General features: G+C 42.1%; 283 protein-coding genes, 4 tRNA genes, 10 rRNA genes, 2 pseudogenes and 1 riboswitch (1 of these 300 only partly in view). Of the genes and pseudogenes, 115 read left to right on the forward strand and 184 right to left on the reverse strand.

Going from position 1 to position 347,176, the window contains the following annotated elements:
• From aceE to ampD, 4 genes are all read right to left on the reverse strand, one after another.
• Positions 1-411 carry the 5' end (the start) of a pyruvate dehydrogenase (acetyl-transferring), homodimeric type gene (aceE, locus tag SFRI_RS19395; RefSeq protein ID WP_011639191.1) on the reverse strand. Its footprint begins 2,256 nt before the window's first position, so only the first 411 of its 2,667 coding nucleotides appear in the window; the start codon lies at positions 409-411; its stop codon lies off the left edge, out of view.
• A gap of 91 nt (positions 412-502) precedes the next feature.
• On the reverse strand, positions 503-1,255 hold the full coding sequence (gene pdhR / locus SFRI_RS19400) for a pyruvate dehydrogenase complex transcriptional repressor PdhR (RefSeq protein WP_011639192.1): 753 nt from the start codon (positions 1,253-1,255) through the stop codon (positions 503-505).
• Between the two features lie 298 nt (positions 1,256-1,553).
• Complete coding sequence (gene ampE / locus SFRI_RS19405; RefSeq protein WP_011639193.1) at positions 1,554-2,405, reverse strand: beta-lactamase regulator AmpE; 852 nt, start codon at positions 2,403-2,405, stop codon at positions 1,554-1,556.
• A 125-nt stretch (positions 2,406-2,530) separates the two neighbouring features.
• Positions 2,531-3,085, reverse strand: a complete 555-nt coding sequence (gene ampD, locus SFRI_RS19410; protein ID WP_011639194.1) for a 1,6-anhydro-N-acetylmuramyl-L-alanine amidase AmpD — start codon at positions 3,083-3,085, stop codon at positions 2,531-2,533.
• Between the two features lie 419 nt (positions 3,086-3,504).
• Here ampD and nadC point away from each other — a divergent pair, with 419 nt between their 5' ends.
• From nadC to mutT, 9 genes are all read left to right on the forward strand, one after another.
• Positions 3,505-4,383, forward strand: coding sequence for a carboxylating nicotinate-nucleotide diphosphorylase (gene nadC / locus SFRI_RS19415; RefSeq protein ID WP_011639195.1), 879 nt, complete (start codon positions 3,505-3,507; stop codon positions 4,381-4,383).
• A 999-nt stretch (positions 4,384-5,382) separates the two neighbouring features.
• Entirely contained in the window at positions 5,383-5,829 is a 447-nt protein-coding gene (locus tag SFRI_RS21815) for a pilin (RefSeq protein WP_011639196.1), read from the forward strand.
• Positions 5,830-5,921: 92 nt separating this feature from the next.
• Positions 5,922-7,628, forward strand: coding sequence for a type IV-A pilus assembly ATPase PilB (gene pilB / locus SFRI_RS19425; protein WP_011639197.1), 1,707 nt, complete (start codon positions 5,922-5,924; stop codon positions 7,626-7,628).
• A 107-nt stretch (positions 7,629-7,735) separates the two neighbouring features.
• Complete coding sequence (locus SFRI_RS19430; RefSeq protein ID WP_011639198.1) at positions 7,736-8,995, forward strand: type II secretion system F family protein; 1,260 nt, start codon at positions 7,736-7,738, stop codon at positions 8,993-8,995.
• Between the two features lie 29 nt (positions 8,996-9,024).
• The gene (locus tag SFRI_RS19435; protein ID WP_011639199.1) at positions 9,025-9,951 is read left to right on the forward strand and encodes a prepilin peptidase; all 927 of its coding nucleotides are present in this window, start codon (positions 9,025-9,027) and stop codon (positions 9,949-9,951) included.
• Positions 9,948-10,577 (forward strand): dephospho-CoA kinase, encoded by a 630-nt coding sequence (gene coaE, locus SFRI_RS19440; RefSeq protein WP_011639200.1) that lies wholly within the window; start codon positions 9,948-9,950, stop codon positions 10,575-10,577. The genes SFRI_RS19435 and coaE overlap by 4 nt, the downstream gene beginning before the upstream one ends.
• Positions 10,570-11,304: a cell division protein ZapD gene (gene zapD, locus SFRI_RS19445; RefSeq protein WP_011639201.1), complete on the forward strand. Its 735-nt coding sequence runs from the start codon at positions 10,570-10,572 to the stop codon at positions 11,302-11,304. The genes coaE and zapD overlap by 8 nt, the downstream gene beginning before the upstream one ends.
• 42 nt (positions 11,305-11,346) lie before the next feature.
• Complete coding sequence (gene yacG, locus SFRI_RS19450; protein WP_041413247.1) at positions 11,347-11,559, forward strand: DNA gyrase inhibitor YacG; 213 nt, start codon at positions 11,347-11,349, stop codon at positions 11,557-11,559.
• Positions 11,560-11,582: 23 nt separating this feature from the next.
• Positions 11,583-11,978 carry an 8-oxo-dGTP diphosphatase MutT gene (gene mutT / locus SFRI_RS19455; RefSeq protein WP_011639203.1) on the forward strand — a complete coding sequence of 132 codons (396 nt, stop codon included), beginning with the start codon at positions 11,583-11,585 and terminating at the stop codon, positions 11,976-11,978.
• Between the two features lie 314 nt (positions 11,979-12,292).
• Here the strand turns inward: mutT and SFRI_RS21395 are convergent.
• From SFRI_RS21395 to SFRI_RS19540, 15 genes and pseudogenes are all read right to left on the reverse strand, one after another.
• Positions 12,293-12,886: pseudogene (locus tag SFRI_RS21395) on the reverse strand (transposase); the annotation flags it as partial.
• A gap of 15 nt (positions 12,887-12,901) precedes the next feature.
• A protein-coding gene (locus tag SFRI_RS21400) for an IS630-like element ISShfr2 family transposase (RefSeq protein ID WP_086019779.1) occupies positions 12,902-13,928 on the reverse strand; the annotation gives its coding sequence in 2 pieces (ribosomal slippage) (positions 12,902-13,471 and positions 13,473-13,928; 1,026 coding nt in all).
• A 233-nt stretch (positions 13,929-14,161) separates the two neighbouring features.
• Positions 14,162-14,277 (reverse strand): 5S ribosomal RNA (gene rrf, locus SFRI_RS19475).
• A 151-nt stretch (positions 14,278-14,428) separates the two neighbouring features.
• Positions 14,429-17,333, reverse strand: a 23S ribosomal RNA gene (locus SFRI_RS19480).
• Between the two features lie 392 nt (positions 17,334-17,725).
• Positions 17,726-19,268: ribosomal RNA gene (locus SFRI_RS19485) — 16S ribosomal RNA — on the reverse strand.
• The 16S, 23S and 5S rRNA genes sit together here, the layout of an rRNA operon.
• A gap of 1,417 nt (positions 19,269-20,685) precedes the next feature.
• Positions 20,686-21,715, reverse strand: a protein-coding gene (locus tag SFRI_RS21405) for an IS630-like element ISShfr2 family transposase (protein ID WP_086019781.1) whose coding sequence is annotated in 2 segments (ribosomal slippage) — positions 20,686-21,258 and positions 21,260-21,715 — 1,029 coding nt in all. Because the reading frame shifts where the segments join, the coding sequence is not laid out codon by codon here.
• Between the two features lie 145 nt (positions 21,716-21,860).
• A 5S ribosomal RNA gene (gene rrf / locus SFRI_RS19500) occupies positions 21,861-21,976 on the reverse strand.
• A gap of 36 nt (positions 21,977-22,012) precedes the next feature.
• A tRNA-Thr gene (locus tag SFRI_RS19505) sits at positions 22,013-22,088 on the reverse strand.
• Between the two features lie 28 nt (positions 22,089-22,116).
• Positions 22,117-22,232: ribosomal RNA gene (gene rrf / locus SFRI_RS19510) — 5S ribosomal RNA — on the reverse strand.
• 151 nt (positions 22,233-22,383) lie between these two features.
• A 23S ribosomal RNA gene (locus SFRI_RS19515) occupies positions 22,384-25,288 on the reverse strand.
• 341 nt (positions 25,289-25,629) lie between these two features.
• Positions 25,630-25,705 (reverse strand) — tRNA-Ala (locus SFRI_RS19520).
• 133 nt (positions 25,706-25,838) lie between these two features.
• A tRNA-Ile gene (locus tag SFRI_RS19525) sits at positions 25,839-25,915 on the reverse strand.
• Positions 25,916-26,003: 88 nt separating this feature from the next.
• Positions 26,004-27,546: ribosomal RNA gene (locus SFRI_RS19530) — 16S ribosomal RNA — on the reverse strand.
• 603 nt (positions 27,547-28,149) lie between these two features.
• On the reverse strand, positions 28,150-30,870 hold the full coding sequence (gene secA, locus SFRI_RS19535; protein WP_011639206.1) for a preprotein translocase subunit SecA: 2,721 nt from the start codon (positions 30,868-30,870) through the stop codon (positions 28,150-28,152).
• A 58-nt stretch (positions 30,871-30,928) separates the two neighbouring features.
• Entirely contained in the window at positions 30,929-31,828 is a 900-nt protein-coding gene (locus SFRI_RS19540; RefSeq protein WP_011639207.1) for a M23 family metallopeptidase, read from the reverse strand.
• Positions 31,829-31,855: 27 nt separating this feature from the next.
• Between SFRI_RS19540 and SFRI_RS19545 the strand changes: the two genes are divergently transcribed.
• Complete coding sequence (locus tag SFRI_RS19545) at positions 31,856-32,308, forward strand: DUF721 domain-containing protein (RefSeq protein WP_011639208.1); 453 nt, start codon at positions 31,856-31,858, stop codon at positions 32,306-32,308.
• 4 nt (positions 32,309-32,312) lie between these two features.
• Here the strand turns inward: SFRI_RS19545 and lpxC are convergent, their stop codons facing one another.
• The 15 genes from lpxC to mraZ form a co-directional block, all read right to left on the reverse strand.
• A complete protein-coding gene (lpxC, locus tag SFRI_RS19550) occupies positions 32,313-33,233 on the reverse strand; it encodes a UDP-3-O-acyl-N-acetylglucosamine deacetylase (protein ID WP_011639209.1) in 921 nt (306 codons plus the stop codon).
• A 210-nt stretch (positions 33,234-33,443) separates the two neighbouring features.
• A complete protein-coding gene (gene ftsZ, locus SFRI_RS19555; RefSeq protein WP_011639210.1) occupies positions 33,444-34,610 on the reverse strand; it encodes a cell division protein FtsZ in 1,167 nt (388 codons plus the stop codon).
• 26 nt (positions 34,611-34,636) lie between these two features.
• Positions 34,637-35,872, reverse strand: a complete 1,236-nt coding sequence (ftsA, locus tag SFRI_RS19560; RefSeq protein ID WP_011639211.1) for a cell division protein FtsA — start codon at positions 35,870-35,872, stop codon at positions 34,637-34,639.
• Entirely contained in the window at positions 35,869-36,639 is a 771-nt protein-coding gene (locus SFRI_RS19565) for a cell division protein FtsQ/DivIB (RefSeq protein WP_011639212.1), read from the reverse strand. The genes ftsA and SFRI_RS19565 overlap by 4 nt, the downstream gene beginning before the upstream one ends.
• Positions 36,640-36,760: 121 nt before the next feature.
• Positions 36,761-38,218, reverse strand: coding sequence for a UDP-N-acetylmuramate--L-alanine ligase (gene murC, locus SFRI_RS19570; RefSeq protein ID WP_011639213.1), 1,458 nt, complete (start codon positions 38,216-38,218; stop codon positions 36,761-36,763).
• Position 38,219: 1 nt separating this feature from the next.
• The gene (murG, locus tag SFRI_RS19575) at positions 38,220-39,323 is read right to left on the reverse strand and encodes an undecaprenyldiphospho-muramoylpentapeptide beta-N-acetylglucosaminyltransferase (RefSeq protein WP_011639214.1); all 1,104 of its coding nucleotides are present in this window, start codon (positions 39,321-39,323) and stop codon (positions 38,220-38,222) included.
• The gene (gene ftsW, locus SFRI_RS19580; RefSeq protein ID WP_011639215.1) at positions 39,323-40,537 is read right to left on the reverse strand and encodes a cell division protein FtsW; all 1,215 of its coding nucleotides are present in this window, start codon (positions 40,535-40,537) and stop codon (positions 39,323-39,325) included. The genes murG and ftsW overlap by 1 nt, the downstream gene beginning before the upstream one ends.
• Entirely contained in the window at positions 40,527-41,849 is a 1,323-nt protein-coding gene (gene murD, locus SFRI_RS19585) for a UDP-N-acetylmuramoyl-L-alanine--D-glutamate ligase (RefSeq protein WP_011639216.1), read from the reverse strand. The genes ftsW and murD overlap by 11 nt, the downstream gene beginning before the upstream one ends.
• 22 nt (positions 41,850-41,871) lie before the next feature.
• Positions 41,872-42,954, reverse strand: a complete 1,083-nt coding sequence (mraY, locus tag SFRI_RS19590; protein WP_011639217.1) for a phospho-N-acetylmuramoyl-pentapeptide-transferase — start codon at positions 42,952-42,954, stop codon at positions 41,872-41,874.
• Positions 42,955-44,343, reverse strand: a complete 1,389-nt coding sequence (locus SFRI_RS19595) for a UDP-N-acetylmuramoyl-tripeptide--D-alanyl-D-alanine ligase (protein ID WP_011639218.1) — start codon at positions 44,341-44,343, stop codon at positions 42,955-42,957. It lies immediately after the preceding gene.
• Positions 44,340-45,833, reverse strand: coding sequence for a UDP-N-acetylmuramoyl-L-alanyl-D-glutamate--2,6-diaminopimelate ligase (gene murE / locus SFRI_RS19600; protein WP_041413248.1), 1,494 nt, complete (start codon positions 45,831-45,833; stop codon positions 44,340-44,342). The genes SFRI_RS19595 and murE overlap by 4 nt, the downstream gene beginning before the upstream one ends.
• Positions 45,817-47,565, reverse strand: coding sequence for a peptidoglycan glycosyltransferase FtsI (locus SFRI_RS19605; protein ID WP_011639220.1), 1,749 nt, complete (start codon positions 47,563-47,565; stop codon positions 45,817-45,819). Before SFRI_RS19605 ends, murE begins: the two co-directional genes overlap by 17 nt.
• An 11-nt stretch (positions 47,566-47,576) precedes the next feature.
• Positions 47,577-47,891 (reverse strand): cell division protein FtsL, encoded by a 315-nt coding sequence (gene ftsL, locus SFRI_RS19610; RefSeq protein WP_011639221.1) that lies wholly within the window; start codon positions 47,889-47,891, stop codon positions 47,577-47,579.
• Between the two features lie 14 nt (positions 47,892-47,905).
• Positions 47,906-48,847 (reverse strand): 16S rRNA (cytosine(1402)-N(4))-methyltransferase RsmH, encoded by a 942-nt coding sequence (gene rsmH / locus SFRI_RS19615; RefSeq protein WP_011639222.1) that lies wholly within the window; start codon positions 48,845-48,847, stop codon positions 47,906-47,908.
• A 25-nt stretch (positions 48,848-48,872) separates the two neighbouring features.
• A complete protein-coding gene (gene mraZ, locus SFRI_RS19620) occupies positions 48,873-49,331 on the reverse strand; it encodes a division/cell wall cluster transcriptional repressor MraZ (RefSeq protein WP_011639223.1) in 459 nt (152 codons plus the stop codon).
• Positions 49,332-50,468: 1,137 nt separating this feature from the next.
• On the opposite strand from mraZ, the gene SFRI_RS19625 reads away from it, so the two are divergent.
• The gene (locus SFRI_RS19625; protein WP_011639224.1) at positions 50,469-50,789 is read left to right on the forward strand and encodes a hypothetical protein; all 321 of its coding nucleotides are present in this window, start codon (positions 50,469-50,471) and stop codon (positions 50,787-50,789) included.
• 12 nt (positions 50,790-50,801) lie between these two features.
• Here the strand turns inward: SFRI_RS19625 and glpK are convergent, their stop codons facing one another.
• From glpK to leuA, 6 genes are all read right to left on the reverse strand, one after another.
• The gene (glpK, locus tag SFRI_RS19630) at positions 50,802-52,295 is read right to left on the reverse strand and encodes a glycerol kinase GlpK (protein ID WP_041413804.1); all 1,494 of its coding nucleotides are present in this window, start codon (positions 52,293-52,295) and stop codon (positions 50,802-50,804) included.
• Positions 52,296-52,493: 198 nt separating this feature from the next.
• Complete coding sequence (locus SFRI_RS19635) at positions 52,494-53,846, reverse strand: outer membrane protein transport protein (RefSeq protein WP_011639226.1); 1,353 nt, start codon at positions 53,844-53,846, stop codon at positions 52,494-52,496.
• Positions 53,847-54,324: 478 nt separating this feature from the next.
• Entirely contained in the window at positions 54,325-54,930 is a 606-nt protein-coding gene (leuD, locus tag SFRI_RS19640) for a 3-isopropylmalate dehydratase small subunit (RefSeq protein WP_011639227.1), read from the reverse strand.
• A 19-nt stretch (positions 54,931-54,949) separates the two neighbouring features.
• A complete protein-coding gene (gene leuC / locus SFRI_RS19645; protein WP_011639228.1) occupies positions 54,950-56,362 on the reverse strand; it encodes a 3-isopropylmalate dehydratase large subunit in 1,413 nt (470 codons plus the stop codon).
• The gene (leuB, locus tag SFRI_RS19650; RefSeq protein ID WP_011639229.1) at positions 56,362-57,456 is read right to left on the reverse strand and encodes a 3-isopropylmalate dehydrogenase; all 1,095 of its coding nucleotides are present in this window, start codon (positions 57,454-57,456) and stop codon (positions 56,362-56,364) included. Before leuB ends, leuC begins: the two co-directional genes overlap by 1 nt.
• Positions 57,453-59,021, reverse strand: a complete 1,569-nt coding sequence (gene leuA, locus SFRI_RS19655; protein ID WP_011639230.1) for a 2-isopropylmalate synthase — start codon at positions 59,019-59,021, stop codon at positions 57,453-57,455. Before leuA ends, leuB begins: the two co-directional genes overlap by 4 nt.
• Positions 59,022-59,541: 520 nt before the next feature.
• Between leuA and SFRI_RS19660 the strand changes: the two genes are divergently transcribed.
• Complete coding sequence (locus SFRI_RS19660) at positions 59,542-61,389, forward strand: diguanylate cyclase (protein WP_041413249.1); 1,848 nt, start codon at positions 59,542-59,544, stop codon at positions 61,387-61,389.
• 4 nt (positions 61,390-61,393) lie between these two features.
• Here the strand turns inward: SFRI_RS19660 and recQ are convergent, their stop codons facing one another.
• Positions 61,394-63,241 (reverse strand): DNA helicase RecQ, encoded by a 1,848-nt coding sequence (gene recQ / locus SFRI_RS19665; RefSeq protein ID WP_011639232.1) that lies wholly within the window; start codon positions 63,239-63,241, stop codon positions 61,394-61,396.
• 201 nt (positions 63,242-63,442) lie between these two features.
• Between recQ and SFRI_RS19670 the strand changes: the two genes are divergently transcribed.
• On the forward strand, positions 63,443-63,907 hold the full coding sequence (locus SFRI_RS19670) for a thioesterase family protein (protein WP_011639233.1): 465 nt from the start codon (positions 63,443-63,445) through the stop codon (positions 63,905-63,907).
• A gap of 124 nt (positions 63,908-64,031) precedes the next feature.
• Positions 64,032-64,940 (forward strand): EamA family transporter RarD, encoded by a 909-nt coding sequence (gene rarD / locus SFRI_RS19675; protein ID WP_011639234.1) that lies wholly within the window; start codon positions 64,032-64,034, stop codon positions 64,938-64,940.
• A 115-nt stretch (positions 64,941-65,055) separates the two neighbouring features.
• Here rarD and argA read toward each other — a convergent pair whose 3' ends face one another.
• The 4 genes from argA to radC form a co-directional block, all read right to left on the reverse strand.
• Positions 65,056-66,375, reverse strand: coding sequence for an amino-acid N-acetyltransferase (gene argA, locus SFRI_RS19680; RefSeq protein ID WP_011639235.1), 1,320 nt, complete (start codon positions 66,373-66,375; stop codon positions 65,056-65,058).
• A gap of 476 nt (positions 66,376-66,851) precedes the next feature.
• Positions 66,852-67,025 carry a 50S ribosomal protein L33 gene (gene rpmG / locus SFRI_RS19685; protein ID WP_011494790.1) on the reverse strand — a complete coding sequence of 58 codons (174 nt, stop codon included), beginning with the start codon at positions 67,023-67,025 and terminating at the stop codon, positions 66,852-66,854.
• Between the two features lie 6 nt (positions 67,026-67,031).
• Complete coding sequence (rpmB, locus tag SFRI_RS19690; protein ID WP_011639236.1) at positions 67,032-67,268, reverse strand: 50S ribosomal protein L28; 237 nt, start codon at positions 67,266-67,268, stop codon at positions 67,032-67,034.
• A gap of 121 nt (positions 67,269-67,389) precedes the next feature.
• Positions 67,390-68,067, reverse strand: coding sequence for a RadC family protein (radC, locus tag SFRI_RS19695; RefSeq protein ID WP_011639237.1), 678 nt, complete (start codon positions 68,065-68,067; stop codon positions 67,390-67,392).
• A gap of 496 nt (positions 68,068-68,563) precedes the next feature.
• Here radC and coaBC point away from each other — a divergent pair, with 496 nt between their 5' ends.
• The 6 genes from coaBC (at position 68,564) to folE (ending at position 76,007) form a co-directional block, all read left to right on the forward strand.
• Positions 68,564-69,766, forward strand: coding sequence for a bifunctional phosphopantothenoylcysteine decarboxylase/phosphopantothenate--cysteine ligase CoaBC (gene coaBC, locus SFRI_RS19700; protein ID WP_011639238.1), 1,203 nt, complete (start codon positions 68,564-68,566; stop codon positions 69,764-69,766).
• Positions 69,763-70,221: a dUTP diphosphatase gene (gene dut, locus SFRI_RS19705; RefSeq protein ID WP_011639239.1), complete on the forward strand. Its 459-nt coding sequence runs from the start codon at positions 69,763-69,765 to the stop codon at positions 70,219-70,221. The genes coaBC and dut overlap by 4 nt, the downstream gene beginning before the upstream one ends.
• Positions 70,222-70,256: 35 nt before the next feature.
• Positions 70,257-70,850, forward strand: a complete 594-nt coding sequence (gene slmA, locus SFRI_RS19710) for a nucleoid occlusion factor SlmA (protein WP_011639240.1) — start codon at positions 70,257-70,259, stop codon at positions 70,848-70,850.
• A 168-nt stretch (positions 70,851-71,018) separates the two neighbouring features.
• Positions 71,019-72,971: an alpha/beta hydrolase family protein gene (locus SFRI_RS19715; protein WP_244262889.1), complete on the forward strand. Its 1,953-nt coding sequence runs from the start codon at positions 71,019-71,021 to the stop codon at positions 72,969-72,971.
• A gap of 257 nt (positions 72,972-73,228) precedes the next feature.
• The gene (locus tag SFRI_RS19720) at positions 73,229-75,178 is read left to right on the forward strand and encodes an alpha/beta hydrolase family protein (RefSeq protein WP_011639242.1); all 1,950 of its coding nucleotides are present in this window, start codon (positions 73,229-73,231) and stop codon (positions 75,176-75,178) included.
• Between the two features lie 178 nt (positions 75,179-75,356).
• Positions 75,357-76,007 (forward strand): GTP cyclohydrolase I FolE, encoded by a 651-nt coding sequence (folE, locus tag SFRI_RS19725; protein ID WP_011639243.1) that lies wholly within the window; start codon positions 75,357-75,359, stop codon positions 76,005-76,007.
• An 85-nt stretch (positions 76,008-76,092) separates the two neighbouring features.
• On the opposite strand, the gene pyrE is transcribed toward folE, so the two are convergent.
• Positions 76,093-76,734 carry an orotate phosphoribosyltransferase gene (gene pyrE, locus SFRI_RS19730; RefSeq protein WP_011639244.1) on the reverse strand — a complete coding sequence of 214 codons (642 nt, stop codon included), beginning with the start codon at positions 76,732-76,734 and terminating at the stop codon, positions 76,093-76,095.
• 72 nt (positions 76,735-76,806) lie between these two features.
• Positions 76,807-77,520, reverse strand: a complete 714-nt coding sequence (gene rph, locus SFRI_RS19735) for a ribonuclease PH (RefSeq protein ID WP_011639245.1) — start codon at positions 77,518-77,520, stop codon at positions 76,807-76,809.
• A 177-nt stretch (positions 77,521-77,697) separates the two neighbouring features.
• Between rph and SFRI_RS19740 the strand changes: the two genes are divergently transcribed.
• The 5 genes from SFRI_RS19740 (at position 77,698) to SFRI_RS19760 (ending at position 85,408) form a co-directional block, all read left to right on the forward strand.
• Positions 77,698-78,561 (forward strand): YicC/YloC family endoribonuclease, encoded by an 864-nt coding sequence (locus SFRI_RS19740; protein WP_011639246.1) that lies wholly within the window; start codon positions 77,698-77,700, stop codon positions 78,559-78,561.
• A gap of 384 nt (positions 78,562-78,945) precedes the next feature.
• Positions 78,946-80,232 (forward strand): ATP-grasp domain-containing protein, encoded by a 1,287-nt coding sequence (locus SFRI_RS19745; RefSeq protein ID WP_011639247.1) that lies wholly within the window; start codon positions 78,946-78,948, stop codon positions 80,230-80,232.
• Positions 80,233-80,263: 31 nt separating this feature from the next.
• Complete coding sequence (locus SFRI_RS19750) at positions 80,264-82,276, forward strand: CocE/NonD family hydrolase (protein WP_011639248.1); 2,013 nt, start codon at positions 80,264-80,266, stop codon at positions 82,274-82,276.
• A 385-nt stretch (positions 82,277-82,661) separates the two neighbouring features.
• Positions 82,662-83,870: a winged helix-turn-helix domain-containing protein gene (locus SFRI_RS19755; protein WP_011639249.1), complete on the forward strand. Its 1,209-nt coding sequence runs from the start codon at positions 82,662-82,664 to the stop codon at positions 83,868-83,870.
• 221 nt (positions 83,871-84,091) lie between these two features.
• A complete protein-coding gene (locus SFRI_RS19760; protein ID WP_011639250.1) occupies positions 84,092-85,408 on the forward strand; it encodes an anaerobic C4-dicarboxylate transporter in 1,317 nt (438 codons plus the stop codon).
• A gap of 608 nt (positions 85,409-86,016) precedes the next feature.
• Here SFRI_RS19760 and SFRI_RS19765 read toward each other — a convergent pair.
• Together SFRI_RS19765 and SFRI_RS19770 are read right to left on the reverse strand one after the other, a co-directional pair.
• Entirely contained in the window at positions 86,017-89,172 is a 3,156-nt protein-coding gene (locus tag SFRI_RS19765) for a DUF3427 domain-containing protein (RefSeq protein WP_041413250.1), read from the reverse strand.
• Positions 89,173-89,287: 115 nt separating this feature from the next.
• Entirely contained in the window at positions 89,288-90,394 is a 1,107-nt protein-coding gene (locus SFRI_RS19770) for a Fic family protein (RefSeq protein WP_011639252.1), read from the reverse strand.
• Between the two features lie 278 nt (positions 90,395-90,672).
• Here SFRI_RS19770 and SFRI_RS19775 point away from each other — a divergent pair, with 278 nt between their 5' ends.
• On the forward strand, positions 90,673-91,410 hold the full coding sequence (locus tag SFRI_RS19775) for a sulfotransferase family protein (protein WP_150099448.1): 738 nt from the start codon (positions 90,673-90,675) through the stop codon (positions 91,408-91,410).
• A 79-nt stretch (positions 91,411-91,489) separates the two neighbouring features.
• Here the strand turns inward: SFRI_RS19775 and SFRI_RS19780 are convergent, their stop codons facing one another.
• From SFRI_RS19780 to SFRI_RS19795, 4 genes are all read right to left on the reverse strand, one after another.
• Positions 91,490-92,920, reverse strand: a complete 1,431-nt coding sequence (locus SFRI_RS19780) for an MFS transporter (RefSeq protein ID WP_011639254.1) — start codon at positions 92,918-92,920, stop codon at positions 91,490-91,492.
• Positions 92,921-92,968: 48 nt separating this feature from the next.
• Complete coding sequence (locus tag SFRI_RS19785) at positions 92,969-93,232, reverse strand: hypothetical protein (RefSeq protein WP_041413251.1); 264 nt, start codon at positions 93,230-93,232, stop codon at positions 92,969-92,971.
• A 172-nt stretch (positions 93,233-93,404) separates the two neighbouring features.
• Positions 93,405-95,597: a glucans biosynthesis glucosyltransferase MdoH gene (mdoH, locus tag SFRI_RS19790; protein WP_011639256.1), complete on the reverse strand. Its 2,193-nt coding sequence runs from the start codon at positions 95,595-95,597 to the stop codon at positions 93,405-93,407.
• Positions 95,598-95,599: 2 nt separating this feature from the next.
• A complete protein-coding gene (locus SFRI_RS19795; RefSeq protein WP_011639257.1) occupies positions 95,600-97,279 on the reverse strand; it encodes a glucan biosynthesis protein G in 1,680 nt (559 codons plus the stop codon).
• Between the two features lie 553 nt (positions 97,280-97,832).
• Between SFRI_RS19795 and SFRI_RS19800 the strand changes: the two genes are divergently transcribed.
• The 3 genes from SFRI_RS19800 to SFRI_RS19810 all read left to right on the forward strand — a co-directional run bounded on the left by SFRI_RS19800 (position 97,833) and on the right by SFRI_RS19810 (position 102,725).
• Positions 97,833-98,804 (forward strand): esterase/lipase family protein, encoded by a 972-nt coding sequence (locus SFRI_RS19800; protein WP_011639258.1) that lies wholly within the window; start codon positions 97,833-97,835, stop codon positions 98,802-98,804.
• A gap of 98 nt (positions 98,805-98,902) precedes the next feature.
• On the forward strand, positions 98,903-99,808 hold the full coding sequence (locus SFRI_RS19805) for a lipase chaperone family protein (RefSeq protein ID WP_167526101.1): 906 nt from the start codon (positions 98,903-98,905) through the stop codon (positions 99,806-99,808).
• Positions 99,809-100,589: 781 nt separating this feature from the next.
• Complete coding sequence (locus SFRI_RS19810) at positions 100,590-102,725, forward strand: TonB-dependent receptor family protein (protein WP_011639260.1); 2,136 nt, start codon at positions 100,590-100,592, stop codon at positions 102,723-102,725.
• A gap of 224 nt (positions 102,726-102,949) precedes the next feature.
• Here the strand turns inward: SFRI_RS19810 and SFRI_RS19815 are convergent, their stop codons facing one another.
• Together SFRI_RS19815 and SFRI_RS19820 are read right to left on the reverse strand one after the other, a co-directional pair.
• The gene (locus SFRI_RS19815) at positions 102,950-104,353 is read right to left on the reverse strand and encodes a methyl-accepting chemotaxis protein (RefSeq protein WP_011639261.1); all 1,404 of its coding nucleotides are present in this window, start codon (positions 104,351-104,353) and stop codon (positions 102,950-102,952) included.
• 327 nt (positions 104,354-104,680) lie between these two features.
• Complete coding sequence (locus SFRI_RS19820) at positions 104,681-105,469, reverse strand: AraC family transcriptional regulator (RefSeq protein ID WP_011639262.1); 789 nt, start codon at positions 105,467-105,469, stop codon at positions 104,681-104,683.
• A gap of 103 nt (positions 105,470-105,572) precedes the next feature.
• On the opposite strand from SFRI_RS19820, the gene SFRI_RS19825 reads away from it, so the two are divergent.
• Complete coding sequence (locus SFRI_RS19825) at positions 105,573-106,781, forward strand: MFS transporter (RefSeq protein ID WP_011639263.1); 1,209 nt, start codon at positions 105,573-105,575, stop codon at positions 106,779-106,781.
• A 182-nt stretch (positions 106,782-106,963) separates the two neighbouring features.
• Here SFRI_RS19825 and SFRI_RS19830 read toward each other — a convergent pair whose 3' ends face one another.
• The 3 genes from SFRI_RS19830 to SFRI_RS19840 form a co-directional block, all read right to left on the reverse strand.
• On the reverse strand, positions 106,964-107,512 hold the full coding sequence (locus SFRI_RS19830; protein WP_011639264.1) for an HPP family protein: 549 nt from the start codon (positions 107,510-107,512) through the stop codon (positions 106,964-106,966).
• Positions 107,513-107,675: 163 nt separating this feature from the next.
• Positions 107,676-108,584 carry an aromatic amino acid DMT transporter YddG gene (yddG, locus tag SFRI_RS19835; RefSeq protein ID WP_011639265.1) on the reverse strand — a complete coding sequence of 303 codons (909 nt, stop codon included), beginning with the start codon at positions 108,582-108,584 and terminating at the stop codon, positions 107,676-107,678.
• A gap of 11 nt (positions 108,585-108,595) precedes the next feature.
• The gene (locus tag SFRI_RS19840) at positions 108,596-109,372 is read right to left on the reverse strand and encodes a class I SAM-dependent methyltransferase (RefSeq protein WP_041413813.1); all 777 of its coding nucleotides are present in this window, start codon (positions 109,370-109,372) and stop codon (positions 108,596-108,598) included.
• Between the two features lie 130 nt (positions 109,373-109,502).
• Between SFRI_RS19840 and SFRI_RS19845 the strand changes: the two genes are divergently transcribed.
• On the forward strand, positions 109,503-110,348 hold the full coding sequence (locus SFRI_RS19845) for a 23S rRNA (adenine(2030)-N(6))-methyltransferase RlmJ (RefSeq protein WP_041413252.1): 846 nt from the start codon (positions 109,503-109,505) through the stop codon (positions 110,346-110,348).
• Between the two features lie 355 nt (positions 110,349-110,703).
• On the opposite strand, the gene SFRI_RS19850 is transcribed toward SFRI_RS19845, so the two are convergent.
• From SFRI_RS19850 to SFRI_RS19875, 6 genes are all read right to left on the reverse strand, one after another.
• A complete protein-coding gene (locus SFRI_RS19850; protein WP_041413815.1) occupies positions 110,704-112,065 on the reverse strand; it encodes a M28 family peptidase in 1,362 nt (453 codons plus the stop codon).
• 91 nt (positions 112,066-112,156) lie between these two features.
• Positions 112,157-112,837, reverse strand: coding sequence for a lytic transglycosylase domain-containing protein (locus tag SFRI_RS21820; protein WP_374702264.1), 681 nt, complete (start codon positions 112,835-112,837; stop codon positions 112,157-112,159).
• Positions 112,838-113,150: 313 nt separating this feature from the next.
• Positions 113,151-113,690, reverse strand: a complete 540-nt coding sequence (locus SFRI_RS19860; RefSeq protein WP_011639270.1) for a hypothetical protein — start codon at positions 113,688-113,690, stop codon at positions 113,151-113,153.
• A gap of 418 nt (positions 113,691-114,108) precedes the next feature.
• A complete protein-coding gene (locus SFRI_RS19865; protein ID WP_011639271.1) occupies positions 114,109-117,264 on the reverse strand; it encodes an efflux RND transporter permease subunit in 3,156 nt (1,051 codons plus the stop codon).
• Between the two features lie 9 nt (positions 117,265-117,273).
• On the reverse strand, positions 117,274-118,422 hold the full coding sequence (locus SFRI_RS19870; protein ID WP_011639272.1) for an efflux RND transporter periplasmic adaptor subunit: 1,149 nt from the start codon (positions 118,420-118,422) through the stop codon (positions 117,274-117,276).
• Positions 118,423-118,749: 327 nt separating this feature from the next.
• Complete coding sequence (locus tag SFRI_RS19875) at positions 118,750-119,859, reverse strand: MBL fold metallo-hydrolase (RefSeq protein WP_011639273.1); 1,110 nt, start codon at positions 119,857-119,859, stop codon at positions 118,750-118,752.
• 96 nt (positions 119,860-119,955) lie between these two features.
• Here SFRI_RS19875 and SFRI_RS19880 point away from each other — a divergent pair, with 96 nt between their 5' ends.
• Positions 119,956-120,573, forward strand: a complete 618-nt coding sequence (locus SFRI_RS19880; RefSeq protein WP_011639274.1) for a TetR/AcrR family transcriptional regulator — start codon at positions 119,956-119,958, stop codon at positions 120,571-120,573.
• Between the two features lie 17 nt (positions 120,574-120,590).
• On the opposite strand, the gene SFRI_RS19885 is transcribed toward SFRI_RS19880, so the two are convergent.
• On the reverse strand, positions 120,591-121,277 hold the full coding sequence (locus SFRI_RS19885) for a DNA-3-methyladenine glycosylase I (RefSeq protein WP_011639275.1): 687 nt from the start codon (positions 121,275-121,277) through the stop codon (positions 120,591-120,593).
• A gap of 97 nt (positions 121,278-121,374) precedes the next feature.
• Positions 121,375-121,905: a thioesterase family protein gene (locus tag SFRI_RS19890; protein WP_011639276.1), complete on the reverse strand. Its 531-nt coding sequence runs from the start codon at positions 121,903-121,905 to the stop codon at positions 121,375-121,377.
• Between the two features lie 276 nt (positions 121,906-122,181).
• Positions 122,182-122,351, forward strand: a riboswitch (FMN riboswitch).
• A gap of 94 nt (positions 122,352-122,445) precedes the next feature.
• On the opposite strand from SFRI_RS19890, the gene ribB reads away from it, so the two are divergent.
• A complete protein-coding gene (gene ribB / locus SFRI_RS19895) occupies positions 122,446-123,102 on the forward strand; it encodes a 3,4-dihydroxy-2-butanone-4-phosphate synthase (protein ID WP_011639277.1) in 657 nt (218 codons plus the stop codon).
• A 654-nt stretch (positions 123,103-123,756) separates the two neighbouring features.
• On the opposite strand, the gene SFRI_RS19900 is transcribed toward ribB, so the two are convergent.
• From SFRI_RS19900 to SFRI_RS19910, 3 genes are read right to left on the reverse strand one after another with little or no spacing between them, the layout of a single operon-like run.
• A complete protein-coding gene (locus SFRI_RS19900; protein WP_011639278.1) occupies positions 123,757-124,620 on the reverse strand; it encodes an alpha/beta hydrolase in 864 nt (287 codons plus the stop codon).
• A 15-nt stretch (positions 124,621-124,635) separates the two neighbouring features.
• Entirely contained in the window at positions 124,636-124,845 is a 210-nt protein-coding gene (locus SFRI_RS19905; RefSeq protein ID WP_011639279.1) for a helix-turn-helix domain-containing protein, read from the reverse strand.
• Complete coding sequence (locus SFRI_RS19910) at positions 124,845-125,420, reverse strand: DUF2975 domain-containing protein (protein WP_167526102.1); 576 nt, start codon at positions 125,418-125,420, stop codon at positions 124,845-124,847. The genes SFRI_RS19905 and SFRI_RS19910 overlap by 1 nt, the downstream gene beginning before the upstream one ends.
• Positions 125,421-125,758: 338 nt before the next feature.
• On the opposite strand from SFRI_RS19910, the gene SFRI_RS19915 reads away from it, so the two are divergent.
• Positions 125,759-126,115, forward strand: a complete 357-nt coding sequence (locus SFRI_RS19915) for a MerR family transcriptional regulator (protein ID WP_011639281.1) — start codon at positions 125,759-125,761, stop codon at positions 126,113-126,115.
• A gap of 58 nt (positions 126,116-126,173) precedes the next feature.
• Positions 126,174-126,551, forward strand: a complete 378-nt coding sequence (locus SFRI_RS19920; RefSeq protein WP_011639282.1) for a carboxymuconolactone decarboxylase family protein — start codon at positions 126,174-126,176, stop codon at positions 126,549-126,551.
• A 137-nt stretch (positions 126,552-126,688) separates the two neighbouring features.
• Here the strand turns inward: SFRI_RS19920 and prlC are convergent, their stop codons facing one another.
• Positions 126,689-128,728 (reverse strand): oligopeptidase A, encoded by a 2,040-nt coding sequence (gene prlC, locus SFRI_RS19925; protein ID WP_011639283.1) that lies wholly within the window; start codon positions 128,726-128,728, stop codon positions 126,689-126,691.
• Positions 128,729-129,176: 448 nt separating this feature from the next.
• Between prlC and SFRI_RS19930 the strand changes: the two genes are divergently transcribed.
• The 3 genes from SFRI_RS19930 (at position 129,177) to gorA (ending at position 131,902) form a co-directional block, all read left to right on the forward strand.
• Complete coding sequence (locus SFRI_RS19930; RefSeq protein WP_244262846.1) at positions 129,177-129,860, forward strand: hypothetical protein; 684 nt, start codon at positions 129,177-129,179, stop codon at positions 129,858-129,860.
• Between the two features lie 78 nt (positions 129,861-129,938).
• Complete coding sequence (locus tag SFRI_RS21105) at positions 129,939-130,469, forward strand: hypothetical protein (protein ID WP_011639285.1); 531 nt, start codon at positions 129,939-129,941, stop codon at positions 130,467-130,469.
• A 77-nt stretch (positions 130,470-130,546) separates the two neighbouring features.
• Positions 130,547-131,902 carry a glutathione-disulfide reductase gene (gorA, locus tag SFRI_RS19940; protein ID WP_011639286.1) on the forward strand — a complete coding sequence of 452 codons (1,356 nt, stop codon included), beginning with the start codon at positions 130,547-130,549 and terminating at the stop codon, positions 131,900-131,902.
• A gap of 218 nt (positions 131,903-132,120) precedes the next feature.
• Here gorA and SFRI_RS19945 read toward each other — a convergent pair whose 3' ends face one another.
• Together SFRI_RS19945 and SFRI_RS19950 are read right to left on the reverse strand one after the other, a co-directional pair.
• Positions 132,121-133,155 carry a helix-turn-helix domain-containing protein gene (locus tag SFRI_RS19945; RefSeq protein ID WP_011639287.1) on the reverse strand — a complete coding sequence of 345 codons (1,035 nt, stop codon included), beginning with the start codon at positions 133,153-133,155 and terminating at the stop codon, positions 132,121-132,123.
• A gap of 36 nt (positions 133,156-133,191) precedes the next feature.
• Positions 133,192-134,793, reverse strand: coding sequence for an SLC13 family permease (locus SFRI_RS19950; RefSeq protein ID WP_011639288.1), 1,602 nt, complete (start codon positions 134,791-134,793; stop codon positions 133,192-133,194).
• A 325-nt stretch (positions 134,794-135,118) separates the two neighbouring features.
• Here SFRI_RS19950 and SFRI_RS19955 point away from each other — a divergent pair, with 325 nt between their 5' ends.
• The 6 genes from SFRI_RS19955 (at position 135,119) to SFRI_RS19980 (ending at position 141,034) form a co-directional block, all read left to right on the forward strand.
• The gene (locus SFRI_RS19955) at positions 135,119-135,754 is read left to right on the forward strand and encodes a hypothetical protein (RefSeq protein ID WP_011639289.1); all 636 of its coding nucleotides are present in this window, start codon (positions 135,119-135,121) and stop codon (positions 135,752-135,754) included.
• 57 nt (positions 135,755-135,811) lie between these two features.
• Positions 135,812-136,282 (forward strand): CYTH domain-containing protein, encoded by a 471-nt coding sequence (locus SFRI_RS19960; protein WP_011639290.1) that lies wholly within the window; start codon positions 135,812-135,814, stop codon positions 136,280-136,282.
• Between the two features lie 760 nt (positions 136,283-137,042).
• On the forward strand, positions 137,043-138,389 hold the full coding sequence (locus tag SFRI_RS19965) for an OprO/OprP family phosphate-selective porin (protein ID WP_011639291.1): 1,347 nt from the start codon (positions 137,043-137,045) through the stop codon (positions 138,387-138,389).
• 12 nt (positions 138,390-138,401) lie between these two features.
• A complete protein-coding gene (locus tag SFRI_RS19970) occupies positions 138,402-139,229 on the forward strand; it encodes a hypothetical protein (protein WP_011639292.1) in 828 nt (275 codons plus the stop codon).
• A gap of 81 nt (positions 139,230-139,310) precedes the next feature.
• Positions 139,311-139,979 carry a DUF47 domain-containing protein gene (locus SFRI_RS19975; protein WP_011639293.1) on the forward strand — a complete coding sequence of 223 codons (669 nt, stop codon included), beginning with the start codon at positions 139,311-139,313 and terminating at the stop codon, positions 139,977-139,979.
• An 11-nt stretch (positions 139,980-139,990) separates the two neighbouring features.
• The gene (locus SFRI_RS19980) at positions 139,991-141,034 is read left to right on the forward strand and encodes an inorganic phosphate transporter (RefSeq protein ID WP_011639294.1); all 1,044 of its coding nucleotides are present in this window, start codon (positions 139,991-139,993) and stop codon (positions 141,032-141,034) included.
• 103 nt (positions 141,035-141,137) lie between these two features.
• On the opposite strand, the gene SFRI_RS19985 is transcribed toward SFRI_RS19980, so the two are convergent.
• The 4 genes from SFRI_RS19985 to SFRI_RS20000 are packed head-to-tail and all read right to left on the reverse strand — an operon-like array spanning position 141,138 to position 146,746.
• Positions 141,138-141,443, reverse strand: coding sequence for a DUF3240 family protein (locus SFRI_RS19985; protein WP_011639295.1), 306 nt, complete (start codon positions 141,441-141,443; stop codon positions 141,138-141,140).
• Positions 141,440-144,493 carry an efflux RND transporter permease subunit gene (locus SFRI_RS19990; RefSeq protein WP_011639296.1) on the reverse strand — a complete coding sequence of 1,018 codons (3,054 nt, stop codon included), beginning with the start codon at positions 144,491-144,493 and terminating at the stop codon, positions 141,440-141,442. Before SFRI_RS19990 ends, SFRI_RS19985 begins: the two co-directional genes overlap by 4 nt.
• 1 nt (position 144,494) lies before the next feature.
• The gene (locus SFRI_RS19995; protein ID WP_011639297.1) at positions 144,495-145,523 is read right to left on the reverse strand and encodes an efflux RND transporter periplasmic adaptor subunit; all 1,029 of its coding nucleotides are present in this window, start codon (positions 145,521-145,523) and stop codon (positions 144,495-144,497) included.
• Positions 145,520-146,746 (reverse strand): TolC family protein, encoded by a 1,227-nt coding sequence (locus SFRI_RS20000; protein WP_041413253.1) that lies wholly within the window; start codon positions 146,744-146,746, stop codon positions 145,520-145,522. Before SFRI_RS20000 ends, SFRI_RS19995 begins: the two co-directional genes overlap by 4 nt.
• 145 nt (positions 146,747-146,891) lie before the next feature.
• On the opposite strand from SFRI_RS20000, the gene SFRI_RS20005 reads away from it, so the two are divergent.
• Positions 146,892-147,416 (forward strand): helix-turn-helix transcriptional regulator, encoded by a 525-nt coding sequence (locus SFRI_RS20005; RefSeq protein ID WP_011639299.1) that lies wholly within the window; start codon positions 146,892-146,894, stop codon positions 147,414-147,416.
• Between the two features lie 196 nt (positions 147,417-147,612).
• On the opposite strand, the gene SFRI_RS20010 is transcribed toward SFRI_RS20005, so the two are convergent.
• Complete coding sequence (locus tag SFRI_RS20010) at positions 147,613-148,266, reverse strand: TetR/AcrR family transcriptional regulator (RefSeq protein ID WP_011639300.1); 654 nt, start codon at positions 148,264-148,266, stop codon at positions 147,613-147,615.
• Positions 148,267-148,387: 121 nt separating this feature from the next.
• On the opposite strand from SFRI_RS20010, the gene SFRI_RS20015 reads away from it, so the two are divergent.
• Positions 148,388-149,254 (forward strand): LysR family transcriptional regulator, encoded by an 867-nt coding sequence (locus tag SFRI_RS20015; RefSeq protein ID WP_011639301.1) that lies wholly within the window; start codon positions 148,388-148,390, stop codon positions 149,252-149,254.
• A gap of 90 nt (positions 149,255-149,344) precedes the next feature.
• Here the strand turns inward: SFRI_RS20015 and SFRI_RS20020 are convergent, their stop codons facing one another.
• The 5 genes from SFRI_RS20020 to ardA all read right to left on the reverse strand — a co-directional run bounded on the left by SFRI_RS20020 (position 149,345) and on the right by ardA (position 155,583).
• Positions 149,345-150,646 carry an anaerobic C4-dicarboxylate transporter gene (locus SFRI_RS20020; RefSeq protein ID WP_011639302.1) on the reverse strand — a complete coding sequence of 434 codons (1,302 nt, stop codon included), beginning with the start codon at positions 150,644-150,646 and terminating at the stop codon, positions 149,345-149,347.
• A gap of 304 nt (positions 150,647-150,950) precedes the next feature.
• Positions 150,951-152,078, reverse strand: a complete 1,128-nt coding sequence (locus SFRI_RS20025; RefSeq protein WP_011639303.1) for a hypothetical protein — start codon at positions 152,076-152,078, stop codon at positions 150,951-150,953.
• A 40-nt stretch (positions 152,079-152,118) separates the two neighbouring features.
• Positions 152,119-153,363, reverse strand: coding sequence for a dimethylsulfoniopropionate lyase DddY (gene dddY / locus SFRI_RS20030; RefSeq protein ID WP_041413254.1), 1,245 nt, complete (start codon positions 153,361-153,363; stop codon positions 152,119-152,121).
• Positions 153,364-153,680: 317 nt separating this feature from the next.
• On the reverse strand, positions 153,681-154,034 hold the full coding sequence (gene ardB, locus SFRI_RS20035) for an acrylate reductase cytochrome subunit ArdB (protein WP_011639305.1): 354 nt from the start codon (positions 154,032-154,034) through the stop codon (positions 153,681-153,683).
• Between the two features lie 28 nt (positions 154,035-154,062).
• A complete protein-coding gene (gene ardA / locus SFRI_RS20040; RefSeq protein WP_011639306.1) occupies positions 154,063-155,583 on the reverse strand; it encodes an acrylate reductase flavoprotein subunit ArdA in 1,521 nt (506 codons plus the stop codon).
• 331 nt (positions 155,584-155,914) lie between these two features.
• Between ardA and SFRI_RS21110 the strand changes: the two genes are divergently transcribed.
• From SFRI_RS21110 to SFRI_RS20065, 5 genes are all read left to right on the forward strand, one after another.
• Positions 155,915-156,772, forward strand: a complete 858-nt coding sequence (locus tag SFRI_RS21110) for a hypothetical protein (protein WP_049763560.1) — start codon at positions 155,915-155,917, stop codon at positions 156,770-156,772.
• 179 nt (positions 156,773-156,951) lie between these two features.
• The gene (locus SFRI_RS20050) at positions 156,952-157,761 is read left to right on the forward strand and encodes a COG4705 family protein (RefSeq protein ID WP_011639308.1); all 810 of its coding nucleotides are present in this window, start codon (positions 156,952-156,954) and stop codon (positions 157,759-157,761) included.
• 25 nt (positions 157,762-157,786) lie between these two features.
• Positions 157,787-158,545 (forward strand): COG4705 family protein, encoded by a 759-nt coding sequence (locus SFRI_RS20055; RefSeq protein WP_011639309.1) that lies wholly within the window; start codon positions 157,787-157,789, stop codon positions 158,543-158,545.
• Between the two features lie 43 nt (positions 158,546-158,588).
• Positions 158,589-159,266: a response regulator transcription factor gene (locus tag SFRI_RS20060; protein ID WP_011639310.1), complete on the forward strand. Its 678-nt coding sequence runs from the start codon at positions 158,589-158,591 to the stop codon at positions 159,264-159,266.
• Positions 159,230-160,570, forward strand: coding sequence for a sensor histidine kinase (locus SFRI_RS20065; RefSeq protein ID WP_011639311.1), 1,341 nt, complete (start codon positions 159,230-159,232; stop codon positions 160,568-160,570). The genes SFRI_RS20060 and SFRI_RS20065 overlap by 37 nt, the downstream gene beginning before the upstream one ends.
• A gap of 76 nt (positions 160,571-160,646) precedes the next feature.
• Here the strand turns inward: SFRI_RS20065 and SFRI_RS20070 are convergent, their stop codons facing one another.
• Positions 160,647-162,182, reverse strand: a complete 1,536-nt coding sequence (locus SFRI_RS20070; RefSeq protein WP_011639312.1) for a DUF3612 domain-containing protein — start codon at positions 162,180-162,182, stop codon at positions 160,647-160,649.
• A gap of 153 nt (positions 162,183-162,335) precedes the next feature.
• Here SFRI_RS20070 and SFRI_RS20075 point away from each other — a divergent pair, with 153 nt between their 5' ends.
• Complete coding sequence (locus SFRI_RS20075) at positions 162,336-162,848, forward strand: aldolase/citrate lyase/malate synthase family protein (RefSeq protein ID WP_049763561.1); 513 nt, start codon at positions 162,336-162,338, stop codon at positions 162,846-162,848.
• Positions 162,849-162,996: 148 nt separating this feature from the next.
• Here SFRI_RS20075 and ccoG (SFRI_RS20080) read toward each other — a convergent pair whose 3' ends face one another.
• The 3 genes from ccoG (SFRI_RS20080) to SFRI_RS20090 form a co-directional block, all read right to left on the reverse strand.
• Positions 162,997-164,460: a cytochrome c oxidase accessory protein CcoG gene (gene ccoG, locus SFRI_RS20080; RefSeq protein ID WP_011639314.1), complete on the reverse strand. Its 1,464-nt coding sequence runs from the start codon at positions 164,458-164,460 to the stop codon at positions 162,997-162,999.
• 173 nt (positions 164,461-164,633) lie between these two features.
• Positions 164,634-166,076, reverse strand: a complete 1,443-nt coding sequence (locus tag SFRI_RS20085; protein ID WP_011639315.1) for a sigma-54 interaction domain-containing protein — start codon at positions 166,074-166,076, stop codon at positions 164,634-164,636.
• A 176-nt stretch (positions 166,077-166,252) separates the two neighbouring features.
• Complete coding sequence (locus SFRI_RS20090; RefSeq protein ID WP_041413255.1) at positions 166,253-166,891, reverse strand: paraquat-inducible protein A; 639 nt, start codon at positions 166,889-166,891, stop codon at positions 166,253-166,255.
• 154 nt (positions 166,892-167,045) lie between these two features.
• Here SFRI_RS20090 and SFRI_RS20095 point away from each other — a divergent pair, with 154 nt between their 5' ends.
• From SFRI_RS20095 to SFRI_RS20110, 4 genes are read left to right on the forward strand one after another with little or no spacing between them, the layout of a single operon-like run.
• Entirely contained in the window at positions 167,046-167,717 is a 672-nt protein-coding gene (locus SFRI_RS20095) for a methylamine utilization protein (protein WP_011639317.1), read from the forward strand.
• A 1-nt stretch (position 167,718) separates the two neighbouring features.
• Positions 167,719-170,049, forward strand: a complete 2,331-nt coding sequence (locus SFRI_RS20100; RefSeq protein WP_011639318.1) for a putative bifunctional diguanylate cyclase/phosphodiesterase — start codon at positions 167,719-167,721, stop codon at positions 170,047-170,049.
• The gene (locus SFRI_RS20105) at positions 170,049-170,891 is read left to right on the forward strand and encodes a DUF3034 family protein (RefSeq protein WP_011639319.1); all 843 of its coding nucleotides are present in this window, start codon (positions 170,049-170,051) and stop codon (positions 170,889-170,891) included. Before SFRI_RS20100 ends, SFRI_RS20105 begins: the two co-directional genes overlap by 1 nt.
• Positions 170,891-171,322 carry a group I truncated hemoglobin gene (locus SFRI_RS20110; RefSeq protein ID WP_011639320.1) on the forward strand — a complete coding sequence of 144 codons (432 nt, stop codon included), beginning with the start codon at positions 170,891-170,893 and terminating at the stop codon, positions 171,320-171,322. Before SFRI_RS20105 ends, SFRI_RS20110 begins: the two co-directional genes overlap by 1 nt.
• A 31-nt stretch (positions 171,323-171,353) precedes the next feature.
• Here the strand turns inward: SFRI_RS20110 and SFRI_RS20115 are convergent, their stop codons facing one another.
• Positions 171,354-172,547 carry a cyclic di-GMP phosphodiesterase gene (locus SFRI_RS20115; RefSeq protein WP_011639321.1) on the reverse strand — a complete coding sequence of 398 codons (1,194 nt, stop codon included), beginning with the start codon at positions 172,545-172,547 and terminating at the stop codon, positions 171,354-171,356.
• A 320-nt stretch (positions 172,548-172,867) separates the two neighbouring features.
• Between SFRI_RS20115 and SFRI_RS20120 the strand changes: the two genes are divergently transcribed.
• Positions 172,868-174,250: an isochorismate synthase gene (locus tag SFRI_RS20120; RefSeq protein WP_011639322.1), complete on the forward strand. Its 1,383-nt coding sequence runs from the start codon at positions 172,868-172,870 to the stop codon at positions 174,248-174,250.
• 304 nt (positions 174,251-174,554) lie between these two features.
• The gene (locus SFRI_RS20125; protein ID WP_011639323.1) at positions 174,555-175,235 is read left to right on the forward strand and encodes a 7-cyano-7-deazaguanine/7-aminomethyl-7-deazaguanine transporter; all 681 of its coding nucleotides are present in this window, start codon (positions 174,555-174,557) and stop codon (positions 175,233-175,235) included.
• 693 nt (positions 175,236-175,928) lie between these two features.
• Here SFRI_RS20125 and SFRI_RS20130 read toward each other — a convergent pair.
• Both SFRI_RS20130 and SFRI_RS20135 read right to left on the reverse strand, forming a co-directional pair.
• On the reverse strand, positions 175,929-178,019 hold the full coding sequence (locus SFRI_RS20130) for a sensor histidine kinase (RefSeq protein WP_049763612.1): 2,091 nt from the start codon (positions 178,017-178,019) through the stop codon (positions 175,929-175,931).
• 56 nt (positions 178,020-178,075) lie between these two features.
• Positions 178,076-179,464, reverse strand: coding sequence for a sigma-54-dependent transcriptional regulator (locus tag SFRI_RS20135; protein ID WP_011639325.1), 1,389 nt, complete (start codon positions 179,462-179,464; stop codon positions 178,076-178,078).
• A gap of 354 nt (positions 179,465-179,818) precedes the next feature.
• On the opposite strand from SFRI_RS20135, the gene SFRI_RS20140 reads away from it, so the two are divergent.
• The 8 genes from SFRI_RS20140 (at position 179,819) to mutM (ending at position 186,832) form a co-directional block, all read left to right on the forward strand.
• Positions 179,819-180,583: an ABC transporter substrate-binding protein gene (locus SFRI_RS20140; RefSeq protein ID WP_425271587.1), complete on the forward strand. Its 765-nt coding sequence runs from the start codon at positions 179,819-179,821 to the stop codon at positions 180,581-180,583.
• On the forward strand, positions 180,580-181,287 hold the full coding sequence (locus tag SFRI_RS20145; protein WP_011639327.1) for an ABC transporter permease: 708 nt from the start codon (positions 180,580-180,582) through the stop codon (positions 181,285-181,287). The genes SFRI_RS20140 and SFRI_RS20145 overlap by 4 nt, the downstream gene beginning before the upstream one ends.
• 1 nt (position 181,288) lies before the next feature.
• On the forward strand, positions 181,289-182,038 hold the full coding sequence (locus tag SFRI_RS20150; protein ID WP_011639328.1) for an energy-coupling factor ABC transporter ATP-binding protein: 750 nt from the start codon (positions 181,289-181,291) through the stop codon (positions 182,036-182,038).
• The gene (gene mobA / locus SFRI_RS20155; RefSeq protein ID WP_011639329.1) at positions 182,022-182,612 is read left to right on the forward strand and encodes a molybdenum cofactor guanylyltransferase MobA; all 591 of its coding nucleotides are present in this window, start codon (positions 182,022-182,024) and stop codon (positions 182,610-182,612) included. Before SFRI_RS20150 ends, mobA begins: the two co-directional genes overlap by 17 nt.
• A 17-nt stretch (positions 182,613-182,629) precedes the next feature.
• The gene (locus tag SFRI_RS20160) at positions 182,630-184,447 is read left to right on the forward strand and encodes a bifunctional molybdopterin-guanine dinucleotide biosynthesis adaptor protein MobB/molybdopterin molybdotransferase MoeA (RefSeq protein WP_011639330.1); all 1,818 of its coding nucleotides are present in this window, start codon (positions 182,630-182,632) and stop codon (positions 184,445-184,447) included.
• A gap of 8 nt (positions 184,448-184,455) precedes the next feature.
• Positions 184,456-185,442 (forward strand): GTP 3',8-cyclase MoaA, encoded by a 987-nt coding sequence (gene moaA / locus SFRI_RS20165; protein ID WP_011639331.1) that lies wholly within the window; start codon positions 184,456-184,458, stop codon positions 185,440-185,442.
• A gap of 106 nt (positions 185,443-185,548) precedes the next feature.
• Entirely contained in the window at positions 185,549-186,007 is a 459-nt protein-coding gene (locus tag SFRI_RS20170) for a hypothetical protein (RefSeq protein WP_011639332.1), read from the forward strand.
• Between the two features lie 9 nt (positions 186,008-186,016).
• Positions 186,017-186,832, forward strand: coding sequence for a bifunctional DNA-formamidopyrimidine glycosylase/DNA-(apurinic or apyrimidinic site) lyase (gene mutM, locus SFRI_RS20175; RefSeq protein ID WP_011639333.1), 816 nt, complete (start codon positions 186,017-186,019; stop codon positions 186,830-186,832).
• 94 nt (positions 186,833-186,926) lie between these two features.
• Here mutM and SFRI_RS20180 read toward each other — a convergent pair whose 3' ends face one another.
• From SFRI_RS20180 to SFRI_RS20190, 3 genes are all read right to left on the reverse strand, one after another.
• The gene (locus SFRI_RS20180; protein ID WP_011639334.1) at positions 186,927-188,426 is read right to left on the reverse strand and encodes a capsule assembly Wzi family protein; all 1,500 of its coding nucleotides are present in this window, start codon (positions 188,424-188,426) and stop codon (positions 186,927-186,929) included.
• A 4-nt stretch (positions 188,427-188,430) separates the two neighbouring features.
• Entirely contained in the window at positions 188,431-188,937 is a 507-nt protein-coding gene (gene coaD / locus SFRI_RS20185; protein WP_011639335.1) for a pantetheine-phosphate adenylyltransferase, read from the reverse strand.
• 105 nt (positions 188,938-189,042) lie between these two features.
• A complete protein-coding gene (locus SFRI_RS20190; RefSeq protein WP_011639336.1) occupies positions 189,043-189,795 on the reverse strand; it encodes a glycosyltransferase family 25 protein in 753 nt (250 codons plus the stop codon).
• A gap of 503 nt (positions 189,796-190,298) precedes the next feature.
• Here SFRI_RS20190 and SFRI_RS20195 point away from each other — a divergent pair.
• Together SFRI_RS20195 and rfaD are read left to right on the forward strand one after the other, a co-directional pair.
• Positions 190,299-191,300, forward strand: coding sequence for a glycosyltransferase family 9 protein (locus tag SFRI_RS20195; RefSeq protein WP_011639337.1), 1,002 nt, complete (start codon positions 190,299-190,301; stop codon positions 191,298-191,300).
• Between the two features lie 56 nt (positions 191,301-191,356).
• On the forward strand, positions 191,357-192,310 hold the full coding sequence (gene rfaD / locus SFRI_RS20200) for an ADP-glyceromanno-heptose 6-epimerase (RefSeq protein ID WP_011639338.1): 954 nt from the start codon (positions 191,357-191,359) through the stop codon (positions 192,308-192,310).
• A 100-nt stretch (positions 192,311-192,410) separates the two neighbouring features.
• On the opposite strand, the gene SFRI_RS20205 is transcribed toward rfaD, so the two are convergent.
• Together SFRI_RS20205 and SFRI_RS20210 are read right to left on the reverse strand one after the other, a co-directional pair.
• Complete coding sequence (locus tag SFRI_RS20205; RefSeq protein ID WP_011639339.1) at positions 192,411-192,803, reverse strand: FAD synthase family protein; 393 nt, start codon at positions 192,801-192,803, stop codon at positions 192,411-192,413.
• An 8-nt stretch (positions 192,804-192,811) separates the two neighbouring features.
• Positions 192,812-193,870, reverse strand: a complete 1,059-nt coding sequence (locus SFRI_RS20210; protein ID WP_011639340.1) for a CDP-glycerol glycerophosphotransferase family protein — start codon at positions 193,868-193,870, stop codon at positions 192,812-192,814.
• A gap of 218 nt (positions 193,871-194,088) precedes the next feature.
• Between SFRI_RS20210 and SFRI_RS20215 the strand changes: the two genes are divergently transcribed.
• Together SFRI_RS20215 and SFRI_RS20220 are read left to right on the forward strand one after the other, a co-directional pair.
• Complete coding sequence (locus tag SFRI_RS20215; protein ID WP_011639341.1) at positions 194,089-195,204, forward strand: glycosyltransferase family 9 protein; 1,116 nt, start codon at positions 194,089-194,091, stop codon at positions 195,202-195,204.
• A gap of 41 nt (positions 195,205-195,245) precedes the next feature.
• Positions 195,246-196,094 carry a glycosyltransferase gene (locus SFRI_RS20220; protein WP_011639342.1) on the forward strand — a complete coding sequence of 283 codons (849 nt, stop codon included), beginning with the start codon at positions 195,246-195,248 and terminating at the stop codon, positions 196,092-196,094.
• Positions 196,095-196,136: 42 nt separating this feature from the next.
• Here SFRI_RS20220 and SFRI_RS20225 read toward each other — a convergent pair whose 3' ends face one another.
• Positions 196,137-197,168 (reverse strand): glycosyltransferase family 9 protein, encoded by a 1,032-nt coding sequence (locus SFRI_RS20225; RefSeq protein WP_011639343.1) that lies wholly within the window; start codon positions 197,166-197,168, stop codon positions 196,137-196,139.
• Between the two features lie 110 nt (positions 197,169-197,278).
• On the opposite strand from SFRI_RS20225, the gene SFRI_RS20230 reads away from it, so the two are divergent.
• Positions 197,279-198,007 carry a 3-deoxy-D-manno-octulosonic acid kinase gene (locus SFRI_RS20230; protein WP_011639344.1) on the forward strand — a complete coding sequence of 243 codons (729 nt, stop codon included), beginning with the start codon at positions 197,279-197,281 and terminating at the stop codon, positions 198,005-198,007.
• A gap of 89 nt (positions 198,008-198,096) precedes the next feature.
• Here the strand turns inward: SFRI_RS20230 and waaA are convergent, their stop codons facing one another.
• Entirely contained in the window at positions 198,097-199,359 is a 1,263-nt protein-coding gene (gene waaA / locus SFRI_RS20235; protein ID WP_011639345.1) for a lipid IV(A) 3-deoxy-D-manno-octulosonic acid transferase, read from the reverse strand.
• Positions 199,360-199,476: 117 nt separating this feature from the next.
• Here waaA and SFRI_RS20240 point away from each other — a divergent pair, with 117 nt between their 5' ends.
• The 5 genes from SFRI_RS20240 to glpG all read left to right on the forward strand — a co-directional run bounded on the left by SFRI_RS20240 (position 199,477) and on the right by glpG (position 204,054).
• Positions 199,477-200,139, forward strand: coding sequence for a TetR/AcrR family transcriptional regulator (locus SFRI_RS20240; protein WP_011639346.1), 663 nt, complete (start codon positions 199,477-199,479; stop codon positions 200,137-200,139).
• Positions 200,140-200,466: 327 nt separating this feature from the next.
• Entirely contained in the window at positions 200,467-201,660 is a 1,194-nt protein-coding gene (locus tag SFRI_RS20245; RefSeq protein ID WP_011639347.1) for a glycine C-acetyltransferase, read from the forward strand.
• 86 nt (positions 201,661-201,746) lie between these two features.
• Positions 201,747-202,772: an L-threonine 3-dehydrogenase gene (tdh, locus tag SFRI_RS20250; RefSeq protein ID WP_011639348.1), complete on the forward strand. Its 1,026-nt coding sequence runs from the start codon at positions 201,747-201,749 to the stop codon at positions 202,770-202,772.
• 125 nt (positions 202,773-202,897) lie between these two features.
• Positions 202,898-203,206, forward strand: a complete 309-nt coding sequence (glpE, locus tag SFRI_RS20255) for a thiosulfate sulfurtransferase GlpE (RefSeq protein ID WP_011639349.1) — start codon at positions 202,898-202,900, stop codon at positions 203,204-203,206.
• Positions 203,203-204,054: a rhomboid family intramembrane serine protease GlpG gene (glpG, locus tag SFRI_RS20260; RefSeq protein ID WP_011639350.1), complete on the forward strand. Its 852-nt coding sequence runs from the start codon at positions 203,203-203,205 to the stop codon at positions 204,052-204,054. The genes glpE and glpG overlap by 4 nt, the downstream gene beginning before the upstream one ends.
• A gap of 82 nt (positions 204,055-204,136) precedes the next feature.
• On the opposite strand, the gene elbB is transcribed toward glpG, so the two are convergent.
• Complete coding sequence (elbB, locus tag SFRI_RS20265; protein WP_011639351.1) at positions 204,137-204,790, reverse strand: isoprenoid biosynthesis glyoxalase ElbB; 654 nt, start codon at positions 204,788-204,790, stop codon at positions 204,137-204,139.
• A 531-nt stretch (positions 204,791-205,321) separates the two neighbouring features.
• Here elbB and polA point away from each other — a divergent pair.
• Positions 205,322-208,078 (forward strand): DNA polymerase I, encoded by a 2,757-nt coding sequence (gene polA, locus SFRI_RS20270; RefSeq protein WP_011639352.1) that lies wholly within the window; start codon positions 205,322-205,324, stop codon positions 208,076-208,078.
• Between the two features lie 737 nt (positions 208,079-208,815).
• On the opposite strand, the gene yihA is transcribed toward polA, so the two are convergent.
• Entirely contained in the window at positions 208,816-209,490 is a 675-nt protein-coding gene (gene yihA / locus SFRI_RS20275; protein ID WP_011639353.1) for a ribosome biogenesis GTP-binding protein YihA/YsxC, read from the reverse strand.
• A 263-nt stretch (positions 209,491-209,753) separates the two neighbouring features.
• Between yihA and SFRI_RS20280 the strand changes: the two genes are divergently transcribed.
• From SFRI_RS20280 to SFRI_RS20300, 5 genes are all read left to right on the forward strand, one after another.
• On the forward strand, positions 209,754-210,377 hold the full coding sequence (locus SFRI_RS20280; RefSeq protein WP_011639354.1) for a c-type cytochrome: 624 nt from the start codon (positions 209,754-209,756) through the stop codon (positions 210,375-210,377).
• 840 nt (positions 210,378-211,217) lie between these two features.
• Positions 211,218-211,880, forward strand: a complete 663-nt coding sequence (locus tag SFRI_RS20285) for a methyltransferase domain-containing protein (protein ID WP_011639355.1) — start codon at positions 211,218-211,220, stop codon at positions 211,878-211,880.
• 55 nt (positions 211,881-211,935) lie between these two features.
• The gene (gene yihI, locus SFRI_RS20290) at positions 211,936-212,484 is read left to right on the forward strand and encodes a Der GTPase-activating protein YihI (RefSeq protein ID WP_011639356.1); all 549 of its coding nucleotides are present in this window, start codon (positions 211,936-211,938) and stop codon (positions 212,482-212,484) included.
• A 95-nt stretch (positions 212,485-212,579) separates the two neighbouring features.
• On the forward strand, positions 212,580-213,047 hold the full coding sequence (locus SFRI_RS20295; RefSeq protein ID WP_011639357.1) for a DUF2489 domain-containing protein: 468 nt from the start codon (positions 212,580-212,582) through the stop codon (positions 213,045-213,047).
• 361 nt (positions 213,048-213,408) lie between these two features.
• Positions 213,409-213,963, forward strand: a complete 555-nt coding sequence (locus SFRI_RS20300; RefSeq protein ID WP_011639358.1) for a lysophospholipid acyltransferase family protein — start codon at positions 213,409-213,411, stop codon at positions 213,961-213,963.
• A gap of 98 nt (positions 213,964-214,061) precedes the next feature.
• Here the strand turns inward: SFRI_RS20300 and SFRI_RS20305 are convergent, their stop codons facing one another.
• The 5 genes from SFRI_RS20305 to hutC all read right to left on the reverse strand — a co-directional run bounded on the left by SFRI_RS20305 (position 214,062) and on the right by hutC (position 221,191).
• The gene (locus SFRI_RS20305; RefSeq protein ID WP_041413256.1) at positions 214,062-215,534 is read right to left on the reverse strand and encodes an alpha/beta fold hydrolase; all 1,473 of its coding nucleotides are present in this window, start codon (positions 215,532-215,534) and stop codon (positions 214,062-214,064) included.
• Between the two features lie 27 nt (positions 215,535-215,561).
• A complete protein-coding gene (locus SFRI_RS20310) occupies positions 215,562-216,830 on the reverse strand; it encodes a mechanosensitive ion channel family protein (RefSeq protein ID WP_011639360.1) in 1,269 nt (422 codons plus the stop codon).
• Between the two features lie 345 nt (positions 216,831-217,175).
• The gene (gene hutH / locus SFRI_RS20315; RefSeq protein ID WP_011639361.1) at positions 217,176-218,714 is read right to left on the reverse strand and encodes a histidine ammonia-lyase; all 1,539 of its coding nucleotides are present in this window, start codon (positions 218,712-218,714) and stop codon (positions 217,176-217,178) included.
• 3 nt (positions 218,715-218,717) lie between these two features.
• Positions 218,718-220,388, reverse strand: coding sequence for a urocanate hydratase (gene hutU, locus SFRI_RS20320; protein WP_011639362.1), 1,671 nt, complete (start codon positions 220,386-220,388; stop codon positions 218,718-218,720).
• A 95-nt stretch (positions 220,389-220,483) separates the two neighbouring features.
• Entirely contained in the window at positions 220,484-221,191 is a 708-nt protein-coding gene (hutC, locus tag SFRI_RS20325; RefSeq protein ID WP_041413835.1) for a histidine utilization repressor, read from the reverse strand.
• A 133-nt stretch (positions 221,192-221,324) separates the two neighbouring features.
• Here hutC and hutI point away from each other — a divergent pair, with 133 nt between their 5' ends.
• From hutI to SFRI_RS20350, 5 genes are all read left to right on the forward strand, one after another.
• On the forward strand, positions 221,325-222,557 hold the full coding sequence (gene hutI, locus SFRI_RS20330) for an imidazolonepropionase (RefSeq protein WP_011639364.1): 1,233 nt from the start codon (positions 221,325-221,327) through the stop codon (positions 222,555-222,557).
• Positions 222,558-222,882: 325 nt separating this feature from the next.
• Entirely contained in the window at positions 222,883-223,659 is a 777-nt protein-coding gene (locus SFRI_RS20335; RefSeq protein ID WP_425271588.1) for a haloacid dehalogenase type II, read from the forward strand.
• Positions 223,660-223,839: 180 nt separating this feature from the next.
• A complete protein-coding gene (locus SFRI_RS20340) occupies positions 223,840-225,501 on the forward strand; it encodes an amidohydrolase (RefSeq protein WP_011639366.1) in 1,662 nt (553 codons plus the stop codon).
• 154 nt (positions 225,502-225,655) lie between these two features.
• Complete coding sequence (locus SFRI_RS20345; protein ID WP_011639367.1) at positions 225,656-225,928, forward strand: type II toxin-antitoxin system TacA family antitoxin; 273 nt, start codon at positions 225,656-225,658, stop codon at positions 225,926-225,928.
• A complete protein-coding gene (locus tag SFRI_RS20350; RefSeq protein WP_041413257.1) occupies positions 225,925-226,422 on the forward strand; it encodes a GNAT family N-acetyltransferase in 498 nt (165 codons plus the stop codon). Before SFRI_RS20345 ends, SFRI_RS20350 begins: the two co-directional genes overlap by 4 nt.
• A gap of 351 nt (positions 226,423-226,773) precedes the next feature.
• Here SFRI_RS20350 and SFRI_RS20355 read toward each other — a convergent pair.
• From SFRI_RS20355 to SFRI_RS20375, 3 genes are all read right to left on the reverse strand, one after another.
• Positions 226,774-227,861, reverse strand: a protein-coding gene (locus SFRI_RS20355; protein ID WP_086019764.1) for an IS3-like element ISShfr8 family transposase whose coding sequence is annotated in 2 segments (ribosomal slippage) — positions 226,774-227,600 and positions 227,600-227,861 — 1,089 coding nt in all. Because the reading frame shifts where the segments join, the coding sequence is not laid out codon by codon here.
• A gap of 35 nt (positions 227,862-227,896) precedes the next feature.
• Positions 227,897-228,400, reverse strand: coding sequence for a hypothetical protein (locus SFRI_RS20365; RefSeq protein ID WP_011639369.1), 504 nt, complete (start codon positions 228,398-228,400; stop codon positions 227,897-227,899).
• Positions 228,401-228,906: 506 nt separating this feature from the next.
• Positions 228,907-229,146, reverse strand: a complete 240-nt coding sequence (locus SFRI_RS20375; RefSeq protein WP_011639370.1) for an HP1242/YdcH family protein — start codon at positions 229,144-229,146, stop codon at positions 228,907-228,909.
• Between the two features lie 181 nt (positions 229,147-229,327).
• On the opposite strand from SFRI_RS20375, the gene SFRI_RS20380 reads away from it, so the two are divergent.
• On the forward strand, positions 229,328-231,193 hold the full coding sequence (locus tag SFRI_RS20380) for a DUF885 domain-containing protein (protein ID WP_011639371.1): 1,866 nt from the start codon (positions 229,328-229,330) through the stop codon (positions 231,191-231,193).
• A gap of 142 nt (positions 231,194-231,335) precedes the next feature.
• On the opposite strand, the gene SFRI_RS20385 is transcribed toward SFRI_RS20380, so the two are convergent.
• Entirely contained in the window at positions 231,336-232,541 is a 1,206-nt protein-coding gene (locus SFRI_RS20385; RefSeq protein WP_011639372.1) for an alpha/beta hydrolase-fold protein, read from the reverse strand.
• A gap of 212 nt (positions 232,542-232,753) precedes the next feature.
• Between SFRI_RS20385 and mtnC the strand changes: the two genes are divergently transcribed.
• Positions 232,754-233,434 carry an acireductone synthase gene (mtnC, locus tag SFRI_RS20390; RefSeq protein ID WP_011639373.1) on the forward strand — a complete coding sequence of 227 codons (681 nt, stop codon included), beginning with the start codon at positions 232,754-232,756 and terminating at the stop codon, positions 233,432-233,434.
• Positions 233,435-233,499: 65 nt separating this feature from the next.
• Here mtnC and SFRI_RS20395 read toward each other — a convergent pair whose 3' ends face one another.
• On the reverse strand, positions 233,500-234,525 hold the full coding sequence (locus SFRI_RS20395; protein ID WP_011639374.1) for a hypothetical protein: 1,026 nt from the start codon (positions 234,523-234,525) through the stop codon (positions 233,500-233,502).
• Positions 234,526-234,662: 137 nt separating this feature from the next.
• On the opposite strand from SFRI_RS20395, the gene SFRI_RS20400 reads away from it, so the two are divergent.
• Both SFRI_RS20400 and SFRI_RS20405 read left to right on the forward strand, forming a co-directional pair.
• Positions 234,663-235,085, forward strand: a complete 423-nt coding sequence (locus SFRI_RS20400) for an acyl-CoA thioesterase (protein ID WP_011639375.1) — start codon at positions 234,663-234,665, stop codon at positions 235,083-235,085.
• A gap of 66 nt (positions 235,086-235,151) precedes the next feature.
• Positions 235,152-235,409 carry a GNAT family N-acetyltransferase gene (locus tag SFRI_RS20405; protein WP_011639376.1) on the forward strand — a complete coding sequence of 86 codons (258 nt, stop codon included), beginning with the start codon at positions 235,152-235,154 and terminating at the stop codon, positions 235,407-235,409.
• A gap of 20 nt (positions 235,410-235,429) precedes the next feature.
• Here the strand turns inward: SFRI_RS20405 and SFRI_RS20410 are convergent, their stop codons facing one another.
• The 7 genes from SFRI_RS20410 to SFRI_RS20440 form a co-directional block, all read right to left on the reverse strand.
• Positions 235,430-235,816, reverse strand: coding sequence for an acyl-CoA thioesterase (locus tag SFRI_RS20410; RefSeq protein ID WP_425271589.1), 387 nt, complete (start codon positions 235,814-235,816; stop codon positions 235,430-235,432).
• Positions 235,817-236,122: 306 nt separating this feature from the next.
• The gene (locus tag SFRI_RS20415; protein WP_011639378.1) at positions 236,123-236,638 is read right to left on the reverse strand and encodes a hypothetical protein; all 516 of its coding nucleotides are present in this window, start codon (positions 236,636-236,638) and stop codon (positions 236,123-236,125) included.
• On the reverse strand, positions 236,638-237,579 hold the full coding sequence (ssp4, locus tag SFRI_RS20420; RefSeq protein WP_011639379.1) for an Ssp4 family T6SS effector: 942 nt from the start codon (positions 237,577-237,579) through the stop codon (positions 236,638-236,640). The genes SFRI_RS20415 and ssp4 overlap by 1 nt, the downstream gene beginning before the upstream one ends.
• Before the next feature lie 126 nt (positions 237,580-237,705).
• Entirely contained in the window at positions 237,706-239,499 is a 1,794-nt protein-coding gene (locus SFRI_RS20425; protein ID WP_011639380.1) for an AMP-dependent synthetase/ligase, read from the reverse strand.
• Between the two features lie 126 nt (positions 239,500-239,625).
• Positions 239,626-240,918, reverse strand: a complete 1,293-nt coding sequence (locus tag SFRI_RS20430; RefSeq protein WP_011639381.1) for a hypothetical protein — start codon at positions 240,916-240,918, stop codon at positions 239,626-239,628.
• Positions 240,915-241,784, reverse strand: coding sequence for an ABC transporter ATP-binding protein (locus SFRI_RS20435; protein ID WP_011639382.1), 870 nt, complete (start codon positions 241,782-241,784; stop codon positions 240,915-240,917). Before SFRI_RS20435 ends, SFRI_RS20430 begins: the two co-directional genes overlap by 4 nt.
• A 45-nt stretch (positions 241,785-241,829) precedes the next feature.
• Positions 241,830-242,207, reverse strand: coding sequence for a GntR family transcriptional regulator (locus tag SFRI_RS20440; RefSeq protein WP_011639383.1), 378 nt, complete (start codon positions 242,205-242,207; stop codon positions 241,830-241,832).
• A gap of 94 nt (positions 242,208-242,301) precedes the next feature.
• On the opposite strand from SFRI_RS20440, the gene SFRI_RS20445 reads away from it, so the two are divergent.
• From SFRI_RS20445 to SFRI_RS20460, 4 genes are all read left to right on the forward strand, one after another.
• Positions 242,302-243,900 (forward strand): alpha/beta hydrolase, encoded by a 1,599-nt coding sequence (locus tag SFRI_RS20445; RefSeq protein WP_011639384.1) that lies wholly within the window; start codon positions 242,302-242,304, stop codon positions 243,898-243,900.
• Positions 243,901-243,902: 2 nt separating this feature from the next.
• Positions 243,903-244,637: an ABC transporter ATP-binding protein gene (locus SFRI_RS20450; protein WP_011639385.1), complete on the forward strand. Its 735-nt coding sequence runs from the start codon at positions 243,903-243,905 to the stop codon at positions 244,635-244,637.
• Positions 244,637-245,770: an ABC transporter permease gene (locus SFRI_RS20455; RefSeq protein WP_011639386.1), complete on the forward strand. Its 1,134-nt coding sequence runs from the start codon at positions 244,637-244,639 to the stop codon at positions 245,768-245,770. Before SFRI_RS20450 ends, SFRI_RS20455 begins: the two co-directional genes overlap by 1 nt.
• A 152-nt stretch (positions 245,771-245,922) precedes the next feature.
• Complete coding sequence (locus SFRI_RS20460; RefSeq protein WP_011639387.1) at positions 245,923-246,147, forward strand: hypothetical protein; 225 nt, start codon at positions 245,923-245,925, stop codon at positions 246,145-246,147.
• Between the two features lie 52 nt (positions 246,148-246,199).
• Here SFRI_RS20460 and SFRI_RS20465 read toward each other — a convergent pair whose 3' ends face one another.
• Together SFRI_RS20465 and mog are read right to left on the reverse strand one after the other, a co-directional pair.
• Positions 246,200-247,762: a diguanylate cyclase gene (locus SFRI_RS20465; protein WP_011639388.1), complete on the reverse strand. Its 1,563-nt coding sequence runs from the start codon at positions 247,760-247,762 to the stop codon at positions 246,200-246,202.
• Positions 247,763-247,982: 220 nt separating this feature from the next.
• Positions 247,983-248,516: a molybdopterin adenylyltransferase gene (gene mog / locus SFRI_RS20470; protein ID WP_011639389.1), complete on the reverse strand. Its 534-nt coding sequence runs from the start codon at positions 248,514-248,516 to the stop codon at positions 247,983-247,985.
• Between the two features lie 317 nt (positions 248,517-248,833).
• Here mog and SFRI_RS21870 point away from each other — a divergent pair, with 317 nt between their 5' ends.
• The gene (locus tag SFRI_RS21870; protein ID WP_011639390.1) at positions 248,834-249,331 is read left to right on the forward strand and encodes a prepilin-type N-terminal cleavage/methylation domain-containing protein; all 498 of its coding nucleotides are present in this window, start codon (positions 248,834-248,836) and stop codon (positions 249,329-249,331) included.
• 110 nt (positions 249,332-249,441) lie between these two features.
• Here the strand turns inward: SFRI_RS21870 and SFRI_RS20480 are convergent, their stop codons facing one another.
• On the reverse strand, positions 249,442-250,077 hold the full coding sequence (locus SFRI_RS20480; RefSeq protein WP_011639391.1) for a TetR/AcrR family transcriptional regulator: 636 nt from the start codon (positions 250,075-250,077) through the stop codon (positions 249,442-249,444).
• Positions 250,078-250,488: 411 nt separating this feature from the next.
• Here SFRI_RS20480 and SFRI_RS20485 point away from each other — a divergent pair, with 411 nt between their 5' ends.
• Together SFRI_RS20485 and SFRI_RS20490 are read left to right on the forward strand one after the other, a co-directional pair.
• Complete coding sequence (locus tag SFRI_RS20485) at positions 250,489-251,721, forward strand: efflux RND transporter periplasmic adaptor subunit (RefSeq protein ID WP_011639392.1); 1,233 nt, start codon at positions 250,489-250,491, stop codon at positions 251,719-251,721.
• A 9-nt stretch (positions 251,722-251,730) separates the two neighbouring features.
• Positions 251,731-254,895 carry an efflux RND transporter permease subunit gene (locus SFRI_RS20490; protein WP_244262890.1) on the forward strand — a complete coding sequence of 1,055 codons (3,165 nt, stop codon included), beginning with the start codon at positions 251,731-251,733 and terminating at the stop codon, positions 254,893-254,895.
• Positions 254,896-254,985: 90 nt separating this feature from the next.
• Here the strand turns inward: SFRI_RS20490 and SFRI_RS20495 are convergent, their stop codons facing one another.
• From SFRI_RS20495 to SFRI_RS20505, 3 genes are all read right to left on the reverse strand, one after another.
• Entirely contained in the window at positions 254,986-255,945 is a 960-nt protein-coding gene (locus tag SFRI_RS20495) for a carbohydrate kinase family protein (RefSeq protein WP_011639394.1), read from the reverse strand.
• 133 nt (positions 255,946-256,078) lie between these two features.
• The gene (locus SFRI_RS20500; protein WP_011639395.1) at positions 256,079-258,475 is read right to left on the reverse strand and encodes a TonB-dependent siderophore receptor; all 2,397 of its coding nucleotides are present in this window, start codon (positions 258,473-258,475) and stop codon (positions 256,079-256,081) included.
• A gap of 268 nt (positions 258,476-258,743) precedes the next feature.
• Positions 258,744-259,964: an MFS transporter gene (locus tag SFRI_RS20505; RefSeq protein WP_011639396.1), complete on the reverse strand. Its 1,221-nt coding sequence runs from the start codon at positions 259,962-259,964 to the stop codon at positions 258,744-258,746.
• A gap of 188 nt (positions 259,965-260,152) precedes the next feature.
• Between SFRI_RS20505 and gtfA the strand changes: the two genes are divergently transcribed.
• Positions 260,153-261,634 carry a sucrose phosphorylase gene (gene gtfA, locus SFRI_RS20510; RefSeq protein WP_011639397.1) on the forward strand — a complete coding sequence of 494 codons (1,482 nt, stop codon included), beginning with the start codon at positions 260,153-260,155 and terminating at the stop codon, positions 261,632-261,634.
• A 130-nt stretch (positions 261,635-261,764) separates the two neighbouring features.
• Here gtfA and SFRI_RS20515 read toward each other — a convergent pair whose 3' ends face one another.
• The 6 genes from SFRI_RS20515 to SFRI_RS20540 form a co-directional block, all read right to left on the reverse strand.
• The gene (locus tag SFRI_RS20515) at positions 261,765-262,796 is read right to left on the reverse strand and encodes a LacI family DNA-binding transcriptional regulator (protein WP_011639398.1); all 1,032 of its coding nucleotides are present in this window, start codon (positions 262,794-262,796) and stop codon (positions 261,765-261,767) included.
• A gap of 140 nt (positions 262,797-262,936) precedes the next feature.
• Positions 262,937-263,527, reverse strand: a complete 591-nt coding sequence (locus SFRI_RS20520; protein ID WP_011639399.1) for a C40 family peptidase — start codon at positions 263,525-263,527, stop codon at positions 262,937-262,939.
• A gap of 60 nt (positions 263,528-263,587) precedes the next feature.
• Entirely contained in the window at positions 263,588-264,172 is a 585-nt protein-coding gene (locus SFRI_RS21115; RefSeq protein WP_011639400.1) for a TetR/AcrR family transcriptional regulator, read from the reverse strand.
• Between the two features lie 384 nt (positions 264,173-264,556).
• Entirely contained in the window at positions 264,557-264,817 is a 261-nt protein-coding gene (locus tag SFRI_RS20530) for a hypothetical protein (protein ID WP_041413259.1), read from the reverse strand.
• Positions 264,818-264,909: 92 nt separating this feature from the next.
• Positions 264,910-265,458 carry a BON domain-containing protein gene (locus SFRI_RS20535; RefSeq protein WP_011639402.1) on the reverse strand — a complete coding sequence of 183 codons (549 nt, stop codon included), beginning with the start codon at positions 265,456-265,458 and terminating at the stop codon, positions 264,910-264,912.
• A gap of 390 nt (positions 265,459-265,848) precedes the next feature.
• On the reverse strand, positions 265,849-266,325 hold the full coding sequence (locus SFRI_RS20540) for a hypothetical protein (protein WP_041413849.1): 477 nt from the start codon (positions 266,323-266,325) through the stop codon (positions 265,849-265,851).
• A 270-nt stretch (positions 266,326-266,595) separates the two neighbouring features.
• On the opposite strand from SFRI_RS20540, the gene SFRI_RS20545 reads away from it, so the two are divergent.
• Positions 266,596-267,963, forward strand: a complete 1,368-nt coding sequence (locus SFRI_RS20545) for a sigma-54 interaction domain-containing protein (RefSeq protein WP_011639404.1) — start codon at positions 266,596-266,598, stop codon at positions 267,961-267,963.
• A gap of 20 nt (positions 267,964-267,983) precedes the next feature.
• Here the strand turns inward: SFRI_RS20545 and SFRI_RS20550 are convergent, their stop codons facing one another.
• The 13 genes from SFRI_RS20550 to SFRI_RS20610 form a co-directional block, all read right to left on the reverse strand.
• On the reverse strand, positions 267,984-269,636 hold the full coding sequence (locus SFRI_RS20550; RefSeq protein WP_011639405.1) for a diacylglycerol kinase family protein: 1,653 nt from the start codon (positions 269,634-269,636) through the stop codon (positions 267,984-267,986).
• A gap of 216 nt (positions 269,637-269,852) precedes the next feature.
• Positions 269,853-270,047, reverse strand: a complete 195-nt coding sequence (locus SFRI_RS20555) for a hypothetical protein (protein ID WP_011639406.1) — start codon at positions 270,045-270,047, stop codon at positions 269,853-269,855.
• A 79-nt stretch (positions 270,048-270,126) separates the two neighbouring features.
• Positions 270,127-270,303: a DUF1328 family protein gene (locus tag SFRI_RS21410; RefSeq protein WP_011639407.1), complete on the reverse strand. Its 177-nt coding sequence runs from the start codon at positions 270,301-270,303 to the stop codon at positions 270,127-270,129.
• A 327-nt stretch (positions 270,304-270,630) separates the two neighbouring features.
• Positions 270,631-271,848, reverse strand: coding sequence for an organoarsenical effux MFS transporter ArsJ (gene arsJ, locus SFRI_RS20565; protein WP_011639408.1), 1,218 nt, complete (start codon positions 271,846-271,848; stop codon positions 270,631-270,633).
• Between the two features lie 5 nt (positions 271,849-271,853).
• The gene (locus tag SFRI_RS20570; RefSeq protein WP_011639409.1) at positions 271,854-272,864 is read right to left on the reverse strand and encodes an ArsJ-associated glyceraldehyde-3-phosphate dehydrogenase; all 1,011 of its coding nucleotides are present in this window, start codon (positions 272,862-272,864) and stop codon (positions 271,854-271,856) included.
• Positions 272,865-273,000: 136 nt separating this feature from the next.
• Positions 273,001-274,020: an ACR3 family arsenite efflux transporter gene (gene arsB, locus SFRI_RS20575; RefSeq protein ID WP_011639410.1), complete on the reverse strand. Its 1,020-nt coding sequence runs from the start codon at positions 274,018-274,020 to the stop codon at positions 273,001-273,003.
• Positions 274,021-274,097: 77 nt separating this feature from the next.
• A complete protein-coding gene (locus tag SFRI_RS20580; RefSeq protein ID WP_011639411.1) occupies positions 274,098-274,910 on the reverse strand; it encodes a metalloregulator ArsR/SmtB family transcription factor in 813 nt (270 codons plus the stop codon).
• Between the two features lie 216 nt (positions 274,911-275,126).
• Entirely contained in the window at positions 275,127-277,217 is a 2,091-nt protein-coding gene (locus tag SFRI_RS20585) for a two-component system response regulator (protein WP_011639412.1), read from the reverse strand.
• Positions 277,217-279,565, reverse strand: a complete 2,349-nt coding sequence (locus SFRI_RS20590) for an ATP-binding protein (protein ID WP_011639413.1) — start codon at positions 279,563-279,565, stop codon at positions 277,217-277,219. The genes SFRI_RS20585 and SFRI_RS20590 overlap by 1 nt, the downstream gene beginning before the upstream one ends.
• On the reverse strand, positions 279,562-280,101 hold the full coding sequence (locus tag SFRI_RS21120) for a YfiR family protein (RefSeq protein WP_011639414.1): 540 nt from the start codon (positions 280,099-280,101) through the stop codon (positions 279,562-279,564). Before SFRI_RS21120 ends, SFRI_RS20590 begins: the two co-directional genes overlap by 4 nt.
• Positions 280,102-280,111: 10 nt before the next feature.
• Complete coding sequence (locus SFRI_RS20600) at positions 280,112-282,154, reverse strand: TonB-dependent receptor plug domain-containing protein (RefSeq protein WP_011639415.1); 2,043 nt, start codon at positions 282,152-282,154, stop codon at positions 280,112-280,114.
• 351 nt (positions 282,155-282,505) lie between these two features.
• A complete protein-coding gene (locus SFRI_RS20605; RefSeq protein WP_011639416.1) occupies positions 282,506-283,042 on the reverse strand; it encodes a YfiR family protein in 537 nt (178 codons plus the stop codon).
• A 10-nt stretch (positions 283,043-283,052) separates the two neighbouring features.
• Positions 283,053-285,089: a TonB-dependent receptor plug domain-containing protein gene (locus tag SFRI_RS20610; protein WP_011639417.1), complete on the reverse strand. Its 2,037-nt coding sequence runs from the start codon at positions 285,087-285,089 to the stop codon at positions 283,053-283,055.
• Positions 285,090-285,684: 595 nt separating this feature from the next.
• On the opposite strand from SFRI_RS20610, the gene SFRI_RS20615 reads away from it, so the two are divergent.
• Positions 285,685-285,936 carry an AbrB/MazE/SpoVT family DNA-binding domain-containing protein gene (locus SFRI_RS20615; RefSeq protein ID WP_011639418.1) on the forward strand — a complete coding sequence of 84 codons (252 nt, stop codon included), beginning with the start codon at positions 285,685-285,687 and terminating at the stop codon, positions 285,934-285,936.
• 224 nt (positions 285,937-286,160) lie between these two features.
• On the opposite strand, the gene SFRI_RS20620 is transcribed toward SFRI_RS20615, so the two are convergent.
• Both SFRI_RS20620 and SFRI_RS20625 read right to left on the reverse strand, forming a co-directional pair.
• On the reverse strand, positions 286,161-287,660 hold the full coding sequence (locus SFRI_RS20620; protein WP_011639419.1) for a hypothetical protein: 1,500 nt from the start codon (positions 287,658-287,660) through the stop codon (positions 286,161-286,163).
• A gap of 38 nt (positions 287,661-287,698) precedes the next feature.
• Positions 287,699-288,876 (reverse strand): IS3-like element ISShfr6 family transposase gene (locus tag SFRI_RS20625; RefSeq protein ID WP_086019740.1). Its coding sequence is split into 2 segments (ribosomal slippage): positions 287,699-288,618 and positions 288,618-288,876, totalling 1,179 coding nucleotides; the frame shifts between segments, so codons are not numbered across the junction.
• A gap of 63 nt (positions 288,877-288,939) precedes the next feature.
• On the opposite strand from SFRI_RS20625, the gene SFRI_RS20635 reads away from it, so the two are divergent.
• Positions 288,940-289,467, forward strand: a complete 528-nt coding sequence (locus SFRI_RS20635; protein ID WP_011639420.1) for a hypothetical protein — start codon at positions 288,940-288,942, stop codon at positions 289,465-289,467.
• A 26-nt stretch (positions 289,468-289,493) separates the two neighbouring features.
• Positions 289,494-290,855 (forward strand): phospholipase D-like domain-containing protein, encoded by a 1,362-nt coding sequence (locus SFRI_RS20640; protein ID WP_011639421.1) that lies wholly within the window; start codon positions 289,494-289,496, stop codon positions 290,853-290,855.
• 190 nt (positions 290,856-291,045) lie between these two features.
• On the opposite strand, the gene SFRI_RS20645 is transcribed toward SFRI_RS20640, so the two are convergent.
• The 4 genes from SFRI_RS20645 to SFRI_RS20660 form a co-directional block, all read right to left on the reverse strand.
• Positions 291,046-292,227 (reverse strand): BaiN/RdsA family NAD(P)/FAD-dependent oxidoreductase, encoded by a 1,182-nt coding sequence (locus SFRI_RS20645; RefSeq protein WP_011639422.1) that lies wholly within the window; start codon positions 292,225-292,227, stop codon positions 291,046-291,048.
• A 124-nt stretch (positions 292,228-292,351) separates the two neighbouring features.
• On the reverse strand, positions 292,352-293,368 hold the full coding sequence (gene gpsA, locus SFRI_RS20650) for an NAD(P)H-dependent glycerol-3-phosphate dehydrogenase (protein ID WP_011639423.1): 1,017 nt from the start codon (positions 293,366-293,368) through the stop codon (positions 292,352-292,354).
• A 3-nt stretch (positions 293,369-293,371) separates the two neighbouring features.
• Entirely contained in the window at positions 293,372-293,845 is a 474-nt protein-coding gene (gene secB, locus SFRI_RS20655; protein WP_011639424.1) for a protein-export chaperone SecB, read from the reverse strand.
• 206 nt (positions 293,846-294,051) lie between these two features.
• Positions 294,052-294,486: a rhodanese-like domain-containing protein gene (locus SFRI_RS20660; RefSeq protein ID WP_011639425.1), complete on the reverse strand. Its 435-nt coding sequence runs from the start codon at positions 294,484-294,486 to the stop codon at positions 294,052-294,054.
• Positions 294,487-294,737: 251 nt separating this feature from the next.
• On the opposite strand from SFRI_RS20660, the gene gpmM reads away from it, so the two are divergent.
• The 3 genes from gpmM to SFRI_RS20675 all read left to right on the forward strand — a co-directional run bounded on the left by gpmM (position 294,738) and on the right by SFRI_RS20675 (position 298,373).
• Positions 294,738-296,279 carry a 2,3-bisphosphoglycerate-independent phosphoglycerate mutase gene (gene gpmM / locus SFRI_RS20665; protein WP_011639426.1) on the forward strand — a complete coding sequence of 514 codons (1,542 nt, stop codon included), beginning with the start codon at positions 294,738-294,740 and terminating at the stop codon, positions 296,277-296,279.
• 10 nt (positions 296,280-296,289) lie between these two features.
• Positions 296,290-297,423 (forward strand): murein hydrolase activator EnvC family protein, encoded by a 1,134-nt coding sequence (locus SFRI_RS20670; RefSeq protein WP_011639427.1) that lies wholly within the window; start codon positions 296,290-296,292, stop codon positions 297,421-297,423.
• Positions 297,424-297,614: 191 nt separating this feature from the next.
• A complete protein-coding gene (locus tag SFRI_RS20675; RefSeq protein ID WP_041413261.1) occupies positions 297,615-298,373 on the forward strand; it encodes a divergent polysaccharide deacetylase family protein in 759 nt (252 codons plus the stop codon).
• Here SFRI_RS20675 and SFRI_RS20680 read toward each other — a convergent pair.
• Both SFRI_RS20680 and SFRI_RS20685 read right to left on the reverse strand, forming a co-directional pair.
• Positions 298,348-298,803, reverse strand: coding sequence for an Rrf2 family transcriptional regulator (locus SFRI_RS20680; RefSeq protein ID WP_011639429.1), 456 nt, complete (start codon positions 298,801-298,803; stop codon positions 298,348-298,350). The genes SFRI_RS20675 and SFRI_RS20680 overlap by 26 nt on opposite strands.
• Positions 298,804-298,838: 35 nt before the next feature.
• Positions 298,839-299,090, reverse strand: coding sequence for a YkgJ family cysteine cluster protein (locus tag SFRI_RS20685; protein WP_011639430.1), 252 nt, complete (start codon positions 299,088-299,090; stop codon positions 298,839-298,841).
• Between the two features lie 242 nt (positions 299,091-299,332).
• On the opposite strand from SFRI_RS20685, the gene rihA reads away from it, so the two are divergent.
• Complete coding sequence (gene rihA, locus SFRI_RS20690; protein ID WP_011639431.1) at positions 299,333-300,265, forward strand: pyrimidine-specific ribonucleoside hydrolase RihA; 933 nt, start codon at positions 299,333-299,335, stop codon at positions 300,263-300,265.
• A gap of 211 nt (positions 300,266-300,476) precedes the next feature.
• Positions 300,477-300,818 (forward strand): annotated as a pseudogene (locus SFRI_RS20695) (transposase); the annotation flags it as partial.
• 116 nt (positions 300,819-300,934) lie between these two features.
• Here SFRI_RS20695 and SFRI_RS20700 read toward each other — a convergent pair.
• The 5 genes from SFRI_RS20700 to ccoG (SFRI_RS20720) form a co-directional block, all read right to left on the reverse strand.
• Positions 300,935-301,011: transfer RNA gene (locus SFRI_RS20700), tRNA-Asp, on the reverse strand.
• Positions 301,012-301,115: 104 nt separating this feature from the next.
• A 5S ribosomal RNA gene (rrf, locus tag SFRI_RS20705) occupies positions 301,116-301,231 on the reverse strand.
• A gap of 151 nt (positions 301,232-301,382) precedes the next feature.
• Positions 301,383-304,287 (reverse strand): 23S ribosomal RNA (locus SFRI_RS20710).
• Between the two features lie 391 nt (positions 304,288-304,678).
• Positions 304,679-306,221: ribosomal RNA gene (locus SFRI_RS20715) — 16S ribosomal RNA — on the reverse strand.
• 525 nt (positions 306,222-306,746) lie between these two features.
• On the reverse strand, positions 306,747-308,174 hold the full coding sequence (ccoG, locus tag SFRI_RS20720) for a cytochrome c oxidase accessory protein CcoG (RefSeq protein ID WP_011639433.1): 1,428 nt from the start codon (positions 308,172-308,174) through the stop codon (positions 306,747-306,749).
• A gap of 76 nt (positions 308,175-308,250) precedes the next feature.
• Here ccoG (SFRI_RS20720) and SFRI_RS20725 point away from each other — a divergent pair, with 76 nt between their 5' ends.
• From SFRI_RS20725 to SFRI_RS20740, 4 genes are all read left to right on the forward strand, one after another.
• Positions 308,251-308,598, forward strand: a complete 348-nt coding sequence (locus SFRI_RS20725) for a hypothetical protein (RefSeq protein ID WP_011639434.1) — start codon at positions 308,251-308,253, stop codon at positions 308,596-308,598.
• A gap of 99 nt (positions 308,599-308,697) precedes the next feature.
• Positions 308,698-309,612, forward strand: a complete 915-nt coding sequence (locus SFRI_RS20730; RefSeq protein ID WP_011639435.1) for a 1,4-dihydroxy-2-naphthoyl-CoA synthase — start codon at positions 308,698-308,700, stop codon at positions 309,610-309,612.
• A 197-nt stretch (positions 309,613-309,809) separates the two neighbouring features.
• The gene (locus SFRI_RS20735; protein ID WP_011639436.1) at positions 309,810-310,031 is read left to right on the forward strand and encodes a DUF2061 domain-containing protein; all 222 of its coding nucleotides are present in this window, start codon (positions 309,810-309,812) and stop codon (positions 310,029-310,031) included.
• A gap of 778 nt (positions 310,032-310,809) precedes the next feature.
• Positions 310,810-312,411 (forward strand): methyl-accepting chemotaxis protein, encoded by a 1,602-nt coding sequence (locus tag SFRI_RS20740; RefSeq protein ID WP_011639437.1) that lies wholly within the window; start codon positions 310,810-310,812, stop codon positions 312,409-312,411.
• 18 nt (positions 312,412-312,429) lie between these two features.
• Here SFRI_RS20740 and SFRI_RS20745 read toward each other — a convergent pair whose 3' ends face one another.
• The 3 genes from SFRI_RS20745 to SFRI_RS20755 form a co-directional block, all read right to left on the reverse strand.
• Complete coding sequence (locus tag SFRI_RS20745; RefSeq protein WP_341853340.1) at positions 312,430-313,275, reverse strand: PepSY-associated TM helix domain-containing protein; 846 nt, start codon at positions 313,273-313,275, stop codon at positions 312,430-312,432.
• Positions 313,233-313,763 (reverse strand): FMN-binding protein, encoded by a 531-nt coding sequence (locus tag SFRI_RS20750; protein ID WP_011639439.1) that lies wholly within the window; start codon positions 313,761-313,763, stop codon positions 313,233-313,235. Before SFRI_RS20750 ends, SFRI_RS20745 begins: the two co-directional genes overlap by 43 nt.
• Before the next feature lie 114 nt (positions 313,764-313,877).
• Positions 313,878-315,053 carry a porin gene (locus tag SFRI_RS20755; RefSeq protein WP_011639440.1) on the reverse strand — a complete coding sequence of 392 codons (1,176 nt, stop codon included), beginning with the start codon at positions 315,051-315,053 and terminating at the stop codon, positions 313,878-313,880.
• Positions 315,054-315,599: 546 nt separating this feature from the next.
• Here SFRI_RS20755 and SFRI_RS20760 point away from each other — a divergent pair.
• Together SFRI_RS20760 and SFRI_RS20765 are read left to right on the forward strand one after the other, a co-directional pair.
• Complete coding sequence (locus SFRI_RS20760) at positions 315,600-316,265, forward strand: class I SAM-dependent methyltransferase (RefSeq protein ID WP_011639441.1); 666 nt, start codon at positions 315,600-315,602, stop codon at positions 316,263-316,265.
• 488 nt (positions 316,266-316,753) lie between these two features.
• Positions 316,754-317,947: a class I SAM-dependent rRNA methyltransferase gene (locus tag SFRI_RS20765; protein WP_011639442.1), complete on the forward strand. Its 1,194-nt coding sequence runs from the start codon at positions 316,754-316,756 to the stop codon at positions 317,945-317,947.
• A gap of 166 nt (positions 317,948-318,113) precedes the next feature.
• Here SFRI_RS20765 and SFRI_RS20770 read toward each other — a convergent pair whose 3' ends face one another.
• From SFRI_RS20770 to SFRI_RS20875, 22 genes are all read right to left on the reverse strand, one after another.
• Positions 318,114-318,452: a DUF805 domain-containing protein gene (locus SFRI_RS20770; RefSeq protein WP_011639443.1), complete on the reverse strand. Its 339-nt coding sequence runs from the start codon at positions 318,450-318,452 to the stop codon at positions 318,114-318,116.
• Between the two features lie 148 nt (positions 318,453-318,600).
• Positions 318,601-319,662, reverse strand: coding sequence for a type I restriction endonuclease (locus SFRI_RS20775; RefSeq protein WP_011639444.1), 1,062 nt, complete (start codon positions 319,660-319,662; stop codon positions 318,601-318,603).
• Between the two features lie 141 nt (positions 319,663-319,803).
• Positions 319,804-321,633, reverse strand: a complete 1,830-nt coding sequence (glmS, locus tag SFRI_RS20780) for a glutamine--fructose-6-phosphate transaminase (isomerizing) (protein ID WP_011639445.1) — start codon at positions 321,631-321,633, stop codon at positions 319,804-319,806.
• A gap of 37 nt (positions 321,634-321,670) precedes the next feature.
• Positions 321,671-322,441 (reverse strand): DeoR/GlpR family DNA-binding transcription regulator, encoded by a 771-nt coding sequence (locus SFRI_RS20785; RefSeq protein ID WP_011639446.1) that lies wholly within the window; start codon positions 322,439-322,441, stop codon positions 321,671-321,673.
• Positions 322,442-322,627: 186 nt separating this feature from the next.
• Positions 322,628-324,721 (reverse strand): TonB-dependent receptor, encoded by a 2,094-nt coding sequence (locus SFRI_RS20790; RefSeq protein WP_011639447.1) that lies wholly within the window; start codon positions 324,719-324,721, stop codon positions 322,628-322,630.
• 269 nt (positions 324,722-324,990) lie between these two features.
• Positions 324,991-326,355, reverse strand: coding sequence for a bifunctional UDP-N-acetylglucosamine diphosphorylase/glucosamine-1-phosphate N-acetyltransferase GlmU (gene glmU, locus SFRI_RS20795; protein WP_011639448.1), 1,365 nt, complete (start codon positions 326,353-326,355; stop codon positions 324,991-324,993).
• Positions 326,356-326,503: 148 nt separating this feature from the next.
• Positions 326,504-326,932 (reverse strand): F0F1 ATP synthase subunit epsilon, encoded by a 429-nt coding sequence (locus SFRI_RS20800; RefSeq protein ID WP_011639449.1) that lies wholly within the window; start codon positions 326,930-326,932, stop codon positions 326,504-326,506.
• A gap of 36 nt (positions 326,933-326,968) precedes the next feature.
• A complete protein-coding gene (gene atpD, locus SFRI_RS20805; protein ID WP_011639450.1) occupies positions 326,969-328,360 on the reverse strand; it encodes a F0F1 ATP synthase subunit beta in 1,392 nt (463 codons plus the stop codon).
• Between the two features lie 35 nt (positions 328,361-328,395).
• Positions 328,396-329,256 carry a F0F1 ATP synthase subunit gamma gene (gene atpG / locus SFRI_RS20810; protein ID WP_011639451.1) on the reverse strand — a complete coding sequence of 287 codons (861 nt, stop codon included), beginning with the start codon at positions 329,254-329,256 and terminating at the stop codon, positions 328,396-328,398.
• A 53-nt stretch (positions 329,257-329,309) separates the two neighbouring features.
• Positions 329,310-330,851 carry a F0F1 ATP synthase subunit alpha gene (gene atpA / locus SFRI_RS20815; RefSeq protein ID WP_011639452.1) on the reverse strand — a complete coding sequence of 514 codons (1,542 nt, stop codon included), beginning with the start codon at positions 330,849-330,851 and terminating at the stop codon, positions 329,310-329,312.
• Between the two features lie 14 nt (positions 330,852-330,865).
• Complete coding sequence (gene atpH / locus SFRI_RS20820; protein WP_011639453.1) at positions 330,866-331,399, reverse strand: F0F1 ATP synthase subunit delta; 534 nt, start codon at positions 331,397-331,399, stop codon at positions 330,866-330,868.
• Positions 331,400-331,415: 16 nt separating this feature from the next.
• On the reverse strand, positions 331,416-331,886 hold the full coding sequence (gene atpF, locus SFRI_RS20825) for a F0F1 ATP synthase subunit B (RefSeq protein ID WP_011639454.1): 471 nt from the start codon (positions 331,884-331,886) through the stop codon (positions 331,416-331,418).
• A 37-nt stretch (positions 331,887-331,923) separates the two neighbouring features.
• The gene (atpE, locus tag SFRI_RS20830; protein ID WP_011639455.1) at positions 331,924-332,175 is read right to left on the reverse strand and encodes a F0F1 ATP synthase subunit C; all 252 of its coding nucleotides are present in this window, start codon (positions 332,173-332,175) and stop codon (positions 331,924-331,926) included.
• Between the two features lie 65 nt (positions 332,176-332,240).
• On the reverse strand, positions 332,241-333,035 hold the full coding sequence (atpB, locus tag SFRI_RS20835) for a F0F1 ATP synthase subunit A (RefSeq protein WP_011639456.1): 795 nt from the start codon (positions 333,033-333,035) through the stop codon (positions 332,241-332,243).
• A gap of 12 nt (positions 333,036-333,047) precedes the next feature.
• Positions 333,048-333,431: an ATP synthase subunit I gene (locus SFRI_RS20840; protein ID WP_086019818.1), complete on the reverse strand. Its 384-nt coding sequence runs from the start codon at positions 333,429-333,431 to the stop codon at positions 333,048-333,050.
• A 225-nt stretch (positions 333,432-333,656) separates the two neighbouring features.
• Positions 333,657-334,538 carry a ParB/RepB/Spo0J family partition protein gene (locus SFRI_RS20845; protein WP_011639458.1) on the reverse strand — a complete coding sequence of 294 codons (882 nt, stop codon included), beginning with the start codon at positions 334,536-334,538 and terminating at the stop codon, positions 333,657-333,659.
• 9 nt (positions 334,539-334,547) lie between these two features.
• A complete protein-coding gene (locus SFRI_RS20850; RefSeq protein ID WP_011639459.1) occupies positions 334,548-335,336 on the reverse strand; it encodes a ParA family protein in 789 nt (262 codons plus the stop codon).
• A 62-nt stretch (positions 335,337-335,398) separates the two neighbouring features.
• Positions 335,399-336,019 (reverse strand): 16S rRNA (guanine(527)-N(7))-methyltransferase RsmG, encoded by a 621-nt coding sequence (gene rsmG, locus SFRI_RS20855; RefSeq protein ID WP_041413262.1) that lies wholly within the window; start codon positions 336,017-336,019, stop codon positions 335,399-335,401.
• Positions 336,020-336,131: 112 nt separating this feature from the next.
• Positions 336,132-338,021 carry a tRNA uridine-5-carboxymethylaminomethyl(34) synthesis enzyme MnmG gene (gene mnmG, locus SFRI_RS20860; RefSeq protein WP_011639461.1) on the reverse strand — a complete coding sequence of 630 codons (1,890 nt, stop codon included), beginning with the start codon at positions 338,019-338,021 and terminating at the stop codon, positions 336,132-336,134.
• A gap of 471 nt (positions 338,022-338,492) precedes the next feature.
• Positions 338,493-338,933, reverse strand: coding sequence for an FMN-binding protein MioC (gene mioC / locus SFRI_RS20865; protein WP_011639462.1), 441 nt, complete (start codon positions 338,931-338,933; stop codon positions 338,493-338,495).
• Between the two features lie 283 nt (positions 338,934-339,216).
• Positions 339,217-340,062, reverse strand: coding sequence for an S-formylglutathione hydrolase (fghA, locus tag SFRI_RS20870; protein ID WP_011639463.1), 846 nt, complete (start codon positions 340,060-340,062; stop codon positions 339,217-339,219).
• A 73-nt stretch (positions 340,063-340,135) separates the two neighbouring features.
• On the reverse strand, positions 340,136-341,266 hold the full coding sequence (locus SFRI_RS20875; RefSeq protein ID WP_011639464.1) for an S-(hydroxymethyl)glutathione dehydrogenase/class III alcohol dehydrogenase: 1,131 nt from the start codon (positions 341,264-341,266) through the stop codon (positions 340,136-340,138).
• 141 nt (positions 341,267-341,407) lie between these two features.
• On the opposite strand from SFRI_RS20875, the gene SFRI_RS20880 reads away from it, so the two are divergent.
• Positions 341,408-342,274 carry a LysR substrate-binding domain-containing protein gene (locus tag SFRI_RS20880; protein ID WP_011639465.1) on the forward strand — a complete coding sequence of 289 codons (867 nt, stop codon included), beginning with the start codon at positions 341,408-341,410 and terminating at the stop codon, positions 342,272-342,274.
• Positions 342,275-342,325: 51 nt separating this feature from the next.
• Here SFRI_RS20880 and SFRI_RS20885 read toward each other — a convergent pair whose 3' ends face one another.
• The 6 genes from SFRI_RS20885 to rpmH all read right to left on the reverse strand — a co-directional run bounded on the left by SFRI_RS20885 (position 342,326) and on the right by rpmH (position 346,753).
• Positions 342,326-342,940, reverse strand: coding sequence for a 3'-5' exonuclease (locus SFRI_RS20885; RefSeq protein ID WP_011639466.1), 615 nt, complete (start codon positions 342,938-342,940; stop codon positions 342,326-342,328).
• 10 nt (positions 342,941-342,950) lie between these two features.
• On the reverse strand, positions 342,951-344,312 hold the full coding sequence (gene mnmE, locus SFRI_RS20890; protein WP_011639467.1) for a tRNA uridine-5-carboxymethylaminomethyl(34) synthesis GTPase MnmE: 1,362 nt from the start codon (positions 344,310-344,312) through the stop codon (positions 342,951-342,953).
• An 81-nt stretch (positions 344,313-344,393) separates the two neighbouring features.
• On the reverse strand, positions 344,394-346,022 hold the full coding sequence (gene yidC / locus SFRI_RS20895; RefSeq protein WP_011639468.1) for a membrane protein insertase YidC: 1,629 nt from the start codon (positions 346,020-346,022) through the stop codon (positions 344,394-344,396).
• A gap of 3 nt (positions 346,023-346,025) precedes the next feature.
• On the reverse strand, positions 346,026-346,280 hold the full coding sequence (gene yidD, locus SFRI_RS21415; RefSeq protein ID WP_011639469.1) for a membrane protein insertion efficiency factor YidD: 255 nt from the start codon (positions 346,278-346,280) through the stop codon (positions 346,026-346,028).
• Complete coding sequence (gene rnpA, locus SFRI_RS20900; RefSeq protein ID WP_011639470.1) at positions 346,247-346,603, reverse strand: ribonuclease P protein component; 357 nt, start codon at positions 346,601-346,603, stop codon at positions 346,247-346,249. The genes yidD and rnpA overlap by 34 nt, the downstream gene beginning before the upstream one ends.
• A 12-nt stretch (positions 346,604-346,615) precedes the next feature.
• Entirely contained in the window at positions 346,616-346,753 is a 138-nt protein-coding gene (rpmH, locus tag SFRI_RS20905) for a 50S ribosomal protein L34 (RefSeq protein ID WP_006083827.1), read from the reverse strand.
• Between the last annotated feature and the right edge of the window lie 423 nt (positions 346,754-347,176).

The following is a 347,176-nucleotide window of genomic DNA, read 5'->3' on the forward strand; positions in this document are numbered from 1 at the left end:
CACCAAATCACCACCGTCATGCTCGTTAGGCGCACGGAAGAAATGGTTAAAACACACATCGTAAATTGTCGCACTAGACGCGAAACTTGAGATATGGCCACCAAGCTCTAAATCTTTCTTAGAACCGCGTAACACCATCGCCAATGCATTCCAGCGAATAATCGCCCGAATACGGCGTTCCATTTCTTGGTTGCCAGGCATGTTTGGCTCTTGGCCTGCTGGAATCGTGTTTAAATACGCAGTAGTCGCGTTATACGGTAAGTGAGTACCGTTACGGCGAGCTTTGTCGATTAATTTTTCGAGTAAAAAGTGTGCACGTTCAGGCCCTTCTTGCTCTAACACAGCTTGTAGAGCATCAACCCACTCTTGGGTTTCTGATGGGTCTAAATCTTGAAGCATATCTTCAGACATCTCGCAGTCCTTCTCTATATACGGATTATATTTCGGCTTTTTGCTGCTTGTTGACACAGCAAAAGTGTATTCTTATTCAAAGTGACAAGTGTTACACGCCGCTCTTTAAACGGCGCAAACTACGTTGCAACCGACTGTCTTCTTCTCTTACTGACAACATGACTTCTTCGATGTAGCTTAAATGCTCATTCGAAGCTTCACGTGCAGCGTCTGGGTCCCGGCGTATAATCGCAGCCAGTAACGCGCGTCTGTGATCATTTGCCATGGTGGAAGCTTCTTCGCGTATGCTTAAAAGCTCCAAATTTTGTGCGACATTTTTGTGCAGCACAGGGGTTAAACTTAATACTAAATGCAACATAGCAACATTGTGTGACGCCTCAGCAACCGCACGATAAAAACGTACAATGGCAGCAGCTTTGGCCTCAATATTCGTCGCAGCTTCTACTTCAATAATTCGTTTTTGAATATTCTGCATATCCGCATCGGTGCCGCGCAGCGCAGCATAATACGCCATCATGCCTTCTGTGGCGTGACGGAATTCGAGTAAGTCATACTGACTTTCTGAGTCGTTATGCATTAATTCAACGATAGGATCGGCAAGACTTTGCCACAGTTGTTCTTTAACATAGGTGCCACCGCCTTGACGACGCATGAGCAACCCTTTAGCTTCTAATTTTTGAATCGCTTCACGTAATGAAGGACGAGACACTTCAAATTGTACCGCGAGTTCGCGTTCAGGAGGTAGTTTCTGACCAGGCTGCAAACTGCCTTCAAGGATCATCCGCTCCAATTGCTCCATGATCACATCAGAAATTTTTGGCTGGTTAATCTTAATATAAGCCATGTAGCGCTCTGCTCCCTAAACAAGCAATTGTCAATTGGTCTTACCAATTAATATGAGAGAGCGCACTTTATCAAATCATACAAGCCATGTCTAGTTATCAGCATACCGACAAAAGAACACCGCTTTGTTTAAAACGCTCAAGCCCAGAGCATAACTGAAATTTATGCATAAGGGGTCAGACCATTTATCCGAAAAATCCTAGAAACTAGAGCGCTACGCTGCTAGAAGCTATAAAATCTCAGCAGCGAAGCTGTCCTAGCAGGACGTAGTCCGCCCTAGAAGCGCAGCGCACTAAAGTCTAGCTAACAAAACCAAAAATAGTTAATACAGAAACCATGGTTAGCAATAACACAAAATTACGCTTACTCAATGCCAGTAATGCCAAAGTAGATTGCACACTCAACGGCGCATTTCCTGCTTCAGGTAAAGACTCTGCGGCAACCGCAGTATGGGTCACTATTGTTTTAGCTTCAGTATTAACACTTAAACCATATTGTCTCCAAGCGCTTAACCCTTCACTAAACTGGCCACTTAACACATAACCAAAGCTAAACACCCGACTTGGTAGCCAATCAAATATCATCTGTAAACGATCTACCAATGGCATTTCAAGCTTATTCTTACTGTTGTACTCACTATAAAAACGTACCGTACAATATAAAATGGCACCAACAGGGCCTAAAAATATTAAATATAATGCCACCGCGCCGTAATAGCGGTAATTAATCCACGCCACCGTTTGGCCTACTTTGCGGCCTAAATCCTGTTCGTCCACGACATCCAAAGACTCTGTAGGATCCAACTCGCTAGCGTAACGATAACAAGCTTGTACATCGCCGCGACATGCCGCTTGAATATACTGCTTAAACACACTTCGTAATGTTTGGTGACTAAAACAAATAATCGATATCAACACCCAAAACAATAAGCTCAATAAATCAAAAAAAATGCCATCAAGCAGAAAACTGATTAACAGGACTAATAAGGCAGGTAACACGATTGCAATCACGACACCAACTTCGGATTTTAGCGACTGGCTATCCCAAAACTGCTTTTGGTAACGCGTCATCACACTATCGAACTGCCAACCACTCGGCAGAAGCTTCATACGCTCAACTAGAATTGCCACTAATAATGAAAATAACGCCATGAATATCCTTTTAACTTCTATTCAGTTGCTGCTGTCGCCATTAAAAAACAGTTCTTACGTGGGCGATAGCTACAAATGTTATCCAACAAATTCAATCCAACAACAACTATGTCCATAAGACTAGCCTAGGCAACGGCAATGGCTTGCTTATATCGAGACCAATCAAAACTAAAACCTGGGTCTGTTTTACGCCCTGGTGCAATATCACAATGGCCGACAATATTATTTACGTTAATCATAGGATACTGCGCCATTAACTCCAATGTTAACAGCATTAATTGATGATATTGCTCATCGGTATAACCACTACTATCGGTGCCTTCCAGCTCAATACCAATCGCAAAGTCGTTACAGCCCGTACGCCCGTTGAATTCAGAGATACCAGCATGCCATGCTCTATCATCACAGCTCACATACTGCACGACTTCACCATCGCGGCGAATTAAAAAATGCGCCGAGACTTGCAAGCCTGCCAACTCAGCAAAACTGTCGTCAGCCTCAGTATCTAAGCAGCCTTGAAAAAGTGCATCAATGTGCGGTAAGCCAAAACAACCCGCCGGTAAACTAATATTGTGGATCACCAACAAACTCACCTCATCTGTTGGCCGTGAATTAAAATGTGGCGAAATACACTTTCTAGCGCTGGCTAACCAGCCTTGTTTTAATAAGCCTTTTGGCATATCCATCCTTCTAAACATAACTAGATAACTTCAACAAGAGTGAAGAGATGAGATTGTAAGCCAAAATCAGAATGTTTGGCCTATTGGATATCAAACTTGTCATTCGCTTTGCTAACTAGGTGCGACCACTTATCACTCGTAATGTGAGTACTAAGCTTATTGTAAGTCAATGCAATACAGTTAGCGGAGCAAAGAATTATTTGATCACCACCTATTATCCCGAGTTAAGCATCTTTAACCATTCTCAATCTGAATTTAACAGCATAAAAGAGAAAAACCAACGCTGAAAATTGCCGACTGGATAGTGTCAGTATATAGCCAAGTTATGGTAATCTTTAACAAATGCTTTCTGTAACAAACACTCCGTTGAATGCAGATACTGTTTAGCCTTATCACACTCTTTAGCAAGGACTTTGCTTATGTTAGAAAACGACATCCGCCATGCAGTGCAAACAGCGCTTGATGAAGACTTAGGTCACACAGCCCATAATACCATTCACGATATGCTCAATGCTGATATTACCGCTCAGCTTATCCCAGCAGACAAACACGTTTCCGGTGCGTTAATCACCCGCGAAGATGGGGTTTTTTGCGGTAAAGCGTGGGCAGAGCAAGTATTTAATCAACTAGGCAGTGAAGTCGTGCTGCATTGGCATGTTGATGACGGTGATTTAATTGTAGCCAATCAATTGTTATGCGAACTATCTGGCCCAGCACGCGCGATTTTAACTGGCGAACGTACGGCAATGAACTTCATTCAAACCTTGTCAGGGGTAGCCAGCTTAACCAAACTGTACGTTAATAAACTTGCAGGTACTCATACTCAATTGCTCGATACCCGTAAAACTATTCCAGGTCTTCGCACGGCCCAAAAATATGCAGTAACCTGCGGTGGCGGCAAAAACCATCGCATTGGTTTATTCGATGCGTTCTTAATCAAAGAAAACCACATAATGGCTTGCGGCGGCATTTCAAAAGCCATTACAGCTGCACGCGCTTTAGATAGTAACAAGCCGGTAGAAGTCGAAGTAGAGTCACTTGAGGAGCTAACCCAAGCACTCGATGGCGGAGCCGATATCATTATGCTCGACAATTTCGACGTCACCATGATGGTCGATGCAGTGAGCCTTAATAATCGTTATAAAGATCAAGATAAAGGCGCTAAGTTAGAAGTTTCAGGTAATGTCACTTTAGACACCCTAGCCACCTTTGCACAAACTGGAGTTGATTATATTTCAGTAGGTGCCTTGACGAAGCATGTCAAAGCATTAGATTTATCTTTGAGATTAAAGGCTTAATACTTTTATTTGCTAGGTTCTAGAACGGACTGCGTCCAGCTAGGTCGCTGCGCTTCTAGAACCTAGGCTTTTAGCTCGTATCTCATCACTTGCCACAGCTTGCTATCTCTCGTCACCGTATGTCACCGCTTGCTACCAATATTTTATAGCATCTAACAGCGCAGCGTTCTAGAACCTAGGCCTTTTAGTTTTTACCCTGCGACAACGCTAAAGCAGAGATGTTGAAATAATTTGGGTATAAACCTGCCACATCGACCATCAAAAAAGCGCCAGCAAAATGGCGTTTGTTGCAGTATTGTCAAATAAAATCATCTACACACCTAACACGTCAAAAAACATATAGGGTATAATGTGCGGAAAATGTGAAAACAGAGCCTTTTTAGACATTTATTTTTAATTTGTATCATAAAACTATTCCTTTTCTAAGCCTTTTATACTAACGTTTAGCGTAGGCGAGTTGGCCTTTCGGCCATGTACTGCAATAATAAAGTTGTAAAAAACGTCTATGCTTTATCAATTGTGTAACATTGATTCAACGCTTTCTTATTGATATCGATATTACGAATTAATAAAACGAGCGTTTTACACTAGTATCGCAGCTCAGCCGAAATGCTATACTGACACAATAAAGTAAGTAGCTGGTTGTTATCCATTAATGACAGAATTCACAGTCAAATGGATAATAAACATAGCGATGGCTAAACTATAAAACGAGTGATACTGAATATGTTTCATAGGTTTAGTCCTCTAAAGCACATTTTAGAAAGAAAGAATTAACAAACCTTGTCATCATGGACACATAAAACTTTAATCATTGCACGCAATGGTGAAAGTAATATGCACAAGCGACGACATAAACGACATCGTGACAATTAATGTCACATATTTGTGTCTGTAAGGCGTTAGGCATATGGATTGCCATTTAGTACACTCAACTATAAACAAGTGTGCAAAATATCTAGGATTGAAACTGCCACAGCCTATTTTACGGAGAGAAAAATGAAAGGTATTAACCAAATCAAAAACGCTAAGGGTTTCACTCTTATCGAATTAATGATCGTAGTCGCGATCATCGGTATTTTAGCTGCAATCGCACTGCCTGCTTATCAAGACTTCACTAAACGTGGTCATGTTTCTGAAGGTTTAAGTTTAGCTGCTGGAGCAAAAGCTTCAGTGACAGAATATTACGCGACTCAAGGTGCATTTCCTACAACCAACGCACTTGCAGGGCTTGCTGCTGCTACGGATATTAAAGGTAATGCTGTAGTCAGTGTAACAGTTGGAGCTCTTGGACAAATCACAGTTTTGTTTAATGACAAAGTTTTAGCAACTTCTACATTAACTTTAACTCCATCACTTGCAGCAAATTCGACAGGAAGTATATCTTGGACATGTGCTGCTGGTACAGCAATGGAAGATGCTTGGATTCCATCAAACTGCCGTTAATATCGTTTTTATTTTAAAAGGCAGCATTTAGCTGCCTTTTTACTTTACATCATTCGAGATGTAGAATTATTTTATTTAAGTAGGTAATTTACATGTCATCAGCTGCCGTTCATTTAGGACTATCAACTTTATTTATCCGTAAAGGCCTCCTAAACGAAGAGCAAATATCAACTTCCATTTCCGAATCTCGAAAGCACAAACAATCCTTAGTCACGACATTAGTAAACTCCAAGTTCCTTTCTGCTCGCGAAATAGCTGAACTGTGCTATGAAGAGTATGGCACCCCATTACTTGATTTAAATGAATTTGATGTAACTGGTATCGCAGATGAGCTACTCAATAAAAAGCTCATAGAGAAACATAAATGCTTACCTCTCTTCAAGCGTGGTAATCGTCTTTACATCGCCACATCAGATCCAACCAATATTGCTGCTCTTGAGGATTTTCAATTTAGTCTAGGTCTCCATGCCGAAGCTATTTTGGTTGAAGATGACAAATTGCTAAAAGCGCTAGAAAAAATCATCGAAGATGATATCTCTGGTTTGGACTTAGCTGGCGCAGATGAAGAAGCCTTAGCCAATATGGAAGTGGCTGATACAGAAAGACGTGACGAACCAAGCGGAGATAGCAGTGACGATGCACCTATTGTAATCTATATTAATAAAATTCTCACCGATGCTATTCGTAAAGGCGCCTCTGATTTACATTTTGAGCCTTACGAAAAACGCTATCGTATCCGCTTTCGAATTGATGGTATCTTGCATGAAGTATCTGAACCACCAGTCAATCTATCCAACCGTATTTCAGCCCGCTTAAAAGTGATGTCGAAACTCGATATTGCTGAGCGTCGAGTTCCGCAAGATGGCCGCATTAAAATGAAGCTGTCGCGCACCAAATCAATCGATTTCCGTGTCAGTAGCTTGCCGACCATTTGGGGCGAGAAGATCGTGATGCGTATTTTGGATTCATCTTCCGCTCAGTTGGGGATTGAAAAGCTCGGTTATGAAGATGATCAACGCTTATTATACGAAGAAATGCTCGCTAAACCTCAAGGGATGATATTAGTCACTGGCCCTACGGGTTCAGGTAAAACAGTCTCCTTGTATACTGGCCTCAATATTCTTAATACCGAAGAGCGTAATATATCTACCGCAGAAGATCCGGTCGAAATTAACCTCGAAGGCGTTAACCAAGTACACATTAATTTAAAAGCTGGCCTAACTTTCGCTTCAGCGCTACGATCATTTTTACGTCAAGATCCTGATGTGGTGATGGTTGGTGAAATCCGCGATTTAGAAACTGCAGAGATCGCCATTAAAGCCGCCCAAACGGGTCACTTAGTGTTATCAACATTACATACCAATTCAGCCGCCGAAACCTTAACCCGTTTAATCAATATGGGTGTGCCAGGTTATAACATTGCTAGCTCAGTCAATTTAATTATAGCCCAACGACTTGCCAGGCGCCTATGCCCAGCATGTAAACATGAAGAAGAAATTCCTGTTGCTGAGATGCAGCGCTTAGGCTTCAGTGAAGCTAATATCGCCAAAGGTTTTACCGTATTCAAACCAATTGGTTGTGAGCTATGCTCAGGTGGTTATAAAGGCCGAGTGGGTATATACGAAGTGATGAAAATGAGCGATGAAATAGCGCGTACAATTATGGAAGGCGGTAACTCACTCCAAATTGCCACCCTTGCCAAGCAGCAAGGTATGCGCGATTTACGTCAATCAGGATTGCTCAAAGTCATTCACGGCGTGACTAGCATCGCGGAAATTAACCGTGTAACCAGCTTTTAATTCAGCTATAGTCAAATCAATTATAGTAAATCTACTATTTAATTGATTATTCTCTATTAACAATAATGGGTTAACGTGGTGCAGCGAAAAACAAAAGGATTGGCTAAATGGCCACAATAACAGCAAAGAAAAAGCCAAAGGCGAAAAAAAAAACCAAACACCAACCTAAGGTTTTTACTTACCAATGGAAGGGTGTTAATCGTGATGGTCAACGTACTTCTGGTGAGTTGAAAGGATCCACGATTGCTGAAATCCGTAGTGTGTTAAAAGCACAAGGTGTCACCCCTAAAGGGGTGCGTAAAAAGTCGGCGCCTTTATGGAAAACAGAAAAAAGTATTACCGCAATGGATATTGCGATGATTACCCGCCAAATAGCTACCATGCTTGCTGCTGGTGTCCCATTAGTCACAACTATTGAACTTCTTGGCCGTGGCCATGAAAAAGCTAAAGTCCGAGAATTACTGGGTACTATTTTATCCGATGTCCAATCAGGTATTCCACTTTCAGATGCACTAAGACCTCACCGACGATATTTTGATGATTTATATGTCGATTTAGTCGCTGCTGGCGAACATTCTGGCTCACTCGATGCCGTGTTTGATCGTATCGCAACTTATCGTGAAAAAGCTGAACAATTAAAATCTAAAATTAAAAAAGCGATGTTCTATCCTGCTGCTGTCGTAGTTGTAGCAATTGCTGTTACGTCGTTATTGTTGCTTTTTGTTGTGCCCCAATTTGAAGATATATTTAATGGCTTCGGTGCAGAATTACCGGCATTTACTCAAATGATTATTGGTATCTCGCGCTGGTTACAAAGCTCATGGTACTTCTTTGTAATAGCTATTGTTATCGGGATCTGGCTTTTTAGACGAACTCATCGTAATTCTCAAAGTTTTCGCGACCGAATTGACCAAATGGTACTGAAGATACCCGTGATTGGTGACATTCTTCACAAAGCGTCTATGTCGCGTTTTGCTCGAACCTTATCAACAACCTTTGCTGCAGGCGTACCATTAATTGATGGTTTAGAGTCTGCCGCGGGTGCTTCTGGTAACTATGTGTACCGTAAAGCACTATTAAAGGTTCGCCAAGAAGTGATGTCGGGTATGCAGATGAATGTTGCCATGCGCACCACTGGCTTATTTCCAGACATGCTGATTCAAATGGTGATGATTGGTGAAGAATCGGGTGGTTTGGATGAAATGCTTAATAAAGTGGCTAACATATACGAAATGCAAGTTGATGATGCGGTTGATGGTTTATCCAGTTTAATAGAACCCATCATGATGGTAGTCATTGGTACTCTGGTTGGAGGCCTTATTGTTGGTATGTATTTGCCTATTTTCGAAATGGGTAACGTTGTTTAGTTAATAACGAATAAGATTAATTATAAAAAATGACTGAATCTATCTCAAACTTTATTACAACAATGACTCAATACCCTTGGGTCTTTGTTGCGATTAGCTTTATTTTTGCGGCCACCATTGGCAGCTTTCTCAACGTCGTGATCCACCGTTTACCGGTGATGATGAAACGTGAATGGCAAAGCGAATGTAACTTTTATCTCAATGAATATCATCCTGACATTGTAAAACAAGTAGGCACTGAGCGTTTACAGAAAGCCATCGATCCCTTTCCTGAAAAATACAATCTAGTAGTACCAGGTTCCGCCTGCCCTAAATGCAAGGCCAATATAAAGCCTTGGCATAATCTGCCAATATTAGGTTGGCTGATGCTTAAGGGTAAATGTGCCGATTGCAAAACCGGTATTTCAAGCCGCTATCCCATTATTGAACTCTTAACCGGCGTATTAATTGCCGCATTAGCATGGCATTTTGGCCCAACATGGCAATTTGTTTATGCCAGCATTCTAACGTTTGTGTTAGTGGCGTTAACTGGCATCGATTTAGATGAAATGCTATTACCGGACCAACTCACGTTACCAATTCTTTGGTTAGGATTAATCATTAACCTTAAAGGTATTTATACCAGCCCTGAAGACGCGATTATCGGCGCAGCTGCAGGGTATTTAAGTTTGTGGTCGGTATTCTGGTTATTTAAATTAGTCACTGGCAAAGAAGGCATGGGCTACGGTGACTTTAAACTATTAGCCGTTTTTGGTGCCTGGTTAGGCTGGCAAATGTTACCACTAATTATTCTATTATCTTCACTGGTAGGCGCGGTAGTGGGCATTACCATGATTATGGCTAAACAGCTCAACAAAGGTAACCCTATCCCCTTTGGTCCTTATATTGCTGCAGCAGGCTGGATAGCGTTAGTATGGGGACATGACATTCTCAATTGGTATCTTAGTACGTTATGAGCTTAAACAAGTATGTTGTGGGTTTAACTGGCGGCATTGCCAGTGGCAAAACCACCGTGGCTAACTTATTTGCAGAATATGGCATAGACTTAGTGGATGCCGATATTATTGCCCGAGAAGTGGTCTCAATCGGCTCTGATGGGCTAAAAGCGATAGAGCAACACTTTGGTCAGTCACTGCTATTAACCGATGGTAGCCTCGATAGATCAGCTCTGCGAGCACAAGTATTCGATAATCCGCAACAACGTCTATGGCTTAATAATTTGCTCCATCCAATGATCCGCCAAAAGATGCTCGACCAAGTGCAAGCATCAACTTCTTCATATGTAATAATGGTAGTGCCCTTGCTATTTGAGAATCATTTAGATAGTTTAGTTGATACTACTTTGGTTGTAGATATAGCACCAGAGTTACAGATTTCAAGGACGATGCAACGTGATGGTGTCAGTAAACAACAAGTAGAGCATATTCTGGCGAGTCAAATGACTCGAGAACAACGACTCGCTAAAGCTGATAACATTATTGATAATCAAGGAGAATATGAGCTGTTGCGCAGTCAAGTACTTCGTCTGCACCAACAATACTTACAACATGCTGCCGATTTAGAAACTAACGTCAATGACTGATTTAATTTATGAACAACCATTAAATGAAAAAATACGCAGTTATTTACGTATAGAAAACCTTGCCCTACAGTTGCAACAGCATGCCGAACAAGATAATCAACATCAATGTTTTAGTCCCTTATTTGCTCTTGCCGAACTAACTGAACGTTGTGATTATCGCACCGACATTTTAAAAGATATTGAAAAACAGATTCAGATAATTTCTCATTGGCGTACTCACTCAAATGTAGATAACGCTCAAGTGGATCAACTCACCCAAAAGCTAATCGCATTAAAATCGCCACTGCAAGCACAAGAAAGAATTGGCTGCAGCCTTAAACAAGACAAATTTATCTCAGCCTTACGACAGCGTTTCAATATGACTGGAGCATACTGTAATTTTGACTTTCCTCAACTGCACTTTTGGCTTGGCAAAGACTGGCAACATCGACAGCAAGATATTAAAAGTTGGCTTATTCAATACCAGCCTCTACTAGCCCCAATAGCATTACTTCTGGAACTCATTCGAACGACAGCAGATTTTGGTTTATACCAAGCTCCAGTGGGTTTCTATCAAGGCAACTCTGTACAACCGTTGTCATTAATTCGAGTGCAAATAAATTCCAATCAAAACTGCTACCCTACCGTCAGCGGAAATCGAAATCGTTATGCAATTCATTTTGTAGATTTCGATTTACACCGTCATACCAGTGAAACTGTTCAGTTCTCACTAGCAACCTGCACATAAACACTTTAACATCACTAATAATATTAATAACCAAGAATGATTATGCCTTTAACAATTGTAAACTGCCCAATTTGCAGTACCAAAGTTGAATGGAAAGACGAATCCCTATTTAAACCTTTTTGCAGTGAGCGCTGTAAACTGATCGATCTTGGCGACTGGGCCAGCGAGAAACATGCTATTCCGGTTAAGCACGATATAGACCTAGATCTGTTGGATGATTCTGGTTTTGATGAAGGTGACTTCTTCAAACAATAAGTTCAAATTATAAGGGGCAAAACTTGCAAAAAAGAATCCATGTCGCTGTCGGTGTCATCATTAATCAAGATAAGCACATTTTACTGGCTAAAAGGCTCGGACACCTTCATCAAGGAGGAAAGTGGGAATTCCCAGGCGGTAAGGTAGAAACAAATGAAACGGTTACTGAAGCGTTAATCAGAGAGCTCAAAGAGGAAGTCAATCTTGATGTATCTAATTCAACTCCCTTCATGGACATCAGTCATGATTATCCAGATAAACATGTCAGGCTCGACATTCATTTAATTACTGAATTTTCAAACCAAGCGAAAGGTATGGAGCAGCAACAAATTGAATGGGTACCGATCGATAGAATTGCGGAATATGATTTCCCTGAAGCTAATAAACCTATAGTAGAAAAGATATTAGCTGAACTCTGATATTGCTCCTGTCTATCTAAAAACGATTTGAAACAATAAGTCCATTGCTAATAAGGTAATGGACTTAAACCTGTTTTTTATTCACAACCACAAATACTCCTTCTCTTTGAATACTCATTGCATATTAGTATGTATATTCATTTAGCCATAATTCATTGCCACGAATACCATATTATATAATCACTTAAAAACTGAATCGAGATAAATAGTAATAGATCATAGCAATGACATAGGTCCAACAGCGGCTAAAATAGCAGTATAAAAATGATCTTCTTTTTGTAGACCACTTCAAATGAGAAATAATACCATTTACATTAATTGATCAGTATTGCCCACCGCCTAGAACATAATTGAATCACCCTTTCAGATTTGCAATAAAGCGATTCCATGCAATGGAGCACAGCTCAACAATATCGTCATATCAACTAGAACAACGATTGACGAGTTCATTCTGACGAAGACATTGCCACACTTGTTCTATGGGGTTGAGTTCTGGAGAGTTAGGGGGGAAGCTTAAGGATACTAAGGTTATCAGAGTCTTCAGTCAGTTCTTGTTGATGCCAACCTGCGCCGTCCATGATGACCAGAGCATAGCGTCCAAATTCGGTAGCCTCTGAAATTAATGTTAAATGCGCTGACATAAACTCACTGTTGGCATGCGGGGTAATAATGGCCTCTATCACGCCAACCGCGCCCACTCTCAGACAAGCTTTGACGTTGTACACACTCTTTCAGACTTACCTGTTGTTTCGCTGATAATTGAGCGGGTCTACCTGGATTATGTTTATCATCTAGGCCACTATGCCATGAGTTAAATAGTTAGTAACCCAAGTATTTACAATGGTTCTACTGACCTTCAACATGTTGGCAATAGCAGTACGAGAATGACCTTCGGTAAAATGAAGTAATACCATTTACATTAATTAATTGGTCAATTTTGTCCACCGTCTAGAACATAGTTGAATCACCCTTTCTGGCTCTGCAATAAATCGATTCCATGCAATGGAACACTGCTCAACAATATCGTCATATCCACTAAAGCAACGATTTGCGAGTTCATTCTGACGAAGCCATTGCCACACTTGTTCTATAGGGTTGAGTTCTGGCGAATAGGGCGGAAGCTTAAGGATACTAAGGTTATCAAAGTCCTCAGTCAGATCTTGTTGATGCCAACCTGCACCATCCATGATGACCAAAGCATGGCGACCCGATTCGGTTGCCTCTGAAATTAATGTTAAATGCTCCCACATATATTCACTGTTGGCATGCGGGGCAATCATAGCCTCTGTCGTGCCCGTTGCAGGACACACCGCACCATATAAATATGCTGATTCGAACTGTTGTTGCCTTACCGCTCGTGGTCGGGTTCCTTTCGTTGCCCAAATGCGGGTCGTGGTATTTTGCTGACCAAATCTAGCTTCATCTTGAAACCAAACATCAATGCGATCTAACGCCACATGACCAGGGGTGTTAAGGATCGTTGACAGCTGGAAATTTTTTAAAAGCGTCCTGAATATCTTGAGATTGTTTTGGGTGACGAGAACGGGTCGTTATCCATGACAATCCTAATTGATGCAGTAATCTGTAGATATTTGCCTGTTTAAAGGTCACCCCAAATTCAGACTGAATAAAAAGACTGACATCTCTTGCCATCAATCTTCCGCCACTCTCAGGCAAGCTTTGACGTTGTACAAATTCTTTCAGATTTATCAGTTGTTTCGCCGATAGTTGAGCGGGTCTACCTGGATTATGTTTATCATCTAGGCCGCTAATGCCATGAGTTAAATAATGAGTAACCCAAGTATTTACACTGGTTCTACTGACCTTCAGCATGTTGGCTATAGCAGTACGAGAATGACCTTCGGTAAAATGAAGTAAGGCGAGATAACGCATACGTTTACGTGCGCGTTTCTCAGATTTAACTAATGCTGCAAGATTGAGATTATTCATCGATACTGAAGTAAGGAAATGACGAGCAATTAGATCACATATTTAATGTAAATGGTTTCACGACTCTTTTCAAGTCAATTAGGCGCCTGAAAATGACCTACTTCGCATGGGCATATCGTCCACACAAGCATTATGCTCATATTAACCAAACCGTAATTTCAACAAATGACAGACGTAAAAAAGCCCGCTACATAATAGCGGGCTGTTTCACGACTCTTTCAAGTCAATTAGGCGCCTGGAAATGACCTACTCTCGCATGGGGAGACCCCACACTACCATCGGCGATACTGTGTTTCACTTCTGAGTTCGGAATGGGATCAGGTGGTGCCACAGCTCTATGGTTTCCAGACAAATTTGTTTATCTAACGCACTAATTCTTCATTAGGCATTAAATAATAATTCGGAAAGCTGATTGCTTTTACTCTTATTAAGAGTCTTGAGTTCACACTGTTTAAGCGCCTCATTCTAACACTAAGGTTAGTAAAACCCATCTGGGTTGTATGGTTAAGCCTCACGGGTCATTAGTACAAGTTAGCTCAACGCCTCACAACGCTTACACACCTTGCCTATCAACGTAGTAGTCTCCTACGGCCCTTTAGAGAGCTTAAAGCTCTAGGGATGACTCATCTTAGGGCTCGCTTCCCGCTTAGATGCTTTCAGCGGTTATCGATTCCGAACGTAGCTACCGGGCAATGCCATTGGCATGACAACCCGAACACCAGCGGTTCGTCCACTCCGGTCCTCTCGTACTAGGAGCAGCTCCCTTCAATCATCCAACGCCCACGGCAGATAGGGACCGAACTGTCTCACGACGTTCTGAACCCAGCTCGCGTACCACTTTAAATGGCGAACAGCCATACCCTTGGGACCGACTTCAGCCCCAGGATGTGATGAGCCGACATCGAGGTGCCAAACACCGCCGTCGATATGAACTCTTGGGCGGTATCAGCCTGTTATCCCCGGAGTACCTTTTATCCGTTGAGCGATGGCCCTTCCATTCAGAACCACCGGATCACTATGACCTACTTTCGTACCTGCTCGACGTGTATGTCTCGCAGTTAAGCTGGCTTATGCCATTGCACTAACCGTACGATGTCCGACCGTACTTAGCCAACCTTCGTGCTCCTCCGTTACTCTTTGGGAGGAGACCGCCCCAGTCAAACTACCCACCAGGCACTGTCCTCAACCCCGATAAGGGGCCAGAGTTAGAACATCAAAACTACAAGGGTGGTATTTCAAGATTGACTCCACTCAGACTAGCGTCCAAGCTTCAAAGTCTCCCACCTATCCTACACATGTAGGTTCAATGTTCAGTGCCAAGCTATAGTAAAGGTTCACGGGGTCTTTCCGTCTAGCCGCGGGTATACGGCATCTTCACCGCAATTTCAACTTCACTGAGTCTCGGCTGGAGACAGCGTGGCCATCATTACGCCATTCGTGCAGGTCGGAACTTACCCGACAAGGAATTTCGCTACCTTAGGACCGTTATAGTTACGGCCGCCGTTTACCGGGGCTTCGATCATGAGCTTCTCCGAAGATAACCCAATCAATTAACCTTCCGGCACCGGGCAGGCGTCACACCGTATACGTCATCTTGCGATTTTGCACAGTGCTGTGTTTTTGATAAACAGTTGCAGCCACCTGGTATCTGCGACTGCCGTCAGCTTAGGGAGCAAGTCCCATCACCAACAGCAGCGTACCTTCTCCCGAAGTTACGGTACCATTTTGCCTAGTTCCTTCAGCCGAGTTCTCTCAAGCGCCTTGGTATTCTCTACCCGACCACCTGTGTCGGTTTGGGGTACGATTCCCACTAACCTGAAGCTTAGAAGATTTTCCTGGAAGCATGGCATCAACTACTTCATCACCGTAGTGACTCGTCATCAGCTCTCAGCCTGTACATTAAAGTACGATTTCCCGGATTTGCCTAAGAAATCAACCTACCACCTTAAACGCGGACTACCAACGCCGCGCTAGCCTAGCCTTCTCCGTCTCTCCATCGCAGTTAGCGGAAGTACAGAAATATTAATCTGTTTCCCATCGATTACGCCTTTCGGCCTCACCTTAGGGGTCGACTCACCCTGCCCCGATTAACGTTGGACAGGAACCCTTGGTCTTCCGGCGAGGGAGTTTTTCACTCCCTTTATCGTTACTCATGTCAGCATTCGCACTTCTGATACGTCCAGTGTGGGTTACCCCTTCACCTTCAACCGCTTACAGAACGCTCCTCTACCGCGCACTTCTAATGAAATGCACCCGTAGCTTCGGTGGTATGTTTAGCCCCGTTAAATCTTCCGCGCAGGCCGACTCGACTAGTGAGCTATTACGCTTTCTTTAAATGATGGCTGCTTCTAAGCCAACATCCTAGCTGTCTAAGCCTTCCCACATCGTTTCCCACTTAACATACACTTTGGGACCTTAGCTGACGGTCTGGGTTGTTTCCCTTTTGACAACGGACGTTAGCACCCGCTGTCTGTCTCCCGAGTAGTACTCATTGGTATTCGGAGTTTGCAAAGGGTTGGTAAGTCGGGATGACCCCCTAGCCTTAACAGTGCTCTACCCCCAATGGTATTCGCTCGAGGCGCTACCTAAATAGCTTTCGAGGAGAACCAGATATCTCCGAGTTTGATTGGCCTTTCACCCCCAGCCACAAGTCATCCGCTCATTTTTCAACATAAGTCGGTTCGGTCCTCCAGTTGATGTTACTCAACCTTCAACCTGCCCATGGCTAGATCACTCGGTTTCGGGTCTACACCTTGCAACTAAACGCGCAGTTAACACTCGGTTTCCCTACGGCTCCGCTATTCGCTTAACCTCGCTACAAAATGTAAGTCGCTGACCCATTATACAAAAGGTACGCAGTCACGGTCTCAAGAACCGCTCCCACTGCTTGTACGTATACGGTTTCAGGTTCTATTTCACTCCCCTCACAGGGGTTCTTTTCGCCTTTCCCTCACGGTACTGGTTCACTATCGGTCAGTCAGGAGTATTTAGCCTTGGAGGATGGTCCCCCCATATTCAAACAGGATGTCACGTGTCCCGCCTTACTCGTTTTCATCTATGGTTAGTTTTCATGTACGGGGCTATCACCCTGTGCCGCTGTGCTTTCCAACACATTCCACTAACACCCCATAGACTTAAGGGCTAATCCCCGTTCGCTCGCCGCTACTAGGGGAATCTCGGTTGATTTCTTTTCCTCCGGGTACTTAGATGTTTCAGTTCCCCGGGTTTGCCTCACAACACTATGTATTCATGTTGTGATACATGCTTATGCATGTGGGTTTCCCCATTCGGATATCGTTAGCTCAAATGCTTATTACTAGCTCGCCAACGCTTTTCGCAAGTTATTACGTCCTTCATCGCCTCTGACTGCCAAGGCATCCACCGTATACGCTTGGTCACTTAACCATACAACCCAAATGAGTTTCACACCCTTGAATTAACAAGAGAAGAGCTCTGGGTCATATCATGACCAGCTGGTTTTTACTTGTCTCACCTCCAGGGTAGGAAGTGGACTCGCCTTAGTTTTTTAGAATATTCAAGACACTTAAACAGTGTTTTGAGAACTCAAGTGTTAATGCTTTCGCATTAACGTTTTTCGCACTAACGTGATCACACAAACGACAACGAATCATCATTTATGCGCCTTTAGTTAGTACTATCAGCTTTCCAAATTGTTAAAGAACAACACTTAACCGGCAAACGGTGTGTTTCACTCTACTTCCGAAGAAGTTAACAAGTAATCTGTGTGAACACTCACATGCATCTCTGCACTTTAGGTATTGAGTTAGTCGTATAGGTAAGGAGGTGATCCAGCCCCAGGTTCCCCTAGGGCTACCTTGTTACGACTTCACCCCAGTCATGAACCACAAAGTGGTGAGCGTTCTCCCGAAGGTTAAACTACCCACTTCTTTTGCAGCCCACTCCCATGGTGTGACGGGCGGTGTGTACAAGGCCCGGGAACGTATTCACCGTGGCATTCTGATCCACGATTACTAGCGATTCCGACTTCACGGAGTCGAGTTGCAGACTCCGATCCGGACTACGACGTACTTTGTGAGATTAGCTCCACCTCGCGGCTTTGCAACCCTCTGTATACGCCATTGTAGCACGTGTGTAGCCCTACTCGTAAGGGCCATGATGACTTGACGTCGTCCCCACCTTCCTCCGGTTTATCACCGGCAGTCTCCCTAGAGTTCCCACCATTACGTGCTGGCAAATAAGGATAGGGGTTGCGCTCGTTGCGGGACTTAACCCAACATTTCACAACACGAGCTGACGACAGCCATGCAGCACCTGTCTCACAGTTCCCGAAGGCACAAGTCCATCTCTGGTCTCTTCTGTGGATGTCAAGAGTAGGTAAGGTTCTTCGCGTTGCATCGAATTAAACCACATGCTCCACCGCTTGTGCGGGCCCCCGTCAATTCATTTGAGTTTTAACCTTGCGGCCGTACTCCCCAGGCGGTCTACTTAATGCGTTAGCTTGGGAGCCCAGTGACTAAGTCACCAAACTCCGAGTAGACATCGTTTACGGCGTGGACTACCAGGGTATCTAATCCTGTTTGCTCCCCACGCTTTCGTGCATGAGCGTCAGTCTTTGTCCAGGGGGCCGCCTTCGCCACCGGTATTCCTCCAGATATCTACGCATTTCACCGCTACACCTGGAATTCTACCCCCCTCTACAAGACTCTAGTTCGCCAGTTCCAAATGCAATTCCCAGGTTGAGCCCGGGGATTTCACATCTGGCTTAACAAACCGCCTGCGCACGCTTTACGCCCAGTAATTCCGATTAACGCTCGGACCCTCCGTATTACCGCGGCTGCTGGCACGGAGTTAGCCGGTCCTTCTTCTGTAGGTAACGTCACAGTAATAGTTTATTAAACTATTACCTTTCCTCCCTACTGAAAGTGCTTTACAACCCGAAGGCCTTCTTCACACACGCGGCATGGCTGCATCAGGGTTTCCCCCATTGTGCAATATTCCCCACTGCTGCCTCCCGTAGGAGTCTGGGCCGTGTCTCAGTCCCAGTGTGGCTGATCATCCTCTCAGAACAGCTAGGGATCGTCGCCTTGGTGAGCCATTACCTCACCAACTAGCTAATCCCACCTAGGTTCATCCAATCGCGGAAGGCCCGAAGGTCCCCTCCTTTCCCCCGTAGGGCGTATGCGGTATTAGCAGTCGTTTCCAACTGTTATCCCCCTCGACTGGGCAGATCCCTAGGCATTACTCACCCGTCCGCCGCTCGTCACCTCAGGAGCAAGCTCCCTTGTGTTACCGCTCGACTTGCATGTGTTAGGCCTGCCGCCAGCGTTCAATCTGAGCCATGATCAAACTCTTCAATTAAAGTTTTTTGAAACCCGAAGGTTTCGGCTCAATGAATTCTGATTGCTTTATCAACCGAAGCTGACAAAGTCTTTGTACATATTACTATGAACATTCATCGTTGCATTGAGTTTAAATTTTTTGATTGCCAACATTCCGAAGAACAGAAGACAATTTCGAATAACTCAATACCTGTGAATGTCCACACAGATTTCTTGTTTAGATTGTTAAAGAACGTTGATATCAATTTTTCAGACATCACCATAAGACGCTAGGTCGTTGGCTTGGGGTGCGTATTCTACGCTTTCCCGTGTTGGCGTCAAGTGTTTTTTCAAACTTTCTTTTCGCCTTGAACTCAGTGTTTTTAAGCACTTAATTCAACCTGACTCGGTAACCGCTTACGCTGTCTGCCGTGTCAGTGGATGCGCATTATAGGCACCACACGTTTTTGCGCAAGGCCTTTTTGAACTAATTTATCAATTAATTTTTATACTTAACTTAACACCACATTAAGCACACCTTACCCACAGACTTACCCACAATTATGGATCATTAGATTCATATTTTACCCATGGTCAGATAGGCAAGCATATTAACGCTTTTGATTATGGGCTTTGCATTTGTTCACTATGCTGCCCAAAGTTAGATAAATCATGTTTAGCCAGTAATATAATCAAGGTAAAAATAATGCGTACTGACACACTTTTGTGTAATCAATTAAAAAAGAAACCTAAAGAGTTGCGTCATAACATCAATTATCGGCATGAGACACCTTACCGCATATGCCGATATTGATGGATAAAGGTTAGACAGTATTATCGAATGAGAATATTCGCATTTATCGTTATTCAGAAAGGGAATTAAATCATTATTGGAGGATTACCGACTCAGCTGTCATTAAACGAGACAAGCATCGTTACAAGATAACCAATAATGAATCTACGATTTCGCATCACTTGTTCAAGTGGCAGTTTAATCTCAGTGTAATAAACAAGGTTAATGATGTTTGTTTGGCCAGGAACAAAATGGCTCTATTTAGTCGTGGTAATGGAGATATACGCGAGGACATGGTTGGTTGAACTTGCTCTGAAAGTACAAATACCAATTTGGCTTGTGCAACATTAAAAATGTAATTTTAAATTGTGGATATATCAAATGCCCCAGAATCGAAATTGCAGAGATAACGAAGTAATGGAACGTTTTTCTCGAAGCTTTAAACACAACGGATGCCAAAGTATGGCTACAGCAATTTTGATGAAATGAAGCTCACTGCTCTGAATGACTTACTAGGGGACAACAAGACGTGATTGTTGCAATAACAACTATATGTCCTTCCGACAACTACTGACATGACAGCATAGAGACGCAACCCCGTTTAAGTACAGATTTAGTTGGTCACATCACTGATTTAATTATGTTCTAGGCGATGGGCAATGTTCTAAGCGATGGTCAATTTTGTCCACCGTCTAGAACATAGTTGAATCACCCTTTCCGGCTCTGCAATAAATCGATTCCATGCAATGGAACACTGCTCAACAATATCGTCATATCCACTAAAGCAACGATTTGCGAGTTCATTCTGACGAAGCCATTGCCACACTTGTTCTATAGGGTTGAGTTCTGGCGAATAGGGCGGAAGCTTAAGGATACTAAGGTTATCAAAGTCCTCAGTCAGATCTTGTTGATGCCAACCTGCACCATCCATGATGACCAAAGCATGGCGACCCGATTCGGTAGCCTCTGAAATTAATGTTAAATGCTCCCACATATATTCACTGTTGGCATGCGGGGCAATAATAGCCTCTGTCGTGCCCGTTGCAGGACACACCGCACCATATAAATATGCTGATTCGAACTGTTGTTGCCTTACCGCTCGTGGTCGGGTTCCTTTCGTTGCCCAAATGCGGGTCGTGGTATTTTGCTGACCAAATCTAGCTTCATCTTGAAACCAAACATCAATGCGATCTAACGCCACATGACCAGGGGTGTTAAGGATCGTTGACAGCTGGAAGTTTTTTAAAAGCGTCCTGAATATCTTGAGATTGTTTTGGGTGTCGAGAGCGGGTCGTTATCCATGACAATCCTAATTGATGCAGTAATCTGTAGATATTTGCCTGTTTAAAGGTCACCCCAAATTCAGACTGAATAAAAAGACTGACATCTCTTGCCATCAATCTTCCGCCACTCTCAGACAAGCTTTGACGTTGTACAAATTCTTTCAGATTTACCAGTTGTTTCGCCGATAGTTGAGCGGGTCTACCTGGATTATGTTTATCATCTAGGCCGCTAATGCCATGAGTTAAATAATGAGTAACCCAAGTATTTACACTGGTTCTACTGACCTTCAGCATGTTGGCTATAGCAGTACGAGAATGACCTTCGGTAAAATGAAGTAAGGCGAGATAACGCATACGTTTACGTGCGCGTTTCTCAGATTTAACTAATGCTGCAAGATTGAGATTATTCATCGATACTGAAGTAAGGAAATGACGAGCAATTAGATCACATATTTAATGTAAATGGTATTAAAGCTAATTGTCATTAAATTACGGACATAAAAAAGCCCGCTATTATATAGCGGGCTGTTTCACGACTCTTTCAAGTCAATTAGGCGCCTGGAAATGACCTACTCTCGCATGGGGAAACCCCACACTACCATCGGCGATACTGTGTTTCACTTCTGAGTTCGGAATGGGATCAGGTGGTGCCACAGCTCTATGGTTTCCAGACAAACTCTTCTCTAGGACGTAACACTAGATTATTCTTGGTGCTGATACCCAGAATCGAACTGGGGACCTCATCCTTACCAAGGATGCGCTCTACCAACTGAGCCATATCAGCAAAAGCTACTATTTGAAGCTTAATAGGCGCCTGGAAATGACCTACTCTCGCATGGGGAGACCCCACACTACCATCGGCGATACTGTGTTTCACTTCTGAGTTCGGAATGGGATCAGGTGGTGCCACAGCTCTATGGTTTCCAGACAAATTTGTTTATCTAACGCACTAATTCTTCATTAGGCATTAAATAATAATTCGGAAAGCTGATTGCTTTTACTCTTATTAAGAGTCTTGAGTTCACACTGTTTAAGCGCCTCATTCTAACACTAAGGTTAGTAAAACCCATCTGGGTTGTATGGTTAAGCCTCACGGGTCATTAGTACAAGTTAGCTCAACGCCTCACAACGCTTACACACCTTGCCTATCAACGTAGTAGTCTCCTACGGCCCTTTAGAGAGCTTAAAGCTCTAGGGATGACTCATCTTAGGGCTCGCTTCCCGCTTAGATGCTTTCAGCGGTTATCGATTCCGAACGTAGCTACCGGGCAATGCCATTGGCATGACAACCCGAACACCAGCGGTTCGTCCACTCCGGTCCTCTCGTACTAGGAGCAGCTCCCTTCAATCATCCAACGCCCACGGCAGATAGGGACCGAACTGTCTCACGACGTTCTGAACCCAGCTCGCGTACCACTTTAAATGGCGAACAGCCATACCCTTGGGACCGACTTCAGCCCCAGGATGTGATGAGCCGACATCGAGGTGCCAAACACCGCCGTCGATATGAACTCTTGGGCGGTATCAGCCTGTTATCCCCGGAGTACCTTTTATCCGTTGAGCGATGGCCCTTCCATTCAGAACCACCGGATCACTATGACCTACTTTCGTACCTGCTCGACGTGTATGTCTCGCAGTTAAGCTGGCTTATGCCATTGCACTAACCGTACGATGTCCGACCGTACTTAGCCAACCTTCGTGCTCCTCCGTTACTCTTTGGGAGGAGACCGCCCCAGTCAAACTACCCACCAGGCACTGTCCTCAACCCCGATAAGGGGCCAGAGTTAGAACATCAAAACTACAAGGGTGGTATTTCAAGATTGACTCCACTCAGACTAGCGTCCAAGCTTCAAAGTCTCCCACCTATCCTACACATGTAGGTTCAATGTTCAGTGCCAAGCTATAGTAAAGGTTCACGGGGTCTTTCCGTCTAGCCGCGGGTATACGGCATCTTCACCGCAATTTCAACTTCACTGAGTCTCGGCTGGAGACAGCGTGGCCATCATTACGCCATTCGTGCAGGTCGGAACTTACCCGACAAGGAATTTCGCTACCTTAGGACCGTTATAGTTACGGCCGCCGTTTACCGGGGCTTCGATCATGAGCTTCTCCGAAGATAACCCAATCAATTAACCTTCCGGCACCGGGCAGGCGTCACACCGTATACGTCATCTTGCGATTTTGCACAGTGCTGTGTTTTTGATAAACAGTTGCAGCCACCTGGTATCTGCGACTGCCGTCAGCTTAGGGAGCAAGTCCCATCACCAACAGCAGCGTACCTTCTCCCGAAGTTACGGTACCATTTTGCCTAGTTCCTTCAGCCGAGTTCTCTCAAGCGCCTTGGTATTCTCTACCCGACCACCTGTGTCGGTTTGGGGTACGATTCCCACTAACCTGAAGCTTAGAAGATTTTCCTGGAAGCATGGCATCAACTACTTCATCACCGTAGTGACTCGTCATCAGCTCTCAGCCTGTACATTAAAGTACGATTTCCCGGATTTGCCTAAGAAATCAACCTACCACCTTAAACGCGGACTACCAACGCCGCGCTAGCCTAGCCTTCTCCGTCTCTCCATCGCAGTTAGCGGAAGTACAGAAATATTAATCTGTTTCCCATCGATTACGCCTTTCGGCCTCACCTTAGGGGTCGACTCACCCTGCCCCGATTAACGTTGGACAGGAACCCTTGGTCTTCCGGCGAGGGAGTTTTTCACTCCCTTTATCGTTACTCATGTCAGCATTCGCACTTCTGATACGTCCAGTGTGGGTTACCCCTTCACCTTCAACCGCTTACAGAACGCTCCTCTACCGCGCACTTCTAATGAAATGCACCCGTAGCTTCGGTGGTATGTTTAGCCCCGTTAAATCTTCCGCGCAGGCCGACTCGACTAGTGAGCTATTACGCTTTCTTTAAATGATGGCTGCTTCTAAGCCAACATCCTAGCTGTCTAAGCCTTCCCACATCGTTTCCCACTTAACATACACTTTGGGACCTTAGCTGACGGTCTGGGTTGTTTCCCTTTTGACAACGGACGTTAGCACCCGCTGTCTGTCTCCCGAGTAGTACTCATTGGTATTCGGAGTTTGCAAAGGGTTGGTAAGTCGGGATGACCCCCTAGCCTTAACAGTGCTCTACCCCCAATGGTATTCGCTCGAGGCGCTACCTAAATAGCTTTCGAGGAGAACCAGATATCTCCGAGTTTGATTGGCCTTTCACCCCCAGCCACAAGTCATCCGCTCATTTTTCAACATAAGTCGGTTCGGTCCTCCAGTTGATGTTACTCAACCTTCAACCTGCCCATGGCTAGATCACTCGGTTTCGGGTCTACACCTTGCAACTAAACGCGCAGTTAACACTCGGTTTCCCTACGGCTCCGCTATTCGCTTAACCTCGCTACAAAATGTAAGTCGCTGACCCATTATACAAAAGGTACGCAGTCACGGTCTCAAGAACCGCTCCCACTGCTTGTACGTATACGGTTTCAGGTTCTATTTCACTCCCCTCACAGGGGTTCTTTTCGCCTTTCCCTCACGGTACTGGTTCACTATCGGTCAGTCAGGAGTATTTAGCCTTGGAGGATGGTCCCCCCATATTCAAACAGGATGTCACGTGTCCCGCCTTACTCGTTTTCATCTATGGTTAGTTTTCATGTACGGGGCTATCACCCTGTGCCGCTGTGCTTTCCAACACATTCCACTAACACCCCATAGACTTAAGGGCTAATCCCCGTTCGCTCGCCGCTACTAGGGGAATCTCGGTTGATTTCTTTTCCTCCGGGTACTTAGATGTTTCAGTTCCCCGGGTTTGCCTCACAACACTATGTATTCATGTTGTGATACATGCTTATGCATGTGGGTTTCCCCATTCGGATATCGTTAGCTCAAATGCTTATTACTAGCTCGCCAACGCTTTTCGCAAGTTATTACGTCCTTCATCGCCTCTGACTGCCAAGGCATCCACCGTATACGCTTGGTCACTTAACCATACAACCCAAATGAGTTTCACACCCTTGAATTAACAAGAGAAGAGCTCTGGGTCATATCATGACCAGCTGGTTTTTACTTGTCTCACCTCCGGGTAGGAAGTGGACTCGCCTTAGTTTTTTAGAATATTCAAGACACTTAAACAGTGTTTTGAGAACTCAAGTGTTAATGCTTTCGCATTAACGTTTTTCGCACTAACGTAATCACACAAACGACAACGAATCATCATTTATGCGCCTTTAGTTAGTACTATCAGCTTTCCAAATTGTTAAAGAGCGGGCTTAAAAAAGCCAAAGATAAAATTTCGTTTATCTTTGGCATCTCTTACCAATTGTATGTAATGGTGGAGCTATGCGGGATCGAACCGCAGACCTCCTGCGTGCAAGGCAGGCGCTCTCCCAGCTGAGCTATAACCCCTTTACATACAGTTTGAGATTTTACGTTCACCTTCTAAGAAGGTTTTATACCAAATATTTCTTTACCAAGGCGGTAAGTGGCGACGTTTAGTTTACTAAACGAGTCACTTTCCAACGCAGGAAAGGAAAGATTTTGGTGGGTCAGAGTGGACTTGAACCACCGACCTCACCCTTATCAGGGGTGCGCTCTAACCAGCTGAGCTACAGACCCAACGTAATTTCTCTTTCTTTCTATCAAGTAATCTGTGTGAACACTCACATGCATCTCTGCACTTTAGGTATTGAGTTAGTCGTATAGGTAAGGAGGTGATCCAGCCCCAGGTTCCCCTAGGGCTACCTTGTTACGACTTCACCCCAGTCATGAACCACAAAGTGGTGAGCGTTCTCCCGAAGGTTAAACTACCCACTTCTTTTGCAGCCCACTCCCATGGTGTGACGGGCGGTGTGTACAAGGCCCGGGAACGTATTCACCGTGGCATTCTGATCCACGATTACTAGCGATTCCGACTTCACGGAGTCGAGTTGCAGACTCCGATCCGGACTACGACGTACTTTGTGAGATTAGCTCCACCTCGCGGCTTTGCAACCCTCTGTATACGCCATTGTAGCACGTGTGTAGCCCTACTCGTAAGGGCCATGATGACTTGACGTCGTCCCCACCTTCCTCCGGTTTATCACCGGCAGTCTCCCTAGAGTTCCCACCATTACGTGCTGGCAAATAAGGATAGGGGTTGCGCTCGTTGCGGGACTTAACCCAACATTTCACAACACGAGCTGACGACAGCCATGCAGCACCTGTCTCACAGTTCCCGAAGGCACAAGTCCATCTCTGGTCTCTTCTGTGGATGTCAAGAGTAGGTAAGGTTCTTCGCGTTGCATCGAATTAAACCACATGCTCCACCGCTTGTGCGGGCCCCCGTCAATTCATTTGAGTTTTAACCTTGCGGCCGTACTCCCCAGGCGGTCTACTTAATGCGTTAGCTTGGGAGCCCAGTGACTAAGTCACCAAACTCCGAGTAGACATCGTTTACGGCGTGGACTACCAGGGTATCTAATCCTGTTTGCTCCCCACGCTTTCGTGCATGAGCGTCAGTCTTTGTCCAGGGGGCCGCCTTCGCCACCGGTATTCCTCCAGATATCTACGCATTTCACCGCTACACCTGGAATTCTACCCCCCTCTACAAGACTCTAGTTCGCCAGTTCCAAATGCAATTCCCAGGTTGAGCCCGGGGATTTCACATCTGGCTTAACAAACCGCCTGCGCACGCTTTACGCCCAGTAATTCCGATTAACGCTCGGACCCTCCGTATTACCGCGGCTGCTGGCACGGAGTTAGCCGGTCCTTCTTCTGTAGGTAACGTCACAGTAATAGTTTATTAAACTATTACCTTTCCTCCCTACTGAAAGTGCTTTACAACCCGAAGGCCTTCTTCACACACGCGGCATGGCTGCATCAGGGTTTCCCCCATTGTGCAATATTCCCCACTGCTGCCTCCCGTAGGAGTCTGGGCCGTGTCTCAGTCCCAGTGTGGCTGATCATCCTCTCAGAACAGCTAGGGATCGTCGCCTTGGTGAGCCATTACCTCACCAACTAGCTAATCCCACCTAGGTTCATCCAATCGCGGAAGGCCCGAAGGTCCCCTCCTTTCCCCCGTAGGGCGTATGCGGTATTAGCAGTCGTTTCCAACTGTTATCCCCCTCGACTGGGCAGATCCCTAGGCATTACTCACCCGTCCGCCGCTCGTCACCTCAGGAGCAAGCTCCCTTGTGTTACCGCTCGACTTGCATGTGTTAGGCCTGCCGCCAGCGTTCAATCTGAGCCATGATCAAACTCTTCAATTAAAGTTTTTTTGAAACCAAAAGGTTTCGGCTCAATGAATTCTGATTTCATTAATTAGACTCGGAAGAATCTAAATAATGTTTGTACATATTACTATGAACACTCATCGTTGCATTGAGTTTAAATTTTTGATTGCCAACATTCCGAAGAACAGAAGACAATTTCGAATAACTCAATACCTGTGAATGTCCACACAGATTACTTGATAAATTGTTAAAGAGCGTTGACCGTTTCAGTAGGTCAGGGCTGCGTATTCTACGCATTCCCTTTATGGCGTCAAGTGTTTTTTCAAACTTCTTTTTGCCTGTTATCAACATCACTAAGTGACTGTTAATAACGCTAACCGGTTTTCGCTTTCGCTGTATGCCGTGCCAGTGGATGCGCATTATAGGCAGCTTAAGATTTAGTGCAAGCGCTTTTGTGCAAAAAAATGATCTTTTTATGATCTTTTATCCATTTGGCTACTTAACTACAAGATACCCACTATTTACCCCCAAAGTTATCCACAATTAGTTAATTTAGCAGTAAGTTCTATAACCCCAGAAACAAGAAAGGTAGCGAATAATCGCTACCTTTCTTGTGTAACATCAATAATAAACTAAGGGTTAACTGAGTTTACCGTGACATTGTTTGTACTTTTGACCTGAACCACATGGACATGGATCGTTACGTCCTATCTTCTCACCTTCACGGATCACTGTTTTAGGTGCTTCTATTTGTTGCTCACCAGCATCACTTAATGCTTCTACTGATGCGTGTTGATAAGCCAGTTTAATCTTTGCTTCTTCATCACGGCGACGCTGCTCCATTTCGTCAACATCTGACTGCGCTTGAACTTGTACTTTAGACAGCACACTTATCACGTCATTTTTCAGTGTTTCAAGTAATTGCTGGAATAATTCAAACGATTCACGCTTATATTCTTGCTTTGGATTTTTTTGTGCATAACCACGTAAATGAATACCTTGGCGTAAATGATCCATGGCAGCTAAGTGCTCTTTCCAGAGTCCATCGAGTGTTTGTAGCATTACCGCTTTTTCAAATTGACGTAATACTTGTGCACCTACCATTTCTTCTTTAGCTTTATATAATTCACTCCATGACGTTAGAATCCGTTCGCGCAACGTTTCTTCATGCAGATTATCATCTTGATCTAACCATTCTTGGATTGTTAGCTTTAGGCCAAATTCATTACCAAGGCGTTGTTCAAGCCCCGGTACATCCCAAAGTTCTTCAAGTGATTGCGGTGGGATATATTGATCGACTATTCCACTGATCACATCTTGTTCTATATTCTGAATAGTGTCTTGAATGCTTTCTGCATCCATTAACTCGTTACGCTGTGCATAGACAACTTGGCGTTGATCGTTAGCGACATCATCGTATTCGAGTAATTGCTTACGGATATCAAAGTTACGAGCTTCGACTTTACGTTGAGCATTTTCAATAGCACGTGATACCCAAGGATGCTCAATAGCCTCACCCTCTTCCATACCGAGTTTTTTCATCATCCCAGATACTCGATCTGAAGCGAAGATACGCATTAAGCTATCTTCCATCGATAAGTAAAAACGTGAAGAACCGGCATCACCTTGACGACCGGCACGACCGCGTAACTGATTATCGATACGACGGGATTCGTGACGTTCTGTACCTAGAATATGCAAACCACCTGCAGCAAGCACTTCATCATGACGTATTTTCCAGTCAGCTTTAATCTTAGCTTTCTGTTCTGCCGTTGGATTTTCTAGTGCTTCAATTTCCATGTTCCAGTTACCGCCTAATACGATATCTGTACCACGGCCAGCCATGTTAGTTGCAATCGTTACAGCACCTAAACTACCTGCTTGAGCAACAATTTCAGCTTCTTTTTCATGGAATTTAGCATTAAGCACGCTATGCGGAATATTGGCTTTTTTCAATAATGAGTTAAGTAGCTCTGATTGCTCAATAGAGACAGTACCCACTAATACAGGTTGGCCACGTTCACGACAACCTTCAATATCTTTAATTATCGCAGCGTATTTTTCTGGCGCAGTAAGATAGACCAAGTCGGCCATATCTTTACGAACCATTGGGCGATTTGTAGGAACAACAACCGTATCTAAACCATAGATATGTTGGAATTCGAATGCTTCGGTATCTGCTGTACCTGTCATACCGGCAAGCTTTTCATATTGACGGAAATAATTTTGGAAAGTGATAGAAGCCAGAGTTTGGTTTTCATTCTGGATTTTAGCGCCTTCTTTGGCTTCAACAGCTTGATGTAAGCCTTCTGACCATCGACGACCAGGCATAGTACGGCCTGTGTGTTCGTCGACAATAATGACTTCATCATCTTGAACAATGTAATCAATGTCTTTTTCAAATAACGTATGTGCACGAAGTGCAGCGTTAACATGATGAAGCAAAGAGATATTAGTTGCTGAGTAGAGCGAGTCACCTTCTGCTAACATGCCTTTTTCAATTAAAAGCAGTTCAACTTTCTCTTGACCACGTTCAGTTAAATGAACCTGTTTACCCTTCTCATCAATACTGTAGTCACCTTCGCCAACATAGTCTTCGGTGTCTTCTTTGTCTTGAGGAATTAAACTTGGAATTAATAAATTGATTTTAGCGTATAGCTCAGAGCTGTCTTCAGCCGCTCCCGAAATAATCAACGGTGTACGAGCTTCATCAATTAGAATTGAATCGACTTCATCAATAAGTGCATAATGTAATGGTCGTTGAACACGCTCTTGCGGGGAAAACGCCATGTTGTCACGAAGGTAATCGAAACCGAACTCATTATTAGTACCGTAGGTAATGTCTGCATCGTAGGCTTGTTTCTTTTCGAATTGGCCTAAACCTGCAACGTTAATTCCGACACTTAAGCCTAAAAATTCAAACAGTGGACGGTTATTTTCTGCATCACGCGTAGCTAAGTAGTCGTTCACTGTAATGACGTGAACACCTTTGCCCGTTATGCCGTTAAGGTATGCTGGCAAAGTTGCTGTTAAGGTTTTACCTTCACCGGTTCGCATTTCAGCAATACGGTTACTGTCTAAAACCATGCCGCCAAGTAATTGAACATCAAACGGACGCATATCAAATACGCGCTTTGATGCTTCACGTACAACAGCAAATGCTTCTGCCATGATATTATCTAAGGTTTCGCCGTTTTCTAAACGTGTGCGGAACTCTGTCGTTTTTGCTTTGAGTTCTTCATCAGATAGCTTTTCGTAATCAGCTTCTAATGCATTAATTTGAATAACAATTTTTCCAAGATTTTTCAGGGTGCGGTCGTTGCGACTTCCGAATACTTTTGTCAGTAGTTTGCCTAACATCTTAATCACTTATCTGTTGTAGGTTTGGCTCATTTGAGCGCATTAACCGTTAATATTATTAACTTGCTTTGCGGTAGACGTATTTCTGTGGATCTATTTGTTGTTTACCGCGCAACACTTCGTAATGCACATGGGGGCCGGTTGAACGGCCTGTGCTTCCCATACTGGCAATTTTATCGCCTTTGGCAACGACGTCACCTACGTTTACTGACAGAGATTTATTATGTCCATAGCGAGTACGAAGACCATTACCATGATCTATCTCAACTAACTCGCCATATCCAAGCATGCTTCCTGACCATGTTACAACACCTGCAGCAGTAGTTGTAACATCTGCCCCTTCTTTGCCGGCAAAATCAATACCTTTATGCATTGTTCGTCGGCCACTAAAAGGGTCATTTCGTAAACCATAGGGCGAAGATAACCAACCTTTATCGATTGGCCGCCCTGATATATAACGCTCTTCATCTATATGGAGATTAGATGCTACTGTTTCAAGTAGTGATAGCTGAACATTATTATTATCAATTCTAGATGCCAACTTATTCATTTCATCGATAAGCTGACTTAATTCGACACCATTGCCGATTTCGCTTAACCCGCCGATACCGACTTCTGTTGAGAAATCAAATTGGTCATCAAGGAGGTTATTTTGCGCTACTTGCAGCCCTAAGGCTTCAAGTCGGGTGATTTTGGCCTGCATTTTTGCCACATGAGCAACCAAAGTTGCTAACTGGGTCTCTGTAGCAGTTTTGAGTTCTACCACTTGTTGCTTTTGCTGTTGGCGAAGCTGTTTATTTTCATCAACTTTCGCTTGTTGGTTAGCAAAACGCTCAGTGCTATATTGATATATTCCTGTGCCGGTGGCCATTAGAATAATAGGTAGGAGTAACCAACGCTTACTTGGTTGCCAGCGCGTTACACCATTTCGACCTTGGATAAAAACTGTTACACTCATAGCCTAATTCAGCCATCTTATTATCATATGAAAAAGCCCCCTCAAGATCTCAGCAATTTAGTTCATTTGTCTGGGAGACTGCCTGAACTGGCCGAGAAAGCAGAACTACTTAATAATCTGAATCGTTATGTAAAACAGACGTTAAATGGTCCTGTGGCAGAGCAGCTCAAAGTCGCTAATCTCCGCCAGGGTGTTCTTGTTATTGAAACGACATCTGCAGCATGGGCTGCGAGAATAAACTTTCAAAAGCAGAAGCTATTAAAACAGCTTCAAACTGACACGCTTCCGATGCTTACTGCTATTGAGGTGAAAGTCAATCCTGGACTTGCCTTAGCAAAACCACAATCCCAACCTAATCAAAATGTGATCAGCACCACTGCAGCACAACATATTGAAGCATTAGCTGCACATGTTGATGGTTCTTTAGGTGAAAAACTAAAACGGCTGGCTGCATTAGCCAGCCGTAATAGGCAATCTTAACTGGTTAAACGTGCGCTAATGCACCCGGAACCATGAAACTGACAGGCACATCAGCCTCTTTATCAAAGCTTACCAACTCCCACGCATCTTGCTGAGCAAGTAATGCACGTACAAGTTGATTGTTCAACGCATGACCAGTTTTATAAGCTGAAAACTCGCCGACGATTGCATGACCAGCAACATATAAGTCACCGAATGCATCGAGGATTTTATGCTTAACGAATTCGTCTTCATAACGCAGACCATCAGGGTTTAATACACGATATTCGTCAAGTACAACGGCATTTTCCATGCTGCCACCTAGTGCTAGATTATTCGCACGTAAGTATTCAATATCTCGCATAAAACCAAATGTTCTGGCACGACTAATGTCTTTCACAAACGCTGAGGTCGAAAAGTCCATCACCATGTGTTGTTGACTACGAGCAATTTCTGGATGATCAAAGTCAATTCTAAAATCAACTCTAAAGCCTTTAAAAGGCTTTAACTCAGCCCATTTATCGCCATCTTCAACACGCACAGGTTTGATGATTTTTAGGTATTTTTTAGCTGCTGCTTGTTCTTTAATTCCTGCACTTTGCAGTAAGAACACAAATGGGCTTGCACTGCCATCCATAATCGGGATTTCTGGTGCATCGACTTCGATAATTGCATTATCGATGCCTAAGCCGGCAAGTGCCGCAAACAAATGCTCAATTGTTGATATCCTGATACCAGCATCGTTTACAAGGGCGGTACACATTGTCGTTTCACGAACCATGTCAGCTTTTGCTGGAATAGACACAGCTGGGCTAAGGTCGGTACGCTTTAGTACAATCCCTGTATTCACTGGTGCGGGCATAATGCATAGAGTCACTTTGTTGCCGGAATGCAATCCGACCCCAGTGCTCTTCACCATTTTTTGAACAGTTCTTTGAAAAATCATTCAGTCGCCCATAAATATCAATATTAAACAAATAGTTGCAAAAATAGCCCTAGGCTATCATGCATAACTGGTACAACATGCTACCATAAATTTGGTTTTTCACAAAAAAAACGCCAAACACAGAGTAAATGTATAAACCTGCTTGCAAAATAACCTTTTTCGCACACTTCGCTCATTAGTCACGCAAAAACATAACGTTTTATTCGTGTATTAATCAGCCTGCTTACGCAAGAATGCTGGAATATCAAGATAGTCAGCATCAGTACGTTGTACAGGTTGAGGCTGCGGAACAGCATTGCCTTTAGGTGCTGCGTAACTTTGTTGTGTCATAACATCTTCAACAGGTTCTGGACGCGGCTCTATTACAACGGGTTCTGGACGAGCAACAGGCTTAGACACTAATTGAATGTCTGGCTTTTTCTCTGCACCAATACCTGTAGCAACAACAGTTACACGTAATTCATCACTCATTTCTGGATCAATGACAGCACCAACTACAACAGTGGCATTGTCTGATGCATAAGCTTTAACGTGGTTACCCACAGTTTCAAGCTCTTCGATAGTGATATCCATACCTGCTGTGATGTTAACTAACACACCGCGCGCACCGGCTAAGTCGATATCTTCAAGTAATGGGCTAGCCACAGCAGCTTCTGCAGCTTCTTCAGCACGATCATCACCACGAGCAACACCGGTACCCATCATGGCATTACCCATTTCAGACATAACAGTTTTCACATCGGCGAAATCGACGTTGATTAGACCAGGACGAGTAATTAGCTCAGCAATACCTTGAACAGCACCAAGTAATACATTGTTAGCTGCAGCAAAAGCATCAAGCAATGAAGTACCACGACCCAATACTTTTAATAGTTTTTCATTGGGGATCGTAATTAACGAATCCACATGTTTAGCTAACTCGGCAATACCAAGTTCTGCATAGGCCATGCGCTTTTTACCTTCAAAAGGAAAAGGCTTGGTCACAACTGCAACGGTTAGAATACCTTCTTCACGGGCAATTTCTGCCACAACAGGAGCAGCACCAGTACCGGTACCACCACCCATGCCGGCAGCGATAAAGATCATGTCAGACCCTTTAATTGCAGCACGAATATTCTCGCGGTCTTCTTCAGCGGCTTGACGACCCACATCTGGGTTTGCGCCCGCACCGAGACCTTTAGTCACGTCGCGGCCAAGCTGAATAGTTGAACCAGCACTTGATTTACGTAGTGCTTGTGCATCTGTATTGGTAACGATAAATTCAACACCTTCGATGCTGTGTTTTACCATATGTTCGACCGCGTTTCCGCCGCCGCCACCGACGCCGATGACTTTAATCACCGCTTCGTCTGAATGTGTATCCATGATCTCAAACATTGTCTGATCTCCATTTGTCTGCGTTATTAAAATTCACCCTTAAACCAACTTTTGACCCGATTCAAAAAGCTGGTAACCCCTTGGCGCTCAGGTCGTTCGAACTGTCGTTCGATGACTCGCCTTGCGCCATAATGAAGCAACCCTATTCCTGTTGAATAAATAGGTTGATCCACATATTCGTATAACCCTTTTACTGGTAGCGGTGATGCGACACGAACAGGCATACCAAAGGTTGCTTCAGCAATTTCAACGGCACCCGATATCGAGGACGTTCCTCCAGTAAGCACAATCCCTGCTGCAATTTGATCTTCTAGACCGCTATCTTGTAACTGCTTGAGAACAAGCTCAAACAATTCTTGATATCTTGGCTCTACCACTTCTGCCAGAGTATGGCGTGACATGCTGCGTGAAGGACGGCCACCAACGGATGGCACTTCAATACTGTCTTCACGGCTTACCGTTGAACTTCTGGCACTGGCAAACTGCACTTTTATTTGTTCAGCATGCGTTAACGGTGTTCTGAATATCTTGGCGATGTCACTTGTGACTTGGTTACCCGCTACCGGAATAACTGCACAATGACGTAATGCGCCGTTGGTATATACAGCAATATCGGTTGTGCCACCACCAATATCAACAATACACACGCCTAAATCTTTCTCATCATTTGTGAGCACTGAGTCTGCAGAAGCGATACCTGAAAACACTAAGTCATCAACTTTTAAACCACAACGCTCCACGCTCTTTGTGATATTTTTTGCCATATCATTGGCGCAGGTAACAATATGAGCCTTGGCTTCCATACGCATACCAGACATACCAATTGGGCTCTTAATCCCGTCTTGAACGTCGATTGAATACTCTTGCGGTAATACATGCAAGATACGACGCTCTGTCGGGATTTTAACCGAGCGAGCGGTATGGATTACATTATCAACATCTTCTTGAGTTACTTCTTCGTCGTTAATCGACACCATGCCATTTTCATTTTGGCAGGCAATATGTTTACCCGAAATACTTAAGTACACCGATGAAACCTGACAATCAGCCATCAACTCTGCTTGATCTAACGCCCGTTGCACGCTGCGCACTATAGAATCGAGATCATTCACGCCGCCTTTATCCATGCCTCGAGAAGGATGATTACCTAAACCAATGACACTAATCTCACCATCAGGTAATACTTCACCAATGATGACTGCGACCTTGGATGTCCCTATATCTAACCCCACGATGAGGTTTCTTTCCTGATTTTTGGTCATTTATTGTCGACTCTCTTTTTTGAATCATCCCAACCTACGGCGAACCCGGTATCGTAACGTAAATCAACGGTCGCAACTGGTTTTTCACTTTGCTTCAAAGTTGGATACACATTAATAAAGCGTTGTATCCGTGACATTTTATCTTCTCGTCCAAGCTCAATTTCAATTCCGTTAGCCAGTACGGCATGCCATGCATGGCGTGGACTTAAGCGTAAACTGGCCAACTTAAACTCGTTTATTGTCAATAAATCATCTAACTGCTGGTAACTGGTCAATACTTCTATTTCTGTCCCTTCTGGGCCAAATAATTTAGGTAATGCATCATGCTCTGAATACGCTAACGCATCAAAAACTTCACCATTAATATTAAGCCAAGACACTTCATTCCAATGCGCTACAGCTTGTTGCTCTTGCAAGGTGATCTTGAACTTTGCCGGCCATTCTCGTCTTACTGATGCATGATAAACCCACGGCAATGCTTCTAATGCTTTTTGTACATCCACCACATCAGCGCTAAAAAAACTACTTTGCATTAATGACTGTAATGCATTTTTAATTTCGTCATCGGTGGTATAAATTCGCTCACCTTTAATAGCAACCGCTTCAATAGGTAATGCATCAGCATCATTTAACAACTCGTGTAGTTGCACACAACCCCAAACTACGGTGCCAAGCACACAGGATAAAAACACTACACCAGTGCAAAAATACCAATTAACACGAGCTAATTTATGTTTTAGTTGCCGCCCTTTATCGCTCCACGACACCTTAAATCCGCCTCTGACGTTGTTCCGGAGTTAACTCCAAAAGATCGGTCATTATATAGACCAATTCATAAGGTTTAAAGCTCGATTTTCACACACAATAATTGGTGAAAAATCAATCACTTTATTGCTCTTCTACAAGCACTTTACAACCCAAATTACTCTGGGCTAATTCTTTCGATAAAGCCCCAATATTGCCTGCACCTTGAGTCATAAATAAATCCCCATGCTGCAACACATCAGGTAATACTGCCGCTAGTTGATCTGGACTGGCGATAAAAATAGGGTCAATTTGACCTCGTAATCTAATTGAACGGCATAAAGCGCGCCCATCAGCACCCGGGATCGGAGCTTCACCCGCGGCATAAACATCTAATAATAATAAACAATCGACCTGTGACAATACATCGACAAAGTCTTCATATAAGTCACGCGTACGGCTATAACGATGCGGTTGGTATGCCATCACTAAACGCTTGTCTGGCCAACCTGCTCTCGCTGCTTTAATCGTTGCTAATACTTCACTTGGATGATGACCGTAGTCGTCCACGAGCATTACACTGCCATTAGGTGTTTCAAATTCACCTAAATGCTGGAAACGACGACCTATACCTTCAAACTCTGCAAGTGCTTGTACAATAGCACTATCATCAATGTCATCTTCACTGGCGACAGCAATTGCGGCTAAAGCGTTAAGAACGTTATGTTCACCTGGCAAATTAAGCACAATGTCGACATTATCTTTGCCATGACGCTTAACAGTAAAGCTTGACTGATGACCATTTTGTGCAAAATTAATTGCCTGAACATCAGCCTCTTCACTGAAACCATAGGTGACAACTTGGCGGCCAATACGTGGCATAATTTCGCGGATCACTTCATCATCAATACACATTACTGCCACACCATAAAATGGCAGATTATGTAAAAAGTCGACAAAAGTGGTTTTCAATTTCTCAAAGTCGCCACCATAAGTATCCATGTGATCGGCTTCAATATTGGTGATCACACTGACCATCGGCTGCAAATGCAAAAAGCTTGCATCGCTTTCATCTGCTTCAGCAATAAGGTACCGGCTGGTGCCTAAGCGGGCATTAGTACCTGCACTATTAAGTAAACCACCAATCACAAATGTTGGGTCACGATCGGCTTGACCATATACACTGGCAATTAAGCTCGTCGTGGTGGTTTTACCATGAGTACCGGCAATCGCAACACCATGACGATAGCGCATTAACTCAGCCAGCATCTCTGCACGGCGCACAATCGGAATACGTAATTCTTTAGCGGCAATAATCTCAGGATTTTGCGGGTTAATGGCTGTAGAAACCACAACAACATCTACCTGCTCAACACTTTGGGCCTGATGGCCAATAATAATTTTTGCGCCAAGACTCGCCAAACGTTCAGTCACGCTATTGATAGCGATATCTGAGCCGCTTATTTGATAGCCTTCGTTCACAAGCACTTCCGCAATACCACCCATGCCGGCACCACCGATGCCAACAAAATGAATGCGCTTGATCCGTCTCATTTCTGGGATCATGCTACGAAGCTGTGCGTATCTTTCTGTCTTAGTCATTTCAACCCTTTCTCGCAAATGAGGCACAAATATCTGCTACTCGTTGAGTCGCATCTAATACCGCTACGCCTCTTGCCTTATGACCCATTTGGGCTAGTTCTTGTCTATTTTCAGCAAATAACTGCAATTTTTCAGCAAGGTTATCTGCATTTAAAATGGTTTGTGGTAATAAAAATCCTGCGCCAGCATCAACAAGTACTGATGCATTTACAGTTTGATGATCATCCACGGCATGAGGATACGGTACTAAAATACTCGGTAACCCTACGGCTGCTAACTCTGATACAGTAAGAGCACCGGAGCGGCATACCACTACATCAGCCCAACGATAAGCGGCTTCCATATCATCAATAAATTCAGCAACATTGACACTGTCTGATTGACCAAGTTGTTGATAACTCGCTTTCACTGTTGCCTGATTATTTTTGCCCACTTGATGCCAAACTGTCAGAGAATGATATTTGCTCAGATGAGCCACTACTGCAGGCATTACATCATTCAATACTTTGGCACCTAAACTGCCACCGACCACCAGTACTCTTAACGCATCGGCTTGCGGAGTTTTAATTTGTGCGCCTAACTCAATCAGCTCTTGGCGAATAGGGTTGCCCACAACTTCAACATTAGCGACGTTACTGGCAAAGGTATTGGGGAATGCACACAATACCTTTTTGGCAATCTTAGATAACAACTTATTGGTTAATCCTGGAATCGCATTTTGCTCATGCAACACGACAGGAATACCTGATAATTTTCCGGCCACGCCGCCCGGGCCGCTAGCAAATCCGCCCATGCCTAGAATCACATCGGGTTGAAAATCATCAATCACCGCTTTGGCTTGAATAATTGAACGGATAATTTTAAATGGTGCCGCTAACTTACGCATAAGCCCATTACCACGCACACCTTTAATATCGATAAATTCAATATCAAATCCGTGCTGAGGCACTAAACGGGCTTCCATCCGGTCGGCGGTACCTAACCAACGTATTTGCCAACCTTTTTCAGCTAAATACTTCGCCACTGCAAGTGCAGGAAAAACATGACCGCCAGTGCCGCCAGCCATAATTAATATCTTAGGAGAACTACTAATATTACTGTTCATTAACTGGTTCTCCCTTGTACGGCTTGCACCAAACTAACTCGACGTTCATGATCTATCCTAACAAGCAACATCACCGCAGCAGTCATAATCCACAAGCTACTGCCACCATAGCTGATAAACGGCAGGGTTAACCCTTTGGTTGGTAACATACCAATACTGGCTCCCACGTTAACTACGGTCTGAAAACAAATCCAAATACCGACACCATAGGCGACATAACTTTCAAAAGGACGCTGCATTTTCAAACATAAATTGCCCAATCTAATCGCGCGAATAGCAATAAAAAATAGCGTGCATAACACTATAATAATACCGGTAAACCCCAACTCCTCACCAATAACAGCAAAGATAAAATCCGTATGAGCCTCTGGTAAATAAGCCAATTTCTGAATACTGTTGCCTAACCCCTGACCAAACCAATCACCTCTGCCATAAGCCATTAAGGATTGCGTCAACTGATAACCACTGCCAAATGGGTCTTCCCACGGATCCATAAACGAGGTCACACGTCGCATACGGTAGGGCTCGAATAGCACCAGCAATACGAAGGTCGCCACGCCAAGTAATACCAATACCATAAAATCTGTAATGCGCGCGCCAGCCAAAAACAACAAGCTTACCGTGCACACAAACAACACCACCACGGTGCCGAGGTCTGGCTGTAACAAAATCAATACTGCAAACAAACCGTAAACCCCAATAGGTTTATAGAAGCCTTTACGGTTTTCGCGTAACTCACCATGACGACGTACTAGGTAACCTGCCATGTAGACAATAAACACAAACTTGGCCATTTCGGCGACTTGGATCCTAATAGGACCGATAGACAACCAACGACGAGCACCGTTAACCGAAGTACCGATAAACAGTACTGCTATCAATAATACCAACACCGCTAGCATCAACATGCCGCTGTTTTTTTCCCAATAGCTGACTTCGAACTTAAGTACCACGAAAGCAATCACTACGCAGCCAACAAGGTAAAGCACATGGCGATACATAAAATAAAACGGGTCGCCAGTCAGTTTGGTCGCTTCAGGCATTGAAGCCGACATCACCATAACAAAGCCAAAACACATTAAGCCGACAATCGCGACTAGAAAGCTACGATCGTATAACGGCATACCCGGTGTATGGTCATCTGATAATAACGAGGGCAAAGTCCAATTAAGGCCCCGTTTAAACAAGCTAAGTTGCTGCTCGTTATTCGCCATCGGCTAACGACTCCACACACTGTCTAAAATCATCACCGCGAGCCATAAAGTTTTTATACATATCTAAACTGGCACATGCTGGCGACAATAAAACGATGTCACCAGACGATGCTAATTCAGCGGCTTTGGCGACGGCTTCAGCCATCGTTGCCACTTCAATAGTGCCTGCTTTTAATTTGGCAATTTTTCGGCCATCTCGCCCTAAGGTAATAAGCTGGGTAATATTACTCAACGGTTCTGTTAGTGGACGAAAATCACTGCCTTTACCATCGCCACCGGCGATCAAGTACAAATCACCTAAATGAGAATTAAGCCCCTCTAGTGCGGCAACTGTCGCGCCGACATTGGTTGCTTTAGAGTCATTGATATACGACACACCTTGCTTAACGGCAATCAATTCGCAACGATGACTTAAGCCAACAAAGGATTTAGCCACTTCAATCATGGCTTCTTTACCCACACCACAAGCATCGGCTAATGCCATTGCGGCTAATAAGTTTGCATGGTTATGGCTACCAATTAAGGTCACATCAATTAAATTAATAATTTCACTGTCACCATGGAAAATCTTGCCATCACTTAATCCCCATGCATCACCTTCTGGCACGCCCAAACCAAAATTATTTTGATTCATTGGCTCTAGCGGATAAGTTAATTCGTCGTCACGGTTGTACATCACAAAGCGGCTTTGTGGGTATAAGCGTAATTTGGCTTCACGGTAAGTATTCAAGTCACTATAGCGATCCATATGGTCTTCGCTAACATTGAGACACGTTGCCGCAATACAATTTAATGAATGAGTGGTTTCAAGTTGAAAACTCGATAGCTCAAGTACGTAAAAGTCTGCATTTTGAGGTAATAAATCCAGCGCTGGTGTACCAATGTTACCGCCAATCGCCACCGACTTTCCGGCAGCTAACAACATTTCGTACACTAATGTCGTTACCGTAGATTTACCGTTTGATCCAGTGATACCCACAACGCAAGGTTTCTTGTCTGCGATTTCTCGAGCAAATAACTCAACATCACCAATCACTTCAATTCCCATGTCCAACGCAGCGCGTACTTCAGGCGTATCGATTGGAACACCAGGACTGATGATAATTTGGCTGGCTTGAACTAAATAACGGCAATCAAACCCACCGGCCAATAATTCAATATCGGCAAACTCTTGTGCCAGCGTATCTGCACCAGGCGGATGACGACGACTGTCCATGACTAAAGGCTTAATGCCTTTAGTTGCTAAAAAACGCACGACCGAGAGCCCTGTTGCCCCTAAGCCTAAAACAATGTGCGTATATTGAGTTTGCATAATACTGACCTTGATTAATTACTTAGCGTAATTTTAGAGTCGCTAGACCCAGTAACACTAAAAACAACGAGATAATCCAAAAGCGCACAATAACGCGCGGCTCTGGCCACCCTTTTAACTCATAGTGATGATGAATAGGCGCCATACGGAAAATTCGCTGACCACGTAACTTATACGAGCCCACCTGCAAGATCACCGATACCGTTTCCATAACAAACACGCCGCCCATGATCACCAATAAAATTTCTTGGCGAACCAGGATAGCAATCACACCCAATGCGGCACCCAACGCTAATGAGCCCACATCGCCCATAAACACTTGAGCTGGATAGGTGTTAAACCATAAAAAACCTAAACCTGCGCCGACCATAGCCGTACACACAATCACTAATTCACCCGCTAATGGCAAATGAGGCAGGTGCAAATAACTGGCAAATTGAGCATGACCAGATAAGTAAGCGATTAAGGCAAACGCAGCCGCAACCATCACGGTTGGCATAATCGCTAAGCCATCTAAGCCGTCGGTTAGGTTCACTGCATTACTGGCACCTACAATGGTGAAGTAAGCTAATAAAATAAACATAAAGCCCAGTTGCGGCATGATATCTTTAAAAAACGGCACAACTAACTGTGTTTCGCCAACCATGGTTGATGAGCTATACAAATACACCGCAACAACTAAAGCGGCAATTGACTGCAACGCATATTTCCAACGTGCAATTAGGCCTTTAGAATCTTTCTTTACCACTTTACGATAATCATCAATAAAACCAATGACACCAAAACTGGCGAGTACAAATAAAGTGACAAGCACATAACGATTAGATAAGTCGCCCCAAAGCAGAACACTAATAAAAATGCCCGCAAGGATAAGAATACCGCCCATTGTCGGTGTTCCACGCTTACTGAAATGCGATTCTGGACCGTCATCACGAACGACTTGACCAATTTGCAGCGTTTGCAGGTGCTTAATTAAAATCGGCCCCCACCACAAACTAAACACCAATGCAGTTAACAAGCCTAAAATAGCCCGGAACGTTACATATGAAAAAACGTTAAACCCGCTATAAAATTGGGTTAAATACTCGGCTAGATAAACCAGCATCTACACTAACTCCCCACGCCCATAGGCATCTAATAAACTGTCCACAACTCGCTCCATAGCGGCGCTGCGGGAACCTTTAACTAAAACTGTAATATTACCTGTGGTACTTGCTAACTGTTTTTGCAATGCCACTATTAATGGCTCTTGAGCACAAAAGTGTTCGCTGCCAAATGCTTCACTGGTATTTGCCGACAATTGGCCGCAACAAAATAGCGACTCTATCGCTGCATTTTTAACCTGCAATCCAATGCTGGCGTGCAAAGGGGCAGCATTGTCGCCTAATTCGCCTAAATCTCCCAGCACTAAACAACGATATCCATCACGTTGTTGCAACCAATTAATCGCCGCACTTACTGACGTTGGATTAGCGTTATAACTATCATCAATTAATAACACTCGGCCAAGATCATGGGGCTGCATACGACCCTTTACAGGTTTGAGCAATGCAAAGCCTTGTGCGATGTCGTAAAGCGATATGTCCAAGGCAATACACATAGATGCCGCAGCCAGAGCATTGCTCACTTGATGCAGACCCGCTAATGGCAATTGCACCACTTCTTGCTGTCCATCAAAAGTTAATGTAAATCGATAACAACCATTGGCATCTGCCACTATGTCTGTTGCGGTCACATCTGCATCGACATTCATTTCACGGCTAAAACGCAGATGTTTGCGCCCCTGTGACTGTTGCAGCATAAAGTCTGCAAACTTATCGTCAGCATTAATAATTGCGGTTCCATCTGGTGTCAGATGATTAAAAATTTCAGATTTAGCCTGAGCAACACCTTCCAGTGAACCAAATCCTTCAAGATGAGCATTGCCAACATTATTAACTAACGCGACTTGAGGCAGCACTAATGATGAGGTGTAATCGATCTCTCCACGATGGTTTGCGCCAAGTTCAAACACCCCATATTCATCACCTTCACTTAACCGTAGCAAAGTTAACGGCACACCAATTTCGTTGTTAAAATTGCCTGCGGTAAATAACACTTGGTGATGTTGAGATAAAATAGTGGCCAGCATTTCTTTAACGCTGGTTTTGCCGTTTGACCCCGTTAACGCGACGCAAATAGGCGCCACTGTTTGGCGCACAAACGCGCCCATCTTGCCCATGGCCTTTTGGGTATCGACCACTACAATTTGCGCAATATCGGCGGCAAAAGGATGGTCGACTAATAGATGATCGACCAACAGTGCTACTGCACCATTTTTAATCGCTGTATCGACAAAATCATGGCCATCAAAACGCTCGCCTTTTAACGCAATAAATAAACATTGAGCCGGAATGTTACGACTGTCAGTACTAACACTAGTAATTACGCCATCTTGGCCATGTAAGGTGCCATTAAGATGCTGAGCTAATACCGACATAGTGACGCTAATCATGATGCCTCCTGAGACAACTTAAATGCCAAAGCGCGTTCATCATAATCAATACGTTCACCTGCCACTTCTTGATAGGTTTCATGACCTTTACCAGCAAGCAGTACAATATCGTTAACTTGTGCTAATGAAACAACATGGGTAATGGCTTCAATCCGGTCTACCCGGGTAAGCACCTTTTGAGGTTGACTAATACCCTGTAAAATATCGTTGATAATTGTTTGTGGATCTTCACTACGCGCATTGTCACTTGTGATCATCACTTTATCTGCATATCGCTCAGCGGCTTGTGCCATCAAAGGACGTTTACCTTTATCACGATCGCCACCGCAGCCAAATACGCACCATAACGTTCCTTTGCAGTGCAACCTTAATGCTTTTAATGCTTGCTCAATTGCATCTGGAGTATGGGCATAATCAACAACCAAAGTAGCGTTGTTAACAGATGAAAAACGCTCCATACGACCCGCAACAGGAATCAACAATGGGAGCACAGCCAAAATAGATGCCATTGGCTTGCCCTGTAAATACAAAACAGCTATTGCTGCCACTAGGTTAGACAAGTTAAATGCACCTAATAGCGGCGAGTTAAGCTGCACACTTACTGACTTTTCACTATCAATTTCGACAAAATGCAATGTCGCGGTGACACCTGCATCATGATATTCAATGGCATCACAGTAAAAGTCGGCAGCAGAATTCCCTTTAATGCTGAAAGATTTATTCTGGTCGCTCGCCAATTCGGTCAACCATTTCGCACCCACAGCATCATCAATGTTAATCACACCATGCTTTATGCTAGGAAATTTAAATAAGCGTTTTTTAGCAGCGGCGTAGGAATCCATATCACCATGATAATCTAGATGATCGCGGCTTAAATTTGTAAACACTGCAATCTCAAATGGTGCAGCTTCAACACGCCCTTGTACTAAACCATGGCTGGACACTTCCATAGCACACAGTTCAGCACCTTCTGCTGCAAACTCACTAAGTTGGCGCATGACCGTTATGGCATCAGCAGTCGTATTGCCGCTATCTACAAGTTGGCCCCACAAACCATTTCCTAATGTGCCCATTACAGCGGCTTGATGTCCGAGTAAATAAACAATTTGAGCAATAATTTGGCTTACAGATGTTTTGCCATTGGTACCGGTGATCCCAATTAAAGATAACGATTGGCTATTGGATAAGTAAAACTGTGCGGCTACGGCCGATAATTGGCGGCCTAGTTGGCAAAAAAACACTAATGGCACAGTATATTGAAGACGATCGACTATGCCATGTTCATCTGGATTATCGGTATGGATCAGTATCGCCGTTGCTCCAGCATTAATCGCTTGAGGAATAAATGCTCGACCATCGACTTTATGACCTGGTAATGCCACAAATAAACCGCCACGTTCAACGTCACGGCTGTCTAGCGTTAATCCATTAACGGATTCGCGACCAGAGTAATGGAACCACGGCGCTAATAAATCATTTAATAACATTATTTTGCGCTCCTCGCGCGGTGGCCAAATTAACAGCCTCCTGCTCTGAAATTGGTTCTACATTAAGCATTTGCAAGGCACCAGACATAATTTTGGCAAAAGCAGGGCCGGAAACATCACCACCGTAATATTTGTCGCCTTTGGGTTCGTTAATCACAACTGAAATAGCCAAGCGAGGATTATGAACGGGAGCTACACCAGCAAATAAAGCAACGTAATCATCGCCATAACCACCGGCAATGGCTTTACGACTTGTACCTGACTTACCAGCAACGGGGTAGCCATCAATGTGTGCTTTGGTTCCTGTGCCTCCCGTTTCAGTTACCCCAACGAGCATTTCCATTACGTCATAGGCAACTTTATTTGAAATGACTTGCTCGCCTTTAGGTGGTTGTCTCAGTTTTAAAATTGACACAGGATAGAGTATTCCACCACTGCCTAACGTGGCGTACATACGTGCTATTTGTAACGGTGTCGCCGTAAGGCCATAACCAAAAGACAAGGTGGCACGTTCAAAGTCAGACCAACGATTACGGTCATGGATCAAACCCGCACTTTCACCGGTTAAATTAATTCCCGTATAATTGCCTAATCCCATGGATTGGTATGTACCGAGTAATTGTTCAACGGGCATAGACAAGGACAACTTACTAATTCCCACGTTACTCGATTTAACCAAAATTTTGGCTAACGTCATATCACCATAGTTACTCGAATCGCGAACTTGACGCCCACCAATCCGCATCCACCCTGGTGATGTCGATATTAATTCATTCACTTTCACTGTGCCGGCATCAAGGGCTGCAGCAACAACAAAAGGCTTAATCGTAGACCCTGGTTCGAATGTGTCAGTTAAGGCGCGGTTGCGCATACGATGTGGCTGTAAATTATCTCGGGCATTAGGATTATATGAAGGAGTATTCACCATCGCTAATACTTCGCCCGTGGTCACATCGATAACCACCACAGACCCAGACGTCGCTTGGTATACTTCTGTCGCACGTTTCAATTCACGATATGCCAACTGCTGAATACGTTGATCAATACTAAGCACTAAATCGTTAGAACTTTCGCCTTCTTGCACGATATCCAAACGTTCAACCACACTGCCATCGCGAGCTTTACGTACTTTTTGCTTTGAGGGCGTTCCTGTTAACCAAGTATTATAAGTATTTTCAATGCCTTCAATGCCCACATCATCGATATTAGTGATACCAATTAACTGTGCAGCCGTTTCACCAGCAGGATAGTAACGACGGGATTCTGATTTAAGGTAAATACCACCAATTTTAAGCTGCTCAATATAGTCAGCAACAGCAGAGGTCACTTGACGTTTAAGATATACAAAGCGCTTTTTAGGATTGTTTTTGACTTTTCTGACCAATTCGTCGACAGGTTCTTGCAGAACATCTGCAAGGGCTTGCCAACGTCGCATGTCTTTAAATGCATCTTGATCATGGGCATGTTTAGGATCAGCCCACACAGCACGCACAGGTACACTAACCGCGAGCATATCGCCATTACGATCGGTGATTAAGCCTCGCTGAACTTGATTACTAGTTGTGCGCAGTGTGCGCATATCACTTTCGTGACGCAGTTTATCGGGCTCAATAATTTGAATATAGGCCGCACGCGCAACTAGACTGCAAAATAACAACAAAACGAACCCCACCACAACGTATAAACGCCATGGAATAAGTTCGTGACCTAATTTTTGCTTTGCTTGTCTAGCCATATTCCCTATGCTCACTGGACTCGAATGATAACTTCCTCCTTAGGAAGCGGCCGAGACATATTTAATTCTTTGGTTGCCATCCGAGTCACACGACTGTGCTCTGATTGCGATTGTTCTTCTAATAATAAGTTTCGCCACTCAATATCTAAGCGATCTTGCTCTTGCAGAAGATGATCCCATTGAGTAATCAACTTACGTGTTACATGGCTGGTATAAACGACGGCGACACCATTCAAAACAACCAGTAAACTCAGCAGCAATACCCACTTATGGTGCCAAATGTCATGTAACACAATCCGAGGCAAATTTAATGGTGATTGGCTCACATTACCCTCAGTGGTTAATAATCCAGACGCTCGGCAACTCGTAATACTGAGCTACGCGCACGTGGATTAAGCTCTAATTCAGCATCAGAAGGCTTTAATGCCTTACTAACCGCCTTTAATTTACGCGATTTATTAAGCTCTGCTTCCATGATAGGCAATCCATGTGGCACGCTTTCACCTTGACTATGGCGGCGAATAAAACGCTTAACCATACGATCTTCCAACGAATGAAAACTGATCACCGATAAACGCCCTTGTGGTGCTAACACTGCTAATGCGCCTTCAAGTGCTTGATCGATTTGTTCTAATTCACTGTTAATATAAATACGAATAGCCTGAAAAACCCGTGTTGCGGGATGCTTATTGCGCTCTTTGTTTTTAGTAATACGCGCGATTAAATCAGCTAAATCTTTAGTGCGTAAAAAAGGTGTTTTTTCACGGTCAGCAGCAATGCAACGGGCAATGTGGCGCGAATTTTTTTCTTCGCCGTAGGTTTTAAATACCCATGCCATATCTTCAATTTCTGCACGTGCTATCCACTGCGCCGCAGTTTGACCTTGGCTATTGTCCATGCGCATATCGAGCGGGCCATCACGTAAAAAACTAAAGCCACGTTCAGCATCGTCTAATTGTGGTGACGACACGCCAAGATCAAGTAATACGCCATTGATCTTGCCAGTTAACCCAAGTTCCTCAACATACTCAGCTAATTGACCAAAGCCACCGTGTACGATTTGAAAACGTGGATCATCAGCAAACTGTTTTGCCGCTTCAATAGCTTGTGGATCACGATCAATTGCAATTAAACGACCATTTTCGCCTAAATGACTTAATACATGACGCGAATGCCCACCTCGGCCAAAAGTGCCATCAATGTAGATGCCATCACTTTGGATATTGAGACCATCAACGGTCTCATTCAATAATACTGATAAATGGGCAAACTCTTGGCTCATTGGGTTCTTCTAACCTTTTTGGTCATTACAGTGAAAAGTGTGCCAAGCGTTCATTGCTGGCTAAATCTTGGCTTTGAATGAGCGCATTGCCATCATCCATTTGTTGCTGCCAAGCACTCTCTTCCCATAATTCAAATTTATTCAGTAAGCCCACCAGCATGGTTTTCTTTTCTAAACTGGCGAAACTTCGTAATGCCGGCGGAATAACAATACGTCCGTGGCTGTCTAGTTCACAATCTTGTGCGTGACCTAGTAATTTTCGTTTAAAGGAACGCTCAAGTGGATCGGTATCAGAAAGCAATTTTAGCTTTGCTTCAATCTGTTCCCATTCATGTAACGGATAAATCAACAAACAAGCAGCGTCAATATCAACGGTCATAATCACAGTACCGGCATGTTCCACACGCAACGCATCACGGTATCTCGCTGGAATAGCGATCCGCCCTTTAGCATCCATGTTGATTGCACTGGCACCACGAAACACGTTATTTAGCCCTTAATGTTGTCATTTGATCCACAATGATCCACTTCTTCCCACAAATGCTAAGTTTAGGGACTCTATGCAAGTGTTGTCAAGCAATGGACAGATATATTAAATCCAGACCCCAAGCGGGTTAGCAGCAAATTAATATCAAGCGGGATGAATGACAGAGCTGTTGGAGGAAAACAGCTAAAAATCAGGGTAAATGAGTTAAACCAGAGACATAACGGTCACTTTATCGGCTAAAATAGACTCGCGATCTTTTTAATTAATGTTCTTTAATCGTTCGAATGTTCCATCTTTACCTCGTAATATTGCTCAACAGCTCAATTTTAAGCACATTAAAAATCAACAAATAGTCGACTGAGTCGATTTTCTACGTTTAAAAACGCTCTTTATTTTATATTTATGTCTGTCGAGCATCTTCAATATCAGCATTATTGAGGTAAAAACACCTCTATTCACCTTGCTGTATCGTATTGCTCAGGTAAATTGCTTAAGTAAATACACGCTAAAACAACTTTTGCTCATTAGATTACTGCTAAACATCAATTGCTATATATCAACGGTTAAATATCGATTACTAAGCATCAATATCTAAGGATTGACTACCAAAAATCGATTACCAAACATCACTGTGTATATCATTAGCCTTCGATGTTGAGGGCAAGCATTTTATCAATTCACCTTGCAATCACAGTTAATTATTCTTAATGCCTCAAAGGCATACGGTGATGATGACTTAATCATAAAACGGTATAAATAGGTGCTATCACGCAAGAGGATTACACGACAGCATGTCGCGATTTCAAGTGTTGTCCTACTACCTGCTTAGCATTAATAGATAATCTATTGGCGTATATATGTGTTGTTGGAGGTCTTATATGGGTATACATCGCGACGTTACCATTATCCAATTGCCCTTGGGATATGGTTGAATAACCGATAGAAATAATGAAATGAGCATAGTTAATAATATCCATGCCAATTAGGAGCTGGTGTGACTTTATCAATCAAGAGTATGAAAGTGACCACTAAACTATCTATCACTTAAAAAAGATTAAAATTTAATCAAACTGAGCCGATAAACAGTTATGATGAATAAACATTCAGCTTCATTTCACCACACAGGAGAGCAACATGAGTATCGACAGCATTTATGCCATGCTAGCTAGACCTGTACAGGCTGTGAGTGAGCGTAAGAGAATTGTTGAACAAGTCAAACAGGTTAGTGCTATAAGTGCAGACAGTCACGAGGCGCCTCAGTCACAATTACCTCCCGGTATTACCCATAAAATGCCAATTCAACGGCAGGAAGCTTCGCGCCAAGAAAGACGAGCCAAACCAAGAACCGTTGATGAAAAAAAAACTCTCGGTAGCAGAACGAGGCGAATGAAAACGGATAAGCGATTCTCCACTCGTGGAGAAACCGCCAGTCAGCTTATTGATATTGAGGTGTAATACTGACTTGGTTTACCCAACGTCTCCATTAGGGCTTACTTGAGAAACGGCTTTCTGCCAGCCCTTGTACAGCGTCGCACGAGTCGTTATATCCATTGTTGAAGTAAACTCCCGTTCGGTAGACAGCATGGTTTTTAATTCATCCGTCGATTTCCATACGCCAACGGCCAAGCCAGCTAGAAATGCTGCTCCCATTGCTGTGGTTTCTGTTACTTGCGGACGAATAACCGTGACCCCAGTAATATCGGCTTGAAATTGCATTAAAAAGTCATTTGCTACCGCACCACCATCCACTCGAATTTGTGTTAACGGTACATTAGAATCTTTGCTCATAGCATCAAGCACATCACGAGACTGGTAAGCTATTGCTTCTAATGCCGCGCGAATAATATGATTCCGATTAGCTCCACGGGTTAAGCCAATAATGGCACCTCGAGCATCAGCATCCCAGTAAGGCGCACCTAAACCAACAAATGCAGGCACTAAGTAAACACCATTGGTGTCGTCCACTTTATCGGCAAAATATTGGGTGTCACAAGCATCGGTAATAAGACCTAACTCATCACGCAACCATTGAATAACCGCGCCGCCCATAAATACCGAGCCTTCAAGGGCATAATTCACCTTTGTGTCAGCACCAATAGCAATGGTTGTTAATAACCCATGGGTTGACTCTACCGCTTTATCACCCGTGTTCATTAATAAAAAACACCCGGTACCATAAGTATTTTTTGCCATCCCGGGCTCAATACACAACTGGCCAAACAACGCCGATTGTTGATCGCCAGCCATACCCGCTACTGGAATGTGATTACCAGCCAGTTCGGTATAACCGTATATTGCGCAAGACGGTTTCACTTCAGGTAACATTGCCCGCGGTATATTGAACAGATCAAGCAACTCTTCATCCCACTCTTGGGTGTGAATGTTAAATAACATCGTCCGAGATGCATTGGTTGGTTCGGTCACATGGACTTCACCTTGCGTGAGTTTCCACACTAACCAGGTATCAACCGTGCCAAACAATAAATCCCCAGCTTCGGCTTGTTCACGAGCGCCTTCCACGTTGTCTAAAATCCATTTGATTTTTGACGCAGAAAAATACGGATCTAATACTAATCCGGTTTTTTGGCGTACTAAGTCTTCAACACCTTGAGCTTTTAGATCCAAACAAATAGCTTGGCTGCGACGACATTGCCAAACAATCGCATTACATACCGGCTTACCTGTATGCTTGTTCCAGACTATCGTGGTCTCGCGCTGATTTGTTATGCCAATTGCGGCGACATCATGACGGCTGATCCCAGCACGTGTCAGCACTTCCACAAGCGCTGAACTTTGCGAAGACCATATCTCCATCGGATCATGCTCAACCCAACCCGCTTGTGGATAATGTTGAGTAAATTCACGTTGCGCCACAGCGACAATATTCGCTTGATGATCAAACACAATGGCACGAGAACTTGTAGTGCCTTGGTCTAACGCGACAATGTATTTTTTAACCACCATCTGATTTCCTATATCATTTTGACATGATTATTTTTATATGATTTATCTATTTAACAAACCAATATAACAACGAAATTTAAAACACATACAAGTAATTGTCTTTTGTTTATCGAGAAATCGTTGTTTTATAATAGGCCAATTAATAAAAAGGCCTCGCAACTGCGAGGCCTTCAATATCTATACCAGCAGAGCTGATTACATCTTATAACTTAACTGTACGCCTGTTAACCATACGTCACCCGTTGCTTCACCAGTGAAGCTAACCGATGCAATATTTTGCAGGCTCTGAGTCTCTGTAATGGGTGCATCACCATGAGTGCGAATGTAAGTCACACCAACATCAACATTCAGATTTTTAGAGACTTGATAACCGGTACCCACACTGAACCATAAACGGTCAGAATCTGGAATGGTGGTGGTGCGGTGTTGGTCATCAACCGCGGTTTTATCTAGCGCCATACCAGCACGTAATGTCCACTGGTCATTAAGTGTATAGGTGGTACCAAGCGCATAACGCCAGTTATCTTTAAAGTTCTCTTCTTTTACCACGTCTGACTCTAGGCCACCGACAGGCTTAACATCACCAGGGAAGTACGCCACTAGTTGTTCAAACACACTCCATTCTGTCCAATTAACACTTGCATGCATTGCCCAGTTTTCAGTTAACTGATGGTAAGAAGCCAGTTCCGCAAATGCAGGTAACTCAATAGGTAAGTAGCCCTCAATTTCAATATTTTGACCACCGTTATAAGCCACGCCAGACACATGACCGTCTAATTTAAGATCGACACTACTGTGATAAGCCAAACCGATGCGGTTTGCTGAGTTAATTTGCCAGCTCGCGCCCGCTTTCCAACCATAGCCAACATCATCACCTTCCATTGACTTTAGATTGGTACCACCTGAAGGTAAACGTGCATTAATGCTTGCAGGTAAGTTAGGATTAGCTTTAATCGCATCAATCCAACCTGGAGCGGTTGCACTAACTTCACCTTCACCGTACACAACACGTAAGCCTGCACCTACAGTGAATGAGTCATCAACACGGAAAGCAACATTGGGATTAAACTCGACAGTGGTAATTGAGGTTTTACTGCCAAAAATAGCCGCTGCATCCGCTACCGGAATATCAGTTGCTAAACCATAATTTGAATTAACCGCTAGACCCCAAGTCCATTGATCATTCAACTGGTTTGAATAATAAAAGTTTGGCACAAATGCATTGTCAGCAACATCGTATGCGTCAGCACCAATCACTAATGGCTCTGAGCCTAATAACGGTGAAGAAATACCGACATCACCAACCACATCAACATTTGGCATAACATAAATGCCACCCGCTGATACTTGGCGGCCTTCTAGATAAGCTAGCATGGCTGGATTACGCGCTTGAGTTGACGCATTGTCTGCAATAGCTGCTTCACCAGCAAATGCACGGCCCAAACCTGTCGCTGAGTATTCTGCAAGTTGGAAACCTGCCGCGTTCACTTGAGTTGTTGCCCCAAATACAATGGCGCTAATCGCCAGTGTTAACACTGTTTTTTTCATTATGATTCTCGGTGTTTATATTCAAACTGCATAAATCGATTTTTATAGAGCAAAAACTCGATTTAAATGAAGCCGTCAGTGTACTGATCCAAAAAAGCTTTGCAACTGCGCAAAAGGACTGAACAAGAAGTGAGTGATTGAATTCTAAATTGTGATCATGATCAAACTTTTAGTTTTCTGCTATAAAAAAGAAACCAAAAGCGGTATAGCTGTAAACCGATTTAACCTAACGTGAGAAAAAGTTATTTTTTATTATTTAAAAACAAGACATTAAATAAATAAGCATGGCACAACAGTGAGCTTAAATGATTAACGACATTCATCTAAAACAGCACTGCCCAGTACTGATATACAAAATAGTTACATAAAAATTTTTACAATTAAAAACAAAAAAACCTCTTAATGACATCATCAAGAGGTTTTTAATTTATTGTTCACGCTAAATAAACGACACTTTCAAACATTTTGAGAGTGTCGTTTATGCGAACCAAGCTGGTATGTGTGTTTCATAATCGCTGATTTGCTGTTCAAATGACAACGTCAAACCAATAGCATCAAGACCATTCAATAACTTATGTCGAGCAGACTCCACTATTGTGAAATCAAACACGCTTCCTGAAGGTGACGTAACAGTGAGAGCTTGTAAATCGACTGTAATTTGCGCCCCCTCTTTTGCTGCCACTTCATCCATTAATTGTTGCACTTGTACCGATGTTAATTTAACGGGTAACAAACCGTTATTAATCGAATTACCGTAAAAAATATCGGCAAAGGTCGGCGCGATGATCACTCTAAAGCCAAAATCAGCTAGTGCCCATGGCGCATGCTCACGCGACGATCCACAACCAAAGTTTTCTTGGGCTAGTAAAATAGATGCGCCTTTATAACGTGGCTGATTAAGTTCAAAATCAGGATTAGGTTTATCGCCTGCATCATCTAAGTAACGCCAGTCATGGAATAAATGTACCCCAAAACCGTCACGGGTGACTTTAGACAAAAATTGCTTAGGAATAATCTGATCGGTATCGACATTAGCGCTATCAATAGCGACCGCTAAACCGGTATGGGCAGTAAATGCTTGCATGTTTATCTCCTATCTCGGTTTAGTAAGGTTTACGAATATCGACAAAGTGACCAGCTACAGCGGCGGCAGCAGCCATAGCAGGGCTGACCAAATGGGTTCGACTACCCCGACCTTGACGGCCTTCGAAGTTACGATTACTGGTTGATGCACAACGATCGCCAGCGTCTAAACGGTCATCATTCATCGCTAAACACATCGAGCAACCTGGTAAACGCCATTCAAATCCTGCTTCAATAAAGATTTTATCTAAACCTTCTTCCTCTGCCTGTAACTTCACTTGGCCAGAACCGGGTACCACAATCGCCACAACACCCTCTGCAACTTTACGGTTTTTAGCGTGCACAGCAGCGGATCGTAAATCTTCAATACGCGAGTTAGTACAAGAACCAATAAACACTTTATTAATGCTAATGTCAGTCATCTTAGTGCCCGGCGTCAGGCCGATATACTCTAATGCTTTAATCATACTGGTGCGATTGGTACTGTTGGTTTCAGTTTCTGGATTAGGTACTACACCATCAATCGCAACGACTTGACCAGGGTTAGTACCCCAGGTTAGCTGCGGTGCAATATCGTTGGCATCTAATACCACTTCGACATCAAACACTGCATCTGCGTCAGATTTAAGCTCAGACCATGCTGCAACAGCTTGTTCCCACATTGCATCTTTAGGCGCAAATTCACGACCTTTAAGATAGTTAAATGTGGTTTCATCAGGCGCAACCATGCCAGCTTTAGCGCCCATTTCAATGGCCATATTACATAAGGTCATACGGCCTTCCATGGTTAATGCTTCAATGGCTTCACCACAAAACTCAACCACGTATCCTGTACCACCATCCATGCCTAGCTTACCGATAATCGCTAACACAATATCTTTAGCCGTCACGCCATCGGTTACTTTGCCACGCACTTCAACTTTCATATTCTTGGCTTTTAACTGACGTAGTGTCTGGGTTGCCAACACATGCTCAACTTCAGATGTGCCAATACCAAATGCTAACGCACCAAACGCACCATGGGTCGCGGTATGAGAATCACCACACACAATCACAGTACCGGGTAAGGTAATACCCAGTTCAGGCCCCATTACGTGAACAATACCTTGATTAGGATGGTGAATATCGTATAAGCGCACGCCAAATTCTTTACAATTCTGTGCCAGTGTTTCAACTTGAGTACGTGCCATTGGGCTTAACGCATCTAAACTGGCGCTGCGCGTTGAGGTATTGTGATCCATGGTAGCAAAGGTTTTTTGCGGTGCGCGTAGCTTACGACCTGCCACTTTTAAACCACTAAATGCCTGCGGCGAGGTAACTTCATGGACTAAATGGCGATCAACATACACAACTGGCGCTTCGCCTTCTGGGCTGGCAACAATGTGTGAGTCCCACACTTTCTCGTATAAGGTTTTACCTGTCACTTGGGCCATTACACACCTTCCTTTATTGCCTGAGCGATAAAATCACCCATTTGCGCAGTAGACTTAGCTTCGCTGCGTTTGTCTGCAGCCAATAATTCACTGGTTAGATAACCACTTGCCAATGCTTTTGTCACTGCACGTTCAATAGCACTTGCCGCCTCTTCTTGCTTTAGGCTGTGGCGTAACATTAATGCAGCAGATAAAATTTGTGCCACCGGATTAGCGATACCTTGGCCAGCAATATCTGGTGCACTGCCACCAGCGGGTTCAAATAAACCAAAACCGGTGCTGTTCATACTTGCCGACGATAATAACCCCATAGAGCCGGTTAACATGGCAATTTCGTCTGATAAAATATCACCGAATAAGTTTGAACATAACATTACATCAAACTCATCAGGGCGGCGTAGTAACTGCATAGTCGCGTTATCAATATAGATGTGTTCTAAAGTGACATCCGGAAAGTCTTTTGCGACTTCTTCAACCACTTGGCGCCATAATACTGAACAGGCTAATACGTTGGCCTTGTCTACTGAGGTGACCTTATTTTTACGGCCACGCGCCGCTTCAAAAGCGATACGAGCAATACGGCTAATCTCGCGGCGACTATAGCGCATGGTATCAAAGGCTTCTTCATCGTCGCCTTCACCTTGACGTCCTTTCGGCTTACCAAAGTAAATACCACCTGTTAATTCACGCACACATAACACGTCAAAACCACGGGCTGATATATCACTACGAAGCGGTGACATGTGTTCTAAGCCGTCATGTAATTTGGCTGGGCGTAAATTACAAAATAGCTCAAAGTGTCCACGCAATGGCAATAATGCGCCGCGTTCAGGTTGATCGTTTGGTGGTAAATTTTCCCACTTAGGGCCACCCACACTACCAAATAAAATCGTATCAGCTGCTTCGCAGCCTTTTAAGGTCGCGTCAGGTAAAGGACAACCATGGTTATCAATGGCAATACCGCCGACATCAAACTCGGTGTATTGAATATCCAGTCCAAATCGTGTTTCTACAGCATTAAGCACTTTACGCGCTTCAGCCATCACTTCAGGACCAATACCATCACCTGACAAAACTGCTATTTGATAACTCATACGCCACCTAACTCCCTTTCTTTATGGATCTGTTGTTTAAAGTCAGCCACTTTATCTGCGCGGTACACTAAGTTCATCACATGCACTAACGCTTGAGCTGATGCTTCAACGACGTCTGTTGCTAAGCCTACGCCGTGGAACATTTGTTCATTATATTTTGCGGTAATATCAACTTGTCCAAGCGCATTTTGACCTTCGCCTTTTGCACTCAACTTGTAATTAGTAATATTGATTTTGCGATCTGTTGCTCGAGCAATGGCATTATATGCCGCATCCACAGGACCATTTCCTGTGGCAGCCTCAGTAATATCTTTACCATCTACAGCAATACGTACCGTGGCAGTCGCTACACCTTCAGTCGAATCTGAATGCACCATCATGTGCTGAAGCTGGTACTTATCGTCGTCTTGCGCTTGCGACTCCATAAATACCAATGCTTCTAAATCGTAATCGAACACTTGGCCTTTCTTATCCGCTAGGGTTAAAAACTGCTCGTAAAGGCTGTCCATGTCATAGTCAGTTGGTTTGTAGCCCATTTCTTCCATGCGGTGTTTAATCACATGGCGACCAGAGCGTGAAGTCATGTTCAAGTTATTACGGTTTAAGCCAATACTTTCCGGTGTCATAATCTCGTAAGTATTTTTTGCTTTAAGCATACCGTCTTGGTGAATGCCTGACGAATGAGAAAATGCATTGGTACCCACAATCGCCTTATTAGCTTGGATCGGCATGTTACATAACTGGCTGACTAGCGATGAGGTGCGGTGGATTTCTTTGGCGTTAATTCCACAATCCAAATCAAGCAAACCTTTACGGGTAGCAAGGATCATGGCGATTTCTTCTAACGAGCAGTTACCGGCACGTTCACCAATACCATTAATAGTACATTCAACTTGGCGCGCGCCCATTTCAACTGCTGCGATGGAATTAGCGACCGACAGACCTAAATCGTCATGACAATGAACCGAGATCACTGCTTGATCGATATTCGGAACTCGATTAAATAAGGTTTGAATAATCCCACCAAACTCACTTGGTACTGTATAACCAACGGTATCAGGAATATTAATGGTACGAGCACCAGCTTTAATGGCCTCTTCAACCATACGACACAAATTGTCTATTGGTGTACGACCAGCATCTTCACATGAAAACTCAACATCGTCCGTAAATCGTCTGGCGTATTTAACCGCATTAACGGCCATTTCTAATACATCATCAAAAGAGCGCTTTAATTTACTTTCAACGTGAATGGTCGAGGTAGAAATAAAGGTATGAATTCGAAACTGATCGGCTACCGACAAAGCTTGGGCTGCAGCATCAATGTCTTTTTCAAGTGCACGAGATAGCGCACACACACGGCTGTTTTTAATGGTTTTAGCAATCGTCTGCACCGATTTAAAATCGCCCGGAGAAGAAACAGGAAACCCAACTTCCATGACATCCACGCCTAAACGCTCAAGTGCTAGGGCAATTTGTAGCTTTTCTTTAACGGTTAAACTGGCTGCTAATGCTTGCTCACCATCACGTAAGGTAGTATCAAAAATTATGACTCTATTGGACATCGAATTTCTCCATCGATCATCATGTTTATTTGAATTAGCTGCGAGGTACACAGCAGGTTCATTTCAAAAGGGCTAAAAAAAACCCCGCGACTATTAGCGCGGGGTTTGTGTATGCTTAATGAATTATTTTGCATGTAACACAAAGGACTCCGCGCAGGATATGCGTGAGAGGAGAAGGAGTCCGAGTAAAACTGATTGTGTGTTCATTATGTTAATATTCACTTTTAATAACTAATTATGCTAAATGTTCGACATACAAAGTATGTCTGTACCTAATATGTAACGCGACCAGCCCTCTGTGTCAACCCTAATTTGGTCAACGTGAAAAAGATGATAGCGTACTAGTGCTTCATTACAGTTAACCAACGACAAACTCAACCAATATTGATTAATTTTCAATTAATGAACTTACCTCTCAAAGTGCAAATAAACATCAACCTAAGTTGCTGCATCGATTATATTTTTATGTATACGGATATAAATAATCGTATACTGCTATTACCCCATGTTAAGTAGATATATGACGATGATGTTGTCGAAAAAGAGTATTGAATATAACTTTAGTCGCATTTTTGCTTTAATCTTTGGCCTCACGCTATATTTAGTGACCACGGCGGCTTTCGCTCAACCATCGCAACGCTTATTACTCTCGGATGATATCATTGCCGAAACTCAACAGCTGAGTATTCGAGAACAACTCGATGTAATCAACAATATCAATACGCAAAGCTCTGCAGACGCCAAAACACTCATTGATTCACTCGAACAACAACATGTGAAACAACCATTAGCCAATATCGATGCTCTGCGCTTAACATTGTTACATTGTTTTAATTTATTGGAATTTGGCGAGTTTAATCAAGCTATTGTCTTGGCAAAGCAAGGTGAGAGTAATGCCAGACAGTTTAAATATGACACAGCTCGCCCTTACTTTATGCAATGCCAAGCAGCTGCACATCAGAGTCTCGGCAATACGTTACAAGAACAACAACTCACCGAAGAAGCACTACGTTTAGCCAAGCGTTACTCTGAAAAGCAAGCTATTGTAAACAGCCTTTATGCCAGAAGTAGACAAAATACTAGTCTAGAAAATTATAATACTGCCATTGAAGATTTGCGTTTTGCGTTAGATATTTTTGATGAGGCACAAACACAATTCCAAGATTGGTATATATTGCCGAAATCATATCTACAAGCCGAAATATCCAATGTATTTTTCTCAATGGGTGATATTGAAGAAGCATTACACTTTGCTGAACTAACTTATAAAGATTCATCGACCTTTGGTAAACTTAAATTTGCATTTGCGATTAACTTAGCACGAATTAATATGGTACAAAATGATAAAGCACAAGTGTTGTATTATCTCAACAAGGCAGAAACTGAAAATAACAAAAATACCTCAGAAAGAGACTTCGCAACAGGTAATGCCTTACTAGCTAGTATTCATTTGTATGTTGGTGATTACAACATCGCCGAAAAACTCGCATTATCAAGCATAGAACTGTTTACTAAATACCAAGAGCCTATTTATGTCATGCGCATCAAACGTACATTAGCCAAAGTGTATTTTGCACAAAACAAAGACAACCAGGCATTGTCATTGCTGAATGAAATTATTGAGCAAGCCACTGAACTTGAACAATTTTCGGATTTAGAAGAGTTTAACCAGATAATCAGCCAATACTACGCCGAACAAAATCAATTTGAATCGGCCTATCAATTTCAGGTGCAGCGTTTTGATGCCGCTAAACAGGCCACAGCTAAGTTAAACAATGCTCACTTTATGCAGTATAAGGCCAGAATAACAGCACAAAGTGAAGCCAGTACACCACCAGAGAAACCTGTCAGCAACATCAATCAAAACTTAACCATTACCGCCTTGATTATTTTGTTATTATCCGTTGGATTAGTCCTATTTTTGGCCCGCAAACCACAACGCCTCAATAGTGTGAATGCTCAAGAAGAAGACCAGCAGCAACGTATCGATAATATGCTAGATAATGCCAAACAAGGACACTATCAACTAAGCATGCTGCTGATTAATATCAACCATAATAATATTGCGGATATACCCTTTATCATTCCGCGGCTCAAAAACACACTTAGAGAGCAAGACCAATTGTTTCGGCATAATACCAATGAGCTCATTATTATCTTGCCACACGCATCGTCAGTGGGGGCGGCAAGAGTCATAACCCAAATAGAGCAAGTACTTGGCGAATGGAAACCCGAGATCAAAGTAAATATTGGTATGGCGAGTTTACAACAACTTGACACTTTTGAAGTGCTCGTTAAAAAAGCGGTTATCAATCAATTGAATAAAATAAAATCTCAAGAGAAAAGTAATTCTCCTGATGAAAACTAAACCATCAACCTTTGGTCAGATAATCAGAAATTTCATCTAAAAATTCGCCACCAAATCGGTCAAGCTTAATCTGCCCGACACCATTTACTGCGAGCATCTCGCCAGGGCTTGTGGGCAACATCGCACACATCTCAGCGAGCGTTGCATCGTTAAAGACTAAATAGGGTGGAATGTCATTTTTTTCCGCCAGTTCGCGACGCAGTAATTTTAACCGAGCAAATAACTTACGATCATACTGTTGCGGCGCACGCCCATTGGGTTTGCGCTTCACATCAATCAATTGAATCCGAGGTTCCGCTAACATTAGCGACAATTCTGCTTTAAGGATTGGTCTTGCGGCAGGGTTAAGCTTAATTGCAGAGCCGCGGGTAATATCCTGACTCATCAAACCTAAATGAATTAATTGGCGGATAACACTGAGCCAAAACTCAGTTGATTTATCTTTACCAATGCCCCATGTCGATAACTTATCATGGCCTCTATCTACGATGTTGGCCGCTTTTGAACCACGTAATACTTCAATTACATGGTGGATACCGAAACGTTGCTGTAAACGATAAATACAAGACAGCACTTTTTGAGCATCTTCAGTACCATCATATCGCTTAGGTGGGTCAAGGCAGATATCACAGTTACCACAAGGTTTTGAAGCCACTTCATCAAAGTAGTTTAACAACACTTGTCGACGACAAGTTTGCGCTTCAGCGAATGCTGCCATGGTATGCAATTTATGAAATTCGACTTGTTGTTGGGGCCCAGGTTCAGATTGCTCAATCAAATGCCTAACCCGGCCTATATCGGCAGGGTCAAACAACATATAAGCTTCAGCATCTAAACCGTCGCGGCCTGCACGGCCTGTTTCTTGGTAATAAGCTTCAATGCTTTTAGGAATATCGTAATGCACCACAAAGCGTACGTTAGATTTGTTAATCCCCATTCCAAAGGCCACCGTAGCCACCACAATATCAACTTGATCTTTTAGAAATTTATCTTGAACGTTACCACGATCTTCCTGGCTCAAACCGGCATGATATGCTTGAGCATTAAATCCTTGTAAACGTAAACGCTCAGCCACCTCATCAACTCGTCGACGACTGCTGCAATACACAATACCACTGGTGCCATTTTGGATAGTTAAAAACTGACGCAATTGATTAGCCGCATTGAGTTTTTCTGCCACGGTATAACGAATATTAGGTCGGTCAAAACTGGACAATAAAGTATAAGGGGTCACCCCTAAGCGTTCGCAAATGCTTAAACGCGTGGCGTGGTCTGCAGTCGCAGTTAAGGCCATTAAAGGTAAGTAAGGGAAATATTCTTTTAACTGACCCAAAGCCGCATATTCAGGTCTAAAATCATGACCCCATTGACTAATACAATGCGCTTCATCAACGGCAAACATCGAAACATCGACTGATTGCAGGCGCTCAATAAAATCAGGACGCAATAGTCTTTCAGGAGAGACATACAACAATTTAATCTCACCAGAATGTAATTTGCGTAACACCTCTGCACTTTGCTCACGCGGTAAAGATGAATTGAGATAAGCAGCTGACACACCACTTTGCAGTAAACTGTCGACTTGGTCTTTCATTAACGAAATTAATGGCGACACCACCACGGTCACACCAGGCAACACAATAGCAGGCAATTGATAGCACATACTTTTGCCGCCACCGGTAGGCATAATCACTAAGGTATCTTGGCCCTGTAAACTTTGCTCAATGACTTCTCGCTGCCCTTCACGAAAGGCGCGATAACCAAAAACTTGCTGCAGGCTCGCGGCAAGTACATCTTGCTCTGTCGTCAACACATCTGAGGACGCAATATTGGTCGAAATCGGAGTATCCATTAACACTACATCATCATTCAAAGGGTATTCATTTTAAAGCACTGAGCCACAGATGTCTTGAACCAAAACGCCTTTGCTATGTTTTCATCCAAGATAGAAGATTGAGTCGAAGCCACTTTAGGGTTAGATTAAATACTCTATGCCAGTAAGCCCGACCTATATACAACAACGATAATAATAATAAAACGACAAGGATTGCTCATGACCACATCTATTCAAACCCAAGCTTTACAGCAAGTTGCTAATATTTTTGATCAGCATGTTCCATTCCATAATCTGCTCGGTTTAGACATCAAACACTACGACATCAATGGAGTTGAAGTGGTAATAAAAATGAAACCCGAACTTATCGGCAATATTCATCAAAACATTCTTCATGGTGGTGTTACTGCGACATTACTTGATGTTGTCGGCGGACTCACGGTATTTGCTGGGCTAGTTGCCAGTAGAGAAGATTGGACCCTTGAAGAACTACAACAACGTTTAACCACCTTAGGCACTATCGATATGCGGGTCGACTTTTTACGTCCAGGCCGTGGTGAAATCTTCACAGGCACTGGCACCGTTATCCGCTCTGGTAATCGTGTATCCGTTTGCCGGATGGAGTTACATAATGAGCAAGGAGTTCATATCGCATTTGGTACTGGCACTTATATGGTGGGCTAAGTTCCATTAGCGCAATATAAAGCTGACACTTGAGCGATAAAAGAAATCGCTTAAGCACTTGTGTCATGCAGGGGGGCGACCTACAATCGCCCTCTCTTTTAGATCTTCCCACTGTTGACTCACTATGCCTGATTTAGAATACCGTAAAGGGGTGCTTCTCGCCATTTGCGCCTACACCATCTGGGGTGTTGCCCCGCTTTATTTCAAATTACTACATCATGTGCCTGCCACCGAAATATTAATGCACCGTGTCATTTGGTCATTTATATTCATGGTTATTTTGATGCAATTCATTGGTGGATTTAGTCGTTTACGTCTTATTTTAAAACAGCCTAAGCAACTACTAATATTACTGATCACTTCTGTATTAATTGCCGCTAACTGGTTACTTTTTATCTGGGCTGTTAACAACGACCACATGCTCGATGCTAGCCTAGGCTATTTTATCAATCCGCTGTTTAACGTGTTACTGGGAATGGTATTTCTGGGTGAGCGCTTGCGAAAATTACAATGGGTTGCGGTGGCGTTAGCCAGTATAGGAGTACTAGTGCAGTTGGTCTCTTTTGGCTCTATTCCGCTAGTATCATTAGCGCTGGCTGCCAGCTTTGGTTTTTATGGTTTACTGCGCAAAAAAGTCAATATTGACGCCAAATCAGGTTTATTAGTCGAAACAGCAATCTTGTTACCAATCGCTCTGGGTTATCTATTCATCACCTTAGACAGTTCGACAACTAGCATGCTGACCAACACTCTCGACCTCAATTTACTGTTAGTCGCTGCCGGTATTGTCACAACAATCCCGTTACTGTGTTTTGCAGGTTCTGCGGTCAGAATTCCCTTTTCGATTTTAGGTTTTTTCCAATACATTGGCCCTAGCATCATGTTCATCTTAGCGGTAAAACTGTTTAATGAGCCGTTTGATATCGAAAAAGGCATTACCTTTGGATTTATTTGGGGCGCGTTAGTTATCTTTGTTGGCGACATGACATTGCAACGCCAACGACGTAACGCCTTAGCCAAAGCGTCAGCATAATGAACTCTACAATGGGAAGATGAAGTCACTCAAAGCACTGATGCTTCACCCACAAAAAAGCCGGATGATTTTATACTCATCCGGCTTTTTTTATGTATTAACTGTCTTGTTACTTCTACAAATCTAACGCAAGAATTTTTGAGCGGCGCTGGTAGTTATACAGCTGTTTTTTCTTATTCGGCAGTTCTTCAACATCAACAATATTAAACCCATGTTCTAAAAACCAATGGATACTTCGGGTCGTTAACGCAAATAGACGTGAATAACCCCGCACGCGAGCTTGGCCAATAATGTTATTAAGCAAAATGCTGCCACGATCTGCATCGCGATAATCCGGATGAACCACTAAACACGCAAACTCACCCGCATTGTCTTCTTCAAACGGATACAAGGCTGCACAACCAATCACTAAGTTGTCGCGCTCAACCAGCATAAACTGTTCAATTTCCATCTCCAGTTGTTCGCGTGAGCGACGCACCAAAATGCCTTGTTCTTCCAATGGGCGAATAAGGTTTAAAATACCGCCTATATCGCTAATGGTTGCTCTACGTAAACGTTCGGCGCTTTGTGTAACAATTTGGGTACCAATCCCTTCGCGTGAGAATAACTCTTGCAGCAATGCACCGTCTTCTAAATAACTGACTAAGTGACAACGAGGCACACCTCGGCGGCATGCTTCAATACTGGCTTTTAAGAAAGCAACGGTCCCAACTGAAGTATGGTCGTCAACAGCCATTGTCTTAAGCATTTCTTCGATGTCGTCCGGCATCAACTCGGCAATGACTTCACCATTTTTACCGATAAGGCCGTTAGTATCGCTAAAACCAATAATCTTATCGGCCTTTAGCTTTATCGCTACTTGGGTCGCAACTTCTTCAGCGGTCAGGTTAAAGCTTTCACCTGTAACTGAAGCGGCAATGGGCCCCATTAATACAATACCGTTATTATCTAATTGACGACGTAAGCCTTGCGCATCAATACGGCGCACCTTGCCACTTAAACAAAAATCGACACCGTCATCTACACCTAATGGTTGTGCAATAACAAAATTACCACTCACCAAGTTTATTTGCGCGTTTTGCATCGGCGTATTGCCTAAGCTCATCGACAACCTAGCAGTAATATCAAATTGAGTAGCACCGGCAACCTGCTTGATAATTTTCAGGGTTTCATCATCGGTAATACGAATACCATTGTGATATGCCGGTTCAATTCCAGCCGCTTTTAGACCAGCATCAATCTGTGGTCTTGCTCCATAAACTAACACCACCTCAATCCCAAGTGAGTGCAACAAAGCCACATCATTTAAAATACCGCGGAATTGTGGGTGCGCTAATGCTTCTCCACCCAACATAACGACAAAAGTTTTACCTCTATGAGCATTAACATAGGGCGCAGAATGACGAAATCCATCAACTAATTCAGTGGTTCTCACGGGCAAATTCACCTCGGTATAAGTTTGATGTTCATTAATGACGATGACAATAAATGCCACATAACAGTTTGCTGTATCAAAAAAGAATGGTATTGCATTTTAATTCACTTTTAAAGCATTTTATTTCACTTTAAGTAAAACACAGTGTCTCAATATTTTATGAAAAAAGCATTACAGCCAAAAAGTTAGCTTGTTTTAGCTGTTAATAATACTTTACGCATTTAATTATGATATTTGCATCACATCTGTTTAGCAAAATTTCAACATAATTGCGCTATAACAATGTGGGGACCTCAATAAAATATCATCACACTAGCGATGTACTTCATGACGTAAACAGCTACTGCATAACCTAAATTCAGCAATTCAATACACGTCATAACTCATCCGTTAATCGTTCGATTCAGTATAGACTATTTTCAAACAGGCATAAAAAAAGCCCCAATGAAGGGGCTTTTTTAAGAATCAAAAATCAATTACTTGATTTTAGCTTCTTTGTACATAACGTGCTGACGAATGACTGGATCAAATTTCTTGATTTCCATTTTTTCAGGCATGTTACGCTTGTTCTTTTCAGTAGTGTAGAAGTGACCAGTTTTAGCACTAGATACTAATTTGATCTTCTCACGATTACCTTTAGATTTAGCCATTTTCTATTATACCTTCTCGCCACGGGCACGAAGTTCTTTAACAATCACTTCAATACCTTTCTTGTCGATAATACGGATACCTTTAGTAGATACACGTAATTGCACGAAACGCTTTTCTTCTTCTAACCAAAAACGGTGGTTTTGTAGGTTAGGTAAAAAACGACGACGAGTCGAATTTTTTGCGTGCGAACGGTTGTTACCAACCATTGGCTTCTTGCCAGTTACTTGGCATACTCTTGACATGTCAATCTTCTCCAAAACAAATTTTTAACGCTCGAGCATTAATGTGCCTCGTATGGCCGTCGCCCGAGGCACAAAGAGGGCGCATTTTATACACGATTGACCATAGAAGATCAAGCAGTGTTTATACAATCCACCCACGCTCGGCAAAGGAGACTATCTCCTGATCACCTACAACCATATGATCTAACAAAGAAACATCGATGGTTGCCAATGCATTTTTTATTCGCTCAGTTATTCGCCGATCAGCCTGACTTGGCTCTGCAATGCCAGACGGGTGATTGTGACACACAATTACCGCTGCCGCTTTTTTCTCCAAAACAAGGCTTACAACCTCGCGAGGATAAACAGAAGCAGAATCGATAGTGCCACGAAATAATTCTACAAATTGAATGACTCTATGTTGGGTATCCAACAATAGTAAGGCGAACACTTCATAGGATCGGTCTGCCAATTGTCTCATTAAATAGTCCCGAGTTAAATCAGGATTTGTCAAAATTTGCCCTCTTTGTAGATTTTCATGGGCAATTCGCTTAGAAATTTCCACTGCAGCCTGTAATTGAGCATATTTTACCGGCCCAACACCGGCTAATTTACATACTTGGCTTTTAGAGGCACTCAGTAAACTGCGCAAACCACCAAACTGATTAATCATGTTTCGGGCTAAATCCACTGCATTTTGCCCTGCCAAACCATTACGTAATATCACCGCGAGCAATTCTGCATCCGAAAGATGTCCTGCACCTTTGAGCAATAACTTTTCTCGCGGCCCTTCTCCTTGTGGCCAATCTTTAATTCCCATGAATGTCCCTTATATTCAATGTGGCGATGTCATTAAACGCATTAAGTCGACTCTTAATAATAAGAACAACACCGAATCAGCAAGCACAGCACCAATGACAAATTGTTGTCTTTTTCAAAAATAGAGTTCGAATTGCTTATACCAATCTCATTAAATATCTGATCAGTTCAGAGTCTCTCAGGTTTTTTAATTCAAGGCGCATTGATGTAGAAATGGTTGTTCCCTTTTAAATCGATGCAACACAGAAGTGGAATACCTGAGAGACTCCTTTCTGGCGGGTTTCAAAGTACTTTATGCTTCGTTAGATGTTTTCAAAATAGAATCACTATTCGCTTCAATCATCTGCCTTGCATACAGCACTTTGAACTCCCGCTGAAAGATCGCATATTTAATAGGATTGGTATTACACAGTATGGTCGATATTTTTGAGATTGGATCTGCGCAAATTGTCATAGGTTTGTGATATTGTTAGCCGCAATTAGGTTTGAGTCGGATAATGTGCATCATGCTGACAAATAAAAAAGTATTACTCGGAATTGGTGGCGGTATTGCCGCATATAAAAGTGCGGACTTAATCCGTCGATTAAAAGAGCGTGGCGCAGACGTGCGTGTCATCATGACTCAGAGCGCAATGGAGTTTATCACTCCATTAACCATACAAGCGCTTTCAGGCCATCCTGTAGCCTCTGATTTGCTCGATCCCGCAGCAGAGGCTGCTATGGGTCATATCGAACTTGCTCGTTGGGCTGATGTTGTATTGCTTGCACCTGCTACGGCAAATTTAATTGCACGTATTAATGCAGGCATGGCAGATGACTTATTAACAACAACCTGTTTAGCGACCAGTGCTCCCGTCATTGTCTGCCCTGCAATGAACCAACAAATGTACCAAAATATCGCTACCCAAGAAAACATGGCTAATTTAGCCCGTAAAGGTTTTACCATTTGGCAACCCGCCTCAGGTAATCAAGCATGCGGTGAAGTCGGCCCTGGCAGAATGCAAGAACCCGTCGTTATGGCAGAACAAATGATACAATTTTTTGGCCCTAAAATATTACAAGGCCATCAGCTGCTCATTACTGCAGGGCCAACGCGTGAAGCAATTGACCCCGTTCGCTATATATCTAATCACAGCTCAGGAAAAATGGGTTTCTCTTTAGCCCAAGCAGCCGCAGAAATGGGCGCAACCGTCACATTAATCTCAGGTCCGGTTAATCTAGCCACACCAGCAGGTGTCACACGTATTGATGTGAGCTCAGCACAACAAATGCTCGATGCAGTGATGGGACAGGTTGAACAACATAATATTTTTATTGGCTGCGCCGCAGTAGCCGATTATCGAATAGCTGATGTCGCGGATCAAAAAATCAAAAAATCGGCTGAACAAATGCAACTTGCGCTAGTGCGGAATCCTGATATCTTAGCCACGGTAGCTCAGCACGCGACTCGTCCATTCACAGTAGGTTTTGCAGCAGAAACCAACGATGTAGAGCAATACGCCCGAGGCAAACTGCAACGCAAAAAGCTTGATATGATTGCCGCCAATGATGTCTCTATTCAAGGCTTAGGCTTTAATGCCGATAGCAATGCACTACAGGTATTTTGGCAAGACGGCAGCCAACAACTGCCCGCCACAGACAAACTGACACTGGCGCGCCAATTACTTACATTGATAGAACAACAATTAAAAAAATCATGAAAACACCCATTGAACTAAAAATTATCGACTCACGCATCGGCAATGAATTTCCTTTGCCAGCTTATGCGACACCCGGTAGCGCAGGCATGGATTTACGTGCAATGATCGACACCGCGATGGTCATTGAGCCAAGTCAAACCGTATTAATTCCAACAGGTATCGCCATTCATGTGGCAGACCCAAGCCTTGCAGCGGTGATTTTACCGCGCTCAGGCATGGGTCATAAACATGGCATTGTTTTGGGTAATTTAGTGGGCTTAATTGACTCCGATTACCAAGGACAGTTAATGGTGTCATGTTGGAACAGAAGTGATAAACCATTCACACTCGAAATAGGCGATCGATTAGCACAATTGATGTTTGTACCCGTTATACAGGCAACATTTGCCGTAGTGGATGAGTTTAATAGCTCAGATCGTGGAGAAGGCGGCTTTGGTCATTCAGGCACCAAATAACCTTTTCAAGTAGTCACTGAGCCAAGGAACAGATAATGGCTGAAAGCCCTAAAATAAATCGTCGTGAGCATATTTTACAATGCTTGGCGCAAATGCTCGAAACCAGCCCAGGTCAACGTATAACAACAGCAAAGCTCGCCGCCGAAGTTGGCGTGTCAGAAGCCGCACTGTATAGGCACTTCCCCAGTAAAGCGCGGATGTTTGAAGGCTTAATCGAATTTATTGAAGATGCGATTTTATCACGCTTAAACATCATCATGGACGAAGAAAAAGACACCATGACCCGCTGCCAGTTGGTACTACACCTGCTATTAGTATTTTCTGAACGTAATCCAGGTATTTCAAGGGTACTTAATGGTGATGCTCTGCTAGGTGAAAATGAACGTCTACGAAGTAGGATCGACGTGCTATTTGCCAAAATAGAAACACACATCAAACAAATTCTACGTGAAAAAACTTTGCGTGAAGGAGTAGGCTTTAATATCGATGAAGCCATTCTCGCCAACTTGCTGTTAGCCTTTGCAGAAGGACGTATTTCACAGTTTGTCCGCAGTGAGTTTAAACAAAAGCCAACACAACACTTTGATGAACAGTGGACGTTTATTCAACAGCAATTGCTAAGAAGTTAATATCGCATAAATAAAGGATGCTAGTTCGGTCCTTTTGCTGCCAATGCTACTTACTCTTCCTTTACCCTTAAACCGTATCAGATCTAATATTTATACCACATAAAAACGAAGTAAGAACGAACGATTAAACAAGGATGTCTCATGATTTTCATCAAATACCTAACCATTATGTTACTTGTCTGTGGTGGCCTATTCACCCATGCATTTGCAGCAGAAAGCCTTTCTACTGCACGACTATTTAGCCGAGGGGCTGAATTTAGCAATGTAAAAATATCTCCAACAGGCGATTATATTAGTGCAATAACCAAACATAATGGTAAAGACAAGCTACTAATATTAAATGCAAAAACAAAACAAATACATCATGCGATATTTTTCCCTAGCAATGCCCAAGTGGGTGATTACGCTTGGGTAAATAATGAACGAATCGTCTTACAAAAAGAATACTTAAAAGGTTGGAGTGACGTACCGCTGTATTATGGTGAGCTAATGGCTGTTAATGCCGACGGGTCAAGAGCAACTTACCTTTTTGGTTTTAATAGCGGCGAGCAACAAACTGGTTCACATCTGAAGAAAAATACCCCAATAAGAGCAACTGCATTTATTTTAGATCCCCTGCCCGATGACGACCGCTATATGCTCGTCAATGCAATCCCATGGAATGAGTCTAATTCTTTAAACTATGAATTATCACAAACTGTATACCGTGTAGATTTATACAAAGGGTTCCGCAGAAAAGTCACCACTTCGCCTATAGGTTACTCTCGATTTTTAACCGATCACGATGGTGAAGTACGCTTTGTTGCAGGCGAAGACGAAAACAACATAACAAAAGTATTTTATCGTCAAGACCGCGAATGGCTTAACACCGATAACCTCAAACTCAATTTGGATGATTTCTACCCAATATCTTTTGCCGAAAATAAAAATAGTATTTATGCTGCGGCTCGGGTAAAAGGCGAAACCTTAGGGATTTATGAAATCAATCTAGAAACAGGTGAAAAAACGCAAATTATTAAAGATGACAAAAGTGATCCCAGTAATTACTGGATAAACCAAACGACCAAAAAACTCTATGCAGTTGAATTTGAAAATGGTTATCCGTCTTACGCTTTCGTCAATCCAGAAGACAGTCATTCAAAATTGCTAAAGCAGTTGCTCGCATCATTACCTGGCCATCAAGTTCGTATTGTTAGCGAAACTCGTCATTCAGAAAAACTCATCGTGGTGGCATTTAACGATCGAAATCCTGGTGATTATTATATATTTGACACCAAGGCGCTCACACTCCAACACTTAGCCTCTGCCAAGAAATGGCTCGACCCAGCGCAAATGTCAGAAGTGAAGCCAATTAGCTTTACCAGCCGAGACGGTAAAATAATTAGCGGTTATTTAACATTACCTTATGGTAAAGAAGCGAAAAACCTCCCTCTTGTAGTCAATCCCCATGGTGGTCCACATGGAATAAGAGATGAATGGGGGTTTAATACTCAAAACCAAATGCTAGCAAATCAAGGGATGGCAGTATTACAAGTCAATTTCCGTGGTTCAGGTGGTTTTGGACAAAATTTTGAACAAGCTGGATTCCAAAAATGGGGTTCAGAAGTACAATATGACATTCTCGACGCCACTCATTACGTCATTGATCAAGGTTATGTAGATAAAAACCGCATCTGTATTTCTGGTGGTAGTTTTGGTGGCTATAGTGCATTGCAAAGCGCAATACTTGAACCCGATCTGTTCAAATGCGCTATCGGTTTTGCAGGGATTTATAATTTAGAACTGATGTTCGATGAAGGAGATATTGCAAATAGTGCTTCGGGTACTAGTTACCTTAAAAATGTTTTAGGTCAAAATAGTGAAGTACTAAGGGCTATGTCTCCCTCAGAAAATGTAGATAAGCTTAAAGCAAACTTGCTTCTAGTACATGGCGGTGACGATGAACGAGCGCCCATTGAACAACTAGAATCATTAGAAAAAGCCCTTAAAGCACGTGATTATCCCTATGAAAAACTGGTAATGGATGATGAAGGCCATGGTTTCTACAATGATGACAATCGTGCCCAATATTATGAAAAAATGCTTCTATTCCTTAAAAAGAACCTAGACATTAAATCGTAATGAGCTAATAAGCATTATATCAACAGGCCGATACCCGGCAAACGGGGTCGGCTTTTTTGTACCTGCGTTATGCTTCTAAGCAAATTCTATCGCGCAAATAGGCCAAGAAAACAGGTATTAACATCAATTAAAAGTCGTAATATATGTTCATATTCCACCTCATCTCAATGAATAAATAGTGAGTACGTATTGCTCCGACCACTTGAATTAAATACAATAACGTTACATTTTTAACATTAATTACACGGACTGTATTTATGCTGCGCATTTTATACCTCACATGTTGTTTGCTCGTTCTATTTACCACCCACACTTTTGCGGCTCCTCAAATTAAAGACTTCAGTGCCGATTCAGAGTTTTCTGAAGTCAAAATATCTCCCGATGGTGAGCACCTCGCGGTTATTCTCATTGAAGATGAAAAGCGCACCTTGCTCATCCTCAACCTTGAATCCATGAAGCCGACTTACGCGGTCAAATTCAATGGTGATGAAGAAGTGGGCCGTTATTATTGGGTCAATGACGAGCGGATTGTATTACAAAAACTCTATAAGCATGCCCAGCGTGAAGTGTCAGATTATTATGGTGAGTTACTCGCTGTAAATTATGATGGCAGCAAATCTAAATACCTGTTTGGTTATAATGGCGGCGGCTCGACAGGAACGAGTATTTCAAATAATGAAGCTATCCGCGCAAGTGCATTTGTTTTAGATACTTTAAAAGATGATGACAAATACATTTACGTTATGGCCTATCCTTGGAATGGGATGAACTACGCATATACCCTTGTATATCGCGTTAACGTCTACTCAGGTAAACGTAAACGCCTTACCACTTCACCTATCGCAAATGCAGGTTTCCTTGTTGATAATAAAGAAGACGTTCGCTTTAGCTTTGCAAGAGATAAGAAAAACGATGATCAACTGTTCTACTATGAGAATGGTGAATGGGTTGATGCAGAAAGAATTAAAGGCGGACTAACCGATTTCTACCCTATTTCGTTCACAGAAGACAACAAATCAATTTATGCTATCGCCAATGGTGAAGGCGCTACTCGCGCTATTTACGAAGTCGAACTCGCAACGGCTAAACATAAAAAAATCATCCAACATGATGTTGTCGATCCATTCATGACATGGGTGAGTGACCAAACAAATACCCTCTACGCAGTAGAGTTTGAAAATGGTTATCCTGAGTATCGCTTTGTCGATACTGAAAGTGCTAAAGCCAAAGCATTACAACAGCTAATGACTGCTATTCCAGATCATCGTATTCGTATTGTCAGTGAAACCATCGACGGCAATACACTTATCGTTGTTGCAATGAATGACAAAAACTCTGGTGACTACTATTTATTTGACCGTAAAAAGCTCAAATTAAAATTCTTGTTTGCTGAAAATGCTGCGCTAGATCCTAGTGAAATGTCAGAAGTGCGTCCAATCAGTTTTACTAACCGTGATGGCGTCACTATTCATGGCTATTTAACCCTACCTAGCGGCCTTAAAGAGCATAAAAATATGCCTCTCGTGGTTAATCCACATGGTGGACCACATGGCCCGCGCGACTTATGGGTATTTAACCCAGAAAACCAACTATTAGCGCAAAATGGCATCGCCGTGTTACAAGTTAACTTCCGTGGTTCTGGTGGATATGGTAAAGCGTTTGAAGAGTCTGGTTACCTCGCTTGGGGCAGCAAAATTCAATACGATATTATCGACGCAACTCAATATGTCATCGATCAAGGTTATGCCGACAAAGATAGAGTGTGTATTTCTGGTGGCAGCTTTGGCGGATACTCAGCATTGATGAGCCCGATGTTAGCGCCAGACATGTTTAAATGTGCCGTTGGTGTTGCCGGTGTTTATGATTTAGAGCAAATGTATAAAACGGGCGATGTACCAGACTCTTATGGTGGTGAGGCATACTTAAAAGACGTATTGGGTACAGATATCCAACAACTACGTGCGATGTCACCAACACATAACGTCAACAAACTTAAAGCTAAAGTGCTATTAATTCATGGCGAAGAAGACGAACGCGCGCCAATCGAACAGTTTGAAGCAATGGAAAAAGCCTTAGAACAAGCTAACTATCCATTTCAGAAAGAGATTTGGAGAAAAGAAGGTCATGGCTTCTTTAATGCCGAAAACCGTACAAAATATTATGAAATCATGCTTAAGTTCATCAAAGAGAACTTAAATGTAAAGTAGATATCGCTTAAGCGTATAACAACCAAAAGCCGATACCCGACTAACGGGGTCGGCTTTTTTGTTACCTACAGTATTAATTTACAGCAAATCGCGCTATTCTCCTTTTCCCCTACGGGGCAGCAAAGTGGGTGTTAATCTACACTCATACAAACAGTGATATCGAGTCGTTGGAGGATATATGGCACTCAGTGAAGCCGCAATAAAAGTACAAGCAGCGCTAAAAGACCGTGGGTTAGAAACCCCAATGCTGCCAAAAACTTCCACGCCTGAAGAACGTAAAGTCAAAATTGAACACCATATGCGTGAAATCTTGACCTTAATGTCACTCGACCTAACCGACGACAGCTTAGTTGATACTCCTCGTCGTATCGCAAAAATGTATGTCGACGAAATATTCTCTGGGCTTGATTACGAAAACTTCCCTAAGATCACGGTTATCGAAAACAAAATGGGTGTTGATGAAATGGTGCGTGTACAAGACATCAGTCTTACCAGCACCTGCGAACACCATTTAGTGACCATAGATGGCTTCGCAACGGTGGCCTATTTGCCACGCACAAAAATTATTGGCTTGTCTAAAATCAATCGTATCGTGCGCTTCTTTTCCCAACGCCCACAAGTACAAGAGCGCCTAACCCAACAAGTGTTAGTGGCACTGCAAACTCTACTTGAAACTAAAGACGTTGCGGTAAAAATGGATGCGGTACATTACTGTGTTAAATCTCGTGGTGTAATGGACTCAACCAGCTCAACTACCACTACAGCGCTTGGTGGTATTTTTAAATCAAACCCAGCTACCCGCGCCGAGTTTTTACACCAAGTAAAATAGTGTAATGCAGCATAGCGCCAATAAAAACGCAGCCACCTAATGTAATAATCTAGGGGCTGCGTTTTTGTTTAAAATTGGAATAAGATTAAATACCGTATTGCTCACGATACGCGCTAACTGAAGCAAGTTCTGCTTCCATACCCGGCTTTTCAGACAAATAACTGATTAAGTCAGCAAGCTTAATAATCGACACAATCTGACAACCAAAATCGCGTTCAACTTCTTGAATCGCCGACAACTCGCCCTTACCTTTTTCTTGACGATCTAATGCAATCAACACACCCGCAAGTTGGGCATTGTGAGCATTAATAATTTCCATCGATTCACGAATAGCGGTACCTGCGGTGATCACATCGTCCACCAGCATGACTTTGCCTTTTAACTCGCTGCCCACCAAACTGCCACCTTCGCCGTGGGTTTTGGCTTCTTTACGATTAAAGCAGTAAGGAATATCCACATCGTGATGATCGCATAACGCTACAGCTGTGGTTGTCGCTATCGGAATACCTTTATACGCTGGGCCAAATAGCAAATCGAATTCAATACCCGAGTCCATTAACGCCGCAGCATAAAAGCGACCTAAACGCGCTAAGTCTTTACCCGTATTGAACAATCCAGCATTAAAAAAGTACGGACTCGTACGGCCAGATTTAAGGGTAAACTCACCAAAACGTAATACTTGGCGGTCTAAGGCAAACTCAATAAATTCGCGTTGATAGGCTTTCACGGTTATTCCTCTTTCATCAAATTTTAGATTAAAAAAAAGGACCGTAATCGGTCCTCATTTTTCAACAGCATATTAACTTAATGCGGCTTTTTGCACATCGACAATTTCGCGAATACTGTTTTTAGCTAACACTAACAACTCAAGTAACTCTTCATGGCTAAATGGCTCGCCTTCTGCAGTACCTTGAATTTCAATAATCTTACCGGTTTCTGTCATCACAACGTTCATGTCAGTTTCAGCAGCACTGTCTTCAATGTATTCTAAATCACTGATCGCTTCGCCTTTGTAAATACCAACACTAACAGCTGCAATTAAAAACTTAAGTGGGTTAGCTTTAATAATGCCTTTACCACGAGCCCAGTTAAGCGCATCAACTAACGCCACACAAGCACCAGTAATAGCCGCAGTACGCGTACCGCCATCAGCTTGAATAACATCACAATCGATAACGATAGTGTTTTCACCTAACAACTTCATGTCTACAGCTGCACGTAATGCACGACCAATTAAACGTTGAATTTCTTGAGTACGGCCAGACTGCTTACCACGAGCCGCTTCACGGTCCATGCGGCTGTGAGTTGAACGCGGTAACATACCGTATTCAGCTGTTACCCAACCTTGGCCTTGGCCTTTAAGAAAGCGCGGCACGCCTTCAGTGAAACTTGCTGTACATAATACTTTTGTGTCGCCAAACTCAACTAAAACAGAGCCTTCAGCATGTGCAGTAAAAGAACGCGTAATAGTGATAGGGCGAGTTTGAGCTGGTGTACGGTTACTTGGGCGCATGAAAAGTCCTGTAGTCGAATTCATATCATATTTGAGCCCATATTATAGAGCTTCACGCCGTTAGATGCCATGGTAAGCAGCGATAAGCCACAAATCTATCGACTAATCCTTTAATCCCATCCGCTAAAACGGCTATAATCAACTCACATTCGCGTAAATAACATAACAGGACACTTCATGATCCAAAGCATGACAGCCTACGCTCGTATCGAGCACAAAGCACAATGGGGCACTGCCTCATGGGAAATCCGTTCAGTCAACCAGCGCTACTTAGAAACCTACCTGCGCCTACCTGAGCAGTTTCGCAGCTTTGAACCTGTCTTACGCGACCGCTTACGTAAACGCCTTAATCGCGGCAAAATCGAAGTTAATTTACGTTATGAACTCGCCGACAACAGCAGTAATGAATTACAACTGAATCAAGATTTAGCCAAACAGCTATTAAGTGCAGCAAACTGGTTAAAACAAGAGGCAGGACAAGGCGAACTCAGCCTAACAGATGTACTGCGTTGGCCTGGCGTGCTATCGGCAGCAGAGCAAGATATGGATAGCGTAGGTGCCGATTTAATGATCGCGTTCGACAGTGCTATCGATCAGTTTATCGAAGCTCGCGGCCGTGAAGGTGAAGCGATTAAAGACATGCTACTAACCCGTTTAGACGGCGTAATGGAGCAAGTGAACGTTGTGCGTGAACACATGCCAACAGTAATGCAGTATCAACGCGACAAATTAACTAACCGCTTAGCCGATATTACTGGTGAATTAGACCCTGCCCGTATCGAACAAGAAATGGTGTTATTGGCGCAAAAGCAAGATGTCGCCGAAGAAATGGACCGCCTTGAAGCTCACGTAGCTGAAGCTCGCCGCATTCTAAAAAAAGGTGGCAGCGAAGGCCGCCGTCTAGACTTTATGATGCAAGAATTTAACCGCGAATCAAATACCCTAGCCTCAAAATCAATCAGCGCAGAAATCACTTCAGCTGCAGTTGAGCTAAAAGTACTGATTGAGCAAATGCGCGAGCAGATCCAAAACGTAGAGTAACGTTTCTCCCTGCTCTCAAATGCTAAAAATCCGTAATGACAAATGTTATTACGGATTTTTTGTTTTTAGCGCTTTGTGTGACGGTTTCCTATTGAGTGAAAAAGTAGGACTAAAATGGTGACTAATTTGATTCGTCATAACTGTTAAAAAATCTAGTTATTCATTTGAACTTAAGCTAATACATATCAATGTCAATTATGCATCAATGTGCTAGAGCCCAAAGCACATAAGGCATTGAGCAATTAAGTTAGGCCAATTTCGCCCCATTTAATAGACAAGCAGATCGCCATCAACTACCCTCATATATGCCGTTAAAATAAACAGTATCTCGTTAAGAACAGTTATTAATGGCAATGAAGGGATAACAAAGCAGGGGGCCGAAAAATGAAAAATATTTTTGTTTTTGGTGCGGACGAATTCAACCTTTCCCTAATGCGTTCGCTCGATTCTGCCCATGAATATTGTTTTCATGAGCTTTATCAATATTCAGAGGTAAAGACAGGAAAAGAATTTCCGGTCGAAACCTTGTATGAAGGCGCTTTAGCGCGATTGAATAGCTATCCTGACTCCGTAGATGCCATTGTCGGCTATTTGGATTTCCCCGTTAGCACCATGCTCCCTCTATTGTGCCAATCTTTAGGCTTACCCTCTCCCAGCTTTGAAGCCGTACTCAAATGTGAGCATAAATACTGGAGCAGGTTGGAACAGCGCCGAGTCATCCCAGAATATATCCCAAACTTTTGCTCGGTTGATCCTTTTAAAGATGATTATCGACAGCAAATCACCCTCGATTATCCTTTCTGGCTTAAGCCAGTAAAAGCAGTTTTATCACACCTTGGGTTTATGGTGCGTGATGATAGTGAACTCGAAATGGCGATTATAGAGATCCGCAAAAAAATCTACTGCTTTGCCAAACCGTTCAATTATTTACTTCAATTTGCCGACCTGCCAGATGAAATTGCCGCTGTTGATGGCTATCACTGCATCGCCGAAGGAATAATCTCCCATGGCCAGCAATGCACGCTTGAAGGCTATGTTTTTGATGGCAAACTGTGCGTCTATGGAACAGTTGACTCAATACGTGAAGGTGAGCATGGTTCCAGCTTTTCTCGCTATCAGTATCCATCATCGATCCCACAGCCTATTCAGGACAAAATGATCGCCGTCACCGAGCGCTTCCTTACCGCTATCGATTTTGATAATGGTCCATTCAATATCGAATATTACTGGGACAAGGATAGTGACCATATCTGGTTGCTGGAAATTAATACCCGTATTTCCAAGTCCCATTCGCCATTATTTCGCAATGTCGATGGCAAGTCACATCACCAGATAATGCTGGATTTGGCCTTAGGAAAACAGCCTATATTTCCCCATCGTAAAGGCCTATATCGATATTCGGCTAAGTTTATGTGGCGTACACATGCTGATGCACAGGTTAACCGAGTACCCACAGAGCAAGAAATACAGGCCATTACCCAGCGTATCGGAGGCACTGATATTCAGCTGCATGTCCGTGAGGGAATGCGCCTGTCTGATCTTAATTATCAAGACAGTTACAGCTACGAGATCGCGACTGTATTTATCGGTGGTGATAGCGAACAGGAACTGTTACAGAAATATCATGATGTACAACAGGCATTACCGCTGGAACTTGTGCCACTGCTTTAAATGATCAGCGCGATAACCATAAGGAGGAAATATGACGGTTGCCAAGCACTGCGCATACAAAATCCGCCATATCGAACATTGCTGGATCCCGATGGCCGACGGCATTCGTCTTTCAGCCCGCATCTGGATGCCAGAAAATGCTGAAGCTAAGCCTGTACCGGCTATTTTCGAGTTTATTCCTTATCGTAAACGTGATGGCGTCAGACTACGCGACGAAACCATGCATCCATATTTTGCCGGACACGGCTATGCCTGTATCCGTGTGGATATCCGTGGTAGTGGCGACTCTGAAGGTGTGCTGACGGACGAATATCTGCAGCAGGAACTCGACGATGGTATCACTGTTATTGAGTGGCTTGAGAAGCAACCATGGTGCGACGGCAATATTGGCATGTATGGGATCTCATGGGGGGGATTCAATGGCTTGCAAATTGCGGCAATGCAACCACCGCAACTTAAAGCTATCGTCAGCGTTTGCTCTACTGATGATCGCTATGCCGATGATGTGCACTATATGGGAGGCTGCCTGCTCGGTGATAATCTTTCTTGGGCCTCGACGATGTTTGCTTACAACTCTTTACCACCGGATCCACAAATTGTCGGTAACAAGTGGCGCGACATGTGGTTTGAACGCCTTAAAGGCAGTGGCTTATGGCTCGATACTTGGCTTAATCATCAACACCGTGACGAATATTGGCAACATGGCTCAATTTGCGAATATTTTTCTAAAGTACATATCCCGGTCATGGCTGTCAGCGGCTGGGCCGATGGCTACAGTAATGCAGTTTTTCGGCTGCTCACCAACTTGCCTGGTCCGAGACAAGGATTAATTGGCCCCTGGAGCCATAAATACCCGCATATTGGCATGCCCGGCCCTGCGATAGGTTTTTTGCAGGAATGTCTGCGGTGGTGGGATAAATGGTTGAAAGGGATTGAGACCGGCATTATGGACGAGCCCATGCTGCGGGCATGGATGCTGGACAGTATGCCTCCGTCAACGTCTTACCATCAACGCTTTGGCCGCTGGGTCAGTGAACCAAGTTGGCCTTCATCTAATATTGGCACACAAGTATTCAAACTTGATAAATACCGCTTAGTAGATGAGTGTGCAGATGTTGCTGAGGAAGAGCTGTGTTTGCAGTCGCCATTGAGCAACGGTCTGTTTGCGGGTAAATGGTGTTCATATAGCACGACACCTGATCTTCCCCATGATCAGCGCGAAGAAGAAGGCGGAGCGTTAGTTTTCACAAGTGAGGCTCTCGACACCACACTTGAGATAATGGGGGCTGTGGTAATTGAACTAGAATTATCGGCCAATAAGCCAATGGCAATGATCGCTGTGCGTCTATCGGATGTGCAACCAGATAACAAAAGTTCGAGGGTAACATACGGCCTGCTGAACCTGACCCATAGAGATAGCCATGAAAATCCGACTCCACTGCAACCAAATAAGCGCTATTGGGTAAAGCTTCAGCTTAACGGTATCGCGCAGACCTTCCCTAAGGGCCACCGGATCCGAATTGCAATTTCTTCCTCTTATTTTCCGCTAGCTTGGCCTCCAGCAGAGTCGACACAACTCAAGATTTACACTGGTTGCAGTCGGGTGATATTGCCGAGTCGAATCCCACGTGAAGAAACGATAACTTTCCTTGATCCTGAGGCTTCCGTCAGTGGTGCCAAGCAGCAACTTATAGAAGGACATCATAACTGGCGAGTAATCCGCGAACTGGACAAGGATTTGTCTACTTTAGAAGTCATTAACGACAACGGTACTTACCTCCTCGAAGATATCGACTTGATTGTGAATCGCGAAGCGAATGAGTGGTACTCCTATCAGCGTGATGACTTTCAATCGGCACAGGGTAAAACTCTCTGGCGATGGGGGTTTAAGCGAGGTGACTGGACTGTAGAGACCGTCACTCGAACCTTACTGCACTGCGATGAGTTTTATTTTTATCTGGATGCAGAACTAGACGCTTATGAAGGAGACAAGCGCGTTTATTCGCAAAACTGGAACCTTCGTATTAATCGTAACTTGGTTTGATATTGAAGTGGGTATTTAGGCCGGTATTCTGTATCGCCTCAATAGATCCTCGTATTATTCACAATCACGTTGCCACTACACACAACCCAGAACGATGTACTAAAGGCATTAAGGACGAAACAAGTACAGAAACAAACTTAACCTATTTGGGCTGCATATCGGTACACCGATATGCAGCCAACTGCGGGGAAATGATTAAAGACAGGGATACCAAATTAAGCCGTTTGAAAATGCTAAAACAGACTAAAAAAATTTTTATCTATCCGCGCCAGCATCAACCAGCCTTATCACCAACTGCTTGTGTACTCTGAGGTAAATTTCAGTCTACAATGCCATGCATCACTTGTGCATCTATACGCATTAGCACTTACAGCAAAGGCCTTTAATGACCAATCCCTACTCAGCTAAACAGTGGCTCCAACTCAATATGCAGCAGCAAGGTTTATTACAGCCTTTGGCGTCATTGCCAAAGCTTATCCAGCAATTAAGTTATGTGCAAATTGACTCTATTAATGTGGTCGAACGCGCGCATCATCATGTATTACACAGTCGCCTGCCCGAATATTCTGCCACCATGTTAGATGATGCAATGAGCGATAAAACCGTGTTTGAGTACTGGTCCCATGCTGCTGCTTATCTACCTATTGAAGATTACCGTTTTAGCCTGTATCGCAAACAGCAATTACAACAAGGTGGTAAGCATTGGTTTGAGCCCGAACATAAAGTCATGCGCGAAGTTAAAGCCCGTATTAGCGCCGAAGGTCCATTAAAAGCCAGTCAGTTCACCCATGAGTCAGACACTAAAAATGGCACTTGGTGGGATTGGAAACCAGCTAAAAAAGCACTTGAGCAGTTGTTTATGCAAGGCGAGTTAATGGTTGCTAGGCGCGACAAGTTTCAAAAGGTGTACGACTTAACCGAGCGAGTACTCCCAAAGCACATCGACACCACAGCACCTAGCGATACAGAATTTGCCCAACACTTGATTCAGCGTTATTTATCGGCGCATGGTTTTGGTAATTTGCAGCAAATACAATATTTACGCAAAGGCCTCAAACCGCTACTCAGCAAAACATTAGCGCAACTGTGCGAACAAGGTGATATCGCCAGCTTTACCGACTCCAGCGCCAATACACAACACGTTTACTTCTACCAACCTACGCTCACCTTACCCACTGCTATTCCCAATAAAGTCTGGCTACTTAATCCGTTTGATAATTTAGTCATTCAACGCCAAAAGCTTAGGCAATGGTTTGGGTTTGATTACCAGATAGAAGTGTATGTGCCTGAGGCTAAACGCCAATTTGGTTACTATTCACTGCCCATTCTATGGCGTGACGGTTTTGTTGGCCGCGTGGATGTAAAAGCCGACCGAAAAAACCACTGTTTGTTACTGCAAAACCTGCACATTGAAATGCAGACATTGACCAACCAACATGATGAATTAAATGATAAGGCGCATTTTGTTTCTGCGTTAATCGAGGCCATTAATCACTACTGCACATTCAACAACTGCCAGCGTTGGCAGCTAATACAATGTAACGATAAAACGATTGCAAAAATGTTACTCAAAGCAATTCAACAGAGTAGTTAACGGCATATTCTGTACTTCGAATACCGTTCCCCTCCCCTACAAAAGTGACGCAACACAATATACGCAGCGGTATGTAATGTTGTTCACGTTTTAAACATTTATTACCACACCTAATTCAATAGCTTGAGTTACATCACTAACCCCAAAGATGTAGTGGGATACTTTCAAAAGGTTAAAAATAATAACAACCTACATAAAAACCTACGCGGGGAGAAAACACGATGTTTTATATACACATGCTGCTGTTATTAGCGGTGATATTTGTTGGTATTCGCCATGGCGGTATCGCCTTTGGTTTATTGGGCGGGTTAGGTGTATCGGTACTCGCATTTGTATTTGGCGTTGCACCAGGTGCGCCACCTATTAGTGTAATGTTAATTATTCTAGCCGTAGTGGCGGCTTCGGCGACGTTAGAGGCCACGGGCGGTTTAAAGCTGTTGGTAAAGTTTGCTGAAAAGCTGTTGCGCAAACATCCTGAACATATCGTCTTTTTAGGCCCACTATGTACCTATTCATTAACCGTTCTGGTTGGTACGGGTCATTCTGTTTATCCCCTTCTTCCTGTAATTTACGATGTGGCGTACAAAAAAGGCATCCGCCCAGAACGTCCATTAGCCATGGCAACTGTAGCATCACAAATGGGTATTACAGCCAGCCCAATTGCCGCAGCAGCAGCAGTAGTGCTTGCCACTGCCGTTGATAATAATCTAGATATTAACTTACTTGATGTACTCATGGTGACCATTCCCGCCACACTAACAGGCTTACTAGTAGCGTGTACTTGGAGCTTAAAGCGCGGTAAAGATTTAGATAAAGATGAAGAGTTTCAGGCACGTTTAACAGATGATGAGTTTCGTGAAGCATTAACCGACCCCAAAGCGGATGAGGTGCAAACACCCCAGGCCGAATCGACAGCAAAGAAAGGCTTAACAGTATTTTTATTGGGTATATTTGCCGTTATCATGGTGGCGATGTTTAGTAAGCAAATACTGCCTGCTGGCGTCAGCATGTCGGTAGCGATTCAATTTATGATGCTATCAGTCGGTGGAGTAATATTACTCGCCACCAATATCTCACCGAAAAAAATTGTCACCAGTAACGTGTTTACCGCCGGTATGACTGCGGTCATTATCATTTTTGGTATTGCATGGATGAGTGACACCATTATTGAGCACCATAAAACCTATTTAGTGAGTGCGGTAAGCGACATTGTCAGCGTGTACCCATGGACATTTGCTATCGCGATGTTTGTGTCGTCTATCTTCTTAAAAAGCCAAGCAGCGGTATTAACTATAATGCTGCCATTGGGGTATTCACTCGGCATCCCAGCTCCAGTATTAATTGGTGTACTGCCAGCGTGTTATGCCTATTTCTTCTTCCCATTCTACCCAAGCGATTTAGCCGCAATTAGTTTTGATAGAACCGGCACCACCCACATTGGTAAATACGTACTCAACCACAGCTTTATTATTCCAGGCTTTATTGGCGTAGTAACCGCTACATTTGTGGGTTACTTTATATCGATGGCGATTAACTAGCCCTAGCTTGTAATTTGGCTTTGAGCCAAGAACTAAAGTGATAAACCGCTAGTGAATTGACCCAAATAAGTCACTAGCATCAATAACAATGGCAGCCAACGTGGCTGCCATTTTTGTTTTTAATCATTGAGTACCTAAAGACCGAAGAGCTAAAAGCGAAGAGCTAAAAGCGAAGAGCTAAAAGCGAAGAGCTAAAAGCGAAGAGCTAAAAGCGAAGAGCTAAAAGCGAAGAGCTAAAAGCGAAGAGCTAAAAGCGAAGAGCTAAAAGCGAAGAGCTAAAAGCGAAGAGCTAAAAGCGAAGAGCTAAAAGCGAAGAGCTAAAAGCGAAGAGCTAAAAGCGAAGAGCTAAAAGCGAAGAGCTAAAAGCGAAGAGCTAAAAGCGAAGAGCTAAAAGCGAAGAGCTAAAAGCGAAGAGCTAAAAGCGAAGAGCTAAAAGCGAAGAGCTAAAAGCGAAGACCTAAAAAACTAAAATTATCTGATGAGCTACCGACAGGTTCATGGGGTAATCCGCCCACCATATCGTCCCCTGCAATACACCGTAAACTCATCCATGGAGGCTTGACGAAAACATCCTGTTTTCAACAGCAGCAGATGCCAATATGGTTAGCTTATCCTACGGCTAATTTTGCAGCTTCATGCCACATAGCATCAGGCATGGGAGTCATTAACTTCCATGTTATATTGATAGGCTGCGCTCCAGAGTGTTCTATGTAAACCGCTTCGCCAAAATTGACAAAACCCATGGTGCGACCGTTTTCATCTTTCGCTTGTTCACGCACAAACAAAATCAATTTACGGCCCATTTTTTCATGCTCGATATAGCTTAAACCTTTGCCATATTCGGGTCTCGCACTATTTTGAGATTGCCAATGGAATAGCGATTCATTAATTGCGTAGTCATGGAACATGGTGGTTGGTGAAAATTGTTTGACTGACTTTTTCAAGGTCACAAACAGTAATTCAACGTTAAGATCGTTAAGGACTAAAACGCCTTCCCTTGCGGTTGATTTTCTGTCAAAAGAACTTGCACCACTGGCGGCGAGTATTTGTTCCCTAGTATATCTTGAATGCACTTTTAAGGTAGGTATTGAGGGGATATGCATTTCAAGTTCGCTATGATGAATTCGATCTATAAGTAACGATATAACATCAAGCAGTTCTGCTTGTAATTGAGTATGTCTCAACGCAGCTAAACTTTGCTTAAGGCTAGTAAAACCTAGCTCGGTTCCTGACTTATCCCAAAAATTATAGTGGCACATTAATGCAAATTGGCACTGGGTCGCATCCATATCATCGAAACTGAAGTTATCGATAATTAGCTGCTTTAAAAACTGCAAATATGAAATGGAATTGCAGCCGAGCAAATGATAATTTATCGCACGATAGTAGGCTTTAGCTAGAATTACGTTTAAATTTTGTTCATTAATTTGATTGTTATTTGCACTACCAACCAATTCTAACCAACTCATTTTTAGCTTATAAATGTCTTCTAAATTAACATTTGGATTAAAGCGTAAAAAATTAACCAAGCTTAAGGTAAGCGTACTTTGGTGCCCAAAATTGTTAATGAGCTGTCGCAGCCTGCTAGCATTCATGGTTGCACGGCTAATATTTCGTAAAATCATTGCCTGAGTCTGTTCTTCTAGCTCGATCCGACAGCCTAATGGCAAGTGAGGAAAATCATTGGTTATCTCATCTTTAATCGATTGATTCGTTTTACCAACCAGCGCGCGAAACTTTTGCGAAAAGTCATATTCATCACGAGAATTACCCACAAAATCCAATACTGTACAGCACTGTTTATCATCGGTTAGACGCAATCCTCGTCCTAGCTGCTGCAAAAAGATCGTTAAGCTTTCGGTTGGACGTAAAAACAATAATGTATCAACGTCTGGAATATCGACACCTTCATTAAAAATATCCACCACGCATAAAATGTTCACATGACCGCTAATTAAACTCTGTCGTTTTTGTTGCCTCTCGTGACTATTATCACTGGTGAGTACATCCGCACTAATACCGGCTAAGTTAAACTTCTTTGCCATGTATTCTGCATGTTCTTTGCTGACACAAAACGCCAAAGCTTTTATTTGATGAATGTCAGTGACTGTATCATTCAGGCTGCTAATAATGCGCACAACTCTCTGTTCATTATGAGTATATAAATGACTTAGCTCTGCAATATCATATCGCCCTTGATGCCATTTAATTTTGCGAAGGTCGGTATCATCATCAATAGCAAAGTATTGGAAAGGACATAAATAGCGCTGATTGATTGCTTCGGGCAAACGAATTTCTGCAGCTATTACCCCACAAAAGTCATCCAGAATGTTTTGCCCATCATGACGCTCTGGCGTGGCGGTTAACCCCAATAAAATCTTGGGTGAGAAATGCGCTAGTAATCCTCGATAACTACTGGCTGCAATGTGATGTACTTCATCGATCACAATATAATCATAAAAATCAGCGGTGAGCGGTAAGCTTGATAATTGCAAATTTAAGCTTTGTATTGAAGCAAACAAATGCCGGTAGCTATTAGGTTTATGCTCAGCAACCCACAATTCACCAAACTGATTATTTTTCAATACACCACGGTATGCAGACAGAGCTTGCTTAAGAATTTCTTGTCTATGAGCCACGAATAAAAAGTTGGCTTCTGGGTGCTGTTTATAAAAACGGGCAAAATCAAACGCTGAAATAAGTGTTTTACCTGTGCCCGTTGCCGCAACCACTAGATTTTTATAGCGCTGATGAACTGTGCGCTCAACATCCAGCTGCTCAAGGATTTCTCGCTGATGTGCAAAGGGTTTTATATCAAAATGAAATGCACTGTCGTCACTGTAACCGCCCTTAGCTTCCCGCAACGCCTCGTGAAGTTTGTTTTTAGATTCAATATCGCCCTTAAATAATTCAAATTCACTGGATTGCCAATATGATTCAAAGGTGTTGAGGGATTTATCTATGATGTGGGGGATTTCTTGGCTGGTTATTTTTAAATTCCATTCAAGGCCACTGGTTAGCGCAGAATGGGACAAATTCGATGAACCTATGTATCCAGTATGAAATCCTGTATTGCGCAAAAATAAATAAGATTTCGCATGCAGGCGCTCGCGCTTGGTGTTGTAACTCAATTTAACTTCGGTGTTAGGTAAGCTCGCTAAAAAATCGACCGCTTTAGCATCTGTCGCACCCATATAAGATGTCGTGATGATCCGCAGGATTTTTCCACTTCGAGTAAACTCTTCAAGTTCATTCTTGAAAATTCGAATGCCGGCCCACTTAATAAAAGACACTAACCAATAAATTTTATCCGCTGAACGGATCTCGCGCTTTAACTCTGTGTCCAAAGAAATTCCGGCATTGCTGCCACAAAAAAGTTCACTTTGACTTAACCCTGTTAACGGGTAAATAGCCTTAGTAAACGCTGGAAAGTCTGTCGCTATAGGATTTGTTTTATCAAATAGTGCCGTTAATATACGGCCTTTACTATCGAGTAAATTTTCAGTGATCAATTGATCATCTTGAACATGATCTTTCAACCACAGCACCAACTTATTTGCTAAGCCGATTTGCTCTGTAAGTTGATTATCGCCACTGGGAATTGCACCAATGGCACTCTCCATTATCTTGGTCAAAAATCTCGATAGCCAAACACTGGCCTCAGCGCTTTCTAATGGCCGCTCACCTAAATAGAACACATCACGATTGATGCTTTTATCTATTAGTTGAGTAATAAGCTTTTCATAAATACCAACTTGTTCCATGTCAGATAGGCCTTTTGAAAGTGAAAACACTAAGAATATACCATAGCAATAAGTGCATATTACGACTAAGAATAATATTATTTATCAATAAAATGCTTACAGAACAACGATTAAATTAGCGCACCAACACATACCTTGTGCTTCTACCGCCCGCGCCGGTTTTGACCAAACATTGTTGTTCAACTAGTTGAGCCAAATGTCGGGTGGCAGTGGCGCGGCTGACTTTAGCCACTTTTTGATATTGGCTACTGCTGATCCCATCACTAAAATCGCCATCAAGCAGCCGGTTAAGTACCTTAACTTGTTCTGTTGTTAATGTTGGGGTGAGTAAGCGTCGATCGACACGAAGCCAGAATTGGGTTTTCGCGATGGTTTGTTCAATGTTATTGAGAGTGTGTTGAACAGCATCATTTAAGGTGTCTAAAAACCATAGTAGCCAAGGTGTAATATCAAGGGAGCCCTGTTGGGTAGACTCTAATATCGCGTAATAAGCTTTACGTCGCTCAAGTATGCTAACTGACATAGCATAAAAATGAATCGAACGATGTTCAGCTTGCGCTAATGCTAAATCGGTGAGCAAACGGGTGATACGTCCATTACCATCATCAAGCGGATGCAAGGTGACAAACCACAAATGAGTGATGGCTGCTCGTACTAGCGGATCAAGGTCTGCCTGTTTTCGTGATTGATTAAACCACTCAATAAACTCCGTTAAACTTTGGTCTAGCGTATCTCGAGGAGGCGCTTCAAAATGGATCGTCGGTTTGTCTAAACGCCCCGATACCACCTGCATAGGTTCATCGCCGCGTAACTTACCGCCAATAACAGGATTAAACACGGCTTGGTTACTCGGAAACAACAGAGCATGCCAATCTAAAATACGCGTTAGCCTAAGTGGCTGTTGCCAGTTTTGTAGCGCATCTAAGGTGATATCAGCTAAACCATCGGTTTGTGCAGTAGTGGGATAAGGGTTTTCTTCGCTCACCCCAAGTTTATTGGCCAAAGATGAACGTACAGACAATGCGTTGAGCGTTTCGCCTTCTATCGCACTTGAATGAACGATGTTGGCGATCATAGTATCGAGTGTCCATTGACTAACAGATTCAGTGCCTATCTTACCCAGTAACAAACCTTGGTTAAATTGAATTTGACGCAATAAAGGATTAATACGGATATGATCCCATACAAAGTCAGGCCATTCTTGTTGTTGCCAAATCCACATATTAACCTCTGTTTAGCTGACTTAAATACTGTTTTGATGCAAATACCAACCTATTCTACTCACCACATGAGGCAAATAGCAATTTATTCGCCTCACCATATGAGGCGAATAGGATAGTTAATTGCCTCATGACGCCTACTAGCAAGCTCGATAACACCTTGGCTGGCATTTCGGTATAATCATTTACTGATTCAATAACCTTCAATTTTTATCACTCAATGCGACTGTAATTAATGACATCTAAGCTGACTGAAGTATCGACACCACCACAAGCCGCTATGCCTAAATCTACATTGGCAAATGAACAGGAAAATAAAGTATTTATTATTGGCCTGCCACGTACGGGCACCACGAGTGTGAGTGTGGCGTTGCTTGAACAAGGATTAACGGTTGCCCACCAAGCCTTTACTAAGCAGGCGTTTATGTTGGCCGATGCGGTGTCTGATGCGCCCTGTTTTAGTGATTATCAGCAATTAGATAAGTTATTTCCCAACGCTAAGTTTGTCTATTTAGATAGGCCGTTAGATAAGTGGTTGCCGTCGATGCAAATGTTACTGGGCAGAATGCTAGTGCATTTAGATAAAGACAAGGGCCGCTTTCATCCAGTAATGAAGCGCAGCTTTAATCATTGCTTTGATATATGGCAAGTTGAAGATGTGTTTGATGAAGCGCATTTAACGGCCTGTTATCAGCGCCACCAGCAACAAGTAATGAGTTATTTTGCAGGGCGAGATGACTTTATCTCTATTGATATCAGTGTGACAGGAAGCTTAGCTAAATTACTGCAATTTATCGATTTAGCAAAGCCTGATACGGCTGAATTTAGGCAGCTTCAATATCCACAACTTCAATCTCAGCCGCAAAACTTTCCGCAGTTAAACTTTCCACAGCTTAACTTTCCGCAACTGAATACTGGCCGTAATGTGGCCAGTTGGGATGAATATAAACACCCCAACAAAATTAGCGCTAATGCTTCTGGCCCTGATAAACGTAAGTTTTTTGATTACCGACTTTAACGATTTAAATTTAGAATGAGCCAGTTAATACAGCACTACTCGCGCAGCAGCTTTTAACCGTTCATATATCACGTAGCGGTTACTTATCTTTATTACGCTTTTTCTTAGCAACGGTTAACCAATCTAAACTGACACCCGAAATAGCATTAAAGCCACGGATGCGGAAAATAAGGGTGAGCAGTTCAGGTCTTGGACGCGCTTTAGGCTCTACAGAGCGCGGAATAAACCACAATGCCACCAGCGATCGCATGATGGTTGATATCATAAACACCAAAAATATGGGGTTGGTTAACCAAGCGTTTAAACCTGTCCAGATTAAAAACTCTGCTGCATACGAGGCAATGACGCCCCCCACCATCGCACCAACAAACACAAAACCCGCACTCAATGCCGCCTGTAATGCGGCATAAATGGCAAAGTCACTGCGAAAAGGTCGAATATCGTAGAGGTAATTGGCAGTACTTAAGGTAAAGCCGCTCCAGGCTAAACCGGAAAAAGCTTGAATCGCCAATATATAAAGATAGTTGTCGGAAAATAGCCACAATAACGGCAAGCTGGGTATTAAGCAGCTGGTGATGATCATCACTAACCTATTACCGTATAGATCGCTGAATCGGCCCCAAAATCGCAAAGTAATAAACTGCGTAACAATAGACGCTACGCTGGAAAGCACAAATTCAAAATAGGTAAAATGCAAGTCTTCCAGCATGTATACCGCAAAAAACGGTGCCGAAATGGCGACCATGCACTGCATACCCGCAACAAATAAACTGTAATGGCGGAAGGTTTTGTCTTTCCAGGCTTCACGAAAATTACCAAATGTTTGTTTAAACACCCCAGACGCTTTGGCAATTCTAGGCTCGGGGTCGTGCATTTGCAGTAACAACCAGGCTGAAGTAAACCGGCCCATTGCCGCAATCGAAAATAGTAAACTAAAGCCCAACCATGCCATTTGCATTGAGTCGGTTAAGGTTAAAATACCGCCACCGACAAAGAACACACTTAGCGAGGCCATCATAGTTAATCGAGTACGTGAGGCAAAAAAGGCTCCTCGGCGGCGCTGCGGTACAATCATGCCCATCCAGGCACGCCAATGCGGCTGAATAAGATTGATAAAACCTTGATACAACACCGCTAAGCCAATAAATAACCACACTGCATTGTCAGGTCTAAATGCCGCTAACGCGCCCATACCTAACACAACTACGGCTTGTAACACTGCACATGCCACTATAAATTGCCGACGACTAAAATGACTCGCCAGCCATACTGACAACAGTTGCGCCAGTGAGCCAAACAACTGAGGTAAGCCAGTTACCCAACCCATTTGGCCTAAACTAGCCCCTAAGAATATGGCATAAGCATTAAAAAAGTTATCACTGGTGGCGGTCATGGTTGACGATGCAACCGCCTCTTGTTGGCTACGGCGTAGGGTACATCGAAGCCACGACAGTCTGTCACGACTGCGCGAACAAGGATTATTGCTGCTAGATGAAGGTTCTAAAGCCATAAGATGTATGAATGCACGCCATTGCTAAGTAACTATTCGTGGAACAAACTAGCTTAACTTTTTATAATCCGCCCATGCAATAAAGCTATTATGTAAAAGTATGATAGTAAACATTACAAATTTATTGCTCCAACTTAAGGTCAAATCGAATAAACCGAGGGCCATCACACAAGATCCAGACAATAAAATAGCGTGAGCGACAACAAAATAAGAAGTTGATTTTATTGTTTTTAAATTTTTCCCACTTGATTTATTAACTATGTTGACAGCACCAACAAGGGCTAAAGCAGACCAAAAAATATAAGCAAACATCACACCCTCCCTGTTGTAGGTTTACATATAAACAATTAAATATGTATCCACGAACTTGTAACAAAATTATCAAAAATAACTGTATAACAAATATCGTCTAACAAACATGATATTTAACTTTTAATTTAGAGGCCATGTTTGTTATTAGCTCTTCAATCTGAATTAAACCCACCTAACAGAAGGACACGATACCTTCGGTGACATATTGCTCTGGCAGCTTTTGTAACTGTTTTAGCAATAAAGGGTTACCCAGTAAATATGCCAATTCTTGACGGGTAAACAGCTTTACAATGTTGTGCTGGCACTGTGCTTCTTGCACTTTAACTCGGGTGATGGCTTCGAGTGATTCAACCGCTGAACCAGGCAAGCGATGTGGCTTTTTGTCAATAAGGGCTAAATGTAACGCCATTAATGCAGGGTCTTGCAGTAGCCTTGATAAGGTCCACGGCTCAGCGATGGCTTGCACATATTCAGCACGACGCGCTTGTGAGTCTACACTAAGTTGCGGCGCGCTCACTTCTTCTGGCGTGGCCAAAATACCTAAGCCTTTTACCCATAAACCAAATCGCTCTGAGCTTGTCATGGCAGAAAGCGGTACAGCAAGCCATAAACCAATTAACGCGGGGCTCATCCACGCCAATAAGGTAAGCGAATCAAGCACTGCGGCGTAACCTAATAACGCACCAATTAACATGTGCCAACGATGACGATAAATCAGTGTTAGCCAAGGTAAGCTGCCGTCATCACGGCGTTGTGGCGCCCAACCGCTGTCGCGTCCAGCTAAAATAGACATCACAGCACCGCAGTGGATAAGCATCATTATTGGCGCAATCAGTGCCGACAATATAACTTCAACTACCACGCTAATCATGGCTTTACCTCTGCCACCTAATTGCTTACTCATGATGCTATTTTTCAGTAACAATATGATCCCAAGAATTTTAGGACCAAACAATATGCCCATGGTGATATAAAACAATCGTAGTGCACGGTCTGAGTCCATTACTGGCCAGGTGGGAAACAAAGAGAATTGATCGGTAAAATACTCTGGGCGAATAAAGTGTGCTTGTAATGCCAGCATTAAGCCCGACAAAATCAGCATTAACCAAAATGGCGATGATAAATAAGCCATTATCCCAGTGAGTAAATGTAAGCGGCTAACCCAATGTAATCCTTTACTAAACAACACCCGTGAGTGTTGTAAATTACCTTGGCACCAACGGCGATCGCGCACCGCTAAATCGACAATAGACGGTGGGCATTCTTCATAAGACCCTGGAAGGCCTGCGGCAATGACCACGCTCCAACCAGCACGTCGAATGAGCGCAGCCTCGACAAAGTCGTGGCTCATAATATGGCCACCAAATGGCGGTCTACCTGCAAGGTTGGGTAACCCTGCTGCGCTCATAAAGGCTTGGGTGCGGATAATGGCATTGTGGCCCCAAAAGTTACCTTCTTTATGGGTCCACCAAGATAAACCAGTACCAATAACCGGACCATAAATTCGCGCAGCAAATTGCTGTAGTCGCGCCATTAAGGTGTTGCCATTGATTAAATACGGAATGGTTTGGATAAGCCCAGCATCGGGATCAGCCTGCATCCGCTGAGCGAGACTGAGGATAGTGTGGGTTTCCATTAAACTGTCAGCGTCTAGCACCAACAAATGGTCGTATCGGGCGCCCCAACGCTTGCAAAAATCGGCCACATTACCGGCTTTACGGGCATCATTTTTACGTCGACGGCGGTAATACACCCGCGCATCTTTGCTCACTTGATGGCGCAATATTAAAAATGCCTGTTCTTCTGCCAACGCAATATCGGGGTCAGTAGTGTCGCTTAATATAAACCAGTCAAACGCATGGCTTTCGCCGGATGCAACCAATGCCATCGCCATCACTTCAACTGCAGCAAAAACGCGATCGGGTGATTCGTTATATGTCGGCATTAATATCGCGGTGCGGGTATGCAGCTTTATACGTTCGGCCGTTTCTATCGCAGGCTTTTTAAGTAGCATAATAAAGCCGGCAATGCCGCCACTAAATGCCAATGCTATCCAACAAAAGTTAACCGCAAACAACACTAAAACGATGTATTCAAGTGGCGTTACGCCACCGACATTAAATACCGACACCATCTCGTATATAGCCATCACCGACATAATAGAAGCGCTGCCAACCACTAACAGACGGCGTAATCCATCTGACTTTACGCCATCGGCGATAATGCTCTTGCGTGGCATACCATCGGACAACGCACGTAAACTTTGCGCTTCCATTGGGCTTGGTCGTTCTAGCGGCATGGCTGCACCACCGACCAACGTAGGGTCGACAGTGCTAATGTCAGCATCTGGCTGAATCATGTTCATGCTTAAAGCGTCCAACGATAAAGCCAAGTTTCGACATCGCGTGGGCCAGTAAACTTAAGCTCAGCACGTAGCTCGATCAATTCAGCATCTTGTGGATCCATTTCAAACGCCAAACGGTAGCCATTGGTTTTAGGCTGACGAGACACCACCACATTAGTCACGACGCCCGCTGAACTCTGCACTTTGGCGACCGGAATTTCATCGTTATTACCTTCTTTAACTTGATAGTCAATAACAAACAAACGTCTCGGTGTGGCTTTAGCGATTTCAGCGCGGCCACTGGCGGTACGGGCCACAATAACAGTGCCATCATCAACTTCGGGCTCGCTGCCCCAAATTAACCGATAAGTAAAATGAAACTCGCTACCTGCTGCGATAGGTTGTTTAGGCTTCCAGTAACTAACTATGTTGTCATGAATTTCAGAGTCTGTTGGAATTTCGGTTAACACAACCTCACCCGCGCCCCAATTTCCGACCGGTTCTACCCATAAACTTGGGCGACGCTCGTAGTGGGCTTCGAGATCTTGATACGCATCAAAACTACGTTCACGTTGAATTAAGCCAAACCCTTGTGGCGAGTTGTCCATAAAGGCACTGACTTGCAATTGCTTTGGATTAGCCAGCGGACGCCATAAACGCTCACCGCGACCATTTAAGATCAATAGCGCGTCAGAATCATGTACTTCTGGTCTAAAGTCATCGGTGTTTTGACGACCATTCATTGAATGTAAAAACATACTGGTGCTAGGCGCTAAACCGACTTTAACTAAATCCACACGTGGAAATAGCGTCGCTTCCACATCGATATGGGTGTTTTCGCCAGGTCTAACAGAAAATCGATATGCCCCTGCCACGCTTGGGCTGTCTAGCAAGGCATGCACCACGATTAAGTTACTGTCGGTGTTTGGCCGTTCAACCCAAAATGCCCTAAATATTGGAAACTCTTCGCCTTCCGGTTCTGCGGTATTTAATGCTAATCCTCTTGAAGACAAGCCGTAATCGCTGCCTTTACCCAAAGCGCGGAAATAACTCGCCCCTTGGAATACCATAAGCTCGTCAAAATATGCAGGATTATTGAGTGGATAATGGATGCGTAGACCAGAATAGCCAATATCTTGGGTCGGCAAACGCTGACTCAACACATCACCTGCAGTAAAAAACTCTGAGTTATAGGCTAAATGGCTGGCTTGCTTACCTTCAACTAAGGCAATTTCAATCAAGTCTTGGAAATAAAAACCCCGATGAAAGAGCTGCATTTGATATGGCAAACCTTCGGCTTTCCAAATAGAAGCTTCTGGCTTAAAGCGAATATCGCGGTATTCATCGTAAGATATTTTAGCCAACCCTGGCGGTAATGGGTCTTTAAGTTCTACATACGGTTTTTGCGCTAATTTACGCGCAATTTTAACCACTGTATCAGAGTCAAAGTTAGCCGTTTTAGCAAAACGCACTTTGGTTTCTGTGTTCAGGTTATTAGCTGATTTCACTATCGCTTGTTCATCTGCATAAGTTTGCAGCGGTATGGTTACGCTAGGCGATGTGGGGGTAATAATGGGTGGTGTGGGTTCTTGTGCAGCAAGATTAAAACAAAGCCCTGCGGCCATGGCTAACGACAAACGCGTTAGCGCTTTTTTTACAATGTGAGATGAGGCCGAAGTTCCACAACTCAGTAAGCTAACCATAATAGGCTACCTAAAAAATACAGCGTTAATATGCAAGTTTCAGAGCGGTTATTGCGGCAAAATGTCTTGGTACACAACCCTATGCTCTATTTCGCGAACGATATCAGAACGCCAAAATTTTGCACAAGTATTCATCAATAAAATCCACCAGCACCTATAACATTTTAATCTATTGATATATCCAAATAGCACACAAGGAGAATGAAAAACGACCGTGTTGTTCGTTTGATTTTACGACCATCGAATATTGCCCCCTCAAAAATGTCTGCATACTCATTACATGTTTATTTCTCATTATCAAAAAAAATAACCCAACCATTCTGTCGTATTAAAAACATCAATAATGAAGATGATACATAAGAAGCAACCAATAGAGTTGTTTTAAACAGCAAAAAATCTGTGTCTCTTAACATAACTGTACAATTTTTAACCCTTGTTAAGTTGTTAAACATACGTTAATACTAATTTACTCGATCAAGCATTAAATAGAATCGGGATCCAACAAGACTTAAACATTCTATGCAATACATCATTGCACCTTTGGGGAGGATAAATGATGAAAACCAGTATGTTAAAAATATTAAAAAAGGTATCTCAGGTTAAATCCGCAACACTTAGCGCATTATTTTTAGCAGGTATTACGCTATTGTCACTTTCACCACAACAAGCCTATGCCCAAGGAACAAAATACCCTGTGGTACTCGTTCACGGTTTATTTGGTTTTGATGATATTTGGGGTGTAGATTATTTTTACAGAATACCGCAAACCTTACGTCAGCAAGGCGCTCAAGTTTTTGTTGCTAGCGTGTCACCCGCTAATTCAAGCGAAGTCAGAGGGGAGCAGTTGCGTACTTTTGTTCAAGCAGTACTAGCACAAACAGGGGCAGAAAAAGTTAACTTAATTGGCCATAGCCATGGTGGTCCAACGATTCGCTATGTCGCAAGTGTTAGCCCAGAAATGGTGGCTTCGGCAACATCAATTGGTGGTGTTAACTGGGGCAGTCGTGTTGCCGATTTAGCTCGTGGGATAATTCCCGTAAACTCCAATACAGAATACCTTGCACAACAAGGCATTAACTTGTTAGCAGGTATTATTTCTGGCATCTCAGGTAATAACGGCCTACCGTCGGATAGCATCGCAGCGATGACATCCCTAACCACCCAAGGATCTATTGCATTTAACCAAGCTTATCCTGAAGGTATTCCGAGCCAATATTGTGGTCAGGGCCAACAACTAGCAAATAATGGCGTGTATTATTTCTCCTGGTCGGGTACCAGCCCATTAACTCATGTTGTTGATCCATCGGATTACCCACTAAGTTTAACCAGCCTAGTTTTTGGTGAACCTAACGATGGCCTTGTATCAGGCTGTAGTTCTCATCTAGGTAAAGTGATTAAAGACAACTATAAAATGAACCACTTAGATGAAGTAAACCAAACGTTGGGTCTAGTTAGTTGGTTTGAAACGAATCCAGAAACCCTATATCGCCAACATCTCAATCGTTTACAGCAATTAGGTTTATAAACAAGATGAAAAGTGGATTTTCACTATCTCAAAATCCGCGATTATGGGTGGGCATACTTTTGCTCACCCTTTTTATCGTGTTATTCACAGCTTCATTGATGAATAAACACCAATACCAAGCAGAGCTATTGGCCTATGATAAATTACCTACCGTTCAGCATAACTCATCATTATTCACACCAGAAACGACAGAAATAAATGAGCCTATCGGCACTGAGAAATTGGGACAGCCACTGCTATTATCTCAAGCGCTACGCTGGGATTTTGACGACATCATTTTGCAGCATCAAGATAAAGCAACCTCGCTAGAAAACCTATTGTCTACATTGGCCAGTAAACTTGACCTTAGTGCCGATGCGCACGCTAAACTTGCAGCATTGTTTCAGCGCTACCGTAACTATAAAATCGCGATATCTTCTCTAAAAGACGCCAGTCCAGCAATAGACGGTGATATTGATTTAACCATGACGTTTGATTTTATCGAACAGGCTCATCTATTGCAGCAAAGCTATTTTTCGGAACTCGAAATAGACGCTTTTTTTGCCAAAGACAACAAGTATGATCAACAAGCATTTGAGCGACTGAGAATTCGACAAGATAGTAGTTTAACCATAGAACAAAAAACGGAGTTACTCGCTCATCAAATCAGCCAACTAGATGAAGAAGAACGCCAAGCCATCACGCCAACATTGATGGCCAATGATATCAGCGCTTATTTAGAGGGAACACCAAAACATGGCGAAGCATCTCCCCCTAACCTAACCACAGGAATAAACGCAGAGATGAGCCAAGAAGTGATTGAACGAGTACAGGCAACTCAAAATACCAATCTAAATTGGCAACATAAAATTACCTTATACCAAGAATACCAACAACAAATCGCCAATTTGTCAGACACGGAACAGCAACAGGCTTTAGCACAATATCAACAACAGCAATTTACCCTCAATGAACAAAAACGCTTAACGGTGTTTCTTAATCATCCTGAGTTAATCAAGCCTTAATCTGCTATCCAATTGATAAATAAACTCTGCTCGGGATAATAAACGCCTCAACTAGACAAATGAGTGACTGACGAAATCCAATCTTGGTGTCATAACTGATTCCCAATACTCAACAATTACACAGTGTCTATCACTCACCGCTCTCGAATAGCATCAGAGCCTCAGTAACATCACTTGCTTGAGATAAAAATCTTTAAATACAAATCTTTACTAAAAAACAGGTCGATAAGAACATCCTCTATTTTAATGGAAACGAGTCTGAGTGAATTACCCAGCTATTAATGACATTTAGTACGTCAAGCTCACACTTACTGGCTATTTACTGAAAGTTTACATTCATAAAAGTAATGAATCAAAAACACCTCATTGCATTGATTAAATTAAGAAAAATATCTTAAACATTTTATTAGAGCAGAGAGCTTTACAGTAAGAACACCATAAGCACTGGTACGTACCTTGACGGTCACCTCACAAATGAGAATAATTATCAAAATCGATACCAAAATATGCTTTGATCATTATGTTTACCTCTCGCTCATTGAACTTAGAATCAAGTCCCCAACAGGCTAGTTTCGGAATCGTAAACTCAGCCCTTTCTCCTCCCATCAATAAATACTCCAAATTGCGCCATCGATAACACGCGTAAACAACACACTTGTTTACGCCAAAGCATCCTTGATTACTGAAAATTGAGATTGCTGAAGATCGAGGAATGGTCTTTGAAACGTTTATCGCCAACTTATCACTTTAGAACAGACCAAACGAAACATAGGGAATATGCATGTTAACTGAAAAATCCAGATTCACTTTAACCACCATAGCAATAGCCATTGCAGCAAGTTTTGCTAGCTCGGCGGCAGTTGCTGACGACAAAAGTCAGACAGAAGCCAAACCTGAAATCATTGTGGTGACAGGGAGCTTATTAGGTAATTCTGAAGTTGCTGATTTAAAAACGTATACCGGTAACCGCTCAATCATTACTTCAGATCAAATAGAGCGTACTGCAGCCAGATCAATCGACACTGCATTACAACAAGTTCCTGGGATTAAAATTAAAGACGAGACTGGAACTGGGGTTTTACCTAACATATCAGTACGAGGCTTAGACAGCAGCCGCAGTGGTTACGCCCAAGTCTTACTCGATGGGATCCCAATGACGCTTGCGCCATATGGGCACACTGGCCAGTCATTATTCCCTGCCACGTTATTCATGATAGATAGAATCGATGTAGCACGTGGCGGAGCATCGATTCAGTATGGTCCTAACAACGTTGGCGGCGTAATCAACCTTATTTCAAAGCCAATCCCAACCGACTGGGAAACCAGCGTTAATGAGCGCATGACCTTCTTTGGCGACAGTAATACATTATTTGATACCAACATCAGCACTGGTGGCGCGGTTAATGAAGATTTTTCAATGCGTTTTGATGGCAACATCACCAAAGGGGAGTCGTTTCGTGAACACTCCGACACTGACATTAAAAACCTAATGTTAAAGACCCTGTGGAATATCGATGAGCAAAACAGCTTAGATGCCACGCTGCAATATTACGATGCTTTTTCTGAGCTACCGGGTGCATTAAATACTCCCGCTTATGAAGCCGATCGCGAGCAATCCCTACGCCCTAATGATGAGTTTAATGCCGATACTAAACGAGTGTCATTGAAATATAGCCATGTTCTCGACGACTCTAAAATTATCGATTATGGTGAGATTGATCTCAGAGTATTTGGTAATAAAAGTTCACGTAACTTTCAGTGGGATTTTTATGATTCAAGCAAAGACACCGATGGCAATTTAGGCACAAGCTGGAGCGATACCACCCAGGATGCTACTCATCTGCGTAACTCTCCGCGAGACTTTACCGTGTTTGGCATTGAGCCAACGGCAAGCCTGCTTATTGATGGCGATATTAGTCAGCACATTATCGCAGGTGCTCGTTATATTAATGAAGACATTAGCTACCAACTCAACCACATAGACAAGTCGACTCAAACGGCAACTCGTCCGCGTGACTGGCAAATGGATACCAATGCCATGGCCTATTATGTGAGTAATAAAGTGGGATTCTTTGACGACACATTGTCGGTTACTCCTGGCATAAGATATGAAGATGTCCGCATGACCTTCACCAATGTTGGACAAGACTATAGCCAAGATAATCACGTGACCGAGTGGCTTCCCGGCATCACCTTGGGTTATGAGTTCAGTTCAAACTGGTTTGGGTATACCAATGCTCAACGTTCATTGAGAACACCACAAATTTCGCAATTATGGCCTAAAGATCAAACCCTTGAATCAGAGCTATCTTGGAACTATGAAGCTGGGGTACGTTTTACCCCAACAGAGCGCAGTAACTTAAGTATTGCCGCTTATCGTATCGATTTTGAAAATAAAGTCGAATACGACAGAAACGTCAGTATGTTCGTCAATATTGGCCAAACTCGTAACCAAGGTATTGAGCTAGAAGGCACTTACTCACCTATGTCGCTGCCAGATCTGGTTCTAACCGGCGCTTACAACTATTTAGATACCGAACAACTTGATGGCGAGTTTGCAGGTAACGAATTGGCTTATGTGTCTAAGCATCAACTTTCTGCCAGTGCTTTATATAGCATTAAAGATGTCGATTTAGGATTAATGGCGTTCTATTACAGCAAGTCATTCGCTGATCTTGCTAATAGTGTTGAAGAAGATGTATCAGGCACATCGGGTGAAGTGCCTGCGTATACCGTGGTTAATTTCAATATTGCGACTGAGTTTTTCAAGCAAGATAATCACGGCTTAAAGGTGGGATTGTCGGTCAACAACCTATTTGATAACGAGTACTACTTTAGAGGCTTAGATGTGTCTCCAGCAGGACGAGTGCCAGCATCAGGCCGCTCACTGAGCTTAGATGTCGGTTACACCTTCTAATCGGCATTGTTTCTAAGATAGATGTTTTCAGTTTTAACTGAATAATAATCAACCTGTTGTAAACAACAAAGCCTCAGCATTAATGCTGAGGCTTTGTTCTACTAGTTATCGTATTGATGTTCGTATTGCTTGTAGAAACGGAGTGGCCACCGAAAAGAGTTAGGTGGCCCTACGATCAGCAACACAAACATGTAGCCAATCTAAATAACCCCGCCCAATAAACCTTAAATAATCAAATCCTTCATCAAACCTTCCAGCACATCCGCCTGACGGCTCAAACTCTCGATTTCTTTTGCTGTCATATTCACTAACTCCATCACTTGAATAGAACTACTTCTGACAGAATCAACATCACTGGCAATATTATCAGCCACAGCGCCTTGTTCCTCGGCAGCGGCTGCAATTTCCAAACTTCTATCTGAAATATGCTGGTTTTGCTCTGCGATTTCACTAATATTTTGACTTGCACTTGTCATTAACTGTTCGCTTGATTCAGCTTCTTTTACCGTTTTCGCCATCACGTTCATCACACCACGGCTATTGGTTTGTAGCGTTTCAATAATTTTTTGAATTTCAACGGTCGCAGCTTGAGTTCTTCCCGCTAAGGTTCTTACTTCATCTGCAACCACTGAGAATCCACGTCCCTGTTCGCCTGCTCTTGCCGCTTCAATAGCAGCATTAAGGGCTAGCAAGTTGGTTTGGTCAGAAATGGCATTAATCGTTGCAATAACCTCACCAATTTCAGTCGCGCTAGAATCAAGTTCTGCAACAGCAACTGAGGTACCACGTACTTCCCCTGCTAATTGATTAATCTCAACCAAGGTTTTTTTGATCTGAGCTTGGCCTTGTGTGGTTTTCTCCGTTGCACGCGATATTTGCGTAGATGATTCTTGAGCATGGCTAGCGACTTCTCGAATCGACACTGCCATTTCTTCCGTTGCACTGGCTAACGAATCAATGCGGTCTTGCTGCACGCTGGCCAACTGAGTATTTTCATCACTACGCACACGTAACTGAGCACTAATTTGTTGGATCAAAGCAACTGCTTCTTGAGTGGTTTTCACCAACAGATGTTCACGTTCAGTGACCCTATCAACGGTTCTTGCAATCAAATTAAATTCATTACGCGCAGGCGCATAACCAATACGAGATGCAAGATCCCCTTCGGCCAACCTTTTCAATGCTCCATAAATATCGAATAGACTGCCACCGATGAAGGTATTTACATAATAAGAGCAAACAAACATCAACAATAAACTCAAGCTAATGGCAGTGATGTGCCATAAACCTAACCCAGTCAGAAAATTAGTGTCATCAACATAACTTAATGAATAGTCTTGCCCTGAAACCTGAGCCGAAATATCAGTATTAAGGCCAATATTAATCGCTGTATTTTGCAGTAAGGGCGCCAGATCAGATGCTGATATCTGAGTCGCCGATGCCAATTGGGCAATCACATCAACTTGTTTTTGTGCTTCTATTGTTCTTTGTGAAGACGCCGCGTCAGCAAAACAAATGCCCATGACGACAACGGCAAGCACAGCAGTAAAAAAAAGAACAAGAAAATTTTCATGTAACTTTACGCTAATTAAATACTTATCTATCCAACGAAAGGCAACTTGTTTCACGATGATATCTCCAATAAAAATGATCAGTGATTACCGAGTGTGGCGCAATACCTAACTTATTCAGTAGGTAATTATTGATATAAGAGAACACGTCATTCGGTCAATTATCAGAAATAATATATGACTGTCGTTAGCAGGTGTTTCTAAATAACAAAATTGGCACCTAGATCACGCAAAAAATGCCAAAAAAGACACTTATTGTAACTTAACCACCACAAACTGGTAACCTTCCTCAAAAAATCACCTGAAGTTGTCGCATGACTCAGCTGTTAGTTAAGGAGTAATCGTAACTAAGCACCGATTTAGCTAACTTGTGTAAACTTATTATCAGTATGCATTTAACTCGTTCATGTATTTCATCGGTGATGTTTTCATGACTTTTTTAAACATGGTAATAAACGCACTTACCGACTCATAGCCTAATAACTCTGATACTTGTTGCACACTTTGCTTATCTGACAGTGCTTGCAGTGACGTAATAATATGCAACTGTGTACGCCATTTGCCAAAAGTCATTCCGGTTTCTTTCTTAATCAACCGCGCTAATGTGCGCTCTGTTAAGGCAAATTGTTCAGCCCATTGCGGCAGTGTTTTTCTGTCGTGAGGCTGACTTATCAATTGCTGGCTCATCGCTTGAATAACCATGTTTTTAGACAGAACAAAATCTAAATGCTGGATCGGCATATCAATTAATTGGTCGTGTAATACCTGAGCTAATCGTGCCGTTTTACTGTTTGAGCGATAATGTTGATCGCGACTAGCAAGTTCACACATCAGCTCTTTCACTAATGGCGAAATAGCTAATGTACAAGTATTTTGTGGCATGCCGTCCATATTGCTATCGATAAATAAATGGCACAACTTGGCGTTATCTGATGCGCGGTTACTGTGGACTTTGTACGCAGGGATCCAAATAGCGCTATGGGTTGGTACCATCCACATTTTTGCCGATACCTCGCAAGTCACATAACCATGCAATGCTAAGATTAACTGACCTTTTGGGTGAGTATGCAGCGGAATTTCGTGGCTGGCACAGGCATGCTCTATTTTGGCAATAATGGATTGCTTCATATACTCAAAATTTTTGATTTCATCCCAACCAATTGCATCAAACATAGTTTTGTCGGTTTTCAGTTATTTATTGTCACTATCTCTAAATTATATCGTTCGGCAAATCTTTATACTAGCAACCATTATTAAGTGAAATCTAAAGCAGCTAATGACGTTACAAACCGACAATACTAAACCGCAATCTCGATTTTCTGGTGCATTACTCGTAATAGGTATTTTGCTTATTGCGGCTAATTTACGTGCGCCTTTTACCGGCATTGCTCCTGTGCTGGACCAAATTATTAATCACTTTGGACTAAGCGGCTCACAAGCAGGGTTTATAACAACATTACCGCTTATCGCCTTTGCGATTGTGTCACCCATGGCGGCGACATTTGCCCGCAAACAAGGGTTAGAACACACACTGTTTGCAGCACTTATTTTGATATTGCTGGGTATCGGCACCCGATTTATCGACTCATCCACGATGCTTTTTATTGGTACGGCAATTATTGGCATCGGCATTGCGATTGCAAACGTGTTATTACCCAGCCTAATAAAACGTGATTTCGCCACCAAAGTAGCCTTAATGACCTCGGCTTACGTGCTAACAATGGGAGTGGCTTCTGGCGGGTTCTCGGCGTTGGTATTTCCGTTAAGCCAATTCAATGGTTTAGGCTGGCAATTAGCGCTTGGTTCGGCGGCGATGTTAACGGTCGCGGGGATAATTGTGTGGATGGCGCAATTAGGTAAACACACTAAGCCGGCTCGTATTGCACCATTATCTTCTTCGTCAAAAAGTGTGTGGCGTTATGCACTTGCATGGCAAATAACCTTATTACTGGGCTTAAACTCTTTTTTAACTTATATCATTATTACTTGGCTGCCCAACATATTGACTGACACGGGTCACTCGGCCACACAAGCTGGTGCTTATCATGGCGCATTTCAAATTGCGACAGCGCTGCCAGGTTTAGTGTTAATTCCATTATTGGCTAAATTAAAAGATCAAAGTGCATTGAGCTTTTTACTTGGAGTACTCAGCGCAATCAGTGCATTAGGGCTACTCTACGTACCACACTTTGCATTTGCATGGACAATAATGTTGGGGTTTTGCTCTGGGGCTTGTTTTATTTTAGGGCTATCGTTTATTAGTTTACGCACTGACGACCAGCACCAAGCCGCATCGCTTTCTGGTATGTCACAATGTGTGGGCTATTTATTAGCTGCAGTGGGCCCTATGTTGGCCGGAGCAATACACACAACAACAAGCAGTTGGACTGGACCACTGTGGCTATGCGTTATTGCAGCATTGTTATGTGCATTATGTGGTTTAGGCGGTGGCAGAAATACCACGTTACATAAGTCGGTTAACTAAACATACACGGCCTGATAACTGAGTTATGCATTTAATATCACCATCCTAATGAAGCAAACCTCATTTGAGAAAACGATATTGAGCAACATAAAATCAAGCCGTAAATATGGTAGGCCACTCAAAAATAAGTCATTGAGATAAACGGGTTGCGGTCACGACATAGTACCTATCACACCGGATGCTTACACCCAATAAACAGGATAGTGACGCTTAGGATCTGTGGAAAGATTATTCACTACCAACGCAACGATCAAGAGTAATACCGTACCTAAAAACACGGGCATTAAGGCATAGAGAAAACCGAGCTGATGAACGTTTTCCCCACCAATCACGGCAATCAACGCTGTAGCACCAGCGGGCGGATGTAGGGTTCTGGTCAAGTACATTAACGCAATAGATAGCGATACAGCCAAAGCGCAGGCTAGCACTATATAATCAGTAAAGACTTGATAAACCGCAACACCTATTAACGCTGATATTACGCTGCCACCAATTAAATTACGGGGCTGAGAAAACTCCGCTAACGGAGCACCGTAAACCAACACAGCTGACGCACCAAAAGACCCTATTACAAACATACTGCCCATAGGATTAGCGGCCGTATAAAACGCTAAACCAGCAACTAAGTAAATACCACAAAATGCGCCAATCCATGACCAAACAATTTTCTTTAGCGGTTGCCTAGGAGGACAAATGTCCTTTGATCGCATGCGAGTAAAATAGAATCTCATTATGTTAATCCGAGTAAATGGCCTAATACATTGTTGACGATGTCATTCGCGAGCAGCAAATTAGCGCTTAAGAAACACAATTGCAATTACACCCAACCAAAATCCTCTTGGAAATAAGGTAATGCTACTTTAGTGATCTCGTGATGATCTAATGATGTGAATATTAATGAGATAAAGACGGTTTTTTGGTTCTAGTGACTAAAAAACAAATGAGGGAACCTAACGTGACCAATGCTACACCCTGCCAAAATGATCCCGTAAGTGAAATAGACAAATAAACAGAAGCAAACATGGTCGAAAACACAGGGGTAAAATATGACAAGGTGCCTAACAATATAATATTTCCACCAATAATGGCCTGGTTCCACAAAGCATAACCGGTGCCGATTACCATGCCAGCAAACAATAATGTAAACGTTGATGGTAAGGTGAAGTGTAAGCGGGGTTCATTACTCAAAAAATATTGTATCCACAACGTTACCGCAGTCGCGCTAAAAAACAGTGCAATCGCATTTTTTCCGTTACTGATTTTTTGAGTGACTACGCAATAAATTGCCCAAATAAATGCCGCAGAAAAGGCCATAGAATAGGTGATTGGGTTGCCCGAAATATTAGTTAACAACAGACTAAGTGAAATACCCTGATCGCCAGCAATACACCAAGCAACACCTGTAAATGCCAATAAAATACTTGGGTAAACCAAAATATTCACTTTGTTACGACTCATCATGACACTTAACAATATCGTCAGCGCAGGCCATAAGTAGTTAATAATCGACATTTCCATTGCTTGCAGTCGGCTATTGGCCATGCCTAAAGATAATGCCAGACAGATTTCATAAGTAACAAATAACCCACCGCCGATAAATAAATATCGCTTAGGGTAATCTTTTATTTTGGGTATTCCCATGACCGACATTAAAAATAGCGCACTGACGGTATACATCATTGCAGCGCCAGCAATGGGACTAAACAATTCGGATAAATCGCGGATTAATGCCGTGACGGTACTCCACAGCAAAATGGCCATAACGCCATAAAACGTATACTTATTGTCGCGAATATAAGACACCAAACCCACCGTTATTTCATCGCGGATTTTACATATACATCAAAGCGGTTTTTCTTGGTGGCGATAACCATACTAGGTTTAACTCCATCCAAGTCTTCTGCGTAATCAGGGCGCTTTACTACCACGCGCTTAGTGGCGAGTGCCATAGCGGGTGCTAACAGTCCATCGGCATCTAAGTCTGCGCCAACCAAAGTTTGGAACACGCGCATTTCTTTTTTAACCAGAGCTGATTTTTCACGGTGTGGGTACATTGGGTCTAAATACACCACATCAATTTCAGTGCCCGATGATTGAGCTGCGTCGGCTAACGCGCTGATACTTGAACCGTGAAATAAGCTCATCAAATCGCGCATCCACTCGCCTATTTCGGCGTCTTCATAAGCGCGGCGTAAACCATCTTCAAGTAATGCTGCAACTACAGGATGACGTTCAACCATAATGACCTTACAACCTAAACTGGCCAATACAAAAGCATCTCGGCCAAGCCCTGCGGTGCCATCAACTACGGTGGGTGTTACGCCTTGCTTTAGTCCGACAGCTTTGGCAATAGACTGACCTCGGCCACCACCAAACTTACGGCGATGCGCTACAGCACCAGACACAAAGTCAACGCTAATGCCGTCGAGTTTAGGTTCATCACGCTTATGCAAACTCAAACAGTTTTGATCGAAACGCAATTCAAAAGCGGCGTCTTTGTCCCACACCAACTGCCAGCGCTGGGCTATATCGACTAATGAAGGATACTGCTGATTAAAGAAGATCGGGGTCTGCAACAAGATGATTACCATGCCAATGTAAGAAACTACGCCATTATGCCAAAAGCCATCACCAGTGAACACCTATACCTCGCGCGCTAGAAAACTTATAATGTCGCTATTACACAGTTTTTGCTGTCTCATTTAGTAAATGGAAATGCCCATGCTCAGTTATCGCCACGGTTATCATGCAGGCAATTATGCCGATGTACTTAAGCACTCAATGCTTATTCAAGTATTAAAAGCGATGCAGAAAAAAGATAAACCTTATGTGTATATCGATACTCATGCAGGTGCAGGTGCCTACTCATTAACCGATGAGTTCGCCCAAAAAACCGGCGAGTATTTAGAGGGTGTTGCCAAATTATGGGACCACGCTAATTTACCCACTGCATTGGCCAACTATGTTGAAACTGTGCAGCACTTTAACGCTGAGTTTGATGGCGAGTTAACCGTGTACCCTGGCTCACCGGCTATTGTAGATGTTGAGCTTCGTCCGCAAGATCGTATGGTGTTACACGAACTGCATGGTACTGACCATGAGTTATTAGCAGATTATTTTGTGGAAGACAGACAAGTCAAAGTCATTAAAGGTGATGGTTTACAGGGATTAATTGCCGCTGTACCGCCATTAGAACGTCGTGGGGTGATATTAATTGACCCAAGCTATGAAATGAAAACTGACTATCAAGATGTTGCTCAAGCCATCATTAAAGCCCACAAACGCTTTGCTACCGGGACATTTCTTTTATGGTATCCGGTGGTTAAACGTGATCAAACAGAAGCTATGTTAACGCTGCTCAAAAATAGTGGCATTAAGAAACAACTGCGTATTGAGCAAGGCATTAGCGCCGACAGTGACGAGTTTGGTATGACAGCTGCGGGTTTATGGGTAATTAACCCACCTTGGCAAATGGATGTATTGGCTAAAGAAGCATTAGATTACTTAGCGCCACTATTAGGCCATGCTGACGGTCATACTACTGTGAAGTGGGAAGTAGGCGAGTAAGACTTTCTACCCGCAAAAGATGTGAGTTTATTGTCGTATCAGATCCTAACTATCTTTATTGAAATAACACACAAATTTCAAATGGAATTAACCTGCAGGCTCAATGGTTCTCCGTCCGAAGTGTCCGAAATAGTGTGATGAAAATGCCGTAGTGACATCATGGATGATGGCACAGGCTCAGGGGTACATGGATGTACCATCTGAGCCGTTAGGCGATTTTTATTATGCTATGAGGATCAACACTTTGTCGGAGCTGTGGGGGAGATCCAAGAGGGGGAAGCAGTTTTCCCCTTCTTGGTCAGGTGTGGGCGAAGCGCCACGACCTTGATGTTATTTATTGACGTATGACTGAGCATTACTTAAAAAACGCGCCTGCCGCACCAGGGAATACCACAGGGCTAACATTACCATTCGCGGCAACGCTCGCGACACCAAACAAATAATTGTCGATAACCATATTATCTAACGTGAACTGATTAACCTTGCCGACATAGCGACTATGAGTCCATTCCGCTACCGTTGTTGAGCGCCAATATACGCGATAACCGACAACCGTGTTGTCGTCAGTACTGGCCCAACTTAATGTGGTACTTGGTGAGACTTGCCCTGCAATGGTCACCTTAGTTGGTGGCGCTGGGGCCCATGCTTGTGACGCTAAACTTAACGCATTAAGCGCAGTCAGTTTGGCGGTAAAGTCAAAATCCACTCCTTCAATCACATCGCCATACGCAATGCCGTTTTCAACGCGAATATCTTGATGTTGGCGATTATAGTTCTCGTTGGTTTCCATAATCCGCACGGCAGGCAAACCAGCCTGATTAAACGGTAAATGATGCCCACCACGACCAAAACGATCGAGTCGATACACCAGCATCACCTCTAAATTAGTCATGTACTGGTCGGCTAGTGATTTAATTTTACGGGCTAAATTGCGTGAAGCAGAATCATTTTCGCCGCCACTAAAATAGCGTTCTTTGGCTTCATCTGCGGTTTCGGCAAAACGTACGCCTTCAGAAAACACCCGCACACTACTGTTATTGACCACCCCATTGATACCAGCAATATTGCCTATCATGTCGTTATTCAATACCGCTTGTACTTGCCACCCTTGTGCTTTAGCGTAATCGGCTAAAATATTGCCGCCATACAAACCTTGTTCTTCGCCCGACAATGCAGCATAAACAATAGTGCCGTTAAATTGGTATTTTGATAATACTCGCGCTGCTTCTAACGCCCCTGCCACACCGGATGCATTGTCGTTAGCACCAGGAGAAATTGAGGTAGCATCCAACACATCACTAACACGTGAATCAATGTCGCCGCTCATCATCACTACACGCTTAGGATCCGTTTTACCGCGCTGAATCGCGATAACGTTAACTACTTCGGTTGGATTTTCGATTCGTTTACCTTGAACAGTGTCGCCCACTGTCACCACTTCTAAACAGCCACCACATTCTTTTGATATACGATTAAATTCAGCCTCAATCCAACGTCTAGCAGCACCGATACCTTGAGTGTCAGATGTGGTATCAGACAAAGTGTGCCGAGTACCAAAACCGACTAAGGTTCGAAGATCTTGTTCAATCCGCTTAGCTTGCGGTGCGGTAGCGATGTCGTATAAACGCACATCTTCTTGTGATGGGGCTACAAACGATGATTTGTCGGCAGCAAATGCAGGCACGGTTACAGCGCCCAATATCAACAACCCAGCCATGCCCGCTAAACAATAACCGTTGTTACGACTGAGTTTGACCCGCTTAGGTTGTACTTTATGAATTAAATGGTTCATTAATAAATACCTTAAGTTAACTGGCTAATGCTTTTTGGTAGCGTTTTAATAATATTTTTACGCGCTTCACATAAGCTTGTGTTTCAGGATAGGGCGGTATACCGCGGTATTGCATCACCGTTGTTGGACCAGCATTGTATGCCGCACAAGCAAGGTCAATGTCGCCGTCAAATTTGCTCAATAATTGCGCAAGATAACGACTGCCACCACGAATATTCTGTTGAGCATTAAAAGGATCATCAACGTCCATATCGCTAGCGGTACCTGGCATTAATTGCATTAAGCCTTTAGCGCCAGCTTTGGATAACGCGCCAATTTTAAACGCTGACTCGGCATGGATCACTGCTCGAATAAGTGCAGGATCAAGCTGATACTGCCGCGCGGCTAAAGCCACATCGGTTGCAAAATGTGAGGTAAATAATGGGATTTTATACCAATCGATAACCGAATCGACCCGGCATGCAAAACATTCATACAATAATACTTGGTAGTCTGCATCCAGCGGTTGTTGATCGCTAAACACCATCACCCCATTGGTTTGCTTGTATTGAAACACTTTACGCTTTTCCACGCCTAAATCACTGACAATACCATTTTCGGAGTAACTGGCCTTAACGCGAGGCTTACTCGATACTGAGCCCGTTTTTGTTAACGAATAATTATTGGTTAACGTACGCGGTTTTTGTTTATCGCCCACATAGCCAGCATTCAACGACAGCTGATCATTAATTGATTGCTCATCGGCAGGCTTAGTGTTGCGGCGACTCAACACGTTATATGTTTCTATCGTTGGCGCTGGGTGATTTTCAGCGGTGGTAGTTTGAGATTGCTGTAACGATAACTGCTTTTTTGCTGCGGCTTGCTGAGGAATATACTTAGCTTTAATTTGCGGCTTTTCAACGTCTTCCACGGCAGGATAAACCACTTGCTTGGCTTGTATAGGTACACAAATACAAGCCAACAACGTAGCGATACCTAATAGCGTCTGCCGATTACGCCATGTCATTTGACTATTCCTGCACTTGATCGAATATCGGCATCGGCGCGATACGGGCGAACTTTGCTACTGCCGAACCGGGAAAAATTTTAACCCCACTGTTTAACTCGTCTACGGCTTTACGGTAAAAGTCTTCCGCGTGGACAAAGTCGAGCTCTAGCTGTATATATTCGGCGAGCTGATCGGCACACAGTTTGTCTTTATTCACCGTAGCTAATAATGCTTCTAAACCTTGATCAATCTGTTGCCAAGCGGCTATCGATACAGACAACGAGCCACCAGCCATATTTGACTCTTCAATCGGTTGTTCCCAATCGTGTTCGGGCTGTAACTGTTTTAGTAGCTCCAACTGGGCTTGTTGGTCATCTGTTAAAGGGCGTGGATAAGATGGTTTTTCCTGACATAGCTCGGTAAACAATGTCAGTCTTTTATCAATTTTTGAGTCGATCACTTTTAGCGCTTCAATGGCTGAAGTGCGTTTTTTGAGTAAACTGGCATACCAAAGATAAGCCAGAATAGCGGCTAAAGTGAAGCTTATAAAAAGCACCTGCATGGTGACATCCTTTATTATTGTTATTCACTATCATAATCATTATTTAATCAAAAGTTCATCTTTATCGGCGATACCTTTGCTAAAAAGAAACCACAAAAGAGTAAGCCAAACACCAATAGATGTTAATAAGCTGTTTTGATTCAGATCTTAACTATAACACAAACAACAGTACTAGCACGGTTGAATACTGTACAGTTTAAATTTTAATCTTTAACTTTATCAACTACCTAAAAGCATTTTCACAAGAGTGTTTTTTAAACACTCTTGCAGTTTTCCCTCAAAAAAACATCAAAATATCGTTTAATAATGCTGACTTAACACCATTAACGCTATTTATTAGCAGCTGCATCAATAGAGAAACAATAGTCACAAAAAAGCCCAGAAAAACTGGGCTTTTAACAATCAATAATGTAAAAAATTAAATATCTTTTCTATCATTATCAACTTTTTCATTTTCCTCTTCAGTGGGTTTTTCACGCTTACTGAAAATGCGTTCAACCACCACAAAGAATAACGGCACAAAGAAGATACCTAAGAAGGTGGAGGTCATCATACCGCCCAATACCGCAGTACCGATGGCATTTTGGCTACCAGAGCCTACTCCTGAGCTAATCGCTAATGGCACAACACCTAGACCAAATGCTAAAGAGGTCATTAGAATTGGGCGTAAACGTACTCTAACAGCATGCAAGGTTGCCTCAATTAAGCCAGAACCTTTCTCGTAGTATTCCTTAGCAAACTCGACAATTAGAATGGCATTTTTAGTCGCCAAGCCCACCGTGGTTAGCAAGCCTACTTGGAAAAATACGTCATTAGGCAGACCACGAGCACTCATTGCCAGCAAGGCACCAATAATCCCGAGTGGAACAACTAAAATGACCGATAATGGTACCGACCAGCTTTCATACAATGCAGCTAACACTAAAAATACGATTAAAATAGATAAGGCATATAAGCTAGGCGCTTGGTTACCCGATAAACGCTCTTCGTACGACAAACCATTCCACTCTAAGCCATAGCCAGGTGGAAGCTTCTCAGCCATTTCTTCAAGTGCATCCATCGCAGCACCGGTACTGTAGCCCGGGGCGGTAGCACCCTGAATATTAACCGCAGGCACACCGTTAAAACGTTGTAACTGAGGAGAACCAAACTCCCAGGAACCTGATGCGAATGCCGAAAATGGCACCATTTCACCATTATTGTTGCGCACATACCAAGAGTCTAAGTCCCCAGGTTGCATACGATATTTAGCCTCACCCTGGATATAAACCTTTTTCACTCGCCCACGGTCGATAAAGTCATTCACATACGACCCACCCCACGCGGTACCCAAGACACTGTTCACACTATTAATATCAATGTCTAATGCACGTAATTTGGCGTGATTAACATTAATTTTATAGATGGGCGCATCTTCTTGGCCATTTGGACGCACCCCAACAAGGTTAGGGTTTTGTGCAGCCATACCTAATAATTGATTACGCGCCTCAATTAACTTGCCATGTCCTTGACCATTTAAGTCTTTTAAGTAGACGTCAAAACCATTTGCGGTACCCAGTTCAATCACTGATGGCGGCACAAAAGCAAACACTAACGCTTCTTTAATTTGCATAAAACGGCCCATGGCTCGACCCGCTAACGACTTAACATCTTCACCAGGCGCTTCACGTGTGGACCAATCTTTTAGGCTCACAAACGCAATACCCATGTTTTGACCAGAACCCGCAAAACTAAAGCCCGCAACAGTAAACACTGAATTTACCAGGTCTTTTTCTTCGGTAAGGTAATAGTCGGATACATCTTTTAATACCTTAACCGTGCTTTCTTGGGTTGAGTTGGTTGGCAAAATAGCTTGAGTGAACAAGATACCTTGGTCTTCGTCGGGTAAAAATGCGGTTGGCATGCGTAAGAAAATCCAAGCCACTGCGATAACCAAGCCAACGTAGATCAACATGACGCGGAATGAGCGCTTTAAAATACTTCCCACACTTGATTCATAACGAGAGGTCATTGCATCAAACTTGCGGTTAAACCACCCGAAGAAACCGGTATCAGCGTGAGTATGACCTTTTTTAACTGGCTTTAGCATGGTGGCGCATAATGCTGGCGTAAGTACAATTGCCACAAACACCGACAAGGCCATCGCCGATACAATGGTGATCGAGAACTGACGATAAATAACACCAGTCGACCCAGACATAAATGCCATTGGTACAAATACAGCTGACAGGGTCAAACCAATACCCACTAAGGCACTGGTAATTTGATCCATCGATTTACGGGTCGCTTCCAGCGGACTTAAGCCTTCTTCCGACATCACGCGTTCGACGTTTTCCACCACCACAATTGCATCGTCCACCAGCAAACCAATGGCCAATACCATGGCAAACATGGTTAAAGTGTTGATGGTGAAACCTGCAGCGGATAGCACCGCAAACGTACCTAGCAATACTACTGGTACCGCAATGGTAGGAATAAGCGTTGCTCTGAAGTTTTGAAGGAACAGATACATAATCAAGAAGACCAATACAATGGCTTCAATCAATGTGTGCACAACACCTTCAATCGATTGCTCTACGAATGGCGTTGTATCATAGGGATAAACGACTTCAAGTCCTTGAGGGAAAAACTCTTTCATCTCATTAACTTTGGCTTTAATGCCTTCTGCCGTATCTAACGCATTCGCGCCTGTAGCCAGCTTGAATGCAAGGCCCGACGCTGGCTTACCATTGTAATATGAGTCAACCGCGTAGCTTTCTGCACCTAACTCAACTCTAGCAACATCGCCTAAATAAACGTTAGCACCTGATGAGTCAGATTTAACAATAATTTGCTTAAATTGCTCTGGGGTTTGCAAGCGGCTCTGTGCTGATACGGTCGCGTTAAGTTCTTGACCAGCAACCGACGGAGCACCACCTAATTGCCCTGCTGATATTTGGGCATTTTGCTCACGTATTGCCGCAACGATATCAATACTGGTTAATTTGTATTGAGTTAACTTAAACGGGTCTAACCAAATGCGCATTGCATACTGCGCACCAAATAACGTGATCTCACCCACGCCAGGTACACGGCTCATTGGGTCTTGAACGTTGGCAGCAACATAATCAGATATATCGCTTTTGCCCATTGAACCATCTGCAGACACAAAGCCAAGCACCATTAAAAATCCAGAGCTAGATTTGTTAACTTTGACACCTTGCTGCTGAACCTCAGAAGGTAATAATGGCGTAGCCGCTTGCAGCTTATTCTGAACTTGCACTTGAGCAATATCAGGATCAGCCTCAGCATTGAATGTTAAGGTGATAGTGGCATTACCAAAACTGTCACTGGTCGATGAAATATAGCGTAAGTGATCAAGCCCAGTCATGCGCTGCTCAATCACCTGAGTGACTGTGTCTTCCATGGTTTTGGCAGAAGCACCAGGATAGAAAGCACTGATCACTACGGTTGGCGGGGCAATACTTGGATACTGCGCAATGGGTAAGCCTTTAATGGCTAACACACCTGCAAGCATAATTAATAATGCAATCACCCACGCAAAAATAGGGCGATCAATAAAAAAGCGAGCCATAATTATTCCCTACTTTTGTGGTTGATCAGCCGTTAACACCTGTGCAGATACTGGTGCACCAGGGCGGATTTTTTGTAATCCTTCGACAATTAATTTATCGCCAACAGACAAACCATCGACAATGCGCCATTGATGACCAATCACTTCAGCGGTTTGTACCACGCGCATTTCAACATTACTGTCTTGGTTTACTATCATTGCAACCGCTTGGCCTTTGCTATTACGGGTAATAGCACGTTGAGGCACTAAAATAGCCTGTGGGTCTTGGCCAGCATTTAATAGCGCACGCACATACATACCAGGTAATAATATACCGTCAGGATTAGGGAACTCGGCACGTAACGTCACGGAACCAGTAGTTTCATCTACATTAACTTCAGCAAATTGTAATGTACCTTGCTGATCATATGTGCTGCCGTCTTCAAGCAATAAGGTCACTTTAGCATTGTCACTTTTCAGTAACTGGCCTGAACGTAAATTGGCTTTTAAACGCAATAATTGTGCACTTGACTGAACGATGTCGATATTAATTGGATCGAGCTGTTGAATTGTCGCTAAGGTATTACTTTGATTAGCGGTAACTAACGCGCCAGCAGTAACAGATGACTTACCAATACGACCAGAAATCGGTGCTTTAACTTCAGTATATTCGGTGTTGATGGTCGCAGTATTAATGGCGGCTTTTGCTACCGTTACTGAAGCTTGCGCTTCTTTAAATAACGCTTCCGTCTCGTCAAAATCTTGCTTACTAACTGCATTGGTTTTGACTAATTTGGCATAACGCGCCGCCTTGGCTTTTGCTGAGGCTAAACCAGCATTTGCGCTAGCAAGATCGGCTTCTGCACTCACTAATGCCGCTTTATAAGTGGCTGCATCAATTTGATATAGAGATTGACCTTGTTTAACTTCGGTGCCTTCGGTAAAGGCACGCTTAGTGATAATACCTGACACTTGTGGACGCACTTCGGCTTCTAAAAAGGCACGACTGCGACCAGGTAATTCAACCTTAATCGCTTGCGAAATTGCTTCAACTGTCATCACGCCAACGGGTGTAGGTGGTCGCGGTTGCTGTGACTGGGCATTTTCATCCCCTTGACCACAAGCGGTAATCCATAATGCAGCAGAAATAACTGCGGCGACTTTCAATGCTTTGTGCATGAGTGCTCCTACTCCAATTTATTTTCAATATGACACCTCGGTCTTGAGGAATTTCATTTAAAAATAGCTAAAATTAACCTGTTAAATTTTCTGTGTACTTTATCGCATAGGTATAAAATTCAAACAACAAACCTAATGCGAATAAATTGTAAATAAATAATAAGTTTCAGTTATATATATTGAATATGTTATCAAACTGTAATCGTTACACGGGTAATCAAACAAAGATTACCTTTTAAGGCATTAAATACACTATTTGGTAACATGTTGGTAAAGTCAATTAATGCTTAAACTATCCATGTCTATGTTCACTGTTAATACATTAACTTAATTGCTGTTGATGACAACTTGATTTAATTCATCTGTATTTTGTGGTTCAAGCATAATGGCACGCCACCATAACTCGCTAGCTTGTGGATTGGCTAACATCACCGCTTGACCAAACTTTGGCGTAAGCAAGGTGACATTTTGCTGTTTTGCTAGCTGGTTAATACGTTCAAAAGGCTCAAACCAATCATGCAATGCTAAATCAAAGGTGCCATTGTGTATTGGCATCATTGCCTTTGCTTGAACATCAATATGTGCCTGTAGGCTTTGCTCTGGCAACATATGGATATCACTCCACAATTCATTATAGGCGCCAGTTTCAATCATGCTGAGATCAAATGGTCCATAACGCTCACCAATTTCTTTAAAGCCATTAAAATAGCCACTGTCTCCGCTAAAAAACACCTTATGTTGTAAGCCTTGAATCACCCAACTAGCCCATAAGGTTTGGTTACGATCAAGCAAGCCCCGGCCAGAAAAATGTTGTGCTGGCGTAGCGGTAATGCTCAAGCCATTTAATTCAACAGACTGCCACCATTCCAGTTCAGTCACTTGAATGGCATCTACGCCCCAAGTGGTTAAGTACTCACCCACTTTAAGTGGGGTCACAAAATGTTGCACCTTGGCAGCCAATTGCTCTATGGCTGCTCTATCAAGGTGATCGTAATGATCATGGCTAATAATCACCGCTTTTATTGCCGGTAAATCAGCAATACTGATTGGCGATTGATGAAAACGTTTTGGCCCAGCCCACTGCACCGGTGATGCTCGCTCGCTAAATACCGGGTCAATCAATAAATATTCACCATCAAGACGCATCAATAACGTTGAATGGCCTAAACGATAAACAGTGTCTTCCGTTGATTGATCCAATATCTCTGGAGTCAGTGCTTCTAATGGAATCTCACCTTGGGGAATGGGCGCTTGGCGCTTTGCCGACCCATAAGCTTTGGCAATTGGCCATAAGCTGCTAATACCAGATTGATAGACTTTTTCGGTATTGCTGAATATTTGTGTTTTATGTCCACGCGATGCAAACCAATATTTACTGATCAAAATAATGACAATCAATGCACCAAGCACGACTAAAAGACTCATTAATATTTTCATCTATCGCTTCCAAAAGTAAACTACACGGTGTAGTTTAATAATCCCTTATTGAAAAGTAAACTACTCAGTGTAAAATATTACAATAAGATCGCTTAGATGAAACCAATGAACACAGAAAAGCAAACACGCAGCCAGATTAAACGTGCCGCGATTATTGAAGCAGCCAGAACAACCTTTAAAGAATTAGGGGTTGCGGCAACCAGTATGGATAAATTAGCCGAAGTAGCTGGAGTGTCTAAGCGCACGGTATACAACCACTTTGCCACCAAAGAAGCTTTGGTGATGACCTTGATGACTGATTTATGGCAACAAGCATTATCTCAACCCTCTGTGATATATAGCTCACATCAACCTTTGGCAGAACAACTGCAACAGTTGGTGCGTTTTGATATGGATTACATTCAATCAGAAGAGCACATTGAAGTATCACGAATGGTGATTGGCCATCTGTTTTATACCACTGAAATGCAGGAAGAATTGCAAAAGGTTATTAAAGAAGAAACGGCTATTTTGCGCTGGATAAAAGCAGCGACACTGGACGGACGCTTAACTGTGACGAATGTTGAACAGGCCCAAGGAGAAGTACAAAGCTTGATTAAAGGCCAATGTTTTTGGCCATTAATATTTCAAGTCGAAGAGCCATTAAACGATCAACAAAAAGATGACATTGCCGCCAGCATAGTAACCATGTTTTTATGCCGTTATCAGGCATAAGCACATTGTTGGCTACTCTACACTCGGTTATCACCCACACCGAACGAAATAATACGGCTGATATGCGCTAAACTCATGCCAGATTCTTGTTGCCAATGATTAAAAGCAGCTTGGGTTTGGCGTAAAGCGGTTTGCGATGTAAAGCCAGCATCAACGACGTTATGAGCAGTTAAATATGACTGCACATCTTGGCTTAGCAAAAACGTGTCTTTACCTATAGCACGTAAAAAATAAGGCCCGGTATTGCCACCTAAACGAGTGCCGCGCTTTTTAAGCATTTGCCACAAACCAGTAATATCATCACTTGGCCAATTCGCAATAAATTCTGCAAAACTGCCGTGTTCAGCATTAATCTGCTGGATCATATAAGCATTATCAACAATTGCTTGGGTTTTCTTTTGATGCCGAATAAGTGCTGGGTCGGTTGCCCGTTGTTGAATTTGATCGGGTGACAGCATCAGCACTTTCATTGGCTCAAAGTCAAAAAAGGCTTTTTCATAAGCAGGCCATTTATTGTCAACCACTCGCCACACAAAGCCGCTTTGAAACACGCGTTTACTCATAACAGACAATAACTGCGCATCAGTATATTCGCTGATTTCATCGGCATCGAGACTGTCAGGCAGCAATGACTTAACTGCCGCTGATCCGCCTTTACGCTCACAAGCTCGCGCCCAAATATCACTGAACTTTTCTAATGCCACCGCGTAGCTCCTTTAACCCAACCAATAACCTGCCAATACGACAGATTAAGGCTTGTTGATCTTTAAAAATTACCATCGATACCAAAAAAAACTAACGTTATATATTACGTTCTTTTTTTAGTTGTAAAAATTGTTTCCATTTAACCACTTCAGCAGGTATTTCAGGTGTGTCACCTGTGTAACCGGCAGCAGCAATTAAGGTTTCAATAGGCACTTGTTTACCTCGACATACAAACACACCACGGACATGCGCGATGCAATGTAAACCACGAGCGGTAAGCATACGATGCTCAATATAAAAGTATTTTTCATCCCAACCAACGATTTTTGTTTCAATGGTAAACTTCTCAAACGGCTTAATATCGCGGATATAAGTAAACTCTGCCGCATTCACTATCGGTAACCATTTATTTTTTAGAAACTGTTTCATCAAACCCATTTCGGCAATCAAATAGGTGCGCGCTAAATCCATAAAAGCAGGATAACGCGAGTTAGTTAAATGCATATTGATATCGCAATCTAACGGTAAAGCACGGTAATCAATTCGGCTAGTGCCTAAAAAACCAATACTTTTACAATGACCTATTCGCCATAAAAACAACAAAATAATACGAAAATACAGATTCATGCACGGTTACTCCTAATGTAAGCGCGACAGGCTAACAAAGGTCATACCAGCGAGCAAGCGGCTTTAACATCATTTGGTAGCACAAAATTGGCATTACACTTTATTTGTTACTCTTTTTGAGACTTATCCCCCTTTTCATCTGCGGCTTAACTGATTAACATAGCGAGGCGTTTTGATTAAATTGGCAGTGAGTTAACTGAGTTTCACGTAACTTACTGCCAATAACGCCGTAGTCGTTGAGTCGATTACAGCCAAATCAGCGCAAACAACATTGTTTATAATTCTCAGGGCGGGGCGCAATTCCCCACCGGCGGTAAACTTGAAAAAGTGAGCCCGCGAGCGCTCGATTCGTCGAGGTCAGCAGATCTGGTGACTTAGGTTTTACTCATGAGTAATGCCTAACAGTCCAGAGCCGACGGTTACAGTCCGGATGAGAGAGAATAGAGATACATCAATTAGCCTCGGCTTGTTGATGCAATTTGTTTTGGATTTATATCCCTCTTTACAAGCCCTGATTCTGGTCATTTTAGGAGTACAACCATGAATCAGTTATCACTACTTGCCGAATTTGGCGAACCAATCACCCGTGTAGAAAACGCATTAGCAGCGCTTAGAGAAGGCCGAGGCGTATTACTACTCGATGATGAAGATCGTGAAAATGAAGGCGACATTATTTATTCTGTCGAGCACTTAACCACAGCCCAAATGGCATTAATGATCCGCGAATGCAGCGGCATTGTGTGTTTATGCTTAACCGACGAACACGCCAACAAGTTACAATTGCCGCCAATGGTTATTAATAACAACAGCGCCAACCAAACTGCGTTTACCATCTCTATTGAAGCAAAGCATGGTGTTACCACTGGCGTTTCCGCACAAGATCGCGTAACCACCATTAAAACAGCCGCAAACCGCGATGCCAAAGCATCAGATTTGGCCCATCCTGGACACGTATTCCCATTGCGTGCTCGCGCTGGTGGAGTAATGTCTCGCCGAGGTCATACCGAAGGGACTGTCGACTTAATGCAAATGGCAGGCTTAATGCCAGCTGGCGTATTATGCGAACTGGCTAACGAAGATGGCAGCATGGCCAAAACACCAGAAATTATCGCCTTCGGCCTTAAGCACAACATGCCTGTACTGACCATCGAAGATATGGTGATGTACCGTAACCAGTATGATTTAAAGCTGGCGTAATTAACGTCGTGGCGCTTTGTCCACACAAGGGCAAAGGGGTAATATACTTACACCCCTTTGCAACCCTTCAGCGTTATGTCTACATTTTCTGATGTGTGAAAAAATTGCGACGAAAATAAAATCCAGCTTTTAACTTCGTTATATTCTGCTTTATTCAAAAATCCTAATGATTTCAAGAAACAACTACCTTAAAGAATTAAATTCCTATAACATCAATTAATTATCACCTATTTATAAAAGTTTCGGAGTCACCAACTCCGAATGTCGCTTGGTAAGCGGCTAAAGGGCGATACCTTATCTAGAGCGGGGCTCAAAATTTGGGCTGGTAGATCCAGCAGAAGTCGTCCGAATTGGGGGAGCTAATACTAGTCATCGCAAACCTAACCGCGTGGCAACGCGGTATATAAATGCGAATCATTTATGATTCAACCGGTTGAGTCGTTTGAATGGATTTTTGCCATGAAAACTTCAATCACAATTGAAGTTAAAGTAAATTTAGCAACAGTAATAACTGCCACTAGTGGGTTGATTTATACTCTTGCTTATATCTATTGCAACTTCTAAAAGCCCTACGACGCCAACGGCAGTTGGTGTCGTAGGCATCCAAAAATACATTAAAAATTGAATACATTTATCTACACGATAAAACTCAAATCAAAGCTCAGTAATAAACGTTTGATACTGACTCATGGTATTGGCATCGTCCAACATGCCTTGATGGCCAACATTGGGCACCATAATTAACTGCTTATTGGCTGACTGGCTAGCTACAAACAGTTTTTCAGACAGTTCAGGCGGGACCTCTTCATCTTCTTCTGCCGCAATGACTAATAATGGCCCTTGATAATATTGCGCGACCACTTGCTTATTATCTGTTTTACGAAAATCTTCTGGCATTTCCAAAGTCATAAACGGTGCCATATACCAAGGTGTTTTTTCATCAACCCAGTCGTCGGCATTAGTTGCTGAACCGTGTAAAATCAGCGCATCTATTTTATTATTTTTTGCTAAATCAGCGGCAATAAAACTGCCTAGTGAGTAACCGTGCAATATCACTTTTTCAGGCTGATATTGCTGATGTAAATAATCCAGTTGTTGCTGTGCATCTGCAATAATATTGTTAATGCTTGGTTGGCCTTCACTTGCCCCTAATCCACGACGATCCATCACTAAAATGTCGGTATTGAGCGTCGATAATGTGGTAAGGACCGACAGGCCATGTGGTTCGATTTTCATGCCGTTGCCTTGATAAAAGACCAATGTTGTAAGGCTATTGGGGTTATCAATATAAAAACCATTTAACTTAACGTGATCACTTGCCTCTAAGCTAAGTGGGGTAATCAAATGATTAGGCATCGCCTGCTGTAATTGTTGAGTAAACTCAGCAGTAAACGCTACGGGGACTTCATCGCTGGCAATAAAAGTGCTTTCACTTAGGCGCATAGTACATGCTGAAGTAACCAGCACTGTGGTTCCTATCATTGCACCTGTGGTTATTTGTTTAAGCCAATTTTGCATATTATTTTCCTTAATTTACTCATCGTCCTTGTGGACTAAAATGTCACCTGGCGAGCATTGTAAATGCTGGCAAATAGCGTCTAGTGTCGAAAATCGAATCGCTTTTGCACGGCCACTTCTAAGCACTGACAAATTTTGAGGGGTTATGCCTATCAATTCTGCCAATTCAGTGGACTTCATTTTCCGCCTTGCCAACATCACATCCAGCTCAATAATTATGGCCATTAAATTGTCAACTCCACCTCTTCTTGAAGCTCCGTTGCATGCTTCATGACCCATGCTACACAGTAAAAAATCATCCCGAAAAGTGCATACTTTAACTCTTGGCTGCCAAGACTAAAATAAACAGGTACCGCACTAGATGTACCGCTAAAGTGCAATGTAAATGCGATGATCATCGGGTAAAAAAGGCTGAGTAAAATCCAAACTAAAAATACCAAAGCAATACGGCTCAAGCAGCGGAAATTACTTGGAGTAAACACATTACCTTGCTGATACAGACCAAAAAGTTGGTAGAGAAAATAGTAAATAAACAGGTAAGGTAAAATTTCAACACTGCCCAGAATGATCCCAGGATGAAATCCCGCATCATAAAGGCTTTGAGCGAGAGCTTGCCAAGGTGTACCAAAGTCGACAGCTAGATAACTACTAAACCAACCCCACCAATCAATGGTTAACACATATTCACCCGCTTGGAATTCTCCGAACACCATAGTTCCGCTATAACTAGTGACTTGTAATAAAGCTAAAAATACAATCAGCAATTTAATCCATTTACTTAACGAGACAATTCTATCCATGATCATTCTAAGCTGGTTAATGTTAAAACAAAGTTAACACACAAGCCCTTTATCAGCAATAAGTTATCGATAAACGATACTATTAAGATGTTAAATCTAATATACCTATTGGTGATAATCCAAAATCATCCGCTTGAATCACAATACATGGCTATCGTAATAAATGATTAAAGTGCCTATGCTATCAACTCGAGATAGATGACATAATTTTGTTGATAATGCTCAACAACTTTTACTCGATAGCTTTGTTTCACATCTATAACACATGAGAGTACCGTTAATAACTGATTGTATTATAAAGATTTAATAGAAAAACCCATTAACTCAGGAGTAAAGTGATGAATATGAAAGCATTTTCGACGTTAGCCGGATTATCTTCATATACGCTGCGTTATTATGAAAAAGTCGGTTTACTCAACAACATTCAACGAAATAGCAGTGGCCATCGAGTCTACACAGCCAAAGACTTAGAATGGATTAATTTTGTCAAACGCCTGAAAGACACTGGGATGGCTTTAACCAAAATTCAGCAATATGCCCAATTGAGGACACTAGGGCCCGGTACAGTGTTAGACCGCCAACAACTACTTGAGTGTCACAAAGACCAGTTACAGGCTCACATTGAACTTCAGAAAAATCATTTACTGGCGTTAGAAAACAAAATTAGTTTGTATAAAGCCAATAAAGTCAGTTGACTTAGAGTTAACTCTAACTTGTAAGGTGTGACTTCTACTTATCGATAGGAGTACATCAATGCCAAACTCAAGATTCACTTTAGGCATGGAACAGTTGTCAAAAATTGACGGAGAAGCAGGTCATAATGTTATCGAAAGCCTACAAGATATCTGCCCTGACTTAGCCCGATTTACCATTGAATATCCGTTTGGCGATATCTATACCCGACCCGCCTTAGAGGTAAAGTCGCGAGAAATAGCCACTGTTGCGGCACTCACCGCTTTGGGCAATTGTAGGCCTCAGCTAAAAGTCCATTTAAATGCCGCTTTAAATGTTGGTTGCAGTGAAGAAGAAGTAAAAGAAGTGCTTTTACAAATGTCTGTTTATGCCGGTTTTCCTGCAGCGTTAAATGGCATGTTCGCGTTTAAAGAAGTCCTTCAAGAACGAAAGGCATGACCTGTGACAAATAAGGCTTAACAGGCAACAAATATCTCTCAAAATTATCTGAGAATATGAACCCTAAAAATAACAAAAAAGCATAAACCGAGGTTTATGCTTTTTTGTGCTGAAGTCATTGGGGAATAGGGTTAAATCTACACCGCAATACCACTGTGACGTAATAAAGCATCTGTATTGGGTTCACGGCCCATAAAGCGTTTAAATAGCTCCATTGGCTCTTCACTGCCACCCATTTCAAGAATGTTATTTAAGAAGCTTTTACCTGTTTCAGCATTAAAAATACCTTCAGCTTCAAAACGCGAGAACGCATCTGCCGATAATACTTCAGCCCATTTATAGCTATAATAACCTGCAGCATAACCACCCGCAAAAATGTGAGCAAAACCGTGTTGAAAACGGTTAAAGCTTGGTGGGGTTAATACCGCTATTTGGCTACGCACTTGGTCTAAAATGCCTTGAATATCGACGCCTTTAGCAGGGTCAAACTCGTGGTGCATTCTAAAGTCGAACAAGGAAAACTCAAGTTGGCGCACCATCATCATGCCTGACTGGAAATTTTTCGCCGCTAACATTTTGTCTAACAATGCTTTTGGTAATGGTTCGCCCGTTTCATAGTGGCCAGATATTTCCGCTAATGCTTCTTCTTGCCAGCACCAGTTTTCCATAAACTGACTTGGTAGCTCTACCGCATCCCAAGGTACACCATTAATACCAGACACTCCGCCCACATCCACTTTGGTTAACATGTGGTGAATGCCGTGGCCAAACTCATGGAACATTGTGGTGACTTCGTCATGGGTAAACAACGCCGGTTTGCCGTCGACAGGACCATTAAAGTTACAGGTTAAATAGGCCACCGGCTTTTGCAAACCAGTAGAGGTAACCCGGCGACCGCGACAATCGTCCATCCATGCGCCGCCACGTTTACCGCTACGAGCATACAAATCGAGATAAAAACTACCACGGTGTACTTTATCGGCATCATGAATATGGAAAAAACGTACATCTTTATGCCAAGTGTCTACGCCTTTTTGTTCGCTAATGGTTAAACCAAATAAGCGATTAACGGTATAGAACAAGCCTGACAAGACTTTGTCTTCTGGGAAATACGGACGCAATATTTCTTGCGACACTTCGTACTTGTGTTGCTGCAGTTTTTCAGCGTAAAAACTCAAATCCCACGAGGCCATTTCGGTCACGTTGTAATGATCTTTGGCAAAGGCACGTAGTTCGGCTAATTCAGTTGACGCTTGGTCTTTAGACCGTTCGCCTAACTCATTTAAAAAACCCAATACTTGTGCTGGGTTTTCTGCCATTTTGGTGGCTAACGATTTATCTGCGTAGCTAGCAAAACCGAGTAAATTGGCTAACTCATGACGCAATGCCACAATTTCATTCATGTTATTGGTGTTATCAAACTCACCAGCATTAGGACCCTGGTCAGATGCGCGAGTCACAAATGCACGGTAACACTCTTCGCGTAACTCACGGTTTTCGCTATAGGTCATCACAGGCAAATAAGACGGAAAATCTAAGGTGAATAACCAACCTTTTTGCTCTTTGGCGTCTGCCATAGCTTTAGCTGCGGCGATGGCTGACTCAGGTAAACCCGCTAAGTCTGCTTCGTCGGTAATAAGCTTAGTCCACGCTTCGGTAGCATCTAACAGTTGATTAGAAAAGTTGCTGGTGAGTTCAGATAAGCGTTTAACCATTTCGCCATAGCGGGCTTTTTGACTGTCATCCAAGCCGATCCCCGACAATTCAAAGTCACGTAAGCTCTGCTCTATCACCATTTTTTGCGCTTGAGTTAACTGGGAAAAATCTGCCGATTCGTGGATCGATTTATACGCCTCGTACAAACCTTGATGCTGGCCAACATAGGTGCCGTAATCTGACAACAACGGCAAACAAGCATCGTGAGCATCACGTAATTCATCACTACTGATCACCGAGTTCATGTGCGACACAGGCGACCACATTTTACTTAACTCATCATCAACGTCTTCAAGAGGCTCAATGAGATTGTCCCAAGTGTATTGGCTATTTTTTGCTAATAATACTTCAATAGTCTCACGACATTTGGCAATGGCTTGCTCAACTGCAGGCTGAATGTGTTCAGGTTTAATTTTTGAAAATTCTGGTAATTCTGCGCTACTTAGCAATGGATTGCTCATAAAGATTCCTCGAAATATGTCGCGTGAGTATTTAGCCTATATTGGGCTAATTGTTACCGTTTTCAAGCGTAGAAACAATTTATCCCGATAAATATAACCTTAGTTTCGAGGCGATACACAGCACTTATCATCACTAAGTTTGACCATATTATCGTTGATTCAACGTATAACAAGCCCAGTCACCTAACTGATTTAATCAACAAATAGAGTGACTAAGATCCCAATTTAATTTTACACTTAATTTACACAACTAATATTGACAGGCAGATCCCAAACGAGACTGATTATCATTTATTTTCCCACTAAAAGGGCTACCATTCGCTTGATTAAAAGCACTTTCCCATTTTTCGATATGAGCTCAATAAACATGAACTTCGATTTTTGCCTATCAAACCGCAACCATTATGCCCGCGCCTTTTGTTGTGCAATGGCTACGATGATGTGCTTGATGACATCCTCGTCAGCGTTCGCCACGGCAGAATACCAGCCGACTGCAGGGGTTGATGTTGCTTGGGAAAATAATTATGTCACTCAAGGTCGTAATAATTTAGAGCATGGCGGTATTGCATGGGCAGTGGCAAATATTGAACAAAACGACCTAGCTGTTTATGCCATTGTAGGGCGAGCAGACCAAGTGAATTATGTGGAATGGAACCTAGGGCTAGAATACACCTTACATCTCGCTAATAATATTGATGCCACAGTAGGCTACCAGCGCTTAGAATTTTATGGCGATGAGCGCTGTTCCGATAATGAATTTTTCGGCGCGTTAACGGTTAATGGATTAACTTGGTTTGTACCCGCTGTTAACTACACTTATGCAACCGAAGCTGGCGGCTATTTCATTGAACTGAGCATACATAGCCCATGGGAAATCAATCAACACTTCACTTTGACACCTTACATTGTTCAGGGATTTGATTTTCAATACAGCAGTGAAGAACACAACGGCGCTAACCATTTCCAATTTGGACTAGAAGCCGAACAAAAGTTGAATGATTCAATGGCATTATCTGCACACATTAGCCACAGCATCGCTCAAGGAGATATTAAGCAACAAGCCAGTGCCGATGATATTCAGGGCAGTTTAGATCAAACCTATGCAGGGGTGCATTTCAAACTGAGTTTTTAAGCTTTGCTAGCATTTTAGCAATCCAAGGCTAGACTAAAGGGGCTACAGGACGCCCCCTAGACTCAAGCAAGGAAGCTTATGTTAACTCGACTTATCAATATACTATTTGTCTTATTCGCCGCGGTGATGATGCTATTCAGTACCTCATTACTTGCCAGCGAGCTCACCAAACTGATGATTAAACAGCCCGATAAACCCACCCAGTTAACCAATGACAATGCCAACTCACTCCCATCGCAATACGCAACCGATCATCAAGGTAATGTGATTGTTATCCCCACAGAGCAAAGCTCCGCTTTAGAATATCGAGCCGATGATATTTACCTTAAACCGCGCCACAAAAAATCACCCATCAAAAAGAACAACACGCGCTCATCAACCGTAAAGCGCACCACCTTAAAGAGTGCGACAATCGCTAACGATCCAAGCTGTCGTTGGTTGCATAGCCGCATAAAGCAGTTACAAAAGAAGCAACGCCATACCCAAAACAGTCAATTTAGTCATTATCAAGATGAAATCGATATTAGAGAAAGCGAATGGGCCTGCCTTAAGTGCGCAACCAGCGGTCCTAATAACGTTGACCGTGGTGAATGCCAACATAAACGCTAACAATGCATTGGGGGAACGACTAGATTGCAAACACAATCCCCCCTACAATGGATGCATTAACCGCAGTGGAGATAATCATGGCTCAACATTTTGACTATATCGCGCTTGGCGCAGGCAGTGGCGGGATCGCCTCAGCAAACCGTGCAGCAATGCGTGGCGCAAAAGTATTAATTATTGAAGCAAAGCACGTTGGCGGCACTTGCGTTAACGTCGGCTGTGTACCTAAAAAAGTCATGTGGTATGGCGCTCATGTCGCTGAAGCACTGAACCTATACGCCAAAGATTATGGCTTTGATGTTACCGTCAATAAATTCGATTGGAATACGCTAGTCGACAATCGTGAAGCCTACATTGGCCGTATTCATGATGCTTATGGCCGTGGCTTTGCGAGCAATAAAGTCACTTTATTAAATGGCTATGGTCGCTTTATCAATAACAACACCATTGAAGTTGATGGCGAGCACTACACTGCCGACCATATTGTGGTTGCCACTGGCGGCGCACCAACAATTCCTAATATTCCTGGCGCTGAACACGGTATCGACTCTGACGGTTTCTTCGCATTACGTGCGCAACCTAAGCGCGTAGCGGTTGTGGGTGCCGGTTATATTGCTGTTGAAGTGGCGGGTGTATTACACGCACTGGGCAGCGAAACGCATTTATTAGTACGTAAACATGCGCCACTGCGTAACTTTGACCCAATATTAACCGACGCATTAGTTGACGCTATGGCCACCGACGGCCCAACGCTTCACACTCACAGCGTACCTAAATCGGTCACCCAAAATGCCGATGGTAGTTTGACGTTACTATTAGAAAATGACCAAAGCTTAACGATTGATTGCCTCATTTGGGCCATTGGTCGTTCACCATCAACAGGCAATATCGGCTTAGAAAACACCGATGTGCAATTAGATGCTAAAGGCTATGTCATTACTGATGAGCAACAAAATACCACCGCAAAAGGCATTTATTGTGTTGGCGACATTATGGCGGGCGGTGTTGAATTAACCCCTGTTGCCGTTAAAGCGGGTCGTTTGTTGTCAGAGCGTTTATTTGGCAACATGCCAGACGCTAAAATGGATTACAGCTTAATTCCAACAGTGGTTTTTAGCCATCCACCTATCGGCACCATGGGTCTAACTGAGCCAGAAGCAGCTGAAAAGTATGGCCAAGACAATATTAAGGTTTACGCCTCAACGTTTACCTCAATGTACTCAGCTGTTACAGCACATCGCCAAGCCTGCAAAATGAAGCTTGTTTGTGCTGGTGATGATGAAGTGGTTGTCGGTATTCACGGCATTGGTTTTGGCATGGATGAAATACTGCAAGGTTTTGGCGTAGCAATGAAAATGGGCGCAACCAAAGCAGACTTTGACGCCGTAGTAGCAATACACCCAACGGGTGCAGAAGAATTTGTTACTATGAGATAAGTATTTAATACTTATCAAACCGTAAGCACTTAATAGGCGTTTACGGTTTTTTTATGCCTGTTATTTACTGGCGTAGCATTGAGCAAAACCCATCAACACATTTTGAAGGCGGTAATACCGATAATCCCCTACAACTAACCGCGTACCACTTTTATGATTATAGCAAACAACTCTAGACGACCGTTCTACTTTAGGTTTGTAAACTGCCATCTGCAATGTTAACTACATTGGCTTGATGCTTCTGATAAGTGCTTAGTGAGTTTCAGTACCTCTGCAGCGGTTTTACCTAATGTATAACGCCCAGATATGGCATGAGAATGGTTATAGTCATACAACCAATTCGCCAATTGTTGATTGAGATCTAACAACGAACCGGCTTTGTTTTCTTTCAAGAATGGCTCATAAAACTCATGATATGCTAGGTCTTGAAAACGAGCTGCAAGACCATTTACAACCGGGCCATTGTACGCTCTCATTTGAATGTGATTAATATTATGAGCAGATAAAACATCGCTAAACTGCTGGCTTTTTTTGCCAAAAAACTCACTGCCTCGGTCGGTTAAAATAGTATTGATATTGAGCCCTTGGGCAGTGGCATACCAAGGTAGAACAGTTTGTTCAAGAAACTCAGCGGCTGAAGCAGAATCACGTTCTGGCATGATCACCGCTATCGCAAACTGACTATAACCATCAACAAACGTATGTTGATATAACTGGCCTAATGGGCTTATAACCCCTAAATCAAAGGTGTCTTGCACACAAATATCACCTGGGTAAAGACACTCAAAGATGGGATCATTTGAATCGAGTTGATACAGTTTTTCAATGCGCACTTGATCTGAAGGCGCTAAATTATTGTCTTGTTTTAGCTTGCTATGTAAAGCCAATAATCGATTTTTCTTTGTTTCTAAGTTATGCCTAACCCAAATTGTGCGAACGCCACTGGCAGAAATAGCGCAGCCTCGGGCTGTCAACAACTCTGCGACTTTTGCTTGACCATAATTAGGGTAATCAAGTGCTATCTCAATAACTTGGTCTTCTACAGCTTGGGAAACTCTATTTTTTAATGCTGGTTTTCTTCGAGATAAGTTCTTTAAACCACGTTCACCAGCCGTTTCATATTGTTTTTTGAAACGATAATAACTGTCACGGCTGTAACCCATGATGCCGCATGCTTTGCTTATGCTGCCAAGTTCCGTTGCTAATTGCAGTAGCGCCAATTTACTTCGAATTTCATTTTTCTTTGCGCTCATATTAGTACTCAATACTATTGTCTTACGATTTGAAGGCTACCAAAACACCCCATTTGGGGTATAACCTAACCATCTAAACCACGTTTCACCCAATACGATGCATACCACCCAAGCAATAACTAGCATGGTAAATCCAAATTTAAACGTGTCACTTAAACTATAATGGTCGGTGGAATACAGCAGTAAAGCTGGCTTACTATTAAAAGGTAAAACATAAACATGCTCTATTTGGAGTGCTACAGGTAATGCCAAACTCATAATAGGAAAATCAAAACGCTGGGCGACCCCAATCGCGATGGGGATAAACAACATCGTTCGCATCGTTTTTGATTGAAATATCACCGAGCTAAACAACATTGCACCAGTTAACATTATATAGAAAACGCTGAAGGGTGTATTTTCATCTAAACCAAAATACTCTAGGCTAAAATTTACTGCCAGATTAGGTAAATCAGTTTGTTTGAATCCAGCCCCCAAGGTATACGCCCCCGCAGAAAAAAGTAATAAGTGCCATGGCACATCTACCTGGTTCCAGTTCACCACACCAACCCGAGGAAGCAAAGCCACAATGGCGCCAATAAATGCAACCGCGGTAGCACTGACACCGTGATATTTGTCGGTTGCCCAAAATATCAAAATAGTCACAAAAATCACAATAGATTTAATTTCGACAAATGATATTCGGCCCATTTTATTGAGCTCTTGCTGTAAACGGTCCATTCCTCCCTCAATTTGCGGTAAGCGTTCTTCGGGGGATAATGGGAAAAAAATCTTTGTCGCAACAAACCAACCAATAATGATCATGCAAATTACCACGGGCATCGAAATAATCATCCAGTCGGCAAAATAGAAACTACCACCAATAGCACCAGCAATTAAACTCGCAGCCAATAAATTCGCCCCTGAGCCTGTTACAAAAGCGCCAGCACATAAGTTAATTTGCAGTAGGTTTTGCAGCACTAAGTTGCGGCCAAAATTATTTTTATTGTCACCACCTCGAGCACCATACACCGCGGCTATCACCATAAAAATCGGCATGAGAATGGCGGCTTTTGCTGTGGTTGCAGAAATAAAGGCCGACAAAACCAAATTGATTAGCATAAAGCTGTAAAAAATGGGGGTTGCACTTGTCCCAAAACGACAGATAAACCATAACGCAAAGCGCTTAGCTACGCCTGTAGTCGCCAACATAGAAGCCAAGATAAACGATAAAATATTGAGCCACATTATCGGATGACCTAATTGCGCATATGCTACCTTTTCGGGTAATACTCCCGTTAGCACTAACGCAATAATCACCATCAATGACGTTAAATAATTCGGTATAGGCTCTGTTATCCAGAGAATAATGGCCGCACAGAAAATCGCAAACATTGCCTGACCATGCCAGCTAAACAACACTTCTCCAGCTTGGTCAAAATGTTCTGCCGCAGTTTTGCTTAGCATAGTGCTATCAATGTTAACTAAAAACGGCATAGGGTCGGCGGTGAGTAAAAATACAAATACGGCAAGTGCAATCCAAATCCCTATACGAGCTAACCATTGTTCAACGGTACTTTTATTTCGAATTGGCAGCTTTTCCATTCGATATTGATTCATATCCAGTGGGTCTGTCGCTAAAGGAGTTTCCTTGGTCATTTTGTTTACCTTTCGATGCAATGCGACTGCTGAATAAACATTACCCGTAAAAGTAGCAATGAAATTCGATCTAGATCAACGAAAGTACAAACTAGTTTTAATTAAATATTCACATAGAACGAACGACTTAAATTATGATTTAAATATTCCCATTAAAATCATTAGTTAATGACGAAAATCATTATTACACAAAACGATTGATGTAAGATTAGATTAAAACTTATCAATAACAACATTGATCTGGATCTTTTCTTTATCATCTCTTGGGAGTATTGTGACGGTTGAGCTTCATCCGAACACTACGACAGCATAAAAGGACTGACTCATGTCTGAATTAACCATCGGTGAAATATCTAAACCTCGTTTTGAATTTCGAACTTTCGGGCAAAACTTTACCGAAGCATCCTATCGTATGGCGCGCTTATCGGTACCCGTACCAGAAAAGCTTTGGTGCCGAGAAAGTGACGAAATTTATATCATCTCCAGCACGAATGATTTGAACAATACCAAAATTCGCGACGGTAAGATGGATATAAAATCCTATGTGCAAACGGTCAACGGCTTAGAACAATGGGCCCCTAAACTTAAAGCGGTATTTCCACTGAGTAAAACACGACTGATTGAAGAAATATTCCCCGCGTTTATGGTTGATTTACCCGCATTAACCCAAGACAGCTATTGTTTAGAAGACTTCCTCGTTGTTATCGAAAACCACCCAGACTTACAGGCAGTCAACATTCATAAACAGCGCTACGCCTATATGGTTAATGATACAATTTGCGAATTAGCGAACGTGCTCGTTAATGGCGCGCGAATTGTCAGTATCAACAGCGAATCAACTCAAATAGAAGATATACAAAAAACCATAAGTGATTTAAAGCTGACAGGAGTTGAAAATATCAATTACTTACAAGCGATAAAACGCGTTATTGGGATGAAAAACTTACCTCTCGCTAACTAACATTAATGAGTCCGACGGTAACTCAAGTTGGTTGGATAAATATTAAGGATTTGCATCATGGCTCAAGAAATCGAACGTAAATATTTAGTCAAAAGCGATTTATTTAAATCGCAGGCCGTTGGTTCGGTCCGTATCATTCAAGGCTATTTATCGAGTGTGCCTGAACGGACTGTCCGAGTTAGAGTAAAAGGTGATAAAGGTTTTTTAACCATTAAAGGTATTGGTAATGAGTCTGGGGCTTCCCGCTATGAATGGGAAAGTGAAATCTCAGTCGCTGAAGCACAGGATCTACTCAAAATTTGTGAGCCTGGTGTTATTGATAAAACACGCTACTTAGTCGAGTTTGAGAATCACACTTTCGAAGTTGATGAGTTTTACCAGCAAAATCAAGGTTTGGTGGTTGCAGAGGTAGAGCTTACTGATGAAGCACAAAAAGTACACAAGCCCAGCTGGTTAGGTAAAGAAGTCACGGGTGACAGACGCTATTACAACTCAATGCTAATGAAGCAGCCTTTTACCTCTTGGTAATTGAACGGATAATTTGAACTGATAATTTGAACTGATAAATTGAAGCCTGCGCAGGTAAAGCATGCTTCATTTCCCTCAATCTATTTGCTCACCATGATAACAACATCAAACGACGGCATTAGTTCGTCACATCAACAACAAAATACCCCCCATTGATTCAATAGCCTATAAAACAGATTGTTAATGACATCTTTAATTTATCTCATCATAAAAATGAATGGGATAAATCATAATACCTCGCCGTTTTAATGCAACATTCATTTATTTAAAATCCATCTTTAAAAAATTAAGTTCTTATATAAACAGACACAAAGTACAACAAAAGCATTACTTAACCCATCAAACCTTTGTCAAAATTGTTTTAAAAATGAACTAAGCATCAATTTATCGATATACATAACGTGTCAATTATTCGATTACAAGATGACCAGAACCACATTTAAGCACAATCTACTCGACAATATAAAATAGACATTAAAAAATAATTGAATTAGTCACTTACATTAAAACACATTGTTCCAGCCTTCTTATCTTTTACTGATAATACCATTAAGTTACATTTCTACTTTTTTCTACAAAAATTCTTGTTAACCAACCAGAAACGACAAACAAACAAAAAAGAAGCAAATTGTAAGATTTAGTCAAGATTAGTTGATGGCGATCATATTTTGATCACAATAATAGTCATATTCTTAAACAACTAGATTGAGTGGATTTAACATTTCGTTAAATAATAATAAATATTCAAAGGATGACTATTATGACTACCAAAACAGTATTCTCTATCTCCAGTGTTGCGCTGGCAATTTCAGTTGCGCTTTTGTGTTTTCCCTCAAATGCAATGGCGGCTGATTCTGACAAAATCATCGAACTAGAGCGGCGATTAGATGCCCTTGAAAAAGAGTTAATTGAAGCAAAGGATGCGGCAAATAAAGTAGACCGAATTAAGTTTTCAAAAAGCAGTCCAACCCCAGAATTAATATCTAAAGATGGCAGTTCTACCCTTGAATTTACCGGTCGTTTTCAAGCTGATTATGTCAGTGCTGATGAACTGTACACGGGTAACAAATTCACTTATGAAGATAAATTTAACGATGCTAGCTTACGTCGTATCCGTTTTGGTATTGAAGGTTATTTTTCAAATGTATGGAAATATGCTCTCGAATTTGATTTTGACGGTGAATCGGACGTTGAAATAAAAGATGCCAATGTGAGCTATAGAGGCTGGGACAATAATGAGTTAACCATTGGCTTTCAAAAATTTGGCTTTGGATTAGAAGCGACCGGAAGCTCAAAAAACTTGGCGTTTTTAGAACGAGCATCAACGGATACATTCTCTCCAGAGCGAGGCATCGGTATTGAGTGGGGTTATATTGCCAACTATTATAATTTCAAAATTGGCTATGGTATGAATGCCGGATTCGACGATGACGACAAAAATTTCCAACAAGATATTTTCAATGCAAGATTCACCGCAGCCCCCATCAATAATAATGTCCACCTGTTACATTTAGGCGCAAGTGCGCTTTACACCTTAAACAATGATGAAGTATTAGAAACACGTTACCGTGCTCGCCCAAGCAGCAAGCCAGCAGGTCGAATTATCGACACTGGCAAATTTGATGCAGACTCAACCCAACATTATGGTATTGAAGCGGCTTATCAACGTAATAATCTGCTCTTGCAAGCCGAGTACATGATCGCAAAAGCTGACCAAGTCGATGACCCAACAATTACTGTCGATAGCTATTATGCTCAAGCCGTGTACACCTTAACCGGTGAAAGCTGGCAATACAGTAACAAAAAAGGCACCTTTAAAGCGATCAGCCCTGCAAGTGCCATTTCTGCTGGAGGTTACGGAGCTTGGGAACTTGCAGTTAGGTATGACCACGCAAACTTTGATGATACTGACTCAGATATTATCGGCGGCAAAAAAACAGACTATATCCTAGGTGTAAATTGGTATTTAGAAAATAACCTAAAAACTCAACTTAACTATGTCCATACCAAAGCAGATTATAAAGAAGCTTATGTCGACATTGATGGTGTAACGCGATACGACCAAGATGGAAATATCATCCAAGCTCGTGTGCAGTTTGCTTTTTAGGAGATAGTGAAAATGAAGACTCATTTACTTGTTATCGGCTTAGTTAGTTTATGCCTCCATAGCGGTGCTTATGCACTTTCACCGAACCAATTTACGTCTTTGGAATACCACGTCAATACTGGAGTGGCTAGCACATTACCTTATGCTGCAGATCAACTGACGCCTGATTTTACAAATGCATTTAGTTTTATCACTCTCGAAGAGGAATTAAGCATAAAACTGGTCACATTTATTGATACGCCTAATCGTGATTTTAATGCTAAACACATTAATATTCGAGTTAGAGAAAATGTGACTACACCACGTAAAAGCAAAATCACCATAAAATTACGTGCCGATAACCCTCAAGCGTTCGGCGAACTGAGTGGTTACAAAAAGGCTGAAGTCGACTATACAGAGGGTAATGCAGCTTATAGCGTCAGTTACGATCTGCCCTATTCTCCCAATGACATCGACATACAGCACGTTAATATCGCTACGGTATTTGACATCATAAAACGCAATCAAGCGATGTGGGACATTGTCAGTGATATATACAATCAACATAAGCAAGATTTGATTCAAACCGTGGTGATGCGAACTCATGGTTGGGACGGATTTGTTAAAGATAAGCGTTTTAACGATATTGAAATGGAGTTCCAAATTTGGACCCCTTACTACCGTAAACCTCGGATAACTTTCGCTGAGTTTTCATTTAAAGGTAGCGATGGTGATAAAGCGCGACTGGATGAAGCATATCAATACATTAATCAACAAGTTAAGGCTGTTGGGTTTGATTCTAGCCATCAAGGGTCTAAAACTAACTCTACTTTCACCATTACAGAAGCATTTAATCAATAGCGTTCCTCTGTAGGTCAAATAACGAATCCGTTCATTTGACCTACGTTTCGGCTTCCTTCCCATACTGTTAAGGAGATGCCAATGTTTGGTTTTTCTCGAATCACCACACTTCTCTCGCAAAGTCGCTCGACTGAAACTAAGGTCTATTTATTTTTTGACCAAGTCACATTGTCACATCATAAATCAGTGCAAATGTGGAAAAGTTACTTCGCATATGGCCCTAGAAGCCCTGAATTTGAGCATACGCTAAATGAACTGCAGTCAATTGAGCATCAAGCTGATTTATTGAAAAGAGAAATCGAGCAGATTCTCTATCTTAAAACCCTGATCCCAGACTTACGATCTGATGTGGCTTCATTAATAAACCTTGCCGATCGGCTTATCAATAAGCAGGACATCATAGGGTTGCACCTAAAAATTGAGCAACCGATTATTCCGCCAGAAATTGAAGAAGATTTGTTCAGGTTATTGAAGGCGGTAGGTGAAACTATCGATCACACAGTGTTATGCGCTCGCAGTTTTTTTACCGATTTACAACGGGTACAGGAATACCACACAAAGGTTATCGCTTTTGAAAGCGAAGCCGACCGGCTCTGTACCAAAACAAAAATAAACCTATTTGACACTGACTTAGACCTCATCAATAAAGTTCAGCTACGATATTTTATTGACCGTATTGACGAAGTTGCCAATTTATCTGAAGACATCTGTGATCGTATTGCAATCTTCACTCTGAAACGTGCGCAATAAGGAACGGATGCATGGATATTGCAATTTGGATTTTTCTTTCAAGTGGCTTGTTTCTTGGTTGGTCATTAGGCGCTAATGATGCTGCCAATGTTTTTGGCACTGCGGTTGGGGCCAAAATGCTCAAATTTTCAACTGCGGCGATTATTTGTTCCATTATGCTTATTTTAGGCTCGGTCATTAGTGGCGCGGGGGCATCTCATACGTTGGGCGCATTAGGCAAAGTATCGGCCATGGGTGGTGCATTTACTGTCGCACTGTCCGCTGCAACAACTGTGTATTTTATGACAAAATCCGGATTGCCGGTATCAACTAGCCAAGCCATTGTTGGCGCCATTATTGGTTGGAATTTATTTAGCGACATGGCAACAGACTCAAGCGTACTTACAAAAATTTTAACCACTTGGGTTCTGTGCCCTATTCTTGCCGCAGTGGTGGCGATTATCTTGTATAAGTGTGTCACATTTTTGCTGCACACACTCAGGCCAGGACTATTTCAACTAGATAATTGGACTCGCATTGGATTAATTTTTGCGGGGGCGTTTGGTTCATACAGTTTAGGCGCAAATAATATTGCGAATGTGATGGGGGTGTTTGTTCCGAGTACGCCGCTAGATCCACTGCATATTGCAGGGGTAGAATTTAGCGCTTCAATGCAATTATTTTTTATTGGGGCGATTGCGATTAGTGTTGGTGTATTCACCTACTCTAAAAAAGTCATGCTCACTGTGGGAGATAATTTAATCACCATGACCCCAATCAGCGCTTGGGTTGTTGTTATGGCTCACTCAACTGTGCTGTTCATCTTTTCCTCGCAATCACTTTCAGATGCGTTTACCAATATAGGCTTACCTTCTATTCCACTTGTTCCAGTTTCAAGTTCGCAAGCCCTTATTGGGGCGGTCATTGGCATTGCCATATTAAAACGTTTACCAGTGCAATTGGGGGTATTACTTAAAATTTTAATGGGTTGGGTTGTAACACCCATTATGTCGGCTATCTCGTGTTTCATCGGTCTGTTTATTGTGCAAAACCTGTTTAATCAAGTCGTGGTGTAACTCTATTAAGCCAGCAAAGCTTAGTCCTATAGTCTAGTTAACCTATCGAACTTAACCTATCGCTTAATATATCGTTTAATATTAATCACTTAACATATAATCGTTAACATAGGGTGCCGGTTTGATCGATAGGCATAATCCAGTAGCGACAAGGATTATGCTTGCAGACTAACGCGAGCGCTTCAAGAAGTGCCGTCTGCTGAGCTTGAGGGTGCATAATTTCAAACTTGTAAAATTCCCTATAGCCCTCGACTTGCTCCTTGATATTGAAATGACTGTGTTCGCGACTAAATCCACAGATATCACCGAGGCTAAAGCCTGACAAAAAATCCAGTTCAATCAAGGTATCAACGATGTCATCCTTAACATCATTTTGGGCAATCAACACTAAGAGTTGCTCTGTGCTCATTTACGTTTCTCCAGCCAGAAATACAAAATTGGCAGCAAGTAAAGCGTGGTAATCGTTGAGGTAAGTAAACCACCGATAACCACTATGGCTAACGGTTTTTGAATTTCAGCGCCAGGGCCTGTGGCAAACACCAGTGGCATAAGGCCAAACATCGCCGTGGTGGCCGTCATTAAAATAGGTCGTAAACGACGTACGGCGCCTTGTTCAATTCTTTCCAAAAGGCTACTGAACATATGCTTAGTTTGCTCGTAATAGCTCACCATCACCACACCGTTAAGCACGGCAACACCTAGCAGAGCGATGAAACCTACTGATGCAGGTACAGATAAATACTCACCCGACAGATATAAACTGACGATACCGCCCATCATGGCAAAAGGCACGTTGGCGAGGATCAACCCAGCTTTGGCGAGTGAGCCAAACGTAGTAAATAAAATCAACGTGATGAGCGCTATGGCAATAGGAATAACCAGCAGCAGATTGTTAGTAGCACGTTGTTGATTTTCAAACTCACCACCAAAATTGACGCTATAACCACTGGGTAATTGAACCTCATTAGTAATTTTTGCATTCAGTTCTTCAACAAATCCAACAATGTCACGGCCATTAACATTGGTCGTAATAACAGAGAAACGATTGCCTTGTTCACGCTCAATAAGAATGGGACCTTTTTTGTAACTTAGCTTGGCCACATCAGTAACCCGTTTAAGGCTATGATCAGGCATCACTAATAATTGGTTTTGCAGCTCATTAATACTGCTTAAGCTGCTTGGGTTACTGGCAATCAGCACTGGGGTACGTTTTTTGCCTTGTAACACTTCGGTCACTATCACGCCTTCGAGTTGGCTCTTGAGATAACGGGCAAACTCCATGGTACTCATACCAAAGCCTCGTGCTATTTCATTATCTAGGGTGAGGTTAATAAAGGAGCTACCTTCAATCATCGACATTTTCACGTCGACACTCCCTTGAGTGGTATTCACAAGCTGCTGAATTTGACTGGTCAAGTTGCCTAACGTCTCAATATCGTTACCAAAGACTTTTATCGCGACATCACCAATGCTGCCTGTCAGCATTTCGGATACTCTCATTTGAATGGGTTGAGTAAAGTTAAAGTTAACCCCTGGATAGTCCACGAGTACGGCTCTAATCGCTTCTATCAGTTGTTGTTTATTGGCAAAACGCCACTCGCTACGAGGGATAAGCTCCAAAAAAACATCGGTTTCGTTTAGCCCCATTGGGTCTAAGCCAATTTCATCGGCGCCAGTACGCGCCACGATTTGTTTTATTTCAGGTACTTGTGCCAACAGAGTTTGTTCAATTTGCTTATCAATGGCAATCGATGCATTCAGAGAAATCGACGGTGACTTCTCTAACTGTAAAATAATGTCTCCTTCATCTAACGTCGGCATGAAGGTTTTACCAACAAAACTAAACAGCCCAAAACTAACAATCAACAAGCTTAACGCGATAACAATAAAGTGTTTTTGATAAACAAATATTGCTTTAAGGCTGCTAAGGTATACCCGCTTGAGCTTTTCGATTGCTTTTGGTTCTTTGGCCGCCTTTTCATTGACTAAATAAGACGCCATTACAGGAATAACAGTCAGTGATAACACCAGAGCGGACAGCATCGCAAATACAATAGTGACCGCCACGGGAGTGAAAAGCTTACCTTCGAGCCCAGTTAAGGTCAGCAATGGCGAAAATACGATCATCACAATAGCTGTACCTGATACCACGGGAATGGCGACATCTTTCGTGGCTCGAAAAATGAGATGAAGTCGTGGCAATCGTTGTTTGGTCGCAATAAGGTTAACCATATTTTCGACCACCACCACCGAGGAGTCCACTAACATACCGATGGCGATAACTAAGCCGCCTAAACTCATCAAGTTCGCAGATAAATTGAAAAAATCCATCATTAAAAAGGTCATCAAGGCAGCGAGAGGCAAAGAAAGAGAAACCACTAACGCAGCACGCACATTGCCTAAAAACAATGCCAGTAGCACGATCACTAATACCACCGCTTCAAATAGTGCATTAGAAATGGTCCCGATTGCAGTATTAATCAAATTCGCCCGATCGTAAAAGGTATTGATTTGACTGCCCTTTGGCAAAGTCAGGCTGATTTGTTCAATCTTTTGTTTAATATTTTTAACCACCTGATCCGTATTGGCATCTTTTAACGCGATGATTAATCCTTCTGCCGTTTCGTGACCATCTTTAGTCACGGCACCATAACGGGCTAAGTGACCAATCTGAATATCAGCCAAATCATTCAAACGATAAACCTTGGCATCATCAGCCTTTATCACTAACTGTCGTAACTCATCAATGTCGTCGATACGGCCTTCGGCGCGGACGATAATAGTGTCAGTACCAATGGTCAGTTTACCTGCACCCTCATTATGATTATTCTCGACAATAGCCTGTTGCAAAGCCGCAAAACTAATGCCCGCCGCAGACATAGCTGCAGGATTTGGATTGATGCTAAAGCTTTTGGCATAACCGCCTAAAATATTGACATCTGCCACGCCCACAACGGTGCGTAATAGAGGACGAATTTCCCACTCTAATAACTGTCGCCTTTCCATCAATGACAGATTAGGGTTTTCCAAAGTGAACATAAAAATTTCACTCAGCGGTGTACTCATCGGCGCTACACCACCAGTAACCCCTTCAGGAAAACTCCCCCACACAGCAGAAATGCGCTCGCTAACTTGCTGACGAGCCCAATAGATGTCGGTGCCCTCAACAAAGTCTAAGGTGATGTCGCTGATGGCATATTTAGTGGTAGAGCGCAGAATCGCTTGATTGGGAATGCCTAACAGCTCAGTTTCAATCGGCACCGTAATCTGCGCTTCGATTTCTTCAGGTGTCATCCCCGGCGCTTTTAAGATGATTTTCACTTGTGTTGGCGAAATATCAGGAAAGGCATCTAATGGAATGGAATACCAAGAACGAACACCGGCTAACATTAGAAACAGCGCCACAATTAACACAAATAAACGCTGAGTAAGCGAAAATCGGATCACCGATGTCAGCATATTATTCGCCTCCTAAGCCAAGTAATATCCCTTTAACTGCCGCTACCGATTCCGCTAACACCTCAATTTTACTGAGGTCTTGGTCACTGGCAACAATGTATTGCTCTGGTGTAGAACCTAAAATATCAATCGTGAGGGACGTCAATGTCTCGCCTGTTTTGGTCAATATTTGGCTGTCTTGGTCCCAACTAAACACACTATTTTTTGGCAACATATACACAGATTTTTGATACTCAGGAATGACGGTAAGTTGCTGACCTAAGAGTAAGTTACACTCCTTTGGCACAGGCAATGACCATGCAGTAACAAATGCGCCATCTGCGATTGCCGAAATGGAATCGATGGCAATATGACATTGGTTAATGTTCACTGCAGAAAGTGATAAAGACTGACTCATCGGCACATTAACTTTGACACGCACACTGTCGCTGGGCACCAATGAAAAAAGCTGCGATCCCGTCATATATGGGCCACTAAGTAAGTTGAATTTCACCATGCCTGCCATTGGGGTACTGACAATAAAAGAGTCGGTTGCAGCATCGGTACTTAGCACAATCTCCATGAAATGATGCATATGCTCGTATTCTAGATAACTGGCAAAATAGTCTTGGCTTATCTCGCGCCACTTATCAGCACTAATGCTGCCATTTTTGAATAAGGATTTATTACGTTCATAACGAGTGTTGGCCAGTTGATACAAATTGCTCGCAGCCTCGACTTGGGCGAGGTAATGAAACACTTCAGGACCCGTTAACCTAACAATCGCCTGGCCTTTGCTGACCATTTGTCCTTGAGTGACCAAAAAACTGACTTGCTGAATATTTTCCGGAGTACTGACCCAATATTCGCTACCGGGTAACATGCTAATGTGTGCCGGTAATGCACTGCCTTCGTAGCTGGCTACTTTTTGCGGCTGCGCATAGCTAAGCTGAATATTTCCTAATGACTTGATATCAATAGATTCTGCCTGAGCTAGGCTGAAAATACTGGCAAATAAACAACTGAGGCATACGCCGTATTTGACCATCATAATGAGATACCTAAAGCTTGAAGTTGCTGGGAATGAAGTTGCTGTTGCATGACCAAATTAATGGCCAAACGTGACTCAGTATCGAGGGCGTCCATATATCGGCGCAGCCACACCTCATAACTGACTTGGCTTTGATCTTTTACTTTGGCAAGTTCTTCGGTAATGGTGCGACTAAGCGATAATGCACGGGTGAGTAAAGCTTGTTGATCGAGCAGATTGTGTTGTTGCTGACGCAATATCTTAAGCTGGTTGGTTAGCTCCAAATAAGTGCGATCGCGATTAATCATTTGTTCGGCATGGGATTGCTGCCATCCAGACAATTCGCTTTGTGATAACGCCGAACCAAACGTGATAGGCACTGTGATACCAATACCCAATTGCTTATCATCAACGATACCATCTGAAGTATTTTTGGCGGTTAATGACACTGTCCACGGGTCTTGTTCGCCAGCTTGTTGGCTGTTAATTATCAGCATTTGTTGTTGCTGTTGCAGTTGCTGTAATTGCCATAATGGATGTTGTGTCAGATCATTTTCTGTCTGAGAAGTACCCACTAATGGACGGGCAGTTTCGGCAATATCCTGCGGTATATCTGTTTGGCCAGTGAGTTGAGTAAATAAGGTCATCGCTTCATTTTTTGACTGAATAATGGTTATTTTATCAAGGTCAATGTCGATTAATTCTCGTTCCAGCAATAAAAAATTGGCAATGGGCAACTCTCCAATCTCAGCCAATTGTTTTTGTTGGGCGTACAATTTATTGAGTAATGTTGCTTTACGTATAAGCTGAGAAAGCTTTACCGAGGCTAAACGTTGATCCCACAAACTTTGTCTTAGTAAGCCCGATAGATACAAACCTTGTAAGGCTCGTTGTTGATCCACTATGGCTTGCGTGAATTGCTTTAGCTGTTTATCGCTTGTATATAAACTCGGTGATTTTATGGGCAAATTAAGTGAAAGTTCTTGCTCATGAATGTTACTATTATCGATGCTACCGAGGTGCTTTATACTGATATTGGGTAATCCGTTAAGCCACGTCGAACTGGTGAAATTTGCTTCATTGCTTAAGGGGCGATTACTCGTTTGGGTAGGATTATTTAATAGGACCTGGCTCATGTTGAGTAGCTGTGCCAACTCAGTATTTTCAGCAGCATGGCCAAGGCCAATACTACAGATAAACACTGCCAACAAACCTATATTGATACCAAACTGATTTTTAAACATAAGACGTTTCTTTGAATAATACAGTATGTCTTTATTGTCGGAGTTAGCAGCCTGAAAATCGTCGGGTATATGTATCATAAAAGGCTCTATGGTACGGATGCCCTATAAATTAATTGATTGATATTACGTTTATTTAGGAGTTTTCATGAAGGATGTTGTCATTATCTCTTTGCTGGGATTAAACATGTTGTTTAAACTTTTTGACATCATCGCCGACACCCAATTGGGCGTTCCAGAATTGCACATACTGCAAGAAAGCATACTGGTGTTGTTAACTGCTATTGGAACAATCTATTTGAGTTATGATTTAATTCGTCGCTCACGCGAAACAAAAAAATTAGCCAAACAGCTCATCAATGCAGATAAAAAAATCGACAATATGTCGAGCCATATGCGCTCTGCAAGACAAGAATACAGTAAAGCCGTGTCGACCCAATTTCATACTTGGAGCTTTACCAAAAGCGAACAACAAGTGGCATTTTTATTGTTAAAAGGCCTTAGCTTTAAAGAGATTGCCGAAGTACGTCAAACCAAAGAAAAAACAGTAAGACAACAAGCTTCATCCATTTACGGTAAAGCGACAGTCGACGGGCGACACACTTTTTGTGCTTGGTTTATGGAAGATTTCATTCAAGAACATGACCAAGACTTGGTCAATAACTATCAATAACTATCAAGTAAAAAGCATAAGCTTCATGCTTACAAACAGCATCCTATAATACTTAGATTATACGATGCTGCCAGATGATAAAACTTGGTATGACTCTGGCCTGATTCTGGCATTTTAGGCGCTAGAGCAATATGTGCCTTTTACCTTGAAAACATCGTTCTAACGCTAAATAACCTTATGAGATAAAGGATGATTATTACCCAGCAACTAACGTTTTTTCTGTCTGTTTTTCAGCTAACCACTGCAAAAAGACCTTAATGTTAGGGGGCCGCTTTTGTGAATGCCCCATAAGTTGTGTCATGGCAAAACTATGTTGATAGTACATTTCTGCATAGTTGTAATGTTTTTGCGCATCATCGCTATTGATCATCGCACCGCGTAAATAGTCACACAGTAACTCACTGCGGTTAAAGCCACTGACCTCACCAATTTCCATTAAGGTTTGTGCATTCCACTGCTGATATTGCTCAAGAACCCGCTCAAAGCGCTCACGATAGTAATCACTAGCTTGTGATAAAATGGCTTCGTTAGGAACCACTCGGGCAATGACAAATGCTTGCTCAGACAAAATACGATACAAACGCTGGCAATGATGAAAAATAAACCGTAAATAAGGGTCGCTATACTGTTGATTGTCTTGTTCAGCTTGCATCAGCCAATGGCGATAATCTGCACAGGCAACGGCAATAATTAAGTCTGCTTCTGAAGTAAAGTGATTGTAGATTGTGCCTTTGGATATCTGGCTAGCTTGAACTAAATGCGAGCGGCACAAATCAAAGGTTTTACGCCCCTTTAAACAACGTTGTGATACTTCTATCAGATAGTTGCCACGTTGTTCCCAGCTGCTCATTTCGGGCCTCATCTTATTTGGGTTAATAAAGCGTTAACAGTTCACATTTACACTATAGCAAGCTTTGTGGATACCCTTTATTGAGTAATACTGATACCACTATGAACTTATTCAATAGCCCATGTTAAAAATAGAATTACTTGAAAGTTTTATTGCTGTTGCTGAATGTGGCAACTTGTCTAAAGCAGCCGATAAAATTTGCCGAACCCAATCAACACTGAGCCTACAAGTTAAAAAACTTGAAGAAAGTGTCGGCCAAACCTTGCTGATTAGAGACAACAAAGGCGTCACCTTGACCGAGTCTGGTGAAACGCTGCTTAACTACGCCTATAAAATGATGCAACTTAATTCGCAAGCTATTGATGAGTTAAAAGATTGTCAAAATCGTGAAGTGATCCGCCTTGGTGTACCCACCGATTTTATAAAATGTTACTTAAGCAGCTGCTTGTTAGAATTTATCCGTGAATTTACGAGCATAGAGCTTGTTATCGACACCGACGTAAGTGGCAATTTATACAAACGCTTACACCAAGGGGAATTTGACGTCATTGTGGCAACCCATTGGCAAGTACCTACGAACGGCGAGTTACTCTTCACACGTCGTTTTAAATGGGTTTCGGCGGTCGAAGGCAATGCGCATAAGCGCAAAACGATTCCGATGGGATTATACCCAGAAAATTGTCCGATTAGAGCGCAAGTGTTTGCTAACCATCGACTCTCAATGCGACCTATTAATGTGTTGCTGTCGACTCCATCACCACAAGCCTTGTGCATGGCTGTTGAGAATGACTTAGTGATTGCGCCAATAGCCGAATTTAGAATCACTGACCAAATGCAGGTGCTAGACCCGATTGAACATGGATTACCTATACTGCCCATGTTTAATGAATCGCTTTATCTCAACCCAGATACACAAACCTACGCTACGTTGCAGCTGATTAATTTGATTAAAGCCAATGTCGAGCACAAGGGCTATCAACTCGACTAGCCGTTCTCATGCCAACCACTCTGCCTGCTCTACTATCTACATATCTACATATCTACATATCTACATATCTACTATCGTTTCTAATGTGACTTACAACATTAGGCTGCCAAACAAAAAGGCCAATAACACGCTCGATGTAATTGTCACTACACCAGGGATCAAAAATGGGTGGTTAAAAACCGCCTTGCCAATCCGCGTTGAGCCAGTGTCGTCCATCTCTACTGCAGCCAACAACGTTGGGTAAGTAGGTAATACAAATAACGCGCTAACCGCTGCAAATGACGCTATAGCCGTTAATGGACTCACCCCAATTGCTAATGCAGCTGGCATTAATGCTTTAGTGGTCGCACCTTGTGAATACAATAACATTGAGGCAAAAAATAACGCTACCGATAACAGCCAAGGCTGACTTTGAAGTAAGGTCCCAGCAACGTCTTTAATTTCGTCAATATGGTTAGACACAAAAGTGTCACCCAACCAAGCTACACCTAACACACAAATACACGCCGACATACCTGACTTAAAGGTCGAAGCATTAGAAATCTTGCTGGCATCTAAACGGCAAAACCACGTTATTGCTGCAGCGGCAGATAGCATAAACAACATAATCGCTACATCGCGTGACAGTACTGGGTGCGTAATTAAGCCGACCTTGTCAGAGATTGCGGTGGCGTAAGACATCACCGCTACTATCGCAATTAAGAATATGCCTACCGATCGCTTAGCGCCCGGTAATAACGTTACTTGAGTTTCACCACGGGTTTTCACCAATCCACTGGCTAAACGCTGCTTATAAATAGGATCTTGTGCTAGCGGCTTGCCGAGCATAGACGCAACTGCAGCGCCAATTAAACAAGCAATAAACGTCGATGGAATACACACAGCCAATAACACTAAGTAATCCACACCAAAGGGTTCTAAAATACCCGAAAAAAACACCACAGCGGCAGAAATGGGTGATGCTGTAATGGCAACTTGTGAGGCGACAACTGCGATAGATAGAGGCCGAGATGGACGAATACCTTGCTCTTTAGCCACTTCAGCAATCACAGGCAGCGTCGAAAATGCTGTATGACCAGTACCTGCAAATAAAGTCATAAAATACGTGACGATAGGTGCTAAAAACGTAATATGCTTAGGGTGCTTACGCAGCAATTTTTCTGCAATAGACACCAAATAGTCCATGCCACCCGCTTCTTGCATCGCGGCGATGGCGGTAATCACCGACATAATAATCAGCATCACATCGATGGGAATAGCACCTGGCGTTAGCCCTAATCCAACGGTAAGAATTAATACCCCTACACCTCCAGCAAAACCTATCCCGATGCTGCCCATTCTTGCGCCGATATAAATTGCCCCGAGCACAATAATTATTTCTAAAATCATCATAATGTTAACTCTGTTTAAAACCTAAATGTCTTGAATGAAATAGCAGGGATTACTGCTTTAGAGATCGTGATAGTACTCTGTTGAGATTTTACGAATGTAGACGTGGATCAATTAACGCTACGCAAAGGCATAAGAGGGGTTTTATCAGCAGCTTTATTAACCATTTTGTTGTTACAGGTGTTATAAAAGTCAGCGATTACTCCAAGTGGAAATAAAAAAATGCCAATCAATGATTGGCATTTAAAAGGAGATAAAAGTGAAACGTAACTATCTAACGATTAAAACTATCGATGAAAACCAGCGATTAGAAATAGTAACCAAAATTGATATTAATACGATGATCCCAGCTGTCGCCGATTTCAGGTAAACCAACATGGCCATTATCACGCGTAGAGGCATACATATTTTTACCCATAATAAAATCAATCATGGTGTACGTTGGACCGGAAGACAGGGCAACACCTGTGACATTTTGATAGCTGTTGTCATAGCCTTCATTGTCAACATCGGGGGTTACCACGCCGAAGTCATTATAGATCTTTGCACTGCCCCAACTGGTAGTGATCGTTTTAGCAATGTTAATGCTATAAGCTTGCGCTTTAGAAGCAATTTCGTACTGCCAATCGTAAGCCGATACCGCAAGCTTGTTATCGTCTAACGCATCAGCAGCATTGTACTCATATTGCATTGCCTGTAACTGCAGCGCCCAACCTTTATAACTGCTGTCGAGATGTAACGCGACGGCATATCGGTCACCATTATTGCCAGTATTACTATTATAAATCTGCCCTACCTCGACCGAAGCACCCACCACGGTTTTACCGCCTTCATACTCCATCGCATAGGTTTGGCGTAAATTTAATTGGTTAGTTTCTTCATTGTAATAGTCAGTGCCGTTGACTTGGCCAGAATATAAGTCTGTTGAATATCGTTCATTACGACTGGCACCATATTCAGCGCCTTTATAAAACGCAAACTCAGTTCCCCAACCATTATTTGAATAAACCGTTTTAATACCTGCATCATAATCATCTTCAAAACCTAAATAATACGGTACGCCAAACCAAAAACTATTTGAAATAAAACCCGGGTTACCAAATGGTACTTGATTTATACCAAATTGAATTTGCAATTGTTCTGAGTAATCATAAAAGGCATAACCATAACGTAGTGCTTCCCATCCATCATAAAAACGATATTCAGATGATAACCCCCAGTTATCTAATTTACCGTTGAATTTAACGGATGCCATCTCAAAGGTTAAATCACCTGATTTATCTTTAGAACTATCACTATATTGCTTATATGAATAATTAGCTCTTAAGGTACCGGATACGTTAATTCCATCTTCAACATCTTGTGCTGTAGAGTAAAAAGAAACCATGCATAGCGATACTAAAGTAGATAATAAAGATAACTTTAATAATTTCATTTTATTGTATTTCCCAATTCGATAATTAATAACTTGGCCGTTACCATTTGATTTTTGTTAAGTCACATTGAATAACTTCATCTTTATGAGCAGGTGTACCGGGGTTTTTAGCTGACTCACAAAGCAATGTGGTGCCATAGTCATTACGCTTGTCGTTGGCATTACTTCTTGCCCAAACAGACACGATAGCGCGCTCTTCTGGCTTAGCTTCGCAGCTGCCATCGACTTCAAAGGCATGGATAGTATTTTGATGGAAATACATTAGCGGATCGATATCAGCACTGCTCGACAGCCACATAGTCTGCCCATTGTGTTGACCTGCATCAAACTGAACTTGTCTAACTTTGTCGTCTTCTTTAACGGTGTTAATTAACGGTGAATCTTCACGCACGGCAAAGCTCTTAAACTCATTCGCACACGCAGGTACGCGCATGTTGTAATAAATTTCAGATATTGCATGGTTATGATAGGGATATAAGGTATCGACTGATTGCACTGTCATACCGACTTCTGCACCAACCTTTTCGCCATTAATTTCGTCTATGCGTAATAGACCCCAGTGACCAAAAATTTCGGCATAGGCATAACCACCACGAATGTTGTTGAAGTTTTTATCATTGCGTTTACTTTCTTCAGCATACATTGGGTACCAACCTGCTGCAGCCCATAAATTAGGTAATACATTGGCACTAATATCTGTTGGGAAAGCTGAGGGCATTTTCACTTCATCGCCCGTCACCATTTTAGTAAAGTTTTTAGTAAACTCTTTGCCGAGTTTACGCACGTCTTTATTAGTGACTTTTGTGTCAAAAAAGGAATCGAATGTTGCACGTTTAAGCCATTTAGCTACGGGGGATTTTTCAGCTAATTGACCACCAGGGCTGTAAATCCAATCGACGTCTTGGCGCGCACCAAAACACTTTTTCGCTTTATCTGGATTATTAATAACTTGATAAATGTTTTTAACTAATAGCTTCATGTCTCTGCGATCCATGATGCACATATTCTTACCACCTTCGGTAGAATCGTACATTGCTTGGTCTGAATTTAAACATGGACCATTTTCACTATTGGTTAATGCTACCGCGTAAGATTGTAAATATTGCAGTGTTTCATTCCATAAAATATCGACATATTTTTGATCATTTTTATCGTACTGAGATTCCGCTCCTAAACAAGTGAACTCAGCATTATCAACATCGTTCTTATCTAAAAAACTAGGTATTTCACTCGCCATAGCAGAACTAGATAACAACATCATAACTAACAAGGTATTATATTTCATATCATCCATCTTTCTTTATTATTTAAGACGGATGGATATTACCCTTGGAATTAATTCCAAAAAATTACATTCAACATACTTACAACAAATATAAACAACAAAAATACAATTAACATCTAAAAAGTGATTGTAAAAACCTTAGGCGTTCAACCTTAAATTTCTAATAATTAAAAACCTAATAACTTAACATCTAATAAGTTAAAGCCTAAATTAAAAATAAGTAATAAATAATTAAAAAAATAATTACCTATAATATAAAAGCCGCATATTAATACATTAATATGCGGCTTTTAAAACTAATATCAATTTAAATTAGTTTACCCTTTATGCTTATCAAACTTAAATGTATGACAGTTACTGCATAATGGTTGTTTAGTTTTATGTTCGCTGTGACACTCTTGGCAAGGTACATCTTTACCATAGTGAAGGTTATTGTGTGGGTTCTGCCACTTGTCTTCTTCACTTCTGGCGGTTTTCTTTGCTAAGTCATCAACATCATGACACTGCAAACAGGATTGGTCAGATGGAAACTGCTTGATGCCATTATCATGACAAGTTTTACAGTCTTTACCGATAACCTCTTTATGGTAGTCACGGATCTCTGCTGACTGTACTGATAAGCTGGTTAATCCAAGTAGTACCAGCCCAAGTATAATATTAAAGTTTTTCATTAATGATTCCTCTTGTTCACTGGTCTGGTTAAACGTTCATGAGACTTCTAGCAGCAGTCATGCCCATCACCATACATTCTGGAATAGAACAACTGCCTAAACGGCTAACGCCATGAATACCACCACACACTTCACCAGCGGCATAAAGACCAGTAATAGACTTACCTGTAAAGCTATCTGTTACTTCGGCTTTGGTATTAACTTTTACACCACCTTGGCAGTAATGCACTTTTGGCCACAAGCGAACGACAGTAAATGGCGCTTCGATCATTTTGTTTTTCGCCAACGTCATATCTTTGCCAAACTGCTTATCTTCGCCAGATTTTACATAGCCATTATATTCAGCGATTTGTGCTTTTAACCCGGCTAAAGGCACACCAAAGTGTGTTGCCAACTCTTCAAGGCTTTCAAACTTCCAACCGACATTGTACTTAATCACTTTTTCGGTATTTGGATGTGCTTTAGAGTCTTTAAAGCTTGAAATCAACAGTGGTGGTACAGGATTACCTTTTTCATCACGGTTACTTAATTCAGCATCAGCACGTGTTTTACGATCGGCAATTTCATTCATAAAACGCTGACCAGTTGTACGGCTAACGGCAATTGAATGAGGTAAGTTGAAAATTGAATAGTTAGACACATAACCAAAGCCACCTTCATCAGGTGAAGCCCAAGGACCTGATTGAATGTGAGCCAAATGCACAGGGATAGCCCCTAAACGGAACATTTCGAACATGCCCTCGCCTGTTGCACCTGGTGCGTTGGTACAACCAACGTCTGCAGTTAAAGTAGGATCTTGAGCCATACGTAAATCAACATTTTGCGCAAAGCCACCGGTAGCCATAATCACACCACGTTTGGCGCGAATATTAAGGACTTTACCAGGCTGGTCTTCGCCAAAGTGATAGTTTTGACGCATTTTAACACCAACAACTTCGCCTTTATTACCGACGAGAAATCCTTCAAATTTTGAACGATTGTGGGTGTTTACACCAATACGTTTACACTCTTTGTACAATGGTTGGGTGATACCAGCACCACAACTTACTGAGGTTTGGTAAGTACGTGCAACCGAGTGACCGCCTAGTTGTTGTAAGTAAGGATGGTATTCAGAACCCGCATCTAAGGTCATTTGTAACGCTTCAACCGCGTGAGATGCGACATGGCGTAATAACCCTTCATCGGCAATGCCGCGACCAGACAATAATTGGTCATTAACCATTCTGTCTACTGAGTCTTCAACGCCTTCTTTCTTTTGCATCGGCGTGCCTGGTGCGGCAAAAAGCCCACCGTTAATAGCCGAGTTACCACCAAAATAGGACATTTTTTCAAATATATGGACATCTTTTGCACCATGTTTGGTGGCTTCGATTGCGGCAGCTAAACCCGCAAAACCAGAACCAATAATGACGATTTCAACTTCTTTGTCCCATTTAACACCATCCGCCTTTTCAGACACAGCCATTGCTGGTGCTACCATCGCTGCACCAGCAGCAATACCTAGACCTGCAATAAACTTACGGCGCCCTAATAGATCTATATTGCTCATAGGTTATCACCCCTTTTTATATTATTGACGCTTCATCATATCGATGGAATCAATTCCAAAACGGGAACTATTGTTAATGTTTGGTGAAAATAACAGCGAATATCAACTAATCAATTGTAGGTAGGACTTTCAAGGAAATTACTGCATAGGCTTGCTTTTGGAATTGAATCCAAATTGTGAACCGCCCCGCATAACAGCTGGTTTATTCTTTATTTAATCGATATGATTAACCCATTGAGGACGACCTCAGCCTGACATGCACCACTTTTCATCGACAGGTATTCACATCGGGGACGGCCCCATCTGCCATCTACACAGAAGAGCCGCTAATATGCTACTAAATCGCTATATCACTACAGTGTTTTCGCCATTATTCATGCGTCGCTTTTACCATGATTTGTATCGGGGTTTACTGGCCATCTTGATACTACTGCCGCTCACCGCCAATGCGACACAAATTGATACCTCATCGAATAGCCCTGTAACGCCACAAGTTCGGGTTGGACTGCACGGCATGCTGTTGTTTGGTAGTGAATATGGTTTATTTGCCTCGCATTTACCGATGTTTCACACTCCACATAATGCCCAAGTTGTGTTACAGCTATCCTTTGATGACCCTCAAATTAACACTGCAGTAATCAATGGCTTAACGTTATCGGCAGCTAGTGGATATCCGATTTGGACCATAGTGCCGCAACAATTTGACCTATCAATGTTATCTCCCGCTCACCCAAACCATATCAATCATTTAAGCGTTGATATTGTTAAAGGCCATTTTGAGCGCGGCGGTGAAACACAATGGAAGAACCAAGGGCTAACCGTGGCGAGGGTGTTAGTATTCAATGAATTAGATACCCAGTTTGAGCTACAAAAAGCCAACAACAATACTTATCTTAAGGTTAATAATACCCCTGACGATAAGGTACAGTTTCTCGTTAAACGCCTAACGACTCGACCTGATGCCGATCACATTGTACGCCTCGATAATGTCGGCAATAACTTACCCGCAGAAATTGTAATTCCTATTGATGCGGCAAAGTTATTTAACGATGAAGCCCAACTGCGTGCAGCATTACCTGATACTGCACCTAAAAACACTTCTTTAACGACTTCAAGCACAAAGCTAAAAACCACTAGCCCAATGACTACAGTTTCAAGAGTGTATATAGAGTTGGATGAACTAAAATAATCTACAAAACGATTGCGGTTTTCCAGCATCACCTTTCTGAAGGCATTGGCAGAATTGCACTGGGGATTAACTCTACAAAATAAATAAAAAGTCACTTAATACTTAGCCCTATGTTTGGGCTAAGTATTGCTCGGCACTATATGACTACAGCATGTTTCACTACTGGATCAGGAGTCCACATGAAACCAATAGTCATAACACCAGTAACCAGCAATACTCCAAATAGCAGCAATGCACCGCAACACGGTTGGCTCAATAAAGTGCCCGAAATAACATTGACTTTTTGGGTCATAAAAATGATGTCAACTACCGTAGGTGAAACCGCAGCAGATTATCTTAGCTTCCATCTTCACGTAGGCATGATTAATACCAGCATCATCATGGGAGTATTTTTACTTTTCGCCTTATGGGTGCAGCTTAAACAAAGCCAATATCGCCCAGGTGCATATTGGAGTGTTGTGGTGCTTATCAGTATTTTTGGCACCTTAGTCACCGACATTCTCACTGACAAACTCGATGTGCCTCTACCGGTATCGACAGCGGTGTTTAGCGCATTATTAGCGGCAACATTTGCATACTGGTTCAGTAAAGAACGTACCTTATCCATCCACTCCATTGTCACTCTTAAACGTGAGCTATTTTATTGGTTGGCCATTCTATTTACCTTCGCACTTGGTACTGCTGTGGGCGATTGGGTGTCGGAAGATATGAATGTAGGTTATGGCATATCGGCAATCGTATTTGGTGGGTTAATTACGCTTATAGGCCTAGCCTTTTATCGCTTCAAGGCGAATGCCGTATTGTGCTTTTGGCTGGCTTATATATTAACTCGTCCACTGGGTGCATCTATCGGCGACTTACTGTCACAACCCATTCGTAAAGGCGGCCTAGGGTTTGGTACCACCAGCACCAGCATTGTGTTTTTAGCGATTATTATTGCACTTGTGGCATACCTATCAGTTCGCGCCAAACAGCAAAAAAGCCAATAATCTATCAATATAAGTGAGTATCGATATGGACACACTACAAAAGCAGGCGCTGACTAAAGTGCCGCAAGTCACCTTAATATTTTGGTTGGTAAAAATACTGGCCACCACCTTAGGCGAAACGGCAGGAGATGCTTTATCGATGTCGCTTAACCTCGGCTATTTAGTTAGCTCTGTTATTTTTATCGGTTTATTCGCGATAGCGGTAGCAATACAAATTCGCAGTAAACATTATTCTTCGAGTATTTATTGGGCCACCATTATCGCTACAACGACGGCTGGCACAACGATGGCTGACTTTGCCGACCGCTCTTTAGGCATTGGCTATACCGGCGGCACATTGCTACTAGTGAGCTTGTTGTGTATGTCATTTTCAATTTGGTACGTCAGCGCAGGTAGCCTGTCTAATCAGTCGATAAACAATACCAAAACCGAATGTTTTTATTGGGTGACGATTTTACTGTCACAAACCTTAGGTACAGCGCTAGGCGACTGGACAGTAGACAGTGCAGGCCTTGGTTATGATGTCAGTGCGTTAATCTTTGGTAGCCTGTTATTAGTGTTATTAGCTGCCTATCTTTGGAGCTCTATATCTCGCACTCTGTTATTTTGGCTAAGCTTTATTTTAACCAGACCTTTAGGTGCCGTGGTGGGTGACTTTTTAGATAAACCCATTAGCCATGGTGGATTAGAATTTAGTCGCTTTAGTGCGTCGGCCGCATTACTCTTTGGTATGGTGTTGTGTTTAATGCTATTTAAGCAGCAAGCCGCGACAACACATCATTAATCAAGACTTTTCATTTTGTGTCATTATGTCCGATTGAGGTGCTATGCGTATTTTATTAGTAGAAGACGATAAAATGATTGGCGATGCCATGCAAAGCGCCTTAAAAGATGTCGCCTATGCGGTCGATTGGATATGCGACGGCGAAGCGGCCTTACACAGTTTACGTTGCCAGCAATATGATGTGGTGTTGCTCGACCTTGGCTTACCGAAACTGGATGGTTTGCAAGTAATGCAATATATTCGAGCTCAGCATCCCGCACTGGCGGTGATCATTCTTACCGCCAGAGACAGCCTAGAAGACCGAGTCAAAGGGCTCGATTTAGGTGCCGATGATTATCTCGTTAAGCCCTTCGATATAACCGAACTACTGGCACGCATTCGTGCAGTAACAAGGCGCAATGCCAACCAACATACATCAGAATTAACCAATAATATTGTTTGGCTAAATCCAGCCACACATGAAGCCAAAACCCTCACTCAAGATAATATTTTACTGTCTAACCGCGAGTTCGCCCTACTGCAAACATTGCTTATTCGACCCGGTTCGATTCATTCAAAAAGTGATTTAGAAGAACGAATTTATGGCTGGGGTGAAGAGGTAGAAAGTAATGCTGTAGAGTTTTTAATTCATTGTTTGCGTAAAAAATTGGGTACAGAAACCATTAAAAATGTCAGAGGTGTAGGATGGATGGTGTCAAAAAACGCCCCAGTAATTCGTTAAAAACACGCTTATCTTATTGGATTTCAGCAGCCATTTTGTCTGTTGCGATAATAGCAGCCAGCTTTACCTTTAGCAGTGCCTTTGAAGAAGCCCATGAGCTCCAAGATGATGTATTGCAACAAATGGCCGTGCTGTTTGACCATTACTCGCTTACGCTAAACGACAGAACACTCACCCCGTTAAGCCAAGATCAGTTGGAGTTTCAGGTTTCAGTGCAGTTATTGGGTAGTAACTCAGCAAGCAATGCCTTAGCCCAAAATGCCCTAGCCTTGCCGAACAATTTAACCGATGGATTTCATACGGTTAATTTAGCCAACCAATCTTGGCGAGTGTTTGTACGTACCTTGTCATCCACTCAACGTATCGCCATCGCCCAAGATACTGCTATTCGTGACGATATTGCGTTTGAAACCGCGCTGCACACTCTGATGCCATTGTTAGTATTAATTCCAATTTTACTGTTATTACTGGGGTATATTTTAGGCAAAATTCTTGGCCCGATTAGTATTTTAGCCCACGAAGTTGACCGTCAAACTGAGCACGACCTACAGCTAATTCCCACCACTCAATTACCGAGTGAAATAGTGCCCTTTGTTGAGGCAATTAATCGTTTACTCAGCAAAAATAGCCAGGTTATTGCTAGCCAAAAGCGCTTTATTGCCGATGCTGCTCATGAATTAAGATCGCCCATAACTGCACTGTCGTTACAGGCACAACGTCTTCAGCAGACACAGTTAACGGACGATGCGCGCCAGAAGCTTAATGCACTACAAGCCGGAATAGGTCGCAGTATTCATCTACTAGAACAACTATTGTCGATGGCGCGTCAACAAGATAACAGCGTCCAACAACCTCAAACAATATCGTTAAAAATGGTGTTCGTTGAGGTGATTGAAGATCTGTACCCACTTGCAGAAGCGAAAGAGATTGATTTGGGCTTTAGCCAAGATAACGACGCCGAACTCAATGCTAATCCAGTCCGTTTAAAAACCTTAATTCACAACCTTATCGACAATGCGATTCGCTACACCCCAAATGGCGGTAAAATTGATTTAAGCATTACTAAAACAGATCAATACATTGAGATGACCATCAAAGACACTGGTCCTGGTATCGCCACAGATGAAGCTCTAAAAGTGTTTGAACCCTTTTATCGAGTATTGGGCAGTAACGAATATGGCTCAGGGTTGGGATTAGCGATTGTGGCGAGTATTGTGCAGCAAATGGATGCAAAAATTAGCTTAGCGCCAACCGATGCCGTCAATAACTGCGGGCTTTGCATTACGGTGCGGTTTCCTCTTTAACAGGACTGAGGTGCCGTTTAATAATGCCTGTTTAGCCGCATCAACTTATGCAGATTCGGCATCAACAAAGGTCAACTTAGCCTTGATCTCCCTCGCATAAATTACGCCCTGCGGCATAACAGCTTGGTTGACGTGGGCACACAGCTCCACGCGAACAAATTAGTTGTGCATCTTTTTTAATCCCACGTTCAATCCAGTTAATATTAAGGATTTTCGCCACACTAGTGAGATCTTTTTGGATATGTTTGGGGATAATGATTGAACCGCCGCCCGTTGAGCAAGCTTGTTTTAATTCATGTGCAATCGACTGCGCATCTTTGCCTTGCGCTTCAATCGCCGGGTTTAAATCAATACCCGCACATAACACATGCGGATTACCTGCCGAGTCATCAACCTTAATCGATTCACAGCAATAAATGCGCGGTTCATTACCGACATTTAAAATCGATATTTGCGCAGACGTACCTGCAACTGGCTCGTTGATCATTCTAAACACAGCCCAGTGCTGACAAGGATCTTCTACCAGGCGCATGTTACCCCAAGGCAAAGGAATACCATTACCACGATAAACCGCTTTTAGCTTACCCGGTGCGTAGGCATCAAAGTAATGCCAGTGCGGATAAGGCGACACTACCGTCATGCGGCGCATAGCAACAGACGCTGACACTTGCAGTTGTTTATGCACACTAATCTCATAGCCATGTCGGTCAAGTAACTGTCGATACGGCACTTTAGGACACAACAACGCACCCGCAAAAAAGCTTGATTCAAAGTCACGCCATGCATGCAAAATATCTTGTGCATTCAAGGTGTTTGACTGAGGAACCAGCGCATCATCAAAGTCATCACGGCGACCAGACATCATCACACTTTTTAAGCCATCTTTATTGTGCAACACACAATGACCTATGTGCACGGCCAAGTCATATCTCAACCTGCTGGGTCTATTTTTCAGAATATTACTGATATAAATGGTTCCCGGTGGCTCAAAAAATGAGGTCACCAACTGCTTAGAACTCAAGCCCATTTCGTTGATAACTTCTTTAGGCGCACGGTCGATCCATTTAATTTTTAAACCCATGCCTTTGGCAATATCGATAATATCTTCGGTGGCAAGCGGCATACGCTTTAAGCCGACTTCTTCGGCCGCACGCTCTAAATCAGGAAAATGGTTTTGATGATGTTCTTGGTGGGCGCGGATCAGTAAATGAGCAAATTGGCGGCCACTGGTGCCGGTTTGCGACAACATTTCAGGGATGGCAATTTGCAAAATGTCATTGGAGAACAAAAAACTCGGCTCTAGCGGCATACCACTAATGCCGCCTTTATTGCCTTTTTCAGGCGTAATCGCTTCATCTTCTGGCACATCATCAAGAAACCATTCCACTTCTTTTTGAAAAACGACCGCAATTACCGCCAACATATCAGCGCTTGGAACACGTTTTCCGCGCTCGATCATTGACAAGTATGACACTGACGGCGAGTTACCTGAGTCAACACGCACACAACGAGCAGACAAGTCTTCCATGGTTAAGTTATTGCGTTTACGCAAGTTTCTTATCTTTGTGCCCAAAAAATGGGTCTTTCGCATTAAGCTTTTTTCATTTCTCATTTTGTATAATTCACACTGTAAAATTTTTATTGTGAAATTGTTTGTAAAAATAGCATAGACTAAAAATCAAGCTGCGAACAAGGCTTAATGATAAACAATACTGAAAAAGGTTTTGTGACCTACAACAATACGAAGAGGAATAAGGCGATGAATATGTCTACTCAAGCAAGCGCAACTGCCACCCAAAACCTTAACCGCTTCATTGGTGAGCAATTTGTGGCAACGACGAATCAACAGGATCGCACCACAAACGCCAAAGACTTTTTGGATGCACAATTTCCATTAACTGAAGGCTCGCACCAAGATGTCAGCAGCTATGTAGTTTACTACACTCACTTATTGGCATTTTTAAAAGACGGCTCTCAGTGTGGTTTACAAAATCCATGTCAATTTGTGGCACTGACTGGTCACAAAAGTGAACCAACGTCTGTTGTATTAAAGAATAATGATACCCATGTTGAGATTTGTTTCGACCGCCAAGGACAAATGGGCACCACAGACCAGGCTAATATTGAAGACATTCAGGTTGCGATTCCAATCAAGAATTTGCCGACGCCATACAAGCAGTGGATTAGCTTAATCCATACAGGTTGTCAGCCAACTGAAGGCAACTGTAAAGTGTTTACTGCTAAAGATGGTAGCGACTACGCACTACATCAGCGTTAATGGTTTATCGCGATAACACTGTAGTTATTTAGCAAAAAAGGCTTGTCCCATTAATAATGCGACAAGCCTTTTTGTTACTTACCCACTTTGCTGCGTAGCATCCAATAATGTCGACACGCGTTTATGCCGTCATACTGAGATACTGAGATTACGGCCAAAAGAAGCGTGATGTTTGCGAGATCTCATTAGCAGGTTCCGTTGGCGTTGGATTTTCCAAACTTTGAATTTGGGTCACCTTAAATTGCACTGTTTGTTGGGTGCTATCACTCGTACGGTCACTCAGGCGGCCACTGAGGGTCAACGGATAATCCAGTTGTTCTGCAGGTTTTATCGCAATTAAGCTGTCGGTGACTATTTGCAATGTTTGCTTTTGGGGATCGTCATTGCTGATACTGATTTGATAAAAAGCCATTTGTTGAGTTTTATTGCGAATTTTAAGTTGATAACTGTTTTCAACCTGATCGATGCCCACTTGACGATATAAGGTTTGGCGGTCGCGGATCACATTGAGCTGTATATGGCTTAAGTGACTTAAATCACTAATAATCAGCACAATCATGATCAGTAATGCACTGGCGTAACCAAGCGATTTTAGCGACAACAGGCTGGCTTTTGGTTGTCCTTTTAAGGCGTTTTCGCTGGTAAAGCTGATTAAATTGGGGGCATAACCAAATTTTTCCATGGTTTGATTACATGCATCAACGCAGGCACCGCAGTTAATACATTCGTATTGCAAGCCGTTACGAATATCAATCCCAGTGGGGCAAACGTCAACACACAAATTACAGTCTACACAGTCACCTAGCTCCGTTGTTTGTGAGCGCTTACGTGGCCCACGAGATTCTCCTCGCTCAGCATCATAGCTCACTGTTTTAGTGTTGGCGTCAAACATCACCGCTTGAAAACGCGAGTAAGGACAACAATGCAAACACATCATTTCGCGCATCCAGCCGGCATTTAAATAAGTGCATATGGCAAAAAACCACACCCAGGTGCCAGTCCAAAAACCACTACTCATGCTAAAAATATCAACATATAACTCGCGTGCAGGCATAAAATAACCAATAAACCCGCAGCCGGTTAGCAAGGCAAACACTATCCACACCGCATGCTTCGTCACTCGTTTACGCACTTTACTCAGTGACCATGGCGCTTTGTCTAATGCCGCTCGATGATGATGATTGCCCTCTACCTTGGCTTCAACCCACATATATATAAAGGTCCATGCGGTTTGCGGACACAAAAAGCCACACCAAACTCGGCCCCAATAAACGGTGACAAAAAATAATGCAAAAGCCGCGGCCATAAAAAACCACGCTAATACGGTAAAGTCTTGTGGCCACAAAGTGATATTGAAGAAAAAGAATTGCTGTTCGGTTACATCAAACAGAATGGCTTGTCGGCCTTGATAATTGATAAATGGGATCAGGAAAAAAATCGCAATCAGTAAAGTATTACTGTGCTGACGCAGCCGTTGAAATACGCCTTTCTGTTCACGAACATGAATTTTTGTCGACGGCGTAGCAATTTGCACCACTGGAATCCGTTGTGAAACGGCAGCTTTATCAACTGACGATGTCGCTGATGGAGTTTGAGATGATGACTTAGGCATGAATGTATTCCTATAACACAATATTGCCCTGCTGTAGCAAAGACTAAGCCAACTCAAATATAAATATAATCTACTGATTTTAAACAATTAAAACCAGTAGATTATAAAACAAAGTCACGACATATCGATTTTTACGCGATATATCGTGACTTAATAAAATACATGATAAAAAATTAGCGACTAATAGCTAACTTTTTCATCCTAGATCGTAAGGTACTCGCAGGCATATCTAACATCGCAGCAGCACCAGACGGACCAGAAATACGCCAGTGGCTAGCATTTAATATCGCAATAATATGCGCAGCTTCGGCTTGTGCCATGGTTAACGTGCTGGTAGCTAACGGAGTTGTAACCGCTACAGGTAAAGTATTAAACAGCAAATGACCGCTTTGCGATAAAATCATTTCTCGCTCAATCAGGTTTTGTAGCTCACGTACGTTACCGGGCCAGGAGTATTGCTGTAAGTTCTTCAACCCTTTAGCACTCACTTTAGTGATTTTTTTACCAAGCTTTTTACTCAGCGATGCGACTAAATCACTGACTAATTGCGGAATATCTTCGCGGCGCTCTCGTAACGGCGGCACCGTTATTGGAAACACATTCAAGCGATAATATAAGTCCATGCGAAACAAGCCTTGCTCTACTCGCGCGGCTAAATCGTGATGGGTGGCAGCCACTAAGCGAATATTGACCTTAATGGTTTCACTACTGCCAACGCGCTCGAAGCTTTGCTCTTGAATTACCCGTAACAATTTAGATTGTGCCGATAAACTCAGTTCAGCAATTTCATCTAAAAATAAGGTGCCATTATTGGCTAATTCAAACCGGCCTTTGCGACGTGCTGTAGCACCAGTAAATGCGCCTTTTTCATGACCAAACAGCTCACTTTCTAACAATGCGGTCGAAAATGCGGCGCAGTTAACACTCACCATCGGCTGGTCTTTACGATGACTTAGCCTGTGTAAGTTACGCGCAACTAACTCTTTGCCGGTGCCGTTTTCACCGCAAATTAACACCGTACTGTCGGTATTAGCGACCAAATGGATCTGCTGAATGAGTTGATTGATAGGTTGGCTGTTACCCGATATTCCCGACGCGCCTTGTTGGCCTTGTAGCTCAGTGAGTAAGTATTGATTTTCTGATGCTAACCGTTCTGACAAGGCCTGCACTTGTGCTAATGCTTGTCTTAACGATTGCTCGGTATGTTTTTGCATACTTACATCACGAAATATCGCGATAACACCGACAAGTTGTTGCTGATCATATACAGGGGTTGAGCTGTAATACACCGGAAAGCTGCTGCCATCTTTACGCCAAAATACATCTTCGTTCACTTGCCGAGGAATAGCATCATGTAAGGTGCGATAAATGGGACAGTCATGTTGAGGATAATGGCTACCATCGGCATGACTATGATGATGGCAGTCGTGAATATTTCTGCCAATTAATTCAGCACTTTTCCAGCCAGTCATTTGTTCTGCTGCGGGGTTAATGAACACCGCATTACCCGCTAAATCAAAACCATACACGCCTTCTGTCATGGCATTAAGCAACAAAGTATTTTCAGGCAGAAAATGATCGGTGCCAATATATTTAGTGGTTGTAGAGTCAGTCATGGTCAATCTTAACGTTACTAGTGCATAGACTCATTATAACCATTGCAAAATATAAGTCGCGAAATATCGTGACTTCGATGGCTCATCAAAATAATAAGCTGATTTAGGCCCTTTTTACATTAACGTTGAATCTCAATGTTGTCAGCTCACAAGTCTAGCGGCCTCGGCTGTCTATATTAGCGAGAGGCATTCTGCGACTTTTGCGTTTGTGTCATATCGATCATCATCTGGCTGGCGATTGAAAAAATACAGTAGCCTAAAAAATAATAGAAACCGATTTCAAACTGGGATTGAGTCTTAAGCATGTCCCCCATTCCAGCTGACGCATTACCTGCCATGTAGGTCACAATAATTGCGACCACAAAAACATCGGCCATAGACCATTTACCGATAACACTGATCATTTTGCTCAATCTTTGCTTAATTAAGGGCGTCACTGGCAGCAGTAATATAAGCATAGTGATTAACTTAATCGCAGGGATCACAATACTGAATAACCCGACCAACATGGCCACGACAAAATGATGTGACTGATATAGTGCTGCAATGGTGTCGATGATACTGCGGCTATTACGAAAAACCTCTACTTCACCGTCTAGCGTATCCAGACCTAACATACTGGCGGCAATATCCAATATTCCACGGGTATTAGCACGAGAGTCTTCCGTTAAATCTTGGATTAACATATCCTTACCTGTATCCACTAACTGCGACTTTTCAATGGTACCCGTTATCGTTAACATCGGTTTTGTCACCCCGGGAATAAGCAGGATTAACGATATCAGTACTAAACTGATAGATAAATACACTTTCATGAACACCTCGTTTGCTGATGTATACCGAAACAAATAGTCGCATTACGTTGTGATGATGCTGTATTTTGATCCTTGTAGGTTATGATGCCATATTACGTAGATAATTAACCACAACGCGGCACTCTTGCTACACTCTTAATAATGAGGCCAATACATGCCAATAAATCCATTTACGACATGCTTGCTGTGTTTAACGTATTTTTTTTCAGCGGCAGTTACAGCGGCGACGTTAACGGTTGATGTTACCGATGCGCAAGGCGTGATGCTCAGCGATAGCGTGGTAGAGTTAATTTCTACGTCACCATCTAATACAACGCCATCGACCTTGGCACATTACCAAATGCGCCAACAAAATCGAGTGTTCTCACCTTTTGTATTGGCTGTACCACAAGGTGCCAACGTTGATTTTCCTAATTTAGATCGTACTCGGCACCATGTTTATTCTTTTTCTGAAGCCAAACAATTTGAGTTGAAATTGTATGTAGGCACAACTGAAGACCCGATTACATTTGATAAACCAGGTTTAGTTGCCATAGGCTGCAATATTCATGATTACATGCAGGCCTTTATTTATGTGGCCAGCAGTCCTTACTTTTCGGTGAGTGATGCACAAGGTAAAATCCAATTAACAGATTTACCTGCAGGCGAATACCAAGTCAACATTTGGCATCCTTGGCAGATCACTGCAACACCATCATCTTTGGTCATAGTAAGCAATGACCATAATCAACTAACGCTGAGTATTGATGTTGAACACCAAGAAAAACCATCGGCACCACCTAGCGGCTTTGGTAGTTACCTTCAAGCAAGCGATACCACGGGATAACATGCCAACTAGTTTTCGCAACCGACTGATAATAGCTTTTCTATTAATATTAACCTTAATGCAGTTAACTACTGCGTTGTTTGTATTAAGCGCAACTCAGCGAGATTTTCGCCAACAACAAACTCAAAATCTTAATATTGGCTCCAATATTTTTGTCGAAATGTTGTCGAATCGAAGCGATCAGCTTAATCAAAGTTTGTCGTTACTCAGTGCTGACTTTGGTTTTAAACGCGCTGTGGCCACTGGCGAGCAAGATACAATATCGTCAGTGTTAGCCAACCATGGCAGGCGTATTAATGCTGACGCTGCTATTTTATTATCTCCACAGGGGAAATTACTTTCTTCAAGCTTACAAGGTCTCACTGCAGCCAATGTTGATGAGTTATTTGCATTAACCAAGAATCGCTCAACCACGTTTGAAATTTTTAATTATGACCACAGTAGTTACCAATTTGTGTTGCAACCCGTCAAAGCCCCAACATTAATAGCCTGGGTCGGCATGGGTTTCACTATGGACAAGAATGTCGCAGACCAAGCCAAAACCATTACCGGAATTGATATCAGTTTTATCAACCAGTCCGCTGGCAGAATTGAAATTGTCTCGACCTTAGCCCAAGCTCAACAACAAGATGTTTTAGCGCGTATTAACCTACTCGCAAAGACAGTGGATAAGGTCAGTGATGACATACCATCAAACTACTTATCTACTACCATTGCGTTAGATAAAAATAGTGGTCATCAGTGGGCGGTACTGCATCAATCAAATGTTAAGTGGCAGCAAAATTACGATGCCCTGCGTAATAACATGTTAATTATATTCGCGATAACGTGTTTACTGGCGTTTATGGTTGCCGCTTGGTTTTCTGGCGGCTTAACGAAACCCATTTATGCGCTAGTTAATTTTGCACGCAAAGTCGGCCAAGGTGAAAACCCTCCGCCAATTAAAGGTGCACCTGCTGAGTTACAAGTATTAGCCAACACCTTATCGATAATGCGTGAAAATATTGAATCGCGCGAAAACGATTTAGTTTATCAATCACAACACGATAACCTCACGGGTTTATATAATCGCTTGGCTGCTAAACAACAACTCAGCCTGCTGCTCAGTAAAATGCATGGCAGCTTAGTGATGATAGACATTAAAAACTTTCGCCATTTAAATAACATCATTGGATTTGCCAATGCCGACGATTTATTGGTGTTGTTTGCCAGCCGTTTAGAAAGCTTATCCCCAACGGCCCAATTAATATCGCGCTTGGATGGCGACTCGTTTTTGTTGCTATTTCAACCGGGTATTCATCATGAAAAGCTTGATAACTATCTACGTCAATTAACTAACCCATTTTCTATTCAGGGTTCAAAAATAAGTGTCAATGTGCGGGTAGGGATTGTTGATTTATCCAGTGACTATGACTGTAATGACATCGACACGTTAATTCGCCATGCTGAAATTGCATTAAATCAGGCCCGAGTGGAATCCCTAGGCATTGCCACTTATCAACAAGGCGAAGATGAACGCTATCTGCGTGAGTTAATGATTATTCGTGATTTACCGATTGCCTTAGCACAAGGGCAATTACATTTGGTGTTTCAACCTAAAGTGAATATTCAGAGTAATCATTGCCATGGTGCAGAAACGCTAATCCGCTGGCAACACCCGGAATTGGGATTTATCCCGCCAGATGAATTTATTCGCTTAGCTGAAAACTCAGGTAATATCTCGATGATTAGTGACTGGGTGTTAAATACCACCATAAAGCAGCTAGCCCAATGGCAGCTGCAAGGTATTTCGCTGACGGTGGCGATTAATTTATCAGCCCACGATCTCACTAATCCTCAGCTGCCGTTAGACATTGAAAAGTTACTGATTAGCAATCATTTACCGATTAATGCTTTGTCGATAGAGGTAACCGAAGGTGCTGTGATGAAAGATGCACAAACGGTAATTGCCGTTTTACAGCAGTTTAGAAATATCGGTTTGGCCATTGCCATCGACGACTTTGGCACCGGGCACTCTTCATTAGCTTACTTAAAGCTACTGCCCGTTAATGAAGTGAAGATTGATCGCAGTTTTATCAAAGATATTCATACCGATGCAACTGATTTAATGATTGTGGATAGCAGCATTCGATTAATTAAAGGGCTCAATTTATCCGTCGTGGCTGAAGGCGTTGAATCTGTAGAAGGGATCAATATTCTACGTGGACTCAATTGCGACATAATTCAAGGTTATGTGTATTCTAAGCCGCTAAAAGCAGATGATTTTATTGTGTGGTTCCAACAATTTAATCAGTCTAATATTCAGACTCTCAGTAAGGATACGCCACACTAATGTATCAACCAATGTGCATTATATTAGCGGTGCTATTAAGCCTAATCAGCGTGTGTGCTCAAGCTGAAACAAGCAAAGTAATTGCTACTGGCGGCACGACAACTATTGAGGGCAGTGCTGGCGGAGGAATAGTGCCGTGGGCAGTAATTAATGGTTATGCAAGCTCAGACCAATGGTCTTTCACTGCAATGAATACTGCCGTCTATGTTGACGATTTCACCTTACATTCTATTGGTGCGTCCTTAAGCATTGATAATCGCTTTGAACTCAGTATTGCTAAGCAAACATTTGATCTAGACACTCTAGGCGGCAAACTGGGCCAAGATATTGTTGGCGTAAAATACAAACTAGTCGGTGAAGTGTTATATACCGCCATGCCACAAATTAGCTTAGGGCTACAATATAAACGGGTGGACGATTTTGCGTTACCACAAGCCGTTGGGGCAAGGAATGACTGGGGAGTTGATATCTATTTAGCTGCCAGCAAAGTCTATTTTGATGCTATTGCGGGCCGCAACCTGGTGACCAACTTAACCCTTAGAGCCACCAAGGCTAATCAAATCGGTTTGCTTGGTTTTGGCACTGCTACAAACAACAATTACCAACTGCAAGCTGAAGCCTCTATTGCTGTATTATTAACCGATAATATTGCACTAGGCTATGAATACAAACAAAAACCTGATCAACTTGGTTTTGCAGAAGAAAATGATTGGCAGGATATTTTTATGGCTTGGTTTGTCAATAAACACCTTTCTGTTGTGGGCGCTTATGTTGATTTAGGCAGCATTGCAGGATTTGAGCAACAACAGGGGTGGTATTTATCTGTAGAGGGAACCCTGTAATGGTTAAGATTGTTAAACATCATGTAGTCGTTTTTGGCGCGTTGTTATTACTGTCTGTTGCCTGTGCAAGCCAACCAACAACCTTATATCAGCAACTTGGAGGGGATAAAGGCGTCAGTATGATTACCGATGACTTTCTAGTTAATTTGTCCCAAGATAAACGCATTTTGCATCATTTTGAACAAACTGATATTCAAATTTTTCGCCAACGGCTTATTGAGCATTTATGTGTCGTTAGTGGCGGTGAATGTGTGTACCAAGGTGCATCAATGTACAATGCACATATTGGATTACACATTAGCCAAGCGGACTTTGATGCCGTTGTTGGTCATTTAATAGAAGCACTTAAACAACAACATATTCCGCTAGCAACCCGCAATGCATTACTGGCTGAATTAGCACCACTGTACCAAGATATTATCGAACATTAGTCGTTGTGAAACCGTTTATGATGATATCCGGTTAGTAAAACTGGCTTGGATCTACATCGAGCGATCCAGGTGATACACCGCGTTCAATATGTAATTCAGATTTAAGTAAGTCAACCATAGTCACTTCAGTGTAACGTTTATACTTAATCGAATAAAAACACTTCACGACAGGATGCAACGCATCACGCCCTTTAGAGTCCCATACTATACCCACTCGTTCATCCGATAATTGCACCAATGAACCAACTGGATAGATGCCTACACAGCGAATGAACTCGTATACGAGCTTCTGATCAAGATGAAATGGGGTCAAGCTCATCAAAATTTTAAAAGCTGCTGCCGGGCTCATGGCTTCTTTGTAACAACGCGAAGCAGTTAATGCATCAAAAATATCAACAATACAGCTCATACGCCCATGTTGAGGAATTTGTTCATCTTTTAAACCATTAGGGTAACCACGGCCATCGAGTTTTTCATGATGCATTAAGCACACATCTTTACTCACTTGCGATAAGCCTTTTGTTTCATTCATGATTTCAATTGCATACACTTGATGCAATTTCATGTGTTCAAACTCTTCTGGGGTTAACTTACCTGGTTTGTGCAATATTTCGTTATCGACTTGAATTTTGCCAATATCATGTAAAATTCCACCCACCGCCATCTGCTTTAGCAGTTCGCGATCAAGCTTAAGATGTTTGCCAAAGGTCACCAATAAAAAGGCAACATTAATAGAATGCTCGAGTAAATACGCATCTTTGGTACGCAGTGCTGAAATACACTTAAATGCATCCGCATCGTCCATAACAGACTCAATCATTTTGTCGGCAACATCTTCAAATTGATTGACTTCGATGGCTTTACCACTGAAGGTTTCAGACATCACTTTTTGAATTAAGCCTTTTGCTTCAGCAAGTAGCTTTTTAGCCTGCGCTTGCTGACTATCTCGAGTGACCGTCGCTTTACGTACCAATAAACTGCTAACAGAGCTCGATTTACCCGCTTTTTTTAACCCGCAAGTATCTGAAGAACGATCAATATCAACCCACACAAGCAAAATGTTGTTTTTTTTCAACTTTAAAATTGCATCACGATGTTTGATTTGTCCGGGATTACGAATAGCCACCTTACTTTGCTGATGATCTATTGCCGTCACAAACATGCCTAAAGCAAGTTTATCGGTGGGGATTTTAATGACATTGCTTGATTCAACAGAATCATTCATTGTAACAATTACTCCGAAAGAGAAATTTAAGAACGGGATCTTGCTCACATAATATAAGCTATATTTTGAACTACTTTATCTCGTTCGCCTACTCTTTTTAGGAGAATATTACCGTATGGTCACATTACAGTTCACAACTATTCCTGTAGAAAACCTCAATGATAAACAATCAAACTGTTGTTGATGATATGGAGCAGCTTATTGGATCATTATTTCCGTATACTGATACCAGTAAAGAGTAAGCTATATTAGCAATTCAGATCACACGCTTTCATCTTGCCAATTGACACTATTTGCTAGGTTTATTAACGTTAAACCTTATGTTGTTATACGAGAGGTATAGGTTGGCTGGTCACTTTTTTTCATCACAGTTTAGCGAATTAATTACTAAGCTCGAGCAACTTCGCAATGTGCCGATTTGTGACCCTATCGTACAGCTATCTGTTGAGGCTCCTGCGCTGCCATTAATATCTTGGTTAAGCGCTCAAACTTTATACCCAAAAATCTATTGGCACGGCCGCGATAGAAACGAAGATGTCGCCGCCATCGGCTCGTGCAAGACGTTTTATTTTGCCGACCAAGTTGACGACAATGCCCTAGCACAAATTTATCAACAGCAACGCAATAAAACCAATCATCAAGATATTCGTTATTATGGCGGTTTAGCGTTTGATCGCACCGTAGAGTGTTGGCCTGAATTTGGACGTGCACACTTTATATTACCCAGAATTGAATTACGCCGTAGCGGTAATCACGTTAGAGTATTGGTGAATTTAAATTTTGAAAATGGTGAGCCTGAAGACGAAATACAATCCGCTCTTAATGCTATCGCAATGGTGCAAAAGCCGCGTCCCTTGTCGCCGCCGAATAAACTCAACTTAATGGGCCGGAGTGATTTACCTAATTTTGCACGCTGGAAAGAATTAGTAGAACAAGTCACTCAAGCAAATTTTATCAAATCAACACCTAAAGTCGTATTGTCACGCCACAGCCAAATAGATGTAGATGACAATATTGACCCTTGGACAGTGTTAGCATGTTGGCAAGGTCGTAATCCGAATAGTTTTCAATTTGGATTCCAATTTAGCCCTGAACGCGCATTTATTTCTTGCTCACCAGAACGGTTATATTTACGCCGCCAACAGGAACTGTTTACCGAAGCATTAGCGGGAACAACTGTCAGAGGGCTTAATCCAGAAGAAGATAATGTACTGGCGCAGGCATTATTAGATGACATTAAAAATAGCCATGAAAATCAGTTGGTCAGAAAACATATTGTCGATGTGCTCACACCGTTAAGCCAATATGTAGGTGCTGATGAGCAACCTAAAATATTTAAGCTTAATCATATTCAACATTTGCACCGCGCTATTCGAGCGCAGTTAAAGCCAGGTGTTAGTGATTTTGAATTATTACGTGCACTGCACCCAACTCCCGCCGTAGGTGGGTTACCACGCGATGCCGCACTGAACTTTATTCGCCAACGAGAAGGCTATGCTAGAGGTTGGTATGCTGGAGCTTGTGGTTATTTAAATCATCATGAATCAGAATTCTCTGTCGCAATTAGAAGTGCACTGATAGAACCTAGAAGAATCAATTTATTTGCTGGTGCAGGCATTGTTGCGGGCTCAGATCCTGAAGCTGAATGGCAAGAACTGGAAAATAAGTTAGCTACAGTATTGTCTATTTTGATCGACTTTTAGTCTTCCGCTACTGACCATCACCAATAATGTTAACCTCAGCAGAATCTTTCGCTTGTGCAAAACACATGCTATTATCCCGCCCCGTGTTTGCCAATACCTTGGTATTGCCTTGAAATAGGCCTGCTAACAGGTGTGTTTAAAGCAAGCACTGCCAATAAACTAAAATAATAATATTCTCTATAACAGACATTAGCTTATCTGTTTAACTGTGGCTAAATAGCCTCGTTAACACCAGTAAATACTGTTAACCAAACTAATAGCGGGTTCCCTCACCCCGCGCTAACCCAATTAAAAAGGCCACAATATGTTGACGTTAACCCAGGCGAAGTATCGCCGAGCACTGATGCTATTAGTCAGTTTTCATATCTTAATTATTTGCGCAAGCAACTACCTTGTCCAACTGCCATTTCAGCTGTTTAGCTACCACACCACTTGGGGTGCTTTTAGCTTTCCATTTGTTTACTTAGCTACCGATTTAACGGTGAGAGTGTTTGGTCAGCAAGCCGCTAGAGGCATTATCCTCAAAGCCATGATACCTGCACTTGTAGTGTCGTATTTAGTCGGCGTATTGTTTCATCAAGGTCAATTACAAGCGTTTAGCGCCTTAGCTGAGTGGAATAGTTTTGTATTTCGCATCGCCTTTGCCAGCTTTGTGGCTTACTTAATTGGTCAGCTCATGGATATCACTGTATTTGCAAAATTACGTCAGGCCAAAGCTTGGTGGGTTGCACCTGCTGCATCAACATTAATTGGTAACTTAGTTGATACCTTAGTGTTTTTCAGTGTAGCTTTTTATGCCTCAAACGATGCGTTTATGGCAACACACTGGCCAGAAATAGCCACGGTGGATTACGCTTTTAAGCTGATAGTGAGCCTAGGTTTGTTTTTACCCGCATATGGTGTGTTACTCAAAATCCTGCAAGACAAAATTTTACTTAATGGCGGCAGCGATAGTGACAACGTTATTATCCAAGCATCCAAATAAGCATCATCATTATTAATTGCGTAAACGTTTTATTTAGAATAGTTAGTGCAAGTAATTGGTTAATGTAAATAATTGGTGATGTAAAAGTGGTTAATCAATAAAAGCGTACCGTCGGCTTCATCAGTCATGCCGACGGTACGCTCTATTCATTCAGCGTTTTCGACCATTGTGATGCCCAACCTAAATGCATGAGATTTCCATTTTAGGACTCATATAAACTGAAGCTGTAAATTAAAACGGGTTTAAACAAAACTTCGCTCTATATATCCCCGCGCTAGCTTTAGTAAGGCTAATAGCTGTAGTAAACCAGCACAAACCCATTCCTCTCTACGTTAAACAACACCTAAATCTAAATGAAATAGCTTTATTCCATAAACTCATCTAAATAGAATGATAAAAAAACCAATCGACTAAGAATATTTATTATATTAATCAATGACTAATGTAATATTTTTAATAAGTTGAATATAAAAATGAAATTTATGATGATAAACACTTGCAAATACAAATGAGAATGATTATTATTAACTTGCGTTCCAAAACTCGGTTTACTAAATAGAGACTTCATCACCTTTAATTAGTCTGCAGAGTTCGCAAGCACGACATTGCTCACACACTTTTTGTGGCCGGGTTAATCACCCGGCTTTTTTTTGCCTATTTTTTGTCTATTCCTTGCCTATTTAGTCACGTGCTTTACTGTGTTCTGTCACCAAAATGTAAGCCTTCATAAGGCCCAAGCTGCTGATCATCTTTTGCTTTATGGTAAAGCCCAATGGTAAATATGGTGCCTTTTCCTACCGTCGAATTCACTTCAATCGTACCGCCAAGTCGTTTAATAATCCCATAACTCAGAGATAACCCTAAACCAGTACCATCTTTACGGGTGGTATAAAATGGATCAAAGATACGACTCAAATCTTGTTTCGAAATCCCCATCCCTTCATCTTCAACTTCAATTTTTACCCCAATAGCGATTCCGTCTTCTAGCCAGTCGTAAGTTCGTAGCCAAATTCGACCTTTATTCTCAATCGCATGGGCAGCATTAACCATTAAGTTAATCAGCACTTGTAATAGCTGAGGTCGATTGACTTCTACTGAACCTGTAGCCGTAAACTCCTTAATCAACTTCACTTCTTGTTGCTCAATAGAGTGACGAGCTAATAACAGCATTTCTTCAACGATTGGCGTCACAGGTTGTAATGTTATTGGCGCATTAAACTCACCAGGACGGCTATATTGCAGCAGGCTACGGATGATAGTCGTTATCCTACCGACTTGTTGAATAACCAATTCAATTTCTTCTTCGACTATTGCAGCGTTGTCACCGAGTTCATATTTTAATAGCTCCATGTTTCCCAAGATAACGGCTGTAGGATTATTAATTTCGTGGGCAATACCAGCAATCAGTTCGCCTAGTGCGGTGAGTTTTTCGTTAGTCACTAATTGCTGTCTGGTGGCATGCAACAACGCCACATTGCGTTCGAGCTCTTCTGTTTTATCTTGCAAGCTGCGGGTTCGTTGTTCAACTTTGATTTCTAGCTGCTCTGCTGCCGCTTGAATTTGAGCATTTCTTCGCTGCAACTGATCTAACATTCGATCAAATTGCTCCGCTAAATGTGCTAGTTCGTTATCACCATTCATGTCTAGTTTACCAATTCTGATATTTCGACCAGACTGTACCGCAGTAACAACTTGGTGAATATATTCAATAGGTTGTAGCAAACTGTTCGCGCCGCGATAAACCAAAAAACCTGAAATTAATAATACGAAAACTAAAATGGTGCCGAGCTCGATAATATTGAGTAAATAGTTATGTAAAAAAGGCGACTCAGAAAAGCCGGCATACACCATCCCAATCCTTTTACCACGAACATCGAGTAAAGGAAGGTAACCCGAGATATACCAATCATTAAGAACAAAGGCGCGATTTATCCACGTTTGGCCTTCAATGAGTACTTGCTGATAAACCTCATCAGACACTAAGGTCCCCAAGGCTCTATTGGGTTTATTGCTGTCTTTAGGAAATAGCTCCATCGGTACATTGGTACTAATGCGAATATTATCCAGAAAAAGGGTTACAGTACCGATTGAACGTTCAGGCAACGTGCCTTTGCCATACACCAAGTCACGAATATTATCGACTATGTCAGTATTGTGATTAAACAACATCCCACCATCTAAATACCAAAATACATTTCCCGACTGGTCGGCTATTGGCAGTAGAGTTCGGCTTAATAAGCCACGGGTTTCCATGCTTTGCTTAGGTTTTTTCGCATGCAATGTCGGGATCAATGTAATTTGAGCTTGTTTTGCTAAACTTGAGTTAATTCTTTCGAGGCGTTTTGCTGGCAATACCATTAACCCCGAAAAAACCTTCTGTTTGGTTTGATGTAACATCAAACGTAAATCAGGGTCTCCAGCGGCATCGGCAACACTAATTAAACGTAAAAAGTCTAAACCTAATTCTTTTTGCTGTTGCGCCAATAGCATATTTAACGCACTAATCGCACTCGGATTTGGTTGTTGATCACTGTGTTTTATTAGCCTAAATGCATGTTGAAAATCCCATGATTCACTTATCGAGTCGAGCTTATCTTGTTGGCGTTCCTGCACTTGCACTAAAGTACTATTCGCGACAACCAAGTCAGCCTTTACCTTCATAAACAATTGTTTACCTGTGTATATTACATTCCAATAAATGGTAATAAACACCAAGCTAACTAAGGTTAATAAAATAGGTAATGATGTCAAAAACAAAATGCGATAACGCACTTTGGCCTGCATTTGCTGCCAACTAATACCAAAAACTCGCGTAAAAATACCAGTAGAATGCACCACTTTTATTCTTCCTCAAGACCTTGTTTTTCGTGAGTTAGCCAATCTTTAAATTTTCTATCTAAGGTTTTTCGTGACACACCTAAATCTCGCGCTGCAGCAGATTTATTACCACTATGGCTATCGACCACTTTGGTGACATGTTGTTTTTCAACTTCTTTTAATGGCCAACTTAGCGGATAGCCCATCGCATCATTAACCATAACAGACACAGGTTTCTTCCAATATTCCGCAGGCGGTTTACCTAATAGGATGCATCGTTCAATCATATTACGCAGTTCACGAATATTACCGGGCCAATCATGCTGTTGCAGTACTTGTAGGTCTTCGTGGCTCCAAATAACATCTTTAATGCCCAACTCTTGTGACAACTGCAAGGTAAAATAATGGGTAAGCTCAACAACATCTTCTGGCCGAGAGCGCAAAGATGGAATAACAATGTTCAATACATTCAAACGATAAAATAAATCACGTCTGAAACGACCCGCTTCAACTTCATCAATTAATAAACGATTAGTGGCCGCGATAACGCGCACATTAATGTCGATTTCTTTTTCGCTTCCTACAGGACGAATAGCACGTTGTTCGAGCACTCTGAGTAAGGCGGTTTGCATGTTCATCGGCATTTCGCCAATTTCGTCCAGAAATATCGTGCCGCCCGAGGCATAACTAAATAACCCTTCACGATTACCTTTAGCCCCGGTAAAAGCGCCCGCTGTATGGCCGAACAGTTCACTTGCTAACAATTCAGGGGCGATGGCACCACAGTTTACTGGTACAAACGCACCACTTCGGCCACTCTGTTGATGTAATTGTCTGGCCACCAGCTCTTTACCTGTGCCTGATTCGCCCTCAATTAATACAACTGCGTTAGTCGGTGCGATTCGCTCAATGACCTCTTTAACATCACGGATGGCTTCACTGTTGCCGATAATGGTGGATGACTGTCCGTGCGACAGTTCACGCCTTAACATAAAGTTTTCACGCTTTAGCAGTCGTTTTTCGATACAGCGGTCAACGGCGGTAATCATTTGCTCTAAGTGAAACGGTTTCATGATGAAATCAGAGGCACCTGCACGTAATGCTTTGATTGCCACGTCCATGTCTGCATAACCGGTCATAAAAATGATATCAGATTGACGTTCGGGATCATCTAACGCTTCATGCCACTCAATACCTGAACGGTCGGGCAAACGAATATCAACAATTAACAAATCGAAATGGCCGTGACTGCGTAATTCTTCTGCTTGGGCAATTGTGGAGGCGGTTTCTACCAAGGCAAACTTTTTTGCCAAGGCTTTCATCAAAAAACTACGCATACCGGGCTCATCATCAACGATAAGAACCGACATAGTGGTCTTGCTTACTGGGGAGATATGTTCATCTGGACTCATAAATGGACTCTTATTTGGACATTTTGTCGCGCTTTTCACCACTGTATCATCGAATTCACATCACTTGGTCACTATGAACCACAGAAAAGTGATCATGGGACAATTTGTCTAAGATAAATGATTAAAGCTTGGGAGCAAGTTCACAGTTTCGATTTTATGCGTGAACTGTATTTGCATTAACACTGCTTGGCATCTAACTTGCTTATTGCATTGGTAATTAAGCAAAACGGCTTAATGTTTTGTACACGTTTTTCAGTATGAACATCATGATTGTTAATATATCAAGGAGCGGCAATGTTAAAACTCAAAGCAAGCGTTAGTATTCTGTTGGCAGCATCGGTACTCAGCGGAGCAATGTTCAGCCCAACAGCACTCGCAAATGAAGTGATCAAGTTAGCGACCACTACTAGCACTGAAAACTCAGGATTACTTGGGGCGCTGTTACCAAAATTTGAAGCGGAATCAGGCTATAGTGTACAAGTGATTGCTACGGGTACAGGTAAAGCATTGAAGCTGGCAAGTCAGGGAGATGTTGATGTCGTTATGACTCATGCTCCAGCTGCAGAAGCAAAGTTTGTTGCTGACGGTTATGGTATTGAGCCTCGCGGTATTATGGAGAATGATTTCATTGTATTAGGGCCTAAAAATGATCCTGCTGGGCTCAAGTCGAGCAAAGATGCCACTGAAGCATTCAGCAAAATTGCTAATAAGCCAAGTAAATTTATTTCTCGTGGTGATAACTCTGGTACTAATATGAAAGAGTTAGCCATTTGGAAAGATGCGGGCGTTAAACCTGAATTTACTGGCTATACCTCAGTTGGCCAAGGCATGGGTAAAACCTTATTAATGGCCAATGAATTTCAGGCTTATACATTAGCGGATCGCGGTACGTTTATTGCTTATAAAGCTAAGCTAGGCCTTAATATTAGTTTTGAAGGTGGCGCGGAATTAGCTAACCCTTACCAAATTATTTTGATTAACCCTACAAAATACCCAGACTTGAATCATAAAGGGGCAAGAGCATTAAGCGATTGGTTTATCAGCCCTGCAACACAAACTATGATCAATAATTATAAAGTGCAAGGAGAGCAATTGTTTAAGGCAACTTATAAAAAATGAGTGATGGCTGGTTAGCCCTATTGCAGCAAGCATTTAGCTTGCTGCTATCTTTTGACCCACATGTATGGGCAATTATTAACATCTCATTTTCGGTGTCTTTTGCCGCGCTGTTGATCACCATTATTCCGTCGATGATGTTAGGTTTTATCCTCGCTTTTAGTCATTTCAGAGGCCGCTGGATCGTCACTAACTTAGTGCAAACATTGCAATCTATTCCCACTGTAGTGATTGGTTTATTAGTGTATTTATTGTTAACTCGCAATGGTGTCTTAGGCGATTTAAAGTGGCTATTCACCCAAAAAGGAATGATTTTAGGACAGATGTTAATTTGCGCTCCAGTATTAATCGCATTGTCACAGGCCGCTTTTGCCAGTGTGGATCGTAGAGCGTGGGAAACATCTCGTACATTAGGAGCCTCATGGCTACGCGCGGTTTGGACCTTATGCCGTGAACTACGAGGCCCCTTACTGCTCGCCATTATCGCAGCGTTTAGTCGCATTTTAACTGAAGTGGGTTGCTCGATGATGGTTGGTGGCAATATTATGAATGTCACCCGTAATATTCCCACTGCAATAGCACTTGAAACGAGCAAAGGCGATTTTGCACAAGCTATCGCGCTAGGATTAGTCTTATTAATATTAGCGGTAGTGTTAAACTTCATCTTAGGTTCATTGCGAGGCAAAGCCCTCCCAAGGAGTCATTAAGATGACATTATCACATTCTTCAGACCGCTCTTTAGCCAGTATTCATGCAAAAAACCTACTGATATCTTTTAATCAGCAGATACTCTTTAGCGCAGCCGATTTGCATTTTAGCCAAGGTGATGTCATTTACCTGCAAGGTGACAATGGCTCGGGTAAATCGACCTTAATGAAACTCCTCGCGGGTTTAATTAAACCAAATCAAGGTCAGATCACCAGCCAGGGGTTTGCGCCTCAAACGTGGTGGCGACCGTCATCTCTTTTAGGTAAAGCGGTTTATTTACATCAACATCCTTATCTTTTTGAAGGCACAGTAAAGTACAACTTAACCTACGCCTTGGATCAGCGGGCTTTAGCGCCGGAACAACGTAAAAAACGGATCAAACAAGCCATTCATATGGCTCAACTCACCGATTTACTGAATCATAATGCTAGCGATCTATCCGGGGGCGAGAGACAACGTCTTGCCATTGCCAGAGCTTGGATTGCGCAACCTAAACTATTAATGCTTGATGAACCGATCTCGAATATGGATAAGCACTCACAGCGCTTAGTGCTCGCGATGATTAATCAACTCAAACAAGACGGCACAGGACTGTTAATTAGCAGTCATCAAACCTGTGGCCTGACCGCGTTGTGTCAACAACATTGGCATATAAAGCAATGCACAATTCATACCAGTATTCATGTACCCCAAACAGATGATTTACATGATACCCACACAACGGAATTACATTATGGCACCTCAAATTGATGCGGTGATTTTAGCTGGCGGCATGGCAAGACGAATGGGCGGCAATGACAAAGGCTTAGTGGATCTCAATGGCCAAGCGATGATTTGTCATACAATTAATAAGCTGTCGACTCAAGTGGATCAGATCCTGATTAACGCAAATCGAAACCAAGCTCAATATGAACAATGGGGTTACACCGTTTTCAGCGATCAAGACAGCGGTTATTTAGGCCCTTTAGCTGGAATGGTTACAGCCTTAAAACAGACTCAAGCTGATTATTTACTTGTGGTCCCTTGTGACTGTCCTATGCTACCAACCGACTTAACAGCAAGATTATTAGCTGCTTTAGAGCAACAACAAGCCGACCTTGCTGTTGCTAGTGATGGTGAATATGAACAACCCGTAGTGTTATTGCTAAAACCACATCTGGCAGCATCAATGCAGGCTTTTTTAGATGCGGGAGAGCGCAAAATTGATTTTTGGTATCGCCAACATAAAGTGGCAGTAGAAAGTTTTGCTGACCAACCCAATGCATTCGTTAACATCAATACACCAGAACAAAAACAGCAGTTAGCAACGCAAATTGCCAAGTAATTCAGTAGAGGTACTTCATGACAGCATTATTTTCTAATCCATTGTCCATTCCCGTTTTGGGATTTTGTGCATACAGTGGCACAGGTAAAACCACTCTACTAAAACAGCTTATTCCTGCCTTAATTGAACGCGGTTTACGTTTAGCCGTTATTAAGCATGCACATCATAATTTTGATGTTGATGTTCCGGGTAAAGACAGTTTCGAAATGCGCAAAGCTGGGGCAAGGCAAGTATTGGTAGCATCTCATGTACGCTGGGCATTAATGACTGAAGACCCAGTTGATGATGACCCACAATTACAACATTTACTGCGTCAAATTGAAGCCGACAAAGTCGATATCGTGCTGGTAGAAGGCTTTAAAAAACTGGCATTACCTAAAATTGAATTACACCGTGCAGCACATAATAAACCTTTGATTCATATACATGATGACAATATCGTTGCGATTGCCTGTTGTGATGAAACCACAGTACCTGATTCATTAATGCGATTAGATTTAAACAACGTGGCGCAAATTGCTGATTTTGTACAACACTATCAACAAAATTGGCAGGCAGAAGAGGTCAGCTTGCCGATTGATGCGAGCAAAGCAGCTCAAATGGACGATACGGAAAACAGTCCACACGGCATTAGTGTATCCCAAGGCGTTGCGGCGGTATTAAGCCAAGTTACCCCTATTGTGGACACTGAATTAGTCAGTCTTTTCGATATTGATAATCGCGTACTGGCACATGATATTATTTCTGAAATAAACGTACCTCAACAAACTAACTCAGCAATGGACGGTTATGCCTTTGCGTTTAGTAACTTATCTAATAAGCCTCTTAAAGTCGTGGCCGAAGTATTAGCAGGACATCATTACCCCAATATGCTGCAAGACGGCGAAGCCGTGCGCATTATGACCGGAGCAACAGTGCCAAAAGGCGCTGACACCATTCAGCCACGAGAACTAGCAAACGAACAAGATAACCTGTTAACCCTTCTTGAGCATGAGCACATCGTTAAAGGTCAGCATGTACGTCTGGCGGGTGAAGATATTGCTAGCGGTGACGTCGCTTTAGCGGCAGGAAAACGCTTAGGTGCCGCTGAACTAGGCCTACTAGCATCACTTGGATTTGATCGACTACCTTTAGTTAAACGCCCTACCGTCGCGGTATTTTCAACTGGCGATGAAGTCAGCCAACCAGGACAAATACTCAAACAAAACTGCATCTATGACTCAAATCGCTATACCGTATTATCGATGGCCAAAAAGCTCGGTTGTCAGGTTATCGATTTAGGCATTATTGAAGATGATGAACACATACTCACCGCGACGTTACGCAGTGCGGCAGAGCAAGCAGATATCGTCATCAGCTCTGGCGGTGTATCTGTGGGTAATGCCGATTACATTAAAACGGCACTCGCCAATGTGGGCAACACTCAATTTTGGCGAATTAACATGCGACCTGGTCGCCCTCTCGCGGTAGGAAATATTGATCGCAGCCTATTTTTTGGCTTACCGGGAAACCCTGTGGCGGTTATGGTGGCATTTTTACAGTTTGTGCAACCTGCTATCCGTAAATTAGCTGGCGAACTTCACTGGCAGCCACAATTTATTCCTGCCATAGCACAGCATGCATTACGCAGTAAAACGGGGCGAACTGAATTTTTACGCGGTATTTATACTATTGGCTCAGATGGCCGAATCAAGGTAAGCACCACTGGTGCGCAAGGGTCTGGCATGCTCAGTTCAATGGTCAGCGCTAATTGTTTAATTGTCATTGGTGATGATACTGCCACCATACCTGCTGGCGAGTCTGTGTTTATTCAACCCTTTGCTGATTTACTGTAAGTGCTGATATGAGCCAACTTATCGACAGCTTTCAGCGAAAAGTAGATTATTTACGCTTATCGGTAACCGATCGTTGCGATTTTCGCTGTGTATATTGCATGAGCGAAGATCCGACTTTTTTACCTAAATCACATGTACTTAGTTTGGAAGAGTTGTCGTGGATAGCCCAAGCTTTTACTGAGCTTGGGGTAAAAAAAATACGCCTCACCGGTGGCGAGCCACTAGTGCGATCCGACTGTGACAAACTGGTCAAATTATTGAGAAAATTACCTCAACTGGAAGAACTCTCAATGACCACTAATGGGTCTCGATTATCTAAGCTAGCGCAACCACTGTTTGATAATGGCCTTAGCCGATTGAATATCAGCCTTGATACCTTAAACCCCGATGTGTTTGCGCAGCTAACGCGTAACGGAAAACTAGAGCGTGTCATCGCTGGCATTGATGCCGCAATAGCGGCTGGCTTTCGTAACATCAAAATTAATGCGGTCATTCTGCGTGGACGAAACGATCATGAAGTATTAGATTTAGTTGAGTTCTGCCGCCAACGTCAACTCGATATTGCTTTTATTGAAGAAATGCCAATTGGACTCATGGATGATCGTCATCGTCACCGTCATTGCTCAAGTGACGAAGTCCGAAACATTATTGAAACGCGCTATCCCTTAATCGCTTCATCTAAACGCACAGGTGGCCCCTCTCGATATGTAAAGATGGCCGACAGCACGATTCGTATCGGATTTATATCGCCACACAGCAATGACTTTTGTCATGAATGTAATCGTGTAAGAGTAACCGTTGAAGGGCAATTACTGTTGTGCTTAGGTAATGAGAATGCCATTGATTTAAAATCAATTGTGCGACAATTCCCCGCCGACATTGAACGTCTTAAACAAGCCATTACCGATGGAATGCAATACAAGCCGCAATCTCACCACTTTAACCTCAACGCTGCCCCACAAATACTACGCTTTATGAATGCCACTGGCGGCTAATTGTTTTTGCTATCGTCAATGGTACACTTATGTCATGATTTGCCACTTCAAACTTGCGCGTTACATTACCAGTTTGAGATAGTTTTTATCCACATTAAGGTGATTTATGGCTCTGTCACGTAAAAGTTGGAACTATATTATTATTGGTGCCAGTGTATTTATGATTGCGGTATTGTCTTTTATCAATGATAAAACCGCCGATGTCCCAGATGATACAGTGCCTTTATTTGATCCGCAGCTGCCGTTGAAACAATTACAACTTGATGGTATTTGGCTAAGTCAACAAGACGGACAGTGGCAGTGTCATTCGCAGGTGCTCAATTGTCAGCAATGGGCTTTATCATGGCAAAATATTAGTGTATCACCATTAAAAAATCAGCCTGAACATAGCCTTAAAGAGCAAACTCTGTCTATTGCCATCGATAATATGCAAACGACACAATTATGGCGCTATTTCCCAAATGAAGGTTTGTTGCAATCATCTAGTCAAAATTGGTATCTAGTACCGCCGAGTTTACGAGCTGGGTTACAACCTATATTAGCCATACCTCCTCAATCAAAATAATGAGTCATTATGCCCGAATTACCAGAAGTTGAAGTGACCCGTCTAGGGATCAGTCCATACCTTATTGAGCAAACGGTAAGTGAATTGATTGTGCGCAATGCCTCACTTCGTTGGCCTGTACCGGCTATAGCTCAAAACATTGTTGGTCAGCGTATTACCAATGTCCGCAGACGAGCTAAATACTTACTCATTGATACCGATGCAGGAATGACAATCGTGCATTTAGGCATGTCAGGCAGCTTACGTATTTTACCGCGCAATACCCCAATCGAAAAACATGACCATATTGATTTAGTACTCGAAAATGGGCGCATGTTACGTTTTAACGATCCACGTCGCTTTGGAGCTTGGTTATGGTATGAGTTACCAGAAGAAGCCCATCCACTGCTATCAAAGCTTGGCCCAGAACCACTAAGCCCTCATTTTACGCCATTGCAATTGCAAGCAGCACTTGCGGGCAAGAAAAAGGCGATTAAACTGTGCTTAATGGATAATCACATCGTGGTTGGAGCCGGTAATATTTACGCCAACGAAGCTTTATTTGCTGCCGGGATCCATCCTGAAGCCGCGGCGGGAAGCATTGATTTAGAACGGTTAACGATTCTAGTCAGCGAGGTTAAGCAAATTTTGGCTCACGCCATTGAACAAGGTGGGACAACATTAAAAGATTTTACTAATGCCGATGGTAAGCCTGGATATTTTGCGCAAAAACTACATGTTTATGGTCGTGGTGGCGAAACCTGTACAGCCTGTGGCAATTTATTAAGTGAGATAAAACTTGGCCAACGTACCACGGTTTTCTGTGGTTTATGCCAACAGCGTTAGTCGGATAAATAACGCCTAAATTTACACATAAAAAAGGGAGCCATTTGGCTCCCTCATATCATCAACCTCAACTCGGGTTAATCAACCATAGCGCTTAAAACTTATATTCGTAAGTCGAAAACACAGTACCTTGAGTGTCATCATCTTGTACTTCGAACTCTGAATTAGCCACACTGCCGCCTAAGGTCAACATGCCATTAAACATCGGCAAACGATACGACAATTCCAGCATCATGATATCTTCTTTTAATGGCTGTGGAGCCCATACACCACCGCGATTAGCACCGTCTTTATTCAGTTGAGCATAACGGAGTATTGAGGTAAAACCATGACTATTATCGAACTGCCCAATTAAGCCTAATGCATAAACATTGGCATCACTGTCATAGGTACTGCCAAAAGCACGACCATAGTAACGCGAGCCACTTTGGTAAGTAGAATGCTCATAAAAACAGTTAAACTGGTTTTTGTCTTCACCGCAATACACCATAGTATCTGTGTACTCGATAAATAATTTGTACTGTTGTTTGGCAATACTAAAGCGTGTGTCTGCACCAACCATTTTACCGCAATCAACGATTTGCCATGGATCACCTTTTGAATCTTCGCAGGTGCGTTCTAAGTACAAACCAACAGGCACATCAAACCAGGTATCTGCATAACGGACATCAAAGCCCGCCATCTGGTTACCATAGTTTGAACAACCAAATTCATCGACATTATCTGCTCGACAATCACGCTGACCAGTAATGGATTTAACCGCGGTATTGAAGCTACATTCTTGACCTTCACCGCAAAACTGTGTAGTCCAAGACAAACCAATTTCTAACTGCCTAAATGGCTTAATTGCCCCACGAAGATTCCATAATAGGGTATGTGGAGCATAACGATCTTCTTCGGTCACACTCACGCCACCAGTTAAACTCCAATCGCCTATCCATGACAGCCAAGGCGTTTCAAATGCTTGTGAATTATTACGACTAATCATTAAGGATGGCATTGGACGAGCATTATTTGATTTATGCAATGATGAGTCAAATCCAGGTCCCCACCATTGGCCTACGCTGCCGGCAGTGACAATCCAATTGCCTAACACCACAGCAATATAAGAATCATCTAAACGGATTTCTTCGTCGTCCGCAGGGTTATAATTTGCCGATGCAGAAATCTTATAAGAAAATCGCTCTCCAGTGTATTCATGTGAGCCTTGTAACTGGCCCTTTTCACGATAATCAGAGCCAAAATGCTGAAAACGCGCCTCATCAGATGCAGCCGCTACTTTTATACTGGTGTTTCCACGATTCCCAACAGCATTTTGGTAGTAAAAATTAACTCGTGCAAATGCATCCACTAAATCAGGCGTTAACAAAGCAGGTTCCGCTTGAGCCAAATCAGCTCCAATACCAGACCACATCAATGGAAATGTATTAATAGGCCCACTAATCACTCCGGCATCTGCTAAGGCTTGAATATCTGCACGCAAATAGATATCAGAGGTATCGACCCATGGTGCAGCTTGAGCACTGCTGTAGAGCATCATCGCGCTTAATCCAAGTGCAGCAGCAACCTTAGTTGACTTAAATCCTTTTATCATGAAATTACTTACCTTCTTTATCTAATTGAATTTGGGCTACTTTCAGCTTTAATGCAGCTGCGATCTGTGGATGAACAAATTGACTCACGTCCCCCCCGTGTAATGCCACTTCCTTCACTAACGTAGAAGAAATAAATGAGTTCTCTTCCGCAGGTGTCAAAAAAACACTTTCAAGATCTGGGCTTAAACGGCGATTCATATTTGCTAACTGAAACTCATATTCAAAGTCAGATACCGCACGAAGGCCGCGGATCAACACACTCGCATGCTGTTCTTTGGCGAAATCAACCAACAACCCAGTAAAGCCGACAACTTCGACATTTTTTAAATGTGCTGTCACTAAGTTAACTTGAGCGACACGCTCTTCGAGAGAAAAACGAGGCTGCTTAGAAGGGTTTGACGCTATACCAATAATCACGTGCTTGAATAAGCGTGCTGCACGTTCGATTAAATCGGCATGACCATTAGTCACAGGGTCAAAAGTACCTGGATAAATTGCTCTTCTGTGCATAATATTTCGCCTTTACATCATTTGTAGCCGCTAGTTTAGCGACTTTTATCACCAGAATGTACATCATTTGGTTTAACTATGGGTTAATGTCACATGGCGACATGACTATTTTTGTATTTTGGGAAGTGATGGCAATTGTTGTTTATATTTCAATAAATTCAACTCGAACTTCATTTTTTGCCAAATACGCAATAAATGATGACGTTCAACATTAGTACGTCTACCTTGTCGATTAATATCACTGTCTAAATCGGTTCCAATCACAGGAAAAGGTCTTACAACAAAGCAACGTAATTGTTTTTCGAACCAAAATTGAATATCGATATCAACAGGACGGGCAATAGGGTATGCCGTTGCTAATAATTTTTGTGCTCCAGCCAATGACACGCATTGGCCGCGGGTAGAAGCTGGTAATTTTAAACACGTCGATAAGCTAAAGCGATCATCAAGCACAATCGATTTTACAATACCTTTGGGTTTACGCCCGTGACACAATTTAATGTAATCCCAATCAGCAGAAAGATTATTAATATGTTGTATCACCGTCATTAACGCAGGATCTAGGATTGAGTCATCCTCAAGAATTAAAGCGTAATCTAACTGTTGTTCAATAATCATTTGCCAACATTGGACATGGCTTAGGTAGCAGCCAATTTCACCCAAATTAAGCTTTTTGTCGTATTTTTGAAGGTTTGTTTGCGGATCATACACTTTCGCAATCTCGGTATCGTGCAAATCTTTACCGTAAACGGCGGAAATACGTTGGTATTCGACACCTAATTGTTTTAGTTGTTCATCCATGAACGTAAATCGTTCAGTACTGTTATCTAAATTAATGAGAAAAACTTTAAATTTCATATATTACTAACCCAAACACCCAATTTAATCATGTTCAACTACTGATATTTAACCCTAGAATATTCAGTAATGGCGACATCTGCTGAATAAAATGGTTGATGCTACAGTTAGGTTACTTTTACTAGTGACATTTGATTTAATCCATTGAATAAATTTAAAACAACCCTTATGAAAACCGTGGTTGTTTTGCGTCCTTTCACTCACATGCATTTCACCATTTTTACAGTGAGAGGTTTGGGAGTATATCATTAATATTCTGGCTTTAGCTTGTTGTCAAAAAATTCATAACAATGGCTAGATTAGTTAACAATAGCAACCGATATTTGTTAACCCTTGATACAATTCCGCATGCAAACGATGAACAAACGGTCTTGAGTTGATATACTCTGTGACAGCTCTTGCGCCAATCATCATGGTCGTTGAGAAAATCGTTAAAAGTCACAATACAATAAGCCCCATCATCTGATGGAATTAAGTTAATATTTTATCTTTCAGACAGTCATATGAAAAAAATCTTAGTCATCAAACACGATAAAATTGGCGATTTTGTACTGACATGGCCAGCACTTTACTTACTCAGAAAAGCAATGCCCGAAGCGACTATTGATGTATTTGTCGCACCGGTTGTTAAGTCCTTTGCTGAAGCCTGTCCATATGTAGACAACACTATTATCGACTCAAAAGATGATGCAGACATTGCTGAGCAAATTACGAAGCAAAATTACGATGCAGTGATCGTGCTGTTATCAGAATTTCGAATTTATAAAATCCTTAGCAAAAGCAATATTCCATATAAATTAGTACCTAAACATAATTGGTATCAATATTTATATAAACATCGGGCAAGCAATGAATACTTAAACAGTGAAGGTTGCTGGCGAGGTGCATGTATGCTGGTAGAGCACTTCTTAACTCATCACGGTTATGCCATCCCTAAACTACCTGATAGATTTTGGGATATGAGTGATCGCAAAGAATATTGGCAACAACACTACCAAAAGTTAACCAACGAAAAGCTAATTTTTATTCATCCAGGTACCGGCGGCTCTTCTGGTTGCGTACCTGTAGAAAAGTTAGTTCAGTTAATGATAAATGTTGATAAACTGACTCAATCACCATGTCATTTTATTTTAACATTTAACGGAAGTGAACTGGAGCTAGCAAAAGAAATTCAAACTTTGCTGGCCAATACCTCAATTAAAATATCGCTGGCTAAGCCGTTAGACCGTTTGATTGATTTTTCCGAATCATTGGTTGCAGCAGACATGTTTATTGCAGGTTCAACAGGGCCTCTGCATATCGCGGGCTTACATAATGTGCCTACTGTTGGATTTTACGCAGGAAGACGCTCAACACCCCATATTAGATGGGGAACATTATCTGAACCAAGCAAACGATTTGCTTATACGCCTCCAGTAGGAAAAAGAACGGGTCGTAATATGGCGTTAATCAATTTTGATCAGGTATCGAATGAAATAACCGACTTTTTGAACAAACAATCTTAGATTGTCGCAGTGTGTTAAATTAGCTCATCGCGAGCAACAATAATGGAAATACAAATATGATAGTTGTGACAGGCGCAGCCGGGTTTATTGGTAGTAATTTAGTAAAACAACTTAATGCCATGGGCCGAAATGACATTATTGCGGTAGACGACTTAACCGACGGCACCCAGATGTTCAATTTAGCCGATTGTGAAATTGCTGATTATCTTGATAAAGATGATTTCATTAAGCAAATCAAAGCGGGCGATTTTGATAACAAACTTGAAGTCATTTTCCATCAAGGCGCTTGCTCATCGACCACCGAGTGGGATGGCAAGTTTATGATGGCCAATAACTTCGAGTATTCAAAAACATTATTGCATTACAGCCAAGCTAATAACTGCCAATTTATTTATGCTTCTTCTGCATCTGTCTATGGTGGCAGCGAAAAGTTTATTGAGCAACGTGAACTTGAAAAGCCACTCAATGTCTACGCTTACTCTAAGTTCTTATTCGATCAGTATGTAAGACAGCAAAAACTCACTGGTCAAGTGGCAGGATTACGTTATTTCAACGTCTATGGTCCGCGTGAACAACACAAAGGCGGCATGGCCAGTGTGGCTTTCCACTTTAACAATCAAATTAACACTAATGGCGTGTGTCGTTTGTTTGAAGGTGTTGATGGTTATGAAAATGGTCAGCAACTTCGTGATTTTGTGTTTGTCGAAGATGTGGTTAAAGTCAATTTATGGCTATGGCAGAATCCATCTGTATCGGGCATATATAACTGCGGAACAGGCCAAGCGCAAAGCTTTAATGATGTTGCCAATGCTGTGATTGCTTATCATGGTAAAGGGCACATTGAATACATTCCTTTCCCAGACAAATTGAAAGGCGCTTATCAAAGTTATACCCAAGCAGATTTAACTCAATTAAGAGCTGCTGGTTATCAAGGTGAGTTTAAAACGGTTGAGCAAGCAGTACCGGAATATTTAGATTGGCTTAAAACCCAACATTTTATTGGCCAATAACGGTTTATCACTCTTACTAGCCTAAAAATAGCTTAACAGAAACATGCTATGGCGTTTTTTATCCATAGCATGTTTCTGTTTTATAGAGATGACTAACTCACTATCTAATTTCTTTAACGATCTCAATTAACATTGTTGTTGAAATCGCAGGGGTTCTTGGTAAATACACTACTTTACATAGATGAGATAGATGATCAAAACGTCCCTCCCAATCATCCCCCATCACTAAATAATCAGCTTGATACTTTTGAATGTACTCTGCTTTAAGCTCTAATGACTCTTCAAGAAAAACTTGATCTACACAGGATAGAGCCGCGACAATTCTCATTCGATCGATTTCATCGCAAATAGGGTTTCGTTGTTTTTTACTAAAATTAAGAGCATCAGATGACACCCCAACAACCAGCTTACCGCCTAACTCTTTCGCTCTTTCTAAAATATTTAAATGACCAATATGAAACATGTCAAAAGTACCGAATGTAATAATGTTCATCTAAATCCTTATTCTAATAAATAGTCAGTAATTCTTTGGCTACAAAGGCCATCAACAACACCCACTAGCTCTGCCGTATATTGCGTCCGTTGAGGCGCAAACAACTCTGGATGTGTTATCTGTTGATCAACAACTTGCTTTAATTCTTTATATGTTCTGGCATGCGCAGCAATGTCTGCGTAGCGGTATAAATCTTGATCGACACGATTCTTAAACCTGAATTTAAAAATCCCACGATAAGACCAACGTAAGTGATAAAAATCACACCATACAACAGGTTTATTTAATGCGGCAAATTCAAATAAGGCAGATGAAGCATCACTAATTAATACATCGGCAGAGACCATAAAAGGTAATAAATTTGCTTCTTCAGCAGGCGCTAAATAAACATTGTCGAAACTAGCCCAGTGAGTTAGCAGCGCTTTTTGTTTTTTATAATTTGATTTACTCAATGAAAAATAATGTGGTTTGAGCAATATATTATATTCAGAAAATTGAGATGGCCAATTTTTAGCCATTTCTTCAATGCTGCTTGGATAAAATGTCGGCGCATATAACAAGGTTTTTTTATTAGCATCTAATCCTAAAGAGGCTAAGTCTAAACCCTGTTCAACTCCTTGGATAATTGGATCTAGCTTGGCATAACCTGTATCAATGAACACTTTTTCAGGAAACATCTCCTGTAATCGCTTTAAACGATATTGGCCTTCCACAAAGCGAACTTCAATATCGCCTTTTGAAACAGTATAATATACCGACTTTGGCCCGACACCATGCTGCATCAAAGCAGTCTGACTGATCCCTTGTAATCGTGACGCTGAAGCAAATGCATTACCGAACACAACCCATTTAGGCTTGTTCAACAAATAAAATTCAAGCGCTTCTGATTCATCATTAACCCAGACAACATTTAGTTGATGCTTACTTACAAGCGCTTCCAATACCGACTGCTGATCAACACTCTTGTAGATAACATATGTCACAGGAACCGAACGCTTCTGTAGCTCTGCAGCGACAGGAAAGTATTGTGGTAAATAATAGGGATGTAAAACATCAAAACAAATCATCGCAAGTCAATTCCTATTAATAATTCCGCATCAGAATTTGCAAAGAGTACTAGTATAAATGATAACACGCCTCAATTTACATCTAATCCTCTCAACCGACCAATCTGATATCAAATGAAATCAATACATCTATTCGCTTTTCTCAAGGTATTGATTCAAAAAGCCCTCTTTTCAAGGTATTATTTCAAGTATAACTATCAACAAAGCTGTCTATTCATATGCCAATAGTGTCTATAAAGCAATTGCAAACATGTCAACGCTTACTGTTTATTTCGCCAGTTGCGTTAGGTGACTTTCTTTACTTAAAAACCTTTCTTATCGCTTTAAAAAAGCAATATGCTCATATTGAAATCGACATATGGTTAGATGATATTCGTTGTAATAGTGATAGCTGGCGCTTATCTAGAAGCAAAATTTTGCAACAATGGATGGATACAGAGGGTGCCTTTAAGCTCACTTACGGCTGCACTGATTCAAAATTAGCAATGCAAAGCCATGTGGAGCAAGCCAAACTGCGTAAGTATGACATTATTTTTTGTCATTCTGTCAGTAAAAGTCGACAATATTCACAAATCGCTCGCAGCATAAACGACAAAGCGTTTATCGTGTCGAGTATCCCTAAAAGTGCTTCATTTGGATGGTTAAACAAGATATTTTTTCGCCATTCAGACCATACTTTTATTTTAGATGAGAGTAACTTACCTAAGTCGCACCACATTACTGACAGATACAATATGATATTTAGTGAAGTTTTGGGGCTTACCTTAACTTCCGAGCAATTAATGCCGACGTTAAAGACCCCAGACGCAATTGAACCCATTACTCAGTCGTGGTTAAACTCCAAATTTAGTGACCCAGAAAAACAAGGGAAACTCATATTTTTAAATCATTTATCAACCAATGAGAAAAAAGATTGGAAATTATCACAATTATTCTCCCTCATTGAAAAAATATCGGCAATTGATTCTAGCCAACGTTTCATTATTAATGTCACTCAAGAAAACTTTGACTCTGTTAGTATTGAAACTGAAAAATTTACGGCTCGAACAAATACGCAAACGGCTGTTTTCACCGTTAACGAACATTTTTTTGAACTACCATCACTCATTGCACACTCCGATTTTGTGATAACAGTCGATACGGCAATATTGCACTTTGCTTTTGCTGCTCAACGTCCTTTATTAGCAATGATGCGTGAGAAAAAGCCTTATTGGGCACCACCAGAAAGTGAGGTATCGCATGTCATGTATGCAACAGAAGGTAGAGGCCACATTGAAGACATCAGCGTTGACCGAGTATTCCAACAATATAAAAAAATGAACTCTCTCGGTTAAAGACTTAACACCCAATACATAAATATACGCAAGGTGAACGGATGAAGAAGGCTATTTTTACACTCGCTATTGGCGATAACCCAATGTATCGCGCTGCCATTGCCAGCTTTAAAGCTTATGGTAAAAGAATTGGGGCTGATGTCATCGTTTCAGATCAACTGCATTATAAAATTCATGTCAGTAACCCTAAATTTGACTCAAGCCCGGCATGGTCCGAAAAGCTATATATTGCAGAGATACTCAAAGAATATGATCGAGTACTGTATCTGGATGCAGATATTATCGTGACACCTTGGGCACGAGATATATTTGAACTATATTCAGACCTTGATACAGTTTATATGTTCAATGAGGGACGTCATCGCGATCGAAGTGAGCAAGCGGTGCAAATCAATAATATCTTAGGCGAAGTAGATTGGCCAAAAGAGGACGATCGGATAGTTTATTACAACTCTGGAATGTTTCTGCTATCGAAAGAAACCGGCCTATTTGATAAAGCAAATATTGAAGAAATGCAGGCCATTTGTAACAACGTTAAATTTTACGATCAAACCTATATTAACTATCTCATCAGGAGAGATAATATAAAAAACATAGGTGTAGAAGCTAACTTTAATCGTATGCAACTTTTAGGACATGATGATTATCAAAAAGCAGATTTCATTCATTATTCAGGTAGAGGTTATCGCCAAGATATCCCTATGAGAGAATTGAAATACATCATCGATTTCTGCGATATGTTCAACGATACATTAACAAATGAACAAATTCTTGAGTATAAAAAACAAGCTTGGAATTGGTACATACTCAAACAACATCGAAAAACAAAGCTACCTGTAGCACTTCTAAGTGCGATATTTGGTTTATTCCGCGGCAAGTATAAATATTAAACCCGAATACAGATAATGACAGCTCGCTTAAAGGCGAGCTTTTTACTGCTTAATGAATTGATCAAGCTGAGCCTTTACCTGATCAACTTCTATCATCACCATTAAATGCTCACCTTTAGCACGCGTGCCCCATTTAACAGGTGCATCAAATTGCTTGGCGATCACTTGTGGGTAAACACTGACAGTGTACTGGCGATAAAGGTAAGGTCCAGTTCGCCCTGGGTTTGAGTGAGCATATAGACCAATCACTGGCGTACCTTGAGTAACAGCCATATGCAAGGGTCCGGTGTCAGGTGCGAGCACTAGCTTGGCTTGTTTTAACACTGCAAGTAGCTGAGTCAAAGATGTCTTGCCTACTTGGTTGTCCAATGGCTGTTGGCTATGAGATTGAATCACATCCGCTAGATTTTTTTCTAACGCGGTTGGGCCGCCGCACAACATTACTCTGAATCCCTGCGTAATAGCATAATCAGCAACGGCAGCGTAACGCTCTGGCAGCCAGTTGCGTTCGGCCTTACTGGCTGCTGCGCAAATCACCATGACTTTATCATCGCCCACCAGTTGTTTGGCAAAGTCGGTATCGGCTTGTGGTACAGGAATATTCCAGCTTGGCGTTAAGTCTTCTACACCAATGGCTTTAGCAAACCCCATAAAACCATCTAATACATGCGGTGTGGCCAATGGCTCAACGGCGTGATTGGTCACCAACCACTGGCCTTCTTTGGCTCTGGCCTTATCAAATCCGACCCGAATTCGCGCCTTGATCATTAATGAGGCTATGGTGGCACGAAGTGCAACTTGCATATGTAGCAGCACATCAAAACGTTGGCCTTGTAAATCACGACGTAACTGAATATAGCTACGCCAGCCCTTGGACTTGTCGAAAATAACAAACTGGATCCCAGGCAAATGCTTGAGTAATTGATATTCAACCTTACCAATAATCCACGTAATACTCAGGTCTGGATACTGTTTTTGAATAGCCTGCACCATTGCTACTGCGTGGCAAACATCACCAATGGCAGACAAACGCAGTAAACATAATGAACGTATCGCACTAAAGTCAGCTTTCATTGATTATCCAATATGCTTGAGTGAAGAATTAAGGCGGTGAAGGCAAGTTAGTGATCTTAAGGTATAATGTTATTTCGATCCACAATCTAACCAATGCTATTGATAATTAGATGCAAATAAAAAACACCCAACTTGGCCATATTGCATGGTGTGAAACCACTGCCCAACACATAGCACCGCAAGACTTCGCGGTTGATGGTTGGCGAGAAAAAAATGCAGTGGTGGGTCAGTCCAAAGGCCGTTACACCACATGGTTTGTCAAAACCGATAACTCGGACAGCCCGCAAACATGGGTGTTACGCCATTATTGGCGCGGTGGAATGATGGAAAAATTCAGCCGAGATGCCTACTTCTATACCGGCCTACAACGAACCCGTGCTGTGGCAGAGTTAGCGATCCTTGAAGTTTTGTATCAAGAAGGATTTGCGGTTCCACGCCCTATTGCGGCGAATGTTGAACGTTTTGGTTTATGGTATCGAGCCGATATAATTATTGAACATGTTGCTGGAGCAAATGATTTAGTGGCTTACTTAAGCCATAACCCAATGACAGAATCGCAATGGTATTTATTAGGCGAAACCATTGCCAAATTTCATCAGCGTGGGGTATATCACGCCGATTTAAATGCCAAAAACATCTTACTGGCACATGGGGAATTCTATTTGATTGATTTTGATCGAGGCGAATTACGTACACCACAGCCTACATGGCAACAAGCCAATTTAGACCGCTTGCTACGTTCTTTTAACAAAGAGCACGCTAAACTGACTACGCTGCAATTTAGTCAACAGCATTGGCTGCAATTACTTGCAGGTTATCAAAGCATCAACCCAATCTAAAGCTAACTCGGTATGGGGTAGTGATAAAAATAGACGCTAACTTGCGTCTATTTTTATACGTTTATGTTCAAATGACTAACAGTAAAAGGTTACACGATGAGTTCATTAATGAAGGTAAACTGCTTTAAAAGCGCGCCCCGATTTTGCTCAACTACAGCTAATCCAGCAAAGGACGCAGATTGATACATATGGCTATCGGTAAACTTATTTTGTAATTCTTGCGCCAATTCATCCGCAGAGCTAATACAGATCAATGCGCCGGCATCGGCAAGTAATTGGGTAATTTCAGCAAAATCCCAATGGTTGGGGCCAACATACACAGGTAGCCCCATAGCAGCAGGCTCTAGCGGATTATGACCACCATTATTAATCAATGTCCCACCAACAAATGCCTGATCCGCTGTACCGTATAGCATCACTAGCTCCCCCATAGTGTCGCCAAGTAATACCTGAGTCTGGCTATTAACCTCATCATTCATACTACGTCTCGCTAACACCAATCCAGATTGGGTAATGGTAATAGCGGCTAAATTAAATTGCTCAGGATGTCGAGGCGCCATAATCAATAATGCATTCGGGAAACAAGCTAATAGCTGTTTATGAGCACTCAAAATGGCCTCAAACTCGCCGGGGTGAACACTCCCTGCAACCCAAATAGGTGAATTAACCCGATCCCACTTGGCTCGAAGCGTGTTGGCTTGCTGTTCTTTGATGGGATCAATAGTGAGATCAAACTTCAAACTGCCACACACATGTATGCTCTGACTAGTCACTCCCAGGGTAATAAACCGTTCGGCTTCAGCTTTAGTTTGTACGGTAATCAAGTTGAGTTTGTTTAACATCGGCACAGCCAAACGACGCTTTTTAGCATATTTATCAGCGGACTTTTGCGATAAGCGTGCATTGGCTAAAATCAGAGTCACGTTTTGCTGCTCTGCAAAGTGGACTAAGTTTGGCCACAACTCGGTCTCCATGATAATGCACACTTTGGGCTGTAATTGGCGTAAAAAACGTTTAATTGCATATGAAAAATCAAACGGTAAATAGCAATGCTGGACTGTATCGCCAAATGCTTTAGTCACTTCAGCAGACCCTGTTGGACTGGTTGTAGTAACGGTAAATACGTAATCTGGGTGCGCAGTCATCAGCTGCTTAATCAACGGAATCGCCGCTAACGTTTCTCCCATCGACACACTGTGGATCAACACATCCGTTTTGGTTAACTTAGCAAAACCAAAACGTTCAGACCAACGGCTACGATAGTCGACACTTTTTATGGCACGAAATGCTAAATAAAGAATCACCAGCGGAAACAACAAATATAGGAACAAAGAATAAACAATACGGTTCATGTAAGATGGGTCATCGATTTTTGCTTGTCAGATAAGCACAATGTTAACATACTCATATTAAGTCGGCTTAACGAATTATTTGAGCGACAATAAGTCAATAATGAATATGGAAATCACATGAAAACCCGCGATAAAATCATTTTTGCCAGCTTAGAACTATTCAATGAACACGGTGAGCGTAGCATTACCACCAACCATATTGCAGCGCATTTAGGCATTAGTCCGGGCAATTTGTACTATCACTTCCGCAATAAAGAAGACATCATCAATTCAATTTTCAGTCTATATGAAAGTCATTTAGAGTCAGGCTTTAAGCCTTATGATGATGTGCCTATTACGATTGAATTATTAATGGGTTATTTTGACGCCATGTTCTATACCTTATGGCAGTTTAGGTTTATGTATGCCAACTTAGCCGATATTTTAAGCCGTGATGATGCGCTAAAGAAACGCTACTTACATGCTCAACAACAAGTACTGACTCGCTCAAGCGATGTACTGCGCAAACTCAAAAAAGACGGTTTCCTAGACGTCGATGATAATAAAGTAACCGCGCTTGCCGACACCATTAAAATGATGGTCAGTTTCTGGATTAGCTACCAATTAACTCAATCTAGTACATCAACCATCACTAAAGCCACGCTATACGATGGGTTATTAAGAGTATTGATGATTTTTCAGGCTTACTCGACTCCCACTTCAACCGCAACATTTTGTCGTTTAGAGCAACACTACTTAGACATAGCCAGCCAAGAACGCCATAGCATCGCACAAATATAAGCGAAGTATTTCGTTTTCCTCGCAGCGATTACAGAATTTCCAATCCACTAATAACCAACTACAATTGAATTGGTTATTAGCGGATTAATTTAGGGTTATCACCCGCCTTTCAAATCCCGCCACCTACATGTTAATGATTAGTTTTTTTAATGTGAATAAGTCGATACCCCTAATCTAACTCATGTTGGTCTGACGACTAAAAAAAACGCTGTAGAGCGGCAAAAATAAAGGTTAGAATGCCAATAACTCCAAAACACCCTGTCATTTATCGCGGTGTTTTACTGCGTGATTTGGATAAGCATAATAACCATATTTAGGAGAACACAGGTGGCATCTACCTCTTTTTACGACCGAATTAATCAGCAAATTATCGATGTGAAAGCCGATGGTTTATATAAAAGTGAGCGCGTCATCGCTTCCGCTCAACAAACGGCTATTCAAGTTAACAGTGAAGAAGTGATTAACTTCTGCGCCAATAACTATTTAGGTTTAGCGAATCATCCTGAACTTATCAAAGCAGCAAAAGCCGGTTTAGACAGTCACGGTTTTGGTATGGCATCGGTACGATTCATTTGTGGTACTCAAGACATACATAAGCAATTAGAAGCTAGCCTAAGTGCTTTTTTAGGTATGGAAGACACCATTTTGTACTCGTCTTGCTTCGACGCTAATGCCGGTCTTTTTGAAACGTTATTAGATGCAGAGGACGCTATTGTGTCCGACGCGCTTAACCATGCTTCAATTATTGATGGCGTGCGTTTATGTAAAGCTAAGCGTTTTCGTTATGCCAACAATGACATGGCCGACTTGGAAACTCAGCTCATTGCAGCCCAAGCTGCTGGTGCACGTAACATTTTGATCGCCACTGACGGTGTATTCTCAATGGATGGTGTAATCGCTAACCTTCAAGGTGTATGTGATCTAGCAGATAAGTACGGCGCATTAGTGATGGTCGATGACTCTCACGCAGTTGGCTTTATCGGTCAAAATGGTCGTGGAACCCATGAATACTGTAATGTCATGGATCGTGTCGATATTATTACCGGTACATTAGGTAAAGCGTTAGGTGGCGCCTCGGGTGGTTTTACTGCAGCGAAAAAAGAAGTCGTTGAATGGTTACGTCAGCGCTCTCGCCCTTACCTGTTTTCAAACTCATTAGCGCCTTCTATTGTTAGTGCGTCTATCCGTGTGCTTGAAATGCTAAAAACGGGTCAAGACTTGCGTGAAGCAGTATGGGAAAACAGTCGTTATTTCCGTGAGCAAATGTCTGCTGTTGGTTTCACCTTAGGTGGTGCAGACCATGCCATTATCCCTGTCATGATTGGCGATGCTAAATTGGCCGGCGATTTTGCTAACCGTTTATTACAAGAGCATATTTACGTGGTCGGTTTTTCGTTCCCAGTGGTACCAAAAGGCCAAGCGCGTATTCGTACCCAAATGTCTGCTGCGCACACTCGCGAGCAACTTGATCATGCTATTGGTGCCTTTACCCGTATTGGTAAAGATATGGGCATTATCTAATCTAACTTGGTTAATGAAAGCATAGATTAATAACAGCATCGCGTAGTAATCGCTAAAGATAGCTCAGACTAAAATAGGTCATCAACATGAAAGCATTAAGTAAGTTAAAGCCTGAAGAAGGCATCTGGATGGTCGATGCACCAAAACCAGAAATGGGTCACAACGACCTGCTAATTAAAATTCGTAAAACAGCTATTTGTGGTACTGACGTGCATATCTATAACTGGGACGAATGGTCGCAAAAAACCATTCCAGTTCCGATGATTGCCGGTCATGAATATGTCGGTGAAGTAGTCGATGTTGGCCAGGAAGTACGTGGATTTAGTATTGGTGATCGTGTATCTGGAGAAGGTCACATCACCTGTGGTCACTGCCGTAACTGTCGTGCTGGCCGTACCCACTTATGCCGTAATACTTCAGGCGTTGGTGTGAATCGTGACGGTGCGTTCGCCGAATATTTAGTGCTACCAGCGTTTAACGCCTTTAAAATCCCTGCGGATATTCCAGATGATTTAGCGGCTATATTCGATCCATTCGGTAATGCAGTACATACTGCATTGTCGTTTGATTTAGTCGGTGAAGACGTGTTAATTACCGGTGCAGGCCCTATTGGTATTATGGCTGCTGCGGTTTGTAAACACGTTGGGGCTCGTCATGTTGTAATTACTGACGTAAACGAATACCGACTTGATCTTGCCCGTAAAATGGGTGCGACTCGCGCAGTAAATGTTGCAACAGAAAACCTTAAAGATGTCATGAAAGAACTTGGCATGACAGAAGGCTTTGACGTCGGTTTAGAAATGTCAGGCGTACCATCGGCATTCCACGCGATGTTAGACACCATGAACCACGGTGGTAAAATTGCCATGCTAGGTATTCCTGGTGGCGAAATGGCCATTGATTGGAGCAAAATCATTTTTAAAGGGTTGATCATCAAAGGTATTTATGGCCGTGAAATGTTCGAAACTTGGTACAAAATGGCAAGCTTAATCCAATCTGGCTTAGACTTGTCACCCATCATTACTCATCACTTTAGTATTGATGATTTCCAGAAAGGCTTCGATGCAATGCGTTCAGGTCAGTCAGGTAAAGTTATATTGAACTGGGATTAAGCTTTACTGTCTCAGTATTGTGGCTTAATGAGTCAGTACACCAACAAGGGGTTGTATTTATACAACCCCTTGTTGCAAACTGGCGCTAAGCACATCGCTATTTGTACATTTTTATAGGTAATATCATGTCTGGTTTTAAACATTTGTCTATCAATGAGCTTATCCATATGTCGACTGAATCTAACGACATACAAGTTGTTGATATTCGCGACGCAGCGAGTTTTGCTGCTGGCCATATTGAAGGTGCGACCCATTTAACCAACGAAAATCTAGCTGACTTTATTGGTGATGCTGATATGGACAAGCCTGTCGTTGTTGTCTGCTACCATGGAATGAGCAGCCAAAGCGCAGCCAGTTATTTAAACGAACAAGGTTTTGACGACATCTACAGTTTAGATGGTGGTTATAGTGCCTGGAGCTTGGCTCACGCATGATAGAAATCGGCCAATTACCTAATGCACGTGCAGCACAGGCATTTATTGACTACCTAAAAGGGTTAAATATTCAATGCCATGCCGTGACTCATTCTCAAGGTGTTGGCCTAATAATTACTAACCCCGCCGATGAAAACCAAGCTCGCGCCGAGTTAATTGAGTTTGCTAAAAACCCATACGATAGTAAATACTTGCAAGCCTCTTGGGACAACGGTGCAACGGATACCAAATTTGACTATGGCCCAGGAACTAAAGGCTTAATTCAACAGTTTATGACAGGTGCAGGCCCACTGACATTAGTGTGCTTTTTTGCTTGTGTTGCCGTTTTCGCGGGCATGAACCTTGGTTTTGCCGATGCCATCTTCACTAAGTTATCTTTTTTTAGCGCCGTTGCGGACAGTGATGTAAACCAAGTGTGGCGGGTATTCACCCCAAGCTTAATGCACTTTTCTGCTATGCATATTATCTTTAATTTGCTGTGGTGGTGGTACTTAGGCGGTAAAATTGAAACAAATTTGGGGACTAGACCGTTACTGTTTTTATTAGTTGTCGCGGGCACTTTGCCTAATATTGTGCAGTTTTACATGACAGGACCTAATTTTGGTGGCTTGTCTGGCGTCGTGTACGCTGTGGTAGGTTACACTTGGCTAATGGGTATTCGTAAACCTAGCTGCGGTATTAGTTTGCCGCAATCTTATATGGGATTTATGCTCGTTTGGTTGGTTCTCGGCTTTACTGATGTGTTAGGCATGCCAATTGCGAATGGCGCCCACATTGCAGGGCTTTGTGTTGGGTTAGCTCAAGCATTATTTGATAGTAGAACCTCACCAACAACTAAAACCAGCTAACCATAAATAAAAATGCCACTTTAAGTGGCACTCTTTTTATCATTAATCCGCTTATAGTCACAATACAGCTCAGCACAAATCACTAAGCCATTTCGAGTACTTTATTAACCAGCTTCTCAATACCAATATGTGCCTCTAAAATCGACGTTGCTAGCATATACGCAGGTGTACTGACGATTTTATTGACCTCATCCACAACAATATCTTCAACTTGCACATTTTTATGCTTACCGCCCATTTCAGTAAATGCATGAGCCGTTTCAGAATCGGTTCCAATTGTACCTATAGCGCCTGCGCCGTAAATATTCGGGATCATCACCGGTGAAATACACACAAAGCCGACAGGTTTATGCGCTAAAGCAAACTCACGAATAAAGTTTTCTACAATTGGCTGAATATGGCAATTACTGCCTGTAGTTGCAAAATTAGATAAGTTTTTAGCCGCACCAAAACCGCCAGGGATCACCAAACCATCAAATTGACTTACCTCTAATGTACTTGCATTAAGTACTTCACCACGAGCGATCCGCGCAGACTCAACCAATACATTACGGGTTTCGTCGGTGTTGACCTCACCGGTTAAATGATTCACCACATGCATTTGAGTTATATCTGGAGCAAAACATTGATATTGCGCCCCCGCTCGCGTTATCGCCAGTAGGGTTAATACAGCCTCGTGAATTTCAGTTCCATCAAATACCCCACAGCCACTCAGTAAAACAGCAATCTTTTTCATGACATCTTCCTTCAACTTTTAATTGATAATGTAAAATTTACAACAAAAAACCAACAAAACGATTGATCTGATTAAAAATCGTGCTAACTTAGAACGTCGAATTTGCTAGATGCCTTTTTTTTAGTCATAAAACATCACTGAATTCGATTGTGACTTAACTGACATCAATAAAAAAGTCCACAAATTAGTAATATTTATTAGAAATAATATTTAGCTCACAAAAATAAAAAAAGAACATATAACTCAACTAGTTACTGATTTCGTTTCAAGCCGTAAGAAAATCTATCCAACAACGTTGATTAATTCACTCACAGACTTATCCACAGGCTGAGAGTCTTTTGGTGTGGCTGATTGTTGGCTTTTCTCTATAAAATTGCCCACAAAACCTCACTAGATGCACAACGAGTCAAACGTTACGGTTATTGATCACTATCTTGGGTAAATAACTGACAATCTCACAAGCATCTTGAGGTGCTGTGGGTATAATGTCATCCTATTAGTCTCGCAAAATACTGAACACGAATATTAATTATGCCAACGATTCCCAATAACCCGCTCATCTTAGTTGATGGTTCATCTTATCTTTATCGCGCTTATTATGCGCCGCCTCATTTAACCAATTCAAAAGGTGAAGCAACAGGCGCGGTTTACGGTGTTGTTAACATGCTTCGTAGTTTATTAAGCCGTTACAGCCCTAGCCATATCGCTGTTGTTTTTGATGCTAAAGGCAAAACTTTCCGCAACGATATGTACGGTGAATACAAAGCCCAGCGCCCACCTATGCCCGATGATCTGCGTAATCAAATAGAACCATTACACAGAATCATTCACGCAATGGGTTTACCTTTGATCAGTATTTCTGGTGTGGAAGCCGATGATGTGATCGGAACCATCGCTCTTCAAGCCAGTAAAGAAGGCCGGGCGACATTAATCAGTACCGGCGATAAAGACATGGCACAGCTAGTGAATGAGCATGTCACGTTAATCAATACCATGACAGATACCATTATGGGCCCTGAAGAGGTCAAAACGAAATATGGTGTCGGTCCCGATAGAATAATCGATTTCTTAGCTCTCATGGGCGACAAGTCAGATAACATTCCAGGTTTACCTGGGGTTGGTGAGAAAACCGCGCTGGCGATGTTGCTTGGCATGGGAAGTGTAGAAAATATTTTAGCTGACCCACAAAGCGTCGTTGAAGTTGGCTTTAGAGGCTCAAAAACCATGCCGGCTAAAATCATCGAAAACGCCGACATGTTAAAGCTGTCATATGAACTGGCGACCATTAAAACCGATGTCGAGTTAGCACAAGACTGGCATCAAATGACAGTCAAGCCTCAAGACCGTGATGAACTCATTAAATCCTTCGGTGAAATGGAATTCAAACGTTGGTTAGCAGAAGTACTCGATAATAAACAACCCCGCGGTACCATCAGCCAAGATAGCGAAGAAGAGGTCATCGTATCGCCAACCATTGAAGCTGAGTATGAAACGATTCTGACCATGGAAGCGCTTGATAAATGGATTGAAAAGCTTAACAGCGCCGAACTGATAGCGATTGATACCGAAACCACCAGTCTCAACTACATGGAAGCGGAACTTGTTGGTTTATCATTTGCTACCGAAGCAGGCAAAGCAGCCTATTTACCTTTAGCGCATGATTACCTTGATGCGCCGCTGCAAATTGATAAAGCCAGCGCGCTTGAAAAACTACGTCCGATCCTTGAAGGCGATACACCGCAAAAAGTAGGTCAAAACCTCAAGTATGATATGAGTATTTTAGCCAACGCAGGTATTAGCCTCAAAGGTATACGCTTTGACACTATGCTCGAATCCTATGTGTTTAATTCAATCGCATCGCGTCACGACATGGACGGTTTAGCGTTAAAATACCTTGGCCATAAAAATATTAGTTTTGAAGAAGTCGCTGGCAAAGGCGCAAAGCAACTGACTTTTAATCAAGTTCATTTGGATATTGCTGGGCCATACGCCGCTGAAGATGCCGATATCACCCTGCGTTTACATCAACATCTATGGCCAAGGCTTGAAAAAGAACCAGAACTGGCCAGTGTATTTAATGAGCTAGAATTACCGTTAATTAAAGTATTGTCTGATGTAGAACGTCAAGGCGTATTGATTGATTCAATGCTACTTAGCCAGCAAAGTGGTGAGTTAGCCAAAAAGCTTGATGACCTAGAAAATAAAGCCTACGAAATTGCCGAGGAAAAATTTAACCTAGCTTCACCAAAGCAACTACAAACACTATTTTTTGAAAAACTAGGTTATCCAATAAAGAAGAAAACCCCTAAAGGTGCACCATCAACAGCAGAAGATGTGTTAATCGAACTAGCTCTTGATTACCCTTTACCTAAAGTTATTCTTGAACATCGTAGCCTAGCCAAATTAAAGAGCACTTATACTGACAAACTGCCACTTATGGTTAATGCCACAACTGGCAGAGTGCATACCAGTTATCACCAAGCAAATGCTGCAACGGGTCGTTTGTCATCAAGTGAGCCAAACTTACAGAATATTCCGATCCGTACTGAAGAAGGTCGTCGTATTCGCCAAGCTTTTATTGCCCCTGCAGGTCGTAAAATTTTAGCTGCCGATTACTCGCAAATAGAACTGCGGATCATGGCTCATTTGTCTCAAGATGCAGGCTTGCTAACCGCATTCGCAGAAGGCAAAGATATTCATAAAGCTACCGCAGCAGAAGTATTTGGGGTGCACTTTGAAGAAGTCACCACCGAGCAACGTCGCCGCGCTAAAGCGGTTAACTTTGGCTTAATTTATGGAATGTCTGCGTTTGGTTTAGCCAAACAGCTAGATATTCCGCGCAATGAAGCACAAAAGTATATCGACACGTATTTTGCTCGCTATCCAGGTGTACTCAAATACATGGAAGAAACCCGAGCCATCGCAGCTGAATTAGGTTATGTATCGACATTATTCGGACGTCGTTTATACTTGCCTGAAATCAACGACCGTAATGCAATGCGTCGTCAGGCAGCTGAACGTGCAGCGATTAACGCTCCGATGCAAGGAACAGCAGCAGACATCATCAAAAAAGCCATGATAGCCATTCACCAGTGGATTAACCAAGACACTCAAGGTGAAATTACCCTGATTATGCAAGTACACGATGAATTAGTGTTTGAAGTCGATGAGGCCCAGGCTGAAACCCTCAAAACAAAAGTGTGTGACTTAATGGCACAAGCAGCATCATTAGATGTGACCTTATTAGCAGAGGCTGGCATTGGCGACAATTGGGATGAAGCCCACTAGTCATTGACTTAGGTTATGTTGGTAAAATAAACGTCAGTAGTTAAAAACATAAATACCGTATTCATTAGAATGCGGTATTTTTATTTGGACATTGTAACTATGGCTAAACTGAACAAAAATGGACTGAAATGAACGTTTAGCGCAATAAACCCCCTATCCTCTAAGCCTCCAACTATGACTCAACCGATGTCTCAATGACTAATTTAACGATAAATAATGACGCAGTTTCATCGTTCTAAGCGGCAAATAAAGACTATTTTGGGTTTGCAGTCACAGTTATTGTATCTTTTTATGAAAAACAGTTTTTCATTTTAAGGCGAATAAGCTATTATATTCGTCGTAGGGTACAGAGGTTAAGATGTTCAATCTTTCAAACCTTTATTTCACTAGCGATAGTGACTAGCCAAATTCGGCGCCCCAGCAACTTAGGTTGCTGGGGCTTTTTTTTGATTTTTTTTTCATCATTAAAAATATTTAGAGTAAATACTTTAATATTGATTAAAAAACAGTTATTATGTCGTCATTGAGCGTCATCAAATTGAGTTGATGGCACTTGAGTCTTGTTGAATTTAGCTTCTCCCCAAAAGAGCTAATTTATTTGTACCGATGGCCGTTTGGTTATCGGTTTTTTTTTGCTTAAAAATCATCATTGTTACAATATAGAAAACACAGACGCAAAAAAGCCGACATCGCTGCCGGCTCTTGGTTTTGCTAATCTATATCATACTACTCGACTACTATTCTGGTGCTAACTCCGACGCTGACGCTTGCTCAGCCTTCTGCTCAGCTAACCATTCAGGATGACACCAATCGTTTAAGATGCTCAGCACTTTGGGTTTACCGGTGCCTTTTAGCGATGACAACGTCTCAACTTGCACCTTATCACCAAACTCTTTTAAGGCTGCACGCACATCATTAACAGTTTTCATTTTGACGCTTTGAGTCAATTTATCCGATTTGGTTAATAATGCTAATACTGGAATGTTACTTAATACTGCCCATTCAATCATTTGCATATCGAGATCTTTCAATGGATGACGGATATCCATCAATACCACCACGCCACTTAAACAAGCGCGCTTTTGTAGGTACTCGCCAAGCGCCTCTTGCCACTTATGTTTTAATGCTAAAGGAACTTGCGCAAAACCATAGCCAGGTAAATCGACTAAACGGCGATCATCATCTAGCTGAAACACGTTGATCAATTGGGTTCGACCCGGTGTTTTACTGGTTCGAGCTAAACTTTTTTGTTCAGTAAGCGCATTTAACGCGCTGGACTTACCGGCATTAGAGCGCCCAGCGAATGCAATCTCCACCCCGATATCCCCAGGAAGATACTGATCTAAATGCGCAATATCTGGCGCACTGATTAAAAACTTAGCCCTACGGAAATCGATACGAGAATCTGTCACTCTTAACTCCAATTAAATTACTTCTAGTAAACGCATTACCATAAATTTTTAACAATTGCTTACTTTTGCACGTTTTCGTGTAAAATATTAGCCTGATCACATTATATACCCAAGCAACGCTAATATGTGTGATGTAGTCATAAATGATCTAGCTCTTCACTAGCATCGTAAACTACATCAAAGCGCTTGGAAAAACATTTTACCACGCTTGCGGGTCTTCCTAGTAAGCTCAGGACAATAAATTAACTAGAAGTTGGAACGCCATGAAAAAGTTAGCTCTTGCGCTGTCTGTAGTCGCCGCTATGTCATCACCAGTTATGGCTGAAGGTAATGCTGAAGTAGGCAAAACTAAAGCAATCGTATGTTCTGCCTGTCACGGTGTTGACGGCAATAGCATGATTGATATGTATCCTAAATTAGCAGGCCAACACCCTGCATATCTTGAAAAACAATTAACAGAATTCCGATTAGCGGCTAAAACCGGTGGTGCTGAAGGTCGTATGGACCCAATCATGATCGGTATGTCAATGGGTCTAAGCGATGAAGACATTGCTGACATTTCAGCATTCTTCGCTAGCCAAGTAAAAGTTGTCGCCGACGTTGCCGATGTACCTGCCGCAGGTGAAAAACTGTACAAAGGCGGTGATGCCGCTCGTGGTATTACGGCATGTGTTGCATGTCATGGACCTGAAGGTGAGGGCGCAGAAGCTGCTGGTTTCCCTGCTGTTGGTGGTCAACATGCTAACTACATCAAAATTCAGCTAACAAAATTCCGTGATGCTAGTCGTCACAATGATTTAAACGGCATGATGCAAGATGTAGCTAAAAAGTTATCTGATGCCGATATCGATGCATTATCTAAATATATTTCAAGCATTAAGAACTAATACTACGAAATATTAGACAATAAAAAATGGGCTTTCGAGCCCATTTTTTACACTTCAAAGTTTACGTTGACGTCAACTTCATCGATTATTACTTGACAGCGTTCACACTTTTAGCGTTAAATACACCCCGTACCGAGGTAAACCCAGCTGTTTGTAATATAAATCTAATAACATCAAGCAGGTTTCGGACAGATACATTTAAGATATAAGAATAAAGATAATTCATAATAATAATAATTTAAGACCACTCACTAATAATAACAATATGAGTCGAGATTTCATTTTGAAATACAGGTCGTAAAATTTGTAAGGAATAGACCGATTGGTCGACATGCTATTTAGCACTGCCTTACACAACAGAGTGACTGATAGCCCAGAGTATTATTTGAAGGATTCAAATAATAGCAAACAAAGCTTATTGCTGAGGATGCACCCGCTGGAAGCTTTATCGCTCGAAGGTATAAAGTAACAAGGATGGTTAACTAATGTCATTGAAGACAATTAGGATAATGATGCGTCATTGAAGACCATCTACGGAAGCTGTAGTCAGGACGGCAACAGAATATAAAAAAGCGTCATTGATGACCAATAACAATTAAAAACGGCATGGAAAGCAAAATAAATAAAGATCTGACCGGGATAGTCACATAGCAAGTACGGATACTTGGAATCAGAATAAAGTGCGTTAAGCACTATTTTACGAGGCGGCAGTTTATACTGTCGCCTTTTTTTATGCTTAAATGGCCTCAATATCAACTTCATTTCAAATACTTACTTTAAATTAACCGTATACGCTATATAATCGTTTATTAAGTCAATACCTAGGTACTGCTGTATTTGATGAATGTATGCCCGCTCTGTAATCATTGTGCTCAATTTTTTGTTCAAGACAAAAAAAGAGCTTTCTACATCTGCGAACGCTGTGGCTTAGTCTTTGCTAACCCAAAATCACATCTTATGCCCGATATTGAGCGTCAGCGTTACGGTCGAGCACAAAAGTCGTCGAATCAAAAACCATTATCGCAATTTATACTGCCACTATTAGGCCAAATATCTCAGCAACAGAGCGGCGCGTTAACTGGCCTTAATTTTGGCCGCTTACTTGACGAACAGAGCAGGCAATCCATTGTTGATGCTGGTCATCTTGTTAATCAGTACGACCCATTCTTTGCTGCAGATCAGTCGGTACTGAAACATAGCTATGATTTTGTATGTTGTTACCGGGTATTCGAACACTTTCGTCATCCACACCGTGAATGGAAGTTACTCAATCAGCTGGTTAAGCCCAATGGCTGGTTAGCAATAAGTACACCTTTATTGACCGATCAAGACCATTTTGCTAAATGGCATTACAAAAACAATCCAACTCATGTAAGCTTTTATCAGCAACAGACATTCGAATATTTAGCATTAAATAGTGATTTTGAGCTATTATTTGCATCGAAAGATCTGGTTTTGATGCAAAAATCATCAAAATCTGATATAAAGCGCATCCTTATTTAGTGCCTTGTAGAAATTGCTCTGCAAGGACGTGTTTAGAAAACCTAACGAGAACATCATGGCTCGCAGTAAAAAAACTCGCAAAGGCGGCGAAAACGGCGCTAAGTTTGCACCTAGAGTAAAAAAAGTTGATCGCAACGCGGTCGATGGTAAAAAATCTGAAACCGGCCGTAAATCAGGCAGCCGTCACAATGAAACGTTGCTTAAACAAGCATCTGGTAACACTTCGGTTAAGAGTAAAGATGTACGTCATGGCAGCAAAAAGCCGGTGGCACTCACTTTACCAACAACGGTTACTGCGCCATTAGTAGTTAAGCCTAAGCAGCCTAAACTGACTGACGAACAGAAGTTATTGAAACTTGAAGACGATCCAAGACTAAATCAGTTACTTGACCAACTTGAAGAAGGTCGTGATTTATCTGACACTGATCAAAAGTGGTTGAATGTTCAGTTAGACAAAATTGAGCAACTGATGTTGAGCTTAGGCCTTACTGAAGGTGATGATACACCAACACAAAGCCCTAAAAAGCAACTGAGCGATGATGAACTATTAAATCGTTTTGAATCAGGTGCCGATCTGCTTAAAGATTATCAGCAGAAAGATTAATCTGCTCGATGAAAGTAATACCAAGCTATTTCTTGGTTTGATATCAGAAAACTGGCGCATATCGCGCCAGTTTTGTATTCAAAAAAGGATAAATTGTGTCTACAACCGCCATCGTTATTGCTTTACTCATTATTGTTGCCCTTGCTACCTACGCAGCACACTTACTGTTAACGCTTAAACGTAAAACACAAGCTAACCAACAAGCACTTTCTGAACGTAAGGCTAAAGCCGACGAGCGTAGACAGCAAATACTGACTGATATCCGTTACATTGCAGCAGCAATGCTAGAAGACCGTTGTGAACTGTCTGAAGGCGTTATGCGCATAGGTAAACTATTTGATGCATTATCCTTATCAGAACAAGTTATGGCAGACTTCCCTAACCTGTTTACCCATTATGAGCTAATTAGAAACCATCCCATCATGGAAGCACGTAAAGAGTTACCAAAACAACAACGGATGAAGTTTGATTTTGAGCGGATGAAATCAGAAGCAGAGTTAGAACGGGTTATTCTAGACGAAGCAAAACACATAGCCGAGTTTGATAAGCCAACCACTCATTAGCGCAACATATTAGTTAACCTGAACTCGAGATAAGAGTTCAGGAGGTCATAATAAAAAACACAATCTTAGTCACTATCGCTATCAAACTTGTTATTTATTCTGCTAACAAGATGAAATAACGCGTCAATAGCTAGCCAATGACAAGTTTGCAGCAACATAACTAATCACATTTATCTCATGCCTTAGCTCAATTGAGGTTAAGCATGAAATTAGTACGATTGCAGGCTATGCTGATAACACATCAGCTAAAATACGCATCAGCAGATGCCAGCAACAAATTAACGTCAATTAACCACACCAGTTTGGCTGACAAATTGAAATAACAAGAAGCTTTATAAAGCTCAATGATTGGGATCACACTATGTTCAGTTCACTTTGCTTAGGATTACTCAAAATACTGGGTTGGAAATTTGACGGCCAACTCGATAAAACTAAGCCATGCGTCATTATTGTTGGCCCACATACCAGTAACTGGGATTTCATCATTGGTATTATCGCCCGCAGTGCCTTAGGCACCAAAATCCACTTTTTAGGTAAGCATCAGCTGTTTATTCCGCCTTGGGGATGGCTTTTTCGCGCCATGGGCGGCAGCCCTGTCGATAGACGTAAATACAATAACTTAGTTGATGGTGTGGTGCTGTTATTCCAACAAGATCCACGGTATAAACTGGCCTTAGCTCCTGAAGGGACACGTAGCCCAGTAACCCGCTGGAAAAGTGGTTTTTATCATATTGCAGCCAAAGCGGATGTTGATATAGTGCCAATCGGATTAGATTTTGGCCGCAAAGCGGTTGTGATTGCCAAACCGTTAAGACCGACGGGAGATATTGAACGCGAAATAAATCAGTTAATGGATTTTTACCGTTCAATCAAAGGTTATCATCCAAAAATGGTTCCTGATTATCAGCAGAAATAGCACTGAAATAAATAACGCTCAATTAGCTTATATTGATTAATCAGAAGTGCGACAGTGTTGGATATACAAGAAGTGTCTTACACAGTATTCAGCGTTTTTTATAACACGTTTTCTAAACTCTCAGCGGCTAACACGTAGCTGCCGCCTAAACGTATAACATGCGTTGGCGTATGGATCCGCACTAAAGATAGCACTAGCCGAGTCGACTCTTGCGAGATGAACACCGGAGACTCACCCCAAAAGGTTACCCCAGCTAAATCAAACCTACTGCGAGTACTGTTAATCTCACCCAAAAAGTCAGTGTCTGTGGCGCTAATAGTACTGCGGGTGATCTTCATCTTTTTCTGCTGCACGCCTATGTGGCTAGACTTGATTGTTACAATCGAATCACTCATCGTGAGTTGGTTGACATCAACATTGTCAATGAACACCAATTTACAGTCTTCAATAAAGAGCTGATCATAATGCCCAGAAAAATATTGTTGGCTATCTTGATAGCATTTGCCAATACGCTGACTGCTATTTTCTGAATGTTGATCACGAGCCAAAGCTTTAGCATTAGAAGGAGAAGTCGATGCTAGACCCGTTAATAACATTTGATTAAAGATGTGTTGGTGAGACTTCATCGGTACATGCCCTGCACCAGCAATAACCTTTAGCTGTGCAGTAGGTAATACATGCAGCAGTGCTTCAGCGGTACGCAGTGGCGCAACTTGATCATCGGCGCCCCAAATTAACTGCGTCGTGGGCATCTGTTGGTAATTAAGCACTGAGAAGTTTTGTTCCATTAATGCTAATGCCGCATTAGTGTTGGTTTGTTCGCCAATGGTAATATTACGAATAGACTCATTACGACTTAACCATTTCGTTGGATCTAACCCCGTTCCGGTTTTCTCAAGTATCTTATCTGCAAAATTATCAACCCGCGCTAACACTCGGCGTAAGCCTTGTGGTAATTCGCTATTAGCTATATCTCGCTTCGAAATCTGTTTTAAGTAGGCAGTCCGGTCCAAAATACCAGCAGCATCTACCAGCACAAGTTGTTCAATTTTGCCGGGGTACTGGCTAGCATAGTATAAGCTAATCGCCGCCCCCATCGAATGTCCCACAAGATGTACCTGAGCATTGGGATGGCGATAATGGCTAATAACCCAATCGATCACCTTGGCATATTCTTTAGGTGAATAGGTAAATACAGCACCTTGCGATAGACCAAAACCAGGTAAATCGATAGCAACTACATGATACTGCTTTGCTAACGCAGGAATCACCGTTAACCAGTCTTTAGAAGCCAACTCCCCTAAGCCGTGAATAAGAACAACGGTGTCACGGTGCTCAAGCCCTGCTTGTAGCACAAACAGCGGGGTTTGATGGCTCGGTACTATTACACGTTCAAAGTGGTAGCTTGTTGGGTAATCAGCTAACTCTGCGGCGGTTAACGGTTCGGCTGTCACTGGTTTTGCAGCGCCTATTGAGCGAACTTGCCTATTGATGTCATTAAACCAATTAGCTTGCACGGGCATCGCCGACCACAGCAACAGCAATGATACTAATACCAATAATTTAACCACTGCAGATATCGCCTATCAGACAGCTTATCAATGCTGTTCGGTCCATTGCTTTATACTGCGAAGGTCTGTACCTGTCGGGTTTTGGAATGCACGCAAACCAAACTCAGGTAGCACGGCAAAAATGTGGTCAAAAATGTCTGCCTGAATTGCTTCATAGTAGGTCCAGCGAATGTCATTGGTAAAAATATACAGCTCTATCGGCAAACCTTCAGTGGTTGGTGCTAGCTGCCTTACCATTAAGGTCATGTCTTTATGTACTTTGTCATGACGACGTAAATACTCTTGTAAGTATGCTCTGAATGTTCCGATATTAGTTAAGCGGCGGCCATTCACCTTCATATCAATATCGCTCACGTTGGCATTGGCAACACTGATTTCACTGAACACTTGTGGTAAATACTCTTTCAAATAATTGACTTTGCCTAAGCGGATACGTTCGTCATCGGTCAAAAACTGAATGCTATTTACGTCGATATTGATTGATCGCTTAATCCGTCGACCACCCGACTCGGACATGCCGCGCCAGTTCTTAAATGCATCTGACACCAATGCATAAGCTGGGATCATGGTGATGGTATTGTCCCAGTTTCGTACTTTAACTGTGGTCAACGTTACATCTTCAACTGCGCCATCTGCAGCGTATTTATCCATTTGGATCCAATCGCCTTTACTCACCATGCGGTTAGCAGCAAGCTGAATCCCAGCAACGAAGCCCAAAATGGTGTCTCGAAACACCAACATGACCAAACCGGTAGCAACACCTAAACCACTAAAGAAATAAATAGGCGACTGGTCGGCTAGAATGGCAAAAACAACAATTAACCCAATAAAAAATAGGAATAACTTAGTCAACTGAACAAAACTTTTTACCGGTAAACGGCGATTAACATGATTAATATCAGCAATTTCATCAATCGCATTTAACCCGCTATACACAGCTCGAATAATAAAAAACACTAACAACGCGCTAAGGAAACGATCAATAAAAGCGCTGATCAACTCATGCTCGGTGAGCACAATAGGGATCAATAAATCGAGGATTAAAATGGGGATCAAAATAGCGAGACGTTCAAACACATTAAAGCGCATGAAAATATCGTCCCAAGTGACCGAAGACCGGCGGATCACTGCATTCACACCGTGAACTACAAATCGATGGGTAATGTAATAACTTAAACCTGCCACAATCACACAAGCCAAAATTAATATCGATGTCGCGACACCATCCGATGGTTGGCTATTAATACCCAAACGGGTTAACCAAGCCGCAATTTCAATCCGCACTTCTGTATTCACAAACAAATCCTTAGCTACGTTTGCCCTTTACTCAATCAAAAGACGTAAATTAAACCGCATAAATGCAAGCAAACATTCACAGGCTTATCAGTGTGCTCATTATGCATGGTGTTGATGTATAACGTTACCGAAACATCGACTCTATCGGTCAAGATGATAAATTTAATGCAAGTTACTATTTTCATGATTATGTTAACAGTTGCAATGAATGTGAGTATACCCAAACAAGATTAAACAAAAATTAGCTTTGATGCGATGGCAATAAAAGACAATAAAAAAGGACCTTGCGGTCCTTTGTCAAATTACTCTAAACATATCCTGTTCATGACATGTAGTTTCACTCAATTAAAAACTCGGTAACATGCCCTGCGGTAGCAATCGGTTAAAACTGGCGCTATACAACAAGTCGACCGAGTTCTCAATATCAGGTGAAAAATAACGGTCCTTATCATAAAACGTCACTATTTCACGAAGCTCGGCTTTGGCCATTGCTACGGCGGCGCTTGGTTGCAAAGGCTTTCTAAAGTCTAACCCTTGCGCAGCAGCTAACAACTCAATAGCCAATACTCCACGGGTATTTTCGCTCATGTAGCGTAAACGTCGTGCGGCAAATGTCGCCATCGACACATGATCTTCTTGGTTTGCCGATGTCGGCAAACTGTCTACCGAGGCAGGATGTGCATAGGTTTTGTTTTCCGATGCAAGTGCAGCCGCGGTGACCTGAGCAATCATAAAGCCAGAATTTACCCCACCGTTATCCACTAAAAATGGCGGTAGCTTAGACAAACTAGAATCAATCAACAACGCCATTCTACGCTCCGAAATTGAGCCCATTTCAGCAATCGCAATCGCGAGGTTATCAGCCGCCATCGCAACGGGTTCGGCATGGAAGTTACCGCCCGAAATAATATCGCCCGTATCTTGGAACACCAATGGATTATCAGTAACGCCGTTTGCCTCAGCGCCAAGCACTTCTGCTGCTTGACGAATTTGGGTTAAGCACGCACCTAATACCTGTGGCTGACAGCGCAGTGAATATGGGTCTTGCACTTTTTCGCAATTGGTATGACTTAGGCTAATTTCCGATTCGTTAGTGAGCAAATGACGGAAAATGGCTGCTGAGTCAATTTGGCCTTTTTGTCCACGCGCAGCATGAATGCGCGCATCAAACGGACTACGACTGCCCATAGCGGCTTCAACACTCATGGCGCCAATAATTGAACTGGCGGCAAACAAGTCTTCTGCATTAAACAAACCTTCAAGCGCCAGCGCTGTTGAGGCTTGCGTACCATTCAGTAACGCTAACCCTTCTTTGGCTGCTAATTCAATAGGTTTTAGCCCAGCAATCTCAAGACCTTCCACTGCTGAGATAATCAGCCCCTGATAGCTCATTTCGCCTTCACCTAACAAAGGTAAACACATGTGAGCTAATGGCGCTAAGTCACCCGATGCCCCGACTGAGCCTTTTTCTGGCACACACGGATACACTCCGGCATTCACTAGCTGAATGAGAAACTCGATAACCTCTAAACGAATACCTGAAAAACCGCGGCTTAATGAGTTAATTTTTAAAACCATCATTAAGCGCACGGTAGCATCTTGCATGTATTTACCAATGCCAGCTGCGTGGGACAATACAATAGAGCGTTGCAATAATTGCAGATCTTCTGGAACAATTTTAGTGTTGGCTAACAAGCCAAAGCCAGTATTGATACCGTAAACAGTACGGCCTTCACGTAATACTTGCTGGACGATTTCAGCACTTTGATTAATGTCTTTAATCGCTTCTTTCGCAAGGGTCAGCTTGACACTATTACGGCTGATCGCACGAGTCTGCGCTAATGTCAGCGTACCTGGAATAAGTTCAAATGAATAAGTCGACATGGATTAAGCTCCTAACATTGGCAGGTCTAAGCCTTGCTCTTTGGCACAATTTTTTGCAATGTCATAGCCAGCATCTGCATGACGCATTACCCCAGTAGCAGGGTCGTTCCACAATACTCTGCCTAAACGTACCGCAGCTTCATCGGTTCCGTCGGCCACTATCACCACCCCAGAATGTTGACTAAAGCCCATACCAACGCCGCCACCATGATGCAATGACACCCAAGTTGCACCACTAGCCGTATTGAGTAAGGCATTCATTAATGGCCAATCTGACACCGCATCAGAGCCGTCTAACATGGCCTCGGTTTCACGATTTGGGCTGGCAACTGAGCCAGAATCTAAGTGATCACGGCCAATAACAATCGGTGCCGATAACTCACCGTTTTTGACCATTTCATTAAAGGCTAACGCTAAGCGGGCACGGTCTTTAAGTCCGACCCAGCAAATGCGTGCAGGTAAACCTTGAAACGCAATACGCTCACGCGCCATGTCTAACCAATTGTGTAACTGCGGATTATCTGGAATCAGCTCTTTGACTTTGGCATCTGTTTTGTAGATATCTTCCGGATCGCCAGACAAGGCTACCCAACGGAATGGTCCAATACCTTCACAAAATAACGGCCGTACATATGCTGGTACAAACCCAGGGAAATCGAACGCATTCGTTACGCCTTCTTCAAAGGCCATTTGGCGAATATTGTTACCATAATCTGTGGTTGCTGCACCGGCTGCCTGCAATGCCAACATTGCTCTAACTTGCACCGCCATTGATTGCTTCGCCGCTTTAACAACTGCCGCTTCGTCAGTTTTACGCATTTTAGCAGCGTATTCTAAGCTCCAGCCTTGAGGTAAATAGCCGTTTAATGGGTCGTGTGCGGAGGTTTGATCGGTTACCACATCAGGCACAATGCCGCGGGTCACTAGCTCAGTAAACACATCGGCAGCATTGGCTAATAAGCCGACTGAAACAGGCTTGCCACTTTGGTTTGCTGCGTAAATCATCGCTAATGCTTGATCTAATGAAGTGGCTTTTTTGTCGACGTAACCAGTACGCATGCGAAAATCGATACGGGTTTCATCTACTTCACAGGTTAATACCGAATAACCCGCCATAGTACCAGCCAGTGGTTGTGCGCCACCCATGCCGCCTAAACCGCCGGTTAAAATCCACTTACCCGCTGACGAGCCATTAAAGTGCTGTTTAGCCATGGCGACAAACGTTTCGTAAGTACCTTGCACAATGCCTTGCGAACCAATATAAATCCACGAACCCGCAGTCATTTGGCCATACATGGCCAAACCTTTCTTATCCAGTTCGTTAAAGTGTTCCCAGTTAGCCCAATGTGGCACTAGGTTTGAATTAGCAATAATGACCCGTGGCGCATTGCTATGAGTGGTAAACACCCCAACAGGTTTACCAGACTGCACCAATAAGGTTTGATCGTCTTCAAGGCGTTTAAGCACCTCAATAATTTTGTCGTAGCTTTGCCAGTCGCGCGCGGCGCGGCCAATGCCGCCGTACACCACTAAATCTTCTGGGCGTTCGGCAACATCAGGGTGTAAGTTGTTCATTAACATGCGCATCGCGGCTTCGGTTAGCCAACTTTTACACTGTAATTGAGTACCGTGCGGCGCAATAATGCGACGGCTTGGATCGTGTCGTTTATCCATATGTTCCTCTTCAACTGAGTTTATTCAGTTTGGTTTTTTATTGGTCTTGTTGTTTATGTTTAATGTCTTACGGTTTTCATTTTCGATACCACCATTTAACGCGCAAAGGTTAAATGGCCGCCTAGTTTAAATTTGCTGCCCGGATGAACTAAACGAGCAAAACTGACCACTCCTTGGCGTGACCAAGTACGACGTAAAATTTGTAAACAGGGTTCCGTTGCCGCAATGGCTAAACGTTGTTGTAACAGCTCGTTAGCCATAATGGCTTCAACGGTATGTTTAGCCTCTGTCAGTGGTGCCACCGCCGATAAATATTCATGTGGAGTATGTGAACTAAAATCTTGTTGTAGGTAATCAGGCACAAGCAGTGGGTTCACATAACGCTCTTCAACTTGTAATGGTAAGCCTTGTTCGCAATGTACCAACACCGAATAAAATACAGGGCTGCCCAATTCCAGCCCCAGAGCATTAGCCACCGCAGTGCTGGCCTCAATTTGTGTCAATTCAAGCTGGTTAACACTGTAGCCATGGCCACGGTCTTTTATCTCGTCGGCAATATTACGAATAGCCAGCAATGACGATTGCGACTTTAAACCTGCCACAAAAGTGCCCACTCCTTGAGTGCGCTCTAGCACGCCCGATTCAACCAGTTCAGTTAACGCCCGCCTTGCTGTCATACGGCTACAGGCAAACAATTCAGTTAACTGATTTTCAGACGGCACTCGGTCGTTTTCTTGCCATTCGCCCGTTTCAATACGGCTCAAAATGAATTGTTTTATTTGGGCAAACTTTGCTTGGGCCATATCAGCAGCTCTCGGTTTTTTAGACAATAATGTCATTGCTGTTTAAAAACACATCATTCATCCTACCTTGTATATACAAGTTAAAACAAGTATTGTTTAGCAATCAATAATTAATGCATTTTTAGGGGTTTTCATGTCGTGGGATCAAGTGTGGATTGATGTAAACGTGGCCACCATGGATACCAATATCCAAGGGGCTTACGGCGTAATACCTCAAGCGGCTATCGCAGTAAAAGATGGCAAAATTGCTTGGGTTGGCCCGCGCAGTGAACTACCTGAATTTGATGTACTGGCAACCCCAGTTTACAGAGGCAAAGGCGGCTGGATAACACCAGGGCTTATCGATGCACACACACACTTAGTCTTTGCTGGTAATCGCGCTAACGAATTTGAACAACGTTTACAAGGCGCGACTTACGCCGAAATAGCTCGCGCAGGTGGCGGCATAATCTCAACGGTTAATGCTTGTCGCGATGCTGATGAAGCCGAACTATTTGAACTAGGCCGACAACGCTTAAATGCCCTAGCCAGAGAAGGAGTCACCACGGTTGAAATTAAATCCGGTTACGGTTTAAACACTGAAACAGAACTTAAATTATTGCGCGTTGCGCGTGAGCTAGGTGAGCATCATCATATTGATGTAAGCACCACCTTCTTGGGCGCCCATGCTATTCCTCCAGAATATAAAGACAATGCAGATGCCTATATCGACCTCGTCGTTAATGACATGCTCCCTGCGGTAATCGCCGAAAACCTTGCTGATGCCGTTGATGTATTTTGTGAAAATATCGCCTTTAATCTTGAACAAACTGAGCGAGTATTAACTGCGGCTAAACAGGCCGGTCTGCAGATTAAACTGCATGCTGAGCAATTAACCAATATGGGCGGCAGCGCCTTAGCAGCCAAGCTTGGGGCTAAATCGGTCGATCATATTGAGTTTCTAGATGAAGCAGGTATTAAAGCCATAAGCGAAAGCGGTACCTGTGCAACCTTGTTACCCGGCGCATTTTACTTTTTACGTGAAACCCAATTACCACCAATCGACTTACTGCGCCAATACAAGGTGCCAATGGTTATTGCCAGCGATTTTAATCCGGGGTCATCGCCTATTTGCTCCACCTTATTAATGCTCAATATGGCTTGCACCTTATTCAGACTCACCCCAGAAGAAGCCTTACAAGGTGTGACCATTAATGCCGCAAAAGCACTTGGTATCGACAATAATGTCGGCAGTATTACCGTAGGTAAACAAGCTGATTTTTGTTTATGGGATATCACCACTCCTGCACAATTAGCTTATGCTTACGGGGTAAACCTGTGTAAAACCGTTGTCAAAAATGGTCAGGTAGTTGCGCTACCCAATTAAACGTTAAACCGTTAAATAATTGGGCTCAACTTTTCTCAATCAAATAACCCACAACTTCAGTTCAAACTCATAACTGATAGCAGTTCCACTGGCGATAATGTCTATCTCCAGTGGTGCTGCTATGTACGTCACCTCAAATCCCAACTTCAGATTTATTAAACTATTAGGCAATAAAACCGTGATTTTAAGGTCAGTTTCATTTAGGCTGACTAAATTAATGAACAATCGTTCAACTTATTGATGTCAGTGTCACTGGCAACAACAGTGAGATGAATACTCGATAAGTTCTTTTAACCAACATCACATTGCCAGAGGTTTTATGAAAATCCGTGTTTTAATATCGCTTGCGACAGCTTTTTTTATGCTTAATACCAGTAGCGCTTTTGCTAAAGATCCAGCAGATACTGCGGTGCAGCCACTATTGGTTAAGCCTAAAGTGATTATTTTTGATGTGAATGAAACCTTGTTAGATCTTGAAAATATGCGCGCCTCTGTGGGTAAAGCGCTTAATGGCCGTGAAGATTTATTGCCATTGTGGTTCTCAACCATGCTGCACCATTCTTTAGTGGTTTCAGCGACAGGTGATTACCAAACGTTTGGTAGTATTGGCGTTGCGTCATTGCAAATGGTCGCCGAAATCAACGGTATTGCCATCACACCAGAACAAGCTAAAACCGCCATTCTAACGCCACTTCGTTCATTACCCGCTCACCCAGATGTTGCAGAAGGTTTAGCTAAATTGAAGGCCCAAGGCTACAAACTAGTCACCTTAACCAACTCATCACTAGAAGGCGTAACCTTACAGCTTAAAAATGCTAATTTAAGCCAGTATTTTGATGCCAACTTAAGCATAGAATCTGTTGGGGTATTTAAGCCGCATTTAAAAACGTACCAATGGGCCATTAAAGATTTAGGCGTTAATGCAGATGAAGCGTTAATGGTTGCCGCACACGGTTGGGATATTGCCGGTGCAGATAAAGCAGGCTTACAAACCGCCTTTATTCGTCGCCAAGGTAAAGTGTTGTTCCCGCTAGCAGCGCAACCAGACTACAACGTACTGGATGTAAACGAATTAGCTAGCACCCTAGCTAAGTTCAACTAGCCTTAACGATTATCGCCCAGTATTAGCTGGGCGATAAATTTGCGCAGTAATGAGTCTTTCCTCTATATAGCCACATCAATCTCCCCCCCCCTCAAGACGACTTGCACGGCCCCTTGCCATTAACCATTAATTAACATTTAATGGATGCTGATTAATCGTCGTCATAAAAAGGGAAAACAGATGAGAAAGGAATATTTAGCGCTATCAGTGGCATTAAGTTTGGCTAGTTTAAGCGTAAACTGCATGGCACAAACCACACTGATGCATCACGTTAATGGCTACACGCTCGTTGACGGAAAACTGCAAACCTTCAATGCTATCCAATTTACTGACGACAAAATTGATCGACTATTTACCTTAAATCAAGCCTTACCGAGTGCAACTGATATCACCTCAATTGATGGTAAAGGTAAAACCTTACTGCCAGGGTTAATCGACGCCCACGGTCATGTGCTAGGTTATGGTTTGAGTTTATTAACCGCAGACTTAACCAACACCAGTAGCGAACAACAAGCTGTTGAACGCGCGCAAGTATTTAGTAAAAACAACCCAACTGACGGATGGCTAATGGGCCGCGGTTGGAACCAAGAATTATGGGACAGCAAACAATTTCCGACTAAAGAAAGTCTAGATAAAGCCTTTAAAGCTAATCCAGTGTCATTTGGCCGAGTTGACGGTCATGCCATTTGGGTTAACAGCAAAGCGTTAGCGCTCGCGGGAATTTCGTCAACCACAGTGGCACCAGAAGGCGGTGAAATTGTCAAAGACGAGCAAGGTAATCCTACCGGAGTGTTAATCGACAATGCGATGAACTTAGTGTTTAACATCGTCCCCGATCTCAATCAGCAGCAATTACAATCAACCTTAACCCTAGCGATGGATAGCCTAGCGTCATACGGGCTAACCAGTGTGCACGATGCCGGCATCAACATCGACAACATCAAGGCATACCAGCAATTAGCAGCGAACAATGCCATGAGCGTGCGGGTTAATGGCATGCTGTCAGTGGAAGACCCTCGCTTTACTAGCACTTTAAAACAAGGCCACATCACCACTGCCGATAACATGTTTAAAGTCGACAGCGTTAAAATATCAGCCGATGGCGCGCTTGGCAGCCGTGGTGCGGCATTAATCAAAGAATATTCAGACCAACCCGGCCATAAAGGCTTAATGCTGTATTCAGACGAGCAACTCGGCAAACTAATTTTACAGTCGATGAAAGCAGGCTTTCAGGTTAATACCCACGCCATTGGCGACAACGCCAATCAAGTGGTACTCGATAAATACCAAACCGCCATTGCAGCAACAGACTCAAAAGCATTACGCCATCGCATTGAACATGCACAAATTCTCGATTTAGCCGACATACCGCGTTTTGCCCAACTTGGGGTTATCGCATCGATTCAAGCAACCCACGCCACCAGCGACAAAAATATGGCCGAAAACCGTTTAGGTAAAGCCCGCTTGGCCGGTGCTTATGCGTGGCGCAAACTATTAAACGCTAATGCCGTCATCGCCAACGGTTCAGACTTCCCTATTGAATCGCCCAACCCATTTTTTGGATTGCATGCATCCGTAACCCGCCAAGACCATGTTAACCAACCACTCGACGGCTGGCTCGCCACAGAAAAACTATCACGTATCGAAGCACTCAAAAGCTTCACCATCGACGCCGCCTACGCAGGCCATCAAGAGCAGCTTTTAGGCTCATTAGAATCCAGTAAAAAAGCAGACTTTATCCTAGTCGAAGATGACTATTTTACAATCGACCCACAACAGATTTGGCAAAACAAAGTCATTGCCACCTGGGTCAACGGCCGGAAGGTATTTGCAAAAGAGTAAGCTGCATTGAGTAGGGTTTATTGATAAGTAAGATAAGTAGAATTGGTTTTAATAACGTTTCAGCCTGTGTGCCAAAGTGACACAGGCATTGCTTGTTGTACGTTTTAACACCATAATAGCCATGTGACACTTTGGCACAATTGGAGATTATATTATGGCAACTACTTTACCTCGCATCACCGCTAGAGTTGATGTCGACACCCAAGATTTACTGACAAAGGCAGCAGCAATCGCTGGTATGTCGAGTATTAATTCATTTGTGCTAAGTGCCGCAATCGAAAAAGCCAAACAAATCATTGAGCGTGAACAAGTACTAAAACTAAGTCAAACAGATGCGATGTTGCTTATGGAAGCACTAGACAGTCCAGCAACACCAAACTCAAAACTCAAAACGGCTTCGGAACGTTACGAAAGCAAAACCCAATAATGAATACGGTACTTTTAGATAAAGCTAAACACGATAGAAACCGATTCAACTGTGGTATTGAAGCTCTTAATAATTACTTAAAAATCATGGCGAGTCAGCAAGCGAAGAAAGACAACAGCAGAACTTTCATTTTAGAAGATGATAACGATAACTCGCATATCATTGGCTTTTATACCTTAACAATGACACCAATTGACCTAAAGGCTCTGCCGGATAAGCTACAGAAAAAGTACCAGTCATCAACGTCTGGCGGCCTTATAGCCCGCTTAGCAATCGATGACCGCTATAAAGGCCAAGGCTTTGGCGAATGGTTACTTATTGATGCACTACGAAAACTGTTAGCGGCAAGTGATAGCGTAGCATTCCCAGTCGTCATTGTTGACGCAAAAGATGGCGCGACACACTTCTACGAACACTATGGATTTAAAGCCTTTCAAGACGCAGAAAACAAACTGTTCATCACCATTGCAGATGTAAGAACAAGCTTAAGTTAATTAACCAAAAGCCTTTAGCGCACCAACTAAAACCCAACTAACTGTTTGCAAACATATGGCGACAAGCAGAGCTTACTGTCGATAGTCAAGGGCCGTCAGATACTTGCAAAAAAGTAAACGTTTTGAGGCAGACTTGATGAAATACGCTAGCACTTAATAAATCTAATTTACTCGGTATTCGCTTAAAAGAAGTGTTCGACCTATCTTTGTTGACTATATTTTGTTCTCAATAAATTTGACTGCTAATGTAAGAGCTTCAGAACCCAAGCCCGGGCAAATTTCATTTAGAAAGACTATTTTCCCTCCATTTTGGTAATCTCCCCATTTTTAGCTGAGATCAAAAGTAGAGACTTAGGCCACTAGTGCCAGTTTTTGCTTTGGTGGGACACCACCAATTGCTGTATTGGGTCTTTCATTGTTATAAAACCATAGCCATTGTGTCGCATGTTCCTGTACCTCGGCAATACTATTCCAAAGATATTGGCTCAGCCATTCGTATCGCACAGTCCGATTATAGCGTTCTACATAGGCATTCTGCTGTGGATTGCCAGGCTGAATAAATTTCAGTTCTACATTGTGTTTTTCAGCCCAGGCAGCCAGTACCGCACTTATATACTCTGGACCATTATCACTGCGTATCTGTTTTGGTTTTCCACGCCATTCGATGATTTGATCCAATGTTCTCACCACACGCTCCGCAGGTAAGGAGAAGTCGACCTCTATCGCCAAGCCTTCACGGTTGTAATCATCAATTACGTTCAATAACCTAATGCTGCGACCATCTTCCAGTTGGTCGTGCATAAAGTCCATGGACCAACATTCATTGATTGCCTCTGGCACCGCCAATGCGTCCGGTTTATCACGCTTCAAGCGTTTCTTCGGCTTAATTCGTAGATTTAGCTCCAATTCTCGGTAAATCCTATACACCCGCTTATGGTTCCATCGGTAGCGTTTCACGTTACGTAAAAAGTAATAACATAGCCCAACCCCCCAACTCCGATGGGTTGATGTCAGTTGCTGTAACCAGTCGGCTATTGCAGCGTTTTCATCACTGAGTTTTGCCTGATAGCGATAACAGCTCTCACTGAGTCCAAACAAGGCACACGCAAATGCGATCGAAATGGCTTTATCTTGCACCGCCTTTTGCGCCAGCTCCCGCCGCCGCGACGGCTTTACCACTTTTTTTCGATGGCCTCTTTGAGTATTTCAGCTTTGAGTCGCTCTTCGGCATACATTTTTTTGAGTCGTGAATTCTCAGCCTCTAACTCCTTCAATCGCGCCATCATAGAAGCGTCCATGCCACCGAATTTGGCGCGCCATTTGTAGAAGGTCGCAGAGCTCATGCCATGCTCACGGCAAAGCCCCGGAACTGGGGTGCCAGCTTCGGCTTGTTTAAGGATTGCTAGGATTTGGCTGTCGCTAAATTTTGATGTTTTCATGCAGAATCTCCCTGCGTATATATTACGAGAAAATTCTACTTTTGAAATCTACTATTTTTAGGGGGGATTACCTTTTCACTTGCATTTTTAAGTGGTCCATCCTTTTTATCCAAGGTAAGCACAAAGTTGGTTCGAGATAATGCCCCAAGTTCAATATCAGCTTCTTGTTTATAGAGAATCAAACTTTTTTTGCGTTTTTGAGTGGTTCCATATTCAGCTTTTAATCTTGCTCTTTCTTTATTTTCGCTAACAGAAGTAAAAGATCCCATCCCAAAACTAGAACTGCGTTGTTCTGATTCGGAATGAGAGGGATTCGAAAATCCAAAAGTGTGCACCTCTTCGACATCGTTAGCGAGAACTGAAAGTATAAAGTTTTTTAATTCAACTTTATCAGGAGAATCAGGCATTTGTGTTATTTCAAAACGCCCGTATTTACTAATTAATATGCGATATTTTTTTGCTGGAAAGTAATCCCGTAAATTGAGGCTATTTTTAAGAAGAAAGTCCCATATATTATTATCTATGTATATATTTATCACTGTTACTCTCCTTAAGTGGCTTATTGAACGACTAGCCAAATAAGTTCAACTGTTTAATTTATTGATTAATATCATCCTACATTTGCTATACCTTCGATGTAAAGCAGTTGAATCTCTTCATGTTGCCACTACATTGAGGACGTTGAAGAAAATAGCGTGAGTCCAGACATGGATGTCTGGCTAGCTTTCGAGGTACAGGATGTACCACCGAAAGCGTTAGCATTTTCGAATAAGGCCGAAGAACACCAAAACGAAGTCAAAAGCTGGATTCAACCACGTCGCGAAATTATCGCTTTTCAGATAATTTTGATGTGGCGGCTGGGAGTTCCAAGAGGGAACAGCCGTTGGTTTCCTCTTGGTCTGGTGTGGGCGAAGCGCCACGACCTTAGTGGCCGTAGGCCATAAATCAAAGATAATAAAAACAAACAAGAGTTACTGAGATAGCAGCAAAAATTGACCACGTCACCACCTAGATGATCACATGGCCAAAAAGCTGAATAAACAAATTAAGCTTGGGTAAACAACTGATACAACTTATCTTTTAACACCAACCGGTCAAGCTTTGCTTGCTCAATAAACTCATCACTTGTCGGAGTATTGCGTAACTCCAGCTTACGAATTTGAGTATCTAATTTATGATACCGTTTCGCATCTTCAGCAAACTCAGTATCGTTGGCGGTTAACAATGAAATCTTGTCTTGATACTCAGGGAAATCAACTAATAACGCATGGCTTTCACCTAACATACTTCTCTCCTTTTCATGTCAATGTCTAATAATGTTAGACCATATTTACACCTTATCGTCAAACTTACCCTCGTACTTTCAAATACCCAGCACATAAAAACTGCAACAGCTTAACCTCCATAACTGTTAGGATATGCTTATATTCGTACTTGAATGCCGCTATTAACTTAATGAGTAATCAATGAAAAAACTTCTTAATGGCTTAATCATTAGCCTGCTCGTCACTGCATGTTCAGATCCTGCTACACCGGAAAATAATTCAAACTCAGCAACAGCAAGTGAGGCAGCCACTAAGCTCAGTCTTAAACAACAAGTCGCATCAATCACTAAAGACTATTTTGTACTCAGACCCGAAGTTGCCACTTACTACGGCGTGAGTGATGCCAGTATCAACGCCAATGTGATGTCTAAACTCACCGACTACAGCCCATCTGGTGAAACCCACCGTCGCAAAGGACTTAAATCAATACTGAGCCAACTCAACGACATTGATGAAGCAAGCTTAACCCCCTCAGAAACAATCAGCTTAAACGCGATAAAGTCTGAAGTAAAAGGCGCTCTATTACCAGCTCAAGTGGTTAATTATGGCAACGTGTTAGGCGAGTATGGCGTATGGTTTTTACCCTATGCCGTTAACCACTTATCTGGTTTGCAAATTGAATTCCCCGGTTACATGGAAGACAAGTTTGCCGTAACTAATACCGCCGAAGCCGAGGCTTATTTAACTCGCTTAAGCATGTACCCTGCCGCTATGGGCACATTGGTCGATAAACTCAATCACGATGTATCGATGGGCGTCATTCCACCAGACTTTGTCATTGATAACACCCTACGCGGGTTACAAGCTCAAATCAGTGGCCCAGCAAACAGCCATCCTTTAGTAACCAGCTTTAACGCTAAACTTAACGCAGCAAAAGTGGCCGATAGCGATACGTTGGTAAAGTCTGCGGCCGAGTTAGTTAACACTAAATACTATGCCGCCACCCGCCAACTGATTGCCGCGTTAGAAGCCGTGCGCCCAAAAGCAACTCATGAAGCTGGCATTGGTCGTTTACCTCAAGGGGCGAAGTTATATCAAACGCTTATCCAGCATTTAGGCAATTCGACCAAAACTGCCGATGAAATTCATCAACTCGGGTTAGCTGAAGTAGCCCGGATTACTGCCGAAATGGACGGGCTACTCAAAGAAGTCGGTTATGTTGATGGCACCGTCGGTGAGCGTATGCAGGTGTTACTCAACGACCCACAATATCTTTACCCGAATACCCCAGAAGGCAAGCAACAGCTAATGGCCGATATTGATGCCGACTTAGCCTTGGTTGATGCAAAATTACCAGACTGGTTTGGTCGCTTGCCTAATCAAGAAGTGGCTATTGAAGCGGTACCAGACAGCCGTGCGGCTTCTACTAGTGGCGCATTTTATGATGCGCCATCACAAGACGGTTCACGCAAAGGCACTTTCTGGATCAGCTTGTATGACACAGCATCACTGCCATCTTATTCATTACAGACCTTGACCTACCACGAGACTAATCCAGGTCATCATTTACAAACCATTATTGGCTTGTCTGATGAATTACCGCTGCTAAGTACAGTGTTTTATTCCAATGCGGCTGGCGAAGGTTGGGCTTTATATGCCGAACGTTTAGCTGCCGAAATGGGCATTTATGCTAATGACCCTATCGACAACATTGGCCGTTTGCAGTCAGAGTTACATCGTGCGGTTCGCCTGGTGGTTGATACCGGTATGCACGCCAAAGGCTGGAGCCGTGAACAAGCCATTGATTACGCGGTGGCAACTGAAGGGATTCATTTGTCGGAAGCCACCGGCGAAATTGAGCGCTATACCGTTTGGCCAGGCCAAGCACTTGGCTATAAGTTGGGTGAGCTGAAAATTATTGAACTACGTACCAAAGCCAAGCAAGTCTTAGGTGACAAGTTTGATATTAAAGTATTCCACGACCGCTTATTAGAAAATGGCGCATTGCCATTAGATTTAATGGAGCAAAAAATTAATCAGTGGTTAGCCAGCGAAACGGCTGCGTAATCAACTTTAATTCGGAATACTAAACCTCAGCTCAGAATAATATTGTTTGAGCAGGTTACACAATAAAGCCACAGGGCGAATACTCGTGTTGTGGCTTTATTGTCATTTATCGTTTTGCAGCTTGGTTTAACTTAGATCAGTTTTATTTAGCTTGGTTTTGAAACGCGGCTAATTGCTTAGTGTATTTGTTTTGATAAAACGGATGGTCGGTACTCGCTAACGCTTGTTGTTCCGCTTCGATAGCCTGAGTCATTTTACCTGTTGCTGCATAAACACTGGCTAACTCATGGTAGGCCGAATGCGCTTTAGGATAGGCTTTCAGCGTATCTTGGTAAATCCCAATCGCTTGCTGTGGTGCTGCTTTAACTAAGCTATTACCTAAGGCTAACAGCGAATCAATTGCTGGCACATCAAAGCCATAAACCTCATCAGACAGTCGCTTATAATAGGCTAGAATCGCTTTAGATCCTTGTTGCGATACTTCTGAATCCGCCGCTAGAACAGTATGAACATCGTTAAATATCTTCTCGATGCCTAATGCCGTCGCCAAGATAGGCTGAGTCATATAATAGCTGCCGTCAAAACGCTTTATTTGATAGTTCAATTTAGCATTGGCATTGGTTTGAATAATATCTTCAAGCCTAGCAAACGAATCCAGCTGCCTTTGTTCAAAGTCGCTATCACTGGTACTCACAAATAGAAATCTTGGTTTGCCGTCCATTTTTTTGAGATTTTTAGGCGCATCATTTAGCACATAAGCAAAGTCTGTTGATAATACTGGGCTGGCAGCAATATAAGCATTAAATAAACTAGGACGATTAATTAAGCTGTATAGCACTAAACCTGCATTGCCAGTAAAGCCGTTAAAAATACGAAAGCCATTGGTGCGATAGCGTTTATCAATTGCAGGCAGTAAATCTTGCTCAAAAAAATCCAATAGTGCTTGATCGCCTTGCTGCTCTATCGCACGCTTTTTTAGTTCCCCCAAGCCTTGATGTCCATCGGGCGCAGTAACAATAATGGTTTCTAACCACGGCCAACCACCATTATGGCTCATCCAGTCGTGCATACCCGTTAAATACAAATGACTGCGCGGATGTAAGTCAAATAACACCACATAACGCTTATCAGTTTGCTTGGTATAACTGTTTGGTAAGGTCACCAAAAAATCGGCTTGCTCACCAAATAGAGCAGACTTTACACTCAGGGTTTCGGTCGTTGGCGGCAACATTTCAGTAGCAAACACCACACTAACGTGAAAAAAGCTCAGTAATAATGCGCATATAGACAGACTTTTAGCCCATAAGCTCGGCCATTTGATATAACGTTTTTCCCCTATTGTAAGCATGGTACCTTCCTGGTGAAACGTGACAATTAAGTTAACCCGAAGCTACCAGACCACATCACACAAGGCAATTTAGTAATATCTAAACTTAGCTCACATCTAGCATTCAAAGTCATCTAACTAGGGTGCAATATCACGAATAGCACTAGCCTTAATCGCCAATAAAGCTTAGGATCATCATTACGTTAATTTATTGTTTTGGAGTAACAAATCTTATGAGTATTAGAGCTATTATCGTTGATACCGCCGGTACCACTACCGATCTTAACTTTATTCAGGATGTGTTATTTCCTTACTCAAGAAAAGCGATGGCTGAATTTCTTGAGCAAAACCAGCATAACGTTGTGGTTGATTACTGCATCAGCGATGTTAAAGATATTGCCTTAGAACCAGATGCGACACTCGAACGAGTCACTGAGATTTTACAGCAATGGATCGATGAAGACCGTAAACTAACACCACTTAAAACCCTACAAGGATTAATCTGGAAACAAGGTTATAACCGCGTAGAGTTTACTGGCCACATTTACCCTGACTTTATCGATAGCATTGAGCGCATTAAAGAAAAAGGCATTCGTATTTACAGCTTCTCTTCTGGGTCTGTCGAAGCGCAAAAGCTGTTATTTAGCCACACCGAAGCAGGCGATTTAACCGGTTCGTTCAATGGTCACTTTGATACCCGCACGGGCAATAAGTTAGACAAACAAGCCTACTGCAATATTTGCAACACCATTAGCTTGAAACCAAAGCAGATTTTATTTGTGTCAGATGTCGCAGAAGAGCTCAAAGCTGCTGAAGCCGCCGGCATGACAACTTGCCAAATGATCCGCTTTGCTGACCAACGCCAAGCTAAGTGCAAAAAAATAAGCAGCTTTAGTGAGTTAGTGTTCGATTAATACTGACTGATTAGGCATAAAAAAACGACCGTCTAGGTCGTTTTTTTATGCTTGCAAAGTGCCTGTTAACTGGGAAATGCAGGTGAAATACATTTTTTCACTTCAAAATGATAACCATATTCCGCATTGATATCGGGTGTTATTTCAAGGATCTCATAATCATTAAGCTCGACCACATGCGACAACGGTAGTTTTTGACAGCGGGATTTGGCATTCGCCTCCAACTGAAACGCAAACAACGCAATTGCTTTACGCACACTGGTAAAATACTGGCTACGCAAATGACTGTAAGGCTGTTTGGCGATTTCATCAATGGCGTCCAGTTCTTGCTCGCGTTCAACTTGTTTCGCTGTTTTGGGTTCAGACTTGGGTGGTTCTTTCTTAGCAGGGTCTGTTTTGACAATGATCGACAAGCCATCATCAGCAAGTATTTCCTCTTCGGTTTCAGCTTCAACTAATTGCACTACTTGCGGATCATCCAACGCTTTTTCAACCTGACCATAAAGGTCCATCAGCATAGCAAGATGATACAACACCACTGCAGCAAGAATAACTCGCACCCAAAAGGTTGTACGATGAAAATGCACATGATTAATCAAGCGAAAGTTGGTCACACCAAAGGGGCGGAGTATAAAAGACACACCAAACATTAGCGGAAAAATAAGCTGTAGTAATAACAGCACAATACAGCTCATCACCACACTCCATGCCGGAATGTAGAGCAAAATGGCGAAGTTATGGGTGTAATTAAAGCTACTGGCTGCGACGCCAACCACATCGTTAACCACTGAACTTGAACTAGCCAAGGCAAAATTGGCCACTATCGCATAAAACAATAACAACACCGCTTTGCCAGCCAAGCTGTGCCACATACGTTCAAATAAATGCCAGAACTCAATCGACATCGCCATCACGCTGATAATGGCCACCCACGCTACCGAGTCAGTAGCAAACAGTAAGACTATCGCCACCAGATACAATTTTTGCGGCAAACTCAGTTTGGTTTGTAATTCAGTAAATCGGCTGCAAAACACCGTCCAGCAAGACGATATCCATAAATTCGATGTTGTTAAAAAAGTCTCTTTTCGCAAGGTAAAAATCCTTATAAGTTCACTGGATATACTCACAGTAATAGCCACTGTCCCTTGTTGTTCATCGTCCGGACTGTTAAATTAACAGTTGAAATTTAAACAAGCGTTTAATTTATTAATTCATAACGAGAACCGCCATGAATGACTTTTTAGCTCAACATTCTATCAGCACAGACATTCAAGTAGCATGGGGTGAAATGGATGCACTACAACATGTTAATAATTCGGTGTATTTTAAGTATTTTGAAACTGCTCGTCTCGATTTCTTTAACCAAATTAACCTACTCGACGATCTAAAAACAACGGGTGTCGGCCCAGTGCTAAGTGAAACAAATGCCCGCTTTAAGCGCCCAGTAACCTTTCCGGACTCAATTGTTGTAGGGGTAAAGATCAGCGATATCAATGAAGACCGCTTTGTGATGCATTACACCGTGTTCAGTAAAGCACAGCAAGCGGTGACGACTATCGGCTGGGCAAAAGTGGTGATGTTTAACTTTAAAACCGGCAAAAAAGCCAAACTCACTCCAGAATTACTCAGCGCCTTGTTGGAACATGAGTAACAGCATCAGCCATAACATCAATAGCCACATCAACAAGCGGCATTACAAGTAACAGGACTACACACTATGAGCAATCAAGACGCAGTAACCGTGCAACACCAAGCTAGCCAACATCGTTTTGTGGTTATCACTCAAAGTGTTGAGGCGGTACTTGAATATCACTTAGATGGTCAAAATATTGATTTTAGTCGCACCTTCGTACCACCCGCTTTACGCGGCCAAGGTATTGCTGAAAAGCTAGTCCGAACTGGACTGACTTGGGCGAAAACAGAAAAACTTAACATCAGTGCCAGTTGCAGTTACGTAGCCAAGTTTTTACGTTAATCGCTTCTTTTGTGTTAGTCCTAAGCTACACCAGTTAATGCAGCCAATTGCTGACGTACAAACTCAGCAAGTGGCTCGCTTTTTTCAGTTTGGTAATTGTAATGCACCATAGTGGTGGTCGCTTCAGCGGTTTTTTTACCGTGCTGCCAACAGCTTTGTAATATATCAAAGCTGCTATTGCCTAAACGACTAATGTGCGTTTTAACGATAACTTCTTCGCCATAATACGTTGGCGCGGTAAAGGCGATAGTAAAACCAGCAATGATCATGTTCCACTTGGTTAAATCTTGCCCTGGATTTACGATTTCAAAAATTGGTTCACGAGCCGCTTCAAACCACACTGGGATAACCGTGTTATTAATGTGTCCTAACGCATCGGTTTCACAAAAGCGCGGTTTGAGGGCCATGCTAAATTGAGTATTTGTCACAAAGAATCCTTTATTATTATTTTGAGTCCATTGACGTTTTGCTCGATGAACAAATGTCATTAGCCCATTCTAACGACACATCTCACTCGAGGTCATTAAAAAAGTCTGTATTGCGAAGGAATTATGGGGGTATGTTAGAGGAGCAAACAGTAACCATCTAAAAAATTAAATAAAATTATTTTTTCGGTTGGGTATCGTACTCATCTATGATGGCCAAAATCAACTAAACAGGCACAAATGTCATCAAATCTCGGCTTAAAATATTGTCACTCTAAAGCCAAACAACTAGAACTTATTTCCATGTTTAGCTTTGTCTGCAGCAACTTCAGCCGCTATTTCAGCACGAACCTCTTTGATATCTTCTAAGGCATCAAATTGATACTCAACAAAAATTTGATAATATTTACTCTGTAACAGGTAAAGTGACATGAACAAAACAATGACGGCTAACAGATATGCATAAATAAATGTTGCCTGTTCTGCGATTAAAAACACTGTCGGCAAAAATATAATAAATAAAATACAGAAATACCATTTTAAGACTTTTACAGCAAAGAAAGATCCTCTAACAATTGCATAATTGAAGCCACTGAAAATAATTACTAATGCCGCAAAATATAAAAACAGAAGTTCGCTCCCTATATCAACTATACCAAAATAAAACTCTAAAATGAGAAAATTTAAAAGCGATATGGCAAGCATCATGAATAGTGTCGCAGCTAAAAAAGCCGCTATAGACTTCATAGGTGGAAATAATCCGACAATATCGTCATCACTTTTCAGTTTAGTTTGTCTTTTCATTAATCAGCGAGCTCCTCATATATACCAATAGCAATTGTTCCAATTGTTCCATTGAATGCGCTACCAGAAACGCTCATTGAAGCTCCAATAGCATCCATTAAATGTAAACGAAATGCATGGGTAATTTGTTTGCCTGTATATTTTTTTATGTTGCCTTTTCGAGCCATAGATTTTATTAATTTACCTGAAGCACCAGGTAAATTAAGGCGGGTAATTTCACGATTTAATCTCTTTTTTTCGGCACGGGATAACCCCTTTAAAATTTCATAGGTATTCTTGCTAGTACCTAATTGCATCATTTTCACTGCTTTTATTGTACCTAAAGCAGCAGCGCCGGCTCCTGCAAGTGAAACTAAATCCAAAGCTGAAGTGGTATATTGGTACCACTCTTGAGAGTCAAAATCATCTTTCAACTCAGGAGAATAAGCTTCAACGCCTACTCTAATCAAACCATTAAAACATTGAGCAGAACCAGCCGTTGCACCTGCTATTGCTAGATACGTTATTGCACTACTTGTACCGCCGGTTAATGGGATGGCGCCTAAACTTCCAATAATAACTGTCCAACCAAGAACTGCAGTCCCACAACTCCAAGCAGCATTTCCCAATTCACCAACTAATTTCGATTCACGGATATTACCTTGGCTACCTTTTAAATGGGAGGCAAACTCGGCCTGACTCATTAATTGAGGGGGCTCCCTTAGAACGATTTTAATCGGATTTAGTTGGCAAACAGGTTCGAATTTTCTTAATTCAATAATGTTGTACTTGCTATCAATATAAACGATTCCTGCGCCCGCAAGTCCTGGTATCGCATCAATTTTTTTAAACAGCGTTTTTGTATCGATATTAGCTAACACTTTCTGGCTAAATTGATTGCCATAAAAAGACTGAGTGCTAGATCTAAAAACAGGCTTTCCATTTACCGTGATAATTTCCATAGTTCCCTCTATGTTGCCTAATTTTAAAATAGAGTATTGTACCTCTATTGGAAATACAGGCAATTATCACTAAGTATTACGAAAAAGGACGCTAATGCGTCCTTTGGTATATAAATTGATGGTTAATTACTTGCCATACATGGCATTAATTTCACTGTGATATTTGCTGTAAATCATTTTACGACGTAGCTTTAATGTCGGCGTAATGAGTCCAGATTCCATCGAAAATGCTTCATGTAATAAGGTGAATTTTTTGATTTTTTCAAACCCAGCTAGCTCATGTTGCAACTCGATTAATCGCTGCTCGAAATGAGCCACCACTTGTGAGTGACGTAACAACTCAATTGGGTTTTCAACATGAATACCTTGCGCTTTAGCCCAAGTATTTAATGCTTCAAATGCTGGCACAATTAGAGCAGATACATAATTGCGCGCATCGGCAACAATGGCGACTTGTTCGATAAACGGGCAACAAGCCACCTTACCTTCAACACGCTGTGGTGCGATGTATTTACCGTTTGAAGTTTTCATTAACTCTTTAATGCGATCGGTAATATACAAGTTACCTTGCTCATCAATCCGCCCTGCATCACCGGTTTTTAACCAACCGTCTTCAAAGGCGTCGGCGGTATCTTGGGGGCGATTGTAATAACCGCGCATCACAGTGTCGCCACGCACTAAGATTTCATCGTCTTTGCCAAGCTTGATTTGCATAGCTTCTAGTGGCTTACCGTTTGAACCTGGTACACGATTATCTAAAGTATTACAGGTTACCGTAGCGCAGGTTTCTGTCATGCCATACCCACACAATACCGGTACACCTATACTGTGAAAAAAGCTGGCCACATTAATATCGAGCGCTGCACCGCCCACGGGCATGAACTTTAACCGACCACCCAACACTTGCTGTAATTTGCTGTAAACCAGCTTGTTAGCCAGCTTCCACTGTGCACTTAACCACAAACTTCCTGAAGCACGACCTTGGCTAACTTCAAATTGGCGTTTACCTACTCGCATCGCCCAAGCAAATAATGTTTGTCTCACTTTAGGCGCTTGGCCGACTTTATCGTGCACAGCGCTGTAAATTTTTTCTAAAAATCGCGGCACAGCACACAAGGTATGTGGTTTAACCGCAATAAGGGCTTCTTTGATTCGATTCGTGTCGTTTAAATACACATTGTGGCCACCGCGACATAATACATACATGCTCCAACCACGCTCGAATACATGGCTAAGCGGTAAAAAGGCCAGCGACACATCACCCGCAGTAAATGGCAACTCACTGTCATGCTGTTTAATCATCGAGGCAAAATTACGGTAGTCGAGCATCACACCTTTAGGATTGCCGGTGGTGCCAGAGGTATAAATAAGCGTAAATAAGTCGTCTAAATTGCTATTGGCTAGTCTAGTATTGAGCTCATTGGTAATCAGCGGATTAAATTGCGCCGCTAATACTTGATCAAAATACACATGATTATCGGCATTAAGGGTAACGTTAGCATCAAAGACTACAATGTGTTGCACGCACTCAGCTTGGGCTGCCACTGTGCAAGCCATGTCGTATTGCTGTTGGTTACCAGCAAAAATTAATTTAGCTTGAGAGTCGTTAACAATGAATACCGCTTGCTCTATGGTGCTGGTTGGATATACCGGTACCACAACATTACGAGCTTTAAGGGCACCAATATCTGCACAGGTCCACTGTGGACTGTTTTGCGCTAAAATCACCACTTTGTCTTGCACTTGTAAGCCAAACTCAATTAACAACTGTGCGACTGAGTCTGTAACCGTATCAAATGCGCCCCACGTTACGGTATGCCAAGGTGCAGGCATGTCAAAGCCTTCAAGGGCAATATTATCGCCTAATGACTGACCTTGCTGTTGCAGGAGTCGAACTACGTGGTATTGATCTAATGACATATGATAGTGGCCTTTTAGCTTACAAGTGTTCCGCTTTTTACATTCTACCTGAAGTCGCTAAAAACCATAAGAGCTTTTGCTCTACTTTTGAGCTTACGGTCACGTTTGTCAGTTATGCTCGATGATTTACGGGGCCAAAACACCATGCTGCCACAAACGTTTTTTACCCCAAATTAATGCGCCAACACCAACAATAATTAGTGGCACATCCATAAGCAACCATACCCATAAGCTGTCACCGTCTCGCACTGCGGCGACACTCAACGACACCAATATCGAATGGAGTAACACTAATAGCATTGCTGCTGTGGCTTGCAGGCTATTACGGCTTGCCGAACCCATTCCCAGCATAATCGCACAGCCCCAAAAAGTGCTTAGACCTAAATGCAGTACAAATAATCCGCCATATTGCGGGTCAATCAAGCTATTGGTAAAACCTAGCACGCTGACCATAGCCACTAACACAGCGATGAAACGATACTGGCTGCGGTAAAATGCATCGCGCAATCCACTCAAGCCGCTATAACAAGGCAATAAAAACAGCGTTTCTGCCGCGCGCCAACGCTGAATTCGGCTCCAATGAACAATGGCACAACTGATCACGGTAAATTGCACCAACAAAAATAATGCTGGTACATCAATATCAAATAGCCACGACAGCAGTATTAAACCAAGGGTGATCAACGGTAAACAAAGCAGCATCATAGTTAACACTGGGCCGATAAAAAAGTTCATCGGATGAAACAACCGCTCAACACGAGTAATCCAGGTGAATCCTTTTATGCTCGGCAGCCACATCCAGCCCATTTGCACGGCGTTGAGGTACACCACACGCGCCTCATTATTCCAGCTAAGTTGACGACATAAATGGATCACCCAAGACAATAGCCCAGCAATCAGTATTAGCATCATCCACGTCGGTATCGTGAGCGCTAATTTATCTAAAAATGGCACTGTTATGAATAATAAAAACGATAAATGAAAACTGCTACTGCGCCATAAACAAGCCCATACAAACAGCAAACTGACCACAATGGCTAGCAGTAGTCTGGGGATGACATCGTAAGCAGCAAAACCAATACAGGCGAATAGTTGTATCAATAACATACCGACTGCGATGGTCGCCGCCTGTATGAGCACGTGCTTTTGATAATGAGGTATTAGACCGGTCACCTCGATTGCTGCTAAGCGATTTAACTGCCAAGCAATTGCCGCAGCAGTAGACAGTGTTGCCATGGAAAAAACGAGGCTAACAACCTCGGTTTTACCGCTGATAAAACACAGCAGCCCTAACACTAGGCCTAATCCTGCGGTACCAATAAAACTGACACTGCCTAAGTCAAACAACCACAACCGCAGCATGCCACGGTAAGGTTTACGCCATGCTGAAAGTTGACTGTTTTGCAGCGACTGATTCATCGATGCAGCTCCATAAATAACTGTTCTAGGTTGAGTGATTTTTCACTCTGCACACCCGCAATATTCGATAGGTTACCTTGAGTATCCACCAGCACACTTTGTCCGGTTTGGCTCAATATTTTATAATGTGACGGTAACTGAGCGTTTTCGGCTAAGTTGAGTAATTTAACCTCTTCACGCAAGGCGTCGATTTCTTTAAACAGTATCAGTTGGCCTTTTTTAATCAGGGCAACATGACTGGCAACACGTTCTAAATCTGAGGTGATATGCGATGAAAATAACACTGCAGAACCTGAATCGAGCGCGAGATCGAACAAGTCGCTCATAAACTGACGCCTGGCAATGGGATCTAAGCTGGCAACGGGTTCGTCGAGTAATAATAAGGTTGGCCGATACGCCATGGCCATTATCAATGCTAATGATTGACGCTGGCCCACTGATAATTTTTGCACCGCTTGCGTAACATCTAAATCAAATCGTTTAAGCCAATCTTGCTCGAGTGTCATATCCCAGTTTGGATAGAAGCTGCGGTGCAATTCTAACGCTTTATCTATGGTAAAGCCTTCATAACCAAAAGGCTGCTGGGGTACGTAACCAATTCGTTCTTTTGCTTGAACAGATAAAGCGGTAGGCGGTTCGCCAAGGGTTGAAATGTCGCCTTGTTCGATGCCCACAATGCCTAATGCACAACGCATTAACGTCGATTTACCCGCACCATTTTGGCCTAATAACCCGACCACCATACCGGGATAAAGTGTCATCGATAGATCGACCAACACCGCATGACCTGCTGCAGATTTGTGTTTTGCAGCAAAGGTTTTGCTCACATGATTAAAGCGTAAAACGGGCTTCTCTTCGGCTTCCATTATCGACTTCCTAGATGATGTCCTTAAAAATTAGCTCAACTGTGGCTATTCTTTATTCCAAAATTGTTCCAACAATACTTGTAACTGGTCATAATCGACCCCTAGCTGCCGTGCCTGCTCAACTAATGCAGTTAATTGTGGTGCCAACAAACTGCTGCCAGAATCATTATTGGCCGCGGTTCTGGCAGCCACGCGTGACGGCTGACCACGACGGCGCTCAACCCAACCTTGGTCGACTAGTTGCTGCATAGCACGTGATACCGTCATCGGGTTTACCGCTAAATGTTCGGCAAGTTGGCGCACCGAAGGCAGAACATCTTCGGGGTGCAATTGCCCGCCGACAATTAAGCGCACGATTTGATCGTGCAACTGTCGATAGATGGGTTCACCACTGCTGGGGTTGACATTTATTAATTCTAACATTAGCCTTTAACAACTGTATTAATACATTGATACACTCATACACTAAGTGCTAAGGTATCATAATCGTCATGAAATGCAAAAAGGAAACGTTCCGATGATCAACAGGAAGTTTATCAACACAGTCTTAGCCAAGCGGTCAACCCGCTCTGGGTTATGCCAATCGGCAACACGTACTAGCCGATGGCTCGCGGTCGCTATTGCAATTTTACTCGCCAACAATAGTCATGCCGACACATCGCAAACCAATGTGGCAGCACCCGCTAAAACCAGTGCTTGTTACTTAGACGGTTTAGACGAGCAATTACAGTGCGGTAAAATAACTGTGCTGGAAAACCCTCAGCTACCTGACGGTAAGCAAATCGACATTCATTTTGCTATTTTGCCAGCCATTAAAAACACTCACCCAAATGAAGCATTACTGGCAATCGCAGGCGGACCAGGCCAGTCAGCCATTGAAAATGCCGCTTTCTTTAATCGCATGTTGACCAAAGTTCGCCAGCAGCGCGATATTTTACTGATTGATCAACGTGGTACCGGTAAATCGAACATTTTATCTTGCGACGATGACACCACTGAATTACTCAGTATGAATGATGACGATCTCGATATCATTGCGATGACAGAAAAATGCCTAGGTCAAATTGATGCCGATGTAAGCCAATATGGTAGTAATACCGCGTTAACTGACTTCGAAGCAGTACGCGAATATTTGGGCTACCAAAAACTGCATTTATACGGTATTTCCTACGGAACACGTATGGCACAGCTTTATATGCGCCATTACCCAGAAGCCTTATTAACAGTGACACTGGATGGCGTGGTGCCAATGCAACAAAGTGTCGTGGCGATTGGTGACTCAATAGAACGTGGTTTAAATGTGTTATGGCGCGACTGTAAAAGTACTCCTGCTTGCCAGCAACAATTTCCAGACTTGGCTGACGAATACAATAAAGTCGACCAACTGCTGGCCACCGCTCCGATAAGCCAACAAGTACGAGACCCACAAACAGATGAACTCAGCGAGTTTTTACTCACCCGCAGCAAGTTTAGCGGCGCTATTAGAATGGCGATGTACATGGCAAACATCCGTGCACTTATCCCGCATGCTATTCATCAAGCGGCACAAGGTAATTATCAACCGATATTAGGTATTTACACATTAACTGCTGATAGCACAGGTATTGCGATGGGCATGCACGCATCCGTTGTGTGTGGCGAAGACATTCACCGCATTACTGATCAAATGCGTAAAGATGCAAAAGAGTCGTACATCAGCGGCAATATGCTAGAGGGGTTAGAAAAAACCTGCCAAGCCTGGCCGATTCCACAAGTGGACGACAACTTTAGTGAACCTATCCTCAGTGATATCCCCACCTTATTGTTATCTGGTGAACTCGACCCGGCAACACCACCAAACTGGGGCGCACTGGCGCAAGAAAAACTGACAAAATCAAAGCACTTCATTGCACCTTATGCAACCCACGGCGTGGCCGGTCAAAGCTGTGGCAATGACCTCGTCGCCCAGTTAGTTGACCAAGGTTCAGTAAAAGACATCAACGGTGAATGCTTACAAAAAGATGTCCGTCGTAGCTTTTACCTTAATGCCAATACCGTAGAAGCACTACCGGTTATCGACACGCCCACTGACATAGAAACAACAGCACCAGCGAATACCGCTGCGGATAAGGAATAGTCATGATTACTGTTGCAAACTTAACCAAAAAAATTGGCGATGTGCAGGCCTTAGATGATTTAAGCTTTAGCGCTGAGAATGGCCAAATTACCGGTTTACTCGGCCCAAATGGTGCAGGTAAAACCACCTGTTTACGCACTTTATTTGGGTTACTTAAGCCAGACTCAGGCACTGCCACTGTTGATAACATTGATGTTGCAGTTGATCCGATTGGGGCCAAAAAGCAATTAGGCTTATTCCCCGACCCTTTTGGTTTATATGAACGCTTAAGCCCGCGTGAATACATTAGTTTCTTTGCCGAACTCAGTGGGATGTCGCGCAAACAAGCTAAAAAAGCCACTGCTGATGTGATTGCACAATTAAAGCTGGAAGACATTTGTGATCGTCGCTGCAAAGGTTTTTCTCAAGGCCAGCGGATGAAAACGGCATTAGCACAAGCCATTGTTCATAAGCCAAGTAACATCATTTTAGACGAACCTACTCGCGGACTTGATGTCATGAGCACCCGCTTACTGCGCGACATTTTATTGCAACTCAAAGACCAAGGTCATTGTGTGCTGTTTTCAAGCCACGTGATGCAAGAAGTCGCCGCCTTGTGTGATCGCGTGATCGTGATGGCTAATGGCAAAGTGGTCGCCATCGGTAGCCCTGACGAACTGTGTCAGCAAACAGGTAAAGACTCTCTAGAAGATGCATTTATCGAACTTATCGGTACCGACGAAGGGATTGCAGCATAATGAAAATGATACTCGCAATGGTGCGCAAAGAACTCATCGACGCCGCACGAGATAAACGATCTGTTATGGCTGGTTTATATTATGCCATTGGTACGCCGCTGATTATGTGCGGCATGTTTATGGTGTTAATTGGCCAGCTGTCTAGTCCAGAAGATTTAAACATCAATATCAATAATGCCGATAACGCTCCAGATTTAGTGCGCTACTTAAGTAATAACGGCATTAACCACGGTGAAGATGAACAAGCGAATAAAATCATCTTAACCATTAGTGACGATTACGCCGCCAACATGGCCAAAGCTAAACAAGCTGAAGTGATATTAATAGCCGACAATTCAGATGAGAAGCTGCAAAAATCAATTCGTCGACTAGAGCGTCAACTGCAAGCATATAGTGCAGAAATGGGCAGCATTCGCTTAATTGCACGCGGTATTAATCCCCGGATAACCCAGCCATTAAAGGTCAATATCGAAGACAAAGCCACACCAGACTCTAAAGGTGGGATGATTTTAGGCATCGCTATTTTCACCATGATGTACTCGGTATTTATTTCCGGTATGAACCTCGCGATCGACACCAGTGCGGGTGAGCGTGAGCGTAACTCACTAGCACTATTGTTAAGCCACCCAATGAGCACCCGCCAATTGGTCATCGGTAAAATTATTGCCGTAACCTGTTTTGCTTTGCTCGGGTTAATCTTGATTTTACTGGTATCAAAAGTGGCTTACCCCTTTGTACCGTGGCAAGAAATTGGCTTTACCATCAACATTAGCCAAGACTTTATGGGCTTAATGTTCTTAGTGGGTATTCCAGTCGCCTTGATGGCCGCAACCTTACAACTATATGTATCGTTTATGGCTAAAACTTTTAAAGAGGCACAATCATACTTAACCATGGTGTTATTTGTACCACTGGCCCTTTCAATGGCAGCTAGTTACAACATCGCTCCAGACATATTGCAATGGTTACCCGTATCAGGCCAACAGCAAGCATTAATGGACTTTATTAAAGGTCGTGAAATACCAATGATGCAGTTAATTATTTCATCTGTGACCACACTGATCATTGCCATTGCGTTGGCTGCAGGCTTAGAAAAGTCGCTTAAAAGTGAAAAAGTCGTCTTTGGTTTATAACGGTTAGCTTATAACGACGAGCCCCAGCCTTACCGAGTTGAAATAAGGCTGAGGGCTATTAACAAGAGAGATTAGCTAGCGCTTTTAACAAGAGTAAGTCAGATAAGAAAGTCAAAAATCTATTAACAAAAGAGCATTAATAAGGAGTCATTATGGAAAACGATATCGCCATTATCGCGCTGGTCTTCATTATTGTGGTTGGCACCACTGCATCTGAAATGTTTAAGTATTATATGAAGCATAAGCAGCAAACTGACACGGGCTGTGTTAGCGATCTACAAGCCCAAAACCAAGCATTGATTGAACGGGTACAAGTATTAGAGAGACTGGTAACTGACAGTGATTTTGATTTAAAGCAGCAGTTTAAACAGCTGTAGTGTTTGCGCTAAAATGCCAAATATCGAGTTAACTCATCGGTATTCGGCATATTTAGTCGCCAAACTTCGCCACTCTGACAGTATTACGCCCCGCTTGTTTAGCCAAATAAAGTTGCTCATCGGCATGTTGTAATACATCGCTAAAGTTATATTTTTCTACGTCGGCTAATTTATCGTCAACCACCACCACACCAATACTAACCGTGAGCCAGTCTCGATCATCAATATTATTAGAGATGTGCAATTTCTCGATAGACTCACGAATCTCTTCCGCAACGTTCAATATATTTTGATGATGATTATCGGCCAAAATTATGCAGAACTCCTCACCACCATATCGTGCAGCAAGCCCATCATATTGAGCCATAACCTCTAACAGGCTGGTCGCAACGGCAGTTAATGCATCATCCCCCTTAAGATGACCTTGTTTATCATTAAAATACTTAAAATTATCGACATCAATCATCATCACACTAAAACCAACATTTTCTAGATGCCAGCGCGCAATAATTCGCTTTGTAAATGCTTCAAGACCCCTACGGTTAGTTATGCCTGTGAGCGAATCTTGAACCGTTAATGTCTCTAAGTAATTTTGTTGAGCATTAAACTTAAGCAGTAATTGATTAAATGAGTAAGACACATTTTCAAGTTCATCAATAAAATGATTTGAAGCCATTTTGCTGATGAAATTATCATCTGATGAATCATTAATGCTTTTGTTAAAACGAATAAGCGGCTTGATAAGCAGTCTTGATAATGCCATCAACGAGAGAGAAACAATCAACACAATTGACAACAATATCGATATTGCCGATGCCCAATCTAACTGAGGCAACGACACTTTTTTATGGTGTAAAGTCACCTGTACCACTTGGTCATCAAACGTATTACGGATTAGCCAATTGTGTGATGGCGCAATAGTTTCAATTTTCTTTAAACTAAAAAACTCTTGCATGTTTTTTGTTGATGTTTGTGCATCCTCAATTGAAAACTTCACCAAAGAAAACTGACTAATATCGTTAATTAACGCTTTATCCACTAAGCGAACCATCGTTAAACTGCCAGCAATTTCACCGTGACCAGTCGATGGTAAAATGGTGGTATTACTAAAGTAAATGAGAGCCCCGTCAAAAACGAGATAACCACTGCGGCTAGACACTGTTTGTGATGCAATTTCAGCTGCTGTGGGCAAAATAGCAAAAGATTCCGTATTTTGCTGATGAAATAAATGAACGAGTGACGATCTGGATGATTTTAATGAGTCATCCTGATAATCCCAAATTAACTTATTATTAGTATCGATGACAAAAACAGCATCAATATTTGCAGCTTCAAATGCATTATTAGGCATATTGCTTTGAACAAAATCATCAGTCGGATTACCAACATACTCAACTAGCTCATCCCACACGGCGTAATCGTAACATAAGGTGGTTAAGCTATTTTTTGATAACGATAATGCCGAATACAACAAATTATATTCTTGTTGTTGCTGATCTAACACCTCAGTTTTTATTCCAGGGAGGTAGAAAAAATAGTAAATGCTCACCAACAACATGGTTATTGTAAGTAATAGTGAAGACAACAATAAAAGCGAAAAACGTTTTAACGTCATAATGAACCAGCCCGACTGAAGATATATTGCCAGTGTAGTACTAAATATAACTCAAAGTACTTTTTACAAAGTAATCAATAATCACAAACAGAGACAGACATAAAACTCATCTATCACCAAAATAAACCTGATTATCAAACAAACACTAATCAAGAGTCGCGATGGTCATTAGCACTGTACTTGCTTGCAACAACAGCAAACAAATACAGAGCCAGCTATATTACTTCGCTTTAGGTCTAAACGGCTTAATTACCGCTTCATCACAAACTAAAAACGGCCCATCCATTAAATCGATGCAATAAGGAATTGCAGGGAATACAGCATCTAAACATTCACGGATAGACTTAGGTTTACCAGGTAGATTAACAATTAATGAGTCGGCACGTAGCCCAGCTGTTTGACGAGACAAAATAGCGGTTGGCACAAACTTTAATGATTCGGCGCGCATGAGTTCACCAAAACCAGGCATCATTCTATCGCACACCGCTTCGGTTGCTTCTGGCGTTACGTCCCGTTTTGCTGGGCCGGTTCCACCGGTAGTCACGATTAAACAGCAGTCTTGATTGTCAGCTAAATCAATCAATGTGGCTTCAATAACGTCACGCTCATCGGGGATCACCTTGTAAACAGGTTCCCATTCCGAGGTTAAATACTCATTCAATACATCAATAATCGCCTTACCAGACAGATCTTCATATATGCCAGCACTGGCACGATCGCTAACGGTAACGATGCCTATTTTAGCTTTGCTCATGGTTATCTTTCCCTTATGTGGGGTAAAAGCAGTAATGCAAATATATGCCGACAATCTAACAAAAAAAGCGGCATTTACAAAATCTTAAACTGATAGGTGGATCACTGATCTAGGTTCCCATTGATTAAGTCAAACAATGACTTCTGTCAGTGGGTTATTTATACTTGGATAATTGAGCTGAGTAATGCGGGTTAATGTTCTGGTTTGGCGGCTATTTAATATGCCCAGCGATAAACGATGAATGCCATGAGATTCGTCATAATATATGGCCTAGCAACCCGTCGGTATAGCGTAACAACATAAAGCGAGTGAGTTCTATGCATACAACCAAACAACGTGGTTTCACCCTTATTGAATTGGTGGTAGTCATTATTATTTTAGGCATTTTAGCCGTAGTTGCAGCGCCTAAGTTTATTAATCTGAAAAGTGATGCGCTTATTGCCAGTTTGAAGGGATTCCAGGGAGCGTTAAAGTCAGCGAATACCTTAGTTTATTCAAAAGCGGTATTGTCGGGTCAAGAAAAGCTAGACCCCGGTTCAGTGACGGTCAACGGCACAACTATTAGTACTACTGTGGGGTACATAACCTCTCTGAGTGCAAATGTCGCGGTTGCGATTGACGGTTCTTTTGAAGTGATGACGAATGCAAATGATGCGATTACCGCAGACTGGGGACTCTATGATGTGTCAGGAGGTAACGTGTATATTTTCCCTAAGGGATATGACATTAATGGCAACTGCAGCTTGCGTTACTTTATAGATGGGACTAAGCCGACCGATCCAATATTTTATGCCCTAACCACCACAGGCTGTTAATTGTATAAGCTAAACATAAATTGGTTTAATTTGCACTTGGCCGCTAACACCAACACAGAAAGATGACGCGTCTTGTTTTAAAAACACAGCAAGACAGCGTCCATTAAAGCTTATTTAACGGGTGAATACCCTTTGACATGTTGAGCTAAAATCCCCGTAACCGCCATTTCAGCAACATGACGTAAATCATCATGTGTCGCACCATCAGCAGCTTGGATAGACATGCCTTTAAATAATGTCACGATCAAGGTTGCTAACACTTTCGGCTGACAATCATCAGCTAATTCGCCTCTTTGTTTAGCCTCAGCAAACTGATCAATTAATTCAGATTGATGTTTAGTTTGCAGCAGATGAACCGCTTCTTTAATCCCTTCGCTTGCTTCATTGCATGACAACGCACTATTGATTAGCGCACAACCTTGCGGGTGACTACAATCGGTGAACTGCGCCGCCGCGCCTACTAATAAAGCTCGAATAACATCGGCAATATGCTCATGTTTAAAGGCGGTATTAAATAGCGAATCTGGGCGATTTTCATAAAGCTCAATGGCTTTTAAGAACAACTGCTCTTTATTACCAAATGCAGCATATAGGCTGGGCTTTTTAATTCCCATCACCTCAGTTAATTCGCTTATAGAGGTACCTTCATAGCCATTACGCCAAAAAACATGTAGCGCTTGCTCTAATGCAAAGTCGATATCAAACCCACGAGGGCGTCCGACGCAAGCTGCTTTAGTTATTGTCATCAATAGTACCTCTTATATTAACGAATCATTATTTATCATCATGTTAACTGACTAATTTACGGTAGATAATTCGTACATCTTAGCACAACGCTAAATCATAGAAAGGGTTAATAATAAGTAGATTAAGCGCTTTTTTTCATCTTTATCAAGCATTGATTAACGCTATTTCATCGTCACTCTCCACGTTATATGCCGTGAAGCTATTTCATCATGCTGATTATTAATCACCTTGTCATAATAATTTAATACCAATCGGTACAAAACTAATTGACAGTTGTATTTTAATCTATATATTACCATGCGGTACAGAACAATTTGTACCGATTGGTATAAAAACATAGCCAAAGACAAAAGTAACGCACCCAATAGCTTGTTAAATAACGTAAATGCTATGGATTAGAGGACAGCACCATGAAGACGTTAAAATCAATTAAAATCACTTTGTTAGTAAGCCTAACGGCATTGCTATTAGTGGCGTGCGGAAAGCAACCAGCACAACAAGCGAATACACCCGCAGCGCCTAAGGTGGATGTTGCCAACGTACTTTATGAACGCATTACCGAGTGGGATCAATTTACTGGACGCTTACAAGCACCAGAAAAGGTTACTTTGGTACCTCGCGTGTCAGGTTATATTGAATCGATTAACTTTAAAGAAGGCGCGCTAGTGCAAAAAGACGATGTGTTATTTACCATCGACTCGAGTGTATTTACGGCTGAATATGAGCGTCTTAAAGCAGAATTAACCAGTGCAATATCTGCTAACCAACTTGCTGAAAATGACTATGAACGGGCCAATAAGCTGTTCCATCAAAAAGCGGTTTCAGAAGAGCTTATTGATACTCGTCGCTCTAACATGCACCAAACTGCTGCCGCAGTTGCATCAGTTAAAGCCGCGTTGACCCGCGCCCAACTTAACGTTGAATATACTCATGTTACCGCCCCAATTACGGGTCGAGTTTCATACGCAAATGAAACGGCAGGTAATTATGTCACCGCCGGACAAACGCATCTCACCAGCTTAGTGTCTACATCGCATATGTACGCTTACTTCGATATAGACGAGCGAACCTATTTAAAGTATGCCGCGTTATCGTTCGAGAACAAACGTCAAAGTCCACGGTTGGGCAATAATGCAGTGGTTATGGCACTAGCAAATGAAACCAATTTTAATCATCAGGGTGTGATCGACTTTGTCGATAATACGGTTGACCAGCAAACAGGTACTATCCGCGTTCGCGCTAATTTTGCCAACCAAGACAATCAATTATTACCCGGCTTATTTGCCCGCATCAGCATTGCGGGTAGCGAGTCATACGACAGTATTTTAATTGACGACAAAGCCATTTTTACCGACTTAAATAACAAGTTTGTTCTGGTGGTAAATGACAAAAACACCCTTGAGTATCGTAGCGTTAGCCTAGGTGAGAAGCTTCACGGTTTACGTATTATTACTGCCGGTTTATCCCCTAGCGATACCATCGTGGTAAACAGTCTGCAGAAAGTACGCCCTAACGTTACTATTGAGCCAAACCTTACAGATATGGCCGATAGCGACAAATTAGAAGCATTACATCAAGCACAACGCCTCCTCGATAACCAGCCATTGACAGCACGCGTTGCTGATGACGCAAGTCAGGGTTAAGGAAACCACATAATGTTGTCTCAATTCTTTATTAAAAGACCTATTTTTGCCGCGGTGCTGTCGCTACTGTTCTTTATTTCAGGCGCGATCGCAGTATGGCAATTACCGATTACCGAGTATCCAGAGGTCGTGCCGCCAACGGTAGTGGTGACGGCAAACTACCCAGGTGCTAACCCTAAAATCATTGCTGAAACCGTTGCATCACCGCTAGAGCAAGAGATTAACGGCGTAGAAAACATGTTGTACATGTCTTCGCAAGCCACTTCAGATGGCCGTATGACGCTAACCATCACCTTTGCGATTGGTACTGATGTTGATTTAGCTCAAACCCAAGTCCAAAGCCGGGTAGAACGAGCAAAACCTCGTTTACCAGAAGAAGTACAACGCTTAGGTATTGTCACTGAAAAATCATCACCTAGCTTAACCATGGTGGTGCATTTAACCTCGCCCGACGACCGTTACGACATGTTATACCTGTCTAACTATGCGGTATTGAAAGTAAAAGATGAATTAGCTCGTATTACTGGTGTGGGTGCTGTGCGTGTGTTTGGCGCTGGCGACTACAGCATGCGAGTGTGGCTAGACCCTAATAAAGTAGCAGCAATCGGATTATCACCGAGTAATATTGTTGCCGCTATTCGTGAACAAAACCAACAAGCCGCAGCCGGGAGTTTAGGCGCGCAACCTAGTGGTGACAGTGATTTCCAATTACTGATTAACGTTAAAGGCCGTTTATCCAACGTTGAAGAGTTCGAAGACATTATTGTTAAAGTGGGTGATCAAGGTCAGATCACTCGTTTAAAAGATGTTGCCCGGGTTGAATTAGGTGCATCGACTTACGCCCTACGCTCAATGTTAGACAATAAAGACGCGGCTGCATTACCTGTGTTCCAGGCCTCGGGCTCTAACGCGATTCAAATATCTGATGATGTCCGTTCTAAAATGGCTGAGTTGTCTAAGTCATTTCCAGAAGGCTTAACCTACGACATCGTCTACGATCCAACCGTGTTCGTGCGTGGCTCAATTAAAGCTGTGGTACAAACACTGGTTGAAGCATTATTGCTGGTTGTATTAGTGGTAGTGCTGTTTTTACAAACGTGGCGCGCATCCATTATTCCATTAGTGGCGGTTCCAGTATCACTTGTGGGTACATTCGCCTTTATGCACCTAATGGGCTTTTCGCTGAATGCCTTATCACTGTTTGGCTTAGTGCTCGCGATTGGTATCGTGGTCGATGATGCGATTGTTGTGGTTGAAAACGTTGAGCGAAATATCTCAGACGGATTATCGCCCGTTGCTGCCACTCAAAAGGCAATGAAAGAAGTGACCGGTCCGATTATTGCCACTACATTGGTACTGGCGGCGGTATTTATTCCAACGGCATTTATGTCAGGCTTAACTGGGCAATTTTATAAGCAGTTCGCGTTAACCATTACCATCTCCACCTTTATTTCGGCGATTAACTCGTTAACCCTTAGCCCTGCATTATCGGCATTATTGCTTAAAGGTCATCACGAGAAAAAAGATATGCTGACCCGTGGTATGGATAAGCTGCTCGGAGGCTGGTTATTTAATCCGTTTAACCGCATGTTTGCGCGTATGTCTAACGGTTACGGCTGGTTAGTGAAGAAAATCATTCGTTTTGGTGCTGTCATTGGTATTTTGTATATCGGTTTAGTCGGCTTAACAGGCTTACAGTTTGCCAATACCCCAACAGGTTATGTGCCTGGGCAAGATAAACAATATCTTATTGCCTTTGCCCAACTACCTGATGCTGCATCATTAGATCGCACTGAAGCTATCGTGAAAGAAATGTCACGTATTGCACTAGATCAACCGGGTGTAGCCCATGCTGTAGCCTTCCCTGGTTTAAGCATTAATGGCTTTACCAATAGTACTAACAGCGCCATTTTGTTTACCCCGCTGGATGACTTTGCCGATCGCAAAGATCCATCATTATCAGCAGGTGCTATTGCTGCCGCGTTAAATCAAAAATTTGCCTCTATTAACGGCGCATTTATTGCGATTTTCCCGCCACCGCCAGTGCAAGGCTTAGGCACCATTGGTGGCTTTAGATTACAAATTCAAGATCGTGCTAATTACGGTTACGAAGAGTTGTATAAAGTGACCATGCAAGTGATGCAAAAAGCATGGGCAACGCCAGAGCTAGCGGGAGTATTCTCGAGTTATCAAGTCAATGTGCCACAACTTGAAGTGAACATCGATCGCACCAAAGCCAAACAGCAATCGGTGTCGTTAGACGAATTGTTCTCCACCCTGCAGGGATACATGGGTTCGGTTTACGCCAACGACTTCAACCAGTTTGGCCGTACTTATCAAGTGAACGTACAGGCAGATGAACAGTTTAGACAAACGCCTGAACAAATCGCCCAACTAAAAGTACGTAACAACCAAGGTGAAATGGTGCCTATTGGATCATTTATTAATGTCACCAATTCATCTGGTCCAGACCGAGTCATGCATTACAACGGTTTTACCACTGCGGAATTAAATGGTGGTGCTGCACCCGGATTTAGTAGCGGTGAGGCGCAAGCTGCAATTGAAAAGATTCTAGCTGAAACCCTACCTAATGGTATGACATACGAGTGGACAGAGATCACCTACCAACAAATTTTGGCAGGTAATGCAGGCGCCTATATTTACCCATTAATTATCTTGTTAGTGTTTATGGTTTTAGCCGCGCAATATGAAAGCTTAAGCTTACCAATAGCCATTATTCTGATTATCCCAATGACGCTGTTATCGGCATTAACAGGGGTACTTATTTACGGTGGAGATAACAATATCTTTACCCAGATTGGGTTAATTGTACTGGTGGGGCTGGCAACCAAAAATGCCATTCTAATTGTTGAGTTTGCCAAAGAGTTACAAGATGATGGCATGGAACCATTGGAGGCCATACTTGAAGCCGGTCGCTTACGTTTACGGCCTATTTTAATGACCTCGATAGCCTTCATTATGGGTGTGGTACCTATGGTTTTTTCTAGCGGACCTGGTTCAGAAATGCGTCAAGCAATGGGTGTTGCAGTATTCTCTGGCATGATTGGGGTGACTATTTTTGGCCTTATATTAACGCCACTGTTTTATTATGCCCTAGCAAAACGTGGGAAAAATAAAACCGAGCTCGCCGAATCGGCCATAACACACGATTAACCACGTTATTGATTCAGTGATAACAAAAAAAGAGGTCACCTAAGGTGACCTCTTTTTTATTGCGAAATAACTCATTTACACAAATTTGATTCACGATTGCACTTGTTCCAAAACGGGCAGAGCAGGAAAAGCGCCTTTTGTCGTACAGGTTATCGCACCACACTTAATCGCAAACTCGGCAGAAGTTCGAACGTTCACTCGATTAAGCAATTTTTGCACTAAAGGCCCAGGAGTAAAATATCCTTCATCACGGCCGAGTTCAAATAAAAACCCCGCAACAAAGCTATCTCCGGCGGCAGTAGTATCTATGGCAACAATTTTAGGCACCGGCAACTCAAAGGAAAACTCGGCACTGTGGCATAAAACGGACTCCGCACCATTGGTCACTAAAATTAACCTCACCCCTTGCTCAATACAGAATGCTAAATAATCGTCAAATGATACCCCACGCTCTAGAGCCAAATGGAGTGCTTCTTCTTTACTCATTTTCAACAGGTGTGTGTAACCAAAACATTGCTCCACTCGAGCTGATAGCAGCCGAGTGTCTTGCCATAGTGACAAGCGCAAATTGACATCAAAACTGACTAACGTTTGTTCTTTATGCGCTTTTTTAGCACCATAGAGACTCGCAGTGAAAATGGCCTTTTCAGTAAATGTATTTGAACAAAGATGAAAAATATCAATTTGAGACCAATCGATAGCATCAAAATCAGCTTCACGGTATAGCATGTCGGCAGTGCTTTGCCGATTAAAGCTAAACGCTCTTTCCCCTTTAGCATCTAAACTGACTAATACTGTGGCAGTAGCAGCATCTGGCACTAATGTTAAACAACTCACATCAACACCTTGTGCTGCCAATGCATCTTGCAACATCACACCATAATTATCAGCACTAATGCCACCAGCAAAAAAACTCCTGCCACCCAACTTTGCGTAACCCACGGCCACATTAGCTGGCGCGCCGCCAGGGATCGGCTCGTGCACTAAACCAGAATGGCCCACTGGCAGTAGATCAATTAATACTTCACCAAAACTCAATAATGTACTCATATAAAATGTCCAAAAAAAAGCCCATTTGCATGGGCTTGTTAACAGGGATTTCTAAAAACTAATGCAACCAATACCATTGCAAATAAGATGACTACAACTAACTTATGACAACTCAGGCAATGACAATGAACGATTAAAACTCGTACTTAATTGTGGCACTGGTTGTACGACCGTTAATGGTTCTGGCACGAATAATATTGTTGTCGGGCACCGAACCTTCTTCGGCTTCGGTAATACCAACAGTATCAAACAAGTTATTGACGTTAAGCGCGACTGATAACACATCGGTTAGCTGGTACGACGCAAACGCGTTCACTTGAGTGTAACCATCAAAACTTAGGTCATTGTTATCTTGAGCATAAGAATCAGTAGTACCAATCAAATTGACCCCAACAGAGCCTTTATCAAAGTTATAACGGCCCATTAGTGAGTAAATAAAATCTGCTTGGCGACGAGGAGTGTTGCCAATTACGCTGGGGTTAAGTGCATCTTTAACAATTTCAGCATCGGTCCAGGTTACGTTACCGCGGAAGTCGAAATCGCCAACGTAGTAAGCACCTTCTAGCTCAATCCCTTTGGCTTCATATTTACGGTCAAAGAATATTTGGCTCGTGGCTTCAAAATTTTGCTCTTCGGTTTCAGAGTAAAATGCTGTCGCAAATACCGACATATTATCGTAACGATACTTCACACCCACTTCGTACTGGTCTACTTCATCAACTGAGTCTTCGTCTGAAACTGAACCATCAGGGTTCACTTTACCAAACAATAAACGGTCAGCATTAGCTCGACCACCATGGCTGATACGACCAAATGCAGCTAAATCTTCAGACACTTGGTAGTTAGCACCTAATGAGTAAGATAAGTATCCCCAGTCATAATTCACTAACTGTGGGTTAGCATTATCAATTGACGACACACTTAACTCAGGCTGAGAAATCACGCCATCACGGTTCATATCCACTTGTGATTGCACATTGCCAGCATAGTAACCACTGGCATCGCCAGAGTCATAGCGCACGCTACCGTCTAATGATAAATCGCCGAACTTAGATGACGCTGCAATATACGGGGCTTTAATGGTGTAGTCTGAATCATAATTACGTTGGCAACAATTGCCCCAATAAGGCACGCCATAAGCGTATAAACCATTATCAGAGTAAGATGTACCATCTGCGGCGACCACATCTAAAAGTGCGGCATTATCACCTTGCACTTCCATTAAGTAAGAGTTCCACATCCACGTCATATTGATATTTTGTGTAGCTGTATAAAAACCCAAAGTGACGTTAGAATCGTCAAACGTCTTGGTTAATTTCATGTCATTGACGATAGAGCCAAAGTCATTCATGGTCACATCAAAACTGTGCACCCGCATTGCTAGGTCACTGTCAAAGGCTTGGCCTGCTTTAGCGCCGTTAGCATAAATAAGTGTCGAACCTGCGCCACCAATACTGCTAGCAATACTTGAGCTGTTGCCCACTTCTGCTGGCATTAAAGACATAAAATTACCGCTGACATCAGAGATACGGAAACGGTTTTCTACTAACCAATCGTCACCTAAATCAAATGAGGCTTCTAGTCCCACCGAGTTAACAATCGGATTCATACCATCACGCATATCACCACGACTAATATTGCCGTTAGCATCTAAGCGCAGGGTTGATAACATGTTAGCTGAATGAACCGTATCAGATTGAGCATCAAATCCAGGTATTGAGCTACCATCGGAATACATTGGCATAGGCAAATAACCAATGCTCTTATCATTTAAGTGCTTTACATATAAACGCACATAACCAGAATCAAACTCTTTGGTTAAGTTAGCTTTAATTTGGCCACCCTTGTTCGCGGTGTAACCAGGGTCTCGCGGGCCATCGCCGGTGCGCACAAAGCCACCGATGTGAAAACGCATCGAGTCATTAATGCTGGTGCCGTATTCAAAATCAGTACGCAAAGTATCGTAATCTAGGCCTACAGTAGATGAAATACTGCCAGCATCACTGGTACCTGTTTTACTGATAACGTTAATAATACCGCCTGGTGCATTACTGGCAGCTGTTGATGCTGAACCACCACGGATTGATTCAATAGTTTGTGTTGTAGAATCAATACGTAAGAAAATATCCGCATTACCAAATGCAATATCACCAAACTGTAAAATAGGTAAGCCATCTTCTTGAATTTGCAAGAACTTAGCTCCACCTGAGGCAACAGGCAAACCGCGTACCGCAATGTTGGCGTTACCTTCACCACCAGTCGATTCAACCTTCATGCCCGGAATAATACGGAACGCTTCGGCTGATGAACGAGGTGAGCTAATGGCTAAATCTTCTGGCGACACACTGCTCACCGACACGCTCGAGTCCATTACACGTGTACCACGTGCCACACCCGTTACCGTAATGCGCTCAAGGCCAATGGCATCTTTCTTGGTTTCCGCAGTATCTGCTTCAGCAGCCCACAAGCTCGAACTAACCATCACCGCTAGCGTACTCAATACAAATTTTTTAGATGTGCTTATTATCATTTTTATGTCCCCACATAGAGTGTATTGATGTTGTCTTATCTCCCCATAACAACATCAGTAGTATATTCATCAATCAACCTAAGCCCCAAACTAGCTCAGAGGCTAATCAAGAGACTAAATTAAAACTTTGACTTAATCGATTAAGTTACAAGTTAGCAACAAAATATTATATTGCAAGTACAATTTATGTTCGACTATTGTGAGTAAGACTAAAAAATTGACTAAGTAGATGTTTATTATATTAAATATTTCTAATAGTAAATGTTCATTATTTAGCGTCTGCGGTCAACAAATGCCCTGACGGATCACGAAGCAGATTGTAAGCTGCCAATAAGCACAACATAAATGCAAAGCCGGTTGCTAAATAAAACCCGTACTTAACATGGCCAAATATGTCGCCTACCAGCCCCATTAACAACGGACCTAATGCAGCAGAAAGTGCAGTAAAGAATAAAATAACCCCAGCAACCGAACCATGTTGGTCAACCGGGAAACAACTAATCCCTTTAGAATTTAATGTCGGATACATCATTGACATAAACAAGCCTGATAATGGCAATAAAATAACCGCTGCAGATATGCCATACATCATTGCACCTAGGTAACAAAGACTAATCGCTAGGCTGAACCAAAACATCACTTGCTGCCAACTGTATCGATTGAGGATCCAACCGCCCAAGAAACGTCCCAATGCCCGCAATGTGAAAAAGATTGTTAATGCATAGGTCGCGATTAATGCTAACTCACCTTCATAGTTTAGTAACAATGTCGGCATCCATACATAAATAGCCACTTCAGTCGCAACATAAAGCCCAATCGCTAAAGAGTAGCCTAATGCGTAAGGGTTTCTCATCATTCTAAACGTACTGGCTAGATTAATATCTTGAGTGGATGAGCGCTTAAGTTGCGGATAGTCAGCTTTATAAGCTAACCAACATAATATTAAACAAAACACCCCGGCACCAAAATACAGATATTTCCACGACACTCCTGTTATCAATAAATAACTGACAATCGCCGGACCGACCATAGCGCCCACACCGAAATAGCCTTCGACGGTGTTCATGGTGCTTGAGTGTTGTTTTGAGTTAGCTGAAATATCTCCAATTAACCCTAACGCACCCGTTTTGAACACCCCAATAGCAATACCCACTAATGCCAACAAACACAGAAAATAATAAAATGACTCACCTAATGCGAACATAAAACTTGCCAATGCAAACAGCAGCAAGCCAATTAGAATTGTTATTTTTCGGCCTAACTTATCCGCCAAAAAGCCCAAAAACAGTCCACTTAATGCGATAAATAGCATTGGCATGTAATGAAATGCGCTCGCTTGAGACATCGATAAATCAAATGTGTTAATCAGCTCAGGAATAATCACTCCCACCGCATCAGAAGTCATCGCGAACATAAAAAACATTAAATACGTGAGTATTCTTATCCTAGTGTTACCGCTATTCTCATTATCCTTCATATGGTTAACCATACTTCCCACCTTATTGTTATATATTTTCTTTGTGGTCACACAGTCTATTTATGGCGACACATTCGTCTTCTCCCACAGAAAACGAATTCAATATTTAAACAAAGCCCTTGAATAATGTTTCATATTGGTTAAATATACAACTTAATCGATTAAGTTTTTTTTAAATACTTACTTTAAGAGTCACCAACATGAAAAATAATGTTCAGCTGATCACTTACGTAGATCGTATAGCGCACTCAGACTTAAAAGGACTCAAACAGGTTCTAGACACAGAACTGCATGATCTCTTTGGTGGCGTACATCTGTTACCTTTTTACTATCCGATTGACGGCAGCGATGCTGGCTTTGACCCTATAGACCATGCAAAAGTAGATGAACGTCTTGGTGATTGGAATGACGTAAAGCAGATTGGTCAACAATACGACATCATGGCCGACTTAATCGTTAACCACATGTCTGCAGAGTCTACCGAGTTTCAAGACGTGCTTGCCAACGGTAAAAGCTCAGTTTATTGGGATTTATTTTTAACCAAAGATAGCGTATTTCCAGACGGTTTAAGCGCAGAAAACCAAGCTAAAATTTATCGCCCACGTCCGGGGAGTTGTTTCACCACCTATAAACTCGCCGACGGTACACAAGCCGAGTTTTGGACGACTTTTACCTCAAATCAAATTGATATTAATGTGCATACCGCTGCAGGTCAGGCACATTTAAACAAGGTGCTAACGCGTTTTCATGAAAGCAAAGTCGATCTTATTCGTCTTGACGCTGCGGGTTATGCCATTAAAAAACCAGGCACTAGCTGTTTTATGATTGAAGAATCATTTGAATTTGTCGATGAGTTAGCCAAAAAAGCCAACAGCCTAGGCATGACCACCCTTGCCGAAATTCACTCGCATTACATGACCCAGCTCGATATTGCTAAGCGCGTAGACATGGTGTACGACTTTGCGCTGCCGCCATTGATTCTCCACAGCTTATTTAGCCAAGATGTCAGTGCATTAAGCCATTGGCTATCCATTGCCCCACGCAACTGTGTCACGGTATTAGACACCCATGACGGTATTGGCATTATTGACGCTGGCCCGGTCGGCAATAAAGCAGGTTTATTAACAGCTGCAGAAATTGATAACTTAGTTAATCGCATCCATAGCAATAGCAAAGGTGAAAGCCTGCAAGCAACGGGCGCAGCAGCCAGCAATGTCGACCTATACCAAGTTAATTGCACCTACTACGACGCGCTTGGCCAAAATAACATTGATTATTTAATCGCTCGAAGCGTGCAGTTTTTTGCTCCCGGTATTCCGCAGGTGTATTACACCGGCTTACTGGCAGTGCCTAATGCCATGGAGTTACTGAATCAAACTCAAGTAGGTCGCGATATTAACCGACCTTATCTACAGGTAAGCGACATTCAAACAGCCATGCAAAAACCGGTTGTTAAAGCGCTATGTGAGCTGATCACTCTACGCAATAAAGTCGATGCCTTTAATGGTGAGTTCACCATGACAAACCAGGCTAATCAGTTAGATCTTTGTTGGGTGCATGGCGACAGTTCAGCCAAGTTAAGCGTTAATTTTGCCACCAAAGAAGCCCATATCAACATCGTTGAATCTCAGCAATCGACTCACATTGTACTGACTGATTTACTGGCTAAACACAGCGGATAATCTACGTGTGTGTTAAGCTTAAACGTAAACAAGGCGCCTAATTAGGCGCCTTGTTGGTATCGATATGATTGTCTCGATCTGTTTGTATCGAACTGTTTGTATCAAAAATCGTCCGGTCATCAATATTGCATCAACAACTGCCACCACGTGAAAGTTCATAACCTAACACTTCAGCATGATGGGCATCAGCAATAAACATTTCTGCAGCTTTACGACCTTTTTGTTCTGAATGCTGGAACACTGTTGTCAGCGGCGGGATAGCTCGTGAGCCTTCATCAATACCATCAAAACCCACCACACGAATATCTTCAGGGATCCGCAAACCTTGTTGGATTGCCTCGCGCATTAAACTCAAGGCTATTAGGTCACTCATGCACAAAAATACATTAGGACGCGGTACACAATTAAGCGCTTCTTTGGCTGCTATGGCAGCAAAGTCGGCATTACTTTCAGGGATATTCCAAATGCGATCATCACCAAGCTTAACCCCAGTATCACCAATGGCATCCAAATAGCCTTGCAAACGCTGATGCGCTACTGAGGTATCGATTTCCATAGAATGAATATCATACACGCGGCAGGTTAAGTGAGTATCGAGCAAGCGTAATCCAAGAATTGCGACGTGATCTTGCTCAGATTGAATAGCCAATTTAGCCACTTCATAGGCACCGGCTTTATTGTCGATACTCACCGAAGCACTGCGATGAATATTAAAGTCGACTGTGACTACTTTTTTACGGATTTTTTTTAATTGCTCAGCCAATAAACGGTTGCGAGGACGACCATAACAAATAAAGCCATCGACAAAATCATTTACGCTATTCACATTGTCAGAACTGCCAGAAAACAACAGTAAATTAATTTTATGTTGCTCAAAAACGGCCGCAACACCTTTCATAAACTTACTGGCCACAGGATCTGACACCATGTATTCAATACTGTCCGATAATACCAATGCTACTGTATCAAATTTGCCACGCCTTAAAGATTGCGCGGCTTTATTGGGTCCAAAATATCCTAGCTCGTTACAGGCAGCTAGAATGTCTATACGGCGTTTTTCCGACAGCTGATCTGGACGATTAAACGCATTAGATACCGTCGCATTCGACACACCTAATTCTTTGGCAATACTTTTTAAGGTCCAATGCTTGGAGTCTGGCATAACGGGTCCGTTTACGTCGTGGTTTTAGCCTATATAGCTATACATAACATGAATGTATCGATGCAAGTCGATGAAAAAACTCAGATGTTGGCCTAGCGTTGAAGCGAAAAACCGCCCCAGCGAGTTAGACTGTTACCAAATTATAAATCGTCTTGCTGCTGAACATGCTCAACCAAGCTGGCGATCGACATATTTTGTTCAACTGTTGGTTTTTTTAAGCGTTTTGCAAACCAAAAACGAGGCTTCCAATAGATATTATTTAAACTCGAAATTTTTACCCCTTTTTTAGTCGAGGCATGTAAAAATCGGTCATTGCCCATGTAAATACCGACATGACGAACGGTTCGATTGGTTTTAAAAAAAACTAAATCGCCAGTCTGTAACTGATTACGCGGTACTTCTTTGCCTAAAATACGTTGAGAGTTCACAGTACGAGGCAACTTGTCGCCAACAATATTCAGGTAGGCTAAATACACAAACCCTGAACAATCTACGCCATTTCTACTCAGGCCACCTAAACGATATGGAGTGCCTTTCCATTGGTTATGAAAACTCAATAGGTTTGACTCACTCCACTTGGGAGGTTCTGGCTTAAGCATGGGAGGAACCACCACGGGCTTAGGTGCGACAACCACAACAGGAGAAGACGCACACGCAGACAACAACAGCACTAAACAACTAAACAATAATCTTTTAGCCAATTCAACCCACTCCAAACCCCGAAAAATCATCCGAAATATAAATTCTTTGTTCGTAATACACAATCAAAATAACCGCTGCACCGCTTAGTGTTAACGAGTCATCATTTGCATGCACTGCACTAAAGCCCGTTTAGCCGCCATTTTATCGACTTTAATTTGGCAGCGTAGCATAGTTCCTTGCCAGTTTGACCAAAAAACACTCGCCAATGTTGATGCCGGTAAGTCCGCACGAATATGTCCTTGTTGTTGCCCTTGCTGAATAAGTGCACTCAATAAGGCGATCCATTGATCATAAAGCTGATTCAAGGTTTGATGCAGTAACGGCGACAGGCTACTGACCTCAACCATTAAGTTACCCATCAAGCAGCCACGCGGTTCACTGCCACTAAACAGCTCATCAATCAGTTGATGATATCCATTTAGCACAGTAGACAAATTGGCTTTAAAATTCACGCCTGGATCGATAGCGATAGGTTGAATGCGCTGCTGGAAATAATGTTCAGCCACAGTTGCAGCAAACGCTTCTTTACTGGCAAAGTAATGATAAAAAGAACCTTTAGGAATACCCACTTCGTCGAGAATTAATTTAATACCTACTGCGCTATAACCGTGTAACGCAAAAAGCTTTTCACCTACGACGCATATTGACTGTCTACTCGCTGCACTTTTATTCATTTACCCTCCATTTTTTAGTGATAGGATAAACAAGAATAGACCAGTCGGCTAATTTTAGTTACTGATAAGCTAAAACATGCGCTTTTATCTTTAGATGATTCAACAAAATTGTCCCATCAATGCTCTATTTCTGGATCAATCCATCATCTCTATACGCAACCAAAATATGTTTCCGACAAAGCTTAAGATCAGTAGTGGACTTTGAAAAACCATGTTCTATCAGCACCACGGCATTAAATGCAGCTGTAACCACGCAGGCTTTTCAACATAACGTAATGACTATCGGCCAGATTTCTTATAAGCAAAAAATCTACCCAAGATGGAACAGAAAAAACATTCAATATATGGGTAAATACTGCTTGTACCACCCTGAATAAAACGGAGTTAACCACTATGGGTATTATTGGCTATCGACTCTTTCAATAACTGCATATTTTCATCACGCTGATCAGAATAGCTATTATCCATATGCTCATCGACTAGCTGTTCACAACGCTTTTGGGCTTCATATTGCTTGAGGGGATCCACTTCTTTATCAGTTTGCGCTTGGCACAATACATTGCCACAGCCAGATAGTAACAACACACTTGCCAACGCTAGCCACGACATGACATTTAACAGCGGTTTTATCACATGGTTTGTCATAGAAAAGAGCATCCTTAAGTCACCACTTCACATACTTATTTTAGGCATAAAAAAACCAGCCCGAAGGCTGGTTTTAAGTATAACCGAATAAATTATCCTGTTACACGTAACTCATCGACTACATCTTTAACGTCATCGGTATTTTTAGCGATGGTTAATGCTAAATCACGTTCTGCATCGCTCGACACAGTACCTTTTAAGGTCACGACACCATGTGCGACATCAACGTTAATATCGGTGCCCGACACGTCAGCGGAGAATAGTAATCGCGTTTTCACTACGGTAGCGACTTTCGAATCGGTTAGTGATTCACTTAAATCCTTGCTGTCTTTATCATTGTGCTTCATCACCGAAAGCTCATTGTTAACGTCTTTCACGCCATCTAAGCTTCTAATTAACTCTCCGGCAAGTGACTTATCAACACTGCTGTTAACTTTACCTGTTAGGGTCACGTTACCATCATGTACGTCGGTATTAATATCAAATGAATTCAGATTAGTATTTAACAAAAGTGTGGTTTCAGCTTTACCATCGATCCACGCATCTTTTGCATCATCTTGCCAATCTTGTGCTGCATTTGCACCAAATGCCATTGAACCTAACACAATGCTCATTACTACTGATAATGTGGTCTTTTTCATAAAGTTTTCCTCCGTTGTTAATCTCAAGGATTATAATGCGCGAACCATGCCAACTTCCATAACCAACTGTTAAAGTTAACAATAACTGGTTTTAGCGTTTATTTTAATAAACTTTATGGACAACGATATCGGACTTTTTTACCGACACTAGGTAAATTTTTCATCGTCGCAATGGGTGTTAATGGATCTCAATGTAGATTCGCAAAATCAACCTGATATCTCATTCAATAAACTCTCTAAATATTGAGACTATGGCTTATTCAATAGGCACAAGAGCATTATGTTGCCAGTCAGAAAAACACGCGCTAGCCACAAATTAACAGCACCTCGAATACTAAAAAGCGCATGACAATATTGATTATCATGCGCTTTTTTAGTGCGTGCATATGACTAGGTATGAACAACGGAGAGATTTTTCATAGTGTCACAGCTCATTTGTAACCAAGCAATACCTTCGGCAAGTTGGCTAGCAACACGCTGATTTTTAGTTTTTCTAGCTGCTTGCTTTAAATGAACCAAGACTTGTTGTTCCGTTTCAACCAATACCGCTATCACTTGGGGTAACGGCTGCTGTTGTATAACTTGTTCGGCCTTAGCATAGTGGCGACGTGAGGATTGTTGATGGTAAGTTTGGCTATCTATCGGCCTTGCTTGGCTTGAACGCACCACGCTAAACAATGGTGTTAAACGATCCAGCATGCATTTTCGAATGTCGGCCATGTGGATAAAAATTCGTTTGATGTTGTAATCGTCGGTCCCCAATGTGGCTTGGACATAAAATTGTTGTCCTTCCTGGCATAAATCAATAGCCTCATGCAATAGCCATACATCGGACTCAGCCTGTTCGTCTCGAGTAAATGATTTCAATGTAAATCCTCCTGCATTCGATAATTTTACTGGCACTTTGTTGGATGGGTTGTGTAACATATACGGGTACAGCACACCTTATTAAGCAAAAACTAAACCATGAACACCCCATGTACATGGGCAAAAATTAATTAACCTTCTAATAGTTAAAGTTATTATAATTTGTCCGGGTCTGAGTTAATTACCTAATTACACGGAATGATTACTTGTGATTGTCAACACGACATCACTGGTAAACATTAGACTTAACACCACAGGGAGTGAATCGGTATGCCACGTCCAACACTTTTTTATCATCTACACCGTCGTCAAGAAGGTGAAGCACGACTCCTTGCCTTGCCGAGTTGTCAGCACTTTAATAAGATTGCTAGTTCAGTTGACCAGCCCTGGTTAGACCAACTGCACAGTAACTCGATAGATGTTGCGATCATTGAATTATCACAGTTAAGCCAACTAGAATACGCAGAGTTAACTGACAGTGCGTTAATGTCGGATATTGAGTTCATCTTCTTAAGCGAAGGTAAACCGAATCCTAACTTAGATCATTTAATGTCAAAAAGTGCTGGTTACCATTTTCGCCAGCCTTACGATGCCGATGCAATTAACGATACCTTAGAAGACTTTGCCCAAGACTTGCAGTCGCAATCGACTAAGTTAAAACAGCCCCTTTCGAGTGAACTAGACCAATACGGTTTATTGGTTGGTTCATCGCGGTCAATGCACAAGTTGTATCGTACTATTCGCAAAGTTGCCGTCACCGAAAGCAACGTACTTATTGTCGGTGAAAGCGGTGTCGGTAAAGAGCTTGTAGCCAACACGATTCATTTGGCCAGTAACCGAGTCAATCAACCGTTTATCGCCATCAACTGTGGCGCATTAAGCCCTGAATTGGTCGACAGCGAACTGTTTGGCCATGTAAAAGGCGCTTTTACCGGTGCTCATCGTGATCACCGCGGTGTGTTCGAGCAAGCTGAAGGTGGTACCTTATTTCTTGATGAAGTCACCGAAATGCCATTGGAACATCAAGTCAAATTGCTACGCGTACTCGAAAACAATGAATATCGTTCTGTTGGCTCACAACACCTTAAAAAAGCCAATGTTCGCATTGTGGCTGCAACTAATCGCGATCCAGCTGACGCTATTGATGCTGGCCGTTTTCGCGAAGATTTATACTTTCGTTTAGCGCATTTTCCTATCCACGTGCCACCATTACGCGATCGTAACGATGACATAACGGGTTTAGCCCAACACTTTCTAGCCTATCGAAATACCGCTGAAAAACTCACTAAAACCTTTTCGGATGATGCTCTTAAACTTATCCAACAACAGAAATGGTCCGGAAATGTCCGCGAATTAAAACACGCAATAGAACGTGCATATATTTTGGCAGAAGATACCATTCTACCTAGCCATATCACGGTGACACCTCTAGAACCATCAACAGAACCTTTAGCTGACGATGTACAAATACCTGCTGGCATGCGCCTAGACGAACTTGAAAAAGTTGCTATTTTTCAGGCACTTGATAAATCTATGGGCAATAAAAATGATACTGCCAAACAGCTAGGCATTAGCGTTAAAACCCTTTATAACAAACTCAGCAAGTACGAAGAGCAAACCGATTCAGACGAACCATAGCGTCATTAAACGCCCATTCATTAAACGTGTTTGCTCGCTTTTGGCACCAGCACATTTAATGAATTGGGTTTGACTTTAATGCACAGATCTTCCGACTCAAATAACTCACCATCAATCACATATTGGCATGACGAATCCGTGTTTAAATAAATTGTTTTTGCTTGCTCATGATGAATTCGACTCGCTTGATTATCTTCACGATCTCCAGTTAATCCAGCAAATAGCAACTCGGTCATACTCAATAATTGTTGTGGCGATGTCTCGCTCGACTCAATCCAGGTAATATCTAACAAGCCATCGCTAATATTGGGCTCACCATTACCTAGTGCTAATAAACTGGTAAAAGGCGCAGCATTGGCAATCACTAAACTGGTGGTGTTAATCACTTGAATATCGCCACCATCAATCTGTACTCTTATCGACAATGGCTGATTTTCGTCTATCGCCTCCCACAACCCATTAAGGTAAGCCAGTTGCCCTAATGCATTTTTTTGGTCACGGTCAGCCTTTTCTATCATTTTCTGCTCAAAGCCTAGTCCCACCAGCAACAACATCAATTCATCATTACACCTTGCGGTATCAATACGTTGTGAATAACCTTGAATCAAAATATCAAGCGCTTGCGACACCGGCACCAATTTACTGGCGGCGCCAAACAAAGTATGACTTAGTGCATTGGTGGTTCCCATCGGAATAATACCTAAGTAAATATCAGTATCGACAATCACTGATGCCACCTCATTAACCGTACCATCGCCACCACAGGCCACAATGATATCTGCGCCTTTTTGCTTGGCTTGTTCGGCTAACTGCACGGCCGACTTATCTTTAGCGGTATACAACACTTCAAGCTGGAAGTAATCCGTCAAGGTTTGGGTAATATGCTCTGCTTCATCATTCCACTTACCACCACCAGACACCGGATTAACAATTAACCAAGCGCGTTTGTGAATATTGATTTGATTATGGCTATGCATTTTTTCTATAGCGGCCAACTGCCATTTATTTAATCGTGCCGTTTGGCGAATACTATTGATGGATTTAAGCACATCATTAACATTACGATTTTTCTCACGACAGACTAAATATGCCGCTAACACCAATACTGAACGCCCTCGACCTAACGCACAATGCACCACGACATTTTTACCGTTACTGACTTGGGTGTGTAACCAATTGATAGCTTGATTTAACTGCGCGACGGTCGGCACACTGTGATCTAAGATAGGAATATTTAAATAGGCAATATTTTCATCCATCAAGGTCCACTCTAATGCATCAAATTCAGCAGTAACATCTAAAATAGCGTCAATTTTTTCATGTTTAAGTCGGTCAATATCACGGGGAAATAATCGGCATGCTAAATACAACTGCTTATCAATTTTTTGGATTGCGGGTACTTTGTCGTGCTTTCGCGCCCAAGTGTTATACAACTGGGAACCCATTAAAAAGGGAATAAAACTCCAACTGATATACCAAGGAATACTGCCATCTTGGCTTTTTCGGAAAATGCCTGCACTATTAAACCAATAAGCTGAGCTCACTAGCCCTAAAGATAATGCAATCCAAGCAAATACAACGTTAAGAAATATATAAGGAAGCGCCACAGATAAGCACAAAGCCAATAACGCGCCAACAGTATAGTAATATTTAATATGAATACGGGTTAGCATAGTGGTCCTCCTGTTTAAAAAAAAGCAGCACATGCGTGCTGCTTAGGTTAATACTTATCCTAGTAACTATCCGGTTACTCCGTAACAGTCAGTCAAACTTTCTACTTCTACCTACACTGGCTTAAAAGGGAGTTGCCCTAACGATATCAATGTATTTTCAGTTAAAAACTTAACGACTTTGAACGAGTAAAATAGTTAATGTGATTGGTATAATGCTTAACAGTCAGGATCTTCTGCTTTCATACCTTCTTTCACATCTTCACATGCATCTTCAACGGCATTACCGGCATCTTGCATCATTTCATCCACTTTCTCGCCAGCGTTTTCAGCTTTGTTATCTGAACATGCTGATAAACCAGCCGTTAAAAACACCATTAAACTTGCCATTGTCAGTAATTTTAATAATTTCATATTCATCTCCTGGATGATGGTTGTAATCGAATAAACTTGTTTAAGTAACCTCAACTCTGATTAAGAGATGAGGTAAATACTATGCTCGGGGAGCTTTTCCTCGAATCGCATTGGCTACTAACGAAATCACTAGCAACACAATAAAAATAAAGAAAATAATTTTCGCGATGCCTGCTGCTGCACCTGCAATACCGGTAAAACCAAATAGACCCGCTATAACGGCTATAACTAAAAACATTAATGTCCAGCCCAACATAAAAACCTCCTTGGTGTACGGTTTACATTGTGATGTACGTTGAATTTACGCTGACGATTGATACAAATATCTTATCTCTATCGTAAAAGCGAACGATTCACACCACGACTATGTATTAGTTAAAGCCAACATCGTGCCAACTTTAACAAAACGTTATAAGACCATGATTTTTAGACATTTTAAATTTAAGGTAAGAAAATCAGTAATGAGGAAGCCATAGACCAGCAGGCAATTTTTACCGATGATACGGTAAGAGTTTCAGGTTACCACGCCACCGGAGTGAAATATCGATAAGTAAACAAAAATGCATCTAGTGGCTGTGATGGATTACCCTTTATGAGGCAACTTAAGTGAAATTAAAGCAGCAAGAGCTATAAAGCCACTGGATATCCATAAGCAGGCTTCTAAACCATAAGCTTGATACACCCAACCAGACAGTACCGTACCGATTAACCTTCCCATGGCATTGGCCATATAGTAAAAGCCCACATCCAGTGACACACCATCACTGCCGGCATAGCTAACAATTAAGTAGCTATGCAATGACGAGTTAATCGCAAACACCGCACCAAACACTAATAAGCCGATAACGACACTTTCCAGCACATAAAAATCTGCATGTAACGCCACTGCAATCGCGACGGGAATGAGTAGTAAGTAAGTTGCCCATGCAAATACTGCTCGGCCGCTGGGTACTTTTCCTTGTCGTTTACCGGTGAAATAAGGTGCAACGGATTGCACCACACCATAACCAATAACCCAACTGGCCATAAAGCTGCCAACCCACCAATGATCCCAACCAAAGGTTGTGGCTAAAAATACCGGTAGTGCCACCACAAACCATACATCCCTAGCGCCAAATAAAAACATCCGCGCCGCCGAAAGGATGTTAATCGACTGACTTTTAGAAAAAATATCTTTGAATTTAGGTTTGTTTTTAGCTTTGCCCAAATTATCTTTTAAGGCCACTAAACTACATAACCATACAATGCCTAATAGTGAAGCCATTAAGATAATGGCGCCTCTAAATCCTAAGCTTGTGAGCAATACGCCGCCTAAAAAGAAACCAATCCCTTTTAAGGCATTTTTTGAGCCCGTTAACAACGCCACCCATTGATAAAGTTTGCCTTCAGCATCTGCTGGCACTAGGGTTTTAATGGCACTTTTGGCACTCATTTTATTTAAATCTTTGGCGATACCCGACAAGGCCTGTGCCGCCATAACATAAACGACAGTCAACATTTCTGTGGATACGGTAAGCATAGCTAACGCCACTATTTGCAAGCCTAAGCCAATGTTCATGGTGTTATTTAGGCCAAGCCTTGCGCCTAACCAACCACCAACAAGATTAGTCACTACGCCAAAAATCTCATAAAACAAAAACAACATTGCAATATTTAACGGGCTGTAACCCAATTGATGGAAATACAACACCACCAGCATACGCAAAGCGCCATCGGTTAAGGTAAATGCCCAGTAATTACCAGTGATCAGTAAATACTGCTTTATCGATGGTGATAAGGAACGCAATGAATCCAGCCCCATGAAGCTTATTCCTTATCTGCTAAGCCCACTTTGCGGGCGAGCTCTGCGGTACGATTGGCATATCCCCACTCGTTGTCGTACCACACATACAGTTTAACTTGGGTGTCATTCACCACCATGGTCGACAAGGCATCGATAATGCTTGAGCGCGGGTCGGTTTTATAATCTACCGACACTAATGGACGCTCTTCATAACCCATAATGCCCTTAAGCTCACTATCAGCAGCTTGCTTCAATAACTGGTTTACTTCTTCTGCAGTCGTTCCACGAGCCACTTCAAATACACAATCGGTGAGTGACGCATTGGCTAACGGCACCCGTATCGCATGACCATTTAACTTGCCTTTTAACTCAGGGAATATATGAGTAATCGCGGTAGCAGAACCAGTAGTAGTTGGTATCAAACTAATGCCACACGCACGGGCGCGACGTAAATCTTGATGCGGTGCATCTAAAATAGTTTGGGTATTGGTGATGTCATGAATTGTGGTCATTGAGCCATGCTTAATGCCAATGTTCTCATGGATAACTTTTACTACAGGCGCTAAGCAGTTGGTGGTACAAGAAGCTGCGGTCACGATTGGGTGAATGGCTTTGTCGTATAAATCATCATTTACACCCATCACAATATTAAGCACGCCGTCTTCTTTTACTGGTGCGGTTACCACAACCCGTTTTACACCTTGATCTAAGTAAGCTTGTAGCAAGGCTTTGGTTTTTATCTTGCCTGAGGCTTCAATCACCACATCGCATTTTGACCAATCGGTGTCTTGGGTAGCGACATTACGGCTGCAAGGAATGGCTTTGCCGTTAATAACAATAGCATCACCGTCATGTGTTGCCTCGTGGTGCCAGCGGCCATGGACTGAATCAAAGGTCATTAAATGTGCCAGCGTGGCGGCATCGCCAGCAGGATCGTTAATATGTACAATTTCAACATCGTCCCAATCATACGCCGCACGCATGGATAAACGTCCCATACGGCCAAAACCGTTAATGCCTATTTTTATCGTCATAATGGTGTCCTAAGCTTTGCTTCATGTTAAGTCTTGGTTGTAAGGATTGATTATTAGCATCAAGTATTCGGTTAAACGGTTAGTCATTTAAAGCGGTAAAATATTAGCGCTGCAATAAATTTAAAGTGCGGTCACATTAATGCTTAAACCAATGCTGTGTGCGGTTAACAATCGCCACCAGCGACAACATCACCGGCACTTCAACCAACACTCCCACTACTGTGGCGAGGGCTGCACCTGAATGTAAACCAAAAAGCGATATCGCCACGGCTACTGCCAGTTCAAAAAAGTTAGAGGTGCCAATTAAACAAGCTGGCGCAGCAATATTGTGCGCCAGTTTTAACCATTTGGCCGCGATATAAGCGATGATAAAAATGCCGTAAGTTTGGATAATCAACGGCACAGCAATTAAGCCTATCGTTTGTGGATCCGACACTATTACCTCGGCCTGAAATCCAAATAGCAATACCACAGTGGCCAATAAACCAATAATTGACCAAGGCTTTACGTTAGCCAGAAAGGAATTAATAGCAACCAATCCATGGCGGCGATTAAGTAAGTAACGCGTTGTCACTCCAGCAATTAGAGGCAACAGCACATACAGTAATACCGAAATAAGCAAGGTTTCCCATGGCACCTGAATATCGCTCACCCCCAACAAAAAAGCGGTAATGGGCGCAAAGGCAAAAATCATAATCACATCATTAACCGACACTTGCACTAAGGTGTAGTTCGCATCCCCTTTGGTTAATTGCGACCACACAAACACCATCGCGGTACAAGGGGCCACGCCAAGTAAAATCATGCCTGCGATATACTCTTGTGCAGATGCAGGATCGACCAAGTCGGCAAATAGCACCTTAAAGAACAACCAACCTAAAGCTGCCATGGTGAAGGGTTTAATTAACCAATTAATGACTACTGTAAGCAATAATCCTTTGGGATTTCGGCCAACATCTTTTATGGAAGAAAAATCAATTTGCACCATCATTGGGTAAATCATCACCCAAATAAACACCGCAACCACCAAGTTAACGTGGGCGATTTCAAGGTTGGCAATAACTTGAAATACTCCGGGTTGCCATAAACCTAACAACACCCCAGCCAACATACTTAAGCCAACCCATACCGATAGAAACCGTTCGAATATTCCCATAAAAATGACTCCACACAACTAGAAAATATATAAAAACCGATTAAAGCATCTTTTAAAACACACTTTAAAACATCAACTTAACGACAAAAGCTCACTTTATTAGGCCGGTTTTGCATTGTGTGTAATTGCTGTAATGACGGCATTATCAACCCAAGGTTGTTTTCGGTGGTTTCTGCTATTACTGATTTGGACCAGAGAGGTAAATTAGGATTGATACGATAAAACACCCACTGGCCATGTTTTCTGTCGCTTAGAATATTGGCCTTTTTCAATAAGGCTAAATTGCGCGATACTTTAGGTTGGCTCTCTTCATCAAGCGCCGCCATTAACTCGCATACACACAGCTCACCATGATAATGGGTCAACATTAAGGTTTTTAAGCGAATGTCATCGGTAAGGCATTTATAAAATGTAATGGGGTCAACTTCTTTGAATTCAGGTACTTCGGCTTCGGGCACCAACTCAAATGGCCTTAGACCCGTAGTTTGTTGCTCCACTAACAGAAACATCGTCAGGCGGTTATTGATGTCATGTAAGGTCAAAAAAAATGGTTGCTCGCCTGCGCGATTTTTAGGATCGGGAAAGTCCCATGCCAGTTGCTTACCCGCGCCAGGATAACTACGACATTCATTATTGGCTTTATCGCATAGGGTAATAACATAATCGAAATCTTTGCCAGCAAAAGTCTGTAGGTGCTTAGACACTAAATCACCCGCATCAATACCGAAGCGAGTAATAGCCTCAATAGTTCGAACATCGACTTGCTCTGGCGATGTCCCGGCACTAAACACATCAAATTGATCAGCCGCTTTATTACGTAACAACGCCTCAGCCATTTGCGAACGCGCCGAATTGCCAGTACATAGAAACAACACAGTTTTCTTTTTCATAACGGATAAACAAGAAGTAAAAACATACGACTAAGTGTATATACGAAAGTTTACATATACAAGTAAAGGTACAAAAAAAACCGATTCAATATGAATTGATCGGCTTAAAGAATTAATGATATTAAAAAGTTCTTGGCGTGCTTATTTAAATCGGCCCCTTTTTACTGCCACCAATTTACGTTAATGGCCAATTTTGAGCGCCTGTTACATATCACTTTAAACCATTTCCGGAGGTAAGGGTTTACTATACAAATAACCTTGTAAATTAGTACATCCCATAGCCTTAAGTAACTCATGCTGCTCTATATACTCGACACCTTCAGCGATGGTACTGAGCTCTAAATTAAGTGCTAACTGCACGATTGTGCGAGCGATTGCGGCATCTTTTTGATTGCTCACAATTCCATCTACAAACGACTTATCAATTTTTAATGTATCAATGGGGAAACTCTTTAAGTAGTTTAATGAAGAGTAGCCGGTTCCAAAATCATCAATAGCTAACTTCACACCTAGTTTTTTTAACATAAATAGCAAAGCAATCGCCTCATCGACGTTACTGATGATGGCTGATTCTGTAATTTCAAGCTCAAGTAGATTTGGTGGTAAACCTGTTTCAACAAGTGCACGTTTCACGTGGTCAAAAATATTTGCATGGTTGAATTGCAATGCAGATAGATTGACAGCCATGCGCTGAAAATTGGCATCTGCAATATGTATCTGTTTCGCTTTGCTACAAGCTTCAAGCAAAGCCCATTCTCCAATAGGGATAATCAAGCCGCTACTTTCAGCAATCGCGAGAAAATCTATCGGTGTTAACAAGCCTCTTGTTGGATGGTTCCAACGCAATAATGCTTCGTATCCAACAATGTTGTCATTTGCTGAGTCAATTTGTGGTTGGTAATAAAGTACAAACTGATCTCCTAACCTTATAGCCTCTCGCAGTTCGACTTCAATTTTGAGCCTATCCATTAATGATTTATGCATTTCATGTGAAAAAAGTTGGTAACCGTTTTTGCCGTTGTGTTTCACTTCATACATGGCAGTATCTGCATGCTGCAGTAAAATATCGCCGGATTCACCGTCGTCGGGATAAAAAGAAATACCGATGCTGGCCGAAATAAATGTTTGTTGCCCCTGAATAACAAAGGGTTTCGAAAGCGCATCAAGCACTCGCTGAGCAATAATAGCGACATTATCAAACGCTTCTAACTCACATAAAAGTAAAGTGAATTCATCGCCGCCCAAACGGGCAAGATGTTCATTTTCATAATCAACCCGGCTGCCAACACTAAGCTCATCTGAAATACGTACAGAACTTTTTATCCGTGTCGCCGTTTCGCATAGCAACTCATCACCGGCTTTGTGTCCCAAGGTATCATTTATTCTTTTGAAATGATCTAAATCAATGAATAGTAATGCTAATTTTGTTGAGTGACGTTTGGCTGAAGCAATTGCAGAGTCTAACTGCAACAGAAATTTACGCCTGTTCGGTAGATCCGTTAACGTATCGTAAAAGGCATAATAAGCGATTTCTTGCTCTGATTTTTTGCGGCTTGAAATATCATGCAAGGTGCCATTAATTCGCGGTTCACCAAAATCATAAGTGATATCTGTTCGGTCATGTAGGGTAATAATCTCACCACTACCATGTAACACACGATATTCAATATCATAGGGTTGCCGATGCTTTAACGCTGTTTTAACCGTTAATTTTAAAAATTCACGATCATCTGGGTGGATGATTTCTAGCAATTTAGAAAACGTAATGTCTATCTCTTGAGGTTGCATCCCCAACATACGATAAACTTCATCAGAGCAGTCTAACTTATCGGATGTAAAGTCCCACTCCCATGATCCCAAGTGGGCGATGCTTTGTGCTCTGGCAAGTTTGTTTTTACTTTTGGTTAGCTCTTTGATTGTTTTATTGGCTTTAAGCACATAATGGATGCGGTGACTCAGCAACGGCCACTTAACCGGCTTGGTCATGAAATCTGTTGCACCCACATCGAAGGCTTTTTGAATGTCTTGAGGTTGATCTAATGCTGTCACCATAATAATGGCGACATTATCCCCTTCGGGTAATGAACGGATCACTGAACAGCATTCAAAGCCATTCATTTTGTCCATCGACACATCGAGCAATATTAAATCTGGTGTATGTTCGGAAAAAAGCTGTATCGCCTCTTCGCCACTGCTGGCCTCAATAATATTGCCAACAGAATGGCTTAGTGCCCGACGCATCAGAATTCGAATGACGGGATCATCATCAACGATTAATACCACATCTTGAAGTGTATTTAACGACATTAGACAAGCCTCTCTAACTTTAGCAATATTGCCTCTTTAGTTTGTTCAAACACAGGCAATAATGTGTCTGAGAGATGATTGGCATCGCTCAACTTACCACTACGTGCAAACAACTCAATTTGACTCGCTAACGTCTGAATTTTTATCGCCCCTACATTGGCCGAACTGGACTTTAGTGAGTGTGCTGATTTAAAGACTTGATCGGCATCCTTGTCTATTAACCCTTTAATAACATTACTAATCAATACTGGTGCATTTTCTAAATACAAATCCGCTATACTTTTCACCAGATCACTTGAGTCATCAGGCGAAATTTGTTGAATATCATCAAGGGGCCCATCAACAAATACTAACGATTCCTCGCTCTGAACTTCCTCGACCACGGCAACAGGACTCTCAGACTCAAAAACCCATCTATTCATGCATTCTGATAGATTCTGACGAGTAAAAGGTTTTAACAGCGTATCTTTAGCGCCTGCGTTACGGAATAGCCTTTTAACATTCGGTTGAATATCGGCAGTAAGTGCGATGATAGGGGTTTCATAATTAATGCAACTCTGACCTAAGTCAGTTATCGCTTGAGTTGCAACGATCCCATCAACTACCGGCATATGGTAATCCATAAAGATGAGATCAAACTTTTTCTCGCTGGCTCTGGCGATGGCTTCTTGACCATTATTTACAATTTCACATTGATGCCCTAAAGACTCTAACAAGCTTTTTACCACCAACTGATTGACCACATTATCTTCTGCAACTAACACTATAGATTGTCGGAACACTGCCTGAACATGATCATCTGGCTCAACGTCTACAGTAGCTGTTGATATTGAGTTGTCTTGTGGCACAAGGGGAATGCTAAACCAAAAATGACTGCCTTCGTCTAACGTACTTTCAACACCATAACGGCCATTCATCAATACGACTAACTGTTGGCAAATAGCCAAACCTAAACCCGTTCCACCAAACTCACGGGTAATCGTACTATCAGCTTGCATAAACGGGGTGAAAATGCTCTCTAATTTTGATGCCGCAATGCCAATACCGGTATCTTTAACGGTAAAAGTAATATAAGTATCAGACGCCTCCATGTGCTCACTCACCGCTATAGAAATAGCACCTTGGCGGGTAAATTTTATCGCGTTTGAGACAAAGTTATTAATAATTTGTCGTACTCTGACAGCGTCACCCAAGTAATTTTCGTGGCTCAATGGCGATATGACCACCTCAAAATCCAGACCCTTTTTCCCTGCCGACACTTTATGTGAATGACATGTGGAGGTGACAAGATCAGGTAAATTAAAAGTTTTGATGTCTAAATCCATTTTATTGGCATCGGCTTTCGAGAAATCCAGCACTTCATTCAGCAACACCAATAATGTTTGCGCAGACTCGTTGATCATCTGTACCGTGTTAGACACTTCTTTATTTAATTTAAAAGAAGTCAGTAAATCAGAAAAACCAACAATACCATTCAGTGGCGTTCTAATCTCATGACTCATCACCGCTAAAAACTCAGACTTTGCCTGACTGGCTTTTTTGGCAATTTCAAGGGTTTGTTGCAGTTCAAACGTGCGCTCTGAAACACGATTTTCGAGTTCATGATTAATCGTTTCTAATTGCCTGCCTCGGGCATCAACCTCGCCGATCATCACATTAAAGCTGTGCGCCAGCTGAGAAAATTCATCATTCGATTTAAGGTTGACTCGTTGCGTATAGTCTTTTTTATTTGAGATATGTTCTATAACTTCCAAAAGCGTATTAAGTGGTTTGGTGAATAAAGATTGCAACCAAAACATCACCAATAAACTCGCCGTAAAAGCCAATATGCTGGCTGAAGTAACCAACACTAAATAATCATCCAGTTGCTTAGTGAGTGCGTTCATATTATCCGTAATATGTAACAAGCCCACCACCTCACCTTCAAAAAGCAAAGGGGTATATGAGTGCACTCCATCATTGTTAAATTGCGTCAGCTTTTTCTTGGAAGAAATAATATTCAATAATTCCTGCTGATCAATAACGCCTTGATAAACCCCATGACCTTGGTAAGCGGCAAATGGATTACCTGTAGGATCATAAATAGTCGCGTGGATGATATCTGGCTGAGCAATGAGCGCGGATAAGGTCTTTTCGGCTGACGATGGATCATTAAAAATAACCGCTGACAGACTATTGCTCGCCACAATATCACTTAGCACCGCTAAACCTTGTTCAGCTTTCTCTTTAGTCACTGCATATTGCTTAGTGATTAATGATGCAGAGATAATGACAATGACAAGAATAGCGATCGCTAGCATTGAAAAAATCAATTTTGTTCGAATTGATGCTAAATTCATTATTTTCATCGTTTAACCTCAAGTGCCAATTTCAATACTTGTGAACTGATATCCAACCCTGAAGCCTCTAACACTTTAATATTAATATTGAAAAACAATCGTTTATCTTTTTCAACGATTTCAATCATGCCTCCTTGCACCGCAAATCCCGAGATATCTGAAACCGTTAAAATAGGTTTATTATCGACAGCCAAAAACAAACGACGAGTTAAATCCCTAGAGTTAGCATCGATAAATACCACATCACACTGTTCGATTTGACTTGTTTCTGATAGCTGAATAGCCGTGATTGATTGAGTCACCAATTTTTTCTTCGCAAGCCCCATAAAACTATCGCGATATTGATTTCCAAAGAAACATATTTTCCACGCAGATGGTGTATTAAGTCGCGATTCTGGCCACTGGGTAAATTTCGCGAAGTTATAGGTAAACGCCGCTTTTAAATCAAACGAGTCCTGGGACATAGCCATAGATGAACGCGGAAGCAGCACAAATACAACCAATAATGAATACAGTATCTGTCGACTCAAATTAGCTTTTTTCATTGTAGCGACCTTAAAAGCTTAACGTCGCTTTAACAAAGTAACTTGGTCCCACCCGATAAGGAAATTGTAAGCTTTCTCCTTCATATTCAAGGTGGGTAGGATGAAGCAAATTTTTCCCGAACGCCGATAATGAGATATCCGGCGTAACCATCCAGCGTAGCCCAATATCCACACTATGGTAGCTAGGAATAGTCTTCATACTTGTGCCGTTTTGGCTTATCACGTTATTGTTATCGATAAAACGCCATACGAAGTTAACATCTATATCATCGGTAATATTCCAATCGATTATTGTTGATAACATATGCTCAGGTGCATCAGTATTCTGATTTAAACTGCTACCAAATTCGCTTTGGATAAAGCTGTAATTGGCTCTTAACTGAAGTGAGTGAGTTGCAACCCACAGCGAAGATAATTCAACCCCATAGTTATATCCATCCAAACTATTGCCAAATAAGACATATTGCGAAATATAATTAGGGAATGTACTGAAATCAATTGTACTGTCAGACTCTGACACGCTGCGCAGTTTGCCATAATCGTTATAAAATACGGTAGTATCAAAAGACCATTGGCTTGCCGGAATAAAACGATATCCTATCTCGTATGAGACCATTTCTTCAGATTCAAAGTTGTCGTTACCCGACACCCATACCTTAACCAGCGGGGCCACGTCAGAAGGCGGTATATTAAGGGCATTTGCAGATATATTGTTTTCTAATCTTGATGGGGTTCGCACTGCTCGAGCAATAGAAGTCCATACGCTGTTTCTTGTATCTAACTGCCACCTAAGACGAATATTGGGTTGAACTTCAAAACCTGTATAGTCATTTTGTTCAAAACGCGAAGCCAGAGTAAGCCACAACTCGTCTTTAACTAGCATAATTTCGTCACTGATGAACGCACTCCACAAATCAGTATTTGTCGAGGAAGCCTCACTACTTTCTAAAATAGGGCTGGATCCGAGCTCATCTTGTATATAACGGTATCCTAATCCCCAAACCACATTATGATTTTGCCCAATAATTAGCTGATGCTGAAAATCAACATCAAAGGTTTCACTGCTTAAACCATACAAATTTTCATCTCTGTTGGCATAATCGTAATAAGTTTGCACACTATATTCAGAGGTTGCCGATAATGCTTTGGTGTACTTTGATAACAAGTTAAAGCCATCACTTTTGACTTCATCAGTATAATAATTTCGATATAGCGGCGCTTCTGTTGATGCAATATTAGGTGCTTGCTGCATTTTAGATTTGTAAAAGTCACTGCTTAACGTGAGACTTGTGTCTGTCTCTAGCTGAATATCAATGCGCCCACCTAATTGCAGATGCTGCCAGCTATTATCTTTGCCTGCATCGGCAAATGGTACCAGTAAGTCACTCTCAAGATCATTTAGGTCAAGCTCAAACGAATCTCTTTCATGGCCTTTCAAATATACTCTCGACGTGACCTTGTCAGACAATGTTGATCCATAACGAAAACCAGCAAAGCCTTGCTCATAATCTCCGGCACCTAGCTCTCCATAGCCTCCTAATGTGTCGGCACTGTGTTTAGTGATAATGTTAATCACACCATTAACCGCATTCGCCCCCCACAAAGCTGCACTTGGACCACGGATAACTTCGATACGCTCAATGTCAGCCATAAGCGTGTCTTGCACTTCCCAATAGACACCGGAGAATGCTGGAGAATAAAGAGTTCGGCCATCCATCAAAACCAATAATTTGTTATTGTAGCGCCCATTAAAACCACGACTTCCAATGGCCCACTTTTGTGAATCAATCTGCGCTACATGCAGCCCTGGCACATCGCGAAGCGCTTGTGGAATTGAGGTCGCACCAGAGCGACGAATACTCTCGCTTGTAACAACATAAATTGCTGCTGGTGAATTGGATAGAGACTGCTTTTGTTTTGATACAGAAGTCACTTCAACATTCATTAACTCTTGTAGACTGAGATCTAAAGAGTCTGAATCAGCGGCTATAGCTGTAGAACTCGCAGAAAAAACAAATAATGCAGAATAAAAAGTCATTTTCAGCTTTAACATTTTCAATAATTCCTTCACCAAGCCAAAGACAACAATGCCAATTTATTTTTCAAAAAATTAAATCACACAAACAACTTATTCGATTAAGTTTAAAGTATGTTCAATGGTAAATCCATTAACATTTTACCAACAACCTACCAAAAATGAATCGTCAAATATCTCAATTTTGATCTTCTGTTAATTTTTGATGACATAAATATGACTATCGGCCAATCCAGTAATATCATTAGCAAGTTAACCTCTTTTGACTACCTCGAAAGGATTAAACATAATTGCTGATAGACTATTGCTCGCGATAATATCGCTAAGCATTATGTTAAACGATAAACTTCGATGACAAATTCATTACTTTCATCGCTTAACCTCAAGTGCCAATTTCAATACTTGAGAGCTGATAGTTAATCCAGATTTTGCTACCACTTGCATATTAACTTTAAAATACAATCGCTTATCTTGCTCGACGATTTCAATCATCCCGCCTTGCATTGCAAAACCTGTGATATCCGAAACCGTTAAAATAGCCTTATTATCGACAGCCACTAACAATCTATGGGTTAACTCCCTAGAGTTAGTGTCTACAAATACAACATCGCACTGATCGATTTGGCTTATTCCAGATAACTCAATGGCCATCACAGACTGAGTTCCCAGCGTTTTATCGGAAAGTCCCATGAAACTGTCGTGATATTGATTTCCGAAAAAACATATTTTCCATGCAGATGAGGTATTAAGACGCGCTTCAGGCCACTGAGTAAACTTAGCAAAGTTATAGGTTAATGCCGCTTTTAACTCGAATGCGTTCTGCGCCATAGAGACTCGCGGAAGCAAAATAGCTCCCACGACCAATAATGAATACAGTAACTGTCGACTTAAATTTGAGTTTTTCAATGTTGCTACCCTAAAAGGTCAAAGTAGCTTTAATATAATAACTTGGTCCCACACGATAAGGGAGTTGGTAACTTTCTCCTTCAAACTCAAGGTTTGCAGGATGAAGTAAATTTTTCCCGAACGCTGATAACATGACATCAGGCTTAACCTTCCAGTGCAGTCCTAAATCAACCCCGCTATAGCTATCAATTTCCTTAGTACTAAGGTCATTGATATTCAATACGTAAGCTTCATCAATAACACGCCAAACTAGATTAAAATCAACATTATCGCTAATGCTCCAATCCATCATTGTCGATATCATATGCTCTGGGGCATCAGTATTTTGACTTTGACTGGCACCAAATTCATTTTGAGTAAAACTATAATTTACTTTGAATTGGATAGTATCAGTTGCAGCCCACTGAGATGAGAGCTCGAATCCATAGTTATATCCATCAAGATCATTACTGAATGTTAAGTATTGCGAAATGTAATTGGGAAATGTGCTGAAATCTGTTGCACCGGCTGGAGCATTGCGCAATTGGTCATAATCGTTATAAAAAATTGTTGAATCAAATGACCATTTTTTAGCGGGCGTAAATCGATAACCTACCTCATACGAAATGATGACTTCAGATTTATAATCCTCGTTACCAGCCACCCATATACTAACCAATGGTGACTGAACTGAAGGCGGTATGATTTGTGAGTTCACCGATAGATTATTTTCTATCCGCGACGGAGTTCTGATTGCGCGTGCAACAGAGGCCCACAGATTATTTTTTTTATTCAACTGCCACATCAGGCGAGCATTCGGTTGAACCTCAAAGCCTGTGTAGTCATAGTGTTCGAAACGTGATGCTAGCGTCAACCACAACTCATCATCAACTAACGTAATTTCATCACGAATAAATGCGCTCCACAAATTGGTTCGAGTTGATTCTGACTCGCTACTTACAATAATAGTGCTTTGGTCGAAATCATCTTGAATAAAGCGGTAACCGAGTCCCCAGATAATATTATGATTTTGTCCAACAAGTAGCTGATGCTGAAAATCAACATCAACCGTTTCACTACTAAACCCATACCAATCATCGTCTCTTTTTGCATAATCGTAGTAAGCTTGAAGGCTATATTGAGAGGTTGGCGATAACGCTTTGGTGAGTTTTGATAATAAATTAAAGCCATCGCTGTTGATGTCATTACTATTAAAGTCACGATATGACGGACCAACTAATGAAGGGTAATAAGAGGTCTGCTGCATTTCAGTGCGGTACACATCACTGCTCAACATAAGGCTTGTGCCCGTATCAAGCTCCATATCAACGCGGCCTCCCACTTGAAGATGCATCCAATCGTTGTCTTTATCAACAGTGGCTAATTGCTCCGCAAGACCGCTATCGAGATCTTGCGAATTATACTCAAGCGAGTCTCTGCTATGGCCTTTTACATACACTCTTGATGTTGCATTATCTGATAATGTGGAACCATAACGAAAACCTGCAAATCCTTGCTCATAATCGCCAGCCCCCAATTCTGCATAACCACCAGATGTATCAGCACTGTGTTTGGTAATAATATTAATCACACCGTTTACTGCATTGGCGCCCCACATTGCCGCGCTAGGCCCGCGTATAACTTCTATGCGTTCAATATCGGCCATCAGTGTATCCTGAACCTCCCAGTAGACACCTGAAAATATTGGAGAATAAAGGGTTCGGCCATCCATCAATACCAGTAATTTGTTGTTGTAGCGCCCATTAAAACCACGGCTACTGATGGCCCACTTTTGAGAGTCAATCTGCCCGACATGCAGCCCTGGCACATCTCGAAGTACTTGCGGGATAGAAGTAGCACCAGAATTACGTATATGTTCGCTTGTGATGACATAGATTGCAGCGGGTGAATTCGATAAAGGCTGCTTTTGTTTTGATACCGAAGTCACCTCAACATTCAGTAACTCTTGTAGACTTAGATCGAAAGAATTTGATTCATCGGCAGTAGCTGTAGATGTAGCAAAGCATGCCAATAGCACAGAATAAAAAATAACGTTCAACTTTAACATTTCCAACAACCCCTCACTAAGCTAACGACAATTGTGAGAGCTTGCTGATTAAAGACTCAAAAAAAGTTCACAATTGATTTACATGATTAACTTACACGATTAAGTAAAAAAAGTATGTTACAGGATAAGAGATTAAGTAATTTTTGAGCGATAGATCTTGTGCAGAACAATAAAAATGCTCTTAGGATCGAAATCATCACAAAGAGTTTACCCCTAAGGGCGCTCTTTTGATCAGCTTTTCGTTTTAGCGTCGGCCTCAGTCCAGCTTGTAGAATTATTAAAAACAACGAGTTAGCCGCTACGGGTAATGAGTGCTTACGGGCAAACTTTATTGTCTCTACACAACAATTATGTAAGCGTGGAATTGGAGCGAAGACAAAGTTAGCCTGTGACACCTGATGCAGCGTTGCTATGTTTAGTACTTTCATGAAATTAAAGCGAAGACAATCTTAAGTGGCTGTTTAAATTAGATTTAATCTGTCACCCCCTCCGTTGGCTAATATGTAAGTCCACTAGCACATCGAAGTTATTATCCTTGTATAACACCATAATCGAAACTATATTTACATGAATGTAAACCTATAGGAGAACAGTCATGGTTACATCGAAGCTTCTAAAAATCGGTGACGCAGTAATGCTAACAATTCCTTCGACTATTCTTGAAGAACTAAATTTAAATGTGGGAGCAACAGTTCGCTTAACAATTGATAATGGCCAGCTAATACTTAGCCCAAAGCCTAAGTATTCTTTAGAGGAATTAATAGCTAAATGTGATGCGTCAGCGCCTATATCACCAGAAGTTCAAGAATGGCTTGATGCTCCAGCAGTAGGTAAGGAACTGTTTTAAAATAACTATGCAACCATAGTATAATTGGTCTATTAATATGCTTAATAAGCATTTATTTTTCATGGCTATACACGAAAGTCTTAAGCTTATTGGTCGTGATAATTATAGATTTTAAGCATCAATCGGAACAAATGAAAAACACTTTTTATTAGTATCAGATTCCCCCAATGTAGTGGTCAAGAAAAAATAGCACACCAATAAGATATAATATAATAGTTTCTTTACTAATCATTCGAGTATAGTTTTTTAGATATAACTTGATATGCCTTATCGGCACTTAAGTTCATATCTATTACTCCTAAAGATTTCCATCGCACATCATCTGCTTTCGGAAAGTGTAAACTTATAAACTCAAATGGAGACTTATCGTTTATTTGTTGCCCGGACTCACTTAACACATCCAAAACAGCGCTTTTTAGTAAATTTTGGGTGATACCCATACTCTTTGACATCTCACCAATTTTTGAGGTTAGCTCGTCCTGAGGCATTGCAAAAGTTGAGAGAGATGTAACGACCCTTTGCTTAATCCACTCCATTGACTTCTCTGATGCATTATTTAAACTTAAATCCCAAGTAACAAAAGGAGTGTCTGTACAAATGCAAATACCAATTCGTTCTAATAAACTATTAGCCTCTACAACATTTTCACTTTTACTATCCGCTTCAATAATCCCTAAATAGCTTGCTTGAAGAGTTGGTGGAAAGCTTAAGCTTATGTCATCTATACTTGTTTTCATTCTGGTTTTTTGCATAACTTTCAATGCAATAACATCAGGAGAGTTCTCGAGCATCATAGACAGATTATTAATAACAATATCTAGTAAATTTTCATCCAGCTTATTTCTTCTTAGTAAATTATGCGCGGCAAACAATCCAACTATTGGGTTTTCAAATTTGCCACTTAGGGCTTCTCGCATTGCTGCTCCAGTCAGATTACGTGAACCTGCCAATAATGACGTTGTCATGATTTCAGTAGCAGCCAAAGAAGGATCTTCAGGATTAAATCCAGAATGCTTGGGTGCCATTAACAATCTGAGACTGTTATAATCTATTTTTCCATTTGTGAATAATCCAAATATTTGAGTTTGGAAATAGCTTGTTAACCAGATTGGAATAGCACGTCTTTGTCGAGTAGACTCATTGATCTCAACAAGATATCCTCCGGAATCCAAAGAGAGTGAAACTCCAAACCAACCTTTTTCATCATCTTTTAGTACATTATGTATTTCGGAGTTAAAAACAATGTCTCCATTTTCTTTTAGAATACGCAAGTGAATATTTATGTCTTGAGCTAACTCTGCGCTGATAGTACGAATAAAAAACAATAAATTTGGCATTTTATGATCTAGTGATAAAGTCGCTCGACTTAACTGAAAAGCGGCATCAGCATAATAATCTTTAGAAGTAACAGCCTTAGCTAAGGGAACCGCGCTGTATACTTTAGGCTTTGGAGCACAAACTCTAGTATCATTGTTAAGCCTCACAAGTATTGATTCAGTTTGGCCGCCTAGCTCTCCATCTATTTGATATATACCTTTGCTAAGTTTTAAACTGACATGACTATCTCTAATCAGAAAATGTTGGACACTTTTATTTTTACTATCAATTAAATCGTCAACCATCACAGCTATTACATCACCATAACCGTTATAAATAGTAATATTTAAATTAGGATGATCAATAGATATAGTTAGTGTGTATTGTAAAGAATTAGAATCTGGCATGTTTATCTCCTTCTCGAACAGAAATGATATTGTAGTGGTCAAGTAATATTGGCCACGGTTTTAGAGTCATTCCAATATAAACGTTCTGACTCATTTGGAGTTAACCCACCATTATATTGATGGGGTCTAGTTTCACTGTAATATCCAGTGATGTAATTTGTGATCGCTTTGTCTGCTTCTGTAAAATTCCCATAGCCACTTGCGGGTACCCATTCAGATTTCAAACTTCTAAAGAAACGCTCCATTGGTGCGTTATCCCAACAATTCCCGCGACGACTCATGCTTTGCTCAATCTGAAGACGCCATAATAACTGTCTGAATTTCAAGCTTGTGTAATGTGAACCTTGGTCGCTGTGATATATCACATTCTCAGGTTTCCCCCTTAACTCAAATGCCATTTTCAAGGCTTTAGAGGTCAGCTCGCTGTCAGGCGATAATGACAAAGCCCACCCAACAGGTTTGCGGGAAAATAAGTCTAAAACAACGGCTAAATATGCCCAACGATTACCGACCCAAACATACGTCACATCGCCACACCACACTTGATCTGGTTGAGTTACTGCAAACTGTCGATTAAGCGTGTTTGGGATCGCTACATGCTCTTGTGCAGCTTTCCTATAAGAATGCTTAGGCTGCTGACAGCTTAATAATCCAAGCTTTCTCATTAGATTACGGGCTCGATAACGACTGAGATTAATCCCTTTGTTAGTCACTAATTGCGCTATCGTTCTAGCACCGGCAGAGCCATTACTAATACGATGCGCGGCCTTCACTTCACTGCATAAAATAGTAAAGTCAGCATCGATATGTTCTTTTCTTTTTAGCCAATATTTATAGCTACTTCGATGCACTTTGAATGCATTACAAATTGTGAGAATAGAGTGGCTCTGCTTGAGTGCGCTGATCAGCGTAAATTGTTCATCGAGTCTGACATCAAGAGAGCGGTAGCCTTTTTTAGAATAAGATTATGCTCCTCAAGACGGGCTACCTGTTTCTTCAGTTCACGGATTTCAATTTGTTCAGGGGTAATGGGAGAGGCTTTTGGCGTGCCACCCTGGCGTTCTAGTTTTAACTGTCTCACCCATTTATCCATGGTTGATTTACCCACGTTCATCGCCTTTGCTGCTTCGATGATGCTATGGTTTTTATCGAGGACTAATTGGGCTGCTTCAAGTTTGAATTCAGCACTAAATGTTTTTCTGGTTATCGATCTCATGTGTTCACCTAAAGTCATGTACGAGGTAATAATATCACCTCTATTTAGGTGGCCAAAATAACTATGCCACTACAGTGGTTAGCTTTTGATTACACTAACTATCGGCTATGTGGCAATGTTGGTAATAGAAAAAAAGGTGGCTGGTTCCCCTTAAAAGATAACTCTTTATATTCAACCTATGATAATCAAAGAGAAGAGTCAGAAGATGCTTATTTACTTGATCCTACTGATGAGGACGATGTAAACCTTATAGCATTTGATGAAACAGGAAATGCTATACCAGCACCTAAAGCATCTGATTGGGAAAGGTTCAGAGCAGAACAAACGATCGAACGTCTAAAACTCAATGAACATGCAGACCTTGCGGAAGCTAGGAGAAAAATTTGGCAAAAAGTCTGTTTTGAAGTTGAACAGTATCAAAAGTTTAAAGCTAGATGCAACAAGGGGGGAAACCCAGGTGCGCGGCAAAAAATGAAAGCTCACAGCCAAAATATTAAAAAATTGACGTCATTTGAAGCAGAACTTTCATCAGTTGCTAAATGGTGTATATTTTTCAGAGAAGATGCTCAATTAGCTCGATTAGTAGCTTAACCATATAACATGGACGTAATGAAAATATGAAGCTTATTGCCAACGGAATTAATAGCCAATTCTTATCCTCCTGCTTGCCTAATAATGGACAAGAGGTAGATGGCGTTTTAGCTGCTTTGGCATATGGCCAAGACTCTGATAATGTAACTTTTTTAAAAAATTGCTTGGATAACAAGTTCAGATTAGATATTTGGATGCGCCATGACGAAACTGTCCCTGTCAGCATAGGCCTGCTAACTAAGCTTCTAAAAAATATGAAAAATAATATTTTTTGTCAGCTAATCCCCGATGTAATGCATTCAAAGGTTATTTGGTGGCAAGGTTATGGAGCTTACATTGGATCAGCTAATCATACTAACAGGGCCTGGTGGACTAATATTGAAGCTGGAATATTTTTTACTGAAGAAGAGCTAATCTCAAATGATCTTATCTCTCAGCTTGAAATATTTTTTGAAGGCCTTAGAAATATAAAAGAAGCAATACCATTATCTCAAGACATAATCGAAGAACAGAAAAATCTCTTAGAGTTGAGAAAAAAATCAGGTATTGAGCAGATTGAGGTGCAGCTAAAGAAACAAAGATCGGTGCCAATTTTCGAAGGTATCAATGGTTACGCTAAAAAATCATCTATTGATAAGAAAAAAGAAAAATTCAAGAAAGAGTGGCAATCTACAATTACGATAATCGACAATATAGCTTCACAAATAAATGACTACCGCCCTAAATGGGTTTCAGCTGATATTCCCGCTTATTGGCACGTTGACCAATTTTTGCATGCATATTACTACAATCAAGTTAGACAAAATAATAATACTTACCCATATGAGGAGTTTTATTCAAAACATGAAAGAGATCCTAATTCAGCTTTAATGAGAGCTCTAAGTTGGTGGCAAAGTCTGACAAAAGCGCCCTCTAATGAAGATGACACTTTCCACTATAGTGCACCAAAACTCATGGAACTTCTCGCAAAAAATAAGCTGTTATCGTTATCTGTAGATGATATTGAAGAAATGTGTAGGTGTACTCATGCCACTAAAGATCACTTGATAAAAATGTCCACTGCAACATTGGGTAGATCTGATGTGATTACATTATCACGAGAAGAAAGATTACCATTATTTGCTAGTTGGTTAATGAATCAGCGTAATAAAAAAGGCCAAGATATCCGTCAAATTTTGTTTGATATTCTGTATAAAGAAAAGCCCAAAAACATTTGGGAACGAATATTTCTAGCGAGTATGACAGATGAAGTTTGGATACCACATTACGGAATTAATTCAATCGCTGAAGTAGTAGGTTGGGCGCAACCAGAAACAACGCCCCCTAGAAATGGAAGAACAAACAAAGCACTGAGAGCTTTAGGTTATCCTGTAAAAATTAACTTCTAAAAAGAGACAAACTTGACTTTGTTTCTTTTTTAAACGGTTAGTCGCAAATTTAAATAAATCTCTAAACATCAAAACGAAGACAATCTTTTAAGCTTAATAATCAATATCATAGATTATTTTTAAGGAGTTTCCGCAAAAAGATTGTCTTCGTTTAATTCCAATTGTCTTCGTTGCAATTCCACGAAAACAATTAAACTGCCAATCCTGCAGCAACACCAGAGCTCCAAGCCCACTGAAAATTAAACCCGCCTAACCAACCACTTACGTCCATTACTTCACCAATAAAGTACAATCCAGAGACCTTATTAGCTTGCATGGTTTTAGATGATAATTCATTGGTGTCAACGCCGCCTAAAGTGACTTCTGCGGTGCGGTAACCTTCAGTGCCATTCATGGTAATAGACCAGTCGTTTAAGTCGTTAGCGAGTTTTTCTCGCTCGCCGTGGCCGAGTTGGTTTAATGCTTTATCGAGTTGAGACTCGTCAAATAGTGTTTCAACCAAACGCTTAGGTAACCACTGGCTTAAGGTATTGCGTAGACTTTGCTTTGGATGATGTTTCAGTGCAAATTCAATTTTATCTAACGCGTTTTCACCCGGTAATAAATTGATAGAAATGGCTTCACCTGGCTGCCAGTAATTAGAAATTTGCAGTATTGCTGGGCCTGATAGACCACGATGAGTAAACAATAACGCTTCGCTAAATTGAGTACCATCTTGGGCGGTAATGGTTGTTGGTACAGCAATACCCGATAACGGCTCAAAGCGCACTTTTTGTTCGGCATGCCACGTAAATGGAACTAAACCAGCACTGGTAGATAACACAGTTAAACCAAATTGCTCTGCCAGCTTATAGCCATAAGGCGTAGCACCTAATTTGGGCATGGACAAACCGCCAGTCGCTATCACTAACGACTCGCAGCTAAAGTCGCCATTTGAGGTAGTTAAATTAAATCCTGTATCTGTTTTAGTAACAGATAGCATTTCAGTACGCAGCTTTACTTTAGCGCCGGCCCATTCGCATTCAGTCATTAACATGGTGACGATTTCTTTGGCTGAGTCATTACAGAATAACTGCCCATGCTCGCGCTCATGGTATTCAATACCATGACGTTCAACCAGCTCAATAAAATCGCTTGAACGATAGCGAGCTAATGCTGATTTTACAAAGTGTGGATTGCCACAAATAAACTGGTGCGGCTCAACCTTTTGGTTGGTAAAGTTACAACGTCCGCCACCACTAATAAGAATTTTTTTGCCCGCTTGTTTGGCGTTGTCTAACACCAATACATCACGACCTCGATAGCCCGCGGTTGCAGCACACATTAATCCTGCCGCGCCGGCGCCGATAATAATTACGTCATGATGTTTCACGTTTTACTCCACACTTTAAATGGGTTGTTTTGTATTTAATTGATAAATATTAAATGCAAAAAAGGATGCTATTTTAGCATCCTTTTTGGTATCTACTCACGGTTAACTTAGCCGCTCTGTTACACTATTTTTTCAGTGTTTCAGATTTTTTGTCTCGACTGAGTAACTCTTTTGCTGCTTCAACGGGTGCTTTACCTTGGTATAACACTTGGTAAATTTGCTCGGTGATCGGCATTTCTACCCCTAGGCGTTTGGCTAAGGTAAACACTTCTTTAGTGTTTCGGTAACCTTCGACTACTTGACCGATTTCTTCTTGGGCGGTGATCACGTCTTTGCCTTGACCTAAAGCCAAACCAAAACGACGGTTACGCGACTGATTATCGGTACAGGTTAGTACCAAGTCACCTAAACCAGCCATACCGATAAAAGTAGATGCATCGGCGCCGATAGCTTCACCTAAGCGACTCAGTTCCACTAAACCACGAGTAATAAGTGCAGTGCGTGCATTTGCACCAAAACCAATACCGTCGGACATACCTGCACCAATGGCAATCACGTTTTTAACCGCTCCGCCTAATTGTATGCCGATAAAGTCGTCATTTGCGTATACACGCAAGCGTTTTGGACTATGAAGCAATTCGACCAAGTCATGGGTAAACTGTGGGCATGTACCTGCAACCGAAATAGCGGTAGGTAAACCAGCGGCTAATTCTTTGGCAAACGTAGGCCCAGACAACACAGCTAGTGGATAATGTTCACCTAATTGCTCACGAGCAACATCTTGTAATAAACGGCCAGTTTCAGGCTCTAAGCCCTTGGTCGCCCACACAATACGTGCATCGTCACGCAATAATGGTTTTGCTTGCTTAAGCACGTCACCAAATACATGGCTTGGTACAACAACCAAAATATTCTTGCTAGCGGCTAAGGCTTTGCCTAAATCAGCTTCGATGGATAAACAATCAGGAAACTGAATGCCAGGCAAAAAACGTTCATTACTGCGACTTTCCGCTAACACTTGCATGCTTTTAGGATCGTGACCCCAAAGCAATGTCTTATGGCCGTTGCTGGCTAAAGAAATAGCAAGGGCGGTGCCATAAGACCCCGCCCCTAATACCGTAATTTCGGCAGCGTTATTCATAAATTATGCAGTTGCTTCTTCAGTTGCAGCAGCTTGACGCTGTTGAACGTACTGAGCAAATAGAGCATCAAAATTCACTGGAGCAAGGTTTAGTTGTGGGAAAGTACCACGGCCAACTAAGTTGCCAACTAATTCACGTGCGTATGGGAACAATACGTTAGGGCAATATGCACCTAAAGAATGGGCAAGTTGTTGCTCAGTTAAACCAACAATCGAGAAAATACCCGCTTGCTGAACTTCACATAAAAATGCAGTGTCTTCGCCATTTTTAGCGGTAACAGTCAGTGATAAAATCACTTCATATGTGTCGTCAGACAATTTGTTACTGCGAGTATCTAAATCTAATTTTACTTCTGGGTTCCATTCTTTCTGGAAAACAGCTGGGCTGTTTGGCGTTTCAAAAGACAAATCCTTTGTATAAATACGCTGAATGTTGAACTGTGGTGCTTGTGCTTCGTTGTTTGCTACTTCAGCCATAATTTCCTACCTATCAATGTTATTTAGCTTTTCTGTGAAGCTAATTGTGTTGGGCTTTCACTCAATGCATAAAGAATTAATCTAACATTAGTGCTATCCCGTAAAGTTGATCCAGCTCGATAAATAATAACGAACAGGATCTTGATAATAAACCGTGTTAACTCATACCCAAATTCGTTAACACTGAATACCATTAAGCAACGATATTAACGCTTGCTTTTAACGACTGGTAAATTAGCACCTTGCCATTCGCCCATGCCACCTTTAAGGTTAAACACGTTTTCAAATCCTTGTTTAGTAAGAAGTTGAGCTGCTTGGCCTGATGTCATACCTGAGTTACATACTAATATAATGGGGCTGGTTTTAAACTTTTCAAGGCTAGTGACTTGATTATTTTTAATTTCTGATAAGGTCACATTGAGTGAATCAACAATATGGCCTTTCTTAAATTCTTCTTTGCCACGCACATCAACGAGTTTGGCATCTTGCTTATTCACCATGAGTGTTAGCTCTTGATGACTGACATTCTTCACTTTTGATGTACCAGATTTAATGACACTAACAACAAGTGCTACAAACAAGCCGACCCACGCTAAGCTTAACATTGGGTTCGCTTTAAAAAATTCCATATATTCTTGCATAATTACTGATTTCTCTGACGATGACTAAGATGAGATGGCCTCGAGTATATCGTTTTGCTCGGCAGTTTTCATTAAAGAAACACCTAAAATAAACGGTTTACGCCGAGTTATTCGTGACTCGCCCCTCGTTATCAGCTGCTTTAGTTATATCTTCAAACCTATATGCCTTTTGCACACTATCGATAAGTAGTAATATTCATACAATTGAAATTTTATAACACTTCTATTTTAACTTAATAAGGTACTTGCAAATGGCTAAAAAACGTCCACTCGCATTACTTATCCTTGATGGTTGGGGTTACAGTGAAGACACGCAAGATAACGCGGTTTTTCATGCAAACACTCCTGTCTTAGATAAGCTCAATGCACAATACCCTCACAGTCTTATTTCAGGTTCTGGTATTGACGTCGGATTACCCGATGGTCAAATGGGTAACTCTGAAGTTGGCCATATCAATATTGGTTCTGGCCGAATTGTTTATCAAGAACTCACCCGCATCAGTAAAGCAATTGCAGACCATGAGTTTGAACAAAACGCTGCACTTTGCGATGCTGTAGACAAAGCCATTGCCGCAAACGGTGCGGTGCACATTATGGGACTATTATCTGCCGGTGGTGTACACAGCCATGAAGAGCACATTGAAGCTATGTGCCGTATGGCTGTTGAACGCGGCGCAACGAAAGTGTATTTACATGCCTTTCTAGATGGCCGTGATACGCCACCCCGTAGCGCTAAAAATAGCTTGGTTCATTTTGATGAGCTATTTGCCTCATTAGGTCATGGCCGAACAGCATCAATTATCGGTCGTTACTTTGCCATGGATCGTGATAATCGTTGGGATCGCGTATCGCAAGCCTACGAATTAATTACCGAAGCTAAAGGAAAGTTTACTTATGCTTCTGCACCAGAAGCGCTTGAAGCGGCATATGCTCGTGATGAAAACGATGAGTTTGTTGCAGCATCTGCAATTGTTGATGCGCAAGGCGAAGCTGCCGTATTAAGCGATAATGATTCACTGATATTTATGAATTTCCGTGCAGATCGTGCTCGCCAAATCACTCGCACTTTCGTGAATCCAGATTTTGACGGTTTTAAACGTAATAAAACACCAAAAATCAACTTTGTGATGTTAACTGACTACGCTGCAGACATTAATGCTCCGGTAGCCTATCCATCAAGTGATTTAGTGAACACTTTAGGTGAAACCCTGCAAAACTTGGATAAAACCCAGCTGCGTATTTCAGAAACTGAAAAATATGCCCATGTGACATTCTTTTTCAATGGCGGTAAAGAAGAGCCATTCGAAGGGGAAGATCGTATTTTAATTCAGTCGCCTAAGGTCGCTACATATGATCTGCAACCGGAAATGAGCTCGACTGAATTAACCGATAAATTGGTCGCGGCGATAGAATCTACAAAATATGATGTGATCATTTGTAACTATCCAAATGGTGATATGGTCGGCCATAGCGGTAACTTTGATGCCGCAGTTAAAGCTTGTGAAGCGGTTGATGCATGTATTGGTCGTGTCGTTGAAGCATTAGCTAAAGTTGATGGCGAATGCTTGATTACTGCCGATCATGGTAATGCCGAAAAAATGAAAGATCCTTCTAACGGACAAGCATTTACAGCTCACACCAGTAACTTGGTACCGTTCGTTTATGTCGGTCGTGATGCCGTAATAAAAGATGGTGGACGCTTGAGCGATATTGCGCCAACTATGTTAACCTTGATGGGCCAAAGCATCCCCAAAGAAATGAGTGGACGCTGTATCATTGACCTTAAAGAGTAAACATTAACTCGTGATAACTCGTTTATTTATTAAAGCCAGCATTGTTGCTGGCTTTCTAATCTTTTCATTTACGGCAAATAGTGCTGATTTGTCTTCACGCCAGTCGGCTTTGAAGTCTATTCAAGCACAAATAAACCAACAACAAAATTCGCTCAAAGACACCTCAAGGCAACGCGAGAAGCTTATTGCGTTATTAAAAAGTGACGAGCAAGCGATTGCAAAAGCAGCTAAAAAAGTCAACCAATCACAAAATTCGTTGGCTGAAGTTAACGTCAAAATTAACGCTTTAGATAAACAGCAGATTGATTTAGCCAAGCTAAAAACAAGTCAGCAAGACACCTTATCAAAGCAGTTATCTAGCGCTTATTTAGCGGGTAATCATGACTACACTAAGATGATGCTTAACCAGCAAAACCCCGCCACTGTTGAGCGCATGCTGGCGTATTATCAATTTCTCAACAATGCCCGCATAAAAGCTATTCAACAACTCAAGCAAACTAGCATTGATCTTAATAAAGTTAAGCAACAGCAAGTGACTGCACAGCAAAAACTCAATGCTTTAGTGATAGATCAAAAGCAACAAGCGCTGCAATTAACCAAAGAGCAAGGCCAACGCCAACAAACATTGACTCAACTACAAAGAACCTTATCTAGCAAAGGGGCAGAATTAGAGCAGCTGCAAATAGAAGAGGCAAGTTTAAAACGTATAGTGCAACAAGCAATGCTTGCCGCAAAAGCCAATCCAACAATGGATGGATTAGTCAGTCAAAAAGCCAAATTAAAATGGCCAACTAACGGCAGAGTGAGTAAACGATTTGGTAGCAACCGTTCTGGACAAATTGTTTGGAAAGGGACAGTGCTTTCCGCACCTGAAGGACAAAATATTAATGCAGTGGCATCAGGAAAAGTTATTTATGCCGACTGGTTACGTGGTTTTGGTATGGTGTTAGTTATTGATCACGGCAAGGGTTATATGAGCCTCTACGGTCACGCCCAAACACTATTAAGACAACCTGGAGATATGGTGAAAACTGGCGAGTCGATTGCGCTTGTTGGTCGTTCTGGGGGACAAAGTGAACCAGGGCTTTATTTCGAAATTCGCAATAAAGGTAAGGCAGTCGATCCAGCCTATTATTGTCGTTAATAGCAAAACACTCACCACTGATATTTAATGGTTAAACGTATTACAGGGTATAGCGCTATGCCTTGCCAAAGAAAGCGGTAAACGGCCCGATTAATTAACACTATATCAACGACAATAACTGTGTTTATAATCACGCCATTATGTAGATATCATTGAACAATAAAACTCACACAACCAAGTAAGCTAAATTCGTGCGAAACCTACTATTACTCCTACTATGCCTATGTAGCATCATGCCCGCTACAGCGACTAAATTAGCCATTATCATTGACGATATTGGTTATCGCCTAACTGACGAAGCAGCATTGTCATTACCAAGCTCGATCACTTTATCGGTATTACCTCATACTCCGCTAGGACAAAAACTTGCGCAAGATGGTTATCATAAAGGTCATGAAATAATGTTACACCTGCCAATGCAAGCCTTAAATGGCAAAGCGTTAGGACCAGGAGGATTAACCAATGACATGAATGAGGCACAAATTAAACAACAGTTACAAAGCGCGTTCTCTAATATCCCATTTGCTAAAGGGGCGAATAATCATATGGGCAGTTTACTGACTCAAATGGATGAACCGATGTTATGGGTAATGCAGAGTTTAAAACAACAGCAGTTATTTTTTGTCGATAGCTTTACCACTAAATACACCAAAGCCAGCAGCAAAGCTATGCAGCTTGGAGTGCCATCACTGAGAAGACATATATTTTTAGATAACGACATTGGTGAGCGTGCACTTGAACGGCAATTCCAACAAATGATTACGCAGTCGAAACAACAAGGTAAGCTGGTTGTTATTGCGCATCCTTACCCAGAAACCATTCGATTTTTAAACGCTAATTTAGCTCGTTTAAACGATAATGACATCACATTAGTACCAACATCTCAATTATTTGATGACGTGAATGTGGCAGTAGCAAGTCATCCTAATCCAACTGCAACACTGAAATAGATAAGTCTGGTAGTGTAGATAAAATATCAGACTTATTGGATACAATATCAGCTAAAGTATATTGATCAAGCACAGCAAGATAAGCCGTAACAGCCTGACCCAACACGCCTTTTAATCGGCATATTGGCGTAAATCGGCAATAAGGAGATTCACAATCAATAGGAGATAATGAATGCTCTAAATCACGGACCAATTGTCCAATTAACACCTCATCAGCAGCTTTTGCCAATCTAAAACCACCGCTTTTACCTCTGACAGTTTGCAAATATCCCATTTTACCCAATTGATGGATAATCTTGGCTACGTGGTTTGAAGAAAGGTCAAAAACACTGGTGACTTCAGCTATTCGAAATAAATTTTCGCGTTCAGATTGCACTGCAAGATACATCAAAATGCGAATACCAAAATCTGTATATCGGGTTAATTGCATGATCTAAAATATCCAAGGTAAGTAATAAGCGCAGATTAGCATGTTGAAGACTCCAAATCAGTGATCAACCATAAAGCTTGTTCATTTGTCGTGCCGCACACATCAATACTTGCACTAAACTCAGCACAAACATCTGGACGTTCTGGCTGACCAAAAATCATACAAAGATTATCAGCGTTTAATTGAATACAACGCACCCCAGCAGGTTTCCCCATCGGCATGCCTGGTATTGCACTGGTGATAGAAGGCGCAATGCAGCAGGCACCACAACCCAAACGACAATCCATAACTTTACCCACTAAATAAAAAGCACTCTATTTTACAAGAATGCACTCATAACGACATGTTTAATTACATTATTGATATCGAGAATAATTGAAATAGTCGCCAAGCTAAGGCAAGTTACCCTCGAGCATTTCTTCAACCACTATGCCATTGTATATTAGATCACATTTTTAGTTCTTAAGCATTAAGCCTACAACAGTCATAGTGGTACATTATACCCTCTTATAGAATAAGGAAATTACCCATGAAACGTCCTGTAATTCTCGACTGTGATCCCGGTCATGACGATGCCATCTCACTTATTTTAGCGCTTAGTTCAGCAAAGCTTGATGTGTTAGCTGTTACTACCAGTGCAGGCAACCAAACACCAGACAAAACGTTAAACAATGCTTTACGTGTACTAACACTATTGGGACGTCATGATATACCCGTTGCAAGTGGCGCCCCTAAGCCTTTAGCTCGTGAACTGATCATTGCAGACAATGTACACGGCGAGAGTGGTCTGGATGGACCAAAATTACCCGATCCAGCCTTTGCACCTGTAGAGCAAACGGCTATTGAACTGATGGCCGATAAAGTGCGTAACAGTAAGCAGCCCGTCACACTTGTTCCAACGGGACCGTTAACTAATATTGCACTTTTTCTAGCTGCTCATCCTGAGTTACATTCAAACATAGATAGCATCGTACTGATGGGCGGAGCGGCAGGAGTAGGCAACTGGACACCAGCTGCTGAATTTAATATTTTTGTCGACCCAGAAGCCGCTGATATGGTATTCAAATCAGGCTTACCAATAGTAATGTGTGGACTAGATGTTACTCACGAAGCTCAGATAATGGATGAGGATATCGAAAGAATTAGAGCCATTAATAATCCTATCGCGCAATGTGTTGCTGAACTACTCGACTTCTTTATGATTTATCACCGCGACCCTAAATGGGGGTTCACTGGTGCACCACTACATGATCCTTGCACCATTGCATGGTTACTTAATCCATCACTGTTTACTGCCGTTGATTGTTGGGTGGGCGTTGAAACTAAAGGTGAATATACACAGGGAATGACTGTAGTTGATCGTTATCAATTAACCGGTAAACCACATAATGCAAAAGTATTGTTCAATATTAACCGAACAGGTTTTGTCGACTTTATCGTAGAACGTCTAAGCGATTACTAACAAACTCATGCCATGCAGATAAAAGTAACCTGCATGGCAATAATACCATTTACATTAAATATGTGATCTAATTGCTCGTCATTTCCTTACTTCAGTATCGATGAATAATCTCAATCTTGCAGCATTAGTTAAATCTGAGAAAAGCGCACGTAAACGTATGCGTTATCTCGCCTTACTTCATTTTACCGAAGGTCATTCTCGTACTGCTATAGCCAACAGTGAATATATGTGGGAGCATTTAACATTAATTTCAGAGGCTACCGAATCGGGTCGCCATGCTTTGGTTATCATGGATGGTGCAGGTTGGCATCAACAAGATCTGACTGAGGACTTTGATAACCTTAGTATCCTTAAGCTTCCGCCCTATTCGCCAGAACTCAACCCTATAGAACAAGTGTGGCAATGGCTTCGTCAGAATGAACTCGCAAATCGTTGCTTTAGTGGATATGACGATATTGTTGAGCAGTGTTCCATTGCATGGAATCGATTTATTGCAGAGCCGGAAAGGGTGATTCAACTATGTTCTAGACGGTGGACAAAATTGACCAATTAATTAATGTAAATGGTATAAATTAATGCAGCGCTTGTGGCTGTTGATATCTGTTCGGGCAAGGTTGGTAAGCTTCAGATACAAAAAAGCCTCGTCGTTAGACGAGGCTTCTATGTAATTGGCGGAGCGGACGGGACTCGAACCCGCGACCCCCGGCGTGACAGGCCGGTATTCTAACCAACTGAACTACCGCTCCTTTAGCAAATTGCTTGCGCACGATGCTAAATGCTTTTTAAGTCGCTAGTATGTCATAACTAGGAGACTTGCTCTTTCGAGCATCTCTTAACGAGATAATTAGGCGCCTGGAAATGACCTACTCTCGCATGGGGAGACCCCACACTACCATCGGCGATACTGTGTTTCACTTCTGAGTTCGGAATGGGATCAGGTGGTGCCACAGCTCTATGGTTTCCAGACAAATTTGTTTATCTAACGCACTAATTCTTCATTAGGCATTAAATAATAATTCGGAAAGCTGATTGCTTTTACTCTTATCAAGAGTCTTGAGTTCGCACTGTTTAAGCGCCTCATTCTAACACTAAGGTCAGTAAAACCCATCTGGGTTGTATGGTTAAGCCTCACGGGTCATTAGTACAAGTTAGCTCAACGCCTCACAACGCTTACACACCTTGCCTATCAACGTAGTAGTCTCCTACGGCCCTTTAGAGAGCTTAAAGCTCTAGGGATGACTCATCTTAGGGCTCGCTTCCCGCTTAGATGCTTTCAGCGGTTATCGATTCCGAACGTAGCTACCGGGCAATGCCATTGGCATGACAACCCGAACACCAGCGGTTCGTCCACTCCGGTCCTCTCGTACTAGGAGCAGCTCCCTTCAATCATCCAACGCCCACGGCAGATAGGGACCGAACTGTCTCACGACGTTCTGAACCCAGCTCGCGTACCACTTTAAATGGCGAACAGCCATACCCTTGGGACCGACTTCAGCCCCAGGATGTGATGAGCCGACATCGAGGTGCCAAACACCGCCGTCGATATGAACTCTTGGGCGGTATCAGCCTGTTATCCCCGGAGTACCTTTTATCCGTTGAGCGATGGCCCTTCCATTCAGAACCACCGGATCACTATGACCTACTTTCGTACCTGCTCGACGTGTATGTCTCGCAGTTAAGCTGGCTTATGCCATTGCACTAACCGTACGATGTCCGACCGTACTTAGCCAACCTTCGTGCTCCTCCGTTACTCTTTGGGAGGAGACCGCCCCAGTCAAACTACCCACCAGGCACTGTCCTCAACCCCGATAAGGGGCCAGAGTTAGAACATCAAAACTACAAGGGTGGTATTTCAAGATTGACTCCACTCAGACTAGCGTCCAAGCTTCAAAGTCTCCCACCTATCCTACACATGTAGGTTCAATGTTCAGTGCCAAGCTATAGTAAAGGTTCACGGGGTCTTTCCGTCTAGCCGCGGGTATACGGCATCTTCACCGCAATTTCAACTTCACTGAGTCTCGGCTGGAGACAGCGTGGCCATCATTACGCCATTCGTGCAGGTCGGAACTTACCCGACAAGGAATTTCGCTACCTTAGGACCGTTATAGTTACGGCCGCCGTTTACCGGGGCTTCGATCATGAGCTTCTCCGAAGATAACCCAATCAATTAACCTTCCGGCACCGGGCAGGCGTCACACCGTATACGTCATCTTGCGATTTTGCACAGTGCTGTGTTTTTGATAAACAGTTGCAGCCACCTGGTATCTGCGACTGCCGTCAGCTTAGGGAGCAAGTCCCATCACCAACAGCAGCGTACCTTCTCCCGAAGTTACGGTACCATTTTGCCTAGTTCCTTCAGCCGAGTTCTCTCAAGCGCCTTGGTATTCTCTACCCGACCACCTGTGTCGGTTTGGGGTACGATTCCCACTAACCTGAAGCTTAGAAGATTTTCCTGGAAGCATGGCATCAACTACTTCATCACCGTAGTGACTCGTCATCAGCTCTCAGCCTGTACATTAAAGTACGATTTCCCGGATTTGCCTAAGAAATCAACCTACCACCTTAAACGCGGACTACCAACGCCGCGCTAGCCTAGCCTTCTCCGTCTCTCCATCGCAGTTAGCGGAAGTACAGAAATATTAATCTGTTTCCCATCGATTACGCCTTTCGGCCTCACCTTAGGGGTCGACTCACCCTGCCCCGATTAACGTTGGACAGGAACCCTTGGTCTTCCGGCGAGGGAGTTTTTCACTCCCTTTATCGTTACTCATGTCAGCATTCGCACTTCTGATACGTCCAGTGTGGGTTACCCCTTCACCTTCAACCGCTTACAGAACGCTCCTCTACCGCGCACTTCTAATGAAATGCACCCGTAGCTTCGGTGGTATGTTTAGCCCCGTTAAATCTTCCGCGCAGGCCGACTCGACTAGTGAGCTATTACGCTTTCTTTAAATGATGGCTGCTTCTAAGCCAACATCCTAGCTGTCTAAGCCTTCCCACATCGTTTCCCACTTAACATACACTTTGGGACCTTAGCTGACGGTCTGGGTTGTTTCCCTTTTGACAACGGACGTTAGCACCCGCTGTCTGTCTCCCGAGTAGTACTCATTGGTATTCGGAGTTTGCAAAGGGTTGGTAAGTCGGGATGACCCCCTAGCCTTAACAGTGCTCTACCCCCAATGGTATTCGCTCGAGGCGCTACCTAAATAGCTTTCGAGGAGAACCAGATATCTCCGAGTTTGATTGGCCTTTCACCCCCAGCCACAAGTCATCCGCTCATTTTTCAACATAAGTCGGTTCGGTCCTCCAGTTGATGTTACTCAACCTTCAACCTGCCCATGGCTAGATCACTCGGTTTCGGGTCTACACCTTGCAACTAAACGCGCAGTTAACACTCGGTTTCCCTACGGCTCCGCTATTCGCTTAACCTCGCTACAAAATGTAAGTCGCTGACCCATTATACAAAAGGTACGCAGTCACGGTCTCAAGAACCGCTCCCACTGCTTGTACGTATACGGTTTCAGGTTCTATTTCACTCCCCTCACAGGGGTTCTTTTCGCCTTTCCCTCACGGTACTGGTTCACTATCGGTCAGTCAGGAGTATTTAGCCTTGGAGGATGGTCCCCCCATATTCAAACAGGATGTCACGTGTCCCGCCTTACTCGTTTTCATCTATGGTTAGTTTTCATGTACGGGGCTATCACCCTGTGCCGCTGTGCTTTCCAACACATTCCACTAACACCCCATAGACTTAAGGGCTAATCCCCGTTCGCTCGCCGCTACTAGGGGAATCTCGGTTGATTTCTTTTCCTCCGGGTACTTAGATGTTTCAGTTCCCCGGGTTTGCCTCACAACACTATGTATTCATGTTGTGATACATGCTTATGCATGTGGGTTTCCCCATTCGGATATCGTTAGCTCAAATGCTTATTACTAGCTCGCCAACGCTTTTCGCAAGTTATTACGTCCTTCATCGCCTCTGACTGCCAAGGCATCCACCGTATACGCTTGGTCACTTAACCATACAACCCAAATGAGTTTCACACCTTGAATTAACAAGAGAAGAGCTCTGGGTCATATCATGACCAGCTGGTTTTTACTTGTCTCACCTCCAGGGTAGGAAGTGGACTCGCCTTAGTTTTTTAGAATATTCAAGACACTTAAACAGTGTTTTGAGAACTCAAGTGTTAATGCTTTCGCATTAACGTTTTTCGCACTAACGTGATCACACAAACGACAACGAATCATCATTTATGCGCCTTTAGTTAGTACTATCAGCTTTCCAAATTGTTAAAGAACAACACTTAACCGGCAAACGGTGTGTTTCACTCTACTTCCGAAGAAGTTAACAAGTAATCTGTGTGAACACTCACATGCATCTCTGCACTTTAGGTATTGAGTTAGTCGTATAGGTAAGGAGGTGATCCAGCCCCAGGTTCCCCTAGGGCTACCTTGTTACGACTTCACCCCAGTCATGAACCACAAAGTGGTGAGCGTTCTCCCGAAGGTTAAACTACCCACTTCTTTTGCAGCCCACTCCCATGGTGTGACGGGCGGTGTGTACAAGGCCCGGGAACGTATTCACCGTGGCATTCTGATCCACGATTACTAGCGATTCCGACTTCACGGAGTCGAGTTGCAGACTCCGATCCGGACTACGACGTACTTTGTGAGATTAGCTCCACCTCGCGGCTTTGCAACCCTCTGTATACGCCATTGTAGCACGTGTGTAGCCCTACTCGTAAGGGCCATGATGACTTGACGTCGTCCCCACCTTCCTCCGGTTTATCACCGGCAGTCTCCCTAGAGTTCCCACCATTACGTGCTGGCAAATAAGGATAGGGGTTGCGCTCGTTGCGGGACTTAACCCAACATTTCACAACACGAGCTGACGACAGCCATGCAGCACCTGTCTCACAGTTCCCGAAGGCACAAGTCCATCTCTGGTCTCTTCTGTGGATGTCAAGAGTAGGTAAGGTTCTTCGCGTTGCATCGAATTAAACCACATGCTCCACCGCTTGTGCGGGCCCCCGTCAATTCATTTGAGTTTTAACCTTGCGGCCGTACTCCCCAGGCGGTCTACTTAATGCGTTAGCTTGGGAGCCCAGTGACTAAGTCACCAAACTCCGAGTAGACATCGTTTACGGCGTGGACTACCAGGGTATCTAATCCTGTTTGCTCCCCACGCTTTCGTGCATGAGCGTCAGTCTTTGTCCAGGGGGCCGCCTTCGCCACCGGTATTCCTCCAGATATCTACGCATTTCACCGCTACACCTGGAATTCTACCCCCCTCTACAAGACTCTAGTTCGCCAGTTCCAAATGCAATTCCCAGGTTGAGCCCGGGGATTTCACATCTGGCTTAACAAACCGCCTGCGCACGCTTTACGCCCAGTAATTCCGATTAACGCTCGGACCCTCCGTATTACCGCGGCTGCTGGCACGGAGTTAGCCGGTCCTTCTTCTGTAGGTAACGTCACAGTAATAGTTTATTAAACTATTACCTTTCCTCCCTACTGAAAGTGCTTTACAACCCGAAGGCCTTCTTCACACACGCGGCATGGCTGCATCAGGGTTTCCCCCATTGTGCAATATTCCCCACTGCTGCCTCCCGTAGGAGTCTGGGCCGTGTCTCAGTCCCAGTGTGGCTGATCATCCTCTCAGAACAGCTAGGGATCGTCGCCTTGGTGAGCCATTACCTCACCAACTAGCTAATCCCACCTAGGTTCATCCAATCGCGGAAGGCCCGAAGGTCCCCTCCTTTCCCCCGTAGGGCGTATGCGGTATTAGCAGTCGTTTCCAACTGTTATCCCCCTCGACTGGGCAGATCCCTAGGCATTACTCACCCGTCCGCCGCTCGTCACCTCAGGAGCAAGCTCCCTTGTGTTACCGCTCGACTTGCATGTGTTAGGCCTGCCGCCAGCGTTCAATCTGAGCCATGATCAAACTCTTCAATTAAAGTTTTTTGAAACCCGAAGGTTTCGGCTCAATGAATTCTGATTGCTTTATCAACCGAAGCTGACAAAGTCTTTGTACATATTACTATGAACATTCATCGTTGCATTGAGTTTAAATTTTTTGATTGCCAACATTCCGAAGAACAGAAGACAATTTCGAATAACTCAATACCTGTGAATGTCCACACAGATTTCTTGTTTAGATTGTTAAAGAACGTTGATATCAATTTTTCAGACATCACCATAAGACGCTAGGTCGTTGGCTTGGGGTGCGTATTCTACGCTTTCCCGTGTTGGCGTCAAGTGTTTTTTCAAACTTTCTTTTCACCGTTGTAAACTTCAATTTGAACCTTACAACCTGTCAGCGACGTATGCCGTGTCAGTGGTTGCGCATTATAGGGAGCTTAATTATTTGTGCAAGCATAAATAGGCTAAATATTGCAAAAACATGACCGAGAGGTGCTTTTTCAATCGAAAAGAACAAAAAAGGGACTATCCGTCCCTTTTTAGGCTATTTCACTCGGTTCTAATCACCAAAGAATCGAGTTTCCTGTTTTATTTCTATTGGGCTACCATCTATTTGTGCAGTTATTTTGATATCGATTTTAGTGATACTTCTCTTCAACTCTATAGGATCAACTGCAATACTAATTGGCAGGGTTAATACTTCACCAGCTTCTATCGATACATGCTGTGGGCCAATCCATCTGGCATTAGGCAAACCTTCGACGCTTAGTTCGTATTCTTGTGGTTGCTCTGTTTTATTGAGAATTTTAATCGTAAAGGTATTTTCTGTATTGCCCTGGTTATTTTCTCGATAAAGTGAGTTTCTATCTCTAATGACATCCATACGTACCGGAGCAATCGTTGCGCTGGCATAAATGAATATTAGTATCATCGCAGTCAACACCACACCGTAACCAACTAACTTAGGTCGCAGTACCTTTTCTTGCACACCATCAAGTTTGTTTTCTGTTGTGTAACTGATTAACCCTTTATCGTATCCCATACGTTCCATAGTGTTATCGCATGCATCGATACAAGCACCACAGTTAATACATTCGTATTGCAGACCATTACGAATATCGATTCCAGTTGGGCACACTTGTACACACAAGTCACAGTCAATACAGTCGCCTAAACCCATCTCTTTAGGATCTTGTTTACGTGTACGAGGACCACGGGTTTCACCACGTTGAGTGTCGTAGCCTACAATATAGGTATTCTTATCAAACATGGCAGCTTGGAAGCGGGCATAGGGACACATGTGAATACACATGATCTCACGCATCCATCCGGCATTACCGTAAGTAGCAATAGTGAAGAAAACCACCCAAAAATATATCCCGCCACCTGCATTAAGGGTAAAGAAGTCAATATAGAGCTCACGACTTGGAACAAAGTAGGATACAAACGTAGTGGCTGTTAATAGTGATATTAATAACCAAGAGGTATGTTTTGCTGTTTTACGCCAGAGTTTATTCACACTCCACGGCATTTGGTCAAGCTTGATACGTTTATTACGCGCGCCTTCAAACTTTTCTTCAAACCATATAAAGATGAAGGTCCACACTGTTTGTGGGCATGTATAGCCACACCACACTCGGCCTAGATAAGTGGTAACGAAAAACAGCCCAAATGCGGCTATCATAAAGAGTGCGGCAAGCAAGGTGAGATCTTGTGGCCAAATAGTTAAACCAAAGACGTGAAATTTTTGCTCAGCAAGATTAAACCAAACGGCTTGACGGTCTCCCCAGGGTAACCAAGGCAGAAGTAAGAAAAATAACATGGCTATCCAACCCATATAACGTCGTAAGGTTGTCCATAAGCCATCGACAGCTCTTACGTAAATACGGTTGCGCGGATTGAAGCGGTCTGCTTTACTAGCATCAGGTTGATGGATTTGAATACGTTGTTGTTTGGAAAAGTCCTTGGAGTTGGATTCTGTCGTCATGTTACAGCCTTACTGCTTTAATATTGAACGATAACTAGCTTATTATATAGGTAATAACACATTATTGGATAAAAAGATGAGAGGCTGGATAGGATTAGCAATAATCGCGGGGGTTATTTATTATTTCGCGACAGAAACAGACAAGCTTGATAAGCCCATTAATGACATTAAAACGATGTTTACTAAGGCAGATAAAAAGCTTGATTCGATGACTGGTACAAAAATCACTAAAATAGATAAACACATTCCACAAATTAAAACGGAAATTTATGAGCGTTTATCGACAATTGAAATTCGTGAATTAGATGGTGTATTTACCAGTAATGAAGCAATTAGCGAGTTTAAAAGCCAATACTGCCATAGTAGTGCTCGCCACCCTGTTTTTACTAAAGACAATCTGCAATTTATTTGCGATAAAATCTAATAACTCGAGATCGTTAACGATTTTATGGTAACGAATTGACCTAAGTATCAAATAAGCCTAGCCTTTGTGTAATATCTGCAATAGGGGCTAGGTTTTTTTATGACACAATCACAAGCTGAATCGGTATCTGACATCTTTGACCCTGAGTTATGGGATCTTGTCGAAGGATTCAATTTTGAAGACATCACTTACCACCGCGCAAAATCTCAAGGCACGGTGCGTATCGCAATAAACAGGCCTGATTGCCTTAATTCATTTCGCCCTAAAACGGTAGACGAACTCTATACAGCTTTAGACCATGCTAGACAATGGTCCGATGTAGGTTGTGTACTCATTACAGGCAATGGACCATCAGCAAAAGGTCAGTACTCATTTTGCGCAGGCGGCGATCAGCGTATTCGTGGTAAAGATGGCTATAAATATGAAGGTGCTGAAGAAGGCACACCTGATGTCGCTCGCATGGGGCGTCTGCATATATTAGAAGTGCAGCGAATGATCCGCTTCATGCCTAAAGTGGTCATTGCGGTTGTACCTGGCTGGGCTGTGGGTGGTGGACATAGTTTACATGTGGTTTGTGATTTAACGTTGGCGTCAAAAGAACATGCTGTTTTCAAGCAAACCGACCCTGATGTAGGCAGTTTTGACTCCGGATATGGCAGTGCTTATTTAGCCAAGATGATTGGTCAGAAGCGTGCCCGCGAAATCTTCTTTCTTGGGTTTAATTACTCTGCAGAAGAGGCATTTAATATGGGTATGGTAAACCGCGCCATTCCACATGCCGAACTGGAAACAGAAGCCTTAGCCTGGGCCAAAGAGATTAATTCTAAATCCCCCACTGCAATGCGTATGCTTAAATATGGCTTTAATATGGCTGATGATGGTTTGGTTGGCCAACAATTGTTTGCCGGTGAAGCAACACGCTTAGCCTATGCTAGTGAAGAAGCTCAAGAAGGTCGTGATGCCTTTTTAGAAAAACGAGATCAAGACTTTTCACGTTTCCCGTGGCATTACTAATCACAATATCTGTTGTAATCGCCTGAATTAATTCATATTATTAACTGTAATGGAAGGCCATTCTTAGGGCCTTTATTGTTTTCAATATTAAAAATCACAAACGTAATCGAAATTTTCATTTGCAATAATCGAATCAACCCTCTTTACATGATAATGAGAACTGTTATCATTTAAATAAATCAAACAGGGGATTCATCATGAAAAAGACAATCAGCTTTGCCATTTTACACTTCAGTGTGGCTTTTACGATTACCTACCTATTAACCGGTAGTATTATTATCGGTGGTACCATTGCCCTGCTTGAGCCTGCCGTCAATACAGTTGTGTTCTACTTCCATGACAAAGTGTGGAAAAATATTGAGTTGAAAAAGATGCAACAAACTGAAATAACATCTGAGTCAATACAGCTTGTGAGCTAGGATGATGCTGACATTGATAACCATCATCTGACTAACATATGCTTGTTGCTATACAATGCGAGTTTAACGATAGCAATATCGTAAGCGGCAAGATTTGCCAGCCTAATACGTATTGACCTTATAACTCAATAGGACTGTTTGCGAATAACCTGCATAGTTAAACAGGTAAGCATACAGACCACACTGTACAAGCTGCATATATTTAGACGACTGAACTACGATTAGACCTAATGCTAATATTGTAAAGCTCTCAAATACAAAACATCAAAAGTTAATATCGTAATTAACGAAGATTTGATGACTTGCCACTGCAGGATTACCACCATGCAGTGTTGAAACAACATGAACGCCACCTTCCAATATCCTTATCACCAGCACTGACTATCAAACAAATGCAGATGCAGACTACAACCAATAACATGTATGGTTAATTTGAATTTGTAATCGCGATTATGCATCTGTTCAAGCTATTGTTTATCTGTTTCAACGTTATTAAGACAATCTATCAATAGAATAATTAATCATGCTCGCCAAGATATAAGCACAACACTAGGCTATTATTGACACGAGTATGTACAAATTAGAGTCGATAGTCCTTTTGGCCACTAATCAGCTTATATTCACAATAAACGCAACTAGCATAATTTAACGATTCCTAATCAAGAATGTTAATACTGTGCCGATATGTTTAACATTAGAATAAAATGAACATAACTTCTCTTGTATCCGGTCTTAGTAACAATGAGATCAAAAAATGACCCGATTAAGGTATTAACCCATGTTTAACGCTTTTAATACTATCAAAGCTCGTATTCTACTAGGCTATGCAGCTATTTTATTAATGACCCTAGTGGCTGCTGTTTTACTCAATAACAGTAACCAAACCGTAAAACAAGAAGTCGGTGGGTTTGTTGATGGCACATTACCAGCGCTTAACAGCATTACAAGGGTGCAAAGCCTTGCCAAAGAATTAGTATTAATGGGTTATTCTTTATATGGCACAACTATCGATGTTACAGAATTTAGCCTGAATAAAGTTAAACTAGAAAAAAGCCTTAACGAGCAATATCAACAATTAAATACCGTAACATCTACCCAATTAATGCCACAAATTGACGCGCTTAACGCCGCGTTATCGGCACTTGAAAACACCATGAGCAAATCATCGGTAGATTGGGACAATGCCCGTAATCATTTAAGCACATTAAATAACAGTGCTAACGAGCTCAAAGATCGTCTAGATGTTCTTGCTGAGGAGATCTCAACTCAAGCCAACCTTAATGCGATGAACATTCAAAATGAACTTGGCCATAATACTATGCTAATTTTTGTATTAGTCGGGCTCATGTTGGTTGTGGCTGCTGGGGCTTACTTAGCAGCACAAAAACAAATTGCTACGCCGATTCAGCAACTATCAAACGACCTCACCCGCATTGCCCAAAATCGTAATTTGAAAGCTAAATTATCTGATGAATGTATCGTTGAAATTAGTAATGTGGCCACCAGTATTAATGGCCTAATTAACGTATTCCGTTTAGGGATGAATGAAGTACATGATGCCATCGCCAGTATTAGCCAAACCGTTGCCCAATTAAGTAACACTACAGGTAAATCATCAGCATCTGTGGATGAGCTTCAACACACTATTGTGAGTTTAGTGGATGTAATGTCGCAACTTGAGCAACAAATGGAGCAAAGTGTCGAACACTCGCAAAGTGCTTCAGACTCTGCTCAGCAAGGTGCGCAAAGTATGGTTGAAGGGCAAAAAGAAGTTAAACAAACAGCAGACAGCATTAGCGTACTGGCTCAAGACATTGAAACAACCGCCAGTATGTTACTAACACTGCAAAATTCAGGTAAACAAGTAGCGACAGTGGTTAAAACCATTGCCGATATTGCCTCACAAACAAATTTATTATCATTGAATGCAGCCATTGAAGCGGCTAGAGCTGGTGAAACCGGAAGAGGTTTTGCGGTTGTTGCTGATGAAGTTAGAACGCTAGCCTTACGCACGCATAATTCAACAGTAGAAATAAATACAATGCTGGCCAATATTGTCGATTCAATTCAATCTGCGGTCGACAATATGGCATCAAACCAACAAAAAGCACAACACTCAGTATCATTAGCAAATCAGTTAGTGATAACGCTTGAACAGAGCCGCCAACTTATTTTGTCTCTTGCTACCGTCAGTCAAGAATCTGCCATGTTAGCACAAGCTTCACAGCAGCAAGCGAATACCGTTAAACTTAAAGTGCAAGATTTCACGCTATTAGGTGAGTCAGTTTCTGAGGGTAATCATCAAATTAGCGAGGCTGGTAATTTGTTGAGTAATTTAGCTGACAAGCTAACCGACACAGTTGAGCAATTTGAACGCTAAACATAGTTATTGAATAGACTATCTCGGTGGTTTTTGTTTTAACCAAATCCAAAAACCGCTGAGAGATACCATTAACAATGCTAGCGCAAATAAGTCCCACAACCAAACCGTTAAATGACCAAATAAACGTCCACTATGTAAATCGAGTATCACACGTTGCCAATGCAAATTAGCACTGCGAGCAAGATTAACAACCTCTTTGTCCACAACTTCACTTTCACTCAGCCAAGTGACTGGCGTTGTTAACGGCGCAATAGCTTGCCAATCGATGAGTTGTTCGTCGGCTTGATAAACGCCATTGTCGGTATTTAACCACACCCGCCCATCTACAATCGCTAGCGCTAACAAACCAGATGGAAGACCTGTGCTGGCATTTTGAGTTTCTTGCAATTGACCAAGATCATTAAACAAATACAATTGCTGTGCATCTATGGCCACCAGCATGTTATCGACATAGCTGGCACTGATTAAGGTCGTATTTGCCTCTAAAATCATATGTTGGTTTTGCCACAACAAATTATCGGTAATATATAATGCAGACGGTGCAATACCAAACTGAGCAACATGAGAAGGTGCAGCAATACCATAATAATCAAGCAACCACGACTGGGTAACTGGTGTTTGGTCTAAACCAAAATCATCGCTGTGGTTTATTGCTACGCCTGTAAGCACTAACAATAAGATAAACAATGCACTCACTAATCCTAAGCGACGATGCCAAGGACGAAGGGCTCGCAAAATCTTAAGTCTAAAACGGTTACGTCGAGATGTTTTAGTCACACTAACCTGCTTGAAATGATCCGCTTGAATTGAAACGTGGCTTAGTGCACCACATGCGCATGAAGTAATAATGCAATGCGCGATAACTTAGTTAACGCTCTTACTGATAATGTCGCACCAGTAATCCCGTCTATATGCTTATCAAGCTGATGTTGATCATCTAACTTGGCCAGCTTAAATTGGTCTGTAAAAAAATCATGACGAACCTCGTCACCGCGACTTTCACGATAAACCAACACTTTAGTCCGCACAATTTGATGGTCTTTAATATGAATAGCGACCGTAATCGGCGACTCTTTGCCTATTTCGTCCATTATCCAAACGGTTTCATCATTGTGTTGCCAGTAGCGCATACGCATTTTATTAAAACGATGGGCTAAAATAGCTTCTATGGCTTGCTTTAGATCATCGTCTAACCACAACACTTTAGACTCGCCAGCATTGCCATTAAATGCTTGGTTAATAAAGGCGTCATTTGACTGATACTGTGTTGCTACAGCACTAAACGCCGACGAATAAACAGCTAATCCCATCATAAATAGCATCAAATATGATCGTAATATTGCCTGCATATCAATCCTTAGCCAAGAGTAAAAATAAGGGTGCCGACAATATACACTGTTGGCACCCATAATTTTACCGATAATCTGTTTTATCGGAGTGTCTTTTTACTGAATGCTCAGCAATTAGAACTGGTAACCAACACCTAGGTTGAAACCGTCTGAATCTGCAGCTCCACCAATGTTTTCGTAATCAGCTTTAAACACTACGTTTTCGTGTAACCAGTAGTTAACACCCACGTTGGTTTGTTTTTTCTTGGTGTCAGCGCTATCACCGGCATTGTTGTCCCACTCGTTATAACGAGCAAACACACCAAACTGTTCATTAATGCGGTAAGAAGGCTCAATATAGAAACCATTTTGCTTATCGCGACCTAATGCTTCAGCTTCTTTACCATCAATATCCCACTGGGCGAATAAAGCCTTAACAGTAAAGTTTTCAATGCTGTAAATAGCGTGTGCGGTTAACAATGTAGCAGAAGCGCTATCAACACCAGCAGTACCTTGAGTTAAGTCAGACTGGTACTGAACCGTGGCAGCTAATTCTAAACCCGGTACTGCAGTGTATTTTACACGACCGGTATAAGCTAAATCTTCGCCTTTTGCTTCAGATACTTTTTGACGACCGTTACGGATTTTATAGCCTGAGCTTTCATCCAAATACAAACCAGATGTCACTGCAGTGTCAAACGCTAAACCTGGAGCCGCTTTAATATTAAGGTTTAAACCACCTTCCCACCATGTTGCAGGAATAATGTCTTTTTCTACTGGGTTACGCTCAACACCGTAAAATACTGTTGGTTCGTGAGTTTCGTTGATAATACCCACTGGCATTAAAAATAAACCTGCTTTAGCGGTAAGCATCTCATTAAAGTCGTGCTCGATATAAGCTTGCTCTAACTCAACTTCGCCTTTTTTACTCTCACCGGCAATTGAGTGCTCAACTTCTAGTTCAGAGAAAAAACGAGTAGTGCTGTTAAACTCGTGACCTACAAATAAAACGAAACGGTGGAAGTCGAATTCTTTCTTGTCGGTACCCGTTTGGTTATTGCTAATGTTGTTATAGTGTAATTCACCATAACCACCAATAGTGGTTGCCGACTTGCTTGATGCAGTTGCTTCTACTACATCTGCAGTAGTTTCTACACGCTTTTCAGTTTGCTCAAGACGCTTTTCAAGATCTTTAAGCACTTTCTGCTGCTGCTCAATAATCTGGCGTAGTTCCGTTGTTTCGTCAGAAGCCATAGCTTGATTACTAGCCAAAAGACTAAATAGTGTTGCAGCAATTAACGTTTTTTTCATATTCCATCCCAATTAGATAATGTGAACAATCTTGAAGCTGTGTAAATAAATGTAAATTTTCGTGAATTATACATAACGAATATGTTAATGCAAACCATTATCATTAAGTTTATGATGCGTATGTCACATATTTAATAAGCTAAAATTACAGTTAAATATCACAACAGAAACAATCATTGATAAAAAATGTTCAAACTGATGACGGGCCTGAATTATATTCTGAATTGATATAAATGGTTTTTTTGAAGAAACTATAGAGGTGCCAATCTGGTGCAATAATGAGGAAAATCAAGCTGTTTACGTTGGTTTCTTCCGTTATGAAGGAATTAATGTTTGAATAGATCAGTAGTCCAATTGAATTCCAAAGCGTAGTTAAAAATACAATACTATGATGCTTTTAACAAAAATATGAGTCGAATAAAACCTGACCGTTAGTTAAATACATTGCCTTTCTAACGAACTGCTATAACCTAACTAAAACCTCTTCGTTTTGTCATTTATTTGTCCTCGATAGCTGGCTGAGCGCTCAATTTTTGAGACGGCCCAATGACAGCTCTACGCTTAAGCTACCAAACAGTTGAATTTGGTGACATAGATGTTCATCTATGTACTTTACGTAATAATCAAGAATTTTATGACCCTACAGGCATAGCTGAAAAACTCGGAATATCCTCTGCGAGCTGGCCTATTTTTGGCATTGTATGGCCATCAAGTTTAGTGCTGGCTAACTATATGTTGGATTACAAAACCGAAGGTAAAAGAATTCTAGAAATAGGCTGTGGAATAGCGCTATCAAGCTTACTTCTTAACGAAAAACATGCCGATATAACCGCAACCGACTATCACCCAGAAGTTGAGCAGTTCCTTAATCGAAACACAAAACTCAACAATGGTAAAAACATTGCTTTTGAGCGAGTAGATTGGGCCAATGATACCAGCAAGCTGGGACTCTTTGATGTCATCATCGGCAGTGATTTATTGTACGAAGATGAGCATGTGCAGTTATTGGCTTATTTTATTAAAAACCATGCCAGTGAAAAATGTGACGTCATTATCGTAGACCCAGGCCGAGGCCGAAAAAATAAACTCAGTGTAAAATTAGCAGAGTTCGGTTTTATCAGCAGCCATTTTAAACCAATACACACCGACTATTTAGCACTGCCCTTTAAAGGCTACATTCTGGTTTTTTCGCGTGGTAATGTCATTGCCTAATCAAGTATCATTGTCACTATCTAGTACCAATAATCAGTGTGTTCAAATACTGGGGGTCAGCAACGCTTAGCATCGTTGCCGCTGAATGCTTGTTGGGTTGTTTTAGCTGTGAGCAAAAGCATCTCGTTAATCAGTCGATCATCACTATCATTACAAATATGTAGCCATACTTGATTGTGCATCAACCTTTAAGCTCACTCCAACTCAACAAAAAACCGTTAATACATGATGGAATAAACAATAATTATTAATTCAATCATCAGAATTGACGTTAACCATACAACTCTAGGCTTACCATTTAATTATTTGTCAGGTTTTTAGGCTCAAAACAGGCTATGATCCCACTTCGTCGCCCCCAGGCTAATGCATTCAATTATTGAGTCATTACCCCCAAGTAAATAATGAATTACGATTAGGTTTATATGCCATCGTTATCGGGAGCGCGGTAACTCTTTTTACCCCTTTTATACTTTACATTAGGCAATACCATGGCTATCAGAATTAAACTTAAACCTGGCCGCGAACGTTCGTTAGAGCGTCGCCACCCTTGGATATTTTCCAATGGAATTCACAACGTCAATGGCGGAAAACCGCAAGCTGGTGACACTGTTGAAGTAGTGGCGCACGACGGGCATTGGCTCGGACGCGGTGCCTGGTCGCCAGAATCTCAAATCCAAGTGCGGATATGGACCTTCGACAAAGAAGAAACTATCGATGCCGATTTTTTCGCCCGACGCATTAAAAGAGCCCAAGCGGGTCGTGATGATTTGATCCGCGAACAAGGTCTAACGGGCTATCGCTTAATTGCCGCTGAATCGGACGGTTTACCCGGTATCACCATAGACCGTTATGCCAATGTTCTGGTATGTCAGTTATTGAGTACTGGTGCTGAAAAGTGGCGCGATACTATCGTTGAGCAACTGGTTCTTCAATATCCGGACTGCGCGGTCTATGAGCGTTCAGATGTTGACTCAAGAAAGAAAGAAGGCTTAGTTCCTGTAGTAGGATTACTGCACGGGGAGTTACCTGCTATGCCCGTGATCATCGAAGAAAATGGTATTAAGATTGCCGTCGATGTTGTTAAAGGTCATAAAACAGGTTTCTATCTGGATCAACGTGACAACCGTGCCATGGCAGCCCGTTTTGTCAAAGGTAAATCAGTGCTTAACTGCTTCTGTTACACCGGTACTTTTGGCTTGTATGCTGCCAAAGCTGGCGCTGCGAGTATTGAAAACGTCGATGTATCAACCTTAGCGCTGCAAACTGCTCGCGATAATATGGCCATTAACAACCTTAATGATGACCATGTAAATTATAACGAAGCTGACGTATTCAAATTACTACGCCAGTACCGAGATGAAGGTAAAACCTTTGATGTTATTGTCTTAGACCCGCCTAAATTTGCCGACAATAAGTCACAACTCGATGGCGCATGTCGCGGTTATAAAGACATCAATATGATTGCGATGCAATTACTTAATCCAGGCGGAATATTACTGACGTTCTCGTGTTCAGGCTTAATGCAGTCAGACCTATTCCAAAAAGTGGTTGCCGATGCTGCACTTGATGCCAAGCGTGAAGTGCAATTTATTGAACGCATGCACCAAGCAAGCGACCACCCAATTAGTAGCGCATTCCCAGAAGGTTATTACCTCAAAGGACTCGTTGCTCGCGTTTGGTAACAGCTAAATGGATCTAATCAAAAAGGGAACAGTATCTGTTCCCTTTTTGATTCTATAAACATCGCGATCAGCTCAATGACGCCTTGTACCGCTAATACCTACCACACAATCAAAACGCGTTTAAGTCAACATGAGTATTAGCGGCATCACGATATCTTGATCTGTTTTATGTTGGAACACCCAATTTAGGGTTAACACCGTAATCATTTGCATCATGGCTGTCTTGGGCCAAGAAAACAATCAGAACGATTAAGCCAATGAGTGGAATTAATAGTATTAATTGCCACCAGCCAGAACGGCCTGTGTCATGTAACCTTCTAGCTGCAATACTCAGACTTGGAACTAATAACGCAAGACTCACTATCATTGAAATAGTCTCTAAACCAAGTACAGCTATGACAATATTGATAATGGTATAAACAAGTATAAACATCCAATATTCTTTTCTTCGCGCTCGACCAGTGAAATCAGCATACTTTTTTAACGCGCCTACAAAATAATCCATTCAGAACCTTCCTTGTTGTTGATGAAAATTAACCATGTATTAGCAGAATATCGAAAAACACTCTAGAAATGTTTTATTAATACAACATTTATAATACTTTTAATAACTTACCAGCACATTTAAGGTAAATCAATCATCCTTTAATTACTTACTCGTAGTATGCTGTCATTTTTAATAGTTCATCACTAAAATCGAAAATTTGATCTAACGTTTCAATTGGATATCTTATTTCATTTTTATCAGAATCAAATAAACCAATATACTTTTGTTTAGCATTGAAGTGTAAACGACATAGAGGTTTACGGTTGTTATCATCCAATAACACCCCGAAATAGCTTTGGGTATCTCTAGCAATAATTCGACTCGCATCTACATTTTTTCTTAAAATTGCTTTAACAATATTAAAGCCTTCAACTTCATCGTTCGTAGTCACTATTTTAGGTTTTTCATCATCTAGAAGACACTTCTCCTCATCTTCTATTTTCGAGATTTGTTCATCTCCAATGGCAGATTTTAACCTTTCGTTGATACTGTCACTTAAAAATTGCCTTAATGCTTTTTTAGTTATTTCAGTAAACTGCTGTTTTACTTTTGGGGTAAGAACACCATCGTAGGTCCTTGCAGCAAAGAACTTTATAAACTCTTCTTCAGGGTCTTTAAACTGCTCGTTTAATAGCTTTTTAATTTGATTTAAATACTTTAACTCTCCAGCAGCATTTACTATGGATTCAACATCAAATGAAGACTTAGTCAATTTCTTAAGTTCAGGGATTAAATGCTCATCTATATTTAATAAATCTAACGTTAAAAACGGTTTTTCATCCATTTTGTTAGGAGCATCTAAATCAGTAAAAAATTGATATTCTGTTCCGTTAGTCAGAATGGCTAAACGAGAGTTTGTAACAGAGAAATATCTAAATAATTGTCCTGCATGCTTAATTGATAGCTTTTCACCGTATTTTTTACATTCTATAAGAATTTGTACTTCACCATCTTTAACTAAAGCGTAGTCAACTTTCTCGCCTTTTTTAGTCGCTATATCAGCCGTAAATTCAGGGATGACTTCATTAGGGTTAAAGACATCATAACCAAGCACGGTATGAAGAAATGGCATAATTAACGCATTTTTGGTTGCTTCCTCAGTGTATAAACTGGCAGCTATTTGGGGAATTCGTTTTGCTAAAACATCTATTCGTTCAATAAAATCCATCTTATCGACCTCATGTTAATAAATAATATAACTCCTATTTCAAGTTAGCAGATAAAAACCAAATACCATAATGCTTTTTGTATAAAAAACGGACAATAAAAAAGGCTTCAAAAGAAGCCTTTTTGTAAAAAATTCAGAACCTTATTCAACAGTAACCGATTTAGCCAAATTTCGAGGTTGGTCTACGTCGGTACCTTTAATTAATGCCACATGATATGACAATAATTGTAATGGAATGGTGTAAATCAACGGTGCCATGAACTCATCGCAGTGTGGCACTGGAATGACTTTCATAGTCTCATCTGACTCAAACTCAGCATCAACATCGGCAAACACATACATTAGTCCACCACGAGCACGCACTTCTTCAACGTTTGATTTAAGCTTTTCGAGTAATTCATTGTTCGGTGCAACCACGATAACTGGCATATCTGCATCAATCAAGGCTAATGGACCGTGCTTTAACTCACCAGATGCGTAAGCTTCAGCGTGAATATATGAAATCTCTTTTAGCTTTAATGCACCTTCCATCGCGATTGGGTATTGATCACCACGACCTAAGAATAATGCATGTTGCTTGTCGGCAAAGTCTTCTGCTAATTCTGCAATTGCATCATTTAAGCCAAGCGCTTGTTCCACTTTAGCTGGCATTGATAACAAGCTTTGAGTAATAGCGGCTTCCATGTCGCTAGACATGCCATTATGACGACCAATAACTGTTGTTAACATTAACAAGCCAGCAAGTTGTACAGTAAAGGCTTTAGTTGATGCAACACCAATTTCTACGCCAGCTTTCATCATGTAAGCCATGTCAGATTCACGTACTAACGATGAACCTGCTGAGTTACAAATAGTTAAAGTGGCTTTGTAGCCCATTTCTTTTGCTAGGCGCATTGCAGCTAACGTATCTGCTGTTTCACCAGATTGTGAAATAGTCACTAACAAGCTATTTGGGAACAGGTGCGACTTGCGGTAACGGAACTCAGATGCAATTTCAACATTACACGATACGCCAGCCCAATCTTCTAACCAGTAACGCGCAGCCATACCAGCATGGTAACTGGTACCACAGGCAATAATTTGTACATGTTTAATGTCTTTTAAAAATTCAGCGGCATTTTCACCAAAAGCTGAATCTAAAACCTTACCACCCGCAATACGACCTTCTAAAGTATGTGCAATTGCCGTTGGTTGTTCGTAAATCTCTTTTAACATGTAGTGACGGTATTCGCCTTTGTCACCTGCATCATGAGTCACTTCCGACTCTTTCATTTCGCGCTGAACTGCATTGCCATTAATATCAAAAATGTTAACTTCGCGACGCGTAATTTCTGCAACATCACCTTCTTCTAAAAAGGCAAATGAACGTGTTACAGGTAGTAATGCTAATTGATCTGAGGCAACAAAATTTTCACCTAAACCATAACCAATGACTAATGGGCTTCCGCTACGGGCAACAACCATGCGTTCGCTATCACGACGGTCGATAACAACTGTACCGTAGGCACCTTCAAGCTGTTTTACTGTCGCTTGTACTGCCACTAATAAGGTAGCAGCTGTTTTTAGTTCATGATGAACAAGGTGACAAATAACTTCGGTGTCTGTGTCAGATGAAAATACGTAACCTAAACCTTTTAGCATCTCGCGCAATTTGCTGTGGTTTTCAATAATACCGTTATGAACAACAGCAATATCACCTTCAGATAAATGTGGATGTGCATTGCGTTCGCTTGGCTCACCATGAGTTGCCCAACGAGTATGGGCAATACCAGTGCCGCCGCTTAACGGTGCAGCATCTAGTGCCGATGACAACTCTTGTACTTTACCAACACGGCGAGTACGGCTTAACTCACCTTGATGGATAACAGCAACACCAGCTGAGTCATAACCACGGTATTCTAGACGACGTAAGCCTTCTACTAAAATTTCTGCAACATCCCTTTGCGCCACTGCGCCTACGATTCCACACATGTTTGTTGTTCCCTTTACTGTTTCAATTTAATTTTGTTTACTTAGCGTATGGTGCGAGGATTACTCTGACACCATGTGCTGCAATAGTGTTAACGGCTTCTTGGGTGATGTTGTCGTCGGTAACTAAGACATTAACCACATCCCAAGGTAATTCTAGATTAGGGATCCGTCGGCCAATTTTAGTCGACTCTAATAACACCACGACTTCACGAGACATTTCAGCCATTACTTTACTTAAGCCGGTTAGTTCGTTAAATGTGGTGGTGCCACGATCGAGGTCGATACCATCGGCACCGATAAAAAGTTGGTCGAAGTTATATGACCGTAATACTTGCTCTGCCACTTGGCCCTGAAAAGACTCCGAATGTGGGTCCCAGGTGCCACCGGTCATCAATAATGTAGGTTCATTTTCAAGTTCATGAATAGCGTTTGCCAGTTGCAGCGAATTAGTCATCACCACCAAGCCACGCTTGTCATTAAGCTGCTGAACAATTCCGGATGTAGTGCTACCACTGTCGATGATGATCCGGTTATGGTCGCGGATCAGCTCAGCGGCTTTAGCGGCAATAGCTTGTTTATTTAATGATAGGTTTTCGCTGACTATTTGGGTCATTTCTTGAGGTACAGGCACCGCACCACCATAACGTCGTAATAATAGTCCATGAGTTTCAAGCATGGCTAAGTCTTTGCGAATAGTGACTTCTGAAGTGGCAAATAGATTCGCCAACTCATCGACACTGACTTCGCCTTGCTCATTAACCAATTTAATGATCGAATGACGACGTTGTTGGGTGTTACGTTTAGTCATTTAAATTAACTATCTTTCATATAAGTTTCGAAACGAAAGATATTTTAGCATCAAATGAAACTTTATCTAGATCTTATCGCTCAAAAATTGAAATAAAAGTACAAAAAAAGCCTCTGACATATGCAGAGGCTTTTAATTGATTAATCAATACACGTTAGTTTTTAAAATATAAAACCTTCGTTAATATTAGAATTTAACTTCGGCGGCAACACTGAAATTACGATCTTGGCCAATGGTGACCATATTATACTGACCACCTTCAATATAGTCGGTATCGAATAGATTTCTGACATTGGCGCGTACACTGACGTCTTTCCCCATAACATCCATAGTATAGGCTGCGCCAATATCGAAACGGATATAACCGTCTTTACTAATACTGTTATCGGTGTTGGCAAAACGCTCACCAACATAGATAGCACCAAAGTTTATCGCAAAGTATTCAGTCATTTCATAGCGAGTCCAGATATTAGCCGACCATTCCGGCGCATCAACAGGTGTTTTACCTTCACGTTCATCACCCGTGTGATATTCAGCATCAAGGTACATCATTGAAGATGTCATGAACCAATCGTCACTTAACTGACCTTGAGCGCCCACTTCAAATCCACGATGTTTCTGCTCACCACCTTGGGTAGTGATATCAGTATAGGAATCTATTGGAGTCGGTAATACTTCAGATATTGTAATATTCTCAACAGTGATATCAAATACAGCCGCAGTGAGTAATAAGCTATCGTCAAACAGTTCCCATTTGGTACCCACTTCGTACTGAATACCATATTCAGGTTTTAAATCCAGTTCATCGTTAACGTCAAATTGATTATTAACAGCACCTTGTGGAGTAAAACTTTTTGAATAGTTAACGTAAATACTGCCATGTTCCATTGGCGAGTAAATAGCCCCAAACTTAGGCGATACCGCATAACTGTTCTGACCTAAGCCGTCTTTCTTTTGCTCGTCATAACGTACACCAGCAAGCAACTTCCAATGTTGGTTTACGGTCATTAAATCTTGTAAATAGAAACCATAATATTTGTATTCGCTCGGATCGCCTTTGCTACTTAGATGATAATCAAGATCAGGCTTAATAACTGGCTGCCCAGGAATAACTGTTTGGCTTGTTCCACGCTGGATCTGTTGTTGATATAAATAATCTAGATAGTTTGCACCTATCAATAACTGGTGTTGAACTCCTGCAAAATCAAACTCGCCAGTAAAATCGATATAAGCGGTTTTATGTTGCCAGTCATCATAGCGATCAAATGGTTTAATGCTGTAACCGTTGCTAAAAGGAGCAGTGGTATATTGTGGCGCAGAGTCGAAACGTTGACGATTGAATTGCTGATCGTTATAACCGGCTTTAATTTTCCAGTCGTCACTAATATGCCAAGTAAGATCTGCACCTAAATTTGAAACCGTATTATCGGTAAAGGCCCAAGGAGCATCCCAAATAGTTTTATTATTGCCTATAACATTACCTTGAGAGTCTAACCAACCACCCGCATCAATACTGGCTTTATCTTGAGTGTGATCGTATTTAACAGATAGCAATACATCATCTGTTAAATCAAATTCCATATTAAGATAACCTAACCAACGATCACGATCTTGGTTTTCTTCTGTGGTTGAATATTCACGCCAATATGTTGTGTCTTGCTTTACTAACACACCACGATATCGAATACTTTGGGCATCATTTAAACTGCCTCCAGCATCAATCTGTGCACGGGTAGAGCCGTAACCATCAGTGTCGACACCTACATTAAGCATAGAATCATAAGTCGGCTTTTTGGTGACCATATTCACCAAACCACCTGGACCAGATTGGCCATACAACATACTAGAAGGACCTTTCAGCACTTCAACTTGTTGTAGAGTTTCAATAGGTTGTATGTAGTGAGACCATTGCTGGTGGCCATTAATTAAATAACCATTACCAGAATCTAATTCAAAGCCACGGATACTGAAAACCTGGCGGTTCCAGCGTGTAGTCCCTGCTGTTACACTTGAATCATTCACTAATACTTCAGCAAGGTTAGTTGCCAATTGTTCATCGGTGACAAAATCAGGGATAACATTGACTGACTGTGGGGTATCCATTAGGTCGATATCACCGCGCATAGCACCAGATGCTGTACCGACTTTATAATCGTTAAAAGTTCGACCCACAACATTAATACGTTCTATGTTTGTATCACTAGATACTTCAGCCATTACCGGCATCGTCATTAATGCTGAACCAACTGCTAAACCTATAACTGAATATTTAAATACCATTTACAACTCCTCAATGAAACCTCTACTCCAACAAACGAGAGTAATATAAATGAGAAGCGTTTCCATTTAAACTTCTTTTTTAATATTTACAATTGACTGTGATATATATCAAAAATATATAGAAACCAATGCATTGAGCCAACATACTAAAATGAATTTAAGCTTAAATTATCTCTTTTTGTGATTTTATTTGGTAAGTTTAATATTCATAATCTTTAAGACAATAAAAAAGCGACCAATGGCCGCTTTAGAATAATCAGTATAAAAATCTACTTTTTAATTTTAATCGGCCGTTGCCAACCCGTAATATGACGCTGTTTAACGCGCGTAATCACCAGTTCATTTTCTGCTACATCTTTGGTTATGGTTGAACCAGCACCTAAAGTAGCATTTTTACCGATTGTCACAGGTGCAACAAGTTGGGTATCGCTACCGACGAATACACCATCTTCAATAGTGGTAATAAACTTATTGGCACCGTCATAGTTACAGGTAATCGTACCGGCACCTATATTAACCCCAGCACCAATTTGTGCATCGCCTAAATAGGCTAAGTGACCAGCTTTAGAACCTTTACCTAATACGCTCTTTTTAATTTCAACAAAGTTACCAATATGAGCATCTTCTTTAAGCTCTGCCCCTGGGCGTAAACGAGCAAAAGGTCCAGCACTGGCAGCTTGTCCAAGCTTAGCGCCTTCAACGATAGTATAAGGTTTAATTTCTGCATTATCGGCAATGTCGCAATCAATCAAAATCGCGCCGGCTCCAATTGTCACGTTATTACCTAAGGTTACTTTACCTTGAAAAATAACGTTAACATCAATCATCACGTCCATACCAACAGACACGTCGCCACGAATATCAATACGAGCAGGGTCGCGTAAATTAGCGCCTTCAAGCATCATTTTTTCAGCAGCTCGAGCTTGATAAGCTCGCTCTAATTGCGCAAGTTGTACGCGGTTATTAGCGCCTTCGACTTCAATAGCTGATTGTGGTTGTGAGGTGGTAATTTCAACACCATCAACATTAGCCATGGCGATAATGTCAGTCAAATAGTATTCGCCTTGAGCATTATTATTAGATAAACGATTTAACCATGCTTTTAACTGCTTACCTGGTACCGCCATAATGCCGGTGTTCACTTCGTTAATAGCTAACTGCTCAGCGTTAGCATCTTTTTGTTCAATAATTCCGACTACTTTACCCTGTTCACGAACGATACGACCATAACCGGTAGGGTTAGGTAAATTGACAGTTAAGATAGCAAGACCATTTGTAGGACGAACAGCCAATAAAGCTTCTAAGGTCGATTGTTGAATTAGCGGCACATCACCATAAAGAATTAATACCGTGTCGTCGTCGTTAATATTTGGGTTAGCTTGGGCAACGGCATGGCCGGTACCGAGTTGTTCTGCTTGCAATACCCAATTTAATGCTTGCTCACCTAAAGCCGCTTGTAATTTATCTGCACCATAGCCATACACTAACTGAATAGCCGATGAACCTAAAGAATTGGCAGTATCGATAACGTGTTGCACCATACTTTTATGGGCAATGGGATGCAGCACTTTAGGCAGATCTGAGCGCATCCGAGTTCCTTTTCCTGCAGCTAAGATCACAACATTTAACGACATTGAGCATTCCTTTATTGAACAGATAGAGATTTGCGGTCATTTTAGCGGAATATCAACCAAAGGGAAAACAAAGGCGCTAAGTTAGTCAGTAATAGGCAATAAAAAAGGCGACTCGTAAGAGTCGCCTTTTAAGCGTCAAATAATCAGATTATCTGGTGATATTTTTCTTGATGCATTCAACAACACGTAATTGAGCCAAAGATTTGGCTAACTCGATTGTAGCAGCTTCATAATTGAAGTCAGTACCGGCATTAGCAATTGCTTGCTCTGCACGTTCTTTGGCTTCTAAAGCAGCTTTTTCATCAATATCATCGGCACGTAATGCTACATCAGCAAGCACTGAAATTGCAGTAGGTTGTACTTCAAGTAAACCACCTGATAAATACAACACTTCTTCACTGCCATCTTGCTTGATAAAGCGCGCCATACCAGGCTTGATTTTTGTCAGTAACGCAACATGGTTAGGCATAATACCTAACTCACCTTCAGCACCATTAACTTCTAAAAAGCTAACTTGGCCATGGAAGATGCTGTTTTCTGCACTAACAATATCAAGTTGGACTGTTTTGGCTGCCATCAAGTTCTCCTTAAAGAACTAAGCTTTACGGCCTAGTTATTTCTTTTTGTTAGCTTTTTCGACAGCTTCATCGATAGAGCCAACCATGTAGAACGCTTGCTCTGGGATGTGATCGAACTCACCATCCAAGATACCCTTGAAGCCACGGATGGTGTCTTTAAGAGAAACGTACTTACCAGGAGAACCAGTGAAGACTTCTGCTACGAAGAAAGGTTGAGATAAGAAACGCTCAATCTTACGTGCTCGGAATACCATGGTTTTGTCATCATCTGACAATTCATCCATACCCAAGATAGCAATAATGTCTTTCAGCTCTTTATAACGCTGTAATACAGTTTGTACACCGTTTGCAACATCATAATGCTCTTGGCCAACAACCTGTGGATCTAACTGACGTGAAGTCGAATCCAATGGGTCAACCGCTGGGTAAATACCCAAAGATGCAATTTGACGAGACAATACAACAGTCGCATCTAAGTGAGCGAAGGTTGTTGCTGGTGACGGATCAGTTAAGTCATCCGCAGGTACATATACTGCTTGTACAGAAGTAATCGAACCAGACTTAGTTGAAGTGATACGTTCTTGAAGAACACCCATCTCTTCAGCTAGTGTTGGCTGATAACCTACTGCAGAAGGCATACGACCTAATAGTGCAGACACTTCAGTACCCGCTAGGGTGTAACGGTAAATGTTGTCCACGAACAACAATACGTCACGACCTTCGTCACGGAACTTTTCAGCGATACTCAGGCCAGTTAACGCTACGCGTAAACGGTTACCTGGAGGCTCGTTCATCTGACCATAAACCATGGCTACTTTGTCTAATACGCCTGAATCTTCCATCTCGTAGTAGAAGTCGTTACCCTCACGAGTACGCTCACCAACACCAGCGAAAACAGAAAGACCAGAGTGAGCTTTAGCGATGTTGTTAATCAGTTCCATCATGTTGACTGTTTTACCAACACCAGCACCACCGAACAGACCGACTTTACCACCTTTAGCGAAAGGACAAACAAGGTCGATAACCTTGATACCTGTCTCTAATAGCTCAGTTGAATTTGACTGATCTTCGTATGAAGGGGCTGCACGGTGAATAACATAACGCTCTTCTTCACCAATAGGACCCGCTTCATCGATAGGCTCACCCAATACGTTCATAATACGGCCAAGGGTTGCAACCCCTACCGGAACAGTAATTGGTGAACCTGAGTTTGCTACCTCTAGACCACGACGCAGACCATCAGAAGAACCCATAGCGATGGTACGAACTACACCACCACCTAGTTGCTGCTGAACTTCCAGCACCAAACCATTACAGGCGCCTTCACCAGTGATCTTCAGAGCGTCATATACTCGAGGTACAGAATCTTGTGGAAACTCTACGTCCACAACCGCGCCAATTACTTGGACAACAGTACCTGTGCTCATGATTAATCCTCTAAACTTGATTTCGTTACCTAAACCTAAACCGCTGCAGCGCCTGATACAATTTCCGACAGTTCTTGCGTAATCGCAGCCTGACGGGCCTTGTTATAGACGAGTTGCAAATCATCGATCATTTCGCCAGCGTTGTCTGTTGCCGCCTTCATAGCTACCATACGGGCAGCTTGTTCAGAGGCAATATTCTCAACAACACCTTGATATACTTGTGACTCTACATAACGAGTTAACAATAGGTCCAAAACCTCTTTTGGATCTGGCTCGTAAATATAATCCCAAGGATAACTAGCTACTTCTTCATCTGACTTAGGTAAAGGTAGCAGCTGTTCGATCACCGGAGTCTGGGTCATTGTATTAACAAATTTGTTAAACACAATGTACAGACGATCCAATTTACCTTCGTTGTAAGCTTTTAACATGACACGTACAGTGCCAATCAAATCAGCAAGTTTTGGCGCATCGCCTAAACCTGATGCATGGGCGGAAACTTCACCACCAAAGCTTTTAAAAAACTGAACAGAACGGGCACCAATTGGGCAAAACTCAACGTCTGCACCCTGTTCTTTCCATTTTTTAACGTCTGACACAACCTTTTTAAAGAGGTTGACGTTCAAACCACCACAAAGGCCACGGTCGGTTGCTACAACAATGTAACCAACCCGCTTGGCATCTCTCACCTCTAAATAGGGGTGTTTATACTCGAGAGTACCTTGCGCTACGTGACCGATCACCTTACGCATATTTTCTGCATATGGACGGCTCGCTGCCATGCGTTCCTGCGCTCTGCGCATTTTGCTGGCGGCAACCATTTCCATAGCGGAAGTGATCTTCTGAGTATTTTTAACACTCGCGATCTTGGTTTTAATCTCTTTAGCGCTGGCCATCTCTACTCTCCAATCTGGGACCTGAGGTGCCTAATGACACCCCGTGTTCATTATTACCAGGTTTGGGTTTCAATGAACTTGTCCATGCCTGCCTTTAACTCACCTTCGATATCAGCGTTATAATCGCCAGTAGCATTGATGGTGTTCATTAGGTCAGTATGTTGACTGTTCATGTATGAAAGCAGAGAGGCCTCGAAGCGACCGATTTCATTTAAAGCAACACCTTTAAGGTAGCCTTTTTCAGCTGCGAAAATAGACACAGACTGGGCAGCAACGCTCATAGGAGCATATTGCTTTTGCTTCATTAATTCGGTTACACGCTCACCATGCTCAAGTTGAGCACGAGTTGCATCATCTAAATCAGACGCAAACTGTGAGAACGCAGCAAGCTCTCGATACTGTGCAAGTGCAGTACGAATACCACCAGACAGTTTCTTGATGATTTTAGTCTGCGCAGCACCACCAACACGAGAAACAGAAATACCTGGGTTAACTGCTGGACGTAGTCCTGAGTTAAACAAATCAGTTTCAAGGAAGATTTGACCATCTGTAATAGAAATTACGTTGGTCGGTACGAACGCTGATACATCACCAGCTTGGGTTTCAATAATAGGTAAAGCGGTTAACGAACCAGTTTGACCTGTTACTGCACCTTTAGTGAACTTTTCTACATAATTCACGTTTACGCGTGAAGCACGCTCTAATAAACGAGAGTGTAGATAAAAAACGTCACCTGGGTATGCTTCACGTCCTGGTGGACGCTTCAATAGTAATGAAATTTGACGATAAGCAACTGCTTGCTTAGACAAATCATCATATACGATTAAAGAATCTTCACCGCGGTCACGGAAGTATTCACCCATAGAACAACCAGAATATGGCGCTAAGTATTGCAGTGCAGCAGCTTCAGAAGCTGAAGCAACAACAACAATAGTGTTAGCTAATGCACCATGTTCTTCAAGCTTGCGTACTACGTTAGCGATGGTAGAAGCTTTCTGACCAATAGCTACATAGACACACTTAATGCCTGATTCTTTCTGGTTGATAATTGCATCGATTGCCATCGCTGTTTTACCAGTCTGACGGTCACCAATAATCAATTCACGTTGACCACGACCAATAGGGATCATGGCATCAACGGCTTTATAACCAGTTTGAATTGGTTGTGATACTGACTTACGTTCAATAACACCAGGGGCAATCACTTCAACAGGAGAGAAACCATCGTTGTCGATAGGTCCTTTTCCGTCAATAGGCTCACCTAGAGTGTTAACAACGCGGCCAAGTAGACCACGACCCACCGGTACTTCAAGAATACGACCAGTGGTTCTTACTTTATCGCCTTCTGCTAAATTAGCATAAGGCCCCATCACTACGGCGCCGACAGAATCACGTTCTAAATTCAACGCGATTGCAAAACAGCCACCAGGCAGTTCGATCATTTCACCTTGCATTACATCGGCTAGGCCGTTAATGCGAATGATGCCGTCACTTACTGCAACGATTGTACCTTCGTTGCGAGCTTCACTAACGACGTCGAACTGCTGGATCCGCTGCTTAATCAGATCGCTGATTTCAGTGGAATTCAGTTGCATGCTCAAACTCCCAATTACGACTGCAGCTTTTCAGACAAACGCGATAACTTACCGCTTACCGAGCCATCAATGACTAGGTCGCCTGATTTAATAATTACACCGCCAATAAGCGATGCGTCGATGCTGCAATTCAGCTTAACTTTGCGTGCGAGACGTTTCTCTAAAGAAACACTAATTTGCTGCTGTTGCTCAGAGCTTAGCTCAGTAGCAGAAACCACATCGGCTTCAACTTCTTTTGCCCACTCATTACGGTATTCAGCAAAAAGTAGCGATACTGTTGACAGTATCCCTAAACGACCGTTTTCAGCCATTACCTTTATCAGGTTTTGACCTTGCTCATTGACTTGCTCACCGCATACTTTTATAAACAGTGTGGCAAGTTGTGTACTCGCGAGAGTACCATTAAGCAGTGGCTTTATTGATTCGTTTTCACTTACCAATGAAGCGAAAGTTAACATTTCTGTCCAACTTTCTACTGCTTTATGCTCAACAGCAAAATCAAAAGCTGCCTTTGCGTAAGGGCGAGCGATGGTGCTTAATTCAGCCATAACTCAACTCCCTTAATCAAATTTCAGCAACAAGTTTATTAACAATGTCACTGTGGGCTTCTGGATCAATCGTACGTTCAAGAATTTTCTCTGCACCAGCGATAGCTAGTAGAGCAACTTGCTTACGCAAATCATCTTTCACGCGATTACGTTCGTTTTCAATTTCTGCTTGACCCTGAGCGATAATTTTAGCGCGCTCAGTTTGTGCTTCAACTTTAGCTTCTTCAACGATTTGAGCCTTACGCTTATTAGCTTGCTCAATAATTTCGTTGGCAGTTACTTTTGCTTCTTTAAGTTGCTCAGTAGCTTTAATTTGTGCTAACTCTAGATCTTTTGCTGCACGGCCGGCATCAGCCAGACCATCAGCAATTTTCTTCTGGCGTTCTTCGATGGCATTCATCAACGGAGGCCATACAAACTTCATGCAAAACCACACGAAGAGAATAAAGGCAACCGTCTGACCGAATAGGGTAGCGTTGAAATTCACAACAGCCTCCTAGTTAGATTAAAGACAGAAGCGTTAGTTAAAGCATTGCACCCAATGGGTTAGTAAATAGCATAAATAGCGCAATACCTACACCAATCATAGTTACGGCATCTAAAAGACCCGCTACGATGAACATTTTAACTTGTAACATAGGCGCCATTTCTGGCTGACGAGCTGCACCTTCTAAAAACTTCCCACCTAAAAGGCCGAAACCAATAGCTGTTCCTAATGCACCCATACCAATGAGTAGAGCAACAGCAATAGCCGTCATTCCTAATACAGTTTCCATATCTATCTCCAATATTCTAAATCGTTGTTATTAATGATTTAGGTCAAAAAAATTTTCGGTTACCCTTAATGATCTTCATGCGCCATGCTTAAATAAACAATGGTCAACATCATGAAAATAAATGCTTGTAAAGTAATAACTAAAATATGGAAAATTAACCAACCTAGTTGTAATCCTACACCTAGAGCAGATAACGCCACGTTAGAACCGTACATCAATGCAATAAGGATAAATATCAACTCACCAGCGTACAAGTTACCAAATAGTCGAAGAGCCAATGAAATCGGCTTCGCAACTAGAGTTACTGTTTCTAATAATAAGTTGACGGGTATCATTGCCCAATGGTTAAAAGGCTGAAATGTTAGTTCTTTAACAAAACCTGAAACACCTTTGACTTTAATGCTGTAATAAATAATCAGCACAAACACACCAAGAGCTAAGCTGAAGGTAATGTTAACGTCTGTAGTCGGAACAACTTTTAGGTATGGAACACCAGCTAATAAAGCCAATGAAGGTAACCAATCGACTGGGATCATATCCATGAAGTTCATCATGAAAATCCAGACGAAAATTGTCAGAGCTAAAGGCGCAATAACAGGATTGCGGCCGTGAAAAGTTTCTTTCACACTGCTATCAACGAACTCAACAATGATCTCGACAAAACATTGAAATTTGCCAGGAACGCCTGTGGTCGCTTTTTTGCCGGCACGGTAAAACAGCCATAAGAACAACATTCCAAGCCCAACCGAAAAGAGCAACGAATCAATGTTCCAAGTCCAAAATCCTTCACCAACGGTTAAATTGGTAAGGTGATGTTGGATATAGCTCTGCTGTGTCATTTCTTCACCAGTTGCAGACATGATTCATCCCACTTAACTTTGCTTGAAATATAAAGGTGCTATCCAATGTACAACTAACACTAATGAGTAACAGGTAAAAAGCGGCATAAATCCAACTTTTAGATTGATAAACACTAACGAAAATAATGCAATGGTTAATAGCATCTTTACCGCTTCCCCCCAGTAAAAGCTTTTAATCACTTTTGCTGCAGAGCTTGCCCCACTATGTGAGAAAGCTAGGGTTGCGAATACAAAATTAGGAAGTACAGCAATTACGCCACCTGCAAGTGCAGATAGGCCATACTGTGCTCCCCACATAACGAAAAATAGTGTTGAAATAATACTCGCGACTGCCGCTTGTACCAGCACTAATTTATAGGCTGCTAACCTGCCACGACGCGCTAAAACATTACCCAACTTCATATCTCCGCATTATTGCCTTTCGCGATCCTAATGTTAAATTTAATATATTAAACTAGCCTTAAGATTCAAAAAGCCTGCAAAGTATACCTTTTCGCGCTTTGTTTGCAACTTTGATGATAGTAAAACAACGATTTTACGCACGATTCAGCGCTAAATAATCAAAAACTAAAATTAGACCTATGTCACAAACTTACTAATGAAATTGGTTTGTTCCACATTTTAGCGAATTTTACTTAAAATTCCGTCTAATTCAGCGAGATTCTGGTAATTTATTACAATTTTGCCTTTACCTTTACTACCATGATTGATGGCAACCTTGGCACCGAGTCTTTCAATTAACTCTTGTTCTAAACGACTAACATCATGATCTTTAGCTGGTGTTTCGGCGTCTTTAGCCGGATTTAGGGCTTTATTAACTAATCGTTCAGTTTCTCGAACAGTCATTTCTTTTGAGGCTACTAATCGAGCTAAATTAGTCTGTTCATCGCCTTCTACCGCCAATAAAGCACGGGCATGACCCATGTCGATATCACCGTTTTCTAACAAACGTTTAACAGGTTCATTAAGGCTATTTAAACGCAATAAATTAGACACACTAACACGAGATTTACCAACAGCATCAGCCACTTGTTGATGTGTTAATTCAAATTCTTCTAATAATCGCTGTAAGGCAATGGCTTCTTCCATTGCATTTAAATCTTCTCGCTGAATATTCTCAATTAGCGCGATAGCGACTGCAGCGTCATCAGCCACTTGCTTTACAATACACGGGACTTTATCAAGTTTAGCTAGTTGAGCAGCACGCCAACGACGTTCACCGGCAATAATTTCATAATTAGTTGCAGAAATTTTACGTATAACAATAGGTTGTATAACACCTTGAGCACGAATTGATTCTGCTAGCTCTTCTAGTGCTTCCGGCGACATATCTTTACGTGGTTGATACTTACCTGGTTGCAACAAATCAAGATCAAGGTGAAGTAAGTCATTTAACGATGCAGATTGCTGCTCTTCTGCTTGATCATTTTTACGACTAGCAGTATTACTGTGGCTTAACAAGGCATCCAAGCCTTTACCTAAACCGCGTTTTTTTAAGGTCATTTTTGTATCCTACGCTTGTTTGGGTTGAGTTTGCTGTTCTGCACGACGGATTATTTCACCTGCTAGGGCTAAATAGGCTTTAGCTCCAGCACTTGATTTGTCGTAATACATGGCAGGTGCACCAAAACTAGGTGCTTCAGCTAAACGAACATTTCGCGGTATGACAGTGCGATACACTTTCTCACCAAAATGCTGTTTGAGTTGGTCTGATACATCATTAGATAAACGATTACGCGGATCATACATAGTCCGCAAAATGCCTTCTATACTTAATGTAGGGTTAACCATGGCGCCTAGCTTGGTAATGGTGTCAATTAACGCGGTTAAACCTTCTAGGGCATAATATTCACATTGCATTGGCACAAGCACTGAATCAGCAGCAGACATGGCATTTACAGTTAACATATTGAGAGATGGCGGGCAGTCGATAAAGATAAAGTCATAATCATCTTTGATCGGTGCTAATGCATTGCGTAAACGGATCTCACGCGCATAAAATTCCATTAATTTAATTTCAGCAGCAGTGACATCACCATTACCCGCGATCAAATCATATTTACCAATGGTATTTTTAATCACTATTTCGGCAAAGGGTTTTTCTTCGACTAATAATTCATAAGCGGTGTTTTCGACTTCATATTTATCGACACCACTGCCCATAGTCGCATTACCTTGAGGATCTAAATCGATCAACAACACTTTACGCTTTGTGGCGGCAAGTGATGCGGCTAAATTAACGCAAGTCGTTGTTTTTCCAACGCCACCTTTTTGGTTGGCTACGGCAATGATTTTACCCACAATGTCATCCTGTCTTAAAGTTATTGATGTCCGGTTAGCTTAATTAGCGAAAGAAATGCGAGTTATTGCTTAGCAATTTTTAATAAATGTCGCTGTTCATCTAACATTGGTACATGCAATACAATGGTTTCTACCAACGAAAATCCTGTTGGCATCTCTTGTAATTCTTGCTGATTTAACTGGCCTTTTAATGCATAAAAAGTGCCTTTCTCGGTCGGTAAATGATGACACCAACTGAGCATATCTTGAATTGATGCAAATGCTCGGCTTAACACACCATCAAATTTAATCTCTGGGATATAAGCTTCAACTCGACTTTCTACCGAAGTAATATTATTGATTTTTAATTCAAACTGAACCTGTTTTTGAAAACGGATTCGTTTACCTAAACTATCTAGCAATACAAACTGCTTATCTGGATTCATAATCGCTAATGGGATCCCTGGTAAACCGGGGCCAGTTCCTACATCGATAAAACGTTGTCCTTCAAGATAAGGAGAAACGGTCAAACTGTCCATAACATGACGGATTAACATTTGCTCAGGATCGCGAACAGCGGTGAGATTATAAGCCTTATTCCATTTATCAAGCATTTCAACAAAACCTATTAATTGTTTTTGTTGTAATTCAGTGGCCGACATATTCATTTCAGCTAAATAGGTTTTAAGTTGGGCAGATAACACAGAAAGCCTCGTAGGTTGCATGATAAAGACGGCAGTTATTATGAAGCCGTAAAAGCACTAAGGGAAGCCTTATGGCTTCCCTTGTGGTATTGAGTTGTAAAAATAACTAGATTTATGCGATTTTTCGCAATAAACCTCGTTTTTTCAAATGTACTAGCAAAATTGAGATAGCTGCAGGGGTAATACCTGAGATCCGTGATGCTTGTCCAACAGTGTCAGGTTTATGATTATTTAGTTTTGCGATCACTTCATTTGATAAACCTGGAACTTCCTGATAATCCAGATCAAGGGGCAATAATGAATTTTCATGACGGATCGCTTTATCAATTTCATCTTGCTGACGTTGAATATAACCAGAATACTTAACTTGAATTTGCACTTGTTCAGCAGCTTGCTGATCATCAAGTCCAGGACCAAAACCTTCTAATGACATTAGTTTTGCATAATCCATTTCAGGACGGCGTAGCAAATCTTCAAATGATGCTTCACGCGAAATAGGAGTGTTTAACTCTGGATTAAGTACACCTAATAAAGCAGAATTTGGGTGGACCCATTGACTGCGTAAGCGCTGAAGTTCTAATTCGATCGATTCTCTTTTGGCAATAAATGATTCCCAGCGTTTATCATCAACTAAGCCTAATTCACGGCCTTTCTCAGTTAATCGTAAATCGGCATTATCTTCACGTAGTAATAAACGGTATTCCGCACGACTGGTAAACATACGGTACGGTTCTTTTGTACCTAAGGTTGATAAGTCGTCAACTAAAACGCCTAAATAAGCTTCATCACGACGTGGGCACCAGGCCGTTTTTCCTTGAACTTGCAGTGATGCATTCATTCCAGCAAGTAAACCTTGAGCTCCGGCTTCTTCGTAACCAGTAGTACCGTTAATTTGGCCGGCGAAATAGAGTCCTTCGATGGCTTTAGTTTCTAATGAGTTCTTAAGATCGCGTGGATCAAAATAATCATATTCAATAGCATAGCCAGGACGCATAATTTCGGCGTTTTCCATGCCTTTAATTGAGCGGACTAAATTTAATTGAACATCAAACGGTAAACTGGTTGAGATACCATTTGGATAAATTTCATTAGTACTTAGTCCTTCAGGTTCAATAAATATCTGATGTGACGACTTGTCTGCAAAACGATGGATTTTATCTTCGATAGACGGGCAATAACGTGGTCCGATCCCTTCTATAACGCCTGAGTACATTGGGCTACGATCTAGTCCTCCACGAATAATGTCGTGGGTTTTCTCATTGGTATGAGTGATAAAACATGAAACCTGTCTTGGATGCTGACTAACATCACCAATAAATGACATTACTGGAAGTGGTGTGTCACCTTTTTGTTCGGTCATTTGTGTAAAATCAATGGTATTAGCATCAATACGTGGAGGTGTACCGGTTTTTAAACGGCCAACACGGATATTTAATTCACGTAAACGATTCGCTAATGCAATTGCTGGTGGATCGCCTGCACGGCCACCACTGTAATTTTGCATACCAATATGGATTTTACCGCTTAAGAATGTACCCGTTGTTAATACAATTGCAGGTGCTTCGAAAGCTAAACCCATTTGTGTTACTACACCAATAACTTTATCGTTTTCAACAACTAGGTCATCAACAGCCTGTTGGAAAATACGTAAATTAGGTTGGTTTTGTAAAATATGCTGGATTTTTTGACGATATAGCGCTCTGTCTGCTTGTGCACGTGTTGCACGAACGGCAGGGCCTTTGCTTGAATTTAATGTTCTAAATTGAATACCGGCAAAGTCAGTGGCTGTTGCCATTGCACCACCTAAGGCATCAATTTCTTTTACCAAATGGCCTTTACCAATCCCGCCAATAGCAGGATTACAAGACATTTGGCCAAGTGTGTCGATGTTATGGGTCAACAATAATGTTTTTGAGCCCATTCTTGCAGCTGCAAGTGCTGCTTCAGTTCCGGCATGACCACCACCAACAACAATTACATCAAACCGTTCATGAAAATGCATTATCTGACCTTTGATAGCTAAGAAAGTTAAATTCGAATTTAATCTGTTTTCGATTGGATCATTTTAGCACTTGCTTGTCTGAACGTGAACGATCATTTTTCACTGATTGATCAAGATGCGGTTTGCTTAATAGATCTTAAGATCTTTATATAGATCTTTTTATTATGTTTATTATTAGGATCGGACTTTTCTGTTGATAACTTTTATTTCTTTTTAAAATCAATATTTAAAGTCAAAACTAACCTGTGATCTGATCGCGATCAAACTCAAGATAACATGGGGATAGATCGGGTAGTTATCCACAAGGGTGATCATTGAGCAGATCGGACTGTGAATAGTACAGAGTTATGATCGCTAAAAATAATAGCTTATCCACAAACTTATACTAATAAGTAATATATTGTGGATAAGTATGATCTAATCTGTGAGTTGATCAGGGTTTATTCAGGATATGATCGGATCTATATAGGCTTAGATAAGATGCTGCCATTGTAATAACCACGCTAGAGCAGGTTCTTCAGGTATTGGATCTCGTTGCACATCTATTTGGATCTTATCCACAATAGCGTTAGATCCATTTTGTAAAAGTAGTGAGGTTATTTTTTCAGGTCCTTGGCAGAAAGTATCGTAACTAGAGTCGCCAATTGCACATAAAGCGAACTTGATATGGTTAAGATCGGGCATTTCGATCATTAATTGCTTATGAAACGGAACTATATTGTCGGGAAGATCGCCTGCTCCATGAGTAGAACATACAAGGATCCACACTGGAAAATCTGCTAATTCATCTATATTAGGCTCAATAAAGACCTCTGTTTGATGGGTTAACTCAGCAAGTTGAGCCGCCATTTCATCGGCAACATATTCTGAACCGCCTAATGTTGTGCCTACTAATAATGCTACTTTTGCCATCTTGACTCCAAATTATCTGTGTATTTCATTATTGCATACTTGTTTTGATCGCTGTGGGGCGATGCATTTGGCTATTTTACTCGTTCAATTGCGATTAATGTTGGCTTATTTGTGTTTATAAAAGGGGATAACTGTGTAAATAACTGTGCTTTAGGCGTTTTTAAGTGCTTTTATTTAGGCTTTGTTTATTGGTTAACATGAGTTTTTAATGTTTTTAGCATAAAAAAACGAGCCTTATAAGGCTCGTTGATATGGGGTTAATACTGCAGTATTACTTGGATAGTTAACTTAATGACAAATACTTTGCATGAAAACGCAGATGGTCTTCAATAAATGTCGCGATAAAATAATAGCTGTGGTCATAACCAGGCTGCATTCTTAGTTCAAGCGGATAACCTTTGTCTTTTGCTACTTTGACTAAGTCTTGTGGCTTTAATTGCTCGTTCAAAAAATTGTCATTACTGCCTTGGTCCACCAGCGCGGGCACAAATTGTTGGCTATTGGCCATTAACTCGCAGCTATCGTATTGTTTCCATTGTTGCTGGTCATCACCTAAGTAACCGCGGAATGCTTTGATGCCCCATGGGCTGTCCATTGGATGACAAATAGGACTGAATGCAGACAAGCTTTTATATTTATTAGGATTTTTTAATCCGATAGTTAACGCGCCATGTCCACCCATTGAGTGACCGCTAATACTACGTTGTTCTGTTACCGGAAAATGAGCTTCAATCAATGCAGGCAATTCGTTTACCACATAATCATACATTTGGTAATGCTGACTAAATGGTGGTTTAGTGGCATTTAGATAAAAGCCTGCGCCTAAACCAAAGTCATAAGCGCCGTCAGCATCATCTGCGACACTTTCACCTCGTGGGCTGGTATCGGGTGCGACAATAGCCATGCCTAGCTCTGCTGCTATTCGCTGTGCACCTGCTTTTTGCATAAAGTTTTCATCAGTACACGTAAGCCCTGACAACCAGTATAAAACCGGTACTTTTTGGCTTTCGGCTTGTGGTGGTAAGTAAATAGCAAACCGCATGGTGCAATTTAGCGCACTTGATTGATGACTGTATTGTTTATGCCAACCACCAAATACTTTGGTACTGCTGATACTTTCAATGGTCATTATGTGTCCTTATTTGTCAGACCGCAGTTAAGTTGTTTAACGCTTAACTGAGTCTGTCATGATAAATTAAGCGTTACTTGGCAAAGTGGATCACGCTGCGTATACTTTCACCTTTGTGCATTAAATCAAATGCATCGTTAATGCCTTCAATACCCATGGTGTGAGTAATAAAGTGGTCAAGTTTAAATTCGCCAGCTAGGTATTGCTCAACAATGCCCGGTAATTCACTGCGTCCTTTAACGCCACCAAATGCACTGCCGCGCCATACTCGACCAGTAACTAACTGAAATGGACGGGTTGAAATTTCTTGTCCAGCACCTGCTACACCAATAATGACTGACTCGCCCCAACCTTTATGACAGCATTCTAATGCACTGCGCATTACATTGACGTTACCAATACATTCAAATGAGAAATCGACACCACCATCGGTCATTTCTACAATCACTTCTTGAATCGGCTTATCAAAGTTTTTAGGGTTAATGCAGTCGGTTGCACCTAATTTTTTGGCAAGTTCGAATTTAGATTCATTAAGGTCAATACCAATAATTCGGCTGGCGCCAGCCATGGTGGCACCAATAATTGCTGATAGACCGATACCGCCTAAACCAAAAATAGCGACAGTATCACCTTTTTGAACTTTAGCTGTTTTCAATACAGCGCCCATGCCGGTGGTCACACCACAACCTAATAAACAGACTTCTTCTAATGGCGCATCTTTACTGACTTTGGCTAATGATATTTCCGGTAATACGGTGTACTCAGAAAATGTTGAACAGCCCATGTAGTGAAAAATTGGCTCACCATCTTTAAAGAAACGCGTGGTGCCGTCTGGCATTAACCCTTTGCCTTGAGTTTCACGTACTGCACTGCAAAGATTAGTTTTACCAGAAGTACAGAATTTACATACTCCACATTCTGCTGTGTATAACGGAATAACATGATCGCCGACTTGTACGCTAGTAACACCTTCACCGACCATGTGAACAATACCACCACCTTCATGACCAAGAATCGCCGGGAATACCCCTTCAGGATCATCACCTGAAAGCGTGAAAGCATCGGTATGACAAACGCCAGATGCCACAATACGCACCATGACTTCACCCGCTTTTGGGTACATGACGTCGACTTCTTCTACCGATAGTGGCTGGCCAGGTCCCCAAGCAATAGCGGCTTTTGATTTAATAAATTGTGCTGACATAAATGATTTCCTTAACATTAACGACCATGGTCAACATGGTTAAGAGGTATGACTACAGTGTAGTGTATTTAGTCATTGTATTTGTTTATCATAGAATGATAATTAGCTTATTTTGCAAATGACTTTTACGAGAATGTAATAATGATGAAGTGGGAAGGCATTTTTGAATTTGTGGCGGTGGCCGAAACGGACAGTTTTACTGTGGCTGGCAAGCGTTTGAGTATTTCTACCGCGCAAGTGAGTCGACAAATTAGTCAGCTTGAAAACCGTTTAAACACCAAATTATTTTATCGCACCACTCGTAAAGTATCGTTAACCGAAGAAGGTACGGTCTATTATCAGCATTGTCGCCAGGTATTAAACAGTCTTGATGAAGCAGAACGCGCTATTTCAAGTTTAAAAGATAAGCCACAAGGACTTATTAGAATTACTGCACCAGTGACTTACGGTGAAAAGTTTATCATGCCGATAGTGATTGATTTTATGCAGCAATATCCTGACATTGAAGTGATTTGTGAGCTGACTAATCAGCAACTTGACTTAGTGGATGGTGGTTATGATTTGGCGATTAGGTTAGGGCGGTTAACTAATTCTACTATGATGGCAAAGCGGCTTACGAGTCGAAGCCAATATGTGTGCGCAGCCCCGAGTTATATCGCTAAATACGGTACGCCTTATGCGTTATCGGAGTTAAGTCAGCATAATTGTTTAATCGGCAGTCAGTCACATTGGCATTTTGTTGAGCAAGGTAAACCTAAGACGGTAAAAGTGCATGGGTCTTTAGCTTGTAGCAGTGGTTTGAGTTTATTGAATGCAGCTATATGTGGTTTGGGGATTGTGCAGTTACCAGGATATTACGTCAATGATGCTATAGCAGAGGGGCTGTTAGTGGTATTGCTTGCTCCTTTTCAACAACCTAAAGAAGGTATTTGGGCTTTGTATCCGCATAATCGCCATTTATCACCCAAAGTCAGATTGCTGGTCGATAAGTTATCGCAAGAGTTGTAACTATATGCTGTTTTTCTCGAACCAATGTTAACGATGGAAGTTAACAATACTCTAGCTCATAGTTCGCAAATAACGTGCAATTTGAGCTTTTGGAAGGCTGGATATTTTATTGATAATATCAATGGTAATAGCTTGTTTGGGCAGCTGTAGTTGTAATAGATCTATTTGATGTAACCATAAATGGCTGGTCATGGTGGCATCAGCCAAGGCCCGGTGAAACACGCCATCGTTAGGTAATTGGTGATGATCTACAAGCGTGCCAAGCTTATGGTTGGGGGCATCTTGGCTTATCCGCCTTGATAATAACAACGAGCAAGCAAATTGACCGCTGTAATGCAGTTTGCTATGGCTAAACTCGGCATCGAGAAACTTTTTATCAAAGCTGGCATTGTGTGCCACCAAATTAAAACCATCAATAAACTTAGCAAACTGCCCCATGACTTGTTTGGACGTTGGGGCATGTTTGAGCATATCGTTACTAATACCAGTATATTGCTCAATAAAGCTATTTACTCGCCGACCAGGATTAATCAATTCCTGAAAAGTATCGACTATTTGACCATTAACTAACTTAACCGCACCAATTTCTATAGCTCGGTCACCGTTATCTGGTGATAGTCCTGTGGTTTCAAAATCGAGTACCACAACTTGGTTAGCGAGTTTCATCAATTTACACCTATTTACCAATACAGAATGAGCCAAAAATCTTGCCCAATAGATCATCTGAGGTGAATTTACCGGTGATTTCAGATAAGGCCATTTGTGTCATGCGCAGTTCTTCTGCCAGTAACTCTCCAGCTAAATACACTTCAAGCTGTTCTTTGCCCAACTGTAAGTGATTTGCGGCAAGCTCGAGCGCTTCTAAATGACGGCGACGGGCAATAAAGCCACCCTCTAAGTTACTTTGGTAACCCATTAATGATTTAAGATGCTGTTTTAACTCATCAATACCTAAACCTGTTTTAGCTGATATCCGGTAAACACAACTGCCTTGTTCTTCGGTTTTATCTAAGGTTTCACCGGTTAAATCTGCTTTATTTCGTACTACGGTTACCCCTAGTTTTGCTGGTAAACGGTCGATAAAGTCGGGCCAAATTTCGTGAGGATTTACAGCATCGGTTGTGGTGCCATCGACCATAAACAAGACTCTATCGGCACTGGCTATTTCTGCCCATGCGCGTTCGATACCTATTTGTTCAACAGTATCGAGTGTGTCTCGTAACCCAGCCGTATCGATAATGTGCAGTGGCATACCGTCTAAGTGGATATGTTCACGAAGTACATCGCGAGTCGTTCCAGCAATTTCAGTCACAATGGCTGATTCTTTACCGGCTAATGCATTAAGTAAGCTTGATTTACCGGCATTAGGGCGGCCGGCAATCACAACTTTCATTCCTTCGCGGATGATTGAACCTTGCTTGGCGCTAGCTTGTACAGTGTCTAGTTTACTGATGATTTTATATAACGCGTTGGCAATTTTACCGTCGGATAGAAAGTCGACTTCCTCATCGGGGAAGTCAATCGCTGCTTCTACATATAAGCGCAGGTTGGTGACTTGGTCGACAAGCTCATGGACTTCTTTTGAAAATTCACCCTGTAGTGATTGCAAGGCACTTTTTGCTGCCTGTTCACTGGTAGCATCAATTAAGTCAGCAATCGCTTCTGCTTGAGTTAAGTCGAGTTTATCGTTCATAAAGGCTTGTTCGCTGAACTCACCTGGTCTAGCAATGCGAATACCGTCTATTTCCATTACACGCTTAATTAGCATGTCGAGCACGATTTGACCACCATGACCTTGCAGTTCTAGGACATCTTCGCCGGTAAATGAATTTGGTCCTTTAAAAAATAGCGCAATCCCTTGATCAATCACCTGACCGTCAGCATTGTTAAAGTCACAATATTCTGCGTAACGAGTTTTAGGCACATGGCCAATAATCGCTGTTGCTACATTAGTGGCTAAATCACCAGAAATACGAATGATGCCTACGCCACCTCTTCCAGGGGCGGTGGCTTGTGCCACAATAGTGTCTGTTGTCACGGTATTACCTATAAAATTGATAAAGGAAAAGGCGGCTAATCAGCCGCCTTTTTAATCAGTTATACAACATTGAGCTTAGGCTTATTTTATGCCATTTTTCTCAAGGCCAGCATAAATAATTTTCTGCTGTGTGATTGCAACTAAGTTACCCACTAACCAGTAAAGTACTAGACCAGCTGGGAACCATAAGAAGAATACGGTAAAGATAACTGGCATCCACTGCATCATTTTCACTTGCATTGGATCCATTGTTGGCGCTACCGGTTGCATTTTTTGCATCAAGAACATTGATAAGCCCATTAACAATGGCAATACATAGTATGGATCTTGAACTGATAAGTCAGTAATCCAAAGCATGAATGGCGCGTGGCGTAATTCATAGCTTTCTAGTAGTACCCAGTATAATGCGATGAAAATTGGCATCTGTAACAGAATAGGTAAGCAACCGCCCATAGGGTTTACTTTTTCTTTCTTATACAGTTCCATCATAGCTTGACCCATCTTTTGACGGTCATCACCAAAGCGTTCTTTCATCTCTGTCAATTTAGGCTGCAGATTACGCATTTTGGCCATAGAGGTATATTGCTTTTTAGTCAGCGGATATAGACCACCACGGACGGTGAGGGTGATCAAAATAATCGCTACACCCCAATTACCCACAAATGATTGATAGAACATCAATAACCAATGGATTGGAATGGCTAACCACCATAAGAAGCCGTAATCAACAACCAAGTTTAAGGTTTCAGAAATAGCTGAAAGCTCTTTTTGGTTTTTTGGACCAACATAAAACTGCGAGTTAATTTCTTGAGTCGCGCCAGGAGCAATATCATATACCGCACCACGGAAACCAATATTAGCCATTCCACCAGCACTCATACTTGAGAAAATGGTGTTTGAATCGGTTGCTGGCGGCACCCAAGCTGACACAAAGTAATGTTGTAGCATTGCAGCCCAACCACCGAGTGTTACTTTAGCAAGATTTTTGTCAGCCATATCGTCAAAGTTATATTTCTCATAACGAGTATCTTGAGCCGAGAAAGCACCACCACGGTAGGTTGGCATCATCATGCTGCTTTCAGATTCTTTAATCGTTTGCTTAATTTGACCATACATCTGCACTTGTAACGGTGCAGCTGAAGTATTGCTGATGCTGTAATCTACGCCGACATCATATTGACCACGGGTGAACGTAAAGCTTTTTACGTAGGTGACACCGTTGTCTGCTGTATAAGTAAATGGCACGGTTAATGTGTCTTTACCATCAGCTAAAGAATATGAATTGGTTTGAACACTATAAGCTGCTCTACCATTGGCACTACTATCAATACCATCACGACCAATAAGTCCGCTTTGGGCGATATAAGTGAAATTGTTCTTTTGCTCTAAAATGACAAATGGATCACTACTGTCAATTTCGCGTTTATGTTCCACTAATGCGGCATAAACTATGTCACCACCAATCGGGCTGATTTTAATATCAAGCTGATCAGTTTTAACGCTAATAAGGTTTTTATTTGCAGGTAATTCTACTGGTACTCCAGATATATCTGCTTCTGGAACGTCAGCACTGTGTTGTGAGGCGGCGTTAGTTTGAGTAACAGTTTGTGCTGTTGCTGGTTTTGGTGCTTTATCTGTTTGCCATTGTTGCCACATTAAAAAGCTGACAAACAGCAGACCGATTAGCAATATATTGCGTTGAGATTCCATAGCCTATTTATTACACCTGTCATTTTTAGGGGGGACGGGATCACTACCGCCGGGATGTAAAGGGTGACATTTTAATATGCGTTTCATTGCAAACCAACTACCTTTTACTGTTCCATGTGTTTTTATTGCTTCTATAGCATAATAAGAACAAGTTGGATTGAACCGACAACGCGGTCCCAATAAAGGGCTGATAAGAATTTGGTAACCACGGATAACCGTGGTTGCTAGCCATTGTAACGGCGACTGAGTTTGCGCCATAGCTTTTCTATTAATTTGTGTAGTTCTGCATTTTCCATTTCCATCACGCCATTTCTGACTAATACAACGATATCTATATCTGGGATGTCGTGTTGATGTAAACGAAAACTATCTCTTATCACACGTTTAATACGATTACGTTGGTTTGCACGTTTAACAAAACGTTTGGCCACAGTTAATCCTAAACGAGGATGTTGCTCTGAATTTGGAATTGCGAGCAGAGTTATTTCAGCAGAGGATGCTTTGATTGGATTGGAGAATACAGATTTAAATTGCGCGGGAGTTAACAAACGTAACTCCCGCGAAAAGGTATAGCTAGTCACCTAGTTATCTACTTACGCAGATAAACGAGCGCGACCTTTCGCACGACGACGTGCAAGGACCTTACGGCCGCCTACAGTAGCCATACGAGCGCGGAAGCCGTGAGAACGCTTGCGCTTCAGGTTGCTAGGTTGAAAAGTACGTTTACTCATGATGGCAATCCGTCTTTGTTAGTGAATTTACCTTATCTCCAAAATTAGAGGTAAGGGCAAAAAAGAGGCCGAATTGTAATCACTTTAAGTAGCCTCGTCAATAACGAAAGTACTTATATGACAAATTTCTGCCAATCTTTATTTGAAGCTACTATCGATTAAGCACCAGAAGATGTGGATAAGTCTGTGTACAGACACTATATCTTGTGGATCTTTCGTTGTTTCAGTAGATCAAAGAAATGCTATTATAGATCAAGGTGGATCGGTTAATAAAGCTGGATTTGCTTGAATTTTGCAATTAATGGATCGATTTTGATCTTCGTTGATCTCAGATATATACACAGAATGATCCCGCTGGGGATAATTCTTCTTTAAAGGATAGCGATCATTGTGATCTCCCTATAGAATACACCTCCTTTGATT

This window comes from Shewanella frigidimarina NCIMB 400, assembly GCF_000014705.1.
Classification (GTDB): domain Bacteria; phylum Pseudomonadota; class Gammaproteobacteria; order Enterobacterales; family Shewanellaceae; genus Shewanella; species Shewanella frigidimarina.

Coding starts and splice junctions, on each gene's coding strand:
- pdhR (WP_011639192.1), bottom strand. CDS start 1,255: ATGGCTTATATTAAGATTAACCAGCCAAAAATTTCTGATGTGATCATG.
- ampE (WP_011639193.1), bottom strand. CDS start 2,405: ATGGCGTTATTTTCATTATTAGTGGCAATTCTAGTTGAGCGTATGAAG.
- ampD (WP_011639194.1), bottom strand. CDS start 3,085: ATGCCAAAAGGCTTATTAAAACAAGGCTGGTTAGCCAGCGCTAGAAAG.
- nadC (WP_011639195.1), top strand. CDS start 3,505: ATGTTAGAAAACGACATCCGCCATGCAGTGCAAACAGCGCTTGATGAA.
- SFRI_RS21815 (WP_011639196.1), top strand. CDS start 5,383: ATGAAAGGTATTAACCAAATCAAAAACGCTAAGGGTTTCACTCTTATC.
- pilB (WP_011639197.1), top strand. CDS start 5,922: ATGTCATCAGCTGCCGTTCATTTAGGACTATCAACTTTATTTATCCGT.
- SFRI_RS19430 (WP_011639198.1), top strand. CDS start 7,736: ATGGCCACAATAACAGCAAAGAAAAAGCCAAAGGCGAAAAAAAAAACC.
- SFRI_RS19435 (WP_011639199.1), top strand. CDS start 9,025: ATGACTGAATCTATCTCAAACTTTATTACAACAATGACTCAATACCCT.
- coaE (WP_011639200.1), top strand. CDS start 9,948: ATGAGCTTAAACAAGTATGTTGTGGGTTTAACTGGCGGCATTGCCAGT.
- zapD (WP_011639201.1), top strand. CDS start 10,570: ATGACTGATTTAATTTATGAACAACCATTAAATGAAAAAATACGCAGT.
- yacG (WP_041413247.1), top strand. CDS start 11,347: ATGCCTTTAACAATTGTAAACTGCCCAATTTGCAGTACCAAAGTTGAA.
- secA (WP_011639206.1), bottom strand. CDS start 30,870: ATGTTAGGCAAACTACTGACAAAAGTATTCGGAAGTCGCAACGACCGC.
- SFRI_RS19540 (WP_011639207.1), bottom strand. CDS start 31,828: ATGAGTGTAACAGTTTTTATCCAAGGTCGAAATGGTGTAACGCGCTGG.
- SFRI_RS19545 (WP_011639208.1), top strand. CDS start 31,856: ATGAAAAAGCCCCCTCAAGATCTCAGCAATTTAGTTCATTTGTCTGGG.
- lpxC (WP_011639209.1), bottom strand. CDS start 33,233: ATGATTTTTCAAAGAACTGTTCAAAAAATGGTGAAGAGCACTGGGGTC.
- ftsZ (WP_011639210.1), bottom strand. CDS start 34,610: ATGTTTGAGATCATGGATACACATTCAGACGAAGCGGTGATTAAAGTC.
- ftsA (WP_011639211.1), bottom strand. CDS start 35,872: ATGACCAAAAATCAGGAAAGAAACCTCATCGTGGGGTTAGATATAGGG.
- murC (WP_011639213.1), bottom strand. CDS start 38,218: ATGACTAAGACAGAAAGATACGCACAGCTTCGTAGCATGATCCCAGAA.
- murG (WP_011639214.1), bottom strand. CDS start 39,323: ATGAACAGTAATATTAGTAGTTCTCCTAAGATATTAATTATGGCTGGC.
- ftsW (WP_011639215.1), bottom strand. CDS start 40,537: ATGGCGAATAACGAGCAGCAACTTAGCTTGTTTAAACGGGGCCTTAAT.
- murD (WP_011639216.1), bottom strand. CDS start 41,849: ATGCAAACTCAATATACGCACATTGTTTTAGGCTTAGGGGCAACAGGG.
- mraY (WP_011639217.1), bottom strand. CDS start 42,954: ATGCTGGTTTATCTAGCCGAGTATTTAACCCAATTTTATAGCGGGTTT.
- SFRI_RS19595 (WP_011639218.1), bottom strand. CDS start 44,343: ATGATTAGCGTCACTATGTCGGTATTAGCTCAGCATCTTAATGGCACC.
- SFRI_RS19605 (WP_011639220.1), bottom strand. CDS start 47,565: ATGGCTAGACAAGCAAAGCAAAAATTAGGTCACGAACTTATTCCATGG.
- rsmH (WP_011639222.1), bottom strand. CDS start 48,847: ATGAGCCAAGAGTTTGCCCATTTATCAGTATTATTGAATGAGACCGTT.
- SFRI_RS19625 (WP_011639224.1), top strand. CDS start 50,469: ATGAGTATCGACAGCATTTATGCCATGCTAGCTAGACCTGTACAGGCT.
- SFRI_RS19635 (WP_011639226.1), bottom strand. CDS start 53,846: ATGAAAAAAACAGTGTTAACACTGGCGATTAGCGCCATTGTATTTGGG.
- leuD (WP_011639227.1), bottom strand. CDS start 54,930: ATGCAAGCATTTACTGCCCATACCGGTTTAGCGGTCGCTATTGATAGC.
- leuC (WP_011639228.1), bottom strand. CDS start 56,362: ATGGCCCAAGTGACAGGTAAAACCTTATACGAGAAAGTGTGGGACTCA.
- leuB (WP_011639229.1), bottom strand. CDS start 57,456: ATGAGTTATCAAATAGCAGTTTTGTCAGGTGATGGTATTGGTCCTGAA.
- leuA (WP_011639230.1), bottom strand. CDS start 59,021: ATGTCCAATAGAGTCATAATTTTTGATACTACCTTACGTGATGGTGAG.
- SFRI_RS19660 (WP_041413249.1), top strand. CDS start 59,542: ATGACGATGATGTTGTCGAAAAAGAGTATTGAATATAACTTTAGTCGC.
- recQ (WP_011639232.1), bottom strand. CDS start 63,241: ATGGATACTCCGATTTCGACCAATATTGCGTCCTCAGATGTGTTGACG.
- SFRI_RS19670 (WP_011639233.1), top strand. CDS start 63,443: ATGACCACATCTATTCAAACCCAAGCTTTACAGCAAGTTGCTAATATT.
- rarD (WP_011639234.1), top strand. CDS start 64,032: ATGCCTGATTTAGAATACCGTAAAGGGGTGCTTCTCGCCATTTGCGCC.
- rpmG (WP_011494790.1), bottom strand. CDS start 67,025: ATGGCTAAATCTAAAGGTAATCGTGAGAAGATCAAATTAGTATCTAGT.
- rpmB (WP_011639236.1), bottom strand. CDS start 67,268: ATGTCAAGAGTATGCCAAGTAACTGGCAAGAAGCCAATGGTTGGTAAC.
- radC (WP_011639237.1), bottom strand. CDS start 68,067: ATGGGAATTAAAGATTGGCCACAAGGAGAAGGGCCGCGAGAAAAGTTA.
- coaBC (WP_011639238.1), top strand. CDS start 68,564: ATGTGCATCATGCTGACAAATAAAAAAGTATTACTCGGAATTGGTGGC.
- dut (WP_011639239.1), top strand. CDS start 69,763: ATGAAAACACCCATTGAACTAAAAATTATCGACTCACGCATCGGCAAT.
- slmA (WP_011639240.1), top strand. CDS start 70,257: ATGGCTGAAAGCCCTAAAATAAATCGTCGTGAGCATATTTTACAATGC.
- SFRI_RS19715 (WP_244262889.1), top strand. CDS start 71,019: ATGTTACTTGTCTGTGGTGGCCTATTCACCCATGCATTTGCAGCAGAA.
- SFRI_RS19720 (WP_011639242.1), top strand. CDS start 73,229: ATGCTGCGCATTTTATACCTCACATGTTGTTTGCTCGTTCTATTTACC.
- folE (WP_011639243.1), top strand. CDS start 75,357: ATGGCACTCAGTGAAGCCGCAATAAAAGTACAAGCAGCGCTAAAAGAC.
- rph (WP_011639245.1), bottom strand. CDS start 77,520: ATGCGCCCAAGTAACCGTACACCAGCTCAAACTCGCCCTATCACTATT.
- SFRI_RS19740 (WP_011639246.1), top strand. CDS start 77,698: ATGATCCAAAGCATGACAGCCTACGCTCGTATCGAGCACAAAGCACAA.
- SFRI_RS19745 (WP_011639247.1), top strand. CDS start 78,946: ATGAAAAATATTTTTGTTTTTGGTGCGGACGAATTCAACCTTTCCCTA.
- SFRI_RS19750 (WP_011639248.1), top strand. CDS start 80,264: ATGACGGTTGCCAAGCACTGCGCATACAAAATCCGCCATATCGAACAT.
- SFRI_RS19755 (WP_011639249.1), top strand. CDS start 82,662: ATGACCAATCCCTACTCAGCTAAACAGTGGCTCCAACTCAATATGCAG.
- SFRI_RS19760 (WP_011639250.1), top strand. CDS start 84,092: ATGTTTTATATACACATGCTGCTGTTATTAGCGGTGATATTTGTTGGT.
- SFRI_RS19765 (WP_041413250.1), bottom strand. CDS start 89,172: ATGGAACAAGTTGGTATTTATGAAAAGCTTATTACTCAACTAATAGAT.
- SFRI_RS19770 (WP_011639252.1), bottom strand. CDS start 90,394: ATGTGGATTTGGCAACAACAAGAATGGCCTGACTTTGTATGGGATCAT.
- SFRI_RS19775 (WP_150099448.1), top strand. CDS start 90,673: ATGCCTAAATCTACATTGGCAAATGAACAGGAAAATAAAGTATTTATT.
- SFRI_RS19780 (WP_011639254.1), bottom strand. CDS start 92,920: ATGGCTTTAGAACCTTCATCTAGCAGCAATAATCCTTGTTCGCGCAGT.
- SFRI_RS19785 (WP_041413251.1), bottom strand. CDS start 93,232: ATGTTTGCTTATATTTTTTGGTCTGCTTTAGCCCTTGTTGGTGCTGTC.
- mdoH (WP_011639256.1), bottom strand. CDS start 95,597: ATGAACATGATTCAGCCAGATGCTGACATTAGCACTGTCGACCCTACG.
- SFRI_RS19795 (WP_011639257.1), bottom strand. CDS start 97,279: ATGGTTAGCTTACTGAGTTGTGGAACTTCGGCCTCATCTCACATTGTA.
- SFRI_RS19800 (WP_011639258.1), top strand. CDS start 97,833: ATGATGAAAACCAGTATGTTAAAAATATTAAAAAAGGTATCTCAGGTT.
- SFRI_RS19805 (WP_167526101.1), top strand. CDS start 98,903: ATGAATAAACACCAATACCAAGCAGAGCTATTGGCCTATGATAAATTA.
- SFRI_RS19810 (WP_011639260.1), top strand. CDS start 100,590: ATGTTAACTGAAAAATCCAGATTCACTTTAACCACCATAGCAATAGCC.
- SFRI_RS19820 (WP_011639262.1), bottom strand. CDS start 105,469: ATGTTTGATGCAATTGGTTGGGATGAAATCAAAAATTTTGAGTATATG.
- SFRI_RS19825 (WP_011639263.1), top strand. CDS start 105,573: ATGACGTTACAAACCGACAATACTAAACCGCAATCTCGATTTTCTGGT.
- SFRI_RS19830 (WP_011639264.1), bottom strand. CDS start 107,512: ATGAGATTCTATTTTACTCGCATGCGATCAAAGGACATTTGTCCTCCT.
- SFRI_RS19840 (WP_041413813.1), bottom strand. CDS start 109,372: ATGGTAATCATCTTGTTGCAGACCCCGATCTTCTTTAATCAGCAGTAT.
- SFRI_RS19845 (WP_041413252.1), top strand. CDS start 109,503: ATGCTCAGTTATCGCCACGGTTATCATGCAGGCAATTATGCCGATGTA.
- SFRI_RS19850 (WP_041413815.1), bottom strand. CDS start 112,065: ATGGCTGGGTTGTTGATATTGGGCGCTGTAACCGTGCCTGCATTTGCT.
- SFRI_RS19860 (WP_011639270.1), bottom strand. CDS start 113,690: ATGCAGGTGCTTTTTATAAGCTTCACTTTAGCCGCTATTCTGGCTTAT.
- SFRI_RS19865 (WP_011639271.1), bottom strand. CDS start 117,264: ATGGCTCGCTTTTTTATTGATCGCCCTATTTTTGCGTGGGTGATTGCA.
- SFRI_RS19870 (WP_011639272.1), bottom strand. CDS start 118,422: ATGCACAAAGCATTGAAAGTCGCCGCAGTTATTTCTGCTGCATTATGG.
- SFRI_RS19875 (WP_011639273.1), bottom strand. CDS start 119,859: ATGAAAATATTAATGAGTCTTTTAGTCGTGCTTGGTGCATTGATTGTC.
- SFRI_RS19880 (WP_011639274.1), top strand. CDS start 119,956: ATGAAACCAATGAACACAGAAAAGCAAACACGCAGCCAGATTAAACGT.
- SFRI_RS19890 (WP_011639276.1), bottom strand. CDS start 121,905: ATGAATCTGTATTTTCGTATTATTTTGTTGTTTTTATGGCGAATAGGT.
- ribB (WP_011639277.1), top strand. CDS start 122,446: ATGAATCAGTTATCACTACTTGCCGAATTTGGCGAACCAATCACCCGT.
- SFRI_RS19900 (WP_011639278.1), bottom strand. CDS start 124,620: ATGCAAAATTGGCTTAAACAAATAACCACAGGTGCAATGATAGGAACC.
- SFRI_RS19905 (WP_011639279.1), bottom strand. CDS start 124,845: ATGGCCATAATTATTGAGCTGGATGTGATGTTGGCAAGGCGGAAAATG.
- SFRI_RS19910 (WP_167526102.1), bottom strand. CDS start 125,420: ATGGATAGAATTGTCTCGTTAAGTAAATGGATTAAATTGCTGATTGTA.
- SFRI_RS19915 (WP_011639281.1), top strand. CDS start 125,759: ATGAATATGAAAGCATTTTCGACGTTAGCCGGATTATCTTCATATACG.
- SFRI_RS19920 (WP_011639282.1), top strand. CDS start 126,174: ATGCCAAACTCAAGATTCACTTTAGGCATGGAACAGTTGTCAAAAATT.
- prlC (WP_011639283.1), bottom strand. CDS start 128,728: ATGAGCAATCCATTGCTAAGTAGCGCAGAATTACCAGAATTTTCAAAA.
- SFRI_RS19930 (WP_244262846.1), top strand. CDS start 129,177: ATGACATCCTCGTCAGCGTTCGCCACGGCAGAATACCAGCCGACTGCA.
- SFRI_RS21105 (WP_011639285.1), top strand. CDS start 129,939: ATGTTAACTCGACTTATCAATATACTATTTGTCTTATTCGCCGCGGTG.
- gorA (WP_011639286.1), top strand. CDS start 130,547: ATGGCTCAACATTTTGACTATATCGCGCTTGGCGCAGGCAGTGGCGGG.
- SFRI_RS19945 (WP_011639287.1), bottom strand. CDS start 133,155: ATGAGCGCAAAGAAAAATGAAATTCGAAGTAAATTGGCGCTACTGCAA.
- SFRI_RS19950 (WP_011639288.1), bottom strand. CDS start 134,793: ATGACCAAGGAAACTCCTTTAGCGACAGACCCACTGGATATGAATCAA.
- SFRI_RS19955 (WP_011639289.1), top strand. CDS start 135,119: ATGTCTGAATTAACCATCGGTGAAATATCTAAACCTCGTTTTGAATTT.
- SFRI_RS19960 (WP_011639290.1), top strand. CDS start 135,812: ATGGCTCAAGAAATCGAACGTAAATATTTAGTCAAAAGCGATTTATTT.
- SFRI_RS19965 (WP_011639291.1), top strand. CDS start 137,043: ATGACTACCAAAACAGTATTCTCTATCTCCAGTGTTGCGCTGGCAATT.
- SFRI_RS19970 (WP_011639292.1), top strand. CDS start 138,402: ATGAAGACTCATTTACTTGTTATCGGCTTAGTTAGTTTATGCCTCCAT.
- SFRI_RS19975 (WP_011639293.1), top strand. CDS start 139,311: ATGTTTGGTTTTTCTCGAATCACCACACTTCTCTCGCAAAGTCGCTCG.
- SFRI_RS19980 (WP_011639294.1), top strand. CDS start 139,991: ATGGATATTGCAATTTGGATTTTTCTTTCAAGTGGCTTGTTTCTTGGT.
- SFRI_RS19985 (WP_011639295.1), bottom strand. CDS start 141,443: ATGAGCACAGAGCAACTCTTAGTGTTGATTGCCCAAAATGATGTTAAG.
- SFRI_RS19990 (WP_011639296.1), bottom strand. CDS start 144,493: ATGCTGACATCGGTGATCCGATTTTCGCTTACTCAGCGTTTATTTGTG.
- SFRI_RS19995 (WP_011639297.1), bottom strand. CDS start 145,523: ATGATGGTCAAATACGGCGTATGCCTCAGTTGTTTATTTGCCAGTATT.
- SFRI_RS20000 (WP_041413253.1), bottom strand. CDS start 146,746: ATGTTTAAAAATCAGTTTGGTATCAATATAGGTTTGTTGGCAGTGTTT.
- SFRI_RS20005 (WP_011639299.1), top strand. CDS start 146,892: ATGAAGGATGTTGTCATTATCTCTTTGCTGGGATTAAACATGTTGTTT.
- SFRI_RS20010 (WP_011639300.1), bottom strand. CDS start 148,266: ATGAGCAGCTGGGAACAACGTGGCAACTATCTGATAGAAGTATCACAA.
- SFRI_RS20015 (WP_011639301.1), top strand. CDS start 148,388: ATGTTAAAAATAGAATTACTTGAAAGTTTTATTGCTGTTGCTGAATGT.
- SFRI_RS20020 (WP_011639302.1), bottom strand. CDS start 150,646: ATGATGATTTTAGAAATAATTATTGTGCTCGGGGCAATTTATATCGGC.
- SFRI_RS20025 (WP_011639303.1), bottom strand. CDS start 152,078: ATGAAATTATTAAAGTTATCTTTATTATCTACTTTAGTATCGCTATGC.
- dddY (WP_041413254.1), bottom strand. CDS start 153,363: ATGAAATATAATACCTTGTTAGTTATGATGTTGTTATCTAGTTCTGCT.
- ardB (WP_011639305.1), bottom strand. CDS start 154,034: ATGAAAAACTTTAATATTATACTTGGGCTGGTACTACTTGGATTAACC.
- ardA (WP_011639306.1), bottom strand. CDS start 155,583: ATGAGCAATATAGATCTATTAGGGCGCCGTAAGTTTATTGCAGGTCTA.
- SFRI_RS21110 (WP_049763560.1), top strand. CDS start 155,915: ATGCTACTAAATCGCTATATCACTACAGTGTTTTCGCCATTATTCATG.
- SFRI_RS20050 (WP_011639308.1), top strand. CDS start 156,952: ATGAAACCAATAGTCATAACACCAGTAACCAGCAATACTCCAAATAGC.
- SFRI_RS20055 (WP_011639309.1), top strand. CDS start 157,787: ATGGACACACTACAAAAGCAGGCGCTGACTAAAGTGCCGCAAGTCACC.
- SFRI_RS20060 (WP_011639310.1), top strand. CDS start 158,589: ATGCGTATTTTATTAGTAGAAGACGATAAAATGATTGGCGATGCCATG.
- SFRI_RS20065 (WP_011639311.1), top strand. CDS start 159,230: ATGGATGGTGTCAAAAAACGCCCCAGTAATTCGTTAAAAACACGCTTA.
- SFRI_RS20070 (WP_011639312.1), bottom strand. CDS start 162,182: ATGAGAAATGAAAAAAGCTTAATGCGAAAGACCCATTTTTTGGGCACA.
- SFRI_RS20075 (WP_049763561.1), top strand. CDS start 162,336: ATGTCTACTCAAGCAAGCGCAACTGCCACCCAAAACCTTAACCGCTTC.
- ccoG (WP_011639314.1), bottom strand. CDS start 164,460: ATGCCTAAGTCATCATCTCAAACTCCATCAGCGACATCGTCAGTTGAT.
- SFRI_RS20085 (WP_011639315.1), bottom strand. CDS start 166,076: ATGACTGACTCTACAACCACTAAATATATTGGCACCGATCATTTTCTG.
- SFRI_RS20090 (WP_041413255.1), bottom strand. CDS start 166,891: ATGAAAGTGTATTTATCTATCAGTTTAGTACTGATATCGTTAATCCTG.
- SFRI_RS20095 (WP_011639317.1), top strand. CDS start 167,046: ATGCCAATAAATCCATTTACGACATGCTTGCTGTGTTTAACGTATTTT.
- SFRI_RS20100 (WP_011639318.1), top strand. CDS start 167,719: ATGCCAACTAGTTTTCGCAACCGACTGATAATAGCTTTTCTATTAATA.
- SFRI_RS20105 (WP_011639319.1), top strand. CDS start 170,049: ATGTATCAACCAATGTGCATTATATTAGCGGTGCTATTAAGCCTAATC.
- SFRI_RS20110 (WP_011639320.1), top strand. CDS start 170,891: ATGGTTAAGATTGTTAAACATCATGTAGTCGTTTTTGGCGCGTTGTTA.
- SFRI_RS20115 (WP_011639321.1), bottom strand. CDS start 172,547: ATGAATGATTCTGTTGAATCAAGCAATGTCATTAAAATCCCCACCGAT.
- SFRI_RS20120 (WP_011639322.1), top strand. CDS start 172,868: ATGTTGTTATACGAGAGGTATAGGTTGGCTGGTCACTTTTTTTCATCA.
- SFRI_RS20125 (WP_011639323.1), top strand. CDS start 174,555: ATGTTGACGTTAACCCAGGCGAAGTATCGCCGAGCACTGATGCTATTA.
- SFRI_RS20130 (WP_049763612.1), bottom strand. CDS start 178,019: ATGCAGGCCAAAGTGCGTTATCGCATTTTGTTTTTGACATCATTACCT.
- SFRI_RS20135 (WP_011639325.1), bottom strand. CDS start 179,464: ATGAGTCCAGATGAACATATCTCCCCAGTAAGCAAGACCACTATGTCG.
- SFRI_RS20140 (WP_425271587.1), top strand. CDS start 179,819: ATGTTCAGCCCAACAGCACTCGCAAATGAAGTGATCAAGTTAGCGACC.
- SFRI_RS20145 (WP_011639327.1), top strand. CDS start 180,580: ATGAGTGATGGCTGGTTAGCCCTATTGCAGCAAGCATTTAGCTTGCTG.
- SFRI_RS20150 (WP_011639328.1), top strand. CDS start 181,289: ATGACATTATCACATTCTTCAGACCGCTCTTTAGCCAGTATTCATGCA.
- mobA (WP_011639329.1), top strand. CDS start 182,022: ATGGCACCTCAAATTGATGCGGTGATTTTAGCTGGCGGCATGGCAAGA.
- SFRI_RS20160 (WP_011639330.1), top strand. CDS start 182,630: ATGACAGCATTATTTTCTAATCCATTGTCCATTCCCGTTTTGGGATTT.
- moaA (WP_011639331.1), top strand. CDS start 184,456: ATGAGCCAACTTATCGACAGCTTTCAGCGAAAAGTAGATTATTTACGC.
- SFRI_RS20170 (WP_011639332.1), top strand. CDS start 185,549: ATGGCTCTGTCACGTAAAAGTTGGAACTATATTATTATTGGTGCCAGT.
- mutM (WP_011639333.1), top strand. CDS start 186,017: ATGCCCGAATTACCAGAAGTTGAAGTGACCCGTCTAGGGATCAGTCCA.
- SFRI_RS20180 (WP_011639334.1), bottom strand. CDS start 188,426: ATGATAAAAGGATTTAAGTCAACTAAGGTTGCTGCTGCACTTGGATTA.
- coaD (WP_011639335.1), bottom strand. CDS start 188,937: ATGCACAGAAGAGCAATTTATCCAGGTACTTTTGACCCTGTGACTAAT.
- SFRI_RS20190 (WP_011639336.1), bottom strand. CDS start 189,795: ATGAAATTTAAAGTTTTTCTCATTAATTTAGATAACAGTACTGAACGA.
- SFRI_RS20195 (WP_011639337.1), top strand. CDS start 190,299: ATGAAAAAAATCTTAGTCATCAAACACGATAAAATTGGCGATTTTGTA.
- rfaD (WP_011639338.1), top strand. CDS start 191,357: ATGATAGTTGTGACAGGCGCAGCCGGGTTTATTGGTAGTAATTTAGTA.
- SFRI_RS20205 (WP_011639339.1), bottom strand. CDS start 192,803: ATGAACATTATTACATTCGGTACTTTTGACATGTTTCATATTGGTCAT.
- SFRI_RS20210 (WP_011639340.1), bottom strand. CDS start 193,870: ATGATTTGTTTTGATGTTTTACATCCCTATTATTTACCACAATACTTT.
- SFRI_RS20215 (WP_011639341.1), top strand. CDS start 194,089: ATGCCAATAGTGTCTATAAAGCAATTGCAAACATGTCAACGCTTACTG.
- SFRI_RS20220 (WP_011639342.1), top strand. CDS start 195,246: ATGAAGAAGGCTATTTTTACACTCGCTATTGGCGATAACCCAATGTAT.
- SFRI_RS20225 (WP_011639343.1), bottom strand. CDS start 197,168: ATGAAAGCTGACTTTAGTGCGATACGTTCATTATGTTTACTGCGTTTG.
- SFRI_RS20230 (WP_011639344.1), top strand. CDS start 197,279: ATGCAAATAAAAAACACCCAACTTGGCCATATTGCATGGTGTGAAACC.
- waaA (WP_011639345.1), bottom strand. CDS start 199,359: ATGAACCGTATTGTTTATTCTTTGTTCCTATATTTGTTGTTTCCGCTG.
- SFRI_RS20240 (WP_011639346.1), top strand. CDS start 199,477: ATGAAAACCCGCGATAAAATCATTTTTGCCAGCTTAGAACTATTCAAT.
- tdh (WP_011639348.1), top strand. CDS start 201,747: ATGAAAGCATTAAGTAAGTTAAAGCCTGAAGAAGGCATCTGGATGGTC.
- glpE (WP_011639349.1), top strand. CDS start 202,898: ATGTCTGGTTTTAAACATTTGTCTATCAATGAGCTTATCCATATGTCG.
- glpG (WP_011639350.1), top strand. CDS start 203,203: ATGATAGAAATCGGCCAATTACCTAATGCACGTGCAGCACAGGCATTT.
- elbB (WP_011639351.1), bottom strand. CDS start 204,790: ATGAAAAAGATTGCTGTTTTACTGAGTGGCTGTGGGGTATTTGATGGA.
- polA (WP_011639352.1), top strand. CDS start 205,322: ATGCCAACGATTCCCAATAACCCGCTCATCTTAGTTGATGGTTCATCT.
- SFRI_RS20280 (WP_011639354.1), top strand. CDS start 209,754: ATGAAAAAGTTAGCTCTTGCGCTGTCTGTAGTCGCCGCTATGTCATCA.
- SFRI_RS20285 (WP_011639355.1), top strand. CDS start 211,218: ATGAATGTATGCCCGCTCTGTAATCATTGTGCTCAATTTTTTGTTCAA.
- yihI (WP_011639356.1), top strand. CDS start 211,936: ATGGCTCGCAGTAAAAAAACTCGCAAAGGCGGCGAAAACGGCGCTAAG.
- SFRI_RS20300 (WP_011639358.1), top strand. CDS start 213,409: ATGTTCAGTTCACTTTGCTTAGGATTACTCAAAATACTGGGTTGGAAA.
- hutH (WP_011639361.1), bottom strand. CDS start 218,714: ATGTCGACTTATTCATTTGAACTTATTCCAGGTACGCTGACATTAGCG.
- hutU (WP_011639362.1), bottom strand. CDS start 220,388: ATGGATAAACGACACGATCCAAGCCGTCGCATTATTGCGCCGCACGGT.
- hutC (WP_041413835.1), bottom strand. CDS start 221,191: ATGGCCCAAGCAAAGTTTGCCCAAATAAAACAATTCATTTTGAGCCGT.
- hutI (WP_011639364.1), top strand. CDS start 221,325: ATGTCGTGGGATCAAGTGTGGATTGATGTAAACGTGGCCACCATGGAT.
- SFRI_RS20340 (WP_011639366.1), top strand. CDS start 223,840: ATGAGAAAGGAATATTTAGCGCTATCAGTGGCATTAAGTTTGGCTAGT.
- SFRI_RS20345 (WP_011639367.1), top strand. CDS start 225,656: ATGGCAACTACTTTACCTCGCATCACCGCTAGAGTTGATGTCGACACC.
- SFRI_RS20375 (WP_011639370.1), bottom strand. CDS start 229,146: ATGTTAGGTGAAAGCCATGCGTTATTAGTTGATTTCCCTGAGTATCAA.
- SFRI_RS20380 (WP_011639371.1), top strand. CDS start 229,328: ATGAAAAAACTTCTTAATGGCTTAATCATTAGCCTGCTCGTCACTGCA.
- SFRI_RS20385 (WP_011639372.1), bottom strand. CDS start 232,541: ATGCTTACAATAGGGGAAAAACGTTATATCAAATGGCCGAGCTTATGG.
- mtnC (WP_011639373.1), top strand. CDS start 232,754: ATGAGTATTAGAGCTATTATCGTTGATACCGCCGGTACCACTACCGAT.
- SFRI_RS20400 (WP_011639375.1), top strand. CDS start 234,663: ATGAATGACTTTTTAGCTCAACATTCTATCAGCACAGACATTCAAGTA.
- SFRI_RS20405 (WP_011639376.1), top strand. CDS start 235,152: ATGAGCAATCAAGACGCAGTAACCGTGCAACACCAAGCTAGCCAACAT.
- SFRI_RS20410 (WP_425271589.1), bottom strand. CDS start 235,816: ATGGCCCTCAAACCGCGCTTTTGTGAAACCGATGCGTTAGGACACATT.
- SFRI_RS20415 (WP_011639378.1), bottom strand. CDS start 236,638: ATGAAAAGACAAACTAAACTGAAAAGTGATGACGATATTGTCGGATTA.
- ssp4 (WP_011639379.1), bottom strand. CDS start 237,579: ATGGAAATTATCACGGTAAATGGAAAGCCTGTTTTTAGATCTAGCACT.
- SFRI_RS20425 (WP_011639380.1), bottom strand. CDS start 239,499: ATGTCATTAGATCAATACCACGTAGTTCGACTCCTGCAACAGCAAGGT.
- SFRI_RS20430 (WP_011639381.1), bottom strand. CDS start 240,918: ATGAATCAGTCGCTGCAAAACAGTCAACTTTCAGCATGGCGTAAACCT.
- SFRI_RS20435 (WP_011639382.1), bottom strand. CDS start 241,784: ATGGAAGCCGAAGAGAAGCCCGTTTTACGCTTTAATCATGTGAGCAAA.
- SFRI_RS20440 (WP_011639383.1), bottom strand. CDS start 242,207: ATGTTAGAATTAATAAATGTCAACCCCAGCAGTGGTGAACCCATCTAT.
- SFRI_RS20445 (WP_011639384.1), top strand. CDS start 242,302: ATGATCAACAGGAAGTTTATCAACACAGTCTTAGCCAAGCGGTCAACC.
- SFRI_RS20450 (WP_011639385.1), top strand. CDS start 243,903: ATGATTACTGTTGCAAACTTAACCAAAAAAATTGGCGATGTGCAGGCC.
- SFRI_RS20455 (WP_011639386.1), top strand. CDS start 244,637: ATGAAAATGATACTCGCAATGGTGCGCAAAGAACTCATCGACGCCGCA.
- SFRI_RS20460 (WP_011639387.1), top strand. CDS start 245,923: ATGGAAAACGATATCGCCATTATCGCGCTGGTCTTCATTATTGTGGTT.
- SFRI_RS20465 (WP_011639388.1), bottom strand. CDS start 247,762: ATGACGTTAAAACGTTTTTCGCTTTTATTGTTGTCTTCACTATTACTT.
- mog (WP_011639389.1), bottom strand. CDS start 248,516: ATGAGCAAAGCTAAAATAGGCATCGTTACCGTTAGCGATCGTGCCAGT.
- SFRI_RS21870 (WP_011639390.1), top strand. CDS start 248,834: ATGCATACAACCAAACAACGTGGTTTCACCCTTATTGAATTGGTGGTA.
- SFRI_RS20480 (WP_011639391.1), bottom strand. CDS start 250,077: ATGACAATAACTAAAGCAGCTTGCGTCGGACGCCCTCGTGGGTTTGAT.
- SFRI_RS20485 (WP_011639392.1), top strand. CDS start 250,489: ATGAAGACGTTAAAATCAATTAAAATCACTTTGTTAGTAAGCCTAACG.
- SFRI_RS20495 (WP_011639394.1), bottom strand. CDS start 255,945: ATGAGTACATTATTGAGTTTTGGTGAAGTATTAATTGATCTACTGCCA.
- SFRI_RS20500 (WP_011639395.1), bottom strand. CDS start 258,475: ATGATAATAAGCACATCTAAAAAATTTGTATTGAGTACGCTAGCGGTG.
- SFRI_RS20505 (WP_011639396.1), bottom strand. CDS start 259,964: ATGGTTAACCATATGAAGGATAATGAGAATAGCGGTAACACTAGGATA.
- gtfA (WP_011639397.1), top strand. CDS start 260,153: ATGAAAAATAATGTTCAGCTGATCACTTACGTAGATCGTATAGCGCAC.
- SFRI_RS20515 (WP_011639398.1), bottom strand. CDS start 262,796: ATGCCAGACTCCAAGCATTGGACCTTAAAAAGTATTGCCAAAGAATTA.
- SFRI_RS20520 (WP_011639399.1), bottom strand. CDS start 263,527: ATGATTTTTCGGGGTTTGGAGTGGGTTGAATTGGCTAAAAGATTATTG.
- SFRI_RS21115 (WP_011639400.1), bottom strand. CDS start 264,172: ATGAATAAAAGTGCAGCGAGTAGACAGTCAATATGCGTCGTAGGTGAA.
- SFRI_RS20530 (WP_041413259.1), bottom strand. CDS start 264,817: ATGACAAACCATGTGATAAAACCGCTGTTAAATGTCATGTCGTGGCTA.
- SFRI_RS20535 (WP_011639402.1), bottom strand. CDS start 265,458: ATGAAAAAGACCACATTATCAGTAGTAATGAGCATTGTGTTAGGTTCA.
- SFRI_RS20545 (WP_011639404.1), top strand. CDS start 266,596: ATGCCACGTCCAACACTTTTTTATCATCTACACCGTCGTCAAGAAGGT.
- SFRI_RS20550 (WP_011639405.1), bottom strand. CDS start 269,636: ATGCTAACCCGTATTCATATTAAATATTACTATACTGTTGGCGCGTTA.
- SFRI_RS20555 (WP_011639406.1), bottom strand. CDS start 270,047: ATGAAATTATTAAAATTACTGACAATGGCAAGTTTAATGGTGTTTTTA.
- SFRI_RS21410 (WP_011639407.1), bottom strand. CDS start 270,303: ATGTTGGGCTGGACATTAATGTTTTTAGTTATAGCCGTTATAGCGGGT.
- arsJ (WP_011639408.1), bottom strand. CDS start 271,848: ATGGGGCTGGATTCATTGCGTTCCTTATCACCATCGATAAAGCAGTAT.
- SFRI_RS20570 (WP_011639409.1), bottom strand. CDS start 272,864: ATGACGATAAAAATAGGCATTAACGGTTTTGGCCGTATGGGACGTTTA.
- arsB (WP_011639410.1), bottom strand. CDS start 274,020: ATGGGAATATTCGAACGGTTTCTATCGGTATGGGTTGGCTTAAGTATG.
- SFRI_RS20580 (WP_011639411.1), bottom strand. CDS start 274,910: ATGAAAAAGAAAACTGTGTTGTTTCTATGTACTGGCAATTCGGCGCGT.
- SFRI_RS20585 (WP_011639412.1), bottom strand. CDS start 277,217: ATGTCGTTAAATACACTTCAAGATGTGGTATTAATCGTTGATGATGAT.
- SFRI_RS20590 (WP_011639413.1), bottom strand. CDS start 279,565: ATGAAAATAATGAATTTAGCATCAATTCGAACAAAATTGATTTTTTCA.
- SFRI_RS21120 (WP_011639414.1), bottom strand. CDS start 280,101: ATGAAAAAAGCTAATTTGAGTCGACAGATACTGTATTCATTATTGGTT.
- SFRI_RS20600 (WP_011639415.1), bottom strand. CDS start 282,154: ATGTTAAAGCTGAAAATGACTTTTTATTCTGCATTATTTGTTTTTTCT.
- SFRI_RS20610 (WP_011639417.1), bottom strand. CDS start 285,089: ATGTTAAAGTTGAACGTTATTTTTTATTCTGTGCTATTGGCATGCTTT.
- SFRI_RS20615 (WP_011639418.1), top strand. CDS start 285,685: ATGGTTACATCGAAGCTTCTAAAAATCGGTGACGCAGTAATGCTAACA.
- SFRI_RS20620 (WP_011639419.1), bottom strand. CDS start 287,660: ATGCCAGATTCTAATTCTTTACAATACACACTAACTATATCTATTGAT.
- SFRI_RS20635 (WP_011639420.1), top strand. CDS start 288,940: ATGCCACTACAGTGGTTAGCTTTTGATTACACTAACTATCGGCTATGT.
- SFRI_RS20640 (WP_011639421.1), top strand. CDS start 289,494: ATGAAGCTTATTGCCAACGGAATTAATAGCCAATTCTTATCCTCCTGC.
- gpsA (WP_011639423.1), bottom strand. CDS start 293,368: ATGAATAACGCTGCCGAAATTACGGTATTAGGGGCGGGGTCTTATGGC.
- secB (WP_011639424.1), bottom strand. CDS start 293,845: ATGGCTGAAGTAGCAAACAACGAAGCACAAGCACCACAGTTCAACATT.
- SFRI_RS20660 (WP_011639425.1), bottom strand. CDS start 294,486: ATGCAAGAATATATGGAATTTTTTAAAGCGAACCCAATGTTAAGCTTA.
- gpmM (WP_011639426.1), top strand. CDS start 294,738: ATGGCTAAAAAACGTCCACTCGCATTACTTATCCTTGATGGTTGGGGT.
- SFRI_RS20680 (WP_011639429.1), bottom strand. CDS start 298,803: ATGCAATTAACCCGATATACAGATTTTGGTATTCGCATTTTGATGTAT.
- SFRI_RS20685 (WP_011639430.1), bottom strand. CDS start 299,090: ATGGATTGTCGTTTGGGTTGTGGTGCCTGCTGCATTGCGCCTTCTATC.
- rihA (WP_011639431.1), top strand. CDS start 299,333: ATGAAACGTCCTGTAATTCTCGACTGTGATCCCGGTCATGACGATGCC.
- ccoG (WP_011639433.1), bottom strand. CDS start 308,174: ATGACGACAGAATCCAACTCCAAGGACTTTTCCAAACAACAACGTATT.
- SFRI_RS20725 (WP_011639434.1), top strand. CDS start 308,251: ATGAGAGGCTGGATAGGATTAGCAATAATCGCGGGGGTTATTTATTAT.
- SFRI_RS20730 (WP_011639435.1), top strand. CDS start 308,698: ATGACACAATCACAAGCTGAATCGGTATCTGACATCTTTGACCCTGAG.
- SFRI_RS20735 (WP_011639436.1), top strand. CDS start 309,810: ATGAAAAAGACAATCAGCTTTGCCATTTTACACTTCAGTGTGGCTTTT.
- SFRI_RS20740 (WP_011639437.1), top strand. CDS start 310,810: ATGTTTAACGCTTTTAATACTATCAAAGCTCGTATTCTACTAGGCTAT.
- SFRI_RS20750 (WP_011639439.1), bottom strand. CDS start 313,763: ATGCAGGCAATATTACGATCATATTTGATGCTATTTATGATGGGATTA.
- SFRI_RS20755 (WP_011639440.1), bottom strand. CDS start 315,053: ATGAAAAAAACGTTAATTGCTGCAACACTATTTAGTCTTTTGGCTAGT.
- SFRI_RS20760 (WP_011639441.1), top strand. CDS start 315,600: ATGACAGCTCTACGCTTAAGCTACCAAACAGTTGAATTTGGTGACATA.
- SFRI_RS20765 (WP_011639442.1), top strand. CDS start 316,754: ATGGCTATCAGAATTAAACTTAAACCTGGCCGCGAACGTTCGTTAGAG.
- SFRI_RS20770 (WP_011639443.1), bottom strand. CDS start 318,452: ATGGATTATTTTGTAGGCGCGTTAAAAAAGTATGCTGATTTCACTGGT.
- SFRI_RS20775 (WP_011639444.1), bottom strand. CDS start 319,662: ATGGATTTTATTGAACGAATAGATGTTTTAGCAAAACGAATTCCCCAA.
- glmS (WP_011639445.1), bottom strand. CDS start 321,633: ATGTGTGGAATCGTAGGCGCAGTGGCGCAAAGGGATGTTGCAGAAATT.
- SFRI_RS20785 (WP_011639446.1), bottom strand. CDS start 322,441: ATGACTAAACGTAACACCCAACAACGTCGTCATTCGATCATTAAATTG.
- SFRI_RS20790 (WP_011639447.1), bottom strand. CDS start 324,721: ATGGTATTTAAATATTCAGTTATAGGTTTAGCAGTTGGTTCAGCATTA.
- glmU (WP_011639448.1), bottom strand. CDS start 326,355: ATGTCGTTAAATGTTGTGATCTTAGCTGCAGGAAAAGGAACTCGGATG.
- SFRI_RS20800 (WP_011639449.1), bottom strand. CDS start 326,932: ATGGCAGCCAAAACAGTCCAACTTGATATTGTTAGTGCAGAAAACAGC.
- atpD (WP_011639450.1), bottom strand. CDS start 328,360: ATGAGCACAGGTACTGTTGTCCAAGTAATTGGCGCGGTTGTGGACGTA.
- atpG (WP_011639451.1), bottom strand. CDS start 329,256: ATGGCCAGCGCTAAAGAGATTAAAACCAAGATCGCGAGTGTTAAAAAT.
- atpA (WP_011639452.1), bottom strand. CDS start 330,851: ATGCAACTGAATTCCACTGAAATCAGCGATCTGATTAAGCAGCGGATC.
- atpH (WP_011639453.1), bottom strand. CDS start 331,399: ATGGCTGAATTAAGCACCATCGCTCGCCCTTACGCAAAGGCAGCTTTT.
- atpE (WP_011639455.1), bottom strand. CDS start 332,175: ATGGAAACTGTATTAGGAATGACGGCTATTGCTGTTGCTCTACTCATT.
- atpB (WP_011639456.1), bottom strand. CDS start 333,035: ATGTCTGCAACTGGTGAAGAAATGACACAGCAGAGCTATATCCAACAT.
- SFRI_RS20845 (WP_011639458.1), bottom strand. CDS start 334,538: ATGACCTTAAAAAAACGCGGTTTAGGTAAAGGCTTGGATGCCTTGTTA.
- mnmG (WP_011639461.1), bottom strand. CDS start 338,021: ATGCATTTTCATGAACGGTTTGATGTAATTGTTGTTGGTGGTGGTCAT.
- mioC (WP_011639462.1), bottom strand. CDS start 338,933: ATGGCAAAAGTAGCATTATTAGTAGGCACAACATTAGGCGGTTCAGAA.
- fghA (WP_011639463.1), bottom strand. CDS start 340,062: ATGACCATTGAAAGTATCAGCAGTACCAAAGTATTTGGTGGTTGGCAT.
- SFRI_RS20875 (WP_011639464.1), bottom strand. CDS start 341,266: ATGTCAGCACAATTTATTAAATCAAAAGCCGCTATTGCTTGGGGACCT.
- SFRI_RS20880 (WP_011639465.1), top strand. CDS start 341,408: ATGATGAAGTGGGAAGGCATTTTTGAATTTGTGGCGGTGGCCGAAACG.
- SFRI_RS20885 (WP_011639466.1), bottom strand. CDS start 342,940: ATGAAACTCGCTAACCAAGTTGTGGTACTCGATTTTGAAACCACAGGA.
- yidC (WP_011639468.1), bottom strand. CDS start 346,022: ATGGAATCTCAACGCAATATATTGCTAATCGGTCTGCTGTTTGTCAGC.
- yidD (WP_011639469.1), bottom strand. CDS start 346,280: ATGGCGCAAACTCAGTCGCCGTTACAATGGCTAGCAACCACGGTTATC.
- rpmH (WP_006083827.1), bottom strand. CDS start 346,753: ATGAGTAAACGTACTTTTCAACCTAGCAACCTGAAGCGCAAGCGTTCT.